Origin of the sequence: Microbacterium ureisolvens, from assembly GCF_015278315.1 — a bacterium.
GTDB classification, from domain to species: domain Bacteria; phylum Actinomycetota; class Actinomycetes; order Actinomycetales; family Microbacteriaceae; genus Microbacterium; species Microbacterium ureisolvens.
Genome location: NZ_JADIJE010000003.1, coordinates 56,551 through 481,977, shown reverse-complemented (window position 1 = coordinate 481,977; position 425,427 = coordinate 56,551). Strand labels below are relative to the sequence as shown.

Below are 425,427 nucleotides of genomic sequence, written 5' to 3'. Positions count from 1 at the left end.
TCGCGACGCGGACCACGTCGTCACGGAACTCGCTCGGGTACGGCTTGGGCACAGCAACATCCTTCCAGGCCTACCCCTCGGGCAAGCCAGATCAGATGTCACCTACTCGTGCAGCAGTCCCGTCGAACCGGTTGGAGGAGCGACTACACGGGCTGCTTTCGATTGACATATCGATCGACATTGCTCGAAGCCGATGGGAGCTCGGCCTTTGGGAGGACGCCCTTGCGGTTAGGTCGTCACGACCTCGTCAGCGCGGAACGCAGAAGTGGTGGCATGCGAAGATCCGCGAGATTGAGAGTTACGTGATCAGCCCCTCGTACGCGGCACCCCATCTGCCCGGCTTACGCGCCGCGCTCAGAACCGACCTCGACCACGAACTTGACGATCCGCAGAGCGTGACGCGCGAGTTCCTGGAACTGATCGATGAATAGCCTTGGCGATACATGAGTCGGCGCTCTTTCGCGTGATCGACGCCGCCGAATGGGTTGTGGGTCGCGGCCCACCGAACCCAGCTGCGCGGCGCGATTGAGGGTCGTTGTCCGGGCGGATGCCGCTGGTCACCGTGGTGCGACCGGTGCCGGTTCTGACCGCTGGCCGCCATGGCGGTTGCCTGTTCGGATGGCCAGGCGGATGAAATGCGCGATGGCGGCGCCCGAGCCGGACGAGCTCCGAGCGACCAACAGACGATCAGAACCCAGAGACGACCAAGAACCAAGAGCCAAGAGCCAAGAGCCAAGAGCCAAGAGCCAAGAGCCAAGAGCCAAGAGCCAAGAGCCAAGACCAACGAACAGAGGCAAGACGAGAGAGTAACCGCAATGCACGCAGGCACTATTCAGTGGCACGCTCAGATCTCTTGAGAACACTGGGCACGCGTGACAACTTGGTTACATGGTTCGCGGACGCCGAAATTCCAAGCGCCAAGCCGCGCAGGAGCGCGAAGTTGAGGCGCACGAACAAGCCGACCGTGCCCGTCGCGACGCGGACGAACGATCTGCGGCAGAGCGCCGGCTGGCGCGAAAATGGGGCGACACCCGTGCTGGTCTTGACCGCCTGAGCACACTCAGCCGCGACCTGGAGAAGCTTCACCGCGAAGAGGCGAAGCTTCTGCACGAACGCGACGAACTCGTGTCATGGCTACGGGGTCGAGGGCAGACCTGGGTTGCGTTGAGCTCGCGGACGAAGCTCAGCCGGCAGGCCCTGATGAAGAGGGCGTGATCCCTCAACGAGTCGTGCTCATAAGTCGATGGGGCCCGGTGACGGCACATGGTCAGGCAGACCGCCATCAAGGATGCGTCGCACCATCCCGACGGCACGGTCGCTGAGTCCATCGCCCGGGTAGTAGTCCTCGTAGAGGTCCTCCGCCGCCTCGAGCGTCGCGACATCACACAGGCGGAGCAACTGGCGGATGTCGTTGGTATCACGGCCGGGACGATTGGCGCGAAGCTTCATCGCGAGCAACGCCTCCTTGGAAGCCACCTCGATCGCAATGCCGTTCTGGTCGAAAATCGTCTCCCACTCGACCTGGCGCCCGAACGTTGGCAACGCATCAGCTTGCTCGACTCTGAAGTTCAGCCACTCAGGAGCCCACCCGTGGCGATCCGCAACGCGCGCGGATGCGGCGGCCACCGCTTCACCGCTGCCGGGTTGAATATGCAGCGAATCGAGATCCTGCGTGGTGCCGCGGTCGAAGTAGCGAAGCGCAAGTGCGGCACCGCCAACAAGACGGATGCCGGCGACCTCGTTGGATTCACACAACTCCGCGATGAGTTCGCGGAGTCCGTCGATGATGTCGTCGCGGTTCAGCGAGGTCGCCACGCTCAGACGCTCGCGAAGGTGTCACGCCATACGTGCACGCCTCGTTGTGCGAACTCCTCCGGCACCTCGGACTCTGGTGGAGCGGGGTCGGCCGGATCGACGTCGAGTGTGCGAGGGGTGCTGAGGTGCCTAACGGGCGCGTTCACCCAATCGGGCGCTGGCAGACCCTCCTCGCTTAGTCGCCATGCCACAAGGCCGGCGATCGCCGCATCCCATACGGGATCCTTGGTCGACTCCGGCTCAGCCAGCCCGAGCACGCCACGGACGAGCCCTCGTTCGGCGACGAGGTTGTCGTTGAGCTGCAGCAGCGCGCGCAACGCGCGGTCCTTGTCCTTGACGCTGAGCTGCTCGCGGATCTCCACAGCAACCGTCGCGGCGTCGTCCCGCTGGGTGGGTGCCGAGTACAAGCGGTGCCCCGCACCGGCGAGCAAGCGCTGGATAGTGCTGAACTCTGCATCGCGGCCACCTTCAGAGCGAGAAACGCTGCTCTGATCGAGGTGGGCGCGTTCAGCGAGTTGCTGCTGGGTGAGCCTGCGGCTTTTACGGGCAGCGCGCACGAGTGTCGCAGCGGCGGTCATGAGCACCTCCCGGATTATGTCGTTGACGTCATATTCTACGCGACAGCGTCAAGGGCCGGCCACCAGGACCCGAAATTCGACCGCGTGACCATCGGTCGCCGACGCCCCCTGGGCCTGATTTGCACGCTTGGCTCAGTCGATCGATCCTCGTGGCACAGTTAAGGCACACTAACCGGCGACACGCCGTGCGGATCGATGCAGGAGAACGCTGCCGACCCTGAGGCGAGTCATCCCAAAAACCGCGTAATTCCGCGGCAAAATGGCCCACTTGTATTCAACAGCATGAGAGTTCGAATCCCCCATCCTCCGCCACCGATGTCCGGGCGTGTCTACCCACCCGATCCCGAGGGGCTCGGCGTCGGCGTACTCTCCTGTTGGAGGTCGGCGACCGCCTGTTCGAACGCGGCGATCGTCGCGGCATCCACTGCTCCCGTCGGCTCCACGCCCAACTCGACTTGGAATGCCATGACGGCCTCGGTGAGTTCGGGAGTCCAGAGGCCGTCCACAGGACCGTCCCAGAAACCGAGCAGGCTGAGCGTCTGCTGGACCGCCGCCGTCGAAGCCACGGAATCCTGAGCTGCCGCACTGCCGAGCGCTGCGAGTTCGGCATCGAGCGCGTCTGCCGTCGCCTTGTCCACCGTTCCGGTGACGGGCAGACCGTGGGCCTCCTGCAGGTCCTCCACGGCCTGGACGGTCACCGGACCGTAGATGCCGTCCACCGTGCCGGCGTAGTAGCCCGCCGTCGCCAGCTCCTGCTGGATCGCCGTCGTGTAGGCGCGCACCGCAGCCTCAGCCTGCTGCGCCGGCTCATCGGCGAGGCATCCGGTTTCTGCGAAGAGCTTGAGCCAGGCCATCTCGAGGGCGACCGCGGCACTGTTGAACTGCTCGGAGGCGTCGTGCAGAGGCGTGTCGTCGGTGATGGCGGCCTGGGTGGCGGCGAACTCGTCTTCCGCCTGTTCGACGCGGTTCACCGATGACGTCGGCGCCAGAGGCGTGACCGACGGCGAGGCGTCTTCGATCGGAGCCGGGGTCCCGGAGGGCCCGCTCTGCGCCGCAGCGAGTTCGGCGCGCGCATCGACGAGCTCCTGCTGCGCCGCCACCAGTTCCGCCTGCGCCTCGGTCGCCGCTCGCGCGGCGTCAAGGGACTCCTCGCGGGGCGCGGCGAGGTCGGCGCCGGCGCTGCGCACGTCTCCGACGGTCGGCGCGGTGTCGGCGAGGACGTCCCCGTAGCGATCGAGCGCTCCGATGTAGCTCTCGGCCGCCTCGCAGAACTCGTCGGATGCCGCCGTGAAGGCGTCCTGCGCGTCGGCGACGGCGTTCTCCTTCGCGGTCACCTTCGTCTGCGCCCTGTCGACGTCGCTCACATCGCCCGAACAGGCGGCGAGTGCGACCGCACTGACGGCGACCCCCACGACCGCGATCGTCAGTCTCATCGGCATCCGCATCGTCGTCGCCACCATCCGCCTCCCTCGACCTGCGGCCATAATGGCACCGAAGTCGGGGGTGAAACAGGATGGATCCGCAGCCAGTCCGCCGGTGGCATGCCGTCGCTTCTCGCGCAGCGCTCGGCGTTCTGCTCGTCCTCGGGGCATCCGCCGCCGCAGATGCTGCGTACGGGCAGGGCGACGACGTCCGGATCACGGCACCGGATCCGGCCGAGTCCCCCACGCCCTCACCCACGCCGACGCCCACGCCGACGTCGACCGGCGATCCGGCGCCCACCCCGACGCCGACTCCCACGACCACGGTCGTGCCCGAGCCCACCCCGACCATCGCTCCCGCGCCGGAGCCCACTCTGACCGAGACCCCCGCGCCCGAGCCTTCTCCGACCGTCACCCCGATACCTGCGATACCGCCGGCGGTGACGACGACCACGACCGACCTCTCGATGCTGCTGATCGCCGCCGCGGCACTCGTCGGCGGAGGCATCCTGCTGTGGACACTTCTCCGTCGTGAGCGGCGTGCAGATCCGGCCACGCGCCAGGGGACGGGCGCGAACGAACGCCAGGCCACGGGTACCGCCGCTCCCACAGCTGCCGGCGAGCGCGGCCCGACCGACTCGATCGCCACGCCCGCGGTGCTGGACTCCATGGCAGGCCTCGGATCCTCGATGATCGATGCCGGCTACCCCGTCGGGCCGGTGCGCAGCACGCTGGAGGAGATGGCCAGGTCGAACGGCTTGCCGGCGGCTCAGGTCGTCGTCTTCCCGACGTCGATCCTCGTGTCGTCGGGTGATGGCGGTGCTGTGCACACGCGTGTCGTCGCCGCCGGCGACACCTCGTCGCTGCTGCATCAGGTCGATGCGGTCGATCGGGTGGCGGGAGTGGCGCGCGCTCGGCCGAACGGCGCGAGCTGGGTGGCGCAGGCGCTCGAACGGGTGCGGATGCTGACACCGCCGTTCACGCGTCTGCAGCGGGTGGGAGCATATGCGCTGCTGTCGGCGGCGCTGAGTGTGCTCCTCGGGTCGTCGTGGCCCGGCGTCGCGTTGGCCGGCGTGCTGGGCGTGGGAGTCGGAGCCTTGCTGCTGGCGACCGAGCGGTTCGGAGCGGTGAATCGGGCCCTCGTCGTGGTCGCCGCAGCCCTGGGCGTCGGGTTGGTGGTGCTCACGGTCGCGCACGTCTTCGATCCGGGGGTTCTCCCGGCCGTCGTCGCTCCGTTGGTCATGCTGCTGCCCGGAAGCCTGCTGACCGTCGGGGTGATCGAACTGGCGACCGGCGACATCATGTCGGGCGCGGCGCGCGTGGCGGCGGGCGCGATGAGGCTCCTGCTCCTGGCCGCCGGAATCGTGGCAGCGGGAGCTCTCATCGGAGTGCCGTCGTATACAGAGACAGCGTGGCCGCTCGGACCGTTCGTGCCGTGGATCGCCGTGGCCGCGTTCGGCGCCGGTATCAGCGTCCATCAGTGCGCGCGGCCGGTGTCGATCGGATGGATCATCGTCGTGCTGTACGTGGCCTACGCGGCCCAGGTGATCGGAGACGTGTTCTTCGACGGCGTGCTCTCCGCCCTCGTCGGCGCGGCGGCCATGACACCGGTGGCGGTGATCGTGGCGCGTCAACGCACGGGCCCTCCCGCGTTCGTGAGTTTCCTCCCCGCGTTCTGGCTGCTCGTGCCCGGCGCGCTCGGTCTCATCGGCGTCGCGGGCGTGCTCGAGGGCGATTCGTCGGGATTGGTCACCGTCGTGACGACCATCGCGACGATGGTGTCGGTCGCTCTCGGTGTGCTGGTCGGGCTGGCTGTCACCGGCTCGGTCCGCGGATTGCGCAACGCTGCTCCAGAGGACTGGATGCGTGCACAGCTCGATGCCGACGACGTATCGAAGTGACGGATGCCGCCTGCCGTGCGCTGAAGCTCAGGTCGGCGTCGTCGGTCGGTAGCTGCGCAGGAAGAGCGCTTCGGCCACGGCGAGGTTCTCGATCTCGCTCGGGTCGACGCTCTCATTCGGTGCGTGGATCAGCGCGAGCGGTTCTTCGACGCCCATCAGGATGATTTCCGCGTGCGGGTACGTGTCGGCGAACACGTTGCAGAGAGGGATGGATCCGCCTTGCCCGAGCATGGTGGGAGCGACCCCGTAGGCCTCCTGCATCGCGTCCGAGAACGCCCGGTAGGCCGGACCGGTGGTCTCGGCGCGGAACGGCTCGCCGACCGCTTCGGTCTCGACCCGAACCCGCACGTTCCAGGGGGCATGGGCGTGAAGGTGCGCGGCCAGCGCATCGTGCGCGGCCTGTGCACTCATGCCCGGCGGCACGCGGAGGTTCAGTCGTGCCGACGCACTCGCGACGATCGACGCGGTCGATCCGACGACGGGCGGACAGTCGATGCCCAGGACGGTGAGAGCGGGCCGCGCCCAGAGTTCATCGGCGACCGTCCCGTCGCCGAGCAGGTCGACGCCGTCGAGCACCCCGGCGTCGCTGCGGAACTGTGCGGGATCGTAGGGCTCGCCCGCCCAGGACTGCGTTCGATCCAGCCCGTCGACCGTGGTGCTCCCGCGCTCGTCCCGGAGCGATGCGAGCAGCGCCAGCAGAGCGGCGAGAGCATCGGGGGCTGGGCCCCCGAACATCCCCGAGTGCACCTCTGACGCGAGCGCATCGACGTGGACGACGACATTTGCGAATCCGCGGAGCGACACGGTGGCGGCAGGACGCCCGACCGCGGCGTTGCCGGTGTCGCACACCAGGATGGCGTCGGCGGCGAGCAGGTCGGGGTTCTCCTCCACGAACCGCTCCAGTCCGCCGGTGCCCTGCTCCTCGCTGCCCTCGACGACGAGTTTGAGGTGCACCGGGATGTCGTAGCCGAGCGCGCGGAGCGCGAGCAGGTGCATGACGATGTTGCCCTTGCAGTCCGCCGCGCCGCGACCGGCCCATCGCCCTCCGACATCGGTGAGCTCGAACGGCGGTGTCCGCCAGGCCGAGGCGTCCAGCGGAGGCTGCACGTCGTAGTGGGCGTACAGCAGGACCGTCGGCGCATCTGGATCGGCCGCGCGGCGACTGCCGACGACCGCATCGCTGCCGTCCGGGGTGCGGGCCAGACGGGCGTCGGTGAATCCGAGCTCAGCGAAGTGGGCGCGGACCCACTCCGCCGCGGCGGCGCACTCCTCCGGCGGGAATTGGCGCGGATCGGCGACCGAGCGCATCGCGACCAGCTGCGAGAGCTCATCCCGAGCGGTGGACATCATTCCCTGTATGCGGGTGCGGATCTCCTCGCTCACGAGCCGTCGCCGACCGTCGCCAGGCTGTCCACGAACTCCTGGAACTCCTCCGCCTCCTCGGGGCAGTACGTCTCGATGATGAGCAGCTGCCCTTGCAGCAGCCTCGATTCCACGATCGTCGGGCGCAGACCCGGGCCACCCGCGCCGTTCGCCAGGCCTGCGAGCAGAGTGGAGCGCGCGAGCGCGGAGTTCGGGTCGGCGCACGTGGCACCGCCGTCGTCGCCCAGCACCGCAGCGACCTGTTCCGGGGTGAAGCTGACCGAGATGCCGGCGTCGGCGAAGGAATCCAGCAGCTGCTGGGCCTTTTCGACGTCGCGTTCTTCCTGCCGGTTCCCGATGAAGAGGGTGGTGGCGATCACGGCGAGCACGACGAGGACAGTGATGACGACGATCGAGATCACCGAGCGCTCGCGCTTGCTCTGCGTCTCGTTGTTCGTGCTCATGATTCGCTCGTCTCGGCGATGGCGGGCTGCTTCCACGACGGCTTGCGGAAGCGGTAGAAGAGGAACGGCACCAGCAGCCCGAGCCCGAGCGCACCGCCGCCCACGATCACCAGATATACCCACGGGCTGGTGCCGCCGAACTGCGAAGGCGGGATGAAGCCGACCAGGAGCGCGGCGAGCGATGCGGCGAAGCCGACCCCGCACAGGCCGATCAGCATCGGCGCCCGGTAGCCGCGCGGGTGGTCGGGATGCAGCCGCCGCAGCCGGATCGCGGCGACGAACATCAGCAGGTACATGATCAGGTACACCTGTGTGGTGATCACGGAGAAGATCCAGTACGCACTGGAGACGTTCGGGATCAACGCATACCCCAGGGCGATGATCGACGTGATGACACCCTGCGTGACCAGGAGGTTCTGCTGCACGCCGTTCTTGTTGAGCTTCTGCAGGAACGGCGGGAGGTAGCCCTCCTCGCGCGAGATCAGCAGGAGGCCCTTCGACGGACCCGCCAGCCAGGTGAGCATGCCGCCCAGTGAAGCCGCGACGAGCATGATCCCGACGATCGGGGTCAGCCACGAGATGTCGAACGTGGCGAACACGGCCTCGAACGCCTGCATGATGCCGGCCGTCAGCGAGATCTGCTCAGCCGGCACGACCCAGCTGATAGCGAGCGCCGGGAGGATGAAGATCAACAGCACGAGCCCCATGGCGAGGAAGATCGCCCTCGGATACTCCTTGCCCGGGTTCTTCAGCGAGGACACGTGGACGGCGTTCATCTCCATGCCGCTGTAGGACAGGAAGTTGTTCACGATGAGTACCAGGCTGGCCAGACCCGCCCACTGCGGGAGGAGGTTGTCGACGGTCATCGGGGCGGCTGACGGGTTGCCCTGTCCGAGGAAGAGCGCGCCCAGGAAGACCAATACCGCGCCGGGGATGAGCGTGCCGATGATGAGTCCCCAGCTCGCGAGGCCTGCCACCCCCTTCGTCCCTCGAGACGAGACGAACACGCCGGCCCAGTAGCAGACCATGATGACGAGCGCCGTCCACACGCCGTTCGACGCCAGCTCGGGGTTGATGACGTACGCCAGCGTGGATGCGACGAATCCGAGCAGCGTCGGGTAGTAGAAGATCGTCATCGCGAACTGGCACCAGATCGCCAGGAATCCCATGGGCTTGGAGATGCCCTCGGACACCCACTTGTATACGCCGCCCTTCCAGCCGGACGCGAGTTCCGCCGCGACGAGCGAGGTCGGCAGCAAGAAGACGATCGCGGGGACGAGGTAGAGGAAGACCGCGGCGAGGCCGTACACGGCCATCGTCGGCGCGGGACGAAGGCTCGCGACCGAGCTCGTGGTCATCAGCGCCAGGGCGATCCAGGAGATCCACACCGGCGCGGGAACGGCGGCTGCACGCGCGCGGACCGCGTCTCGTCCGCGACCTGTCGTTTCGGCGGCGCTCATGGCCGGCGACCTCGATAACCGACTGATTGCAACATCGCACATCCCCTTCCGTCGTTGGCGGGCTATTCCAAACACACAAGCGGATCCATTGCTGAAGATAGCGCTGTCGGAGCGCGTGGGGTAGATCAACTCGCATCGCGATTGCAGGGGTCGATCCCGCGGCGCGCCAGCGGCCAGATGAGCGCCGCCTGACCCGCAGCCGCAGCCCGGGATCTCCGGGTGACCGCGCGGAGCGACGGTCTCAGTGGACGGTGGCGAGTGCGCGATCAGTGTCGTTGAAGCGCCGGCCGCCGTCGGCGGTGACAGTGACGATGTCCTCGATGCGGACACCGAAGCGACCGGCGAGGTAGATCCCCGGCTCGATCGAGAAGCACATCCCCGGCACCGTGAGACGCTTCTCCCCCTCGACCATGTACGGCGGCTCGTGCGTGGTCATCCCGATGCCGTGCCCGGTGCGGTGGATGAACTGATCACCGTAGCCGGCTTCGGTGATCACGCGCCTCGCGGCCCGGTCGACCTCTTCGCACGCGATGCCCGGGCGCACGGTCTCGAACGCGGTCTGCTGGGCCACTCGGACGATCTCGTGCACGTCGCGCATTTCGGCCGTAGGCTCGCCCACGCACACGGTGCGCGTCGTATCCGACCCGTATCCGTGCATGAGTCCGCCGAAGTCAAGGACGACCATGTCCACCGCCGCGATCGTCCTGTCGCCGGCCTCATGGTGCGGGTTGGCGCCGTTCGGGCCCGACCCGACGACGGTGAAGTCGACCTGCTCGTGGCCGAACTCGCGCAGCAACCGGGCGAGATCGGCGGCGACCTCAGTCTCTTTGCGACCGGCGAACGGCACCTTCAGGATCTCGTGGAAGGTCGCGTCCGCCGCGGCGCCGGCTGCCTGCAGGCGGGCCAGCTCGTCGGCGTCCTTCACCGCCCTCAGCATCGGCAGCCGCTCGGTGATCGAGGAGTATCTGCTGTCCGGCAGCTCCTTCTGAAGGCCGAGCAGGTGCATGGCCCATGCCGAGTCCGACACGGCGTAGACGCCGTCCGAGAGCAGCAGTGGTGCGGCCGTGGCGTACGCGTCGTCGCCGTCACGCCAATCGCTGATCGTCACGGCCTCCGCACCTGCAGCGGACTCCGCATCCGGACGCTCCAGAGTCGGCACGAGCAGCTGCGGGTCTGCGTCGCGGCGAAGCACGAGCAGGGTCAGCCGCTCGGTGATGGCAGTCGGCCGGTACCCGGTCAGCCACAGCAGGTCGGGTCCGGGGGTCACGAGCAAACCGTCGAGGCCTTCCTCCGCGGCATCCCGCACCGCCCTCTCCATGCGCTCCCGGAAGTCGTCCGCGGTGAAGGCGCGAGGCGCGCTGCTCATGAGATCGCCTGCGTCGGGTCGACCGCGATGGGCGAGCCGCTCCAGCCCTGAGACGGTGATGCCGACGCGGATGAGCGATTCCACATAGGACTCTCCTTCGACGAGGACCCCGACGGCCGGCGCCGTGCCGTCGAGCCATACGCTAGCGCGATGCTTCGGTGGGCGGGAGCGGCATCCGTCGACCTGCTCCGACGGTCGACGATCAGCCGGTGGCGGTGGGCGTCGGGCTCGCGGTCGGCTCCGGCGACGGATCGTCGAGCGTGCCGAACAGGCCGTGCCCCTTGCTCACGAGCGCGTCGTACGCCTCGCCGTAGGTCGTCGGGATCTTCGCTCCCGGGTCGAAGCGCGCGGTGAGGAGCCCGAGCAGTCCGCGCGCCGGGGCCGTGAGAGGGCGCTTCCGGTGCTTCTCCTCGTCCTTCGCAGTCGGCTTGGCTTCGACGTTGGGCGGCGTGTAGAGCGACTGCGGCTGCGGCCACGTGTACGGCTGCCGCGGAACCGTGAGATTCACCGCGTTGAAGATCGGGTTGGCTGCCTCGTCGCGTGCGGTGAGCGGACGCAAGCCGTGCAGTCTGCACAACGTGTTGATGACGGATCCGTGGTGCATCTCGTCGTGCAGCACGGTGCCCGACGCCGTGTACGCGCTCACGACGATGGCCGGCACGCGAACCCCGAGCCGGTCGAACTCGAAGCCCATCTCACCCGGCCCGGTGCGGTCGGGAGGAACCGCCGCCGGAGGAGCCACATGGTCGTACGTGCCGCCGTGCTCGTCGAAGGTGATCACGAGTGCCGTGTTCATGGCGTTGGAGCCCTGTGGTGAACTCGACTGGCGGATCGCGTCGTACACCTGCTGCACGAGGGCGTCCCCGGCGCGCACGTCGGAGTATGCGCTGTTGTCGATCTGGATCCCCGTGCCATCTCCGAGATCCAGCCATCCCTCGCGCAGCTCGCCCCACGGCGGATGCATGTCGTTGTGGTTGAAGACCATGCGCGGCTCGATGAACGAGTAGGCGGGCAGGCTGCCCTCGCGCGCGTCGATCTCGAACTGCTCCATCTCACGGAAGTTCGTCTTCCAGTACTTCTCGAGCACCGGGGCATGCAGCATCCCCGTCAACGACACGAGCTGCGAGGCGTCGTAGTAGACGCGCCAGGAGAGGCCGGCTTCTTCCAGCCGGTTGAAGATCGTCTCGGCCGGAGGCCCGTTGACCCACTTGTAGTAGTCGTCACCGGTGTGGTTGACCACGAAGCCGTTCGAGGTCGAGGCGTGGAAGAACATCCGGTTGCAGAAGGTCTGCGATGGAACGCCGGAGAACCACCGGTCGTAGACGGCGAACTCCTTGGCCAGCGTCGAGATGACCGGCAGCATGTCAGGCGAGTACCCGCCCATGGCTACCCGGTACTCCTCAGGCTTGGGATCACGCTTCTTCGCCAGGCGGTAGTTGACGATGTAGTCGTCGACGAACCCGTCGTTGGTCGCCTGCTGCCCGCGGGAAGGGGCGTTGAACGGATCGACCTGGCCGTAGCGGCGCACATCCGCGTTCGTCGCCGGATCGACGACTCTGAACAGCTGCGTGTTGACGTGCGGGTAGGTCTCGCCCGGATCCGGCTGGGGCTGCTGCATGACCGAGTCCGTCGGCCCGTCGTAGACGTACGCCGGGACCACGGTGCCGTCGGGCGCGGTGTTGGAGTAGTCGGCCTGATTCAGCCCGTCGAACTCGTCCTTCGACTTCTCCTGCGCCGAGTACAGCCGTCCCAGCACGTTGTCGAAACTGCGGTTCTCGAACATGACCACGACCACGTGGTCGAAACCCGCCACGTGACGCGGCGACAGCGGCTGGTACTCGGGCGGATGCGTCGTGGCCGCAGCGACGACGGCAGCTCCGGCCGATCCGCCGATCGCGACGCCGGCTGCACCGATTCCCACGCGCCGGAAGAAGTCCCGTCGCGACGGCGCGGCGATCGTGCTCTGGTCCTGAGAGGCGTCGGCTTCCGAGCCGGCGCGATCGTCATCTGCCATCGCACCCCCTGTTCGCAGTCTAGGCGGCAGCCACGGACTAGGCTCCGACCATGGCCCCGACCCTTCGGTTCGACCGCGGTGCGCGGTACGGCGCGGCCATCGTGGGCACACTGGCGGCCACCTACCTGATGATCGCGACGGATTACTCGGCGATCGTCCAGACCGCGACCTACGCCGGCACGATCCGCAACGACACCCCGATCGTAGACGTGGTGCAGTTCATCCTGATCCTCGGGATGTTCGTCACCTCGCTCGCTCTCCTGCCGACGCCGGGCATGCGCCGCCTCGGCGGGATCACGCTCGTGTGCGTCGTGTTGCTGCTGTGGGCGACGCTGGGCCTGGAACGCGGCAGCGGCCAGATCACGCAACCGCCGGCGCTGTGGTCGTTCGTGCTGAACCAGGGCTTCGTCACATTGCTGGCGGCCGTCGGGGGCTGGGTGATCGCGCGGGGGCGGCATCCGCTTTCATGGTGCGTCGTCGTCGTCGCCGTGATCCCTCCTATCGTCGCACCCCGCCTCGTCGCGGCGAACTTCACCACCGGCGGCTACGCCCTCGTCATGGAGGCGATCGTGATCATCGCGGGCCTCAGCGCGGTATGGGCGGCGGTCTGGATCGACCGCGCACTCGCACCCCGGGCGGCCGCGGCCCCTGAGGGGCAGTCGGCCGCGCCCGACCGATCCGAAGTAGCCGGAGCCGACGCGAAGGGCTCGTGACACAGCCCGCGGGGTAGGTCGAGCACGTCGCGCGCCGAAGATCTCGCCCTTCGCCTGGAACAGCGGCGGCTGCACCACGACACCGCCCGACGCGTCGTCACAGCGCGCTCATAGGGGCCATTGTGCGTCTTGATAGAAAGCGTTGAGGCGAAGCTGAGCCTTTCCTGTTGGGTCATACCGTACCGTTAGAGCACGGATAGCAACCCGAAAGCACACGGACAATGCATCAAGAAGCAGTCGTTCGGATCCGGCATCACATATCGAAGGAGACAAATCCGATGCATCGCATGACCAAGATCGCCGCGGGCGCCGTGCTCGCGTGCGCGCTCGTCGGCACGGCCGGCGCGGCCAACGCCTACACCCTGGCGCCGAACGGCACGGGTTTCATCGGCAAGGGCGAAGTCCAGACCGTGCTGGGCATGAACAATGCCGCGCTGCAGAAGGCGGTCGACGGCCACAAGCTGACGTTCACGAGCCAGCAGGCGATCTCGCAGGCTGTCACTCAGGACGCCGTCCAGTCCGGCACGCAGGCGGGCACGCAGCACGGCGTCCAGTCGGGCACCCAGTCCGCCACGCAGGCGGGCACCCAGACGGTGTCATGGGACCTCTCGTGCACCATCGACAACAAGAACAAGCAGTTCCACCGCGAAGGCACCCGCGACGGTGTGCGGACAGGGACCGCCGTCGGTTCGCGCACGGCCGAGCGTGACGCGACGAGGACCGCCTCCCGCGACGGCGAGCGCACCGGCACGCGTTCTGGTGTGCTGTCAGGTGTTGTCGACGCGGCGCTCAACGCCGACCCGCGCAAGACGGGCCAATGGACCGGCTTCAACGTCAAGGGCATCACGAACCCGACGACGAGCATGGCTGAGGCCCCGGTCTGGAACGAGCCGACCGTGTTCGGTGACTGGGAATTCGGCGCGTGGTCGGAGGACGGCGAGTGGTCAGGGGCCGGCGACTGGACGTTCGGCGGCTACGTGTTCGGAGAGTACTCGTTCGGCGACGTGGAGTGGGGCGGCTGGCAGGCCGAGCCGGGCGAGACGCCGGGCGACTGCGACCGCGGCAACGACAAGGCGACCAACATCGTGGAGCGCGTCTCGTACGGAGAGCCCGTTGACGGTGAGATCACGGACGGAGCGATCGTGCCTGGAGCCGTCGCCGCGGGCGACATCAGCGAGGGTGACGTCACCGAGGGCGACATCGAATACATCGACCCCGTGACCAGCGACGGCGCCCCCACGTACGGCGCGATCGCGCTGTTCGTCAACGGCAAGGCGCTCTGAGAGTCCCGGGGACCGCTGAGGCGGCCGCACCACAGCCGGCAGCCCTCGACCACCCCGAAGGTCGGGGGCTGCCCAGACGCGCAGGCCGGCGGCCCACACCCACCGCCCGCACGGACTGCACACGGAGGGGACGGATGCCGCGGCATCCGTCCCCTCCGCCTTCGTGCCGAACCCTCACACGGTGACGGGTGCGGCATCGACCCCGGCGCGCAGCGCGTCGGCGATCGGCGTCGTCGGACGACCGATGAGGCGCGCGAGAGTGAGGTCGGCGTCGGAGAGCACACCTCGGGCGATGCCGTCCTCCATGGCGGCGACGAAGCCGATCGTCCCGGCGTCCAGACCCGCGTCGGCGAGCGCCTCCTCGAGCCGGGCCGGGGTGATCGGCGCGTAGACGACGGCGCGCTCGACGCGCAACGGTCGGGGGCGGACTGAGCGTGCCCGGCGGATCCCCACCGCCAGTTCAGTGCGTGTGCCGGTGATGAGCGTCGGGATAGTGCTCGTGGCTGTGCGTCATCGGCTCGTGCGTGTGCGGGTGCCGGTGTCGCGTGCCGGCCGGCACGGGCTCGGGGTGCTCGTGCTGATGGTGTTCGTCGTGCGTATGCCAGTGGTCGTGCGTCAGCCGCTCGTGGGTGTGCTGGTGCCCGTGGCGCTCGGTGAGGTGCAACCAGACACCCAGGGCCATCAGCAGCCCCGCCACCACGAGCTGCCAGGTGAGGGGTTCGCCGAGGGCGACGGCGAGCAGCGCGCCGAAGAACGGCGCGACGGAGAAATAGGCGCCGGCGCGGGCGGTGCCGACGTGACGCATGCCGACGATGAAGAGCGCGAGGCTCACGCCGTAAGCGAGGAAGCCGACACCGAGGGCTGCCGCCGTGAGGCCGAGCGCGGGCAGGGTGGCGCCCAGCGCGAACGCGAGGACGAGGTTCACCGGACCGGCGACGATGCCCTTGACCGCGGCGAGCCAGGTGGCGTCATTGAGCGCGACCATGCGCGTGAGGTTGTTGTCGACGCCCCAGCACAGGCAGGCGGCGAGCACCGCAAGCGACGGCCACGCCTCCCCCACCTCCGCGCCGGTGGGGATGCTGAGGATCACCGCCCCCGCGACGATGGCGAGCATGCCCAGCGCGACGCGGCGGTCGACGTTCTCGCGGAACACCATCCACGCCAGCACCGCCGTGAAGACGCCCTCCGCGTTGAGCAGCAGCGAGGCGCCGGACGCGGGCATGTGGGAGAGTCCCAGCATGAGCAGGACGGGCGCCGCAACTCCACCAGCGAGGATCGCGCCGGCCAGCGGCAGCACCTCCGCCCGCCCCAGATGGACGCGCTCGGCCCGGCGGACGAGGCGGAAGATCGTCAGCCCCACGCCGGAGCCGCAGTAGAGCAGACCCGCGAGCATCCACGGGCTGACGTCACCGAGGAGAAGCTTCGCCAACGGCGTTCCCGCACCGAACAGCAGTGCCGACGCCAGCGCCGCCTGCACGCCACGGTTCGACAGGGCCGCTCCGAACATGGCACCAGTGTTCCACCCCGAAGCGCCGACGTCAGGAGTTCAGCTCGAGCCCTCCGCCGGCTCGGTGAGCACAGGCTGCGCCACGAGGTCCGCCGTCACGGAGACGACCCGCGGGAACAGCAGGAGTGCCAGCCCCATCCCGATGGCCGCGCCCACAACCTGAGCCGCCAGGAACGGCGGCACCGACGCCGGGGCGATCCCGGCGAAGCTGTCGGTGAAGATCCTTCCGACGGTCACCGCTGGATTGGCGAAGGATGTCGAGCTGGTGAACCAGTAGGCCGCCCCGATGTAGGCGCCCACGGCGACGGCGACCTGCGGGAGGGGCCGGCCGGCCCGCGCGAGGCCGGTGATGAGCAGCACCAGGCCCGCCGTGGCGACGACCTCCCCGAGCACGGTGGCGGGCGTGGCGCGAGCCGTGGTCGACAGGGTGGTCGGAACGGCGAACATGAGGTTCGCCAGCACAGCACCGCCGACGGCGCCGAGCAGCTGCGCTCCGACGTAGATCGTCAGAGCGAGGATCGGAAGCCCGACACGACCGCGCCGACCGAGCATCGCGTCGGCGATCGACACCATCGGGTTGAAGTGCGCTCCCGATACCGGTCCGAGCAGCAGGATGAGCACTCCCAGCCCGAGCGCGGTGGCGAGGGAGTTCTCCAGCAGCCGCAAGCCGGTGTCGGTCGACAGGCGCTCCGCGGCGATCCCCGAGCCCACGACGACCGTCACCAGCAGCCCGGTGCCGACGAGCTCGGCGCCGGCACGCCGGGCGAGGGTCAGGCCTCGGGTCACGCCGGCGACGCCGGTGTCGGCGGCAGCAGGTCGGTCAGGAGCTGCTCGACGCGTACGCGGATCTCGTCGCGGATCGGCCGCACGGCCTCGATCCCCTGCCCCGCCGGGTCGTCGAGCTGCCAGTCTTCGTAGCGCTTGCCCGGGAAGATCGGGCATGCATCGCCGCAGCCCATGGTGATGACCACGTCAGACTCCCTCACCGCGTCGACGGTGAGGACTTTCGGCGTGTTCCCCGCGATGTCGATGCCCTGCTCGGCCATCGCCTCGATCGCGACCGGATTGATCTCGTCCTTCGGCGCGGACCCCGCCGACAGCACCTCGACCCGGTCACCGGCCAGACTCCGGAGGTAACCGGCTGCCATCTGCGACCTGCCGGCGTTGTGCACGCAGACGAACAGGACGGTCGGCTTCTCGCTCATGGTCACTCGCCTTCTCTCGGTCAAAGCATAGATCAGAATCTATGCTTTACCGAAGCGGCATCTGCTCGAGCAGCTTCCGCACGCGGCCGTCGATGTCGTCCCGGATGCGCCGCACCCCGGCGATCGACTCGCCTGCGGGGTCGTCGATGTCCCAGTCGAGGTAGCGGCGGCCGGGATACACCGGGCAGGCGTCGCCGCACCCCATCGTGATCACGTAGTCGGCGGCACGGACGGCCTCATCGGTGAGCGGCTTCGGGAACTCCCCGCCGAGGGGAACACCGATCTCGTCGAGTGCCGCCACGATCGAGGCACGGACGTCGGCGGCGGGCTCCGAGCCGGCCGTGCGCACGATCACGCGGTCGCCGGCGAGCTGGCGGAGGATCGCCGCCGCCAGTTGCGAGCGCCCCGCGTTCTGCACGCAGACGAAGAGCACCTCCGGCACCTCGCGATGGTCGTCGTCCACGCGCAGCATGTCCGACAGCCGCTGCGCCGCGAACGCCGCCGTCCGCGATGTCAACAGAGAAGTGGATCCTCGCGCGGCGAGCAGGGCATGACTCTCATGCACATAGCGCTGCACCGTTTCGGGGCCGATCACCCCGCGGAACCGATCCCGCAGGTCGGCGATGACGCGGTCCAGATCGGGGCCCTGCCCGTCGTGTCGCGCGCCGCCGAGCAGCGCGGTGACGAGATCCGCATGGCCGGGGTCGAGGAAATACCAGACCCGCCGACCATCGGGCTCGCGATCGACCACACCCGCTTCGAGGAGTGCCCGCATGTGATGACTCACCGTGGGCTGGCGCAGGCCCAGCGCGTCGGCGAGACGGCCCACCAGCTCTCGACCGTCAGGGGCGTCGATGATCAGCCGCAGAATGCGGGCACGAGTGGGGTCGGCCACCACCGTCAGCGCGGAGGTATCCGCCGCTGTATCCATAGACGCCAGTCTATCTGCCGAGCCTTTCCCGCCACCGATGCCGACACCCGGCGTTGACTCCCGCACGCTTCTCCAAGATCGTCGTGGTGTGGCAGCCAGCAATGTGGAGCAGACGGACGTGCTCGTCGTCGGGGCGGGGCCGAGCGGGCTCATGGCCGCGCTGTGTCTGGCACGGCTCGGGGTGCGCGCAGTGGTCGTCGACGGCAAGGACGGGCCGACACGAGAATCGCGGGCCCTCGCGCTGCAGGCGCGATCGATGGAGCTGTACGCCCAGTTGGGCCTGGGTGAAGAGGTCGCAGCGCACGCGCAGCGGTCGCCGAAGATCGTTCCCGGCTACCGCGACAGGACTTTCTCCGCCGTGAGCTTCGCGGCGTTCGGGCGGACCCTGACGCCGTTTCCCGGCATCCACGTGCTCGAGCAGAGCAGGAACGAGCAGATCCTCGGACGAGCACTCGCCGACGCCGGCGGCGACGTGCGGTGGCGGCATCCGCTCTCCTCCATCGAGGTCGACGAGTCGGCGGCCTTCCCGGTGACGGCCGAGGTGAGGACGCCGCAGGGCTCGTCGAGCACGCTTCGCGCACGATGGTGCATCGCCGCCGACGGCGCGTCGTCGACCGTCCGCGAGCTGCTCGGCATCGACTTCGCGGGGACGACGAACCCGCGCCGCTTCTACGTCATCGACGCTGTCGGCACGAGCGGGCTTGCCCGGTCCGCGGTGAACCTGCGGTTCGCCCGCGACGACTTCCTCCTCACCTTCCCGATGGGCGACGACGGCCATGATCGCCTGCTCGGCGTGCGGGAGGGCGAGGACGCGGATCTCACGACCGCCGTGCGCGCGCGGTTGCAGCGGGAGTTCGGAGTGGGCTTCGACGACGCCGCGTGGTCGTCGAGCTATCGGGTGCATCATCGCCTCGCCGCGCGCTTCCGGTCCGGCCCCGTGTTCCTCGTCGGCGACGCGGCGCACGTGCACTCGCCGGTGGGTGCGCAGGGCATGAACACCGGCCTGCAGGACGCGCACAATCTGGCGTGCAAGCTCGCCGACGTGATCCGGCACGGCGCCGACCCGCGCACCCTCGACCGCTACGAGGCCGAACGACGGCCCGTCGCCTCGCGGCTGGTGAGGACGACGGATGCCGCGTTCCACCGGATCACGTCGTCCACACCGTTCGCGCGCTTCGTGCGGAGCCGCGTCGTCCCCGTCATCGCCCCTATCGCCGTGCGGATCGTGCCGCGCATCGTCGGCACCGGGCGCATCTACGGCTACCTCGCTCAGATCCGGATCCACTACTGGATGTCGGATGACGAGAGGCGCCGCGCGCGCGGCCGGCGGGACCGCGTCGTCGGGCGGCGGCTCTCATGGACCGGCGGCAACCATGCGCCGCTGCGGCGCTTCACCTGGCAGGTGCACTCGTACGGCCTTGCGCAGACGGATGCCGCGCAAGCGGTCGCGCGGGCGCTGGGCGCCGAGGGGACCGACTTCCCCGCCGATCCGTACGGGCGGCTGCGCTCGGATCGCCTCTACCTCGTACGGCCCGACGGATTCGTCGCCGCCGAGGCTGCGGCGCAGGATGCCGTGCAGGCGTTCGGGGCCCACGTGCCACGCTCACTCCGCGAGGGCTGACGGCTCCGCTCCGTGCACGACGGCGCTGCGGCGCTCGATCAGCAGGGTGTCGCGCCATGCTCCCGCGTGCGGACCGGTTCCCGACCGCGCGATCCGTTCGCGACGGCCCACCGTCCGGAACCCCGCCGCCTCGTGCAGTCGCATGCTCGCCGTGTTCTCGGGGAAGATGCTCGACTGGACCGTCCATACGCCGGCCTGCTCGGACGCCTCGATGAAGGCATCCAGCAGCGCGCGCCCGACGCCGCGCCCGCGCGCCGCCCGGTCGATGTACACCGAGTGCTCGACGACCCCGCGGTATGCCGGACGCGACGAGACCGCAGAGCCGGCTATCCAGCCGACAACCGCGTCACCGTCGGCCACGCCCACAAGCCGCAGCCCGGGGAGCTTGCCCGCCTCGAAGACCTCCCAGGTCGGCGTGGCGACCTCGAAGGTCGCCTCGCCGTCCTCGATGCCCTGCGCGTAGATGCTCTCGACAGCGGGCCAGTCCGCCGCCGTCATCTGCCGAACCGTGATCATGAGCAGCAGCTCGATGCGCCCGCGGCCGAGCCCGTCGAGCACACCCCGGTCGCCGGCAGGACGAGTTCGACGTCCGACGCCGACGCGACGTCGCCGGCGAGCCACGCGGTGACCGAGCGCACCTGCTCATACCCGGTGGCCAGGAGGAACGTCGGCGCGCGGCCGTAGGACTTCATGCCGACGACGAAGAATCCCTGCTCCGGATGCGTGAGCTCGCGGAAGCCGTGGGGCTCGACGGTGCCGCAGGAGTGCACGTTCGGGTCGATGAGAGGGGCGAGGCGCCGCGGCGCCTCGACGATCTCGTCGAGGTCGAGCCGGACCTCGCGGAGCATCGCCAGATCGGGGCGGAAGCCGGTCGCGTTGACGACGACGTCGGTGGAGTGCCTGACGACGTCACCGCGGCGATGCCCGACGAGCTCGACCCCCTCCCCCGCGCGCCGGGCGCGAATGATCTCGAAGCCGTCGAGCACCTCGATCCGGCCGTCGGCGACCGCCTGATCGACGCGACCGCCGAGCCGCGCGCGATCGGCCAGCTCGTCGTCCGCCGACGACGACACCCGAACCGCACGCGCGTTGCGGATCAGCCAGGTCACGCTCGTCCCGGGCTCCTCGTGCGCGAGGTCGGCCAGGGCGAGCAGCGTGTTGGCGGCGGAATGCCCCGCACCGACGACCGTCGTGTGGCGGCCCGCGAAGAGGTGGCGGTCGCGACCGAGGACGTCGGGAAGCGCCGGAGTGACGGCATCCGCGATGTCGGCCATTCCCAGGAGCTCCAGTCCGTCGGACGACAGCGAGTTGGGGGTGCGGTAGGTGCCCGATGCGTCGATCACCGCGCGCGCCGCCACATCCTCGACGTCGCCGTTCGCGCGGCGGATGCGGACGGTGAACGGGGTCGCGGCGCGGGAGCGTGTCCTCGTACGGTCCATGCCCTCCCGCGCGACCGCGATCACCTCGACACCCAGGTGCAGCCGCGACGCGATCTCCGGCAGCGCGGCCACCGGGGCGACGTACCGATCCACGAGCTCGGCTCCGGTCGGAGCCTGTTCCGGCGAGGGGATCTGCCAGCCTGTCTCAGCGAGGAGGCGACGGGATGCCGGGTCCACGAGGTGCTTCCATGGCGAGAAGAGCCGCGTGTGGCCCCACGCTCGCACGCTCGCCGCGGGCTCCTGACCGGCCTCGAACACGACGAAGTCGATGCCGCGCTCGACCAGATTCGCCGCGGCCGCAAGGCCGATCGGCCCCGCACCGATGATGGCGACCGGAAGGGTCGACACACGATCCGCGCTCGGCGTCCGTGGGGTCAGATCGAGCAGAGTCACAACAGCCTCCTGGAGATATCGACGAACTTCGATGCTCGATTGTGCGCAGATCTATCGACGACTGTCAATATCGACTACTGTCGATATATGACCACGATGCTCGACCTCACCGACGTCACCGCCGGCGCGTGCTGCGCACCCCTGGTGCGCGAGCCGCTCAGGGCGGACGAAGCCGAGCAGCTGGCCACCACGATGAAAGCGCTGGCAGACCCGACGCGCCTGCGCCTGCTGTCGATCGTGGCCGCCTCCGATAACGCCGAGGCCTGCGTGTGCGACCTCATCGAGCCGGTCGGTCTCAGCCAGCCCACCGTGTCGCACCATCTCAAGATCCTCACCCGGGCCGGCTTCCTCACCCGGAGCAAGCGGGGCACCTGGGCATACTTCGCGCTCGTCCCAGGCGCCTTGGACCGCGTCTCGCAGCTCCTCGTCGCGTCCTGAACCCACGCGTTCGCGATCAGCCCCCGGCCTCGCCGGTGACACCCGCAAGCCCTTTACGCCTCTTCGTCCGATTCCGCCAGGGGGTGCCCGCGCCGCCGGGGCTTTCCTAGCGTGGAATACGAGCGGCCAGCCCTGGCCGCCACCCGAAATCACCCTCGCAGGAAGACGAAGGAGGAGTCATGTCCTCATCCTGGGATGCGTGGGACTACCGCCAGTCGGTCGGCCGCGGACCGGGTTCGCGCGACCTCGTCGGCTACCACGTGCACGCCACCGACGGCGACATCGGCAAGATCGATGAGGCCAGCGACGAGGTGGGCGGCAGCCGCCTGGTCGTCGACACCGGACCGTGGATCTTCGGCCGGAAGGTGATCCTTCCCGCCGGGACCGTCCAGCGCGTCGACTACGACGACGAGAAGGTCTACGTCGACCTCACGAAGGACCAGATCAAGAACTCTCCGGAGTGGGACCAGACGACCGCCGGTACCGACGACGCGTATCGTGGCCGTCTCGACACCTACTACGGCGACTTCTACCGTTGATCCACCACGAGGGTGCCCGGTCATCGGCCGGGCGCCCTCGTCGTATCCGCGCCGCGGCAGGGTCCGCACATGTCGGGGACCGCTGCCTCCGCGGGCCGGTGCGCGATAGCGTGGCCTCGGGTCGCCGCTGTGATCGTTCGCGGCGGGGGAGGCGAAGGGATGCAGGTCTGCTACTGGACGCCCGGGAGGGGTGAACTGCTCCGCGAGGAGGTCGACCGCCTGCCGGTCGCTGGAGAGATCGTCTCGCGGCCCGCAGCCGGGGTGATCGGTCAGGTCGTCGAATGCACTCAAGGCGCCGCGGCTGACGGCACCGAAGAGATCCGCATCGAAGTCGCCCTCGCAGACGCGTAGCGACGCCGAGCGACCGCGTGCCGCTCACCCTGCGCTCAATGCCGGGTGGGTCGGTAGAGGAGCTCCTTCGTGCCGCCGTCGAGGGTGCGCTCGTCGACGAGTTCGAGGTCGAAATCCTCCGCTCCCGCGAAGACGGAGTCGGTGCCGGTCCGCCCCGAGATGACGGGGAAGATCGTCAGCTGGATGAGATCGACCAGCCCTGCGGCCATCAGCGAGCGGTTCATCGAGAGGCTTCCGTGCGAACGAAGAGGCACCGGCGAGGTCTCCTTCAGCCCCGCCACGACGTCGACGGCGTCGCCACGCGCGAGCGTCGCGTCGACCCAGTCCAGCGGGTCCGTCAGTGAGTTCGACACGACCGTCGTCGGCATCGACCTCATGCGGGTGTTCACCGGGTCGTCGACCTTCGGGCCTTCGGACGCTGAGCCCAGATACTGCACGAACTGCCGGAACGTGTTCGCGCCGAGCACCAGCCGCTGATCCTGCTCATATTGGGCGATGCGTCGCTCGAGGAACTGCGGACCCTGCTTGCCCCAATAGCCGCCCCAGTCCCCCTCCTCCGAGTAGGAGCCGAAGCCGTCGAGGGTGGCGAAGACGTCGAACGTGTAGGTGGCGCTCATGGTTCTCCTCTGTTGCTGTCGAGCCGATTCGGCACGTCGGATCGTGGTGGGCCGCTCACAGGATCGCCACCAGCGCGGACGCACCGGCGAGGAGTGACAACGCGCTGCGGACGGTGTTGGCCCGCCCCCAGATCCGCGAGAAGTCGGTCCACGTCACGCCATGACCCGACTCGCGCAGGAGCCGCTCGTTCCACGGGATGTTCACGGCGACACTGACGATGAAGGCCGCGAGCGTCGCGGCGATCGCGGCGATCGCCCAGCCCGCCGCGGCGCCGCCGCCGGTCATCACCAGCAGCACGCCCGCGACGACCGCGGCCAGGGGGGCTCCGAGGAACGACACCATGAAGATCGAGCGCGGCGCGCGCACGTTCATGTCCCGCATGACATCGGAGGCCGCGCCAGGGTCGCGGGCGCCAGCGAGCGCCGGCGTCACCATCGTCGTGAAGGCGAGGAACACACCCGTGTTCACGAAGCTGAACACCCCGAGGACGAGCATCGTGATGGCGAGGACGGTCATGCGGTGCTCCTGTCGGCTGTCGATCCGCTCACTTCGCGGTCGCTTCCGGCACGGTCGCCGGAAGCGGTGCGGCGGCGTGTCGACTCGGCTCGATCCCAGAACCCCCGCAGCCGCTCACCGATCCGCTCACGCTCCTGCATCGGCAGCGAGTGCGTGGCCTGCGGCCAGACCTCCACCTCGGCCGCGGGGATCCCCTCGCGAGCGCGCTCTGCGGCCTTCGCGCCGCCGGCGAGCGAACGGCGTTCGGCGATCGCGACATAGGTCGGCACGCGAAGGCTCGCGAGCTGATCGCGCGAGAGCGGACGCGGTGTGGGCAGTGCGCTCGTGAACGTCTGCGAGCCGACCGAGATGAGCGTGCCGATCGGGCTCGGCGTGCGAACCTCCGCGACCGAGACGCCGCCCAGCGCAGCGAGTGCGTGATCGCGCCACGAGCGAGGCACCGGCAGGGTCGCCAGAGCCGCCCATGCAAACGTCGACGCCGGGGGCCAGCGCAGCGTGAACGCGGGTTCGATCAGCGCCAGCGAGGCGAGCCGGCCCTGGTGGCGGACGGCGAGACTCGCCGCAGTCGCCCCGCCGAACGAGTGGCCCACCGCGTGGACGCGAGCGTGGCCCAGCCGCTCCAGCGTCTCGTCGAGCCACTGCGCCTGGTCTGCCATCGAGCCGATCGGCGACGTCTGCACCGACATCCCGATGTCGCCGAGCGCGTCGACCGCGACGAACGTCCGCCCGGACTCCAGCAGGCTCGGCAGATTCTCGGCCCACATGGGTGCGCCAGCGGACATGCCCGGCAGCAGCAGCACCGGTGACCGCGTGTCGTCCCCATGCCACGTGTACGCACAGACAGTCCCGAAGGCCGTCGAGACGTCCGTCGTCTCCGCGGGCGCCGGCAGGGCCGCCATCGCCTCGCCGTAGGCCGCGATGAACCGCCCGCGCGCCGCCTCTGAACGGAATCGGCCCAGCTTCATGCGTCACCTCGCTCGTCGTGGGAGTGCAATACGATCGTATTGTCGCTACGGTAGCAAACACGGAGGCGAGAAGGAATGGACAGGCGAACCGAGATCATCCTCGGGGTCTGGCGCGTGATCCTCGAGCGAGGCATCTCCGGCGTCTCCGTCCGCGCCGTCGCCGACGCCGCGAACGTGTCGGTGGGACTGGTGCAGCACTACTACCGCAGCAAGGATCTGCTGATCCGCGCCAGCGCCCACGCGATGGTGGCCGGCGCGGCGAACCGCTACGAGCGGGTCGCGACGCAGGACTCGGTCCGTCATCTCGTGACCCACGCGATTCCGACATCCGACCGCGAGCGACAGGGAGTCGTGATCTGGCACGCCTACCTCGCCGCGTGCGTCGCCGACCCCGAGCTGGCGCAGATCCTCCGCGACGCGAAGGCGGGGCAGGAGCGCGAGCTCGCCGACCGGCTCGCAGAGTCGATGCCGGCCGGGCGGGCGGCGATCGCCGCGCGCGCAGCCGTCGCGCTCGCCGACGGGCTGTCGGCGAGGGTGATCACGGGCGACCTCTCGGGCTCGGAGGCTGTGGCCGCGGCCCTCGCCGCGCTCGACGAACTGGCGGGAGACGCCGGCACCGGCGCCTCGAGCCCAGGCTGACCGCACCGAGGCCGCGCCTTCCGCGGCGGAGAACGCCGAGCCGAGGACTCCCGCGGTGAGCCGCTCAGGGCGGCCGTCGCGCGCGTCGCCGTCCGCCGCCCCAGTCGGCGATGGGCCCGCCGGCGGGGCCGTGTGCCCGCAGGTATGCCATGTGCACGCGCCAGCACGCGTCGCGCAGCGAGACCGCCCATCCGAGGACGTCCCCTCGCCAGACGGCTTTGTAGCGCAGCTCCGCGCCGTCGCTCACCCGGCGGAGCTCGATGCGGCCGTACTCGCTCCCGTCCGGCGCCACCATCCGCCACACCCCCGTAGGCCCTTCGACGGCGGCCATGATCGGGTGCCACTCGGCCATCGATCCATCCCGCTTCCTCCGGCCGAGGACACCAGGCTACGCCGCGGGCACCGACATCCGCTGCCGGCGTCTCGTGCGCCGACGCACTCAAGAAGCGAGCCCGCGCCGCAGCGCCGCGAGCCCGTAGTCGAACGCGGCGTCGATGTCGCCGCCGAGCCGGAAGGCCCCCGCCAGCTCCATCTGCAGGAAGCCGGTGGCCCAGGCCGTCACGAGACGCGCGGCGTCGAGGGCATGGGCCTCCCCCGTGAGCGCCCCGGCGCTCGCGACGATCGTGCCCCCGGCGCGCTCCAGCAGCTCCTGGGGCGCGGCCCCCGCGAACATCAGCCGGAAGCCTTCCGGCCGTTCGTGCGCGAACGCCCGGTAGGTGCGCACCAATGCTTCGAGGGAGCGATCGGATGCCTCGAGCCGGTGTGCCAGGTCGTCCACGGTCGCCGCGACCACCGCCGCGATGAGCGCGTCGCGATCTCGCACGCGCTTGTACAGCGACGGCGCGCGCACGCCGACCCGCTGGGCGACGGCCTGCATGGTCAGCCCGTTCGGACCGGACTCCTCGAGAAGATCGCGACCGGCGTCGACGATCGCGGCGTGCGAGGTGCGTTCGGGCGTCGGCATGGGGCATCCTTCCGATAGCTATTGACATTAGCCATCATAGCTACGTATCGTAGCCATGCCAATCCCCCACTCCGACCAAGGATCGCCATGAAGCTCGGACCTCATCTGCATCGCATCGGCAACGACATCGTCGCCGCCTACCTCGTCGTGACCGACGACGGGGTCACCGTCGTCGACGCGGGTCTGCCCGGCCACTGGAAGGATCTCGTACGCGAGCTCGAATCCATCGGCCTGACGCCGGCCGACGTGAAGGGGCTGGTGCTGACGCACGGCGACAGTGACCACATCGGGTTCGCGGAGCGGCTTCGGCGCGACCACGGCGTGCCGGTCTTCGTCCACGAGGCCGACGCCGAGCGCGCACGCACGGGCGCGAAGCCGAAGGTGTCGACCGGTCCGATGAAGCTCGGACCGACCTTCGGCTTCTTCGCCTACGCCCTGCGCAAGCGCGCCATCCCCACGACCTACGTCTCCGAGGTCTCCGAGGTGCGCGACGGCGACGTGCTCGATCTGCCCGGCGCCCCCGTGATCGTGGGGATGCCCGGCCACTCCCCCGGATCCATCGCGGTGCACGTCCCCATCGCCGACGCCGTGTTCGTCGGGGACGCGCTGACGACGCGGCACGTGCTCACCGGGCGGGCGGGCCTGCAGCCGGCGCCGTTCACGGATGATGCTGCCGAGGCCTCTGCGTCGCTCGAGCGCCTCGCGGGGCTGGCGGCGACCTGGGTGCTCCCGGGCCACGGCGCCCCGTGGCGCGGAGCGCCCGCCGACGTCGCGGCGGCCGTGCGGGAGGGCGCGGCCTGAGCCCACCCTCCGGCGCGGCGGCTGCTCACACGGGGCGAGCCGCGGCGAACAGGTTGGCCGGGTCGTACGTGAGCTTCAGCCGACGCAGCCGCGTCCAGGCATCGCCGAACGCCGCCGCGCGGTCCGCGCCCGGCGCGTCGATGAACGTGAGCGCGAGGGCGTCCACTCGCCACGGGTCGAACGCGGCGACGCCGGCGCGCACCGCTGCGTCGGCCGCAGCGGCCGCCTCGGGCACGGGCACCATCGCGAGCGAGTGCACCAGGTAGTCGCCCGCCACGGACGCGATGGCACCGCCGCCGACCGGCCGGCGGCCCGCCGCGCCGCCGATGTGGCGCAGCTCCTGCCCGAACAGGCCGGGGATCTGCGCCGCGGCGACGAAGGCGTCTACGGCCGCGGCGGGCAGCTCGCCGAGCATCGCGTGCCACGTGACCGACGGCGTGGGCTCGGGCGGATCCATGTGCACGCCGATCAGCGCGGGCGCCGGAATGCGGGTGAACGTGTCGACCTCGGGCCCGAGCGCGCGCAGCGGTTCCAGAAGAGCGGATGCCGCGGCATCCGTCTCTTCGATCGCCCCGTCGATCACGACCACAGAGCGCCCCGACAGGAAGGGCGGCAGCTGCGGCAGCGGCGGAAGATGGAGGATGCGCAGCGCCGTCGTCGCGGTCTCGGGCGCGGAGCGCGTCCACTCCGCCCACGCGTGCGACACCTCGGCCGCGCGGGTCGCATCCCACAGGAGCATGCCGGCGAAGATGTCGGCGATGGGCAGCAGGTCGATCTCGATCGCGACCACGACGCCGAAGGCGCCGGAGCCGCCGCGCAGCGCCCAGAAGAGATCGGGCTCCTCCTCCGCACTCGCACGGACGAGCGCACCGTCGGCGGTGACCACCTCGACGGCGCGCACCGCACCCACCCCCAGACCGTGGGCGCGGGCGTAGAACGACAGGCCGCCGCTCAGCGAGTACCCGACGACCGAGACGTCGCCGGCGCTGCCGTGCAGCGCGGTGAGCCCGTGCGGGGCTGCGGCCTCGAGCACGTCGTTCCACAGCGAGCCGCCGAGCACGCGCGCGGTGCGCGCCTCCGCGTCGACGACGACGCCGCGCATCGCCCTCAGCGAGACCAGGACGGTGTGCGAGAGGTCGGTGCCGCCGAGTGCGCCCGCGGCGTGGCCGGTCGACTGCGGAGCGATCCGCAGGCCGGCGAGGGTCGCAGCGCGCACGACGTCGACGACGTCCTGCGCCGTTTCGGGCAGGGCGACGGCGAACGGATGCTGCGCCACGGCGAGATTCCACGGCGTCCGGGCGTCGTCGAAGCCCGGGTCGCCCGGCAGCAGCACCCGCGCGCCGAGGGCGGCGCGCAGCTCGGCCGCGGCGGCGCCGGCAGCAGCCTGAGGCACATCGATCGCGAGGTCGTTGAGGGACATGGATCACCTTTCGCAGGACGGTTCGCGACGGACCGTCGGGGCCGACGCGTCGCGATGGCCGGCGCGTCCGGCGCGGGCCACCCCAGCAAAGAGCGACCGGCGGCCGCGCAGATACACGCGTCCGCGGAAAGGGCCTCAGGCCTCGAAGTCCTCGGGTTCGACGTCGTCGAGGAATCGCTTGAACTCGTCGAGGCGCTCGGTGGCGTCGGTCTCGGTGAGGACGTCGGGCACGCCGGCATCGGCGAGCACCTCGTCGGCCACCCACATCGACGCCCCCACCCTCGAGGCGAGGGCGACGGCGTCGGAGGGCCTGGCGTCGATCACGCGATCTCCGAGCGGCGTGGACAGCGTGATCTCGGCGTAGAACGTGCCCTCTTCGATGCGGGTGACGTCGACGCGCGTGGCTGACGCGTCCAGAGCGGTGAGCATCAGCCCCATGAGATCGTGCGCGAGCGGACGCGGCACCTCGGCGTTCTCGACGGCGACCAGGATCGAGGTCGCCTCGAGCTGGCCGATCCAGATCGGCAGCACGAGACCGTCGCCGGGGATCTGGTCGACGGGCTTGAGCAGCAGCACGTGCTGGCCGGAGGCGTCGAGCGCGACGCCGGCCACGCGGACCTGAACCATCTCGCCCCCTCTCCGCCCACCTTCGAGCCGTTCGCAGCACCCGTCGAGGTGCGCTTCTGCCATCGTAGGCACGCCCGGGCGGGGTCGGACAGGGGGTTCACACCCGCGCGATGAAGTCGCGCAGCAGCAGGTTCACCTTCACGGGGTCGCGCGCCTGCGGCAGATGCCCGGCGCCGTCGATGACGACCAGCTCTCCCCCGGTCAGATCGGCCACGATCGGGCCGCGCAGCGGGTTCTGACAGCGGTCGAGCGATCCCGTGATCACCAGCACGGGACACCTCACGGCCTCGCACACCGCCTTGGCCGTGTCGACCGCATTGGCGAGGTACGGCGGCGAGTCGTACTCGAGAATCATCGTCTCGGGTCCGGCACCGAGCGACCACTCGACGCAGTCCTCCCGCTGCTTCGTCGAGTGCGGCTCCGGGAACATCTCGCCGAAGAAGAACTCCGAGAACGCCCGCCAGTCCTCTCGCCAGAAGTGACGGTTCTGCATCTGCCAGCCCTGATACGACTCGCGCGGCTCATCGAAGTCGAACGCGATGCGATGCGGCAGCGGATCGGTCAGCAGCAGCCCGGGGTTGATCGCGCAGACGCCGCGCACGCGAGCGGGGGCCTCCGCCGCCATCATCAGAGCATGGCCCGCGCCGGTGCACACGCCGACGAGCACCGCCTCCTCGGCGCCCACGGCGTCGAGGACCGCCCACTCGTCGTCAAGAAGCAGCCGGTCCGAGAGTTGCTCCGGAGAATGCGGACGGCCGCTGCGGCCGTTGCCGCGCGGGTCGCTCACGATCACCCGGAACGAGCGGGAGAGGAACGGGATCTGCGCCTTCCAGGCCCGGCTGTGCACGATGACGTCCGGCATGAGCAGATACACGGTCGGCGAGCCGTCGCCGTAGACCTCGTAGTGGATGGCGATACCGTCGCGGTCGACGATGCCGTCAAGCGTCGGCTCCAGCGCTCGCATCAGATCAGCTCCCCCAGCAAGGCGGCTGCCCGCGCCGCTCCGTCGGTCTCGACCGGCCGATAGTCGGCCTGCTGCGATGCCGCGGCCACGAGTTCCCGCGCCAGGACGTCCGGATCACCGATCTCCGCGTACCGCAGACAGCGCCCGGCGCCGTAGCGGTCCAGGCGATGACGCACGTGGAAGTTCTGCTCGAAGTGGTTCTCGAGCGGCACATAGAGGAATGGACGGCGCGCCGCCGTGAGCTCCATGCACGTCGTGAGGCCGCCTTGGACGACAGCCACGTCGCACGCCGCCAAGGCCAGGTACAGGTCCGGCACGAAACCCCGAACCCGCGCACCGCTCCGGCGCGGCAGCGCGGCCGGATCGATGCGCGGTCCGGTCACGACGAGGAACCGCAGTGCCGGCAGCATCCGTCGCGCGAGCGGCACGGCATCCAACACCCGCCGAAGGAGTGCACCGCCCACGCCCGAGCCGCCGACGGTGACGATGCAGAGGACGTCGTCGGGGCCGAACCCCAGACGCCGTCGCGCGCGTTCCCTCTCCTCCTCGGTCGGCGGCGTGAAGCCGGTGACATAGCCCGCGAAGTCGTAGTTCGCCTGGGTCCACTCGCGGATCCGGGGCAGGCCCGGGCCGAAGTCGGCCTCGACGATGTCATCGGGGTTGCCGACGAAGATCGAACGGTCGCGGATGCGGCGATACCGCGCGCGCTGCTCGAGCATCTCGGCGTTGTAGTCGGCGGTGAGCGCTGCCTCGGCCTCCCCGCCGCCAGGCATCGGCAGCCATCCCACGAAGTCCGTCAGCCACGCGAATGCGAATCGCTTGAGCTCGGGATTCTCATGCAGGAAATAGTCGACGTCCCACGCCTCGTCGCCGATGACGAGGTCGTAGCAGGTCTCGTCGACGACGTCGTTGAACACCATGAAGTTGTTCACGAGGATCTCGTCCATGCGCCGGATCGCCTGAAAGGCGTGCAGGTCGTGGTCGGCGGCTTCGTCCTCGATGTGCGCGGACTCGTTCGCGAGGAGAGCGGATGCCGGGTGCACAGGTTCCCCGGCATCCGCCAGCACACGCGTGACCGGGTGCTGCGCCAGCCACTCGATCTGGAGGTCCGGGTGCAGCCGGCGCAGCTCCTGCGCGATCGCCACGTCGCGCCGCGCGTGGCCGAGCCCGATCGGCGACGAGAGGAAGAGCGCCTTGCGTGGACGGCGCTGGGCCCTCACCCAGGTGCGGCGGTCGCCCATGCCGGCACCTCCCTCATACTCCCAGCGCCAGTGTCCTCCTCCGCTTCCGTCTTCGTCAGGGCCGCACCTCGATCACCCGGTTGAAGGGCGTCTCGGCCACGGTGCGGAACCGGGTGAAGCCGGCCGCAGCCGTCACATCGCGGATCCGCGCAGGACCGGCTTGCGTGCCGAGCGCGAGGCCGACATCCTGCGACAGCGACGACGGCGTGCACAGCAGCGTGGAGAACCCGTAATAGGCGCGACCGACCGACGTGAAGTTGTCTTCGACGTGATCGCCGGCCATCGGCTCGACGATCATCCAGGTGCCGTCGTCGGCGATCGCCTCACGCACCCGCCGCGCGGCGCCCACCGGGTCCCCCATGTCGTGCAGGCAGTCGAACATGGCGACGAGGTCGTACCCCTGGCCGCCGAACTCCTGGGCCGAGGCCACCTCGAAGCGGACGTTCTCGACGCCGGCCTCCACCGCCCGGGTGCGCGCCGTCTCGATCGACTCGGGGTGATAGTCCGAACCGACGAATGTGGAGCCCGGAAACGCCTGCGCGAGAAGGATCGTGGAGGCTCCGTGGCCGCAGCCGACGTCGGCGACCAGTGCACCCTCCGCGAGCTTCTGCGAAACCCCCTCGAGCGCCGGGATCCACGAGTCGACGAGATTGGCGTGGTAGCTCGGCCGGAAGAACCGCTCGCATCCCACGTGCACGTCCGTGCCGTGCTGATGCCAGCCGTAGCCGGCGCCGCTGCGTGCGGCATCGACGATGTGCTGGGTGTCATGGATGGTCCCGAGCGCGATCTGGAAGAACCCGGGCAGGAACGCGGCGCTGTCGGGATCGGTCATGGCCAGCGCGTGCTCGGCCGGCAGCGTGTAGCGCTTGGTGGCGGGGTCGTAGTCGACGTAGCCTCCCGCGGCCTGGGCGTTCAGCCACTCCCGCGCGTACGGCTCGGCGGTCTGCGTCCGCTCGGCCAGCTGCGCCGGCGTGGTCGGACCATGCTGCGCGAGATCGCGGTAGTACCCGAGCTTGTCGCCCATGACGACGAGCGCAGCGTTGAGGGTCGCACCGACTTCATCGACGGCGCGGAAGACGAAGCTCATCAGCTTGTCGGTGTCGATCGTGGTCTGTGGGGCGGTGAGAGACATCGGAGGCTCCTTCAGTCACGTGATCCACGGCGGGCGCCGACGGATGCCTCGACGTTAGGAATGCGCCGGTCAGCAGCGCATCCGGGGACCCCCCTAGTCTTTTCGGCAGTCGTAGACTCGGGCCATGCTGGTGGGTCGGCAGGCCGAGCAGCACGTCATCGATCGGCTCGGGGCGGCCGCACGTCTGGGGACGAGCGGCGTGCTCGCGGTGCGCGGCGAGGCAGGCGTGGGCAAGACCGCCCTGCTCGAGGACGCCGTGTCGCGGCTGGAGGGGATGCGGGTGCTGCGCGCGACCGGGCTCGAGTCGGAGAAGGAAATCCCCTTCGGCACGCTGCTGCAGCTGCTGCGGCCCGCGCTGGGAGCCCTCGACGGCATCCCGGCGGTGCAGGCGGATGCGGTGGCAGCTGCGCTGGCGCTCCCCGGAGCGACAGCGCACGACGCGGGCCGTGACCGGTTCACGATCGGCGCGGCGGTGCTGAGCCTGATCTGCCGGTTCGCGGAGGACGGACCCGTCGCCGTGGTCGTAGACGATCTGCACTTCGCCGACGCACCCTCGTCGAACGCGCTCGTCTTCGCCGCGCGACGGCTCGCGGCCGATCCCGTGGTGGCGCTGCTGGGGGTGCGCAGCCCGGAAGGCGATGCGCTCGTCGACGGCCTTCCCTCGCTCGTGCTCGGCGGCGTGGATCTCGATGCCGCGCGAGCGATCCTGAGCAGCGTCGAGGGGGACAGCGTCTCCGAGGAGCACGTGCGCGTTCTGCATCGCACCACCGACGGCAACCCGCTCGCGATGCTGGAGCTGCGCGCGGCGGAGCTCGATGTGGTCGAGGCGCTGGAGACGGATCTGCCGCTGCGGGTGCCGCGGGCCGTCTCGGACGCGTTCGGACGCCGGCTGGCTGGGCTCGACACCGATTGCCGGGCGGCGCTCCTCGTCGCAGCCGTGTGCGGCGCCGATCTGCGCTTCATCTCCGACGCGTGCGACGCCTACGGGGTCGACGTGACGCAACTCGACGCCGCCGAGGACCTCGACCTCGTGACGGTGCGCGAAGGACGTGTCGGCTTCCGTCATCCGCTCGTTCGGGCCGCCGTCTACTCGGGCGCATCCTCGCAGGAGCGCCGCTCCGCCCACCGGGCGGCGGCGGCGGCCACGCCGCGCGGAGACGCCGATCGCCGGGCGTGGCACCTCTCAGAGGCGACAGCGCACCCCGACGCCGAGATCGCCGGACTGCTCGCCGGCGCGGGCGCCCGCGCCATGTCACGCGCCGCGTACGCGGTCGCCTCGGGCGCCTTCGAACGGGCCGCCCGGCTCACGCCGGATACGGGCGCGGCAGCTGCACGCCTGCTGCAGGCTGCCGACGCCGCCTGGGAGGCCGGCGACGGGGAGCGTGCGGTCAGTCTTCTGAATCGCCGGCTGCGCGATGCCGGAACGCCGGCCGCGGACACCGACGAGGCGGACGCGGCCCGCGACGTCGAGTTGCGCGCCTCGGTCGCCGCGCGCACGGGATCGCTGCGCGATGCACTGGACATCCTGATGCGGGCAGCGCAGCGGGACTCGTCGGCGGATGCCGCCACGATCGCGCTGGCCGACGCGGTGCATGCCACCTATTACCTCGGTGACGCGCGCACAGCCTCGGTGCTCGCCGACCGGATCGAGAGGCTCGGTCCACGAGTGCGGACCACGAGGGCGCGCGCTCTCGGGCTCATGGCGTCGGGCATGGCGAAGACGCTCGCGGGGCGCGGCGGGGCCGATGAGATCCGTGCCGCCGTCCCCCTCCTGGAGGCCGACCCCGATCTGAGCCGGGATCCGAGGCGACTGTCGTGGCTGATGCTCGCGCCGCTGTACCTGCGCGACGCCACGAGCGGCGCGCGACTGCGCGAGCTCGTCGACGAGGTCCGTGGGAGCGCGAGCATCGGGGCGCTGCCGGCGCTGCTGTTCCACGTGGCGGTCGACCAGGCCACGACTGCGGCCTCATGGGTGCGTGCCGAGGCGAGCTTCACCGAGGCGATCCGCCTCGCCGCCGACACCGGCCAGACCACCGAGCGGGCGATGTCGCTCGCGGGGCTCGCCCGGCTGGACTCGCGCGCCGGACGCACCGAGGCCTGCCGTACGCACGCCGAGGCGGCGCGGGCGCAGTGCGCGGCCCGCGACATCCACATCGGCGAGGCCTGGGTCGGGCACGCTCTGGGAGACCTCGAGCTCTCACTCGGGCGGCCCGCGAACGCCGTCGACCTCTTCGGCCGTCTGATCGCGCTGCTCGATCGGCTCGGGCTCGACGACGTCGACCTGTCGCCGGCACCCGAGCACAGCGACGCGCTCATGCGCATCGGCCGCCGCGACGAGGCGATGGCCGCCGCCCACGCCTATCGCGAACGTGCGATCGCCAAGGGACAGCCGTGGGCGCGCGCCCGCGCGGAACGGGCGATGGGGATCGTCCTGCCTGGCGACGAGTGCGACGAGTGGTTCCGGTCGGCTCTCGATTGGCACGAGCGGACGCTCGACCGCTTCGAGAAGGCACGCACAAGGCTGGCCTACGGCGAGCGCCTGCGCCGGGCCGGGCGCCGCGTCGACGCACGTGAGCAGCTGCGGGCGGCACTGGACGACTTCACCGAGCTCGGCGCGTCGGTCTGGCGCGATCGTGCAGCGGCCGAGCTCACTGCCACCGGCGAGCATGTGCGCCCCTCCGCGGGCAGCGTGGTGTCGGACCTGACCCCGCAGGAGCTTCAGGTCAGCCTGCTCCTCGCAGAGGGCCGTACCACGCGAGAGACCGCAGCCGCGCTGTTCCTCAGCCCGAAAACCGTCGAGTACCACCTCCGCAAGGTGTACACGAAGCTCGGCATCGGCTCGCGTACGGAGCTTGCCGCAGCGCTCGCGGGCGGCGCGGCGGCTCTCTGACCGCGCTGTCCGCCCGCCGCTCAGCGCGGCGGAATGCCGGTGATCGCCGAGAGGCCGTCGTTCACCGGGTAGCTGCGCGCGTCGATGTCGGTGACGCCATAGCCGTTCAGCCGCTCGGTGTGGAACGCGAGATACCGGTCGGCGTCCGCCTTCGTCTCGAAGAGGTAGGCTCCGCCGGCGATCCCGGTGCCGGGATCCTCGGTCCACACCTTGAAGACGAGACCCTGCTCGCCCGCGATGTCGCGGGCGAGGTCGCCGAACGCGGCGACGGCCTCGTCGCCGTACGGACCGGGCGAGGGGAATTCGAAGACCAGCAGGTGCGACATGACTCGTCCTTTCGTCGGTGCTTCGAGGCAACCGCGTCGCCGCCGGTTCTCTTCCCGGATGACGTTCGGAAACGGCCGGCGCAGCTCTCGAGAGAGTTCATGCACCGGAATGGATGCCGCGCGCGTACCGTTGCACACGACATGCAGCGCTTCGGAACCCTCTCGTTCGGACACTACGGACCGCTCGGCGGCGGGCGACAGCTCACCGCCGCCGACTCGATGCTGCAGGCCATCGACCTGGCCCAGGGCATGGACGAACTCGGCGTCGACGGTGCGTACTTCCGCGTGCACCACTTCGCCCGCCAGCAGTCCTCGCCGATGCCTCTGCTCGCGGCCATCGCCGCGCGCACGCAGCGCATCGAGGTGGGCACCGGCGTCATCGACATGCGCTACGAGAACCCGCTCTACCTCGCCGAGGAGGCAGCATCCGTCGATCTCCTCTCGGGTGGGAGGCTCGCGCTCGGCGTCAGCCGCGGCTCACCCGAGACGGTCGTGCGCGGCTACGAGGCGTTCGGCTACACCGGGTCCGACGACCCCCGCGGCGCCGACCTCGCTCGCGAGCACTTCGACCTGTTCCTGCGGGCGATCGAGGGCGAAGGCCTCGCGGAGCGGGATGCCTCGTCCCCGTTCGGCACGGGGGCCACGGGGCTGCAGCGCATCGAACCGCACTCCCCCGGCCTGCGCTCGCGCGTGTGGTGGGGCGCCGGCAACCGCGACAGCGCGGAATGGGCAGGCCGCGTCGGCGTCAACCTGATGTCGTCGACGCTTCTGACGGAAGCCGACGGCACGCCCTTCGACCTGCTGCAGGCGCAGCAGATCGACGCCTTCCGCGCCGCCTGGCGCGACGCCGGCCACGCCGGCGAACCGCGCGTGTCGGTGAGCCGGTCGATCTTCCCCATCACCACCGCCGAGGAGCAGATGTACTTCGGCGGACGCCAGCACGGCGACCAGATCGGAGTGATCGACGGCATGCGATCGACGTTTGGCAAGACCTACGCGGCCGAGCCCGATGTCCTCGTCGAGCAGCTCCGCGAGGATGCCGCCATCGCCTCCGCCGACACGCTGATGCTCACGATCCCGAGCCAGCTCGGCGTCGAGTTCAACCTGCGCGTGGTCGAGTCCTTTGCGAAGCACGTCGCGCCGGCACTCGGCTGGCAGTCGACGCGCGCCTGAGGCGGGCCGCAGGCGCCCTCCTCTGCACGAGCATGCTCTTGACCGGCCGGTCAGTCAGGAATACCGTTCGAATCGACCCCCGATCGGGAGCCATCGCAGTTCGGAAGGAGGAGATCCGAATGAAGAAGTGGACGCGCTGGGAGGACTGGGTCGCAGTGGGAGTCGGGCTCGTCGCGGCGGTGTCGGCACTGCTGATGCCGGCGATGGGCGCCTCGATGCCCTGGATGCTGACCCTCGGAATCCTGCTGATCGCCGCAGGAGTGGTCAACCTTGCGATGCCGGGGCTGGTGGCCATGGAATACGTTCAGCTCGCGCTCGGCGCGCTGCTGTTCGTCGCTCCGTGGCTCGGCGGCTACGCGGACATGCAGTCCGCCGCCGCCTGGATCAGCTGGATCGGCGGGGCCGTCGCGGTCATCGTGGCCGCACTCGCCATCCGCCCGGCCATGCAGATGCACGACCGCGCCCTGCCGCACTGACGTGCGCACCGCGACGGGGGCGCCGGTGGCACCCGACGCCCCCGCCGATCGCCTCTGGAGTTGACATGGTGCGCAGCCGCGAGAGCCGGACCGTGATCCTGGATGCCGCGGAGCGACTCTTCGCCGAGCGCGGGTTCGACGCGACGCCGACCGGCGCCATCGCCGAGGTGGCCGGTGTCCCGAAGGGCCTGCTCTTCTACTACTTCCCGAGCAAGACCGATCTCCTGCGCGCGCTCGTGCGCGAGCGTCTGGACCTGGACCCCATCGACACGTCCGCGCTCATCGCGAGCGGCGATCCCGCCAGATCGCTCCTGAACGTCACCAGCAGGCTCCGCGAGATGCAGGACGGTTCCGCCGTGCGCCGCGTCATCGTGTGGCGCGAGCACGGCACCGATCCTGAGGTGCGCGACCGCCTGCACGACTATCGCAGGCAGCTGCAGAGCGTGATCGAGCGGGTGCTCCGCGCGAGCGTGCTGCACCCCATCGCGGCCAGACGAGTGCGCACCGCCGCGGCCGCGTGGGTCGCGATCATCACGACCCCGGTGCCGCCCGATCCACGCGACGACGAGGTCGCAGCGCCGGCGGATGACTCGGACGCGTCGGCGGAGCTCCCCGATCTGCCGGCGCTGGCGGACCTCATCTCGGCCGGCTTGCGAGCACCCGCTTGAGCGCCGTCCCCACGGTCAGTCGAGCACCTCGACACCGGTGATGCGCAGCTCCTCCACGTCCAGGCGCGTCTGTATCTGAGTCACCACGGCATCGTCGACCGCGCCCTCGCGGCGGAGCCGGTAGAGCACCTCGCGCTTGCGGTCGAGCACGGCGATGCGCAGCCTCGAGTACTCCTCGTCACGCTCGCGGGGCGAGGGCATCGGCGCCGGTGCTTCGAGCACCGCGGTGGCGGTCGCAGGCGACTCGGTCGCGGCATCCGTCGCCTCGATCAGCTGGTCGAGATCCGCGATCTGACGGTCGACCTCAGCCTGCTCGCGGGCCTGGATCCTCTCGTTGTTGCGCTCGAGGTACTCGTAGTAGTCGCGGGTGAGACGGTCGCGGATCTCCTCGCTGATGCCGTGGTCGCGCGCCAGCTCCTTGACCGCGGTGAGGGCGGCGCCGGTGATCGCCCGCTCTGCCAGCTCGAGCTCCTGCTGCATGGCCAGGTCGTCCGGGAAGCGGGCCCACCGCACGATCGCCGGCAGCAGCGGGCCCTGCACCAGGAGGGTGAGAAGGATGACGCCCGCGGTGACGAAGACGATCTCATCGCGGCCGGGCATCGCGGCGCCCGAGGTCATGGTGAGCGGCACCGAGAGGGCGATCGCGAGCGAGACGGCGCCGCGGAACCCCGCGAACGCGCTCACGATGCGCGCCCGATACGTCGTGCGCCGCAGTCGCTGCGACGGCCTCCGGTCGAGCATCCGGATGATCATGACCGCGGTGGTCTGGAAGACGAAGCGCGTCACCAGCAGGACGCCCCACGCCGCGACCGTGACGAGAAGCAGCCAGCCGATCTCGCGCGCCGGGATCTCGTGGGCGATCGCCTGCACCTCGAACCCGACCAGCACGAACAGCGAGCCGTTGAGGAGGAACGAGCCCAGCGGCCACGTCCACGCCGCCTGGCGGCGCGACGCGGCGGTGCTGATCCGCGGGCTGATGTACGCGATGATGAGGCCGGCCACGACGACCGCCAGCACGCCCGAGGCGTGGATGAGCTCGGCGAGGAGGAAGGCGGTGAACGGCACCAGCAGGAGCGCGATGTTCAGGTGCAGCGTGTTGCGCAGCCGCCGCATCACGACATAGGCGATGCCCGCCACGACCAGGCCGGCGGCTGCCCCGCCGAGGTACGACGTGAGGACGAGACCCGTGATGTCGAGCGGGGTGTACTGTCCGCCGACGGCGACTCCCACCGCGACGCCGTAGATGACGAGCGCTGTGCCGTCGTTCGTGAGGCTCTCGGCCTTGAGATTCATGAAGTTGCGGCGCGGCAGCAGGCGCCCGAGCGCCGCGACGGCCGTCGCGTCGGTGGGCGCCACGGCGGCACCCAGGATCAGTGCGGCGTCCCAGGGCAGCCCGAGTGCGTAGGCGACGCCCGCCACCGCGAACGCGCTGGCCACGACGAGCAGAGTGCTCATCAGCACGATGCCCCGGAAGTCGCGGCGGATGGATCGCAGCGACGTCGTCATGCTCTCCCAGAAGAGCAGCACCGGCAGGAACAGCAGCAGCACGGTCTCGGGCGGCAGTTCGATCTGGCGTACCTCGGGGATGAAGCCGAGCGCGAGACCGGCCACCACCAGCAGCAGCGGTACGGCCACGCGCAGCCTCGGCGCGAGGATCGCACCGGTGAGCACGGTGATCCCGAGCAGGACGGTGACCTCGAGTCCATTCATGCGGGCTCCCTTCGGTGCAATGATCCTCCAACCGCACAGGCCGTGACGGGATTCCCGGATGACGTCGCGACGTCGAGGCGACGCGAGCGACGGCGGCCGAGTGGGCGTGACGCGAGATAGAGTGGCCGGACCGGTCTCGCCGCCGGAGAGCGCACATTTGTCGGAGGGGGCAACTTGGGCGAGCTTCTCACGCTCGCGTCGCGCGAGGTCGGCGACGTCGAGGAGACCTGGCGGCAGTTCGTGCCGTCCGCGGCGCTGCAGCGCGTGGACCCGCGGACGTTCGCGTTCACGTGGAAGTCCGCCGCGATTCCCGGGTTCTCGATCGTGAACTACGGGCTGTCCGCGTCGGTGCAATCGGCGGTCGAGCCGGAAGGTCAGCTGATGGCGTGCCGCGTGGCGTCGCGAGGCGCGTGGGTGGGCACTCCGCGTGGCGACCTCAACGCGGGCATGCCGTGGGTCGCTCTGGACGGTCCCACGAAGGCGCGGTGGCAGCGGCACGCCGATGTGCGCGCACTGATCTTCGATCGGGTGCTCGCAGAGGAGGACGCCCGACGTCTCACCGGCGACGACCGGTTCGTGCTGCGCTCGCCCGCGCTGAGCTCCTCGCCGGTGCATCGCGACCTCGCGGCTCACTGGGAGCGTGTCTTCCAGCACCTGGCGGCTTCGCTGCTGGTCCCCGGTCCCGAGTCGGCCATGATCGAGGCCGAGCTGCGGCGTCACGCGCTGCACACGACGCTCGCGACGTTCTCGCCGGCGTTCGGCGATGCGCTCGAGCGCACCGCCCAGCGCCGAGCGGCTCCGCGCAGCGTGCGGCGGGCGATCGCGTACATCGAGGCGCACGCCCACGAGCCGATCACGGTGGACGACGTCGCCGAGGCCGCCGACATCTCCACGCGCGGCCTGCAATACGCGTTCCGCCGCGCCCTCGACCAGACTCCGACGGAGTATCTGCGGCGGCAGAGGCTCGCCGGTGCGCACGCGGAGATGGAGCAGGGCACCCGATCGGGCGTGGCAGACATCGCCCATCGTTGGGGCTTCTCGAGCGCCTCGCGCTTCGCCCGGCACTATCGCGAGGCCTACGGTCGCACCCCCCGCCAGACGCTGCGCGGAGGCTGAGCCTCCCTTCGTTTCCCGTGCGGCGCTTTCGCGTCCGAGTCTGTGCCCGTCGGTGCCCGACGGCGCTGACGGAGAGTCTCCTTGTCCGGTGAATGACGGCCGGGCGAGGAGAGACACGTGGGCAAGTTCATCTACGAGGGCGGCATCCGCACGGACTTCGACGACCGGGTGCTGTCGCACCTCCAGGTCGCCATCGGCACGAAGCTCCGACGCAATGAGCCGTTCTTCTTCACCTGGCACGGGGATGTCAGCACCGGGGGCGGACGCACGACCGTCTGGTCCATGCGGGGGCGAGCCTGGTGTTCAGCTATTTCGGCGGCCGCCCGGCGCGCATCAACCGCACCTGGCTCGAGGCGCTGATGCGGACGGCCAACTCACCGGGTGGTCTGCAGGTGGTCAGCGAGCCGCCCGACGAGGGCGAGACCGAGACACTGGGCTGAGATCCCTCGGGCTTCCCTCAGTCGGGGAATCGGTCCGGGTAGACTCCGGCGCAGCGGAGGCGATGGAGGCGAAGCGGATGGACAGCACGGACCTGGCCGACCTGATCGACGATCTGATGGCGAAGGCGCGCGAGGCGTCGAGCGGCCGAGCGGCCCGGACGATCCGCGGCGGGCACGAACACGCGCTGCGAGAGACCGTCATCGCCCTGCAGGCCGGCCACGAGCTCGCCGAGCACGAGAGCCCTCACGAAGCCACGCTGCAGGTGCTGCGAGGACGCGTGCGCCTCGTCGCCGGCGCGGAATCCTGGGACGGGGCATCCGGAGACCATCTCACCGTGCCACCCCAGCGTCACAGCCTCGAGGCGCTCGAGGACGCGGTGGTGCTGCTGACGGTGTCCAACCGCGTGCCCTGAGCGGATCGGGCGCTGCCGCGATTCACGCGGGGAGCGTCGCGGCGAGCGCGGCGAGCGCTCCCCCGGTCAGGCGCTGGGTGGTCCACTCCTCCATGGGAGCAGCGCCGATCGCGCGGTAGAAGCCGATCGCCGGCTCGTTCCAATCCAGGACGGTCCACTCGAACCGGGAGTAATCCCGCGCCACGCACACCGCCGCAAGCGAGGCGAGCAGGGCTCTGCCGTAGCCGAAGGCGCGGTGCGCGTCGTCGACGAAGAGGTCCTCGAGCCAGATGCCGTGCCGGCCGGTCCAGGTCGAATACGTCACGAACCAGATCGCGATGCCGACGATCTCGCCGTCCTTCTCGACCAGGTGCGCGAAGGCCTTCGCGTCGCCGGCGAAGAGTGTCGCCTGGAGCGCCTCGACGGTGTTCTCCACCGCGTCGGGCTCCCGCTCGTATACCGCGAGGCCCTGGATGCACCGGAGGATGCCCGGCTCGTCGCCGGGTCGTGCTTCACGAAGAGTCGCGCCATCGGCGAGCGTGCGAGCAATCACGGGTTCGAGCGTACCCAGAACAGCCCGGCCGCCTTCACTGCACGCCGGTGACCGAGACCCCCAGCCACTCCGCGAGATCGCCGATCTCCGCGCGCACCGCCTCGGTCTCCTCCGGGTCGAAGGGAAGGAACTCGTGGATCGCGTCGACCCGCAGCACCTCGCGCTCACGGTCGACCTCGGCATCGAGCATCCCGATGAAGCGGTCGCCCATCAGGATCGGGTGCGCGAAGAAGCCGTAGCGGCGCTGCGCCTTGGGCTTGAACTGCTCGAGCACGTACGTGAAGTCGAACAGCTCTGTGAGGCGCCGGCGGTCGAAGAGCAGGCTGTCGTACGGGTTCAGGAAGGCCACGCGCCCGCCGGCGTCCTCGTCGAGCGACGCCAGGGCTTCGGGATCGACGCGGTACTTCACCGTGCTCCCCTCGACGACCGCAGGCTCGCCGGTGTCCTTGCCCACGCCGCTCCACCAGCGGTGCGGTCGAGCGATACCCGCCGCCTGAAGCCGGCGCTGCTCCAGGAGGCGCTCCGCCTCGTCCTCGTCGTACGCCGGCAGGTCCTGCGGATACACGCGCTCGGCGAGATCCCAGCGGCGGTGACGGCCCTCGCGCCCGACGATCGCCACCTCGCCCTGCCTGCGGAGGAACTCGAGCATGTGGGGCACCTGGTTCGATCCCGACCAGCCGTCGGGCGCCTGGCTCACCTGCGCCGTGTCGGGGATGTCGCTCGCCAGCAGCGGCCCCTCGGCGCGCAGCCGCGCCAGCACATCCGTCCGGAATCGCGCGTTCGCCTCGAGCCACTGCCGGCTGCTCTCGCGCTGCGGCCACCGCCGCATGCCGGGCAGCAGGAGCGGCAGCAGGCTCATCGGGCGGAAGGTGCCGTCGAATTCGAACAGCAGGCGGTCATCCTCGACGACCTTGCGCAGCTGCCCGGGCTCGTACGACCACCCGATCCGCGACCACAGCACGGTGTGCTCGCACGGCGCGATCGTCGCGGTGGGATCGATCTTGATGTACCCCAGCTGCTCGGCGACCTCGACGACATCGCCCGGGCGGTCGGCGTCGAGCAGCTGGGCACGCACCACCAGGCGCCGCGCCTGGTCGCGGCTGAGCTGGTGCGGGGTCATGGGAAAGACCGTAGCCCGCAACCGGCCTCACTCGCCGCCGGCGACGACGAGCCGCGCGAACGCGTCGAGGTCGGCCACGAGCAGTTCGGGCGTCTCCATCCCCGGGAAATGGCCGCCACGGTCGTATTCGCGCCAGTGCACCATCGCGCCGGCAGGATCGAGGATGCTCCGGACGGTGTTGTCGGCTGCAAAGACCGCCACACCCGTCGGCGGTCCGGACGGCGTCTCGTGGGCGGCATCCGCTCCGTCCTGCGCGGCAGCCATCTGACGGTAGACCTGCATCCCCTCGTAGGTGGCGTGCGCCGACGATCCGCCGGCTCCCGTGAACCAGGCGATGCTGACGGCCGTGAGCAGCGCGTCGCGATCGACCGCCTCGTCGGGAAGCTCGTGCTCGGGGTCGGTCCACTCGTGGAACTTCTCCGCGATCCACGCGAGCTGCGCGACCGGCGAGTCGGCGAGCGCGTAGGCCAGCGTCTGCGGCCGCGTCGACTGCAGGTGCAGATAGCCGTAGGCATCCTCCTGAGCCTCATTGAAGCGCTCGGCGCGCCGACGGTCGGCGCCGGTGAGCGAAGCGGCGTCGATGGGAGGACCGAACGGCATGGCGGGCGCCGTGCCGGTCAGGTGGACCCCGATCACCCGTTCGGGCGCGACCATCCCGAGAAGGCCGGCGACGCCCGCTCCGGCATCCGTTCCGTGGACGAGGTAGCGCTCGTACCCGAGGCGCTCCATGATCTCGGCGAACGCCTGGGCGACGCGGAACAGATTGCCCCAGCCGGCCCCCGCCAAGGGTGTCGAGAAGCCGTACCCCGGGAGCGAAGGCGCGACGACGTGGAAGGCCACCGGCACGCCGTCGACCTCGTCGCGCGCGGGATCGGTGAGGGACCCGACGACGTCGTCGAACTCGAACGGCGTGCTCGGCCAGCCGTGGATCATCAGGAGGGGCACCGCATCGGCCTGCGATGACCGGACGTGGACGAAGTGCACGGCCTGTCCGTCGACGTCGGTCACGAACTGGTCGAGGCGATTCAGCCTCCGCTCTCTGGCACGCCAGTCGAACGCGTCGCTCCAATACGCGGCGAGACCTTGCAGGTAGTCCTGCGGCACGCCGCGCTCCCAGCCCTCCACGACGGACGTCGAAGGCCAGCGCGTGTGGCGCAGACGGTGGCGCAGGTCGTCGACGGCGGCATCGTCGATCTGGATCCGGAAGGGACGGATGTCGTTCGCTGCGGTGTTCATACCCTCACGCTATGACCGAAGGCGGAGCACTTCGTTCCGCCTTTCGTGCCAATCTGGAGACGTGCTCGAGACCTCCGCCCGCCTGCTGCGACTGCTCGCGCTGCTGCACGCCCACCCCGACCTGTCGGGGCCCGAGCTCGCCCAGCGACTCGACGTGACGACCCGCACGGTGCGGGCGGACGTCGAGCGGCTGCGCACGCTCGGATACCCCGTGGAGGCGACAGTGGGCCGCATCGGCGGCTACCGGCTCGGATCGGGCGGCGACATCCCGCCGCTGCTGCTCGACGACGACGACGCGATCGCGGTGGCGGTGGGCCTGCGTCTAGCCGGCACGTCGGGCGTCGCGGGCATCGACGAGACGTCCGTGCGCTCGCTCACCAAGCTGGAACAGGTGATGCCGTCGCGCCTTCGGCACCGGGTGGACGCGCTGCACGGAGCGATCCTCGCGCTGCACGGCACGAGATCGCCAGTGTCCACCGAGGTGCTCACCGCCGTCGCCACGGCGATCCGGGCACGAGAGCGCCTGCGCTTCCACCGCGTGGCACCCGAGACGCCCGACGAGCGCTTCGACGTCGAGCCCCACCGACTCGTGAGCAGCCAGGGCGCCTGGCACCTGCTCGCCTGGGTGCCCGTCGCGTCCGACTGGCGGCTGTTCCCCGTCGAGCACATCCGGCCCGTCATCCCCACCGGGCCCCGATTCGCACCGCGGGCGGAACCCGACGGCGGTGTGGCCGCCTACGTGGACGGGCAACTCGGGCGAGCGCACTGGCAGTACCGCGCGACCGTCCGGGCGCACGTCGCCGCCGACGTGCTGCAGCGGCGCATCCCGTCGTCCATCCTCGTTGAGCCGATCGACGATTCGACGTGCCTCGTCCACGTCGGCTCGGACGACCCGCATCAGCTGGCGCTGTGGGTCACGATGCTCGACGCCGACGTCGAGGTGCTCGATGCCCCTGAGCTGCGCAGCGCACTGGGCGGGCTGGCCGAGCGGCTCGCCCGCGCGGCGCACCCACCCGCGCCGCCCGCACATCCCTCGCAGCCGTAGCATCGGCGCCCGCTGCCCGCAATCCCCCGGCGACGGCGGCATCGCATCCGTATCGTGCCCAGGACCGGCCGCCGTCCGGGCGGCGCAGATCGCAGACGCGGAGGAGCGATGATGGTGCGATTCGGATACACCCTGATGGGCGAGCAGAGCGGTCCCCGGGAGCTGGTGCGCTACGCGCAGGCGGCCGAGGACGCCGGATTCGACTTCGAGGTGTCCAGCGATCACTACTCCCCCTGGCTGGTCAGCCAGGGCCACTCCCCGTACGCCTGGACCGTGCTCGGCGCCGTGGCGCAGGTGACGTCCCGCGTCGAGCTCATGACCTACGTGACGTGCCCCACCATGCGGTATCACCCCGCCGTGGTCGCCCAGAAGTCGGCGACCCTGCAGATCCTCAGCGAGGGCCGGTTCCTGCTCGGCCTGGGCTCTGGTGAGAGCCTCAACGAGCATGTCGTGGGCCAGGGCTGGCCGAACGTCGACACACGCCAGGACCGCCTGGTCGAAGCCATCGAGATCATCCGGGAACTGCACTCGGGCGAGCTGCTGACCTACGTGGGCGAGCACTTCCGGGTCGACTCCGCGCGCATCTGGGACGTCCCCGACGCCCCGGTCGAGATCGGCGTGGCAGTCTCGGGCCCCGAGTCGATCGGCGCCTTCGCGCCGCTGGCCGACCACATGATCGCGGTCGAGCCCCAGGCGGAGCTGGTGCAGCAGTGGAACGAGGTGTACGGCGCGGAGTCCGGTCTCGGCGCCGGCGACTCGCGCAAGATCGGCCAGATCCCGGTGTCGTGGGATCCGGACGAGGAGACCGCCATCCAGCGCGCGCACGACCAGTTCCGGTGGTTCGGCGGCGGGTGGCCGGTGAACGCCGACCTGACCACGCCGGCGGGCTTCGAGGCGGCCAGCAAGTTCGTGCGCCCGGAGGACGTCGCCTCATCGATCCCGTGCGGGCCCGACCTCGACGCCATCGCCGAGAGCGTGCGGCCCTACCTCGATGCGGGCTTCACCGACGTGGCGATCGTGCAGATCGGCGACGAGGCGCAGGACCGCTTCCTCGCCGAGGCCGCGGAGCCGTTGCTCGAGCGACTGCGCGCGCTCGGCTGAGGGGCGGTCGCGGCATCCGTCGCCGTCTCCTCACCGCGCGGCGAGTGCCTCCTCGATGACGCGAGCGGATGCCGCGGCGCCGTCTTCTTCCGCGAACTCGGCGCGGACGCGATCCGCCGCGGCACGGATGCCGGCGTCCGACAGCAGCCGCCGGACCGCCGCAGCGAGCGCGGGCGTGCCCGCCTGCTTCGGCGAGAGCGCGAGGGCGTTGCCCTGCGCGACGCAGCGGTCGACGTTCCACACCTGCTCCGGCTGCAGCCCCATGCCGACGAACGGGATGCCGGCCGCGCACGCCGTCTGCACCGTCCCCTGGCCGCCGTGCAGCACGGCGGCGTCGACGAGGCCGCCCAGCAGGTGGGTGGGCAGGAGATCCGTGACGTGCACGTTCGGCGGGAGCACATCTCCGCTCTGCAGATAGTGCCGCACCGGTGCGACGACATCGACCGGCAGCGTTCCGAGCTGCGATGCCGCCGCCAGCACCATCTCACGGCTTGCCGACGAGCCGAGGCCCAGATACACCAGCGGCTGATCTCGCGCGGCGAGCTCGGCCACGATCGGCGGCATGGGCGCGTCGATGTGCGCGAAGATCGGCCCGACCCGCTGATAGCCGGCCGGCAGCGTGTAGCCGCGCAGCTCCCACGACATCACGGTGAGGAGGTTGTGGTCGGCTTCGAGCAGTGACACGACGGTCTTCAGCGGCGGTACGCCGTTCGCCGTCGCGACCCGGGCGAACGCACGCGGCGCCAGCGGCGCGCGGTTGTACGCCCAGCGCAGCAGGCTGGTCGCCACCCTGTCCGCGGCGTGCGCGATCCGGCCGCTCCCCCGCACCAGCCCGAGCCGGCGGGTCTGCTCCACCTGCGGACTGGTGAGCGCGAACGGCACCGCGTAGAACAGCGGCACCTTCTCGGCCCGCGCCGAGATCATCGACGTCACGTTGGATCCGATCACGACGGCTGCGGCATCCGTCTCCCGGAGCAGTGCCCGCTCGACGTCGACGCGTGCCGAGACGAGGTCGTCCGTCAGGGGGCTCCGCAGCGTCTTCCCCTGGTCGAACCGCATCAGCTGCTCGCGCTGCGCGGCGCTCATCGCCGGCTCGCAGGCGCGGTACTCGAAGCCGGCGTCGGCGATGAGGTGCGCGAAGCCCGCCTCGTACCCCATGAACACCACGCGGTGCGCCGGGTCGAGCGCTCGGGCCACCTCGATCATGCGCGTGACCTCGGCGAGGTTGAACGTCACGGGGCAGAAGACGACTGTCGCCATGGAGGTCATCCTGTCAGCACCCGCGCGACCGCATCAGGGCGCCATCGCCCGCCCACCCGCCGCCAGAGGCCCGCCCATTGCTCGGCGCTGAGGTCACGAGGCAGGCGGTCGAGGCCCACGCCGGCGTCCGCGAGGGCACCACGCGCTCGGGCCCGGGCGATCCCGGCGCCGGCCTGCACGAGGGCGGGCAGTCCGCTCCCCCGCCCGGTGAACATCCGGTGGACGAAGCGCTCGTACGCGTCGCGCTCTCGAGGATCGACGAGCGGCGCCGCCCGCCGCGTGATCCGGAGGACGCCGCCGTCCACGCTCGGCATCGGGACGAAGTGGCGCGCCGGGACGCGACCGTGGAGCGAGAACTCGAACCACGGCGCCGCGGCGGCGGTCATCATCGTGCCGCCGCCCACGCCCGCGCGCTTGCGCGCGACCTCCCACTGCGTGAGGAGGATCGCGTGCCGCCAACCGGGCCGCTCCAGCAGGCGACGGAGGATGGGCGTCGTGAGGTGGTAGGGCACGTTGCCGACGACGACGGGACGGTCGAGCGGATGCCGCAGGGCATCGGCCCGCTGGACGCTCACGTGCGGAAGACGGCGGCGCAGCGCGCGGACGCGGTGCTCGTCGATGTCGATCGCGATGATCTCGCGGCCGAGGCTCGCGAGCGGGACGGTGAGGGCGCCGTCTCCGGCACCGATCTCGAGGATGGGACCGCGCGTGGTCGCGACGAGGTCGACGATGCCTCTGATGGTCGGACGATGGGTGAGGAAGTTCTGGCCGAGTTCGTGCCGGCCGCCGTGGGAAGAACGGTTTCGCATGGGAGCGCTCCAGGACGTGGTGGAGCACCCGGCGCACGCCGTGGATGCATGGGCCGAAGCCGAGGGCGCGCTACCGGATGCCAGGGCATCCGGATGACGGCGCTGCCGCGGATTATCGCGAGGGCGCCGTCAGGCGCGGCGCTCGCGGATGAAGCACGGGCACGCCACCATCGGCGCGCTCTTGATCATTCCCATGCGACCAGTGTACGGGGTGGGTCGGCTGCGGCATCCCTCCCCGCCCCTGGCGGTCTGTACCGCTATTGCCGGGTGGCGCGCTCGATCGACATGACGAGGACCACGCGGTCTTCCTTGTCGCGCGGCGGCGTGCTGCTGGGGTTGCCGTAGCGGTTCTGCAGTCGCACGTAGAAGGCGCCCTCGGGATCGGGCACGACGTCGACCAGGCGACCGGCGACCTCGAGGTAGTGGAACGGGTTGTCGGGGTCGAGGATCGACAGCGACATCGACGGGTTGTGCTGCAGGTTGCGGTACTTCTGCCGGTAGTTGGTGTGGGTGAAGCGCACGTGCTCCCCGTCGAACTCGAACCACATCGGGTTCACCTGTGCGGTGTCGTTCGGGCGGATGGTGCCGAGGTGGCCGTAGACCGGCAGTTCGAGGAGCCGGCGGCGGTCGGTGGGGACGATGTCATCGACGGAGGGCATGCGTCCAGTCTGCCGTCGCTGCCGAGGCCGAGGGTCGATCGCCGACCATCCGCGTCACGAACTACCCTCGGATCATGGCGACGCAGCCCGCACCCGGGTGGTATGACGACGGCACCGGCAAACAGCGCTGGTGGGACGGCACCCGCTGGACCGAGCAGTTCATCGATCTGCGCGAGACCGACGTCGAGCTGCGGACGGATGCCGGCCCCGCCGCGTCCGGACCCGCCCAGGCCGGCTGGTACGACGACCAGCGCGGGCGCACGCGGTGGTGGGATGGCCGGCGATGGACCGGTCAGGTGCGCTACAGCGGCCAGGAGCAGGATTTCGCGGGGATCGTCATCGACGGCCGCTGGATCCACTTCGGCGACCTCAGCCAGCCCGTGAGCGAGGTGGAGGCCACCGTCGACTCCGGCGACGCGCTGCTGCGCCGGCCGGAGTTCACGCGCACGGCCGTCGAACGCCGGCTGTTCGGTCCCGCCGGCGCCATCACCCCGCGCACCCTCAACCGCTCGATCAACCGGATGCTCCCGCACCTGGTGATCGGCGGCCCGCAGGTGTGGGTGGTGCCGTTCGAGCCGCCGCGCGACGCCGAGGCGCGCCGGTTCGTCACGTGGGTCAACTCCAGCGCGGAGCACTACCGCTACCGGTGACCGGCGGCGGGGTTCAGCCGGTCTCGGGCAGCACGAGGGGCAGCTCGCGCGTATCGTCCCAGGGCTCGCTCCAGCCGAGCCGGTCGAAGAGCGCCTCGAGCACCATGCCCGTGAAGCCCCACACCAGGTGCTCCCCCGCCGCATGCCGCACGAGGAATCCGGGGCCGCGCCACTCCTGCCCGTCGCGGCGGATCACCGTGACGCCGCGGTTCGCGGGGTTCAGGAGGTCGGCGACCGGCGCACGGAAGACGTCGGCCGACTCCGCTTCGTCGACCACGCGGACCGGTGACGGATGCCGCCACCACGCGAGCACCGGAGCCACGAGGTGCTGCGAGAACGCGAGCGGGATCTCGGGAAGGACGCCGAGCACCTCGACACCCGCCGGATCGAGCCCCGTCTCCTCCTGGGCCTCGCGCAGCGCCGCGTCCACCGGGCCGCCGTCGCCCGGGTCGATCCGCCCGCCGGGGAAGGCCACCTGCCCGGGGTGCGCGCGCAGTGTCGTGGCACGCGCCAGAAGCAGCACGTCGAGGTCGCGCGAGACCGCCCGCGCGTCGGCGTCGTGCGCGCTGGGGTAGCCGTCGAGCACCCCGAACAGCATGAGCACCGCCGCCCGACGCGGATCGGCCGGCATCGGCAGGTCCAGCAGCGGGCCGCTCCCCGACGCGGTCGCCAGCGCGCTCAGCTGGGCGCGGGCTCCCTGCGTCGAGGCGGACAGCACCTCGCCGTGCGGCGGAGTCGTCGGCTGCGGCATCCGTTCAGGCTACGCCGATCCTCAGACGCCGGGCGCAACCGCGCCTCGATCGACGGGCGCGACCGCGGGCCGGCCGTCAGGACGAGGCCCGACGACGCCGCACGACGGGTGAGAGCGCCGCGCGACCGGCCGCCACGGCGAGCGCGCCGGTCAGGATCCACGGACCGAACACCAGCAGCGGGTCGAGCCACGCGTGCTTCAGGTCGGCGCGCCCGCGGCCGAAGCGCGACGAGAACGGACGGTGCCCCCGCTCGCCGAGGATCCCCGACTGGGTGAGCGGATCGTCCGGCCGGCGCGAGAACAGCGACCGGGCGTGAGCGGTCGCCGAGTCGATGCGATCGCCCAGGATGAGCAGCAGCCAATGCGCCGTCTGCCCCTCGCTGTACGTGTCGTATGCGTAGCGCTTCACGACGCCCGCGAGTCCGTGCAGCGGCTGGGCGGTGCCGAAGACGGGCGTCAGACGGTCGTGCTCCACGGACTTCTCGCGGGCGCCGGATCGCGGCTGCTCCTCGGGCATCTCCCAGTGCGCGCCGGTGTCGATGCCGGGCTGCTCGCGCGGGAATGCGGGCCGGTCTGCGGCAGCCAGATCGGCGCCCCAGCCGGGGATGCGAGCACGCAGCTCGTCCGCGGTGGGGGTGGAGCCGGGCTTGTCAGCGGTGTACGGCATGTCGTCCTCCGTGATCCTGGATCAGGTCGCCGGCACGATGACCGGCTTGATGATGTCATCGAGCTTCGACGAGAAGATGTGGTATCCCTCCGCGATGTGGTCGAGGGGGATGCGGTGGGTGATGAGCTCGCTGGGCCGCAGGTGGCCGGCGCGGATGTGTTCGAACAGGCGCGGCCACTGACGCTTGACGGGCGCCTGGTTCATGCGCAGCGTGAGCCCCTTGTTCATCGCGTCGCCGAAGCGCACTGCGCTGAACATCGGGCCGTAGGCGCCCATGACCGAGACGGTGCCGCCCTTGCGCACCGAGTCGATGGCCCAGTTCAGGGCGACGGGCGAGCCGCCTTGCATCTTGAACTTCGCCGACGTCACATGCTGGATCACATGACCGTCGGCTTCCGCGCCGACCGCCTCCACCACGACATCCGCTCCCAGTCCGTCCGTCATCTTCTTCAGCTCGCGGACGACGTCGCCCACCTGCGTGAAGGCCAGGGTCTCGGCGAACGCGAAGTCGCGGGCCTTGTCGAGCCGGTAGCCGAGGTGATCGACGACGATGACACGCCCTGCGCCCATCAGCCAGCACGAGCGGGCGGCGGCGAGGCCCACAGGTCCCGCGCCGAAGACGACGGCCGTGTCTCCCTCGACGATGTCTGCGAGCTGGGCGCCGAAGTACCCGGTCGAGAAGGCGTCCGTGAGCAGCAGCGCGTCCTCGTCTGCGATGTCGTCGGGGATCACCGTGGGCCCGACGTCGGCGAAGGGCACCCGCACCAGCTCGGCCTGCCCGCCGTCGTAGCCGCCGGTCGAGTGGGAGTACCCGTAGATGCCGCCGATCGCGGTGGCGTTCGGGTTGACGTTGTGGCAGTTCGAGAAGAGGCCCCGCGCGCAGAAGAAGCACGAGCCGCAGTAGATGTTGAACGGCACCATCACCCGGTCGCCCACCTGCAGGTTCTGCACCGAGCCGCCGACCTGTTCGACGGTGCCGATGAACTCGTGCCCGAACGTGTGGCCGACCCGGGTGTCGGGCATCATGCCGTGGTACAGGTGCAGGTCGGACCCGCAGATCGCCGCGAGCTCGACCCGCACGATCGCGTCGTTCGGGTGCTCGATCTCGGGGTCGGGCTTGTTCCCGACGCGGAGCTTGTACGGTCCGCGGTACGTCATCGCCTTCATGTGCGCCTCCAGGTGTCTTCCGACACCCTGCGGGGTGGTGCGGAATCGGCGGAGGGGGTTGCGCTCGAGCGGATGACCTGGCACGCGCGTGAATCGCCCGGGGAGCCTCCCGCTCGAGCACAGAATCGGACGAGTTGCTCGACACGCCGGGCCGCGGCATCCGTTCACGGCGTGTCGGCGAGGACTTCCGATTCTGTGCGCCCCCGAGCCCCGGTGTCAGGGCGTCAGGGCGTCAGGGCGTCAGGGCGTCAGCCGCGGAAGTAGGTCTCGGCGACCCGCGTGAGGTCCCAGAGGTCGCTGACGCCGGCGAGCTCGCGGGCCGAGTGCATCGAGAGGATCGGGATGCCGACGTCCACCGTGCGGATGCCCAGCCGCGTCGCGGTGATCGGGCCGATCGTCGACCCGCACGGCACCGCGTTGTTCGAGACGAACTCCTGGCTGGTGACCCCGGCCTGCGCGCACCAGCCGTTCCAGGCGGCCGCGCCCGCGGCATCCGTCGCGTAGCGCTGGTTGGCGTTGATCTTGAGGATCGGTCCCGAGCCGAGCACGGGCTGCACCACGGGGTCGTGCTTCTCGGCGTAGTTCGGGTGCACGGAATGGCCGACGTCGCTCGAGGCGCACCACGACGCCGCCAGCGCCCGGAGCTGCTGCTCGCGGTCGGCGCCGAGCGCCAGCCACAGCCGCTCCAGCACGTCCGAGAGGAAGGGCCCTGCGGCGCCGGAGCGCGTGCCCGACCCGACCTCTTCGTGATCGAACACGGCGAGCATCGCGATGTGGTCGGCGTCGTATCCGTCGGCCGCGCGCTCGAGGGCGACGACACCGGCGTGCACCGATGCGAGGTCGTCCAGGCGCCCGGACGCGAAGAAGACGTCGTCGCGGCCGAAGACCGCCCCGCGCGCCGAGTCCGCCGTCACGATGTCGTAGCCGCGGATGCGGGCGGCATCGACCCCCGCTTCACGGGCCAGCTCGCCGAGGAGGTCGGCGGACTCCGTGGCGCCGAGCCCCCACACCGGCTGCGTCTGCGACTGCTTGTCGAGGGCGAGGTGGTCGTTGGCCTCGCGGTCGAGGTGGATCGCGAGCTGCGGCAGCCGCAGGAGAGGGCCCGTCGCCGCGAGCACGCTCGTGCCGTCGTCGAGCACGAGACGGCCGGCCAGTCGCAGCTCGCGGTCGAGCCACGAGTTCAGCAGCGGACCGCCGTAGATCTCCACGCCCGCCTGGAGCCAGCCGAGCCTGCCCGTCGTCGGACGGGGCTTGAGCTTGAATCCGGGCGAGTCGCTGTGCGCCCCGAAGATGCGCACCCCCGTCGCCGCGTCGGCCGACGACGGAACCACCCACGCGATCGCGGCGCCGTCGCGCACCACCACGTACTTGCCCCCCGCCGGCGAGGGCCAGGTCTCGGCCTCGTCGAGTCGACGGAAGCCTGCCCGCTCGAGGCGGTCGGCGACCTCGGCTGCCGCGTGGAAGCTCGAGGGCGACGCGGCCACGAATGCGGCGAGGTCGTCAGCGTGGGTGAGCGCGGCGCTGCGGGTCGTGGGAGCGGTGGATGAGGGCACGGGCGAGCCTCCTCGAGGAGCGGTGAGCGGTGCTTCGATCGTAGTTCGGAGGCACTTCCTCACCGCCCGGGCGGGCGGGATGCGCGCTTTTGATCTGGCCTTTTCGACCTTTCCGCTCACATGTAACGTTCAGGTAACGCACCGGAACCGTCCAGAAAAGCCGGGGAGACTCGGGGACTTGTGTCCGCCCGAACGGTCACGACGCGCCACCGCGTGGCGCAATTCGTCGATACGGAACCCGGTTTTTCATGCGCACCCACACGTCTTTCCTGCCCGCCCGCCGCACCGTTCGACGCGCCGAACGCCGCGTCCGCCGTCGCCCGGTGCTCGTCGCGGCGACGCTCGCGATCGGCGTGCTGGCCACCGCCGGCTTCACCACGGCGGCGCCGGCGTCCCAGGCTGAGGCATCCGGTTCGCTGACGAACTTCGCGCTCGCCTCGTACACGACCGCGACGGACGAGACCGCTTCCGAGCAGACCGCCGAGACGGCCTTCGAGAAGGCCGTCTCCGATGCGGACGCCGCCAAGACCGCGGCGACCACCGTCGCCGCCGACATCGCCGCGTCGGGCCTCGACGTCGGCACCACCGAGACCACGGTCGACACCACCGAGCTCGAGACGGCGCTCGAGGATCTCAGCCAGGCGCAGACGCTCCCCGCCATGTACTCGACGCAGCTCGCTGAGACCGTGACCACGCTCACCGCCTCGGTCAGCGAGCAGGCGCAGGCCCTCCGCGGCAAGCTCGACGCCGCCATCGCTCTGAAGGCGCAGCGCGAGGCGGAGGAGAAGGCGCGGCGAGAGGCTGAGGCCGCCGCCGCCGCGAAGGCCGCAGCCGAGGCCGAGGCGGCAGCCGCCGCCGCGAAGAAGTCTTCGTCGTCGTCGTCAGCGCCGGCCGCTCCGCGCCCCGTGTTCGCCACCGGCGGCGCCGTGGGCGGCACGAGCCCGGCCGACGCGCAGGCGACCGCCCGCGCCATGCTCGGCGGCTACGGCTGGGGCGACGACCAGTTCGGCTGCCTCGTGTCGCTGTGGCAGAAGGAGTCCGGCTGGAACTACCAGGCCTACAACCGCTCGAGCGGCGCCTTCGGCATCCCCCAGGCGCTCCCCGGCAGCAAGATGGGCAGCGCCGGCGCCGACTGGCAGACGAACCCGGCGACCCAGATCGCGTGGGGCCTCGGCTACATTTCGGGCCGCTACGGGACCCCGTGCGGCGCGTGGGGCCACTCGCAGTCGACCGGCTGGTACTGACCCGTCACCACCCCGTCCCGGGGATCGACGCCCGTCAGCTCCGAAGAGGGCACGTTCGCACCGCGGACGTGCCCTCTTCGCCTGTGTCCGGACCCCACACGCGCGGTCACGGCATGAAGACCCCACACGCGCCGTCACGGCATGAGCCCCCGCAGGGCGTCACGGCGTGAGACACCACAGAGCTCACGGCGTGCGGAGGATCTTCTCCATGGCCTTGCCGCGCGCCAGCTCGTCGACGAGCTTGTCGAGGTAGCGGATCCTCTGCATCAGGGGGTCGTCGATCTCCTCGACTCGCATGCCGCAGATCACGCCCGTGATGAGCGAGGCGTTCGGGTTCAGGTCGGCGTCCGCGAAGAAGTCCTCGAAGGTGGTGTGCTCGTCGAGGTGGCGCTTGAGGTCGGCGTCATCGAACCCGGTGAGCCACTCGATCACGTCGTCGAGCTCCCGGCTCGTCCGCCCCTTCTTCGCGACCTTCGTCACGTAGAGCGGGTAGACCGACGCGAAGCTCATCGAGTAGATCCGGTGCATGACGCCAGGGTAATACCGGGGTTCCAACGCGTCACCGGCTCCGTCGTCCGGCCCAGCAGGAAGAGCGATGGTCCCGGTGGGTAGCCCTCCCACCGGGACCATCCGCGCGTGTCACGGGAGTCTGGCCGGCGACCCGAACGCCGATGCTCGACCGTCTCGCGCTGAACTGCCTTCCTTGCTCTGCAAGCGTAGGGCGAGGCACAGAAGAGCGAACGCCTGTTGACATGTGCCCGACGCAACTGCTACCGGCGCCGCAAGCCCGACAACCTATGCCGGAGCGCACCGGTGACCGGATCGCCTCGTCAAGTCCCTTCTGCCGGGCACCTGGCTGCGATGGACTCGGAAGATGGCCGACGCCCTCCGCATCTCTGTCGTCATCCCGGTCAAGGACGACGACACCGAGCTCGCCCGCTGCCTGCAGGCACTGGCCCGGCAGACGCGGCCGGCCGACGAAGTGATCGTCGTCGACAACGGATCGACGGATGCCTCGGCCGGCGTCGCGCGCGCGCTCGGTGCTCGCGTCGTCCGCTGTGAGGCGCCGGGCATCCCCGCAGCGAGCGCGACCGGCTACGACGCCGCCGTGGGCGACCTCGTGCTGCGGCTGGACGCGGACTGCGTGCCGGATGCGGCGTGGGTCGGCGCGATGGCAGCCGCTTTCGCCGCGCGCCCCGACGTCGCGGCGTTCACCGGCGGAGCGCGCTTCGTCGACGGTCCACGCGCCCTGCGCACCCCGCTCGCTGCCGTCTACCTCGGCGCGTACGCGGCCGTCATGACCCTGACACTCGGTCACCTTCCGCTGTTCGGCTCGAACCTGGGCATGCGTCGCACGGCGTGGCGCGGCGTCCGCTCATCCGTCCATCGAGACGATCCCGAGCTGCACGACGACATGGATCTGGCGTTCCACCTGGGCGAGTTCGGGCGCATCCGGCTCCTGCGCGGCGCCACGATGGGGATGTCGATGCGGCCCTTCACGAGCGGCGTCGCGTTCGGCCGCCGCGTCGCGCGCGGGCTGCGAACGGTGCTGGTGCACCTTCCCCGCGACTTCCCGCCGGTGCGCTGGACGCGCCGCGCGCTGCGCGCGGCGCTGCGCGGCACCCGGCTCGGTCGCTCGCCGGCGACCTGAACCGGATGCCGCGGCACGCTACGACACGCGGCCGTCGCCCGGGCGCGAGACCCGGAGCCAGCGGTAGCCGTACGGCGGCACCTCGATCTCGACGGCGCCGCGCTCGTCCAGCGGGATGCGGTTCGCGCCGAGCAGATCGACGAGCTTGGTGCCCTCGGGCTCGTCCTTCAGCGCGAAGCGCGTCGTCGCCGGCACGTCCGCGAAGTTGTGGATCGCGACCATGCGGCCGACGTCGGCGCGGACGGAATGCACCAGGATTGCCTCGACGGGCTGCTCGAGCACCTCGAACTCCCCCCAGCCGAGCTCCGGCGAGATGCGGTAGCGCGACGTGAGGTCGCGGAAGAAGTGCAGGAGCGACCCGCGGTCCTCGATCTGGTCGGCGACGTTGACGTGCTCGGGTGCGTAGCCGTCGCCGGGCGGCTGCGCCACCAGCCGCGAGGGCGGCGCCTGCGAGAACCCTCCGTTGCGCTCGCCCGTCCACTGCATCGGCGTGCGCACCGCGCTGCGGCCGGGGATGTCGATGTTCTCACCCATGCCGATCTCCTCGCCGTAGAACAGCACCGGGGTGCCCGGGAGGGTGAACATGAGGCTGTACGCCATGCGGATGCGACGCGGGTCGGCCAGCATCGGGGGCAGCCGGCGCGTGATGCCGCGGCCGTACACCCGCTGGCGCTCATCGGGCGCGAACGCCTCGAAGACCTCCTCGCGCTCCGCGTCGCTCAGCTTGTCGAGCGTCAGCTCATCGTGGTTGCGCAGGAAGTTCGCCCACTGCACCTCGACCGGCAGGGCCGGGCGAGAGGTCACCGCGTCGATCAGCGGAGCCGGGTCCTGGCGCGCCAGCGACAGATAGAAGGCCTGCATGCCGATGAAGTCGAACTGCATCGACAGCTCGTTGGCGTCCTCGCCGCCGAAGTACGCGATCTGCTGGTCGTACGGCAGGTTGACCTCGCCCAGAAGGATCGCCTCGCTGGAGCGGCGCTGCAGGAAGCGCCGGAAGTCGCGCAGCAGCTCGTGCGGATCGGGGATCTGCGCCCCCGCGGGCATCTCGAGGAAGAACGGCACCGCGTCGACGCGGAATCCCGACACCCCCAGCTCCAGCCAGAACCCGATCACCCGCGCGAGCTCGTCGCGCACCGCCGGGTTCGCGATGTTCAGGTCGGGCTGGTGCTCGTAGAAGCTGTGCTGATACCACTGGCCGGAGGCCTCGTCCTTGGTCCAGATCCCGTCCGCCTCGCCCGGGAAGACGGTGTTCTTCTGCCCCTTGGGCGGCGGGTCGTCCCGCCAGACGTAGTAGTCGCGGTACGGCGAGTTCACGCTGCGCTTGGCCTTGAGGAACCACGGGTGTCGGTCGGAGGTGTGGTTCACGACGAGGTCGACGATCACGCGCATGCCGCGGTCGTGGGCGGTCCGGATCATCTCGACGAGCTCGCCGTGATTGCCCAGCCGCGGATCGACGCCGTAGAAGTCGCTGATGTCGTAGCCGTCATCGCGATCGGGCGTCGGATAGAACGGCATCAGCCAGATGCAGGTCACGCCGAGCTGCGCCAGATAGTCGATGCGCTGCGCGAGACCGCGCATGTCGCCGGTGCCGTCGCCGTCGGCGTCGAAGTACGTCTCGACGTCGAGGCAGTAGATGATGGCGCTCTTCCACCACAGGTCGCTGGTGTCGGTGATCTTCATCGGGCCTCCGTGAGGCGGGGAAGGATGCCGGATGCCGCGGCATCGAGGAAGTAGTCCTGCTCGCGGCCGACGTGATGGAGGTACACGCGGTCGAAGCCGATCGCGGCGAGCTCGGCGATCCGCTCGGCCAGCGAGATCGGATCGGGATCGACGAGCACCGCCTGGCGCAGCTTCGCCTCATCCACCTCCCCCACCGCGGCGTCGAAGTCCTCGGGCTGCTCGAGGTCCCACGCCAGCGGCGGCGAGACCAGACCGTTGCGCCATTGATCCTTCGCGATGGCGTACGCCTCGGCGTCGGTGTCGGCGATGCTCACGTGCACCTGGAGCGCGCACGGGCCGGTGCCGCCGTGGGAGCGGTAGGCGTCCACCACGCGCTCGAGCGCCTCGGGGGCCTGCACCACGGTGGCCAGGCCCTCCGCCCACGAGGCCGCCCATGCCGCCGTCTCGGCGCTCACGGCCGTCGCCAGCAGCGGCGGCGGAGCGGCGGGCCGGCTCCACAGCCGTGCCCGATGCACGGAGACGAGCCCCTCGTGCGTCACCTCCTCGCCGGCGAGCAGTCGGCGGATGACGTCGACGCTCTCGGCCAGCCGGTCGTTGCGCACATCCTTCGGCGGCCACGGGTCGCCGGTGATGTGCTCGTTCATCGCCTCGCCGCTACCCAGCGCCGCCCAGAAGCGTCCGGGGAACATCTCCTCGAGCGTGGCGAACGCCTGGGCGACGATCGCGGGGTGGTACCGCTGTCCCGGCGCGTTGACCATGCCGATCGTGAAGCCGGTGCGGGCCAGGGCGGCGCCGAGCCAGCTGAACGCGAAGCCGGACTCGCCCTGTCGCGGGTTCCACGGGGCGAAGTGGTCCGAGCACATGGCACCGTCGAAGCCGGCGGCCTCGGCCCGCTGCACAGCGGTCAGCAGCTCGCGCGGGAGGATCTGCTCATGGGACGCGTGAAAGCCTATGAACACCATCCCCCGAGTCTGCCCAGGCCCCTCGGATCCGGCGAGGCTCTTGAGATCCGCTGCGGTGTCGGATAAGTCGCGCGCGGCCCCGTGGCTACGGAGGCGGCCGCGGGCGGGCCACGGCACCCCGACCCGTCGCGACTAGAGTCGATAGGGCCGCGCGGGTCGCGGCATCCTCCCCACTTCCCCACCCCCTGCGGGCGCAACGGTGCGCGCGAGAACCGAGGAGCACCCGTGTCCACCGTCGCAGAATCCGCCGATCGCTACCGCATCGAGCCCACCGTCCTGCAGGCGCTGCGGCGCCCCCGGCTCCTCACCCGCGAGGTGCTCGCCGGGCTCGTGGTCGCGCTCGCGCTGATCCCGGAGGCGATCGCGTTCTCGGTGGTGGCGGGCGTCGACCCCCGGGTGGGCCTGTTCTCGTCTTTCGTGCTGGCGGTCGTCATCGCGTTCACGGGCGGCCGTCCCGCGATGATCACTGCGGCCGCCGGCGCCGTCGCCCTCGTCATCGCACCCGTGGCGCGCGAGCACGGGCCCGACTACCTCATCGTCACGATCGCTCTGGCGGGCATCATCCAGGTGCTGATGGCGGTGCTCGGCGTGGCGCGGCTGATGCGCTTCATCCCGCGCAGCGTCATGGTCGGGTTCGTCAACGCGCTCGCGATCCTCATCTTCCTCTCGCAGCTGCCGCAGCTGATCGACGTGCCGTGGGCCGTGTACGTGCTCGTCGCCGTGGGTCTCGGGATCCTCGTCTTCTGGCCGCGCCTGACGCGGGCGATCCCCGCGCCGCTCGTCGCGATCGTTCTGCTCACGGTGGCCGTCGTCGTGTTCGGCCTGTCGTCGGTGCCGAACGTCGCCGACCAGGGCGAGCTGCCGCGCAGCCTCCCCGAGCTGCTGATCCCGAACGTGCCCCTCACCTGGGAGACGCTGGAGATCGTCGCGCCGTACGCGTTCGCCGCGGCGCTGGTCGGCCTTCTCGAGTCGCTCATGACGGCCAAGCTCGTCGACGACATCACCGACACCCACTCGCGCAAGACCCGCGAGGCGTGGGGTCTCGGCGTCGCCAACGTCGTGTCGGCCTTCTTCGGCGGCACCGGCGGCTGCGCGATGATCGGCCAGACGATGATCAACGTCAAGACGTCGGGCGGCCGCACCCGCATCTCGACGTTCTTCGCCGGTGTGTGGGTGCTGATCCTGGTCGTCGTGCTCGGTGACATCGTCGGGCTCATCCCGATGGCGGCGCTCGTGGCCGTGATGATCGTCGTCTCGTTCATGACCTTCGACTGGCACAGCGTCCGCCCGTCGACGCTGAAGCGGATGCCGGTCAGCGAGACGCTCGTGATGCTCGTCACCGTCGTGGCCACGGTGTGGACCCACAACCTCGCCGTCGGCGTCATCCTGGGCGTGCTGGCGGCCATGGTCCTGTTCGCGCGGCGCGTCGCGCACTTCACGACGGTGACGCGCTCGGTCGACGGCGGCACCGCCCGCTACGTGGTCGACGGAGAGCTGTTCTTCGCCTCGAGCAACGACCTCACCACCCAGTTCGCCTATGCGGCCGACCCCGCGCACGTCGTCATCGACCTGTCCCGGACGCACGTGTGGGACGCCTCGACGGTCGCCGCGCTCGACGCCATCACGACGAAGTACGAGCAGCGCGGCACGACGGTCGAGCTGCACGGCATGAGCGACGCGGCATCCTCGTTCCACCGGCGGCTGAGCGGCGAGCTCGGCTCCGCGGGGTAGGTAGCAGAACTCCACGATCCGAGCACAAGCCGCCCCGCGCCACCGCGGCGCCCTTGTCTGCATCGGCCCGGCGGCGCAACCCCTTGCCAGCGAACCCCCTCATCCGCCTACTGTGACCAGAGCAGACGCGAGGAGGGCCATGGTCGACGATCCTGCCGACGGGCCGCTCATCGGACCGGTCGCTGCGCCTTTCCTCCACGTGATGTCGTTCAACATCCGGCGCCGCATGACTGGGATCGCGTGGCGGCGCGCCGACCGCTGGCGCCACCGCGCTCCGGCGGTGCGGGCGCTGCTGCAGCTGGAGCAGCCCACGATCCTCGGTACGCAGGAGGCGATGCCCGACCAGGCCCGCGCCGTGCTCAAGGCGCTCGGCGCCCGCTATCGCTTCGTGGGACGCGGGCACGGGCGCGACGGACGGGGCGAGGGGTGCCCGCTGTTCTACGACGACGAGCGCCTGGAGCTGGCCGAATGGGAGCAGACCGCGCTGTCGGCGCACCCGCACAAGTCCGGCTCTCGCACCTGGGGCAACCTGATTCCGCGCATCGCGGTGGCCGCACGCTTCCGTGACCGTGCGACCGGGCACGAGTTCACCGCGATCAACACGCACCTCGATCCGTTCTCGCCTCGCTCGCGCCTGCGCGCGGCGGACGCGCTGAAGACGATCGCCGGCTTCGGCCCGACCGTGCTCGCGGGCGACCTCAACGCCGGCGCGGACTCGCGGACGCTGCGGGCACTGCTCGACGACGGCGTGCTGCGGGACGCCTGGTCGACCGCGGAGCGCCGGGTGACGGCATCCGTCGGCACCTTCGTGAACTATCGGTCGCCGAGACCGGACCGCCCCCGCATCGACTGGATCCTGGTGACCGCGGGCGTCGACGTCGAACGCGCCGCGATCAACGCACGACCGATCGAGGGGATATGGCCGTCGGACCACCTCCCGGTCCAGGCCGTCGCGAGGATCCGCGACGCGGAGGGAGCGGCATGATCCGGCGTTTCCTCCGCCCGCCCCACGGGCCCGGCGAATGGCTGGCCGACGGCGTCCGGCTGATCGGCGTGCTGAGCGTCATCGCCGCGTTCGTCTGGTGGCGACCGACCGACGCGGGCATCGTCGCGCTCTCGCTGCTCGCCCTGGTCGTGCCCCGGTTCGTGGGCGTCCGCCCCTCCTTCGACATCCTGTTCTGCGTCACGGTGCTCGTCGCCGCATGGAGCAACGTGCTGCACCTCTACGAGACGCTCGTGGGGTGGGACCTCGTCGTGCATTTCGTGTGCACCGGCGTGCTCGCCGCGATGACCTACGTCATCCTCGCCCGGCTGCAGATCGTGCCTGCGCCCCTCGGCGACGAGACCCGCCGGGCGACCCCGGTGGTGCTCGTGACGGCGCTCGGCCTCGCGCTCAGCGCACTGTGGGAGATGCTCGAGTGGGTGGGGCGCACCTTCATCGCGCCCGAGATCTTCGTGACCTACCAGGACACGATCGGCGACATGGCCGCCGGTGGCCTGGGCGGCCTGCTCGCCGGCCTCGTGGTCTCCAGGGTCAGGCTGACGGACGATCCGTCGCGACCCCGATGAGCCGGACGTCCACCAGGTCTCCGTCCGCGACCTCAGTCGTCAGCCGGCCGCATCCTGTCTCATCTCGGGGCACACCCCGCCGGGATCGGTCGCCAGCTCGAAGTGCCACCGCTCGTTCGCGTAGGTCTGGCAGATCCCGTACACCGCCCCGTGCCGGATGAGCCAGTCCTGGGCGTCGATCGGGGCGATGTCCACGGCCTCGCCGGTGACGTGCTTCGAGAGATCCGGGGCCGCGACGAACTCCCGCGCGACCTGTTCGCTCCCGTGCTCCTCGATCGCGTCTTCGAGCAGCCGCGCCTGGTAGCGCTCGCTGCGCCAGCCGCTGGTCACCTGGAACGCGACGCCGTCTGCGACGGCCGCGGCCTCCGCCTGCCGCAGCGCATCCCTCAGGGCAGGGTCGAGCCGGGCGATGATGGGCAGATCCTCGTCCGCGAGCGTCACGACCTCGCCGTCGGCGCGATAGCCGTCCTCGGCGGTCGGGGTGAACGCCGAGATATCGGGTGGAAGGAGGCTCTGCGCCGCCGCCATGCTGAACCCTGCCAGGAGCAGGGACAGACCGACTCCGAGCGCGAGGAGGATGAGCAGGCGCGTGCGGGAGGGCGGCGGATCGGCGGTGGTGGCGCTCAGGTGGTCGTACATGGTGCTCATTCCACGCGAGCGCGTGTTGCCCTGGCGTACGTGCAAACGCATACACCCGCGATAACCCCGACGATCTAGCCTGGTGGGCATGCGTGTGCTGATCGTCGAGGACGAGCTGTTCCTCGCCGAGGCGATCCGTGACGGGCTGCGGCTGGAGGCCATCGCCGCCGACATCGCCGGCGACGGGGACTCGGCTCTCGAGCTGCTCGCGGTCAACACGTACGACGTCGTCGTGCTCGACCGCGACATCCCAGGCCCCAACGGCGATGAGATCGCCCGTCGCCTCGCCGCGACGCCGGCCGGTCCCCGCATCCTCATGCTGACGGCCGCCGACCGGCTCGACGACAAGGCGGCCGGCTTCGAGAGCGGCGCGGACGACTACCTCACCAAGCCGTTCGCGCTGCGCGAGCTCGTCATGCGCCTGCGAGCGCTCGGTCGACGTCCGGCCGCGGGGACTCCGCCGATCGTCGAGGTGGCCGGCATCCGGCTCGATCCGTTCCGTCGCGAGGTCTACCGCGACGGCCGGTACGTCGGGCTCACCCGCAAGCAGTTCGCGGTGCTCGAGGTGCTCATGGTCGCCGATGGCGGGGTCGTCAGCGCCGAGGATCTTCTGGAGCGCGCGTGGGACGAGAACGCCGATCCCTTCACGAACGCCGTGCGCATCACGATCTCGACGCTGCGCAAGCGCCTCGGCGAACCGTGGGCGATCGAGACGGTGGCCGGCGTCGGGTACCGGATGAGCACATGACAGGAAGCTCCGCGCCGCGCTCGCGCGGCCTCTCCGTGCGGATCAAGCTCGCGCTGAGCTACGCCGCCTTCCTCGTGGTGGCTGGGGTCGCGATGTTCGTCGTCGGCTTCCTGCTGCTGAGGTTCGTGCCAGACCGCGCCCTCTACGTCATGGACGGCGGCTGGGCGCCCAATCGTTCCGATCTGCTCGAGGTCTTCGTCCGGTACGCGTGGTGGGCGATGGCCGCTCTCGTGGTGTTCGGTCTCGTCGGCGGCTGGCTGCTCGCCGGATTCGTGCTGCGGCCGCTGCGGAGGATCACCGATGCCGCCCGCCGCGCCCGCGACGGCCACCTCGACACGCGCGTCGCCCTGCCGGGAGCCGGCGACGAGCTCACCGATCTCGCCGACACGCTCGACGCGATGCTCGACCGCGTTCAGCACACGATCGACGAAGAGAGGCGTTTCGCCGCGAACGCCTCGCACGAACTGCGCACTCCCCACGCGATCATCCGCACCATCGTCGAAGTCGCCGAGGCCGATCCGGCCGGCCGCGACATCGACAGCGTGCTGCACCGCATCGGCACCACCAACGACCGCGCGATCGCCACGACCGAGGCGCTCCTCGCCCTCGCGAGGGCGGGGCGAGGACAGGCGATGGAGGCGACGGCGGTGGATCTCGGGGCGCTGGTCGCCGAGGAGGTCGACGCTGTGCAGACGGATGCCGCGGCCCGCGGCATCCGTCTGCACACGGCCCTCTCGCCGGTGGTGGTCCGTGGCAATCGCACGCTTCTGTCTCAGCTCGTCGCGAATCTCGTGCACAACGCCGTCGTGCACAACGTCGACGAGGGCTGGGTTCACGTGACGGTCTCGGACTCCCCCGGCGTCGAGCTGTCGGTCGCCAACAGCGGCCCGGTGCTCTCCCCCGACGTCGCGGCGACGCTCACCGAGCCGTTCGTGCGCGGCGCCGGGCGCACGCGACGGGCGAGCGAGGTCGAGGGGTCCGGACTCGGGCTCGCCGTCGTCGCCACGATCGTGCGCGCGCATCACGGAGCACTGTTCGTGTCGGCTCTGCCCGAGGGCGGGCTTCACGTGCGCGTCACCCTGCCCCGCTGACGATCGCGCCGGCCGGCCGCGAGCATCAGCCGGACCGCGGTGACCGCGACCGCGCCGATCGCGGCGCCCACGGTGTTCCACACGACATCGCGCAGATCAGGCACCCGGCCGGGGATCGACGCCTGCAGGCACTCCACGAACGTCGACGCCGCAAGTCCGGCGAGGATGGCGATCGGCCAAGCGCGCCGGCTGAGGATCATCGCCAGCGCGGCGCCGAAGGGCACGAACATGGCCGTGTTGAGGGCGCGCTCCGCGTCTCCGCCGGGGAACCACGCCTCCAGCGGGGCGATGTCGGCGAGAAGCCCCAGGAACGCACCACGGGCGGGGGCGACGAGTGATCGCGGTCCGAGCGTCAGCAGCGTCACGGCCGCCGCCGCGGCCAGCACCGCGACGGCGCGCACGCGGCGGCGCCGCGTCCTGATGATCTCCGACATATGGTCCTCCCTCGCGGCCCGCTGCGGACCGGTCCTCCCAGTCCAGGCGAGCGGATGTTGCGGGAGCATATGCATCCGCGACCGATGCAGCCCGCCGCGAGAACTCGAAGCTCGCTCCCAGGTTCGCGGGACCAAATCGGCACGGGCATCGGTTCTTCTCTGTGACGCCGCAGCCAGCCGCGTCGAACTGGAGGAATCGTGAGCAACGACTACCGCAGGACCCCCGAGGCGCTCAGCCGCCTCACCGACACCCAGTACCGCGTCACGCAGGAGGACGGCACCGAGCCGGCGTTCCGCAACGCGTACTGGAACAACCACGAGCCCGGCATCTACGTCGACGTGGTGTCCGGCCAGCCCCTGTTCTCGTCGGTCGACAAGTACGACAGCGGAACCGGGTGGCCGAGCTTCACCAAGCCGATCGAGCCCGATGCCGTCACGACCAAGAAGGACTGGAAGCTGCTGCTGCCGCGCACCGAGGTGCGCTCATCGGGCGCCGACAGCCATCTGGGTCACGTCTTCCCCGACGGCCCCCGGCAGGCCGGCGGCCTGAGATACTGCATGAACTCGGCCGCACTGCGCTTCGTGCCCGCCTCGTCGCTCGAGGACGAGGGCTACGGCGCGTACGCCGACCGCTTCGACAAGCTCAGCGACCAGAACCCCGAGAACCAGGAGCACGCATCATGACCAGCGGTCCCTTCGACACCGGCGAGATCACCCGCACCCCGGGCACCGAGACGGCGGTCCTCGCCGGCGGCTGTTTCTGGGGCATGGAGGACCTCATCCGCCGCCAGCCCGGCGTGCTCGACACGCGCGTCGGCTACACCGGCGGTGAGAACGCGCACGCGACCTACCGCAAGCACCCTGGTCACGCCGAGGCCGTGGAGATCGTCTTCGATCCCGAGAAGACCACGTACCGCGACATCCTCGCGTTCTTCTTCCAGATCCACGACCCGTCGACCCTGAACCGTCAGGGCAACGACATCGGCTTGAGCTACCGCTCCGCGATCTTCCCGCTCTCCCCTGAGCAGGAGCGGGTCGCGCGCGACACCATCGCCGACGTCGACGCTTCGGGCCTGTGGCCGGGCAAGGCCGTCACCACGATCGAGCCCGAGGGCCCGTTCTGGGAGGCCGAGCCCGAGCACCAGGACTACCTGATCCGCATCCCGAACGGGTACACCTGCCACTTCCCCCGCGCGGGCTGGGTGCTGCCCAAGCGCGCCGACGCGACGGCGTAGGAGAAGACGAGAGCGGATGCCGCGACCCGGCCGGGTCGCGGCATCCGTCGTCTTCACGGGGGTATCACCCGCGGGCCGCGATCCCTCCTCCACAGCGTCGTGACTGCGCGAGGGTGAGGAGGCGCGACATGGCCCAAGCAGCATCGCCCGCGCCGGGCGTCGGAGGCGTCGGCGACGCGTCCTGGCTGACGTGGCTGAGGATCCAGCTGGCCCGCATCCCCAACGCCGCACGGCTGCGTGCCACCGAGCGACGCGACGACGAACGGGAGAATCCTCCCGTCGGCCTGCTGCAGGACGCCGATCTCGATTTCCGCGCGGCGGCATACCAGGTCGCGACGACAGCACCGGCGCAGTTCGGCCGGCTCGACGAGGTGCGCCTGCGAGGCCGGTTCCTCCTCCGCGGCGACGACGTGCGCACCCTCGACGAGCTGGTCCACGAGGCGGTGCGCATCGCGGCCGCCGGGTTCGCAGGCCCAGAGCCCCACCCCGCCGGGGTCGCCGCGCTCGATGAGCGGCTGAAGTACGCGGACGACTTCCTCAAGCGCCGCGAGGGCGAGATCGCCCGGCGCCGATACGCCCGCGGGCTGTTCCGTGGCGTCGCGCTGACCTTCGTCGTGATCATCGGCGGCCTGGGCGCCGCCGTGATGATGCTCTGGCAGAACGGATCCATCCCCCTCGACCAGGCTGACGCGCTGCGCGACGTGCTGGTCGCCATCGGCGCCGGCGCGGCGGGTGCCTGCGTCAGCGTGCTCCTGCGGATGCACCGCATGCAGCACCTCACGATCGAGGTCGCCGACAGCGGCATCGCCACGTACCGGATCTTCCTCGGCTGGTTCTTCGCCGCCGCGATCGTGTTCCTGCTCAAGAGCGGGCTGCTCTCGGAGGCGTTCGTCATCCCCGAAGGCCGGATCGAGAGCTGGTTCTTCTGGGGTGCTGTCGGGTTCCTCGCGGGATTCAACGAGCGGTGGGCCACCAATCTCATCTCGCGCAGCACCGAGGACGCCGGATCGGGCACGGCTCTGGACGCCCCGACCACCGGCGCGGCCGGCAGGAAGTGAGGCCGCGGCATCCGTCACGGCTTTTAGATGGCTGCGGCGCTCACGTCAAGGGGATGCGGTGCGGCGGGGTCGGCACGCACGCTGGAGGCATGACTCAGATCATCGAGACCATCGACGTCGACGTGCCGGTTTCCATGGCCTACAACCAGTGGACCCAGTTCGAGAGCTTCCCGAACTTCCTGGACGAGGTCGAGTCCATCACCCAGCTCGACGACACTCACACCCACTGGAAGGTCAAGGTCGGACCCTTCGAGCGCGAGTTCGACGCCGAGATCACCGAGCAGCACCCCGACGAGAGGGTCGCGTGGCGGAGCACGAACGGTGAGACCGCGCACGCCGGCGTCGTCACCTTCCACAAGCTCGACGACACGACCTCGCGTGTGACCGTGCAGATCGACTGGGAGCCGACCGACGCGATCGAGAAGCTCGGGTCGCTCGTCGGCGCCGGCAAGCACGCCGTGAAGAAGGACCTCGAGAACTTCAAGAAGTTCATCGAGAGCGCGCCGCGCGAGACCGGCGCGTGGCGCGGCGACGTGCCCCGCTGACCCCACGATGCGATGACGGATGCCGCGACCCGACACAGGGTCGCGGCATCCGTCGTGCTGCGCTGTCGATCCGCCGACCTTTCGTTCGACGGACCGGGTGAAGGCCCATCGACGAAAGGACAGGCCATGAGCGCACGCCGCATCATCGCGAACATCATCGTCACGATCGACGGACGCATCACCGGACCCGACGGGCCCGCCGACATGATGTGGGTCATCCCGCATTCGTCGACCGACGAGATCCGCGATCACCTCGCCGACCTCACCGCCAGCGCCACCACCGCGCTCCTCGGCAGCTTCAATTCCGAGGGCTATCACGCGGTATGGCCGATGATCGGCGCCGACCCCGCGACCCATCCGAAAGACAAGGCCTTCGCGGACTGGCTCACCGGCGTCGACAAGGTCGTGCTCTCGTCGACAGGCACCAGCTCCTGGCCCGATGCGCGCGTGCGCGCAGGGGACACGGCCGCGATCGTGCGGGAGCTGCGCGGCGAGCCCGGCGGCGACATCCTCATCCTGTCCAGCGTCAGCATCATGCGGGCGCTCCTGGCCGCCGGCGAGATCGACGTGCTGTCGATCGTGTACGTGCCCGAGATCCTGTCAGGCGGGCGCCGGCTGTGGGAGACCGACCTGCCGCGCAGCAGCTGGCGGCTCGCCGACAGCACGGTGTCGTCGTCCGGTGCGATCGTGGCCCGCTACGAACGCGTGCGCGACTGACCCGTGTCCGACGGTCGAGAACGGATGCCGCGACCCGACGGGTCGCGGCATTCTTCGTCTGTCGGAGCTGCGATGCGATACCGCTCCGACGGAAGCCGGTCAAGGGCTTTCCGTTCCGGGCCGGGTGCGGGCCATGCTCGCAGGAGGGGGCGTTCACGAAGGAGTGACATGACCGGATCCGCCGAGTTCAGTCGAAGGCGATTCCTCTCCGGCGCGACGGCGCTCGCGGGCACGGCGCTGCTCGCCGCGTGCGCGCCGGGTGCCCGGGCGTCGGATGTGCGCACCCTGCAGTTCTGGCACCTGCTCAGCGGCGGCGACGGCGTGACGATGTCCGGACTCATCGACACCGCGAACGCCGCCCAGAACGCCTACTACGTGCGGCCGACGGTGCTCTCGTGGGGCACTCCGTACTACACGAAGCTGGCGATGGCCGCGACCGGCGGGCGCGCACCCGACCTCGCCATCATGCACGCCACCCGTGTCGCCGGCTACGCGCCGGGCGGCCTGCTCGACCCGTGGGACGTCGATCGCCTCGCCGAACTCGGCGTCGAGGAGTCCACGTTCCCGGCGGCCATCTGGGATAAGGGGTTCCAGCGCGACGAGCTCTACAGCGTCGCGCTCGACGCGCACCCCTTCGTCCTCATGTACAACACCGACATCTGCGGCAGGGCGGGCGCCCTGGACTCCGACGGCCAGCTGATGCGGCCGGAGTCGCCCGAGGAGTTCCTCGAGCTCTGCCGCGCGGTCACGGCCGAGTCCGACGGCCACGGGCTGTCGTACGGGTACCTGGGCGACGGCGCCCAGATGTGGCGGCTGTTCTACACCCTGTACACGCAGCACGGTCTGGAGATCGAGCTTCCGGACGGCGGGGAGGCCGACATGGACGAGGATGCCGCGGTCGAATCCCTCTCGTTCATGCAGCAGCTGCTCGACGACGAGATCGCGGCGCGCGAGGCGGACTACGCGACCGCCGTCGCCGAATTCGCCACCGGCCGCAGCGGCATGTTCCTCACCGGAGTGTGGGAGCTGCGGACGATGCAGGGGCAGGACCTCCCGTTCGACGCCATGACCATCCCGACGCTCTACGGCACACCCGCCGTGTACGCCGACTCGCACTCGTTCACGCTCCCCCACCAGAGCGCGCCGGACCCCGAGGCCCGCGACCTCACCTACCAATTCGTCGCCGATCTGCTGAAAGGGTCGCTCGGCTGGGCGGAAGCCGGCCACATCCCCGCGTATCTACCAGTCACCGAGTCACCGGAGTACGCCGAGCTCATGCCGCAGGCGCATTACGCCGACGCGGCTCAGGACGTGCGCTACGACCCCGCCGCGTGGTTCACCGGGTCGGGCTCGCAGTTCCAGGTCGACTTCGGCGGTGCCGTCCAGAACGTGCTGCTTGGCGGCGCCGATCCGGCCGAGGCGATCACGAGGTTCCGCTCTCGGATGAACCAGCAGCTGTCCCTCCCCAACCCTGCGGACCCCGAAGGGACGTGGAACGCATGAGCACCGCTGTACAGGCCCGCGGCACCGCCGCGATCGCGCGTCCGGACGCCGCCACCGGCCGAACCCGGCGCGCCGGGCGGCGCAACACCGCCATCGCCTTCGGCTTCCTGACGCCGTTCCTCATCGCCTTCCTGCTGTTCCTGGTGTGGCCGATCGCCCACGGCATCTACCTCAGCTTCACCAACCAGTCGCTGACCGGCGCGGGCGGCGCATTCGTCGGATTCGCCAACTACGCCGAGGCGCTCACCGATCCGGTGATGTGGCGATCGCTCGGCAACACGGCGTGGTTCACGATCCTCTCCACAATCCCGCTGGTGCTGCTGGCCCTCATCATGGCGCTGCTGGTCGACAGGGGGCTCCCGGGCCAATGGCTGTGGCGGCTGTCGTTCTTCATGCCGTACCTGCTCGCCTCCACGGTGATCTCGCAGATCTGGGTCTGGATCTTCAACCCGCAGATCGGCGCGGCCAACGCCATCCTGCAGTGGTTCGGGCTGGAGCCGATCGCATGGCTGCAGAACCCCGCGACCAACATGTACGCGATCGTCATCGCGACCGTGTGGTGGACGGTGGGCTTCAACTTCCTGCTGTACCTGGCGGCGCTGCAGAACATCCCACAGCAGCAGTACGAGGCCGCCGCGATCGACGGCGCCGGCTCGTGGCGGCAGATGTGGTCCATCACGCTGCCGCAGCTGGGTCCAGTGACCGTCGTCGTCGTGATCCTGCAGGTGCTCGCTTCGCTGAAGCTGTTCGACCAGGCATACCAGATGATGGGCGGCCTCTCGAGCGACACGACCCGGTCCATCGTGCAGTACATCTACGAGACCGGCTTCGTGGGCTACCGCTTCGGCTATTCGGCGGCCATCTCGTACGTCTTCTTCGCGGTCATCGTGATCCTCGGCGTGATCCAGGCGACCATAACCCGCAGCCGAGGGAAGGTGCAGCGATGAGCACCGTGACCGAGACGTCGACGATCGTCGCACCGGCCGGCCCGCGGCCGGGCCGCGGACGCCTGCCGGGCGAGCGGCGCTTCAGCGCGTTGAACGTGCTCGCGTTCATCGCCCTGCTCCTGCTCGCGATCGGCTGGCTGCTGCCCTTCCTGTGGGCGGTCGCGACCGCGTTCAAGACGGATACGGATGCCGCGTCCGGCACGCCGTCGTGGATCGGCGAGAACGGCATCTCCACCGAGGCGTTCGCCTCGATCCTGTCGCAGGGGAACGTCTACATCTGGGCGTGGAACAGTCTGTGGACTTCGGCGGTGATCACGCTCATCACCCTCGCGATCTCGGCCCTCGCCGCCTACGCGTTCTCACGCCTGGAGTTCCCCGGCAAGTCCTTCCTGTACGGAGCCGTGATCGCGTCGATCGTGGTGCCGCCGCAGGTGCTGATCATCCCGCTCTTCTACCAGATGCTCACGTTCAACCTCGTCGACACCCCCTGGGGACTCATCCTTCCCCAGGTCGTCGCGCCGGCGATGGTGTTCATCCTGAAGAAGTTCTTCGACGGGGTCCCCATCGAGCTCGAGGACGCCGCGCGCGTGGACGGCGCCGGGCGGCTGCGCATCTTCTGGTCAGTCGTGGTGCCGCTGTCGCGGCCGATCCTCGGTGCCGTCGGGATCTTCGTGTTCATCACCTCGTGGAACAACTTCCTGTGGCCGTTCCTCATCATCAACGACACACTGCTGATGACGCTGCCGGTCGGTCTGCAGACGGTGATCAGTGCCTACGGGGTGCAGTACGCCCAGGTGATGGCGCAGGCCGTGCTCGCGTCGCTGCCGCTCATCATCATCTTCCTCGTCTTCCAGAAGCAGATCGTCAAAGGCGTCGCGACCACCGGCTTCGGCGGCCAGTGAGCCCGACCCGGCACAGGAGAATCATGGCCCGCACGACCATCGTCATCGACCGCGACTTCACGATCACCGACGTGCCGCGCCGGCTGTTTGGCTCTTTCGTCGAGCACATGGGTCGCTGCGTGTACACCGGCATCTTTGAGCCCGGGCACCCCGAGGCCGACGACCGGGGTTTCCGGCGCGACGTGCTGGCGCTCGTCAAGGAGCTCGGTCCGACCGTCGTGCGCTACCCGGGCGGCAACTTCGTGTCGGGCTACCTGTGGGAGGACGGCGTTGGGCCGGTCGATGACCGGCCGCGGCGCCTCGACGGCGCGTGGCACACGATCGAGACCAACGCGTTCGGGCTGCACCAGTTCGTCGAGTGGGCGCGGGAGGCAGAGGTCGAGGTGATGGAGGCCGTCAACCTCGGCACCCGCGGCGTCGAGGAGGCCCGGGCGCTGGTCGAATACGCGAACCACCCGGGAGGCACGTACTGGTCCGATCTCCGGCGGCGCAACGGCGCCGCCGAGCCCTTCGACATCCGCTTGTGGTGCCTGGGCAATGAGCTCGACGGTCCGTGGCAGATCGGCCACAAGACGGCACACGAGTACGGCAGGCTGGCGCAGGAGACCGCGAAGGCGATGCGGTTGGTGGATCCCACCATCGAACTCGTCGCGGTCGGATCGTCCAACCGCCAGATGCCCACGTTCGGGTCGTGGGAGCACACGGTGCTCACCCACGCGTACGACGAGGTCGACTACATCTCGATGCACGCGTATTACCAGGAGTACGACGGCGACGCGGCGTCGTTCCTGGCCGAGGCGGTCGACATGGACGAGTTCATCGACGGCGTCGTCTCGACGATCGACGCCGTGCGTGCCGCGGGCAAGCACCGCAAACGCATCGACATCTCGTTCGACGAGTGGAACGTCTGGTACCAGCACGGCCTCGAGACCGACGACCAGCCGCACAAGGTGACGCGGCAGTGGCGCGAGCACCCGCGTCTCATCGAAGACACCTACAGCGTGACCGACGCGGTGGTCGTCGGCACCTTCCTGCACAGCCTGCTGCGCCACGGGGACCGCGTGCGCATCGCCAACCAGGCGCAGCTCGTCAACGTCATCGCGCCGATCCGCTCCGAGGAGGGCGGTCCGGCGTGGCGGCAGACGATCTTCTGGCCGTTCGCCCGGATAACACAGCACGCGCGCGGCCGGATCCTGCGGCTGGCCGTGGATTCGCCTCGGGTGCCCACCGCGAAGTTCGGCGACGTGCCGGCGGTCGACGCCGCGGCGACGTGGGACGAGGAGGGCGGCAGCGTGGCGGTGTTCGTCGCGAACCGCTCGCTGGACGAGTCCCACGAGGTGGTCGTCGAGCTGCGAGGGCTGGCTGTCGGCGGAGTCCGCTCGGCGGAGCTTCTCCGCGTCCCCGAGGATGGCGACCGGCGCACGGCGAACACGCAGGCCGAACCCGACCGCGTCGGTCTGGTTCCGGCGGACGTGCGGCTGGAGGACGACGGATGCCGCATCCCGCTGCCGCCGGTCTCGTGGGCCGTCGTCGTGCTGGAGGTCGACCGGGCCTGAGGCCTGCGACTCACCCGTCGGCGGGGAGAGGCTCCACCGGCTGGCGCAGGATCGTCCGCAGCTTCTCCGGCGCGGTGCGCCGGGGGTCGGCGAGATAGATCTCGTGGTGGAGGCCCCGCATGCGCAGACCCTGCTCGGGGATGAAGCCGCGGTGCATCTCGTGGAGCACCGGAGCCTCGTCGTCGTAGGAGCCGAGGTGCAGCGTCTGCACCGACAGGCCCTCGACGAGCTCGCTCAGCCGCAGCCTCTCGATGGCCGCAGGCCCGCCCTTCGCCGCCGCCTCGCTCCGCGCCCGCTCGACGTGTTCTTCATCGAGCCACTCGGGGACGAGGCTCATCATCGTCCAGCTCCACCGCGACTTGTCGCGATCGGTGGTGAAGGTCGCCATGTCGTCCGACCACCACAGCCCTTCAAGGGGCATGACGACGTAGTCGCGGCCGAGTTCGCGCTTACTGAGGAACTTGAGCTTGTACGCCACCCCGAAGACGGCCGCCACCGCCTCGCCGTAGGCGTCGGACGTGTTCGGATCGCCGTGGCCGTCGACCATGAGGTAGCGCAGCGGCGGCACGTCGACGACCTCGAACGATCCGCGCGGGGCCGTGTAGGCCGCGACCGACCGCTTGAGGTCGGCCTTGGTCGCTTCAGGGCCTCCGTCGCGAGGCGTCTTCCGCCGCGAGGCGTCGTCCGTCACGAGGCTTCTTCCGTCACGAGGCTTCTTCGGCCGTGCGCGACTGTCCGTCGGGAGCGGACTCGGCCTTGCGGCCGCCCGCCTCGAGCACGTCGCCCGCGGGGAGCTCCTGGTGACCGCCGAACTGCAGCCTCATCGCCGAGAGCACCTGGTTCGCGAAGTGGTCCTCGTCACGCGAGGCGAACCGCTCGAACAGGGACGCGGCGAGCACCGGCACCGGAACCCCCGTGTCGACGGCGGCCTTCACCGTCCAGCGCCCCTCCCCCGAGTCCGAGACGCGACCGGCGAGACCCTCGAGGGTGGGGTTGCCCTGGAGCGCCGCCGCGGTGAGGTCGAGCAGCCACGACGAGATCACCGATCCGCGGCGCCACAGCTCCGCGACCTTGGGGGTGTCGATCGTGAACTGGTAGAACTCCGGTTCCTCGAGGGGTGCGACCTCCGCCGAGTGCTCCGCCTCGAGGATGCCCGCGTCGGCGTGCTCGAGGATGTTGAGCCCCTCGGCGAGCGCGGCCATCACGCCGTACTCGATGCCGTTGTGCACCATCTTGACGAAGTGGCCGGCACCGGACGGCCCGCAGTGCAGGTAGCCGAGCTCCTCGGGTGCGAAGTCTCCCGAGCGGCCCGGCGTGCGCCCGACTTCTCCGCTGCCGGGAGCGATGGTCCGAAGGACCGGCTCGATCTGGCGGAAGGCCTCCTCGTGACCGCCGACCATCAGGCAGTAGCCGCGCTCGAGGCCGAACACGCCGCCGCTGGTGCCCACATCGACGTAGTGGATGCCGCTGCCGTCGAGGGCGGCCGCGCGTCGTACGTCGTCGCGGTAGTTCGAGTTGCCGCCGTCGATGATGATGTCGCCGGACTCCAGCAGAGCGGCCACCTCGTCGACGACCTTGCCGGTGAGGCCTGCGGGGATCATGAGCCACACGGCCCGGGGCGCCTCGAGCTTCGCCACGAGGTCGGCGAGGCTGTCGGCACCCACCGCCCCTTCATCCGCGAGGCCGGCGACGGCGTCTGCGCTGACGTCGTAGACGACGCATTCGTGGCCGTCCCGCATCAGGCGGCGGACGATGTTGCCGCCCATCCGGCCGAGTCCCACCATTCCGAGCTGCATTCCGCTCCTCCATCCGTGCGCGAGGGACGCGCCGCGCGCGGGCGCCCGTGTTCGAAGTCTAGGGAGCCGTCGGCACCCGCAGGGCATGGGATCCGCACCGCGCGCCGCCCCGAGGCTGAAGCGAGGTTCACCGAGATCCGCACGCCCCGCGGGGCGACAGCGGCCGTTTACGGCGTGGGCGAGCCGCCGGTCACCGCGAGGGTCTCGCCGAGGACGTAGCTCGACTCGGCCGAGGCGAGGAACACGTACGCCGGCGCGAGCTCGGCCGGCTGCCCCGCCCGCCCGATCGGCGTCTGCTCGCCGAACGACTCGATCTTCTCCTGCGGCTGCCCGTCGGTCACCTGCAGCGGTGTCCAGATCGGTCCCGGCGCGACGGCGTTGACACGGATGCCCTTCGGCGCGAGCTGCTGCGCGAGCGCCTTGGTGAACGCGTTGATCGTCGCTTTCGTCGAGGCGTAGTCCACCAGGATCTCCGACGGCTGATAGGCCTGGATCGACGTGGTGTTGATGATCGTCGCCCCCGGCTTCAGGTGCGCCAGCGCGGCCTTGGTGATCCAGAACATGGCGTAGACGTTGGTCTTGAAGGTGTCGTCGAACTGCTGGTCCTCCAGCGTCGCGAGATCCTCGTTGAAGATCTGCTTGCCGCCGTTGTTCACGACGATGTCGAGGCCGCCGAGCCCGTCGACGGTGCGTGCGACGAGGTCGCGGCAGTACGCCGGGTCGCGGAGGTCTCCCGGCAGCGTCACGACGGTGACGCCGGCGTCCCGCAGGATGCCGGCGATGCGCTGGGCGTCCTTCTCCTCGTCGGGCAGGTACGACATCGCCACGTCGGCGCCCTCGCGGGCGAACGCGATGGCGGTGGCGGCGCCGATGCCCGAGTCGGCGCCGGTGATGAGTGCCTTGCGCCCGGTGAGGCGTCCGGTGCCCCGATAGGTGTCCTCACCGAGGTCGGCCTTCGGCTCGAGCTCGGCGTCCAGACCCGGCTCGGGCTGGTGCTGCTTCTTCGGGTCGAAGTCCGCGTACAGCTCCGCGGGGTTGGTGAATGTGTACTGATCTCGCTTTTCACTGCCCATGCCGCCACGCTAGGCAGGGCTGACCGAAGCGGTGACGGGGTTGCGCCGACGTCGACCAGCCGTTAGGGCGCGCACGCGTGCTTGACTGGGGAGCATGCGCGAAGTCGCGATGTTCCCCCTCGGCAGCGTGCTGTTCCCGTACACACCGCTGTTCGTGCGCATCTTCGAGCCCCGCTACCTCACGATGCTCGGCAGGCTCCTGGACGCTGAGGATCCCCGCTTCGGCGTGGTGCTCATCGAGCGGGGCCGCGAGGTGGGCGGTGGCGAGGAGCGCAACGGCATCGGCACCTTCGCGCGCCTGGTGCGCGTCGACGCCGCGTCCGAGGCGATGTACGCCATCGCGGTCGGGGACGAGCGGTTCGAGGTGACCGAGTGGCTCGACGACGACCCGCACCCGGTCGCGCGGATCAGCGCGATGCCGGCGCTCGAGTGGGACGAGGCGCTCTCGGCGCTGCGGGTCGAGGCGGAGGCGATCGTGCGCCGTGTCGTGGCGCGGGCCTCGACCGGCGACGCGTACGCGCTGGAGACCGTGCGGTGGGATGCCGACAGCCCGCTGTCGGAGGACCCCGTCGAGGCCGCCTGGCAGCTGGCCGCGCTGGCGCCGCTGGGCGAGCTGGATCGCTACGCGCTCCTGCGATCGACGACGCTGGGCGGTCTGCTGCGGATGATCATCGACCTGACGCTCGACATCGAGCCGGTCATCACCGCCCGGCCCGACGACGACGGCGGGTTCTCGCCCGCGGGCTGAGTCGCGCTGCGGCGTGCCGGACGGCGGCGGCCGCGGCATCCGTCCGCCCTCGCGTCAGGCGTTGATGATCGTGCTGAAGGCGAGCACGATGATGAGCGCGTTGAGGAAGAAGCTGATCGTCGTGTGCCAGACGATCGTCCAGCGCATGCGCGTCGTGAGCACCTGCACGTCCGACACGGAGAAGTTGGTGGCGTTCGTGAACGAGAGGTACGCGAAGTCTGCGAGCCGCGGCTCGGCCGTGCCGGGGAAGAGGAGCGGAGGCTCGGGGGCGAGGCGGTACCTGCGGTCGTAGATCCGCGCGAAGCCCCAGTGGAACAGCGCCCACGACAGCAGCATCGCGGACACGCCCACGCCCTCCACCCAGCCCGCCCAACCCGGGTCGTTACGCAGCACCAGGAGCTCGACGGCCGCGGCGAGCCCCACGATGCTGGCGAAGAACGTCGCCGTCACGGTGATGACCGCGACGATCGGATGCAGGTCGAGCCGCGCGATCCAGCGCGGGGCGGCCGTCTTCGCGCGACGCACGCTGATGCCGACGGCGATGACGGATGCGAGCCAGTAGAGGCCCCCGATCAGACACCACAGCGTGAGCAGATCGACGATGGCCTCATCGTCGTCGGCGAGGAAGATGACAAGCCCGATCCAGCTGAGCGTGAGCTGCACCAGCAGGTCGGCACCCCGCACGATCGCCCACCAGACCACACGCACCCCCGAAGGCCGAGTTCCTGGTGCCACCGTAGCGGGTGAGCGTCGGCCGGGCGGGGCGGGTTCGGTCAGTCGTGCGGGCCGCGGCGCCCTGCGAAGCCGGCGAACAGCGCGTGCAGCAGCGGGATCAGCGACGCGACCATCAGCACGGTGCCGATCGTCAGGTCTTCGGCGCGCAGCACCGCCCCGCTGATCACGAGGCCGGTGAAGAGCACCGCCGACATGACCCGCCGCCCCATCCGCTCCAGGCGTCGGAGCCAGCGGTCGAGCTTGGGCACGTCGGCGACCAGCCGGCCGCCCTCGATGCGGGTGACCATGTCGTCGAGGCGGCGCGGCAGCCGAGCCATGACGCCCGCGACGGATGCCGCCTCGCGCGCGACCGCCTGGACCATGTTGCCGCGCTCGTCGCGCAGCAGCCGGTCGGCGTACGGCTCCACCGCGTCCCACACGTTGAAGGCGGGATCCAGCGAGCTGCACATGCCGCTCGTCAGCGACACGGCGCGGATGATCAGCAGGAAGTTCTCGGGCAGCTGGAACGGCAGCGACCGCATCACGTCGCCGAACTCCTTGGCGAAATCGCGGAACTCACGAGGGTCGACGTCCTGGAGCTCGGCGAACCCCATGCCGCCGAACCGGGCGAACAGCGCCGTCATCGCGCGCTCGAGCTCGACGGTGTCGGCGGAGGGCAGCAGCACGCCGACGGCGCGGATGCTCTCGATCATCTGCGCGCTGTTGCGCGAGGCCACCGCGATCATGAGGCGCTGGAGGCTGTGCCGCAGCCGGTCGGGCACCTCGCCCATCATGCCGAAGTCGATGAACGTGAACGTCCAGGAGCGCGTCGGGCTGTCGGTGCCCGTGCCCGTGTGCGCGCCCGTGGGGGTGGGCGTCGGCGTGACGAAGATGTTCCCGGGGTGGGGGTCGGCGTGGAAGAAGCCGTTGACGAAGAGCTGGTCGAACATCACGTTCGCGAACTCTTTCGCCACCTCGGCCGGGTCGATGCCCGCAGCGCGCAGCGCGTCGACGTCGTTGATCTTGATCGCGGTGACGTCGGCGAGGGTGAGCACGCGGCGCGTCGAGCGCTCCCATGCCACCTCGGGCACGGCGACCCGCGAATCGCCGGCGAAGTCCGCGGCGAACCGCTCGGCGTTCTGCGCCTCGTGCAGGTAGTCGATCTCCTCGCGGCTGGTGTGCGCGAACTCCTCGACGAGCGCCGGCAGGTCGACGTGGTCGCGCACCACGCGGACGCGGCTCATCCATTCCGCCACGCGGCGCAGGGCCTTCAGGTCGACGTCGACGATCTCCTCGATGCCGGGCCGCTGCACCTTGACGACGACGTCGGCGAATCCGGTCTCCTCCGCGTCGGCGGCGGTGAGTCGGGCGCGGTGTGCCTGACCGAGGGATGCCGCGGCCACGGGCGTCTCGTCCACCCACTCGAACGCGCGCTCGAGCGGGATGCCGAGCTCCGCCTCCGCCAGCCTGCGGATGGCGGGGAACGCCACCGGCGGCACCTCGTCCTGCAGTCCCTCGAGCTCCTTGGTGATCTCGGGTGGAAGGACATCCAGGCGCGAGGAGAGGAACTGGCCGACCTTGATCATTAGCCCGCCGTACTGCACCGCGAGCACATGGAAGCGACGGGCGATGTTCTGCAGCCGCCGTGCGCGGCCGCGGGCCGCGAGCGCGCCGAGTCCGAACCTCGGCAGTACGAGCTCGAACCACCACGCCTGGATCATGTACCGCCCGGCGAAGCGCAGGATCCGGCGATAGCGGGCGCGCGCGTTGGCGACGTCGGCCATCGAAGCTCCTAGGCGATGCTGATCAGCGGACTGGGGGCGCTCGCGATCCCGGTCGCCCGGGATCGTGCGCCCCGCCGAACCTGCGAGCCCGGGCCGACGGCGTCCGCCGGCACGCCGGCGCGTCAGTCCTGAGCCAGGATCGAGTAGAGCTTACGCCGCGCCTCGTCCAGCACCTCGACGGCCTCGGCCACCTGCTCGGGCGTGCCGCTGCGGCCGACCGTCGCGGCCGCCTGCGCGAGCTTCGCGCCGGCTTTGGGGAGCGCGGTGGTGCGTCCGGAGTCGCGGGAACCCGCGGACTCCCACGGCGCCGACTGGCCTTCCGCCGCGGCGGCTGCCGCCCGGCCCGCCTCGGTGAGCGAGTACGTCTTCTTGCCGCCGGACTCCTCCGCGGCGACCAGGCCCTCGTCGGCGAGGAGCTGGAGCGTGGGATAGACCGAGCCGGGGCTCGGCTTCCACGCGCCGTCGCTGCGCGCCTCGATCTCCTGGATGATCTGGTAGCCGTGCATCGGCTTCTCGGCGAGGATCGCGAGCACGGCGGCTCGCACATCACCCTTCGCGACGCGCGGCGAGAACCCTCGCTCGAACGCATCCCGCAACTGGTCCATGGCATCCCACAGACTGCCCGGCAGACCGGACCCCTGACCACCGGGGCGAGAACCGAATCCCTGGAACGAACCGCTCATGACGACCTCCTGAACGAGCGTGTGCCGATAGCCCGACGATACATACCGATATATCGCTGGACAAGGGAACCGGCTGGGACTTCGCTGTGCGATCCCTCACCCTGCGGAGCGCGGATGCCGCACCCCCTGCCGCGTGGCCGCGTCGCCGGCCGAGCGATTTCGGCGGGGCCGCGTCACCAGCCGAGCGAGCCCGGCGCGCCCTTGAACGGCCCGGCGATGTCGGGGGTGATCCAGCCGCCGTAGAAGCGGCCCGGCTGCGGCACCACCTCCACGTCGTCGATGGTGCAGCGATCCATCAGCCTGGCGTACACCGCCACCCGCCCGGTCAACGCCTCGAAACCGGCAGCCGGGGCGGGGTAGGTCCACCCCGCGCGCGGCCGCAGCTCCGCTCCGCCCCGGACGTCGAAGTAGGTCGCGCCGCCTTTGAACTCGCAGAACGATGCTCCTTCGCCCCGCGAGAGAGCGCCGGCGGCGAAGTCCGCGATCGGCAGGTAGTACACGGGCGGGTGGCTCGTCTCGAGCACCCGCACGACGTCGCCGGTGTCGACGATGGTCTCGCCGCCGAGCTCGATGCGCACGCGCCGCGCGATCTTCTCGATGCGCGGCGGGCGCGGGTAATCCCACACGGACTCCTGACCGGGTGCGACCGGATCCGGCTGCGGTCTCATGGGAGCCTCCTCCTGGCGTCGTGCGGGTCAGGCTACCTCGCGAAGGCGCCGAGTGCGCCGGGAGTGTGCTGTCAACCCCCCGCCCGGTCCACCGCTTCGTCCGTAGCGTGCCGGATGACGCGAAAGGAACCGCCATGCTGCGCGCACTCGCCCTCAACTGCACCCTCAAGCCCTCACCCGGCGAATCCAGCGGGGAGCTCCTGGCCCAGCAGGTCCTCGATGCGCTGGCCGAGCACGGTGCGACGGGTGAACAGGTCCGGCTCGTCGACTTCGACGTCAGGCCGGGGGTGGAGACCGACATGGGCGACGGCGACGAGTGGCCGCGCATCCGCGAGAAGGTGCTGGCCGCCGACATCCTCGTCTTCGCCACTCCGACGTGGATGGGGCACATGTCCAGCGTCGCCCAGCGCGTGCTCGAGCGCCTCGACGCCGAGTTGTCGGAGACCGACGACGAGGGTCGCGCGATCCTCGCCGGCAAGGTGGCGGTGACGGTCGTCGTCGGCAACGAGGACGGCGCCCACGCGATCACCGCCGACCTCTACCAGGCGCTCGGAGACGTCGGCTTCACGATCCCCTCGCAGGGCGGTGTGTACTGGAACGGCGAGGCGATGCAGACGACCGACTACAAGGATCTGCCCGAGACCCCCGAGAAGGTGGCGACGGCGACGGCCACGCTCGCCCGCAACGCCGCCCATCTGGCGACCGTCCTGCGGGAGCGTCCGTACCCCGCGCCGCCGGAGCAGTGACGCGGAGTCAACGCCCCGGTGCTGCCGTCGTCAGCGCCCGTACTCCTCGAGCCAGCGCAACCACACCTCGCTGATCGTCGGGTACGACGGCACCGCGTGCCACAGCCGGTCGATCGGAACCTCGCCCACGATCGCGATCGTCGCCGCGTGGAGCATCTCCCCGACGTCCTGGCCGACGAAGGTGGCACCCACGAGCACGCGACGCTCCTCGTCGACGATCGCCCGGGCGCGGCCGCGGTAGTCGTCGGCGAGTTCGCTGGCGCCCGCGATCCAGTACAGGTCGTAGTCCAGGACACGGATGCCGAGCCCGGCCGCACGAGCCGACTCCTCGGTGTGACCCACCGCTGCCACCTCGGGGTCGGTGAAGACCACCTGCGGCACCGCCGAGTGATCGGCCGTCGCGACATGGGCACCCCAGGGCCGGTCGTCGACCTCGGCCGCGCGGGCGCGCGCGGCGATCACGTCGCCCGCGGCTCGCCCCTGGTACTTGCCCTGATGGGTGAGCAGCGCCCGGTGGTTGACGTCACCGACGGCGTAGAGCCAGTCGACGCCGCGCACGCGCAGCGTGTCGTCCACGTCGAGCCACGAGCCGGGCTCGAGCCCGACGGCCTCCAGTCCGATGTCGGTGGTGCGGGGAACGCGGCCGGTCGCGACGAGCACCTGCTCCGCCCGCACGTCGGATCCGTCCGACAGCGACAGCACCACGCCGTCCTCGCCGCGCTCGACCCGTTCCACCTCGACGCCGGTGCGGACGGTGGCACCGGCATCCGTCAGCGCCTTCGCGACCGCCTCGCCCGCGAACGGCTCGACGCCGCGCAGCAGGCCCGAACGCGCGATGACCGTCACAGCGGTGCCGAACGACGTGAACAGCGTCGCCATCTCGGCGCCGACCACGCCGCCGCCGAGGATGGCGAGGGATGCCGGCACGTCGCGCACCCCCGTGGCCTCGCGGCTCGTCCACGGCTCGGCGTCGCGGAGTCCCGGGATGTCGGGGAGCAGCGCCGCCGACCCGGTGGAGACCACCACCGCGTGCAGCGCCGACAGCTGCGTCTCGGTGCCGTCGGAACCGGTGACGGTGACCTCGCGCTCGCCGGTGAGTCTGCCGTGGCCTCGTACCAGGTCGATCCCGGCGCCGCTCAGCCAGTCGACCTGCGACGTGTCGTCCCAGTGGTGGACGAGCTCGTCGCGCCGCACGAGCGTCGCCGCGACGTCGACATCGCCGGTCACCGCCTCGGCGGCACCCTTCACGCGACGGGCGGCGCGCAGCACCGCACCGGGGCGCAGCAGCGCCTTCGACGGGATGCAGGCCCAGTACGAGCACTCGCCGCCCACCAGCTCGCTCTCGACGACGACGACCGAGAGGCCGCCCTGCGTCGCCCGGTCGGCGACGTTCTCGCCGACGGGGCCGGCTCCGATCACGATGAGGTCGTACTCGCGCGCAGTCATGCGCCCCAAAGTAGCGCCGCCGCGCGACACGCGGCGAACGACCCATCCGCCCCGCGCCCGGCTCCGAATGAGCACAGGAGACGTTGCGCGTCAAGATTTCCGCCGATTCCGGCCGGATGTCGGTGACGTGTGGTTTTCTGGGGTCTCCGCCGAAAGGACAGCATGGCGATCGAATTCCGCGCGGTTTCCAAGCGCTTCGGCGACGGCACGATCGCCGTCGACGACTTCAGCCTGCTCATCCCCGCCCGGAAGACGACGGTGCTCGTCGGTTCGTCGGGCAGCGGCAAGACGACCCTCCTGCGGATGATCAACCGCCTCGTGGAGCCCACTTCGGGCGTCATCACGATCGACGGCGAGTCCATCGCCGAGCGCGAGCCGGTGAAACTGCGCCGCGGGATCGGGTACGTGCTGCAGAATGCCGGACTGCTCCCCCACTTCACCGTCGTCGACAACATCGCCACCGTGCCGGTGCTCAACGGCGTGCCTCGCGCGAAGGCGCGCGAGCGCGCGCTCGAGCTCATGGACGTCGTCGGGCTGGAGCGGGGCCTGGCCAAGCGCTACCCGAGCCAGTTGTCCGGCGGCCAACAGCAGCGTGTCGGGGTCGCCCGAGCGCTCGCGGTCGACCCGAACATCCTGCTGATGGACGAGCCCTTCGGCGCGGTCGACCCCATCGTGCGGCGCGAGCTGCAGACCGAGACCATCCGCCTGCAGCGCGAGCTCGACAAGACGATCGTGTTCGTCACCCACGACATCGACGAGGCGTTCCTGCTGGGCGATCAGGTCGTGATCCTCGAGAAGGGCGCGCGCGTCGCCCAGATCGGCACGCCGAGCGAGATCATCGAGAATCCCGCGAGCGAGTTCGTCGCCGACTTCGTCGGAGTGGATCGCGGCTCTCGCGCGCTGCGCGCCAAGCAGACGCCGCGGGGCACGGTGCTCGTCGATTCCAGCGGCCGTACGCAGGGCGTGCTCCTGGAGGGCGAGCCGTGAACTGGGTCGCCGACAACCTCGATCTGATCTGGGCCCTCACCCTCGATCACCTCCGCCAGAGCGCCGTGGCGATCGTCGCCGCGTTCGTGCTGTCGGTGCCGATCGGCTGGGTCGCGTTCCGCTACACGCCGTTGCGCGGCACCGTGCTCACGGTCGTCGGGCTGCTGTACACGCTTCCCTCGTTCGCGCTGTTCCCCCTGATCACCGTCATCTTCGGGGTGCCGCTGCTGTCCGAGACGAATCTCGTCATCGCCCTCACGATCTACGGCGTCGCCATCATGACCCGCTCCGTGGCCGAGGGGCTCGCGTCGGTCGACCCCGTGACGCGGTCGGCCGCCGTCGCCGTGGGCTTCGGCGCGTGGCGGCGCTTCTGGACCGTGGACTTCCCGCTCGCGGGCCCTGTGGTCCTCGCCGGCCTCCGCGTCACGGCGATGTCCACGATCTCTCTGGCGACGGTGGGCGCCCTCATCGGGGTCGAGAACCTCGGCTATCTGTTCACCAACGGCTCCCAGCGACGCATCATCGCCGAGGTCTTCGCGGGCGTCGTCGCCGTCGTCATCATCGCGGTGATCATCGACGGGCTGCTCGTCCTCGCCGGGCGTGCGCTGCTGCCCTGGACGAGGCGGGTCGCGCCGCGCCGTTCCGAGCGCCTGCGGACGGTGACGGCATGAACCTGCTCGCCGAGGCCTTCGCCTGGATCTTCTCCGCCGGCCAAGGGTCGCTGCCGCTCGGCACGGCGATCGCGCAGCATCTCGCGTTCACGTTCGGCTCGGTGGCGATCGCCGCCGTCATCGCCGTGCCGATCGGCTACCTCATCGGGCACACGGGTCGCGGGCGAGAGCTCGCCGTCTTCCTCTCCGGCGCCGCCCGCGCGCTCCCCGCGCTCGGGCTCGTCGTGCTGCTCGTCATGCTCATGGGCGTGAACCTCAAGACGGAGGCGGCGGTCACGGTGTTCGTCGTGCTCGCCATCCCCTCGGTCCTGGCCGGGGCGTACGCCGGGCTCCAGGCGATCGACCGCTCGGTCATCGACGCCGGCCGCGCCATGGGAATGACCGAGTGGCAGATCCTGTTCCGGATCGAGATGCCGCTCGGACTCTCGCTCCTCATCGGCGGGCTGCGCTCCGCGACGCTGCAGGTGGTCGCCACCGTGACCATCGCGGCCTACGTCGGGCTGGGCGGGCTCGGCTTCTACATGATCCGCGGCCTCAACACCCGCGATTTCGCCGAGGTGCTCGGAGCGGCCATCGTCGTCGTCGCGCTCGCCCTGGTGCTCGACGGACTCTTCGCCCTCCTCGCGCGCTTCGCCGTGCCGCGCACCGAGTCGCGGCGCACGCGCATCGCCCCGCCGGAGGCCGACCCGATGCGGGTCCCCCAGTTCGACCACTGATCCCCCACCACCACACCGGAGGTACGACAATGTCCACAGCACGAACCCGCCTCGCCGTAGGGCTGGCAGGAACCGCCGTCGCGGCACTCGCCCTCGCCGGCTGCGCCTCGAGCGACCCCCTCACCGGAGACAGCACGGAGGGTGGCGACAACGGCGAATCGTCGACGATCGTCATCGGCTCGCAGGCGTACTACTCGAATGAGATCATCGCCGAGATCTACGCGCAGGCGCTGGAAGCCGAGGGCTTCACGGTCGAGCGCAACTTCAACATCGGCCAGCGCGACGCCTACATGCCCGAGATCGAGGACGGGACGATCGACCTCTTCCCCGAGTACACCGGCAACCTGCTGCAGTACTTCGACTCCGCCACCACGGCGACGTCCTCGGACGACGTCTACGCGGCGCTGCAGGACGCCCTCCCCGAGGGTCTGACGGTGCTCGACCAGTCCTCGGCCACCGACCAGGACTCGTACAACGTCACGGCCGCGTTCGCGGAAGAGAACGGGCTGACCTCGATCGCCGACCTCGCCGGCATCGAGGGGCTGGTGCTCGGCGGCGCGCCCGAACTCGAGGAGCGCCCCTACGGCCCCACCGGCCTGCAGGAGGTCTACGGTGTGACGGTGGCGTTCCAGGCGACCGCCGACACGACCGTCGACGAGCTCGTCGCCGGCAACATCCAGGTCGCCAACGTCTACAGCGCCGACCCGCGCATCGAGACCGACGACCTGGTCACGCTCGAAGACCCTGAGGGGCTCTTCCTCGCATCCAACGTGGTGCCGCTCGTCAACGCCGACGTCGCCGATGAGATCGCCGACGTGATCAATGCCGTGAGCGCCGCGCTGACGCCCGAGGGCCTGGTCGCGCTCAACGTGCAGTCCACGGTCGACCAGCGCTCCCCGGAGGACATCGCGGCCGACTGGCTGGCAGAGAACGGTCTCGCCTGACGACACCCGCCTCGACGCGACGACCCCTCGCGCGGACTCGGTCCGCGCGAGGGGTCTCGTCGTCCGCGGCGGGCGTCGAGATCCCGCGAGGGCGGGGGTTTCGCTAGGTTGGGGCAGACCCCGACCGCCAGGAGCCGCATGTCCGAACCCTCGCCGCCGGACGCCTCGACTGACCCCGACGCGCCGACCGGTTCCGGGTCGCCGACCGAGATCGACGCGCCGACCGGTTCCGCATCGCCGACCGAGACCTCGGGTCCGGTCCCGCCGGTAGGCACGCCGTCCCCGGCCGGCCCGGCGCCGGCCGCTGCGAGCTCCGGGTCGGGCGCACGGCCATACGCGGCTCGGGATCTGAACGCCCCGCAGTACTCGCTGCCCGCCTATGCGACGCCGGCCACGAACGACCCCGTGTCGCAGCAGCAACCGGTCGACGCCGCCCCCGCCCACCAGTACACGACACCGTCCTACGCGGCACCGGCCGGCGCGTCACCGCAGGCCGGCCCCGCCGGCCCCGCCGGCCCCGCCGCGCTGCCGCCCTATGCGCGTGGCGCGGGGTCACCACCGCCGCAGTACCCCGGTGCCCCTGCATCCGCTATCGGGAGCGACGGCCCGGCCGCACCGGGCGGCGTCGATCCGCGGCCGAGGGGCCTCGCGGTGTGGTCGCTGGTCCTCGCCGGCGCGGGGATCATCGTCGCGATCGGGTCGTGGGTCACCGGCGGGATCGGCGGCTCCGGTCTGTCGTTCCTTCTCCTCTTCGTGGCGTTCATCCTCTCGCTCGTCGCGCTGATCAGCCGCAGACAAGGCGGCAAGGGATTCGGGGTGGCCGCCCTGCTGCTGTCGATACTGGGCGGACTCGTGTCTTTCATCGCGGCGGTCGCGCTGCTCTTCGGCGGGTTCGGCCCGTCGTACAGCGACCCGAGCTGGGAGGACGACTACTCCGACGACTACTCCGTGCCCAGCCTCGCCGCGCCGGGCACGGACGGCCAGCCGGACGCGGGTGAGGTGTTCGCGCCGCCCGTGCCGCTCGTCGTCGTCGAGACGGCCTTCGGGCAGGAGTTCGAAGAGGGCTGGTGGTACGTCATCGTCATCGACAACCCCAACTCCGACTACATCTTCGACGCCCTCATCTCGGTGGACGCCCACGCAGCCGACGGCTCCGCACTCGAGTCGACGAGCGCCATCGCGACGCTGCAGTCGGGCCGGTCGGCCGTCGTGGGCTACTTCTACGACATGGGAGACGCCGAGATCGCGAGCATCGAGGTGACCGTGCCCCAGCCTGAGGCGGCGACCCTCTCACCGGCGGATGAGACGGGCTCGTTCACCGTCCAGGAGGTGACCGGCACGAGCAGCGACAGCGGCGCTACGACGGTGACGGGAACCGTGAGCGGGAGCTTCGCCGACGACCAGGAGTTCATCGCCGTCACCGTGCTCGCCCGCGCGGCCGACGGCTCGATCGTGGCGGCGACCACGACGTACGTCGACGAGGTCCCCGGCGACGGCACCCCGACGGCGTTCGAGGCGTGGTTCGAGCCCCTCCCCGCCGAGACGACCTTCGAGGCCTTCGCCCATCGCTGACGCGTGATTCCGGATGCCGCGGCCCGCGGCATCCGGAACCGCCGTCGATCTCCGCCGCACGGCGGAGGTCGCGAGCATCGCCCAGGCGTACGCTGACGGCATGGCGTTCGGCGAGGTCATGATGTGGGGCTTCCTCACCATGCTGTTCGCGATGCCGGTGTACTTCCTCTGGTACGCCTTCGACAACCGCCGACGTCGACGCCGCGGCGAGACCCCTGCGCCGTCGACCGGAGGCCTGCTCGGCGTCGAGGAGTTCTTCTACCCGACCGCCGAGACGGCGCGCGCGGTGTGGGAGGCCGAGCAGATCACCCCGGCGTCCGCGCCGCTGCCCGGCGACGGCCCCGGCGTGATCGACGGCAACCGCATCGTCATCGAGACCGGGCTGCGCAAGACCGGTTGACCCGGCTGACCGCCGAGCCCGGGCTCGCGGGTGCTGTCAGCGACGCCGCACTCGGCGCACGCCCGCCGCGATCAGCCGCCACCCGACCAGCGCGACGAAGAGGGTCGCCGCGGCGACGACGATGAAGGCCACGGCGGTCCCCTGGCCGGATGCCGCGCGCAGCAGCATGCCGCCCGCCACCGTCACCGCCCAGATACCCAGTCCCGAGCGCACGGGCGCCATCGGTGCGCGCCAGGCGCGCGTGACGAGCCAGCCGAGTCCGAGCGCCGTCAGAAAGGGCCACGCGGTCTGCCAGAGGCCGGTCCAGACGTCGGAGTCGTGGCTCGCGCGGCCGATCGCGGCGAACGCGATCACCAGCACGATGTCGAGTCCGAGTGCCGGCAGGACGCCTCGCCTGCTGCGCACGGGAGCTGCCGCGCCGGCGGACCGGGCGGACGACCCCGCCGCGTCCGGAGTCACGCGTCCACCGCCGGTCGAGGAGTGAGCCCGGGTGTGAGCGCCTCGCGCTCGTCGAACACGAAGCAGTCGCCGCTCCAATGGTCGCCGCCGACGTGCTCGAAGTACCCGAGGATCCCGCCGTCGAGCTGATAGGCGTCCACTCCGGCCCCCCGCAGGTAGATCGCCGCCTTCTCGCAGCGGATGCCGCCGGTGCAATAGCTGACGACGGTCTTGCCGGCGAGATCGGCGGCGGCGGCGGCCGCGGCATCCGGGAACTGCGTGAAGCGTTCGATGCGCCAGTCGACGGCGCCGTCGAACGACCCGTAGTCGACCTCGAACGCGTTGCGGGTGTCGAGGAGCACCACCTCCCGGCCGTCGTCGTCCTGTCCGCGGTCCAGCCAGCGCTTCAGCGTCGCGGGCTCCACCGCCGGCGCGCGGTCGGCTTCGGGCCGGATCGTGGGGTGGTCCATGCGGATGATCTCGCGCTTGACCTTGACGAGCATGCGGCCGAAGGGCTGGCCCTGCGACCAGCTCTCCTTCGTGGTCAGGGCCGCGAAGCGCGGGTCGGCCCGCAGTTCGTCGACGTAGCCGCGCACGGCGCCGGCCTCACCCGCGAGGAACAAGTTGATGCCCTCTTCGGCGAGGAGGATCGTGCCCTTGAGCCCGGCCGCCACCGCGCGCTCACGCAGGACCGGGCGCAGCCCGGTGGGGTCGGCGATGGGGGTGAAGAGATACGCCGAGATGTTGAGAACGGATGCCACACCTCCAGCCTACGGACGCTCCACTTGCTTCCCGACCGGCGGGTACCCCGGCCCCGCCGAGACGTCAAGACCCTCGCCGCAGCGCCGCTCGCGCTGAAGGCTGGACGTGCAGCTGCGGCCACCCCGCAGCGCCCACAGGAGGCATCATGACCGACCCCACGATCCCCGAGCCGCTCCCCGGGCAGATTCTGCCGGGAGACGTGCCGCCGGGCCCGGGCTCGCCCGATCCCGGTTCGCCCGCCCCGGGCATGCCGTCGCCGGGCGGCCCGACGGAACCGAATGCGCCGTGGCCCGAAGAGCCGCTCGCGCCGAACCCGGAGGAGCCGACCTTCCCGTCGCCGCCCGAGACCCCCATGCCCTGACTCGCGTCACGAGGACAGGAGATCTCGCCAGCGCAGGACGTTCGGCCGGCGATTCTCCTGTGCTCGCGAGATCTCCTGTTCTCGGTACGCGGCGGCCGCGGTTCCACGAGCGCGGTGACGTCCGAGGCGGCGGGGGTCCGTCGCCGCCCGGGGCCTGTCGTGTCTGAGCCGGCGGCGCCCCGGCCCTCAGGTGCGCACGGCGCCCGCCCGGTCGCCGAGGAGCTGCGTCGCGACGCTCCACAGCCGGGCGCCCGCGACCGGATCCATGAGGCGTCGATACGGCCGCTGTCGGGCTGCGGGACCGCCGAAGTGGAGGGCTCCCGAGGGTCCGAAGAAGCAGGGCGGCGCGGCATCCGTCACCGCCGCCATCAGCGCAGGCTGCGCCGCGCGTGCGGGCGTGTTCCCGAGGCGCTCCGCCAGCCCCCGGCCCATGCCACCGCGATCGCGGGCGCGCATCGCAGGGGCGATGCCGGTGTCGGGCACGACGCCGGGGTGGCTGAGGTGCACCGTGATCCCCCACCCCTCGGCCTCCGACCGTCGCGCAAGCTCGTATCCGAACAGGCCGAGTGCGACCTTCGACGCGCCGTACGCCCGCAGCGGGGCGTAGCGACGCTCGCTCTGCAGGTCGTCCCACGCGAGCCGCGACGCACCCGCGGCCAGACTCAGCTGCACCACGACGCGGGCGCGGCGCTCGCGCAGCAGCGGCAGCAGCGCCGTCGTCAGGGCGAAGTGCCCGAGGAAATTGGTCTGGAAGTGCAGCTCGAACCCGTCCGCGCTGAGGTGGCGCTCGGCGTCGCCCAGCAGCACGATGCCGGCGTTGAGCACCACGAGATCTGCGGGGGTGCGGGCGGCCAGCAGCGCCTCGGCGAGCGCGCGCGTCGTGTCGAGGCGGGCGAGGTCGAGATCGCGCAGCGAGAGGTCGGCGTGCGGTGCCTCGGCACGGATGCGCGCGAGCGCGCGCTCGCCCTTCTCGCGGTTGCGCACCGGGAGGATCAGATCGGCGCCGGCTGCCGCCAGGCCGCGCGCGATCTCGACGCCGACCCCGCTGCTGGCGCCGGTGACGAGGGCTGACCGCCCGCGGAGATCGGGTAGGGCGAACTCGGACTGCTGCGTAGGCGACATGTGCCCTCCGTTCGGCTTCCGTCTCGGAAGAGCCGGGACGGATGCCCGTGATACGCGACGACGTCGCGCCCCCTGGCCCATCGTCCCGCGCGGGCCGTCACGATTCCAGTGCACCCGCGTGCGGCACCGGGAACGCGCCTTCGAGCGGTGGCGGCATCGGCCGACGCGCCTCCAGCGGTGCCGCGTCCGTCTGTCAGACAGCGGATGGTAGCGGCGGGAGCGCCGGCACACCGTCCTCCACCGCGCGGCCGGCCTCGAACAGCACGTGCTCGCCGAAGAGGGGCCCGATGAGCTGCACACCCGTCGGCATACCGTCCGCACCGAGCCCGGTGGGCAGGGCGAGCGCGGGAAGACCCAGGAAGTTGGTCGCCACGGTGAGCCAGAGGTCGCACCAGGCGCGGTCCGCTTCCTGCCTTCCCCCGAGGTCGTAGTCGACCCCGCGCATGCGAGACGTCGACACCGGGCCGAGGATCAGCGGCACCTCGACCTGCAGGCGACGCCACGCCGCGGCGATCACGGCGCGCCGCGCCCAGGCGTCGGCGTACTCCCGCGCCGATTCGAACGGTCGGGCCGCCGCCGTGCTGTCGCCTAGAAAGGCCGTGGCGGATGCCCCGAGCGGCCGGCCGAGCGCCTCGGGGTCGAGGGAGAGCAGCATGTCGGTGCACGACAGGCGGCGCCAGAGCACAGCGGCCTCCTCGAGCAGCGGGGCGTCGACGTCCACGACCTCCCACCCGCGGCCCGCGAGCGATGCCGCTGCCCGATCGAGGGCCGCGGCCACCTCCGGATCGACTCCTCCGCCGCCGGGGTCGCGAACCACCCCGACCCGCCGCGCGACCTCGCCGGGTCGCACGTGGGGCGCGGCCAGCGACACCGGGTCGTCGGCATCCCACCCCTCCAGCACGTCCAGTGCGAGCGCGACGTCGTCGACGCCGCGCGCCATCGGTCCGTTCACCGAGAACTGCTGCAGCGTGAGGGCGACCGCCTGATCGCGCACCGCAGCCCTCGGCACGCGCCCCTGCGAGGGCCGCAGTCCCACGACGCCCGCGGCATAAGCCGGAAGACGCAGCGATCCGCCGAAGTCGTTGCCGAGCCCGATCGCGCTCATCCCCGTCGCCACCGCGACTGCGTCGCCGCCGCTCGAGCCGCCGGGGCTGCGCTCCGGGTCCCACGGATTGAGCGTGCGGCCGAAGACGTCGTTGTCGGTGTCCCAGCGCATGCCGAAATCGGGCATGTTGCCGCGTCCCACAGGCACGGCGCCCGCCTCGCGCAGCCGGCGCACGACGGTGGCATCGCGATCGGGCACGGCGTCGACGAGCCCCCGCCAGCCGCTCGTGGTCGCCGACCACGTGAGATCGATGTTCTCCTTGACCGACACGGGCACGCCGGCCAGCGGCCCGGGGTCGCGTCCTTCCGCCACGGCGGCGTCCACGGCGGCCGCGGCCGCACGCGCCCTGTCGGGAAAGACGACCGTGAGCGCATTCAGGCGCGGGTTCGCCCCGGCGATGCGCTCGAGGTGCGCCTCGACGACCTCGGCGGCCGTGACCTCTCGAGCGCGCACGGCGGCGGCGATGGCGGCGACGGACGAGGGCGCGTGCGAGGGCGGGATCATGGCGGTCCCATCCCACCACGCGCGGCGCCGCCACGGCGAGTAGCACGCCGCCGCGACGACGGCAATCCCCACCCCTGCGACGACAGCCCTCGCTAGCGTCGAGGCGTCCCCAGAGCGGAGCGGACCTCGCACGGCCGGTCCCCCGCGTCAGGCGAATCACGGAAACGGAGCGACTGTGGCGACCACGACCGCGAAGAAGACCACCTCGAAGAGCAGCTCGACCGCGGGCGGAGCCGGCAAGAGCCGCCGTCGCGCGGCACGCGGCGGCACCGGCGCCGAGCTGACGCCGGAGCAGAACGCGGAGCGCGGGTTCACGGCGTCGGAGAGCCTGAGCGAGAACCTCCAGAAGGTGCTCGTCGACCTCATCGAGCTCTCGCTGCAGGGCAAGCAGGCGCACTGGAACGTCGTGGGCCGCAACTTCCGCGACACGCACCTCCAGCTCGACGAGATCATCGAGGCCGCCCGCGACTTCGCCGACACCGTCGCCGAGCGCATGCGCTCGCTGCACGCCCTGCCCGACGGCCGCAGCGACGAAGTCGCACAGACCACCACCCTGCCGGAGTTCCCGCAGGGCGAGATCGCCACGAACGAGGTCGTCGACCTCATGACGGAGCGATTGGATGCCGTCGCCGCGACGTGCCGTGAAGTGCACGACGACGTCGACGAAGAAGACCCCACGAGCGCCGACATCCTGCACGCCATTCTGGAGCGGGTGGAGCAGCTTTCGTGGATGGTGAGCGCGGAGAACCGCACCCCGCAGCGGTGATCCCAGGCGCCCCGACGCTGCCCGCCGTCCTCCCCCAGCCGGACCGGCGGGCAGCGCCATGTCCGGGTCGTGGCGGCCGGAGGATCCCCTCGGCGACGCCGGCAGGGCGGGGACCGGAGGCGTGCCGGCGAGAGGCGGGCCGCGCAGTGTAGCGCGCGACTCCGTCGACGGCTACGGGGGCACGGATCCGTCGGAACCGGCGAAAGGTGGCTGGTCCATCCCAACCTTCGAGGAGCAGCGATGTACTTCCACCTTCCCCACCTCATCAACCCGATCGACGTCGACGAGCCTGATCCGGCCGCGGCCAACGCGCTCCAGGAAGGGCTCGGCGGCCAGTTCGGCGAGATGCGCACGATGATGCAGTACCTCTTCCAGAGCATCAACTTCCGCGGGCCCGAGGGAAAGCCGTACCGCGACCTCATGCAGGGCATCGGCACCGAGGAAATCGGCCACGTGGAGTTGATCGGCACAACGATCGCGCGGCTTCTCGACGGCGCCCCGGGTTACCACGGCAAGCCGACCGACCCCGTCGACGAGCCGGGCGCGGGGGGTGCGATCCCGCTGAACATCGCCCTGTCGGAGGGCAACATCCACCACTATCTGGTCGGCGCGCAGGGCGCCCTGCCGGTGGACGCGGCGGGAAATCCGTGGAGCGGCAGCTATGTCTACAACTCGGGCAACCTCGTGCTCGACCTGCTCTACAACCTGATGCTCGAGTCGACCGGGCGCCTGCAGAAGTGCCGCATCTACGAGATGACCTCGAACAAGACGGCGCGCTCGACGATCTCGTATCTGATCGTGCGCGACCAGGCGCACGAGAATGCCTACGCGAAGGCGCTCGAGACGCTCGGAGTCAACTGGCGGACGTCCCTGCCCATCCCGAAGACGAACGCGGAGCAGTTCCCGGAGGTGCGCCGGCTCATCGACCTCGGGCTGCAGAGCAAGCAGTACTCGTTCGATCTCGGCGGCCAGTCCGAGGCGGGCCGCATCATCCAGGGCATGTCGCCCTCCGACGACGGCACGACGCTCGACGCCTCCGAGCAGGCTCCCGAGGGCGTGCCGATCGAGATCGCTCCCGAGCGCCTCGAGGAGTTCTCGCCCGGTGCCGACGCCGAGCTGCGCGCGCTGATCGCCGCCACCGCCGAGATGGAGATGGCGGAGATGGAGATGACGTTCGGCCGCCTCGGATGACGCGTGATTCCAGCGGTCGCGGCACGCGTCGCGACCGCTAGAGTCATGCCCATGGCATCAGGCAAGCAGCAGCCCGAGACCGAACTCCGCGGTGGAGTCCTCGCGGGCAACGGAAGCCCCGTCCTGTGGGGCTGGCTCATCGGGCTCGTCGTGTTCGCGTTCGTAGCGGTCCCCATCTCGATCGCCGTGCGCTTCGCCACGCACCCCGCGACGCAGGAGCTGTTCGGCGGCCGCCTCGAAGAGGCCAGCTCCGGCGGCTATTCGGCGTTCTGGTGGATCGTCGCGATCTTCCTCTTCGCCGTGCCGGTGCTCATCGGCTGGGGAGTCGCGAAGCTCTCGGGCCGTACCCTCGCGATCATCGTGGGCATCCTCGCGCTCTTCTTCATCGCGATCCTGGTCTTCGGCCAGCTCTTCTGACCCGACGCTGTCGCTGCGTCGACGACCCGGTGCGCGCTGCGCCGGGTCCTCGCGGCGCCCCGCGATAATGGGAGCATGACGACCGGGTACAGCGCGATCTCGAGCTACTCCCGGGTCGAGATCATGCACCTGCTGCAGCAGCGCCCGCAGCGCCCCATCGCCGAGCTCGTCGAGGCGACCGGCCTTCACGCCAACACGGTTCGCGAGCACGTGCAGCGGCTGATCGACGCCGGATACGTGATCGCCGAGACCGAGCGCCGCACCACGCGCGGGCGACCGCGCGTGCTGTACTCGGCGGCGACGGGCGCCCAAGAGGCCTCGAGCCCCGTGGCCGTCCAGCGTGCTGAAGCCGCTGCGCGCCGAGGAGACCTGCTGCGTCGCGTGTACGGATCAACGACGGATGCCGCGCTCGGCGCGGACGCGCTGCACCAGCTCGACGCCCTCGTGGAAGATCTCGGCGACGCCGGCTTCGACCCGCTCGTCGACGAGCGCGAGCTCACCGTCGACCTCACCCCATGCCCGCACGCGCCCACGGCGGCGCACCGCGGCATCCTCTGCGACGTCCACGTCGGGCTGATGGACAGCGTGCTCGCCCAGGCCGGCGGGCCGCTGAAGGTGGAGGGCATCGCCCCCTCGTGCGACCCGACGCAGTGCGTCGTGCAGCTCACCCGCGCCTGACCCGCTCCACCGTCTCCCCCGCCGGCTCAGCCGTCCCCCCCGCCGGCCCCGGCCTCACAACCACCCGCGAGAGCGCGCATACTGCTCTTGCGAAGCGCCTGGGTCAGCACTTTGTGCGCTCTCGACCAGAGTCCCGGGAGGCGTCCCATGTCAGCCGCCGATGGCGTTCATGCCGCGTGCGGGTTGCAGGAAGGCGGGGTCGTTGATGGCGTGGCCGGGGAGCTTGCCTTTCACGCAGGCGCGCAGCATCCGGTCGATGCCGGCGTCCACGGACGGGTCGGCGGGGGTGCGGAGGGTGGGCAGCAGGTCGTATTCGGTGGTGGAGAACAGGCAGTTGCGCAGCTGCCCGTCCGCGGTCAGCCGCAGCCGGTCGCAGTCGCCGCAGAACGGGGCCGTCACCGACGCGATCACCCCGACCGTGTGCGGGCCGCCATCCAGCAGCCACCGCGCCGCCGGCGCGCCCCCGCGCCCGGGCACCTCGGTCAGCGTCCACCGGGTGGCCAGGGTGGTGAGGATCTCGTGCTGGGTGACCATCCGGTCCCGGTCCCAGGTGTGCCCGGCATCCAACGGCATCTGCTCGATGAACCGCAGCTGCACGTCGTGGTCGATCGCGAACTGCACCAGCTGCACCAGCTCGTCGTCGTTGACCCCCCGCATCGCCACCGCGTTCAGCTTCACCGGCCGCAACCCCGACGCCGCCGCCGCCGCGATCCCCGCCAGCACATCCTCCAACCGGTCCCGGCGGGTCAACGCCGCGAACCGGTCCCGATCCAGCGTGTCCAACGAGATGTTCACCCGCGACAGTCCCGCCGCGATCAGCCCGGGCAGCAGCTGCGGCAGCCGGATCCCGTTGGTGGTCATCGCGACCTCCACCCCGCCCCCGTCCGGCCCGGTCAACCCCGCCAACCGGGCCACCACCTCGACGATGTCGGTGCGCAGCAACGGCTCGCCACCGGTGAGCCGGAACGTGGTGATCCCATCCGCCGCCGCCACCCGAGCCACCCGCACGATCTCGTCCACGGTCAGGATGCTCGACTTCGCCAACCACTCATTGCCCTGCTCCGGCATGCAATACGTACACCGCAGCGAACACCGATCCGTCAACGAGATCCGCAGATCCCGATGCACCCGCCCATGCGAATCCACCAACGGCAACCCCACACCCACCGCCCCCGGAGCCGCACCGGGAGCGGCGGGCGCGCCGAGGGAACCGGACGCCGCAGGCACCGGCATCCGCCGACCGATCGTCACCGGGATCGCCGTCATGCGCCCGGCTCCACTCGCACTCCCCGGCTCGCCATGTCTCGAGGGTAGCCGTGCGCTTGCGCACCCCCCTCCGAGATGACGCTTCGAGATGGCGCTTATTCACGGCGGGCGGACTCGCGCGCGGCCCGCGATCCTGCAATCCTGGGGCCACGCGGAGCCCTCCGGGCCCCCTCGCCCCTGTGGTCTGACCACATGTTACTGTGGTCGGACCACGTCCGGATCGATCGGAAGCGCACATGGATCTGCTGGACCCTCTGCTGCTGGCACGCTGGCAGTTCGGCCTTACGACGCTGTACCACTTCCTGTTCGTGCCGCTCACTCTGGGCATGGCGCTGACGGTCGCGATCTTCCAGACCGCGTGGTTCCGCACCGGCAACGTGAAGTGGCTTCACCTCACCCGGTTCTTCGGCAAGATCTTCCTGATCAACTTCGCCATGGGCGTCGTGACGGGCATCGTTCAGGAGTTCCAGTTCGGCATGAACTGGTCCTCCTACTCGCGGTTCGTCGGCGACGTCTTCGGCGCCCCGCTCGCCTTCGAGGGCCTCATGGCCTTCTTCTTCGAGGCGACGTTCATCGGGCTGTGGATCTTCGGGTGGGACAAGCTGCCGAAGGCGCTGCACCTCGCGAGCATCTGGATCGCGACGATCGGCGCATGGTTCTCGGCGTACTTCATCCTGGCCGCGAACGCCTTCATGCAGAATCCGGTCGGCTTCAAGATGGCCGAGGACGGCTCCCGCGCCGAGATGACCGACTTCTTCGCGGTGCTCACCAACCCGGTCGCCCTCGCCGCACTCCCCCACACGCTCTTCGCCGCCTTCATGATGACCGCGGGCGTGATCGTCTCGATCTCCGCCTGGCATCTGCTGCGCAAGCAGAACATCGACATGATGCGCTCGTCGCTCAAGTTCGGCCTGTGGGGACTCATCGCCGCCTTCGCCGGGGTGGCGATCTCCGGCGACCAGCTCAGCCTCGTCATGGTGGCGACGCAGCCGATGAAGATGGCGGCCGCCGAGGCCACGTTCGACACCGTCTGCGGAGCGGATGCCTCGTTCTCGATCTTCACGCTCGGCACCCCCGACGGCACCAGCGAGCTGTTCTCGATCCGCGTGCCGTACCTGCTCGCGCTACTGTCGACGCACTCGCTCGACGGCTGTGTCGAGGGCATCAACGACCTCAACATGCAGTACACGACCGAGATGTTCCCGCAGTTCGCCGACCAGGTCGACGGCAACTTCGCGCCGATCCTGTGGGTCACGTACTGGTCGTTCCGCTGGATGATCGGCCTCGGCAGCGTCGCGGCGCTGGTCGGTGTCGTCGGCCTGTGGCTCACACGCAAGAAGGCCAAGCGCGAGGTGCCCGCGTGGGCCTGGCGCCTGGCGGTGTGGGCCTGGCCGGCCTCGCTCTTCGCGATCCTGGTGGGCTGGGTGTTCACCGAGATGGGCCGCCAGCCGTGGATCGTGTTCAGCCTCATGCTCACCGAGGACGGCGTCTCCCCCTCGGTGCCGGGGTGGACGGTGCTCATCTCGCTGACCGCGTTCACGCTCATCTACGCCGCGCTGGCCGTGGTGGAGTTCGGCCTGATCGTGAAGACCGCCAAGAAGGGCCCCGAACCCCTTCCCGAGCCGGGCGCGCCCGACCCGCGCCACCTCGCGGTCGAAGACACCCCGACGACGGTCTACTAAGGGCTTCAGGAGCACATCATGGATCTCGCCTACCTCTGGTTCTGGATCGTCGGCTTCCTCTTCGTCGGCTACTTCGTGCTCGACGGGTTCGACTTCGGCGTCGGCATGTCGCTGCCGTTCCTCGGCAAGAACGACGTCAGCCGCCGCCAGGTGATCAACACCATCGGCCCGGTGTGGGACCTCAACGAGACCTGGGTCATCGTCGCCGGCGCGTGCCTGTTCGCCGCGTTCCCCGAGTGGTACGCGACGCTCTTCAGCGGCTTCTACCTCGCGCTGCTGCTGATCCTGCTCGCGCTCATCCTGCGCGGCGTCTCGTTCGAGTACCGCCATCAGCGCGATTCGCTGCGCTGGAAGGCCGGCTTCGACCGGATGATCGTTATCGGGTCGGCGGTGCCGGCGTTCCTGTGGGGCGTCGCCGTCGCGAACATCGTGCAGGGCGTGCCGCTGGACGCCGACCACGAGTTCACCGGCTCGCTGCTGACGCTGCTCAACCCCTACGGGCTGCTGGGCGGACTGACCACCCTGCTGCTGTTCTTCACCCACGGCGTGTACTTCGTCGCATTGAAGACCGATGGACAGGTCGCCGCCGACGCGCGCCGGCTGGCCGGTCGTGCGGGGCTCCTGACGATCGTCGTCGCCGCGGCGTTCCTGGTGTGGACGGTCGGCATGGCGTACGCGGAGGGCCGCGACTTCGCCTTCGTGACGGCGGTGCTCTCCACCGTCGCAGCGGTGCTCCTCATCGCATCGTGGCTCGCCAACGCCCGGGGCCGGGAGGGGTGGGCGTTCGGGTTCGGCGCGTTCACCATCGTCACGGCGGTGCTCGCGGTCTGGTTCGCCCTGTTCCCGTACGTGATGCCCTCGACCGGCGACCCGGCGGGCTCGCTCACGATCGAGAACGCGTCGAGCACCGACTACACGCTGACGATCATGTCGTGGGCCGCCCTGGTGTTCCTCCCCCTGGTGCTCGCCTACCAGGGCTGGACGTACTGGATCTTCCGCAAGCGCATCACCCGCTCGCGGATCGAGCAGGCAGCCGCTGCGCCCGCGCACTGAGACCGGGAGATGACGGATGCCGCGGCCCGCGGCATCCGTCCCTCCCCTCTTCGTCGACATCGCGGTTTGTCGGCGAGACAGCACGTTCGCGGCGCCGACGACACGCGGTCTCGCCGAGGACGCGCGTTCTCGACGGGACGGAGAGGGACGACAGGAGCGCCGCGGACGGCCGCGGGTAGGGTCGAAGGAGCGATGGACGAGACGCAGGACGACGGACCCCGACGCCTGTCGGGCAAGCCGGTCGACCCTCGGCTGCTGCGGTACGCGAGCGCCTCTCGCTGGTTCTTCGCCGCGATCGGCGGGATCGCGGTGGCGCAGACGGGCGTCATCGTCGCGTTCGCGTGGCTGCTGACCCGCGCGATCACCGGCGCGATCGACGGGATGCCGGTGTCCGAGCTGTCGACGACGCTCGGGGCTCTCGCGGCGGTGGTGGGACTGCGTGCGGTGCTGCTGTGGGCGCGCGAAGCGGTCGCCGCCCGCGCCGCCGCGCGCGTGCAGGGGCAGCTGCGGGACGCCCTCGTCGCGGCGGTCGGACTGCTCGGACCCGAGTGGCTCGGCGCCCGCAACTCGGCGGCTCTCGCCGTGACGGCCGGGCGCGGACTCGAAGCTCTCGAGGCCTACTTCGGCCGCTACCTGCCGCAGCTGGTGCAGACCGTCGTCGCCACGCCGCTGATCCTCGCGGTGATGTGGTGGCAGGACTGGATCTCCGGCTTGACCGTGCTCCTGACACTCCCGCTCATCCCGATCTTCATGGTGCTGATCGGGCTCGCGACGCGCTCGGTGCAGCAGAGGCAATGGCGCACGCTGCAGCGCCTCGCGTCGCGGTTCGCCGATACCGTCCAGGGTCTGTCGACGCTCAAGATCTTCGGCCGCCAGCACCGGGCGGCGGCGTCCATCGAACGCGTCACCGGCGAGTACCGCCGCGAGACGATGCGCGTGCTGCGCGTCTCGTTCCTCTCCGGGTTCGCCCTCGAGTTCCTCGCGTCGATCTCGGTCGCGATCGTCGCGGTCTCGATCGGGTTCCGGCTCATCGACGGCTCCCTGACGCTGGCCGTCGGCCTCTTCGTGCTCCTGCTCGCGCCCGAGGCCTACCTGCCGCTGCGGCAGGTCGGCGTGCAGTTCCACGCGGCCTCGGAGGGCGTGGCAGCGACCGACGACGTGTTCGAGGTGCTCGACGCGGCTCGGCGTGCTGGGGGTGACGCAGTGGGGGTACCGCTGCGCGGGATCCCGCTCCGGGGTGCGTACCCGGCGGCGTCGACTTCGTCGGCGGCGCCCCGCCAGTCCCGAGCCCGCACCCCTTCCGCGGGATCCCGCTCCGCTGGGTCGCGGCAGGGCGGCAACGGTGCCGCCGCCTCCGAGGTTGTCGTAGGAAGACAAGGGGACGGGGTGCTCCAGCTTCGCGGCGTTTCCGTCTTGCGGGGCGACAGGCTGCTGCCACCCGTCGACCTGATCGCCACGCCGGGCACCCTCACCCTCATCGAAGGACCGAGCGGCGTCGGCAAGTCCAGCCTGTTCGCGGCCCTGCGCGGGGCCGCCGCCTTCGAGGGCGACGCCACGTGGGGCGGCACGGACGTGCGTGCGCTCGCACCCTCCGAGTGGCTCGCGTGGGCCGGCCAGCAGCCTGGGCTGCTCACCGGGACCATCGCGGACAACGTCGCGCTGGGCGACCTCGAGCCCGAGGAAGGCACGGTCCGACGAGCGCTCGACCTCGCGTGCGCCGGGGCGCTCGACCCGGCACAGGAGCTCGGCGTGCAGGGCGCGGGACTGTCCGGCGGCCAGGCGCAGCGGGTCGCGGTGGCGCGCGCCTTCTACCGCCACCTTCGCGGCGCGACGCCCGTCATCGCCCTCGATGAACCCAGCTCGGCGCTCGACCCCGAGACCGAGGCGCGGCTGTGGCGCAGCATCCGTCATCTCGCCGACGACGGCGCGACGGTGCTGCTGATCTCGCATCGCATCTCGGCGCGCGACGTCGCCGACGCCGTCGTGCGGCTGGCGCCGAGCGAGGTGCTCGCATGACGACGACCAACTCGACGGTGGCAGCCGGCCGCACGCACCGGAGCCGTTCCACCGCAACGTCCGGGGCGGTGCTGCGCGGAGCGATGCCGCCGGCGCGGCGCTTCTGGTGGGCGCTGGCCGCCGGGTTCGCGTCGGAGGCGTCGGCGGTGGCGCTCCTGGCGGTGAGCGCCTGGCTCATCGTGCGGGCGAGTGAGCAGCCGCCGGTGCTGTACCTGTCGTTCGCCGTAGTGGGCGTGCGCTTCTTCGCGATCTCCCGCGCTGTCTTCCGCTACCTCGAACGACTCACCGGCCACGACGCCGCGCTGCGGCAGCTCGCCTCGACCCGCGCGGATCTGGTGCGCCGGCTCGTGCCGCTCGCCCCCGACGGGCTGACGCGCACCCGCCGCGGGTCCGTCCTCGGCGCTCTCGTCGACGACGTCGACGAGCTGCAGAACCTTCCGCTGCGGGTGGTGCAGCCGCTGGCGTCGTCGGCGCTCGTGGCGCTCGGCGCCGTCGTTCTCGTGGCGTTCGTGTGGTGGCCGGCGGCCCTCACCCTGCTCGCCTGCCTCATCGCGGCGGCCGTGATCGCGACGCTGTGGGGCTGGCTGTCGGGCGCCCGCGCCGAACGCAGCATCGCGCCGTTGCGCGCCCGGCTCGCCGACGCCGTACTCGATCACCTCACCGGTCTCGAGGTGCTCGAGGCCTTCGGCGCCGAGGAGCGCAGCCGCGAGCGCATCGCCCGCGCCGACGCCGACCTGCGCCGCGCCGTCGTCCGCCGATCCGGGGCCCAGGCGGCCACGACCGCGCTGGTGTCGCTCCTCGCCGGCGCCGCCTCGATCGCCGCGGTGCTGGTCGCCGCCCCCGGACTCGCGTCCGGGTCGCTCGATGCGCCGGGTTTCGCAGTGGCCGTGCTCGTGCCCATGGCCGTGTTCGAGGTGTTCGCCGCGATGCCGATGGCGGCGTCGGCATGGCGCCAGGTGCGCGCGTCCGCGGAACGCATCGCCGACGCCGTCCCCACCGAACCTCCGGTGCAGTTGGCGCCCGAGACCGTGCCGCCGACCGGCGAGGCGCCCGCGCTCGGTGACGGGCTCCGGCTTCGCGACGCCTCTGTGCGCTGGCCGGGCGCGGAGACCCCGGCCCTCCGCGATGTCGACCTCACGATCCGACCCGGCGAACGCATGCTGGTGATGGGTTCGAGCGGCGCCGGCAAGAGCACACTCGCTCACGCGCTGGTGCGGTTCCTCGAGGTCGACGGCGCCTACGACCTCGACCGCCGCTCGGTGCACGGCCTCGCGCCCGACGATGTGCGGCTCACCGTCGGCCTGTGCGAGCAGCATCCGATGCTCTTCGACGAGGACATCCGCCAGAACCTGATCTTCGCGCGCGACACAGCGACGGATGCCGAGCTCCAGGCCGCCCTCGACCGCGTGGGACTCGGCACGTGGCTGCGGGAGCGGGGCGGACTCGACGCCCGCGTCGGGGAGCGCGGCGCCCTCGTGTCGGGTGGGCAGGCGCAGCGCCTCGCGCTGGCGCGGGCGCTGCTGCGCGGATTCCCCGTGCTCGTGCTCGACGAGCCCACGGCGGGCGTCGATCCCGAGGCATCCGATCTGCTCCTCACCGATCTGCTGCGCGCCGTCCGCGACGACCAGGCCGTCATCCTCATCTCGCACGTCGCGGTGCCCGACGGACTCGTGGACCGCGTCGTGCGGATCGACGACGGCCGCCTCGTCGGCTGATCCACCGCGCTGCCGCTTGCCGAGGGGACCTGCGCCTAGGCTCGGACCGTGAGCGACGGCATCCCGAACCCCTTCGAAGGGCTCGATGCGCAGCTGCGGCGTGCAGACCGGTTCCGCGACACGGTCGATCCGGTGGCCGCGATCGCCGCGTACCGCACGTTCGCCGAATTCCTGCGGCCGCGACTGCCCGAGCTGCGCACGGCAGCGGGGCTTCCGGCCGAGGCCGGCTCCCGCAAGGACGGCAGGATCATCGCCGCCCGCGACGGCGCGCGGGTCGATCCGCGCGACCTGAAGCTCTACACGTTCTGGAACACTCCGCTCGAGAGCGCGCCGCCGCTCGTGCGAGCCTGCGTCGCCGAGCTGACGCGTCTGCATGCCAGCGGTTCCACACCCCTCACCGTGCTCGACGGCGCCTCGGCGCGGGAGCTGGTGGAGATTCCGGATGCCGTGGCCGACGCCCTCGAGAAGGACCACCCCGCGCACTTCTCCGACTTCGTGCGGGTGAGCGTGCTCGATCGCCTGGGCGGCATCTGGGTGGACGCGACCTGCTGGGCGCCGGAGCCCCTCCCCGCCGCCGTCGCTCCGCTGATGACCGCCGGAGCGCTGTACCCCCGGTGGACCCGTCGCCAGATCGGCAACTGGTTCATCGCCGCCGTGCCCGCGACACCGCTCATCAGCCTCCAGCGCCTGGCACTCGAGGCGTGGTGGGAGTCGGGCGGCGGCATTCCCGACTACTTCCTGTTCCACCGCATCTTCGAGGTGCTGCTCGATCTCGTGCCCGAGTTCCACGGACAGTGGGATGCCGCGCCGACCCTCTCGAGCGCCGCCAGCCATCTGCTGCAGCTGGGCATGATGCAGCCGTGGGATGCCGACGCGATGCGATTCGTGGCGGGCGCGTCGATCGTGCAGAAGCTGAGCTACAAGTACGACGCGGCGCCCGAGGGGTCGGTGCTCGACCGGCTGGTCTCGGAAGGCGCGCTGCTCGGCTGAGGCGGCGCTGACGACTCGGCGGCCGACGACTCGGCGGCCGACGATTCCGCGGTCGCGGTGATGCGCCGCGCCATGCCCGCGAAGATGAAGCCGTGGAACGGCAGCACCGCGAGCCAGTAGAGGCGGCCGGCGAGCCCTCGCGGGAAGAACACGGCGCGCTGGTCGTAGCGCGATCCGCCGCCCGCCGGCTCGGCCGACGCCCGCAGCTCGAGCCATGCGAGCCCCGGCACCTTCATCTCGGCACGGAGGCGCAGCATCCGTCCCGGCTCCAGGGCCTCGACGCGCCAGAAGTCGAGCGCATCACCGACCGCGAGTCGATCGCGGCTGCGACGCCCGCGCGCGAGGCCGATGCCGCCGACGAGCCGGTCCATCCAGCCGCGGATGGCCCACAGCACCGGTGACGAGTACCACCCGTTCTCGCCGCCGATGCCGACGATGACGCGCCACAGCGCCTCGGGCGAGGCGGGCGTATGAGAGGTCCGCACGTCGGTGTACACCACGCGTCCCGCCCAGTCCGGGTCGTTGGGCAGGGGGTCACTGGGGGCACCGAGCACCTCGGCGTCCTGCCAGCTGGTCTCGACGGCGTCGGCCACGACGCGTCCGAGCGCCAGCCGCACGGCCTCGCGATAGGGCGTGAGCCCGCCCGGTGGGGGCGGGATGAGCGCATCGACCGCGTGGTCCTTCATGACGCACTCGTTCTGCAGCGACTCGACCAAGGGGCGCGCGATCGACCGAGGGATCGGGGTCACGAGGTTCACCCAGTGCGACGCGAGACGCGGCGTGAGCACCGGGAGCGACGCGATCGGCCGCTGCCGGAGCCCCGCCTCGACGGCGTACCCGTTCATCATCTGGCCGTAGCGCAGCACGTCCGGTCCGCCGATGTCGACGGCCTCGTTCACGTCGGGGGCCACCCGGGCGGCACCCAGCAGATAGTGGAGCACGTCGCGCACGGCGATCGGCTGGATGCGGTTGCGCACCCACTTCGGCGCCGGCATGTACGGCAGCACCTCGGTCAGGTGGCGCACCATCTCGAACGACGCCGATCCCGACCCGATGACGACGCCTGCCTGCAGCACGAGGGTGGGCACGCCGCTCTCGAGGAACGTCTCCCCCACCTCGACCCGCGAGCGAAGGTGCGGCGACAGCTCGACGCCCGTCGGGTGCAGCCCGCCGAGGTAGACGATGCGGCGAACGGATGCCTCCACCGCCGCCTCGGCGACCGTCCGGGCCGCGCGGCGGTCGGCGTCGGCGAACTTCGCGCCGCCCGACATCGAGTGCACCAGGTAATAGAGGACGTCGACGTCGCGGACGGCCCCGGCGACGGCCACCGGGTCGGCGGCATCGCCGCGGACGATTTCGACACGATCGCCCCACGGGAAGGCCGCGGCGCGCGCGGGATCGCGGGCCAGCACGCGGACCGTGTAGCCGGCCGTGAGGAGGCGGGGCACCAGGCGCCCGCCGATGTAGCCGGTCGCCCCGAGTACGAGCGCGCGCGGCGCGGAGCCGTCGTCACGCGGCTGCGCGGTCAGTTCCGGCTCGCGGCCGGTCGGCGCCGAGACATGGTCCACGCCCGCAGACTACGTGAGGCTGCTCGCGTCACCCACGGCTTGACGTCCGGACCGGAATGCGCTCAGGGCTCCGGCCGGCGCGCATTCCAGGCGCACGGGGCCGACCGCTGCTGTTTCCTGCGACTGCTGTGTCGATCGACACAGCAGTCGCAGGAAAGTGCAGCACGCGTGTCTCAGGGCTGCGCTGACGCGCAGGCCGGGTCGAGGGAGATCTCTCAGAGCCGCGTGGCGAAGACCCGCGTGCCCTCGGGCGACGGGAGCGGCTCGAAGCCGACGCGCGGGTAGAAGGCGACGGCGCCCGTGTTCTCCTCCGAGGCGACGAGGTGCAGACCCGGCACTCCGGCGTCGCGCAGCGCGTCTTCGAGCGTCTCGATCAGCCGCCGTCCGAGTCCCTGCCCCTGGGTCTCGGGCAGCAGGTCGATGTGCAGGTGCGCCGGATACTCGTCGCCGAACGGCTGGGATCCGCCGCGCCGCGCGTAGGCGTAGCGGACGATACCGTCCTGGCGGGACGCGCTCACCGGAAGGGGGTCGCCCTGCGGCTTGGGCCACCGGTCGGCGAACCGCGGCCACCACTCGGTCGCGAACCAGGCCTCGAACGCGGCGGAGTCGGGCGCGCCGACGATGTAGCCGATCACCCGCCCGTCGTCGGCTTCGACGACGAAGGCGAACTCGGGGTGCCGCGCGGCGTACGGCAGCACGAAGATCTCGGCCCAGAGGTCGTCGTCGTCGAGCAGGCCGGTCGCGTCGGCGCCGGCATCCGCTGTCTTCAGGCAGATGTCGGCGAGAGCGGGTTCGTCACCGGGGCGGAAGGGGCGGATGCGGCTCACCGGGCGAGTCTATGGCTCGGGCCGCCGCCGCGCCGAGCCGACAGCGGCCTCACGAGCCGGCGACGTACCGCACGTCCGCCGGATCGACCCGCAGCGTGATCGGGTCCCCCGGCGCGAAGCCGGCGGCGCTCTCGGCCGCGACGTCGATCGCGACGTCCGGGTCGGCCGTGCGCAGCCGCACGCCCGCGGGGGTCTGCTCCAGTCGCACGATCCGCGCCGTCCACTCCCCCGGCTCGCCCCTCGGCTCGGCGACGACACGGACGTCGCTGGGGCGGAAGACGGCGGCGCGGGACGGATGCCGCGCCCCTGCTGGTTGCGGCAGCACGAGGTCTCCGGCACGCCAGGTCGCGGCATCCGTCGTCCCCTCGACGCGATTGAGCCCCGCCACCGCCGCGGCGAACCGGGTCGCCGGCGAAGCCAGCACCTGCCGCACCGGCCCCGATTGGGTCACGCGCCCGGCTTCGAGCACCACGAGGCGGTGGGCCAGCGCCACCGCGTCGACGGCGTCGTGGGTCGCGACGACGGCCGTGGTGCCGGTGGCGGCCAGCTGCTGGTGCAGGAGCGCGCGCACATCTGCCGCGGTCTCGGTGTCGAGCGAGGTCAGCGGTTCGTCGAGGAGGATCGCCGCGGGCGTCGTCGCGAGAGCGCGAGCCAGGGCCACGCGCTGCTGCTGCCCGCCCGACAGCTCCGCCGGGCGACGCCCGCCGAGTCCGTCGAGTCCGACCCGGCGAAGCCACCCGGCCGCCCTCTCCGCCGCTGCCGCCTTGCCGGAACCGTGCACGCGCAGACCGAACGCGACGTTGTCGAGCGCGCTGAGGTGCGGGAAAAGGCGCGGATCCTGGCCGAGCAGCACGACGCCGCGCGACGACGGCGGCGTGCGGCGCGCGGGTCCGGCGTCGAGCACACGGCCGCCCAGCCGGACCTCCCCCTCGTCGAATCCCGTGAGCCCCGCGAGCACGCCGAGCAGCGTCGACTTGCCCGCACCGCTCGGTCCCATGAGCGCCACGACCTCGCCCGCCGGCACGTGCAGCGCGGCGTCGAGCGCGAACCCGCCGCGGCGAAGGACGATCCGCGCCTCGAGCCCGGCCGCGGCCTCGGGCACGGCATCCGTCGCCCCGTCGGCTGCGGGCTCGCTCATCGCGGTGCCTCCGCCCGCCAGGCGCGCACGAGCAGCAGCACGCCCACCGCGGTGACGAGCAGGAGCAGCGACAGTGCGACCGCCGTGCCCTGCGAGACGCCGGCACCGTTGAAGGCGGTGTAGATCGCCAGCGGCATGGTCTGCGTCACCCCCGGCGCGTTGCCGGCGAAGAGCGCCGTCGCGCCGAACTCGCCGATCGCGCGCGCGAAGCACAGCACGATGCCCGCGACCAGGCCCGGTGCGGCCAGCGGCAGTGTGACGCGGGCGAGGATCGTCCAGCGGCCGGCGCCCAGGCCGGCTGCAGCCTGCTCGTAGCCGACGCCCGTCGAGCGCAGCGAGCCCTCGAGTGCGAGCACCAGGAACGGCAGCGCGACGAACGTCTGCGCCAGGACGACGGCCGTGGTCGTGAACGGAATGCGGATGCCCCACTCGGCGAGCGCGCCGCCGAGCCAGCTGGTGCGGCCGAACAGGAACAGCATCGCCACGCCCCCGACCATGGGCGGGAGCACGAGTGGCACGGTCACCAGGGCGCGGAGCACGGCCGCCGTGCGCACCGTGCTTCGGGCGATGAGGAGTGCGAGCGGCACCCCGAGCACCACGCAGACGGCGGTGGCCGCGGCACCGGTCGCCAGCGACAGCCCGAGCGCCGAGAGCGCCTGCGGCGAGGTGACATCGGTCCACAGGGTGTTCCACTCGACGCGCAGCACGAGGGCACCGAGCGGCAGCACGAGGAGGGCGAGTCCGACGACGGCCGGCACCGCGAGGACGCGCGGGACGAACCCGGCCCGCACCGCAGTCGTGCGCTGCGCGGGGGCGCCCCGCACGGCGGTGGCCACGCCGGTCATGGCGCCCCGAAGCCGCGCGCCGCGAGCACCTCGCGGCCGTCGGCGCCGAGGACGAACGCGACGAAGGCGTCGGCGATCTGTCGATCCGCCGTATCGGCGAGCGCCGCAATCGGATAGCTGTTGACGACCGCGTCGGCCCCTTCGGTCTCGACGATCTCGACATCGCCGGTGGTCGCGGCATCCGTCACGTAGACGAGCCCGGCGTCGGCCTCGCCCGCCGCCACCTTCGTGAGCACCGCGGTCACGTTCTGCTCGTAGCTGTCGACGCTGCCCGTCACCCCGGCATTGGCCAACAGGGTCGCCGAGGCCGCGCCGCACGGCACTTCGACCGCGCACAGCACGACGGTGCGCGCGGGATCGGCGAGATCGTCGAGCCCGGCGACCTCGCCGGGGTTGCCCGCGGGCACGACGAGCACGAGCGTGTTCGTCGCGAAGAGCTGCGGATCAGCGGCCAGTCCGCCGTCGACCACCTTCTGCATGTTCTTCTCGTCGGCCGAGGCGAACACGTCGGCGGGTGCACCCTCGAGGATCTGCGTGGCGAGCGTCGAGGAGCCGTCGTAGGTGACCGGAATGACGTGGACGGACGGATGCCGCGCCTCGAACCGCGTGGCCAGCTCGTCGAACGCGACCTTGAGCGAAGCCGCCGCGTAGACGGTGAGGTCGCCCGCGAGCTCGGGCTCCGCCTCGGCCGATGTCGCCGAGGTTCCGGGGCTCTGGTCGCCGGTGGGCGCGCACCCCGCGAGCAGCAGCACCAGCGACGCGAAGACGACGGCCGAGCGGAGCGGGGCGGGACGGCGATGCACGTCAGACTCTGGGGGTCTCGACGATCACCGTCGTCGCCTTGACCACCGCTACCGCGAGGGAGCCGGGTTCGAGTCCGAGCTCGCGGACCGCTTCGGACGACATGAGGGAGACGACCCGGTGGGGTCCGGACTGGATGTCGACCTGCGACATGACCCCGTCCATCTGCACGCGCGTCACGAGGCCGACGAACCGGTTCCGGGCGCTGGAGAGCACGTCGGCGGGATCGGCCGGTGTCGCGGCGAGCTCCACTGCGTGCGCGGCGAGGGCATCGCCGGGGATCTCGGCCGGTGAGGCGCCGGTGGTGGGCAGCGTGCCCGCGTCCACCCACCTGCGCACGGTGTCGTCGCTCACGCCGAGAAGCCGCGCCGCCTCGGAGATCTTGTAGCTGGCCACAGCCTCACGCTACCACCGCGGATGCGGCGGAATCAGCGGCATATCTCCGCTCTAGCGGTTCCCGGCTGACTGGGCTTCCGTGTGGTCAGGACGGGTCGCCCAGATCGGAGTCCTCGTCATCGATGTCGTCGCTGCGCGGCCCGACGAAATCGCCGGTGATCGTGTGCTCGCGTTCGACGTCCTTGACGACGTCGGTCTTGAGGTCGCTCGCCGGGTTGGTGTCCTCCGGCGCAAGACGCGGGATCACGCCCTCACCGGTGGTGTCGCCGGAGCCTGCCGCGGCGTCGTGGTCACCGGTGGATCGCGGGGTTCGGTTGTCGTCCATGTCGTGCTCCGCTCGTGTTGTTGCGGCGACGATACGCCGCCTGCGGCGGACTTCGAATGGCGGTTGACAACGCCGGTGACGTTGCTCCCCCGGCCCGATGAGATCACGGGGGTCGAACGCCACGTCGGTGGAGTGCGGCCATCGACCACGAGAGTCGGTGAGCGTACTCTGGCATCCCATCGGATGGGAGGAATCGTGGGGAGGCGCCGCGCTCACGACGCGATCACTGCGGACGAGCACATCGCGCGCTACGCGTACGTCCTCGGGAACGTGCCGGCGAGCGTGGCCGCCAACGCGTACGCTGCTGCTTTCTCTCAGCTCCCGGTGATGCAGCGTGCGGAGATCGTCCGCCAGCTGAGCGCGGAGCGCTTGGACGGGCCGAAGGAACAGGCATCCGTCGATCCCCACGGGTTCGCCGTGCTCATGCACGATCTGCTGTCGCGGGAGGCGCTGGTCCGCATCCGCGATGCTGCCGTCATCGCCGCTGCCTTCGTGGCGAGCCCGCCTGTCGTCGCCTACTACACGACGGGGGCGGGGTCCGTGACGATGGATCAGCAGCCGCCGTGGATTCACCAGCTCGCCGGACACGACACATCCCCGGTCGACGGAGGACGGACGCATCACCGACGGGGCGTCCCCGGTTTCATGAGTCTCGACCACCCGAACGCGGGTGACTCTCGCAACTGGTAGCGGAGCGTGACGAGCGACCATGGATGCCGCGCCGTTCAGCAGACGCGGTCGTGGCACGCGCGGATGGCGGAGGGCCCTGACGGGAGGTGATCAGCCGGGGTCACGCGCCGCTGGTCGGCAGCTTGTCGAGGCCGTGGCGCCCGGGTCGGTCCGGCTCCGCGGCGGTTGCCGGGCTGACGCCGGTCACCTCGCCCGGCCCGTCGGTGCCGGGATAGTGCGGCTCTTCGATCTCGATCGCTTTGTCCCGCTCTTCCAACGGCGGCAGGTGGTCGAGCGGCTGCTTGATGTCATCCGGATGGCTCATGCCTCGAGCCTCCGCGCCGGCGTGCCGCATCAGGGAGGGGCTTGCCAACCGTCGGTCTTCATGATCGAGGGATCCCGCGTACGGTTCACCGCTCGCCCGGGGGGGGCTCGCACGGAACCCGCCGAGTCAGTCCCGCAGTGGAGAGCCGGCCACCTCGAACCGGAATCCGCCGAACTCGCCGGACAGGAGAGGGCGCGCTTCATCGATGGATGCGCGGACCTCCGGCAGAGCAAGCGACGCCTGGTGGGCAGCGGCGCTCTCCCACAGCTCGATCACGAACACGGTGTCGGGCTCCTCGTCGTTCCTCCCCACCTCGTACATCAGGCAGCCGTTCTCCACGAGAAGGTCGCTCCTGCGTGTGAGGTGTGCGACGAGTGCGTCGCGCTTTCCCGGGACCGTGCCCAACGTGCCTGCGTTCGCGAAGACCATGTGACGAAACTACCGACGCCGTCGATGTGACCGAACCATCGGGTGGCGCGTCAGGGTCGCGCGACGCGAGGACACCCGGCGCACCCGGTAAAGTGTGCGTCAGGTCCCTGACCGCAGTCGGGTCGTGTCACACGGTGCCCCCAACACTGAGCCTGTCCCCAGCGGGCGCGTGACGCGCAGGAGCGATCTCGGGCCGAGGTCCCTCGGACGTCGCAGCCACTAGATGCGACGTCCGAGGGACTGTCTTTCCGCAGGGGGATGCGGTGAGGGAGTCGGCGGCCCCAGGCCCCAGATTCCCCAGCGCAGGCAGACGTCGAGGATGAGTTCCCAGCATCCATTCCGTCGCCCGCCCGGACAACGTACCGCGTCCCCCGTTTGGGGGACAACCTCATTCACGGTGCGGCCGCTCTCCAGCACCCTTCATGCGGGAGGGCGAGTTCCGGGACGCGGCGACGGCGGCACACCGGATGGCGCATGAGTCGGCGCCAAACCACGGACCGACTCCTCACCCGTTCCCACGAGTGGATATCGTGGCGCCATGCCATCGGTGACGGACTGGATCTCGAGCATCGGCTCACTCGTGGGAGCGCTGACAGGAGTGGGCGCACTGATCGTCGCTGTGCTCAGCTACCGGAAGTCGAATCGGGCGTTGGCCGCCGATGCGCGGACAAGAGGAGCCGTCGGGGCGACGGTGGAGGCGGTTGACGCACTCGGACGCGCGGGAAAGTTCGACGAGATGCTCGACGCTGCTCTGAAGCGCCGTGCCGACGCTGAGACGCACGGCTTGGCTGTCGGAGGCGGCTCTGCGATCGGTCGCGAGCGACCTGACGGCCCAGACGAGAAGGATGCCTACGAGGCGGCGCTGCGGGATGCGCGGCGAGAGCTCGGCATCGCGTAGGACCATCGGCTCGCGAGCCGGCGCGGCGACTCTCGACAGGAGACGTCGGACCGGCGCGGCAACGGCCCCGCCTCACGGCGCGCAGACCGGGCAAGGCTCTGATGGCGCGGCCTACTAATCTCGGGCGCAGGGTGACCGAAGCAAGGGCGTGAGCGAGCGCCTCCGGAGCGAACGACTGAGGAGCGACATGGAGTACTTCGATCTGACCGGCCGACGAGCTCTGGTCACCGGAGCCAACCGCGGTCTCGGTCTTGCGATCGCACAGGCCCTCGCCGGCGCCGGCGCCCACGTCGTCCTGGGCGTCCGCGATCCAGAAAGCGCGGAACTCCCCTTGCAGGCGATTCGGGCCGAGGGCGGTTCGGCGTCCTCCATCGGCCTCGATGTCACACGGCTTGATGAGGCTCGAGTGGCGATCGACGCGGCGTCCGATGATGGCGTGTTCGACATCCTGGTGAACAACGCCGGCGGTGGGAAAAACGCGCCGGCGATCGACGTCACGGAGGCTGACTTCGACGCGGTGTGGTCCCTGAACGTCCGCTCAGCGCTGTTCCTCTCGCAGCATGTTGCACGCTCGATGCCGTCCGGAAGTGCGATCGTGAATATCGCGTCGCAAGCAGGCATCGTCGCGCTGCCCGGCGAGTCGTCGTACTGCATCGCAAAGGCGGCGATGCTGCACATGACCCGGTGCCATGCGGTGGAGTGGGGCGAGCGGGGCATCCGCGTCAATGCGGTCGCTCCCACGTTCATCGAGACCGACGGCACCGCCGAGGCACTGTCCGACCCCGCGTTCCGGGCGGACGTCATCGACCGGATCGCGGCACTCCACCGGATCGGCAAGCCCACCGAGGTGGCCGGGGCTGTGGTGTTCCTCTGCTCTCCCGCGGCGTCGCTCGTCACGGGTCAGACACTGGCCGTGGATGGCGGGTGGACCATCCGCTGACTGGGTGACGTCAATCTCGCACCAGGGGCGCGGCGTCCGCGGTGACGGTCGCCGGCGGCTGCGGCGGGGACGCGGGTCCAGCTTCCGGGTCGCTGCCCGGGGACCCAGCCTCCAGGGTGCGCGCGAAAGGACGCACAGTCGCGGCGATCTCAGCGCGTGCGATGTCGGCGGTGTGTCGGATGATGAGCGCATGACTGGGCACACGCACTCCATTCCGCTCACGATCGACTACATCGAGATCTCAGTCACCGACATGCAGGCGGCTCGTGAGTTCTACGGTGCCGCCTTCGGCTGGTCCTTCACGACATACGGCGACCAGTATTCGGGTATCCGCACCGCGGCAGAATCAGGACGCGAAGGCGACGAAGCCGGCGGCCTGCTCCTTGCCGATACGGTCACCCGAGGCGGCCCCCTCGTTCTGCTCTACGCCGATGACATCGAGGATGCCGTCGAGCGCGTCACCCGGGCCGGCGGCGTCGTCGTGAACGGTCCCTATGAGTTCCCCGGCGGCCGCCGCTTCCACTTCCTCGACCCGAGTGGCAACGAGCTCGGCGTGTGGTCGGCCGCCTGACGCGAGGATCACCTGTTCGCTGACGGACTCGAAATTGAGCGATACCCCTCGTCGGGCCCGATGGACAATCGGCCTCGGGCATAGCACGCTTGGCTCGTGACTGATCGCACACGTTCCCGGCTGCGGTGGGTCGACGGGGTGATCGCACTCACGCTTGCGAAATCGGTCGGCTACTTCCTATCGGTGATGAAACCGCCGGAACAGACGAACGCGCAGACGATGCTGCCGCCCAAACCGTTTCCGGCTCGCGCGGACGAGTATCGCCCCTGACAAGCGCTGACACGCCCAGCGGTGAAGGACCGGCGGCGCGATGCCGGGGAACGCGCGCCGCTGGCGGCGAGGCCGAGCAGCCTTCTCCCGGGAAGACGTGCTGACTTGGGCGAGTGATCGCGGCGCGGAGCAGAGAGGGCGACATGGCGCATGAGGGGCGCGTAGCGGGGGCCCGGCCTTCCGTACTGCCGACCCTCAGATGAGATCCGGCTCGATGAGCGCGTCAGCGCGAGCAGGGTCACGGCTTCGTGAGGGTAGCAGCACACCTAGCGCGGCATCGACGCACCGATCAGTCCTCGTCGTTCTCCCGCTCCTCTTCTTCGAGCCGCTTCTCCTCTTCTTGGGCCTGCTTGCGCTCCTCCCGCTCGAGTTGCTTCTGCTCCCGCTCGAGTTGCTTCTGTTCGTCCTCAGTCAGGCCCGAGTCCTCGCCGGTGCCGCCCGTTCCGGTGTTCACCTCGGCGGGCGGGGCCTCGGACGGGTCAGGGGCTGCAGGGGTTGTCACCACAGGTGCGGGCGCGGGTTGCGGCTGATTGAGCGCCGCGATCCCGACGACCGCTCCGGTGAGGACGGCAATGGTCGCGAGCACGCCCGCGGCTGCCGCTGTCAGGTGCTTCCGCCGGTCGCTCTCTCCGGCTGCGGTGGGGCTCGACGCGAGCGCCGCCGCGCTCGGGGGGCCGGGGGCGGCCGCGACGGCGCCCCCAGCCGGAGCTATCAGCGTCGGAGCGGTCAATGCAGCCGTGGCCGCGGTCCCCGCGTCGGTGGCGCCGGCGGGTGTGCGCTCTGCGAGATTTCCGGTCGAGGCCGCGACCTCGGCGGCGGTCGGTCGCTGCGAGGGGTCGGGGTGCAGCATCCGTGTCAAGAGATCGATCCACGGCTCCTCCAGGGACGCAGGGATTTCCGGCTGGCTCTCCAGGCGAGCCACCGCGGCGGCCATGCCGCCGCCGTGCGGGTGCACCCGCTCGCCGGTGAGCGCCTCGAGAAACACCAGACCCAGCGCATAGATATCGGCCGCGGGCGTGGGCGACTCACCGCGGAGCTGCTCGGGGGCCAAGTAGGCCACGGTTCCGATCACGAGGCCCGGCGAGGTGATCCGCGACGTGTCGAGCAAGTAGGCGATGCCGAAGTCGGCGAGCTTCGCGCGCGGGCGCGCCCCCGGGATCTGCGGAGGACTGAGCAGCACGTTGGAGGGTTTGATGTCGCGGTGAACGACGCCCGCCTTGTGGACGACGTGCAGGGCCTCTGCGAGCTCGGCACCGAGGTGTCCGACGATGTTCGGCGGCAGCGGTCCGCCCGAAGCCAGTCGAGAGCCGAGCGTCGGACCGTCGACGAATTCCATCGCGAGGTACTCGGGCTGACCGGGCACGAGTCGGGCATCGAACAGGGTGACAAGCGACGGGTGGTTCAACGAAGCGAGCACGGTCATCTCGCTGCGCGCGCGCTCTGATGACGCGCCGTCGATGCCCGGCCGGATGAGCTTGATCGCCACGGTGCGGCCGAGCAGCACATCTTCTGCGCGGTAGACACGAGCCATGCCACCTTCGCCGACGCAGTCGCCCAGGCGATAGCGGCCGTCGAGCAGCGGCGCCGTGTCGTCGGCGTTCGCTTCTGTCATCGGTTCCTCCCCGCCGCCGTCGAACCCGCGACGCCATACGACGGTAGCCGCTGGGTTCGGATCACGGCGTGCCCTTGACGGTTCTGCAGGGCCGTGGGAGACGGGGACGGAGGCGCGGCGTGAGCTGCGAACCCCTCGCCACCGACCCTGCTTCACGTCGTCGGCGCCGCACCGACCCGCGACAGGATGGCATCGGCGATCTCTTGCACCGATCTGCCGGCGCTCACCCGCAGATGCACGTCGGGCCACGGCTCGAAGGTAATGCCGCGCTCTCGCACGTCGTCCCAGCTCGGCTCAGGGAGCCTGGCCAGGTTCCGGGTTCGCCCCTCCAACCGACGACGGTGCTCGACTTCGTCGTCCAGACTCAGGAGAACGAACACCATCGGTGCGCCTGTCGTCGAGGCCGCGCGACGCCACGTATCGCGGGCAGGTTCGCTGTCGTTCACCGCATCGACCACGACGATGCGCCCGAGATCCAGATTCTGCTCGGCCGCCGCTCGCACGGCCTCGTACGCGGCGACACCGGTCGTCCACGACTGCGGCAATCCTGCCCCGAGAAGCGCATCCTCGACGGTGTCGATCGAGAGATGCACCGCGTCGACGGCTCGGGCGACCTCCCCGGCCACAGCAGTCTTGCCCGTGCCAGGCAACCCTGAGATCACGACAAGCATGAGCCCATTCTCCATCCCGCCTCACTTCGACTCGTGACTCAAGGTCGGTCGAAGAAGCCCGAGGTGCTCGAGCAGCGCTGAACCGTGTCAGCCACGCATCTGCACCTCGTTGCGGGAGCATCCGGTCCCCCATGTTGTCGCGGCCGACTAACGTTGAGTCAGGTTATCGGCGTGCCCGCGCTGAAATGCGAGAGCAGAAGGACGAGCAGATGTCGGTTGGGTTGCTCGCGGTTGTTGACGACATCCTGTCCGCCGCCATGAAGGCCAGCGCGAAGACCGCAGGCGTGGTGGTCGATGACGCGGCCGTGACGCCGCAATACGTGCAGGGGCTGACCCCCGCGCGGGAGCTGCCGGTGATCGGAAAGATCGCAATCGGCAGCTTGGTGAACAAGTTCGTGATCATCATCCCGCTGGCGTTGCTGCTCACGGCGTTCGCCCCGTGGCTGCTGCCGTGGCTGCTGATCCTCGGCGGTTCGTATCTCTGCTTCGAGGGCGCTGAGAAGGTGATGGAGTGGTTCGGCGCCCACCACGGGCCTGGTCAGGACGAGCCGCGAGACGAGCGCCGGCTCGTCTTCGGGGCGGTCCGCACAGACCTCATCCTGAGCACCGAGATCATGCTGATCTCGCTGGCGAGTCTGGACGCCGACTTCGGGATCTGGATGACTCTCGGGGCTCTGTCCGTCATCGCACTCGCGATGACGCTGCTCGTGTACGGCGTCGTGGCGCTGCTGGTGAAGATCGATGACATCGGAATGGGCATGGCTGCAAGCTCAGCGCTCAGCATGCGTCGCGCCGGGGAGCGAATCGTGCGGTCGATGCCGACGGTGTTTCGCATCATCAGCATCGTCGGAACGGTGGCGATGCTCTGGGTCGGTGGCCATCTGGTGATCGCGAACCTGGCTGAGACGTTCTGGCATGGTCCCTACGATGTGCTTCACGCCGCGACTCACGCAGTGGAGTCGCTGGGTCCCGTTGTGGTGTGGCTTGTGGACACGGCGCTGTCAGCCGTCTTCGGGCTCGTGCTGGGACTGATCATCGCGGGTATCGTCATGGCCGTGATGCGGGCTGTGAAGCGGCGCTCCCCCGTCGAGCCCTCTCACTGACCCATAGCGCCGAGGAAGCCGGCCCCGGTCTGCGACGACCGCCTCGCGGCAAGGCCCGTTCGTTCGATGACCCGCGCCCGAACGTCGTCTGCGCCTGTGGTGCCAGGATCGATGCGTGATGAGCGCCGACCGGGAGACGCGTACCCGTCCCGCCGAGGCGGTGTGGCGCGAGTCGATCCAGGGTTACCGTCGATGGGAGAAGTCCGCCGTCCTGGGATCTGGCGCTGAACTGTGGACGTGGGCCAGCGCCGAGGTACTGCGGTGGGGAGTGAAAACGCGCAGCGGGTTCTCCGTCACCCCGGCCGCAACTGTGGTCACCGGGATGCGACCCGTCATCATGGCGCACCCGTTCGGGTTGTCGATTCGTGAACCGGTCCAGGTCCTCGACGTGGTGGACACGCCGGACCGCGTCGGCTTTGCCTACCGAACACTGCCCGGTCATCCCATCTCGGGCGAGGAGGCGTTCATCGTGCACCGAGATGGCGACGACGTCGTGCTGACCATCCGCTCCCTCACCCGCGCGGCCGACAGTCGTCGCTGGCGAGTGGTCTACCCCGTTCTGCTGGTGGCGCAGAAGGTCGCGCGCCGAAGGTACCTCCGAGCGCTGCGCCCACCACCCGTGCGTTGATCGACCGCTTTTGCGGGCCTCACTGGCAGTCCGCCTGGCGAGGTGGTTGTGTCCGCCGGCTCAGGTGGCGACGACGGCCGCCACGGCGACTGCCAGGAGCAGACCAGTGACGACGATCATTGCGACGTTGGGTCGGTGCAGCATGCCAGGATCGGCTTCCATGACCGCAGCGCCGGTCTGCGCCTCGGCGACGGCGAGTCGGCGCGCGATAGACGTTGCGACCTGACCGGCCGGGGTCGTCGCACTGCCCACGGTGAGCTCTGAGACACGCCTGACCGGATTGAAGCCGGCAGCGTGGGCGTCCGCCGACCGGATCGCTTCCATACCGAGGTTCTGGTGGCCGGGAACCGCCCAAGCGCGCACCCGACGGCCGCCCTTCAGCATGAAATCGAGTGCGAGGCCCGACGACACGCCGTCGAGCGCAGCGAACGAGAACCTGGATGTCGTGAACGTGTTGCGCACCAGCACACCCTCGGTGTCCACCGCGACGCGGGGCCAGACGCCGACGGCCCACAGCAGCCACAGCACGAGGCCGAGCCCGGCCGAGAACTTGAGGTATCGCACGTCCAGCGCGGGGAGGATGGCGAGCACCGCGCCGGATGCCGCAGCCCCGACGGTCAGCGGCACGAACCGCAGGCGTTCGTACACTTCGACGTCCCCGACCTTGCGCACCTGCACCATGGCCTCACCCTAGCGAACGCCCTCCCGTGTTCTCGCGCAGACTGCACCCTCCGCGTTCGCCGCGTTCCCGAGGTTCACCGCGCGATGATGGAAGGGCGGGAGCGAAGGAGTCATCGTGCGCGAGAAAGACCTCCATGCCGTGGCAGCCCGGCGAGCGCAGGAACTTCCTGGCGCGGAGCTGACACACCCGTTCGGCGAGGAGTGGGATGTGTTCAAGGTGCGGGGCAAGGCGTTCATGCTGCACACCGTGCTGCGCGGCGAGCCGCTCGTGATCGTGAGGTCAGCACCTGAGGACGCTCGCGCACTCCGGGAGGAGCACCCCGACATCTCGCCGGGGTACCACATGAACAAGCGGCACTGGATCTCGCTGCACCCTGGCGGGCGACTCGACGAGACACTCCTGCACGAACTGGTCACCGAGTCGTACCTGCTGGTCGTCGGCAGTCTTCCCCGCCGCATCCGCCCCGTGGATCCCGACCTGTTCGCCCGTCAGGTCGTCGACGAGCGCTGAGTGGGTCCGCGCCGCCGGCGACTCACCGGCGGGCGCACGGCGACACCGCGGCGTCCCTCGAAGCGCGTACTGCTCGGCCCGTGCGTGGTCGGCTCACTCCCGTGTCGGCGTAGACGACGGCACGCGACAGCCCGCGACGCCGGCTCGAGATCGACTGGCGCTCTGCGGGGCGCGTTGTCAAGCCGTTGCCGTCCACGCCGCGATCGGGTGCAGTAGCGATCATGCGCCGTGGAGTTGAGAAGCATCGCGTACTGGTCCTGGGAGGCGGCAACGGCGGCCTGTCGGTCGCCGGCCGACTGCGACGTCACGGCGTGCGCGACGTTGCCGTGGTCGAACCGCGCGACCAACACGTGTTCGCGCCGCTGCAATCTCACATCGCCGGCGGGGTGGCCCGCGCTTCCGAGGCGGTGCGGCCGCAGGCCGACGTCACGCCGCGCAGTGTGACGTGGATCCGCGACGCTGCCGCGAGCGTCGACCCGCACGCTCGCACTGTCCAGGTGCGGTCGGGGCGCAAGGTCGCCTACGAGCACCTGATCGTGAGCGTCGGCCTGGAAACCCGATATGACGCCGTCCCCGGGTTGGCCGAAGCGATGGCTGAGAACACCGGCCTGTCCAGCTACACCTTCGAGCTGGCGGCGAAGACCTCCCCCGTTCTGCGCGACTTCCGCCAGGGCACGGTCGTGTTCGTGCAGCAGCCGGAACCGGCGTCGGCTGCCGGCGTCGCGCAGAAGCCGATGTACCTCGCGTGCGACTGGTGGCGTTCCCGTGGCGTACTGGACGACATCCGCGTGGTGTTCATCTCGCCCGAACCCTCCGCTTTTCACATCCCCGCGATCAGCGCAGAGCTGCAACGCAAACTCGATGAGTACGGCATCGAGACCAGATTCGGCGCCGACCTCCTGAAGGCGGACCCGCAACGGCGCGAGGTGGAGATCAAGCGCGGGCAAGAGACCGAGACGATCGATTACGACCTTCTGCACGCCGCACCGCCGCAGTCACCGCCCGATTGGATCGCTGAGTCGGGCCTGGCCGACCCTGCTGACCCCCATGGTTTCGTCGACGTCGATCCGGAAACATTGCGCTCTCGCCGCTTCGACACCGTGTGGGCGCTCGGGGACGCCGCGGCTGTCGACACCCTCCGCTCGGGCGGCGCCATCCGCAAGCAGGCGAAGCTCCTCGCGCGCAACCTGATCACGGTGATCAACGGCAAAGCGCTCACCGGTCACTACGACGGATACTCGGTCTGCCCCATCACCGTCAGCCGCAACACCGTCGTCTTCGCCGAGTTCGACCGCCACGGACGACTGGCACCCACCATCCCCGGGTGGAAGACCCTGTACCGAGAGCGCCGACTGGCCTACTTCTTCGATCGACGAGTACTCCCCTGGGTCTATTGGCACCTCATCCTTCAGGGGCGCGCCTGATCCTCCGAACGCGCGCGCGCCGACCCGTCTCAGCGCTACCCCGTGCTCCGGCGCAGGACGATGGCCGCCGGCATCCGCTTCACTACGAATCGGAAAAGGGGCTTCGACAGCGCCGCCGCTTCGCCGGGCTCGATGATGCGGGGATCGACGACGTGATGCACGGCGCCTTTCCAGGTGAGATCGGCCGCACCGGCCGCCACGACGTTGCGGGCCCAGTTCGTCTTCGACCCCCACGGCAGCCCGATCAGCACGACTCCGGGATCGACGGTGGGCACGACCGCGACCGGAGTGGCATACTCCGCCCCGCTCTTGCGCCCGCGGTGGTGCAGCAGCGCCCACAGCGGAACCCAACGGCGTCCGGCGAGCGCGAGGGCGATGGGCTCGGTCGCTTTCACGAGCACGCGCGGGGGCCTGGAGCGCATGCCGGTGATCCCTCGTAGTCCGCTGCCGCCGGCCATCACATCGCCGAAGTGGTAGGCGAGCACCGCTGCCATCGTGGCGGCACCGGCGGCCGCCGCAACCCCTTCTCCTCGTGAACGGATGCCGCGCCGCAGGAGCACCGCGCCCGCGATCGCGTTCGCCGCACTCCAGCCGAGGTTCACCCGCGGCGACGACATCCCGACGCCCGGAGGATCCGCGAACGGGCTGGGGAACGGTCGCCCCTGCAGGCCGCTCACCCCGTGCGGGACGGCGTTGACGAGCAGCGCGGCGCCCAGCGCAGTCCTCATCGCGGTCATGATCGACACACGCACACCCTACGTCGTACCGTGCGCGACGATCACCGCTCGCCCGTCGCGCGCAGCGGAGCACCTCGGTGTGTGACCGGAGCCGCAGTCAGGCAGACCCGGTTCCCCACAGCCGGGCGGGTGCGCGGTCGGCCTGCAGCGAACCGCTCTGGTGGCGCCCGCAGTCGGTGTCTATCTTGGGTGTCGGCGCCGGCGGTGGAAGCGGGCGCGATCCGGAGTCGACCTCATCCCACCTACGAGTGGAGGCATTCGCTGATGGACAAACCGATCGAGAGCCTGGCGCAGTCGGTGCCGTCGTGGGGCGCGAAGCTGGCGTTCGGCGAACCTGTCACCGCGGGCGGCCGCGAGATGACGCCCGCCGCACTCGTTGTCTTCGGCTTCGGGGGCGGCGGCGGTTCGGGCCGGTGGCCGCAGCGAGCGGAATCGCCCGAGGGTTCCCACCAAAGCGAGCCCGAAGGCGAAGGAGAAGGGAGCGGCGGGGGTGGCGGCGGGTACGTGCTGCCCCTCGGCGCGTACGTGAGCGGACCGAACGGGCCGAGGTTCAAGCCGAACCCGGTCGCGATCATCATCGTGAGCGTCCCGCTCGTCTCCGCGCTGGGCTGGGCCTTGGCGCGGATCATCACGGCTGCGAGGTCGTGATCACGCAGGTGGAGATTCGTCAAGAGCGACGACCCTCCACCTGACGCGCCCCCACCCTCTGGACGCCGCCGCGCCGCAGGACTACCGTCGCTGTGTCGTCATGATGCCGGTGACCGAGGCGGTGCGCCATGTCCAGGTCCAGTGCCGTACGCGCGCTGCCCACGCCGCGGCGGGTGCAGGGCACCTACTACACGCTGATGCTCGGCAACACCCTTGCCGCGTCGTTCATCTGGGGCGTCAACACGCTGTTCCTGCTCGATGCGGGCCTGACGAACTTCGAAGCCTTCTCCGCGAACGCGTTCTTCACGGCCGGGATGCTGATCTTCGAGATCCCGACGGGGGTCGTCGCCGACACCGTCGGACGCCGCGCGTCGTACCTGCTCGGCACCGTCACGCTCGCGGTCACCACCCTGCTCTACTGGATGCTGTGGGTCTGGAAGTCGCCGTTCTGGGCGTGGGCGGTCGTGTCGGTGCTGCTCGGTCTCGGGTTCACGTTCTTCTCCGGTGCGGTCGACGCCTGGCTCGTCGACGCCCTGAAGGCGACCGGCTTTGAGGGGAGCCTGGAGACGGTCTTCGGCCGGGCGCAGATCGTCGGCGGCATCGCGATGCTGTCGGGGTCGGTGCTCGGCGGCGTGGTCGCACAGGCGACCAACCTCGGCGTGCCGTTCGTGATCCGCGGGGCCATCCTGCTGCTCATGCTGATTGTTGCAGCGCTCCTCATGCGCGACCTCGGCTTCACACCCGACCGCGGCGAGAAGCCGCTGCAGGCCACGCGGAACGTGCTGCGGGCATCCATCCGCTACGGGCTCGGCGACCCTCCCGTGCGCTGGCTCATGCTCACCAGCCCCTTCACGGCCGCGGTCGGCTTCTATGTCTTCTACGCGCTGCAGCCTTACCTGCTCGAGCTGTGGGGCGACGAGGACGCGTACTCGATCGCCGGCCTCGCCGCCGCGCTGCTGTCGGGCGCCGCGATCCTCGGCGGCACGCTCGCGCCGTGGGTGCGCAAGCTCTTCCGGCGCCGCACCTCGGCGATCCTGCTGGCGACGGTCTCGAGCACGCTGGTGCTCCTTGGGCTCGGTCTGGTGCAGAACTTCTGGTTCGCCGTCGTGCTGGTCGCACTGTGGGGCATCGCATCGGCGATCGACGACCCCGTGCACCGCGCCTACCTCAACGACATGATCCCGTCGAAGCAGCGCGCCACAGTGCTCTCGTTCGACTCGCTGATGGGTTCTGCCGGCGGAGTCGTCTTCCAGCCGGTGCTGGGACGGGCGGCGGATGTCGGCGGCTACGGCACCTCGATGATCTGGAGCGGTGTCATCTCGGCGGTCGCGGTGCCCTTCCTCCTGCTCAGCAGGGCGCAGAACGCTCCCGCCGACACCGCCCAGGAGGTCACCCCTCCCCCCGATGCCGATGCCGATTCCGACGCCGACGCCGAGACCGCGTGACAGCTGATGCGGCGGCGCCAATCTCCTTTCCGAAGCCGCCGAGGACCCATGGCCCCGCCCCGCGGTTAGCCTGAGGACATGGCTTTTCCTCCGCTCGTCGAGCCGGTCGCCGAGCTGCCCGACGCCGAACGCACCCGCACCGCCCGTCACCGTGTGCTCGCGGGTTTCGGTGAGACGGCGCAGCGCCGCCTCGCCGCCGCCCACGTCGCCGTGGTCGGCGCCGGCGGCCTGGGATCCCCCGTCGTGCTCGCGCTCGCGGCCGCCGGAGTTGGCACGATCACGGTGATCGACGACGACCGGGTCGAGGCATCCAATCTCCAACGCCAGATCATGCACCGCGTGAGCGATGTCGGCGCGGCGAAGGTCGATTCGGCGGTGCGCGTCGCGGCCGACCTGTCGCCGACGACGCGCGTTCGTCCTGTGCAGGCACTCCTCACGCCCGACAACGCGTCCGAGCTGCTGGCCGGTGCGCACGTCGTCATCGACGGCACCGACACCTTCCAGACCCGCGAGGCCGTCGCGGCCGCGTGCGAAGAGCTCGGGCTTCCGCTGGTGTGGGGCGTCGTGCAGGAGTTCCACGCGCAGGTGACCGTGTTCTGGTCGGCCCCGCCGGCGGGCGCGACACCCGTGAGACTGGCCGACCTGTACCCGCCGGATGCCGGACGCGAGGCCCCCTCCTGTGCACAGGTGGGCGTGCTCGGCGCGCTGTGCCTGCAGGTGGGCGCGATCCTCTCCACCGAGGCCGTGAAGCTGATCACGGGGGTTGGCGAGCCGCTCCTCGGGCGCGTGCTGGTGATCGACGCGCTGCGCGGGCGCACCGACGAGGTTCCCCTGCGACCGGCGGATGCGAAGGCGGATGCCGCAGCCGCACGCGCGCCGCATCCTCGCGCAGCGGCATCCCCCGCCGGACACCTGCCGGTGATCCCGCAGCTCTCGCCCGGCGAGACGCTGGCCGCGCAGCGCGCCGGCGCCGTGCTGGTGGACGTACGGGAGCCCTTCGAGACGGAGCGCGGGGTCATCCCCGGCTCCGTGCTGCTGCCCCTCGGAGACGTGCTCGCCGACCCATCGCGTATCGGCGCGCCGACGGTCGTCGTGGTGTGCCAGGTGGGCATGCGCGCGCAGCGCGCGGCCGTTGCCCTGCGCGCCGCCGGGGTCGAGGCATCCGTCCTCGCCGGCGGCATCGAGGCGTGGAACCGCGACATCGCGGCGGTCCAGGCGTGAGCGGGCTGCGCTCCGTCGAAGAGCATCTCTCCGACGTCCTGGCTGTCGCGGCGCCCCTGCCTGGCGAGCGGATCGGCCTCGCCGACGCGCACGGCCACACCCTGCGCGAACCGGTGCGCGCCGCCGTCGACATTCCGGTGTTCGACAATTCCGCCATGGACGGCTTCGCCGTGCGCTTCGCGGACGTGACGGATGCCGCACCCGACGCCCCCGTGGACCTCCGGGTGGTCGCCGACCTCCCCGCCGGAACCGCCGCCGACCCGGCGCTCGCGCCGGGTGAGGCCGCGCGCATCATGACCGGGTCGCCGGTGCCCTCCGCCGCCGACGCCATCGTGCCGTTCGAGGACACGGCCGGCGGGTTGGCCGACTCCCTCGGTGCGATCTCGGTGCTCCGCGCGCCGCGCGCCGCAGGTGCGCACATCCGCCGCGCCGGCGAGGACGCGCGCGCCGGCGACGAGGTCCTTCCGGCCGGTGTGCAGCTCGGCGCCCTGCAGGTGGCGGCGGTGGCGGCCGCCGGCGTGGCGGAGGTCGCGGTGACGCGGCGTCCGCGCGTCGCCGTCGTCTCGACGGGCTCCGAACTGGTCGAACCCGGCGCACCCCTGCGGCGCGGCCAGATCCCGGAATCGAACAGCGTGCTCCTCGCGGCGCTCGCGCATGACGCCGGCGCCGACGTCGTGCGCCGCGCCAGCGTACCGGATGAGCCCGACCAGCTCGACGCCCTGCTCGCCGAGGTGACCGCGGCCGGTTCGAGCCACGCCGCCGACGTCGTCGTCTTCTCCGGGGGCGTGAGCGCCGGTGCGTACGAGGTGGTCAAGACCACGCTGGCGCGCACCATGGTGTTCTCGAAAGTGGCGATGCAGCCCGGAAAGCCGCAGGGGTTCGGCCGCGTGGACACCGGTGCGTTGCTGTTCGGCCTCCCCGGCAACCCGGTCAGCGCCGCCGTCTCGTTCGAGGTCTTCGTGCGCCCCGCGCTGCTGCGACTACAGGGCCGCACGTCCCTGGAGCGCCCCGTCATCGCCGTCCCCGCGGCATCCGCATGGCGCACGCCGCCCGGGCGCCGCCAGTACCTGCCCGTCGTCATCGACCGGTCCGATCCGCGCCAGTGGCGCGCGGTGCCGGCGACGACCGGAGGATCCCACCTGGCAGGCGGCCTCGGCCGCGCCGAGGCGTACGCGGTCGTCCCCGCCGAGGTCGACGCCGTCGCCGCCGGCGACCTCGTCGATGTCATGCTGATCTCATGAGCACCGACCAGCCGACGTTCACGCACCTCGACGCGTCAGGTCACGCGCGCATGGTCGACGTGACCCTCAAGCAGCCGACGGTGCGCTCGGCGACCGCGCGGGGCTTCGTCCGGTGCTCCCCCGAGGTCGTCGCCGCGCTGCGCGACGGCGCCGTTCCCAAGGGCGACGTGCTCGCCGTGGCCCGCATCTCGGGCATTCAGGCCGCCAAGCGCACGCCCGAGCTGCTTCCCCTGGCCCACGTGATCGGCGTGCACGGCGCCACCGTCGACCTCGCGATCGAAGACGGCGGCGTCGCGGTCGAGGCCACGGTGCGCACCGCCGATCGCACCGGAGTGGAGATGGAGGCGCTCACTGCGGTCTCGGTCGCCGCCCTCGCCGTCGTCGACATGGTGAAGGGCCTCGACAAGGGCACCTCGATCGAGAACGTGCGCATCGTCACGAAGACCGGCGGCAAGAACGGCGACTGGCACCGCACCGGCGAGACATGACCGACGCCGCCGGCCCCCTCGGGGCGATCCTCCTCGCAGGAGGGCGCGCCTCACGCGTCGACGGCGCAGCCAAGCCCCTGTTCGAGGTCGGCGGGCGCACGCTGCTGCACGCGGCGGTGACCGCGGTGACGGATGCCGCAGCCCGGCCGATCACGGCGGTCGCGCCGGTTCTCGACGAGACGCTGCCGATCGCCTGGGTGCGTGAGGACCCGCCGTTCTCGGGTCCCGCAGCGGCGATCGTGGCGGCGCTGCGCTCGTGGCAGGAGGCGGACGACCCCGAGTGGACGCTCCTCCTGGCATGCGACCTGCCGGGCGTCGGCGCCGCGGTGCGGCGGCTCGTCGACGACCTTCCGCTCCTGCCCGCCGACACCGACGGGATCTGCCTCGCTGATCGGTCGAGCCGACCGCAATGGCTGATCGGCGCGTACCGCACGCGTGCGCTGCGGGTCGCGGCATCCGCTCTTCCCGATGCCGGACGCGACGCGCCCGTGCGCGCGCTGCTCGACGATCTGGCGATCGTCGTGGTCACCGCGTCCGACGACCTGACCCGCGACGTGGACACGTGGGAAGATCTGGAGGAGGCCCGCCGGCGGGCCGGTCGAGCGCCCGAGGAGTCGCCATGAACGAGCAGTCCCGCACCCTTCCGCCCGAAGCCCTCGACGCATGGGCGGCGGCGTTGCGCGAGCGGTTCGACCTCGCACCGGAAGACCTTCCCGTCGCGCTCATCCTCGACCTCGCACGCGACGTGGCCGTCGGCGTCGCGCGCCCGGCGGCGCCGTTCAGCGCATTCGCCGCCGGCCTCGTCGCCGGTCGCGCGGGCGGATCGCCCGAAGACACGACCGCGGCAGTGGCGGCCATCACCGAGATGGCCGCGACCTGGGAGTACGAGAGCTGATGGCCGTCGTCCGCTACTTCGCCGCCGCCCAGGAGGCGACGGGTCTCGACACCGAACGCCGCTCCGAGCCGACGCTGGGCGCCCTCCGCGAGGCCGTGTCGGAGGCGTACCCCGGGCTCGGCGGCATCCTGCCGCGCTGTGCGGTGCTGGTCGGGGGCTCGCGCGTCGCCGACGACACGCCTCTCGGCAGCGACGACCTCGTCGACGTGCTGCCGCCCTTCGCCGGCGGCTGATCCCGCCCGGCTGACGTCTCCAGTCGTGCCGGCCGGCGCGGTGCGTCCGCGCCGTCGCTCCCCCTTGCGCCACGTCGGGTTCGCCGGTGCCGTCCTCCGCGGCATTCGCTCCGGCACAACAACGGGTCCGTAGGTGCGGATCCCGCGGGCGACACGCCGACGACGGATGCCGCGACCCGGCGTTTCTTCGTCGCCATCCGTAGCAGCGGATCCGAGGTTGCGCGCCAGGCCGCTGAACGCGGCGCGTGAGGGGGTCAGCCGCCGAGGCCGAGCCAGGTGGCGGTGCCGTCGGACTCGACCTGCTTCTTCCACACCGGGAGGTCGGTCTTGATGGTCTCGATGAGTGTGCGGCACACCTCGAACGCTTCGGCGCGGTGGGCGGAGGCCACCGCGATGACGACGGCCAGGTCGCCCACGCCGAGCGTGCCGACCCGGTGCGAGACGGCGACCAGCGCGCCGGTGTCCCCGATCGCGGCCGCCGCGAGACGCGCGAGCGCCTGCTCGGCATCGGGGTGGGCGGAGTACTCGAGGGCGACCACGGCGGTGGCGGCATCCGGATCGTGATCGCGGACGCGGCCCACGAACGTCGTGACGGCGCCCATGTGTGCGTCGTCGACCGCGCGCAGGTGGGCGTCGAGATCAAGCGGTTCGGGACTGATCGCCGCCACCCGCACCGCGTTCGCAGCGACGGCCATCAGTGGTCGCTCCCGCCGAGCTGGTCGAGCACGTGGCGCGCGACCGACAGCACCACGGGCATTCCGGAGGCCACGCCTCCGGGTGAGCCCGGAAGGTTCACGACGAGGGCGCCGTGCGGGTCCACGACGCCGGCCAGCCCCCGCGTCAGAATGCCCGCCGGCTTCTCGGCCGCGCCGCGGCGGCGCAGCTCCTCGGCGATGCCGGGGATCTCACGCGTCACGACGCGTGACGTGCCTTCCGGCGTCTGGTCGCGCGGCGACACGCCCGTGCCGCCGGTCGTGATGATGAGCTTCACCCCGGCGACGATCTCGACGGTCAGAGCGCGCTCGACGCTGTCGGCGCCGTCGGGCACGACGACGGCATCGTCGCAGTCGAAGCCTGCTTCGCGGAGGGCGGCGACCGCGATCGGGCCGCTCTCGTCGGCCCGCGCGCCCGAGGCCGAGCGGTCCGACACGGTGACGACGGCGGCTCGGGTCATGGCTTCAGCCTAGGCCGAAGCGGTCATCCACGGCGCTCGAGGCGCACCACGACCGACTTCGACGTGGGCGTGCCGGAGACATCGGCGACGGACTCCAGCGGCACCAGGACGTTGGTCTCCGGATAATAGGCGGCGGCGTTGCCCCGCGGCGTGGAGTACGCCACGATGCGGAACTCCTCGGCGCGGCGCTCCTCGACGCTGCCGCCCGGGCGGGTCCACTCCGACACCAGGTCGACGATGTCGTTCTCGGCGAACCCGAGCTGCTGGATGTCCTTCGCGTTCACCAGCACCACACGGCGGCCGTCGTGGATGCCGCGGTAGCGGTCGTCCTTGCCGTAGATGGTGGTGTTGTACTGGTCGTGCGAGCGCAGCGTCTGCAGCAGCAGCCGCCCCCGCGGGATACGGGGATACTCCAAGGGGTTCACCGTGAACCGGGCCTTGCCGTCCACCGTGGCGAAGCGGCGGGCGTCGCGCGGGCCGTTCGGCAGGTGGAGCGTGCGCCCCTTGTCGATGCGCTGCTCGTAGTCCTCGAAGCCGGGCACGACCCGCTCGATGTGCGAGCGGATGAGGGCGTAGTCCGCCTCGAGCGCCGCCCAGTCCGCGTGCGGGACGTTGCGCGCTTCGACAAGCTCAGCGACCGTGGGGTGGCGCTCGGCCACCGTGGTGTCGGGCTCGGCGACCATGGGGTGGGGCTCGGCGACCGCGGGGCGGGGATCAGCCGCCGTGGGATGAGACCCAGGCACCGTGGGGTGGCCGGCCGGATCGGTCTGGTCGACCTCCGCCTCCTCGCGCGGCGAGCGCTCGGGGTACCCCCGGTCGTGGCGGGCGGGATCAGCGCCGTTGCCGGTCGTTGAGCGAGCCAAGCGAGACGAAACGTCGTCCGCCTGATCGTCGCGATTCATCTCGCTCGACGCCCCCGGACCGAACACGAGCGCGCTCAGGCGCGCGACGATCGCGACCTCGCTGAGGAGGTCCTCCGCCGGCGGTGCGAGCCGTCCACGGGAGGCGTGCACGGCGCCCATCGAGTCCTCGACCGTCACCCGCTGCTCCGCGCCACCGCGGCGGTCGCGGTCGGTGCGACCGAGTGTCGGCAGGATCAGCGCGCGCCGGCCGGTGACGACGTGCGACCGGTTGAGCTTCGTCGAGACATGCACGGTGAGCCCCACCCGTGCCATGCCCGCTTCGACGACAGCGGTGTCGGGAGTGGCCGAGACGAAGTTGCCGCCCATGCTCATGAAGAACCTGACGCGGCCGTCGCGCATCGCGCGGATCGCGCCGACGGTGTCGAAGCCGTGCTCGCGCGGAGCGGCGAAGCCGAATTCGGCATCCAAGGCGTCGAGGAACGCCGTCGACGGCTTCTCGTAGATGCCGACGGTGCGGTCGCCCTGCACGTTGGAGTGTCCGCGCACGGGGCACAGCCCCGCCCCCGCGCGGCCGATGTTGCCCTGCAGCAGGAGCACGTTCACGATCTCCCGGAGCGTCGGCACCGAGTGCTTGTGCTGCGTCAGGCCCATCGCCCAGCACACGATCGTCGCCTTCGAGCGGCGGACGGCCTCACCCACCCTGCGCAGCGCCTTCTCGGGAATGCCGGTCGCGGCGACGAGCTCGCGCCACGAGGCATCCGTCATAGCCTGCCGGTAAGCGTCGAAACCGCTCGTGTGCTCCGCGATGAAGTCGTGGTCGAGGACTCCCCCGTCGGCCGCCGAGCCTGTCGAGGCTGCCTGCGCCTCGGCCTCGAGCAGGTGCTTGCCGATCGCCTGGAACAGCGCCTGATCGCCGCCGAGCCGGATCTGCACGAAGGCGTCGGCGAGCTTGGTGCCGCCGAAGGCGACGCCGCGGATGGTCTGCGGATTCTCGAACCGCATCAGGCCGGCTTCGGGGAGCGGATTCACCGCGATGATCGTGGCTCCGCGCTGCTTGGCCTTCTCCAGCGCGGAGAGCATGCGGGGATGGTTGGTGCCGGGGTTCTGCCCTGCCACGATGAGCAGGTCGGCGTCGTGGATGTCTTCGATCGAGACGGTGCCCTTGCCGATGCCGATCGTCTCGGTCAGCGCCGAGCCGCTGGATTCGTGGCACATGTTCGAGCAGTCGGGGAGGTTGTTCGTTCCGATACCGCGGACGAGCAGCTGGTACAGGAATGCTGCCTCGTTCGAGGTGCGGCCGGAGGTGTAGAAGACCGCTTCGTCGGGGTCGTCCAGCGCGCGCAGCTCGTCGGCCACCAGCGACAGCGCGTCGTCCCACGAGATGGGACGGTAGTGGGTCGCGCCCTCCTCGAGCACCATCGGGTGCGTGAGCCGCCCCTGCTGGCCGAGCCACCAGTCGTCGTGCGCGCGGAGCTCGTCGAGCGAGTGGGCCGCGAAGAACTCCGGCCCGACGCGGCGCAGCGTCGCCTCCTCAGCCACGGCCTTCGCGCCGTTCTCGCAGAACTCGGCGATGTGGCGCTTGTCCTCCTCGGGCCAGGCGCACCCGGGGCAGTCGAAGCCGTCCTTCTGGTTCACCCGCAGGAGCGTCTGCACGGAGCGCTTGACGCCCATCTGCTCGTTCGCCATCTCGAGCGCGTGCAGCACCGCGGGCACGCCCACCGCGACCTTCTTCGGCCGCGAGACATGCACGCGCGTCTCGTCGATATCCGTCTTCGGAGGCTTCGTCGCCATGCTCCCAGGCTAAGCCTCGCGAAGCCCGCGAGGGCCGAACTCTCACGGCATCCGGTTCGGCTGGGATGGACGGATGCCGCGCCCCGCGGCCGGCAGCCATTCCAGGGGCCAGCCGGGCCTGCGCAGGAGGAATCCGCGCAGAATCTCCCGCGGGACCGCGGTTGACCTGTCGAGCGCAGGTGGCGGGACGGGTCAGCCGCCCCACCAGGCGCGGACGGTGCCGCGGAGGTCGTCGGCGGACACGGCGCCGTGCCCCGACTCGGAAACCGACAGGCGCGAGTCCGCCGAACCCGCGCGGTTGTCCCCCATGACCCAGACGGCGCCGTCGGGAACCGTCACGCGGAACGGGATGTCGCCACCCGGGCGCACCTCACCCGCGTAGGGCTCGTCGAGAGGGGCGCCGTTGACGACGAGGCGTCCGCTGCCCGCCTCGCAGCACACGACGACGTCTCCGGCGATGCCGACGACGCGTTTGACGAGCAACGCGTCCGCCGTGCCCGACCAGCCTTCGCGGTCCACGAGGAGCACGATGTCGCCGCGTGCCGGTGCGCTCCATCTGTCGAACACCACGGTTGCGCCGTTATGGAGCGTGGGGCTCATCGAGTCGTTGCGCACGGTCGCGACGCCGAACGCCGCAGCGATGAGGAGTGCCGCGATGACGGGAGTCGCGATGGAGATCGCCCCGGCGAGCGCGGGCCGACGCCGAGAGGCCACGACCCGCGGTCGGCCCGGGACGGCGACCGGGCGGGGCGACGAGGCGACGGCGGTCACGGCACCTCGGCGAGGAGCGACGTCATGGCGGTGATCTCGCTCTCCTGCTCCACGAGGACGTGCTTGCCGGAGTTGCGGACGAAGGCGTTCGATCCCTCGCGGACGGCGCCCTCCGCCATCTCGAGCGCACCCTCGTGGTGCGCGATCATCAGCTCGAGGAAGAGGCGGTCGGCTGCGTCAGCCTCCGCCGCGTCGAGCGCGGCAAGCTGTTCCGCAGTCGCCATGCCCTTCATCTGCGTGTGCGGGTGATCGCCGCAGCCGATGGGGATGGCGCCGGCGACAGGCTGCGCGGCGCCGTGTGCCTGATGGCCGGCGGCGACGCCGCCTGCGGGGATGGCACCACGCCACGCCGTCTGCCAGGCGCGCATCGTGTCGATCTCGGCGGCCTGGTCGGCCACGATGAACTCGGCGAGCGCTCGGGTGCGCTCGCGGACGCCGGATGCCGCCAGCACCAGCTCGCTGAGAGCGAGCGCCTGCTCATGGTGCGGGATCATGCCCTCGATGTAGCAGTGGTCCAGCGCCGTCGGATAGGCGGCGGCTGCGGCATCCGTCATCGCACCGGCTCCGGCCGCGACCGGCGTCGAGGACGCGGGAGCGGTGATCCCCAGCGTGACCACCGCCGCGCCCGCGAGCCCGGTCGAGACGGCGAGCACGACACCGAGGGCGGCGATGCGACGGGGCATGGGGACTCCTTCGGAACGAGGACGGGGTTCGCCGGGCGGCGCGACCTGCGCGGCCCGGGACCGGGGGTTCGCGGGGCGGCGCGACCTGCACGCCGCCCCGCGAAGGGATCAGGCCTGGGCCTTGACGCCCTGCTGACGGCGCAGGAACCACGAGGTGCCTGCGAGCCCGGCTCCGGCGACAAGGAGCACGAGCCCCGACATCGCCCAGCGGTTCGCGTCGGTGCCCGTCGCCGCGAGTGCGCCGAAGACCGCCGCCGGCGACGCCGAGGCGACGGTGAACGAGCCCTGCGCGACGGCCGAGGACGTCTGACCGGTCAGCACGAGCGTGTGCTCGCCGGCCGGGGTGGCCGCCGGGACGAGGAACTGCACGCTGACGACGCCCTCGCTGTCGGCGACGAACGTGCCGACGTCGACGGGGTCGGAGTGCATGACCGCGCTCACGGTCTCACCCGGCGCGAAGCCGCTCGCTGTGGCGGTCTGGGCGGCGCCCGGCGCGACCTCGGGCTGCCCGAAGGTCACCGGAGCCGCCGCGGGAGCGGCCGAGCCTCCGTTCCCGTTCCCGTTGCCGTTCCCGTTTCCGTTCCCGTTCCCGTTGCCGTTCCCGTTCCCGTTGCCGTTGCCCGGGGTCGTGGGCGTCGCGGTCGGCGTCGGCTCCGCCGTCGGCTCGGTCGTCGGAGTGGCCGTCGGCGTCGGGGTGGGCGACGCGGTCGGCGTCGGGGTGATGTTGGGGTTCGGAACGCCCCGCATGTCGCCGTTGACCCACTTGCGGCCCTCGGGGATGTTGGGGTTCTGCGCGGCGAAGTCGCGCGGGTAGAGGGTGAAGCCCTGCCAGTGGATCGGCATGGGGCTCTGGTCCTCGTCGCGGTTGATGTGGTGGAAGCCCACGTTCACCCATGCCACCGGGTCTTCGAGCGTCTCGCCGTCGGCGATGTAGTCGGTGACCATCTGGCCCGCCTTCGACGGGATCAGGTTGTGGCTCGCGTGGATCTCGTCGGACTTCGCCGACGTGAACGCGATGTCGAAGTCGGTCTCGGGGTTGAGGTTGTACGCCTGGTCGCGCGGCACGATGATCTCGTACGAACGGGCGTGCCCATCCGCGTTGAGGCTCTCGGGGTTCACGACGCGGTACGCCTCGCGGTTGGCCCCCATCGTCTTGGTCTCGTTGGTGATCTGCGTGAGCTGCGTCTCGAGGATCGCCGTGTGACCGGTGTCGCCGGTGGTGCCGTACTCGCCGGTGGGCGTGGTGGCGAACTTCTCGACGACCTGGTTGGCACCCGAGTCGATGCCGAAGTCCACGCGCCAGAACGCCGAGTGGTAGTGGTTGACCGCGAAGTCCTCCTGGCCCGGCGCGATCGGCCAGCCCTGGTTGACCACGTTCACGTAGTCGTTGGGCGACAGGTCGCCGGTCGCGCCGAGGCGCACCGAGATCTCGCCGTCGTCGTGGAAGCGGTACTCGGTCTGGTACTCGTACCAGCCGATGCGCGACACCGCGTGCAGCACGAGGTCGGTGCCCTGCGCCGCGTACAGCGCGTCGCGCGCGATGTTCGAGCGGTACGCGAGGCCGGAGTCCTCTTCGCCGATGCACAGCGCCGGGATCTCGCCGCGGGTGGCGTCGACCCACGCACTGAACACCTCGCCGACCGGGCAGTCGACGGCCTCGATGGCCTGCAGGCGGCGGCCGCCGACCTGGTAGGTGGTCACGTCGTTGTACTCGGTGGCGCCGGTGTCGTACGGCACGTTGAGCTGTGCGAGCGCGATCGAGTCGAGCACGAGCGTCGGGGCGGCGTCGTCGCGGGGCTGGTACGCGACCTTGTCGAGCACGAGGCCGCGGTAGGTGTCGAGGCGCCAGCACATCTGCCAGCTCGAGCCGGCCTCGAGGGTCTTCGAGACGAGGGATTCGCCGGAACAGGATGCCTCGGTGACGGTCTGCGCGGATGCCGCGACGGGTGCCGACAGCACCAGACCGCCCGCGAGGAGAGCCATCGCGGTGCCTGCTCCGAGGAGCCGGCGGAGGGAGGTTCGTTTCATCGGGGGTGTCTCCAGGGTCATGAGATGGTCAGGACGGCACGGGTCGACAGGTTGACGACGTACGTGCTGGTGGTGAGGAAGGCGCCGCCGTCGACCTGGGCGAGCACCTGCACGCAGCGGTCGATGCCGCACGACTCGGCGCCGAAGGAGCCGGCGTCGGTGACGAACGAGTGGGCGGTGAGGAGCACCTCGGCGGATGCCGGGGTGAGGGCCGAGCCGCCGGTGAGCGCGGCGAACTCGTCGACGACCGGCTGGGCGGCGTCGGAGTCGAGCAGCAGCTCCCACGCCAGCGCCGTCTCGGCGTCGGTCGGCGCCGGCTGCGTGCCGGACGCGCGCTCCACCGACTCGACCGCGCCGGAGGTGACGTTGACGATCATGCTGACCGTCTCGTTCGTGGCGTAGTCGTAGTACAGCGAGAGCAGACGCCGGTGCCCGTCGGAGTAGGCCTGCGGGTCGGCGACGTCGGTGGAGAGGAACTGGAGTCCCGCCTCGCCGAACACGTCCGTGCCGGAGGCGAACGCGTCGTCCTGGGCGCCCAGGAAGCGGACGTACTCGACCTCGGCGCCGGAGAGTCCGTCGTAGGCGGCGGCGACGGTGGCGGGCATGGCCACCTCTTCCGCCTTCTCGGGTGCGTCCTCGTCGGTGCTGTCGGCCGCGATGGGGGTCGAGGCGGGCGTCTCCGGCGACGACGTCGCCTGCACAGCGGTCTGGGTGGCGAAGACGAGCGCCACGGCGGCTGCGGCGGCGGCGACCGCCGAGCCGATACCGAGGGTGCGCGGTGTCAGGAGGCGGTTCCGGAGGGAGGGCCGCTGCCGCGAGGGCGGCGGCGAGTCCCCCTCGGGAGAGTGCTGTTGTTCGGTCACAGGAGTCCTTTCGACGGCGAAGACGCGGCTCGCACCCGCGTCGGGGCCGATTCTTCGCCGCCGCCGTTTCCCGGTCGTATGACGCCGCGAACGCCGAGCGAAAACCTTCTGAGACGACGCCGCCGCGGTACGGCACACACGTCTCACCGGTTGTCACAGCCGCGAAACACAGCCAGCGCTTTCCGGCAACGCGCGGCGGATAGCGTCGCCTTCAGCCGCCGCGCGCGGGCGCGGCGCACCCGGGAGGCCGCGTGAGCAGTGCACTCGCGGACGCGATCGAGATGGCGCGCCCGAGGAACGACCTGGGCTCCGCCTCGCCGTTCTCCGGCCTGCGTCGCCGCCACGCGCACACCGTCGATGTCGTCGCGCAGTCGGTCGCCGCGACGGCGCCCGCGGGCGTCCTGCTCGTCCACCCCGCCGCGGCCTACGCGCGCAGCGGCTCGTTCGCCTTCCTCGACATCGCGATCACGATCACCCTCGTCGTGGGCGTCGGGCTCGTCATCGGGATGTTCGCCCGGCGGATCGCCAGCACCGGTTCGCTGTACACGTTCGCGGTGCGCGGCCTGGGCTCGCACGTGGGCCTCATCGCGGGGGCGGCGCTCGGCATCGGGTACATCGCCGTCGCGATCAACACGCTGACCGCGGGATCGCTCCGGCTGGCGAGCCTCATCGGAGGCGACACGCCTTCCCCATGGCTCACGATCGCCCTCATCACGGGGTTCGGCGCCGTCATCGCGTTCGTGGTCGCCCGCGGACTGCGGATGTCGACGCGCATGCTCCTCGTCCTCGAGTCGGTCGCCGTCGTGACGGTCCTCGGCCTCTCCATCGCCGCACTCAGCCTCACCCGGTGGGACGTCGGGCTGCTGGTGCCGCGCGCCGCCGACTTCTCGCTCGAGGCCGTGATCACCGGTGTCGCGTTCGCGCTGATCGGGTTCGTCGGGTTCGAGAGCGGAGCCGCCCTGGGGCCCGAGACCCGTCGCCCCTTCGCCGCGGTCCCCCGCGCGGTGATGGTCAGCGTCGGCGCGACCGGCCTGGTGATGCTCGTCGGCACCGCGGCGCAGCTGTCCATCGTCGCCGAGCGACCGGGGGCGGCATCGCTCTCGGCGGTCACCGGGCTCTCGCGGCTCATCGACCTCATCGTCGCGATCTCGTTCCTGGCGTGCGCGCTGGCCATGACGAACGCTGCGACCCGGCTGGCGTTCGCGATGAGCCGCGAGGGACTCCTCCCCCGCTCCTTCGGTGTCGTGTCGCGCCGTGGCGTTCCGGCCATCGGCGGGATCCTGCTCACCGCGGCGATCACCGCGGTGCCGGTGACGGTGCTCGCATGGGGCGGAAGCCGCCAGGACATCCGGATCGTCACGGCGCCCGCCTCGATCCTCGGCTTCGTGCTCGCCTACGCGCTGGTGTGCGCAGCCGCCCCCTTCTTCCTCGCGCGCATCGGCGAGCTGACGGTCCGCGCGGTGGTGCTCAGCGCCCTGCCGTTGGGCGGACTCCTGTGCGTGCTGGGGTTCTATCTCGCGGCGACCATCCGCGACAACCTCGCCGGCCTCGTATGGGCGGTGGGCATCCTCGGCGCCGTCGTGGTCGCTGGATCGCTGCGCGTGGCGCGGCATCCTCGGGTGGCGGCGAGGATCGGCGTCCACGACTGGCCGACCGACGCCGACTGCATCGACGGGCCGGAGCGGACATGAGCGGCGCGGGTCTCGCCGGCGACACGCGACTGCCCGAGAAGGGCCTCGGCCTGGCGCTCGAGATCCTCGAGCAGGTCGCCCGCGACGACCGCGGGGCCTCCGCCGCCGACATCGCCCGTGCCGTGGGCGCGCCCCGCGCGACCGTCTATCGCGTGGTCAACTCGCTCGTGCGCGACGAGTACCTCGTGCGCCGCCCCGACTTCTCCGGTTTCCTGCTCGGCACGCGCGTGCTGGAGCTCGCGGCGATCGTGGGAGCTCGCAAGCGTCCCGAGCACGCTCCGCTCCTGGAGCGTCTGCGCGAGGAGACCGGTGAGGCCGTGCACCTGTTCGCGTTCCACAGGTCGGGGCTGCTCGTGCTCGATGAGGACGACCGTCGCCCGCTCTCGGACCGCGAAGCGCTGCTCGCCGATCCGGCCCGGTCCGCCATCGGCCATCTGTGGCTCGTCGCGCATCCCGACCGGCGGCTCCCGCAGGCGCCGTGCTGGCGCACCGATGCACCGGCCGACGACGTGCGGGCGATCCACGAGGCGTACGCGGTGCGCGGCTACACCGAGCAGGTCGCGCTCCTCAGCGCCGACCGCGGTTGCATCGCGGTGCCGATCCACGACGACGACGCGCGGCCAGTGGGCGCGGTCACGCTGTCGACCTCGATCGCCCGGCTCTCGGTCGCCGCGCGGCACGTCGGTGCCCTTCGCGATGCCGCGCGCGCCCTCGCCCCGTTGGCCTCGCTCAGCGGCTGGTGACGGATGCCGCGGCACGGCGTGCGTGCTGTCGCGCGCGCTCAGGGCAGCGCGTCGAGGATGCCCTGGAGCGTGTCCTGATCGGCCCTCGCCTGCTCGAGCACTCGCGAGGCGGACTCGGCCACCGCCGGGTGCGGATCGCCCTCGAGGATCAGCGCCACCAGGGCCTCCATCCCCAGGTTCTGCGCCTGAAGGATCTCGGCGAACCGCCGTTCCGCGTCGGGGTGCTGTGCGTCGACGAGTCCCTGCAGCGTGCTCCACGCCGGCATCCCGGGCATCTGCGCGTGATCGGCGCCGTGTCCGGCGCACGGGCCGTCGGCCGGCGGTTCGAGGGGACGCGCATCGGCCCACGAGACGTACCACTCGCGGAGGTCGGCGAGTTCGTCCTCGTCGCGCTCGGCGATGCCCTGCGCGAACCCGCTCGCACCGGCGTCGAGGCCCTCCTTGCGCAGCAGGGTCTGCGCGAGCTCCTGCTCCTCGACGCGGTAGTAGATCATCGCCTCGACGTAGCAGTAGTCGTCGGCGGTGACCGGAACCGCGACCGACGCGGACGCCGACGGCGTCACCGAACCGGAGCGTGCGGCATCCGTCCCCGCCGTCGAGGCGACCGCCAGCGCGATGCCGGCCGCTGCCGTCGCCAGGGCGAGCGTCAGCGCGACGATGACGACTGCTCTGCGGCGCACGCGAGACCTTCCGGGTGAGGACGGATCCTTCCCGCCCGCGCCGAGCGGTGCGGCATGGCGCCTCGGGGGCGGCGCCGGGGGGCTCGGGGTGCCTCAGCGCCTGCCGGTGCCGAAGATCCCGCGGATCACACCACCCAGTATTGTCTGGGTCGACTTGGAGTTCAGAATCTGCTCGATGGGAGACTTCCCAGGCGAACGCGACGTGCGGGTCGTGCCCGCCGTCTTCTTCAGGAGCCGCTCGTACTCCTGCTGAGCCTTCTTCTCCGCCGCGGCGCTGGCTTTGTCGGCCGCCGCCTGCTGCTTGTCGATCGCGGCCTTCTGCCGGGAGTACTCCGCATCGGCCTTCGCCTTGGCGAGCTCCGCCTGCTCGGCCGCGGCGGCATCGTCGGCGGCCCTCATCTTCGCGGTGAGGATCTCGCGCGCCGACTCGCGGTCGATCGACGTGCCGTACTTCGCCAGCAGCGGCGACGCCTTCACCGCGGCTTCGATCGCCGGATCGGGGGTCGGCGACATCAGTCCCTGCGGGGCTCGCAGCCGGGTCCACGCGACGGGCGTGGGTGCGCCCTTCTCGCTCATCACGGTGACGATCGCCTCACCCGTGCCGAGCTCCTGCAGCACGCGCTCGAGGTCGTAGCCCGACTTGGGGTACGTGCCGACGGTCGCCCGCAGCGCCTTGGCGTCGTCGGGCGTGAACGCGCGCAGCGCGTGCTGCACGCGGGAACCCAGCTGCGCCAGGACGTCGGAGGGGACGTCCTTCGGGGTCTGCGTCACGAAGAACACGCCGACGCCCTTGGAACGGATGAGCCGCACCGTCTGCACGATCGCCGACAGGAAATCCTTCGAGGCGTCCTTGAACAGCAGGTGCGCCTCGTCGAAGAAGAACACCAGCTTCGGCTTGTCGGCGTCCCCCACCTCGGGGAGGATCTCGAACAGCTCGGCCAGCAGGTACATCAGGAAGGTCGAGAACAGCTCGGGCTTGTCGATGACCCCCGGCACCTCGAGCAGGCTGATGATTCCGCGACCGTCGGGCGCCGTGCGGATGAAGTCGGCCACGTCGAACTCGGGCTCGCCGAAGAAGACGTCGGCTCCGGCATCCGCGAAAGTGATCAGCTCGCGCAGGATCACGCCCGCCGTCGCCGCCGACAGGCCCCCGAGCTCCTTGAGCTCGGCCTTGCCCTCGTCGCTCGTGAGGTGCGTGAGCACGGCGCGCAGGTCAGACAGGTCGACGAGCGCGAGCCCGTTGGCATCGGCGTAGTGGAACACCAGCCCGAGGCTCGACTCCTGCGTCGCGTTCAGGCCCAGCACCTTGCTCAGCAGCAGCGGGCCGAAGCCCGACACCGTCGCCCGCACGGGCACGCCCTTGCCGACGCCGCCCAGGGCGAAGTACTCGGTGACCGATGCCTCAGGCTTCCAGTCCTGGCCGATCGCCCGTGTGCGCGCCAGCAGCTTCTCGCTCGGCTCCCCCGGTGTCGCGACGCCCGAGAGGTCGCCTTTGATGTCGGCGGCGAACACGGGCACACCCTTGGCCGCCAGCTGCTCGGCGAGGCCCTGAAGCGTGCGCGTCTTGCCGGTGCCGGTCGCGCCGGCGACGAGACCGTGGCGGTTCATCATGCCGAGCGGAATGCGGATCTGCGCCGACGGAACCGGATCGCCGTTGAGGAGGGCGCCGAGATCGAGCGTCGAGGTGGACGCCTCGAACGTGTACCCCAGGGTGATCTTCTGGATGTCTTCAGGCGTGAGCGGGCCGGGCTCGATCGGCGGAGATGGCTGCGTCGCGGAGGAGGTCGGTTCGGCAGTCGCGGGTTGCGCCGCGGAGGAGGTCGGTTCGGCAGTCGCGGGTTGCGCCGCGGAGGAGGTCGGTTCGGCAGTCGCGGGTTGCGTCGCGGAGGAGGTCGGTTCGGGCGATTGTTCCCGCGTCCGCTCGGCCTCAGTGGGCGCTCCCGCGGGCCCCTGGGTCGTCTCACCGGGGATCGCAGCCGTCCTCGATTGAGCATCTGCGCCGGGTTGAGGAGCGATGTCGCCCGACGGCTCCTCGATTCGGCCCCGGTCCTCAGATGAGGACGGAGCGGGCGGCCTTGTCGGGGCGGGGGCGCCGGAGGCTTTGGCCTTGGCGGCGGCGGCCTCGGCTGCCGCGAGCGCCGCGCGCGCCTGGGCGGCCTTGAGCTGGGCCTCGGCGGCGTCGGCTTCGGCGCGCAGCCGTGCCAGTTCCGCTTCGGCGGCGGCGACCGCCGGATCGGTCGCGGTGGAGTCGGGCGCAGACGGATCGGGCGCAGCGGCGGTCATGCGCTCAGCCTAGTCAGCGGCTTTTCGCGACGGCAGCCGCCCGCTCCCGCGTCAGCGGCACCGCGAACGCGGCCGCGACCAGCAGCGCGGCGCCCGCACCCAGCAGCGCGCCGCCGACGGTGTCGCTCAGCCAGTGGGCGTGCAGGTAGGTGCGGCTGAACGCCATGAGCAGCACCCAGACCGCTCCCACGACCGCGACCCACACGCGCGGGAAGATCACGAAGGCGGCCACCGCGATCGTCGCCGCATTCGCGACGTGCCCCGACGGATACGAGCCGAAGTCGGCCACGATCAGGATGTCTTCGGGGCGCACGCGGCCGAACAGGTGCTTGAGCAGCTGCACGCCCGCGGCGGAGACGGCTTCGGCGGCGAGGAAGTACGCCGCGGCCCACGGCCTTCGCGCCACGACGAGCGCGATCGCGCCGCCGATCGGCACCGCCAGCACGCCGAACCATCCGCCGCCGACCCAGTCCATGAAGTGGCAGAACCCGGTGATGACGGGGTGGAAGATGTTCGCGACCAGGGCGTTCCACCCGAGGTCGATGGCGAACGGCTCCTCGCCGCGGGCGAAGATCCACCAGCCGAGCAGGCACGACAGCAGCACGAGGCCGCCGCCGACGGCCAGATACGCCACGACGGACGTCGCCACCCGCCGCTCTGCCGAGGTCGTCATCGCCCCATTGTGCCTGCCATCCCCCGGATCCGGAGGCCACTTGCCGGAGTCGGCCACAATGTGGCATCAGGAGTCGCTGCAGAATCGACGGGACCTCACGACAGCATCGGGTGAGGGCCGTCACCGGTGCTATCGTGCGGTCTCATCACGATGCGAGGAGGCACCGATGGCATCGGCCGTCGTCGATGTGGTTCGCAGGCTGGTGGCACCGCTCACGCGTACGCGCGTGTTCCGGCGGGTCATCGGACCCGTCTTCCTGCCGCCGGTCGAGCGCTTCGTCGCGTGGCTGTCGCGCGGACGCGTGCAGCTGAGCGCGCTGCTGGTCCCCTCGCTGGTTCTGCACACGACCGGCGCGCGGTCGGGCGAGCCGCGTGACGTGCCGCTGATGTACACGGCCGACGGCCACGGGCGCGCGATCGTCGCGGGCACCAACTTCGCCGGGCAGCGGCATCCGGCGTGGACCGCCAATCTGCTCGCCCACCCCGACGCCGCCATCACCGTGCGCGGACGCCGCCTGCCCGTGCGTGCGACGCCGATCGCCGACGAGGAGCGCGACGCGGCCTGGGCGACGATCGAGCGGCAGTGGCCCGGCTACCGCAACTACGAGCGCGAGTCGGGGCGCACCGTGCGCCTGTTCCGCCTGCAGCCGGTGCGCGACACCGCGCGCTGAGCGCGGCTCAGGGCGCGAGGCGCTCCACCGAGCGCGGCCGCACGATGAGCCACAGCGACAGCACGCCGATGACGGCGCACCCCACCATCACCGAGGCCATGGTCGTGGGCGTGATGCCGGCATCCTTCGCGAGCCATCCGACGAGCGGCGAGATCAGCCCAGCGACGCCGAAGTTCGTCGCACCGATGATCGACTGCGCCGTCCCCGCGGCCTTGCCGTGGCGGTCGAGAGCGAGCACCTGCACACAGGGGAAGGTGAACCCGCAGGCCGTCATGAAGAAGAACAGCGGCACGATGGTGCCCCAGATCCCGAGGTCCAGCTGGTCGGTGACGATGATGGCGGATGACGCGACCACGAGCACCGCCGTCGACCACGCCATGACCCACTGCGGGCCGAAACGGGCGGCCAGGCGCGACGCCGTCTGCACGCCCACCACGACGCCGAGCGAGTTCGCGGCGAAGAGGAGTCCGTACTGCTGCGCGTTGAAGCCGTACTCCTGCTGGAAGAGGAACGACGAGCTCGACAGGTAGGAGAACAGGCCCGAGAAGGTCATGCCGCCGATGATGAGCACGCCGATGAAGACGCGGTCGCTGAAGACGCTGCGATAGCGCTGCCACACCGTGGTGGCGCCCTTCTCGTGGCGGCGGGCCGGCGGCAGTGTCTCGGGCAGGAACACGATCGCCGAGACCAGCATGACCGCCCCGTACACCGCGAGCACGACGAAGATGCCGCGCCATGGCATGACTGCCAGCAGCACCGAGCCGACCAGCGGCGCGAGCACCGGCGCCACGCCCGACACGAGCGCGAGGCGCGAGAGCATGACGACCAGGCGGCGTCCGCCGAAGAGGTCGCGCACGATGGCGGCCGCGACGACACCGCCCGCGGCGGCGCCGGCGCCCTGCAGCACGCGCGCCACCGACAGGAGTTCGAGCGTGGGCGCGAGTGCGGCGGCGGTGCTGGCGAGCACGTGCAGCGCCGTGACCGACAGCAGCGGGACGCGGCGGCCGACCTTGTCGCTGAGCGGCCCGACGATGAGCTGACCGAGCGCGAAGCCGATCATGGTGCCGGTCAGCGTCAGCTGGATCGCGGCGGCCGTCGTGTCGAAGTCGGCCTCGAGCACCGGGAACGCGGGCAGGTACAGGTCGATCGTGAACGGACCCAGTGCCGTGAGCGCGCCGAGCAGGATGATGTAGAGAACCCGGCGGCGGTGCGGGATCGAGTCGCCGGGGTGAAGGACGATCGGCGCGGTGGCCGGGTTGCTCCCCAGCGTGCGGATGGCGCCGGTCGAGGTCGGATGCGGCGCGGGCTCAGCGGGGCGGCGGTCTTCGGGCTTCTGGACGGGGACGGAGGCGGTGTCGAGCAACAGTGGACTTCGTTTCGTGGCGAGAGTTTCGACGGGGAGCGCTGGCGAGGGGAACCGCACGGGGCCGGAAGCCGGTCGTGGTGCGCGGAACGGGAGGGGTGGCGGACCGAGAGACGCGGACGATCCGGCGCTGCCGATCGACGCCGTCATCCGCACGACCGACCTGAAGGAAGGTCGAATCGATTCGAGTACCCATGATAACGGATGCCGCGCCGCACCCTGCAAGCGCCTTCCCAGGCAGGCGCCCGCCGCTGTCGGCGCCTTCCCAGGGCCGGGACACATGCGCTCGCATAGGATGAGGGCAACCCGCCCCCCGCTTTCCGCGGCACGCGCCGGGCGCCCAGACCCCTGTTCAAGAACGGCAGAGATCACGAGCATGACCCCGACCTCCGACGACAAGCGCAAGAGCGGCAACCCCGCGACTCAGGCGAAGATCGACCTCACTGTCAAGCAGCAGCGCGAGCAGAAGCGCCAGGAGAAGCTGGCCGAGTACCAGAAGCAGCTCGCCAAGCGCCGGCGCAGCAAGCTCGTGTGGTGGATCGTCGGCTCGGCCGCGGCCGTGCTCGTCGTCGCGGCAGTCGTCGCCTCCATCGTCTTCGCGCCGACGCCCGCGCCGAGTTACGCCCGCGGAGACGGCGACGGCAGCGGCATCGAGGGGGTCGAGACCTTCACCAACACCGCGAATCACGTCGAGGGGTCGGTGGACTACCCGCAGACTCCCCCGGCCGGCGGCGACCACAACGCGGCCTGGCTGAACTGCGGCGTCTACACCGAGCCGGTGCCCAACGAGAATGCGGTGCACTCCCTCGAGCACGGCGCCGTGTGGATCACGTACGACCCGGCCCAGGTGACCGACGAAGACATCGCGGCCCTCGAGGACGAGCTCCCGTCCACGTACACGCTGCTCACGCCGTACCCCGACATGGACACCCCGATCGCCGTCAGCGCGTGGAACGCCCAGCTGAAGGTCGACTCCGCCGACGACCCGCGGATCGCGGAGTTCATCCAGGCGTACTGGAACAGCACCAATGCCCCCGAGCCGGGCGCGGCCTGCACCGGCGCGTTCGAAGCTCCCGGCAAGAAGTAGGCCCGACATGACGGACGAGCCATCAGCGGGAGGCTCCCGGCGGTGGTTCGTCGTCACCGTCGCACTCATCCTCATCGCCGGCCTCGCCTTCGCGGTGGGACGCTTCTCGACGTTCGGCACACAGAGCGGCGCGGCCACTCCCGGGACGAGCTCGCCTGAGGCCGGGTTCTCGCGCGACATGCAGGTGCATCACGCGCAGGCCATCGAGATGGCGATGGAGATCTACCGCAAGACCGATGACAGCGAGCTGCGCGTCCTCGCCTACGACATCGCCACCGGGCAGGCCGGCCAGCGCGGTCAGATGTACGACTGGCTGGTCCAGTGGGGCCTCCCCCAGTCCGGCGGCCCCATGATGCAGTGGATGGAGGCCTCTGAGGCCGGTCACGCGCACGGCGCCACCTCATCCGAGCCGATGACAGACGACGAGGCGCATGCCGCGATGGGCATGGCTTCCGCCGACGAGATCGATGCCCTCATGGATGCCACCGGCCAGGAGGCCGACTGCCTGTTCCTCACTCTCATGATCCGCCACCACGAGGGGGCGATTCCGATGGCCGAGGCGCTTCTCGAGCTCGGCACCGACGCGCGCGCCCTCGAGGTCGCGCAGGCCATCAAGAACGGGCAGACGGCCGAGATCGACGCGATGCGCTCGATCCAGGACCGGCTCGGCTGCACCGCCTGACACCTCGGCCGGTCGCGGCAGCGGGTGGTGCGCCCACGGCTCAGACCGCGGACGCGGATGCCGCGGCCCTGCGTGCGACGCAGGCCCGCGGCATCCGTTCCGCGAAGCGGTCAGCCCTTCGTCGCGCCCGCCATCAGTCCGCGCACGAAGAATCGCTGAAGTGCGAGGAACACGATGATCGGCACGAACAGCACGAGGAACGCACCCGCCGACACCAGGAACCACTGGTTTCCCCATGTGCCGGACAACGAGTTCAGCGTCTGCGTCATCGGCAGCGATGTCGTCGGGGCGAAGATCGTCGCGACGAGCAGGTCGTTCCACACCCAGATGAACTCGAGGATCGCGAAGGACGCGAGGGCGGGCGTGGCCAGCGGCAGGATGATCCGGAAGAAGATCTGACCGTGCCCTGCGCCGTCGACGCGAGCCGCCTCGATGACGTCGGACGGGATCTCGGCGATGAAGTTGTGCAGCAGGAAGATGGCCAGCGGCATCGCGAAGATGACGTGTGCGATCCACACGGTCGCGAAGCTGTGGTCGACCTCTCGCATCTCCAGTCCCGGGAAGATCTGCACGTCGCCGATCTCGAGCCCACGGGAGAACAGGCTGAGCAGCGGCACCAGCGCCATCTGGATCGGGACGATCTGCAGGGCGAACACCGCGACGAACAGGAATCCTCGACCGCGGAAGTCCATCCAGGCGAAGGCGTACGCCGCCAACGAGGCGACCGCCAGCGCGAACACCGTGACCGGGATGGTGATCGCGAGCGAGTTCAGGAAGGACTCGCCGAGAGTCAGCGCGGTGCCACCCGACGTCAGCGCATCCTGATAGTTGCTGAGCGTGAAGTCGGGGTTGGTGAAGACCGTCCACCAGCCCGTCGTCGCCGAGTCCGCACCCGGACGGAACGAGGTGATGAGCAGACCGAGCGTCGGGATCGTCCAGAGGAATGCGATCGCGACGGCGAGGATCGTGGCCAGCGGCGACGTCAGGCGCTTGTGCGCCAGGGCTTCGTTGCGGCGCGTCTCGCGCGCGACCCTGCGCGCGTCAGCCTTGCTGTACTGGGGCGTGGTCTTGGAATCGACCGCGGTCATCACCGCACCTCCCTCTGCTTGCGCAGCTGCAACACGTTGTAGATGATGAGCGGCGTCACGAAGACGAAGATCAGCACGGCCAGTGCGGCCGAGTGACCATAGCTCTGGAACCGCTGCTGCTGGTTGACCATCTCGAAGCCCAGCACCGTCGAGTTCGCTCGTCCGCCGGTCATCACCGCGACGATGTCGTACAGCTTCAGGGCGGCGATCGTGACGGTCGTCAGGACGACGATGATCGACGTGCGGATGCCGGGCACCGTCACGTTGATGAACCGCTGCCAGGCCGAGGTGCCGTCGAGCTGCGCCGCCTCGAGCTGCTCCACCGGCACCGCCTTCATCGCCGCGGAGAGCACCACCATCGCGAATCCCGTCTGTGCCCACACGAAGGCGAACAGCAGGCAGAACGTGTTGATCAGCGGCCAGATGTCGAGCCACGGCACGGGCTGGCCGCCGAACGCCACGACGATGGCGTTGAGCGTGCCGATCTGGTCGCCCTGGCGGTAGTCGTAGACGAACTTCCAGATGAGGCTGATGCTCACCGGGGCGATCGCGAAGGGCATGAACACGAGGAGCTTCAGCAGCCGCTCACCACGCGCCCGTTCCATGAAGGCCGCGTATGCCAGGCCGACGACCGTCGCGAAGACCGGCGCGAAGATCGCCCAGATGAGCGTGTTGATGATGGACCAGAACCCCTGCGGGTTCGTGAAGGCCCACACATAGTTCTCGAGCCCGACGAAGTTCTCGCCGGTCTTGTCGTAGAACGACTGGATGACGGTCGCGATGCTCGGGTAGACCAGACCGACCAGGATCGCGATCGCGGCGGGTGCCATGAACAGCGTCAGCTGATACATGTAGCCGGCACCCTGGGCCGCCCGGTAGTCCGCCCAGAAGAGCAGGCCGCCGACGAGCAGCGCGATGGCGATCACGTAGATGACGGCACCCTCGTAGGGACGCAGCATCATGAACGCGAGGAACGGGATGGCGAAGCACGAGATGAGCCGCAGCCAGAAGTACCCCCGGCCCGCGCGCGGCGCGAACTCGATGAGCACCAGGAGGAGGCCGACCACGGCTGCGAAGACGAGCAGGACGATCGGGATCTGGACGATCGGCCCCATGTTGCCGAGCCACTGGAAGAACGAGTTGTACGAGAACCCCAGCGAGACCGGTCGTGCGTCGGGGTTGGGAGGACTGAGCAGCAGGAAGACGATCAGCGCCACGATGAGGATGGCGCCGATCACGACCACCAGTCGCGTCGTGCGCTGAGACGGAGGCTTTCTTCCGCCGCGGGCCGGGGGCGGCTCACCCTGCGCCTGGTCGGCCGCCGATGTTGTGGTCTGAGACATGGTCTGCCTTCCCCCGCCGCCGTGGCGGATGACATCACCTCGGTCGCCGGGCCCGCGCGGGCGAGCGCGCGGACCCGGCACCGAGGTGCGATGCGTCAGTTCTCGTAACCTGCCTGGATGTCTTCCAGGACCTGGGGCGTCGGCTTGCCGTCGATCCAGTCGACCATGCCGCGCCAGAAGGAACCCGATCCGACCGTGGCCGGCATCAGGTCGGAGGCGTCGAAGCGGAACACCGTCTCGGGGTCCTGCACGATCTTCATCGCCTCCGTGAGGAACTCGCTCGAGGCCAGCTCCGGGTCTGCGCCCATGTTGGCCGAGATCGCCCCACCGAGCTCCACGCGGGCATCGGCGAACTCGGGTGTCGACATGTACTCGAGCACAGCCTGCGTCGCGGCGTCGTCGGAGAAGGCGGTGACCAGCTCGCCGCCGCCTTCGACCGCGAGCTCACCGGCCTCCGGGCCGGGGAGGAGGAACGCGTAGACGTCGCCGTCCGGTGCGACGACGGGGGTCTCGCCCGCCGCGGTCTGCGCCGTCAGGAAGTTCGCCGTGAGGAACGAGGCCTGGTGCGTGAGAGCACAGGTGCCGTTGGCCACCGCCGCAGCGATCGGGTCGCCGAACGCCGTCGGGTTGATGCTCTTCACGTCGCCGAAGCCCGCGTTCACGTAGTCCGGATTGAGCAGGATCTCACCGACGGAGTCGAACGCCGCCTCGATGTCGGGGTCGGTGAACGGCGTGTCGCCCGCCGCCCAGCTGTCGTAGACCTCCGGACCCGCCTGACGCAGCACGAGGTCCTCGACCCAGTCCGTGCCCGGCCATCCGGACGCCGCCTCCGAGAAGAAACCGGCGCACCACGGGGGCTGACCGGTCGTCTCGCGGATGGTGTCGGTCAGCGCGATGAGTTCGTCCCACGTGGTGGGGATCTCGACGCCCCACTCCTCGAAGCTCTTCGGGGAGTACCAGACATACCCCTTCAGGTTGGCCAGCATCGGGGCGGCGTAGAACGTGCCGTCGATCGAGCCGGTCTCCTTCCAGATGGGTGCCCAGTATTCGTCGACGTTGGCCTCGACCTCGGCCGGCGCCTCCTTGACCTCGCCGGTCTCTACCAGCGAGCGGAACAGGCCCGGCTGCGGGACGATTGCGATGTCGGGAGCGGATCCGCCCGCCACCTTCGTGACGATGTTGCCCTCGAAGCCCTTGTCACCGGTGTAGTTGACGGTGATGCCGGTGTCTGCCTCAAACTGCTCGAACGACTTCTGGAGGTTCTCGGCCTCCGAGCCCGTGATGCCACCGGCGATCTCGACGGTCTCTCCTTCGACCGAGCCGCTGTCACCGCCGTCGTCTCCGCCCTCCGCGCATCCGGCGAGGGTGAGTGCGGCGACGGCTGTCAGTCCCAATGCGATGTAGCCGTGTCGACGGCGGGATCGCAGTGCAGTCATGTGTCTGCCTCCTCGTTGAGTTGCGGAGCCGCCTCTCGGACTCCGCACGTGTGTGATCGGGAACCGATTCCATGCTCACGCTAGGGGATGCCGCGCGGACGCACAACGTCCGCGGGTCACAACTCGGTAAAAGCCCGCCGCGGGCTGGCGCGCCGCGGACGCGCACGGCACAATGAGGACTGGAACCGGTTCCAGATTCCGGACGACGTCGAGGTCGCCGGAGCACGAGGAGGACCCCGATGGCGGGCATCGCGGACGTCGCCCGGCTCGCCGGTGTGTCGAAGTCGACGGCTTCGCGTGCGCTCACCGGAGCCGGATACGTGTCGGAGGCGACGAGGACGCGGGTGAGGGATGCCGCGGTCTCGCTGGGCTATGTTCCGACGACGTCCGCGGTGAGCCTGGTGACCGGCCGTACGCAGACGGTCGGCGTGCTGATGCCCACCCTCGACCGCTGGTTCTTCGCCCAGGTGCTCGAGGGCATCCAGGACGCCCTGCTCGAACGCCGTTACGACCTGGCGCTCTACGGCGCGCCGCCGGAGTCGCTCGCCCGCCGGGAGATGTTCGAGCACTTCCTGGCGCGCAAGAGGTTCGACGGCCTCATCGCGGTCGGCATAGAGCCGAACGCCCACGAGCTCGAGCGACTCGTCGCCTTCGGCAAACCGGTGGTGGCGGTCGGCGGCTACGACGTCGGCACCAACGCCGTGTCGATCGACGACGAAGCGGCCGCCCGCATCGCCACCGACCACCTGCTCGGGCTCGGCCATCGCGAGATCGCCTTCCTTGGCGGCGACCCGGACGGGCGCCGCACGAGCTTCAGCGACGGCCGTCGCCTCGACGGCTACCTGGCGGCGATGCGCGACGCGGGGATCGAGGCATCCGCTCGGCACATCCCGTCCGAGGTGACGCTGCCGGGCGGGTACGGAGCCGCCGTGGACCTGCTCGGCGACCGGCGCACGCGGCCCACCGGGATCGTCGGCGTGTGCGACGAGGTGGCCGTGGGTGCGATCATCGCCGCGCGGCGCCTGGGGATCCGCGTGCCCGAGCGGCTGAGCGTCGTCGGCATCGACGACCACTCCTACGCCGAGATGTTCTCGCTCACGACGCTGCAGCAGCGCCCGCACCAGCAGGGGCGGGCGGCCGTTCAGCTCCTCATGTGGCAGCTCGACGATCCCGGCGCGCCGACGCACCGGCTCTACGAGTCGTCGCCTCTCGTCGTGCGCAACTCCACCGCGCCCGTGGACGACGACGCGTCCGCGATCATCGGCGTCGGCCAACGCGGCTCGCGCTGATCCGGGCGTTCGCGCCGGCTGGCGTCAGAGCACGCCGAGGTCGCGGAACGTGTGGGCTTCCCATGCGACCCGCTCGACGGCATCCTCCACGCCGTCGACGATGCGGAACGTCTCACCGTCGGATGCCTCGACCCGTACCCGCGACGGGTCGATCGGGTCAGCGGGCGGCCCGGTCACGATCTGCTCCAGGACACGGGTGAAGGCGCCGGTGCGATGCAGCGGCGCCAGCAATTCGTCGCCGCCGCGGATGTGCGCGGCGAGGTCGTCGATCAGTGCGGTGCGCTCGAAGGCATACGTGCGCGGCAGGGCGGCGCCGTCGCGATGGACGTGCAGCGTGTCTAGCGTGTACACGTACACGAGGTACCCGCGCGTGCCCCGCACCAGCACGTACGGCTCGTTGCGGTGGGCCGCCGTCGTGGCGAGCCCGGCCGCCACGCGCACTCCCCGGCTCAGCTCGACCACGAGCGACGAGGTGTCGTCGGTCTCGATGTCGTTGACTCGCCGCAGGTCGGCGTCGATCCAGGCGATGTCGTCCGGATGAGAGGCGCCGGCGATCGCGAAGGCGGTCGCGACGGCGTGCGCGAGCGGATTCGTCACCACGCCGTCGGCGATGAGGCGCCCGTCGATCTGCCGGTGCCCCGCCCACGGCGCCCGGCGCCAGTACTCCTCCGACCGCGACCACGACCCGACGGCGCCGTAGTGCAGCACGTCGCCGATGACACCGGATGCCGCGACCTCGGCGGTCGCCGTCACGCCGCCGCTGCCGAGCGACTGGAAGCCGACCTGCACGGCCCGGGATGCGGCATCCGCCGCCGCCAGAAGACCGAGATGGTCGGCGACCGACGGCACGGGCGGCTTCTCGAGCAGCACATGCGCACCCCGCGACAGCGCGAGCCGTGTGAGGCCGGCGTGCGTCGGGATCGGCGTGCTCAGCACGACGATGTCGAGGCCGCCCGCGTCGATCATGGCGGCCGCGTCGGCGTGCACGCGCGTGGAGGAGGGAACGTCGCCGCCGCCCCGGGGGTCGGCGACGGCGACGAGTTCGAGGTCGGCGGCGCGCCGGAGCACCGCATCGACATGGCTGCGGCCGTGCCCGTGGACGCCGGCGACGCCGACGCGGAGCCGTCCGGTCACAGGCCCGCCTCCGTGCGGAGGGCAGGGAGGGCGGCTTCGACGGCTGCCGCGTCGGGCAGCTCCTCGTCGAGCACGTAGGCGGTGAGCTCGAGACTGAGCTCTCCACCCTCGGGGATCGTGCGCGGCTCGTCCCAGGCCACCGACGGACCGGCGCCGAGGTACTCGGCGAAGCGGACGAACCAGGGCAGGCGCTCCTCCCCCTGCGTCAGCACGACGGAGGTGCCCCGCTCGGGGAACGTGAACGCCAGCCACGGGGTCGCGGCGCCGTGCACGTCGCGCTCGGTATCTCCGGCGGGGCTGAACACGCGCGCGATCTCGGGCGCGAACCGCCAGAAGATGCCGCCGTAGCCGGCCCCCTCACGGCCATTGGTCGCAGGGGAGCCGAAGGTGATCGCGTCGAGGGTGGCCTTGAGGTGACTGCGCCAGCGCAGCGCCCAGCCGTTCGCGAGCTCCGCCGAGCGCAGCTCGCGCACCTCGACCAGCTGCGTCGTGCCGCGCTCGTCGACCCAGCTGAGCCGCTCATCGAGCGAGTGCCCGTCGATGTGCAGGCGGTCCCGGCGCTGGCGGCCGTGGTTCGGGACCATGATCGACCCCTCGCCGCGCACGTAGGTGCGGCCGCCCCAGTACGACGTGCCGTTGACGTCGGCGATGGCGAGGCTGACGCCGAGGTGGTGCGGGTGGTCGGTCGGCTCGGTGACGGTGAGCGGCGTGCCGGTCCGCGAGATCACCGCGTCGAGGTACGGCCGCGGCGAGAGCACCGAGTCGACGCTCGTGCCCTCCTCGTACTGCGCCACCACCGTCGAGCCCAGCCGCAGCACCGGGCGGGCCGGGCCCACCCAGCCGCTCGCGTGGGAGGCAGGGCCGGAGCTGCGCCGCGGGACGAGCACCGGACGATAGAAAAGGGGGTGGTCGGCGCTCTCGCCGTCCAGTGCTTGACGCATGCGATTCCAAGCCTGCCGCCCGATCTCGATCCGCGGGACCGACATGGTCGTCAGCGGAGGGGCGGCGAAACGAGACTGCGGGATGTCGTCGATCCCGACGATGGAGAGTTGCTCGGGAACCTCGACGCCGACCTCGCGCAGGCGCGACATGAGGCCGAGGGCGACGAGGTCGTTGAAGGCGATCGCGGCGGTCGCTCCGGTCTCGAGCACGGCGTCCGCCGCGTCGTAGCCGGCCTCCATGCTCGATCCGGCTGGGATGGTGAGAAACTCGAGGTCGGGGTATTCGCGGGCCAGTTCGCCCAGCCCCTGCGCCCGCTGCTCGTTCGCGTAGCTGAGCGCGGGCCCCGCGACGTACGCGATCCGTCGATGCCCGAAGCCGCGCAGGTGGATGCCGAGCTCCTTGACCGCCGTCGTGTAATCCACGGAGAGCTGAGCGGCGGCGGTGTCGTCGACGCGGCGGTTGACCACCACGACCGGCGTCGTGCGCTGGATCAGCTCGCGCAGCTCGGCATCCGGCATCCGTGGCGACACCAGAACCAGCGCGTCGCATTTGCTCCGCGCCTCGCTCGCGATGTCGGCCTCGACGCCGACCGCCTCCGCGCTGTCGGCGACCAGCACGCGGTAGCCGTCACGGGCAGCCGCCACCGTGAGGCCCTTCAGGACCCCCTGGAACATCGGGTTCTCGAGGTCGGGCACGAGGAGCGCGATCGTGTGGCTGCTCCCCCGCACCAGGCTGCGCGCGGCCTCGCTGGGCGAGTAGTTCAGCGCTGCGACGGCTCGGTTCACCTTCGCGACGATGGCCGGGTCGACCGTGGCGACCCCGTTGAGGACGCGCGACACCGACGCCTGCGACACTCCGGCGTGCTGCGCGACCTGCGCCATCGTGATCGGACGCGACGTGACCTCGCTCACTGCGATCCCCCTCCTCTCTCAATCTTGGGCGCGGACGCGCCCTGTGCGGCGCATTCGCGCGAGTTCGATGCCCGGCGCGTGCGCCGCGGCGGTTCTGGACCGGCGCCGCGCGGTGCGGTGGTGCTGGCCCGGCGTTGTTCCGGCGGCGATGTGCCGGTCGGCGTGTGCCGGTTGGCGGTGTGCCGGTTGGCGGTGTTCCGGCTGCGGTCCCCCGCCGGCGCCCGGTGTGCGATGCGGCGGCAGGGTCCGCCCGGGGCCGGACCCCTCATCACTTCGGTCCGGCCCCGTGCGGTCGGGGGACGACAGGCCGCGCCTCGGGCGGACGCGGCCCGCTCGTCGGCTAGATGGCCGCGTCGTCGAGCGCCCGCTGCAGCTCCGCGATGAAGCTCTCGGCGGCCTCTTCGGGCGTGACCTCGCCGAACAGCACCCGCTGGGTGTGCTGGTCGATGATCGTCTCGATCGCGCCACCGCCCGGAGGAGTGGCCGGCGGGGCGTCGCCCACACGCGGGGCGATCTTGTCGAGGAAGTCGACGACCTCCTGGTTGACCTCGTCGAGCTTCGGGGTGATGTACTCGCGGATCTTGTCGTTGGCCGGCACGCCGCGCTCGGCGAGCAGCAGGTCGGCTGCCTCCTCGCTGTTGGCGAGAAAGTCGAGGAAGAGAGCCACCTCCGCCGGGTGCTCGGTCTTGGCCGAGGCCGACCAGAACATCGACGGCTTGTAGTACGCCGCGCTGCTCTCCCCTTCATCGGGCGTCGGCACCATGAGCGGCACGAGGTTCTGGCCGCTCGCGTCCCGCAGCGCCGCGACCTGGTTCGACCACCACGGGCCGAAGGCGGACTGGTTCGTCGCCGTGAAGGACTCGGCGAGTCCGGCCGACTCGCGCTCGATGGTCGCGGACGGGTCGGGCGTTCCGCCCGCCTCGGTGACGTCGAGCAGGTTCTGCCACCAATCCGCGAGCGTGTCGGCGGTGGCCGTCACCTCGGGCGAGCCGTCCTCGGCGTAGAGGGATTCGCCGTGCTGGCGGAGCCAGTTGTTCAGGCCGCCGTCTTCGAAGCCCCACGACTGCGAGCCGACGACCGCGCCGCCGCTGGCCGTGGTGACCTCCTCGGCGATCTCGTTGAGGTCGTCCCACGACCAGGTCTCGTCGTCGGGGAGCTCGATGCCGAGGCTCTCGAGCACGTCGGTGTTCGCCATGTAGGTGTACGTGTTGATGCCGACCGGGATGCCGTACTGCGTGCCGTCGAGCGCGCCCGTGCCCAGCACCGACTCGGGGAAGTCGCCCGTCGGCAGCTGGTCGCCCAGAGTCCCGAGGTCGAGCAGGACGCCGTTGGCGGCGTACGTCGACAGCTGCTTCTCGTCCATCTGGATGATGTCGGGGGCGTCGCCGGCCGCGACCGTCGTGGCGAGCTTGTCCCAGTAGCCCGCCCAGTCGGTGTACTGCGGCTCGATCGTGATGTTGTCGTGCTCGGCCTCGAAGGCCGCGATGAGCTCTTCGGTGATCCCGTGGCGGACGTCGTTGCCCCACCAGGTGAAGCTGAGCGTCACGGGCTCGTCGGACAGAGTCGGGCCGGTGGCGGCGGGCTCTTCCGCCGCGCCTCCGCACGCCGTCAGCGTCAGCATCGTCGCTGCGCCGACGGAGGTCAGCAGCAACCAGCGCGATGCGGTTGTGGTGCGTCGCATGTCTTGCATCCTTTCGACCGAAGTCGGTGAGTGGTGTTGGTGCGTGTGATGAGGGTGGGCCTCGCGGCCCGCGAAGGAGTGCGTGACGCGTGCGTCACTTGATCCCGGTCGTCGCGATCCCCTTGATGAGGAACTTCTGGCCGAACAGGAAGATCAGGAAGATCGGGATGAGCGAGACGACGCTCATCGCGAACATCTGGGCGTAGTTGGTCGTGCTCTGCGCGTCCTCAAACGACCGCAGCGCCAACGGGACGGTGTATAGCTCGGGCTTGGTCAGGAAGATGAGCTGCGAGAAGAAGTCGTTCCAGGTCCAGATGAAGGTGAAGATGGCGGTGGTCGCCAGGGCCGGCACCATGAGCGGCAGGATGATCTGCAGGAAGATGCGCGGGTGTCCTGCGCCGTCGATGCGCGCCGCCTCATCCAGCTCCTTCGGGATGCCGCGGATGAACTGCACCATCAGGAAGATGAAGAACGCGTCGGTCGCCAGCAGCTTCGGCACGATCAGCGGAAGGAACGTGTTCACCCACCCGAGCTGGGAGAACAGCACGTACTGCGGGACGATGATGACGTGGATGGGGAGCATGATGCTCAGCAGCATCACCGCGAACCAGAACCTCTTGGCGGTGAAGTGCAGCCGGGCGAAGGCGTACGCCGCCATCGAGCACGAGACCAGGTTGCCGATGATGCAGCCGATCACGATCAGCGCCGAGTTCCACATGTACACGTTGAAGGGGTACGCCAGCGCGTTCCACCCGTCGGTGTAGTTCGAGACCTCGAAGCTGTCGGGGATGATCGACGGATCGCGGAAGATCTCGTCGTTGGGCCGCAGCGAACTGACGACCATCCAGATCACCGGGTAGAGCATGGCGAGGGCCAGCGCGATGAGCAGCGTGTGGCGCACGATGCTCGTCATCGGCTTGCGGAACGGGCTGCGCCGGCGACTGCGAGGCGGGTGACCGGTGACGATGGTCTCGGTCGCGAGCGGGGCCGTCATGGCGGCGTCGTCAATCTTGGTCATCGTAGAAAACCCAGAATCTCGAGGTCCAGAACATCAGGACGGTCAGAATGCCGATGATGACCAGCAGGAGCCACGCCATGGCCGACGCGTAGCCCATGTTGTAGTTCGTGAAGCCCTGCTGGTACAGGTACAGCGTGTAGAAGAGAGTGGCGTCGACCGGACCGCCGGTGCCGCCCGAGACGATGTAGGCCTGCGTGAACGACTGGAACGTGCCGATCAGCTGGAGCACGGCGTTGAAGAAGATGATCGGTGTGAGCAGCGGGATCGTGATGCGGAACAGCTGCTGCCGCCGGCTGGCGCCGTCGACGTCGGCCGCCTCGTAGTACATCGAGGGGATCTGCCGCAGGCCCGCCAGGAAGATGACCATCGGCGACCCGAACGTCCAGACGTTGAGGATCATGAGCGTGCCGAGGGCCGTGTCGGGGTTGGAGATCCAGCCCTGGCCTTCGATGCCGAACACGGCGAGCACCTGGTTGACCAAGCCGTCGACGCCGAAGATCTGGCGCCACAGGATCGCGATCGCGACGCTCGCGCCCAGCAGCGACGGCAGGTAGAACGCCGAGCGGTAGAACGCGAGGCCGCGCAGGCCCCGGTCGAGCACGATCGCGAGGAAGAGCGCCACCGCCAGCTGCAGCGGTAGGGAGACGAACACGTACGTGAAGGTGACCTGCAGCGCGGTGTGCAGCCGCTCGTCCTCCCACATGCGCGCGTAGTTCTGGAAGCCGATCCACTTCGGCGGACTCAGCAGGTTGTAGCGCGTGAACGAGAGACCGAACGAGGCGACCATCGGGCCGATCGTGATCAGCAGCAGGCCGACGAACCACGGAGCGAGGAACAGATAGGCGGCCTTGTTCTGCTTCTTGCCGTCGGCCTTGGCCGTCTTCAGCTTGCCGAGCTCGCTGATGGCGCTCATGCGGGTGCTCCGCTGCCACGGCCGGTGGGCCGTGTTCTGGGGCGGTGCGTCGTCGTCACCGTATCCTCCGGTCTCGTCTTCGAGGGTGAGAATGCGCTTTCTAGAATGCGCATTCTCATTCTTGCCAGAACGGATGCCGGAACGCAAGTAGCGCGTGAATTCAGGCCACAACTGAGATCAAACCGTGAGAAAGGGAATTCGCAGAATGCGCAGTCTCAGCGGTGGTGGACTCTGGTGCCCGGTGCCCACGCACGACGAAGGCCCCGGATGCGCGGCATCCGGGGCCTTCGTGGAAGGAACGAGATTACTTGAGGGTAACCGTCGCGCCGGCCTCTTCGAGGGCGGCCTTCGCCTTGTCGGCGGTCTCCTTGTTGGCGCCCTCGAGGACGGCCTTCGGAGCACCGTCGACGACGGCCTTCGCCTCACCGAGGCCGAGCGAGGTGAGCTCGCGGACGACCTTGATGACCTGGATCTTCTTGTCGCCGGCGGCCTCGAGGATGACGTCGAACGCGTCCTTCTCCTCGGCCTCCTCGGCGGGGGCACCACCGGCGGGGGCGCCGGCAGCGGCCACGGCCACGGGGGCGGCAGCGGTGACGTCGAAGGTCTCCTCGAACGCCTTGACGAACTCGCTGAGCTCGATGAGGGTGAGCTCCTTGAACGCGTCGAGCAGCTCCTCAGTGCTGAGCTTTGCCATGATGTATCTCCTTGATTGGGGTTTTGCCTAGCCGGGCCCTTATCAGGCCGCGGACTCCTGCTTCTCGCGCAGCGCGTCGACCGTGCGGACGGCCTTCGACGGAAGCGCATTGAAGACGTATGCCGCCTTGGTCATCGAGGCCTTCATCGCACCGGCGAGCTTCGCCAGCAGGACTTCACGGCTCTCGAGGTCGGCGAGCTTGTTGACCTCGTCAGCGCTCAGGGGGTTCCCGTCGAAGAAACCGCCCTTGATCACGAGAAGAGGGTGTGCCTTGGCGAAGGCACGGAGACCCTTCGCGACGGAGACCGGGTCACCGTGCACGAACGCGATGGCCGACGGACCCTTGAGGTCGTCGTCCAGCGACGTGATCCCCGCGTTGTTCGCGGCGATCTTGGTCAGCGTGTTCTTCACCACGGCGTATTCCGCGTCCTGACGGATGCTGTTGCGCAGCTCCTTGAGCTGGGCAACCGTCAGACCGCGGTACTCGGTCAGCAGAACGGCGGTCGAGTCCTCGAAGTTCTTCGTGAGCTCGGCGACCGATGCTTCCTTCTGCGCCATGGCCACTCCTTGTGTGTACGAGACGCTCCGCGGTGGCGGGGCGCCGGCCGGAGGCATCCGCTCATCTCATCTCGTCACGGCAACAAAAAAGCTCCGGCGCAAGCGCACGGAGCGGGATTCCTGAATCCAGGAGAATCGTTCGTGACACCTGCGCGGGCCCCTGCGTTGCAGAGCTTCGATCTCCATGCGTTCGCACGCACGTCGATGACCGGCGGTCTTCGGCTCCCTCAAGGGTACGCGACACCGCCCCCACCGCCAAATCGACCGCTCCCGGCACCGCCGGGCGTCCTCACGCGCTCCCCTCTCGCCCTTTCTTACACCCAGAGCCCGTGCTGTCATCGAGCGCCCGTGTTCTGCGCCGGGCACGACACGGGCTGTCGGTGCGAGCACGGGCTGTCGGTGCGAGCGCGGGGCGTCGGTGCGAGCGCGGGCTGCCCGTGTGAGCACGGTCTGTCACCGGTCGAACTGCGGGGCCCGAAACGGACGGATGCCGGCCTACCGTTGCACGCACGTGCTGTCGGTGCGAGCACGGCCTGTCGGTGCGAGCACGGCCTGTCGGTGCGAGCACGGCCTGTCACCGGTCGAACTGCGGGGCCCGAAACGGACGGATGCCGCCTGCCGGGAGCACGATGCCGAACTGAGCGAGACGCGCGGCCAGGGCCATCGGCGTCGATGTGTGGGCGTCTTCGAGCCGCACGAAGCGGCGTTGCGTCGTGCCGCGGATCCAGTCCTCGCGCCGCTTCTCCTCCAAGAGGACCTGCTCAAGCGAGCGTCCCGCTCTGAGAGCTTCGTCGGCGTACTTTCCGGTCCCGTCGAACTCGACCAGGAAAGGGTCGCCGTCCTCCACGCCGATGTCGACGCGATAGTCCTTGCCACCCGGCCCGGCCACCGCGACCTGCAGCGCGAATCGTTCGAATCCCAGACATGCGAGCTGGACCCGGGGCGCACTCTCTCCCGCTGACTCCGACCTGCCGTCTGCGAACAGGATGACTTGCTCCGCTTGACGCACGCCTCGACCGCCTTTGGCTCTGCGGACGCGATGGAGCATGCGCTCGCGCCACTGCTCGGCTGCCAGGTGGTCATACCGCGTCCCGTTCATGCTGACCTCGCGCAGAGCCGCATCGGCGGCCGCGACGGCCGAGACGAGCGGGAGACTGCGCGCGAGATCGAAGACCGTGCGTTCCGGAGCGGTGACACGGATGCCGGCCATCACGACCACGTCTTCCTCCGGGAGCTCATCCCGGTGCCGGAACAGCCCGGGACGGCTCGAAGCGCGGGCACCCTGAGGCAGCGTGAGGTGCACCGCCGCAGGCCGATGACGGAACAACGGCAACCCGTGGAGCACCGCCGCGGACTCGTAGGCGAGGGCGGCTGCGCCGTCGCGCATCTCGCCGACCGCCGAGGCCACCTCGAGCAGATGCTGGGACTCCGTCCATAGATCCAGCCACAGCCGGCCCGAGATGTATCGGTTGCGCTGAACGCGTCGCAGCGAACCATCGGCGAGTGCACCCTGGATGTCGCGCGACCGCCAACCCTCGACGCGCAGATCGTCGCGAGTGCGCAACGTGTCACGTGCTGTGGAAAGGGAGATATGGCGCGGCATGACCCCACGTTGCGGCATCCCATTCCGCGTGCATTTCCTCTTTCGCCGATCACGTGGAGAACCCGCCCCACTCGCCTCATGGGGAGGACTCGTTTTACGAACGACCAGAGCCCGTGCTCTGACCGAGCGCCCATGTTGTGCACCGATCACGACACGGGCGCTCGGTCATAGCACGGGCTCTCGCGAGATGAAAAACGGGAAAGAGGGAGCTAGGAGCGCCAGGGGCTGAGGTCGAGCTTGTGGCCGTCGGCGTCGGCGAGGGTCCACCAGGAGGGGGCGTGGGAGTCGTCGACGAGCGTTCCACCGGCGGCGAGGGCCGCCTCGAGCCGCTTCTCGATCACGTCGCGCGGCGCGTTGACATCGAGGTGGGACCTGCCGCGCAGCGGCTTGTCGACCGGCTGGAACCAGATGAGCGGTCCGCGTCCGTCGGCGTCGAAGAGCACGCCGTCGGCCACCTCTTTGAAGCCCGTCGCCGCCTTCCAGAACGGCAGCACCGCGGCGACGTCGGGCGTGGCTACCGCGAGCATGAGGTCCTGCATCCGGTCGGTCACGGCGCTGATGTCGAGTTCCCGCGCGGCCTCGGAGATCTGCGCGGCCAGCGCGGCGTCCTTGGCCGTCAGCCCGCCGGCGGAGTGGGTGAGCAGGCGGACGCGCACCGTGGCGTAGCGCACGTCGACGTCGGGGTGGTGGTCGGCCGTCTCGGCCAGTTCTGCGATCGCCCCGAACAGCTGGGCGCCGACGGCGAACGTGCCGGTGCGGAAGAGCGCGAATGCGCCGGTGACGCGGGGACGCCAGTCCTCGACACCGGGGAATGCGCGGAACTCGCGGGAGGTGATGGTGTCCATGCCCCCGAGGATGCCACCGCCCTCGCCCAGCGCAACCCCACCCGCGCACGGCGGGGCGCGTCGCAGGCGGCGGATGTCGTGTCGGCGGCGTAGCCTCGAGGGGTGAACCCCGAGCACTCCGTCGCGCGCCCGACCGGCCTCGCGGCGCAGGCACCGGAGGTCGCCGCCCGCATCGTCGCGGACTCGCGCGACCGGGTGGCCTGGGTGCGCGCCCGCTCGCGGGGCATCACGGCGACGGATGTCGCAGCCCTCACCTCGGAGAAGGCGATCGCTCGCGCCGCCGACGCCAAGCTCCTCGGGTCGGGGTTCTCGGGCAACGCTTATACGGCGCACGGGCGCGCGCGAGAGCCCGAGATCGCTTCGTGGGTCGCGGCGACCCACGGCATCCTCCCCTCGTCGGCGCTCTTCCACGCCGTGGTCGAGAAGCGGCACCTCGCCACGCCCGACGGGATCACGGTCGACACCGCCGGGCGCATCACTCTCGCCGAGATCAAGACCACCAACAAGGAGTGGCGCAGCATCCCCCGGTCGTACCTGCGGCAGGTGTGGTGGCAGCAGCACGTGCTCGGTGCTGAGCGCACGCTGGTGGCGTGGGAGCAGCACGACGGCTTCGTGCCCGTGGACGACGAGCCGCGCTGCGCGTGGGTCGACCGCGACGAGGCCGAGATCGCGAAGCTCGTGCGCCTTGCGACCGCGCTCATCGACGAGCTGTACCTGCGGACGATGCGTGCACGACAGCAGCCGACACGGATGCCGCAGCGGCCCTCTCCCCCGCGCGAGCCGTTCCGCGCGCTCGCCCTCGCCGACTGATCGGCGGCGAGCGGTTCGCCCCGCCGGCTGAGCGCACCGGCGCGAGCCGATCCGCAGACTCGCGCTCGCGGACGGATGCCGCACCCGCACCCCCACTCCCGCACGCAAGCCCCCGCCCCGCCGGCTGAGCGCACCGGCGCGGGCACTCAGCGCAGCGTCGTGACGTGCCGGGCCTCGGCGTCCCACACACGCAAGCCGGTCGCCTCCCCGCGGATGTGGGGCGCCCGGATGGTGCGCATCGCCGTCGCCAAGCGCACCGCGGTGAGCCCGCGCGCCAGGGTGACGTGCGGAGTCCAGCGGTCGACGCCCGTGTTGGAGTAGTGCGGCTCGGGTTTGCCGGCGAGCCCGGCGACCGCCCGATGAACGGCGAGCAGGTCGGCACTCATCACGACGAGCCGCGCGAGGATGTAGCGATCCCGGTGCCCGAAGATCACGAGCGCCCCCAGCTCGATCGGGATCGGCAGCAGGTCGGCGATGCCCGCGAACGCATCTGCCTCGAGCCGATCCCGCACCGCCAGGGTGATGTGGGGCCGGTTGCTGGGCGCGGGGTTGCGTCCCGAGCTCGGCAGGTCCGCACCGAGGAGCCGGTCCCAGTCCTCCCGCACGGACTGCTCGATCTCGGCATCCGGAATCAACTCGACGCTGAACACGCCTCCATCCTCACCCCCGCCGGCGACCCGCGGACGCGATCCGTCGCCACGGCACGCCAAGCAGCCAGTCACCCCGCCGGCCACCCGCGAATCCGACCCGTCGCCACGGCACGCCAACCACCTCGCCGGCGCCCGCCAACCCGACCCGCCTCCCGGCACGCCAGCAACCCAAAGCCACCGATAGTTGACACACATCAACCATCGGCGTATCGTTGACTTGAATCAACTGTTGACCTACGTCAACCTTCTTACGCGCCATCGTCGCCGCGAATCATCCTCACCTCTCCATTCGAAGGACTTCTATGGCCATGTCCACCCCCGCGACCGGGTCGGTCGCCACCGCCGAGAGCACCGCCGCCGACAAGCGCCGGCACCGCCAGGTGCTTCAGGCGCTCACCGGTCTGCTGCTCGGCATGTTCGTGTCGATGCTGGCGTCGACCGTCGTGTCGACCTCGCTCCCCGTGATCGTCCACGATCTCGGCGGCAACCAGGCCGCCTTCACCTGGGTCGTCACCGCGACGCTGCTCACCACTGCGATCTCGACCCCGATCTGGGGCAAGCTCGCCGACCTCTTCAACCGCAAGCTGCTCATCCAGATCGCCATCGTGATCTTCGTGCTGGCCACCGCGGCCGCCGGCTTCTCGCAGGACACGGGCACGCTCATCGCCTTCCGCGCGGTGCAGGGCATCGGCGCCGGCGGCCTCGCCGCGCTCAGTCAGGTGATCATGGCCGACATCATCAGCCCGCGCGAGCGCGGCCGCTACATGGGCCTCTTCGGCGCCGTCATGGCCGTCGCCACCGTCGGCGGCCCGCTCCTCGGCGGCTTCATCACCGACACCATCGACTGGCGCTGGAACTTCTTCATCGCCCTGCCGTTCGCGGTCGCCGCGCTCATCATGATGCAGCGGACGCTGCACCTGCCGACGCGCCCGAAGGGCAAGGCGCGCATCGACTACTTCGGCATCGTGCTGCTGTCGACCGCCGTCTCGCTCCTGCTGATCTGGGTCACCAACGCCGGCAAGGACTACGACTGGTGGAGCACCGAGACGATCCTCATGGTGGGCGGCGCGCTCCTGGCCGCCGTGCTGTTCGTCATCGTCGAGCTGCGCTCGAAGGAGCCGCTCGTCCCGCTCACGATGTTCCGCAACCGCACGTTCACGCTCGCGGTGGTCGCGTCGATCTCGATCGGCATCGCGATGTTCGGCACCTCGGTGTTCCTCAGCCAGTACATGCAGCTGGCCCGCGGTGCGACGCCGACCGAGGCCGGCCTCCTCACCATCCCGATGATCGCCGGCCTGCTGCTGGCCTCGATCGTGATCGGCGGTCTCGTGACCCGTCACGGGCACTGGAAGCCCTACCTCATCGTGGGCGGCGTGCTGCTGATCGCCGGGTCGTACCTGCTGTCGACGATCCACTACGACACGAACTTCGTGCTGGTCTCGGTGTACATGTTCCTCCTCGGCGCCGGCGTCGGCATGACCATGCAGAACCTCGTCCTCATCGTGCAGAACACGGCGAACCCGAGCGAGATCGGCGTCGCGAGCTCCGGCGTCACCTTCTTCCGCAGCCTCGGCGGCACGATCGGCGTCTCGGTGATGGGCGCGGCGCTCGCGACGTCGGCGACGAACCTGTTCACCGACCGCAAGGACGAGATCGGCACGGCGCTCATGGCGCTCGGCGAGAAGGGCGCCGCCATCGGCGAGCAGCTCGCATCGGGCACCATCCCGCAGGTCTCGGCGCTGCCCGAGTCGATCCGCGTGATCGTCGAGGACATCTACGCCCAGGCCATCGCCCACTCGTTCCTCATCGCGGTGCCCCTCGCCGTGATCAGCCTGATCGCGATCGTCTTCCTGCCCAACAAGCCGCTCACCCGCATGACCACGAGCGAGCGCGTGCAGGCGAGCGAGGCCGACCTCGCGACCGTCTCGGTCGCCGAGGGCATGGAGACCCTGACGGCCACGGCGACGGTCGAGACGGATGCCGCGGCCCGCGGCACCGCGCCCGCGACCGGCGCGTCTGCGGCTGACGCGGCGGATGAGGCATCCGCCACCCGACGCTAATGTCGAACACGATGACCTCCGACGACACTCGAGCGGCGCGCACCGAGGCGGTGCGCGCCCTCGAGGCGGAGTTCGGGGAGCTGATCAACCGCTTCCGGCGGATCATCACCGAGAACGCCAACCGCGTGAGCCCCGGCATGCTGCCGGGCGCCTACAAGGTGTTCACCACCATCGTGCGCCGCGAGGGCATCACCCTCTCGGGCCTGGCCGAGTCGCTGATGTCGGACAAGGGCCAGATCAGCCGCACCGTGCGCGAGCTCGAGCAGCTCGGGCTCGTGCAGCGCACGCCCGATCCCGACGACGGCCGGTCGAGCCTGCTCTCCCCCACCCCGTTCGGCCTGGAGCGGCTCGCCGAGGCGCGGGCGCCGCAGGAGAGCCTGCTGGTCGACGCGCTGGACGAGTGGCCGGTCGACGACATCGTCAACCTGACCCGCCTGCTGCACGCGCTCACCCTCGGCGAGCGCCCGGCCACCTGACGGCCTGGTCGCACGAGCGGCCAGCCTCGCGGCACCGCCCGGCTCACACCCGCGGGGGATCAGGCCTCGACGAAGTCGTACTCCTGGAACTCCGCCACCTCGGGAACCCACCGCTCCGCCACGAACGACACGTGCGTCGGGTGGTCGTTGTAGGCCTGGTACGCGGCGTCGTCGGCGAAGAGCATCGTGAACTGATGCGCCAGGTCGCTCTTCGGGCTCACCTGCCGGGTGATCCGGAAGTCCTCCACGCCGGGGATCGAGGTGAGGGCGGCGCGCGCATCCGCGAGGAACGCGGCCTCCTCCGACGAGCCCGGCGCGTGGGCGAGACGGAAGACGACGGTGTGCTGAATCGACATGCTCCGAGTCTTCCGCATCACTGGTTGCTGAAGGCGGCGTCGAACGAGGCCGCGGGCGGCGGCCACAGCAGCGACCGGACGAACCCGACCGCCTCGGCTGCGCCATGGAGGCGGTCCATGCCGGCGTCCTCCCACTCGATCGAGATCGGGCCGGTGTACCCGATCGCGTCGAGCGCACGGAACGCGTCCTCCCACGGCACATCGCCGTGCCCCGTCGAGACGAAGTCCCAGCCGCGGCGCGGGTCGCCCCACGCCAGGTGCGAGCCGAGCACCCCCGCCCGGCCGTTGCGCGGCCGCATCCGGGTGTCCTTGCAGTCCACGTGGTAGATCCGGTCCTGGAAGTCCCAGATGAAACCGACCGGGTCGATGTTCTGCCACATCATGTGCGACGGGTCCCAGTTGAACCCGAACGCCTCGCGGTGACCGATCGCCTCCAGCGCGCGCACGCTCGACCAGTAGTCGTAGGCGATCTCGCCGGGGTGCACCTCGTGTGCGAACCGCACGCCCTCGCCGTCGAACACGTCGAGGATCGGATTCCAGCGGGCGGCGAAGTCCTCGAAGCCGCCCTCGATCACCTCACCGGGCACGGGCGGGAACATCGCCACGTACGGCCAGATCGACGAGCCCGTGAACCCGACCACCACGTCGATGCCGAGCTTGCGCGCCACCCGGGCGGACCGCTTCATGTCGTCCGCGGCGCGCTGCCGCACGCCTTCGGCATCGCCGTCGCCCCACACGTATTCGCGCAGGATCGCCCGGTGCCGGAAGTCGATCGGCGAATCGCACACCGCCTGCCCCGCCAGATGATTGGAGATCGCGAAGGCCTTCAGCCCGTGCCGCTCCAGCACCTCGAGCCGCGACGCGACATAGGCGTCGTCCTCGTCGGCGCGCTTCAGATCGAGATGATCGCCGGATGCCGCGATCTCCAGTCCGTCGTAGCCCCACGACGCCGCCAGCCGCGCCACCTCCTCGAACGGCAGATCCGCCCACTGTCCGGTGAACAGGGTGACGGGGTGCTCGGCCATGGTGTCTGCTCCTCGGGTGTCGCAGCTGTCAGTGCGGTGGCGTCTGCAGCGCCGTGAGGTACCGGAGCGACCGCGCGGCCAGGTCGTCCTGGCTCGCCGCCAGGGGTCGCCAGACCGATGCCGCGACCGCGATCGTGGCGTTCTCGCCCGTGAAGCTCTCCAGCCCCAGGATGCCTTCATACCCCGCATCGTCGAGCGCCGCCAGGGTGCCCGGCCAGTCGGTGTGATCGTCGCCGACCGGCCCGCGATCGCTGCCGCACACCTGGACATGCGCGATGCGCCCGGTGGCGGCCCGGATCGCGGCATCCGGTCGCTTCTCCTCGATGTTGAGGTGATAGGTGTCCAGCGCGAGGCCGAGGCCGGAGCCGAACAGCGGCGCGAGCGCCTCCAGACCCTGCTCGACGGTGTTGATCACACTGGTCTCGTACCGGTTGAGGGGCTCGACGGCGAGCGAGAGCCCGGCTGCCCCGGCCTCGTCGACGAGCGGTTCGAGGTTGCGGCGCAGTTGCGCGACGACGTCGGTGCGCTCGTCGGGGGTCATGCGCCAGGTCACTCCGGTGGGCGCGTAGAACGGCCCGGCGACGACGGATGCCCCGACCTCGCGCGCGGCGGTCAGGCACGTCCGCAGGTACGCCTGGGTGGCGGGGACGTTCCCCGCCCGGTCGACCAGCGACCGGCCGGGTCCCATCGCGCCGATCACCACGGGCCTCAGCTCCAGCGAGGTGAGCAGATCGCCCGCGCGCGCGGCATCCCAGTCCCCCGCGTTCTCGAGCGGAAGCTCGATGGCGCCGAAGCCCATGCCGGCGATCTTGGGCGCGAGCGCGGCCAGCGACTCGTCGGTCAGCGGCGAGGTCCACACCCAGGTGTTGACGCCGATCGTGCGCTGCATGCGTGCTCCTTGCTGCCTGCACCGGCGGTTGGTGCGACCGTGTCCCACTTCCTGCCACTCCCGAGACCCGGAAAGCGATGTCATCGGGACATGCCTCGAAGGAAGTGGGACACGGTGCGCTGCGGGTTACGGGATCTGGCGCTCCTGCCAGACCTCGGGATAGCCCGGCAGGTTCTCGCCGCCGAACTTGGCGTAGTGGCCGTCGGGCATGCCGTCGTTGGCCTCGAGGTACTGGTCGACCTCTTCCGCCGTGATCGGGCTCTGCGGGAGCACCCACTCCTTCGGGATCTGCTCGCCGGCGAAGATCTTCTGCGCCGCCAGCAGCGGGGTGCGCCACTGGAAGTTCGAGTAGACCGGAGCGAGCCCCGTCAGACCCGTCTCCTTCCACTTGCGCAGGAAGCTCATCTCGTCCTCACCCGTCATGACGGGGTAGTCCACGCCGGCGTCCTCGAACGCCTCGATGGCGGCGACGGCGCCGTCACCGGCATCCATCCAGATGCCTGCCACGTCGCCCTTCGCAAGCTCGTCGCTGATGATGCTCTTGATCTCGGCCGGGTCGGCGCCGGTGAAGTAGTCGACGGCCTCGATGCCCGCATCGGCGAACATCTTCTCGGCCGCGGCCCAGCGCTGCTCGAGCACGTCGACGCCCGGGAGGATGCGCAGGCCCACGACCTTGTCGCCCTCTTCGAGGTTGTCGATGAGGAACTGCGCGGTGTCGATGCCCCACGCGAATCCGCCGATGGGGTGGATGAACGTGACGGGGCAGTCGGTCTCGACGCCGCGGTCGAACACGATCACCGGCTTGCCGGTGTCGCACGCACGCTCCACCGCCGGGGTCATCGCCGCCGTGCTGTTCGGCGAGATGATGAAGACGTCGCAGTTGCCCTCGGCGATGAAGTAGTCGATGTCGGCGATCTGCGTGTCGTCGGAGTCCTGAGCGTCACGCGTCTCCATCTCGCTGATGACGCCCTGCTCCTGCAGCACCTCCAGCTGCTGGTTCATCGTGATCCAGCCGGTCTGGCGCCACGGGTTCGAGATCGACGCGTTCGCGAAGCAGGCCTTCTTGGCCCCGGCGCTCGCGTACTGCGCCGTGTCGATCATCTCGGCGTCGATGTACTGGAGGTACGGCTCGTCCTCGGGACCCTCGGGCACGACCTCGCGCTGGGCCATCTGGGTGTCGAACAGCTCCTGGTCGAACCACTCGTTGGGGCCGGCGTCCTCCGTCGGCTCGGCGGTCGAGTCCGGTGGGGCCACGCCCGGGTCGGTCGTGCACCCGGCGAGGGCGAAGAGACCGACGAGCGCCACCGCGGTGGTGGCGATCTTCACTGATCGTCGCATTGCTAGCTCCTGTCGTTCTGTGCGGCGCCCTCGCCTGCGAGGGCCGGTGTTGCGGACGACTCCTCGGCGCCGTCGGGCGCGTCGGGTTCCTTCCCCAGGGAGGGAGAGGTCGGTGGCGCCCCGCCGCGACGACGGGACCGGAAGACCAGACCCGAGTACGCGACGGCGGCGATGATGATGACGCCCTGCACCGCGTCGCGCAGCGACGACGGAACTCCGGCGATGTTCAGCAGCAGGAAGAGGGCCTCGAGGACGAACGCTCCGGCGACGGCGGCGACGATCCAGCCCCGGCCGCCGCCGAGCACGACCCCGCCGAGCACGACGGCGGTGATCGCCACGAACTCGTAGCCGCGTCCGACCGAGGGGTGCACGCCGGCGTAGCCGACGAGCAGCACCGCCGAGACGGTGGCCGACAGCGACGAGATCATGAACGCCTGCGTCGTCACCCACCAGTCCCGGGCGCCCGAGTACCGTGTGGCCCGCGCGTTGTCGCCGATGGCGATGAGGAGCTTTCCGAGCGGCCGCTTGGTGACCCAGATGCCGAGGGCGAGCCAGACGGCGAGGATGAGGACCGACCACGGCAGGAACTCGATCACGGGGATGTCGCGGATGCCGCCGCGCCCGATCTGGCGGAAGCTGTCGGCGGGGTTGCCCGTGGCCGCGCCTCCCGTCCACCAGAGCACCAGGCCGAGCAGGGCGAGCATCATGCCCAGGGTGACGATGAACGACGGCACCTTCAACAGCGTGGTGAGCAGGCCGTTCACCAGGCCGATGAACAGGCCGAGCACGATCATGAGGCACAGCACCGGCACGGTGCGGGAGTCGTCCTGACCGACGAGGTTGCCGGCGACGATCACCTGCGCGGTGATGAGGGATCCCTGAGACAGGTCGAACTCTCCCGCGATGATCACGAAGTACTGCCCGATCGCGACGATCGCGACGGGGGCCACGCGCTGGATGTAGCGCATGATCTGCCCGGGGTCGGCGAAGTTCGGGTTCAGCACCATGATGGCGATCAGCAGGATCACCAGCAGCAGGAACACCGCGCCCCGCGGGCTTACGAGGGTCTTGAGGAACCTCATCGCGCACCTCCCTGCGTCGCGGCGCCGCCTTCGGCCGCATCGGCCTCCGCCTCGAGGGCGTGGGATGCCGCGGCCATCGCGGGTGCGGCGGCCTCGGCTTCGGCATCCCCGCCTGTCCTGGTGCCGCCGGGACCGAACCGTGTGCGGCGGCGGACGATCGCGCGGCGGCTGTACACGGCGACCGCGGCGACGATCACGACGCCGCGCACGACGTCCTTGAGGAACGGGTTGACCTGCATGACGCTCATCACGTTGTCGACGACGGCGAAGATCGCGACACCGCCGATCGTGCCCCACACCGAGCCGCGGCCACCCAGCAGCAGCGTGCCGCCGAGCACGACGGCCGCGATCGAAAGCAGCGCGTAGCCTCCCTGCTGACCCACCGTGGGACTGCCGACACCGAGACGGCTCGCGAGCAGCAGACCGGCGAGGCCCGCGAACACCGAGCACAGCACGTGCGCGGCGATCAGCGGGGGCCGCGTCCGGACGCCCGAGAGCCGGGCGACCTCGGGATCGCCGCCGACGGCGAAGAGGTGCGCGCCGGTGCGCGTGCGGTCGAGCAGGAACCACACCAGCACCGCCAGGGCGATCATGATGATCGTCGAGACGGGGATGGGTCCGACGCCGGTCGCCCCGATGAGCTGGAACGCCCACGGCACCGACCCGGCGCTGCCCTGGAAGTTGGTGTTCAGCACGCCCTGCAGGATGAGGCCCACGCCGAGCGTCGCGATGAACCCGTTGACTTTGAGCACCGTCACGATGAGGCCGTTCGCGAGTCCGATCGCGGCGCACACGAGCAGGGTCAGGGTGACCGCCCACGGGATGTTCGCGGCGTTGCCGTTCATGGTGGTGGCGGCGATGAGGCTCGCGAGGCTCATCACGTACGTCACCGAGAGGTCGAGCGACGCCCCGAGGATCACGAGGGTCTGACCGATGGCGACGAGACCGAGCACGCTCATGCCCGTGAGGATGTCGCGGATGTTGCCCGGGCTGAAGAAGTTCCGCCCCACTGTCGCGACGAGGATGGCTCCCACCGCGATGACGAGGATCAGGATGCCGAGCACGATCACCGTGGAGTCGATGCGGAGGCGCTTCACGGCCTGCTCCCGTCGTCGTAGAGGCGCGGATCGGGGATGTCGGCGGCGCCGGCGTCGCCGGGGACGGCTGGGCCGACGGCGCCCGAGCCGTTGGCGGCGGCGCCCGAACCGGGGGCGTCGGCGCCCGAGCCGGTGGCGGCGGCGAGCACCTCGTGCTCGGCCGACCCGGCCGGAAGCTCCGCGGCGAGTTCGCCGTCGCGCATGACGAGGATGCGGTCGCTCATGCCGATGACCTCCGGCAGTTCGCTGGAGACCATGAGCACGGCCTTGCCGTCGGCGGCCAGCTGCCGCATGAGCTGGTACACCGCGACCTTCGCGCCGACGTCGATGCCTCGGGTCGGCTCGTCGAACAGCACGATCTGCGGATCGGTCACGAGCCACTTCGCCAGCACGACCTTCTGCTGGTTGCCTCCCGAGAGGAAGCGCACCTCCTGGTCGACGCCCCGCGACGACACCTCGAGCGAGCTCAGGATGCCGGGCACGTTCCGGCGCGAGGCCCCGGTGCGGCCGGCGAACACGCTGCGGACCACCAGCAGCGCGTTGTCGAGCACCGACTGGCCGAGCGCCAGCCCCTGCGCCTTGCGGTCCTCGGTCACCAGGGCGAGCCCTGCCTTCACCGCCGCCCGCGGACTGGAGAAGGCGACCGAGCGGCCGTCGATGATCATCGTCCCGCGTGAGAAGCCGTGGACGCCGAAGATCCCCTCGACGAGCTCCGTGCGGCCCGAGCCCTGAAGGCCCGCCAGCCCGACGATCTCGCCCGCGCGGAGCGTCAGCGAGATCCCGTCCACGAATTCGTTGCCGCAGCCGTCGAGCTGCAGGCGCGGTTCGCCCAGCGCCGTGCCCTCGACCGGGCCCGGGAAGTACGACTGCAGGGGCCGGCCCACCATGCGACGGACCAGCTCGGCATCGGTGAGGGCGGTCGCGGCATCCGTCGACACCAGCGCGCCGTCCTTCAGGATCGTGATGCGGTCGCAGAGGTCGAAGATCTCCTTCAGCCGGTGCGAGACGTAGATGACGGCGACGCCGCGGGCGGTGAGCTTGCGGATGATCGCGTAGAGCAGCTCGACCTCGTGGTCGCTGAGGGCGGCGGTGGGCTCGTCCATGGAGATGACGCGGGCGTCGAACGAGAGCGCCTTGACGATCTCGACGATCTGCTGCTCGGCGACGGTGAGCGAGCCGACGCGGGCGCCGGGATCGATGAACGCGACGCCGAGCCCTTCGAGCAGGTCGCGGGTGCGTCGCTCCATGCCCTTCTTGTCGATGAACCCGGCCTTGCGCGGCTCGCGACCGAGGAACACGTTCTGCGCGACCGTGCGCTCGGGCAGCAGGTTGAACTCCTGGAAGACGGTCACGAGTCCGGCGTCCATCGCCTGACGAGGATGACCCCACGCCACGGTCTGCCCCTCGAACTCGACGGAGCCGCTGTCGGCGTGGTGGACGCCGGCGAGGATCTTCATCAGCGTGGATTTTCCCGCGCCGTTCTCGCCGACCAGGCCGTGCACCTCGCCGCGGCGCACGTCGAGGTCGATGTCGGAGAGCACGCGCACGCCGAAGAACGACTTCGATATGCCGCGTGCACGCAGCACGACGTCGGAGCCGGTGGGAGGCACCGGGGTGTCGGCGAGCATCGTGTCGGTCATGCCGGCACCTCGATCCAGTTCCGGGTGAGTGAGGACTCGAGCACGGCCTCGGTGAGGACCGCCGCACGCAGGCCGTCGGCGAAGGTGGGTAGCCCGTCGGGCTCTGCGCCGCCGATGGCGGCGTAGACGTCGGCCACGAAGTTGTCGAACGCGTCCTGGTATCCCATGGGATGCCCCGCGGGGACGCTCTGGAGTCGTGCCGAATCGGCGCCGGCCGTGGCCGGGTCGCGCAGCACCAGGCGCGAGCCCTTGCGGGCTCCGATCCACAGCTCCTCGGGGCGCTCCTGGTCGAAGCGGATGCTGCGACGCGTGCCGTGCAGCTCGAGGACGAGCGCGTTCTTGCGACCCGGGGCCATCTGCGACACGAGCAGCGTGCCCAGCGCTCCCGACTCCGTCTCGACGAGGAGCGCGGCCAGGTCCTCGTTCGAGACCGCCCTGCCCGCGCGCTCGTCGAACACGCGCCGCGTGCGGGCCGTCAGGCGCACGATCCGCTCGCCGCTGACGAACTCGATCAGGTCGCACAGGTGCGAGCCGATGTCGGCGAACGCGCGCGACGGACCGCCGGCTGCGGCATCCGCCCGCCAGTCGTCGTCCTGCCGTCGCAGCATCCAGTCCTGCAGGTACGCGGCGTCGAGGGTGAGCAGCGCGCCCAGGCGCCCGTCGGCGATGCGAGCGCGGGCCTCGCGCACCATCGGGTGGTAGCGGTAGACGAACGGGACGGCCGCGACCGCGCCGGTCTCTTCTGCTGCGCGGACCAGCTCCCGCGCGTCGGCGGCAGAGGTGGCCAGCGGCTTCTCGCACACGACGTGCTTGCCGGCCGCGAGCGCGGCCGCCGCCAAGGATGCGTGGGTCGCGTTGGGCGTGCAGATGTGCACGACATCGATATCGGATGCCGCGAACACGCCGTCGGCGTCGTCCTCGGCGCGTGCCGCCCCGAGGTCGCGCGCCACAGCCTCGGCGCGATCGCGGCTCGAAGAGGCCACGGCGGTGAGACGTGCTCCCGTGCGGCGGGCCGCAGCGGCGTGGACGCGGCCCATGAAGCCGCCCCCCACAAGGCCCGTGCGAACAGTCCCGACGACGATGTCGATGACTTCCGTAGTCATGCGGCGATCATGGCACGCGGCCGACGACTTTTGCTAGTGCATCGTCAAAAGTGATCGTGTCGTGATCTTAAGTAGCCCTGCCGAGCTGCAGAAGGCCTGTGCTTTACTGTCGCCATGGTCGACGCAGTGCGCGGCAGCGGAGCAGCGGGCAGCAACGGAGCGGGCGAGATCTTCCAGATCCTCCGCGACGGCCGCGCGCGCACCAAGGCCGAGCTCGCGACCCTCACCGGCCTCGCCCGCTCGACGGTGTCGAGCCGCGTCGACGCCCTCCTCGCCGCCGGCCTGGTGCGCCCGGCCGGCGAGGCGGTATCGACCGGCGGGAGGCCCCCTGCCCGTGTCGCCTTCAACCCGCTGGCGGGCGTGATCATCGCCGTCGACCTCGGCGCGACCCACGCGACGGTGGCGGTCGCCGACCTCGCCGCCAACATCCTCACTTCCAACACCCACCCGCTCGACATCGCCGACGGCCCCGAGCCCGTACTCGACTCGGTGATCGCCGAGGGTGCGAGCCTGCTCGAGCGTCAGGGGATCACGCCGTCGCAGGTGGTGGGCATCGGGATCGGCGTCCCCGGTCCCGTCGAGCATTCGACCGGTCGCCCCACCAACCCGCCGATCATGCCCGGGTGGGACCGCTTCGACGTCCCGCACTACGTCCAGCGCACCTTCGACGTGCCGGTGCTGGTCGACAACGACGTGAACATCCTCGCCCTGGGCGAGCAGGCGCTCAGCTGGCCGGGCGTCGCCGACCTCATCTTCGTCAAGGTGTCCACCGGTATCGGCGCGGGCATCATCTCCGGCGGCGCGCTGCAGCGCGGCGCACAGGGCTCTGCGGGTGACATGGGCCACGTCCAGGTGCCGTACAGCCGTGACTCCCCCCGGCCGCCCGGCGATCAGCGCGACCTCGAGGCCATCGCGAGCGGCACGGCCATCGCCGCCGACCTGCGGGCGCAGGGCATCGAGGCCGCCGGGAGCTCCGACCTGGTCGCGCTCGTGCGGGCAGGACACCCGGCCGCCATCGCCGCGACACGCCAGGCTGGCCGCGAGGTGGGCGAGGTGCTCGCGACCGTCGTCAACATGCTGAACCCGTCGGTGATCGTGATCGGCGGCAGCGTCGCCCGCGCCGGCGAGCACCTGCTGGCGGGCGTCCGCGAAGTCGTCTACCGGCGCTCGATCCCGCTGGCCACCCAGCACCTCGGCATCGTGCAGTCCCAGGCTGACGAGACCGCCGGCGTGCTGGGCGCCGCCATCATGGTGACGCAGCAGGTGCTGTCGCCCGCCGCGGTCGAGCAGCGCGCCGCGCGCGCCTGACCCCCTCGCCGTTGGCCCGCGCGGTCAGCCGAGCGGGCGCGGATGCCTCACCCTGAGCGTCGACGTCGCCGAGACGGCCGCGGCGCAGAGGTCGGCGACGGTAGCACCGGCGTAACACGGTCGAGACGAATGCACGGTTGACTGTCTTCACGGGGTTCAGTCCTGTGCCGAGGACGGCACGCCCGCGGAAGGAGAGTGCGATGAGGATCCGACCGCTGCGATCGACCGCCGAATCGGCCCTGGTGCCCGTCGAAGAGCCGCCCGCCGAGATGCGGGCGATGGTCGTCGATGCACCGGGCGATCCGGACGCGCTGCGCGCGGCATCCGTCTCCGTTCCCTCCCCCGTGCTCAGCGAGGTGCTGGTGCGCGTCGTCGCCGCCGGCGTCAACCCGATCGACGCGAAGACACGCAGCGGCGCCGGCGTCTCGGGTGCGATCGAGACCTACCCCGCGACGCTGGGCTTCGACTTCAGCGGCGTCGTCGTGAAGACCCCGTACGAGGCCCACCCGTTCCCGGCGGGCACCGAGGTGTTCGGCATGGCGTCGTTCCCGCGCACCTCCGGCTCGTACGCCGAATACGTCGTGGCGCCGTCGCTGTCGGTCGCCCGCAAGCCCGCTTCGCTCTCGCACGTCGAGGCGGCGGGTGTGCCGCTGGCGGCCCTGACGGCGTGGGGCCTCGTCGTCGAGACCGCGCACGCGCACGAGGGTCAGCGCATCCTCATCCACGCCGGCAGCGGCGGGGTGGGCCACTTCGCGGTGCAGTTCGCCGCGTACTTCGGCGCGCACGTCACGGTCACGGCGTCGGGGCGCAACTCGTCGTGGCTGCGCGAGCTCGGGGCGTCGGTCGTGATCGACTACACGACCACGCGGTTCGAAGAGGTCGTGGGCGAGATGGATGCCGTGATCGACCTGGTCGGCAACGTCCGGGCCGACACCGGCACGCGGTCGCTCGAGGTGCTGCGCCCGGGCGGCCTCTACGTCATCGTGCCGACCGGATCGTGGCCGGGCTACGCCGAGGCCGCAGCGGATGCCGGAGTCCGGGCGACCTCGTACAAGGTGATCCCCGACGGCGGAGCGCTCGCCACCATCGCCCGGCTGCTCGACTCGGGATCCGTGCAGGTGTACATCGAGCAGGTGTTCGACCTGGCCGAGGCAGCCGATGCCCATCGCGCGATCGAGACCGGCCACACGCGCGGAAAGGTCGTGCTGCGCGTCAGCGACGGCTGACCCGGCTCACGGCATCCGGGCGCGGCGGGGCGGGGGTTTCGCGGTGCGCGGCCCCACTCACGCGGTTCGCGGGGGCGGCGCGTCTGTGATCGCGCGGGCGTCAGCGCACGGGCGCGAGCACGCGGCGCCCCTCCGCCACGATGGCGTCGGCGATGGCGTCGAGCAGCGGCGACCGCAGGTTCCACTGCTGCCAGTGCAGCACGACATCGACCGGCCGCCCGCCGAGGAGCACCAGCTCGCCGCGCTCGAGCGCCTGCTCGGACTGGAAACGCGGCAGCATCGCCCAGCCGAGGCCGAGGCGCACGGAGGTGGCGAAGTCGTTCGACGCCGGCACGTAGTGCCGAGGCGGGCGCGCCGGGTCGACCCCCTGCTGCGCGAGCCACTCGTTCTGCAGGTCGTCGCGGCGGTCGAAGTCCACCAGCGGTGCCTGAGCGAGCGCGGCCTCGCGCTCCCCCGCGAGCCAGCGCTCGGCGAAGGCCGGTGTCGCCACGGCCTCGTAGCGCATGGCGCCCAGCACCGACGAACGGCAGCCGGCGACCGGCGCCGCGCGCGAGGTCACCGCGCCCATCACGGTGCCGGACTCCAGGAGTCCGGCGGTGAAGTCCTGATCGTCGCGGTGGAGGTCGAAGACGACCGGATGCCGCTCGGCCAGCCGCGCGAGGGGCTCGAGGAACCAGGTGGCCAGGGAGTCGGCGTTCACGGCGAGGGGAACGCTCGTGAGCGCCGTGTCGTCGCTGTCGGCGCCGAGCTCGGCGAGCGCATCGTGCTCGAGGAGCGCGGTCTGGCGGGCGAGGCGGATCACCGACATCCCGGCCTCGGTCGCGCGCACCGGCTTCGAACGAACGAGCACGAGCCTTCCGAGCTGCTCCTCGAGCGCTTTGATGCGCTGGCTGACCGCCGACGGCGTGACGTGGAGCCGTCGAGCAGCAGCATCCAGCGTGCCTTCGTCGACGACGACGGCGAGAGTCTCGGCCAACTCGAACGGAATACGCATCTTCAGTGGAGCTAATGGTACTGAAGATCCATGAGCTGGACTACCGAGGTGACCGCACCTACCGTCGAAGGGTGCTCACCCCCGTCCTTGCCGGTCTCGGCCTCGGCTTCTCGCTCATCATCGCCATCGGCGCGCAGAACCTCTTCGTCCTCCGTCAGGGCCTGCGGCGGGAGCACGTGTTCGCGGTCGCGACCATCTGCGCGCTCTCCGACGCGGCGCTCATCGCGCTCGGCGTCTCGGGCGTCGGATTCGTGCTGCAGGCCGTGCCGTGGCTGGTCGACGTCGTCCGATGGGCGGGCGCCCTTTTCCTCGTGACCTACGGTGCGCTCGCCGCGCGGCGGGCACTGAAGCCCTCCGGCCAGGTGCTGGGCGGCGGCGCCGAGAGCAGCGCCACGACCCGCGAGACAGCCGACGCGGACGGCGATCACGCCGTCGGCCCCTTCGAATCGCCCGTCGTTGCGGCCGCCGGGGTGCGCAGCGACGTCCGCACCGCCACGGTGCCCGCGACGCGCACGCGCCTCCTGCCCGTCATCCTGACGTGCCTCGCCCTCACCTGGCTCAATCCCCACGTCTACCTCGACACCGTGTTCCTCCTCGGCACGGTCGCCAACACCCACGGCGCGCAGCGCTGGCTGTTCGGCGCCGGCGCGATGGCGGCCAGCGTGATCTGGTTCTTCGGGCTGGCTTTCGGCGCCCGCTTCCTCAGCCGCTGGCTGTCGACTCCGCGCGCGTGGCGCATCCTCGACGGCGTGATCGCGGTCGTCATGGTCGCTCTCGGCGTCTCGCTGGTGCTCCCTCATTGAATCCGGGCGAGCCGCGAGGTGTGAGAGCCTCGGGCCGGATCGGGCTGCGGCAGCGTTCTACCGCCGCGCGGAGGCGATTCTGCCCGGGACCTTCACGCCGACACCGAGCGACCGCGGCGCGACCTGGACGATTCAGCCCTCGATCTGCTCCTTGCGGGCCACCACGAGCGCGCGCACGACGTCGTCGGGCAGCGGGTTCTCCGGCTGATACCGGATCGTGCCCTTGTCGAGGCCGATGCCCGGGTGCCCGTCGAGGGCGCCCGCCACCGCCGACACCGCCGCCGGACTGAAGGGGTAGACGCCGATGTGCTTCTTCGCCCGCATCACCGACACCAGAGGCTTGCCGCGGTACACGAGCGCCGGCATCCCGTATCCGAGCCCCTGCTCGGCGTCGGGGGCCTCCTCCCGGGCGATCGCGTAGATGCGCTCGACCGAGGGACGGTCGGCGTCATCGAGTCCGGCCAGGAGTTCGTCGACGGTTCCCATGCAGGCATCCTGGCATCCGGCGCTCGCCCTCGACAGTCCCGCCGGTGCACGATGGAGGCATGAGACGCGTGCACGTGACCGTCCGGGGCGAGGTGCAGGGCGTCGGGTACCGCTACACGATGCGCATGGTGGCGCGCGAGGCCGGCGTCGCCGGCTGGGTCCGCAACCGCCGTGACGGCTCGGTGGAAGCAGAGGTCGAGGGCACCGACGCCCAGGTCGACGAGATGCTCGCCTGGATGGCCGACGGACCGCCGGGCTCGCAGGTGGCGGATGCGACGGTGACGGATGCCGAACCCACCGGCGAGCGAGGGTTCGAGGTGCTGCCCAGCCAGTGATGCGGGCGCCCGTGGCCTCCGTCAGGCCTCCCACGCCCGACGGATCCGAGCACGGTCGGACGGAGAGGTCGGGTCAGGCGGGCACACCTGCCACGAGCTCTGCGAAGACCTCGGCCGCGTCGTCGCTCGTGGCGAGCCCTGCCGCCTGACCCGCCCACAGCGACACGAGATCGCCGTCGCCGCGGCGGCCGGCCTCTGCGCGGAACTGCCCGGTCAGCCAGTTCTGGGCGGGGAACGGCGCGATGATCCCCGTCGTCTCGATCTCGCGCATGGCGCGATTCGGGATGCCGCGCGCCAGCCGCCCGCTCATCGCCCGGGTGAGCACGGTGGCGGTGTCGGAGGCGTCTGCGATCGCCGAGCGGTGCGCGGCTGTCGCGGCGGACTGACGCGTGCGGAGGAACGCGGAGCCCACCTGCACACCCGAGGCGCCCAGCGCGAAGGCGGCCGCGACGCCGCGCCGGTCGGCGATGCCGCCGGCCGCGATCACCGGCACGTCCACCGCGTCGACGACCTGAGGAACCAGTGCGAAGGTGCCGACGAGCGACTGCTCCGCAGGCCGGAGGAACGACACCCGATGGCCGCCCGCCTCCGCGCCGGTGGCCACGATCGCGTCCACGCCCGCGCGGTCCAGCGCGACGGCCTCGGCGACGGTGGTCGCAGTGCCGATGACCCGGATGCCGCGACTCTGCGCCGCAGCGATCACGTGCTCCGACGGCACGCCGAAGACGACGCTCAACGCCGCGGGCGCGGCATCCATCACCGCCGTCAGCTGGGAGTCCAAATCGGGGAGGAACTCGATCGGAGGCGTGGGGTGCGCGAGCCCGAGCTCGTCGAAGAGCGGCGCCACCGCCTCGATCGCCGGTGCGAGGTCGACGTCGCCCGGAGCGACCTCGTCGCCCGTCGGCAGCCACAGGTTGACGGCGAACGGGCGCCGCGTAGCGGAGTGCAGGGCCGCGATCGTGTCGCTGATGCGGTCGGCCGAGTAGCCGTACAGCCCGTACGAGCCGAGGCCGCCGGCTTCGCTCACCGCGGCGGTGAGCTCGACCGACGAGAGTCCGCCGAAGGGGCCGAGCACGATCGGCGCGTCGATTCCGAACAGTTCCTGGAGCGTGGCGGCCATGCGTCCGACGCTACTCCCCGCGATGCGTCCGCGCCGGGCGCCGCCCACCCGGCACGCCACGCCCGTCGGTGCACAGAATCGGATGCGAACCGCGACACGCCGCTCCGCGGCATCCCTCACCCGGCGTGTCGCCCGGAAGTTCCGACGTCGTGCTCGGCACCCGCCGTACCCCGGACTGCCGCCGAGACGACGAGGGCCCCACCCGGACAGGTGGGGCCCTCGTGCGACCGGTGATGGTCGCTGAGCTTGTCGAAGCGCGTCAGACGAGCGTGTTGACGTCCAGTGGGATGCCGGGGCCGAACGTGGTCGACACGGCGCCCTTCTGGATGTAACGGCCCTTCGAGCTCGACGGCTTCAGGCGCACGATCTCCTCGAGCGCGGCCTTGAGGTTCTCGTCGAGCTGCTCGGCCGAGAACGAGGCCTTGCCGACGACGAAGTGCACGTTGGCGTGCTTGTCGACGCGGAACTCGATCTTGCCGCCCTTGATCTCCTCCACGGCCTTGGCCGGGTTGGGGGTCACGGTGCCGGTCTTCGGGTTGGGCATGAGGCCGCGGGGGCCGAGCACCTTGCCCAGGCGACCGACCTGGCCCATGAGCTCGGGCGTGGCGACGGCCGCGTCGAACGCGGTCCAGCCGCCGGCGACCTTCTCGATGAGCTCGGCGCCGCCGACCTCGTCCGCACCAGCGGCGATCGCGGCCTCAGCGGCCGGACCCGTCGCGAACACGATGACGCGGGCGGTCTTGCCGGTGCCGTGCGGGAGGATGACGGTGCCACGCACCATCTGGTCCGCCTTGCGCGGGTCGACCGAGAGCTTGAGCGCGACCTCGACGGTCGAGTCGAACTTGGCCGAACCGGTCTCCTTCGCCAGGGCGACGGCCTCGGTGGGAGTGTAGAACTTGTCCGCCTCGATCTTGGCGGCAGCGGCCTGGAAGGCCTTGGACTTGGTAGCCATGGTTACTCTCCCCCTCAGTCCTCGACCGTGATGCCCATGGAACGGGCGGTGCCGGCGATGATCTTCGAGGCGGCCTCGATGTCGTTCGCGTTCAGGTCGGCCTGCTTGGTCTCGGCGATCTGGCGCACCTGGTCCTTGGTGAGCTTGCCCACCTTGGTCGTGTGCGGCGTCGCGGAGCCCTTCTGCAGTCCGGCGGCCTTCTTGATGAGCTCGGCGGCCGGCGGGGTCTTCAGGATGAACGTGAAGCTGCGGTCCTCGTAGACGGTGATCTCCACGGGGATGACGTTGCCGCGCTGCGACTCGGTCGCGGCGTTGTACGCCTTGCAGAACTCCATGATGTTGACGCCATGCTGACCGAGCGCGGGGCCGATCGGCGGCGCCGGGTTGGCTGCACCGGCGTTGATCTGAAGCTTGATCAGGCCGGTCACCTTCTTCTTCGGTGCCATTCTTCTTCCTTTCAACGAACGGACCCGTGCCCTCTACAAGGCGTAGAGGGATCTGATCCTGTTCTCCCGCGAATCCGGCCGTTCCGGATCGCGGTGTCGATCGCGCGCGCTCAGCGCGCGCGCAAACCTGCAGAGTCTACCAGGAGGTGACTCAGAGCTTGGTGACCTGGTCGAACGACAGCTCGACCGGGGTCTCGCGCTCGAAGAGCGAGACGAGGACCGTGAGCTTGCCGCTCTCGGGCTTGATCTCGCTGATCGTGCCCGGGAGGCCCGCGAACGAGCCCTCCTTGATCGTGATGGTCTCGCCCACCTCGAAGTCGACCTCGGCCGGGATGACGCGCGCCGCGGCAGCCGCGCCCTTCTTGGCCGCGCCGCCCTTCGCGCCGGCGACCTCCTTGACCTCGACGAGGCTCTTCAGCATGTTGAAGGCCTCTTCGAAGCGCAGCGGCGTCGGGTTGTGGGCGTTGCCGACGAAGCCGGTCACGCCGGGCGTGTGACGCACGACCGACCAGGTGTCCTCGTTGAGCTCCATGCGCACGAGCACGTAGCCCGGGATGCGCACGCGGTTGACCATCTTGCGCTGGCCGTTCTTGATCTCGACGACGTCCTCCATCGGGACCTCGATCTGGTAGATGTCGTCCTCGACCTCGAGCGTCGACTTGCGCTGCTCGATGTTGGCCTTCACCTTGCGCTCGAAACCGGCGTAGGAGTGGATGACGTACCACTTGCCCGGGAGGGTGCGCAGTTCGGCGCGGTACGCCTCGTACGGGTCCTCGTCCTCGTCGGCGGCGTCGTCCTCGTCGTCGTCGGCGGCGTCGATCTCAGGCGCCCCGGCGGCGTCGTCGCTCTCGGGCGCCTCGGCGGCGTCGGCAGGCGAGACGGATGCCTCGACCTCGTCGACGACGCCGGCTGCGGCATCCACCTCCGCGACGAAGTCCTCGTCGAGGACCGGCTCGTCCTCGTCGCCGTTCACGTCGGGACCGTCGTAGGGGGTCACCTCGTCGGCGGCCTCGGCCTCGCGCTCGGCGACCTCCTCCGCGATGGAGTCGTTGATCACTTCTGCCGCGGCCTCGGTCTCGGCCGTTTCGTCAAGATTCAGAGCGTCGTTCACGATCGCGTCCGCCTCCGGGTCGTCGATGTCGATGTCGTCGAGGTCGGCGTCGTCTTCGTCAGCCTCGTCGACGATGTGGATGGCGAGGTGCTCGGCAGCCTCTACCGAGCGCGCCTCGGCTGCCAGGACGTTGCCCTCCTGCGCCTCGTCGTCCTCCGACGACTGCTCGGCTGCCGTCGCCCAATCGGCGTCGTCGACATATCTTTCAGTCACGTGAGTTCTCTTCCGTTCCGTCCGCTGCCGGACCTGCGGTCCGCCCGTGTCGTGCCCCCGTTGCGAGCCGGGGGCGCTCGGGATCAGGCGCCGGGCACTCCGAAGACGTACGACGTGATCCACACGAACAGCACGTCCAGGCCATAGACGAGCGCCATCATCACGACGACGAAGCCCAGCACCACCGCCGTGTACTTCAGCAGCTCCTGGCGCGTCGGGGTGACGACCTTGCGAAGCTCGGCGAAGACCTGGCGGACGAACAGGGCGATACGAGCGAAGACGTTGGGCTTCTTCTCGCGAGGCGCGGCCGTTCCCTCAGCGGGGACGACTTCGCCCTTCGGCTCGTCCTGAACCATCGATGCCACCTGATTACCTTCCGTGAGCCGACACGGGTCGGCACACTGTGTTGTCAACCACCGGCATGTCACCGGTGTTGCGCTGACGCGCAGGGCGGACAGGAATCGAACCTGCAACCTGCGGTTTTGGAGACCGCTGCTCTGCCAATTGAGCTACCGCCCTAGAGACCCGGAGGTCTCTGAAACCCGCACTCTTCCCCTCTCACCACGGCTTGAGGATCCGCTCCCGGACACCGGGCACGGCGAAAGAATGCAGACTTCAACTGCATGATCCAGTGTACGGCATGCCCGCAGGCCCCGCGAACCGGGGCCGACCTGGCGGGCGTGTCGACGCATGGAGTGCAGCCTCGATCAGTACTGCTGGACCCCGTAGCGATCGGGCTCCGGCGCGCGCTCGAAGGCCCGTCCGGACAGCGACGTCGGCTCCACCCTCACGTAGGTGTACTTGAGCGTCGGGATCCACGGACGCAGCCCCAGCCCGTCGGCCCGCTCGACGTCGGCAGAGCGGTCGAGCGGGTGCGCGCGGCCGCGGAGGATCACGCTCCAGGCGTCGGTGTCGGTATGGTCGTCGACCTCGAAGAGCACTTCGTCGTTGACCGTGAGCTCGAACAGCTTGCTCCCCTGTGCGGTGCGGAACAGCACGCTCTCGCCGTCGACGACATAGTTCACGGGGAAGATGTCGAGAACGTCGCCCACGTGCGTGACGAGCCGGCCGAGCTCCTGCGTGCGCAGGCGCTCCCAGCACGCTTCATCCGACAGGGCGACGACGGGATCCGGTGTGTCTGCCATGACTCCATCCTGTCTCGCGGACCCGTCCGGCGACACCCCCGGATGTCGGCATTAGCATTCCGCCATGACCCTTGCGCAGGCCCGCCTCGACGAACTCTGGGACTTCGCCGATCCGTCGGGATCGGAGGCCCGGCTGCGCGAGGCAGCGGAGTCGGAGACGGATGCCGCCACCCGCGCGGAGCTGCAGACCCAGGTCGCTCGCGCGTTGGGCCTGCAGGAGCGTTTCGACGAGGCGGATGCCGTGCTCGATGAGGTGTCGATCGAGGACGCCGCCGTCGCGGCGCGGGCGGCCCTGGAGCGCGGCAGAGTGCGCAACACGGCGGGAGACCCCCAGGCTGCGGTGCCGTACTTCCTCGCGGCGGTGGATGCGGCATCCGGGATCGCGTTCTTGAAGGTCGACGCGCTGCACATGCTCGCGATCGCCGAACCCGACCAGGCCGAGGAGTGGACCGCCGCCGCGCTGGCGGTGCTCGAGGGCGTCGACGACCCGCGCACGCTCCGCTGGCGCGTGTCGCTGCACAACAACGCCGGCTGGCGGCTCTTCGACGCGGGGCGGTTCACCGAGGCGGTCGCGGAGTTCGAGACCGCGCGGGATGCCGCGACCCGCTGGGGCACGCCGCAGCAGGTGCAGTGGGCCGACGAGGCGATCGCCGAGGCCCGCGGCGCCAGGTAGGCGTTTCGTCTCGCTTCGCTCGCTCAACGACCGAGACCACCCTGCCGCCCGCCCGACGACCGAGAGTCCGGTCGTTGAGCGAGCGAGGCACGAGCGAGACGAAACGCGCCTGACAGCGGCCGCGACCCGGACGCGTTCCCTCTCCGGGCGCCGGAGCGCCCCCGCTCGCAGACAGCTCAGCCGGCGATGCGGATCAGCTTCTTGTTGACGAACTCGTCGGCGGCCAGCAGACCCATCTCACGGGAGGTGCCGGACCGCTTGACGCCGCCGAACGGAAGCTCGGGCGAGTCGGCGAGCACGATGTTGACGTAGACCATGCCGGCGTCGATCTTGTCCGCGATGCGCTCGGCCTGCTCGGGGTCGGTCGTGTACACGTACGAGCCGAGCCCGAAGCTCGTGTCGTTCGCGACCTTGACCGCCTCGTCCTCGTCGGCCACCTTGTAGACGACGCCGGCCGGGCCGAACAGCTCTTCGCGGTACACGTCCATGTCGGCCGTCACGTCGGTGAGCACGGTCGGCTCGTAGAACGCGCCGTCGCGCGTGCCGCCGGCGACGAGTCGCGCGCCCTGCGACACGGCGCGGTCGACCTGCTCCTGCAGCCGCTCCGCGGCCGCGAGCGACGACAGCGGGCCGAGCACCGTGTCGTCGGCGAAGGGGTCGCCCATCTTTGACGCGGTCATGGCCTCGGTGAATTTCTCGAGGAACTGGTCGTACAGGCCCTCCTGCACGATGAAGCGCTTGGGCGCGTTGCAGGACTGGCCGTTGTTGTCCATGCGGGCCTCCACCGCGGCGGCGACCGTCGAGTCGAGGTCGTCGGTCGACAGGACGATGAACGGGTCCGAGCCGCCGAGCTCGAGGGCGACCTTCTTGAGGTTCTGCCCGGCGAGAGCGGCGACCGCCGATCCGGCCCGCTCGGAGCCGGTGACCGAGACGCCCTGCACGCGCCGGTCGGCGATGATCCTGGCCGCCTGCTCGTTGGACGCGTAGACGTTGGTGTACACGCCCTCGAGTCCGGCATCCGTGTACATCTGCTCGATGGCGGCAGCGGACTCGGGGCACTGCGGAGCGTGCTTGAGCAGGATGGTGTTGCCCACGACGATGTTGGGCGCAGCGAAGCGGGCGACCTGGTAGTACGGGAAGTTCCACGGCATGATGCCCAGGAGCACGCCCAGCGGCGTGCGGCGGATCACCGCGGTGCCCTCGCCGAGGATGTCGATCGGCTGGTCGGCCGTCACCTTCTCGGCGTTGTCGGCGTAGTACTCGGTGATGTCGGCCGCGAAGTCCACTTCGGCCACCGCCGCCGACAGCGGCTTGCCCATCTCGCGCACGATGATCGTGGCGAGATCGTCGCGACGCTCGCGGTGCAGCTCCGCCACCCGGCGCAGGCGCGCCGCGCGCTCGGCGACCGGCTGTTCGCGCCACGCGCGGTAGGCGGCGTCCGCCCCCGCGATCGCGCTCTCGAGAGCCTCGTCGGTGATGGTCGGGTACGTGGCCAGGGTCTCTCCCGTGGCCGGGTTGACGACGGCGTAGTCGGTCATGCTTCCTCTCCGATCGGATGGATTGGGGACAGTCTGCCGGTCAGCGGCGGACGCGTCGAAGGCTTTCGGGTGCGTCGATACCGAGTGTCTCACCGCGGAAGAACGCCGGACGCTTGATCGCCTGCCAGATCATGATCACCACGCCGGCGAGGATGATCGTCACGCCCAGGACGAACACCAGGCCGAGGCCGAAGATGCTCGAGCCGCTGCCGTACGCGGGGTCCATCGAGTCGATGAGCGTCGTGACGAAGAGCACCGCGAGAATCGCGCCGCCGACCAGCGGGAAGAGGAACGTGAAGAAGAAGCTCCGCGCCGAGTCGAACCACTGCTTGCGGAAGTACCACACGCACGCGAACGCCGTAAGCCCGTAGTAGAAGCAGATCATCATGCCGAGCGAGAGGATCGTGTCGGTGAGCACGTTCTCGCTCACCACACGCATGACGGCGTAGAAGACCGACGCGACGACGGCCGAGACGACCGTGGCGTAGCCGGGCGTGAAGAACCGCGGGCTGACGCGGGCGAACTTCGACGGCAGGGCGCCGTAGTGCCCCATCGCCAGCAGCGTCCGCGCCGGGCCGACGGCCGTCGACTGGAGCGAGGCGGCCGAGCTCGAGAGCACCGCGAGCGACACCAGGAAGGCGAGCGGCCCGAGCACAGGGTCGGACAGCGCGAAGAACACGTTGGCCGAGATCTCCTCGTTCGCAAGGCCCAGCGGTCCGTCGCCGACGCCGGCGAACATCATCAGGCCGATCGAGATCAGCAGGTACAGGGCCACGACGATGACGACCGTGAGCATCGCTGCGCGACCGGGCGTCTTCTCGGGGTTCTTGGTCTCCTCGTTCATCGTGAGGACGACGTCCCAGCCCCAGAAGATGAAGATCGACAGCGACAGGCCGGCGGCGAACGCGCTGAAGGTCGGCACCTCGAACGGGTTGAACCACGACCATGAGAACGCCGTCGGGTCGGGCGCCTCGCCGTCGACCGCCTTGACGATCGCGACGACCGCGAAGAGCACGAGCACGATCACCTGGAAGCCGACCAGCACGTACTGGAACTTCTGCGTGGTCTGCATGTCGCGGTACGAGACGAGCGTCGCGCCGAGCATGAACAGGAGGCACACCGCGACGTTGATGAACGGGTTGAAGGCGAGCTCGGCGATGTCGGGGTTGCCGCTCAGCTGCGAGATCAGCAGGAACAGGAACTCCACCGCGATGCCCGCGAGGTTCGAGAGCACGATGACGGTGGCGGCGACGAGGCCCCACCCCGTCATCCAGCCGATCCACGGGCCGAAGGCCCGCACGCCCCACGTGAACGACGTGCCGGAGTCCGGCATCGCACGGTTGAGCTCGCGGTACCCGAACGCCGTCAGCAGCATCGGGATGAAGCCCACCAGGATGATCGCCGGCACCTGGGTGCCGACGACCGCGACGGTCGGGCCGAGCGAGGCGGTCAGCGTGTACGCCGGCGCGATGGTGGAGATGCCGATGACGACCGCGCCGATGACGCCGACCGCGCCGGCGCTCAGGCCCTTCTTGGACAGCTCGCCGGCGTGGGAGCCGGAGGCCGGCGCCAGCGGAGTGCCGGCACCGGTGTTCTGGGAAGCGCTCATGCGCGTCCTCCTTCTGCGCCGTGCGTGCGGGGCACCACGACCATGGGAACGGGAAGCTCGTGCAGCATCTTCGCCGCGGTCGAGCCGAGGAACAGGCGCCGGGGCTGGGCCAGCCGGCTGGAGCCGACGACGGCGAGCTCGCCAGGCTCCCAGGCGAGGTGCGCGACGGCGTCTTCGATGCTGTCGCCGCGCGCGACGACGACCTCGGCGTCGATGCCCTCGGGGAGGGCGTCGAGCGCCTTGCCGAGCACGTCGTCGGCGTGGGCGGCACCCGCGATGCGGATGACGCCGGTGTCGACCGTCGCGGGCAGATCGACCGACACGAGCGACAGCAGCCGCAGCTCGGCGCCTGCACCCGTCGCAAGGGCGATGCTCTCGTCGAGCAGCGCGCTCGCACCCGGACGGGTGCCGATGGCCGCGGTCACCCGCGTCACCGCGGTCGCCTCCAGGCGTCGCGACCCTTCCGGGGCGAGGACGACGGGGACGTCCGACGAGTGCAGGAGCTCGTTGGCGACGGTGCCCAGACGGTGGCGTCCACGCAGTCCGCCGTTGGCGGCGCCGACGACGATGTGCGACGCGCCCAGCTCGTGCGCGGCGACGATCAGGCCCTCAGCGAACGAATCGCCGAAGCGCACGTGCGTGGTGTGGGCCACGGCATCCGGAATCGTCTTCGACGCCTCGGCGAGCCACGCCTCGGCCTGCCCGACGAGGTAGCGGTCGTACCCGGCGTCGGGCGGGGTGATGACGCTGCGGTCCTCACCGGGGAGCACGAGCACCAGGTCGAGCGGGGCGCGGAGGGCTGCCGCGAGCCGCGAGCCGACCGCGACAGCGTCGGCTCCGGCATCCGTCGCGGTGTAGCCGACGACGATGCGCGCGGTCACCGGCGGGCCGCCTCGACGATGTTCGCCGCGACCAGACGGCCCATGCGGATCGCGCCGTCGACGTGCTGGTAGCCGGCGCCGGCCATGTCGCTGCAGGCGAAGTGGATGGGTCCGACGGGGGTGCGGAGGTCCGCGCCGTAGCGGGCGAGACCGCCGAGGTCGAAGCTCGCGGCGTACGCGCCGCGCGTCCACTCCTCGGCGCCCCAGTCGCTCTCGAAGTACACGAGCGGGTTCTTCGCCTCGGGGCCGTAGTAGTGCGACAGCGACTCGAGGATGCGCTCCTTGCGCTCCTCGGCCGACACGCGGAACAGGTCGTCGGCGTTGCGGTCCGACACGAAGCCGACCAGAGTGCCGCGCTCGTCGCCGTGGTTGGTGTTGTCGTAGGCCTCGTGCGAGATCTCGTACGGGCTGAAGGCCGTGCCCGACAGGCCCTGCTCGCGCCAGAACGGGCGGTCGTAGACGGCGTGCACCTTGATGACGAAGCCCATCGAGATGTGCTGGTGCATCTGCTGCTTCAGACGCGGCAGCGCCGGCTGGAACTCGATCCACGGGTAGAGGATCGGCGCGTGCGCGAGGATCACGAAGCGCGCGCGCACTACGAGGCCGTTGTCGGTGACGACCCGCACGCCGTCCTCGGACCAGTGCACCTCGGTCACGGGCTCGTCGAGGATGACGTCGTCGCCCAGGCGCTCCGCCAGGAGCAGCGGCACCTGCTGCAGGCCGCCGACCACGCGCTCGTCGAGGATGAAGTCCGCGTCGACGAGGTGCGAGAAGCTGCCGGCGCTGGCGGCCATGAGGAGTGCCTGGAGGGCCGAGAAGGCGTAGGCGGGCTTGGTGAGCATCGCGCCGGCGATGAAGAGCGCGATGTTGTCGCGCGCCTCCTGGTCGTCGGTCTGCTCCTCGAGCCACGCCTCGAACGAGATGCGGTCGAGCGCCTCGGCGTCGGGGTGCTCCCACGGCTTGTCGGGATCGACCTGCGCGACGAGGCCGTCGAGCACCTCGATGAGCCGGACGATCTCCTTCTCGGTCTCGGGCGCGACCGGGAAGATCTCGCCCGTGAAGCGGGTGAGCTCGCCGTCCTTGCCGATGTAGATCGACTCGCCCTCGCGGTAGCGGCTGTAGGTCTCGAGCCCGAGCTCGGCCAGGGTCTCCTTGAGCGCGTCCTGGTCGGGCGACACCCACTGCCCGCCGATCTCGAGCATCGCGCCGTCGACCACGTCGGTCCACAGGCGCCCGCCCACGCGGTCGCGGGCCTCCAGCACGACGACCGACAGCCCCGCCTTCTTCAGCTCGTTGGCGGCGGTCGTGCCGGCGGCACCGGCGCCGACGATGACGACGTCGCGGGTCAGCTCGGTCATTCGGACTCCTTCGTCAGGCGCGCCGGCCGGGCGCGCGTCGTGCGGGTTCGTGCGTTTCGTTCTGCGTTTCGCCTCGCTCGTTCCTCTCTCGCTTATCGACCGGGGTTCGGTCGTCGAGCGAGCGGAGCAAGGCGGAACGTCGCGGGGACGGATGCGGCGACCGCCGTGATGGGCAGGTCGCGGCATCCGCGATCAGTTGTCGGTAAGTGCCGCCGCCACGACGTCCAGGCCCTCGTGGAGCAGGTCGTCGGTGATCGACAGCGGCGGCAGGAAACGGATCACGTTCCCGTACGTGCCGCACGTGAGCACGATGACGCCCTGCGCGATGGACGCCTTCGCGACCGCGGCGGTGAGCGCGGCATCCGGCTCCCCCGTCGCGGGGTCGATGAACTCGGCGGCGATCATCGCGCCGTGGCCGCGCACATCGCCCACGCGCGGGTCGGCCTCCTGCAGCTCCTGCAGGCGGCCCTTCAGGATCGTCTCGATCTCGCGGGCGCGCTCGAGCATCCCGTCGTTCTCGAACACGTCGATCGCGGCGAGCGCAGCGGCGCACGCGATGGGGTTGCCGCCGTACGTGCCGCCCAGGCCGCCGGCGTGCGAGGCGTCCATGATCTCGGCCCGGCCCGTGACGGCCGCGAGGGGCAGGCCGCCCGCGATGCCCTTGGCGGTCGTGATCAGGTCCGGCACGATGCCGAACACGTCGCTCGCGAACATCTGCCCGGTGCGGGCGAACCCGGTCTGGATCTCGTCGGCGATGAACACCACGTCGTTTGCGCGGCACCACTCCACGAGCGCCGGGAGGTAGCCGTCCGCCGGGACGATGAAGCCGCCCTCCCCCTGGATCGGCTCAATGATGACCGCGGCGAGGTTGTCGGCGCCGACCTGCTTCTCGATCATCGAGATGGCCTTCTTCGCCGCTTCGGCGCCCGAGAGTCCGTCGCGGTACGGGTACGACAGCGGCGCCCGGTAGATCTCCGATGCGAACGGGCCGAAGCCGCTCTTGTAGGGCATCGACTTCGCGGTGAGCGCCATCGTCAGGTTGGTGCGGCCGTGGTAGCCGTGGTCGAACGCCACGACGGCCTGCTTGCCGGTGTACTTGCGGGCGATCTTGACCGCGTTCTCCACCGCCTCGGCGCCCGAGTTGAACAGCGCGCTCTTCTTCGCGTGGTCACCGGGGGTGATCCGGTTGAGCGCCTCCGCCACCGACACGTAGGAGTCGTAGGGCGCGATCATGAAGCAGGTGTGGGTGAACTGCGCGACCTGCTCCTGCACCGCCTTGACCACCTTGGGGTGCGCGTTGCCGACCGTCGTGACAGCGATGCCGGAGCCGAGGTCGATGAGCGAGTTGCCGTCGGCGTCGACGATCACGCCGCCGCCTGCCGCCACGGCATGAACGGGTGCGGTGTGGCCCACGCCGGCAGCGACGGCCTCGGCCTTGCGGTCGATCAGCTCCTGCGAGCGAGGACCGGGGATGCTGGTGACCAGGCGGCGCTCCTGCGGGAGCGTCGGTCCGCCGAGGGGCGTACTCGTGAGGGTGTCGGCTGCGCTGCTCATGGAGGGGAGCGTATGCCGCCGTCGGGAAGCCTCGCACCCTCCGTCACGTACATTGTGCCGGCGGCGCTGTACGGCCCGTACACTCGAGCCTCATGGACGCCGACGCCCCGACCCTGCGCGCGCTGCTCGCCCGCCGCGACCTGAAGCTGTCGCTCGCAGGCGACGACCTCGACCCCGGCGCGCTGGACCGGGCGATCCGGTGGGTGCACAGCTCCGACCTGGCCGACCCGACGCCGTTCCTCTCCGAGGGCCTCGTGCTGCTCACCACGGGCACGCAGTTCCCCTCCCCCGGCGACGCCGACGTCGATGCCCCGGAGCCTTACCGCGCGTACGTCCAGCGTCTCGCGGCGCGGGGCGTGGTCGGCCTCGGCTTCGGCACGGAGGTGGCGCGTACCGGCATCCCTCCCGCTCTCGTCGACGCGTGCCGCGACGCGCGGATGCCGCTGTTCGAGGTGCCGTACCGCACGCCCTTCATCGCGGTGGCCCGGGCGAACGCCGAGGCGATCGCCGCCGAGGCGTACGCGCGCCGCAGCTGGGCGCTGGCCGCGCAGCGCGCGATCGCCCTCGCCGCGCTCCGGCCCGACGGGCTCGGCGCGACGGTCGCCGAGCTCGCCAAGCAGCTCGACACGTGGGTGGGCATGTACGACGCGGCCGGCGAGCTGGCGCGCGAGCACCCCGTCGGAGGAATCGACGCCGCGACCGCGGACGCCCTGCAGCGGGAGGTGACCGGCGTGCTCCACCGGGGCGCGCGCGCCGGCTCGTCGCTGCACATCGGCGGCACTCCGTTCTCGCTGCAGACGCTGGGCCGCGGCGGTCACCTGCGCGGCGTCATCGCGATCGCGGCCGGTGACCTCGACCAGGAGGGCCGCGTCGTCGTCACGGCCGTGATCGCCATGGCCGGTCTCGCGCTCGAGCAGCAGCAGGGACTGGGGCGCGCGCGCAGTGCCCTGCGGGCGGGGCTCGTGCAGTCGCTCCTGACCGGCGACCCGGCCCTCGCCCGGCGCACCTCCCGCGAGCTGTGGGGACCGCTCCCCTCGGCACCGGTGGTCGTGGGAGTGACGGATGCCGCGGCCGCGCGCGTGGACGGCATCGCCGAGCTCCTCGAGCTGTGGGCCGATGAGAAACGGGGGGCGCTGTTCTTCGGGCGCGGTGAGGACGGGCTCGTGCTCGTCGTGCCGGCGGGCGACCGCTCGAGCGTCGACGAGCTCGTGGATCGCTTCGACGTGCGGATCGGGCTGTCAGACCCGGCGGGCTACGACGGCTTCGCCGCGGCGCTCGGGCAGGCTCGCGTGGCCCGCGACCGCGGCGTGCGGAAGGTGACCGAGTTCGGCGAGGTCGCGCGCTCCGGCGTCCTGTCCGCCCTGACCGACGAGGCCCGCTCCCTGGCGCGCGCCGAGCTCGCCCCGCTGTTCGATCACGACGCGGCGCAGGGCACGCGCCTCGTCGAGACGCTGCAGGTGTGGCTCGACGAGGACTGCTCGCACGAGGCATCCGCCCAGTCGCTAGGCGTCCACCGTCACACGGTGCGCACGCGGCTCGCCCTCATCGAGCGGGTGCTGGGCCGCGACCTCTCGTCGTTCGCGACCCGCGCCGAGCTGTGGGCGGCGCTGCGCGCCCTCGACTCCTGACCCCTCCGCGTTCGCGTCCCACACTGCGCCGTTTTCGCCCGTCGTGGCTGCAGGTTTCGCGGTAAGGAAACGGAGGGCGCCGGGAGCGGGCGGACCGTATCCGCACAGGTGTCGCGGCCAGGGCCATCTTCGCGACAGATTGCACCGCCTCCCCGCGCCGGCTCCACGCGAGGATGGTCGCATGACGGAGACCGCGGTGCCGAACGGCGAGGTGTCGTGGTGGTGGCACAGCACGGGCGGCGCCCCCGCACCCCGTGCTCCCCTGCCCGGCGACCTCGAGGCCGATGTCGCGATCGTGGGCGCCGGCTACACCGGGCTGTGGACCGCGTACTACCTCAAGCGCGCGCAGCCCGACCTTCGGGTGGTCGTGCTCGAGCAGCGGTTCGCGGGATTCGGGGCATCCGGCCGCAACGGCGGATGGCTCACCAACACGGTCACCGGCGGCCGCGACCGGTACGTCGAGACCCACGGCCGCGACGCGGCGATCGCGCAGCAACGGGCGCTCAACGACACCGTCGACGAGGTCATCGCCGTCGCCGCGCGTGAGGGCATCGACGCCGACATCGTCAAAGGCGGCGAGCTCGGCGTCGCCCGCACGCCGGCGCAGCGCGCACGGCTGAAGACCGTCGTCGCCGCTGAGCAGTCGTGGCCCCACACGGATGTGGAGGTGATGGATGCCGCGGCCGCAGCATCCCGTGTCCGCATCTCCGGTGCGCTCGGCGCCGTATGGCACCCGCACTGCGCGCGGATCCATCCGGTCAAGCTCGTGCGCGGTCTCGCCGCGGCCGTGGAACGGCTGGACGTGCCGATCTACGAGCAGACGCACGTGCGCGAGATCTCTCCCGGTCGCGCCGTCACCGATCGCGGCACGGTGCGCGCGACGCACGTGCTGCGCGCGACGGAGGGGTTCACCCCCGACCTTCGCGGCGAGCACCGCACGTGGCTGCCGATGAACTCGTCGATGATCGTGACGGATCCGCTGCCGACGTCGTTCTGGGACGCGGTCGGCTGGGACGGCCGCGACACCCTCGGCGACTTCGCGCACGTCTACATGTACGCGCAGCGCACCGCGGACGACCGCATCGCCTTCGGCGGGCGCGGCGTCCCCTACCGCTACGGGTCGAGGGTCGACACCGACGGCCGCACGCAGGCGCGCACGATCGCCTCGCTCACGCGGCTGCTGCACGAGTTCTTCCCGGATGCCGCCACCACCCCGATCGCGCACGCGTGGGCGGGTGTGCTCGGCGTCTCGCGCGACTGGGCTGCGACCGTGGCGCACGACCGCGCCACCGGTCTCGGCTGGGCGGGCGGCTACGTCGGCACCGGCGTCACCGCGACGAACCTCGCCGGACGCACGCTCGCCGACCTCGTGCTGGAGCGCGACACCGACCTCGTCCGGCTGCCGTGGGTCGGCCACCGCACGAAGCGCTGGGAGATCGAACCCCTGCGGTGGACGGCCGTGAATGCCATCTACACCGCGTATCGCCTCGCCGACCGGGCCGAGGCATCCGCATCCTCCACCCGCACCGCGTGGCCGGCGCACGTCGCCGACTGGGTGGCCGGCCGCCATTGACCGGACCCGGCGCCCGCCCGGCCACCCGTCACCACCGCAGGAGATCTGGCCTGCGCAGGACGATCCGGGCGGAATCCTCCTGCGCTCGCCAGATCACCTGACCCGGTCACACGCCCGCCCGCCCGGCCACCCGTCACCACCACAGGAGATCTGGCCTGCGCAGGACGATCCGGGCGGAATCCTCCTACGCTCGCCAGATCACCTGACCCCGTAACACCCCGGGGCCCAACGCACCCGCCCGGCCATCCGTCACCACCACAGGAGACCTGGCCTGCGCAGAACGATCCGCGAGGAAACCTCCTGGCCTCGCCAGATCACCTGATCCCGTAACGCCCCGACACCGCGCACCCGCCCGGCCACCCGTCACCACCACAGGAGATCTGGCCTGCGCAGGACGATCCGGGCGGAATCCTCCTGCGCTCGCGAGATCACCTGACGCGGTCACACACCCCCGACGCCGCAGACCCGCCCGGCCATCCGTCACCACCACAGGAGACCTCACCGGCGCAGGACGATCCGCGACGAAACCTCCTACGCTCGCCAGATCACCTGATCCCGTGACGCCCCGGTCCGCCCGAGGGGTGAGACGCGCCGCGCGTCAGCGCGGCGCGTGCGCCTCGAGGAACTCGTAGAGGTCTGTCGTGTCGACCCCCGGGAAGGAGCCCGTGGGCAGAGTCGCGAGCAGCGTGCGCGGGGTGCGCACGTTCGGCCAGGCCTGTTCGCGCCACGAGGCCTCGAGCTCGGACGGCGCACGGCGGCAGCACACCTCGACCGAGTGCTTCGACACCCCGCGGTTGGTCGTGTCGCGCCCCAGGAACCACTTGGTGTCGTCGAAGCGCACGCCCACGCTGATCGAGTGAGCGCCCTCGCTCGAGAGCTCGACGCGGGCCGTGCACCAGTACGTGCCGTTGCCGGTGTCGGTGTACTGGTAGTACGGGTTGAAATGGTCGTCGACGTCGAAGACGACGCGCGAGGTCCACTTGCGGCAGCACATCTGCCCCTCGATCGAACCGAGGCGATCGGTCGGGAAGTTGACGTCGTCGTTCTCGTAGACCTTCGTGATGACGCCCGACTCGTGCACCTTGAGGAAGTGCACCGGCAGGCCGAGGTGCACGGTCGCGAGGTTCGTGAAGCGGTGCGCCGCCGTCTCGTACGACACGGAGTAGGCGTCGCGCAGATCCTCGATCGAGATCGAGCGGTCCTTCTTCGCCTCCTGCAGGAACGGCACCGCGTGCGCCTCGGGGATGAGGAGCGCGCCGGTCAGGTAGTTCGTCTCGACGCGCTGGCGCAGGAAGTCCGCGTACGACGTCGGCTCGCGGTGCCCGAGGATGCGGCTGGACAGCGCCTGCAGCACTGCCGTGCGCGGGTCGCCCTTCGTCGTGAGGCGGCTCGACAGGTACAGCCGGCCGTTCTTCATGTCGGCGACCGACCGCGTCGTCTGCGGCAGATCCGGCACGTAGTGGAGGGTGAAGCCCAGATGAGCGGCGATATCGGATGCCGTCCGCTGGGTGAGCGGACCTCCCGGGTGGTCGACGGCGTCCAGGATGCGGCGCGCCTCGAGCTCGAGCTCGGCGAAGTAGTTGTTCTGCGTGCGCATGAGCTTGCGCAGCGCGACGTTCGCGCGCCGCGCCTCCTCCGGGGTGGCGGCCCGCTCGTCGCGCAGGCGCTCGATCTCGCCCTGCAGCGCGAGCATCGCCTTGAGCGCCTCGGTGGGAACGGTCTTGCCGATGCGGAACGGCGGGATGCCGAGCGCCTGGAACGTCTGCCCCCGCATCGCCCGCTCGAGCGAGATCTCGAGGGTCGCACGCTCGTCGAGCGGCTCGGACTCGAGGATCGCGTCGATCGACGACCCGAGCGCCCGCGCGATCGCCTGCAGCAGCGAGAGCCTCGGCTCGCGCCGCCCGTTCTCGATCATCGACAGCTGACTCGGTGCGCGCTCGACGGCCGCGGCGAGCTCTTCGAGCGTCATGCCACGGTCGGTGCGCAACTGGCGGATGCGGCGGCCGATGGTGAGCGGATCCACCTCATCATCGTCGGGGACTTCTGCGGCGGCATCCCGCGTCAGCGTCGTCGTCATGCGTCGATTCTGTCACGAAAGCAGAAATACTCGAAAACTTCACACCCGAATTCGTCGGTTCGAGGGTGGAACTTCACAGCAAAGTGGTTCCACGACCTACCGACGATCCAGGCAGAACGCGGATCACGGATGCCGCGGCCCGGCCGACACCGCCGGGACGAGGCATCCCCACCACATCTCCACACCGGTTCGGGCGCACCACGCCCACTCGAGGCGCACCTCACACGCCCCGAACGCGCGCACCGCGCCCCGAACCGGAAGTCACAGGAAGACAGGAACATGACACCTGCAACCGCCACCCCGATGCGCACGCGCACCGGCCCCATTCCCACCCAGACCCACGACCCCTCGATCGAGGTCGCCGGACGCATCGGTCCCCGGTACGGCGAGATCCTCACGCCCGACGCCCTCGCGTTCCTCACCGAGCTGCACGCCCGCTTCGGCGCCCGCCGCCACGACCGGCTCGCCGACCGCATGCGCCGCCGGTTCGAGGTCGGCAACGGGCACGACCCGCAGTTCCGCGACGACACCCGCCACATCCGCGAGGACGCCGAGTGGAAGGTCGCCGGCGCCGGACCCGGCCTCGAGGACCGCCGCGTCGAGATCACGGGTCCGACCGACCCCAAGATGACCATCAACGCGCTGAACTCCGGCGCGAAGGTGTGGCTCGCCGACCAGGAGGACGCGACCAGCCCGACGTGGAAGAACGTCATCGAGGGCCAGCTGAGCCTGCGCGACGCCATCCGCGGCGAGCTCTCGTTCACCAGCCCCGAGGGCAAGCGCTACGAGGTCACCGCGACCGAGACGCCGACGATCGTGATGCGGCCCCGCGGCTGGCACCTGCCCGAGCAGCACATCCGCTTCACCGACCGCACCGGCCGCACGATGGCCGCGTCGGGCTCGCTCGTGGACTTCGGCCTGTACTTCTTCCACAACGCGCAGCAGCTGATCGCGAACGGACGCGGCCCGTACTTCTACATCGCCAAGCTCGAGTCCAGCGACGAGGCGAAGCTGTGGGACGACGTGTTCAGCTTCAGCGAGCGGCACCTCGGCATCCCGCACGGCACCATCCGCGCGACCGTGCTGATCGAGACGCTGCCCGCGGCGTTCGAGATGGAGGAGATCCTCTTCGAGCTGCGCGACCACTGCGCGGGCCTGAACGCCGGCCGCTGGGACTACATCTTCTCGATCATCAAGAACTACCGCGGCCGCGGGGCGCGGTTCGTGCTGCCCGACCGCAGCGAGGTCACGATGACCGTGCCGTTCATGCGCTCGTACACCGAGCTGCTCGTGAAGACGTGCCACAAGCGCGGCGCCTTCGCGATCGGCGGCATGAGCGCCTTCATCCCGAACCGCCGCGACCCCGAGGTGACCGAGCGCGCGTTCGAGAAGGTGGCCGCCGACAAGAAGCGCGAGGCCGGCGACGGCTTCGACGGCACCTGGGTCGCCCACCCCGACCTGATCCCCGTGGCCCGCGCGGAGTTCGACGCGGTGCTGGGCGACCGGCCCAACCAGCTCGACCGCCAGCGTCCCGAGGTCGACGTGAAGGCCTCGGACCTCATCGACGTGCACATCGGCCGGCCGATCACGACGGCGGGCGTCTACGGCAACGTGTCGGTGGCGATCCGCTACATCGAGGCGTGGCTGCGGGGCCTGGGCGCCGTGGCGATCGACAACCTCATGGAGGATGCCGCAACCGCCGAGATCTCGCGCTCGCAGGTGTGGCAGTGGATCCACCAAGACCAGACGACGCAGGACGGCACCCCGATCACCCGCGACTACGTCGAGGGCCTCATCGCGCAGGTGCTGACCGAGGCCGACCGCCCTTCGACCGGGGCAGGCCACGACGGCGACCGGTTCGACGACGCGGCGGAGATCTTCCGCGAGGTCGCCCTGGGCCAGGAGTTCCCGGCCTTCCTGACGCTGCCCGCCTACACGAAGTACCTCACCGAGACCGAGTAGCCCGGCCTGCGCTTCGTCTCGTCGCGAAGACCTGTGCTGAGCGAGCGCAGCGAGCCGAAGCATCCTCGCTCGACGACCGGACCACACCCCCGGTCGTCGAGCGGGCGAGGCGAGACGAAACGCGCCGGCACCCCATCCACGACACCTCCAGAAGGAACAGACATGACCGCCTACCAAGACGACATCGACGCCATCCGCGCGCTCAAGGAGCAGCACGGCTCCGCCTGGGATGCCATCGACCCCGAGTCCGTCGCCCGCATGCGCGCGCAGAACCGGTTCCGCACCGGGCTCGAGATCGCCCAGTACACCGCCGACATCATGCGCCGCGACATGGCCGAGTACGACGCCGACTCGTCGGTCTACACCCAGTCGCTCGGCGTCTGGCACGGCTTCATCGGGCAGCAGAAGCTCATCTCGATCAAGAAGCACCTGAAGTCCACGAACAAGCGCTACCTCTACCTGTCGGGGTGGATGGTCGCCGCGCTCCGCTCGGAGTTCGGCCCCCTCCCCGACCAGTCGATGCACGAGAAGACCTCGGTGCCGGCGCTCATCGAGGAGCTCTACACCTTCCTGCGTCAGGCGGATGCGCGTGAGCTCGACCTCCTGTTCACGCAGCTCGACGACGCGCGGGCGGCGGGAGATGAGACCGCGGTCGAGTTCATCCAGTCGCAGATCGACAATCACGAGACCCACGTGGTGCCGATCATCGCCGACATCGACGCGGGCTTCGGCAACCCCGAGGCGACGTACCTCCTCGCCAAGAAGATGATCGAGGCCGGGGCCTGCGCGATCCAGATCGAGAACCAGGTCTCTGACGAGAAGCAGTGCGGCCACCAGGACGGCAAGGTCACCGTCCCGCACGAGGACTTCATCGCCAAGCTCAACGCGGTCCGCTACGCATTCCTCGAGCTCGGCATCGACAACGGCATCATCGTCGCCCGCACCGACTCGCTCGGGGCCGGCCTCACGCAGAAGCTCGCGGTGACGCATCAGCCGGGCGATCTCGGTGACCGGTACAACGCGTTCCTCGACGCGGAGGAGATCTCGGACGCCGACCTCGGCAACGGCGACGTCGTCATCAAACGCGACGGCAAGCTGCTGCGCCCCAAGCGGCTGCCCAGCAACCTGTACCAGTTCCGCCCCGGAACCGGCGAGGAGCGCGTCGTGCTGGATTGCATCACGTCGCTGCGTCACGGCGCCGACCTGCTGTGGATCGAGACCGAGAAGCCGCACGTCGAGCAGATCGCCGGCATGGTCGACGCCATCCGCGAGGAGATCCCGGACGCGAAGCTGGTGTACAACAACAGCCCGTCGTTCAACTGGACGCTCAACTTCCGTCAGCAGGCGTACGACCTGCTCGCGGAGCGGGGCGAGGACGTCTCGGCCTACGACCGCGGAGACCTCATGAGCGTCGACTACGACGACACCGAGCTGGCGCGCCTGGCCGACGAGAAGATCCGCACGTTCCAGCGCGACGGATCCGCCCGGGCGGGGATCTTCCACCACCTCATCACGCTGCCGACGTACCACACGGCCGCGCTGTCGACCGACACGCTCGCCAAGGGCTACTTCGGCGACGAGGGCATGCTCGCCTACGTCAAGGGCGTGCAGCGCCGCGAGATCCGCGAAGGCATCGCTACGGTGAAGCACCAGAACATGGCCGGCAGCGACATCGGCGACAACCACAAGGAGTACTTCGCCGGCGACGCCGCCCTCAAGGCGGGCGGCCAGCACAACACGATGAACCAGTTCGGCTGACCCCGGAACATGACGGATGCCGCAACCCGCCGGGTTGCGGCATCCGTCGTCTTCGTCCTCACGCGAGCAGGCCGCGCTCCATCGCGAGGGTCACGGCGCGGGTGCGGTCGGCGACCCCGAGCTTGTCGAACACCTTCAGCAGGTGCGTCTTGACCGTCGACTCCCCGATCCCGAGCGTGACGGCGATCTGCTTGTTGCTGTGGCCCGTCGCCACGAGCCGCAGCACGTCGAGCTCGCGCGCGGTGAGGACGGTCTCGGGCTCGGGCCGCCGCATCCGTTCGACGAGGCGCACCGCCACCTGCGGCGACAGCGCCGACTGCCCGGCGGCGACCGAGCGGATGCCCGCGACGATCTCCGCCTGCGGAGCCGCCTTGAGGAGGTACCCCGAGGCCCCCGCCTCGATCGCCGCGAGGATCTGGTCGTCGGACTCGTAGGTGGTGAGGATCAGCACCCGCGGCGGCGGGGTGCCGGCCTCGCCGGCGACGAGCCGCACGGTCGCGGTCACGCCGTCGACGTCCGGCATGCGGAGGTCCATCAGGACGACGTCCGGGCGCGTGGCGGCTGCCAGCCGCACGGCTTCGTCGCCGTCGGATGCCTCGGCCACGACCTCGAAGCCGGGCTCGTCCGACAGCAGCCCGGCCAGGCCGGCACGCACGACGGGGTGGTCGTCGGCGATCAGCAGGCGGATCACGCGGGGGCTCCCTTCGGCACGGTGACGTCGGTGGACGCGGCGGGTCCGAGAGCGACCGCGCCGGCTGAGGCATCGGCGCCGTGCCGGTCGGTGCCGGGGAGCCGTACGGTCACCGTCGTGCCACGGCCCACCACGGATGAGACGTCGAGCGTCCCGCCGGCGAGCGCCACGCGACCGCTCATGCCTTCCAGCCCGAAGCCGGTGCTCGGCTGCGACGGGTCGAAGCCGCGGCCGTCGTCGCTCACCACGAGAGCAGCCGAGCCGTCGCCGCCCACCTCCACGCGCACCGCGACGTTCGCGGCGGCCGCGTGCTTGGCCACGTTCGACAGCGCCTCCTGCAGGCAGCGCAGCAGCACGACCTGCGCCTCGCGGTCGAGGTCGCCCTTCACCCCCTCGGCATCCAGCGCGATCCGCGTCGTGCCGTGCTCGCGGAACCGCGCGACCAGGCGCTCCACGGCCGCGCCGAAGGCAGGCTCGCTGGGCACCGCCGCCGTGCGGGCCACGAGAGCCCGCGACTCGGCGAGCGCATCGCGTGCGACCTGCTCGACCGTCGCGATCGTTGCGGCGGCGGCATCCGCCTGTCCGTCTCGCGACTGCCGTCCGGCCCGCTCGGCGAAGATCACGAGCCCGGCCAGCGTCTGGGCGAGCGTGTCGTGGATGTCACGCGCCAGGCGCTCGCGCTCGGCGGACGCGCCGCGCTCGCGGCTGAGCGCCTCGACCTCGCTCTGCGCCGCCGTCAGCTCGGCCAGGAGACGCTCGCGCTCCTCGCCGTACTCGGCGATCCGGGCGATCCACAGGCCGATGGCGATCGCGAACGAAAGGGAGAAGACCGCCGTCGTGCCGCCGGCGAGCAGGGAGTCCAGGCTCGCTCCGTAGCCGAAGCTCGCGCCCACGAACACGCTCGCCGCGATGACCGCCGACCCGCCGATCCCCCGCCGCCGCGAGTCGCCGATGACCCACACGAGCGGATACGCGAGCGTCTGCAGCATCGCCATGAAGGGCGCCGCCCCCGCGCCGATGCCCGTCGCGATCGCCGCCACGGAAAGGAAGGCCGGATACCGCCAGGCCGCGCGCGGCGGCTCGATCGCGTCACGGCCGATGAGGGCGTAGCCGAGCACGAACAGCCCGATCGCCCCGAGTGCGATCACCGTGCGGGCCGTGTTGGCCGGCGGGAAGAGGCAGACGAGTGCGATCGCGATGACGGCCGACACGATCGACACGATCGCATCCCAGCCGCGTCTGGTCAGCATCTCTCCCTCGTCTCTTCACTCGCCCCGGCCTGCGGGGAGGCGGGCGGAAGCCGGCGGGCGCGAGGCGCCCACCGGCAGGCTACGCGTCGCGCCGGATCCACCGGAAGGTGAGCCGCGACAGCACCAGTCCCACGACGAGCCAGACGCCGAGCGCGATCGCCACGCCCGCGAGGTTCCATTCGCCGTTCTGCTCGAGCGCCGCGTACTCGTCGGGGAGGAAGACCGCGCGCATGCCCTGCGCCATCCATTTGAGCGGGAAGAGCCCCGCGAGGTTCTGCAGCCACTCCGGCAGCTGCGAGAACGTGAGGTACACGCCCGAGACGAACTGCAGCGCGAGGGCGATCGGCACCACGACGGCCGTGGCGCTCTTCGCCGTGCGCGGCACGGACGACAGCGCCACCCCGAGCAGCGCCGACGTCGTGATGCCGAGCACGAACACCCACGCGAAGGTCGCCCAGCTCTGCGGGGAGGTCGGCAGGTCGACGTCGAGCACGGTCACGGCGAACAGCAGCAGCAGCGCCGCCTGCAGCACGCCCGTCACCAGCACCTGCCCGATCTTTCCGATGAAGTAGCTCACCGGCGACAGCGGTGTGCCGCCCAGTCGCTTCAGCATCCCCTCGCCCCGCTCCACCGCGATGTCCATCGCGAGGTTCTGGAACCCCGACAGCAGCAGGCCGGCCGCCAGCATGCCCGGCAGGTACAGCTCGGCCATCGAGATCGCGGGCACGCCGGGGGCGACCTGCACGTCGCCGTCGGAGCCGAACGCCACGCTGAACAGCCCGAGCATGAAGATCGGGAAGAGGAAGGTGAAGAACAGCGTGTCGCCCGAGCGGAAGTACTGCACGAGCTCGAATCGCGTCCGCCAGAGCCCGACGGCGAACAGGTTCCGCCGGCGGGCGGACGGACGGATGCCGCGACTCCGGGCCTCGACCCGCTCGCGCCCGGTGCGGTTCGTGGTGACGCTCATCGCTCGGCCCCCTTCGCTGCTGCGGGCTCGCCGGCCCGCTCGTCGGCCTCCGCTACGAGGCCGAGGTACACGTCCTCCAGGCTCGGTCTCACGATCTCGAGTTCGGGAGGTGTGCCGCCCAGCCGCGCGGCCAGCACTGTCGCGAAGGCGAAGGGGTCGTCGGAGCGCTCCTGCCGCGGCATCCCGTCCTCCGTCCACTTCACGATCGGGACGCGAGCCGCCTCGCCGCCGAACCCGGCTACGGGGCCGATGGCCTGCAGCCGCCCCGCCGCGATGACGGCCACGCGGTCCGCGAGCTGTGCGGCCTCGTCGAGGTAGTGCGTGGTGAGCACGATCGTCGTGCCCTCAGACTGCAGGCGACGGATCAGCTCCCAGAACTCGCGCCGGGCGTGGGGGTCGAAGCCCGTGGTGGGCTCGTCGAGGAACAGCAGCTCGGGGCGTCCGATGATGCCGAGGGCCACATCGACGCGGCGCTGCTGGCCGCCCGAGAGCTTCGAGATGCGGGTCCTCGCCTGCGCTTCGAGCCCCACGGCCGCGATCACCTCGTCGACATCGCGGGGGTCGGGATAGAACCCGGCGAACTGCCGCAGCTGCTCGCGGACCGTCACGAGCCCCGACTGCCCGGTGGACTGCAGGACGATGCCCAGGCGCGCCTTCCAGTCGAGGCCGCCCGAGCCGGGGTCCACTCCGAGCACCTCGACGTCGCCACCGGTTCTGCGCCGGTATCCCTCGAGGATCTCCACCGTCGTCGACTTGCCGGCACCGTTCGGCCCGAGGAGCGCGAAGGTCTCTCCCCGCTCGATCTCGAACGACACCCCGTCCACGACCGCCCGGTCGCCGTACGTCTTGCGCAGGTTCTCCACCCGCACCGCCTGAGTCTGCATGATCACAGCCTGGCGGGAGACGGATGCCGCGCCCAGCGGTCATCCGCAGGAGCAGGCATCCTCCATTCGGTGGATGCCGCCGTCCGCCGGACGCACCGGCGGAGTGCGAATCAGAGGGTGGGGATCCGGCCGGAGGCGATCGAGCCCGGCACGGCCACGGGGGCGGACCCGGCAGCCGCCTGCTCCGCCCGCAGCAGCCGTTGTCCGCGGATGCCGCCGGCCAGCGCCCAGGCGAGCAGCCACACGCCGGAGGCCACGATGACGATGAAGGCGACGCGCAGACCGGCGTCGATGTCGAGCACGACCGCGAGGCCGATGAGGGCCACGACGCCGCCGACGACGGCGCCCGTCGCGCCGATCATGGTGAGCATGCAGCCGCGCGCCAGCCACCAGGCGATGCCGCCCGCGATGACCAGCACGATCGCCAGCACGATGGCACCCCAGGTCCATTCGTCCACGAGCGCCAGGGTAGCGTCACAGGTGCGCCGCCGGAAGAGCGGGCCCGCTGGACGGTTCGTTCTCCCGGCCCGCGAATCCCGGACGGGCGCGGGCCACGCGCGCGCGATCGGCGGGTGAAGCGTCGTGCCGGGCCGACTACGCTCGAAGCGTGACCGAACGCGCACCGCTCTCCCGCAAGCTCTCCGCCATCGCCGAGTCCGCGACCCTGAAGGTCGACGCCAAGGCGAAGGCGCTGCAGGCCGCAGGCCGGCCCGTCATCTCGTACGCGGCGGGCGAGCCCGATTTCGCCACCCCGCAGTTCATCGTCGACGCGGCGGATGTGGCACTGAGCGACCCGGCGAACTTCCGCTACACGCCGGCCGCCGGCCTTCCCGTGCTGCGCGAGGCGATCGCCGCCAAGACGCTCCGCGACTCCGGTCTCGAGGTCGACCCGTCGCAGATCATCGTCACCAACGGCGGCAAGCAGGCCGTGTACCAGGCCTTCCAGACCGTGGTGAACCCCGGCGACGAGGTGCTCCTCCCGGCCCCGTACTGGACCACGTACCCCGAGGCCATCGCCCTGGCCGACGGCGTTCCGGTCGAGGTGTTCGCCGGCGCCGATCAGGACTACAAGGTGACCGTCGAGCAGCTCGAGGCCGCGCGCACCGACCGCACGACGGCCCTGGTCTTCGTATCGCCGTCGAACCCCACCGGGGCGGTCTACACCCTCGAAGAGACCACGGCCATCGGCGAGTGGGCCCTCGAGCACGGCATCTGGATCATCTCCGACGAGATCTACCAGAACCTCGTCTACGAGGGCGTGCGTGCCGTCTCGATCGTGGAGGCGGTTCCGGATGCCGCAGCCCAGACGATCCTCGTCAACGGCGTGGCGAAGACCTACGCGATGACCGGCTGGCGCCTGGGCTGGATGGTGGGCCCGAAGGATGCCATCAAGATCGCGGGCAACCTGCAGTCGCACCTCTGCTCCAACGTCAACAACATCGCCCAGCGCGCGGCGCTCGCAGCCCTCACCGGCCCGCAGGACGAGGTCGAGCAGATGCGCCTCGCGTTCGACCGCCGCCGGCGCACCATCGTCGCCGAGCTGTCGAAGATCGACGGCGTCGAGGTGCCCAACCCGCTCGGCGCGTTCTACGCGTACCCCGACGTGCGCGGCCTCCTCGGCCGCGAGTGGGCCGGCAAGACGCCGACCACCTCGCTCGAGCTCGCCGACCTCATCCTCGAAGAGGCCGAGGTCGCCGTGGTGCCTGGCGAGGCCTTCGGACCCTCCGGCTACCTGCGCCTGTCGTACGCGCTGGGCGACGAGGCCCTGCTCGAGGGCGTCCAGCGCCTGCAGCGCCTCTTCGCGTAGCCCGCGCCTTCGAGAACGCGGATGCCCCGGCCCGGGGCATCCGCGTTCTCCGTTCTTCCGGTTGATCCGCTCGTCAGCCCCCCGTTCGCCCCTGCCTCTGCCCCGTGCCGAAAACCTGGCCCGTGACGGGACACGCCGCGGCGCGGCATCCGTCGACGGCGTGCCGGCGCGACCGACCAGGTTTTCGGCACCATGCCGACAGGTGAGCGCGCGGGATTTCGGGGTTTCGTCGACTCGCACGCCTCCCGTTCGTCGTCCCGCACTTTGGTTCCGAAAACCTGGTCGGTGACGGGACACGCCGCGGCGCGGCATCCGTCGGCGGCGTGTCGGCGCGACCGACCAGGTTTTCGGCGTGGTGCCGGCGGGAGAGCGCCACGGATTCTCGGGGTTTCGTCGACTCGCGCGCCCCCCGTTCGTCGTCCCTGGTGAGGACGAACGGAAGGGGAACCCCGATGGGACGACGACTGAGGCTGGCGATGGAACTGGCGGCAGCACTGGCGAACCTCACGCCCGCGCACCGCGCGCTCTTCGTGGAAGAGCTCGACGAGAGGGCCTGCGAAGACGACGCGGGGTGAGCGGCTAGAGCTCGACGTTCACGAGCACCGGCTCGGGCTGGAGGATCAGGCCGAACTCGGATTGCACGCGGCCCTGGATGAACCGGGCGAGCTCCGCCAGTTCGGCCGCCGTCGCGTTGCCGCGGTTGGTCAGCGCCAGCGCGTGCTTGGTCGACAGCCCGGCGCGCGAGCGGGGCAGCTTGAAGCCCTTGCGCACGCCGGCGTGCTCGATGAGCCAGCCGGCGCTGACCTTGACCTCGGACTCCACGGTCGTCGGCCGCGGGACGTTCCCGTCGAAGTTCGCCAGCGGGATGACGAGCACGGGGTCGAGGTCGGGGTGCACGGGCCAGCGCGGGCAGGCCTCGGGAAGCGTGCGGGCGAAGGATGCCGAGACCACCGCGTTCTGGAAGAACGATCCGGCGCTGTAGGTGTCGGGGTCGTCGCCGTCGAGCACCATGCCCTTGCCACGGCGGGTCTCGAGGATGCGATCGCGGACCCACGCGAGCGTGGCCACGTCGTCGGGCGCGAGCCGCAGCGCAGTGCGGAGCTGGTCGCCGGCGATCCGGCGGGCGCCGTGGCCGATCTCGGGGAGGTCGAGGGTCACCGTGAGGATCACTGCGCGACGCGCGGGGACGGAGCCGTAGTGGTGCTTGAGCACCGAGGTGCGGAACCCGAGCCCGAGCTCGGCAGCCGGCACCGTGGAGACGTCGCCGGTGGACTCGTCGAGGAGCTCGACCTCGCTGAGGGTCTGCACGATCTCCTGGCCGTAGGCGCCGATGTTCTGCACGGGGGCGGCACCGACCGTGCCGGGGATGCCGGACATCGCCTCGAGCCCGCCCAGTCCCTCCGCCACGGCGAAGGCGACCAGGTCGTCCCAGTCGTGCCCGGCCTGCACGCGCAGGCGCACGCGTCCGGGCATGGGCGACGGCATCCGTTCGATGCCCTTCGTGAGCACGCGCACGACGGTGCCGTCGAACGGCTCGTCGCCGACGAAGAGATTGGATCCGCCGCCGAGGACCAGCCACTCGTCACCGGAGGCCCACACCTCGCGCAGGGCGGCGACGAGCTCGTCGGCCGTGGGCGCATCGATCATGCGCGTGGGCACGCCGCCGGTGCGCAGCGTGGTGAGCCGCGAGAGCGGTACGGGAGTCACTTCGGGCATGCGTCAGACGGTCCGCACGCGCACCTGCGCCTTGACGAGCACCGTCGCGCCCTCGTACGACACGGTGAGATCGATGCGGGCTGAGTTCTCTTCGACGGCTCCGACCTTCGCGACGACCGTGACGTCGGCGCCCTTCTCGGGGTCGACGACGACGGGCTTGGTGAATCGCACGCCGTAGTCGAGGATGCGGCCGATGTCGCCCAGCCACGGCGTGATCGTGCCGACGGCCAGGCCCATCGTGAGCATGCCGTGCGCGAGCACGCCCGGCAGTCCCACGGCGGCGGCGACGTCGTCGCGGTAGTGGATCGGGTTGAAGTCGCCCGACGCCCCGGCGTACCGCACCAGCGACTCGCGGGTGAGGTGGACCGTGCGCTCGGCGACGACGTCGCCGACCGTGAGCGAATCGGCCGCTGAGCCCGCGCCGGTCGCTGAGCCCCCGCCGGTCGCTGAGCCTGTCGAAGCGTCGCTCATGCGTCGCCCTCCCCCACCAGCAGGACGGACGTCGCGGTGACGACGTGCTCGCCCGCGGCATCCGTGATCTCGGACTCGCTCGTGACCATCGCGGCCGCTCCCATCGCACGGATGCCGGTGACCGCCAGCTTCGCGGTGAGCTCGTCGCCCGCGACGATCGGCCGGGTGTAGCGGAACTTCTGCTCGGCGTGCAGCACGTTCTGCAGCACGATGCCCGAGTCGGGCTCGGCGAGCAGCTGCTGGAGCGTCGCGTCGGTGACGACGATCGCGAAGGTCGGCGGCGCCACGACGTCGGCGTAGCCGAGCGTCCGGGCCGCTGCGGGGTCGGTGTGCTGCGGGTCGTCGGCGAAGACGGCGCGCGCGAACTCACGCACCTTCTCGCGACCCACGAGGTAGGGGGCCGTCGGCGGGAAGTCTCGGCCGACGAGCTCGGGGTTCACTGGCACCAGGCCATCCTACCGAGCGGGCTCCGTCGAGCCGGCCGGGCCCGATGCCGGGCGGGGACGGCCGCGCCAGGCCCGCAGCCCCATCTGCACCGCGATCACGACCAGGTACGCGGCGAACAGCACGTTGCCGACGAACGGGTCGATCAGGGTGGCGGCCCACGCGCCGAGCGCCGTCGTGGTGCATGCGGCGATGCCCACGATCGCGGCTGCGACGAGGTCGACGTTCCGACGGCGAAGATTGCCGATCGTGCCCGAGACCGCCGTCGGGATCATCATGAGCAGCGACGTGCCCTTGGCCACCAGATCGCTGGTGCCGAAGAGCACCATGAGCGCCGGGACGACGATGATCCCGCCGCCGACGCCGATCAGTCCTGACAGGATGCCGGTGATAACGCCGAGCGCGACGAGGCCGATGCCGTTGATCCAGGTGAGCACGAGCTCCGCGTCGCGCGACGGGATCACGATGAAGAGGCTCACGATGACGGCGACGAGGAATCCGACGAACGACCACCGCAGCACGGTGAGCGAGAGGCGGGGCAGGAGCCAGGTGCCGATCTGCGCTCCCACGACGGCGCCCGCCGCGAGCAGCAGCGCGGGGATCCAGGCCACCGAGCCGTGGACCGCGTAGGAGATGACCCCCACTGTCGCGATGGGCACGATCGCCGCCAGCGACGTGCCCGCGGCCAGACGCTGGTCGAAGCGGAGGAACAGCACGAGGAAGGGCACGATGACCGTGCCGCCTCCCACGCCGAACAGGCCCGAGAGGACCCCGGCCAGCAAGCCGATCCCCACGCACGTGAGGTAGAACCGTGTGCTGCGCGGCGGGCGTGCCGCCGTGTCGGCCCCGCTCATTCGGCGGCGATGTCGTCGATCAGCCAGTCTCCGCCGGAGTCGACGACGGTGTACTCGTAGACGGCGGACCCCGGTGCGGGCTCGATGGTCTGACCGTCGGAGTCGAGGACCTGCATGAACGTCTCGTTGGTCCTCACCACGATCACGTCGCCGATCGTCTCGATGTCGGCGACCTGGACCGTGTAGTCCTCGACGCCCGCGCTGAACGCCGCCGCCTGATCCTCGAAGGCGCTGCACTCGGTGAGGCCCTGGTCGGTCCGGAACTCCTCGGTCGTCGCCGCCCCCAGCGCGTCGCAGTCCCCGTTCTGCCAGGCGTCGTCGTAGCCCTCGACGGCCGCGACGGCCGCGCGCTCGTCGTCGGTCTGCGCCGCGCTGCCCCCGGTGGTCGCCGACAGGAACAGCAGCGGGATGACGACCGCCGCCGCGATCACGATGCCCAGCAGCACCACGCCGAGGACGACCCACAGGATCCACAGCTTCGACCTGCGCGGCTCGGTCGCCGCCGTGAAGCCGCCGCCGGCCGGCGCCCCGGCGCCCTGCTGCGCAGAGGCGTACTGCTGCGCGGCCAGGTGGGCCGGCTGAGACGGGACCTCGGGCTGCGCGCCGTACGCGCCGGCGGGCTGCGCGCCGTACGCGCCGGCGGGCTGCGCGCCGTACGCGCCGGCCGGGGAGGCGGAGGCGCCGTGCACGGCGTCGTCCGGGTGGCCGGTCTCCTCCGGGGCGTTCTGCTCGAAACCGAACCCGGCGACGATCTCAGCCTCGGTCGGTGCCGGCGAGGGCTCCGGGTCGGGCTGGGCGACGTGCTCCGTCCACTGCGTCCCGTCCCACCAGCGCAGCGCGCCGTGACCGTCGTCGTACCAGCCGGGAGGAGTCGTCATCCTCAAACCCTATCTCCGCACCGGGTCGCGGACGGGAGGACGGATGCCGCGACCCGGCGCGCGATCAGCGCTCGAGCACCGCTTGCGCGCTGCGCTCGGGCGTGAGATCGAGCCGACGCAGCAGCTGCGCGTTGAGGGCCACGACGACGGTGGACAGCGACATCAGGATCGCACCGACCGACATCGGCAGGACGAACCCGATCGGCGCGAGCACGCCCGCCGCGAGCGGCACCGACACGAGGTTGTAGCCGGCCGCCCACCACAGGTTCTGCGTCATCTTGCGGTAGCTCGCCCGCGACAGCTCGATCACCGAGAGCACGGAGCGCGGGTCGCTCGAGGCGAGGATCACTCCCGCCGAGCCGATCGCGACGTCGGTTCCGGCGCCGATGGCGATCCCGACGTCCGCTCTGGCGAGGGCGGGTGCGTCGTTCACGCCGTCCCCCACCATCGCCACCTTCAGGCCCTCGGCCTGGAGCTCGGCGACCTTGCGCTCCTTGTCCTCCGGGCGAACGCCGGCGAAGACGCGACGGATGCCGAGCGCCTGCGCGACCGAGCGGGCGACGGGCTCGGCATCCCCCGTGATCATCACGACCTCGACGCCCAGCCGGTGCAGCGCCTCGACCGCCTCGCGCGACTCGGGGCGGATCTCGTCGGCGAGCGCCAGCCCGCCGACGACCTCGCCGTCGCGCACGACGTGCAGCACGATCGAGCCCTGCTCGCGCCACCGCTCCGCGGCCTCCACGTCACTCGCGCCGATCTCGTCGAGAAGACGTGGACCGCCCACCCGGATCACCCTGCCCGCGACGCTCGCCGTCACGCCGACCGCCGGCGAGGACTGGAAGTTCGACGCTGCGCCGACGACGAGCTCGCGCTCCTGCGCGGCCCGGACGATCGCGCGAGCGAGCGGGTGCTCGCTGTCGGCCTCCGCCGCCGCGGCGAGCGCCAGCACCTCGTCGGCGTCGAGTCCGCCCGCTGCCGACACGTCGACGACCGTCGGCTCGCCCTTGGTGAGGGTGCCGGTCTTGTCGAACAGCACCGCGTCGATGGTGCGCATGCTCTCCAGCGCTAGCCGGTCCTTGACGAGGACGCCCCCTCGGGCAGCCCGCTCCGTGGCGATCGACACGACGAGCGGGATCGCGAGTCCCAGGGCGTGGGGGCACGCGATCACGAGCACCGTGATCGTGCGCACGACGGCTTCATCCGGCATCCCGAACGCGCTCCACACAACTGCCGTGACGACCGCGGCACCCAGCGCGAACCAGAACAGCCACCCGGCGGCGCGGTCGGCGAGACGCTGCGCGCGCGACGTCGAGTTCTGCGCCTCGGCCACGAGTCGCTGGATGCCGGCGAGCGTGGTGTCGTCGCCGATCGCGGTGACCTCCACCCGCAGACCGGAGTCGGTCGCGACAGTCCCCGCCGTCACATGGTCGCCGACGCCCCGTGCGACAGGCCTGGACTCCCCCGTGACCATCGACTCGTCCATGTCGGCTGCACCGTCGGCGATGCGGCCGTCAGCCGGCACGCTCCCGCCCGGGCGTACGACCACGATGTCGCCGACGCGCAACGCGGACGGCGCGACGGTGACGACGCGGTCGCCCTCGACCCGCTCCGCTTCATCCGGCAGGAGCGCGGCCAGCGAGTCGAGCGCCGACGTGGTCTGCGCCAGCGAGCGCATCTCGATTCAGTGGCCGAGCAGCATGATCACGATGAGGAGTGCCAGCTCCCACCAGAACTCGAGCTCGTGGTGCAGAAGGCCCAGACTCGCGCCCCATGACGCGAAGAAGGCCACCGTGATGGCCAGGCCGATGAGGAGCATCATGCCGGGCTTGCGCGCGCGCAGCTCCGATACGGCGCCCACGAGGAACGGCCGCCCGCCCCAGAAGTACATGACGGTGCCGAGCACCGGAGACACCCACGGCACCCATGCCGCGTCGGGAAGCGAGTAGCCGAGGACCATCGCGAACATCCCGGAGAAGGCGACGACCGGCACCGCGAGCACGAGATTGATCCAGAAGAGCCGACGGAAGACGGCGACGTGGCCGGCGCCGTGGCCGGCGTGGGCATCGTGACCGGCGTGACCCGTGTGGCGACCGGCGTGGTCCGCCCCCGGAGCCTGGTGATCGGCGTGGGCGGCATGGTCGTGCGCGGCGACCCCGGCCGGGTGTTCGCGATGCGGATCGGTCACGGCACTCTCCTCGTGGAACGGTGTCTTCTTTATACCCCCAAGGGGTATCAACCTCAACGGCGTCGCGCGCGACGGCATTCCCGATCCCGCGAGCGGTGGCGGATGTCGGCGCCCGGCGCCACACTGGCACCACCCCGGATCAGCGAGGAGCCGAGAATGGACATCATCCTTGTCGCAGGACTGTGGATGGGCGGGTGGGCCTGGTACGAGGTGGCGCCGGCGCTCGAACAGGCGGGTCACCGACCGATTCCCCTGACGCTGCCCGGCATGGAGTCCGCCGACTCCGACCGCTCCCGCATCGCACTGTCCGATCACGTGGAAGCGGTGGTGGCGGCCATCGACGCCGCACCCGGCGAGCAGGTGATCCTGGTGGGACATTCCGCCGGCGCGGGCATCGTCTACGCGGCGGCCGACGCGCGGCCCGACCGGGTCGCCCGGCTGATCCTCATCGGCGGGTTCCCCACCGCCGACGGCGATCCGCTGCTGCGCGGCTACGAGCCACGCGGCGCCGACCTGCCCCTGCCGGACTGGGCCGACTTCGACGAGGCCGATCTCCGCGATCTCGGCGAGGGCGGCATGACCGCGTTCCGCGCGTACGCTGTCCCCTCGCCCGCCGGCGTGGTCACCGGCATCCAGCACCTCCATGACGACCGCAGACACGACATCCCCGTCACCGCCGTCGCCACCGAGTACTCCGTCGCCGACCTGCAGAGCTGGATCGCCGCCGGCGCCGAGCCGGTGCAGGAGTTCACGCGACTGCGCGACGTCACCTACGTGGACCTGCCGACAGGTCACTGGCCGCAGCTGACCAAGCCGCAGCAGCTGGCGCGCGTGATCCTCGCCCAGCCGCCGCTGGGCGACGGCACGATCGAGCCCGAGGTCGAGACCATCAGCGCCGCCGCGTTCCATGCGTCGGAAGGAGTCGAGGACTGGCGAGTGCTGTACTGGGGCGCCCACGCCTTCTTCCGCGCCGACTCGCTGTCGCACGGCGCGCGGCTCGTGGCCGCGATCGTCCCGGTCGCCGAGTCGCTCGGCCACTTCCCCGACATCGATCTGCGGCCTGAGGGCGTCTTCGTGAAGACCTTCAGCCGCCGGGACGGCGGGCTGAGCCGAGCGGATGCCGAGCTCGCGGCATCCGTCTCCCGCGCGGCACGCGAGCTCGGCCTCGAAGCCGACCCGTCGGCGCTGACGGTGGTCGGCATCGCTGTCGCGCAGGGCCCCGACGCGCACGTGCGTCCGTTCTGGACTGCGGCGCTGGGCTACGACCCGCTCGGCGCCGAGGACGCCGTCGACCCGTTGCGGCGCAACCCGCACGTGTGGTTCCACCCGCTGGAGCCGCCGAAGTCAGGGCGCGGACGCACCCACATCGACATCTCCGTGCCGCGAGACCAGGTCGAGGCGAGGGTGGCGGCCGCGCTCGCGGCGGGCGGGCGGCTCGCCGACGACTCGCATGCGCCGGAATGGTGGACGCTCACCTCGCCCGACAACCACGGCGTCGACATCGCCGCGTGGACCGACGACTCCGACTTCGCCGGCTGACGAGACACGCGCGCTGCGGGGAGTCAGACGCTGCCGGCGGGGCCGGCCGGCGCCTCCGGAGTGGTTCCCATGACCCGCTTCATCGACAGGAGTTCGGTGAACCCGGCGCGGCGCGCGAAGCGCACCTTCCGGCGCTCGTACACCGTGAACCCGAGCTTCGAGTAGACGGCGAGCGCCGGCGCGTTCGTGTCTTTGATGTCTTCGAGCACGAACTCGCGGTAGCCCGGCAGCGCGAGGAGGTGTCGCAGCAGGGCGGTCGCGACGCCGCGGCCCTGATACTCCGGTTCGGTCGCGACGAAGCCGATCTCGCCGCGTCCGGGCGCCGCCGCGTCGGAGGGCTTCATGAACCAGCTGCGGATCACGACGTAGCACAGGAGCCCCCGGACGGGTCCGAGATGGCGGCGGATCTCGCGCCGATCGGGGCGGAAGAGCATCTGGTCGCCCTCGGTGAGCGACGCGAGGCCGGCGGGCTCACCGCCGACGAGGGCGACGTGGAACCGCTCCAGAATCAGCATGTGCTCGAAGGCGTCGGCCAGTCTGACGGTGTCCTTCGAGAACGCGACGAAGTCCGGCGCGAAGCTGCGCACGTACACCTCGGTGACGCGGCGCCGGAAGCCCTCGCCCAGCACGTCACCGCGCTCGACGACGACCTCGGTCTGTGCCATCCCGTCTTCCGCGGCCACTGATCACCGGACCATCCGCGCGTCCACGAGCGTGGGTGCGCCGGGGTACGTCTGCTCGGGACCGTCGAACTCGAATCCGTTCCGGCGGTAGAACGCGATCGCGCGGGGGTTCTCCTTCGCGACCCACAGCACCGCGGGCTCGTCGCCGAGCACCTCGTCGAGCAGCGCCTGCCCGACGCCGCGACCGTGCGCCGCCGCGAGCACGTAGAGCATGTAGAGCTGTCTCTCGCGGGGCGGCTGCTCCTCTCCCTGCGGGGTGCTCGCGGCCGACAGCGCCAGTCCGATGATCCGTCCGTCCTCTTCGGCGATGCGCATGCGCCGGTCGCGGGGGCTCTCGAGCAGTCGCGCCCACATGCGGTGACGATCCTCGACCCATGCGGCGTCGAAGTAGTCCTCGGGCAGGAGGTTCGTGTACGTCTCCTGCCAGGTGATGACGTGGAGGTCTGCGATGTCGGCCGCATCCTCCGGCTCGGGCACGCGCACGGTGAACGTCATGTCGTCATCCTGCCAGCCCGGACTCATCCCGACGTTCTGAACGCCTCGAAGAAGCGGTCGCGGAAGGCGTCCATCCGCCAGACCGGAGCGGTCTCGCGCGGGCGGAGGCCGGCATCCCACCGCCAACCCTCGATCTCGGCGAACACGGCATGGTCCTTCGCGATGATGCTTACCGGAACATCGCGGCCGGCATCCTCCCCGCTCACGATGGCGCCGGGCTGATGGTCGCCCAGCGCGATGACCACGAGGTCGGAATCGTCGACGTGGTCGAGGAACGCCAGCAGCGAGCCGAGCGCGTACTCGACCGAGAGGCCGTAGAAGCGCCGGACCTCGGCCGGTTCTCCCCAGATGTCGGCGGTCGTCGGGCTGAGAGCCTGCTGGCGGTCGTACACGGAGCCATCGCCGATCTGATCCCACGGCACGAGCTGCGGCAGCGGTACCCACGGCGTGTGGGACGACACCAGATCGATCTCCGCCATCACCGGGCGGTCGGCCTCGGCGAGGACGCGGTCGGCGAAGTGCTTGAGCGTGTACTGGTCGGGGATGCGGGCGTAGCCGAACGACGGGCCGCGGTAGCCGACGTTGGTCGAATCCAGCATCACGTCGTAGCCGTAGAACGCCGCGCCGGCGTCCCACGGGCGCGTGTTGGAGGGCACATCGCTGACGGTGTGCCAGCCGGCGCGGCCGAACGCGGAGCTGAGAGTCAGGCGGTCACTGCGCACCAGCTGGTCGTACACAGTCTGCGAGTCGGCCCAGATACCCGACTGCAGCGTCGCGTGGGCGAGCCAGCTGGCGCCGCCGAAGCTGGGCGACGTGAGCCACGCACTCTCGACCCGGTAGCCGTCCGCCGCGAGCTCCTCCTCGCCGCGTCGCAGCACCTCGCGTACGCCGTCGGCGAACGGCCCGCCCTCGATCGCCACCCGCCCGTAGCTCTCGACGAACACGACGACGACATGCTTGCCCCGGAGCGCTGTCAGCAGCGTGGCCGGGTGGTCGTCCGCGAATGGATCGGCGGCGATCTGACGCGCCACGGCCGCGCGTGTCTCCAGCGCCGACACGGTTCGCGAGACGGCCGATCCGATGGATCGAGCGGATGCCGCGGCCGCCGCCGGATCGGTCACGCCGAGCGGCGCCGCGACCGCGGCGATCGCCACCCAGCCCGCTGTCACCGCCGCGAGCGCGGCGCGGCCGCGGCGCGGATCGCCGCGCACGAGCGCGTCCACGCGCAGCGCCGACCAGGCGAGGGCCGCGGAACCCGCCACGATGAGCGCCGCCCCTGCGGTGAAGAGGAGGCTCGCGAGCGCGGGTCCGATCGCCGCCGCGACGACGCCGTACGCGTCGCCGAGCTGCGGCCAGTCGAGCAGGACGAAGTGGAGGCCGAGCGCGGCCTCGTACCCGTAGTCGATCCCGGCGAGCAGCACTGCGATGCCCACGAACGCCCCGAAGGCGGTCGCGAGCGCGATGCGCGACATCCGCCATGGCACGAGCACCAGGATCAGGAGGATGAGGATCGACTCGACCGGTATGCGGGCCAGATCCCAGAGCGATCCGCTCGCGAAGACTCCGGGAACCAGCGGCAGCGTGATCAGCACGACGATCGCGCACGCGCTCGCGAGGCGGCGGCGCCAGGTCGGCCCTTCGCGGCGCGCGGCGATCACGGCCGTTCGGCGGCGACGGTCTCCCAGCCGGCGTCGGAGTTCCGGCCGTCGCCGTTCCGGCTGCCGAAGCGCTCCGAGAGGGCGTAGCGCAGCAGCACGACGTCGCCGATCTGCAGCGTCTCGGCCAGGCGCGCTCGGCGATGCGCCGTCCACGGGAACTCCCCCGGCCGGACGACGCGCGGGGCACCGGCTTCGCCGACGAAGAACGGCGCGATCACGAGGTGCAGCTCGTCCACGAGGTCGGCGCCGAGGAACTGCGTGAGCACGGAGCCGCCACCCTCGACCATGAGGCTGCGCACGCCGTGGTTCGCGGCGAGGTCGTCGAGGAGCGCGCTCATCGTCACGCAGTCCTCGCCGAGGCCGACCACGACGGCGCGGTCGCCCAGGCGCTCCTGGAGCGACGGCGCGCGCTCGACCGGGCAGTACACGATGCGCGGCCCGTCGCCCGCTGTGAAGAACGCGGCCTCCGGCGCGAGTTCCCCGCTCGCGGTCACCGTCACCTTGGCCGGCGATTCGCGGCGGCCCGAGGCCAGCCGGTGCTCGCGCCTCGCGGCATCGCGCACCAGCAGGCGCGGATTGTCGCGCCGCACGGTGGAGGCGCCGACCATGATCGCGTCATGGTCGGCGCGCACGGCGTCGACCCTGTCGAGGTCGTCGGCGTTCGACATCGCGAGCCGGTGCGGTTCGGCGCTGTCGAGGTAGCCGTCGATCGACATCGCGCAGCTCAGCGTGACGTACGGTCGCTCGCTCATGCGGTTCTCCTCTTCCCGATGATGCCCTTCGGCGTGAGCGAACGGAAGCGGCCCGCCAGCAGCGCCAGCACGCCGGGCGCGACGGCGAGCGCGGTGAGGACGCCGAAGGAGGCGGAGACGGCGAGCCCGGCGCCTGCACCGAGCCCTGCGAGCGCGAACGCGGAGGCTGCCACCGCCTCGCGGGGGCCCCATCCGCCCGCGTTCAGCGGGATTGCGGCGGCGGCGAGCACGACGAGCGCCACGATCGCGAGCTCGTGCGGCGCTGCGGAGACCCCGACGGCGAGCCCGGCGACGACGAAGGTTCCGGTGTGCGCGGCGAGCACCACGATCGAAGCCACGACGATCGCGGTCAGCTCGACCGGCCGCGCGAGAAGGGGTCGCAGCATCCGGTACTCCCGCCGCAGGAGCGCGCGTCCGGGGCGGCTGGCGGCGACCGCGGCCACGATCGCCACCAGCAGCGCGATCAGCGCGACGGTGGCCGTCACCAGCGGCGCCAGCGGCGACGCGAGCCCGAGCGACAGCAGCACGGCGAGGGTCACCACGAGCTGCACGAGCTGCCCGGCGACGCGCTCGGCGACGACCGCGCGCGCCGCGCGGCCGGCATCGTCGTGCCGCCGCCCGTGATCATAGGCGCGGTGGATGTCGCCTGCCACGCCGCCCGGGAGGACGGTATTGAGGAACTGGGACCGGTAGTACGCCGTGAAGGCCTCTCCCCACCCAAGCCGCAGGCCGAAGCGCGCGGAGACGATGCGCCAGCGCCACGCCGCCGCCGTCGTCGCGACGGCGGTGAGCACGGCCGCCGCGAGGATCGTCGTGGGCGAGATCGCCGCCAGGCCCACGGCGAAGGGCTCGGCGCCCACGACCGCGATCGTTCCGGCCACGACGCCCAATGCCGCGGCGATCCGCATCCCGGACCGCACGCGCAACGGGATCCGGCTCACCCCGGCCACGCCAGCAGGTCCTCGTGCGAGACGGTCACCCGCAGCCGGCCGGCGGCGGACTGGGCGAGACGGCCGCGCAGGTACTCCCCCGCCGGCTCCGCCAAGTCGGGGCGGTGCGCCACCGCTGCGCCCACCCAGCCGTCGAGCCACTGCGCAGCCAGCGCGCGCTCCGACGGCCGGAGGCGCCAGGGCGTGGCCGCTCGGCGGACGCGCCAGCCGGCGTCGGCGAAGAGCGCCGCGACCACCGCGACGGCATCGGGTCCCAGCATCCGTCGTCCCTCGGTGTCGCGTCGCTGATGGTCGTTGAACGCGGCGGCGATGGCGCCTTCCAGTTCCTGGTGCCGGGCCGACGGCCGTACGCGCACGCTGCCCGTGACCGTGAGGCTGAAGAGCACGGGGGCTCCGGCTGCGATGCACGCCGCCAGGACGTGAGCGGCTTCGGCTTCGGTGACGACGTCGAGGAGAGCGGATGCCGCGACCGCCGCGGCGCCCTCGAACGCGTCGCGGGGCAGGTGCTCGAGGTCTTCCACCACGACCTCGGAGTCGATGTGCTCGACGTCCCCGTCGACCACGGCGCGGAGGTCGAGGTGCTCGAGGATGTCGGCATCGCCGTCGCGCAGCACCCATCGCTGCGGGCCGGGGAGGCGCGGGGCGAGCCACCGGGTCATCGACCCGGTGCCGGCGCCGAGGTCGTGCAGCAGCAGGGGCGCGGAGGACGCGTGGCGGTTCACAAGGCCGGCGAGCTCGTCCGCGAGGTCCGCGGAGCGCGCGGCGTCGTCGGCGGGCGCGCGCAGGGCGAGCCAGCCGGGGGTGGCCGTGGAGATCGAGGTCATGCCGCCTCCAGCACCTCGGCGACAGCTGCCACCGTCCGCGCCCAGGTCGGCAGCGTCGGACGCACGGCGAGGGCTTCGCGGCGGAGCCGGTCGCGCAGCGCGGCATCCGTCATCCACGAGCGCAGCGCCCCAGCGAGCGCGGGGGCGTCGCCCGGCGCGACGAGCAGTCCGCCGCCGCCGGCGAGCGTGTCGGGAATGCCGCCGGCCTCGGCGGCCACGACGGGGAGTCCCCACGCTCGCGCGTCGGCGATCGCCATGCCCGACGCCTCGACGCGCGACGGCGCCACGAGCAGCGCGCTGCGGCGGTACTCGTCCGCGAGGGCGTCGTCACCCAGCGCCCCCCGCAGCCGCACTCGCCCGCCGAAGCCTCGGGCGGCGCGGGCGATCGCCGCGGCGTACTCGGGATACGTCTCCTCCGAGCCGACCATCGCGCAGGTCCAGTCCCGCCGGTCGAGCTGTCCGAGGGCCGCGAGCAGTGTGTCCTGGCCCTTGTGCGGCGCGATGACGCCGACGCACAGCAGGTCGCCGTCCGAGCGCGGCTGCGCGACATCGCGCGGCTCGGCTCCCGGCCTCGCGACCGCGATCCGATCGGGCTCGGCCAGTCCGCGGCGGGCGAGCTCATCGGCGGTCCATCTGCTCGTGGTGATCACGCCGAGCGCCGCCGCGCACGCCCGGCGCTCGGCCTCGACCGCGGCGTCCGTCGCATCGGGGAACGCCGCCACCAGCATGTGCGCGAGCACGACCAGCCTCACCCGCGTCGCCGCCTCTTCGACCGCGTCGGGCGCCCACCCCGCCACGAGTCCGTCGACGAGCACGAGTCCGCCGTCGGATGCGTCGCGGAGAGCGGATGCCGCAGCCCCCGCATCCGCCGCCTCGATGGTGGTCACGGCCCAGCCTCCGTCGCGGAGACCGTCGCGGATCTTCCGGTCGTAGACGTTGCCGCCGCTCACACGACGGGGATCGTCGACCCCGGCGGGGACCACGAAGCGGACAGACGGGCCACCGGTCATAAGGACACCTCGTAGGACGCCCATGCGACATGCGACTCGTGCAGGGTCACGACGATGCCGCTGAGGCTGTCCCGGCCGAGCGCGCCGGTCCGGGCCCGCTCGGCGAGGCGGTCGCCGATGATCTGGCAGAGCCGCTCGGTGGTGGTGTTCACCCCCTGCAGCTCGGGCTCGTCGTCGAGGTTGCGGTAGGTGAGCGCGCCGACGATCTCGCGGAGCGCGTCGCCGGCGCGGCCGATGTCGACGACGATCCCGTCGTCGTCGAGCGCCTCAGCGCGGAACGTCGCGTCCACAAGGTAGGTAGCGCCGTGCAGCTGCTGCGCCGGTCCGAACACGTCACCCTTGAGGCTGTGCGCGATCATCAGGTGGTCCCGGACGGTCAGGCTGAAGCTCATGCGGCACTCCAATCGATCGTGTGGCAGAGCCCGCCGGCCGTTCCCGCAGCGAGGGCGGCAGTGACCTCCGGCAGCTGTCTCCATGATGAGCCGCCGCCCATCAGCGCGTCGAGGGCTGGATCTTCCAGCAGGCGAAGCGCTAGGGTCAGCCGGTCGCGCGTCGTGCGGCGAGCACGCCGTGGGGTCGCGACAGCACCGACTTGACTCGCGCGGATCGTGATCCTGCGCGAGTGGAAGTCCGCGCCGAGCTCCAGGGGGACGGCGCCGCTGCCGAACCAGCTGGCGACCACCACCTCCCCGTCGTCCGGCGCCAACCGCAGCGCCAGCTGCAGACCGGCGCCGCTGCCACTGGCCTCGATGACCACGTCCGCGTCCGGGGGCGCGGCCTCGGGGGCTGCGAACGCGACGCCCAGCCGCTCAGCCATGGCGGCTTTTCCCGCGTCGACGTCGACGAGCGTGACCTCGGTGCCCGCAATGCCGCGCGCCAGGCGCGCGATCGCGCCGCCGATCATCCCCGCCCCCACGACGGTCACCCGGTCGCCGACCATCGCGCCGGCATCCCACAGCACGTTGACCGCAGTCTCGACCGCGCCGGCAAGTACGGCCCGCCGGGGCGGCACGGACTCGGGGACGGCGACGAGCGCATCGGCGGGGACCACGAAGCGGGATTGATGCGGGAACAGGGCGAAGACTGTGCGTCCCTGCAGCGATCGCGGGCCGCTCTCCACGGTGCCGACGTTGAGATAGCCGTACTTGACCGGGAACGGGAAGTCACCGGCCTGGAAGGGCGCCCGCATGCGCGCATGCTCCGAGGGGGGAACCTCGCCGCGGGCCACCAGCCCCTCGGTCCCTCGGCTCACGCCGGTCCACAGCGTCCGCACGGCGGCCTCGTCGGCAGCCGGCTCACGGATGTTCTCAGACCGGAATTCGCCCTGACCGGGACCGACGGTCCACCACGCGATCGCGGCATCCGGATCCTCGGTGTGAACTCCGGCGGGTACCTTCGTCGTGTTCCCGGTGACCGCCATAGGGACTAAACGGAGCGCACATGAGAAAAGTTCAGTGGATGCCGTGGTGGTGGGTGGCGGCCGGGTGCGCGGGCCTGCTCGTCGTCGGGCGCTTCGTGGCGCTGTCGCCGGTGGCGTGGGCGGCGGGCGTCGGATACCTCGTCGTCTCGACGGTGCTCCTGGCTCTCGGCCTGCGTCGCCGGCGAGCGGAGCGATTCGGAGCCGCCAACGCCGTCACCGCGACGCGGTCGGCGCTCGTGGGGATCATCACCGCGCTGGTCGTCGCATCGTTCGACGGCGCGACGGCCACGGTCCTGCTGGTGACCCTCGCCGCCGTCGCGCTCGCGCTCGACGGAGTCGATGGCTTCGTCGCGCGGCGCACGTCGAGCCAGAGCGAGCTGGGCGCCCGCTTCGACATGGAGGTGGACGCGTATCTCCTCCTGGTGCTCTGCGTATACGACGTGCGCCTGGTCGGGTGGTGGGTGCTCGTCATCGGCCTGCTGCGCTACGCCTTCGTGGTCGCCGGCTGGCTGCTGCCGTGGATGCAGCACCCGCTCCCGCCGCGCTACTGGCGCAAGGTGGTGACCGCCCTGTGCGGCGTCGCCCTCACGATCGTCGCGGCCCAGGTCCTGCCCGAGGCGGGCAACATCGCCGTCGCCGCGGTCGCGCTCATCGTGGTGCTCGAATCGTTCGGCCGCGACGTGCTGTGGCTGGTGCGGTTGAACCGCCGCGGCCCGGCGCTCGTTTCCCTGAAGAAGGCGTCGACCACCTCACCGCACCAAGAGAGCAGGTAGACCCATGACCGAAACGAGCCGCGCTCTGTGGATCATGCGCATCCTCAGCGCCGTCGCCCTTGTCGCCGCCGGCGGCATCCATCTGTTCCTCGTCTTCAACGGCGTCGGCGGGATCCTCGGCGTCTTCTTCGTCCTCAACGCCATCGCGGCGCTCGTCCTCGCGATCGGGATGCTCGTGCTGCACGGCCGGCTGCTCCAGGCCACGACCGTGCTCAGCCTGCTGTTCCTGATCGCGACGCTCGGGGCCCTCGTCCTGGCGTTGACGGTGGGGCTCTTCGGCATCCACCAGGACTGGAACTTCACCCTCGTGCCCGAGACGGTCATCATCGAATCTCTCGGCATCGTCATCCTCGCCGTCACCACCGTGATGGTGATGCGGCTGCAGCCGGAGACGCGCGGCGCAGTGCGGCGGGGCGTCTGAGCTGAGCCCGCGCACCGCCCCGCCACGGAATGCCGTGGCGGGGCGGTGCTCCGTTCGGGATCTCAGGCGCGCGTGGAGACCCGGTCTGCGGCGAGCTTCTCCTCGTCGAGGCGGTCGAGCTCGTGCAGCGACGAACCCTTCGTCTCGCGCATCGAGATGACTGCGATCAGCGTGACGCCCGCGGCGATCGCGAGGTAGACCGCGACCGGGATGTACGAGCCGTACTCCCGCAGCAGCGCCGTCGCGATGATCGGCGCGAGCGAGCCCGCGACGATCGAGGTCACCTGGTAGCCCAGCGAGACGCCCGAGTAGCGCATGCGCGTGGGGAACATCTCCGACATGATCGCCGGCTGCGGCGCATACATGAAGGCGTGGATGAACAGGCCGAGGCAGATCGCCGCGACGATGATCGCCGGGTTGCGCGTGTCGAACATCGGGAACGCGACGAAGCCCCACGCGGCTGCCCCGAGCGTGCCGATCAGGTACACCGGCTTGCGGCCGAGCCGATCGGTGAGCCCGCCGATGAGCGGGATCACGGTCATGTGGACGATGTGGGCGATGACCAGCAGCCCGAGGATCTCGGCCGTGTCGACCTCGAGCGCCACCGCGAGATACGTGATCGAGAAGGTCACGACGAGGTAGTACATGATGTTCTCGGCGAACCGGAGCCCCATCGCCGTGAGCACGCCGCGCGGGTAGCGCTTGAGGACCTCGAGCACGCCGTACCGGGCCGCCTTGGAGCTCTCGATCTGCTTCTGCACCTCGACGAAGATCGGCGCGTCGGTGACGCGCGTGCGCACGTAGTAGCCGATCGCGACGATCACCACCGACAGCCAGAACCCGATACGCCAGCCCCAGGCGAGGAACTGCTCCTCGCTGAGCGTGCGGCTGAGGACGAGGAGAACCACCGTTGCGAGCAGGTTGCCGATGGGCACCGCGGCCTGCGGCCACGACGCCCAGAAGCCGCGCGTCTTGTCGGGCGAGTGCTCGGAGACGAGCAGCACCGCTCCGCCCCACTCTCCGCCGACCGCGAAACCCTGCGCGAAGCGCAGCGCCACCAGGAGCGCGGGCGCCCAGTAGCCGATCGCGTCGAACGTCGGCAGGCAGCCCATGACGAACGTGGCCACGCCCACGAGGATGATCGCGAACTGGAGCAGCTTCTTGCGACCGTACTTGTCGCCGAAGTGCCCGAACACGATGCCGCCGAGCGGGCGCGCGACGAACCCGACGGCGTATGTCACGAACGCCGCGATGATCGGCGCATACGGGTCGTCCGACGGCGGGAACATGATCTTGTTGAACACGAGCGTCGCCGCCGTGGCGTAGAGGAAGAACTCGTACCACTCGACGACCGTGCCGGCCATCGACGCGGTGACGACGCGTCGCAGACTCGACTGCCTCATCGGCGCGTCGGATGCGGGTGCTGTTGATGCCATGCGCTGGACCTCCTTGTAGAGCGCGTGAGCGGCCGAAAAGCCGCACTGCGCGACCATACCTGACGCACGATTCAGGTCTCAAGGGCCTGGACGACAACGAAGGCGAGAAGATCGGCGGATCTTCACGCCGGCGAGCGCCGGCACCCACCGACGCCCACTCCGGCCGGCGACGACCGCGGCCGCCTCAGTCCCAGGCGGCCACCAGGGTCCAGTGACCCTCCACCTCCTCGACGTCCATGACGCGCGTGCGGTGATCGACATCGCTGCGGGCCGTGAAGCGCCAGCTCTGGAACAGCCGGCCGCCGTCGGACCGCGTCGGGGTGTCGATGATGCGCCAGCGCTCGCCCTCGACCACGAGCCTCGCCGGGCGGCCGTGCTCGCACCACACCTGGACATCTCCGCGTGTCTTCATCTTCACGTTGGCCTCCTCATTCGAATCTATGTTCGATAGTAGGCATTCGCCGAGGCGTTGTGCAAGGGCGGGATCCGCGACCAGGCTCAGCGCAGGTACGCGTCGACGAGCAGCGGCCCGCGGATCTCGCGGAACGCGTCGAGCAGCCGCTCCCGGCCGCGCTTCGTCCACGACGCCAGCTGCAGGTCGTACGGCCCGAGAGGCTCCAGCTTGCCCGTGCGCAGCCGCACGACCTCCCACCCCGACGCCCGCACCGCACGGTCCTTCCGCCGGTCGACGTCTTCGCGCCTGCCCACGTGCTCCAAGCCGTGCTTGCCCACGGTGTCGTACTCGACCGCGATGCGCAGCTCAGGCAGAAGGATGTCGGGCCACACCTCGAGATGATCGAAGAACGGTCGCGCCGTCCTGATCGCGTTGCATCCCGTCGTGACAGCGAGGCTCTCGAAGATGTCGGATCGCAGGCGAGCCTCGGCGGCGGAGGCGGGCTTGGGCGCACAGACGCTCGAGAACGCCTCACCCACAGGCAGGTCGGGCGTCTTGGAACACAGTCTGCGCGACGGCTTGCCCCGCCGGGGCGCCTCAGCGGCGGGCGCGCCCGCACTCACCCTCGGAGGTCGCGCCAGAGTGGAGCACTCGGGGCACCACGCCGACCGTCGACGCTCGCGGCCGGGGCGGGCACGCTGCTCCGAGGGCGTCGCGGCGAAGCGGTGGCCGGCCTCGCACTCCCACAGCAGCAGCACGTCGGCCGCCGGGGGGATCTGCGTCAGGGTGATCCCGGCGTTGAGCTCCGGGTGATACTGACGGACCAGAGCGGGGTAGGACGCCCACGCCGACCGGTAAGCCCCGATCTGGTAGGGCACCTCGGCGCCCTTGGAGAACTGGCGTCGCGCCCACCACAACTCCACCCGCTCCGCCATGCGCGCACTCTATGCGGGACCGACGACATCGACCCGGGCGCACGTTCGTCCGTACGCGGGCGCACGTGCGCGCGCCCTCGGCGCCCGGGACCACGCGCCCGAGCGCGTAACCACACGCCCGGGCCGACGACCTCAGCCCTCTGTGCGCCCCACGGCCGCGGCGACCTCACGGTGCAGCGCGTCGTGATCCTCGGTCGTCAGGGCCTCGTCGCCGGCGAACGTGTAGGGCGCCCCGACTCCGGTGTCGATGAACGACTTGAGGCTGCCGTTCACGAACATGCTCCAGGCGTTCGAGCACACTTCGTAGCACTCGTCCTCGGGCGCCAGCCCGTCGTGGGTGAACGTGATCCGCGCGCCGGCGCCCTGCTCCTCGATCTCGAACCGGACGCTCGTGCCGGTCCACTCCAGATGGTCCGCGACGAAGTCCAGATAGCTCCCGGTCACCCGCCACACGATCCGGCGGCCCGGCTCGAGCTCCATCACCTGGAAGCCGCTGTAGTGCAGTCCGGGGACGACGTACACGAACTCGTCGCCGACGGTCGTCGTCGTCCCGGTGATCCGGCCCCACCAGCCGGCGACGTCGTTGATCGCGTCGAACGCCTGCTGTCCCGTGGCGTCCACGGTGATCGTGGTCGTGAAGTCCGCCATGTCAGTGCTCCTTTGCTCGCCCTCGGAGAGGGCATAACTTGCGTGATGCAAGCGACCTTAGACCCGTGGACTTGCATCACGCAAGTGTTAGGCTCGATCCATGCTGGGCAAGACGTACGACTCGCAGGTGTGCTCGATCGCCCGATCGCTCGAGCTCGTGGGAGAGCGATGGAGCCTGCTCATCATCCGCGACGCGCTGTTCGCGGGCGTGACGCGGTTCGGCGACTTCCAGCACAACCTCGGGATCGCGACCAACGTGCTCTCCTCCCGGCTGGAGGCCTTCGTCGCCACGGGGATCATGGCCCGCGAAGGCGCAGCGGACTACGTGCTCACGGGTAAAGGCCATGCCCTGGCGGTGGCGCTCATCGCCCTCACCGAGTGGGGCGACGACTGGGCGTCGCCGATCGATCCGCCGATCCTGTACCGTCACTCCGCGTGCGACAGCGCCGTGCACGCCCAGGCGGTGTGCGACCGGTGCGGCACCGTCACCGCCGACGAGGTCGCGATCCGCATCGGACCCGGCATGCCGGCGGAGTACCTGGCGAACCGCCGAGGCGGCGATCGCGCGCGCTCCTGACGGGTGCCCCCGCGCGAGTCGTACGCTGGCACTGTGCCGACGGAAGGATTCGCGGTGTCCACTGACGACCACCACTCGTGGCAGCCCCACGTCCCAGCCCCCGGCGAGCCGAGCATCCCCGAGCTCGAGGAGGACGAGACGATCGCCCCGCGCCCCGAGGAGGAGATCGCCGATGTGCTCCGCGCGGAGCCCGACGTCCGAGACCACACCGCCGACACCCGGGAGGAATCGGCGTCTTAGCGCGGCACCGGGCGCCGCAGCTGAGGCGGCGGGGCGCCCTCCTCCCCCGCGGGAGTCAGCCTGCAGCGCCTCCGGCATCCCCGGCCCACGAGTCGACCAGCCCGTGCCGGTGGGCCAGGATCACGGCCTGGACGCGATCGCGGGCGCCGACCTTGGCGAGCACGCGGCCGACGTGGGTCTTCACAGTGGACTCGCTGAGGAAGAGGTGCTGCGCGATCTCCGCATTGGTGAGCCCCTCGGCGATCGCGTGGAGCACCTCGCGCTCCCGCTCGGTGAGCTCGCCCAGCGGGTCCGGGCCCGCGGGCACGGGCGCCGCATCCCGTCCGGTGCGCGCACGCTCGATCACCCGTCTGGTGACCGCCGGCGCCAGCACCGCGTCGCCGCGGTGCACGGCGCGGATCGCCGTGATCAGCTCGGTGCGCTGAGCGTCTTTGAGCAGGAAGCCGCTGGCTCCGGCATCCAACGCCCCGAACGCGTACTCGTCGAGGTCGAACGTCGTGAGGACGAGCACCCGGGTCGCCGGGTGGGTCTGCACGATGGCGCGGGTGGCGGCGATGCCGTCGGTGCGCGGCATCCGTATGTCCATCAGCACCACGTCGGGGCTGTGACCGGCGACGGCGCTCACCGCTTCGTCACCGTCGGCGGCCTCGCCGACCACCTCGATGTCGGGCTCGGCCTCGAGCACCAGGCGGAAGCCCAGCCGGATCAGCTCCTGATCGTCGACGAGCAGGACGCGGATGCGCTCTGTCACGGTTCACGCTCCTCGGGTGCCGTTGCGGGAAGGGGAAGGGGAAGCTGCGCGCTGACGGTCCAGCGCCTGCCGTCGGCCGGGCCGGCCTCGAGCGTGCCGCCGACGTGAGCGGCTCGCTCCCGGAGTCCTGGGATGCCGTAGCCGCCGCGCGAGCCGGGCTCGGCGCCGGCGACGCCCGACGCGACCCCGTCGTTGGTGACGGAGATGTCCACGGCGGTGCGGCCGACCACCACACGCGCGTCGATGAGGGTGGCGAGCGCCGCGTGGCGCATCGCGTTCGTGAGCGACTCCTGCACGATGCGGGTCGTCGCCAGCCGGATGTCGGCGGGCACGTCGTCGAGGGCGCCCTCGGTGTGGAGCACCACCGGGAAGCCGGCACGCTGGGCCGCCTCGACGGCATCTACGACGGTCGCCGACTCCAAGGGCGCGAGCAGTGCACCGGGACGTGCGTCGGGGTCGCGGAGCACGCCCAGCATGGCGCGCATCTCGGCGAGCGCACCGCGAGCCGTGTCGGCGATCTGCTGCGTCGCCGCCCGCGCGCGCTCGGGATCCGGCGTCGCCGTCGCACCCTCGGCCAGCGCGACGACCACGGTGAGGTTGTGCGAGACGATGTCGTGCATCTCTCGCGCGATGCGGGTGCGCTCGGCCGCGGCGGCGAGCTGCGCCTGCTGGTCGCGCTCGACCAGCAGCTGACGCGAGCGGTCGATGAGGGCCTGCAGATACCGGCGACGGTTGCCCACGTTGGTGCCGAGCAGCCCGCCCACGAGCATCGCCACCACACCCGAGACGAGGGTGGTCACCAGCAGGCTGACCTCCGCGGGAGCGGTGATCACCGCCGCGCCGGTCGAGAGCGCGAACGCGGCGCTCGCGACGCCGAAGGCGATCCAGCATGCGCGGGCGGAGCGATAGGCGGCGACGGCGTAGAGCGCGAAGGCCGGCAGGAGGTGGGTGACCGGCACGAGACTCGGCGGCAGCACCACGGCGGGGAGCACGCACGCCGCGAACACGAGGAGCGGCCGCGTGCGACGCAGCAGCAGCGCCACGCACGCGAGCACGACGAGCACGACCGCGAACCACACCTGCGCGGGTGTGGGCTGCGTCGGGAAGCCCGAGCGGAACGTGGCCGCCGGCAGCGAGAGGAGCAGCGCGATGCCGGCGACGAGAGCGTCGGTGAATCGCGGATGCCGCGCCCAGAAGCGCCGGAGAACGCCGGGCGGCCGGGGCAGCAGCAGCCCGTCGTCGGCGCCGGGAGCGGCACCGACGACGGGCTGGTCGCCTCTGCGGGACATCCGGTCGACTCTACGCGTCACGCATCCCGTGTGCGCAGGACGCCCCACCCGAGGACGAGCGGCACGATCGCCCAGCCCGCGAGCGCGAGGAGCGACGGCAGGACCTCTTCGTTGCCGGGCGAGGTCAGGGTGGCGGCCGCGTTCATCGGCAGGTACTGCCCGAGGTCGACGATCCACTGCCAGCCCTCGCCGGCCATGGAGAAGAGGCTGAACACGATGGGCAGCACGAACAGCACGCCGACCGTGGCGGCGATGGCGCCTGCGCCGTTGCGCACGATGAATCCGAAGCCGAGGCCCAGGAGCGTGAACACGACCATGGAGAGCACGCCGTACGCCAGCGGCACCACGGACTGCGCCGGCTCGGACCAGTCGATGCCCTCGCTGAGGATCGGCGCCGTCGCGGCGATCGCGATCGCGTAGCTGACGACGGTCGTGACCGCCATGAGCGCGGCGACGACCACGGCCTTCGCCAGCACGACCGTGCCGCGCCGCGGCTCCGCCGTGAGGGTCGAGCGGATCATGCCGGTCGAGTACTCGCCCGTGATGACGATCGCTCCGAGGATGCCGGCGACGAGCATGGTGAACTGCGTCGGCGAGAGGATCGCGTTCACCGCGGGGAAGCCCCCGCCGAAGCTCTCGGAGGCTGCCGCGATCATCATCGAGATGCCGATCGACAGCGCCGCGGCGACACCGAGCGACCACCAGGTGGAGCGCAGCGTGACGATCTTGATCGCCTCGCTGCGCAGCACGCGGCCGAAGCTCAGACGGTGGGGGGACGACGAGCCGGCGTGCGAGCGCAGCGCGGGTTCGGTGGCGAGGGTGGTCATGCGATCTCCTTGGACTTGTACTCGACGGCTTCGCCGGTGAGGGCGAGGTAGGCCTCTTCGAGGGAGCCGGTGCGCGGGGTGAGCTCGTGCACGGGGATGCCGAGCGAGGCGGCGAGGTCGCCGAGCGACGCGGCCGTCACGCCGTTGATGTCGGCGAGGCCCGGCTCGGTCGCCGTCACGGTGATGTCGGGGCCGGCGACCGCGGCGACCAGCTCGGTCAGGCGCGGCGAGCGCACGCGGACCGTGTTGCTCGTCCAGGCGCTCACGAGCTCGGACAGCTCCGCGTCGGCGAGCACCTTGCCGCGACCGAGCACGATGACGTGATCGGCCGTCAGCGACATCTCGCTCATGAGGTGGCTCGACAGCAGCACCGTGCGCCCTTCGGCGGCCAGGTGCCGCACGAACTGCCGCACCCAGCGCACCCCCTCCGGGTCCAGGCCGTTCACCGGCTCATCAAGGATCACGGTGTGCGGGTCGCCGAGAAGCGCCGCCGCGATCCCCAGCCGCTGCCCCATGCCGAGCGAGAACTTGCCCGCGCGCTTGTTCGCCACCGGCCCGAGGCCCGTGAGCTCGATGACCTCGTCGACGCGCGCACGGCCGATGCCGTGGGTCGCGGCCATCGCCCGCAGGTGGTTGCGCGCCGAGCGGCCGGTGTGCACCGCCTTGGCGTCCAGCAGGACGCCGACCTCGGTGAGCGGCGCGCGCAACCGGGCGTAAGGCTTGCCGTTCACCGTGACGGTGCCGGCCGTCGGCCGGTCGAGGCCGACGATCATGCGCATCGTCGTGGACTTGCCGGCGCCATTGGGCCCGAGGAACCCCGTGACCTTCCCCGGCTGCACCGTGAAGGAGACCTGCGAGACCGCGGTCTTGTCCCCGAAGCGCTTCGTGAGCTGTTCTGCAACGATCATGCCCTCACGCTAGGGGCGCACTCCTATCCGGCGCGTCCGCCCGCGGGATGACTTCGACGTGACGGGGTGGTACCGCGGTGCCGAGATGACGGATGCCGGAGCCCGCCGCGCGCGCCGGGACGCGGCATCCGTCTCCCTCAGGACAACGCAATCGATCGTTTTGATTGCGTAATCAATCGTAAAACGATACATTTCGGTTGTTCCGCGAGAAGGGTCGTCACATGGCGAAGGCAACAATCTGGGCACTGCGCGTCGTGATCGCGCTGGCGCTGGCGGGGTCTGTGGTCGTGCAGACGTTCATCGTCCCGGCGATCTGGCGCGACCTCGAGGGCGAGCTCCTGTGGGCGCGCATCGTCTTCGTGACGCTGATCGTGCTGGGGGTGGTGACGATGCAGGTTTTCGCCGTCTGCGTGTGGCAGCTGCTCACCAAGGTCCGCAAGGGATCGGTCTTCTCTGAGTCGTCGTTCCGGTACGTCGACGTGATCATCTGGGCCATCCTGGCGGCCGCTGTGCTGGCGTTCGCGATGGCGGTGCTCCTCGCACTGGGCACGACCGCACCGGGCATCGTCGGACTGGTCTGCGGGGCGTCGCTGGTGCTCGGGGGCATGGCGCTACTGGTCGTCGTGATGAAGAACCTGCTCAGGCAGGCGATCGACCGCGAAGCCGAAGCCAGCGCGCTGCGCACCGAGCTGGATGAGATGATCTGATGCCCATCGTCGTCGATATCGATGTGATGCTCGCCCGTCGCAAGATGGCCGTCGGCACCCTCGCCGATCGCGTCGGGATCACCCCGGCGAACCTGGCGTCCCTCAAGAACGGCCGCGCCAGGGGTGTGCGCTTCGCCACGCTCGACGCGCTCTGCGAGGCTCTGGAGTGCCAGCCCGGCGACCTGCTCCGCTGGGAGCCGGCGCCGGCGTCCGCGGAGGGCGATGGCGCGGATCCTGACGGGACGAGCGCGTGATCGCCGTCCGCGGGCTCTCGAAGAGCTACCACGGGGTGCGCGCCGTGGACGACCTCACCTTCGAGGTGACGCCCGGACGGGTCACAGGCTTCCTCGGCCCGAACGGCGCAGGCAAGTCGACCACGATGCGTCTCATCATGGGGCTGGACCGCGCCACCGCGGGATCCGCCACGGTCGGCGGCAGGAACTATGCCGACTTCGAAGAGCCGCTGCGCGAGGCCGGGGCGCTCCTGGACGCTCAGGCCATGCACCCGGGTCGCACGGGCGTCAGCCACCTGCGCATCGGAGCCCGCACGAACGGGCTGCCGATGAGCCGGGTCGATGCCGTGATCGAACAGGTCGGGCTCGGTGACGCCGCACGTCGCCGGATCAAGGGGTACTCGCTCGGCATGCGGCAACGTCTCGGCATCGCTGCGGCGATGCTGGGCGACCCGCCGGTGCTGATCTTCGACGAACCGGTCAACGGCCTCGACGTCGACGGCGTCCGCTGGATCCGCTCGCTGCTGCGCCGGCTCGCGGACGAGGACCGGACCGTGTTCGTGTCGACCCACCTGATGAGCGAGCTGCAGCTGATCGCCGACCACGTCGTGATCATCGGCCGCGGCCGGCTGCTCGCCGACGCCCCCGTGGAGGATCTGGTCGCGCATGACGAGACGCTGGAAGAGGCCTACCTGCGCCTCACCGGCGAATCCGTCGAATACCGCGGTTCCGACGCGGAGGAGACGACATCGTGACCGCGACGGCGACACTGACGCGAAACTCGCGCGCGGAATGGAGCCGGCTCTGGTCGGTCCGCTCGAGCCGGCTGTTCGCTGCCGCTACCGCCGCAGGGGTGCTCGGCATCAGCGCCCTCGCTGCGTCGCAGTCGGCCGCCTCCGCTCCGGCCGGCGGATCCCCCTGGCAGCTGGCCGGCATGATCGGGCTGCCCGGCCTCTTCGGCGTGCTGGTGCTCGTCACCGTCGCGGCCACCGCAGACCACGCGACGGGCAACATCATCCCCACCCTGCAGTGGACGCCGCGGCGAACGGTCCTGTTCGCCGTCCGCACCGCGGTGCTCACGACCACCGCCACGCTGCTCGGGATCGGGCTTCTGGTGGCATCGAGCACCACCATCTGGCTGTTCGCGCCTCAGCTGACGTACTTCTCCCGATCCGCGGCGGAGAAGGTCGGCTCGGTCGCCCTGGTCTTCGCCGCGACAGCGCTGCTCGCGATCGGCCTCGGGCTCGCCGTCCGGAACACCGCCGCCGCGCTCGTGTGCGTGTTCGCCCTGGTGCTGATCCTCCCGCTGTTCCTGCAGATCCTTCCGTTCGAGTGGGTCACCCGGCTGATCGAAGTGCTCCCCGGGTCGGCCGCGCTGTTCTTCTTCCTCGGCGAGGGCCCGGGCGAAGCCACGATGACCGCGGCGGGCTCGACGATGATCCTGCTGTCCTGGGCCATCGCCGCCCTCATCGCGGGCGGGTGGCGGCTTCTGCGCAGTGATGCCGACCGGTGAGGACCGCGTGCAGCGGGAACCCGTCCTCCGTCACGTCTGAGGAAGCAGGGCTCGCGATTCGGTGTCGTTCGGACGGATCTGCAGCTTTCGGCCCTCCCCGGCTCGGAACATGCGCAGCGCTGTCGCGTAGTCATCCAATGTGAACGAGTGGCTGATCATCGCACGCGCGTTGAGCGCGCCGCTCTCGAAGAGCTCGACGGCGCGGCCGAAGGAGTTGTGGACAGCCATGGTGCCGACGATCGTGATCTCATCGCGATAGACGCGGAACGGCGAGAACTGCGCGGTGCGGTCGGCGGGAGCCACCCCGAAGTCCTGGAAGAACCCGGCCGGCTTCACGCGCGTGAGAGCATCTTCGATCGCGCCGATGTTCCCTGTGCAGTCGATGACCACGTCCCACTTGTCTCGCTCGGCGTCGTCCGCGGAGGTGTGCCGGTAGGGGATACCGCATTCCTCGGCCGTGCGCAGCCTTTCCTCGTTCACGTCCACGATGGTGACTGAAGCGGCCCCGGCGCGAGGCGCGAGCTGCGCCATCATGAGCCCCATGGTCCCCGCCCCGTAGACGAGGACGTGGTCACCCAGGCGACGCGGGAGCACATCCCAGCCGCGAATGGCGCATGCCAGCGGCTCGATCAGAGCAGCCTCGAAGAGGTTCGTGGTGGGCCTCAACCGGAACACGTTCTTCGCCGGCGCGGTGAAGAACTGCTGGGTCGCACCGTCCGTCGCCACGACTCCGAGTCCGTCCCAGTTGCGGCACAGATTCTGGTGGCCGTTCTGGCAGAACTCGCACTCTCCGCAGGTGTTGCTCGGATTCACCGCGACGTGGTCGCCCACACGGAAGTCGAACGCCCCCGCATTGACGTCCTCGCCGAGCGCTCGGATGACTCCAGTGACCTCATGACCGGGCACCAGGGGGAACACCGTTCCTTCGAACTCGCCGTCGAGGACGTGCGTGTCGGTTCCGCAGATCCCGGCAGCCGCTGTCTCGATCAGGATCTCTTTGGGCCCCGGCTCGGGCACCGGGCGCTCCTCGATCGAGAAGTCTCCGACATGGGTGAACACGATGGATCGCATGGACCGTCCTTCGATTGGTTGCAGGCTCGGAGCTCAGCGCGTGCGAGAGGGCGAAGGCGTCATCTCGGTCGCCTCCGCTGAACTCGGTGATTCGGTCGGCGTCGTCCCCTCACGCTCCCGGTCGCGGAGTTCACCGGTGATCTCCGCGAACCGCGCATCGGTGAGCGGGTAGAAGCAGACGAGGACGATCGCGAGCAGGACGAGGACTGCCGGAACGCCGGCGAAGGAGGCGCGGATGCCCGCCAGCGCCGACTCCGGCTGAACCGCCTGTCCGGCGACGTATCCTCCGCCCGCGAGGACGAAGGCACCGAGGGCGACGCCGAGCGACGCCGCCCACTTCGTCACGAAGGCGAATACGGCGAAGGCTGTGCCCTCAGCCCGGACGCCGGTGCGCCACTGCCCGTACTCCACCGTGTCGGCCTGCATCGAGAAGCACATCACCACGATCAGGCCGAGTCCCCCGTTGAACAATCCGATCCCTGCGAAGCCCACCACCGCGGTGTTCACGAACAGAAGGATGATGGTGCCGGAGAGCGAGGTGAGCGCGGCGATGAACAGGGTCCGTCGCTTGCCTATGCGGCGCACGAGCCACGGGGCGAGCAGTGCAGCGGTCACCGTCAGCGCGAACGAGATGACCGACACCACGGGCGCGAGCGCCAGCGCGTCCAGGACGTCGCGCATGTAGTAGACCATCGCGCCGTTGAACACGGCCGCCGCCGAGAAGCACAGGAACGCGGTGACGGAGATGACGAAGAGCGGGCGATTGGTCCGCAGCATCCGCAATCCATCACGCATGGAGACCGACTCGGTGGGACGGGAGACCCGCTCGCGAGTACCCAGAGCGGCCGTGAACACGAGAATCGTGCCGACCACTCCGAGCACCAGCACCGTCACAGTGAAGAGGGTGCGAAGGTCGCGATCGGGGGTGAGCATCGGAAGCACGAGAGCAACGATGAGGGTCTGTACACCCAGCAGGGTGACCGAGCGTGCGCTGGCGAGTTTGGTGCGGTCGGCGGGCCGCTGAGTCATCGACGCGCCGATCGATCCGAGCGGGATGTCGAGGCAGCTGTAGAGGACGCCGAACATGGAGTAGGCGACGACCGCCCACGCCACCGTCGCGACCGGTCCCAGCTGCGGGATGGAGAACAGGGCGACTGTCGTGATGAGGATCGGGATCGGGATCAGGAGCAGCCACCTGCGGAACTTCCCGAATCGCCCCGGCTTCCAGCGGTCGATGAGAAGACCGAGCGGGATGTCGACGACCGCGTCGAGCCCTCGCATCAGCAGCAGGATCACGCCCGCGGTGGCGGCGGGGATGCCCGCGACATCCGTGAAGTAGAACAGGAGGATCGACGCGGTCGGGATCATGAAGAAGGCCACGCCGGCCGTACCCGCTCCGAACGCGGCGAGCGAGCGCAGCCGCAGCGGTGGAAGCGTCGTCACGGCTTCGGTTGCCGCCCGTTGGGTCATGTTCTCTCCTTCGAGGCCCACGAAGGAGAGCGCAGCACGCTCGGCCTTCTCGGGTCCGTCAATTATCTACACGTGTTGATGAAATGGCAAGACATCTGTCGAGCCGAAGATCGGCGCCCCGCGACGCCGATGATCTCAGCCCTGCCCAGGCGCCCATCGTGAGCCGTACAGAGCCGACTGGGCCAGCCGAAGTGCGCGTATCGAGTCATGCTCGGCCTGAGCCGTCGCGAGCGCCTCGACGTCGAGCCGTCCGAGAGCCGTGTCGACGAGCTTCAGGAAGTCGATGGCCGCATCGGCGGCCGCCACGCTGTCCTCGCGGAACGGGAACTGATCGAGCTGCCAGACCCCGTCCCAGGCGTTCCGCTCCAGGGTGTGGAAGAACTCGAAGATCTCGATGGGATGGATGCTTCCCGCGATCATGTCGTCGTCCCAGCCGCGAAGGTTGTCGTTCACATCGATTCCGAACAGCCTCCCGTGATCGATGGCGAGCTGCGCGGCATCCGCTGGAGACTCGCCGCCGAACAGCGAATGCCCGAAGTCCAGCAGGATGCCGACGTTGGGCAGCCCGATGCGCTCGATCCCGAGCAGCGTGCGCGCGACCGAGTCGAAGCTCATGTGCACGCGCGGTTCACGAGGCTTGTACTCGATGACGAACCTGAGGTCGGGGTTCTCGGCCGCCAGCGCCCCGACGCCGTCCAGGGACGCCTTCCACAGCGCCCGGTGGTCGACCTGGAAGGGGTAGTCCCAGCCGTCCTGACCCGGCCACAGCTTGACGTACTCGGCACCGAACCGGCGGGCCACGCCGGCGGCCTCGGTGACCAGTTCATGGGCCCGTCTCCGGACTCCCGGATCGGGGTTGGTGAACGCCCCCTTCGCGAAGGTGCGCGTGTAGATCTCCGGCGTTATGCCGATGACGTCGAGCGCATTGCGCCGGAGCGCGTCTTCGATCTGCGCATCGGTGAACGATCCGCCGAAGAACGGGTAGTTGAGGTCCACGACGGAGAGATCGCGCACTCGTCCGGCGAGCTCGATGGCATCCAGGATCGAGCGGGGCTCGCCGTATCCGTCGGTGGCGTATCGGTCGACGTAGGTGGCGAAGTGCCATATCCCTGCGCCGAATCGTCTATCGGTGGCCATCGGTCTCCTTCGTGTCGTCGCGTCGGTGAGGGGTCGTCACCAGATCACGTGCCCGCCGTCGACCAGGAGGTCGACGCCCGTGATGTACCCCGCGGCGCTGCTCAGAAGGAATGCCACCGGTCCGGCGATGTCCTCCGGGTGCGCATTGCGCCCCATCGGCGTGTCCGCCGCGTAGCCGGCCATCGCGGATGCCTGCTCGGGGCGCTGCGTCATGGGCGTGTACGTGTACCCGGGGCTCACGCTGTTGACCCGCACGCCGTGAGGCGCCCACTCCCACGCGAGGCTGCGTCCGAGATGGACGACTCCGGCCTTGGCGGTGTTGTAGTGCGCCTGGTGGAGTCCCCTGTTGGCGATGGTCGCCGACATCGACGCGATGTTCACGATGGCGCCCCCGCCGTTGCGGATGATCGCGCGGGCTTCGGCCTGCGCCGAGAAGAAGACGCCCGTGAGATCGATGTCGATGACTCTGCGCCACTGCTCGGCCGACATCTCCTCTGCCGGCGCGGCACCGGCGATCCCGGCCGCATTCACCGCGAGCGAGAGTGGACCCAGGGCGCGTTCGACGGCCTCTACGGCACGCTCGAGCTGGACCGGATCAGTGACATCCGCGGTCACCGGCGTCGCCCTGCCGCCCGCCTCACGGATCAGCTCGGCGGTGGCGGCGGCCCCCTCCGCCGTCACGTCGATGCAGCCCACCGCGGCATGCGAGCGCGCCAGCTCGAGCGCGATGGCGCGCCCGATGCCGCTGCCGGCGCCGGTGACGATCGCGACCTGCCCGTGGAAGGCGAAGTCGATCGCCGTGCGGGCGTTTCGTTCGTCGTTCATGTGCTCTGCTCCTCACATCCGCAGCTGCGTCGCAGGACGAGCGCGTTCTCGAGCGCTCGGTGGATGACCTCACTCGGGTTGTCGATGAGGTGGTTGACCGCTTGCTCCCCCATGGCGGAGATCGGCTGGGCGACCGTGCTCAAGGGTGGGACGGCGAACTCGCCAGCGGTGGTGCCGTCGATCGCGACCACCGCGATGTCGTCCGGCACGCGGAGGCCGGCCCGATCGAGCCCGCGCAGAAGCCCCAGGGCCTGGATGTCGGACGACACGAGGACCGCGGTCGGTCGTTGCGGCCGTGCGACGATGGATCGGGCGGCGGCGTAGCCGCCCTCGAAGCTGAACGACGCCCGGTCCGCACCGGAGTCGTCGAGATCCGCCTCACACAGCGCCCGCCGCCAGCCGTCTTCGCGAGCATCCGAAACGCCCGTGTCAGGACCGCCGACGAAGGCGATCGCCCGGTGCCCGTGTGCGATCAGATGAGCGGTCCCCGCGTGAGCGCCGCGTTCGTTGTCGGCACGGATCGTCGACACGGGCGCCTCGTCGGGAGAGCGGTCCAGTGCGACGACCGGGATGGCGAGGTCGGTCAGGTCGGAAAGATCATGTTCCTTCGTCGCCGACACCAGGATGAGCCCGTCGATCCGGCGCTCCGCCAGCGATGCGATGTACGTCCGCTCCCGTTCGACGTCGTCTGCGCTGTTGCAGACCATCACCGCGTATCCACGCGCGTACGCCGCGTCTTCGATGGAGCGGGCGAGTTCGGCGAAGAACGGGTTCGAAGCATCGGGGACGACGAGTCCGACGGTCTTCGTCCGCCCCATCCGGAGCGAGCGGGCCAATCCGTCCGGCCGATAACCCAGCAGCTTGACGGCCTCCAGGACCCGTCGCCGCGCGGCATCCGAGACGGGACGGGGACCATCGTTCAACACGTACGAGACGACGGCGGGTGAGACGCCCGCCGAGCGGGCGACATCGTTGCGCGTGACGGCCACGGTGTTCCTTCCGCTGAGGGACGGGGCGATCGCCGCCCCGTCCCTCATGCTGGGCCGGCTCAGACGCGACGCAGCGTCTTGGCCAGCGTCTCGGCAGTGGGCGCGAAGGGGTGCTTCTCGACCTCGAACTTCGACTCGGTGGACTCGTTGCGCGGAATGCCGAGAGCGTCGAACAGGTAACCGCGGGCGATCTTGTCCTGCTCGGACTCCTGGATGGCGTACTTCAGGACACCGTCGATGATGTCCTCGGGGACCACGATCGCACCGTCACCGTCGGCGACGATGAGGTCGCCGGGGTTGATCAGCTGCCCGCCGATCTCGACCGGCATGCTGTGGCCGCCCCACTCGACCCGGCCCTGGTACATCGGCTGGACGATCCACCGCGACCAGACCGGCAGGTGCTTGGACTCGAGCGTCTCGTCGGTGTCGCGAGCGCCACCGTTGGTGAGGCAGCCCTTCGCCCCGAGCGCGGCCCAGATCATCGAGTCCATCGAGCCGACGGCCGGCGTCTGGGTGTTGCACGTGTCGACCACCAGGAACGTGGTGTCGTCGATGAGGTCGGCCATGTCGTTGGCGAAGACCTTGCCGTACCAGTACTCGTAGGCGTACTCGGTGTACTGCTCGGGGGTCATCGTCGGCACGACCTGCTGCGTCGGGATATGGCGCATGGTGTGCGCGAACCCTGCCGCCTTCGTGCGCCACAGCGGGCGGATCTCGGGCGAGACCGTTCCGAAGTGGTGGCGCCCCATCCAGTCCATCCCGTCGCGGATGTCGGTCACCCGCAGGTTCTTGACGATCTCGAGGACTTCCTTCTTCCGCTCAGCGGAGAGAGCCATGATGTGTAACCTTTCGTTGTTGATGGTGTCCGCGTCGGCGACGCGGGCGGGTGCGCAGGAGCTAGCGGGCTCCGTCGTGCCGGCCGCCCACGAGGCTCTGCGCCTCGCGGGTGGCCGCTTCCATGTCGGCGAGCTGCGCGACGCGCCGCCGGAAGTCTGGGTCGGTGCTGAACCGGGCGTCGAGGTAGGCCGTGATGACGTCCTCGGCGATCTTGCGTCCGACGATCCAGGCGCCCAGGCACGCGACGTTGACGTCGTCGTGCTCGACCCCCTGACGGGCGACGTACGTGTCGTGGATGACGGCCGCCCGGATTCCGGGCACCTTGTTGGCGGCGATCGCCGCCCCCACGCCGGTGCCGCAGACGAGGATGCCGCGGTCGGCCTCACCAGATGCGACGAGGGACGTGACCCGCTGCGTCATCACCGGGAAGTCCACCGGCTCGTCGTTCTGGGTGCCGACGTCGATCACCTCGTGACCGGACGCCTCGAGGAAGTCCTTCACGAATGGCTTCAGCACGAAGCCGGCGTGGTCATTGGAGAGTGCGATGCGCATGTCAGCCTTTCAGTCCGGAGGTGGCGATGCCCTCGACGAGCAGCCGCTGGAAGGCGATGAAGATGCCCAGCACCGGGAGGAGCGAGACGATGCTCATCGCGAACAGCGCGCCGAAGGCGGAGTACGAGGTGGCGTCGATGAACGACCGCAGCGCCAGCGGGACCGTGTAGAGCTCCGTGTCGGTGAGGTAGATCAGCGGGGTGAAGAAGTCGTTCCAGCTGTAGATGAAGGTGAAGATCGCCGTCGTCGCCAGTGCCGGCTTCGACAGGGGCAGGATGACCCTGAAGAAGATGCCGACGTGCCCGCAGCCGTCGATCCGCGCCGCTTCGTCGAGCTCCCGGGGAATGGCCCGGAAGAACTGCACGAGCAGGAAGATGAAGAACGCGTCGGTGGCGAGGATCTTCGGCACCACGAACGGCAGGTACGTGTTGATCCAGTCGAACTCGCGGAACAGGATGTACTGCGGGATCAGGATCACGTGATGGGGCAGCATCAGGGTGGCCAGCATGACCGCGAACCAGATCTTCTTGAACTTGAAATCGATCCGGGCGAAGGCGTAGGCGGTGAGCGAGCAGGCGATGAGGTTCGCGAGCACGCAGAGCCCCGACACCAGCAGGGAGTTCAGGATGAAGCGCCAGAACGGTGTTCCTGCGACCCCGGCGAAGCCCTGCTCGTAGCCTTCGAGCGTGAAGTATTCGCCCGGCCAGAACCCGGGATCGTTGATCTGCGAGTCGTCGCGGAACGACGCGCCGAGCATCCACAGCAGCGGGTAGAACATGACCGACGCCATGGCGATGAGCATCAGGTGACGGTAGAACTGCCGCTTGCCGATCGGGCGTGGCCGGTCGCCCCGGCGTCCGCGCTTGTGCAGCGGCGGGACGACGACCGCCTCGGTCTCGGTGATGGTGGTCATCTCACTCGTCTCCGTAATAGACGACGCGGCGGCTGAGGACGAACAGCAGCGCGGCGACGGCCCCGCTGATGATCAGCAGCACCCATCCGAGCGCCGATGCGTAGCCCATGTCGAAGTCGACGAAGCCTCGCTGGTAGAGGTACAGCGTGTAGAAGAGGGTCGAGTCGGCCGGTCCTCCGGTGCCGTTCGAGACGACGTAGGCCGAGTTGAACGCCTGGAATGCCGCGACGACGTTCATCAGTACGTTGAAGAAGATCACCGGGCTGAGCATCGGCAGCGTGATCGACACGAACTGCCGCCACGTGGTGGCGCCGTCGACCCGTGCGGCCTCGTAGAGCTCCGTGGGGATGTTCTTCAGCCCCGCGAGATAGATGATCATCGCGGCGCCGAACTGCCAGATGTTGAGGATGATCAGCGTGCTGAGGGCGGTCGAGGGCGTGCCGATCCACGAGTAGCTCGTCTCGATCCCGATGACGGCGAGCACGTTGTTCAGCAGCCCGTCGCTCTCGAAGATGAACCGCCAGAGGATCGCGATCGCGACACTTCCGCCGATGAGCGAGGGGACGTAGAAGACGGCGCGATAGATCGGAAGCCCGCGGATGCCGCGATTCAGCATCGTCGCGAGGAACAACGCGAAGATCTGCACCAGCGGGACCGACACCAGCAGGTAGATGAGCGTGACGCGCAGCGCCGCCCAGAACCTCGGGTCGGAGGTGAACATCCGCACGTAGTTCTCGATGCCGATCCACTCCGCGTCTCCGATCACCGCGTAGTCGGTGAAGGAGAGGTAGAGCGAGACGACGACGGGACCGCCGATGATGAAGACGAAGCCCAGCAGCCACGGCGTCATGAAGGCGTAGCCGGCGATGTTCTCGCGCCGGCGGCGCGCCCGGCCGCTGCGCGATGCAGTCGGCGCGGCAGCGACCGGGCGCTCGAGGGTGGTGGTCATGATCGGGTCCGTCAGTTCAGCGCGTCTTCGGCCGACGTGAAGAAGGCGTCGACAGCTGCATCGACCGTCATCTCGCCGAACGCCACCGACTGGTACAGGCGCAGCAGTTCATTGCTGATGGTGTTGAGTCCCGCCGGGTAACGAGACGTGGTGAGGTCGCCTGATTCCGTGAGCTCCCGCAGGATGGTGACGTTCTGCTTGACACCCTCAGGCGTCTCGGCGTCGTCGAGCAGGGCGTCCTGTGCGTCGGTGTTGGTGAGGATGCCGTTGTCGGACTGGAAAGCCAGAGCCGCGTCGACGTCGTTGGCGAAGAAGTCGATCCATGCGGCTGCGGTCGGCACGTTGTCACAGGCCTCCGGGATGGAGATGCCGTTCGAACCGAGGATGTTGGCCGACTGATCCGCATCCTCGCTGGGGATGGAGACCTGCTCGATGCTCGCGGGCTTGCCCGCACCCGCGAGCGCCTGCTCGGTGATGTAGATGTGCGGGATGTCGCGGGTCCCCGCCACGGCCGTGCCGACGGCCATGGGCGTGAGCTCGAGCGCGCCGTTCTGCTCGGGGATGGATGACGGAGGCAGGATCACACCCGCGTCGTTGAGATCGAGCCAGTACTGGAAGTAGTCCGCCAGCATCTCCTTGTCGAAGCCGAGTTCGTTGTCTTCGGTGAAGACCTCGCCTCCGTGGCCGATGACCCAAGACGAGAAGGTGAACATCAGTCCGCCCTCGTTCTCAGCGGCGTAGACGCCCGCGGGCAGGGTCGCCTGCACATCGGCCAGCCAGTCGGCGTACTCCTCCCACGTCATGTCGTTCGTCGGCGCGTCCACACCGGCGGTCGCGACCATGTCGGCGTTGTAGGCGAGGAGTCGTACGAAGGTGCCGGTGGGGATCATGAACTGCTCGCCATCGATCTGGCCCGCCGCGAGCACATCGTCGGGGATCCCGCTGACGTCGATCTGTCCGGACTCGATGAGGTCGTCGAGGGACCGCAGGACGCCGTTGTCGGCGTACTGCGCGAAGAACGTGCTCTGCGATCCGGTGGCGCAGGGCAGGTCGCCTCCCGCAGCCCGCACGGTGAGCCGCTCGATGTAGGCGTAGTAGTCGGCCACCTCACCCTCCACCGAGGCATCGGGGTACTCGGACTGGAACAGCTCGATCACGGCGTCGGCCTTCTCGGCGCGGGCAGGTGTGCCCCAGAATCCGTAGCCGATGCCGCCTTCGACCTCGCCCGATGCCTCGGACGAGGGACCTCCTCCACCGCACGCGGTCAGCGCGACGGCGCCGGCGGCCACAGCCGCGACGGCGGCGATGCGGGTGTACTTCTTCGTCATGTTGTGCTCCTCTTCGTTGAGATGCGATCTCGGGTCATGCGTTCGAGGGGATCGCGGGGGTTGTGATGCTTCAGGCGACCGCCTGGGCGGCCTCCGGGTCGCGCGGAGATTGCGCGCCCCGGCTTGAGACGGACAGCGCCGCGGCGGCCGTGGCGAGCTCCATCGCCGCGACGATGTCGTCGCGGCGGGCCAGTGCCGCCGCGAGCGTGCCCACGTAGACGTCGCCGGCACCTGTGGTGTCCACGACGTCCTCGACCGCGACCGCAGGGACATGCGCGGCGCGGCTGTGCGGCGAGGCGTACACGGAGCCGTGCTCACCGAGGGTGACCACGCAGCCGCATCCGACAGCCGCGACGACCTCTTCTGCAAGCTGGTGCTCGGGTACCTGCGAGCCCAGGAGCGCGCGTGCCTCCGACTCGTTGACGATGAGCAGGTCCACCTCGTCGAAGCTGGATCGCTGGAGCTCTGCGTACGGTGCGAGGTTGACCACGACAGTGGCTCCTTGACGAGCGCCTCCGCGGATGATCTGCTCGACGCGCGGGATCGGGATCTCGCACTGGACGACGACGACGTCCTGAGTGCCGATGCCGGCGAGCGCCTCTTCGACGGTGGACGCGGCGAGGTCGGCATTGGCGCCGGCCGCGACGACGATCTCGTTGCTTCCGTGAGAGTTCACCAGCACGATCGCGACGCCTGTCGCCTCCTGCCGACTGCGTGCAGTGCCCCGAGCGTCGATCCCGTGTTCGGCGAAGTTGGCGAGGATCGCCTCGCCCGCCTGGTCGGACCCGACTGAACCGACGAAGGCGACGGAGCCGCCTGCGCGGGCCGCAGCCACCGCCTGGTTGGCTCCCTTTCCGCCGAGTCCGACGGAGTACGAACGTGAGAGCACCGTCTCACCGGCCTGCGGGAACTCTTCGACCGCCAGGACGTGGTCGTTGTTCGCAGAGCCGAAAACGAACACCCGACCGGTGTTCTCAGCGCCGTTGCTCATGTCGTCTACTCCATTGTCAACTCGTGTAGACCAAGTATCTACACGAGTAGATAAGAATGCAAGCCCTGCGCGCGATTTCTTCTGAGGATGGGGCGGCTGGGTGCCGCCGTAGGATCACGTCATGGTCACCCGCAACGATGTCGCCCGCGCCGCAGGGGTGTCGAGTGCCGTCGTCTCCTACGTGCTCAACGACGGCCCGCGCCCCGTTTCGGCCGCAGCCCGGGCGCGTGTCCTGGCCGCGATCGACGAGTTGGGCTACCGGCGGAACAACATCGCGCGGTTCATGCGCACCCGCACCACGAACTCGATCGGGTTCGTGCTGCCCGAGATCGCCCTGGCGTATTTCTCCGTGATGACGCAGCGGATCACGGAGATCGCCTACGCGCGCGGTCTCAGCGTGATCGTCGCGACTTCCAACGGCGATGTCGACGTCGAGCGCGAGCACCTGACCGACCTCGCGAGCCGACAGGTGGACGGGGTTGTTCTCATGAGCGTCAACCCCGCGCAGGATCTCGCCTGGGCCGGCGATCTCGGGATGCCCGTGCTCGTGGTCGACCGCCCCGTCGTCGCGATCGAGAGCACCGTCGCCGCCGTGGAGCATCTCCTCGCCGTCGGCTGCCGCCGGCTGGCCAGACTGAGCGCCGACGAGGAAGCGCTGACGACGCGCCGCCGAGACAAGGGGTGGAACCAGGCGCTCGCCGCGCACGACACGGATCCCGCGCAGGCGCCCGTGGTCCGCGTTGCCGGGGCGGAGTCGGCGGCCTACGACGCCGCCCGCGAACTCCTGTCGACTCCGGATCGTCCCGACGGGGTCGTCGTGGACTCCCCCGTGCACGCCGCGCCCATCCTGCGCGCGGCCGCAGACCTCGGTCTCAGCATCCCCGATGATGTCGCTGTCGTGGCGCTCGAGTTCGGGCGCGCCGCCGAGTACACCGTTCCGCGCCTGACGTCGGTCGACTCTCCGCTCGAGGACATCGCGCTGCGGGCGGTGGAGATCATCACCGCCGCTTCACCCGACGAGCGTCTGCTGACCCTGGACGGGACCGACTTCACCCTCGTCGCGCGAGAGTCCACAGCCAGGAGTCGGTGAGCGTGGACGCGGTGGGGCGGATGTCTCCGTCCGTGCTTCTTCTCTCGCGGTCACCACAATCCCGGCTCACTCCCCTTCCGCGCCCTCGATAGAGTCCGTTGCATGGCATCGGATGTGACGCTGTACATCGGCCCGGAGACGGCCTACCGGAAGTTCCGCTTCGCGAGCGCGAGCGAGTGGGAACCCGTCCACTCTCAGATCATGGCGGCGATGGACGCCGGCAAGGGACTGATCGAGATCCCGTGGAAGGGTGACAACGTCGTCTTCGTCTACAGCCCGTACCTCATGGTCTCGTGGGTGGAGAAGCCCGCCGAATAGCCGGGCTGAACCGGTATTCGCCGCCGGCAAAGTCGAGACCCTGATCCAGCGGCCGGAGCTCGTGCGCCTCCCGAGGATCCGCCGCCGGATCAGGCGCGCGCTGGCCGGGTCACCACTCCTGGTCGGCGTCCGACCACTCCGCCGGGACGCCGGGCTTGTGGGTGCCGAACGTCCACTCGTATCCCTCCGGATCGCGCACCCGGCAGCGGTGGTTTCCCCACTCGGTGTCGGTCGGCTCGATGACCGCGACCGCACCGGCCGCGATCGCGGAGTCGAAGATCCGGTCGACCTCATCGGCTGAGGCGAGAGTGAAGGCCACGCCGAATCCGACGGAATCGCCCCGCGGCTCGGGGCGGACGTACCCGGCGCGATCGGAGAAGACTGTGAACGCCGCGTCGCCGAGGCGCATCTCGGCATGCTGGATGCCACCGTCGTCGTCGGGCCATTCCATCGTCGTGGTGAGACCGAACGCCTGCTCCAGCCAGCGAAGCGCGGCGGGCGCGTCGCGGTACGGAATCTGCACGTACAGCGAGGCGGGCTGCGCCTGTTCGTTCATGAAAGCTCCTCGTCCAGTGGGCTGAGCGACCACGCACATCTTCTCGCGCGAGCACCGATGGCAGAAGGGACGCGCGGAACGGGCGTCCTCCGCTCGAGAAGCGCGGACTCAGCCGATCCCGTCGGAGCCGTCCGAGGAAGCGGGGGCGATCTCGAGATCGAGGCACCCGTTGCCGGCCGCCGAAAAGGTCGTCGCGACCGCGGTGCACCCGCCGCTACGGTCGATGACATGACCGAGGCGACCGCGGAGCTGGACGAGTCGGGATGGCGCACGCTCGCCCGTGATTTCATTCCGGCATCCCACCGCGATCTTCCGATGCTGCGGGTGTATCTGCCTTTCATCGACCGCACCGACAAGGTCGTGCGGTGGTCTCGGCATGTCGACGTCGAGGAGCATTCGGCCTCGCTCAACTGGTTCGAGGCGACACAGCGGATCGTCGCGGAGCACTCCGAGCTCCGGGATCTCGTCTCGTGCATGGGCCGGCTGGACGGAGCGACCGCCGAAGCACTGCGCGATGCGATCGGCGATCTGGCGCTGCGATGCCTGCGCTGGGTGGGGTACGGCGAGGTGCCCACCGACTCATCCGTCCGTGTCCACGGGGAGGATTACTTCGCCGCCGATCTCACCCCCGCTGACGTGCAGGCGGGACGCCGCGTGCCCGAGTTCGCCTGGGATGCCGGGAACCGGTTGGCGTGGGGCGGGCGGCTGTACCCGGATTCGCTCATCGTGGCCGCCGAACTGCCGATCTTTCGTCAGCTGCGCAACGATCCGCGGCTGGACTCGGTGTCGGTGCGGGCGGAGGATGTGCTCCCGGGGAGCGTCGGAGACTGACGCGGCGCACGAGCGGAGACGCGCAGGGCGCGATCACCGGGCGAACAGAAAAAACCCCGGCGGGGCCGGGGTTTCGATCTGTAGCAGGAGCGGGGCTTGAACCCGCGACCTCACGATTATGAGGACTGACCCTGGGTCTGCCGTCGACCCGATATGGTCCGATAACCGCGGAAATTCGCGGATCTGGCCATGTCTCCAGACGCGCCGATCGGCGCCGTTCTGCGCGGTTCGTGGGCAAACTGTGGGCACGCGCAGCCCCCGCCGAGCCACCTCGTTCGACACTGAGCGCCCATGGCAAGGTGCCCCTTGAGTCACTGAGATCGACGGCCGGGGTCACCCTGACTGCGCTGGCTCGTGTCCTTGCCATCAGGGGACTCCGTGTTCGAGTGCGGCGGCATGCGCGGCCGCAGTCGCGCCATAGACCCTGTTCAGGGTTCAGGTGAGATCGACGACCGGGGAGCTGGCGTTCGATTTAACCGACTCGATCCCGCTCTGCGCACCAGACTTGGAAACATAGGACTCGGAAGTCGCGACGACTTCTCCATTCGCGGCCTTCAGACGAAATCGGAAGCCATCCGCCGAGTCCTTGTACAGCTCGTACTTGCCGGCCATGATCTCTCCTTCTTCGCAGGTCAGTGCCGGTTTTATCGTGTCCGAGCGTGGGCGTGGATGCAACGGCTTTTGCATGCCTGAGTTTTCGACAGTGGACGCGTGGCGGTCAGCGGCTGAAATGAGCGCCTTCTGAACCGTCTGATCCGTAGTCAAGCGGGAACCGTCGTCGATCCCTTGTGAACACTGGGAACGAAGCAGCTGGTTCACACACTGGTGCACACATTCTCGTCATCGACTCGGTGGTTGCATCGGGCCCGGAACGGAATGCACGTATGACACGTCGGGTGCGCCCTCGCACGCCATCGTCCCTGGGCGGAACGCTACAGTCTGCGGCTGGATTGCGCCCAGCGTCCGACTGACCACGCGGGGACGGTCACCGGCCGAGACGGAGGGATTTGAACTCCGCCGATTGGTGTCCGCCTCGATCCGACTCGATCTCCCTCATGCGAGATTCCGCGGCATCTCGTGGAACGGGGTCTGCCTGACTCACTCGTTCTCAGGCCCCGTTCCGCACGGATCCGAGTCATTCGTGGGCACCAGGTGGGCCCGAAGGATCCGAGCAGCTTCACGCCCACCACACTCCCGGTAGACCCTCACGTCAACTCCTCGACGCGCCGTGAGCCCAGCAATGGTTGCGCGCCGCCGCTGGGAGCGTGGAGTCGTACGCGTCGCATCGCAGGGGACGGCTAGATCGCTGCAGCTGCCATTCCGAATGCGGCGGCCACTCCGGAGTTCGTCACTCGTCCTGCGTGCGTGTTGACTCCCCGAGCAAGAGCCAGGTTGTCATTTGCGGCGTCTTGCCATCCCTTGTCGGCGAGCGCGGTCAGGTAGGGCAGCGTTGCGTTGGTGAGCGCACGCGTGGAGGTCTCTGGCACTGCGCCCGGCATGTTCGCGACGCAGTAATACACCGATTCGTGGACGGGAAATGTGGGGTTGTCGTGGGTGGTCGGTCGTGATCCCTCGAAGCAGCCGCCCTGGTCGATGGCGATGTCCACGAGCACGGAGCCGGGCTTCATGTGCGCGACCATCTCGTCGGTGACGAGCTTTGGTGCGGCCGCTCCCGGGATGAGAACGGAGCCGACGACCAGGTCGGCGTCTGCGATCTGGTCTGCGATCTCCCACCGGCTGGATGCGCGGGTCTGCAGGGCACCGGTGTAGCGGTGCTGAAGCTCGCGCAGTCGTGGCAGGGACAGGTCGATGACGGTCACTTCGGCGCCGAGGCCGAGAGCGTTCGCGGCGGCGTGTTCGCCGGCGACACCTCCACCGATGACGACGACCTTGGCTCGGCGGGTCCCTGCCACCCCGCCGAGGAGTGTGCCGCGGCCGCCGGTAGCGCGCATGAGGAAGTAGGAGCCGACGGAGATCGACAGGCGTCCGGCCACCTCGCTCATCGGCGACAGCAGCGGCAGGGAACGGTCCTCGAGCTGGACCGTCTCATAGGCGATCGCAGTCGCGCCGGCATCGAGGAGCGCATCGGTGAGGGGGCGATCGGCGGCCAGGTGCAGGTAGGTGAAGACCAGCTGGTCCTCTCGGAGGTAGCCGTACTCGGCAGCGATCGGTTCCTTCACCTTAGTGATCAGGTCGGACTCCGCCCACACCTGGTCCTGGGTCTCAGCAATGATCGCGCCGGCAGCCTGGTAGGCCTCGTCGCTGATACGTGACCCAAGGCCGGCCCCTTGCTGCACGCGCACCTCGTGGCCGCGAGAGACTAGCGCATCCACCCCGGCAGGAGTGATCGCAACCCTGTTCTCGTTGTTCTTGATCTCAGTGGGAACGCCAACGCGCATCTGTGTGCCCTTCTCAGCAGTCGGAAGACGAGGTAAGACTCGCACTTTCTTCGGCAGTACCTCAAACTTTTGGAAGATCATTCTGTGCGAAAGGAGTTCTGATGGACGGTTTGACACGAAAAGGTGATTCTGGGCGCCCTTCCTCGAATGATCTTCGGAACAGCGGCTTAGACGAGGTCGATGCCGAGCTGTTGCGCCGTCTGTCCGCCGACGCGCGCATCACGAATCAGGAACTCGCCGCGGCGGCGGGAGTGGCCCCATCGACGGCGCACACCCGCGTGCGCGCGCTCATCGAGCGCGGTGTCCTCGCAGGGTTCCACGCCGCGGTGAGCCAATCATCAATCGGCAACGGCCTGCAGGCGATGATCGGCGTCACCCTCCGCCCGGGCTTCCGCCAGGAAAGCATCACCCAGTTCGCCGACGTCGTGCGAGCACTCCCGCAGGTCTTGCAACTGTTCTTCGTCGGCGGCGCGGATGACTACCTCGTGCACATCGCCGTCGCGGACTCCTCCGAACTGCGCCGCTTCGTCGTCGAGCACCTCTCGGCCCATCAAGCCGTTGCGTCAACACGCACGAGCATCATCTTCGAGTACCACCGCAATGGGGTCGCCGCCGAATTCGCGTAAGCATGGTCGACCCTTGAGCAGGTCGTGCACTGCACCTCGCCCCAGGGCCACCGTAAAACGGAATCGGAGAGATCTCGGAGTTGGGCCGCCTGCCGACAACGACCAACGCCATCCAGCCATGACGAGGGGGCTCAACTACCCGCTCCAATCATGTGATCCATGCCGCGTAGCGGGTCAGGAGGGGCGGCATGGAGCAAGTCGCCGTCACCGGGGCCTACCGAATCTGCGTGTCCCTCACCGACAGTGGAATACGTCGGGGAGGTCGCCGCAGATGGCGGAGCGCGACCACATTTTGGCGCCGCCAGCCGCCTGGCACCGAGTCGCGGCATGTACCGCGGGGCGTCTGCGTGCGACGACTTCGCCGTGAGACGCCGACCCGAAGACCATGTCATGGGCAGGGCGGTGTTCTGCGACCATGCCCGACTCGGAGATGCCGCAGCCGATCGGCGTTGACTGCGGCATCCCTGAGAAGGCGCGTTGTGTACGCATGACCATAATATGCACAATCGATATTACCAGTCAAGTCGGCCAAGCGACGCGATTCGGTAACCCATGGGCGGTTCAGCCGAAACCTGACCGATGGTCGGACAGGTCTCACAGCGACAGTCCTGCCTTGCCTGTGCCTCGTCGCGACCCGGACACCCGTGGCGATCGTAACGACCCCGGCGGTGTTGCCGCCGATTCAGAACTCCGCGGCGCCGGCCTCCGCGACGGTCTGGTCCTGCTCGCCCGACCCCCCGCTAACGCCCACCGCGCCGACGACCTTGCCGTCGCGGCTGAGCGGCACGCCGCCGGCGAAGGTCGCGACGCCGCGGCCGTGCGCGTTGGTGGTGTGGATGCCGAAGAACTGCTGCGTCGGCTGCGAATTGTCGCCGAGGTCCTTCGTCGAGATGTCGAACGCCTTCGACGTCCACGCCTTGCTCATCGAGATCTCGATGCTGCCGATCCAGGCGCCGTCCTGGCGCACGTGCGCGACGAGGTTGCCGCCCGCATCGACCACAGCGATGTTCATGGGCTGGCCGATCTCGTCGGCGCGCTTCTCAGCGGCTTCGATCACACGACGTGGCGAGCTAAGTGATCCGGCAGGCGAACGATGACTCGAGGGGATACGAAGCCGAGGAGGTCCAGGGGCTGATGACCGTCCCGGAGCACCGCACCACCAGCCAACCAAACCGTCCCGGGACGTGGCCGAGAAGATGCTGCGGCTGCGGCACAAGTGCTTCTTCGGACCGTTGAGGTTATTGACCTACCTGATCCGCCGTCACGACCTCGCCATCAGCGCGTCCGTGCGGAGCCACCAAGTCGCGCCCCTGAGGTGGACCGGTCAGAATGCGCCCGTTGGCGGCCTCGATAAGGTAGTCCAGGAGCCAGTCGTCGATGTCGTCGAAGCGTGACTGAGCAAGCCGATGGAGGAACTTGTGCCCGCTCCGCCGACCATCGACCAACCCGGCCTGCCGAAGAATCCTCAGGTGTCGTGACGTCGCGAAGCGCGACATTTCGATGGAATCCGCGATTCGCTCGATCGAGCATTCTGTGTCGCGACTCTCTCGCAGGACGTCCAATATGGCGAGACGGTCGTCGTTCGCGAGTGCTGCGAACACCTGACTCAGGTGACCGTCGAGCTGGGCCTGGGCATTGTCGTGCCAAGCAAGAACGTCAGGCTGAAGTTGCGAGCGCATCGTTTCCTCGTCGTGGTTACCTAGTAGCGTGTCGTTCGGCGGACTGGTAGTCGAGTTGAGCGGCGCCGCTCATCTCTCCGGCGAACCTTTGTGGGACTTGGACCGCCAGTGGTACCGGAGATTGCACGCGAACACGAGCGGTCCCCCGCCGGTACTTCCCAAGTCGGTGGACCTCTCCGCCATAGCGAGGTTGGTGATGAACGGGCTGGCCATGCGATGCGGTTAGGTCCGCACGAGGCGATGCTCGAAGATGTCGATTCCGGTGATCTTCACCTAATGACTCAGGCCCCACGTCGGTGTGATGAAGCGCGACGCGGGGGCCACGTCACAGGGCCCCCGCGCCTGCTTCCGCGACGGTCTGGTCCTGCTCGCCCGAGCCGCCGCTGACGCCCACCGCACCGACGACCTTGCCGTCGCGGCTGAGCGGCACGCCGCCGGCGAAGATGGCGACGCCGCGGCCGTGCGCGTTGGTGGTGTGGATGCCGAAGAACTGCTGCGTCGGCTGCGAATTGTCGCCGAGGTCCTTCGTCGAGATGTCGAACGCCTTCGACGTCCACGCCTTGCTGATCGAGATCTCGATGCTGCCGATCCAGGCGCCGTCCTGGCGTACGTGCGCGACGAGGTTGCCGCCCGCATCGACCACGGCGATGTTCATGGGCTGGCCGATCTCGTCGGCGCGCTTCTCAGCGGCTTCGATCACACGGCGGGCATCTGCGAGGTTGACTGACATAGTGTTCCTTTCGTTAGGCAAACTTCGTTGGGGCGTGACCAGGTTCTGAACCCGTCCGCACGACCGCGTTGGCCCTGGATGCCTAGACCGTCAGCACTCGACCACGTTCACGGCGAGGCCGCCCAGTGACGTTTCTTTGTACTTGGACAGCATGTCGGCGCCGGTGTCTCGCATGGTGCGGATCGCTTGATCCAGCGAGACTCGATGTGTTCCGTTCCCGTGGAGCGCCATTCGCGCGGCATTGATGGCCTTCACGCTGGCGATCGCGTTTCGTTCGATGCACGGGATTTGCACGAGTCCGCCGATGGGGTCGCACGTGAGCCCGAGATTGTGCTCGATCCCGATCTCGGCCGCGTTCTCGACCTGCGCCGGCGTGCCCCCGAGGACCTCAGCCAAGCCTGCAGCCGCCATCGAGCACGCGGAGCCCACCTCTCCTTGGCATCCAACCTCAGCGCCCGAGATCGACGCATTCGTCTTGAAGAGGACCCCGACGGCCGACGCGGCGAGCAGGAAGCGGATGACGCCGGCATCATCCGCTCCGGGCACGAAGTTGACGTAGTAGCTGAGCACCGCCGGAATGATGCCGGCTGCGCCATTGGTCGGGGCCGTGACGACGCGACCACCGGACGCGTTCTCTTCGTTGACGGCGAGTGCGTACAGGTTCACCCATTCCATCGCGTGAAGCGGGTCGCCCGCAGCCGCCTCGGACAGCCGCCGGTGGAGCCCGGGGGCTCGTCGCCAGACGTTGAGCCCTCCTGGGAGCACTTCGTCATTTCGCCCGATGCCGTTCGCGATGCACTCCTGCATGGCCGACCAGATTCGCAGCAGCTGCTCGTCGAGGTCGGTTTCGCTGACCCGAGCAAGTTCGTTGCGACGCATGACCTCGCTCACGCTCATGCCGTGCTGTGCGCAGTGCGCGAGCAGCTCCGCGGCCGTGGAGAACGGCAACGGCACGTCGCCTTCCGTTCCCGGGGTCGGCGCGTGGATCTCCTCGTCCGTGACGATGAACCCGCCACCGATGGAGTAGAACGTCGATTCGCTGAGCACGTCACCAGCGTGGTCGTATGCCGCGAGCGTCATCGCATTGGGATGGGCGGGTAGCGACCTTCCCAAATGCATGGTGATGTCCGACTTCGCGGCGAAAGGAATGACCGATTCGCCCCCTAGCGCCAGCTCTCCCGCTCGCAGCACGTTGTCGACCTTCGCGTCAGCGCTTCGCGGATCGACTTCGTCGGGGCGCTCACCGAGCAGCCCGAGCACGACCGCCTTGTCCGTGCCGTGCCCTTTGCCTGTCGCGCCCAGCGACCCGAAGAGGTCGACCTGGATGCGTCCGACCTGGCCGACCTGCCCCGTCGCCCTCAGTTCATCGACGAAGGCCAGGGCGGCGCGCATCGGTCCCACGGTGTGGGAGGACGAGGGGCCGATCCCGATGCTGTAGAGCTCCAGCGCACTGATCATCCGTGTTCTCCATCGATGCGACCTCATCGCTCAGCCGGCGAGCGGGGCTGAATGATGTCGCGACTGTGCTGCGGGCTCGCCCGATCGAGAATCGAATGCCCCTGCTTAGAGCGGCGCGGACAGCTTTGCCATCCGGGCGCCATCGACGGCGATCACCTGGCCGGACACAAAGGTGGAGCGATCGCTGGCAAGGTAGACGGCGAGACCGCCGATATCGATGGGGTCGCCGATGCGGCCCACGGGATGGATCCGATTGATGTTGAGCCACGCCGCATCCGGGTCCGGCAGAGACGCCACGTACGCCTCGGTGAGCGCAGTCAGGATGTAGCCAGGCGCGATGGCGTTGCAGCGGATGCCGAACTCGCCGAGATCGACGGCAAGGGCCTTGGTGAGACCGTGGATTCCCGCCTTCGAGGAGCTGTAGACGGCGTGGAAGGGGTTCGACGCCAGGCCCTCCACCGAGCCGGTGTTGATGATGCTGCCGCCTCCCCGTCGCTTGAGGTGAGGCAGCGCGGCCTGGGTCAGGAACAGCGGCGCCTTCAAGTTCACCGCCATCATGAAGTCCCACTGCTCGGGCTGCACCTCCGCAACAGTCCACTCGGCACTCACACCGGCGTTGTTCACGAGGATGTCGATCCCGCCCAGGGTGGCCGCGACCTGGTCAATGGCGGCGGCCGCGTCGGCCACGTTCGTCAGGTCGACATCGATTCCGAGGACCCGATCGTCGCCCGCCAGGTCGTCTTCGAGCGGCTTGTTCTGGAGAATGGCCACAGTGGCGCCCTCCTCCAGAAACCGCTGAACGATCCCCCGCCCGATCCCCTGGCCACCGCCTGTGACGACCGCGATCTTGCCTTCCAGTTCCATTGCTGCTCTCTCTCTTGTCTTTGCGGATGTCTAGTGGAGACGCTGTGGGGCATCTGTGCCCCTCGCGCTCAACTGCTTGTGATGAGCTCGCCTGCCAGAATATGCACAATCGATATTCTCGTCAATGATGATTACCGAATGGCGGCTTCGACCTTCCCTGCTTCGATCTGCTGGGACAGCCGCAGCCATGTTTCGACCACGGTGTCAGGGTTGAGCGAGATGGAGTCGATGCCGTGATCGAGGAGCCAGCCCGCCAGTTCCGGATAGTCGGACGGGCCCTGTCCGCAGATCCCGACGTACTTGCCCTGACGCCGGCACGCGTCGATCGCGAGCTCGAGCATCGCCAGCACGGCAGGGTCACGCTCGTCGAACGCCGACGCGACGAGGGCGGAGTCCCGGTCCACGCCGAGCGTCAACTGCGTCATGTCGTTTGAGCCGATCGAGAAGCCGTCGAAGTACTCAAGGAAGCGATCGGCAAGCACCGCGTTCGATGGCAGCTCGCACATCATGATCAGCTGCAGCCCGTTCTCGCCGCGTCGCAGTCCGTTGTCGGCGAGCAGCTCTACGACGGATTCCGCTTCGCCGAGCGTCCGCACGAAGGGAACCATCAGCCTCACATTCGTCAACCCCATGTCGTCGCGGACACGACGCATCGCTTCGCACTCCATGTCGAAGCACTCCCGGAAGTCCGGCGAGACGTAGCGTGATGCGCCGCGGTAGCCGAGCATGGGGTTCTCCTCCACGGGCTCGTAGAGCGTGCCGCCGAGAAGATTGGCGTACTCGTTCGACTTGAAGTCGCTGAGACGGACGATGACGGGTTCGGGCCAGAACGCCGCGGCGATGGTGGACACACCCTCGGCAACGCGCTGCACGAAGTACTCACGCGGCGACGGATAGGCGGCCACGCGGGTGCGAATCTCGTCGGCCACGGCTGCGGGCACGCTCTCGTGGTCGAGCAACGCGCGGGGGTGGATGCCGATCTGCCGGTTGATGATGAACTCGAGGCGGGCCAATCCCACCCCCCGGTGCGGGAGCTTCGCGAAGGAGAAGGCTTGCTCCGGGGTGCCGACATTCATCATGATCTTCACCGGCAGCTCCGGCATCCGATCCAGCTCCGTCTCCTCTTCATCGAAGGTGAGCAGCCCGTCGTAGACGTAGCCGTCGTCGCCTTCTGCGCAAGAGACCGTCACCGGCTGCCCGTTCACGAGCGTGCGTGTGGCAGAGGCGGTGCCGACTACCGCGGGGATGCCGAGCTCGCGCGCGATGATCGCCGCGTGACAGGTGCGTCCCCCTCGGTTGGTGACGATCGCCGACGCCTTCTTCATGATCGGCTCCCAGTCCGGGTCCGTCATGTCGGCAACAAGCACGCTCCCTGGTACGAACTCGCTCATCTGCTCGACCGAACTGAGGATGCTGACCGGGCCGGCACCGATCCGCTGCCCGATCGCCCGCCCAGTCGCGAGAACAGCGCCCGCACTCTCACGCAGCACGAACCGGCGCATGACGTTTCCGGACTCGCGTGAGACAACGGTCTCGGGCCGGGCCTGCAGCACGTAAAGCCGTCCGTCCACGCCGTCTTTCGCCCACTCGATGTCCATCGGACGGCCGTAGTGGTCTTCGATAACGAGGGCGATGCGGCCGAGTTCCTCGACCTCACCGTCGTTCAGGGAGAAGCGGACACGATCGGCGGACGCAACGTCGGCGAACACGGTGCTGCCTCCCGCATGCCGGCCGTCGGCATACCGCATCGCGACGGCCTTCTCCCCCACCGTCCGGCGGAGGACCGAGGGACGTCCGGCGCGCAACGCGGGCTTGTGGGCGTAGAACTCGTCAGGGTTCACCGCGCCTTGCACGACCGCCTCGCCGAGCCCGTAAGAGCTCGTGATGAACACCACGTCATCGAAACCAGACTCGGTGTCGACGGTGAACATCACGCCCGACGCGCCGACATCGGAGCGGACCATCCGTTGCACCCCGGCCGAGAGGGACACCTCGTGGTGATCGAACCCGTGGTGGACCCGGTACGCGATCGCGCGGTCGTTGTACAGCGACGCGTAGACGTGCTTGATCGCGGCGAGCACGTTGTCGATTCCGCCGATGTTGAGGAAGGTCTCCTGCTGTCCCGCAAACGACGCGTCCGGAAGGTCCTCCGCGGTGGCGCTGGAGCGCACGGCCCAGGAGACCTGCTCCGGGTCGGGATCCTCCGAAACGAGCCGCGCATACGCATCGCGGATGTCACGTTCCAGGCCGTCCGGGAACGGCTGCGCTTCCACCCACCCGCGCACCGCGGAACCCACCTGTGCGAGTTCGGTGACGTCGTCGGTGTCCAGCTGCGAGACGGCTTCGCGGATGCGGGTGCCGAGTTCGCCGGCGGCGAGGAACGACGCATACGCAGCGGCGGTGGTGGCGAATCCCATGGGCACACGCACACCGGCCGCTGAGAGGTGCGAAACCATCTCGCCCAGTGAGGCGTTCTTGCCGCCGACGCGGTCGAGATCGTTCATGCCGATCTCGTCGAACCAGAGAATGTTGGTCATCGGATCTTCTCCTCGTTGAAGGGGTTAGTCGCGCAGTCGCATGGACCGCAGAATCACGGCGGACATTTCCTCGACGCTCTTGGTCGAGGAGTTGACGAAGGGCACCCGGTTGCGCCGGTACAGGTCTTCGGCCCGCCGCACCTCGAGGGTGCATTGCGCGAGGCTGGCGTACTGGGAGTGCGGAAGCCGCTCGTGGCGCACCTGGCTCAAGCGCAGCGGCGTGGTGGTCAGCCCGAAGCAGCGGCTGGCGTACTTCGCCACGGTTCGCGGCAGACCGTCGGTCGTGAAGTCATCGTCGGTGAGCGGGTAGTTCGCGACGAGCAGTCCGTATTGCAGGGCGAGGTACATCGTCGTGGGGGTCTTGCCGCAGCGTGACGGGGCGATGATGACGACGTCCGCCTCCTCGAGCGCCCGTGAGCTCTGCCCGTCATCGTGCTCGATCGCGTACTCGACGGCCCGCATGCGAGCGTGATACCGCTGGATGTCGCCCACGCCGTGGTACCCGCTCAGTTTCGGACTCGCTGTCGCGCCGAGCGCCTCCTCCAGCTCGACGAGGTGGCCTGCGAGCAGGTCGATCGCCACCGCGCGGGCGCCGAACAATGCGCCGCGGACATTCGGAGCTTTGACGGTCGTGAACATCAGGGGCAGCGGCCCGCCGTCGGCCGCGCGGTCGATCTCGGCTACGACCGCGTGCGCACCCTCGAGGGTGTCAACGAACGGGACGGTGTGGCGATGGAAATGCAGCCCGGGAAAGTTCGCGAGCAGCGCGTTGCCGAGCGTCTCGGCGGTGATCCCGGTGCTGTCCGAGACGAAGAACGCCTCTCGAACTTCTGCTGGGCCCGCGTGCAGCGGAGCAGATTCCTGCGTCATTCCGACCCGCGGTGTGTGTCGTCGCCTCCATTGATGATGCTGAGCCACCGACCGAACGCGGGCGCTACCCGGGCATCTTCGTCGCGATCGTCGCGATCGCCACGCCGATCGAGGGGAACCACCCACCCCGCGTTCTCTTCACTCATGCGTTCCGACTCCGTCTCCCGGGCGTCCGGCCACGCCGAACGCCGCTGACAACGACACTGTTCCGTGGATCGTAGCCTGTTTCCCGAAGAATATCGATTGTGCATATTGCATCAGACTGGATAGATTCAGGATTGGAACAGTTCCTGGGCTCCCGCAGCCACACGCGCGCGGCCAGAAGTCGCCCTGCGCTGAGGCGCCCGGATCGCCACCGCACCCAGCTCGACGGAGAAGCACTGTGAACGTGATGATCGAGATCATCGGATGGATAGGCACGACGATCGTGCTTGCCGCCTACTTCGCACTCTCGCTGGGGTGGATGCAGCCGGGGATCGGGTTTCAGCTCGCGAACGTGGCCGGCTCGTGCGCACTACTGATCAATGGCGCGCACCATGGGGCGATGCCCTCGGTGGCGGTCAACGGAGCATGGCTCGCGATTTCGACGTTCGCGATCTTCCGCTTGATCCGCATTCGCTCGCGGACCGCTCTCAGCTACCACAGCGCCCCGAAGCGCTACACGGTGCGGCAGTTTCCGTTCGATCTTCGCCGGAGGGCACGGCGGCGCGGCACCACGGACGGCACGCTGCGCTAGCAGTTGGCCGTCGCCGGAGTTACAGGATCGCACGCGCCGACGCGAGGCCGCGCGTGGCGTCAGCGTGGTCGAGCTGAGCGACGGCGTTGGCGACGGTCAGACCCAGGTGATCGCGTGTAGCCGCAGCCGCACGGGCGGGATCGTTCGCTTCGCACGCATCGAGGATGTCGTCATGCTCGTTCTCGGCGTCACCGAGGATTACCGCGCGATCCGATGTGATCTGCAGGTAGGCCTGGGATGCCATTCGCAGCTGCTCGATCATCTCCACGAGACGCTCGCGCTGCGCGAGCCGGTAGATGCCCATGTGGAAGTGATGATTGAGTTCGACATACTGGTCGGCGTCGCGGCACACCCGCATCTGCGCGATGAGTTCGCGCAGCGCGGGCGCGTCGGCGGGCGTGAAGTTCCGTGCCGCATGCTGCACCGCGAGGCATTCGAGCTCGACGCGGATCTCGTAGAGCTCTTCGAGGTCCTTCGTGTTCGGGACGATCGCACTGGCGCCACGCTGCGGGTGCAGGCGGACCAGACCCTGGCGCTGCAGGATTGCGAACGCCTCACGCACCGGGGTGGTGCTCACTTCGTACTGCTTTGCCAGCTCCACCTGCCGAAGCCGCTCACCGGCGTCGTAGCGGCCACCGATGATGTCCGCGCGGATCGACTGCGCAATCGCCTCCGCGGTGGTGCGTGCGGGCGGACGCAACGCTGAGCGTTCGTCTCGAACGATACCCAAGGGTACTGTCGGACCAGCCATCGACCCCTCCTTGCTCTCAGATCGGACGTGTCGTGAGTATACGACCGGATCCGCCGGCACCTTTTCAGCGGCGCGTGAGAATCCCCGACCTAACCTCGGCCCGGAGTATGTCACTCCGTGCGTCAGAATCGTACACCACTAACCCCCTTAATATCGATTGTGCATATTTTTTGGTAGACTCCGAGCGCGGCCTGTAACGGCTCGCACCGTCCCGCCGGGGCGGTCCCCCTACGGTAAGGAGAGCCACGATGGCTGAGATGTTCACCGACGCCGACGCGGATCTGTCGCTCATTCAAGGACGCCGTGTCGCCGTCATCGGATACGGAAGCCAGGGGCACGCGCACGCGCTTTCGCTGCGCGACTCGGGCGTTGATGTCGTTATCGGCCTGCCGCTGACGTCGAAGAGCCGCACGAAGGCGGCCGAGGAGGGACTGCGAGTCCTGACGCCGGGCGAAGCCACCGCCGAAGCCGACGTGGTGGTGCTCCTCGCACCCGACCATGTGCAGCGCATCGTGTACGCCGAGGAGATTGCGCCTGCGCTCACCTCGTCGCACACCCTGCTGTTCGGGCACGGATTCAGCATTCGCTTCGGATACATCACCCCGCCGGCCGACGTCGATGTCGTGATGGTCGCCCCCAAGGGTCCCGGCCACTTGGTGCGCCGCGAGTATGTGGACGGGCGCGGTGTTCCGGTGCTGGTCGCCGTCGAGAACGACGCGAGCGGCCACGCCTGGGACCTCGCACTGTCGTACGCCAAGGCGATCGGCGGACTCCGCGCCGGCGGCATCAAGACGACGTTCACCGAGGAGACGGAGACCGACCTGTTCGGCGAGCAGGTTGTGCTGTGCGGCGGGATGAGTCACCTCGTCCAGGCAGGCTTCGAGATTCTCACCGAGGCGGGGTACCAGCCGGAGGTCGCATACTTCGAGGTGCTGCACGAGCTGAAGCTGATCGTTGACCTGATGTACGAGGGTGGAATCGCTAAGCAGCGCTGGTCGGTCTCCGACACCGCCGAGTACGGCGACTACGTCACCGGCCCTCGCATCGTCGACGACCACGTGAAGAACAACATGCGTGCAGCCTTGGACGATGTGCGCAGCGGAGCGTTCGCCGCACGCTTCATCGAGGATCAGGACGCCGGCGCACCCGAATTCTCGCGGCTGCGGTACGCCGGAGAGCAGCACCCGATCGAGGCGACCGGGCGCGACCTGCGCAAGCTCATGTCGTGGGTCAAGTCCCACGAGGACGACTACGCCGAGGGCTCCGCGGCGCGTTGACTCCGGCGCCTCCTGCGCACCAGCCTCGAGGGGGGGGCTCAGGGCTGGAATGCGTAGGAGGCGGCGGGCGGCATCGTGCCGCGCAGCGCCACCGTGACCGCCCGCGAGGCGGCCGCGGTCGGCGCCCTGGAGGCGACGCACGCGTGCCTCGCCTCCAGTCGCACGACCACTCCTCGCGGCTTGAGGATCGACATGATCGCCCCCGCGATCTGCTCCCCCAACCGCTCCTGCAGCTGTGGACGGAGGGACGCCGCTTCGACCAGTGCCGCAATCCGGCTGAACCCGACGATGCTGCGCTGCGGTGCGTAGTACACGTGTGCCAGCCCGTCGAAGGGCAGCAGGTGGTGTTCACAGGTCGATCGGAACGGGATCCCGGTGAGCGCGACGAGTTCGCCGCTCTCGCCGTCGGAGATCGCGATCGGCTCGCCGATCACGGCGGTAAGACTGCGCCCCTGCCCGGCGAACGACGCGATGAAGTGCTCCGCGACGCGCTCTGGCGTGGCCCGGAACTCGGGGCGGTCGGGGTCCTCGCCGAGCGCGAGCAGGAGTTCCCGGACGGCCGCGGCGGCACGCTCAGGCCTCGACACCGACATCTCCGCGCACTCCGGCTCGGGGTCAGAACACGATGGTGTGGTTTCCGTGGCGGATCACCCGATCTTCCGCGTGCCACTGCACCGCCCGGGACAGCACGGCACGCTCTACCAAAGCTCCCCGCGCCTGCAGTTCCGCCGCGGAATGCGAGTGGTCGACCCGGGTCACGTCCTGCTCGATGATCGGGCCCTCGTCCAGATCCGCGGTCACGTAGTGCGACGTGGCCCCGATCAGCTTGACGCCGCGCTCTTTGGCTTTGCGGTACGGCGCCGCTCCGATGAACGCCGGCAGGAAGGAGTGGTGAATGTTGATCACGGGCACCTCGATCTGCGTGAGGAAGTCCTCAGAGATGATCTGCATGTAGCGCGCCAGCACGACGAAGTCGACGTTCCCCTTCAACAGCTCGAGGATCTTCGCTTCCGCCGCGGACTTGTCAGCCCCTTGCGAGTGCACGTGGAAGAAGGGCACGCCGAAGGAGCGCACGTCTTCCGCGGTGTTCGTGTGGTTCGAGATCACCATCGGGATCGTCACGTTCAACTCGCCGCGACGGTGCCGCCACAGCAGTTCAAGCAAGCAGTGATCGCTGGTCGACGCGAGGATCGCCATCCGCTTGGGGATGGACTGATCGGTGAGCTTCCAGGACATGCCGTACGACGCGAGCGACTTCTCGAGGTCGGCTTCGATCTCGGGGAACGCGGCGGCCAGGTCGCGTCGATGGAACACGACGCGCTGGAAGAAGTTGCCTCCGTTGGCATCGTCGGAGTATTGGTCCAACGTGACGATGTTTCCCTTGTTGCGGGAGATGACGTCGGTGACCGCCGCGACAAGGCCGGGCTGATCCGGCCCGTGGACGATCAGGCAGGCGTGATCGCGCAGCGATTCTGCGTGCAGGGACATGTGGTCCTCCTTCGAAGTGTGTGTGCCCGATGGGCGCGTGTCGGTCGGCGGCGTCAGGAGCGCAGGCGGGACATGGTCGGGTCGAACAGCGGATCCTCCGTCACGGTGGCGGGGATACGGCGCCCGAAGTACTCGATCTCGACTGTGTCGCCGATGCCGATGCCTGAAGGGAGGTAGGCGTACGCGATCGGCGTCCGCACGGTGTAGCCGTACGCGGCGCTCGTGACGTAACCGACGACCTCGGCGTCGCGATACACCGGCTCTTTGCCGAGCACGATGCTCCGGCCGTCATCGATCGTGAGGCAACGCAGCCGCCGACGCGAGTTCTCCTCGGTCCGCCCCTCGAGAGCAGCTTTGCCGACGAAGTCCTCCTTGGACATCTTGACCGCGAATCCGACGCCCGCCTCGTAGGGGTCGTACTCGGTGTTCATGTCGGTGCCCCAGAGCCGGTATCCCTTCTCGAGGCGCAGGGAGTTGAAAGCGGCGCGTCCGGCCGCGATGACACCGAACGGCTGCCCGGCCTTCCACAGCACGTCCCAGAGACGCTGGGCGGTCTCCGCGGTGGTGTAGAGCTCCCATCCCAGTTCGCCGACATACGACACGCGCAACGCGGTGGCGGACACCCCGCCGATGACGACGGTCTTCTCGCGGAAGTAGCGGAGCCCGTCGTTCGTGAAGTCGTCGCTGCTCACGGTGGAGATGAGGTCGCGGGCCAGAGGACCCCACAGTCCGATGCACGCGGTGCCGCCGGTGATGTCACGCACCTGCACCCAGTCCCGTGGGTCGTTCGCGGTCTGGTGGCGTGCTTCACGGGTGAAGTACACGGTGTCGACGTTGTTGTTCACACCGAGCTGGAAGAGGTTCTCCTCGAGGCGGGCGACGGTGATGTCGCTTCGGATACCACCCGAGTCGTTCAGCACGAGCGTGTAGGTGACTGCGCCCGGCTTCTTGTCGAGATCACCGGTCGTCAGGTTCTGCAGCAGCTTGAGGGCACCGGGGCCCGAGACTTCCAGGCGCTTGAGCGGTGTCATGTCGTACATCGCGACAGCCGTGCGGGTCTTCCACGCCTCGGCCGCGGCGATCGGAGAGCTGAACATCGCCGACCACGGGTCGCGGGTCGGTGGACGCCAGTCGAACGGCATCTCCTTCACCAGCTCCGCGTTCGCGTCAAACCAGTGCGGACGCTCCCAGCCGCCCGACTCCAGGAAGAAGCCGCCGAGCTCTTTCTGGCGTGCGTGAAATGGCGTGACCCGCAGGTTCCGCGGCGACAGCTTGGGCTGCAGCGGGTGCAGCACGTCGTAGACCTCGACGTAGTTCTGCGCCGACGTCTCGCGGATGTACTCCGGCGTCAGCTGCACTTTCTCGAACCGGTTGATGTCGCAGTCGGCGAGGTCCAGCGCCGACTTGCCGTCCGTCAGCACTTCGGCGAGGGCACGCGCGACTCCAGCAGAGTGCGTCACCCAGACCGCCTCGGCGACCCAGAAGCCGTCCACGTCGGCCGACTGGCCGAGCAGGGATCCACCGTCGGGGGTGAAGGAGAAGATGCCATTGAAGCCTTCGGCGATCTCGGTCTCGCGCACGGCAGGCATGAGGGCCTTCGTCGCCTCCCACGCCGGGGCGAAGTCTTCGGGGGTGAGCTCCAGCCGTGAGGGCATGGTGTGCTCATCCATGTCGTCCGGGGCGTAGGTGACAAGGTCGTCGAGGTCGACCGGGAGCGGGCGGTGTCCGTAGTACCCGGCGCCGATCTGGTCGCCGTGCTCGCGGAAGTACATGTCCTGGTCCTGATGGCGCAGCATCGGCAGACGCGCACCGTTGGGGCCGTCGTTGACGCCCTTCTGCGCGGGGATCGGCGTGGACTTGACGTACTGGTGGGCCATCGGGAGCAGCGGAATCGGGGTCCCGGCCATCTCCCCCACCTTCGGACCCCAGAATCCGGCGCACGATACGACGATGTCTGCGGGGATCACGGTGTCGGCGGTGCGCACACCGGTGACTCGGCCGTCCTCCTGCTCGATGCCCACGACCTCGGTGTTGCCGATGTAGGTGACGCCGGCAGCCTGCGTGCGCTTCATGAGCAGCTGCACCGCGCGCGGCGAGTTGGCGATGCCGTCGCTCGGCACGAAGTAGCCACCCAGGAGCACGTCCTTGTCGAGGAGCGGGTAGACCTCCACACACTCCTCGGGCGTCAGGAGCCTGGCCTCCAGGCCCCACGACGCTGCCCAGCCGGCTCGGCGGTGCAGATCGGCGAGACGGTCCGCGGTGGTCGCGACCTCCAGCCCACCGTTCTGCTTGAAGCAGCTCTCCCCGTCTTCGACGAGGGAGAGCAGCTTCTCCACCGTGTAGCTCGCGAAGTGCGTCATCGTGCGGGAGGGGTTCGTCTGGAACACACCCCCGGGCGCGTGGGAACTGGATCCGCCCGGCAGATTCAGCGGCCCCTGGTCAAGGACAGTGATGTCCTCCCAGCCGCGGGCGACGAGCTCATCGGCGAGGTTCGTACCTACGATGCCCGCTCCGATGATGACGATTCTCCGCCCTGAAGCCATGTGAGTCTCCTACTGCTCTGTTCGAAGTGAGTTGCCTAGCAGCGTGCACGATGTCGATGCACGGCCACGGGCCTCTACGAAGAATATGCACAATCGATATTCTCCGCAAGCCTCTTGCCGATTCGTCTTGCGGCGGAATATCGATTGTGCATATTCTTGCTCTGGCGGACAGTTCCCGTCCGCCCGCCACCTTGACGAAGGAGTATGTGATGGCCCTGCGTGAATCGGCCCGCACCCTGAAGTTCGCGTTCGTGAACGGACCCAACATGGGTCAGCTCGGCAAGCGCAACCCCGGCCTGTTCGGCCCGGTCACCTCCCTGGACGCCCTCAACGCGATGGTCGACGAGTTCGCCGCCAGCATCAACGTCGAAATCGTGCACTTCCAGTCCGACTTCGAAGGCGAGATCCTGCACTTCATCCACGACACCCAGGGCACCGTCGACGGCTTCCTCATCAACCCCGCCGGCCTCACCTACTACGGCCAGGCCACCCGCGACGCCCTCACCGACACCGGCGCCCCCTACATGGAAGTCCACTTCGCGAACCTGTCGACCTGGAAGCACAGCGTCGACCCCGGCCGCGACGTCGGCTCCATCTTCAGCCACACCGCCGTCGGCATCTACGAAGGCATGCGCCACTACGGGTACTTCGCCGCCATCCTCTCCCTCGCCCTCGCCATCGACGACAACAGCTTCCTCGGAGGAGGCAACTAGCATTCCCCGCCCTCGGCGTCGCCGGGGGTACGAGGCGGGAGCGTCGCATGCGCGGCGCTCCCGTGTAGGCAATCTTCCCGTGACGAAACGTGAGGCTGCGAATGAGCACCCATGCGCTCCCCGAGCACCCCGACTTCCTGTGGCGTAACCCTGAACCGAAGTCCTCATACGATGCTGTGATCGTGGGAGGCGGAGGGCACGGGCTCGCCACCGCATACTATCTGGCACGCGAGTACGGGATGACGAACATCGCCGTGCTGGAGAAGGGCTGGCTGGCAGGCGGGAACATGGCCCGCAACACCGCCATCATCCGGTCGAACTACCTGCGCGACGAGACGGCCGCTATCTTCGAACATGCGTTGAAGCTGTGGGAGACGCTCCCCGACGAGCTCGAGTACGACTTCCTCTTCAGCCAGCGCGGCGTCGTGAGCCTTGCTCACACCCTCGGGGAAGTCCGCGAAGGCACCCGGCGTGTCGGCGCCAACAATCTCAACGGCGTCGACGCCGAATGGCTGGACCCGGCGCAGGTCAAAGAAGTCTGCCCAATCGTCAACGTCAGTGACAACATCCGGTACCCCGTCATGGGGGCGACCTTCCAGCCGCGCGCGGGCATCGCCAAGCACGACCATGTGGCCTGGGCGTTCGCGCGCAAGTGCGACGAGATGGGAGTCGACATCATCCAGAACTGCGAAGTCACCGGCTTCCTCAAAGACGGCGACCGGGTGACCGGCGTCGAGACGACCCGGGGCAGAATCCACACGGGCAAGGTCGGTCTCGCGTCCGCGGGCCACAGCTCCGTCGTCGCGGAACTCGCCGGCTTCCGACTGCCGATCCAGTCACGCCCCCTGCAGGCCCTCGTCTCCGAACTCCACGAGCCGGTGCATCCCACCGTCGTCATGTCGAACTACATACACGTGTACGTGTCGCAGGCCCACAAGGGCGAACTGGTCATGGGGGCGGGGTTGGACGCGTACAACGGCTACGGCCAGCGCGGCTCGTTCCACGTGATCGAGCATCAGATGGCGGCGGTCGTGGAGCTCTTCCCGATCTTCGCCCGCGCTCACGTGCTTCGCACCTGGGCGGGCATCGTCGACGTCACGATGGACGCCTCCCCCATCATCGGCACCACTCCGATCGAGAACCTGTACGTGAACTGCGGGTGGGGCACTGGCGGTTTCAAGGCCACCCCGTCTGCCGGGCTCACCTTCGCGCACACCATCGCGACCGGGACTCCGCATCCGCTCAACGCACCGTTCTCGCTGGCCCGCTTCGAGACCGGCGACCTCATCGACGAGCACGGCGCCGCCGGTGTGGCGCACTAGCCGCCTGGACACGAAAGAGAGACGCTCATGCTGCTGATTCCCTGCGTGTACTGCGGTCCGCGCGATGAGACCGAATTCCACTACGGCGGGCAGGCGCACGTGCCCTACCCGGAAAATCCAAACGACCTCACCGACGCGCAGTGGGCGCAGTTCCTCTTCTACCGTGACAACCCCAAGGGTCTGTTCGCAGAGCGTTGGCTGCACCGCACCGGCTGCCGTCAATGGTTCAACGTCGTCCGCGACACGGTGACCTACGAGATCCATGCCGCCTACCCCGCGGGCGAACGCCAGCCCGATCTGTCCGGCTTCACCCCCGCACCGGGGGCCGCGACAACCACGCCTGCCGGTGCCGACGAGTATCCGCCAACAACCAATCCCGTCCAGGGCTCGACCCCGAAGGAGCCGGCCAGATGACATCCCAGAAGAATCGGCTCCCGGTCGGCGGGCGCATCGATCGTGGCACCACCCTGACCTTCCAACTGGACGGGGAACAGTTCACCGGGCATCCCGGTGACACGCTGGCATCGGCGCTGATCGCCAACGGACGGATCGCAGCCGGCGACTCCCTCTACCGAGGCCGGCGGCGCGGCATCATGTCGGCAGGGGTCGAAGAGGCGAACGCCCTGGTCCGGGTCGCGCCGCGCGTGCGGCGGGATGTCGCCGAGTCGATGCTCCCGGCGACGACGGTGTCGCTGGTCGAGGGCTTGGATGCGGAGTTTCTCGAGGGTCTCGGCAGACTCGACCCGTCGGACGACCGCGCCGAATACGACAAGAGCTATCTCCACGCGGAAGTGCTCGTCATCGGCGGTGGCCCCGCCGGCCTCGCTGCGGCACGCGAAGCACTCAAGGGTGGCGGACGCGTCGTCCTCGTCGACGATCAGCCCGAGCTCGGCGGATCACTCCTGTCCGGCACAACGACCACCGGTCGCCAAGACATCATCGACGACGCGACGGCGATCGACTGGGTGTCTCGCGTGGCCACGGAACTTCAGGACGCCCCGGAGTGCACGGTCCTTCACCGGACGACCGCGTTCGGTTCATTCGACGGCAACTACGTCCTGGCCCTGCAGAACCGCACCGACCATCTGAACGCGACGCCGAGCACGGGTGTTTCACGGCAGCGGGTCTGGCACATTCGCGCCCGCCAAGTGGTGCTCGCCACCGGCGCCCACGAACGGCCGTTGGTCTTCGAGAACAACGACCGCCCCGGGATCATGCTCGCCTCCGCTGTACGCACCTATCTGAACCGGTATGCGGTTGCCGCGGGCGAACGATTCGTGATCGACACCACGAACGACAGCGCGTACGCCCTCGCGGCCGACCTCCACGCCGCGGGCCTCCCGGTCGTGGTGGTCGACGCCCGCGCTCAGCTGAGCGCAGTCGCGTCGGCAACCGCCGACCTGGGGATCACGGTGCTGCCCGGCAGCACCGTGTCGAACACCACCGCGGACACTTCAGGACGCCTCCATAGCGTCACCGTCCGACGCGTCGACGGTGACGGCGCCCTCGTGGGCGACGCCGAGGAACTGGCCTGCGATGTGCTGGCCGTCTCCGGCGGGTGGAGCCCGGTGATCCACCTCCACAGCCAGCGCCAGGGCAAGATCCGGTGGCACGACGAACTCGCCGCGTTCGTCCCGGTCGACACCGTCCGCGGACAGCACACGGTCGGTGCGGCCCGCGGCAGCTTCTCGCTCGCCGCCTGCATCGTCGAGGGAATCGCCGCGGGCGCAGCCGCAGGTACCGCGGACACCGACGCTACGCTCACGTTGCCGCCACCGCGCGCAGCAGCGCCCACTCGCCAACTGTGGCTGGTGCCGGGTGACGGCGACGCGTCCGACTGGCACGAGCACTTCGTCGATCTGCAGCGCGACCAATCGGTCGCGGACGTACTGCGCGCCACCGGCGCCGGAATGCGCTCCGTGGAGCACATCAAGCGCTACACGTCGATCAGCACCGCCAACGATCAGGGCCGGACGTCCGGCGTCAACGTGATCGGCGTGATCGCCGAGGCGTTGCGCGACCTCGACGGGCAGACCCGCGGAATAGGGGACATCGGCACGACCACTTACCGTGCTCCGTACATCCCCGTCACGTTCGCGGCGCTCGCAGGGCGTCAGCGTGGCCCGCTGTTCGATGCCGCACGGGTCACGTCGATCCATTCGTGGCACACCGCCCACGGGGCCGTCTTCGAGGATGTCGGTCAGTGGAAGCGTCCCTGGTACTTCCCCCAGGACGGGGAGAGCATGCACGACGCGGTGCAACGCGAGTGCATCGCGGTACGCACCGCGGTCGGCTTCCAGGATGCGAGCACGCTCGGCAAGATCGAGATCCGTGGGAGAGATGCCGGCGAGTTCCTGAACCGGATCTACACCAATGCGTTCAAGAAGCTTGCACCGGGGGCCGCGCGCTACGGCCTGATGTGCCGCGCCGATGGAATGATCTTCGACGATGGTGTGACCCTGCGCCTGGATGAAGACCGCTACCTCATGACGACGACGACCGGTGGCGCTGCCGCCGTGATGGAGTGGCTCGAGGAGTGGCTGCAGACCGAATGGCCGGAGCTTGACGTCCACTGCACGTCGGTGACCGAACAGTGGAGCACGATCGCCGTCGCCGGACCGCGATCGCGTGATGTGATCTCCGCGATCGCGCCCGACCTCGCAGCCGACGACGGGATGACAGCCGAGGCGTTCCCGTTCATGACGTTCCGCGAAACCACCCTCTCAACAGGGGTACACGCGCGGATCTGCCGCATCTCGTTCTCGGGCGAACTCGCCTACGAGGTGAACGTGCCCACCTGGCACGGTCTGCGCACGTGGGAAGCGATCGCCGCTGCCGGCGAACGTTTCGGCATCACGCCCTACGGCACCGAAGCTCTGCACGTGTTGCGGGCCGAGAAGGGCTACCCGATCGTCGGTCAGGACACCGATGGGACGGTGACCCCGCAGGACGCCGGCATGGAGTGGATCGTCTCGAAGACGAAAGACTTCATCGGCAAACGCTCCTTCTCGCGCCCCGACACTGCCCGCCCCGACCGTCACCAACTGATCAGCGTACTGCCAGTCGATCCCACGTTCGTGATCCCGGAAGGCTCGCAGCTCATCGCCCATGGCGCGAGTGTGGAATCGTCCGATGCCCCGGTGCCGATGGACGGTTTCGTGACCTCCAGTTACCTGTCCGCCGCGCTCGGCCGCTCGTTCGGGCTCGCCTTGGTCAAACGCGGTCGTGATCGCATCGGAGAGACGTTGACGGCGGTCGTCGGCGACCGTCTCGTCGACGTCGTAGTCGGCGAGACCGTGCTGTTCGATCCGGAAGGAGCACGCAAAGATGGCTGAACCAACCGCAACCGCTGAGCACCCCGCGGACCTTCGAGTGAGCCCCGCCGCCCACCTCGCCGCCGGCCTTCACGCGGGATCTGCGCCGGGCGTGGTGACACTCCGGGAGGAACCGTTCCTCACCATGATCGGCGTCCGAGTCGCTCCCGGAACGGACGCCGCGCGCCGCCTCGAAGACGTGGTCGCGCCACTGCCGTTGCGGTGTGGAGCCACCGCTCGCGTCGGCGACACCACCATCCTGTGGTTGGGTCCAGAAGAGTTCCTCGTTGTCGCGCCCGCATCAGTGCACGCCGAACTTGGCGGGAAGCTCCAGTCGAACCTCACAACAGCGCTGGGCGACGATGCCGGTCAGGTCGTGGACCTTTCCGCGAATCGGACGGCCTTCGAGCTCAGCGGTCCGCGGGCACTCGCCGTGCTGCAGAAGGGCTGCGCCCTCGACCTGCACCCACGGGTTCTCCCGGTCGGCGCGGCGGTGTCCACCGAGGTGGGTGGCGTGGCGCTGATCCTCTGGCGCACCGACGAAACGACGTACCGGCTGATGCCGCGTGCGTCGTTCTCCGACTTCGCCGCCGCGTGGCTGCTGGACGCAATGCGTGAGTACACCGGCGAATCGGCGGCATAGAACCGAGACACGGATGTAAGCCGTGCCCACACTGAGAGAGAACGGGAGTTCACCCATGTCCACCCTCGGAGTAATCGGCGCCGGACAGATCGGCAGCGCCGTAGCGCGTCTCGCTGTCGCGGCGGGAATCCCGGTCGTGCTGGCCAACACGCGCGGCCCGGAAAGCCTCGACGCCCTGATCGCGGAGCTCGGCGACGGCGCGACGGCGGGAACAGTCGCCGACGCGTCCGCGCAGGAGATTGTGGTGCTGGCCGTCCCGTTCACCGCGCACGACCAGGTTCCGTCGGGACCGCTGCGTGGCAAGACGGTGCTGGACCCGACGAACTACTACCCGTATCGAGACGGCCGGATCGCCGAGCTGGACGACAACGGCATCACCGCGAGCGAGACGGTGCAGCGTGCGCACCCGGGAGTCCACATCGTGAAGGCGTTCAGCAACATCAACGCGCCGCACATCCCGCAGCTGGCGCGCCCCACCGGGTCGCCGGATCGCTCGACGTTGCCGGTGGCAAGTGACAGCACCCACGCGGCGATGGAGGCGATCGACCTGCTCGACCGTCTGGGGTTCGACGCCATCCACACCGGTCCACTGTCGGCGAGCTGGCGTTTCGAGCCGGAGGCAGCCGCGTACACACGGATCTACCTTGCCGACCCGACGGTCACGGATGAGATGACCGCCCCGGCAGCGCCGGCCGACGAAAGCAAGGTTCGTGCCGCGCTGCAGCGAGCGACACGAGTCGACGTCGCACAGCGCACCGTGTGATCCCGCGGCGGTCTGCAAGTCGCAAGATTCGCCACGACCCGGCATCCACTCGAGATCTTGCCGGTCCGTCCCGGGAGCTGCTGTGGACGCGTGACTACGTTCTCGCCGTCGTCACGAATCTGTTCATCGCTGTCGTCTTCTACGAGATGATGACAGCCACCGCACTGTATGCGGTGGAACGCTATCGGGCCTCCGATAGCGGGGCGGGGCTCGCTGCTGGCGCATTCATGATCGGTGCCGTGGCGAGCCGGGTCGTCGGTGGCAAGTATCTCGACATCATCGGCCGCCGACGCACCCTTGTGGTCAGTCTCGCAGCGTGCGTGGCACTGCCGCTGCTATACGGGGTGGTAGATCCGCTCTGGATGTTCGTTCTGATCCGCGCTCTGCATGGAGCCGCTTTCGGCCTGGGCAGCATCGCGCTCTCGACCGGCGCGCTGGCTATGGTTCCCGTGCACCGCCGTGGCGAAGCCGCCGGCTACTACGGCCTCGCCCCGGTGGTGGCATCGGCCGCCGGCGCCATACTCGGCGGTGTGCTCATCCATGCCTTCGGGTATCCGGCCCTCTTTGTCTCGAACGCGGCGTGCGCCGCCGCCGGCCTCGCATTCGCCCTGCTGCTCCGGCTGCCGGAGCGACAGCTCACCGACGAGGATCGCCGTGCGGCGAGGCGCTGGACGCCGTCCGCACTTGTCGACGGTCCGGCGGCCGCACTGTCGAGCATCGTCTTCATCGCTGGTGTCGGCTTCTCGAGCCTGTTGGCGTTCCTCAACGCCTATTCAGCGTCCGATGGCGCCGGTGAAGCCGCTGGCGTCTACTTTCTCGTCTACGCAGCCACGGCTCTCGTCGGCCGTATGGTCGTGGGTCGTGCGCAGGATCGGTTTGGTGAGCGTAGGGTCATCCCGCCGCTGCTGGTAGCGCTCGCGGCGGGACTCGCGGTCGTGGCGATAGCACCGGCGGGGGTCAGCCTGGTGGCCTCGGGCGTTCTGGTCGGCTTCGGGTTCGGCGCCCTCTTCCCCGTGGTCCATGCCGCCGTGTTCTCTGCCGCTTCCCCGCGTCGCGTGGGGCTGGCGACCTCCACGTTCTACCTGGTTGGGGACGGCGGGATCGCGATCGGCCCGCCACTCGTGGGCCTGTTCATCCCGGTCATCGGCTTTCACGGCGTCTTCGTCGCGCTCGCCATCCTGATCGCAGTGACGGCGGCCGTGTACCTGCTGATTTCGGGGCGCCGCACTACTCGCACCTGAGAACGGTCCAGCGATGGGCGCCAGGAATCTGGGCACGTCCTGCGACGTACTGCGGACGATGGTCGCGTCGAGGCTAGGTGCGCCCATCGGTGAGGTGGTCGACATTCTCGTCACGGGACGACGAGTACGACCTTTCCGGTCGATACCTTGGAGAGGAAGTACTCCTGGCCCTCCACGATGTCCTTGAGGGGGAAGGTCCGTGACACCAGGGGACGGATCTCGTTCTTCTCAACGTAACTGATCAGATTCCTGAACACGATGTCGTCCTGGAAGGTGCAGCCGAAGATCGTCAGATCCTTCAGATACAGGGTTCGCACGTCAAGTTCGACGATCGGGCCCGCGATGGCGCCGGCGACTGCGTAACGACCGCCCTTGCGCAGCACCTCGAGAAGTTCGGTGAAGGTGGCGCCCGCGGTGACGTCGATCACCACGTCCACGCTGTGGGAGCCGAGCCGGTCGACGAGGCTCTCGCCGCGGACAACCACCCCGTCGGCTCCGAACTCTCGCACTTGATCGGCCTTGCCCGGACCCACGACGGCAGTGACGATAGCGCCCCGGCGCTTCGCCAGTTGGACGGCGGCCGACCCGACGCCACCCGACGCCCCGGTGATAACCACGTGCTCGCCCGAGACGACGCCGGCCCGGTGAAGCATGTTCTCCGCGGTCGAGTACGCGATGGGGATCGATGCGAGTTCGACGTCGGTCCAGTCCGAGTCAACAGCGTGGGTCTCTATCGACGGTGCCTTTGTGTACTGTGCGAACGCGCCGTCGCATTCCGACCCGAAACCCCATGCCTCCATGGGCTCGAAGTTGGCGTAATAGCGAAGCGTGTTCTGTACGACCACGCGTTCCCCGATACGCGCGGGGTCGATCGCCGATCCGACTGCGACGATCCGACCGCAGCAGTCGGCGCCCTGGATGCGCGGAAAGCTCATGGGGGTGCCTGTCCAGGTCGCGTCGTCATCTCGCGATGACGCGAATCCGTCGGTACCGCCGTCGTTCGTTGCTCCGTTCACGCCTTTCGAGTACCACCCGGCGCGGGTGTTGATGTCCGTGTTGTTGATGCCGGCGGCCGCGACGCGGATCAGGACTTCGTCGGGCCCGATCACCGGGAGTGGCACGTCATCGTGGTATTCGAGCTTGTCGAGGCCCCCGTGACCGACAAGGAGCACTGCCGACATCGTGCGGGGAAGTTCCGGTTGTTCGTCCGGATGGTGCGTCATTTCGGGCCTTTCGTCGAAATGCAGAAGACTCGACATCACCGCTGACGTGGCGGTGTGTCCCGGCTTCGGTGGGCAGATCGGGCGTATGCGAGATGGGGGCGGTGATCGCCTGGACGATCACCGCCCCCACAGGCGGTCGGATGATGTCGCGCTTCGACGCCGTCGGCAGCGCGAGACAACCCTTTGGTGGTGCTCAGCCGTTCAGGGCGGCCTCCATCTGCTCGAGAATGTCGGGGTTCTGCTCGAGCCACGAGGCGACTGCTTCCTGCTCCTGGCCCGCCTCGAACTCCTGGTAGACGGCGTTGTCGAGGGTGTTGAACTGGTCTTCCGTCAGCACGAGGTTCTGAATCATGTTCGCGACGTCAGGGTGCGCGTCGGAGAAGCCCGCGGTCGCAACCATGTCGAGCGTGTAGGGGTCCCCGTACGCCTTCTTCGGGTCCTCGAGCTTGCGCAGGTCAAAGGTGGAGTTTGCCCACCACGGCGACCAGCCCGTCACCACGATCGGCTTCTGGTTGTCGACAGCCTCCTGCAGGCTCGCGAGCATCGCCGCCGTCGACGAGGTCTGGAGCGTGAAGATGCCGTCCAGGCCGTATGCCGGGAACACGACGTCCTTCGCGGTCGATACGACGCCGGCGCCGGGTTCGATGCTGACGATGGTGCTGTTCAGCTCCTCGGCGTGATCCGGCAGGTCTTCGATCGACTGCAGGTCCGACGCGTAGTCGGGAACGGCCAGGAAGATCGAGGCGTCCTCGTAGTAGGAGCCCACGATCTCCAGGTCGTCCTGGTACTTGTCCCAGTACTGCTTGTGGATGGTGGAGGGCGAGGTCGAGAACGTGTCGACGTCGCCCTCGCTGGCCGCGACATACATGGTCGCGATCTCGCTGAGCTCCTTGATGTCGACGGTGTAGCCGTTCTTCTCCAGGACGTACTTGTACAGATTCGCGATGTCGGTCATGTCGTTCCACCCCGAAACGACACCCAGGGTCACCGCCTTGTCGGATCCGCTGTCACCTCCGTCGCCCGTGTCGGCACCGGAAGACCCGGCGCAGCCGACCAGGGCGAGCGCTGCCGCGCCGACGATGGCAACGGCGGAAAGCGTACGCGTAGTGCTGCTCATTTCGTTCCTCTTTCTTGAAGTCGGAGAGGCGCGGGTTGCCTATCCACCAACTTTTTCGTGCGCGATTTCGGCAGTGATGGTCGCGTCGAGCGGGGCAGGCTCCTCGACAGCGGGGCGGGTCTTGCGGTGCCAGAATTTCGCGCGAGAGATGCTGGTCCCCGCGCCGAACGACGCTGTCACTCGGTCCAGGTAGATCGCGAGGATGACCACGGAGAGCCCTGCCTCGAATCCCAGCCCAACGTTCAGCGTCGCGATGGCAGAGGTAACCTGACCGCCAAGACCGCCCGCTCCGACGAGGCCCGCAATGACCGCCATGGACAACGCCATCATGATCACCTGGTTGACGCCGGCCATGATCGCGGGCGTGGCGAGCGGAAGCTGCACGCCGAGCAGGGTCTGCCGCGGCGTCGCGCCGAAGGCTTCGGCGGCCTCGACCACCTCACCGTCCACGGATCGGAGGCCGAGTTCGGTCAGCCGGACGCCCGGCGGCAGCGCGAAGATGATCGTCGCGATCACGCCGGGGACGATGCCGATCCCGAACAGCGTGACGACAGGGACGAGCCACACGAACCCGGGCATCGTCTGCATGAAGTCAAGGATGGGTCGGAGGATCGAGCTCGCCGTCTTGCTGCGGGCCGCAAGGATTCCTAGCGGAACGGAGATGAGCACGGCTACGGCGGCGGCGACGAGGACGAGAGCGAGTGTCTGCATCGCTGCGTACCACTGCCCCATCGCAATGATCAGGACCAAGCCGAGGAACCCGAGCACCGCGAACTTCCAGCCGCGGGTGACCAGCGCAATCAGACCGAAGATCAGGGCGAGGATGACGGGATCGGGCGCCGACAAGACGGCGATGAAGCCGTCGAGAATCGCTCCCATGAAGTCGCTGAACGCATCGAATGCTGGCCCGAAGGTGACGTTCAGCCAATCGAAGAAGGCCTCGAACGCGTCCCCGACGGGCACCTGAGGGACGGGGATGAGATCTGTCCGGAACATGGCTCAGGCACCACCTTGACGAAGGGGCTCGGCGGTACGAGCGGTCGTGTCTGGCTGCTTGGTCTTCTTGCCGAACATCCTGTTCCTTCCCATCACAACGGGGACGGCACCGGTCTGACTGAGCGCGGCGATGACACTCGTGTGCGTGAGTTCACCGATCGCGTGGCCGCCGTCATCGACGACGGTGAGCGCGTCGGTTGTGCTCGCGCTGAGATCGAAGAGTTCGCTGAGATGAGTGGTCGCGGAAACCGTCCTCTTGTCGTCATGCGCGACATCCGCCTCGTCCACTGGTGTCATCACCTGGCCGGCCGTCAGAACCCGCGCCCGATCGACGTCGCGCACGAACTGACGGACGTAGTCGCTGGCCGGCGCATTGAGGATCTGCTCAGCGGTTCCGATCTGGTCGATCCTGCCGTCGCGCATCATCGCGATCCGGTCACCGAGCCGCATGGCCTCGTTGAGATCGTGCGTGATGAAGAGGATCGTCTTGTCGAGCTTCTGCTGAAGCTCGATGAGCTGATCCTGCATTTCCCGTTTGATGAGCGGGTCCAGCGCACTGAACGACTCGTCCATCAGCATGATCTTCGTGCCGGTGGCGAGCGCTCGTGCGAGGCCGACTCGCTGACGCATGCCACCGGAGAGCTGACCGGGCTTCGAGTCTTCCCAGCCGCCGAGTCCGACCATCTTCAGCGCGTCGTTGGCGCGGCGCTGGCACTCATCCTTCGAGATGCCTTGCACGCGCAGTCCATACGCTGCGTTCTCGCCGACGGTGCGGTGAGGGAAGAGCGCGAAGTGCTGAAACACCATGCTGACCTTCTCTCGTCGCATCTGGCGCAGCGCGCTGCCTTTCATCCCGACGACGTCCTCGCCGTAGACGCGGAGCGAACCCGCGGTCGGCTCGACCAGCCCGTTGACCATGCGGATGAGGGTGGATTTCCCTGATCCGGAGAGGCCCATCACGACGAAGACCTCGCCCTCGTTCACGGTGAACGAGGCGTCGATGACGGCGGCGGTGAGGCCTTCGTGGCGCAGCTGCTCGCGCGTTGCCCCGCGCTTGAGGCGTTCGACGGCGTCATCCGCCTTCTTGCCGAAGACTTTGAAGGTGTCGGAGGCTTCGATGGCGTACATCAGCACCCACCTGCCCACGGCATTCGTCGCGGCCCGCCACGGCGGTGCCCGCTCGGCGCGGAAGATGGTCTGGCGCTGCGCGCCGGAGCATCACTTGAAGTCCGAGTACGTCGTTGCATCAGGGCTCCTACTAATAGTGGGGTCGGGCTGGCGACACGGACCGTGAGGTCCGGTCTTACCATCTCCACCCGTAGTACCGATGTGTCTTGGCGCCAAGAATATGCACAATCGATATTCCCGTCAACACCTTCGGCGAGCGGTAATCATTCCGTAACACCGCATCGCGTTCAGTGTGGCCATGGCGCACCGGCTGACCCTTAGAGGAACGTGCTGTCGAGGAGAGCTTCGAGGCTCGACATCCGCCACTGGCCATCGCTCTCTTTCACCATCTCAGCGCGGTACCAGCCGGCGCTCGAGATCACCATGCCGCCCGGCTGCGCCGAGCTGATGAGGACGTAGCAGTGCATCACGGCAGACGTGGACGTCTGGTTCTCGAAGCGGAATGTGTGGAGGGTGTGTCGCCCCTGGGCGTTCTTCGCCGCACGCGAGGCGCGCAGTTCCGTGACGATCGCATCGCGGCCGGTGGAGGGGCCCCAGCTCTGATCGGAGCCAGTCACCCGCCCGCCCGAGGTTGCCTCCTCCGTGAAGGTGTCGGCGAGCATGTCGAAGTCGTCTTCGTCGAAGCCCCAGCCGTAGCGCGCGAGCGTCTCCTGCATGGCGAGCTGGTCGTACGCCCGCGCAGCAAGGTCAAGGTGTTCATGGGTATCCGACGACATGGCGTCCCTTCCGAGGATGATGAGTCGCGTGCGCAGTCGCGCCGACGGGGCAGACGCTACTCACATAGAGTGTTGCGCGCAATATCGATTGTGCATATTCTCACTGTGTCCACGCCGCCCATTTATGAAGGAGATCCCTGTGGCCGCAACACTCGAAGGTAAGACGGCGATCGTCACGGGCGCCGCATCAGGCATGGGCCGGGCTGCGGCCGTTGCGTTGCTGGAGGCGGGCGCCGCCGTCGTCGCCGCCGACGTCACGGAGGCTGGGCTGGCAACGCTGCCGAGCAGCCCGCAGCTCGCCACGATTCGCTGCGACGTCACCAATCCTGCCGACGTCAAAGCCGTCGTCGAACTTGCCGAGAAGCAGTTCGGTGCCCTGGACGTCGTCTGCAACGCTGCCGGCATCTGCACGGAGGAGCCATTCGGTGAGGTCGACGACGTGTGGCAGCGCACGATGAACATCAACCTCAACGGGACGGTGAATATGTGCCGTGCGGCGATCCCGGCGCTCAAGCGCGCAGGTGGTGGGTCGATCGTCAACTGGGGTTCGATCAACTCCTTCGTCGCCACGCCCGAGCTCTCTGCGTACTCGATCAGCAAGGCCGCTGTGCACATGCTCAGCATGTCCCTCGCGGTCGAGTTCGCCGCCGACGGCATCCGCGCGAACACAGTCTGCCCTGGGCACACCGCCACCCCGATGATGGACCGCGTCGCGCGCACCTACCCCAGCGAGGCCGCATGGCAGCAGGTCGTCGCGGCCATCCAGCCACTCGGACTCGGTACGCCGGATGCAGTGGCGGATGTCGTCGTGTTCCTCGCATCGGACGCCTCGCGGATCATGACCGGCTCGGCAGTGATGACGGACGGCGGCCAAGCGGCCCGTTCCGCCTCGGTCGCTCCCCCGCCCGCTCGCTAGCGGACATCGCCTGATCCGGGTCGCACCACCCCGGATCAGGTGATCGACACCTTGCACAGAATATCGATTGTGCATATTCTGTGCTTACCGTTTGATCATCTTGACGAAGGAGTATGTGATGGCCCTGCGTGAATCGGCCCGCACCCTGAAGTTCGCGTTCGTGAACGGACCCAACATGGGTCAGCTCGGCAAGCGCAACCCCGGCCTGTTCGGCCCGGTCACCTCCCTGGACGCCCTCAACGCGATGGTCGACGAGTTCGCCGCCAGCATCAACGTCGAAATCGTGCACTTCCAGTCCGACTTCGAAGGCGAGATCCTGCACTTCATCCACGACACCCAGGGCACCGTCGACGGCTTCCTCATCAACCCCGCCGGCCTCACCTACTACGGCCAGGCCACCCGCGACGCCCTCACCGACACCGGCGCCCCCTACATGGAAGTCCACTTCGCGAACCTGTCGACCTGGAAGCACAGCGTCGACCCCGGCCGCGACGTCGGCTCCATCTTCAGCCACACCGCCGTCGGCATCTACGAAGGCATGCGCCACTACGGGTACTTCGCCGCCATCCTCTCCCTCGCCCTCGCCATCGACGACAACAGCTTCCTCGGAGCCGACAAGTGAGTGCCGACACGCGCACCGTCACCGTCATCGGTGCCGGCATCGTCGGCGTGATGATCGCCGAACGTCTTGCAAACGCCGGAGCGACGGTGACCGTGGTCGACTCGGGTGAGATCGCGGGCGGCACGACGGGCGCCACATTCTCGCAGGCGAACGCCAGCTACTCGGGCTATTGGAGATACTTCGACCTGCGGTGGGCGGGCATGCGCGCTTACGCGCGCATGGCCGCAGAAGGAAACGCCCCCTGGTGGCACAATGTCGGGACGCTCAACGTCGCCCGAACGGGAGACGACTTCGCCTCCCAGGACGCGCACGTCAACAGCCTGATCGAACTGGGCTACCCGGCCGAACGGCTGCACGGTGACGCGACGGCGGTCGAGCCAGCATTCGCCACATTCGAGTCCAAGCGCATCTACCGCTATCCGGGCGAAGGATGGGTGGATGCTCCGGCGATGACCCGCGACTTCGCCGAGCGCGCCTCGCTACTGGGCGCAACCTTCCGGACCGGCGACGCCGTCACCGACATCCTCCGCGACGGCGACACCGTGACCGGCGTCCGCCTGGCGTCGGGCGACACCCTCGACAGCGACGAGGTCATCGTGTGCGCCGGGCGCTGGACCGACGAGCTCCTCTCCCTCACCGGAGAGGAGTCGCGCTTCGTCGCCGAGCGCGAAGCGGCCGGCACCCCTGTCCCGGGTCTGCTGGTGATCACGGAGCCCGTCGAAGGCTCCGTTCAGCAGGTGGCTTCGGTCGACGACATCAGCTACCGCCCCCACGACGGCGGGCGCACGATGGTGTGGTCTCCGACGGAGGACTACCAGCTCGGCGACATTGGCGGGCTCGACGCGGACCAGGAGGCGGCGGATCGGATCGGTCAGGCGCTCCTGGAACGCTCTGCGGAATTCGTCCCCGCGCTCAGGAACGCCCGCATGGAGCAGGCGCTCATCACCGCGCGCGCCCTACCCGTCGACGGGTCGCCGATCATCGGACGCCCGTTCGGCCTGAACGGTCTCTACATGGTGTTTGCGCACGCCGCCGTCACCATCGCGCCGGCCGTGGCCGACCTCGTCACCGCCGAGACACTGCACGGTCGCGACGAGGACGCCCTCGCGCAGTTCCGCCCGGATCGCATCCGGGCAGACGTCTCATCTATCCTCACGACCGAATAGGAAGAGCATCATGAGATCCGACTACACCACGGAGGTTCCCGAGCACTCGCTCGTGACCTGGCGCACCCGCACGGACGACGCTTTCGCGCCGGGCTTCGTGCACGAAGGCGCCGTCTGGCCGCTGGACGGCATCGACGGCATCGACGGTGACGTCGTCGCCGCGGCGGTGCTGGCCAACGACTCCGGCATCGACGAGCTCGTCTCGCGCGTGACCGGGAACGGAGCGAGCACGGTGGCACTGACCGACATCGAACTCGGCCCCCCTGTACTGCGACCGAGCAAGATCCTCTGCCTCGGCCTCAACTACCAGGCGCACGCCGACGGCGCCGGCTTCGAGGTTCCGGCGGTGCCGGTGTTCTTCGCCAAGTTCCAGAACGGCCTCGTCGGCGCCGACGCGAACGTGGTGCTGCCGCGCGCGGACGACAAAGTCGACTACGAGGGCGAGCTCGCTGTGGTCATCGGCAAGCGCGCGAAGCAGGTGTCACGCGAGGACGCACTCGACTACGTCGCCGGCTACGCCGTCTTCAACGACGTCTCGGCCCGCGATCTTCAGCTCGCGACGAGCCAGTGGACCCACGGCAAGGGTGTCGACACGTTCGCACCGATGGGCCCGGGCCTCGTGCCGGCGGCACTCATCCCCGACCCGCAGAACCTGCAGCTCACGACCAAGCTCAACGACGATGTCAAGCAGCACGACACCACCGGCAGCATGGTGTTCGGCGTCGCACAGACGATCGAGTTCATCAGTGAGGTGATGACGCTGGAACCCGGTGACATCATCGCCACCGGCACGCCCGCGGGTGTCGTCTTCGAGCAGCAGGAGCAGCGCTGGCTCGTCGACGGCGACGTCATGGCGGTCACCATCGAGGGCCTGGGCACGCTCCGCAACCCGACCGTGCGCGAGGCGGCGCCGGCGGCGGCGGCTCGCGAGAGCGCAGCATCCTCGGCGGTCTGACACCTCACCGCAGAAGGGCCCCGGGATCTCGATCCCGGGGCCCTTCTGTCTGAGAACGTCTCGGACCTACAGCAGCCGCTCGTCAGCGGGCGCGAACGAGATGAGCTCGGGAGCGCCGTCGGTGATGATGATCTGGTCCTCGTACTTCACGCCGAACGGGCCGCCCACCCGTCCCATGTAGCCCTCGACGCTCAGCACCATGCCAGGCTCCAGAACGCCTGCGTGGTTGTCGCCGAGCACGACGACCGGGTACTCGTCCACCGCCCCGCAGCCGTGCGCGATGAACGGATAGCGCTGCGACTGGTACTCCTTCGGCATGCGCGCGCCGAGCAGTTCCCCGAGCTCCTGGAAGCTGCGCCCGGCGGTGAACTCGGGGATGCTCTCGTGCACGTAGTAATAGGCGGCCTGATAAACGTCCCGCTGCTCCGTGGTGGGAGCCTTCTCGCCCACGAGGTAGGACCGGGAAATGTCGGTGAGGTACCCGTACGGCCCGACGAGGTCGGTGTCGAACCCGACGATCTCCCCGTCCAGCACGACCCTGTCGGACGCCTCCTGCATCCACGGGTTGGTGCGCGGCCCCGACGACAGCAGGCGCGCCTCGGCGTAGAGCGCGCCGTGAGCAAAGGTCTGGTGCGCGAGCTCCGCCCACATCTCATTCTCGGTGCGGCCCGGCACGAGCGCCGGGAGGAACGCGTTGACCGCGATGTCGACGAGGCGCGCGTTGTCCCGATGGATGTCGAGTTCAAGCGGCGTCTTGACCGCCCGTGCGACCTCCAGCGCCGGCGAGGCGTTGACCAGCTTGATGCCGCGCCGCTGCAGCTCGAGGAACACCACAGCGTTGGCGCGGTCGATCCCGAGAGGCTCACCCAGCAGCCCCCGCGACGACAGTTCGGCGTACACCTCGTCCATCGCGATCCGCGCATCTTCGGTGCTGTCCGGTCCCGAACCGAAGTAGCCGAAACCGTGCGCTTCCCGCATGTCGCCGGTCCAGCGGCTGCGGGTGATGCGCATCTCGTCGTAGCTCTCCCACAAGATCGGCTCGTCCTCGGCGAAGACGAGTGCCCAGCGGAACGGGTCGTGCAGGTTGAACACGATGGATTGGCCATCGCAGGTGGCATACCGCACGTTGGCGGGGTCGAACAAGAGGGCCGCCGCGATCCCTGCCGTGCGCAGTCCCGCCTTGGCCCGCTCCAGCCGCTCCGCATTGAGCGCATCGAGATCGACTGCCGTGGCCAGGTGTCGTTCGCGACCGGTCGGGTTGGTTGATGCATACGTTGCCGTCATGGTTCTCCTTCGACTGAGGTCGGACGGCATCGGCCGATGCACCAACGCGGTCCCACCTGATGTATAGCTACTAGCAGAATATGCACAATCGATATTATGATCAATGGGTGTGTCGCCCGGCTGAGAAGCAACCCGCCGCCGCCTTGGAGGGATGGCTATGAGAAACACCACAATCTCGACTTACGTGACGGACCCTACGTCGCGACGCGACTGAACGGACGTCGATCGGTGTCACAGAAGACGCTAACTCCACCAATCGAAGGGACGAACGGATGACCGCACAGAAGCTCGACGGGCGCGCGGCTGCGGCCCAGATCAAGGACGAGCTGCGCGAGCGCGTGGCGGCGCTCAAGGACCGCGGCGTCACGCCCGGCATCGCGACCGTGCTCGTCGGCGCCGACCCGGCGTCGCAGCTATACGTCGGGATGAAGCACCGCGAGTCCGAGGCCATCGGCATGAACTCGATCCAGCGCGAACTTGCGGCCGACGCCACGCAGGCCGAGGTCGAGGCGCTCATCGACGAGCTCAACGCCGACCCGGAGTGCCACGGCTACATCGTGCAGCTGCCGCTGCCCAAGCACCTCGACACCGACGCGATCCTCGAGCGCATCGACCCCGCGAAGGACGCCGACGGCCTGCATCCGACCAACCTCGGGCGCCTTGTGCTCAACGTCAACTCCCCGATCACGACGCCGCTGCCGTGCACGCCGCGAGGCGTCATCGAGCTGCTGCTGCGCAACGACTACGACCTCAAAGGCAAGGACGTGGTCGTCGTGGGCCGCGGCGTGACCATCGGCCGCTCGATCGGCCTGCTGCTCACGCGTCGCGAGATCAACGCGACCGTGACCCTGACGCACACCGGCACGGCCGACCTGTCGCATCACCTCCGCCAGGCTGATGTGATCGTGGCCGCCGCGGGCGTCAAGCACATCGTGCAGGCTGCCGACGTGAAGCCCGGTGCGGCCGTCCTCGACGTGGGCGTCACCCGTGAGGACGACCCCGAGACCGGCAAGTCCCGCGTCTACGGCGACGTCGCCCCGGACGTCGCCGAGGTCGCCGGCTACCTCTCGCCCAACCCCGGCGGCGTCGGACCCATGACGGTGGCGCTGCTCATGACCAACGTCGTCGAAGCCGCCGAACGCGCATCATCCTGAACGAAGGAACGAACATGACGTACTCGCTGAACGGTAAGACCGCCATCGTCACCGGCGCAACCTCCGGCATGGGGCACGCTGCGGCCATCGCACTGCGCGACGCCGGTGCCAACGTGGTCGCCGGGGGCCGGAATCGCGAGGCGCTTGCGGCGCTGCCCACGGACGAGCGGTTCGTGACGATGCGCGCAGACGTTACCGACGAGAACGACGCCAGCGCCCTCGTCGACCGCGCCATCTCGGAGTTCGGCGCGCTCGACATCGTCTTCAACGTCGCCGGGGTGGCCAAGGAAGGGTCGTTCCTCGAGGATCGCGACATCTGGGATCAGACGCTCAACACCAACTTTCACGGCGTGGTGAACGTCTGCCGTGCCGCCATCCCCGCCTTGCAGCGCGCCGGCGGAGGGTCGATCGTCAACTGGGCGTCGACCAACTCTTTCGAGTCGGCGCCCCAGTTCTCGGCGTACGCCGTAAGTAAGGCCGCGGTGCTCATGCTCAGCAAGGCTCTCGCCATCGACTACGCGCCCGACAACATCCGGGTGCACGCACTGTGCCCGGGGTACGTGGACACGCCGCTCCTCGAACGGCACGCGCAGCACTACCGCACCCGCGAATCATGGCTGGACAGCGTCGCCGCCGCGCAGCCGCTTGGCATGGCCTCCCCGGAGTCGGTTGCCGACGTCGCGGTCTTTCTGGCCTCCGACGCGTCGCGCATCATGACCGGTTCGGCCGTGCTCGCCGACGGGGGCTGGCTCGCACGCGCCGCCTCGGTAGCGCCGCCGACGCCTTGACGAACTCTGCACGCGGGCGGGATGCGAAACTCCATGCGCTTGATATCGATAGTCCATAGCATCCGTATGCCCACGCGATCACGCACCAAACGCGCGCAGTACCCGACGAGGGACCTGCCGCCTTCGCTTCCTGAACACGAAGTGGATGCCGTCGCCGCACAACTGTGCGGCATCGGCATCCGCATGACAGACGCTCTACCCCGGAGAGTCCATGGGAGACACGATGACCTCGCTCACTTTTGAGCCCACCGACGACTTCGAGTCGCACCGCCAAGGATGGATCGCGCGCGAGGAGAGGGCCGAGCAGCTTATCCCGCTGATCGGACGGCTGTATCGCGACTTCGGCGTCATCACGTCGGTGCACGGCCACCGACTGGTGAATCTCTCTGCCACCGGCGTGCTCGCCGTGATCGACCACGCACGGCAGATCGGCCACGAGGAGATATCGCTCGACGCCCTCGGCGTCGTGCTCGGCACGCTCCTGGACATCTCACCGGAACCCGCATCCGTGGACGTCGCGCGACTTACCACTCTGGTCGTGGGAGACGGCAGTTGCGGAGAGGGCCTGCGCAACGAGTGCGCCAGGCTCCTTCGGCCTTTCGAACGGGCGACGTCGACGGATGTCGTGCTCTACGGCTTCGGGCGGATCGGACGCCTCCTCGCACGCATCCTCATCGGTCAGGCCGGCAGCGGGCACGGCCCGCGCCTGCGCGCCATCGTCGTGCGTCGTGGATCAGACAACGACCTCGTGAAGCGAGCGAGCCTGCTCGCGCGCGACTCCGTGCACGGGCCTTTCGTCGGTGCGGTCACCGTCGATGCCGACAACGACGTGCTCATCGCCAACGGCACCCGTATCCAGGTGATCTACTCCGACGACCCGGCATCCATCGACTACACCGCATACGGCATCCACGACGCGATCATCGTTGACAATACGGGCCGCTGGCGCGACGCGGCGGGCCTCTCCCGACACCTCGAGAGCAGTGGCGCCGCACGCGTACTGCTCACCGCACCGGGCAAGACGCCGCTGAAAAACATCGTGCACGGCATCAACGACCTCACGATCGAGCCCGACGACCGCATCCTCTCCGCGGCCTCGTGCACGACGAATGCCATCACGCCCGTACTCAAGGTCATCGACGACGCCTACGGGGTCGTCCGCGGTCACGTGGAGACCGTGCACTCGTTCACGAACGACCAGAACCTCATCGACAATTTCCACAAGGGCGACCGTCGCGGCCGGTCGGCCGTGATGAACATGGTCATCACGGAGACCGGAGCGGCAACCGCCGTGGCCAAGGCCCTCCCCCAGCTCGCGGGCAAGCTCACCGGTTCCAGCATCCGCGTTCCCACGCCCGATGTGTCTCTGGCGATCCTCAATCTGACGCTCGAGCGGCCGACGACGAAAGACGAGGTCAACGAGTACCTCCGTCGCGTGTCCCTGCACTCAGAGCTGCGTCAGCAGATCGACTACGTCGAGTCGCCCGAGGTGGTGTCCACCGACTTCGTCGGCTCGCACCGAGCGGGGATCGTGGACGGCCTTGCAACGATCGCCGACGAGTCGTCCCTGATTCTCTACGTCTGGTACGACAACGAGTACGGGTACTCCTGCCAGGTGGTGCGCGTCATCGAGCGGATGACCGGCACCCACCCTGACGTCGTACCGGCACGCGCGGAGGTCCATGCCGCCACCACAACGGGCGCCGTCGCGGTTCGCTGACCGAACCGCGACGGCGGGGCGCCTCAGACGGTCAGGTAGCCGCCGTCGACTGGGAGCGTCACCCCGCTGATGAAGCTCGCCACATCCGACGACAGGAAGACCACCGGGCCGGCGATCTCTGCGGGAGCGCCGAAGCGGTTGAACGGCACGTGCCACTGCACGAACTGGTCGTGGTCGGCGTCGGCCTGATCCACCGCCTCTGTCTTGACCCACCCGGGGGCGACGGCGTTAACGCGAACGCCGAGCGACGCGAACTCGCGGCACATCGCTCGCGTGAGCGCCGACACGCCGCCCTTTGCGGCGGTGTAGCTGACGTGGCTGAACCCAGAGGTGAAGGCACACACCGAAGAGATATTCACTACGGCGCCATGCGTGCGTGACAGCGCGGGGAGGAAGGCGCGGGTCACGTTGAAGACACCGGTTAGATCAACGTCGATCGTGCGGTCCCAGATAGCGGGGGACGCGTCGTCGCCCACGTCGGCATAGCCGGCGATCCCGGCGTTGTTCACCAGCGCGTCGAGGTCGCCGAAATCGGTGGCGATGCTGTCGGCGAGCGCCGACAGCCCCTCGCGGTCCGTGACGCCGAGGTGGCGGCTGTGCGCGTCCAGGCCACGGGCGCGGAGCTCAGCGGCGGTATCGTCCACGGAGCTCGTGGCGAGGTCGGTGAGGATGACGCGCGCCCCTCGCTCGGCGAATGCCGTCGAGATCGCGCGCCCGATGCCTTTGGCGGCTCCCGTGACGAGAACCAGCTTGCCTGCGACGTTCATATATTCCTTCTCTGGGATGGGGTCGTCATCGACGGCGGATGGGAATCAAGAGGACGGGGGACGGATGCCGGGGGCACGGGCGATCGCGCCGCCGTCGACCGTGACGACTGAGCCGGTCATGTGCCGCGATGCGTCGGAGGCGAGGAACACCGCCACGTCGGCGACGGATTCGGCAGAACCGATCCCGAGAGGCTGAAGTACGGCGACGCTCTGGTGCCATTCGTCGACGCTGGGGTATGAGGCGGCCTGGGCCCGGATCATGGGCGTGTCGACGTAGCCGGGGCTGATGACGTTTGCCCGGATGCCGTCGGCTGCGTGCTCCACGGCGATGCACTTGGTGAGCATGACAACCGCGGCTTTGCTCACGCAGTACGCGGAGAGCGCGGGCGACGCGCGCAGCGCGCTGTTGGACGCCCAGTTCACGATCACCCCGCCACCCGCTGCTTTCAGCGCCGGGATCGCCGCCCTCACGACGTTCAGTACCCCGGTGACATTGACGTCCATGGTGGCAGTCCACATGTCTCCCGCGTCGAGCAGCAACTCCTCGCGGCAGATCCCGGCGGCGTTGAAGACCGCATGAAGCTCACCAAACTCCGACGTGGCGCGCTCGACGAATCGCGCGGTATCCGCCGGATCGCGCACGTCACAGGTGTGCCGCACCAACCGATCTCCGCTCGGCAGGGACGCGAGTGCGGACGGATCCCGGTCCGCCACGACCACGGCTGCGCCGGCATCCAGCAATGCGAGCGCGGTGGCGCGCCCCATTCCGGAGCCCGCCCCGGTGACGACCGCAACCTTGCCGGCGAGCGGGCTCATCGCACCACGAGCTCGGAGAAGTCGGGTTCGTGCAAGTATCGGTAGACCTCACGGCCGAGGAACGGGCACATCACCGACGAACGGCCGTGCTCGGTCCAGTAGTAGTTCTGCGCGCGTGGGTCGCTCCACATGCGTGTGGCGTTGGCCTCATCCACCTCACGACTGAATTGGCGGTAAGCCTCGACGTCGGGCTCAATCGAGTTCCGCTCCTCAAGGACGAGCCGCTCGATGCACTGCAGGGCGTAGCGCGTGACCAGCTCGTCGAAGGCGGCTGGTTGCAGTCCGCCGTTGGTGTTGGGTCCGTACAACATCCAGAAGTTGGGGAAGCCCGGAATCATCGAGAACCTGTGCGAACGCGCGCCGCCCTCACGCCAGAGTTCCTCAACGGTGGTGCCGTCACGCCCGGTGATTCGCATCGGGAAGAGGTACTCGGTCGCACGGAACCCCGTCGCGTAGACGATCGCATCGACGTCGTGCTGCGTGCCGTCCGCAGCCACGATGCCGTCGGCGTTCAGGCGCGCGATCCCCTCACTCACCAGGCTCACGTCGTCGCGGACGAGTGCGTCGAGCACGCTGTACTCGGCATCCACAAGGACAGCGCGGGCGGAGCGGGGAGGATGCGGCGGCGTCATCTTTCGCACGAGCTCCGGGTCCTGCAGCTTGCGCTCGAGGAAGTCGATGCACAGATCCCGAATGCGCTTGTTGCTCTCGCTGCGCGTGTGCGGGTCGTCGAAGGCGGGATCGATCGCGGTCAGCCCCGCGCTCGCCTCGAAGACGTGGAGCTCACGGAAGCGGAGGAAGTTGGTGTAGTAAGGGAAGTTGCGCTCCAGCCATATCGCTTCCTCGGACAGCGGCGTCAGGTAGCCCTCGGTCTCGAAGAGCCACTGCGGCGTGCGCTGGAAGACGACAAGGTGCTCCACCTGCTTCACCAGCTCGGGGATGAGCTGGTAGCCGGTACAGCCGGTGCCCACCACCGCGACGCGCTTGCCAGCAAGGTCGGCGCCCTCCGGCCACTGCGCGGTGTGCCACGTGGGCCCGGCGAACTCCTCCTGCCCGGCGATCTGGGGGATGTTCGGCCGGTTGAGGAAGCCGACGGCGCTCATCACGCCACGGGCACGCAGGCTCTGGCGCCCGTCGGGACCATCGGTCTCGACGAGCCACACGGAGTCGGCATCGTTCCACGTCAGGGAGACCACCTCGGTGCTGAAGACGATGCTGTCCTCAAGGTCGAAGTGCGACGCGAACCAGTCCGTGTACTTTTTGGTCTCCGCGGCCGGGGAATACGCATAGGGGTAGGGAAAGTCGACGCCCACAGTGTGCGTGTAGGCACGGCTGGGAGTGTCGAGGCGGCAGCCGGGGTAGCGGTTCTCGTACCAGGTGCCGCCGACGCCGGGGTTTTTCTCGATCACGGTGAACGGCAGTCCCGCATGCTTCAGCTGAAGCGCGGCGTTGAGTCCGGCCATTCCCGCGCCGATCACGATAACGGGGAAAGCCGCGAGCTGGTCCTCTGTGGGCTGTTCGGTCCAGGTCAGACCCCGCACGGTCGGGTCGAGCGCGAGCTCCTCCACCCACAGGGCCAGCCCCTCCTCGGGGATGTCCTCTCCAGACGCCAGCCGCATGCTCGCCGGAAGCGTGCCAACGTCGCCGACGGGCACCTCGAGTGTCCGGGTATCGCGCAGGTTCTTGAGGTACGCGGCCGCCTTGCCGCGCAGCATCCGGACGTCCTCGTCGCTCTCCGGACGCGGCACCGAGAGCGGGTGGGTGTCGTCGCGACCCACCGGCACGTCCGCGACCTCGACATCATCGGTCAGCTGGAAGAGCAGGCCACGAAGAATCATCGGATCGGCGCCGCGGCGGCGGCGTCGATCATCGCGTCCGATGCCGCGTGCAGCTCGTCGGTAACCAAGACGGGACGGGCATTGGCCACAACGGCGTCTTCCTCGACCATGCTCATGTGCGCTCCTCCGTGTCGTTCAGCGCTAGTCCTTTTGCCCATTCGAATGCCGCCGAAGATAAAGGTCAAGTGAAACTGACGTCAGTGGGGATGTAGGTTCTCTTAAATGGACCCTCGTCGCCTCCGCATCCTTCTCGCCGTGGCCCGCACCGGCAGTGTCGTCGCCGCCGCGGAGGAGCTCTTCATCACTCCCTCTGCGGTGTCCCAGCAGCTCAAGCGCCTGGAACGAGAGGCCGGTCGACCGCTCGTCATGCGCACACCAAGGGGTACCGTGCTGACACCGGCAGGAGTGATCGCCGCCGAAGCAGCGGAGGAGATCGAGCGCGCCGTGGGCACGGCGAACGCCCGGATGCGGGAGGGCGCCGGGCCCAGCGGCGAGGTCCGTCTCGGCGCGATCGCCAGCGCGCTGAGATCGATCATCGTGCCGCGCGTCGCTGAATGGGGCGAGCGGTACCCACGGCTGGCCATCCACCTCGTGGAGGGCGATACTCAGTCGCTGACGCGTGACCTCCGGCGCCGCGAGCTCGACTTGGCGGTCATCGAGCTCGACACCGAGGTCACCGAGGAGCAGCTGCCCTCGGGGATGATCGAGCAGCCCCTGGTGGACGACCCGTGGCGCCTCGTGACGCCGGCGGCGTGGATGATCGACCGGGCGTCGATCACCACCCGCCGTCCACCGTTGCCATGGCTCGGCGTGGATGCCCCGATCATGGAGCTCGCGATTCAGCGCCTCGGGCGCATCACGGCACTCGAGAGCGCGCCCATCCACCTGTACTACGACCCGGCGACCGCGGTCTCGATGGTCGCCGCCGGTCAAGGCGTCGCGGTGCTCCCGGCCCTCACTCTTCCCGGCACGGATCTGAGCAACGTGCGGGTCATCGATCTCCCCGGGCTCGGCACCCGCAGTCTCGTCCTCCGCGGGTTCTCTAGCGACGCGGCGCCGAACAGCCCGGTCGGCGCGGTGGTCGGCGCCATCCGCCAAGCCGTCGCCTCGCTCGATCTGCGGCCGGAGTGACGGCACGCCCAGGCATGCACGAGGACCGGCCTCGTCGGTGCGAGTGCCGGCCCTCGGTCAGAACGTCAGCCCTTGACGTAGGACTCCAACTCCTCGAGAAGTTCCGGGTACTGCTCGAACCAGGATGCAACGGCATCCTGTTCCTGCCCGGGCTCGAACTGGTTGTAGATGGCGTCATCCAGGCTGTTGAACTGCTCATCGGTGAGGGTGAAGTTGGACATCATCTCCGCCGCTGCGGGCGACTCTTCGGAGAACGCCTTGCTGGCGACGATGTTGAAGGTGTAGTCCGGCCCGTAGGCCTCCTTGGGGTCTTCCAGCTTCTTGATTGGGAAGGTCGTGTTGACCCACCACGGCGTCCAGACGGTTACCGCCACGGGCTCCTTCGCATTGGTGGCCTTGTCGAGTTCGGCGAGCATGGCGGCCGTGGAGGATGCCTTGAGCTCGAAACCCTGGTCCAGCCCGTAAGCCGGAAACACCGCCTCCTGCGTAGTCTTGACCAGCCCCGATCCGGGCTCGATGCCGTAAATCGTGCCGTCGAAGTCGTCCGCATGTGCAGCGAGATCCTCGAGCGAGTTCACATCCGTCATGTAGTCGGGCACGGCGATGTAGATGGCACCGTTCTCGTAGTAGGCGCCGAGGTCGTCAAGGTTGGCCTGGTACTCATCCCAGTACACTTTGTGCACCGACGTCGGTGCGGCCGAGAATGCATCGACGTTGCCTTCCGCGGCGGCCGTGAAGATCGTGGCGATCTCCGTCAACTCGGTCGTCTCGAACGTGTAGCCGTTGCGCTCTAGGACGTACTTGAACACGCTCGAGACGTCGAGCGCGTCATTCCAGCCGGGGACGATGGCGAACGTGATGTCCTTATCCTCCCCTCCGGTGGCGGCGGCATCGCCCGCGGACGGGCTCGATCCGCATCCCGCGACGAGGAGCGCCAGGGTCGCCGTGGCGAGTGCGGCACCGATCTTCTTCAGACTGCTGTTCATTACATGCCTTCCTCCCTCCTCCAAGAGATGCCCGTCGCGTCATCGCGCCGATTGTGTGGAGGAGCGTTCCGGCCATTGGATCGCTCGCGGCGATGAAGATCAAGCGACTATGAACTCAGGTGGGATGTAGATCTTCTTCATCAGACCGAAAGCCTACGGCGCACTCGCCCAAAATATCGATTGTGCACACAATGTGCGTGGGCAGAGCAGCCCACACCGAGAAGGGATCCCTTGCAAAACCTCACCTGGCTCCGAGGCGCCGTGTCCTCTCATCTCTCGCCGCGTGCAGCGACTCGGCATCCAACCACGAGAGCGACAAGAGGATTGACCGGCACCCGCGCACTGCGGGTGCCGGTCGGTTCGTGCGCAATCAGTTCTTGAGGTAGGACTCGAGCTCCTCGAGCAGGTCGGGGTGATCCTCGAACCACGCGGCGACAGCCTCTTGCTCCTCGCCCGGTTCGAACTGGTTGTAGATGGCGTCGTCGAGAGTGTTGAACTCGTCATCGTCGAGCTTGAGGCTCGACATCATCTCCGCTGCCTTCGGCGACTTCTTCGAGAACTCGGCGTTCGCGACCGTGTTGATCGTGTAGTCCTCCCCGTACGCCTTCTTCGGGTCTTCCAACCGGCGCATCGGGAACACGGAGTTTACCCACCACGGATTCCAGATGGTCACGGCCACCGGCTTCTCCTCGTCGACCGCCTTCTGCAGCTCTGCCAGCATCGCCGCGGTGGAGGAGGTCTTCTGCTCGAATGTGTCGCCTAGTCCGTACGCCGGAAACACGACGTCCTGGGTCGTCGTGGCAAGACCCGACCCCGGCTCGATGCCGAAGATCGTTCCGTCGAACTCGGCAGCATGAGCCGGGAGGTCCTCGATCGACGTCACGTCGCTGACGTAGTCGGGTACCGCGATGAAGATGGCGCCGTTCTGGTAGTACGCGCCGAGATCCTCGAGGTCGTCTTTGAACTCGTCCCAGTAGACCTTGTGGATCGAAGTGGGTGCACTCGAGAAGACATCGACGTCTCCTCTGGCAGCCGCGGTGTACACGGTCGCTATCTCACTGAGCTCGGTGATGTCGAACGTGTAGCCGTTGCGCTCCAGTACGTACTTGTACAGATGGGCAAGGTCGAGATTGTCGTTCCATCCCGGGATGATCGCGAAGTTGACCTCCTTGTCCTCACCGCTCGTCTGCTCACCGCCCGAGCCGCCCGACGCGCAGCCGGCGATGCCCACGCTCAGAAGGGCCGTCGCCGCTACGGCGACAATCCTGATCAGTTGTCGGTTCATCAGTTGCCTCTCTTGTTCGACGCGATGCGACGGGTTGTCGCGTCACGGGTATTGCCGCAGACCGAGATGACCGCCTGGGTCATCGCGAGCCCGCGATCTTTCCTCCGTCTACGACGAGGGAGGAGCCTGTGCAGAACGAACTGTCGTCGGACGCGAAGAAGAGGATCGCTCCGGCGATCTCCTCCGGGCGCGCGAATCGGGGAATGGGCTGTGAGCTCGCCGCTTTCTCGAGCGCCCGTCGCAGGGTCGCGTCGCGCCCAGCGAGCAGCGGGGTCTCGACGAATCCTGGGTGCACGGCGTTCACACGGATCCCCGCGGCTCCCAACTCGAGCGCCGCGGCCTTCGTCACCCCGGTCACCGCGAACTTCGCCGCCACGTAGGACGCGGCTCCCGAGGCGCCGACCAGACCATCGATCGACGAGACGTTCACGATCGACCCCCCGGACGGCGCCATCAACGGATGCACGGCGCGTATGCCATGCCACACCGATTCGAGATTCAGATCGATGATGCGGCGGTGGACCAAGGCATCCTCATCGACGAGCCGGCCGCCTCCCCGCCCGCCGCCGGCACAGTTGACGAGCACGTCAAGTGCTCCGAACGTGCGGTGAACCTCCCCGACGGCGTCCTGCCACGCACGCTCGCTGGTGACATCGACGCTCACGGCGATAGCTTCTCCGCTGATCTCCGCGGCCAGAACCGACGCCGCCTCGTGATCAAGATCGAAAATAGCCAGCCGTGCACACTCGGCGGCGAGACGTCGTACAGTGGCAGCGCCGATGCCGCTCGCGCCGCCCGTGACGACGACGACCTTGTCCTTCAGCCTTTTCGACGTGCCCATCTCATCCACTCGGATCGTCATGCGATCGGGAGAGGCGGCGGTGAAACCGAGGCACTCTTGGCCGTGAGCCCACCGTCCACCATGACGGCCGATCCGGTGGTCAGCGCGGAGGCGTCCGAGGCGAGGAACACGGCGGTCTCGGCGATCGCCTCGGGCGAGGCCATCCCGAGCGGCTGCGTCTTCAGAATCGCTTCGTGCCACGCTTCTGGACTGCCATACGCCGCGCCGAGGTCGCCCGCCATCGGCGTGCGCACCCATCCTGGGCAGATCGCGTTGGCGCGGATGCCGTCTTCGGCGTGATCGACTGCGATGGACTTCGTGAGCATCAGCACCGCCGCCTTGCTGACGTTGTACGCGGCGAGGTTCGGAGTCGCCTGGAACGCGTTCGTCGAAGCCCATGTCACGATCGCCCCGCCCCCACGCGCCTTTATCTCTGGGATGGCTGCGCTGCAGACGTTCAGAGTTCCGTCGACGTTAATTGCCATCGTGCGCGCCCACACGATCCCGGCGCCGACGATGGACTCCGGCTGGCAGATTCCCGCGGCCGTGCAAGCGATGTCGAGTCCACCGAACACGGCGACCGCGGTGGCGACGACCGCCGCCACGTCGCGCTTATTCGTCACGTCGCACTGCACGGTACGCAGCTGCGGGTGCGGCGCCAGGCTGAGCAGACCGGCCTCCGAAACGTCGGCGGCGACCACGCTCGCGCCCGCGGCGAGCATGGCCTCAGCAGTCGCGCGCCCCATCCCGGACGCTGCGCCGGTGACGATCGCCACCTTTCCCTTCAGGACCTCTGACACGGTCAAAACTCCTTTTCCGTCGTGCCGGCAATGTGGGCGAGCGCTGCCGGATCCTGCAGCAGCACAGCGAGATCGTTCAAGAACCGGCCGCCTGGAACGCCATCGACGGCCCGGTGGTCGATGGTGAGCGACAACGTCGACCGGTCGCCCCGCATCCGACCGACGCCCAGGATCGCCACCTGAGGCCGCTGGACGACGGGCGTGAAGAAATCCACACCGAAGCTGCCGAGGTTTGTCACCGTGAAGGTTCCGCCGCTGATCTCCGCCATCGTCAGACGGCCCTGCTTGGCCGAGGCGGCAGAGGCAGATGCCGCCGCCGTGATCTCCGGCAGTGTCATACGGTCTGCGTTGCGAATTACCGGAACCACCAATCCGCCTCGATCGGGGGCGACGGCCATACCGAGGTGTACCGCGGTATGCCGGTGAATTTGCCTGGCGTCCTCATCGATCGTCGCGTTCAGCTCGGCGTGGTCGCGCAGCACGCGTGCCGTCGCCATGAGAACCAGGTCGTTGAGAGTGGGGCGGGCATCATCCGGGAACGTGCGACGCCACGCGATCACTCCGTCCGCGTCGTACTCCCGATGCAGCGTGAGCTGCGCGGTGTTCTGAAGGCTGTCGAGCATGGCGTGCGCGATGGCCCCCCGCATGCCCTTGAGCGGTACGGTCTCGACGCGGGAGTCCTCATGCGAGAGCTTCTCGTCCATCAGCCCTCGGCCGGCCGAATGCGGGCGATGACCTCACCGACGGGCACCTCGTCGCCCGGCTCGTACAGCAGTTCCTCGACGATCCCTGCCGCCGTGGACTCCACGACGTCGTTGGCCTTCGCCGTCTCGACCTCGACGAGCGCGTCGCCCTCGGCGATAGTGTCCCCAACCGCCTTGAGCCACTCGACAATGTAGGCCTCGCTAGTGCCCATGCCCCATTGGGGAAGTGTGACGTCCATAGTTCGTGTTCCTCTCAGCTAGATGCCGGATCAGGCGACGACGCGGCGCACTGCCGCGACAACGCGGTCGACGTTGGGAAGTGTGCTGTGCTCCAGCGGTGAGCTGAAGGGCGTCGGCACGTCGGCGCCGGTGACGCGCTCGGGGGCCGCCTTCAGCGACCCGAACGCCTCCTGGGCGATCGTCGCGACCAATTCACTCGCAAAGCTGCAGGTGAGTGGCGAGGGGTCGACGACCACGACGCGCCCAGTCTTCTGCACCGATCGGAGGATCGAGTCCACATCGAGAGGAACAAGCGATCGCGGGTCGACCACCTCGACCGAGACTCCCTCGGTCTCAAGCTGCGTCGCGGCGCGCATTCCGAGCCGCACGCCGTTGGCGATGCCGACGATCGTGACGTCCGTGCCCTCGCGCTTCACATCGGCGAGGCCGAACGGGATCGTGCGCGCCTCGGCGGAAATCTCCTCGCGGACGCCCTGAACGTTCGAGTCTCGGAAGATGATGACGGGGTCGTCCTCGCGGATCGCGGTGAGGGTGAGGCCGCGCACGTCATCGGGTGTCGTCGGCGCCACGATCTTGAGCCCGGGGCTGTTGGTGAAAAGGGAGATCGGGCGATCGGCGTGATGCGCCGCCTGATTGCCGCCGTAGTACAGGCTGGCGAGGATGACGAGCGGAACGCGCGCCTGCCCATTCGACATGTAGCGCAGCTTCGCCGCCTGGTTGACGATCTGGTCCATCGCCGAATACAGGAGATTGGAGAATGTCATGTCGACGATCGGCCGCATCCCGGTCATCGCTGCGCCGATCGCGGCCCCCAGGAAGCCCGTCTCCGAGATGGGGAGACTGCGGACCCGGTCAGCGTGGAACTCATCCACGGGGAAGTTGCCGAATACGCCCGCACGGAGATCCTGGCCCATGAAGAACACGGAGGGATCGCGGTGCATCTCGGACGCGATCGCACCCAGATTGGCGTCAAGATAGGACGTACGGACAGTGCTCAACGGGTGACTCCTCGAACCGGGATGGGCGACGCGTAGATGTTCTCGAAAGCCTCCGAGGGATCGGGGAACGGGCTGTCGAGGGCGAACTGCACAGCGACCTCGACCTCTGCCGCCACCTCGTCCTCGAGGTCCTGAAGCTCCTTCTCCGTCACCGAGCCCTCCTGTAGGAGGCGGTCCGCGAGCAGCACGATCGGATCGCGCTGCTCCCATTCCTGCACCTCTTCGACGGGTCGGTACTGGTAGCCGACAGCCATCCGCATGAGTTCTGAGTGCTCGCGGAAACGGTAGGTCTTCGCTTCGACGAGCGTGGGCCCCAGGCCCGATCGACCGCGATCGACCGCTTCGGTCACAACTGAATGCACGGCCAGGATGTCCTGTCCGTCGACGATCACTCCCGGCATGCCGTATCCGGCGGCACGGTCGGCGATGTCTTCGATGGCCATCGCCTCCTTTGCCGAGAACGACACGGCAAAGCCGTTGTTCTCGCAGAAGAAGATCGTCGGTGTCTTCCAGATCGCGGCGAGGTTCAGTGATTCGTGGAACGGACCGGCGTTGGCCGCGCCGTCGCCGAAGAAGCAGAGTGCGACGCGACCGTTCTTCTGCATCTTCGCGCTGAGGCCGGCGCCGACGGCGACCGGGATGGACCCTGCGACGATGCCGGACTCGCCCAGGCTCCCAACCGAGAAGTCAGCGAGATGCATGGAGCCGCCCTTACCACCGCAGACACCGTCGGCTCGGCCCAGCAACTCCGCGAACAGCGGCCCCAGCTTGGACCCCTTCCCGATCGGATGACCGTGTGAACGGTGGTAGCCGGTCATGTAGTCGTCGGTGTTCACCGCCATGCAGGCGCCCACGATGGCGGCCTCGTGCCCGATCGATGTGTGGACCGAGCCGGGCATCAGGCCGCGGGCTTGCACCTCGATCGCTCGAAGGTCGAAATGGCGGATGCGCAGCATCCGTCGCTGCATTTCAATCTTGACTTCGGTCGTCACGTCGGCGACGTCTTCGATGGTCGTCATATCCGCCTTTCGCGTCATTGCTCCGCCCGTGGCATCGGCGCCGGACGAACGATGTAGCCATTGCACGCCTCTGGCGTATGAAGGTCAAACGAAAAGACGAGGACTGGGCATGTAAATTTGCTTAAATGGACCCACGGCGCCTCCGCACACTCCTCGCCGTCGCTCGGGCGGGCAGCGTCATCGCCGCCGCCGAAGAGCTCTTCATCACACCGTCAGCGGTGTCGCAACAGATCAAGCAGCTCGAGCGGGAGGCCGGTCGAGTGCTCGTCATGCGCACGTCCCGCGGAACGGTGCTGACGCCGGCCGGGCAGATCGCCGCGCAGGCGGCGGAGGAGATCGAGCGCGTCGTCGGCGATGCCCGCGACCGTTTGCACGAAGACAGCGGCCCGAGCGGAACGGTGCGCATCGGCGGGCTGGCGAGCGTGCACCGGGCGCTCCTCGCGCCGCATCTGAACGAGTGGCGAGACCGGTTTCCTCGCCTGCAACTGCAGCTCGTGGAGGGCAACACAGGATCCCTCACCCGCAGCCTCCGCCGTCGGGACCTCCACGCTGCCCTCGTCGAACTCGACAAGGACGCCGACGACGACCCCCTGCCGCCGAGCATCGTCGAGGAACCGCTCCTCGACGAGCCGTGGAAGTTTGTCGCCCCGGCAGCGTGGCTCCTCGACGACGATCAGGTCGACCCGAGCCGCTGCCCGGTGCCATGGCTCGGTGTCGAGGCGGCGACGACCGAGTCGGCCATCGAGCGACTTCGCCGGCTCGTCCCGCTGGAGCCGACACCGACCCACTTGTACTACGAATCCTCCAGCGGTGTGACCCTCGTCGCGCAGGAGCAAGGGGTCACCGTCATGCCGGCGCTCACCCTGCGCGGCATCGTCCCCGACGACGTGCGCGTGATCGATCTTCCGCGACTGGGCACTCGAAGCATCGTGCTCCGCCGGTTCGGAGGCAGTCACACCGTCGGCGGACCAATCCACACCGCACTCGCGCTGATCCACGAGGCGGTCGAGCAGTTCGACCCGTCTGTCAATTACTAACGCGGCTCGGAGCCTCGCCGCGTGTCAAAGGTTGGCGACCACCGGGAGCACAGCGGTCACGACCGGAACCGATGCTGTCACCGCGGGAACGGATACCACGACCGGGGCCGTAACTGTAGTGGCCGGCTCGGTAGCTTCGGCCTCCGCGAGGCGACGGTGCGCGGCCTCACGACGCATGTCGTTGATGGCGGGATAGAGGCTCATGATCACCCACACGAAGTTTGAGGCTGCGGACGGCCACGCCCCGTACATAACGCTCGCCGTGCCAGCAAACGTAGCGGCGATAGCATTTGTGCCGAGATAGATCCTGGATCGCGCGCCCAAGTGGCCGCGAACGAGCAGCACGTACGCCACAAGGGAGCCGGCGGTGCCGACCCACCCCAGGATTGCTTCCAGCATGATCTCCGCCTCCGAGGTTGACTGTCGAGATCAATTCCACTATCAAGGGGTGCGAAGATCAAATGAACATATGAGCAGTCCGTATACAGTCTTCGTTAACATGGAACTGGACCCCCGAAAGCTCCGCATCCTCCTTGCGGTCGCGCGTGCAGGAAGCGTGCTCGCCGCCGCCGACGACCTCTTCATCACTCCGTCGGCGGTATCGCAGCAGCTGACCCGACTGGAGCGCGAGGCGGGGCGGGAACTCGTGCGACGCACGCCGCGTGGCACGTCGCTCACGGCGGCCGGAATGATCGTCGTTGAGGCTGCGGAAGAGATCGAGAGAGCCCTCGGAACGGCAGGTGATCGGTTGCGCGCCGGCACCGGGCCAAGCGGGGTGGTGCGGCTCGGCGGAGTCGCCAGCTTCCTCCGAACGCTCGTCATCCCCCGGCTCTTCGCGTGGCGGGAGCGGTACCCGCAACTCGAGATCCACATCACTGAGGGTGACATCAGCTCGATGACCCGCGCGATGCGCCGACGGGAACTCGATGTGACGGTCGTGGAGTTCGATGCGGACGTCGCTAACGAGCCGCCGCCTGCGGGAGTGATCGAGCAACCGCTGATCGATGAGCCCTGGAAGCTCGTCGCTCCGGCCGGGTGGCTCGTCGATCGAGACATCATCGATCTCACTCGACTATCAGTCCCCTGGCTCGGAGTCGAGGGCGGCGCCGGGGCGTCCGCAATCGAGCGCCTCCGCGCGGCCGCCGGAATCGAAGCCGCCCCCGTGCACAACTACTACGAGACCCTGACGGGCCTCGCTCTTGTGGCTGCCGGCCAGGGCGTCACCATCATGCCCGCGCTCGCGCTTCGCAGTGTCGCGCCCGATAACGTCGAAATCGTCGACCTGCCCGGCCTCGGCACTCGGCGGATCGTGCTCCGACGCTTCGCTGACAAGTCGTCCCCGGTCGGCGCCATCGACACTGCCGTCACCCTCATCCGGGAGGCCGTGAACGAGCTTGACCTCAACGCGGAGTAGCATCTGAGCGCCCTCCCTATAGCAGTCCGGCCGACCCGATCGGCAGTCGCAGCAGAATCGGGCCGAAGAGTGCGAGTGAGCCAGTAGCGACTGGTCTCTCAGGTGACGGCATTCCGGTATACCGGCTACATGCTGGCGCCCGTGATCATCAGCACAGCCGCCGATGCGCTCCGCGCCGTACCCGCCATCTCGTTCGCTGTGGATCGATTCGTCATCAAGATCCTTCTCAGAAGGTCCATGCAGCGAACGTCGGTGCTACCTGAGTGTGTCGCCGCCACGTCCTCAACCCGACTTCGGGAAGCCATTGCGTTCCGAGATTTGTAGCGCTCCCGACATCAACTTCGGGGTGATGTCGGCCATCCGCGCGGGGGTGAGTCGGAACGCCGGACCCGAGACAACGACAGTTGCCTCAACGTTGCCGTCGAAGCCCCTGATCGGCGCGGCGACCGCGACCAATCCGATCTCCATCTCCTCGAAACTTGTGGCGTATCCACGCTCGCGGGCAGCGTGAAGCCCCGCCAGATACGCCTCGACGTCCACGATCGTATGCGGGGTATACCTGACCGGGGGGTGGTCCCCGAGCAGAGCACGCTGCTCGGGGACCGTGAGATCCGCCAGGAACACCTTGCCGGCCGCGGTGGGATACAACGGGTCTCGATGCCCGATGACTTTCACAACGCTGATTGATGACGATCCGACCGATTGGTCGACGGTGACGATCTCCATCCCCGCACGGCCGACGATGTGGACGGTCTCGCCAACCTCGCCTGCAAGACCATTGATGATCGACCTGCCGATCTCCGCTAGGTCCCGGTTCGCATTGGCGCCACGCGCCAGCTGAACCACGCCGTAGCCGAGTCGGTATCGACCGCGGCTCGTGTCCTGCTCCACAAGCCCGCGCGCCTCCAGCGTGAGGAGCAGACGCGACACAGTGGACTTGTGAATGGCGAGGTCTTTTGAGATCTCCGTCACACCACCATTTCCTCGACGCGCGAGCACCTGGAGGATGGAGACCGCCCGGTCGACCGACTGCACCGACCCATCCCGCGCCGACCCCGTGTTATCGCCCATTCGAATATCGAATCACACCTCGGCCCGGCGACCGGTCGTCGGCCGCGCCACGGTCACCTCCCGACGTAACGCATGAGGTGCTTCGTGCGGGAGTAGTCGTCCAGACCATACATCGACATGTCACGTCCGTAACCCGAACTCTTGACACCTCCCCATGGCATCTCGCTCGGTATCACCCCATGGCAGTTCACCCAGACGGTGCCGGCATCCAACTGCGCAGCCGCAGCATCCCCACGCGAACCGTCACGTGTCCACACCGATGCGGACAGCCCCAACTCCACGCTGTTCGCCCGCTCGATCGCTTCCTCATCGGAAGAGAACGTCTCCACCGTCAGGACGGGGCCGAAGATCTCCTCACGCGTGCAAGCGGCGCCCGCTGGCACGTCGACCAACACCGTCGGCTGAATGAAGAAGCCGGCGCCGGGGTATGCGCTCCCTCCGACGGCCGCGCGAGCCCCCTCGGCGTATGCCCGATCCAGATGGTCAAGCACCCTGCGGAAGTGGGCCTCCGACACCACCGGGCCCAGCTGAATGTCCTCCCCCGCACCGGGTTCGCCAACGGAGATGTCGTTCACCCGGTCAACCAGCGCTCTCACCAACTGGTCGGCAACCGATTCATGGACCAACACGCGGCAGGCTGCGCTGCAGTCCTGACCGGAGTTGTAGAAGCTGGCGACGCTCAGCGTGTCTGCAACGCGCTCGATGTCGGCATCCGCGAAGACGATGACCGGCGCTTTCCCGCCCAGTTCGAGGTGAACCCGCTTTACGCTGTCCGCGGCGATTCGTGCGACGGCGCGACCGCTTGCAGTCGATCCGGTGACGGAGACAAGTGCGATGTCTGGATGCGCTGCGATCGCAGCGCCGACAACATTTCCGAGCCCCGTGACGACATTCAGCAGCCCCGGCGGAAGCAGATCGGCAACCAGTTCGGCGAACTTTATGGTCGTCAACGGAGTGATCTCCGATGGCTTCAGGACGATCGAGTTGCCCGCTGCGAGAATCGTGGCGATCTTCTGGGCAGCCATCACGAGAGGGAAATTCCATGGAGTGATGGCACCGACCACGCCCAGCGGTTCACGCACGATCACGGAGAAATGATCCGCCTCGTACTCCCCCGCCGCGACCGAGCTCGTGGCCCGGAGCGCACCGGCCATGAAGCGAAACGCGTCGACCGAGACATCGATATCGTTCAGCGCGACGGACATCGGCTTGCCGGTGTCGGCAGCCTCGAGGCGAGCCAGAAGCTGTCGCTGTTCGACGAGGCGATCCGCGACTGCATGCAACACGTGGGAGCGCTGTCTGGGCACGAGCTTCTGCCAGGCGCGCTGAGCCACAACTGCGGCCGCCACAGCGACGTCGACGTCGTGTTCGGTACCCAGAGCGACCGACGAAATGATCTCCCCGGTTGACGGATCGATCACATCCAGAAGTGGTGGCTGATCCGCCGGCTCCTGTCCGACCAGAGCGCTCCGCGCCGTGGGCAGATCGCCAGGCTGAAGCAATTGCGCCTCGGCTCGCCGGACGTCTTGAATAGTCGAGCTTGCAATGTTCACGTTGTCTCCATTAACTGGGCAATGACCGGGGGATGTGCAGGCCGAGGCAGCAGCTCGGCCTGCACTGACGGTGAAGCTAGCGATCCAGGCCCGCGAATCGCGCCTCGCCGTCGTCGATGGCCGCCCGGAGGCCCCGCTCGGAGGTGACGTCGATGAACTTCGCGTACTCCGGAGTCGGCAGCACGCTCATGAACATCTCCACCTCGAGGTAGTCGGCGACCGCCGACTGCAGACCCTGGGCGTCGTACACCCGGTTCAGGTACTGCTTGTGGATTCGCTGCATTCCGCTCGGAATGCGGGCCATGATGGTGGCTACGCGCTTGGTTTCTGCGGCCAGCTCGTCGGGTTCGACGACCTGCGTGACCAAGCCGAGCTCCTTGCATTCGGCCGCGCTGACCTTCCGTCCGGTGAGCAGCAGATCCTTCGCGGCCTTCATGCCCACCAGCCAGGGCAGGAACATCAGGAAGCCGGCGATGCCGTGCCGCACCTCGGCGTAGCCGAGCTCGGTGTCAGAGGTGACGATGCTGATGTCGGCCATCATTGTCAGCTCGAACCCCTTACCGATTGCCGCGCCGTGCACGGAGGCGACAACAGGCTTGCTGATCTCCCAGGGCGTGAGGTAGTCCTTGTACTCCGTGAAGTAGTGCTGCCTGTACGCGTACGGGTCAAGCCGGAGCTCGTCGTCGCCGGCGTCCTCGGTGAGGTCGTGTCCGCCGCAGAATCCGCGCCCGTTGCCCTTGATCACGATCACGTTGACATCGGGGTCGGCGTCTGCGCGGAGCAGGCCGGCGCGAAGTTCCGCGATGAGCGCCCGGTTCATCGCGTTGTACTTCGCCGGGCGGTCCAGCGTCACCCAAGCGATGTGTTCCTCGTCCACCTCGTAGATCAGGTGCTGGTAGTCCTCCGGTGCTGAGACGGCGGTGTCTACGTTGATGGTCATCTGGTTTCTCCTTCTTCGTGATGGTCGGAATGATGGAAGCTGACGACGGCGTCCACGGCGGTGACGTTGTGGCGTCCGACGAGTAGTGGGTTGATCTCGATGTCGACCGAACCGGTGCTCAATGCGCAGTCACCGATTCGTTCGATCGTGTCGATGAGTCGGTCCATGTCGGCGGCGGGACGCCCTCGCCAGCCACGCAGCCGGGCGGCGACTTTGAGGCGATCAAGCGCTCGGACGATCTCGCCGCGAGTGAACGGCGGCGCCAGCAGGAAGCTGTCGTTCCACAGTTCCGCTTCCACGCCACCACCGGCCAGCATCATGACGATCCCGACGGACGGGTCCTGGGTCACGGAGACCATGACCTCTCCAACTACGTCCTGGGCCATGACCTCGACAAGCACTTCCCGTAGGGCCACCTCGGGAGCGAGCCGGGCCATGTCGCGCCGCATGTCTTCGATCGCGTCGCGCACCTCGGTCGCCGAGCGCAGCCCCACTCGCACCGCTCCGACTTCTGTCTTGTGCAGCAGGCGGGCATCGAGCGCCTTGATGACGACCGGATATCCGAGCTCGTCGGCAGCGGCGACGACCGACTCGGTCGTGACGACTCGCGAGTCCGGCACGCAGACTCCGGCAGCGGCCAACATGGCCTTTGCCTCAGCTTCGTTGAGTGCGTGGTCTCGACGGATCGTGGCGGATGGTGAGCTGACCGGGACCGAAAGATCCACCTCGAGCAGGTCCGTGTGCCGTCGATGCCACCACAGACCATGACGAAGCGCAGCCATGCATTCTTCCAGTCCTTGCATCGGGGCGAGCCCTGCATGCGTGGCACGATCCCGGGCATCGGCCGGGAACGAGTCGGCCAGGGGGGCTAGTTCAACGGCTGCGATCTCGCGACCGGCCACGGCCGCGCCAAGAGCATCGATGGGCTGAAAATATGCAGCCGGATCGCCGACGCCCTGCGGCGGGAAGTTCTGCACGCCGAGGACGACATCGATCTCGTCATCCAGCAGAGCGGCGAAGAGGTCGCGCTGGACCCGCTCATCGCCCCACACGGCGGCCGTGACGTCCTGCGGATTGCCTGGCGTCGCGATTGCCGGCAGCAGGCTGAGCACTCGCTCGCGGTGCTCGCCTGCCGGTTGCGGCAGTTCGAAACCCGCCGCGCTGAGATGATCCGCGAGCAGAATGCTGTAGACACCTGATGCCGAAATCACCATGGCGCGCGGACCGCGAGGGATCTGACCCGAGGAGCAGAGCTTCAGTGTTTCGAGGAACTCGGCTTCGGAGCGGGTCGCGATGATGCCGAGACGGTCAAAGAGCGCGTCCCATGCTGCACCCAGGCCCGTCATCGATGCGGTGTGGGAAGCTGCCGCTCTCGCGCCGGCATCGGTGTTTCCCAGTTTCAGGGCGACGATTGGCTTGCCGAGCCGCAGCGCTTTGACGGCGACACGGCGAAGGAGTTCAATATCGTCAAGCGTCTCGAAGGACAAGCCGATGGCCTTCACCCGAGGGTCGTCAAGGAGGAAGTCCACGCACTCGGCGGTTTGGATCTGAGCCTGGTTGCCGACTGCCACTAGATGCGTGAACGGGATGCTTCGCCCCGACCAGGCGGCATCGCACAGCAGGGTTCCCCCCTGGCTCACGATGGCGACACCTTCGGAAGCCTCCAGAACCCCGTAATGTTCCATCGCGACGGCGGTCTTGTCGACCACGTTGATGATCCCCAGCACGTTGGGGCCGAGCAGCGGCATATCACCGGCAGCTTCGAGGAGTTTCGTGTTCAACTCCTCGCCGATGCCGCCAGACTCGGCGAAACCCGCGGCATGGCAGATCACGGCTCGGCACCCGATCTCACGCAGCTCAGCGATCGCCTGCACGGCCAGTTCTCGACGGATGGCCACGTAGGCGAGATCCGGAGGTGCGGGCAGCTCACGCACGCTCGGCACGCAATCGTAAACGTCCAACCGCTCGTGGCGCGGGTTGACCACCCAGACGTCCCCAGCGAACCCCATCTCGCGCTGATACCGGAGCGTGTCGAGGATGTTGCTGCCTCCGATGAACGCGATTGAGCGCGGTGTGAAGAGGGGCTCGAGCCGGTGCGCTGCGATGCCTGTCGGCGCCGGCGAGGGTGCAGAGAGGGTGAAGGTCAAGTTCGGATCCTGTCTCGTATAGCGGGACGATCTCGCTAGGTGGGACTAGCATCCAACGCAGCGACGGTCTTGTCAAGCAGAAGATTCGAGACAGATTGCCGTTCGCATCGGGACCGAACGGGAACTCGCTCGGGCGGCGGCGAGATTCAAAACTGCTGCTTGCCAAAAAATATCGATTGTGCATATGCTCGGCCCCACATCGCAGGCGGCCTGCTGAACACCACCCGATCGCACGCTGTGACCGAGGAACCGATCTGGACGGAACTCACCTAGTTTCGGCGCGCCGTTTGTGCCCACCATCCAACTCAGGAGGACAGATGAATACGTCGAAGAAGACAACTGCCTACCGATACGCCGCCCTGGTCGCGGCCGCTCTCATGACCTCAGGCCTTGCCGCTTGCGGGAGCACTTCGGCGGAGGCCGGGGGCGCGGGCGCCGACGGGGAACCGTTCAAGATCGCCGTGATCCCCGGCTGGAACGACTACACAGGCGCGGGCTACATCTTCAAGAACGTGCTCGAATCAGCCGGCTACGAGGCCGACATCCAGGAGTTCAGCGAGATCGGAATCGTGTACCTCGCCGCAGCCAACGGCGACATCGACTTCTTCTCCGCCAGCCCGGAGAATCTCCAGAAGGACTACTGGGACAAGCACAAGGACGATCTCGAAGACCTCGCCTCGTGGTACGACAACAACGCTCTGTTCCTGGCTGTGCCGGACTACGTGACTGATGTCAACTCGATCGAAGATCTGGCAGCCCACGCTTCCGACGTCGGCGGCAGGATTGTCGGAATCGAACCGGGCACCGGCTACATGAAGAACATCGAAGAAAAGGTGATTCCCGAGTACGGGTTGAGCGGCGCTATCGAGCTCGCAACATCATCCAGTGTCGGAATGTTGACGACTCTCAAGGACGCGGTGGAGAACCAGGAGCCTGTGGTGGTCACGTCGTGGTCACCGTTCTGGGCCAATACCGCGTACGGCCTCAAGCCCCTCGCAGACCCCAAGAACACACTTGGCAAGCCGGAGGCCGAGCACATCCTCGCTCGCGGAGGGTTCGCGGATGACTACCCCGACGTTGCCGCCATGATTGCCGCATTCAAACTGGACGACGCGCAGGTCAACGACCTGGACGACCTGATCGGCAACAAATTCGGCCCTGGCAAGGAAGACGAGGCCGCCGCTGCCTGGCTCGAGAAGTACCCCGACGTCGCGGACACGCTGAAGAAGGCACTCACCGGAGACTGACCTCGCAGGTCAACGATCTCGACTGCAGACCGTATCCTCCTGCTTCGGCCCGCCGAGCGCGTCGAAGCAGGAGGACACGGTACTTCGCAACCCCTATGCGACCAGGCAAGTTGCTGCGGTTGGTGAATGACACAGAACGTCTACCGCAGGAGGACTGAGTGGACCGCACAGCGACGATCAGCCCAAAGATGAGCGCAGGGACGTACGGCACCTTTGTAGCTCTCGCCGCTGTCGTGTTTAGCGCGTCCACAGCTCCAGTCGTGAAGCCCATCCTCGAGGGCGGATCGTCACTAGGAGCCGTCATGGTGATCAGGATGACGGGCGCTGCCCTCATACTGTCACCCTGGCTCGTTCGAGCACTCATTCGGAACTCCCGCTTCTTTGCGGACCATTGGCTGCTCATCGTGACTTTCGGCATCGCTGGCGTGTTGGGCACTCAGTTGTTCTATCTGTCTGCGATACAACGATTGCCAGTCGGCGTTGCGTTGCTCATCATGAATCTCGCTCCCGTGATTCTGGTGGCGCGGGCTTGGATCGCAACGCGACACCGGCCCCGCTGGCTTGTTCTGTCAGGAACTGTCATCTCGGTAATGGGTCTGGTGGTGGCAGCAAACGTGGCCGGTTCCGGGTTTGATCTGTTGGGCGTGCTTCTGGCTATCGCATCGGCAGCTTGCTTGGCAACGTACTTCGTCGCGGCCGAGAAGGCTGGACACGCAGTGCCGCCGCTTGCGCTGACCTCCGGTGGACTCGCCGTGGGAGCTCTGGCAACAGCAGCATTGTGCGGTATCGGTGTGATGCCATTCATCATCGAGCCGACAACGGTCGAGTATGGCGGCATATCGGTTCTCTGGCTCGTAGCAGTCGGTTGGATTGCATTCATCACCACGTCAGCCGGATTTGGTCTGGGCGTCGTCGCGGTTCCGCTGATCGGTTCGAGGCTCGCGTCATTTATCGGACTGACTGAGATCCTCGTGGCCAGCGGCTTCGCTTGGCTGTTGCTCAATGAGGCACCCGACAGTGCGCAAGTGATCGGCGGAGGACTGATCCTGATCGGTGTGGCGCTGATCCGCGCCGAGCCTTCATCCCCCGAAATCCCACGCGGCGAAACTTCTGCGGCCCCCAGCCCCTGAACGACCTCTCCCGGGCCTGCCCGGCGACCGATCCGCAGCCGAAAAGAAGAACATGTCATTGATTCAGCATTCTGAGCGCGCTGTGATCCTGAAGCCCATCCTGCTTTCGCTTGTTGAGGCCCCGCTAGTGAATAGGTCCGATACATGAAAAGAGGAACGCATGAACCTGCCCGTTCTTACCAAGGTGCGGCGTCATATTGGAAATAGGCTTCCTCGCCGTATCGCGGGAGAGCGACGAGCCGCCGTTTCAATCATCTTGTTCGGGGACAAGGACGACACGCAGTTCGTAATCATTGAGAGAGCCAATCGTGGGCGCAACGCCGGGCAATGGGCGCTGCCGGGCGGCAAGCTTGAGGAAGGCGAGAGCGCGTTGGACGCTGCCATCCGCGAAGCTCAGGAAGAGGTGGATCTTCCGGTTAGCGGCGTCGAGGTACTCGGCGAATTGGACGACTTTGTCACTGTTACGGGTTTCACCATCACCCCGTTCGTATTCGTTGCACCGCCTGCATGGAAACCACGCGCGATCGCGGATGAGGTGCAATCCGTGCATTGCTTGGAGGTGGCGACGCTGAGTTCAGAGGATGTGGTTCACTGGTTCACGCAACCAAATGGCAGCTCTTTGCTGCAAATGTGGCTTCGCGAGGACATGCATATGCATGCCCCGACAGGAGCCATCTTGCTTCAGTTCCGCGAGTTGGCGCTCTTTGGTCGCGATATAGACGTTTCAGCCCTCACACAGCCGGTGTGGACACATCAATGACCCTTCAATGTGAAAGCTCGGTAACCGAACGCGGTGGCGGCCAGCGCGCGCCCTTTCGGGATGCCGCGATGATGCCGCGTTCAACCTGGACGACGCGCAGGTCAACGACCTGGACGACCTGATCGGCAACAAATTCGGCGCTGGTAAGGAAGGCGGGGCCGCCGCTGCCTGGCTCGAGAGGTACCCCGACGTCGCTGACACGCTGAAGAAGGTGCTCACGGGAGAGTGATCTGAAGCGGCGGTACCGCTCACCGCGCGCGAGCTGGATCTCCCTGGGGGTGGGGCACATCGGTGCCCCACCCCCAGGGATTTGATTGCGTTGTGCCACTGGAAGAACCAACACGCACGCGGTCCGGCCGCGCGTAGACGTTCAGCGAGGTGCCCCGTGAGAACCCGACGAGGGTGAGTCCGGAGGCCGCGGCGAGTTCGACGGCCAGTGACGACGGCGCCGAGACCGCGGACAGCGCGGGAATGCCCGCCATGATCGCCTTCTGGACGAGCTCGAAGCTCGCGCGGCCCGACACCTGCAGCACGGTTCCGGTCAGCGGCAGGCGATCCTCGAGCACCGCCCAGCCGATCACCTTGTCGACGGCGTTGTGCCGGCCGACATCCTCCCGCAGCACGAGCAGCTCACCCGACACGGCGTCGAACAGCGCCGCCGCGTGCAGACCCCCGGTCTTGTCGAACACCGCCTGACCCGCCCGCAGCGCGTCGGGAAGCCCCGCGAGCCAGCTCGCGGGGAAGGTGACGCCGTCGCCTGCGACGTCGTGCGGCGACTGCTTCTGGATCGCCTCGATGGACGCGGTGCCGCACACGCCGCACGAACTCGTCGTGTAGAAGTTGCGGGCGATGTCGACGACCGCGGGCGCAACCTCGGGAGCCAGGGTGACGTCGAGCACGTTGTACGTGTTCGACGCGTTCCCGTCGGCCAGGGACGCTCCTGTGCCCGGCCCGCCGCAGTGGATCGCGGAGCGGAAATCGCGCCCTGAACGGATGACGCCCTCACCGGTCAGGAACCCCGCCGCGAGCTCGATGTCGTTGCCCGGCGTGCGCATCGTCACGGTGATCGGCTCGCCCGACACACGGATCTCGAGCGGCTCCTCCACCGCGAGCGTGTCGGGCCGCCGGCGGCTCGCAGGACCGGACTCCTCGAAGACGATCCTCGTCACGGGGCTGCGGGAGGTGAGGCGTCCCATGTCAGCCGCCGATCGCGTTCATCCCGCGCGCGGGCTGCAGGAACGACGGGTCGTTGATCGCATGCCCCGGCAGCTTGCCGTGCACGCAGGACCGCAGCATCCCATCGATCCTGGTTTCGACAGGCTCAACCACCGGGGAAGTCTCGGCGCGGAGGATCGGCAGCAGGTCGTACTCCGTGGTCGAGAACAGGCAGTTGCGCAACTGCCCGTCCGCGGTGAGCCGCAACCGGTCGCAGTCGCCGCAGAACGGCGCCGTCACCGACGCGATCACGCCCACGGTGTGCGGACCGCCGTCCAGGGTCCACCGCGCCGCGGGCGCCCCACCCCGACCCGGCACCGGCGTCAACGTCCACCGCGCCGACAAGGCGGTGAGGATCTCGTCCTGCGTCACCATCCGCGACCGATCCCACGTATGCCCGGCATCCAACGGCATCTGCTCGATGAACCGCATCTGCGCATCATGCGCGATCGCGAACTCGACGAGGTCGACGAGCTCGTCATCGTTCACATCCCGCATCGCCACCGCGTTCAGCTTCAACGGACGCAGACCGGATGCTCCGGCCGCCGCGATCCCGTCCCGCACATCGTCCAACCGGTCCCGGCGGGTCAGCGCATGGAACCGATCACGGCGCAGCGTGTCGATCGAGATGTTCAACCGGGTCAGCCCGGCCTCCACCAGCGCGGGCAGCAGCTCCGGCAGCCGGATCCCGTTCGTGGTCATCGCGATCTCCACCGGCCGGCCGTCCGGACCCGTGATCGCCGACAGCCGGCGCACCACCTCGACGATGTCGGAGCGCAGCAATGGTTCGCCACCGGTGAGCCGGAACGTCGTGATCTCGTCCGCCGCAGCCACCCGCGCGATCCGCACGATCTCGTCCAACGTCAGGATGCTCGTCTTCGCCAGCCACTCATTGCCCTGCTCGGGCATGCAGTACGTGCACCGCAGCGAACACCGATCCGTCAACGAGATCCGCAGATCCCGATGCACCCGCCCATGCGTGTCCACCAGCGGAGCGCCGACCGCAGCCACCGGAGCGGTACTCGCGGCGGCGAACACGCCGGAAGGAGCGGACACCGCGGGCTGCAGCATCCGTCGCCCGATCGTCACCGGGATCGCCGTCATCCGCCGAGACCCAGCCAGGTGGCGGTGCCGTCGATCTCGACCTGCCGCTTCCACACCGGGAGGTCGGTCTTGATGGTCTCGATGAGCGTGCGGCAGACGGCGAACGCGTCTGCGCGATGCGCGGAGGCGACGGCGATCACGACCGCGACGTCGCCGACGCTCAGGCATCCGACCCGGTGCGAGACGGCGACGAGCGCATCGCTGTGGGCCACCGCGGATTCGGCGATGCGCTGCAGCGCGCTCTCGGCGTCGGGATGCGCGGAGTACTCCAGAGCCTCGACGGTGGATGCGGCATCCGGATCGTGATCGCGCACGCGACCCACGAACGTCGTCACCGCCCCCGCCGAGGGGTCGTCGACCGCCCGGAGGTGCGCGTCGAGGTCGAGTGGCGCCGAGCTGATCGCGGCAAGGCGCACGGCCTCTCCGCTCCCGAGCGCTGCGCGGACGATCGTGCTCACGCGCGCCGCTCGAGACGGACGATGACGGCCTTCGAAGTGGGCGTGCCCGACACGTCGGCGACGGAGTCGAGCGGCACGAGCACGTTGGTCTCCGGGTAGTAGGCGGCGGCGTTGCCCTTCGGCGTGTTGTAGGCGACGATGCGGAACTCGTCGGCGCGACGCTCCTCGAGGGAGCCGTCCGGGCGCGCCCACTCCGACACCAGGTCGACGATCTCGTCCTCGGCGAAGCCCAGATTCTGGATGTCCTTGGTGTTCACGAGCACGACGCGGCGGCCGTCGTGGATGCCGCGGTACCGGTCGTCCTTGCCGTAGATGGTGGTGTTGTACTGGTCGTGCGAGCGGAGGGTCTGCAGCAGCAGCCGGCCTCGCGGAATGTGCGGGTACTCGAGCGGGTTCGCGGTGAACCGGGCCTTGCCGTCGACGGTCGCGAAGCGCCGGGCGTCGCGGGGCCCGTTGGGCAGGAAGAACGTACGGCCCTTCTGGATGCGCGTCTCGAAGTCCTCGAACCCGGGGATCGTGCGCTCGATGTGCGAGCGGATGAGCGCGTAGTCGGCCTCGAGCGCCGCCCAGTCCGCCTGAGGGACGTTGGACGGATGCCGCAGCCGGGCAGGATCCGGACGCTCAGGCTCCGTGGCGCCGTGCTCGGGAAGCCCGCGGTCAGACGGCGAGCCGCCCCTCGCCCGCTCGCTGGTCGCCGCGGCATCCGCGCCACCGAAGACGAGCGCGCACAGCCGCGCCACGATCGCGACTTCGCTGAGCAGTTCCTCCGACGGCGGGGCGAGCCGCCCGCGCGAGGCGTGCACGGCTCCCATCGAGTCTTCGACGGTGACCCGCTGCTCCGCGCCTCCGCGGCGGTCGCGGTCGGTGCGGCCGAGGGTCGGCAGGATGAGCGCCCGCCGCCCCGTCACGGCGTGCGACCGGTTGAGCTTGGTCGAGACCTGCACCGTCAGATCGATGCGCGCCATGCCGGCCTCGACGACGGCGGTGTCGGGCGTCGCGGAGACGAAGTTGCCGCCCATTCCCATGAAGAACCGCACCCGGCCGTCGCGCATCGCCCGGATCGCCTCGACCGTGTCGAAGCCGTGCTCGCGCGGGGCGCGGAACGAGAATTCACGGTCGAGAGCCGCGAGGAACTCCTCGGCGGGCTTCTCGTAGATGCCGACGGTGCGGTCACCTTGCACGTTGGAGTGCCCGCGGACGGGGCAGACGCCGGCGCCCGGGCGTCCGATGTTGCCCTGCAGCAGCAGCACGTTGACCACGTCGCGCAGCGTCGGCACCGAGTGCTTGTGCTGCGTCAGTCCCATCGCCCAGCACACGATCGTCGAGGTGGAGGTGCGTACCTCTTCGCCGATCTTGCGCAGCGTCTTCTCGGGCAGCCCGGTCGCCTTCACAAGCTCGGGCCACGAGGCATCCGTCATCGCCTGACGATAGGCGTCGAAGCCGCTGGTGTGCTCCGCGATGAAGTCGTGGTCGAGCACTCCCCCGTCGGCGGCCTCCACCTCGAGCAGGTGCTTGCCGATGGCCTGGAACAGCGCCTGATCGCCTCCCGCGCGAACCTGCACGAACCGGTCGGCGATCTTGGTGCCGCCGAACGCGACGCCCCGCACCGTCTGCGGGTTCTCGAACCGCATGAGCCCCGCCTCGGGCAGCGGGTTCACGGCGATCACCCGGGCGCCGCGCTGCTTGGCCTTCTCGAGGGCCGACAGCATGCGGGGATGGTTGGTGCCCGGGTTCTGGCCGGCGACGATCAGCAGGTCGGCCTCGTGGATGTCCTCGATAGACACCGTGCCCTTGCCGATGCCGATGGTCTCGGTGAGGGCGGACCCGGATGACTCGTGGCACATGTTCGAGCAGTCCGGCAGGTTGTTCGTGCCGACGCCCCGCACCAGCAGCTGGTACAGGAATGCGGCCTCATTGGAGGTGCGTCCGGAGGTGTAGAACACGGTCTCGTCGGGGTCCTCGACGGCCCGCAGTCCGTCGGCGACGATCCGCAGCGCGTCGTCCCACGAGACGGGGCGGTAGTGCGAATCGCCCTCCTCGAGCAGCATCGGGTGGGTCAGCCGCCCCTGCTGTCCGAGCCACCAGTCGTCGTGGGTGCGCAGTTCCTCGACGGAGTGCGCGGCGAAGAACGCCGGACCGACCCGGCGAAGGGTGGCCTCCTCGGCGACCGCCTTGGCGCCGTTCTCGCAGAACTCCGCCATATGGCGCTTGTCCTCTTCGGGCCACGCACAGCCGGGACAGTCGAAGCCGTCCTTCTGGTTCACGCGCATGAGCGTCTGCAGGGAGCGTTTGACGCCCATCTGCTCGTTCGCGATCTGCAGCGCGTGCAGCACCGCGGGCACGCCCACCGCGACCTTCTTGGGTCGCGACACGTGCATGCGCGTCTCGTCGATATCTGTGATCGGGGGCTTCATCGCCATGGCGGCAGAGTATCCGCGCGCGCCGAGGCCGCCCCGCCAAGATCGACGCAAGCCCGCCGGGGAGCCGGAGTCGGGCTCGCAGCACTCCGACGTGATGTATGATCCCGGCTGACCAGACGCCGCGGGGCTCTATTCGGTCCGGTCGACCAGACGCCGTGCGGCCGCGTCGACTGCGATCGCCATCGGCGGGCGGGGCTCATCGCCGAGGGTCGCGAGGACCAGAGGAATACTTACCTGCGGGCCGGTGATGTCGGCGACTCTGAGCCCGATGCTGGCGGCGGCCTTCGGGATTGCGGAGCGCGGGACGATGCTCACCCACGCTCCGGTCCGTGCGAGAGCTAGCAGCGCCTCCACGGAGTCGGCCTCGACCCGCGGACGCAACCGCACACCTCGCTGGGCGAATGCGGCATCCAGGATCTGACGGGCACGCATGCCCGGCGACAGCGTGCATACGGGCATCTGATCGAGCGACATTGCGTCGATGGTTTCACTGAGGTCCGTGCGGGCGGCTGCGCCGACGACCACGAGCCGGTCTGTTTCCACCAGGATGTGGCGAACATCGTCCGCGGCGGCAACTGACGGATGGATGAGTCCGGCATCGAGCTCGAAGGAGCGCAGCCCGTCCACCACTTGCTCAGACGTAAGCCCGGTGATCAGTCTCGCTTCGAGGTGGGGATGTGAAGCGCAGAGCTCGGCGAGCACCCGTGCCGCCAACGCAACCCCCGATGGAATGGCCCCAACGCGCACGACACCGTTCAGCCGGCCAGCGGCGTTGCTGACTTCGTCTTTGAGTGCGCGATGGTCCGCGATCATGCGTTGCGCCCAGACGAGGACTGCCTCGCCCTCCGTGGTCAGTCCTTCGAACGCGCGCCCTCGTCGCACGAGTGGGACGCCGAGTTCGGATTCCAGCTTTCGAATGGCTTCCGAGAGCGCTGACGCCGAAACGAAGGACGCGGCAGCGGCACGGCCGAAGTGCTGCTCGCGAGCGACCGCAACGAAATACTCAAGCTGGCTGAGCAGCATCTCCACCTCCTCGTGCTGGTCAGTAGACGGCGGACCGCGCGACCATACTGCTCCCAGATTACGAGCAGCTGTTGACCGGTAAGTTCGGTTAGGCCGTCAGCGGCGTGCCGGGCCGCTGTCGCCCCGGACTGCCCGCGCGTGCGCCGGAAGCCGATTGGACGTGGTGTTCCCCGCAGCCTGGTTGGAGATCTCCTACTGCGGCGTGGACTCTGCCGCGCCGCCCGTCGTCGACCGGTTGTCGACAATGCGGTTCGGGGTTGGGTCAGCAGGAGTCGTTGCCAGGTTCACGACGAGCGGTTCGTGCTCGCGGAGCTCGTCTCTGCCGTAGCCCGCGTATGAGATGACGATGTCGCCGGTGTGGACCGGCCGAGCTGCCGCCCCGTTGGCCTGGACGGTGTCCGTGCCCCGCTCGACTGCGATCGTGTAGGTCTCGAAGCGCGCCCCGTTGTTCACATTGACCACATGCACCTGCTCATGCGGGAGGATGTCGGCCGCGCCGAGGAGGTCGGAGTCGATGGTGATCGACCCGACATAGTTCAGATCGCTTCCCGTCACGGTCGCGCGATGCAGCTTCGACTTCAACATGGTTCGGTTCACGGCGCTCACCTTATGCGACTCGGTCCAACAATCTCGGAGTCCTGGCTTCGGTGTGAGGTACGCAGGCCAGAAGGGCTGCGAGATCACGATGTCAGCGTCGACGAGCTCCCGTTCGAAGACCGAGTCCGGTCCGTCTTTGTCGCTGGTGACGACGAGTGTGTGGCCCGCGTCCTCGAGGTAGCGACGAAGTCCCAGCCCACCCGACACCGAACCGAGCAGCTCTCCCGGGACGAAGTCGATCGCCTGCGGCGAGGGCAACGTCTGACCATTCGGGTAACTCTCGATCACCGGAATCGAATCGCGCGCGTACACGGGCGGGTAGCCCGTTTCGGGATCCGGGTACAGAACCAACAGCACCTTAGCCACGTGGCCTCCTCATCAGGGACACCGGGTCGGCGCCTGGTGCCAGAGCCTCGCAGACGCACGGCTTCACCGCCATCCGGCTCATCCGCACTCGCGTGCGGCAAATCGAAGCTCGAGGCAGGGACGAGCAGCGAGAGTCATCTCGCTCGGTTTCGCGCACCGCGGCTAACGACGGCCGCCAATACCGTCCCGCCGACGCGGGTCACATCGCGGTCGGTGGCGGTGAAGGAGCCGGGGGCTGCGGTGAGAACGATTCCCGCGCCATCGCTGACGGGACCTCACGTACACGGCAGGCTGAGACTCCCTGAACGGTGTGGCCGACACACCGCGCCCACGCCGTCTAATCGATTTGGGGAGCGAGCCGTTCCAGCACGGCGGCAGGCAACGGACTCACCGACTGTCCGGCTCGGCGTAGTGCTCTCGGGTCGTGGCTGTCGAAGAGTGGCCGAGAACCCCGGCGGCGGTCTCGATGTCAATCTTGTTGGTCAGCAACGTCGCGGCCGTTCGTCTGAACGCATGCGGTGTGATCTCCACGCCGTCGAGTCCGACGGACTCGAGCATCTCCCGGAAGGTGCGCCGAACGTTGTGCGGAGCGAGCGCCGTCCCCTTCCGCGTGAAGAACAGCAGATGCTCTGAATTCGCTTTTCCGATGAGCACGAGTCACGGCGTTGTTTGTAGGACGGGTTGGGTGCTGCAGCTCGCGTCACTCGCCGCGCTCATCTCTCTGGCCGCCGAGACGGTGCCGGTCGCCGCTCCGGAAGCGCGCCCCGTCGTCGCTGCCAATGAAGCGTGATCTCATGTCGGTCACCGGGAGTGACGCCACCACCTCGTCGGCAATCTACGAACAGTCCCGCGGATTGATCGCAAGCGGATATCTCGGCAACGGGGAACGTCTCCCGACGGTCCGGCAGACCGCTGCCGACCTCGGGGTCTCACCGGGCACAGCGGCACGCGCCTTCAAGCAGCTCGGATCATCGTGGACAGGGGGGACCAATCCTGCCGAGCCCGGCAGGCTGCCACCGCCCAGCATGGACGCTGAACGGGTCACGAAGAAGGTAATGGGGGAGAGAACCAACCCGCATCAGACGCGAAGATGTCATCTTCGACCTGACATAAGTACTATTATCGGGTGTGCAAGAGAGCCGGCGGGCGTCTGTGAAGAAGCCGCTTCAACAGCGCCGAATGGGCCTCGGTCCACGGTGTTATGCGTTTTGCCGCGAACTAGACGCTGCCTCGGTGCCGTTGTTGATCAGATGCAGCCACCGACCGAACGCCGCATCGCCATCGTCGCATGTTGCGGACCCTTCTCGTGAGAGCTCGCCGTCACTCATCGTCGCGCCTCCTCTCGCTCAGTCGCCCGTGGGCCAGCTCCATCGAATGAGAGAAGTACCCGGGGCAGGTCGTACATCGAATCAAAAGTTGCGTGCGCACCTGCGTCGATGAGCTGGCGACTGTCTATGTAGGGCCGCTCAGGTGGGGTATACCCGAAGACTGTCGCGCCAGCTGCGACACCAGCTGTGACACCGGCGATCGAGTCTTCCACCACTGCGACGGTCCTTGGATCGGAGCCCAGACGCGCTGCCGCGGCTAGATAGACGTCCGGAGCAGGCTTCGTACGCGCCAGGTCCATGCCACTGAAGATTCGGTCCTGGAAGAGGTGGCTCAGGCCCATCATCTTTAGCTGCATCATCGCCTTCGCGCGATCGGCGCCCGTCGCGACTGCGACGTTCTCCCCCACACGATGACGGATCTCTTCGACCGCCTCGAGCGCACCGGGAACTCGTGTCAGGTGAACCTGAAGCGCCTCGTTTCGGCGCCTGCGAAACTCCGCCAACCACTGATCGTGGACGCGGAAGCCAGTGTGGGCATACACGATCTCCCACTCATCGCGGATCGACCGGCCGACAAACAGGCGCTGGCATTCCTCCGCAGGCAGATCCCACCCGAGTTCCCGCAGCATTTGATGCAGAACTCCGTTGGTGATGAGTTCAGACTCGACAAGGACTCCGTCGCAGTCGAACAGTACTGCGGCGAATGGGTACGAGGTGGTCATAGCGCTTCCTCAAACGACTGCGTCGACCTCGATCTCGACGACCAGGTTCGGTGACGCGAGAGCGCTCACGCCAATGGTCGACGTGACGGGACGGATGTCTCCGAAGAGCTCGCCGTGAACGGCTCCGACCGCATCGAAGTCGGCGATGTCGGTGAGAAACACGCGCGTACGCACCACATTTGCGAACGAAGCTCCGGCCTGGCCGAGTGCCTTTTCGATTCGGCGGAAAATCTCACGCGTCTGCTCCTCGGCGGTAACTCCCACTCCCCCGGACGTCGTGCCGGCAACGAAGATGAGGTCGCCCACTTTGACGGCGCGGGAGTAGCCGAGGATCGGCTCGTAGGGAGAGCCGGAGGAGATCTTGACGCGGGTTTCGAGGGTGCTCATGAAATGCCTTTCACCAGTGGTTGGTACAGAGTTCTCTTCGGGATTGACGAGGTAGGGTCAGGCAGGCCGCTACGGACGGAGCAAGATCAGACCCGGTCGAGTCAGGGGCTGGAGCTGCGCGTCGTCCGTGACTGAATCGGTGATGATGCCGTCGATGTCGCCCAAGCCGCAGACTGAACGCGGTGCTGTCCGCCCGATCTTCTCGTAGCCGGCAAGCACGAATGACCGGGCGCTCTGGGCGATCATGGCCCGCTTGATAGCGGCATCTTCACCGGAGTAGTCGGAGACACCAGCCGCCCCGATGCCTCCCGCGCCGATCAGGGCGATCGAGGCGTTGAAGCTGCCGATCTGCGCCAGAGTATCTGCACCGAAAGTCGTGAGTTCTCGAGGCCGGACGCGACCGCCGAGCAGGTGCAACTCTATGTCGTCTCGGAGCCCGACGATCTGTCCGACCGGCAGGCTAGGAGTGACTACGACTCCATGGAAACTCGCAGGTAGCGCCTTGGCGACCGCTTCGGCCGTCGTGCCAACGTCGAGGAACAGCGTGTCGTCGGGATCCAGTAGCCCTGCGGCTATGACGGCAATCTCAGCCTTTTGAGCGGCCGCAGCAGAGGACCGCTCTTCTCGGGCCGGCTCAACGCGAACGGTAGCGCTGGATACCACGGCGCCCCCATGAATTCGCGTCAGCTCTCCCGCTTCCTGCAGTGCGGCGAGGTCGCGGCGGACGGTCTCCGTTGACACGTCAAGCTCAGCGGCAATCTCCGCCTGACGAACGAATCCCTCGCGCGAGGCAATCCCGAGGATCTTGCGCCGACGAACTTCTACTGGATCACGGAACTGGTTTGCCGTAGCCGAAGTCACCAATCCTCCTAAGCGATCTCGTGTTGACAGCTTATCCTCGAAATCCCATAATAGTCCACAACATCGCACAGGTTTGCACATCATCTGGCGTTGCCGGCCGCTGCAGGCCGATATCTAGACCCACCGGGGGTGTGGGAAGCCGATCCCCATGCCCCCGGTGCACTTCCAAACCTGAGAGGCTTATCGTGCTCATCCAACTCCAAGTCGCGGTGGGCGAGCGATGACCACTGTCCTTGCGATCGATCAGGGCACGTCCGGAACCAAGGCCGTCGTCGTCGGGGCGGACGGCGCCATCCTCGGGCTTGCGGAAGTTCCCCTTCGCCCCCGCTACCTGCCGGGGGGTGGGGTCGAACAAGATCCGGAAGAACTGTGGACCTCGGTCCTCGCTGCCGGCAGCAGCGCGATCAAGCAGTCACGTGCACTCATTGACGTGGTCACCCTCGCCAACCAGGGCGAGTCGGTGCTGGCCTGGGACCCCGCGTCCGGCAAGCCGCTCTCCAACGTGGTTGTCTGGCAGGACCGCCGTTCTCAGGACATATGCGAGCGACTTCGCCCGCACGCAGAGCTCATCTCCAGCCGTACAGGTCTCGTGCTCGACCCGTACTTCTCCGCTCCCAAGCAGGCCTGGCTCAGGGAGAACGTGACGCACGACGGAGTGGTCACCACCACAGATTCTTGGTTGATCTACCGACTCACGGGCGAGTTCGTCACCGACGTGACGACAGCGAGCAGATCCCTCCTGACAGATCTGGACGACATCGACTGGGACCTCGAGTTGATCGAGCTGTTCGGGTTGACCGACGAGAAGCGGCCCGCGCTGCTTACATCCGGTGCGATCGCCGGTACCACTGCCGCGTTCGGCGGCGTGATGGGGGTTGGTGGACTGATCGTCGACCAGCAGGCGGCCCTTATTGCCGAGTCCTGTCTCGACGTGGGTGAGGCGAAGTGCACCTTCGGGACGGGTGCATTCCTGTTGGCCAACACTGGTCACGTTGCTCACCGCTCCTCTGCCGGACTAGCGTCGTCGGTTGCATGGCATCTCGACGGGCGGCCGACTTACTGTTTCGACGGTCAGGTGTACACCGTGGCGTCTGCGGTGCGGTGGATGCAGAACCTCGGATTCATCAAGCACGCCGCCGAACTGGACTCGGTGGCCGCCGATGACGCGGACGGTGTGCTGAGCGTCCCTGCGTTGGCCGGTCTGGCGGCCCCGTGGTGGGAGCCGCAGACCAAGGCGTCGTTCACTGGCATGACACTGTCCACCGGTCCCGAGCATCTTGTTCTCGCCGTGCTGCAGGGAATTGCGGCCCAGGTCGCTCGACTCGGTCAAGCCGTGCGCGATGACCTGGGAAGTCCGCTACGCCGACTGCGTGTGGATGGCGGCCTCACTCGTAGCGCTGTCTTGATGCAGTCAGTCGCGGACCTGATGCAGATTCCGGTGGATGTCTACCCCTCGCCGCACGCCACGCCGCTCGGTGCAGCGGCTCTTGCCCGGGTCGCCATCGAGCCCACCGTGGCACTGGCGGACGCCGTGATCCCCTGGCAGCCGTCGATGACTTACGAACCCCTCTGGTCGTCGGACGAGGCTGCAGAGTTCCAGACCCGCTGGAATCGCGTCGCCGACGCCGCTCTTCAAGGAGAAGCAGTATGAGTGCAAATGCTCGCGTGCACGATGTCGTCGTCATCGGAGCTGGCATCGTCGGTTCCGCGATTGCCCGGCGGCTCGCCGGATTCGAGCTCTCTGTAGCTCTCTTGGACGAGAAGCCAGATGTGGGCGACGGGACGAGCAAGGCCAACACGGCGATTCTGCACACCGGCTTTGACGCGAAGCCCGGAACGCTGGAATCGAAAATGGTCCATCAGGGATACACCTTGCTGGCCGAGTATGCGACCCAGACCGGCATTCCGGTCGAGCGCACCGGCGCCGTCCTGGTGGCTTGGGATGAGGAGCAGCGCGATGCGCTGCCCGGGTTGCAGAAGAAGGCGGCCGACAACGGCTACGACCGCACCGAGATCATCACCGCCGAGGAAGTGTATGCGGTGCTTCCGAATCTGGGTGAGGGGGTGGTGGCGGGTCTGACGGTTCCCGACGAATCGATCATCTGCACATGGACGACCAACCTGGCCCTCGCGACGGATGCGGTGCAGCGTGGAGTGACACTGCTGCTGGCACGCCGGGTTGAAGGCGTCGCTCGGCGCGCCGACGTCACCGAACTCGTCACCTCGCAAGGCCCGGTACTCGCCCGCTGGGTGATCAATGCGGCCGGGCTGGGCGGAGACATCATCGACCGGATGTTCGGATACGACCGCCTCACCATCACCCCCCGCCGGGGAGAACTGCTGGTGTACGACAAGCAAGCGCGGCCGCTGGTCAACAAGATCGTGTTGCCGGTCCCGACTGCGCGTGGCAAGGGCGTGCTGGTGAGCCCGACCATCTACGGCAACGTAATGCTTGGGCCTACTGCGGAGGACCTGGACGACCGGACTCAAACCGGCACTTCGGAGGACGGCTTCAACTTCTTGCTCGGCAAAGGCAAGCAGTTGATGCCCCGGCTGCTTGATGAAGAAGTCACCGCCACCTACGCCGGGCTTCGAGCCGCCAGCGATCAGCCTGACTACCTCGTCGACGCAGACTCCACCGAGCGGTATGTCATCGCTGGCGGCATCCGGTCCACGGGCCTGACGTCCGGGATGGCCGTCGCCGAGCACATCGTCACCCTGCTCCGGCAGAGCCCGCTTGAACTCACCGAGCGGACCGACCTGCCCGCGCCCCCCAGGATGCCAAACATCGGCGAAGCATTCCTGCGCCCCTATCAGGACACCAGGCGAATCGCGGAGGATCCCGCATACGGACGCGTGGTGTGCTTCTGCGAACGCGTCACCGCCGGGGAGATCCGCGACACGTTCTCATCCCCGATTCCCCCGTGCAATCTCGAGGGTCTACGCCGGCGTACCCGTGCCCACAACGGCCGTTGCCAAGGCTTCTTCTGTGGCGCAGAAGTGACCGAGTTGCTCAACACACGAGGCGCCCGCGTCGAGGCCTCCAGCATCAGCGACCAGGAGAGAGTTCGATGAGCCTTCCGAACGCCATCACGGAGCAGGACGAGACCCCGGGGGCGGTGCGCAAAGCGACCGTGGCCATCATCGGCGGTGGGCCTGCTGGCCTGACCGCCGCGCGCTACCTCGCTCCCCGAGTCGAAGGGTCGGTGGTCGTTGTTGAGCGTGAAGCCGTCGCTGGCGGCATCCCCCGCCACAGCGATCACCCCGGCTACGGCATTCGGGACATGCGAACATTCATCAGCGGCCCGCGTTACGCGCAGATCCTCCGCGACCGCGCCCAAAAATCCGGCGCGACGATCCTCACGGAATCGACGGTCACGGACTGGGCCGGCGAACACTCCTTCAACGTCACCTCGCCTACGGGGCGCTTCAGGGTGGACGCGGACGTGGTCGTCCTCGCCACTGGCGCCCGTGAACGACCACGACCGGCGCGTCTGATCCCCGGTGACCGCGGGCAAGGCGTCTACACGACCGGTCACCTGCAGAACATCGTGCACCTGAAGCACGGCCGCGTTGGAAAGCGCGCCGTCATCGTCGGCGCCGAGCTCGTCAGCTGGTCTGCCGCACTCACGCTCCAGCATGTGGGATGCCGCACCGTGCTGATGACCACCGAGTACGCCAACCCGGACTCCTACTTTTTCTTCACGTGGCCAGGACGAATCTTCTTCCGAACCAAAGTGGCAACGCGGACCCGGGTGGTACGCATTGTGGGGCGTCCGAAGGTGGAGGCCGTGGAGGTGGAGGATCTGGACACCGGAAACCGTCGTCTCGTGCCGTGCGACACGGTGATCCTCACCGGCGATTGGATTCCAGACAACGAGCTCGCTCGCGCTGCCGGCATTTCCTTGAACGCAGGGACCAAGGGTCCAACAGTCGACGGTGCGATGCGCACGAGTGTTCCCGGGGTCTTCGCGATCGGTAACAGCCTGCACCCCGTCGACACTGCCGATATCGCTGCACTGGACGGAAAGGCCGTTGCCGACCACGTCATCGACTATCTGTCCGGCACGCAGGCCACGACCACCGCCCCGGTGGAGTTGCGCGTCGAACAGCCGTTGCGCTGGGTCTCACCGGCGCTCATCCGTCCGAACGATCCCGCCCCGCCCCGCGGTCGGTTGGAGCTGTGGACGGACGAGTACATCCCCTTTCCCCGCATCGTCGTGCGTCAGGGAGGAAAGACTCTGGTCCGCCGACGCTTGCTGTGGCCGGCCGCGCCCGGTCGAGTGTTTCGAGTGCCTTCGTCGGTGCTTCGGAAGGTTGGGGCGGCCGGGGGGCCGGTCACTCTCTCCATCCAGAAGTGACGGCCGACGAGTGATGATCGCCCGAGCCGGCGATCAGGGTGTGCCCGGCACGCAACCGGAAGTGGCGCTATTCGATATGGACGGCGTGCTGACGCGTCACGATTCGATGGCGGCGCTCATCATTCGCCGGCTGCGCGCAGCGCCATGGCGATTTGCGGCCGCAGTGCCTCTCGTGCTGACGGCGTTGGCCGCATCACCGTGGGGTGAGGTGCGGCCGAGGGTGAACCGCGCTTTGGTCCGCTTGGCTCTTAGAAATGTGAGCCCGCTCCAGTACGTCAGGCTCGCCGGGGAGACCGCTGAAGCGTTGGCAGCCGATCCCGACATCGGACGGCACACCATCGTCGCCGTGTTGCGGCAGTCGCACGCCCGCACACGGGCGATAGTGGTGACGGCTTCCGAGAAGACACTGGCTCGCAGCTATCTTGATGCGTTGGGGCTAAATGACGTCGAGGTCCTCGCGTCGACGTTGACTGTCGAGCGCAGAGGCTTGCTGATGGGTTCCCATAACGTCGGCGCTCGGAAGGTGCAAAGCCTGCGCGCGGCGGGCGTGGCGCTTGACCAGGCCGTCCTCTATACAGATTCCGCCTCGGATCTCCCGCTCGCTCGAGCAGTGAGGCACACCGTGCTCGTCAATGCGGGAACCAGGTCGACCCGGGCCTTCCGTCGCGCTCCCGAGGTGAGCGCGGAGTCGCTTCGGACGCGCTGATCCCGGGTGCTTCGGTGCTGATCGGGATCTATGCGCCACACACGCCGGGTGAGAACCATCGAACGATGGCCTGGCGGTCTGCAGTAGCGTCCGCCAGGCCATCTGTCGATCCGTCAGGCTCCCGCCAGTACGCCGCCATCGACGACGAACGCCGTTCCCGTGATCGCGGTCGAGCGATCGGAGAGCAGGAACGACACTGACTGTGCGATCTCGAGCGTTGTGATCGGGCGCCCGATCGGCTGGAAGTCGGGAAGCCCTTCTTCCAGCGCCTCGCGCCCGCCAAGCGCTTCGTAGTGCGGGATGTTGAGAGGGGTGTCGACGAAGCCGGGGCAGACCGTGTTGGCGCGGATCCCCTGCGCACCGTAGTCCAACGCGATGGCGCGAGTCAGCTGCAGGACGGCGCCCTTGCTGGCCGTGTAGGTAGTCAGAAGCTTTTCCGCTCCGATGGAGTTGATCGAGCCGAAGTTGACGATCGAACCACCGCCGGCCTTAAGCAGCTCCGGGAGGGCGTACTTGGAGCCGAGGAAGACACCACGTACGTTCACGGCGAAGGTGCGCTCGAAGTCTTCCAGGCTCGCGTCCAGAATGGTCCCCGGGATGAGGATCCCGGCGTTATTCACGATGCCGTTGAGTTCGCCGAAGGTGTCGACCGCAAACTGGATGAGCTCCTTGACCTGCTCCTCGTCCGCGACGTCCACCGTGCGCACGACCAGACGGTCGCTGTCGATGTCGAGTTCGGGCACACGCCTATCGGAATGCACGGTGGCGATGACGTTCGCGCCCTCGTCGTGCAGGTGCAAAGCGGTGGCGAGGCCGATGCCGCGCCCCGCGCCGGTGATGATGATCGTTTTACCGTCAAGCAGTCCCATTGGTTCTCCTATTTTTGACTGACAATAGCCTATTGATTTGTCCGACAATTAAACGAGTCCGATCCTCCCGAGCGAGGAGAACGGACTCAGATGTTGCGCGAAACCGTGCGGTCGGCAGGGCCCGAATCGTTCAGAGCGGCCAGTGCTCCGAGCGTGACGGGGGCCGCGACAGGCCGCTTCGCGAACGCATCCGTTCCGCCCGCGATTGTCGGGGTGCTGAGGCAGGAAGCGGCGTAGCCGCACATCCGGCCTTGGCACCAACCCATTCCCGTCCGGGTTAGCAGCTTGGTGGATCGGGGCTCGTTCGAGAGGGCGTCTGTTGCTGCGCTCAACACCCGGTCGTAGGTAACTTCCTCGCACCGGCAGATGACGGTGTCGTCCGTAAGCTGGTTCTGCCAGTGGTCCGTAACCGGGTGCGCGTTGTGCATTGCTGTGGCGAAGCCCTGCTTCCGGCGCCTGCGGCTTGTCAGTGCTCTGGCCGCCCTGCTGTCGAGGACTGCGGTCTTGCCCGCGATCTCGCCCTCCACGAGGGCGAGCTCGAGGCCTCCGATGCCGCTCGTCTCGCCTGCCGCAAATAGCCCATCCACTGATGTGCATTGCAGCTCGTCGGTGGCAACGACTTCCGTTCCGTCGACGTCCACACGTGTCGTCGCACCCAGCGAGAGTGCGAGTTCGATCTGGGCGGTGAATCCCCACCCGACGGCAATGGCGTCGACGTCGACGGTCTTGGCGGTGCTGCCGATTACCTTGCCATCGCTGTCGAGCTTTGCGACGACGGCTTGACGGACGCGGCCCGAACCTCGCGCTTCGATGATCGCAGAGCGGGGATGGATGGGGATTCGGTGTTTGGCGATCTGCAGCGCCAACTCGGCGCCCTCGGCGAGTTTGGACGGGTTGCTCGCGAGATGGCCAGCATGAGGCGCCCATTTGAGGTACGAGTTCGCTTCATGGACACCCGCGATAGTCGCGCCGGCCTCTGCGAGGCCGGCCGCAACGGCGACGAGAAAGGGGCCGGTTCCGCCGACGGCCACCCGTTTGCCGACGAGGACGTCGTTGGACTTCAGCAGGGCCTGCGCGCCGCCGGCGGTGACAACCCCCGGGAGATCCCACCCGGGAAACGGGAGCTGTCGGTCATATGCGCCGGCCGCCAGGATGATGCTTCGGCCGCTGATGCCTTCAGCCGTATGGCCGTGAGTGGTGTGAGCTGTAAACACGCCCGAGTCCGGGTCCCGTGTGACAGTCCATACCCACCGCCCCAGAAGCAGGTCGAGCGCACCGGCGGCTTCGCCTTCTTCCAATCGCCGGCGCAGGTTATGGTACGTGTTGAGATGGTGATGGTGGCGGCTAGTGACCTCTGCCAGACGCGGATCGAACGGCTGCCGCCAGTATTGGCCGCCCAGGTTGCGGTTGCCGTCGATGAGCACGATGCGAGCGCTGGGCTGAGACTGTATTGCCGCCGCGGCGGCAGCCATCCCGGCGGGACCACCACCGATGACGATGAGGTCTACGGGCGGCGATTCAGATCGCGAGGTCGTCACGTCCGGTACCTTCCTGTGCGCAGACGACCATGCCGTCTTCGGCGGGAGTCATGCAGGTTCGCTGATCGGGTTCTCCGTCGACTTTGGCCAGGCAATCGAAGCAGACGCCGATCCCGCAGAACATGCCCCGCGGAGCACCGGCGAGCCGGGTCGTTCGAGTGGCCAGCACCCCGTGCGCCACCAGGGCTCCCTGCACGCTCTGGCCCGGGCGAAAGCTGACTTCTTCGCCGTCAAACTGGAACGTCATGTCGGCTCTCTTCGCTGAAACGGGAAGGCGCGAATGCCTTCATGTCTACGCTCAGGGGAAGGTCCAGAATCATCTCTGTGATGATCCGACCCGTTGCGGGGGCCAACCCGATTCCGACCCCCTCGTGACCGACGGCGTGGAAGAGCCCCCCTAGCTCGGGGTCCGGACCGATGATCGGAAGGTGGCCGGTCGCGTAAGGGCGGAAGCCTTGGTAGTACCGGATCAGGCGGACGTCGGCGAGGAACGGGTAAACGGCGATCGCCTGGCTGGCGAGGCGTTGCACGATCTCCGCCCGGGGCCGATCGTCGAAGCCGATGCGTTCACGACTGGCGCCGATCAGGACAGTGCCACTCTTGGTTCCCTCGACGACGAGCGAGGCTTGGAGTCCCGCATCGCTGGACGACACGTTGTCCATGTACTCGGCTGAGTAGACCTTATGCCGGACGACGTGGGGCAGCGCTGAAGTGACAAGGACGTAGCCGCGACGCGGTTCCACGGGCAACGGCGTCGCCCAGGATGAGGTGAGCGGTCCAGCCCAAGCGCCGGAGCAGTTCACGACTACGCGCGCGGGCACCGTGCCGTTGTCGGTCTCAACTCCCGCGACCACGCCCTTATCCACCTTGACACCACGGACTTCGGTGTACGGGCTGATTGTCGCCCCGTTCCGACGCGCAATGCGAAGCATCTCGAACGCGGCGACCACCGGCATCACCTGGAGGTCTCCCGGGTAGAAGAGCCCACCCGGGTAGCCGGGAGCGAGGTTGGGTTCTCTCTCGTACAGAGCCGCCGCGTCCATCCGCTCCGCGTGCACTCCGGCTGCTTCGTGCGCTTCGGCGTAGCCGTGCAATGCGGTCATCGCGTTGCCCGCGACGCCCAGCAGCACCCCGCCCTTTTCTTCCAGCTCGATGTCCAATTCGTGGTCGGACTCGTCGAACTCGGCCCAGAGTCGGCTGGAGAACTTCTGTAGCTCCAGCTCTGGCCCTGGCGGCTTATCGGAGACCAGGATGTTGCCCTCACCGCGGCTGGATGTCCCGCTGACAGGAGCTCCCCGCTCGAGGACATGCACACGCAGACCAGCAAGACTGAGCTGATATGCCGTGGCGGCTCCGATGATTCCGCCGCCGATGATGACGACGTCAGTCATCGCTCAGCGCTCCCGAGGAGGGGGCCGCGATCAGCGTCCCCCTCCTCCTGCATGAGGGCGCGCAGTTGAACCACAACGTCCTTCTCTCTATTCATCTCGGGCGTCTGTCAGAAGCGGACGGCGTCGACGAACTTCTTTAGCCCGGGCGTCTGCGGGTTCCCGAAGATCGCGGACGGCGGGCCTTCCTCGGCGACGACGCCCTCTTCGAAGAAGAGCACTTTGTCAGCAGCCTTCGAGGCGAACGCCATGTCGTGCGTGACCAGCACGGCACCGATTCCTTCCTCTTCCTTCAGCTTCGTAATCACGCCGAGGACTTCCGCCGCTACGGGCGGGTCGAGGGCCGAAGTGATCTCATCACAGAGGAGCACCTTTGGACGCATCATCAGCGCTCGTGCGATGGCCACGCGCTGCCGCTCGCCACCCGAAAGCTGCGGGCTCCGGCTGTTGAGATGATGTTCCATCCCGACCTCGGCAAGCGCCTGCTTCGCGCGCTCCATAATGCTCTTCTTGGACTCGCGCAGCACGTGTCGAGGCGCCAATGCGAGGTTCTCGAACACCGTCATGTGAGGCCACAGGGTGTAGTGCTGGAAGATCATCCCTACGTCGGAGATGGCTCCGTCCCACTCGTCGGTGTACTCGCCGTCCTCGACCACTTGCTTGCCGCGGACGAAGATGTTTCCATCGTCGGGCTCTTCCAGGCCAGCGAAGATGCGCAGCAGGGTGCTCTTGCCCGACCCGCTCTTCCCGATGAGCACACCGATCTCGCCGGGGGCGATGTCGAAGCTCACGCTCTTGAGAACCTGGCGATCGCCGAACGACTTCGTGACTTGGTCTGCTACCAGCAACGAGCTCATAGCGGTCTCCTCCTGGCGAGGCGTCATGGAAAGGGTGGTCCCGCTCATTAGCTGCTCCCTCCCGTACGAATGTTCGCCGTGGCATCCGGTCGAACGTCGCTGTTGGCGTCCTCCGTGGTCTCCGCAACCACCGGACCCGGCCGCTGCCCGGGAAGGAGACCAGCCAGCAGCGACTTGCTGCCCTTTGTCGGCCGGTTCCCTTGCCGGATCATGCGTCGCTCGATGTAACTGGTGATGAGCGTGGCCGGGAACGCGAAGGCGAAGTACACCAGCGCCACCAATGTGAACACTTCCATGGGGCGGTAAGTCTGGCTAGCCATCACGTTGCCCTGGAACGTGATCTCCGCGACCCCGAGCACCGATACCAGCGAGGTGTCCTTGAACAGCTGGATGTTCAGCGACAGGACTGCGGGGATCTGCTGCTTGAAGGCCTGCGGGATCACGATCAGTCGCATGATGCTGAAGCGCGACAGCTGCAGCACTTCGGCCGCCTCGATCTGCTCCTTCGGGACCGACTGCAGGCCTGCGCGGTACACCTCTGCCATGAAGGCGGTGAGGTTTAGGGTCAGGGCCACGATCACCGTGAACAGGCTGGGGAAGGCGACCCCGGTCAAAGCGGGAAGCGCGTAGAACACCCAGATGAGCTGCACCAGCATCGGGGTGCACCGGAAGATCTCGATGTAGATCTGCGCGATCCAACGGATGATGCCGATCTCCGACATGCGTGCGAACGCAACGGGGAAGGCCAGCACGGAACTGATCAGGATCGTGATCACCGCGATCAGCAGCGTTGTGGTGAGGCCCTGCATGAGGGCCGGCCACACCTGGTCGATGATCGACCAGTCAAATTGATAGCCCATGCGTCACTCCTTTTCGGACGTGGGTTTTGCGGTGCCGCGTTACTTGATCTCGAGGTCGCCCAGGAACTCGACGTCGATGTAGCCGGCCTCGGCAAAGCCTCGCTCCATGTCGCCGGACAGCACTGCCTGGTCGATCGCGATGTTCAGCACCTGGAGGGATTGTGCGTCCACATCCTGCGGAACGCCATAGCTCACCCACACCTCGAGGATGCGGGGATCCGGGACGATGATTCCCCAGGTCGGGTCTTCCTGCGCGTTCTGCACCGCCACACCAAGGTCCGTGAACACGGCGGTCGCACGTCCGGCGTTCACGGCGCTGGCGGCGTTCTGGTAGTTGTCAACGCGCAGCGGCTCCGTCGTCACGACCTCGCTGATCGCTCGATCCTGCGAGGTGCCCTGTGCCACCGCGACGGGGGTGGTGGAGGTGAGGATCTGGTCGGCGGTGGTGATGCCGCTGTCTCGCTTGACCAGGAAGACCGCGGGGTAGGACCACGAAGGGTTGGTGTACTGGATGGACAGCGTGCGCTCGATGGTCTGGTCGAGGTCGGCTGCGATGTCGTATTGGCCGGCCTGCAATCCAGCGATGATGTTCTGCCAGGTCGTGGCGACCGTGACGAACTTGACGTCCAGCGCTTCCGCGACGTCCTGCAGCGGCAGCAGGTCGGGACCGGTGCAGGTGCCGTCGCTCTGGACCGTGATCGCAGGCGAGGCCTCAGCGCATCCGACGCGGAGCTCGCCTCGCTGCTTGATCTCGTTGATCCAGGTGGGGCCATCAGCGGTGGCGGCATTCGCTGCGCTGTTGTTGCCTGCCCAGGTGCCGGCGATCACGCCGGCACCGACAGCCAGGATCACAACGCCGATCGCGGCCATCACATACGTGGCGGTCTTCGGCGAGTTCTTCTTGCGGACCATGACTTACATCTCCTTCGATGGTGCTTCTTGGCTCGGGTTACTGCGATGCGGAAGTGCTGCTGACGGGAGTGGGCAGGGCGCTGACGAGCTGTGCGAGCTCGGCGCGCTCTTCCTCGGTGAGGGGAAGCAGGGGGCGTCGAACGGGGCCGACGCTTTGGCCGAGGATCTCGAGGGCGGCCTTGACCTTGACAACGTAGGCGCTGCTCTCGAGGAACTGCATGAGCGGCTCGATCGGCGCCCACAGTTCGCGGGCTTCCTCGAGGTCGCCGTTCTTGACGGCGTTGTAGATCCGGACGGCGAGTTCAGGGATGATGTTCGCGGAGCCGAGCACGACCGAGTCGGAGCCTTCCGCGAGGGTCGAGAAGAGCTCGCCGTCCATGCCGTTGATGAACTGGATCCGTCCCGCGAGTTGCTCCCGAGCCGTGTTGAAGACGTCGAGCTCGTCGGAGCTGAACTTGACGTAAGAGATGCCGGGCAGGTCAGCGAGTTCGGCCAGTTCCTCAACTGACAACGAGATGCGAGTTGCGTCGGGGAAGTAGTAGATCATCACGGGGATGTCGACGGCAGACGTGATGTCGGTGTAGTACTGCTTGACCTCGGCGAACGTCAGCCCCTCGTAGTACGGGGCGATCACCATGACCGCCGAGGCGCCGATGGACTTCGCGTGCTCGGTGAGCTCGATCGCCTCCAGGGTCGTGAGTGCACCGGTCTGGACGAAAACGGGGACGCGACCGGCTGCAGCCTTCACGGCAGCGGCGTGCAGAGCCTTGCGCTCATCCTTGCTCAGAGTCGTGAACTCACCAGTCGTTCCGCCGACGATGAGGCCGGACACGCCAGCCGTAATGAGGCGCTCCACATGCCGCTCAAGCGCTGCGAAGTCAATAGTGGAGCCGTCCGCGATCAGCGGCGTGACTACGGCGGGGTAGATACCGGAGATGGGCGTGGAAGTCGACATCGGCTCGGTCCTTACATTTTTGTCCGACAAGATGGGGTGTTCTCGTTGGACAATATGCGACCGCTTGAGCAGCGTCAACCCCCGAAGAGCAATCGGGATGAAGTGCCGCGGGAGGTTTACGGCGCTGTCACACGATCGTTACAGAAGAAAGTCCGCCCGGCGTTGGGACGCCAGCGCATCGAATCCCGGACGCAGCCGGTAGAGCAGGACGTTGTCGAGCACGTGATCCTCGACCATCGCCGCGATGGCGTCATCGTCGCCGGCGAGGATGCATTCGACATATTCGGTGTGCCGCCTATGCTGGCGCGCGACATCGCCGTGGTGCGCGGCGAGGTTGGTCGCGGTGCTGAGGTTCACGAAGCTTTCGATGCTGGTCCATACGCGCTGGAGGACCTCATTGCCCGGGGCGAACCACACCGTTCTATGGAGCGCAAGATGGGTGGCCTGCTCCGCCACCGGATCCTCGAGGTCTCCCGATGCTAGATATTCCTCTAAAGCTTCCCTGAGCATCTTCTGGCTCTTGCCGGTGGGATCCTTCGCGATCTTCTGTGCCGCCATCGTTTCGAGCTTGACGCGGACCTCTCCCAGGTCCTCGACACTCTTGCGGTTCAGGCGAGCGACGCGGACGCCCTTGTACTTCTCCTGAACGAGCAAGCCCTCGTGAACCAGAGTTTGCACTGCCTCTCGGAGAGTCGAACGACTGACATCGAGTGCCTCAGCCATCTGAACCTCGCGAACCGGGTCCCCGGGGCCGATCTCGCCGGTCAGGATCGCCTTGCGCAAAGAAGCAAGCGCTGCTTCCTTCCGGGTCTGCCCTGGCGTCAGGAGCGGCGACTGTTGGCTGCTCTCACTTGTCATCAGCGGTCCACTCTGCCTCGGCGGCGTCGTTCCGGTTACCTTAGCGGCCGAGTCCAGTCGATGCCAGGGAGCACAACTGACGCGGCGGGGAGGTTCTACTCGGTCTCCGGTCCCCAGATGTCCCCGACGGTGTAACCGTCCGGGAAGGGGTCGGTTGGGTCGAGGGTCCACCGCGCGGTTCCGGTCACCCATCCGCGTCCGCGAATGGTGGGGAGCACTGCGGGCCGGCCGCCGATCTCGGTTGTCCCGACGAGCTTTCCTACGAATTCTGTGTCGAGAATGCCCTTGTGGCGGAACTCCTCGTCGAGTCGAAGCTCGCCGCGGGCGTGCAAGGCTGCCATGCGTCCGCTTGTCCCGGTTCCGCATGGCGAGCGATCTAGGGCCCCAGTCCAGGACCGGGGGTCATCGATGCGAATCCCTTCAGCAGGCGAAACAACGGTGTTGCGCGCCTGCTTCCCTGGCAGGTGCGCGCCCGAGTGCAACATCACCAGGTTGACGTGATTTATCTCGGGGTTAAGGGGATGTTCGACCGGAGCCTGTTCCAAGGCTGCCAGTTTGATGAGGGCGCCGGCCCGTACGAGCTCCTTGCCATTGGAGGGGTGTAACTCCAGGCCTAGAGACGCGGCATCGACCTGGGCGTAGAACTGGCCGCCGAATACGATGTCGGCTGGCACCGTTCCGAACCCTTCGACTTCCAGCGGCACGTCCAGGCCCACGACGAACGCTGGCACGTTTCGGATGGTGACTGACAGGACCTTTCCATTCCGCACCTCGGCGTCCACTCGAACGAGCCCAACCGCCGTCTCGAGGGTGACCTGAGTGACGGGTTCTACAGCCGGAAGCAGCCCAGCTTCGATTACGGCAGTCACGGTGCAGATCGTGTTGGAGCCCGACATGGGCGTGAAGCCGGCCTGCTCCAGGACCACGATGCCGAAGTCGGCTTCGTCACTTATCGGCGGCAGCAAGAACACGGCGCACATCCCGGGATAACCCCGCGGCTCTCGGATCAGCAGGCGACGGATGTGATCTAGGTGCGTCCTGCAGTATTCGAAGCGTTCCGCCATCGTCGAGCCCTGTACGAAGTCGGCTCCGTTAGTGATGACTCGACCGGCTTCGCCTTCGGCGTGAACTTCAACGGCATCCATAATCAGGGATGCGGCAGCCATGAGACTCCTCTTTGATACGTGTCGCGGGCACCCGCTCGTTGTATTGTCCGACAAGTGGAGCCTGTTAGTCCAGTTATTGTCGGACAGACCGGTTCTCGCTGGTGTAGCGGGGGGCCGTGCTGGCGCCATACGAGACTTACATACTCAGACTCGAAGCTAAGGCGATAGATAGCCCACGAGATCTTGCCCTCGCTCGACAGTCCGAGCGGCGAAACGGCAGCGATCGTCGTGGTGTCCCGGGTCCGGATCAACTCCATCAGCTCGCCGTGTTCGCGTCGCGTGTATGACCGAATCCGGTATCGGTCAGTCCGGCCTCGGTGAGCCTTTTTCCTGACTCAAGGCGACCAAGGAGGATGGCCCGGCGGATCTCGATCGCGACTCCGTCTTTACGACTGACCGCTCTAACGGGCGTGATGACGGCAACGTACGTGGTCGCGAGCACGGCACCGCGCGTGGCCGCACATTCACGCGCCAATCCCGAACTCGAACTCGCCTAGCTGCGTGCCGGCTTGGACCCGAACTGGGAACGCGTGAAACGCAACGGTGAGGACATCACCGACCGACCCGCACGGTGGACGCCGTACGAGCGTGCGTGGCGCCGGCGTTCGCGGAACGCGTCGCCAGTATCGTCGCCGGATCACTTCGGCCGCGAAGGACGGGACCGCGACCACCCGGTTCGACTCGTCGGTCTTCGGCTTGGGTTGACGGATCACTCCGACCCTCTTACGCACGACGAGGGTGCCGTTGATGGCCACCGTCGGAGGGCTCGCGGTCATTTCGAGATCGCGCTTTCGGATGGCAAGCACCTCCCCGATCCGGGTGGCTGTACCGAGCATCACTTCGATCACATCACGCACCTGACCGTCGGGCCGAGGACTGAGCACTCCCTCTCCGGTGCGCCACTCGCGGGCCGCACATCGAATCAACGCGAGCTGCTGGTCGGTCAGCGCCCTGGGAACCTTCTTCGGCTTCTTCATCCGCGATGTGCCCTTCGTCGGGTCCGCGCGATGATCTCGCGGCGCACGGCGAAGCCCATCACCATGCTCAGGATCGTCCTAGAGTGCTTGGCTCGCGGGTAGGGCTTCGCGCGCTGCACCTGAAGGAAGCGCTCGACGCGACTCACCGTGACCTCGCGCACCGTGAAGTGCTCGAAGGTCGGCAGCACCAGCGTGCGCAGTTCGCGCTCGTAAGTCCCTTTGGTGCCATCTGACAAGTCTGCGCTCATGAGCATGTCCTGCCGCCAGGCGTCCGCAAGCTCACGGAAGGAGGATTCGGCGGATAGGGCGCCATCCGCCGCCTGCTGCTGGCGCTCTACGAGTCGCAACTTCAGCTCGGATCGCGCGCCGGCTCGGCTGCCGGCCGTCGCGCTGACCTGGCGAGCCTGCCCGTCCCAGTCGCGAAACCGGGTCGTGGCAATGAACTTCCCGGGCAGCACTTCCCGGACGGCAATGTCACCGAGGGTTCCGATCGGCGTTCGCGGTCGCCCGGCCATTAGAGTTCACCAGCCACGATCACCGACTGCGGATCGGGCTCACGCATCGCATCGAGCCAGGACTTCACGTCCGACACGCGGAACCGCAACTCACGCCCCACACGCACGCCTTTCGGCCCGCGATCATGACAACGCAGGTCGTAAATCGCCTGCACGTCCACGCGGAGGTAGTCCGCGAGCTCGCTGGTTGTCACCATCGGCTCTAGGCCAAGCCCCGAAAGCTGCTCGCTGTTCATGGCAACACGGTGCACCAGCCCGACCGAGACTGGCCGAGACGCATCGAGCACCTTGTCGCCAGGAATGCGTAGATCGCCGCTTCGAGCGCAAAAGCGGGCGGATAGATGTTGAATACATCCAATCCCTGTCCCTTCAGATGGGACAAGAAACCCCGGTCAAACGAGATTCTCCTGTAGCAAGAGCGGGGCTTGAACCCGCGACCTCACGCCGTGGGATCAGAATTCGCCGATCGCGAATCCAAGGCGGAGATACAGGTCAGTGACGGCTTCATTGTTGACGCGGTACCTGACCCAGATCCCGCGTCGCGGGTGGGCCTCGTCGTACGGCGGGTCGGAGATGACGAGACCAGCGGCTTCGAGTTCATTGAGGCGGGGTTGGATGGTGCTCGCGCCGAGCTCGAGGGCGTCGCAGATCGGACGGATGGGCACGCCCGGATTGGTGCGGAGGTAGCGGAGGATGGCGGTTTTGACGAGGCTGCCGAGGAGGGCGATAGGCTCTTCGGCGTCTTCGGATCCGGCCGGCTGCGCGAGTCGAGGCATACAGCAAGAATATGATTTAACCGTTTACTTGCCAAGAATATTGCTATACGGTGTTCTCCATGTGGAGGATATCGCTTCTGTACGACCTGGCCACTCGGCCAGTTCGATGGAGCATGTCCCCCAAAGTGGGGACAGACTATTCCCTGATCGCGGGTCTAAAATCCCGCGCCACGGGTTTCCGCTGCCTCCGCCCCTCCCCAGGCTGGGCCCCGATCGAGTTCTCCACAAGCTATGTGAACATTTTCATGGCCAGAACCCTTTTCGTGCGTATGATGCCGTCACGGCGACCGTCCCCCAGCGCGTCCCGTATGCGCACGGTTGCCGTCCTGAATGATCAGGAGGGCTGACCGGTGACGACGAACCAGACTTCAGGGCGCCGCGGACTCGTGTGGGCCATCGTCGGCGGACTCGTCCTCATCGCGGGGATCGTGGCGATCGTTGTCAGTTCGCTGCTTGGACAGCCCGCACCCGTTCCGACCGGGACATCGCAGCCGACTGCCCCGACGTCGACGGCGGAGCAACTGCCGGGTGACGTCGTGGACGCGTCGGTCGTAAATCAGGGCTGGCTACCGGAGCCGATCACGACGGACCGTGAGGTGTACATCGGCGCCGCCCTCGAAGCTGCGGCGACATTCGACACGACGGAGAGCGCCCGTGAGGAGTGGCTCGACTACCTCGACAGCTGGTTCACCCCTGACACCCGCTACCTCTCTGAAGCAGACCAGCAGGCCGCAATGGAGGCGTCCCAAGTCGAGTTCCGCACCGGCGTGGTTCTCCCCGAGGAGGAGTGGGACTCCCTCGCGAACGAACAGGGTCGCGTCACCGCGACGAAAACCAGTGACCTCGCGTACGTACCCGTGACGGATGACACGTCGGGTGACATGTCGATCGGCACGTCGGATTTGACGTTGACATTCACCAGGTCGGATGGGAGCGGCGGGGAGACGGCGTACGAGGAGCAGGTGCGGGTGAGCGTGCAGGTGCTGTGCGGTCCCGGTTCGGTGCCGACACCGGATTCGCCGCAGCGGGCGGGCGATTGCAAGGTGGTCCGCTACTTCACGGAGCCGTTGGAGCCCTGACATGGGAGCCCCGGTGATCACCGCCGCAGCCCTCAACTCGAGGACTGGGCGGAAGATCCTGACAGGGGCACTCCTCATCGTCGCCCTCGTGGGCGCCCTGCTGCTGACCCCATTGGTTGCGATCCCCTTCGCCCTCGCCGGCAGTGTCACCGCCAGCGTTCCCACGAAGGGCGAAGCCGCACCCGCGGCAAGCGGCGAGTGGGGACTCCCCTTGGCAGGCGGGTATTCGAAGGGGCGTGGGTTCGGATACAACCCGGTCCAGGGTTGCGGCTACTGCTCCACGAACCACCAGGGGTACGACATGGCTCAAGGCTGCGGCGCCACCATCTACGCCGCCGGTCCGGGCCGAGTTATCACCGCCGGATCGTGGCAGGGATACGGCAACGCGGTCCGCATCGATCACGGTGATGAGCTCGTCACGCTCTACGGGCACATGCAATGGGGGTCATTACGCGTCTCCGCCGGCGAGCAGGTCGCTGCGGGGACACCGCTGGGGGCGGAGGGCAACACCGGCAAGTCGTTCGGGTGCCATCTGCATTTCGAAGTTCAGAAGTCCGGAACTCCGGTAGATCCGGAGCCGTTCATGGCCGGCTTCGGCGTCCCACTGAAGTAGCAACCAGCAAGGAGCAGCCCCATGCGCACACTCATCGTTCCGGGTGATGTCGATGTTCCCGACATCCAACCGGACTTCTCCGCCCCGTTCTTCCAAGGCTTCCAAGTCGTCGCGTCCTACATCCTGGCCGGCGCGATGCTCGTGGTGCTGATCATGCTGATCATCGCCGGGGCCGCGCTCGCCTTCCGCGGGCTCGCGAACGATCGGGTGCGGACGTGGGCGGGCGAGAACATCCTGTGGATCTTCATCGCTGCCGCCGTGCTCGGCGCCGCATCCGGACTGTTCGCCTGGTTCGTGAACTTCGACTTCGGCTTCTGATGAACCTCCGCTGGGTGCTTCGCCTCGGCCTCGCCACGGGCCTCGCGATCGTGCTCGGATCGGGTACCGCCGCGCAAGCGACCGTGGTGGAGACTGCGGCGCCCGTGTCGATGGCCGCCGTGACGGGCGAACCGTGGTCGGCCCCGGCGGCGCCGGTCGACTGCCAGAGCGCCACCGGGCAAGTCAGCTGCACTCCCACAGATTCGAACAAGGTAACGCCCCAACAGTGCTTCATGGGCGTGTCGCTGAGCGGGACGAGCGCCACCGTGTGCACGACCTATGAGGGACACGTCCAAGCAATCCAAGCAGACGGCGGCCGAGCACTCACAGTCAAGTACGGATGCAGTCTCGGCGATGCGGTGTGCCTCACGTTTGAGAACGCGGGGCGGGGGATGGCGCTGACCGCGACTGGGGTGATGTTCCTAGTGGCGGACAACATGAGGTTCGACACGTCGACGTTGTTGTGGTCGGCGGCCGTGGATCAGTGGTCGTTCTGGCAGTGGGCGATCCTGATCATCACGTTCGGGGCGATGGTGTGGGCGATCGCCGCCGCCGTCGTCTCCGGTGACCGGGAGGCGCTGGTCGGCGCGCTGGTGCGGACGTTCATCGCGATCCCTGCCGTCCCGCTGACGTTGTGGTTGACCGGGCATCTGTTGAACGCGGTCGATGACATGACCTGGTACATCCTCAACGGCGACGGGCCGGCGTCGTTGTATTCGACGTTGCAGTCGGTGATGTGGGCGGGTGGGCAGGCGAACTACTTCTTCGCGTTCCTGATCCACGGGCTGCTGATGCTGGGGATGTTCTTGCTGATGTTGGTGTTCGCGTTCCGCAACATCGCCCTGGCCGCGCTGATCATGGTCGGCCCGGTGGCGTGGATGCTGTTCCCCGTGCGCCGCATCGGTCCGCAGTGGGTCGTCGGATACCTCTCCGCGGTGATGGTGCTGCTGCTGACCGCGCCGCTCACGATCGGGTTCGTCACCCTCATCGTGCAGGGACTGGCGTCGGTGAAGACGATCTGGAATCCGCAGTCGTGGCCGCTGTTGATCGGTCTAGTGCTGGTGGCGTTCGCGCCGTTCGCGATCTTCGGGTTGTTCAGCTTCACGGGCGCGGTCGCCGCCGACAGCATCGGCTCCCGGCTCGGCTCCCACGGCGGGCGAATGGCCGCGAACGGAGCCCGCGGCGTCGCCGCCATCCCCACCCGCCTCGGCGGCCTCCCCTCCGGAATCCGCCCCTCCGGCGCCGGACCGGCCTCCAGCGGACCTGCGGCGAAGCCCATGTCCGCACGATCCGGCCAAGGGAACGCGCCCCGCGGTGCCGCCGCACCCGCCCAGGCCGCCCGCACCCCCGCCCCGGGCGGTAACCGCCTGTCCGCCTCATCGACCCCGGGGTCTCAGTCCACACGACCGCCGTCGTCACCGCCGCCGCAACCGCCGCGATCTGAGGGGAGCACGTCATGAGCACCACACCCGAGTACCTGCGCCCGGTGCGGTTGCCGCGTCGGTCCCGGCAAGGCGTCGTCATGGGCATGGACGGGTGGCAGATCGCGTTCCTCACCGCCGCAGCCCTGGTCGTGCTCATCTTCGTGAACCGGTTCGGCCCGCTCGGCCTGCTCTACGGTGCGCCGCTGTACTTGCTGTTCGGGATTACCGCGCTCACCAGCATCCACGGCGTCTCCACCCCGCGGATGGCGGGAATGTGGTTGATGAAGCAGGTCCGTCACACCGCAGGCGCGACCACCCAGACGTTCCGCCCCGAACAACCCCGCCTCACCGGCACACTGAACCTGCCGGGCACCCGCGCATCGATCCAGCTGTGGGACAGCAACGGGACGGCCGCCGCCTACAACCCGCACGACAGGTCGGTGAGCGTGATTGCGGAGCTCGAGGTGCAGGGGTTCCTGATGCATGATCTGCCGGAGCGGTTCGACCTGGCCGAGCAGTTCGACCGGGTGCTCGGCCCGTTCACGCAGCGGCCGGGGGTGAAGCGGGTGACGCTGCAGGAACGCACCCTGCCCACCACGATCCGCGCCGCCCGGGAGCACTACGAGACGGTGCGGCGGGTGCGGGACCTGAATCCGGAGTCGCCGGTGGCCCGCAACTACCAGGACGTGATGGACCACGCCGAACGGTTCGAGGTCGCGCACCGCAACTACCTCGTCCTCACCCTCGACCTGGTCACCCTCGGCTCCCAACTCAAGGCGCTCGGCGGCGGAAAAGACGCGATCGTCGCCCTGGCGCACATCGAAGCCGGGAACCTCGCCGACGCACTGTCGGCAGCGAAGATCAAGGTGCGCCGCTGGCTCTCCCCCCGGGAAGTGGCGGCGCTGGGCCGGTTGGCGTTCGATCCGGAGTTCGCCGCGACCGTGCAGAACCGCCCCGACACCCTCACCGGGGTGGACCCGGTCGCGATCGGACCGATGTACCTGGATGAACCGAAGGGCCGCAACGGGATCGTGGTCACCGACTCGGCGGTGCACACCACGATGTGGGTGCACGAATGGCCCCGCTCCGACTCCCCGGTGGGGTTCCTGGCGCCGGTGGTCTTCGCCCGGCACCCGCATACCGGGGAGGCGATCACCCACATCTTCTCCATCGTCCTTACCCCCGTCCCCGTCTCCAAAGCGTTGAAGCGGATCCGGGATGAGAAGAAGGTGTGGCGCGGCAACGAGAAGCTGCGTGCCAAGCGCGGTGCGGACGGGTCGGCGGCGGACGCGGCGGACTGGAAGGCGCTGGAGCAGCAGGAGCAGGAGATCGCCAACGGGCACGGCGAGTTCCAGTACGGCGCCTACCTCACCGTCACCGCCCCCGACGAGGAACGCCTCGACCAGGCCATCGCCGGGATGCGCAACGCGCTGTCACGGGCGGGAATGGAGGCGCAGATCCTGTACTGCCAGCAGGCCGAAGCGCTGATGGTGAACGCGATCCCGATCGGGTTGGGGATGAAGTGATGACCCGCCACGCCGCCACCTTCACCCCCACCGGCCTCACCCGCCGCGAGAGGCGCGACCTACGGCGCCGGATCACCGACGCGCAGCGAGAGGAGCGACCGGAGCATTCTTCGCGGCGGGATCGGAACTTGCCGGAGCCGGCGGTGCGGGGGCCGTTCGGGCCGGGCATCACACTGGGCGGGTACTGGAACCTCGCGAAGGCATGGATCCCCGCCCATCAGGCGACCTCGCAGCACATCGCCGGGATCTACCCGTTCGTCGCCGACAGCGGTCTCGGACATCGTGGTCCGATACTCGGGGTGGATCTGAACGCGGACGCGCTGTGGCATTTCTCGCCGTGGGAGGCGTACGTCGACGCCACTGAACGCGGCACCTTCTCCACCAACATCCTCGTCCTGGGTGCGTATCGGGGTGGGAAGTCCGCCACGGTGAAGACCCTCGTCACCCGGTCCATCGCGTTCGGCCACCAAGTCGTGGTCCCATCCGACCCGAAGGGCGAATGGGTGACCGTCGCGGAGGCGATCCCGGGCGGGCGGGTGATCCGGCTCGGCGGCGGCACCGGCACCCGCCTCAACCCCCTCGACCAGGGCCCGCGCCGCACCGGGGCGTCGGATGAGCAGCACGAGCAGATGGTGAAGCAGCGCCGCATCGGCACCCTCATCGCCCTCATCGAGATTACCCTCGGCAACCGGCTCACCGCGGTCGAGCACGCCGCCATCCTCGACGCCCTGGAACGCTGCATCGCCCGCACCGGCGACCGGCCCACGCTCCGCGGCGTGTACGAGGAGCTCGGCCGATTGGCTGGGGAGACCGATGCCGCATTCCGTGCCGCGGACGGGGCGATCCAGCCCCGGTTCGTGCTGCGCCGGTTCGTGGAAGGCGACCTGTCCGGGTTGTTCGAGGACGAGTCCACGGTGGAGTTCGACCAGGACGCGCCCATCGTCGTCACCGACACCAGCGAGCTCTTCGCCCGCGGTGACCTGGCGGCGCAACTGACGCAGGTGTGTTCGACGGCGTGGATTCAGGCGGTGATCTCTGATCGGGCGGCGCGACGGACCCGGTATGTGGTGCGGGAGGAGGGGTGGCGGGACATGACGTCGCTGGCGTCGCTGCAGATGTTCCAGCAGTGGCTGAAACTGTCCCGGCACTACGGGATCAGCAACATCGTCATCCTGCACAAGATGGGCGACCTCGACGCGGTCGGCGAAGAGGGCTCTCTGGAACGGTCGCTGGCCTACTCGATTGTCGGGGACATCGAGAACAAGTTCATCTTTCGCGTCAACCACCAAGAACAAACCGCGCTGCGCACCCGGCTCAACCTGCCCGCCCCGCATGTCGAGATGGCGCGGCAGCTGCGCAAGGGCGAGTTCCTCGCGTATGTCGGGCAGTACTCCTACCTGGTGGACTGCTTCGCCACCTCCACCGAGTGGGAATACAAGCTGTTCGCCACCGACGACGCCGTGAACCCCGCCGACCAGGACGACGCCACCGTCCGGGTCATCGACACCGGCGCGCTCGACGACTACTGGCCCCAACCCGCAGACCCCGCCGACAGCACCGTGGACGGCTGGCTGACCCCCGAGGCCCGCGACCTGACCGAGGAGCTGTGACCATGACCACCGTCGCCCACCCCCGCACCTACGCGACCGTCACTGGTCCGAATGCGACCTTCATCACCACCGACGGGCACACCGAACCGGTCACCGCGGCCGGTGATGAGGACATCCGCCGCGCCGTGATCCGCCGCGCCAGCGACGAGGCCCGCCGCACCGGCACCCCGGTCGAGCTGGTCACCTCCGGGGACCGCGGCAGGCATCACCTGCTCGTCGACCCCACCGGCGACCTCACCCTCCTCCCCACCGCCCCCGCCTCCGAGAACGACGACGAGGAGGGGTCGGATGGGCGGGATCTGGATCTGGGGCCGTACCAGGACATCGACGACACCGTCACGACGGAACGTGGAGAGGAGGTGAGGGAACAGGCTTCGCAGCCGGACGCACTCCTCGCAGGTTCCGCGCCGGCTGCGGAGTCCCCCCGCCCCACCTTCCTCACCCCCACCACCGACACCCCACCCCCGGTCACCGGGTGGCGCGGCATGCTCGTCGGCCTCGGCATCACCGTCCGCCCCTCCGCCGCCGAGGTGCGACGGGCCGAGGAGCGGGCGCTGGTGGCACGGCAGTGGGCGGGATGCCGCACCCTGGCCGTCGTCAACGGCAAGGGCGGGGTCGGGAAGACGATGACCACGGCGATGCTCGCCGCGGTCTACGCCCGGGAAGGTGGCGGGAACGTGTTGGCGTGGGACAACAACGACACCCGCGGCACCCTCGGCTGGCGCACCGAGCAAGGGCTGTACGACACCACCCTCCGCGACCTCCTCCCCGCCGCCCCCACACTCCTCACACCCGGGGCGGGGGTGTCGGACATCAGCCGGTTCGTACACCACCAGACGGCGGACCGGTACGACGTGCTCCGCTCCAACCCGGAACTGCTCGCCACCGACCAGCGCATCCGCGCCACCGATCTCGATCTGTTGATGCAGGTCGCGGCCCGGTTCTACCGCCTCGTCATCTTCGACTCCGGCAACGACGAATCCGCCGAACGCTGGCTGCGGATGATCGACTCCTCCTACCAGCTCGTGATCCCCACCCTCGCCAACCCGGAATCCGCCGAATCCGCCGCCCTCCTCCTCGACGCGCTGCGAGGTCGGGACGAACGCTCCGCCGCTCTCGCCGACCGCGCCGTGGTCCTCGTCACCCAGTCCGAACCCACCGGCACCGCCACGGCGCGCCGCATCGCGGACGGGTTCGCCGGGCACGTCCGCGCCGTCCACACCATCCCGTTCGACCCCGCCCTCAAAGCCGGACCGCTCCGGTTCGACACCCTCCGCCCCCGCACCCGGGACGCGTGGCTCAGTGCCGCCGCGTCCGCCGCCGAAGGCCTCTGAACCGGGGTGTGACCTGTGAATCAAAGCATCCTCGGGAAGGCGGCCGCGATCCTCATCGCGGCGGCGATGCTGCTCACGCTCGCGTTCGGGTTCATCGCCGAAGCCACCACCACGCTCAGCTGCGGCCCCCGTCCCATCCCGGCGAACCTGTTCTCCGGTCTGGTGCTCGCTGTCACCGGTAACCCCGACACCTACACCGCCCCCGCCGAGTGCACGCTGCCGGTCGCGATCATCCGCGTCGCTGATGTGGTCGCGGTGCTGCTGATCGGCGGGCTGGCGGTGTGGGTCCTGGTGGCGGTGCGCCGGTACCGGGAGTCGGATCGGGCGTTCATCACCGACCTGCGCACCCGGCCCGGGTTTGCCACCGGCTCCGAGATCCGCGACTACCTCTCCGCCAAGGCCGTCCTGCGCCGCGCCCACCAGCTCCGCCCCGATATTCCGAAGCCGACCGCGACGGATGTGGGGTGGCGCGTCGGGCGGTCGCGAGGGCAGGACGTGTACGTGTCGATCGAGGACTCCGTCGCCCTCGAGGGCCCGCCCCGGTCCGGGAAGGGGTACCGGGTACTGATCTCCGCGATCCTGGACTGGTCCGGACCGCTGATCACCACGTCGACCACGAACGACAACCTGACCGCGACGATGCGGATGCGGCAGACCCGCGGCCAGGTGCATGTGTTCGACCCGCAAGGACTGTCCGGCATCCGCCACCCTCTCCGCATCTCCCCGATCGCCGGGTGCGAAGACCCGCTCGTCGCGATGCAACGCGGCGCCGCGATCATCACCGGCACCGCCCTCGGCGCCTCCCGGACCAACGAGGAATGGGCGCAAGCGTCGGGCGTCGTCCTCGGCCGGCTGCTGCACGCCGCCGCGGTCGGAGGCAAGACGATCGCTGAACTGTATGACTGGGGCACGTCGCCGGCGCAGACCCGTGCCGCCGTCGACATCCTCAAGACCGACGGCACACCCGGGTGGGGCGACAGCCTTGACGCGACCATCTCCGCGGACGAGAAGCTGGTCTCCTCCATCTGGTTCGGCGTGCAGGGCGCGGTCGCACCTTTGGCGGTGCCGCCGATCCGCGACGCGCTCCTCCCCCGCCGCGGCGATGAACTGTTTGATCCGCGGGAGTTTCTGGATGCCGCGAACACGCTCTATCTGATCGGGTCGTCGTCGGGGGCGTCGGCGATGGGCGGGTGGCTGGGCGCGGTGCTGGATGACATCGTCGAGGTTGCCCGCACCACGGCTCTCGCTTCCCCAGGCTCCCGGCTGCCGCACCCGCTCGGCCTGATTCTGGATGAGATCGCGAACATGTTCCGGTGGGGGAACCTGCCCAGGATCATGGCGGACGGCGGCGGGAGGGGGATCTGCACGTTCATCGTGCTGCAGGCTCTCTCGCAAGCGGAGACGTCCTGGTCCCGCGCTGAGGCGGACACCATTTGGGCTGCCGCCACCGCCAAAGTTCTGCTCGGCGGGGCCAGCCACGTCGATCACCTCCGCGACATCGAATCTCTCCTCGGCACCCGCGACACCCGCCGCGAGCAGCGGTCTTGGTCGACCCGGGAGGTCGGGCACTCCACCAGTGAGCATCTTGAGCGTCGCGCGCTGATGTCGGTCGATGAGATCCGCCGGCTGCCACCCACCGTCGGGCTGCTCGCCTACCGGAACCGCCGCAGCGTGCTGCTCGACCTCGCCGGTTGGGACGAACGCCGCGACGCGCACATCATCCAGACCGGCAAGCGGGAGACCGAGCAGGAGCAGCGGGCCGTGTTCGACACACACTCCCGGGTCCCGAACTCCCGCACCTCTGAAGTTCCGGAGTCCGAGAGTGCGGAGCCGGTGGAGGGGGTGACAGAGGTATGAGTAACCGTCGACGCCCGGCATTGTTCAACCTGTATCGGAACGAGTTTCTCCGCTCGAAGGCGTGGTTCGCGCGCCGCGACCGCTGGTTCACAGAGCACGCCACCGCCGGGCAGCCCCTTACCTGCGCCGGCTGCGGCCGGGTCGCCGCGCGGTCCCAGTTGGAGCTGCACCACCTCGACTACCGCGGCGTGAAGATGAACGGTGGGCAGTTCCGGGCGCTCGAGCCCGATGAAGACCTGGTGGCGATGCATCCGTACTGCCACGACCTGCTGCACCGGCTCATCGACCGCGACGCCGTCCTCTCCCGCAACCGCACGCGGCGCGCCGCCTCCCATCTCGCCCTCGCCCGGTTGCGGCAGAAACTGCAGCCCGACCACGGGGACGCCGCATGAGCGACCTGCCCCCGCCGCCGGACTACGACGACGACATCGCCAATGAAGTCTCCGGGTATGACCCGAACCAGCGGTACGGACCGTCCGACCCGCTCGGCGCGCACATCATCAACTGGCGCACCCTCCCCGACCACAAAGCCCCCGCCGCCTGGACGGCACTTAGGGAATGGGTGGAATGGTTCACCGTCCGCTACCGGATCTCCGAATCCGTCGTGCCGGCCTGCTGGTACAAGCACGGGCAGCTCGTCGAAGAGCTCTCCGCGCTGCACACCGCGCACACCGTCGCGTTCGACGCCACCGACGCCGGCTTCGGACCGATCGGTTGGCACGAACGACTCGGCCTCGCCCTACCCCGGATGGCGAAGGCATACTCGGGCGGCTGCGCCCGCGGCCACGACCCCCTCAAACCCCGCTCATGGGACGGGATCACCGATGAGCAGGAATGGGACGCGTGGACCACAACGGCCCACGCCCGCAGAGACACCGCACCCGGTGTCTCCTGACAGGAAGGAAAAAGATGACCACCAGGATCCCCGTCACCATCGAGGGCAACCTCACCAGTGACCCGGAACACGGCAACGCCGAATCGGGGAACGAGTACGCCCGGTTCACCGTCGCCGTCAACGACCGCCGCCTGAACGAGACCACCAACCGGTGGGAAGACGTCGGCACCGTGTTCCACCGGGTCGTCGTGTTCAACCAGCACGCCCGGCACGTCGCCGACTCGCTCCGCAAAGGCGACAGCGTGATCGTCGCCGGCGACCTCCGGTTCGGCAGCTACGTCGACAAGGAGACCGGACAATCCCGGGAGACCCGCGACATCGTCGCGGACAACGTCGGCGCCTCACTGAAGTTCGCCGACGTCATCGTCGACCGTTCCCCAAAAGCTAACGGCCCCGCAGCAGACGCTTCGGGGCCGATAGCGACACCGGCCTCGTACGCCGGCGCCGAACTGTCACGCTGACCTGAACCAACAGACAAGCGGGGCGAGAGTCACTGTACTCCCGCCCCGCCGCCCTGCCCACCCAACGAAAATGGAGGCCCAGCTGGCTGGCGTCATAGTTCCACGGGATCCGGACAGCCGCTGCCTGCCCGGCGTAGGGTCGGCGCCATGAGCGATCCCCTCGACGACGCGCAACAGCCGCGCTGTCCGGAGTGCTCGGCCGTGCTGCGCGACGCCGGCCACGGAGTCGCCTGTCACTCCTGCCGGATCGTCGTGATCGGCAGCATCCCCTCCGCCTGACCCGGGTTCCGCGCAGGCGGTGCGGGCTAGACGTAGCAGTGGTGCACATGCCAGTCGGTCTCGGCCCGGTAGACGTCGAACACCACCGCCTCACCCGCCCCATCCGTCGCCTGGAACCGCCACCCATACAACCCACGCGACGGTTCGCCTGGGGTAGCCCAGATCGAATCCCGCAACCAGGTCGGGATGTCGGTGACGCGCCAGCGCCTACCGGCGTAGAACATCCGCACCGGGATGTCGTCGACCATCCTGTGAGTCTTGGAGCGGCTGGTCTGGGACTGGCTGACAGGGTGAGTGTTGGTCGCTCCGCCGTGATCATGGCTCACGATCATCCTGGCCCCGCATGGTGCCTTACTTATGAATTGTCCGGCCGCGGCGGGCCGGCTGGCGCTCTCCCTGTCCACCTCAGTGGCTTGATCAGAAGCATGCCCGACCCGCGGGTCGTGGCCCATCTACAGGAATGCCCCGAAGTGATTCCCCAGGCCGGCGCCGGTCGCAAGCGGCTGGTCATTGTTCAGCGCAAGGAAGGAACCACGTATGACAGACATCGTTGCCCAAACTCATCCGTTCGTCATCGGCGTCGACACGCATGCGAGAACCCACACCTACGCCGTTCTCACTGCAGCTGGCGAGCATCTCGGAACGGAGACTTTCCCGAATACGACCGTGGGCCGCACCCGCGCGATCGCGTGGGCGGGCCGCCGCTCCGGCGGCGTCTCAGACGCCCTGTGGGTCATCGAAGGCGCTGGCAGCTACGGAGCGCTGTTGGCGCGGGATGTGACCCGCACCGGCTACCGGGTGGTCGAAGCCGCCCATCCCAGTCGCAGCCGGCCCGGAGGCGGCAAGTCCGATCCGGTAGACGCACGTCGCATCGCGTCCGACGTGCTGCCCCTGCCACTTCACGAGTTGCGCAACCCGCGGCAGGACGACGGGTTGCGCGCCGCAACACAGATCTTGCTTACGGCGCGCGAAGAGCTCACCGGTGAGCGCACCCGGGCAATCAACTCGCTCACCGCCTTGCTGCGCATCTTCGACCTTGGCGTCGACGCTCGTCGCGCCCTCAGCACTCGTCAGATCGCTGAGGTTGCGCGCTGGCGAACGCGAGCCGAGAACATCGCGACCGCGACCGCTCGGATCGAAGCAGTCCGACGCGCCAAACGCATCCTCGAGCTCAACGAAGAAATCGACGCGAATCTGAGCCGCCTCACCGAGTTCGTGAACGCGAGCCCGGCCGCAGAGTTGCCCCTTCGGACTGGGATCGGAACGGTCTCCGCAGCGCATGCCTTCGTCGCATGGTCACATCCCGGGCGGGTCGCAAACGAGGCCGCATATGCCGCCCTCGCAGGGGTGAACCCCATCCCGGCCTCGTCGGGCAACACCACTCGGCATCGGTTGAACCGTGGCGGAGACAGACGCCTGAACCGAGCGCTGAACATCATCGCCATGGTCCGCATGATTCACGACCCCGAGACCCGCGCCTATGTCGCGCGCCGCCGCGCCGACGGCAAGACGGACCGAGAGATCCGTCGCATCCTCAAGCGCTACCTTGCTCGGAGCATCTATCGAAGCCTCAACGCCGTCGCAACCAGCCCTACGGGCGAAGCATCTTCGCCACTGCTCACCGACCGAGCAGGTCGGCCGCCGCGTCTAGTGAAGACGAGCTGACCTCGACCAGACTCATGGCCGGCGCTCCACTGGTCAGACACCCTCAACCGTGATGATCAGTCGTCCTGGGGTGGGCGCCAGTCAGCCGGACCCGGCAGATCGATCAGGTCGCGAACGGCGTCGTTCTTCCGCTTGCTCCCCAAACCGGCGGTCAGACTGGTGAGCGAAGGATGCCCGACCAGCGGGGCGAAGGCGTCCGGCTGGAGATGAGCCATGTCGACCACAGCCAGCTGACGCAGCGCGGGCGCCTCTCGAATGGGCGAGAGGTCATGCAAGCCCTTCATGGTTTGGATCCAAAGTCGCCGCAGGCCGGTGAGCCCCGACATCTCCGGAAGCTCTGTGACCTGCCGCAGGGACTGCAGGACGAGGTACTCGAGATTGGGCAGGCCTGATATCGGAGACAGATCCGTCAATCCCTTGACCATCCAGAGTTCGAGAAAGTCGAGGCTTTGAAGCTGCGGGAGCATGGAGAGATCCCGCGTTCCGCCGAGCTTCAGGTCGAGCGCCCTCAGCTTCGTGAGCGGCGTCAACAGCGACAAGTCTGGCAACGTGATCGATCTCAGCGTGATGTCGCGAAGCTCCGTCAATTCGCTCACGACGTCGATGTCCTTGGTCTGACCCTCGAGATACAGTCGCGTCATTCCGGTGAACCGCGCAAGCGGCGCCAGCGAAAGCCGCTTCTTCGTCTGCCCGAGTCCAATGAACCGCACATCGTCCGGAAGGTACGCCAGTCCCTCGATGCTGTTCAGGTGATACAGCGCATCCGCCTGGAACGAGCGAAGGAACGGGAAATAGCGAAGAAAGTCAACGTCCGCGATCGATCCGTCATACGACCCGTACGCGCGCAGGGTGACATTCGGGAACGAACGCATCCGGTCCGCCAGCCGTTGATAATCCTGATCGGTCAACGCGCTCACGAACTGCACATGCGATAGGTCCCCGTCGATCGATTCGAGGGTCTCCTCGGTGATCGGCGACTTGACGTCAATGAAGTGCACAGCCAACATTCCCACATCGCCCGCGCTGTCCGACCTGCACTGCCTGTCGCGCGAACGGACGCCTAATCATCGGCGGGCCACGGAGCACCTACGTCGACCGTGGCGACGGTCGCGATTCGGCGTCGGCGCAAAAGGCCCCAGCGAACGAGATCCGGACTTGACTAGATATAGAAGCTTCATAGAGTCACTTCGTGTTCTACCGCCACCTCGACCATGACACACAAGAATAGAACATAGCTTCGAGTCCTGCTAGAGTCGGGGATGCGGCCGGATGAGGGGAAGTCCGGGATGGGGACCAGCAAAAGGTACGCCGAGTATTACGACCAGCAGATGGACAACCGCATCCTGCAGCGCATCGCTGAAGAGAACCCGCTGCAGTCACTCACGGCGGAGGAACGCCGCGAAGACACACCTCCGATCACGCGGGACCCGAAGCCGAAGGCGTGCAAGGCGTGGGTGCGGTTCGGGCCGCACGCGATGCTCGTCGACGCCGTCGTGGTGGTCTGGAACGACCTTGCCTGCGGCATCCAGTTCAGCGTCGCCGACAAGGACCTCCGATGCTGGGTGGGCGAATGCGGTGGCGCCGTCGCCTGATGACGACGCGATCGAGCCTCGCCCGCGTTCAGCGGCGCAGAGACGGCGCCGTGGGAATGCTCGCCGAGGCTGGAAATGCTGCGTGCGATTGGCGCGCGACGTCCTCGGCGCGGTGCTGAGCGGGGTCCAGCGTGGCCCGGATGCGGCGTTCGGTCTCCGCAGCGTCGAGCTGCTGCGCGTACTCGCGGTGCGTGCGGACGAGGTTCGCGTGGTCGCGGGTGCGGGATTGGTACTCGTCGGCGAGCCGGTCTCGAGCGGCAAGAGGCTCTCCATCGCTTCCGGCAGGTCGGCCGTGTCCGGTCGCGGTGTCGCCGGCGATCCGGGCGTCGAGGTCGAGGAGGGTGCGCCAGGTGTCGTGCAGCCATTGGGTGGCCGTGTCGATCTCAGTGCGGGTCGCCGCTTCTCGCCGCTGGTACTCGGCATGCACCCGGCTGATGTCTAGAACGTGGCCGAGGGGTCGTCGGGCACGGTCGGTCCACGGGACGGGTACCGGTGGGCGGGCGGCGCGGCCAAGTTCGGTGCGGGCGGCGCGGAGCGAGTCGTCGATGCTCACCTCGGGGATGCCGCGGAGCATGCTGTCGGCGACCCGGTCCCGCGCCGCCGCGTCGGTGCCGGCGATCGCGATCGCCTCGTTGTGGCTGCGGCCGCGGGTCATCCCGACGTAGAGCCCGGACGCGTCCACGCCAGGCCCGACGACTGCGGCGTCGGTGGTCTCCCCCTGGATGCCGTGCACCGTGGACGCGTAGCCGAGGTGAACGTGGCGGGCCGCATAGTCGAGGGTGACGGTGCGGATGTCAGCGCTGTCGGCGGTACTGAGCAGTTCCAGGCCGGTGGGGGTGATGTGGCGGATGGTCCAGACGGCCCGGTTCTCGACGCCGGCGTCGCGGTCGTTGCGGCGGGTCTGCACCACGTCACCCTCCAGCAGTCGCTGCTCACCCTGACCGACCGCGATCCGCTGCAGGGGGAGCTCACCGGCATCGACCCGGCGCTGCTGGATGGCCTCGTTGATCGCGTCGGCTTCGTCGTTGGTGCCGGTGACCAGGGCGACGCGGTGGTGGTCACGGGTCCACCGGAAGTACGCGTCGACCATGATGTCGCGCGCCTGAACCTGGTCGGATACTCGATGGATCAGGCCGCGCTCATCCAACTCAGCGGCGACCGCTAGGGCGGCTTCCTTGGACGCGGGTTCCCGCATCCGCAGCGTGAGAGCGGCGTAGTCCGGGTCGCGGAACCGGTGCACGGCGGTGAGTTCGACGACGGCAGTGGCGCGTCGGGTGAGGGCGGCCATCGCGCCGGAGTGGCCGACCGGGCGGGCCTGCAGGTGATCGCCGACCATCGCGATCCCGGCGCCGATATCAGCGGCGACAGTGGCGAGTGCGTTCGCGGTGTGCAGGTCGATCATGCCCGCCTCGTCCACCACGACCCGGTCCCCCGCAGCCAGGGGGAACCGTAGCGGTCCCTGGTACTCGTATCCGGTGGCGGGGTCGAGGTCGCCCGGAGTCAGCCGGGTCCACACCTCGGCGCGGGCATCGTCGCGTCCCCACCGGTAGCCGTGATCGGCGAGCAGAGCGTGCAGGCTCGACGCCGTGGTGCCGAGCTCGCGGCCGGCGACCGAGGCCGCCTTCTTCGTTGGCGCCACTACGACCATCGCCCTCCCGCGACGGGCCAGCGCGGTCTTCGCGACCCGCAGCATGGTGGTCTTCCCCGCACCGGCGGGACCGGTGACGGACACCAGCCGATCGGTACCCGCGATCGCAGCGGCCGCCTGCACCTGCTCCCGGTCCAGCGCCATCCCATCGCGCAGCACCTCACCCGCGGTCGCGATCACTTCACCCTCGGGTGCCGGGGTTCCGGCGTGGGCGAGGGCGTCCAGTCGTGCGGCGAGTTCGACCTTGAGCGCCGCGGTAGTACTTGCCATGCACCCCTTCACATGGGCGGGCCGGTCGCCCTCCTCTGGCAGGAGGTCGACGGTGAGCTCGACGGCGCGGCGTAGGACCTCATCGATCACCGGTTGCAGCTCCTCGCGCGCGCCGACGACGCCCGACGAGGCAAGCGCGCGGGTCGCGCCGGCGCGCAGGTCGAACTGGCTGAATCGTCCCCCGCAGGCGGCGGAGCGGGCATCCGCGTCCACGCACGCGCGCGCAGCGAGCAGAGCGAAGTCGAGTTCCTCCAATGCGACCGCACGCTCCGTCACCGCGGCTCGAGGCTCCAGGAGGGTGGGGTCGAGGGTGGCGAGTTCGTCGGTGATGAGTTGTTCCCAGGCGGTCTCGTCAATGCTGGCGGGCTTGTTGGGGCGGGCCTTCGCCCATGCGAGTCGGTCGATCTGATGCAGCTGATCCGGGCTCGGATCTTGCCCCGGATGCTCGGCCCGCCACGCGGCGAGCAGCGTTGCACGGTTCGCTTCGATCTGTGTCGACCGCCGAGAGAGTGGCCGCGCCACGTGGGCCAGTTCGGCGATCTCGCCGTCGGTGTTCAGGGTGTATCCGTGGCGGGCGAGCGCGTGCAGCCAGTCCGGGTCGGTGCGGGCGGCGAGCTCCCCCTCCGCGTTGATGACGGTGTGCAGCTTCATCGCGACCCGAGAGTCCACGTTGGACCATTGCCCGTCCTGCCCCAGCACTTTGACGCTCAGCCACAGGTGCCGGTGGATGTGCGGGTCCAGCGCTCGGGAGCGCCGGTGCTGAAGCTCGACGACCTCGACTCGGTGCAGGGCTTCGCGGATGCGGCCGCCGGCGCCGCGGCGGGCATTCAGTTCCGCCTGCCAGGTCGTGATGATCCGATCCCGGAGCCGGTCCTGCAGCGCCTCGAACGCCGCCGCCAATTCTGGGTGGAGGATCGCGGCGATGCTGTACGACTTCGGCGCATTGATCGTGCCGTCGAGGATCAGATCCGCGTCCGCGGATCGCAGGTCTCGACCCCGTCGCTCTCCCGTCGCCGGGTCGCAGCCGTCCATCCACCGCCGCAGCGCGGTCTCGTCCAGCATGTCGGTGCGGATCACGCCGCCGTCGACAGTGAACCGGGTCACGCCCGCCGAGGCATCACCCGCGTAGCCGGCGAGCGCGTCCACCCCCGCCGACCGCAGATGTGAGTCGCACGTCCCCTTCAGCGCGTACGAGATCGCCTGCCGAACCCCGTGCGATCCGACACCTCGCTTCCACCGCTCGAGCCCACCCCGCATTCCACCAGACTAGACCCAAACTGCTTAACTCGAAACGACTTCCACAGAAAGTGCCTGCGTGCATTCCGATTTTCTTGGTCGCGCGCTTCCTCGTCCTTGGTCGCTCGTCGCTCGTCACTCGTCGCTCGCGCGATCTTCGTCAGCGCGGTCTTCTTCCGGGGGCAGCGTCGGCGGGTTCGGACCTTGCGTTCGCAAGCGAAGCCCCTATCGCGCACCCCATCGACCCGGCTATCCGCAACCGCAGTCGCCACAGCTCCGATCGTGCTGCCGCCATCCCGTGGGGCCTCGATCAACGACCCTCTTCCGCACCATCGCGGCAGACGACGCGCGCTTAGGCTTGCCGGATGCCCGAGGAGTTTCGCGTCGTCACGCATCGCGCATTGACCGGCCCACTGCGTGCCGCGCTGCATAGGTTGTTCGACAGCGAGTACCTAGCGGAGTACGGCGCGTGGGATCCGGATCGGCCCTACGGCTACTCGCCCGCCGATGTGCACACCCTCGCCTTCGTGGACTCTGCGTTGGTCGGCCACATCGGGTTCCAGGTCCGGACGATCAGCGTCGGCGAAGCGGAAGTCAGCGTAGCCGGCACCGGGGGCGTCTTGGTAGACGAGGTCGCTCGGGGCAGAGGTCTGGGTCGGCGCCTCATGATGTGCGCGCAACAGGAGATGGGTAAGGACGCGCGCATCGAGTTCGGTTACCTCGGCTGCCGGGAGGAAGTCGTCCCGTTCTATGAGCGCGCAGGCTGGCTGCGGATTCGGGCCGTCGAGCGCCATATGTCGATGCAGGATCCGCAGGCGACGGTGGTGTCCCCCGACAGTCCGCTCCTGATCTTCCCGACTAGGACGGTCGACTGGCCAGTTGGCGACATCGACCTACGCGGCACGCCCTGGTGAGTTCGGGCTGACAGGCAACCGTCGTCGTCCGAGACTGGCGCGCTGAGCGACCGCCTGGCGGGCGATAGAGGGCCGAGTTTGTGTCGTGCTCGTCTGTGGTGGCGCGGATCGGTGGCACGCGGTTGCGCCTCTCCGACGTGGCTCGTTAGAGGTCGCGCGGTGCGAGTGCTCCTTCAGTCGACGTTCGCGTGCCGTTCAAGGAGGGCTTTCGCCCGATCGAGTCCGGTGGCCAGGTTGGTGCGCACCATCTCGCCGATCATCGGTTCGACGAACCGCATCAGCCCCTCGGGCGTGACTTCGATGGTCGCACGCACGTCGCAGTCGTTGCCAGAAGCGGTGAAATCCAGCACCAGCGTTGTGGGCACCGGCCCGGAGGTGCTCACCGTCGCCATCCGCGCAGGGGGATTGAACTGCATCACCCGCCAGTGGAAGTCGCTCTCGCGACCCATCGCGCGAAGGCGCGAATGGATGGTGGTCCCGACCCCCACGGGCGGCGGCGAAGTGAGTTCCTCGAAGACCACCGACTCGTCCCATCTCGAACGCGAACGGGCGTCAGTGAGGAAGTCGAAGACCTCCTGAACAGGTCGTTCGATCCTGATCGTCTCAGTGATGGTGAACATCGGGCTCCCAGCGCGAACGAATGAGCTCTCAGCCTCACACGAAGTGAACGGCAACGAACAGCGCCGGACGCACGCCGGCGTTCCTTCACCGCAAAGTGCACGCTGACCGACCGGCATCCGCGCGGCCGTTCGGCGGGCATTCAGTAAGCGTCCTAGTCGCCAAGGACCAACGACTCTGTCGGCGCGGCGTCGTCCGCTCCTGCTGGCCCTCCCCGATTCGTTGGACGGGGCCAAATCAGGCAGGCGACTAGAGGCCTCTCAGAATCTGCTCCGTGAACTCCTCGAAATCGAGCCCGTCCAGCCTGCTTGCGGCCGCGGCGACCGCCCAGGCGACGTGCGCCGATGCCGGGGATAGTTCATGGTGGGTGCAGACCTGGTCGCCCACCTGGAAGCCTTCTAGGACGTCAGAGACGGTTATGTCCTCCAAGGTCCCCAGCACCGCCAAGGCGGCAACGAGGCGCGGGGCAGCTTCAGCCGGCGCCGCACTCAGGATCCCGCTCATCGCGCGCGCCTGCCAGACGCGGAGGTAGTCCGGCGCGTGGAGCCGCACCGCCTGGAGGATCCGGGTCCAGCTTTCCGCGGGCGCGTCTGCTCGCCACCACGCGGCTCGAGCGATGACGTCGGACGCTGGCGCGAGGTCGGAGGGATGTTGAGCGATGTTGTCGATGAGGTCCTCCACGGTCACGGGCTGGTCAGCTACTCGCAATTCCAGAAGACGTCGAACGAACGCCTGCTGCTCCTCGTATACTTGGGCCGCCGTGTCGGCGGTGGCTGCCTCGTCAAGGCGAGAGAGGCGGAGGCCTTCGAGTAGGTTGACGGTACCGAAGGTCGGGATGCCGAGATCCTTCGCGAGGCGTCGCTGGGCCAGGTCGTCCGACCATAGCGCCGCCCGTTGTCTGCCGGCTGCTTCGAGCGACGTCACCCAGGCTCCCAGTTCGAGACCGTTCAACGGGCTCGCGAAGCTAAGCTCATCTCCGACGTCGATGGCGAGCAGACCGCGGGTGGCCTGTTCGACGTCTTCGCATCGACGAAGCGTCTCCATCTGCGCGGCGGGGTCGAACTCGGTCATGTATGGGTTTCCGTCGGCGTCGACTCCGAGCGTTCCGCCTGAGCCAGTCGCACTTCGAGCCGTGGCCACCGACATCTGAGCGTCGCTGCGCTGCGCGGTGGAGATTGCGACGACGTTGAACTGCCCCTCGCACTCGCTCCACACGTCCAGGTGGATGGCAAGTTCCACTGCCGACAGATCGACGACGACGCGCCCGTTGAGAGCGGCGAGCGCGACCTCGGTCTCTCTCGCGTGATCGGCGGAGTCGGGTGAGGACGCAATCCGAGCCTGACGGTATCTGTCCGCCAGCAGAAGCCCATACGGGTCGTTTCGAATCTCGCTGACGAAGCCGATTGGGATCGTGCCGGCGGCGACCTGACGAGCGAGAGCGCGCAGCGGTCTTACCCTCTCGGGCGGAAACATCCGCTTCAACTCGTCGACAAGGGTGCCCACGTCCGCGTTGATGCTGCGGATCGCGAGGTGGTCCCCATGTTCGTCGATAAGGCCCTGCATCACCTCGAACGCCCGGCGATGAATGTCTCCGTCCACGAGGGGGCGAGCATCGCTAGCCCGCGCACCATCAGCGTCGCCCGACGGAGGCGTCCCTCGAGTATCGAGAATGACCGTTCCCACTAAGGACGTGGCGAGCTGCGGAGTGATCCCTTCCGACAGGGAGAGCGTCACCGCGAAGCTCGCGGTGGATTCCGTCCAGCCCGTCGCAGTCACGACTCGCAGCCAGATCATGATTTCGGGTTCTGTCTCCGGATCGATGCGAAGTTCGTCGAGAAGCGCGCGGGCACCCAGGGGGTCTCCCATTGCGACCAGGCTCTGCAGCAGGTTCCAGAATCCGTCGCGAGGGAGAACGGGCGACTGTGCGATGAGCTGCCGGAAGTGATGGACTGCTAGATCCCACTGCTGGAGGTCGCCGTAGTGCTGGCCCAGCAGCCTGTGCGCCTCGTACCGGGGCTGGCCCGCGAGCAAACTCTTGGCGAGCGCATCGTCGAGCAGCGCCAGCGCGCCATGCTCGTCATCATCGAGGAAAAGCGCCTTCACTTTGCTGGAGATGAACGAGGCGTTCGCGTAGATCGCAAAATACAGGTCGCAGGCTTCGGCGGCGTCGTGATACCGGTCGAGGTCGATGAGGACCTGGATGACTACCTCGGCGGCGGTGATCTCGGTCTTGGCGAGCACACGGAGCTTGGGGAGGGTGCCAACGGGATCGTCGCGGGTCGCCGCAATGACCCTGACCAGCTCGGCGTACGGCTTCAGGGGCTCCAGCTCGGTCATCCGGACGCTCTCGTCTACCCCATACAGCGCGAGGTCCAGCGCGGCTCGAAAAACCAGTTGCGCGTCGCGAGCGTCTAGAGTGCGGCTGAGCATCATTCGTTCGTGAGCGATGAGCTCCTCACGCGTGGCGCCCCGTGCGAGTCGCGCCTCCTCAGCGGCGAGCTCACGATCCGTCGGGTCGGCGATGATCTCGACGATGCCCGGAAGTAGATCGAACCTCTCAAGGTGGCGCGCTACGTCAAGGGCGATGAGCGCGACCTCCGTCGACTCGGCCTCCGTCCTAGACGCGGTTCCGGTCGGTGGGCGCGTGACCGTCTGCAGCGCTTCGTCGTATCTCGAGTCGAGAGCCAGTGTGCGCGCGTACGCGGCGAGTGCGCCGTCGGTCTCGTTCGTCCACCGCCGTCGGGCCGTCAGCGCCTCGAAAGCGAAGTCGCGGGCTGCCTTCAGGTCTCCCGACTCCGAGTGGGCGGAAAGATGGCGTCGGCAATGGAGCCTGGACAGCTCGAGGCGGACAGCGCTCTGCTCGTTGGATCCGTCCAAGACCGACGTGAACAAGTGGATGGCCTCGGAGTCGTCTCCTCGCCGGGAGGCCATGTTGGCGAAGTAGGCGGTCGAACGCAGATCGATCCTCCCTTCGAGCTCCTCGGCATAGTACGGATCGGCGGGTCGAAGGAAAGCCATCGCGACGAGCGCGGCAGAGTCGGACGGGTCATGAGCGTACGCGGATTCGGCGAGCCTGAGCGCCTCAGCGTCGTCGATGTTGAGCAGCATGAGAGCTGCATCGCCGAGATCGGTCGCGCGCATCTCCGGACGAAGATCAGCGAGACGGACGAAGGCGTCCGCCGCCTCACGGAACCGGGCATGGTCGCGAGCGTAGAGCGCGACCGCAGCCCATGCGACTGCACCATGCCGGTCTAGCCACGTGCGTCGGGATCGCACGAGCTCTGCGATGGCCTCTTGGGGGTTCCCCCGCCCGGCTGCAAGGTCCGCGGCGAGGGAGGCCGCGGCGAGCGAGGCCGTCTTCCGAAGCTCGTCAAGTCGAACGACCGAGGCGGGCGGCAGCCGCTGGCTGTTCATCTCGTAGAGCAAATCGGTGTTCTCGAGGTACCTACTGGTGAGCCCTTGCCATTCGTCGGACGCCGCGGAAACGTCATTCGCCCGCGGGACGAGGACTTTGAAGTTCTTGCCCGTTGACATCAAAGTGTTGGAGTCGATGACCTGCCAGAAGCATCGATGCGACTCAGGGTCCGCGAGCACCAGCAGCACAGGCAGCGAGTGATTGAGCCAGTAGTCGGCGTGCTTCGCGGTGACCGGAAAGTACCAGCCGTCCTCGGTCGGAGTCTTGAAAGCGCTGGGCCCACCCTTGATCTGCAGGGCTATGAGCTCCCCAGTTGCCTGTTCGTCTCTGGTGATCTCGACGTGTGCGTCGATGCCGAAGTCACTGGTCTCCTGACTGCGGAACAACCACCCGAGGCCGTCAAGTACGACCGTCTCGGTGAGCGAGACGGATCGCCGGTTCGTCAGCTCGGTCGCAATCTGGGAGGCCACAGCCGTATTTCATCACGAGCCGCCGTCATCGCAGGCGAAAAGACGCTGCGAGCGAGATAGAGGCGTGCTCGAGAGCAAGCCGACCTGGGCACGCCGAACGCGCGCTGCCCGTTTGAGGATCAGAGTCCACGGCGCCACGTTCGAAGACATCACGAACCACTTCGGCACTGCGCTTCGAGCCGAACTCGACTGGACCCCGCGAAATCGAACAGTCCGCCACGATGTAACGTTTGCACTCACGGGCGTTACGTGATGCGCGCTGGGCGTGTACGCCCATACCGGCATACTTCGAGGGTGGGGCTTCTCGACGACATTATCGACGGCGCTTCTTCGGACGGCATGAGCACGACGAACCTGCTGCGGAAAGTGCAGACTCTCGCGCATCGTGTCGGCGCGGCGGAGTTGCGGGCATGGGCGCGCGCGGAACTCGACGGGTATGCGCTCGAAGCGCCGCTCCCGCCTTACCGAGGACCGTTTCCAGCGACGGTGCGCGCCACCTGGACGGGCCCCTTCGGCTCGGGTGCCACGACGACAATGTCTTCGGCTGGCACGCCGCCCGAATTCGCGCCGTGGTTCGAGTACCGATTCCAGCAGGGAATCCCCGAACTCGAGGATATGGCGGGCAAGAACGAAGAACTCGGGCAGGCGTGGGACTCGCTCGCCATCGGCAGATACAACAAGCTCGTGGAGCAGGGTCGGGTCCCCCGCATCGAGATGATGGGTCTTTTCGCCGCGCACCGGATTGTGACGCCGGCGCTTCTCAGGTCGATCGTGGAGAGCGCGCGGACGAAGGCGTTGGATCTGGCGCTCGATCTGCAGGCCGCGAACCCTCAGGCTGGCGAGGTGGGCGGGCCGACCCGCGAGGACCCCGCGATCGACCGCGCCGTGAGCATCAATGTCATGCACATCTACGGCGACGGTGCGAACATCGCGCAGGGCTCCGGAATCACTCAGACGTCTACGGTGACGAAGGGAGACATCCCCGGGCTCGCGAAGGCTCTCGCGGAGCTACTCGCGGACCCGAAAGCAATTGGTGAAGCCATCGCCATCATCACCGGCGACGATTCCGAGCCAGAGAAGAAGTCGAAGCTCCAGAAACTCGGGAAAGCGATCGGCGCCGGTGCCGTGAACCTCGCGACAGGGGTGGCCAGCGACGTGGCGGCACGCGGCATCCTCGAGCTCGCTGGGCAGTTCCTCGGTTGGTGATTCAGGGAAGTTGATAGGCGGCCAGCGTCCGGGAGGCACTCGACGACCGCCACCGCGCGACACCCCAAACGCGCACGGCCGAGTGACGATCGATCGCGTTCTCGCGGCACGCTATCGTGAGTTGGTTGTGGTCGTTGCTTGCTAGCTGGCAACAGCGGTCCATGGCTCGAGGCGGTCCTCGCGGCACTAATCGTGTTCTTCACCCTCACCGAAATCATCTGTTCAATCAGCTCGGTTGTGAATGAAGCAACAGGAAAGGTGGTGGCCATGGTCACATCGTCACTTCACGGAGTTCTCGTATCCGTGACCGTTCTCGGGCCCTGGCTCGGAGGCAACGAACGCGCTGCGCAGCACTGACGAGCAGATCGAGTGCGCGTTGACAGTCCCGGGTCCGAGCGCCGCCCGATTGGGGATCACGCAAGGAATCCCTCGGTCAGGCAATCGGCTTTATGGGCGCGCCGATACCGCAGTGCATTTGCTGAGTCCATTACGTATGTAGCATGCCCACTCGTGAGCTCACGGTAGAGCACCTCGAGCCCACCGCGGTGCAACTGGAAGACTGGCGTCAGATACTCCGCCTTGCGAAGGCGCACAGCGCAACCTTGGGGTTTCTTCCCGATTCCGCGTTCGCCGATCGCCTTCGCAAACGCACGCTGATCGCGGCCAGGATCGACGGGGAGGTTGTCGGCTATTGCCTATATGACCTACCGCGCGCGGGTCACATCAAGCTAGTTCACGTTTGCATCGCTGACGACGCACGGGGACTCGGAGCTGGAAAGTCGTTGATTGATGAAGCCATCGGACGCAACCCGGCGGCGATCGGAGTTCTCGCGTATTGCAGGCGAGACTACGAGGGCCTAGACCGTTTCTGGGAATCCGCTGGTCTTGCGCCGCGCGGCGAGAAGGCGGGGCGCGCAGTCTCGGGCTCAATCCTGTGCGCCTGGTGGAGACCACTTGGCGCCCTCGACTTGCTTGAAGAAGCGGCCATGGGTGCAGGGCTCCCGCTCGTCGCCTACGACACAAACGTCGTATCGGATCTCTACGCATCCACGAGCGTGATCCGTCCCGATCGAGAGTCATCGCTCGGCCTACTCGCAGGCTGGCTCCAGGCTGCGATCGTGCCAGTTGTGTCACCCCGCGTGGACGTAGAACTCAATGCAATCTCGGATCGCAGCGAGCGCGAGCTGCAGCGGGAGCGGTCGCAAGAGCTGATGAGGCTTCGCTCGACCCGAGCTGACGATGACACCTTGCTGAAGCAGCTGCTCGAGGAAGTCGGCGACGCCACCCTTGCCGTCGATGAGTCACTACGCAACGACTTTTGCCATCTCGTAGACGCGATCACTGCTGGAGCTTCGTTCCTCGTGACCAACGACGAGAAGTTCATCCACGTCGCAACTCGCGCCCTGCCAGAAGACACTGGCGTGCGAGTCGTCCGCCCACATGAACTCGTGGCCGAGATGCTCGACCGATTGGATCTGCCTACGTTCCGGTCTCGCCTTATCGAGTCACTCGATCTGGAGTGGTGCCCCGCATCCGCCTGGCCCATAGAGGAACTGGCGTCCAAGTTCGTCACGCACGAGACGCAGGAGCGGGCATCAACGCTCGCTCGGCGGCTCCGCGCCGCGATCTCGCAGCACCCAACGACAACGAGAGTGCTGTCGGACCCATCGGGCCGTCCGCTAGCACTAGTCGCGGAAGATCGAAGTGGACCGGCGCTGCAGGTCTCCATCCTTCGAATCGGTCGTGGCGAATCGTCAACGACAATCGCAATACAACTCGCGAGGCACCTGCGGTCCGTTGCCCGACAGAACAGCCTCACCACGGTCGACGTCACCGACGCTCAAAGAGGCCCGGTTATTCAGGCGGCGCTTGCCCAGGACGGTTACGTCGGAAGTGACCCAGCACGCGCAATGCTTATAGATGATCGGGCCAGCGCAACGGAGTACGACGTACCGATGGTTGATGGTGAACCTGATCTGCAGGCCGTACGCGAACTCGAACGCCGGCTATGGCCATTGGTGCTTATCGATCTCGCCGTTCCCACCTATGTGATTCCCGTCCAACCTGGGTTCGCCGAGCTCTTGTTCGGCATCGACCGAGGCGCGCTATGGAGCGACCGCAAGCGTGGCCTCGGTCTCTCGAGAGAGCATGTCTACTACAGCGGGTCCGCCCGGCCAGTGCCCGAGCAAGGCTCGCGCATTCTCTGGTATGTCACAAGCGACCGCAGCGGGGCCGTTCGGAAAGTGATGGCCCATTCACGAACGTTGGACGTAACCCGCATGCCGCCCGCGGCAGCCCATCGAGCAAACGCGCACGTCGGTGTGTTCACGCTCCGGCACATCGAGGGCGCGGCGTCCCGCGACGGGATGGTGACTGTCGTACGGTTCGAGGACACTGAGATCTTGGAGCACCCGGTGGGCGGGCAAGAGTTGGAGGAGCTGATGAGGAACCACAACGTGAGGCACCCGCTGATGTCGATACGTCGCGTAGACCCGCAGTTCTTTGACAGCATCCTCCGACGACAGCCGTTTGGAGCTTGATGACCGCCGTTCTACTGTCGGTGCGACCCCGATATGCCCACGCGATCTTGGCTGGCACCAAGACCGCGGAAGTCCGCCGCAGATTTCCGCGCCAGCCTCCCGGGACGACGCTCTATCTCTATTCGAGCACGCCTGATCGGGCGGTTCTTGGCACCGCGCAGCTAGAAGCGATCGACCGCCCCAGTGCGGACCGCGTGTGGAATCTGTACCGAGATCAAATCGAAATCGAGAAGGCGGCGCTCGGCGACTACCTCTCAGACCTCGAAGCGGCTGCGATCCTGCGCATCAACAACGTCCGCCGATGGATGCACCCGGTGCCTCTGCGCGACCTACGTCTACGCCTTGGTATCGAACCACCCCAAAGCTTCCGCTACTTGACAGACGAACACATTGGGATCCTGGAGGTACTACGCAGGCGGGAAGCAAACGCTTTGTCGTGGTCAGTGGCTGGCGCATAGCAGGGATATACGCCAGCACGAGCTCTCGCACGTGTTCCATTCGATCCGGAGTGCGCGGGAGCCCCCGCCAGCGCGCACTGCCCGCAAGAGGATCCACGTGCACGGCGGGGTGCCGCTACCGCGCGATGCCCGGATACGGATCGACTTCGCTCAGGACCCTGATCCGGTGAAGACTCGGTGACGACTGGGTCTGGCCGGATTAGCTACACACGAGTTCGACTGGTGTCCCGGCCAAAGCGGGCGTGGGCCCCTCCGATGCTGAGGAGGAAGTGGGGGTGGCCGTGTTCTACGGCCGCCTCCCTTCGCCGGTTACTGACGCTGCATCTCGACAGTCATGGTCACGCCCATGGCAGTGAGCTCGTAGCTGAGTACACCGTTGGCATATGCGAACGTCTTGGTCGGATCCTGCGAAGCCAAGAGTGCGTTCTCCAGGGCGGTGGCGTCCGCCTGCGATTCCCACGAGTATGTCTCGGTGTCCTCGGTCGGCGCTGCGTAGGTACCCACCCAGTAGATGGCCTTTGTGGAGTCTGCGTCGTTGACCCAGTTGACGTCGATGCGGTCGGCGCTGATTGTGGCCGCCTGGTAGGAGTCGGCGGACTTCGAGTTGGTCTGCTTCCATTCGCCGGTCAGGTCGAGAGGCTCAGCTGGGGGAGCTTGCGTTTCCTCGGGTGTGGCCGACGACGAGGCGGGCCCGCCGGCGCTCGTCGAGTCCGGGTCAGCGGCGGAGCAACCCGTGAGGAGGAGGGCGGCGATGGCGAGCGGTGCTAGGAAGCGGTGATTCACGGACTGAATCCTATGGACCGGCAATGACACACAAGAAGCGACGCTGCATGCCGTGATCGAACCGTGAGACGCGACTCGCGCCCGGAGTTGATCGAGGTCGGCGCTGAGGCATGGTCGTGCGAATTGCCGGCGCTGTCGACCGATAGCGTGGCGGATATGAGAACCATTGGGGGAATGGCGACGATTCTCGCCGCGTCGCTTCTGCTTACGGCATGTGGAGCCACGGACGAGGAGGCATCGACGAAGCCGCCGGCCGCCGCTTCGACGCCATCTGCAGAGCCGGCCGCCCAGGTCGAGCCGCTGCCGTTCAACGCCAGCGGCTACCTGGGTGGAACAGCGCAGCCGAACTTGGGGGACGGCGACCCAGGGGAGGTATCGGTCGTGCAGGTAGGACCGCTCGACGCCGTCAGCGGAACTCTGATCTTCGCGTTTCGAAACAACACAAGCGACGGAATCTCGCACGTCGACTGGACGGCAACCGCGCGCAGCGGAGGATCCATCGTCGCCACCGGCAGCAGTCAGGGGACGACACCAGCGCAGCTCCAGCCTGGTGAGGTAGGGCTCGCGTACATCTTCTTCGAGAACGCGGACGCCATTCCCGCCGACTCCGAGTACGAGTTTGAGGTGAGCACGAGTCCGGTCGACACCAGCCCGTACAACACGGCGCCGCTGACCGTCAGCGAGGCGAATGTGTCGGGAGACGCCATCGTCGGAAGCGCCACGAACGCGACGGGGGCGGAAACAGTCGGCCCCTACGCTGTTTCGGTGTACTGCTTCGAGGGGGACTCGCTCGTGTCGAGCCTGATCACCTTTGCCGAGCAAACCGAGGAGGTTGCCGACGGCGGCACCGTCACGTTCTCCGCAAGCCTGTTTGGGGAGTCGTGTCCCGCCTTGTCCGTCGGAGTGAGCGGATACTTCTCGTAAGTACGCCGACAGAAGGGCTTCGCTGGTACGGCAGCGGAGCCCTTCACTGTCTCCAACATCGCGCTGGGAGCGCTAAGTCGAGAAGTTGAACCAGCCCTACCCACTGAGGGTCCCCCGCCTGCAAGAGGATGCCCTCGCACGCGTCTGGACCCGCACGCGAGCCGCCTCCTTCGCGCAATGCCCGAACAAGGATGGTAGGAGAGGCTGGGCCACGACTTCAAGCTCAGCGGGCGTCAGATGGCGGACGACTGACGACCTTCTGCCAGTATTTGGCCGTGGGGAAGAACGACCTGAACAAGCGCGTCCTGGACATCGCTGCAGCCACGGAGGCCGAGGCTCAGCGTGCTGCAGACGTGGGCGACTTGGCTGAGGCCAAGCGTGTCATCTCGAACGGCATCCGCGATCTTCGTGACTACAAACGGGAGCTCACCGAGGCCGAGCGGTTAATCCGCGAGCAGTTCCAGGATGCCAAGTTGAAGAACCGCGCAACGGGTCAGACAGTCGGCATGTTCGTCGGCAGTAAGACGCGTGCAGCCATGGCTCGAGGCCGTGCGGCGGAAGGTCGTCGGTTGGCGTCGAGCCAGGCTGCAGCATTGCAGCCATACGCGGCCGCGAAGGCCACCGTAGACCGAGCGATCGCCGCCATGGACCGCGCCAAGGCAGATGTGACGAACGAAGCTGCGAGGATACGCGAGGGAAAGCCATCATCGGGCACGAGCACGACGAGCGTGCAGGCGCCGGCGACGCAACCAGAGGCCCCTCCCACCGCCCCACCGCCTCCGCCGCCCGTCCCCGCTCAGTGGGCCGCTGATCCGCACGGCCGTCACCAGCATCGGTGGTGGGATGGAGCACGCTGGACCGAGCACGTGTCTAACGACGGAGTTGTGACCGTCGATCCGGTCTAGCGGCCCGCGAAGCGCAGCGCCAGGCTCTCCCCGGATCGCGCTGCCCGCGACGGGCTGGCTCCTGGCAGTGCCCGCTTAGGGATGTCAAACGAACTCGTTAGGCGGCGTACTCTCGGTGCCTTGATCGGACGATGCCCGATTGGGCATCGGGACGCGAACGTTCACCTAACCCGTCTAGGAAGCGATCGGGTCGCGATGATTCTCGGCCTCAGCCTCTGAGGTGGTCTGGGGATGGAGAGCCCAGATCGGCCAGCCTTCAAGGTCGGCGCGCTCCTTGTCAGTGAGCGTGCTGACGCAATAGCGTATGTCCGCCTCGTCGCCGAGAAGAATGGCACAGCATGCGTCGACGACGTTCGCTTGGTCCACGTTCGCGCGCATCACGCTCTTGCGGAAATTGCGTACGGCGTCCCGCTCGGCGTTCGTGAACTCGCTCCGACGTGACTGGATTTGCCACCGATTGATGAGATTGGGGGACGAGTCACCCTCCTTGCGAATCAGCCAGTCGTTGAGGTTCTGCGCCGCGGCGAGGAGATCCTCGCTCTGAAGCGTCTGCGGATCGTCCGACGCGCTGATTAGGTGGAGCACCTTCCGATTCGCAAGCGCGTGAGCGATCCGTTTATCTTTTACCGCTTCGTATGCGCCCACGATCCCCTCGAGACGCAGATTGAGCGTCGTTGCCAGATCCACGGGTTCCAAGCCTTCGTAGGCCGTTCCTTCAATTTCTTTGACCTCGCCTTCTTCGCCAACGGAGTAGATCCTGAACTGAGATCGGTTGGCGGGGTCGAACAGATCGAAGAAGCGCCAATAATGGTCCTCGCCTCCAGGGACCGCCATCAATGTCGCCCGTGAACCGCCAAGGTTGAGGTCAAACCGTCCGGCGCCACCATCTTCGGCGTGGAGTGCGTCACCAAGAATCAAGGCCCTGCGAATCGCGAGCAATGTCTTCAGCTCCTGAGCGTCAAGGGCCGAGGGCTGCACCAGCGCGGCATCGACCTGCAGCTTTTCGAGCAGTTCAGTGACCTCTCGGAGCCTGCGACGTTGGGTGAGGAGCGCCTCGGGAGCTGGGTTCGGGGCGGTCGCTGGAGTGTATGTGTTTCCATCAATGACGACCGGCTGCCCATCGCTAACGTTGACGAAGAAGTCGAGTGCGTTCAGCTCATCCAGCACGCTCCCCGCGCTCGTTACCTCGATGCTGAGATCCGCGGACTGATCGGAGGTATCGAGTACGAGTCGTAGCGAGGGAGAGAGATCAAGCGCCACGCGGTGTTCGTCGAGTTGCGTGACCAGCGCCTTCGCGTAGGACGTGCCGCCGGCGACTACGGTGATGTCTCGCTCGTGCTGAATGTAGCTGCTCGGCAAGATCTCGAGGTCGACATCGACGGGGATGTTCAGACCGCCCTCGGTGTGGACGACGACGGCGAAGTCGGTCTTTGCGAGGTCGAAGACTGCAGGGCGTGAGAGATCAATGCCACCCGTCGAGTAGAGCGTGAACCGATGACGTTGATCGAGCAAAGCTGGGTCGGATCCGAGGGACATGTTCTGGTTCTTGGTGTTGAGTGCGAACAGCACAATCTGTTCGATCTCGGCTGGCCCGCCAGGTAGCACCCTGAACGGGATACTCTTCGTGTTCTGATCTGCTTTCATTTCTCCGATCAGGCGATTCAGCTTGAACGGGTTGAGGACGGCGTAGAAGATTCGTCGTTGGCGCGTGTCAGGGTGGAGTGCGACGTAGAAGTAGACCCCTCCGCCGTCATCGCGTAGGAACGTCAGCACTTCGCGCTCGACTGCGTAGGAGGTCGTCTCCTTCTTGAAGATCTTCCTGTTGTGATGTGAGCGACCCTTGACCTGAACAGCAACGCGGCCTACAAGGTCGGCGTTCTTGCGGTCGATACCCGCGTACACGTCGATGTGACCATCAGTGATGGGGGTCTTATCGTTGTGAGCAATCTGCGGACTCAACCGCGGACAGTACGCAATTGCCTCATTGATCGCGCCCACGGCCACGATCTCTGCATCGAACATTCACTCAGTCTGGTCTAGAGAAGTCGCTACTTCTTACACGCATCGATGCGTGTTGGCGGCTCGCGGCCTCCCTCAGGCGGGTCGTGACCTGCATTCACCAACGCGGGCATGTGGACGAGGTAAACAGCACCCGGGACCCCTCAGGGGTCACTGTTACGAGTCGGTCCCGATGCGCAGGCCACTAGCGCGTGTGACCTCTTGCCTCGTTCTAATCGTCGTGCATGCCGGCGGTCCGACAAGTGGCGCTAGCAGGCCCAGAAACGCAAGGTGGCCGGACAGGGGGTCGCACGCGCACACCCGCCCGCGTCCTTCGTCCTTCGGGCATCGCTCGCATAGGGATCGGGGTCCAGGAGCGTCGAACGCGTTCGCTTCCATAGCAGGGCGGGATCAACCACGGGGCGTTGCCGACCTCCGCCCTCTATGCCCGGTGGAGGTTTCTGGATACTGTGACGGCGTGCCAATTGATGAGTCATTGCTGGTGGATCTGTCCATCGTGACCGCAACGGCTAAACTGCCGGACGACACGACTCTCGCGGAGTTCAACGATTTGACGCGTGAACTCAGAGATGTCATCTACTTCGCGACACCGGAATACGCTGAGGCCGACTGGCGCGCTGGTCGACGGGCGTCGGACGCCCTCTTGGTCCGAGTTCAGTACGGCAGCGACTTCGTAGTCGCAGTCGGCGTCGCTACGGCGGTGGCAACTGTAATCAGCATCCTCGCGGGGTCGCTCGAGAAGATCGCCGCCGCATACGAGAAGTTTCAACTCGGACGGCTCCATGGGCAAGAGTTGCGCGAGCGAAGGGAAAGGCGAGGGTCGGCACCGACCGCCGAGGAACAGGCGGCCGATCAGGACCTCGAGCGCATCGCCAGCCAAGTACTCGTGGAGGACCTCGCACCGCTGCAGAACGCCCCCGCTCGTCCGCCCATCGACGTGGACCGTCTGAACGAGCTGTCGACGCACGCCGAAGGCTCGGGCTACGGGACGCCACACATATCGCGCAGCCTTGCCAATCTGGTCAAGAGCGGCGTATCGATAGGCGTGGTGACGTCGACATATCGGCGAGCCTGACCGCGCGGGCTGGGGTCCCTAATCGCGCTCACGCTCTCAGGGGCAACCGCGCCCGCGATCGCTCAGCGCCAGACTGAACAGAGCCGGCGAGATCCCTCATCCCCACCCAATGTCCCTCTTACGGTCATAGCTCGCATGAGGATCGGATGGGGTGAGGCGGAGTTCCGATCGCGTACGCTCACGACATGGAGCCGTACACCCCCGTCGAATTCGCACGTTTCCTCGGGTATCGCAACGAGGCTCGGCCAGGATTCGTGGTCCGCAACTATCTCCGCGCTACGTATCCCGATCACGTGAAGAACTCGCGGTGGGAGTTGACCGAAGCAGAAGCCGCCGACGTGCTGGCGAACGTGCCGAGAGCTCAGCTCGAAAGCGACGCGTAGTCTCTCTCGCGTCACGCCAGTTTGGCGAGCGCTGTGGCGGTCCATCGGTTGCGGGCTGCCGCCTGGGCGGACGTCAGGTGCCAGGCGTGGCAGGTCTGGCACGGGTGGATCCCAACCTCGCCCCGCGCAGGATGCTCGCTGCGGATGCGGCGGAGCACGCGCGCGGCGATGGCCGGTGTCGGATAAGGGCGTTTCTGGCAGGCGGGCATCGCCGCTCCCTTCGAGTAAGGAAACGACGCGCTCCGGCCTAGTCTGCCGACCAACGTCCGAGCCTGCGGCGGTGTCAAACCCAGGCCCTGCGGGATGCCAGTCAGGACTTACACCGAGATCAGCATGCCCGAAGCAGTTATCGCCTCGCAATCACCACCCGATTGCAAGGTTTCATCGCCAGTCGAAACCGCGCGCCTCCAGGTATGGCCTGGCCATCAGGGCGTCGAGCGAGTAGCGCTCGACGTCGCCCCGCGCGTTGGTGACAGTGATGAATCGTCCATGCGGGTCTTCGTGAGCGACGATCTCTTCGAGTTCGTTCTCGAATGTAGCCTCCTGCAACGGCCAACAGCCGCGGCACTCGTGTCCGTCACCAGACTCGACTCCGTGGGCCATGTGCTCCTCTCTGAGCGGCTGGGTGTGTCCAGGCCGCTATGCGTGTCGGGGGAAGGTTTCGGCGAGTCGGCGGTGCACGTCATCAACGTCGATCGGAGCCGCGATGGCGGAGGTAATCCGTTCGACGAGCAATCGCGGCCACACCACCTGGATTCCGTCGACCTTGAAGTCGCCGCCGATGAGCGGCCAGTCCGCCTCGAGGAAGCACAGCACCCCGGTCACCTTGACAGCGGGATCGACGATCGCCGATCCCACACGTTCGACCTGAGTCGCGACGCCGTCAACGAGGTGCGTGCCATCGCGCCCGCCGATCCGCAGCGATTCACGGCGTGGACGAATCAGGCCACCCTCAACCTGCAAAGTCGGGCGCTTACCCTTGTAGCGCTTAGCGTCGATGACCCAGACCCCGGCCGGGGCAATCACGATGTGGTCAATGTTCGCGCGCGAGCCGGCGATCCGACGGTCGTGAAGGACGCGCCGCCTCGGGCAGTTCCTGGAGACGCGCGGCAAGGAGTTCCTCCCCAACTGCGCCACGCTCCCACGCCCTGGTGCTCTGCGGCTCGTCCGTCAGAGCGAGGATCAACCCTCCGAGCTTGGGATGATTGCTGCGGATTCGTTCGTCACGGGCGCTCTTGCGTCTCTCGTACTCGCGGCGTGCGGATCCACCCGCGACGTCGGGGACCGGCTCGAGCGCCGACGGGCACGCGACGCATCGGACCGTCTTTGTGGCGCGCTCGTAAACGGCCTCCCGCCCGGCAGGCAGAGTATCGCCGCACAACCGGCAGGAGCCGGCATAGCGCAGCCGCATCTGCTTTTCCCCACCCGCCGGCTCCCCAAGTCACGCGCCGAACCTAGCAGTCGGCGGCGACCTCGCACCGCAGCGGTTCGATTCAATCGCTGCACGGCCAACCGCGACACAGCAGCCACAGTCGACTACATCGACCGCACCGGCATCACCGGCACCACCTGGTGCAACGTGCACGAATAGGGATGCAACAGCAGCAGTACCCCGGCTGACGACCGTGGTGCGAGTCGCCATCCGCGAGCGTGCGGCGCGCACGACGGCGGGACTGTCCGCGCGCGTCAGGCCGCTGTCGGAGGCTCCGCGAGCGAGTCACCCTAATGAAGTCCGGGGTTGCGTCACCGACGGTTCACGAGGTGGAAGACTCGGCGGCTTTCGGGGCGAAGATCGTCTCGACCGGCTCGGGCAGAATCGCCGCGTGGGGCAAGGCCATGCCGACCTGTTCGAGAGCAGCTGTCGGGTCAATTTCGAGAAAGCGAGACGGCCGTAGTCCGGTGCCGATGGCCCTCAAGAAGAGGGCAACGCCGTCGAAGGTGAGCTCGACGAACATCGAATCCAAACCGACAAAATCGCCGATCAACTGTTCTCTGGTGAGGCCATCTAGGGATTCGGCCAACATATCCTCGAAACCGGGTCGTTTGTGTTCAGAGTCGGTCACGAAGGAGTGAGCGTCGAGCTTTACGGTGAATCCCCTACCTTTGTGCGGCCCAATCCCACCCCAGAGAGGGTATGGATCGCCGATCTGGTCGTCGGCACGAGCGGCCCCGAGTGCTGCCACGTAAATTGCAAAGTGTGCTCGCAGCTGGAGGGATGACAGACGCGAGATCATCGCAGTCCATTGCAGGCCGCTGTCATCTGCGCCACCTTCGGCCGCCCCGCTCGCGAGAACGCCGCTGAGGTACTCGGCAACGATCTCATTGTCCGCGAACTCGGATGCAGCCAAGGTGGAGGCGACGAGGCGAAGACTCGCGTTGTCGTGGTGCCCATGTGCCTCGACTTTCTTGACGGCTTTCTCGAGCACGCGCGCGGTGTTTCTGCGTCGTATGCTGTCCGCCCAGCCGTTACCGATCACGTCGGCGCTGGGGCCGAGTAGCCGTGTGAGCAGACCACCGGCAGTTTTCGCTGCCTCGGCAGAGGTGGAGTCTGCCGCCTTAGCCAGTGCCCCAATTGCCACGCCCGAAATCGGATCGCTCATGCAAGCCCCCAAGTTTGCCAGCGCCAGTTTGCCCGTCGTGCGCCGATGACGGGGGACCGACCTTTTGGATCCTTGTCCCTCGCCCGCCCCACATGATCACGCACGGTGTCGTTGCTCTATATTCGCAGACGACATCGATCCTCCGGCCGCAGCAACGCGGGGTCAAATGGTCCGCATGCGCGCACGTACGGGGCACACCTGCGCCGAACGCAGCCCCCGCGTCTGGCACGTCACGCCGGCGATCCTTGCAGCTCTGTTCGCCGCGCTGTCGTGGGCGCTGCGGTCGACAGCTTCAGCCAGTCCTCGAGCGTGCGCTCGGGCACCTCGATGATGCCCGCGATCTCCGCTTGCGTCTTGAAGTCCGGCGGTGCGATGCCGGATGTGCCGATGTCCATGCACATGAGGTGCGCCGACATCCTCCGTGGACATCCGTATGGGATGCCGCGAGAGCGTGGCGATCGGGACATCGACCGGGTGCGCAGATGTGCCGACGGGTTTTGGTCCCGTTTCTGGTCCCAGACCCGATCAGACGGGTGGAAGGGCCTCTAAACGAGGAAGGGTTCTGATGCGGAATCCTGGGAAAAACAGTGCTGGGGTACCTGGACTCGCACCAAGAACATCTGAACCTCTTGACCGATCTTCGTGGATGACGTTCGGTTGACTCCCAGCAATCCGGCGCACCTCGGCTACGGCACCTGCCTCTGTCACCGCGTCGGGGTTGTTGTACTTAGCCTGACGCTTCCGGGAGATTGCGATTGCAGGCCTGGAAGTACCAGAAGTCCGCGTCGGCTTCGGCGCGGAGCCAGGCTTCCTCGAGGTGGGCCAGTTGCGCCCGGAGCGCATACGCCTCGTGTGCGGCTTCAAGCCAAAGGTCGACGAGCGTGGTCATGATCGGGCGATCCGGTCGATGTGGTCGGGGCGGAATCCGCTCCAGTGGTCGTGTTCGTCGACGACGACCACGGGAGCCTCGGTGTAGCCGAGTTCGTCGACCACGTACTCGCGTGCGGCCGACTGTTCACGGATGTCGACCTCGATGAAGGGCACGCCCTTGCTGGTCAGAACGTCTTTGGTGAGCTTGCAGCGTTGGCAACTGGGGCCGGTGGTGTACACGGTGACGGCGTTCATGGCTGCTCCTTCCGTGAAGGTGGGTCGTCGCCGGACGGGTGGGCATCCGTTCCCGAATGCCCACCCGCTGACGGCTACTCGGTGGGCTCGTTGTCGGTGAGCATCGCGGCGATGCGTTCAACGGGGCAGAGGGTGTAGCCCCAGTCGGCGAGGGCGCGCAGGTACCAGGCGGTGTCCGGGCCGGGTGTGCGCCAGGTGTTGCGGTTGGTGTTCTGCTCGATCCCGCCGAGCACGACCGCGAGGGTGACGTGCACGGCCCGGTGCGGGTGAGCGGTCAGGTACTCGGCGATCTGGTCGCCGTAGTCCGCCCCGTCGATCCCGAGGAGCGTCTTCGCGGTGGTGGAGCCGCGGGTGAGGCCGTCCGCGATCTTCCACCGGGCACCGGTGAGGGCTTCGGCGATCACCGTCTGCGCGTCCTTCGGCGCGGTCTTTCGGGCCAGGAACTGGGTGAGCCATTCGCGGCGCACGGTTTCGGCGGCGTCCCATTCCTTGTTGTGGGCGATGAGTTCCTTCCGCTCCGCCTTCTGTTCGTCGGTTATCGGCCCTGACTGCGCACCCCCGGTCCCGTAGCCCGACTCTTCGCGGACCGTGTACCCGAGCGCTGTGGGGTCGTCGAGGTAGTACTCGGCTCGCGCCTCTCCCCCGTGGTAGGTGGCGACGTAGACGGCGACGCCGGGCTGGCCTTGGATGGTGTCGGGGTCGACGGGTTCGTCGTCGGCGGTGCGGAGCATCCGCACCCGGTACGGGGCGGTGTTGTAGTCGCTGGGACGTTCGTCGAGGATCCGGTGCCCCTTGCCGGCTTCCTCCTGCTCGACCTGCCGCTTCGCGTCCCGCGCAACCCGGTCCTGCCGTGCCCGCTCCACCGCGACCGGGAAGTACCCGGGATCCGTGGTGGCGACCTCGGTCAGTTCCGCGACGGTGTCGGCGTCGCCGTCGAACTCCAACAGGATCGCCGCCTGATCCAACGTCAACCCGCCCTCACTGACCGCGTCCGTCGCGGTGGAGCTCTGGGCGACGGCCAGGCCGGTCTTGACCCGGTCGCGCTTGGTGCCGGTGCGCTTGGCGATCGCCGTCGCGGTGAGGCCTTCCAGTTCGAGGGCACGCCATGCCTGGATGCGGTCGGCATCGGTGAGCGCTTCACGTTGGTCGTTCTCGATCAACTGCTCCACGATCCGCCGCGCCGTGTCGTCATCGTTTGCGTCGACGAGATAGACGGGGACGGTTGCGATACCGGCCTCGCGGGCGGCGAGAGTGCGGCGTTGCCCGGCACGCACGTGCACTCCCCCGTCCTGATCCCGCCACGCCAGCAACGGCGTGAGCACCCCGACCTGCCTGACGCTGTCCACGAACCCAGGATCGAGTGGCGCGATGGTGCGCACGTTGGTCTCCACGATGAGCGTGCGGGGATCGATGTGCTCGACCGTCCCGGTGGGGGTGGTGTCGATGGTCATGTCCTTCTCCTTTTCCCTGTCGTTGTTTGCCGGTGAAGGCACGAAGTGCCTGTCAGGGAGCGCGACGCGGAGTGCAACCCGGAGGGCGGAGGGGGAGAGAGTTTCGGCGCGAAACAAGGGAGCTTGCGACCGCGTGGCGAAAGTCTCGGAGGAGCCGGCAGCGAAGCTGCTTGCGCGCAGCGGCGCCGACCGTAGACTGCCGCAGGCTTCACGGCAAACAACGCCCGCGGACGCGGGCGGAAAACACAGCCAGCCGCCCGCGGCTGACCACTGACATTCGTGGATTCACCAAAAGAGGTGCCATACCCTTTTTGGGTACTCGGTACGATGGGCCGCGAGGAGGGTCGATGCCCGGAGCGACCTCGCCATGGCGAGTCAACGATGTTGTCACCTACGACCGGATGCGCCACAACGCCACCACACTCACCTCGCTACTGATCGGCATCGCACGCACAGGTGGCGACGAGGCGGAGCAGGCGCGCATCGAGTTGGCCCGGTGGCGTCGCGAGGTGGAGACGATGGACGGGTTCGACCGGGCCGCGGTGACCGCTCTCGCAGAGCGCATCGCCCTTCGGATCCGTGAGCTCGAGGGGCCGCAGTGAGTACTCCGATCGTCGACGACACGGGACGTGACGAGATCCTGCGGCGCGACATCTTGCCGCTGTACTTCCCCGGGAACGCGTCCAGCCCGGCTCCGACATTCACCCTTCTCGCGGGACAGCCCGGCGCCGGACGAGGCCGCGCCGCACTCCGTGCAGGAGGGGACGCCGACGCCACGGTCGTCAACGGCGAGGACCTGCGCGCCTTCCACCCCGGCATCCTCACCCCGGGGAGCGCGCCGTCGGCCGAGGTCGCACAAGCGGTGGCAGGGTGGGTAGCCGCGTGCATCCGATACGCCCGTGAGCATCACCGGTCGCTGGTCCTGGAAGGGTCGTTCGGCAACGTGCCGGCCGCGGCCGGCACGGCACAACGGTTCGCCGGTGAGGGGTTCACCACCCGACTGGTCGTGGTGGGCTCGACGCGGGCGGAGAGCCTCTTGTCGGTGACGTCCGGGTACCTGCAGGACGTGCAGGGGCGGCGCCCGGCGGCGCTGACCGGCCGCGCTGCGCATAATGAGGCGTTCGACGCCACCCGGCGGCTGGTGGGCTCGGTGGAGGAGTCCGGGTGGGTGGACCGGGTGACCGTGGTCGCCCGCGATGGCCGCACGGTGTTCGACGGGACCCGGACCGAGTCCGGGTTCGCGGGGGCGCAGGCGGCGCTGGTTGCGGCGCAGTCGGCCCGCATGGTCCGGTTCGATGCGACGCAGTGGTTGAGTGAGCTGCACCACGTCACCGACTACGCCACCACGCTGCGGGCGATGCCGGACGGGGTGGCTGAAATGCTGGTGGACCTGCATGAGACGGCCCTGCGGGACGTGATCCCGCAGCTGCACATCCCCGCGGGCGGGAAGTTCGCGACCGCGATCGAACAGAAGACCGTCGCCGCCCTCGTCGCCCTCCGCCCGACCCTCACTCCCACGGCCGGACCCATCGACATCGCCGCCCCGGTGGTCGCCCCGCCGGGTCCGGAGCGTGGAGGCGTGTCGCGGTGACCCGCCTCGTCGGATACACCCGCCAGCTCTCCCCCGACCTGGACCCCGCCCCCGACATCTCGGCGTTGACCGCGGCCGGCGTGGTGCGGGTGTTCGTGGACGACCAGACCACGGACCCCCGCAAACGCCCCGCACTGACCGAATGCCTGGGATTCCTCGAGGCCGGCGATGTGCTCGTGGTGCCCAGCGCGGCGCACCTGTCGCACACTGTCACCCATTTCGTCAGCACGGTGGCCGCGCTGACGGCCCGCGGTGTCGAGTTCCGATCGCTGACGGAGCCGGCGCTGTGCACGGCTGTGGACAACGCGGTGAATCCCGCGGAGGTGGTCGCGGCGGAGGAGGGGTTGCGGCGGCGGTTGGTGAGTCTGCGCACCCGGGCGGGGATGGCGTCCGCGGCCGCCGCCGGCAAGCGACCTGGCCGGCCGACGGTGATGACGCCGGAGAAGGTGGCGATGGCGGTCGAGCTGCGCAACCTGGATCGGCCGATCACCCACATCGCGAGGGTGCTCGGCGTGAGCGCCAACTCGGTGCAGCGCGCCCTCGCCCCACTCCCCCGGCACCCCGACCCCGCGGGTTAGCGGCCCACGCCCGGCCGCTGCGGTTGGTGGTCGAGCTCGAGCCAGCTGCGCAGGATCTCCTCGTGGGCGCGGTCGTCGTCCCAGTCGGGTTCGGTCAGCGCCCACCGGTGCATCAGCCTCGCCGCGGTGTGGGTGTGCCTGCCCGCGTCGAGCACCTCCGCGAGTGCTTCCGCTTCGGGGAACTGCAGGCTGCAGACCAGCTGGTCGTCGTGGCCCGCGAGTCGCTCATCGAGGATGTCGGCGAGCCGGTCGATGGTCGCTTCCACCCGGTCCCAGGCGACGATGCTGTCCGGGTGCCGTCCCGCAGCGGCGCGGGGGGAAGTCGTTGTGGTGTTCATGATGGTTCCCTCGTTTCGCGACGTCGGTGGGTCAGTTCAGCGAGGCAGGAAAGGTGGATGCGGCCAAGCCGGCCGCGAGCACGGCGACGACCGCGACACAGAGCACGGCGGCGCCGATCGTGCGCGCAGCGTGGAACGGATGCCCGCGGATCAGTTGACCCGCGGCGACCGGGAGCAGCAGCACGGCCAGGGTGGATGCGATTGCGGTGGCCGCGAGCAGCGGGATGAGGTGGGTGGGGATATTCATGGCGGTTCCTTCCGTCGATGCATTGGATGCCGGTGGTTAGAGGTTGTCGAAGGAGGTGTCGCCGCTGAGGGCGGCGAGGTGTTGGATGAAGGCTTGCCGGTCCGCGGTCGGGGTGGTGATCAGCGTCCGCACCGTGACGCGCAGGTCGGCGAGCTCATCGACGGGGAGCCCGGCGAGGGGGGCGAGGCACCAGTCGAGGTCCTCGGTGATCGTCCAGCCAGGCTCAATGACCTCTTTGGCGGGGTACCAGGTGAAGGCGCAGATCGCGACCTTGTACAAGGCGTCCTCGGCGGCGGCAGGGTCGAGCATGAGCGGTTCTCCGCTTGGTGTGGGGGTAGTCATCGGTTCATTCCCATCGTGGTGTTCGGGTTCAGCATCGGGTGCGGCGCAGCCGGGTCGGGGTCGAGGTGGTGTCGGCGTCGCGGGGGGTCGCGGTGACGGAGCCGGTCATTGACCTGCTTGCCGATCGCGTCCAACCGGGCATTCTCCACGGCGTCGCGTTGCTCGCGATGTGTCGCGCGTTCCTGTGCGGCGAGCTGCCGGCGGGCCTCCGCGAGCAGTTGTCGGCTCGCGTAGCTGCCGTCGGTGGCGAGGGCGTGTTCGATCCGGATCCGTTTGCTGTCGCGTTCGAACGCGGCCACCAGTTCCGGCGGCGTCGCCCGCAGCATCTCCACTGGAGCGCGCGGCTTGCGTCGCAGCGCGGCGATCTCCTCGGGCGTCCGCTGCCGGGTGAAGAACGCGTCAGCGGCGGCCGTGTTCGCGTGGCGCTCCGCGGCAGGGGTGGTGTGGAGCCGGCGGGGTGGAAGCCCGGCGGCGAGGCGGCGTTTCTCGCGTTCCTTCCAGGCCCGGTTGCCGGCGAGTACCTTCGCCCGGTTGGCGGCGTAGTAGGCACGCTTCTTCGCCTTCAGCTCTTCGGCGTGTGCGGCGTAGTACGCGCGGGCTTGGGCGCGTTTGGGTTCCGGGTTCTCGCGGTGCTGGGCGCGGAGCTTCGCGTTGTACTCGTCCTTATGGGTCTCCCACCAGCGGCGCTGCGCCGTCGCGCGCATCGCCTGGTACCCCTCCGGATCCTCGGCGCGCTTGCGGGCCCGCCACTGCCGGGTGTACTCGCGGTGCTCGGCCTTGTGCGCCTCGTAGTACTTCTTCGACGAGGCCTTCTTCGACTCCTTCCGGCGCCGTTCGGCCGCCTTTTGGGCACTGTCTCGCCTGCTGTATTCCCGCTTCTGCGCGAGCACTTCCTCGCGATGCTCCGCGTCATACGCGGCCCGGTACGCGCGGATGTGGTCCTGGTTGCGTTCGCGCCACGCCCGCTTGCCCTCACGGATCCGGTCCGCGTTGCGCTCCCGGTATCGGCGCCGCACCTCGTTCTTCCGTTCCGCCTCGGCGCGCTCCTCACCGCTTTCAGCCGGGGCATTCATGCGGGAGCCGCCGATCCGGTGAGCGCGGGAAGTCCGGGACTGCCGAAGTCACGAACACCCGGCGTTCCGAATTGCGTAGGTGCCGGAGTCGGCGGGTGCGTCCGAGAGTCCGGAACACCCGGCGCCTGATCGACCGCAAGCTCGCGAGCGGTGACACCGTAAGTTCCGGATTCCGTGGGTGCCGGACTTCCGGACTTCGGGAGTCCGGAAGTCAGGGAGTACCGGAGTTCGTCCTCGGTGGAGCCGTGCAGCTGGTCGGCGTGGGCGAGGAGCAGATCGATCGCGACACGGATCAGCGTGTTCTCCGTGATCCGTTCCGCCTTGAACCGCCGCCGCCGCATCACCGCATCCGCTAGCGCCGTCAGCGCAGTGACCTGATCGTCGCGGATGCGGGCATCCTTCCGGGACAGCTGGGCGAACATCGGCGCCAGCGGCCCCGCGGACGGTGTCTCTGCGGCGACGCGGGCGCGGGCGTCACTGAGCTTCCCCGCGAGGTCGACCCGGGCCATCATCACCACGCCCCCGTCAACGCCGGCGACAGCAACCGCTCGAGCTCCCGGGCGATGGCCGCGATGTCCGCGATCGCACCCTCGGTGCGCCGGTTACGGCGCATGCTCGTGACCAGCTGACCCAGCACCGGGGCGTCCGCTTGCACCTTGTACTGCCGCAGATATGACTCCAGCCGTGGAACCCCCAGCTCGGAGTCCAGTAGCCCCTGCCAGGTCTGCAGCTGGTGCGGCACGCGCGGGTCGATCCGGTTCAGCAGCACCCCGTGACGCAGCTGGCGTGGTTCGATCAGCCGGCTCAGCGTGCGGAGGGTGGGGTCGACCGCGAGCGGCTCCGGGGTGACCGGTACGAGGGCGTAGTCGGCGGCATCCAGCACGGTCTCCAGCACGGCGGTGTCCTCGAGGCTGCCGGGGGTGTCCACCAGCACGAACTCGTAGTCCGCTCGCAGATCCCTCAGTCGGCTCAGCATGTTCGGGTGCTGACTGCCGGCGAAATCGAACGGCAGCAGGTCACGGGCGTTCTCCGCCCACCACACCGTGGATTCCTGCCGGTCCACGTCCACCACCAGCACCCGATGCCGACGCGACAACTCCGCCGCCACCTGCATCGCAACGGTCGTCTTCCCGACCCCGCCCTTCTGGTTCGCGACCGCAATGAGCGCCATCGATGGCGCACGGGTGCCCGACGGTGGCGGGTCGATCTCAGTCATCGGGATCGCCCCCGCGCTCGAGGCCTTCGAACCACACCTCGAGGTCGTCGAAGGGATACAGGATGATCCGCCCCACCTTGTAGTAGCGCGGCCCCGTCTTCTTGTATCGCCACTCCGCCAGCAGCTTCAGCTTCAACCCCGGAATCAGCGCGACCACCCGGTCTGGGGTCAGAAGATCCTTGTTCAGCACCGGTTCCCCCGGTTTCGCTTCCGTCATCACACTCCAGCCTTCCTGCCGAATAACTTTTGTGTTTGACATGAGTACACACTTAAAGAGTATTCTTCGCAAGAGGGAAGTGCAGAATTCAGTTGAAGTAAGGCAAGATGAGGAGGTGCAGGTCGACGTGAAGACCCCTGATGGAGCTCGCATGACTGCGAGCGACGCAACACAGTCGCTGGGTGCCGCATTGCGCATCGCGCCCGCGTTCGTGGCTACGGCTGTGGACTACGAGTCGGGAGTGGAAACCACGATCGAAGCGCAGTACCGCACCGACCGCGGACGCTACGTCCTCACGATGATCCTGAATCGAGCGATTGCAGCAGAATTCAGCGAGTACCGACTGAAGCACACGGCACCGCAGGCGATCCTTCGGGCCGCAATCCCGCAGTGCATCGCTCTGCAGCTCGACGACAGCGCGGATGCGAAGCGTACGACGGTCGCGGATCTCACAACAGGCGAGGGACGGATCATCCCCCCATGGCTCGCGCAGGCAGTCGTGAAACGCGGCGTGAAAGACGAACGGTGGGAGGTCGTCGAGATCCTCTACGGGACCGCCGCGCTCTCAGAACTGCCTCCCGTGAAGTTGATCGCGCTCGAGCTCGGCGTACCAGAACGCACGGCCAGCGATTGGATCAAGAGCGCGCGCGCCGCGGGGTGGCTGGTCGGCCTGACGTCGAACGTCGGCCGGCCCGCGGACATATAGCGCGCAGCGCGCGGATTCGAGTCAGTCATGGGCAGCGTCGAGTCGTACGACACCGCGAAGGGCCGCCGCTACCGCGTCCGGTACCGCACGCCGAACAACCGCCAGACCGATAAGCGCGGGTTCCGTACGAAGCGGGACGCCGAGGAGTTCTTGGCTGGCGTCGAGACCCTGAAAGCGACTGGCGAGTTCGTGTCATCCACGCACTCCAGGATCCTGGTGCGCGATTGGGCGCAGGTGTGGCTGAGCTCGTTGGTCAACCTGAAGCCCACCACGCGATCCGGGTATGAGTACACGCTGGGAAAGCACATCCTCCCCCGGTGGGGCAGCCATCGGCTCGGTGACATCTCTCATGCGCAGGTGCAGCACTGGGTCAGCGAGCTCTCTCAGCAGCTTGCCGCGTCGACCGTACGCCAGGTTTATCACGTCCTGGCGAGCATGCTGAGGTTCGCAGTTCGAGATCGGAAGCTGACACGGAATCCCGCTGAAGATATCAAACTGCCCCGGATCACGAAGCGGCGACGCGGCTACCTCACGCACGAGCAGGTCGCGGTCCTTGTGGAGGCGGCTGCCGACTGGGGCGACCTTCTGGCGACGCTCGCGTACACCGGACTGCGCTGGGGCGAGCTTGCCGCGCTTCGCGTCAAGAACGTAGACCTTGCGCACAGGCGACTGTCGATCGTCGAGAGCGTCAGCGAGATCGGCGGAACCCTGGCATGGGGCACGCCTAAGAGCGACGAGTCTCGCGTGGTGGTCGCGCCTTCTTTCCTTGTTGCGCCACTGGAGCGCCGCATGACGGGCAAGCGCGGAGACGATCTTGTGTTCACGACGCTGACGGGCACGCCGATGCGGAACAACAACTTCCGGCATCGTGTGTTCAATCCTGCTCTCGCGAAGGTGCGAGAGCAGGATCCGTTGTTTCCGGTCGTCACGCCCCATGATCTTCGCCACACGGCGGCCAGCCTCGCGGTCTCAGCCGGCGCGAATGTGAAGGCCGTCCAGCGAATGCTGGGGCATGCGTCGGCGGCGATGACCCTCGACGTATATGCGGATCTCTTCGATGAGGACCTCAATGCCGTGTCAGACGCGCTCGACCGGGAGGCGGCCGCACACTTCGCCGGCAAGGTCTGGCCCGAGCCCGACCTCGGTCCCCTGCATTAGGAGGTCGGCACGCACGCCTCGCGCAACGGTGGGCAAAATGTGGGCAAGCCGCAGATTGACGACTCCGAGCACATGAGCCAGGAACGACAAAACCCCCGATTTACCGGGGGTTTTGATCTGTAGCAGGAGCGGGGCTTGAACCCGCGACCTCACGATTATGAGTCGTGCGCTCTCACCAACTGAGCTACCCTGCCAAACACATCCAGCGGTCACGAAGTGGATGCTGCGAGCCCCGAGTCAGGATTGAACTGACGACCCCTTCCTTACCATGGAAGTGCTCTGCCACTGAGCTATCGGGGCGTGCTGCCTGCGAACAGGCAACTAGAAGAGGATACCAGAGCCTCGGCCCCCTTCCGAACCGCGGTCACCCCACGGTGTGGGTGCCATCGGTGTGCTCCTGCAGCCACGGCCACGGGTCGATCGCCGTGGTGCCGTTCTTCAGGAGCTCGAAGTGCGTGTGGGCGCCGTACGAGCGTCCGGTGTTGCCGGTGTGGCCGATCACGGTGCCCACCGTGACGTGCTGACCCGGCACGACCTGCATCGAGCCGTACTGCATGTGCGCGTAGTGGCTCGAGATCAGCTCGCCGTCAACGATGTGATCGATGATCACGTGCACGCCGTACGCGCCGCCGGCTTCGGAGGCGACGCGGACCGTTCCGTCGGCGATCGCCTGGATCGGCGCGCCGGCACCGGGGGTGAAGTCGATGCCCTCGTGCATGCGCCCGGAGCGCATGCCGAACCCGTACGACATCGTGACGCCTACCGAGAAGGGCCACTGGATGTTCGAGTTCGTGTTGTTGTGGAACAGGTTCGAGAAGTTCTTGATGCCGGCTTCGGACGCGAGCTGGGCGGTCGTCGTGGTCGCGTAGTTCTCGGTGCGCTGCAGCGTGTCGCTCAGCGCGTCACCGGGAGCGACGTACGCCTGGATCTCGTCCTCGTCGACGACGGATGACGCATCCGCCGCCGCGATGACCGACAGGGGCGCCTCGACACCGCTGACAGCGGCGACCGCCTCTGCGGGCGTCGTCATGCCGACGGCCATGAGTCCGACGATGCCGAAGACGCCGACGGAGAACGACGCGGTCGCGGCACGCTTGAAGGATGCACCGCGGCGAGCCTGCGAGCGGCGCGGGGCGGTGTGCGCCGCGGGCTGAGGCTCGGGCTCCGGCTCGGTCGCATCCGCGGCCTGGGCGGGCGCGACCTGCTGGATCGGGGTCTCGCCGGTGAAGGCGAAGAGCCGCGCCGCGGCTTCGAATTCATCGACGCCGGATGCCGCGGGCGCCGGAATCGGGCCCGTCAGGGGCTCGACGCGCTCGGTGCGGGGACGCTCGCCGTGCTCCCGCTTCGTGCGGTCTTCGGCGAACCGCGGCGTCGCGCTCGTGGCGGCGGCCTCGCGCGCGTTCGTCGGGGAAGGAGCAGCCGGGGCTTCCGCGGTCACCGAGGGAGCGGCATCCTGCTGCTCGACGGCGCGGGGCACGACGGGCTGGGGACCGGGCGTCTCGACGAGCGGCGCGGTCGTCGCGGCGACGGCGGCCGCCTCGGCGGCGAGGATCTTGGCGAACGTCTCGGCCATCCACGTCGAGGCGGTGGGCGACGCGGTCGGCGCAGCCGAGGGTGCGACCGTGCTCGAGGCGCCGGAGGCGGCGTCATCGTCGGCGACGACAGGCTCGAGAAGCTCGAACGGCTCGGCGGGAGCGAGCACGGCGTCGAGCAGCGGCGCCGGTTCCTGGCGCGTCGGCAGGTCGGCCTCGAAGGCGGCCGCGGGCCGCTCCGGCTCGGCCGGCGCCACCGGTGCGATGGCGGGAACGACGACGACGGGCTGCTCGGCGGTCTGCGTCCGGCGGGCGCGGCGGCTCACCGGCTCGGCGGAAGGCGTGGGAGCGGCGGCGGATGCCGCAACCGCCGCCCGCGCGAGAACGCCGGGCACGACGGGCTCGACGACCGGCACAGCTGTGACGACGGGAGCGTCGACCGACGACGGGGCCGGCGCAACGGGCTCCGACGGCGCAGAGGCGGTCGGCTCCGTCAGGGACGAGGTCGCGGGGGCGGTCGCCGCGTCGACGGCCGGCGAGACCGGCCGGGTCGACGACGCCGTCGGGGTGATGTACGACGACGCCTCGGGCTTCGCGGCGGGGGCGGATGCGGCATCCGTCCGCTTCAGCTCGGCAGGGCGACCCCACACGACCGCGGGACGCTCGGGAGCGGTGCTCGCCGCCTGCCGCCGCGCCGTGGCACGGCCGGCCCCCGGGGTCTCCGGCGTCGCCTGGACAGGCGTGGCGGAGGTGCGACTGGACCGGCGCGTGGGCGCAGAGTCAGCCTGGGGGGCGTCGAAAGGCAAAGCGGGGGAAGGCTCTCGGGTCGTGCCGCGAGGGGGGTGCGCGGCAAGGCGGTCGTTCGGGCTAGGACTACTTCCGCCGTTCGGGTGGCGAAGGTAACGATCGGGTAAACACTACCCCGGGCGCCCTGGGAATGCCATGTGCGGCTCGGATTTCGCGGGGCGCGTTTCGTGAGGATTCGATGAGAGCCCGCCTCAGACCAGGCCGGCAGCAGCCGCGAGGCGGTCGAAGATCGCCGGGGTCGCGGCGACGATGAGCGGCGCCCGCGGCGAACCGTCCGGCTCGGCGCGGCCGAAGCGACCGCCGGCCTCCGTGACCAGGAGCGAGCCTGCGGCGAGATCCCACGGCGCGAGGCCGCGCTCGAAGTAGCCGTCGAGCCGACCGGCCGCCACGTAGCAGAGGTCGAGCGCGGCCGAGCCGCCTCGGCGCAGGTCACGGGCGAGGCCCGGCATGACCCGGCCGATCATCTCGAGGTCGCCGGGCCGGGTCGCCGGGTCGTAGCCGAATCCGGTCGCCAGCAGCGCGCCCGCGGGCCCGACGTCGGCGTTGACGGCCAGCCGGTTCACACCGAGCCACGCTCCCTCGCCGCGGGCGGCGTGGAACAGCTCGCCGACGACGGGCGTGTACACGACGCCCGCCAGCGCCTCCCACTCGCCGGGCGTCGGCTCGCCTCGGACGGCCGCGATGCTCACGGCGTAGGTGGGAAGGCCGTAGGCGTAGTTGACGGTGCCGTCGATCGGATCCACGACCCAGGTGACGTCCGATTCGCCGCCCCCGCCGCCCGTCTCCTCTCCGAGGAAGCCGTCGCCGGGGCGCGCCTCCTGCAGGCGCGTGCGGATCAGCGCCTCGACCTCGCGGTCGGCTTCCGTGACGATGTCGGCGAGGGCGGTCTTCGTCGCCGCGATCGCGACGCCCGCGTCGCGGCGTGCGCGCGCGAGTTCGCCCGCTTCGCGGGCGATGTCGATGGCCAGGGTTTCGAGGTCGTGCTCGAGGCTCATGGCTCCACGCTAGCCGCCGGCGCACGTCGCCCGATCCGCCGGCCGCCGATCGGCACCGCGATGACGGCCGTCGTGCTCGGCATCGGTAGCGTGAAGGCATGGCCGCCGCAGTCCACTCCCCCGCGTACGACGTCGCCATCGTGGGCGGAGGCCACAATGCCCTCGTCGCCGCCGCGTACCTCGCGAAGGCGGGTCGCTCGGTCGTCGTCCTCGAACGCCTCGACCATGTGGGCGGGGCGGCCGTGTCGGAGCGGCCGTGGGCCGAGGTCGACGCGCGGCTCTCGCGCTACTCCTACCTCGTGAGCCTGCTGCCGCAGCGCATCGTCGACGACCTCGGGCTCGGCATCCGCCTCGTCCGTCGTCGCTACTCGTCCTACACCCCCGATCCCGCGGATCCGTCGCGCGGGATCCTGATCGACACGGCGGATGCCGCGGCCACCGCGGACTCGTTCGCCCGCGTGACCGGGTCCGGCGCCGAGGCCGCGCGCTTCGCGGACTTCTACGAGCGGATCGCCCCCGTCGCCCGGCTGCTGTTCCCCTCGATGACCGCCCCGCTGCGGCGCAGCGCGGAGGTGCGAGCCGGGCTGGGCGACGACCTGCTCTGGACGGACCTCGTCGAGCGACCCCTGGGGCAGCTGCTGCGATCCTCCCTCGACACCGACATCGCGCGCGGCATCGCCCTGACCGACGGGCTCATCGGCACGTTCGCCTCGGCCGACGACGAGAGCCTGCGGCAGAACCGCTGCTTCCTGTACCACGTGATCGGCGGCGGAACCGGGGACTGGGACGTCCCGGTCGGCGGCATGGGACGGGTGACGGCCGAGCTCGCACGGGCCGCCACCGACGCAGGCGCCGAGTTGCGCACCGACGCCGAGGCGATCGCCGTGTCGCCCGACGGCGAGGTCGCGCTGGCGGACGGCCGCGTCGTCCACGCACATCTGGTGCTGAGCGGCGTCGGTCCGGCCGTGCTGGCGAGGCTGCTGGATGCCGGCGGGGCGCGGGCGGAGGCGACCGGTGTCTCGTCGGAGGCGCCGGAGGGTGCGCAGCTCAAGGTCAACATGCTGCTGCGCCGGCTCCCCCGCCTGCGCGACGACCGCGTGGCACCCGAGGCCGCGTTCGGCGGCACGTTCCACGTGAACGAGACGATGAAGCAGCTGGACCGGGCCTTCGCGACCGCCGGCGGTGGCGGCATCCCCGCTCCGCTCCCTGCCGAGATCTACTGCCACTCGCTCAGCGATCCGTCGATCCTCGGCCCCGAGCTCCGCTCGTCGGGGGCGCAGACTCTGACGCTGTTCGGCCTGCAGGTGCCGCACCGGCTCGTCGAGGGGCAGGACACGGATGCCGCACGCGCGACTCTCCTCGACGCGGCCCAGCGCTCGCTCGACGCGGTGCTCGCGGAGCCCCTCGCCGACTGCCTGTACCTCGCGCCCGATGGGAGCCCGTGCGTCGAGGCGCGGACGACCGCCGACCTCGAGCAGTCGCTCGGCATGGCCGGCGGGGACATCTTCCACGGTGCGCTGTCGTGGCCGTGGGCGGCTGACGACGAGCCGCTCGACACACCCGCGCAGCGCTGGGGAGTCGCGACCGGTCACCCGAATGTGCTGATGTGCGGCTCGGGCGCACGCCGGGGCGGCGCGGTCAGCGGCCTCGGCGGACACAACGCGGCGATGGCAGCGCTCGAGCTGCTGACCCGCTGACTCAGGGGCGCGGCGGCAGCGGGGGAGGCGGCGGGTAGCCCTCGTAGCCGGGAGCCGACGACGGCGGTCGCGGTGCGGCAGGCGGAGCGGGAGCGGGCGCGCTCGGCGCCGGCGAAGGCGCGTCGTGCGAGGCGGGAGCCGGCTGGGCGGCCGGCGTGGGAGCCGGCGAAGCGGACTCCGTGTGCGGGGCCGGCGTGAAGACATGGGCGCCCGGCGACGGGTAGCCGGTGTAGTAGGCGTTCCAGTCCGGCGACCCGTCCGGCAGCATCGGCAGCGGGGTGGACCCGTCGATGAACGTCGGCCAGGGCAGGAGCTCCTGCGTCGCCGACGCGGGCAGGGCCGTCGCCGACGCGGGCAGGGCCGCCGCCGGCGCGGGTGCGCCCGCCGCGACGTAGGGAGCCTGCGGGCGCGGCTTCTTGGGCGCGAACAGCACGTTCACGAGGGGCAGGAGTGCCGTGCCGACCGCCGCGAGGATGGCGACCGCGACGACGACGCGCCAGTAGAGGTCGGCGAAGTACAGCCACTCCCAGAACGCCAGCGGGATGATGAGGAGCGTGGCGAGGCCGAGCACCAGCACGATCGTGACGACCGCGACGGTGCGGGTGAAGGGCGTGTCGTAACGCTGGAGCGCCTTCAGGTAGAAGCGCACGTGCAGCAGCACCAGCTGGAGGATCAGCACGATCAACAGGAACTGGATGAACCGCGAGACGCCGAGCCAGTGGTACCGCTCGGGCATCCAGATCATGATGGCGCCGAGCAGCAGCGCGATGATCCACGACGCCATGCTCGCCAGGGCGAACCAGCCCGGGCGGCGCGGCGCGAGGTGAGCGTCGAGCATGGCCACGCCGGCGAAGGCGACCAGGAGCAGGATCGTGAGGAACGCGCGGCCGATGAGACCGTTCTGCCCGCCGATCAGCACCCACACCACGCAGACGATGGCGGCGGCGATCAGGGCGCCGATCGCGACCCAGATCGCGGCGCGCAGCAGCGGCGAGGCAGCCGCATCCATCCGTCTCGACTCGGGGGCCGCGTGCGGAGCCGTCTTCGCGTACGGATCAGGCGTCGCATAGGGGTCGGGCGCGGTCATGGCGATCCTCTCGTGACGCGGTGCGTGCACGCCCATCCTGACACGCGCACCGGCGGCGTGTGGGGGTCGCCGCGTGCCCGCATGCCCTCCAGACAGACGGGGGACGGATGCCTCAGCCCGCGGCGCGTGCGAGTCCCTCGACCAGCTCGGCCCCGGGAAGAGCGAGCAGCGCGCTCCCGGGAAGGAACAGCTTGCTGCCCCGCACTCCCCCGCCGATCACCACCTCGGGTGCGGCCGCGACCGCCGCGTCCACCAGTATGGGCCAGTCCGCCGGCAGCCCGATGGGCGTGATGCCGCCGTACTCCATCCCGGTCAACGCCACCGCTTCGTCCATCGGCGCGAACGACGCGCTGCGCACGTCCAGGCGCCGGCGCACGATGCCGTTGACGTCCGCTCGCGTGGTTGCGAGCACCAGGCACGCGGCGCAGCGCACGTCCCCGCCGCGCTTGCCCTTCACCACCACGCAGTTGGCCGATGCCTCGGGCGCCACTGCGTGGCGCTCGCAGAACGCGGCGGTGTCGGCGAGGTCGGGGTCGATCTCTGCCACGCCCACGGTCGCGGCGACCTCGGCGTCGAGGAGGCCGAGCCCGCGGACGACGGCGGGGGCGACGAGTTCGGGATGCCGCGCCGCGGCCTCCGCGTTCAGCGTTCCGGTCGCGGTCCACGTCATGGCGACCAGGCTAGCCGTCCCGGAAACCACGAAGCGCCCCGCGGGGGGGCGCTTTCGGATGGTGGCGAGTGAGGGATTCGAACCCCCGAAGTCTAAGACGGCTGATTTACAGTCAGATCCCTTTGGCCGCTTGGGTAACTCGCCAGTGCGCGCCCGTCCGACTTTTCCAGACGACCGGAGGCGCGATCCACAATCTTACGCGTAGATCGCCGAGGTCAGAAATCGGCGCGAGCGGGCGGGTTCCGGCAAGCTTCCGCGGCGCACGCGAGCGCACCCCGGAGCGTCTGCGCGGGCGGTGTCAGGTGCCGATGTGGTCGAGGTCGAGCCCGCCGAGTGCGTCGGGTGTGCGCAGCAGGGCGCCCTCGAAACGGCACGTCGCCGCGGCGGTGTCCATCGCCGTGCGCAGGACCTCTTCCCATTCGTCCTCGTTCAGCGGGAGGCCGGTCACGACCGCGGCGACGGTGGCGGCGAACGCGGCGTCGCCGGCGCCCATGGTGTCGACGATGCGGCCCGGCAGGTTCGAGATCGGACGTGTCACGACGACCTCGCCCGACTCGATCGTCGCCCCCGCGGCGCCTTCGGTCGCCAGCACCGCACGGGCGCCGAGACCGACCAGGCGCGCGCGCAGCGCGTCGAGGCGGTCGTCGTACAGGAGCGCAGCGTCGTCCTCGCCGACCTTGACGAGCACGGCCTCCCGGGCGAGCCGTTCGAAGCCGCGCACGAACTCGCCCTTGTCGCGCATCATGCCCGTGCGCGGGTTGGGGTCGATCGCGACGGGCGCGCCGGATGCCTCGATCGCCTCGGCGAGCTCCGCCGTCTGCTCGGGGTCGTCGAACGCGAAGCAGCTGACGACCACGAGGTCGGCGTCGGCCATCGCCTGTCGCTCGGCGTCTCCGAACCTGATCCGCCGCTGCTGCGACGCCTCGTTGAACTCGTAGACGGGCTCGCCCGCGCCCGACCTCGTGCTCACCGCGCGAGCGGTGCCGAGCAGCGACGGGGTGGCGATGAGGTCGACGCCGAAGTCCTCGAGGTAGTGGCGCACCCGCGAAGCGGGCTCGTCGTCGCCGAGCATCGCGATGAGGGTCGTCGGCACGCCGAGTCTGGCGAGCCCCACGGCGACGTTCAGCGCCGCGCCGCCGACGAACTCGCGCACGCCGTGGTCGTCGCGCAGCTCGTCGATGAGGGCGTCGCCGACCACGACGGCGGTCATCGCCTGACCCCCGCGGTCTCGAGCACGCGCCCCACGAAGGCCTCGGTGCGCCGGCGGGTGCCGTCGATCTTGAGGTCCACACTCGCGCGCACCTCGTTCGGCGCGAGCGGCGCCGCCAGGCGCACGTTCTCATGGCACGACAGATCGGCGCAGATGTAGGTGCCCACGCTGTCGCCGTGTGCGCCCGCGTCGCCGGCCTTGCGCGCCGTGTACATCACCACCTGGTCGGCGGGCTGCATCGTGTGGCACAGGTTGCACAAGGCCGCGCGGGCGTACGACGAGCCCTCGGCTCCGCGCATCACGATCCCGGCCGGCTCGCCCTCGATCTCGGCGACCAGATAGCCGCGCCCTCGCGTACGCGGGTCGCGCCAAGCCAGGAAATCGAGGTGATCCCAGTCGGTGAGCATGAAATCGGCAGGAAGGGTGACGAGCCGCAGCTCGTCGGGGGAAGCGTTGACGAACGACGAACGCACGTCTTCTTCGGTCAGCGGGCGCATGGCACCTCCTCGCCCGCCCAGTCTACGAACGACGGATGCCTCCGCCACCCGCTTGCGCGGATCCGCCGAGCTGTGCCCGCCGCCCCAGCCGCTGCGCCGCCCGGGCAGCGCCGCGTCCCTGTCCCTCGACCATGACCGTGAGACGACAGTCGGCGGACGAGACGGCGGGATCCACCCTGGGTCTCGTCCGCCGGCCGTCGTCTCAGCGATTCACCGGTGGGTCAGGCGGAGGCGGCGGGGGCTGAGGAGTCCTCGGCGGGATCGGCTGCCGCGGGCTCCGCCGTCGCGGAGCGGTCACGGATCAGGAACCCGAAGCCGAAGGCGATGAAGAACATCAGCACGCCGTAGACCGCCGCGGGCAGCGACAGCTCGACCGAGCCGAGCACGGTCTGCGCGATCACGATCGCGAGGGTGGCGTTGTGGATGCCGATCTCGAACGACGACGCGATGGACTGCCGCTTGCCGACCCGCGCCAGGCGGGGCGCGAAGTAGCCGACCGTGAGGCTGATGAGGCAGAACACGATCGTGATGAGCGAGAGCCGGCCGAAGTTCTCGAGCAGCAGGGCCCAGTTCTGCGCCACCGCGCCGGCGATCACGACGACGAGGATGATGACCGAGGCGATGCGGACGGGCTTGTCCATGGCCTTGGCGAATCGCGGCCAGAAGCGCCGCACGATCATTCCGAGCGCGACCGGCAGCAGCACGATCGCGAAGACCTCGAGCGTCTTGGCCCACTGCAGCCCGAGCTGATCGTCGAAGGGGTTGAAGTAGAGGATCGCGAGGTTGGTGATGAGCGGAAGCGTGAACACGGCGATCACCGAGTTCACGGCCGTGAGCGAGATGTTCAGGGCCACGTCGCCCCGGAACAGATGGCTGTAGAGGTTGGCGGTGGTGCCGCCCGGCGACGCCGCGAGCATCATCATGCCGACCGCGAGGATCGGCGGCAGCTGGAAAGCGAGCACAAGTCCGAAGCAGATCAGGGGCAGCAGCACGAGCTGGCACAGCAGCGCGACGATCACCGCCTTGGGCTGCTTGAGGACGCGGGCGAAGTCGCCGAGGGTGAGGCTCAGTCCGAGCCCGAACATGATGATTCCGAGGGCCACGGGCAGGCCGATGGTGGTCAACGCTGACATGGCACTCAGTGTGCAGGATGATGCGACTGCGTGTCACCGGTTGTCCACAGCCCGGCGCGGGCGGGAGGGCGCGCGCGGCACCACGGCGCCGGCAGCAGGTCGGCCTCGGCCGCGGCCGCAGGATTCCGGTTGCTCCGGCAGGACGGCGGCTGCGGCATCCGTCCTGCCGGAACTGCGCGGCTCAGCCCTTCGTGGCGCCGGCGGTGAGCCCGCCGACGATGTACTTCTGCAGGAGGAGGAACAGCACGACGACGGGGATGGCGGCCATGACCGCGCCCGCCGAGAACGCCGCCCAGTCCGCGTAGCGCGGGTTGGAGACGAGCTTGGTGAGCCCGACGACCAGGGTCTGCTTCTCGGGATCGATGAGCATCACGCTCGCGATCACGAACTCGTTCACGATGCCGATGAAGGACAGCAGGCCGACGACGGCGAGGATGGGCGCGACCAGACGCAGGATGATCGTGAAGAAGATGCGCGCGTGCCCGGCGCCGTCGATCTTGGCGGCCTCGTCGAGCTCCTTCGGGATCGTGTTGAAGAAGCCGTACATGAGGTAGGTGTTCACACCGAGCGCGCCGCCGAGGTAGATCAGGATGAGCCCGCTCAGCGTGTTGAGGCCGATCGCGGGGAACCAGTCGCCGATCGCGCTCATCATGAGGAAGATGGCGACGACCGCGAGGAGCTGCGGGAACATCTGCACCACGACGATCGTGACGAGGCCGACGCGTCGTCCCGTGAAGCGCATGCGCGAGAACGCGTAGGCGGCCAGCGCGCCGATGAAGACCATCACGAATCCCGTGACGGTCGCCACGATCAGCGTGTTGAGGAACCACAGCGGGTAGGGCACCTTCGGATCGGTCAGGATGCGCACGTATGCGTCGAAGCCGATCTGCGAGAACAGCTGGTTGCTGCCGGTGAGCGTGCCGCGCGGGTTCAGCGACGCCGACAGCACGTACAGCAGCGGGAAGATCGCGAAGATCGACACCACGATCGCGACCACATGGCGCCAGCCGGTGTCGCCGAACCAGCGTCCGAAGGAGCGGCGCCGCGCGGGCTTCTCGGGGCGCGGCGACGCGCCGAGGCCGGAGGCGGCGGACTCGAACTGTTCCGCGGTGCCGCCGGCGAAGACGGCGAGCGTCGTGTTCTGCGCGACGCTCTTCTCGAGGTGAGGGAGTCGGTCCTGGGGCTCGGCCATGTCAGTTCAGCTCCTCGAGGGCCTTGGTCTTGCGGAAACTGATGATCGCGATGGTGGCGACCACGATGAAGATCAGGATTGTGAACGCCGACGCGAGTCCGTAGTCGCGGTTCTGTCCGGTGAACGCCACCTTGTAGACCATCGAGATGAGGATGTCGGTGTGCCCGACCGGCAGCGCGACATCACTGAACCTCGGCCCGCCGTCGGTGAGCATGTAGATCAGGTTGAAGTTGTTGAAGTTGAACGCGAACGACGCGATCAGCAGCGGTGTCACGGTGACCAGCAGCAGCGGCAGCTTGATGCGCCGGAAGATCTGCCACGGGTTGGCGCCGTCCATGACGCCGGCCTCGTTGACCTCCTCCGGGATGCCCTGGAGGGCGCCCATGCACACGAGGAACATGTAGGGGAAGCCGAGCCACAGGTTCACGATCAGCACCGACACCTTGGCGAGCCACGGATCGGTGAGCCACGGGATCGACGCGCCGTTGAAGAGCACCTGGTTGATGAAGCCGAAGCTCTCGTTCATCATGCCGGCCCAGATCAGCGCCGAGAGGAAGGCGGGGAACGCGTACGGGAGGATCAGCATGATCCGGTAGCCGTTCTTGAACCGCATCCGCTTGTTCTGGAAGACCAGCGCGAGCAGCAGGCCGAGGAAGAACGTCGATGCCACCGAGACCGCGGCGAACACGAAGGTCCACGCCGTCACCGCGAGCAACGGGCCCCGGATCGTGGGATCGGTCAGTGCCCGTACGAAGTTGTCGAACCCGACGAACACCTGCCAGCCGGGCATCAGCTGCTCGCCCGACTCGGCCGTGAACGCGCCGTCTCCGGTGTCGGCGTAGACGGTGCCCGTCGTGGTGTCGGTCATGGTGTCGGCGGCCGGGTCGTACTCCAGCGTTGAGACGTACAGGTAGCCCTTCTGACCGTCCTGGGTGCGGATCGCCCCGTCGTTGGGGTCGTCGCTGTAGGCGACGGCGAGCTGCTCGACCTCGTTGCTGCGCGAGAGGACATCGGCGAACGTGAGGCTGGTCCACCCGTCCACCGCGACGGCCTTGCCGCCTTCCATCGTCGCGTCGACGGGCTGCAGCGGCTGCGTGTTGGTGCCGAGCGACGCCTCTCCGTCGGTGGGATCGGTGACGAGCAGGCCGAGCTCGTTGAACCGCTCGACCACCGTGACGTCGTACGTCGGCGAGTCATCGACCCGCACGAGCGACGAGCGCATCAGCGATGCGATCGCCTGGTCCTTGCTGCCGTTGTGGCCGGTGCCGTAGTTCGTGAAGCCAATGTAGGCGGTGTAGACGAGGGTGAAGATCTGGAAAGCGACCAGCAGGATGATGCCGGGCGTCAGGTACTTGGCGGGGATGTGCTTGCGCGAGAAGTAGATCCAGTTGACGAGGATCGTCACCCCGGCGACGAGGGCCAGCACGAGCCACTCACTGTTGAGGAAGAGGACGAAGACGGCGTAGAGCGCGATCGCGTCGACGATCGCGAGCAGGGCGATCTTCAGCAGGAGCCAGCGCGTGCGTCCGGACGCGGCGTCAGCGATGCGGGCCGCGCTGCGCTGGCGCGGGGTCTGCGGCGGCGCCTCAGCGGTGTCGGCGTGGACAGTGTCTGTCATGGGTCGTCCTCATCATCGGGACCGGGACGGATGCCTCGGCATCCGTCCCGGTCGCGTCGCGGTCGTTCGACCGCAAGGTGTTACTGGATGGCGGCGGTCACGTCGTCGACGAGCTTCTGCCACGTCGCCGTCGGGTCCTCGCCGTTGATGATGGCGGCCTCGGCGACGCCCCAGAACTGCCACACCGAGCCCATGGCGGGGATGGCGGGCATCGGCACCGCGTCGGCACCGACGGCCTGGAAGCCGGCGATGATCGGGTCGGACGCGGCGGTGTCAGCGGCGGCGGTCAGCGCGGGGAGGATGTTGCCCGCCTCGAACAGCTCGAGCTGGACGTCTTCGGTGCCGAGGTAGTTCACCAGGAAGTCGTTCGCGGCGACCTTGTTGTCGGACTCCGAGCTGACGAAGAAGCCCTTGACGCCGGCGAACGGCGACGCGACGGCGTCGGTCGGGCTGGGGATCTGGTCGATGACGACGTTGATGCCCGCGTCGGTGGCCACGCCGACGTTCCACGGGCCGGTCAGCCAGAAAGCCGCCTCGCCGTCGAGGAACATCGTCTTGGCGATGTCGCCGTCGATGTCGGTGTTGAAGTTGCCGGCCGCGCCCTGCGCGCCGAGCCAGCTGGCGAACTGGAAGCCGCCCTCGCTGCCGAGCTGCAGGTCGGACGGGTCGTAGTTGCCCTCGGCGTCGGTGCCGAACACCGGGGCGCCGAACGCCGTCTGGAACGGGTAGAGGTGGTACGGGTTGCCCTCCGCGCCCTGCTCCACGACGAACGGCGTGCTGAGGCCGGCGGCCTGGCCCTTGGCGATCATGTCGTCGAAGCTGGCGGCCGGGTCGGCGACGATGTCGGCGTTGCGGAGGATCGCGATGTTCTCGACCGCGTACGGGAGCATGTAGGTCGTGCCCTCGTAGGTCGAGGCCTGGAGGGCGACGGGGAGGTAGTCGCCGGCGGTGTCGCCGAGCTCGATGGGAGCGACGACGCCGTTGGTCGACAGCTCGCCGAGCCAGTCGTGCGCGCCCATGACCACGTCCGGGCCCTTGCCGGTCGGCGCCTGCTGGATGAAGTCGTCCTTGATGTCGGCGACGTCCTTGCCGACGAGGTCGACCTCGACACCGGTCTTCTCGCTGTACGCGTCGGCGGCGCCCTGCAGGGCGTCGACGCGCTCGGTGTCGACCCAGACGGTCAGGGTGGTGCTGGCGTCGCCGCTGTCGTCGCTCCCGGCGGAGTCGTTGCCGCTGCCTGCGCAGCCGGCGAGGACGATCGACGCCACGGCGAGACCGCCGAGGGCGATCCAGCTCTTCTTGTTCACCTTCATCGGTGCAGTGCCTCTCTGGAGTGCGTAGTGAGTCCGGCCGCACGTGCCGGTCGCGACGGTGCGGGTCGACTCTCGCCTGCGATTGCAAGCGCTTACATTCTGCATCGGCAGATTTCGTATGGCAACACGGCGGACTGATCGATATCTCGCCGTGATTTTCTCTGTCGACGTGAAACCGCTTGCACGGCATCGGCTGCGGCGGCGGCATCCGCTTCTCGTCCTCCGGCGACAGCCGCCGATAGACTGCCTGGCATGGCGGACTCGAGTTTTGACATTGTTTCGAAGGTTGACCACCAGGAGGCCGACAACGCGCTCAACCAGGCCCGCAAGGAGGTCGAGCAGCGCTACGACTTCAAGGGCACCGGTGCCTCCATCGAATGGAGCGGCGAGGCCGTGCTCATCAAGGCGAACTCCGAGGAGCGGGCGAAGGCGGTGCTCGACGTCTTCCAGTCGAAGCTCATCAAGCGCGGCATCTCGCTGAAGAGCCTGGAGTCGGGCGACCCCGTCGCCAGCGGCAAGGAGTACCGCATCACCTCGACCATCAAGGACGGCATCTCGTCCGAGAACGCGAAGAAGATCTCTAAGATCATCCGCGACGAGGGCCCGAAGTCGGTCAAGTCGCAGATCCAGGGCGACGAGCTGCGCGTGCAGTCGAAGTCGCGCGACGACCTGCAAGAGGTCCAGCGGCTGCTGAAGGCCGCCGACCTCGACGTCGACCTGCAGTTCGTCAACTATCGCTGACCCGAGCCCCTGACCGCTTCGCCACCGCCGAACGCAGTGGCCAGGCGGCTCCACCGTCGCGTGCTCGCGGTGACAGGCGCCGATGAAGCAGCGTCAGCGGCGAATCGTCCGAGCGAGGACCGGCGACCGCTCCTGGCCGACGTCGACGTCCTCCTCGCCCCCGGCGAGGACCGGATCTCCGACCGGCCGATGATCGTCGGGGACCGCCTGTAAAGGTGGCGGACCGCCCGCCCCGCGGTCCAGCGATCCGGCGGCTTCCCCATCCCGCCGGTCGCGGTGATAGGCGAGTGCCGGTCCGCTGCGCGCGCGGGTCACCAGCAGCGCCGCGATTCCGCCGGCCATCAACCCGAGGAAGAGTCCACCCGCAACGAACAGCGCAAGGCCCGGGCGATTGGAGTCCGTCGGCGCGCTGCCGGGAGTCACGAGGCTCCCCGGGAAGAACGGCGTCGCCTCCAGGCGGGCCTGCTGCTCACGGAGGGCGTCCAGCTGCTGCTGAGTGGCGGCGCGCGCATCACTGCCCGGCGCCTGCGAGTCATACAGCGCTTGCAGCTGTGCCGTCGATCGCGAGAGTTCGGCCGTGGTCTGCTCGACGACATCGCGCGCATTCTCCGACCGCATCGCGCCGTATGCCGAGGCGACCGCGGTGGCCCACTGCGCCGAGCGTTGCGCGGAAGGCGTGGTCATCTCGAAGGACAGCACCTGCGACCCTCGCGGCACCTGCACCGCGGTGGCCTCGCGCAGGGCATCGACCGAGGCGTCGCCGAGCTCTCGAGCGGCGCGCTCCAGCACGGCCGCGGAGGTGGCGACCAGACGCTCGGTCTCCATGTTCACGGTGCTGAACGACGAGCCGGACGACAGGATGCTGATCGGCTCGACGGTGTGCTGCGCGGTCGCCGTATAGGTCTGGGGCACCACGACCCAGACGCCCGCGCCGACAGCGATGAACGCGGCGACGCTGACAGCGAGCACCCACCACGACCTCGCTACCCCCGTGTAGAGGTCTTCGAGCGTCCAATGATCCGGCACGAGCGTCCCCCGATCCCCCCATCGGCACCGCCCGGCACCCTCGCCGAGTCGGGCGAGGTTCTCACGGCGCCGCGCGGTGGGTGCCGCCTATGCAGAGAGACGACGCCGACCGGGGTTTATTACGCCGCAGACGAATTCGGAACCAGGCGGGCTCAGTGCACATCGAGCGTCGCGCGGTCCTTGCCGGCGCGCTTCGCGTCGTACATGGCTGCATCGGCGCGCACCAGCAGCTGCTGCGCCGAGGGGTGCGGATCGACATCCGGACGGTAGAGCGAGCTGCCCACGCTCACCGACGCGGCGACGATGCCGTCAGGCACCGCGATCGGGGTGCGGCACAGTTCGAGCAGACGCTCCGCGATGGCCTCTACGGCGAGCGCGTCCGCGCCGGGGCAGATGGCGACGAACTCGTCGCCACCGATACGCCCCACGATGTCTCCGGCGCGCACGCCGGCGTGGAGGCGCGACGCGAGCTCCACCAGCACGGCGTCGCCGGCGGCGTGCCCGAACGCGTCGTTGATGCCCTTGAACTCGTCGACGTCGAGGAACAGCACCGAGAGGGGCTCTCCCGCGGTCGCGGCGACCGTGATGGCGTCGTCGAGCGTCATCTGCAGGAGCTGCCGATTCGCGACACCGGTGAGCTGGTCGTGCAGCGCGAGGACCGCCAGCCTGCGTTGCAGCCGCACGCGCACCAGCGTCTGCGTCGCCTGCCGGCCGAGCGCCTGCTGGAGGTCGAAGAAGTGGTAGTCCACGTCGACATGACCGGAGAAGAAGCACACCAGGACACCCATCCGCTCCCCGTCTGCGACGAGGGGGGTCACACTCAAGGCGGCGAGGCCGTGCGCGCGCATCGCGGCGCTCAGCTCCGGGTACTTCGTGTCGTCGTCGCGCACCACCGTGACCTCGGGAGTCTCACGCAGCTCGGGCACCGGAGCGACCTGGCCCTCCAGAGGGTTGCTGCCACCCATCATCAGCAGCTCACCGTCGTCCTGGGTCAGGAACACGGCGGTGTCTCGCGCCGAGAAGGCGTCGCGGGCGACCGCCGCGAACGACTGCGCCACCTCCGCGTCGGATGCGCTCACGCCGAACATCGTGGAAACCTCTTGGAGGACCCGCACCCGCTGCTCCGACTGCTCTGCTGCGCGCCGCGCGGCCAGCAGCTCACGCTCGTATCGGACGCGTTCGGTGGCGTTGAAGATCGCGAACCGGACGACGCGGGCGTCGTCGTCCTGCGAGGCGTTCAGCAGGACGGGAAGTTCGGATTCATCCTGGGTGCGGAGCGTGAGGGCGACCTCGTGAACGGCCCCCTCCAGGTGGAGGACCTCCCTGTCGCGGGTCTCGAAGAACAGCCTGCTCCCGCCGTCGAGCAGCCCGGCGAACGATCGTCCGAGCACCTCCTCGGAGGCAAAGCCGGTCCAGGCGAGGAACACGTCGTTCGCGTCGAGGATCGTGCCGTCCAGCGACGTGGCGACGAGCCCGCACGGCGCCAGCTGGAACCAGGCGCTGTCCGCGGAGGTGCTCATGACGGGGTCGTCCCGTCAGGGCGATCGGTGTCGATGGAGCCGTGCACCAGGCGCCCTCGCGCGGGGTCGCCTGATACCGTCGCATTGTTGCGACGGAGCACATCGACGACCTTTGCCGTGCCGACGGATTCGGAGGTCGTCGTCACGAGTCGCGGATCTGAGGAGCGGGCATGGTGGGGGGGCCTTTCGGGCAGGCGATGCAGAAGGGCTGGACCGCGACAACCGCTTACAGCGTAAGCCTCGGGCGAGCATACCCCGCCGCACCCCCTGCACCACAATCCCCTCGAATCCCGGTCTCCTCGAGGGGAGGATGGCGGGCATGGCAGGACGCGTGAGCAAGGGCGAAGCGGCCGGATCGGGGGGCAAGCAGACGCCGCGAAGGCTCAGCCGCGAACTGATCCTCGAGACGGCGCTCGCCCACATCGACGAGTCCGGCGTGCAGAGCCTGTCGATGCGGTCGCTGGCCCAGGATCTCGGCGTCGAGGCGATGTCGCTCTACCGATACGTGCAGGGCAAGGAGGACCTTCTCGAGGGTGTCGTCACCCGGCTGATGGGTGATCTGATGTCGAACCTCGACATCGAGCTCGGTGAGCATTGGCAGGGCTACCTGCAGACCACGGCGCACGAGATCCGCCGCGTCGCGATCGAGCACCCGCGCGTCTTCCCCCTCGTCGCCACACGCCACCCGGCGGCTCCGTGGCTGCGCCCGCCGCTTCGGAGCGTGGAAGTCGTCAACGCCTTCCTCACCGCGCTGCTGGGCTACGGCTTCACGGATCAGCAGGCCGTCGACACCTATCGCTCCTTCACCAGCTTCCTGCTGGGGCAGCTGCTGCTCGAGTCGGCGACCCGCGGTGCGCCGACCGGCCCCGTCGACCAGCCCATCGAGGAGGGTGACTCGTCCGCGCACAAGCGCGGGGGCGGCTCGGCAGCGGAGGGCTCTCCCCCGCTGGATGATGCGCCCGAAGTCCTTCGCCTTCGCGACCTGCTGAGCGAGGACCGCAGCGACGAGGAGTTCGAAGTCTCGCTCGAGGCACTGCTCGACCGGCTGGACCGCGAGATCACGCCGTAGCGGCGAGACGGCCCATCTCACGCACCGGCACCGGGCGACTGAGCAGGTAGCCCTGGGCGCGATCGCAGCCCAGCCGCGTGACCTTCTGGAGCTGCTCCGTGGTCTCGATGCCTTCTGCGACCACACGCAGGTGGGCGTCGTGAGCCAGCGTGACGGCCTCGGCCACCACCTGGGTGGCCTCCGGCGAATCATCGCTGATGAGCGCCCGGTCGATCTTCAGCTCGGTCGCGTGAAGGCGCCGCGCCTGCAGGAGCGACGCCTGGCCCGAGCCGAAGTCGTCGATCGCGATGCCCACGCCGAGTCCGCGCAGTCGATCCAAGCGGGCGACCAGGGCGGGCACGTCGCCGAGGTGCCGCCCCTCCGTGATCTCGAGCGTGAGCCGTCGCGCGGGACGGCGGACGCGACGGATCATCCGTTCGAGCCACCGCGTGAAGTCGGAGTCCTCCAGCTGCGCGGGCGAGACGTTCACCGAGATGTCGATGCCCCACCGGGTCATCGCTGCCATCGCCTCCGTCGCCATGAAGACGCCGATCTCGCCGATCGTCCCGTCTTCTTCGGCGACCGGGATGAACTCGTTCGGCGGGACGATGCCCCAGCGAGGGTGATGCCAGCGGCACAGTGCCTCGGCAGCGACGAGCCGGTTGGTCTGCAGATCGATCTGGGGCTGGAACCACGCAGACAGCTCTCCACGGCTCGCGGCGCCGCGCAACGCGCGCGCCATCTCCGCGAACTCGACCATCGCCTGATTCAACCTCACCCGGGCATGACCTGCGAACGCCCGCTGGACCCATTTTGGCAAAGGACATGCGCAGAGCCCGGCATCTTGACGCGACGCGGCGGTCGCAGTAAGCCCCCTACACTCGGGCCATGCGCTTTCTCCGGGCTGTGCTGTCGGCCGTCGTCGCCACGCTGCCGGTGCTCGTGGTCCTGCTGATCCCGGCTTTCGTGCGAGGCGACTCCAGCCCGGTGTCGTTCATCGGCATCGGGGGCACGCTGCTCAATGCCGCGTTCATCGCCGCGATCATCCTCATCCCCCGGGTCAACGGCTGGCTAGACCCCGAGGTGCCGGATTGGACGTCCACCACCGCGATGGCGACCACGGCGCGCGTGTGGCGGAAGCGTCTGTGGCCGGCCCTGCTCGCCGTGCTGGCGCTGCTGGCCGTCTTCGCGGCTGGACAGACGGCGGCTTACTTCGTCGCACGCGCCGTGCCGGCCGTCGTCGACGGGGCATTCGTCTACGCGCGGTTCCTCGCGCCGGAGCTCGTCGTCTACGCGGTCGGCTACGTGCTGTCGGCCGCGACATACGTCCTCCTCATCCGGGTGCTCGCCCGCAAGGCAGGCGACTGAGCCCGCCCGCCGCAGACGCGGACGAACGTAAAAGGCCCCGGGTGCTGGGGACACCCGGGGCCTGTCGTCGTCTGCTCTCGCGACCAACCCCCCGGTCAGCGCGGCCCGACGACGGATGGGAAGGCTTCTTGGGGAGGACCTTCCCGGAGATGCTGGGGACATCTCCCTTAAAGGCTAACCCGACTCGCAAGGTATGCGCTGTCCCCTCTTCGGGGGACAGTCTCGGGGGCCTCAGCGACCGGCGATGTAGCCGGCGGCCCAGCGATCGAGAGCATCATATGCGATCGCGCGCGGTGCCGGGCGCGATAGGAACACGTCGTGCACGGCGCCGGGGATGCGGGCGATCGTGACCAGCCGGCCGATCTTCGTCGCGGCCCGTGCGATGTCGTCCACGACCAGCACCGAGTCCGACGACGTCATCGACTCCCTCCACGACAGCGGCACCGTCGAGGTGGCCGAGAGCAGCACCACGGCGGGGCAGCCGACGTCGATCCCGGCGGCGATGCGCCGGTGACCCTCCATGACGGCCGCGAGCCAGCCGGGCGCCGTCGGGAACCCGCGGTCGGGGCGCCAGAGCGCGCGCTGCTCACCTGATGGAAGGCTTCCGATCTCCTGCTGAGCGCGGGTGTAGAAGCCGAAGTCGACGGCGGGCTGCGTGCCGCGCGGATCCAGACGCGCCCGCATGTCGACGAGCGGGGCCAGCGCCTGTCGTCCGAGGGTTCCCAACTGCAGCTCGAGCCACGGACTGTTGAGCACCACCGCGTGCGCGGCGCCCGGGTGCCGGGCGGCCCAGAGCGTGAGCGTGAGTCCGCCGGTGGAATGCCCGACGAGCACGAGGCGCCGCCGGGACGACGTGGTCGGCTCGGTCGACACGGTGCCGTGGCCCATCGCGCTCAGCGCGGCCTCGATGTCGACGTCGTAGTCGTCGAGCGAGTCGATGTACCCGGGCATCTGACCATCGCGCAGGCTCCGGCCGTACCGCCGCAGATCGAGCGCGTAGAACCGTGCTCCCCGCTTCGTCCAGAACCGTGCCTCGTCGCGCTGGAAGAAGTAGTCCGACCAGCCGTGCACATACAGCACATCGACGTCGCGCATCGGCGCGGTCAGTGCGGCGAACGGATTCGGGATGCTGCGCACCAGCGTGGCCACGAGCGGTCCGCTGTGCCCGTCGATTCCGAGCGGCAGGGTGAGCTGCTCGAACGGCTTCCCGAGGATGTCGGGGACCCAGGTGAGGGATGGCCCGGCCATGGGCTCAGCCTATGTGCGGGAGCCGCGACGACAGGCTCAGCGACCGCGCGTCGCCGCTTCGACAGGCTCAGCGACCGAGAGACGCCTCAGCGACCGCGCGACGCCTGAGCGACCGCGCGACGCCTGAGCGACCGCGCGATGATCACTCGCCGCGCGAGATTGTCACCATCTCGTCGCGGGGAACCACCTTGATGCGGGCGCGCTCGTGCGGGGCGCCGAGCCCGACCTCGTGCTCGTCGAGGCGGTGCCAGCCCTCCAGGTCGGTCCATCGGACGCCGCGGGACGCGAGCAGCTCGGGGATCGCCGCCTCGGACGGGTCGGCCGGCTGCCACCACGTGCCCTGGTCGTTGATGAGGTGACGGACGGTCTCCATCGCGTCGGACTTGGTGTGCCCGATGAGGCCCACCGGACCGCGCTTGATCCAGCCGGTGGCATAGACGCCGTTCACGCGCTGGTTGGAGTCCTTGCTGAGCACCTGTCCCTCGCGGTTGGGGATCACGCCGTGCCGCTTGTCGAACGGCACGCCCGGCAGCGGCGAGCCGAAGTAGCCGACGGCGCGGTACAGCGCCTGGATCGGAACCTCGCGCAGCTCGCCGGTTCCGACGACGCCGCCCTCGCCATCGGGACGGGTGCGCTCGTAGACGAGCGCGCACACGCGGCCGTCGGCATCCGTCTTCACTTCCACGGGCTTGGCGTAGAAGTGCAGGTGCAGGCGCCTGGAGGCCGTGCCGCCGGCGTTGTTCACCGAGTCGCGCTTGCGCCAGGACTGCAGCACGCGGTCGATGACCATCACCTGCTTGTTGCTGGAGATGGCGGCACGGGCGGCGTCGTCGTAGTCGAAGTCCTCGTCGTAGACGACCATGTCGACGTCGCGCAGCTCGCCGAGCTCGCGCAGCTCCAGCGGCGTGAACTTGACGTTCGCGGGTCCGCGGCGGCCGAACACGTGCACGTCGGTGACGTTCGAGGCCGCGAGGCCCTGGTGCACGTTGTCGGGGATCTCGGTCGGCAGCAGGTCCTCGGCGTGCTTGGCCAGCATGCGCGACACGTCGAGGGCGACGTTCCCGTTGCCGATGACGGCGACGGATGCCGCATCCAGCGGCCACTCGCGCGGCACATCGGGATGGCCGTCGAACCAGCTCACGAAGTCGGCCGCGCCGTACGAACCGGCGGCGTCGATGCCGGGGATGTCGAGGTCGGTGTCGCGGATCGCGCCGGTGGCGAAGATCACCGCGTTGTAGTGGCGCTTGAGGTCTTCGAGCGTGATGTCCTCGCCGAAGCGCACGTTGCCGAAGATGCGGATGTCGCCGCGGTCGAGCACTTCGCGCAGGGCCGTGATGATGCCCTTGATGCGGGGGTGATCGGGTGCGACGCCGTAGCGGACGAGGCCGTAGGGCGCCGGCAGCTGCTCGAACAGGTCGATCGACACGTCGAACTTGCGCTCGGCCTTCAGCAGGATGTCGGCGGCGTAGATGCCCGCCGGTCCTGCGCCGACGATCGCCAGCCGGAGCTTGGTCATAGTGGTCCTTTCGGGCGTTTCGTCTCGCCGCGGCCCCCCGGTCGTCGAGCGAGCGAAGCGGGACGAGACGCGGGAACGTCTAACTGGAACGGTCGGCGACAGCCTGCGCGAAGCGGGTCAGCGCCTCGCGCACGGGTCCGTCGGGAAGCGGCGCGAGCGCGTCGATCGCCTCGGTCGACCACGCGTGGGCGAGGTCGAGCGTCGCCTGGGTGGCTTCGTGGTCGCGCAGCTGCGCGAGCGGCTCGTCGAGGATCGCCGGATCGGCGCCGTCGGCGATGCGTTCCACGCCCTCGTCGATGCGAGCGCGGAGTGCTCGGGACGCGGCATCCGTGCGCTGTCCGAGCACGAGATACGGCATCGTCGGCACACCGGCACGCAGGTCGGTGCCGGGCACCTTGCCGGTCTCGTCCGGGTCGGCGGAGAGATCGATGACGTCGTCGAGCAGCTGGAAGGCCACTCCGGCCTTCTCGCCGAACGTCACCATCGGGGCCTCGAACTCCTTCGGGCCGTTCGAGAAGATGACGCCGGACTGCGCAGCGGCAGCGATGAGCGAGCCGGTCTTGTCGGAGAGCACCTGCAGGTAGAACTCGACGCGGTCGTCGGAGTCGGACGGGCCGACCGTCTCGTGCATCTGTCCGAGCACCAGTCGCTCGAAGGTGTCGGCCTGGAGCTGGATCGCCTGGTCGCCGTGGCGGGCCATGATCTGGCTCGCGCGCGAGAACAGCAGGTCTCCGGTGAGGATCGCGATGCTGTTGCCCCAGACCGCGTGCGCGCTGGGCACCCCGCGACGCTTGTCTGCGGCATCCATGACATCGTCGTGGTACAGCGATCCGAGGTGGGTCATCTCGAGGGCCGTCGCGGCGTCGATCACCTCGTCGGTCGCGCCGTCGCCGAGCTGCGCGGTCAGCAGGGCGAGCATGGGACGCACGCGCTTGCCGCCGGCGTCGTAGAGGTAGCGGCTGGTCGTGTCGGCGAGCTGGTCCGACACCCGCAGTTCGCGCTCGAGGGCGCTGTCGACGCGCTTCAGGCCCGCCTCGACGGTCTTGAGCAGGCTGCGCGATCGCGCGCCCGCGAAGATGCGGTCGGTGAGGCCCAGCTTGCCCGCGATATGCGAGCCCGGCGCTGTCGGTGTCACACGCCCAGCCTACCGGGGGCGCGTTTCGTCTCGGCCCGGCCGGGTCCCGATGCGCACTAGGCCTGGGGTTTCGTGGCGCGGTGCAGCGCGACGATGCCCATCGAGAGGTTGCGGTAGGCGACGTCGGCCCAGCCCGCCTGGCGGATCCACGACGACAGCGTGCGCTGGTCGGGCCAGTCGCGGATCGACTCGTTGAGGTAGTCGTAGGCGTCGGCGTTGGAGCTCACGGTCTTGGCGACCACCGGCAGGATGCGGTCGTTGTAGAAGCGGTACAGGCCGTTGAACGCCTTCGACGGCGGGTGCGAGAACTCGCAGATCACGAGCCGGCCGCCCGGCTTGGTGACCCGCAGCAGCTCGCTGAGGGCCTTCTTCGGCTCGTTGACGTTGCGCAGCCCGAACGACATCGTGACGGCGTCGAACTCGTCGTCGCCGAACGGCAGGGCGGTGGCGTCGGCCTGCACGAAGGACAGATTCCGGATGCCGCCGTGCCGGCGCCTGCCCTCGGCGATCATGCCGGGCGAGAAGTCGGCGGCCACCACCTCCGCGCCGCGGCCGGCCAGCGCGACGCTCGAGGCTCCGGTGCCCGCGGCCAGGTCGAGGATCCGCTGACCGGCGCGCGGGGCGACGGCGCGCGTGGTCGCGGCGCGCCAGAGCCGGTCGTTGCCCATGCTCAGCACGGTGTTGGTGCGGTCGTATCCCGCCGCGACCTGGTCGAACATGCCGCTCACGCTCGAAGGGTCCTTGTGCAGGTCGGCGCGGTTGGGCTCGTGATCGGAGGGGTGGGATGCCACGGCTTCGAGTCTAGGCGGCGGTTCCGGGTCCGCCGAGGCCCGCCGCGGCGGTGGGGTCGGCGAAGAAGACCGGCGCGGGCGGCGCGACCGCCTCGTACTCTGCGAGCCGCGCGAGCCACGCGTCGGGCGTGGCATCGTCGAACGGGGCCGTCCCCGCACCGACGCGCTGCTCGAGGTCGAGGGCGAGCGCTTCGAGCTTCTCGACGATGTCGGCGGGGTACCCGTACGCGACGCGGTGGTCGTCCCACTCGTCGCGGTCGTCGATGAAGAGGCCGCGCCCGTCGACCGCCTTCACTACGTCGAGGTCCATGTCGATGCCCTGCGGCTCGCGGTTCTCCCAGTGGACGTCCCACGCGATGTCGATGTAGATGCGCACGCGACGGGCCGACCCGTGAACGGTCAGGGTGTAGTCGCCGCTCGGCGGCAGCAGCGTGACGTTGGGCCGGTCGGCCACGAACTCCAGCCCCGGACGCACGTTGCGCCACCCGGCGGGCTGCCCCACCCAGTCGCCCCAGCGGTCGCGGCCGAGGTAGATGCAGTCGTTCACCCAGTGCGGGCCGCCGTCCCACTTGCGCCAGCGGAACTGCAGCGGCGCGCCCGGCTCGGGGCGTTCGGCGGGCGCGGAGGCGTATCGCTGTGCGGCGTCGTCGGTCACCTCGCGAGTCTAGGCTGGAGGCGTGACATCTCCGCACCGCCCGCCTGAGCTGGTGGTCGAGACCCGCGAGATCGAGCACATCGACGACCTCCTCGCGTACGCCTCCCCCGACGAGCCGCTCGCGTGGCTGCGTCGCGGCGACGGCATCGTCGGCATCGGCCACCTCGGCGGCTACCAACGAGGACCCCGCAGCCCTGCGGGCACCGACCCGGCGACGCCGCCCTCTCCGGCTGAGACCTGGCGCCGGATCGCGGCGACCGCGGACGTGGACGACCCGATGCGCCTGCCCGGCACGGGCCTGGTCGCCTTCGGCACGCTCGCGTTCGACGAGCACTCGACGGCGACGAGCCGCCTCATGATCCCGCAGGCGGTCGTGGGTCGCCACCGCGGGCGGTCCTGGGTCACCCGGATCCGCCGGATGCATGCCGAGGTGCCGGACCCAGAGGTCGTACCGCGGGCGTACGGTCCGTACTGGTCGGCAACGCTGGGCCCGGGCACGCTGAACCCTGCCGGATACCAGGCCGCGGTGCGACAGGCCGTCGACGCGATCCGGGCCGGCGAGCTCGAGAAGGTCGTCCTCGCGCGAGATCTCGTCGGCACGATCCCGGCCGGCGCCGACCTGCGGCGGCTGGTGCGCGCGCTGGCCGATGACTACCCCGACACGTGGACCTTCGCCGTCGACGGGCTCATCGGCGCGAGCCCCGAGACCCTCGTCACCGCGTCGCGCGGTGTCGTCACGGCTCGTGTGCTCGCCGGCACCATCCCGCGGGGCACCGATGCGCACGGCGACACCGAGGCTTCCACCTCGCTCTCGCACAGCACGAAGGATCTCGACGAGCACCGCTACGCCGTGCAGAGCGTGCTGGCGACGCTCGGCCCCCACGTGCGCCATCTGCGCGCCGACCCCGAGCCCTTCACGCTGAAGCTGCCCAACCTCTGGCACCTGGCCACCGACGTCGCCGGCGACCTCGCCGACAGCGCGTCGGCTCTCGACCTCGTCGCCGCGCTCCACCCGACCGCGGCCGTGGCGGGGACGCCGACGGATGCCGCGCTCGACCTCATCCGCCGGCTCGAGCCGTTCGACCGCGGCCGGTACGCCGGCCCCGTCGGCTGGGTGGACGGCGAAGGGAACGGCGAGTGGGCCATCGCGCTGCGCTGCGCCCAGATCGGGTCGGCCGAGCCGCCGCGGAACGTCGCGGAGTACTTGGCGACGATCCCCGTCGTGGCGCACGCGGGCGCGGGAATCGTCGCCCAGAGCAACCCCGAGAAGGAGCTCCTCGAGACCCGGGTGAAGTTCCGGCCGATCGTCGACGCGCTCGCCTGAGCGAACGCGGATCGAGCGCGGGTCAGCTCGCGGCGAGCCGCTTCTTCTCGGCCTCGACGTCGAAGGTGGCGGCCGGCCACTGCGGATCGATGTCTTCGAGGGCCTCGAGCAGCAGGTGCTGCACGGCCAGTCGTGCGTACCACTTGCGATCGGCCGGGATGACGTACCAGGGGGCATGCTCGGTCGACGTGCGCTCGAACACCGTCTGATACGCCTTCATGTACGCCGGCCAGAGCTCGCGCTCGTCGACGTCGCCGGGGTTGTACTTCCAGTGCTTGTCGGGCCGATCCAGCCGCGCCATCAGGCGCTTCTTCTGCTCGTCCGGCGAGATGTGGAGCATCACCTTGACGACCCGCGTTCCGGAGTCGGTGAGGCGCTTCTCGAAGTCGTTGATCGCGCCGTAGCGGCGCTCGATCTCCTCCGCCGGCGCGAGCTCGCGCACGCGGCCGATCAGCACGTCCTCGTAGTGCGAGCGGTCGAAGACCCCGATGAGTCCCGGCACCGGCAGGCGCTGCTCCACGCGCCAGAGGAAGTCGTGCTCGAGCTCCTCGGGCGTGGGCTTCTTGAAGGCCGACAGCACGACGCCCTGGGGGTCGACCGAGCCGACGACGTGGCGGATGATGCCGCCCTTGCCCGCGGAGTCCATCGCCTGCAGCACGAGCAGCACCGCATCTTCGGTCGCATCCACGCGGCTGCGTGCGAACAGGCGCTCCTGGTACTCGTCGAGCTGCGCGGCCCCGGACTTGAGGTCGTCGGCGGCGTGGAGCTTGTCCCGCTCGTACCCCGGGGTCGAACGGGTGTCGACGTCGGACAGGACGAAGCCGTCGTCGACTCGGAGGAGCTCGGCGACGTCGCCGCTCCAGTGCTTCTGACTCGAGGCGATCATGGAGCAATCATGGCGGAAGATCGGCGCGGGAAGCTCAGCCCGCAGGCGCCGATTTCGCGGGGCGGATGCCGCGGGTCACCGCTCGAGCGGCACCTCGATGAGCTGCCGCCCACCGGCCGGCGACGTGAGCGCCTGATCGAGTGCGGAGCGGGTCGTGACGCGCCGGTACTCCCAGCCGTACGCGAGCGCCAGCTGCTCGAGCCGCACGGTATGGGGCGTGTACAGCACGCGGTCCATCACGTCGGCGCCCGCCACCCCGGCCACCTCGAGTCCGTCGAAGATCGTGCCACCGCCGTCGTTGCCGACGATGAGCTGCAGTCGCGGCTCGTCCTCGCCGGGCGGCAGCAGGAGTGCGCCCACGTCGTGCAGCAGCGCGAGATCCCCCAGCACCACCCTCGTCACGCCGGGGCCGCCGGCCGCCTGGCTCGCCAGGGCGATCCCGGTGGCGGTGGCGATCGTGCCGTCAATGCCGGCGAGACCGCGGTTCGAATGCACGGGCACCTTCTTGCCCGGGAGCACCAGGTCGGCCACGCGCACCAGCCGCGACGAGCCGAACACGAGCCGGTCGTGCGGCCAGGTCGCGCGCCATGCGGCATCGACGAGGCCGGCGCGGTCGATCGGCGCGCGGATCACGCCGAGTTCGGCCGCGATCGCGCCGAGCCGCTCCCCCGGCACGGTCGAGGAGAGGCCGTCGGCGTCGGGCGCGGGCGGCGTGAGATCGACGGATGCCGCGCGCGAGGCCTGCATCCATTCCCCGAGCCAGACCCGGTCATGGTCGCCGGTGGCCACCGCGACGCGGTCTGCCGCGATGGTGACCCCGTTGAGGTTGAGCGGCTCCCCGGGCCCGCGGACGGCGATCACCTCGATGTCGGGATCCGACAGCAGGGCCGCCCCCTCGCGGCTCAGGGTGGGATGGCCTAGCACGACGACGCGCTCGATGCGCCCGCCGAGCGACGGGTCGCGCAGGAGCTCACGGTAGCCGTGCACGAGCTGGCGCCCGAAGCGGGCGCCGCTGACGATCTCGGCGATGAGCGGCCAGCCTCCGGCATGGGCCAGCTCCTCCGCCTGAGGTCCGGCGTCGGCACCGGCGAGCACGACGGTGAGCGGTCCGCGCTCGAGCACGTGCGGCGCGTCCTCGGGTTCGGTGGGGACGTCGGACTCGCCGATCCCTCCTCCGCCTTGATAGAGGGCGCCGGATGCCTCGTCCTCCGCCTCCGGCTCGACCGGCGGCCCGTCCGGGTCGTCGTCGACCGCCGTGTCGAGCTCGGCGGCGGGCACGCCCATCCAGGCGGGGAGCGCCCCCGACAGCGGCTCGCGATACGGGAGGTTGAGGTGGACCGGGCCGGGCGACCTCGTGCCCGCGCCGAGCGCGGCGGCCACGGCATCCTCCGCGAGCGTCCGCAGCATCGCGCTCTGCTCGTGCGTGCCGTCCGGGTCGACGCCCTCCGGCACGGGGGCGTCGGCCTCCATGCGCACGGTGGGGGCGAACATCCCCGGCTGCCGCGTGGTCTGATTGGCACCCACGCCGCGCAGCTCGGGCGGCCGGTCGGCGGTGAGCAGCAGGAGCGGGACGCCGGCGTGGTGCGCCTCGAGCGCGGCCGGCAGGAGGTTCGCGACCGCCGTGCCCGACGTGCAGACCAGGGCCGCCGGCATCCGTGTCTCGCGTCCGATGCCGAGCGCGGTGAAGCCCGCGACCCGCTCGTCGATCCGCACGTGCAGGCGCAGAGCACCGCGGCGCTCGAGTTCGGCCGCGACGAGCGCCAGCGCCTGGGAGCGCGACCCGGGGCTCAGCACGACATGGCGGACGCCCAGCTCGACGAGCCGGCACAGCAGCGCCGCGGCGGCGTCGGTCGCGGGCGCGGCGTCGGACTCGGCCGCGCCGCCGGCGCGAGGGGCGTCGCTCACGTCAGCCGATGGCTCCGCGCTGGCCGCGGGCGTCGTCGTCGCCCTCGGCGGGACGGATCGGCGGCTTGGCGGGCGGCGGCGTTCCGGGCGCAGCGGTGCCCCCGGCCGTCGCGGAGCCGGGGGTGGTCGCGCCGGGCGCGGTGGTGTCGTCGGATGCCGCGGGCCCCGCCTGCGGGTGCCAGCGCGGGTCGTCGTCCTCGGAGTCGAGCTGGGCCAGCTCCTCCTCCAGGCGGCGGATGCGCTCGTCCTGGTCGCTGAGCGTGCCGATGCGGCCGAGGAACTCGGGGTCGTCGTCCGGTGCGCGGCGAGCGGCGACGGCCGAGGCGCGGACGCGTCCGACGATGAGCCAGAGGAGGCCTCCGAGCACGGGCAGCAGCACCACGATGAGGAGCCAGACCGGCTTGCTCACGCCGCGGTGACGGGTCGGGGGCTGGACGGCGCAATCGACGATGGTGAAGACCCAGAACGCGGTCGCCACCAGGGCCAGAATCAACAGCACCCGAGGCATCTTCCCATCCTAGGCGGGCCGGGCCCGGCGTGGGCGGTCCGCAGTCGCTCCGTGACGCAACCGACGCCGAAGCGGTCCCGGCGGCGGAACGTAGGATGGACGGGTGAAAGCGCGCTCTGCCATCGTCTACTCGGTGCTGCGGCTGCTGGCCTTCCTCGTGCCGTTCGGCATCATGATGCTGTTCCCGATCCTGCGCGAGTACTACTGGCTCGCCGCGATCTTCGCCGCCCTCATCGGGCTGAGCCTCTCGGTGCTCTTCCTGCGCAAGCCTCTCGCGGACGCCACCGCAGGTCTCGGCGAGCGCCGAGCTCAGCCGCGCGCCTCGGTCACCGACGAGGAGGCGGAGGATGCCGCGGCCGCCGCCGCAGCTCCCGCTTCGCCCGAGACCGACAAGCCCGACCCCCGCCCCTGACCCCTTCGCGCCCGCCTACTCCCGGTCGTCGAGCGAGCGAGGACCGACGAGACGCTCCCTCACCCCCGGTCGTTGAGCGAGCGAGGAACGAGCGAGACGAAACGCCCGCAGCGCGGCGCTGGACGCCGGGGCGCGGCATCCGTCCCCGCTCGTCCGCCGGACGAAGACGCCGTGGGTGTCGGGATCAGCCGATGAAGGCCCACATGAGGAACGCGCCGTAGGCGACCGAGGTGAGCGACGTGAGACCGAGGGCCACGACGAGCTCGCGCGGGTCGCGGTACGTCCAGACGATGAGGATCGCGGGAAGGCCTGCCAGCAGCGCCAGCAGGGTGAGCCAGGCGATCGGGTAGCCGATCCACGCCAGGAAGAGGGCGATCGCGAACGCGACGAGCAGGAAGACCGTGAACAGCCAGCGGGTCGCGGTGCGCCCGATCAGCACCGTCAGGGTCTTCTTGCCGGCGACGCGGTCCTGGTCGATGTCGCGGAGGTTGTTCGCCAGCAGCACCGCGCACGCGATGAGACCGACCCCGACCGCGCCGAACCAGGCCTCCTGCGGCAGGGCGAGCGCCTGCACCCAGGTGGTGCCGAGCGTGGCGACCAGGCCGAAGAAGACGAAGACGAAGAGCTCGCCCAGACCGTAGTAGCCGTACGGGCGTTTGCCGCCGGTGTAGAACCACGCGGCGATGATGCAGACGGCGCCGACGGCGACGAGCCACCACTGCTGCGTGCGGATGGTGATGGCAAGGCCCGCGATCGCCGCGATCGCGAAGAACGCCAGTGCCACCAGCAGCACGGTGCGCGGCTTCGCCTTGCGGCCGGCGGTCAGGCGCGCGGGGCCGACGCGGTGGTCGTCGGTGCCGCGGATGCCGTCGCTGTAGTCGTTGGCGTAGTTCACGCCGATCTGCAGCGAGACCGAGACGATGAGGCAGAACAGCGCGATCACCCAGTGGAAGACATCGGCGACGAGGATCGCCGCTCCCGTTCCCACGAGCACCGGCGTGATCGCCAGCGGGAGGGTGCGCAGGCGGGCCGCGCCGATCCAGTCGCGGGCAGTCGCCTTCTCGACGTGCTGCGGTGCGCGCGAGACGTGCGCCTTCTGAGGGTTTCCGCGCGGCGCCTGCTTCTTCGGGCCTGCGGTCCTGCGCTTCTTGCTCGGGGTTCCTGCCACGAATGCACATTTTAGGGGGCGGGTCGATGTGCCATGCGCAAGCCGTCAACCCCCTGACCGATGTCGGCGACCGGGCGCAGGATGGGACCCATGCTGAGCATCGGATCCACCGTCCTCACCGTCGAAGACATCGAGCGCGCCGGGGATTTCTGGCGCGCCGCCCTCGGTTACGTGAACCGCAGCGAGCCGAGCGACGACTGGGTGATCCTCGACCCGCCCGAAAAGACGCATTGGAGTCAGCCGGGTGCCAGCCTCGCGCTCTCGGTCACGGGCTACCCACAGCACTACCCGCCCCGCATCCACCTCGACATCTACGCCGACGACCAGCAGGCCGAGATCGCCCGGCTGCTCGAGCTCGGCGCGCGGGAGGTCGACTGGGACGACTACCCCGACGATGCCGACTGGGTGGTGCTGGAAGACACCGAGGGCAACCGGTTCTGCGTCGTCGACACGGGGCCTGCTCGCTCCGACGACCCTGACCGCGGCTGACGCGGTCAGTGCAGGGCGAGCACGGCTCGGCGGATCGCCTCCCGATCGGGCTTGCCCGAGGGCAGCGTCGCCAGCTCGTCGACGAGCACGAGTCGCGACGGGCGCGCGTGCGCGCCGATCTCGGCCTGCACCGCAGCGCGGGCCTCTTCGAGCTGGACGGCTTCGCTGCGGCGCAGCGCCTCTCCGCGTGAGGCGACGACCACGGATGCCTCGCCCCAGCGTTCGTCGGGAACCCCGACGACGACGGCGAGCGCGAGTCCCGGAATCCCGCGCACGATCCGCTCGACCCGGTCGAGCGAGACGTTGATGCCGCCCGACACGATGACGTTGTCGAGCCGGCCCCGCACGCGCAGCACCCCGTCTTCGAACAGCCCGGCATCGCCGGTGCGGTACCACCGGGAGCCGTCGGGCGCGCGGAGGAACGCGGCATCCGTCCTCTCCTGGTCGCCGAGGTAGCCGTCGGCGAGGGTCGGACCCGACACCTGCACCTCGCCGCGCTCGATCCGCACGCGCACGCCCCGCAGCGGCACCCCGTCGTACACGCAGCCGCCGCTCGTCTCGGTCGAGCCGTACGTGCGGACGATGCGCGCGCCGGCGGCCTCGGCGCGCTCGAGCGTCGCCGCCGGGAGCGCCTGCCCGCCGACGAGGATCGTCTCGAAAGAGCGCAGCGCGGCGAGCACGCCGGAGTCGTGGTCGGCGGCGTCGAGCAGCCGCGACAGCTGCGCGGGCACGAGCGAGGTGAAGGTGGGCACGCGCTCGCCGCCCTCGGTCGACACCATGGTGAGCGCGGCCGCCGCGAACGCCTGCGGCGTGAACGCCCCCGCGAGGATCGCCGGCTCGCGGTCGGCGACGAGCGAGCGCACGAGCACCTGGAGTCCGGCGACATAGCTCGCCGGCAGTGCGAGCAGCCATGCGCCGTCGCCGATGCGGTCGGTGGTCGCCAGGGCGCTCGCGGTGAGCGCATCGCGGCTGAGCGCCACGCTCTTGGGCACCCCGGTGGACCCGGACGTGGTCACGACCACGGCCGTGCCCGCGCGCACGTCACCCGGCAGGCCGCTTACGAGCCCGAGCCCCAGCGCCGGACCGGCGCCGTGCAGGGCCCCGCGGAGCCCTCGCAGGATCTCGCGGGGGTCGTCGCCGACGACGGGTACGAGCTTCATCGGGCGTCAGAACTCCACGGATCGGCCGGCCTCACGCGCCGCAGCCGGCCCACGCGGGCTTCGCCACGGCGGACCCGTGGAGTTGTGCAGACGCGATCGGTCATCAGAAGTGCCAGGGGTAGGGCGACCAGTCCGGGTCGCGCTTCTGGAGGAAGGAGTCGCGGCCCTCGACGGCCTCGTCGGTGCCGTATGCGAGCCGCGTCGCCTCGCCGGCGAAGACCTGCTGGCCGACGAGCCCGTCGTCGACGGCATTGAATGCGAACTTCAGCATGCGGATCGCGGTGGGCGACTTCGTGAGGATGGTGCGGGCCATGGCGACGGCCTCGCGCTCGAGGTCGGCGTGCGGCACCACGCGGTTGACCGCGCCCATCTCGTAGGCGCGCTGAGCCGAGTACTCCTCGGCGAGGAAGAACACCTCGCGCGCGAACTTCTGCCCGATCTGCCGGGCGAAGTACGCCGACCCGTAGCCGGCGTCGAACGATCCCACGTCGGCGTCGGTCTGCTTGAAACGCCCGTGCTCGGCCGACGCGACGGACAGGTCGCACACCACGTGCAGCGAGTGCCCCCCGCCTGCGGCCCAGCCGGGGATCACCGCGATGACCACCTTGGGCATGAACCGGATGAGCCGCTGCACCTCGAGGATGTGGAGGCGCCCCGCGCGGGCCTGGTCGATGGTGCCCGCCCCTGAGCCCGTCGGAGGGCTGTCGGACGCCTCGCCAGGGTCGCCGACCGACTGCTCGTACTTGTAGCCGTCGCGCCCGCGGATGCGCTGGTCGCCGCCCGAGCAGAACGCCCAGCCGCCGTCCTTCGGGCTCGGACCGTTGCCGGTGAGCAGCACGACGCCGACGCGAGGGTCCTGGCGGGCGATGTCGAGCGCGCGGTACAGCTCGTCGACGGTGTGCGGCCGGAACGCGTTGCGCACCTCCGGGCGATCGAACGCGATGCGCGCGATGCGGCCGTCGTGCGAGACGTGGGCGGTGATGTCGGTGTAGCCGCCGTCCGGCTGACCGGGCGCCGGGCGCCACTCGTCTTCGTCGAACAGTTCCGAAACACTCACCCGGCCAGCCTATGGCCGGGTGCCGCCGCGCGTCACACGGCCGGTGCCGGCGCGCCCGCGGCTCTAGCCTGGTCAGGTGACTTCGAAGCTTCGCGTCCTGACCGCGGCGAGCGCCGCCGCCCTGCTCCTGTCCCTCGCCGCGTGCGCGAGCGGACCCGCGACGACCACGACGCCGTCGCCGAGCGAGGACGCGGCCACGTCCGAGATCACGACCGGCCCCTGCGAGGGTGACACCGGCGTGACGGTCATCGTCGACGGCTCCGCCCTCGAGGACGGCAGCCTCGACCAGTGGTGCGTCACCACCGATGAGCCGATCGTCGCCGCGGACGCCTTCTCGATCGCCGCGGTGCAGACCGAGGGCACCGACGAGTACGGCGACCAGGTCGTCTGCCGCGTCAACGGTCTGCCCGCCGAGGACCAGGCGATCCCCGCCGAGGACGGCTCGGACTACTTCGAGACCTGCGAGGCGATGCCGGCGGCCTTCGCCTACTGGTCGCTGTGGGTGAAGCCCGCCGGCGGCGAGTGGGGTTACGCGCAGGAGGGCGCGTCGACGCAGGAGCTCGAGCCGGGCGACGCGGTCGAGCTGCTCTTCACGCTGAACGGAGAGCCGGCGGCGCCGACCACGTGACATGACGTTCCGACCCGGTCCCCTGCGCGCCGCGGCGATCCTCGCCGCAGGCTTCGTGGCGGCCCGGATCGTCTACCGCATCGTCTTCCACGGCGCGGACGGCGACGGCCTCGTGCTGCTGGACCTTCCGGCGGTGCGCCTGCCGGCGCCGTTCGCGCATGTCGTGCTGCTGGGCCCGGTCACGATCGATGGACTGTGGGATGCCGCAGCCGGCGCGCTGCCGATCGCGCTCACGATCCTCGCCTTCGGCGCCCTGAACGCGGTCATCGATCTGCACCGGGTGTTCGCGCGCGCCTCGCGGCGGGGGCCGCTGCGCGGCATCGCGCGGGCCCTCGCCATCGCGTGGGCCACCCTCCCGTCGCTCGCCGACGGAGCGCGCGCGGTGCGGTTCGCGCAGCGGCTGCGCGGCGAACGCGGCGGGGCACGGATGCTGCTCCCTCTGCTCGAGCGCACGCTCGAGCGCGCCGGCAACGTGGCGGCGGCGCTCGAGCTCCGCGGCTTCGCCGGTCGCGGGCTCGCCGGCGACTGCCTCGCGCCCGTCGAGGCGCAGGACCTGGAGATCGGCTTCGGCGATGCACCACGGGCCGGCGACCGGGAGGAGTCGGCCGCGGCGGCGGGTCGCGGCATCCGTCTCCCCTCCCCGCTCACGCTGGATGCGGGCACCCTCACGCTCGTCACCGGGCCGACGGGCTCGGGCAAGTCCACGGTGCTGCGCGCAGTGGCGGGGCCCCACACGCACACCGACGGCGGCTGGATCGCCGGGTCGCTGCGCGTCGTCGGGCACGAGCGGGCAGCGGTTCCCCCGCGAGACCTGGCGCAGCGGGTGGGCGTCGTGCTGCAGCACCCGCGCGAGGCGTTCGCCACGGAGCGGGTGCGCGACGAGATCGGTCTCTCGCTCGAGCTGCGCGGCGTCGCACCCGTGATCGCAGGGGCGCGCGTGGCCGAGGTCGCCGATCGCGTGGGAGTGACCGCGTTGCTGGATCGTCCGACACGGGGGCTCTCGGCGGGCGAGGCCACGCTCGTCGCGATCGCCGCCGCGATCGTGGAGCACCCCATCCTGCTCCTCGTCGACGAGCCGCTCGCCGACCTCGACGCCGACGCGCGGATGCGCATCGCGGGGCTGCTCGACGCGCTCGCCCACGAGGCGGGCATGTGCGTGGTCGTGGCCGAGCATCGCGTGGACGCGCTGACCGGGATCGCCGACACCGTGCTGCGGATCGACGGCGGCGCGGTGGATCACGCGGAGCCCGAGGCGATCGCGACGCCGACCTCGGGTTGGGGGCTCGCGCCGGTCGATCGGGGCGCGACGGGCACGCCCCGAACGTACTCCGTTCGCCCCGAAACGGCGGCGTCGGCGGACGAGCACGTCGTGCTGCGCGCCCGCGGCATCGCCGTCCGGCACGGCGACACCGTGGCGGTCGCCGGCGCCGACGTCGAGCTTCGCGCGGGCGAGATCGCCGCGCTCGTCGGACCCAACGGCGCCGGAAAGTCCAGCCTGCTCGGGGCGCTGGCGCTCCCTTCCACCGCCATGGACATCGAGGCCGCGGGACGCGTGGCGCTGGTGCCCGATGCGTCCGACGACCTCTTCGTCTGCGACTCCGTCGCCGCCGAGTGCCGGCGGGCCGACCGCCGCGCGGCCCGGGTCGACCGCGGCGTCCGGCCGCATTCCGGCGGATCCTCGAGTCCGGGGGCTGCCACGGCCGAGCCGCCCACCCCGACCGCGGCGAGGTTCGCGCACTTCCTCGGCCTCGATCCCGACGGCCCCGCATTCGCCGCGCGGCTGGCGCGGCATCCCCGCGACCTCTCGGTCGGAGAGCGGCGCTGCCTGGCGCTGGCGATCCAGCTCGCCGCCTCCCCGCGCGTGCTCATGGTCGACGAGCCGACCCGCGGCCTCGACCCCGCCGCCCGCGACCTGGTCTGGTCGGCGCTCGCCTTGCTCGCCGTGACGGGCACCGCGGTGCTCGTGGCCACGCACGAGCCGGACCTCACCGCGCGCGCCGACCGCGAGCTGTCGATGCGCTCCGGCGTCCTCGCGCCCATCGCGGCTGGAGAACCGTCGCCCCGCGCCGTCCAGACGATCGGGATTCCGTCCGCACCGCGAGTGACCGCGGTGCGACCGCGGGAAGCGGCGGCACCGATCGCGCCCGTGCCTGGCCCGAAAGGATCGCGGCCCCGGCGACTCGGGCTCGCCGCCCTTGCCGCGGCGAACCTCGTCGCGCTCGGCGCGTTCTGCTGGCCGCTCGTCGCGATCGCCGTCCCCCAGCAGGCCGCTGCGGCCGTGCCGGTCGCCGCGCTCGCGCTGCTCCCGCTCGCAGTCCTCGTCGTCGTGGCGACCCTCGACGGCACGGTGCGGTCGGCCCACCTCCTGGCGCTGCTCGGCACGCTGGCCGCCATCGGCGCCGCGGTGCGCATCGCCGGCACCGGCGTGGGCGGCGTCGAGGCCGTGTTCATCCTGCTGATCCTCGCGGGCCGGGCCTACGGGGCGCGGTTCGGCATGCTGCTGGGCATGGCGACGATCGCGCTGTCGACCGTCGTCACCGGGACGTTCGGCCCCTGGACACCCTTCCAGATGTTCGCGTGCGCGTGGGTCGGCGCGGTCGCGGGCCTCCTCCCCCGGCGCGTGCCCCGCCTCGCCGAGATCGCGATGCTCTGCGTCTACGGCGTCGCGGCTTCGTACCTGTTCGGACTCCTCATGAATCTGTGGTTCTGGCCGTTCGCCGTCGGCTACGGCACGGGCATCTCGTACGACGGCGGCGCACCCCTCGGGGTGAACCTCGCGAGCTTCCTGGTCTACTCGCTCGTGACATCGACGCTCAGCTGGGACACGTTGCGCGCGATCACCACCGTGATCGGGCTCGTCGTGGTCGGCCGGCCGATCCTCGCCGCGCTGCGGCGCACCAAGCCGCTCACGCCGCCGGCACCTGCCGCCGCGGTGGCGCGCGAGCCCGCGCACGCCGTACAGTGACGAACGACCCGACGCGGGAAGGCGCCATGAGATCCACGACCGTGCTGCCTGCGCCCGCCGTCCCCCTCATCGGGCAGTACGTCCCCGAGATCCTCTCGCTCGCACGGCGCGCGCTGCTGTGGGCCGTCCTGTACGGCCTCTTCACCCACGCCTCGCGAGGCGGCTGCACGACACCCGGCGACGCGGCGACGATCTGCTACAACGCGACGCTGAATCCGTCGCCGGTCGTGTGGCTGGTGATGGCGGCGATCTTCGTCGCCGCGCTCGGCCGCGCAGCCAAGGCGACCACGACGGCCGCGATCACCCGCACCCTCTCGCGGGCGGCCACCGCGATGTGGGTGGTGCCGCTCCTGGCGGCCGTGCTCGGCATCGCGATGATCATGGCGTCATCGCCCGACGCGTGGCTCCACGGCACTCCTCCCCCGAACGTCACGGTGCAGATCACGACGCGATGACGGATGCCACGGCCGCCGTCGCCCACTCCGCTCAGTTCGAGATGTGGAACGTGCCGATCCGCGTGACTCCGTCGGATTCGTAGACCGGGATGTCCCAGCCGTCGGGGTAGGCGTCGTCGCGCTCGGCCTGGAGCTCGACCGCCTCGTCGGGATCGGTCGGCTGTGCCGGGTGATCAGGGCTGAAGGCCTCGAGGTCGCTCGCGCGCGCGAACCCCTCGACCGAACCGCCGGCCGGGCTCGTGGCGACGACGGCGATGAGGTCGGGGCGCCCGTCGGGCCCGCCCTCGGCGCCGAAGGTCTCACCGCGCGCGTTCACGCCGAGGTGCGTGGGCACGTGCGTCACGTACTGAAGGGTGACGGTCGCGGTGAAGCCGTCCGAGGGCGTGACATGGAGGGCGTCGGTGGCCGCATCGAGCGGGTAGTCGTACCATGACACCGCGCTGGGCCCACCGAGGTCGGACGCGCCCACCTGCCACCGAGGGTTGTCGCCCGCGGCATCCGTCCCCATGTTCAGTTCGCCGGCGGTCAGCGCCGTGACCGTCACCCGGACGTGGGTCGCCGCATCCGGGCGGTCCGTGAGCGGGATGCTCTCCGCGGACGACACCTCGCGCGCCCGAGGCGCCCCGAGGCTCGAGATGACCGGCGCGCCCGGAACCGTTCCGGGCGGAGCGGCGATCGGCTCGCCGAGGTCGGGCGCGGGCTGACCCGAGGGCGCCGCGGGCGCCTCCGGGGTGAACGCGCCGGTCGCCGCGAACGCCGCCGTCGAGATGCCCACGCCGGCGACCGCGCCGGCGAGGACGAGGGCGATGAGGGCCGGCATCCGTCGCCGCCGGACCGGGCGCGGTGTCGCGCGCTCGATCAGCAGTTCGCGGACGGCGTCGGAGCGCTCGGGTGTGAAGGACGCGGTCATGGCGTGCCTCCTTCGGTGAGGGTGGCCGCGCGGGCGGCCTGATCGAGTCGGGTGCGCAGCCGCGAGAGCCGCATCTTCGCGGCGGACTCGCTGATGCCGACGGCCTCGGCGGCTTCGCGGATCGTGAAGCCCTCGACGGCGGTGAGCATCGCGAGGTCGCGGTCGGCGGGGCGGGTGACAGCCATCACGTCGCGCACGAGCCGCGTGCGCGAGGAATCGCGCTCGGCGATGAGGTCGGCGGGGTCGGCCGCCGCATCGGGCAGAGGAAGGCGGTCGAGGAGCGCGCGGTAGCGACGCCGCGCGCGGACGGCGTTGCGCTGGACGTTCTGCGCGGTGACGAGCAGCCACGGCAGCGCCGAACCGTCGACGAACCGCACGCGGTCACGTCTGCGCCACAGCTCGAGGAACACCACCGCCGTGAGGTCCTCCGCTTCGGCAGAGGCCGCCCCTGCCCCCACGAGATGGCGGAAGACGCGGTCGCGGTGACGATCCCACACCGAGCCGAACGCGCGTGCTTCGCCGGCGAGCACCCGGGCCCAGATCTCCCGGTCGGTCACGTCCTCCACACTTCATAGTGTCCGCAGCGGCGAGAAAGGTCACACTCCCGCCGACGCAGGCGCCGGGCCGCGGCATCCGTCCCCCCGGCGTCGCGGGTCAGACGGAGAAGTACTTCGCTTCGGGGTGGTGGAAGACGAACGCGTCGGTGGACTGCTCGGGGTGCAGCTGCAGCTCCTCGCTGAGCTCGACACCCATGCGCTCGGGGCGCAGGAGCTCGACCACCTTGCGGCGGTCCTCCATGTCGGGGCACGCGGGGTACCCGAGTGAGAAGCGGGCGCCGCGGTACTCGAGCTTGAAGAGTCCCGCGGTGTCGGTGGGGTCCTCGTGCGAGAATCCGAGCTCCGACCGGATGCGCGCGTGCCAGAACTCGGCGAGCGCCTCGGTCAGCTGCATCACGAGACCGTTGAGCTCGTAGTAGTCGCGGTACCTGTCCTCGGCGAAGAGCTTCGCCGTGACCGCGTCGATGTTCGCCCCGGCGGTCACGAGCTGCACCGGCAGCACGTCGATCTGACCGGACTCGCGCGAGCGTACGAAGTCGGCGAGGCACAGGTGGCGGTCGCGACGCTGGCGCGGGAAGTGGAAGCGCAGGCGGTCGGTGCCGAGCCCGCCTCCCGAGCCGCCGTCCGGCGCCAGGAGACCAGGCACCCCCAGGACACCGGTGGGGTCGTCGCCGTGGTGCAGCACCACGACGTCGTTGCCCTCGGAGACCACCGGGAAGAAGCCGTACGCGACCGACGCGTCGAGCATCCCTTCCGCGAGGATGCGGTCGAGCCAGTACCGCAGCCGCGGGCGGCCTTCGGTGTCGACGAGCTGCTCGTACGTCGCGCCGTCCTCGCCGCGGCCCGGCTTCAGCCCCCACTGGCCCATGAAGGTCGCGCGCTCGTCGAGGAACGCGGCGTAGTCGTGCAGCGCGAGACCGCGGACGATGCGGGTGCCCCAGAACGGCGGGGCGGGGACGGGATTGTCGGATGCCACGTCCGAGCGTGACGGCATGGCCTCGGGCTCGGTCAGCGTGAGCTTGGAGCCCGCCGCGTGGCGGCGCTTCTTCAGGGCGGGCAGGCCGACGGAGGCCGGGTCGGCGCCGCGGGCGATCTTCACCAGCGGGTCCATCAGCGCCAGTCCCTCGAACGCATCGCGGGCGTAGCGCACCTCGCCGTCGAACAGGGAGGCGAGGTCGTCCTCGACGTACGCTCGGGTGAGCGCTGCGCCGCCGAGGATCACCGGCCACTTCTTGCCCAGGCCTCGGGAGGTGAGCTCCTCGAGGTTCTCCTTCATCACGACCGTCGACTTCACGAGCAGGCCCGACATGCCGATGACGTCGGC

At 69.1% G+C, this 425,427-nt stretch carries 428 protein-coding genes, 4 tRNA genes and 2 pseudogenes (1 of these 434 only partly in view); 169 read left to right on the top strand and 265 right to left on the bottom strand.

Annotated elements, in window-relative coordinates; genetic code table 11:
* On the top strand, nucleotides 1-431 hold a 431-nt coding region (locus tag IM767_RS20600; RefSeq protein WP_206759219.1), incomplete at its 5' end, for a hypothetical protein.
* A 457-nt stretch (nucleotides 432-888) separates the two neighbouring features.
* Nucleotides 889-1,215: a hypothetical protein gene (locus IM767_RS07285; RefSeq protein WP_162564373.1), complete on the top strand. Its 327-nt coding sequence runs from the start codon at nucleotides 889-891 to the stop codon at nucleotides 1,213-1,215.
* Between the two features lie 18 nt (nucleotides 1,216-1,233).
* On the opposite strand, the gene IM767_RS07280 is transcribed toward IM767_RS07285, so the two are convergent.
* The 3 genes from IM767_RS07280 to IM767_RS07270 form a co-directional block, all read right to left on the bottom strand.
* Nucleotides 1,234-1,815: a hypothetical protein gene (locus IM767_RS07280; protein WP_239453444.1), complete on the bottom strand. Its 582-nt coding sequence runs from the start codon at nucleotides 1,813-1,815 to the stop codon at nucleotides 1,234-1,236.
* Between the two features lie 2 nt (nucleotides 1,816-1,817).
* Nucleotides 1,818-2,393, bottom strand: coding sequence for a helix-turn-helix domain-containing protein (locus IM767_RS07275; protein ID WP_162564374.1), 576 nt, complete (start codon nucleotides 2,391-2,393; stop codon nucleotides 1,818-1,820).
* Nucleotides 2,394-2,722: 329 nt separating this feature from the next.
* Nucleotides 2,723-3,832: a peptidoglycan-binding domain-containing protein gene (locus tag IM767_RS07270; RefSeq protein ID WP_239453445.1), complete on the bottom strand. Its 1,110-nt coding sequence runs from the start codon at nucleotides 3,830-3,832 to the stop codon at nucleotides 2,723-2,725.
* A 74-nt stretch (nucleotides 3,833-3,906) separates the two neighbouring features.
* Between IM767_RS07270 and IM767_RS07265 the strand changes: the two genes are divergently transcribed.
* The gene (locus IM767_RS07265) at nucleotides 3,907-5,715 is read left to right on the top strand and encodes a threonine/serine exporter family protein (RefSeq protein WP_109211627.1); all 1,809 of its coding nucleotides are present in this window, start codon (nucleotides 3,907-3,909) and stop codon (nucleotides 5,713-5,715) included.
* 27 nt (nucleotides 5,716-5,742) lie between these two features.
* On the opposite strand, the gene IM767_RS07260 is transcribed toward IM767_RS07265, so the two are convergent.
* The 5 genes from IM767_RS07260 to IM767_RS07240 all read right to left on the bottom strand — a co-directional run bounded on the left by IM767_RS07260 (nucleotide 5,743) and on the right by IM767_RS07240 (nucleotide 12,381).
* Nucleotides 5,743-7,098 (bottom strand): dipeptidase, encoded by a 1,356-nt coding sequence (locus tag IM767_RS07260; RefSeq protein ID WP_275426031.1) that lies wholly within the window; start codon nucleotides 7,096-7,098, stop codon nucleotides 5,743-5,745.
* Nucleotides 7,095-7,541 carry a hypothetical protein gene (locus IM767_RS07255; RefSeq protein ID WP_109211629.1) on the bottom strand — a complete coding sequence of 149 codons (447 nt, stop codon included), beginning with the start codon at nucleotides 7,539-7,541 and terminating at the stop codon, nucleotides 7,095-7,097. The genes IM767_RS07260 and IM767_RS07255 overlap by 4 nt, the downstream gene beginning before the upstream one ends.
* The gene (gene gadC, locus IM767_RS07250) at nucleotides 7,538-9,001 is read right to left on the bottom strand and encodes a glutamate/gamma-aminobutyrate antiporter GadC (RefSeq protein WP_109211630.1); all 1,464 of its coding nucleotides are present in this window, start codon (nucleotides 8,999-9,001) and stop codon (nucleotides 7,538-7,540) included. The genes IM767_RS07255 and gadC overlap by 4 nt, the downstream gene beginning before the upstream one ends.
* A gap of 241 nt (nucleotides 9,002-9,242) precedes the next feature.
* Complete coding sequence (locus IM767_RS07245; protein WP_109211721.1) at nucleotides 9,243-10,367, bottom strand: M24 family metallopeptidase; 1,125 nt, start codon at nucleotides 10,365-10,367, stop codon at nucleotides 9,243-9,245.
* Nucleotides 10,368-10,569: 202 nt separating this feature from the next.
* The gene (locus tag IM767_RS07240; protein WP_109211631.1) at nucleotides 10,570-12,381 is read right to left on the bottom strand and encodes an alkaline phosphatase family protein; all 1,812 of its coding nucleotides are present in this window, start codon (nucleotides 12,379-12,381) and stop codon (nucleotides 10,570-10,572) included.
* A 50-nt stretch (nucleotides 12,382-12,431) separates the two neighbouring features.
* On the opposite strand from IM767_RS07240, the gene IM767_RS07235 reads away from it, so the two are divergent.
* Complete coding sequence (locus IM767_RS07235; RefSeq protein WP_109211632.1) at nucleotides 12,432-13,094, top strand: hypothetical protein; 663 nt, start codon at nucleotides 12,432-12,434, stop codon at nucleotides 13,092-13,094.
* A 287-nt stretch (nucleotides 13,095-13,381) separates the two neighbouring features.
* The gene (locus IM767_RS07230; RefSeq protein WP_162564375.1) at nucleotides 13,382-14,377 is read left to right on the top strand and encodes a hypothetical protein; all 996 of its coding nucleotides are present in this window, start codon (nucleotides 13,382-13,384) and stop codon (nucleotides 14,375-14,377) included.
* Between the two features lie 174 nt (nucleotides 14,378-14,551).
* Here IM767_RS07230 and IM767_RS07225 read toward each other — a convergent pair whose 3' ends face one another.
* From IM767_RS07225 to IM767_RS07205, 5 genes are read right to left on the bottom strand one after another with little or no spacing between them, the layout of a single operon-like run.
* Entirely contained in the window at nucleotides 14,552-14,791 is a 240-nt protein-coding gene (locus tag IM767_RS07225; protein ID WP_109211634.1) for a hypothetical protein, read from the bottom strand.
* Nucleotides 14,792-14,837: 46 nt separating this feature from the next.
* A complete protein-coding gene (locus IM767_RS07220) occupies nucleotides 14,838-15,884 on the bottom strand; it encodes a DMT family transporter (protein WP_109211635.1) in 1,047 nt (348 codons plus the stop codon).
* A 39-nt stretch (nucleotides 15,885-15,923) separates the two neighbouring features.
* Nucleotides 15,924-16,670 (bottom strand): aquaporin, encoded by a 747-nt coding sequence (locus IM767_RS07215; RefSeq protein WP_109211636.1) that lies wholly within the window; start codon nucleotides 16,668-16,670, stop codon nucleotides 15,924-15,926.
* Nucleotides 16,667-17,089, bottom strand: coding sequence for an arsenate reductase ArsC (locus IM767_RS07210; protein ID WP_109211637.1), 423 nt, complete (start codon nucleotides 17,087-17,089; stop codon nucleotides 16,667-16,669). Before IM767_RS07210 ends, IM767_RS07215 begins: the two co-directional genes overlap by 4 nt.
* A gap of 46 nt (nucleotides 17,090-17,135) precedes the next feature.
* Entirely contained in the window at nucleotides 17,136-18,122 is a 987-nt protein-coding gene (locus IM767_RS07205) for a metalloregulator ArsR/SmtB family transcription factor (RefSeq protein WP_239453449.1), read from the bottom strand.
* Here IM767_RS07205 and IM767_RS07200 point away from each other — a divergent pair.
* Entirely contained in the window at nucleotides 18,109-19,641 is a 1,533-nt protein-coding gene (locus IM767_RS07200; RefSeq protein ID WP_239453450.1) for an FAD-dependent oxidoreductase, read from the top strand. The genes IM767_RS07205 and IM767_RS07200 overlap by 14 nt on opposite strands.
* On the opposite strand, the gene IM767_RS07195 is transcribed toward IM767_RS07200, so the two are convergent.
* Complete coding sequence (locus tag IM767_RS07195; RefSeq protein WP_109211722.1) at nucleotides 19,624-20,157, bottom strand: GNAT family N-acetyltransferase; 534 nt, start codon at nucleotides 20,155-20,157, stop codon at nucleotides 19,624-19,626. The genes IM767_RS07200 and IM767_RS07195 overlap by 18 nt on opposite strands.
* Nucleotides 20,154-21,473: an FAD-dependent oxidoreductase gene (locus IM767_RS07190; RefSeq protein ID WP_109211640.1), complete on the bottom strand. Its 1,320-nt coding sequence runs from the start codon at nucleotides 21,471-21,473 to the stop codon at nucleotides 20,154-20,156. Before IM767_RS07190 ends, IM767_RS07195 begins: the two co-directional genes overlap by 4 nt.
* An 87-nt stretch (nucleotides 21,474-21,560) precedes the next feature.
* Here IM767_RS07190 and IM767_RS07185 point away from each other — a divergent pair, with 87 nt between their 5' ends.
* The 3 genes from IM767_RS07185 (at nucleotide 21,561) to IM767_RS07175 (ending at nucleotide 22,801) form a co-directional block, all read left to right on the top strand.
* Entirely contained in the window at nucleotides 21,561-21,911 is a 351-nt protein-coding gene (locus IM767_RS07185) for an ArsR/SmtB family transcription factor (protein ID WP_109211641.1), read from the top strand.
* A gap of 179 nt (nucleotides 21,912-22,090) precedes the next feature.
* Complete coding sequence (locus IM767_RS07180) at nucleotides 22,091-22,450, top strand: PRC-barrel domain-containing protein (protein WP_109211642.1); 360 nt, start codon at nucleotides 22,091-22,093, stop codon at nucleotides 22,448-22,450.
* A gap of 159 nt (nucleotides 22,451-22,609) precedes the next feature.
* Nucleotides 22,610-22,801: a hypothetical protein gene (locus tag IM767_RS07175; protein ID WP_109211643.1), complete on the top strand. Its 192-nt coding sequence runs from the start codon at nucleotides 22,610-22,612 to the stop codon at nucleotides 22,799-22,801.
* Nucleotides 22,802-22,836: 35 nt separating this feature from the next.
* On the opposite strand, the gene IM767_RS07170 is transcribed toward IM767_RS07175, so the two are convergent.
* Genes IM767_RS07170 through IM767_RS07160 form a run of 3 tightly spaced genes read right to left on the bottom strand, consistent with a single transcriptional unit; the run spans nucleotide 22,837 to nucleotide 24,900 of the window.
* Entirely contained in the window at nucleotides 22,837-23,418 is a 582-nt protein-coding gene (locus IM767_RS07170) for a dihydrofolate reductase family protein (protein ID WP_109211644.1), read from the bottom strand.
* A gap of 55 nt (nucleotides 23,419-23,473) precedes the next feature.
* Complete coding sequence (locus tag IM767_RS07165) at nucleotides 23,474-23,935, bottom strand: anthrone oxygenase family protein (RefSeq protein WP_109211645.1); 462 nt, start codon at nucleotides 23,933-23,935, stop codon at nucleotides 23,474-23,476.
* A complete protein-coding gene (locus IM767_RS07160) occupies nucleotides 23,932-24,900 on the bottom strand; it encodes an alpha/beta fold hydrolase (RefSeq protein ID WP_109211646.1) in 969 nt (322 codons plus the stop codon). The genes IM767_RS07165 and IM767_RS07160 overlap by 4 nt, the downstream gene beginning before the upstream one ends.
* A gap of 75 nt (nucleotides 24,901-24,975) precedes the next feature.
* On the opposite strand from IM767_RS07160, the gene IM767_RS07155 reads away from it, so the two are divergent.
* A complete protein-coding gene (locus IM767_RS07155; protein WP_109211647.1) occupies nucleotides 24,976-25,539 on the top strand; it encodes a TetR/AcrR family transcriptional regulator in 564 nt (187 codons plus the stop codon).
* 64 nt (nucleotides 25,540-25,603) lie between these two features.
* Here IM767_RS07155 and IM767_RS07150 read toward each other — a convergent pair whose 3' ends face one another.
* Together IM767_RS07150 and IM767_RS07145 are read right to left on the bottom strand one after the other, a co-directional pair.
* Nucleotides 25,604-25,891 carry a hypothetical protein gene (locus tag IM767_RS07150; protein WP_109211648.1) on the bottom strand — a complete coding sequence of 96 codons (288 nt, stop codon included), beginning with the start codon at nucleotides 25,889-25,891 and terminating at the stop codon, nucleotides 25,604-25,606.
* Nucleotides 25,892-25,978: 87 nt separating this feature from the next.
* Nucleotides 25,979-26,503, bottom strand: a complete 525-nt coding sequence (locus IM767_RS07145) for a TetR/AcrR family transcriptional regulator (RefSeq protein ID WP_109211649.1) — start codon at nucleotides 26,501-26,503, stop codon at nucleotides 25,979-25,981.
* Nucleotides 26,504-26,590: 87 nt separating this feature from the next.
* Between IM767_RS07145 and IM767_RS07140 the strand changes: the two genes are divergently transcribed.
* Entirely contained in the window at nucleotides 26,591-27,304 is a 714-nt protein-coding gene (locus IM767_RS07140; RefSeq protein ID WP_109211650.1) for an MBL fold metallo-hydrolase, read from the top strand.
* A 25-nt stretch (nucleotides 27,305-27,329) separates the two neighbouring features.
* Here IM767_RS07140 and IM767_RS07135 read toward each other — a convergent pair whose 3' ends face one another.
* From IM767_RS07135 to IM767_RS07115, 5 genes are all read right to left on the bottom strand, one after another.
* Entirely contained in the window at nucleotides 27,330-28,724 is a 1,395-nt protein-coding gene (locus IM767_RS07135) for an FAD-binding oxidoreductase (RefSeq protein WP_109211651.1), read from the bottom strand.
* Nucleotides 28,725-28,859: 135 nt separating this feature from the next.
* Nucleotides 28,860-29,351 carry a bifunctional nuclease family protein gene (locus IM767_RS07130; protein WP_109211652.1) on the bottom strand — a complete coding sequence of 164 codons (492 nt, stop codon included), beginning with the start codon at nucleotides 29,349-29,351 and terminating at the stop codon, nucleotides 28,860-28,862.
* A 97-nt stretch (nucleotides 29,352-29,448) separates the two neighbouring features.
* Nucleotides 29,449-30,315 (bottom strand): alpha/beta fold hydrolase, encoded by an 867-nt coding sequence (locus IM767_RS07125; protein ID WP_109211653.1) that lies wholly within the window; start codon nucleotides 30,313-30,315, stop codon nucleotides 29,449-29,451.
* Nucleotides 30,315-31,556: a glycosyltransferase gene (locus IM767_RS07120; RefSeq protein WP_109211654.1), complete on the bottom strand. Its 1,242-nt coding sequence runs from the start codon at nucleotides 31,554-31,556 to the stop codon at nucleotides 30,315-30,317. The genes IM767_RS07125 and IM767_RS07120 overlap by 1 nt, the downstream gene beginning before the upstream one ends.
* Nucleotides 31,557-31,611: 55 nt before the next feature.
* On the bottom strand, nucleotides 31,612-32,688 hold the full coding sequence (locus tag IM767_RS07115; RefSeq protein ID WP_109211655.1) for a class I SAM-dependent methyltransferase: 1,077 nt from the start codon (nucleotides 32,686-32,688) through the stop codon (nucleotides 31,612-31,614).
* A gap of 124 nt (nucleotides 32,689-32,812) precedes the next feature.
* Between IM767_RS07115 and IM767_RS07110 the strand changes: the two genes are divergently transcribed.
* Nucleotides 32,813-35,578, top strand: a complete 2,766-nt coding sequence (locus tag IM767_RS07110) for a LuxR family transcriptional regulator (RefSeq protein WP_109211656.1) — start codon at nucleotides 32,813-32,815, stop codon at nucleotides 35,576-35,578.
* Between the two features lie 20 nt (nucleotides 35,579-35,598).
* Here IM767_RS07110 and IM767_RS07105 read toward each other — a convergent pair whose 3' ends face one another.
* Nucleotides 35,599-35,904, bottom strand: a complete 306-nt coding sequence (locus IM767_RS07105) for a YdhR family protein (RefSeq protein ID WP_109211657.1) — start codon at nucleotides 35,902-35,904, stop codon at nucleotides 35,599-35,601.
* A 141-nt stretch (nucleotides 35,905-36,045) separates the two neighbouring features.
* Here IM767_RS07105 and IM767_RS07100 point away from each other — a divergent pair, with 141 nt between their 5' ends.
* The 3 genes from IM767_RS07100 to IM767_RS07090 all read left to right on the top strand — a co-directional run bounded on the left by IM767_RS07100 (nucleotide 36,046) and on the right by IM767_RS07090 (nucleotide 38,221).
* Complete coding sequence (locus IM767_RS07100; RefSeq protein ID WP_109211658.1) at nucleotides 36,046-37,077, top strand: LLM class flavin-dependent oxidoreductase; 1,032 nt, start codon at nucleotides 36,046-36,048, stop codon at nucleotides 37,075-37,077.
* 119 nt (nucleotides 37,078-37,196) lie between these two features.
* The gene (locus tag IM767_RS07095; RefSeq protein ID WP_109211659.1) at nucleotides 37,197-37,553 is read left to right on the top strand and encodes an SPW repeat domain-containing protein; all 357 of its coding nucleotides are present in this window, start codon (nucleotides 37,197-37,199) and stop codon (nucleotides 37,551-37,553) included.
* 65 nt (nucleotides 37,554-37,618) lie between these two features.
* Entirely contained in the window at nucleotides 37,619-38,221 is a 603-nt protein-coding gene (locus tag IM767_RS07090; protein ID WP_109211660.1) for a TetR/AcrR family transcriptional regulator, read from the top strand.
* A gap of 15 nt (nucleotides 38,222-38,236) precedes the next feature.
* On the opposite strand, the gene IM767_RS07085 is transcribed toward IM767_RS07090, so the two are convergent.
* Nucleotides 38,237-39,931 carry a Na+/H+ antiporter gene (locus IM767_RS07085; protein ID WP_109211661.1) on the bottom strand — a complete coding sequence of 565 codons (1,695 nt, stop codon included), beginning with the start codon at nucleotides 39,929-39,931 and terminating at the stop codon, nucleotides 38,237-38,239.
* Between the two features lie 174 nt (nucleotides 39,932-40,105).
* Here IM767_RS07085 and IM767_RS07080 point away from each other — a divergent pair, with 174 nt between their 5' ends.
* The 3 genes and pseudogenes from IM767_RS07080 (at nucleotide 40,106) to IM767_RS07070 (ending at nucleotide 41,900) form a co-directional block, all read left to right on the top strand.
* Entirely contained in the window at nucleotides 40,106-41,047 is a 942-nt protein-coding gene (locus tag IM767_RS07080) for an AraC family transcriptional regulator (protein WP_109211662.1), read from the top strand.
* A gap of 117 nt (nucleotides 41,048-41,164) precedes the next feature.
* Nucleotides 41,165-41,487: pseudogene (locus tag IM767_RS07075) on the top strand (DUF7882 family protein).
* 77 nt (nucleotides 41,488-41,564) lie between these two features.
* Nucleotides 41,565-41,900 (top strand): cupin domain-containing protein, encoded by a 336-nt coding sequence (locus tag IM767_RS07070; RefSeq protein WP_109211723.1) that lies wholly within the window; start codon nucleotides 41,565-41,567, stop codon nucleotides 41,898-41,900.
* 22 nt (nucleotides 41,901-41,922) lie between these two features.
* On the opposite strand, the gene IM767_RS07065 is transcribed toward IM767_RS07070, so the two are convergent.
* The 3 genes from IM767_RS07065 to IM767_RS07055 are packed head-to-tail and all read right to left on the bottom strand — an operon-like array spanning nucleotide 41,923 to nucleotide 44,788.
* Nucleotides 41,923-42,429, bottom strand: coding sequence for a GNAT family N-acetyltransferase (locus tag IM767_RS07065; protein ID WP_204161317.1), 507 nt, complete (start codon nucleotides 42,427-42,429; stop codon nucleotides 41,923-41,925).
* A gap of 37 nt (nucleotides 42,430-42,466) precedes the next feature.
* Nucleotides 42,467-43,552, bottom strand: a complete 1,086-nt coding sequence (locus IM767_RS07060) for a DNA glycosylase AlkZ-like family protein (RefSeq protein WP_109211664.1) — start codon at nucleotides 43,550-43,552, stop codon at nucleotides 42,467-42,469.
* Between the two features lie 27 nt (nucleotides 43,553-43,579).
* Nucleotides 43,580-44,788 carry an epoxide hydrolase family protein gene (locus IM767_RS07055; protein ID WP_109211665.1) on the bottom strand — a complete coding sequence of 403 codons (1,209 nt, stop codon included), beginning with the start codon at nucleotides 44,786-44,788 and terminating at the stop codon, nucleotides 43,580-43,582.
* A 61-nt stretch (nucleotides 44,789-44,849) separates the two neighbouring features.
* Between IM767_RS07055 and IM767_RS07050 the strand changes: the two genes are divergently transcribed.
* Both IM767_RS07050 and IM767_RS07045 read left to right on the top strand, forming a co-directional pair.
* The gene (locus IM767_RS07050; RefSeq protein ID WP_109211666.1) at nucleotides 44,850-45,833 is read left to right on the top strand and encodes a helix-turn-helix transcriptional regulator; all 984 of its coding nucleotides are present in this window, start codon (nucleotides 44,850-44,852) and stop codon (nucleotides 45,831-45,833) included.
* A gap of 111 nt (nucleotides 45,834-45,944) precedes the next feature.
* Nucleotides 45,945-46,934, top strand: a complete 990-nt coding sequence (locus tag IM767_RS07045) for an LLM class F420-dependent oxidoreductase (RefSeq protein WP_109211724.1) — start codon at nucleotides 45,945-45,947, stop codon at nucleotides 46,932-46,934.
* A gap of 30 nt (nucleotides 46,935-46,964) precedes the next feature.
* Here the strand turns inward: IM767_RS07045 and IM767_RS07040 are convergent, their stop codons facing one another.
* The 3 genes from IM767_RS07040 to IM767_RS07030 form a co-directional block, all read right to left on the bottom strand.
* A complete protein-coding gene (locus IM767_RS07040; RefSeq protein WP_109211667.1) occupies nucleotides 46,965-48,194 on the bottom strand; it encodes a glycosyltransferase in 1,230 nt (409 codons plus the stop codon).
* Between the two features lie 5 nt (nucleotides 48,195-48,199).
* Nucleotides 48,200-49,003 carry a 23S ribosomal RNA methyltransferase Erm gene (gene erm, locus IM767_RS07035; RefSeq protein WP_109211668.1) on the bottom strand — a complete coding sequence of 268 codons (804 nt, stop codon included), beginning with the start codon at nucleotides 49,001-49,003 and terminating at the stop codon, nucleotides 48,200-48,202.
* 257 nt (nucleotides 49,004-49,260) lie between these two features.
* Nucleotides 49,261-49,662, bottom strand: coding sequence for a PPOX class F420-dependent oxidoreductase (locus IM767_RS07030; protein WP_109211669.1), 402 nt, complete (start codon nucleotides 49,660-49,662; stop codon nucleotides 49,261-49,263).
* 74 nt (nucleotides 49,663-49,736) lie between these two features.
* On the opposite strand from IM767_RS07030, the gene IM767_RS20750 reads away from it, so the two are divergent.
* The gene (locus IM767_RS20750) at nucleotides 49,737-50,312 is read left to right on the top strand and encodes a DUF2510 domain-containing protein (RefSeq protein WP_204161316.1); all 576 of its coding nucleotides are present in this window, start codon (nucleotides 49,737-49,739) and stop codon (nucleotides 50,310-50,312) included.
* A gap of 13 nt (nucleotides 50,313-50,325) precedes the next feature.
* Here IM767_RS20750 and IM767_RS07020 read toward each other — a convergent pair whose 3' ends face one another.
* From IM767_RS07020 to IM767_RS07005, 4 genes are all read right to left on the bottom strand, one after another.
* On the bottom strand, nucleotides 50,326-51,063 hold the full coding sequence (locus tag IM767_RS07020; protein ID WP_109211670.1) for an NUDIX hydrolase: 738 nt from the start codon (nucleotides 51,061-51,063) through the stop codon (nucleotides 50,326-50,328).
* Between the two features lie 76 nt (nucleotides 51,064-51,139).
* Nucleotides 51,140-51,730 carry a hypothetical protein gene (locus IM767_RS07015; protein ID WP_109211671.1) on the bottom strand — a complete coding sequence of 197 codons (591 nt, stop codon included), beginning with the start codon at nucleotides 51,728-51,730 and terminating at the stop codon, nucleotides 51,140-51,142.
* Nucleotides 51,731-51,751: 21 nt separating this feature from the next.
* A complete protein-coding gene (locus IM767_RS07010) occupies nucleotides 51,752-52,897 on the bottom strand; it encodes a zinc-dependent alcohol dehydrogenase (protein ID WP_109211672.1) in 1,146 nt (381 codons plus the stop codon).
* A 248-nt stretch (nucleotides 52,898-53,145) separates the two neighbouring features.
* Nucleotides 53,146-54,450 carry a M18 family aminopeptidase gene (locus tag IM767_RS07005; protein WP_109211673.1) on the bottom strand — a complete coding sequence of 435 codons (1,305 nt, stop codon included), beginning with the start codon at nucleotides 54,448-54,450 and terminating at the stop codon, nucleotides 53,146-53,148.
* A gap of 248 nt (nucleotides 54,451-54,698) precedes the next feature.
* On the opposite strand from IM767_RS07005, the gene IM767_RS07000 reads away from it, so the two are divergent.
* A complete protein-coding gene (locus tag IM767_RS07000) occupies nucleotides 54,699-55,694 on the top strand; it encodes an aggregation-promoting factor C-terminal-like domain-containing protein (RefSeq protein WP_109211674.1) in 996 nt (331 codons plus the stop codon).
* 183 nt (nucleotides 55,695-55,877) lie between these two features.
* Here the strand turns inward: IM767_RS07000 and IM767_RS06995 are convergent, their stop codons facing one another.
* Complete coding sequence (locus IM767_RS06995) at nucleotides 55,878-56,222, bottom strand: DUF2200 domain-containing protein (protein WP_109211675.1); 345 nt, start codon at nucleotides 56,220-56,222, stop codon at nucleotides 55,878-55,880.
* Nucleotides 56,223-56,568: 346 nt separating this feature from the next.
* On the opposite strand from IM767_RS06995, the gene IM767_RS06990 reads away from it, so the two are divergent.
* Entirely contained in the window at nucleotides 56,569-57,345 is a 777-nt protein-coding gene (locus tag IM767_RS06990) for a glycosyltransferase family 2 protein (protein ID WP_109211676.1), read from the top strand.
* An 18-nt stretch (nucleotides 57,346-57,363) separates the two neighbouring features.
* On the opposite strand, the gene IM767_RS06985 is transcribed toward IM767_RS06990, so the two are convergent.
* Together IM767_RS06985 and IM767_RS06980 are read right to left on the bottom strand one after the other, a co-directional pair.
* Complete coding sequence (locus tag IM767_RS06985) at nucleotides 57,364-59,025, bottom strand: alpha-amylase family protein (RefSeq protein ID WP_109211677.1); 1,662 nt, start codon at nucleotides 59,023-59,025, stop codon at nucleotides 57,364-57,366.
* Nucleotides 59,022-59,987, bottom strand: a complete 966-nt coding sequence (locus IM767_RS06980) for a TIGR03885 family FMN-dependent LLM class oxidoreductase (RefSeq protein ID WP_109211678.1) — start codon at nucleotides 59,985-59,987, stop codon at nucleotides 59,022-59,024. Before IM767_RS06980 ends, IM767_RS06985 begins: the two co-directional genes overlap by 4 nt.
* Before the next feature lie 225 nt (nucleotides 59,988-60,212).
* On the opposite strand from IM767_RS06980, the gene IM767_RS06975 reads away from it, so the two are divergent.
* The 3 genes from IM767_RS06975 to IM767_RS06965 all read left to right on the top strand — a co-directional run bounded on the left by IM767_RS06975 (nucleotide 60,213) and on the right by IM767_RS06965 (nucleotide 63,287).
* The gene (locus IM767_RS06975) at nucleotides 60,213-61,718 is read left to right on the top strand and encodes a SulP family inorganic anion transporter (RefSeq protein ID WP_109211679.1); all 1,506 of its coding nucleotides are present in this window, start codon (nucleotides 60,213-60,215) and stop codon (nucleotides 61,716-61,718) included.
* 139 nt (nucleotides 61,719-61,857) lie between these two features.
* Nucleotides 61,858-62,703, top strand: coding sequence for an endonuclease/exonuclease/phosphatase family protein (locus tag IM767_RS06970; RefSeq protein WP_109211680.1), 846 nt, complete (start codon nucleotides 61,858-61,860; stop codon nucleotides 62,701-62,703).
* Nucleotides 62,700-63,287 (top strand): DUF2238 domain-containing protein, encoded by a 588-nt coding sequence (locus tag IM767_RS06965; protein WP_109211681.1) that lies wholly within the window; start codon nucleotides 62,700-62,702, stop codon nucleotides 63,285-63,287. The genes IM767_RS06970 and IM767_RS06965 overlap by 4 nt, the downstream gene beginning before the upstream one ends.
* A gap of 39 nt (nucleotides 63,288-63,326) precedes the next feature.
* Here IM767_RS06965 and IM767_RS06960 read toward each other — a convergent pair whose 3' ends face one another.
* On the bottom strand, nucleotides 63,327-63,935 hold the full coding sequence (locus tag IM767_RS06960; RefSeq protein ID WP_239453451.1) for a M15 family metallopeptidase: 609 nt from the start codon (nucleotides 63,933-63,935) through the stop codon (nucleotides 63,327-63,329).
* A 79-nt stretch (nucleotides 63,936-64,014) separates the two neighbouring features.
* On the opposite strand from IM767_RS06960, the gene IM767_RS06955 reads away from it, so the two are divergent.
* On the top strand, nucleotides 64,015-64,674 hold the full coding sequence (locus IM767_RS06955; RefSeq protein WP_109211725.1) for a response regulator transcription factor: 660 nt from the start codon (nucleotides 64,015-64,017) through the stop codon (nucleotides 64,672-64,674).
* The gene (locus IM767_RS06950; RefSeq protein WP_109211683.1) at nucleotides 64,671-65,765 is read left to right on the top strand and encodes a sensor histidine kinase; all 1,095 of its coding nucleotides are present in this window, start codon (nucleotides 64,671-64,673) and stop codon (nucleotides 65,763-65,765) included. Before IM767_RS06955 ends, IM767_RS06950 begins: the two co-directional genes overlap by 4 nt.
* Here IM767_RS06950 and IM767_RS06945 read toward each other — a convergent pair.
* The gene (locus IM767_RS06945) at nucleotides 65,738-66,199 is read right to left on the bottom strand and encodes a VanZ family protein (protein ID WP_162564376.1); all 462 of its coding nucleotides are present in this window, start codon (nucleotides 66,197-66,199) and stop codon (nucleotides 65,738-65,740) included. The two genes, IM767_RS06950 and IM767_RS06945, sit on opposite strands and share 28 nt — an antisense overlap.
* A 198-nt stretch (nucleotides 66,200-66,397) precedes the next feature.
* Here IM767_RS06945 and msrB point away from each other — a divergent pair, with 198 nt between their 5' ends.
* The 9 genes from msrB (at nucleotide 66,398) to arfA (ending at nucleotide 74,662) form a co-directional block, all read left to right on the top strand.
* Nucleotides 66,398-66,883 carry a peptide-methionine (R)-S-oxide reductase MsrB gene (msrB, locus tag IM767_RS06940; protein WP_109211685.1) on the top strand — a complete coding sequence of 162 codons (486 nt, stop codon included), beginning with the start codon at nucleotides 66,398-66,400 and terminating at the stop codon, nucleotides 66,881-66,883.
* Nucleotides 66,880-67,434: a peptide-methionine (S)-S-oxide reductase MsrA gene (gene msrA, locus IM767_RS06935; RefSeq protein ID WP_109211686.1), complete on the top strand. Its 555-nt coding sequence runs from the start codon at nucleotides 66,880-66,882 to the stop codon at nucleotides 67,432-67,434. Before msrB ends, msrA begins: the two co-directional genes overlap by 4 nt.
* A 128-nt stretch (nucleotides 67,435-67,562) precedes the next feature.
* A complete protein-coding gene (locus IM767_RS06930; protein ID WP_109211687.1) occupies nucleotides 67,563-68,492 on the top strand; it encodes a hypothetical protein in 930 nt (309 codons plus the stop codon).
* 89 nt (nucleotides 68,493-68,581) lie between these two features.
* Complete coding sequence (locus IM767_RS06925; RefSeq protein WP_109211688.1) at nucleotides 68,582-69,037, top strand: SRPBCC family protein; 456 nt, start codon at nucleotides 68,582-68,584, stop codon at nucleotides 69,035-69,037.
* 126 nt (nucleotides 69,038-69,163) lie between these two features.
* Nucleotides 69,164-69,754 carry a dihydrofolate reductase family protein gene (locus IM767_RS06920; RefSeq protein WP_162564377.1) on the top strand — a complete coding sequence of 197 codons (591 nt, stop codon included), beginning with the start codon at nucleotides 69,164-69,166 and terminating at the stop codon, nucleotides 69,752-69,754.
* Between the two features lie 168 nt (nucleotides 69,755-69,922).
* Complete coding sequence (locus tag IM767_RS06915) at nucleotides 69,923-71,257, top strand: extracellular solute-binding protein (protein ID WP_109211690.1); 1,335 nt, start codon at nucleotides 69,923-69,925, stop codon at nucleotides 71,255-71,257.
* Nucleotides 71,254-72,204, top strand: coding sequence for a carbohydrate ABC transporter permease (locus IM767_RS06910; protein ID WP_109211691.1), 951 nt, complete (start codon nucleotides 71,254-71,256; stop codon nucleotides 72,202-72,204). Before IM767_RS06915 ends, IM767_RS06910 begins: the two co-directional genes overlap by 4 nt.
* Nucleotides 72,201-73,106 (top strand): carbohydrate ABC transporter permease, encoded by a 906-nt coding sequence (locus IM767_RS06905; protein WP_109211692.1) that lies wholly within the window; start codon nucleotides 72,201-72,203, stop codon nucleotides 73,104-73,106. The genes IM767_RS06910 and IM767_RS06905 overlap by 4 nt, the downstream gene beginning before the upstream one ends.
* 23 nt (nucleotides 73,107-73,129) lie before the next feature.
* Nucleotides 73,130-74,662, top strand: a complete 1,533-nt coding sequence (arfA, locus tag IM767_RS06900) for an arabinosylfuranosidase ArfA (RefSeq protein WP_109211693.1) — start codon at nucleotides 73,130-73,132, stop codon at nucleotides 74,660-74,662.
* 10 nt (nucleotides 74,663-74,672) lie between these two features.
* Here arfA and IM767_RS06895 read toward each other — a convergent pair whose 3' ends face one another.
* The 3 genes from IM767_RS06895 to IM767_RS06885 all read right to left on the bottom strand — a co-directional run bounded on the left by IM767_RS06895 (nucleotide 74,673) and on the right by IM767_RS06885 (nucleotide 77,531).
* Nucleotides 74,673-75,353, bottom strand: coding sequence for a GyrI-like domain-containing protein (locus tag IM767_RS06895; protein WP_109211694.1), 681 nt, complete (start codon nucleotides 75,351-75,353; stop codon nucleotides 74,673-74,675).
* A 13-nt stretch (nucleotides 75,354-75,366) separates the two neighbouring features.
* Nucleotides 75,367-76,458, bottom strand: a complete 1,092-nt coding sequence (gnd, locus tag IM767_RS06890; protein WP_109211695.1) for a phosphogluconate dehydrogenase (NAD(+)-dependent, decarboxylating) — start codon at nucleotides 76,456-76,458, stop codon at nucleotides 75,367-75,369.
* A 167-nt stretch (nucleotides 76,459-76,625) separates the two neighbouring features.
* Nucleotides 76,626-77,531: an SDR family oxidoreductase gene (locus IM767_RS06885; protein ID WP_109211696.1), complete on the bottom strand. Its 906-nt coding sequence runs from the start codon at nucleotides 77,529-77,531 to the stop codon at nucleotides 76,626-76,628.
* A gap of 94 nt (nucleotides 77,532-77,625) precedes the next feature.
* Between IM767_RS06885 and IM767_RS06880 the strand changes: the two genes are divergently transcribed.
* Complete coding sequence (locus tag IM767_RS06880; protein WP_109211697.1) at nucleotides 77,626-78,279, top strand: LON peptidase substrate-binding domain-containing protein; 654 nt, start codon at nucleotides 77,626-77,628, stop codon at nucleotides 78,277-78,279.
* Between the two features lie 54 nt (nucleotides 78,280-78,333).
* Here IM767_RS06880 and IM767_RS06875 read toward each other — a convergent pair whose 3' ends face one another.
* The 4 genes from IM767_RS06875 to IM767_RS06860 all read right to left on the bottom strand — a co-directional run bounded on the left by IM767_RS06875 (nucleotide 78,334) and on the right by IM767_RS06860 (nucleotide 82,128).
* On the bottom strand, nucleotides 78,334-78,987 hold the full coding sequence (locus IM767_RS06875) for a DUF1345 domain-containing protein (protein ID WP_162564378.1): 654 nt from the start codon (nucleotides 78,985-78,987) through the stop codon (nucleotides 78,334-78,336).
* 65 nt (nucleotides 78,988-79,052) lie between these two features.
* On the bottom strand, nucleotides 79,053-80,777 hold the full coding sequence (locus IM767_RS06870) for an ABC1 kinase family protein (protein WP_109211699.1): 1,725 nt from the start codon (nucleotides 80,775-80,777) through the stop codon (nucleotides 79,053-79,055).
* Between the two features lie 122 nt (nucleotides 80,778-80,899).
* A complete protein-coding gene (locus tag IM767_RS06865; RefSeq protein WP_109211700.1) occupies nucleotides 80,900-81,460 on the bottom strand; it encodes a PadR family transcriptional regulator in 561 nt (186 codons plus the stop codon).
* A 173-nt stretch (nucleotides 81,461-81,633) separates the two neighbouring features.
* The gene (locus IM767_RS06860) at nucleotides 81,634-82,128 is read right to left on the bottom strand and encodes a DUF427 domain-containing protein (RefSeq protein ID WP_109211701.1); all 495 of its coding nucleotides are present in this window, start codon (nucleotides 82,126-82,128) and stop codon (nucleotides 81,634-81,636) included.
* 134 nt (nucleotides 82,129-82,262) lie between these two features.
* On the opposite strand from IM767_RS06860, the gene IM767_RS06855 reads away from it, so the two are divergent.
* Nucleotides 82,263-82,874, top strand: a complete 612-nt coding sequence (locus IM767_RS06855; RefSeq protein WP_109211702.1) for a flavodoxin family protein — start codon at nucleotides 82,263-82,265, stop codon at nucleotides 82,872-82,874.
* 30 nt (nucleotides 82,875-82,904) lie between these two features.
* On the opposite strand, the gene IM767_RS06850 is transcribed toward IM767_RS06855, so the two are convergent.
* Nucleotides 82,905-84,320 carry a dihydrolipoyl dehydrogenase family protein gene (locus tag IM767_RS06850; protein WP_109211703.1) on the bottom strand — a complete coding sequence of 472 codons (1,416 nt, stop codon included), beginning with the start codon at nucleotides 84,318-84,320 and terminating at the stop codon, nucleotides 82,905-82,907.
* Nucleotides 84,321-84,482: 162 nt separating this feature from the next.
* Between IM767_RS06850 and IM767_RS06845 the strand changes: the two genes are divergently transcribed.
* From IM767_RS06845 to IM767_RS06820, 6 genes are all read left to right on the top strand, one after another.
* On the top strand, nucleotides 84,483-85,307 hold the full coding sequence (locus IM767_RS06845) for an ABC transporter ATP-binding protein (protein WP_109211704.1): 825 nt from the start codon (nucleotides 84,483-84,485) through the stop codon (nucleotides 85,305-85,307).
* Nucleotides 85,304-85,978: an ABC transporter permease gene (locus tag IM767_RS06840; RefSeq protein WP_109211705.1), complete on the top strand. Its 675-nt coding sequence runs from the start codon at nucleotides 85,304-85,306 to the stop codon at nucleotides 85,976-85,978. Before IM767_RS06845 ends, IM767_RS06840 begins: the two co-directional genes overlap by 4 nt.
* The gene (locus tag IM767_RS06835; RefSeq protein WP_109211706.1) at nucleotides 85,975-86,694 is read left to right on the top strand and encodes an ABC transporter permease; all 720 of its coding nucleotides are present in this window, start codon (nucleotides 85,975-85,977) and stop codon (nucleotides 86,692-86,694) included. Before IM767_RS06840 ends, IM767_RS06835 begins: the two co-directional genes overlap by 4 nt.
* A 29-nt stretch (nucleotides 86,695-86,723) precedes the next feature.
* Nucleotides 86,724-87,638, top strand: coding sequence for an ABC transporter substrate-binding protein (locus IM767_RS06830; protein WP_109211707.1), 915 nt, complete (start codon nucleotides 86,724-86,726; stop codon nucleotides 87,636-87,638).
* A gap of 138 nt (nucleotides 87,639-87,776) precedes the next feature.
* Nucleotides 87,777-89,210, top strand: a complete 1,434-nt coding sequence (locus IM767_RS06825; RefSeq protein ID WP_109211708.1) for a hypothetical protein — start codon at nucleotides 87,777-87,779, stop codon at nucleotides 89,208-89,210.
* Between the two features lie 13 nt (nucleotides 89,211-89,223).
* Nucleotides 89,224-89,610, top strand: a complete 387-nt coding sequence (locus IM767_RS06820; RefSeq protein WP_109211709.1) for a hypothetical protein — start codon at nucleotides 89,224-89,226, stop codon at nucleotides 89,608-89,610.
* 36 nt (nucleotides 89,611-89,646) lie between these two features.
* On the opposite strand, the gene IM767_RS06815 is transcribed toward IM767_RS06820, so the two are convergent.
* Nucleotides 89,647-90,015 (bottom strand): DUF3054 domain-containing protein, encoded by a 369-nt coding sequence (locus IM767_RS06815; protein WP_109211710.1) that lies wholly within the window; start codon nucleotides 90,013-90,015, stop codon nucleotides 89,647-89,649.
* A gap of 50 nt (nucleotides 90,016-90,065) precedes the next feature.
* Nucleotides 90,066-90,809 (bottom strand): sulfurtransferase, encoded by a 744-nt coding sequence (locus IM767_RS06810; RefSeq protein WP_109211711.1) that lies wholly within the window; start codon nucleotides 90,807-90,809, stop codon nucleotides 90,066-90,068.
* Between the two features lie 146 nt (nucleotides 90,810-90,955).
* Here IM767_RS06810 and IM767_RS06805 point away from each other — a divergent pair, with 146 nt between their 5' ends.
* A complete protein-coding gene (locus tag IM767_RS06805) occupies nucleotides 90,956-91,171 on the top strand; it encodes a hypothetical protein (protein ID WP_109211712.1) in 216 nt (71 codons plus the stop codon).
* Between the two features lie 186 nt (nucleotides 91,172-91,357).
* Here IM767_RS06805 and IM767_RS06800 read toward each other — a convergent pair whose 3' ends face one another.
* Nucleotides 91,358-92,293, bottom strand: coding sequence for an SDR family oxidoreductase (locus tag IM767_RS06800; protein ID WP_109211713.1), 936 nt, complete (start codon nucleotides 92,291-92,293; stop codon nucleotides 91,358-91,360).
* 193 nt (nucleotides 92,294-92,486) lie between these two features.
* Nucleotides 92,487-93,902, bottom strand: a complete 1,416-nt coding sequence (locus tag IM767_RS06795; protein ID WP_109211714.1) for an amidase — start codon at nucleotides 93,900-93,902, stop codon at nucleotides 92,487-92,489.
* 175 nt (nucleotides 93,903-94,077) lie between these two features.
* Here IM767_RS06795 and IM767_RS06790 point away from each other — a divergent pair, with 175 nt between their 5' ends.
* The 4 genes from IM767_RS06790 to IM767_RS06775 all read left to right on the top strand — a co-directional run bounded on the left by IM767_RS06790 (nucleotide 94,078) and on the right by IM767_RS06775 (nucleotide 96,954).
* Nucleotides 94,078-94,668: a Dps family protein gene (locus tag IM767_RS06790; protein ID WP_109211715.1), complete on the top strand. Its 591-nt coding sequence runs from the start codon at nucleotides 94,078-94,080 to the stop codon at nucleotides 94,666-94,668.
* Nucleotides 94,669-94,908: 240 nt separating this feature from the next.
* A complete protein-coding gene (locus tag IM767_RS06785; protein ID WP_109211716.1) occupies nucleotides 94,909-95,859 on the top strand; it encodes a manganese catalase family protein in 951 nt (316 codons plus the stop codon).
* Between the two features lie 51 nt (nucleotides 95,860-95,910).
* Nucleotides 95,911-96,276, top strand: coding sequence for a hypothetical protein (locus tag IM767_RS06780; RefSeq protein WP_239453452.1), 366 nt, complete (start codon nucleotides 95,911-95,913; stop codon nucleotides 96,274-96,276).
* A gap of 75 nt (nucleotides 96,277-96,351) precedes the next feature.
* Entirely contained in the window at nucleotides 96,352-96,954 is a 603-nt protein-coding gene (locus IM767_RS06775; RefSeq protein ID WP_109211718.1) for a winged helix-turn-helix transcriptional regulator, read from the top strand.
* A gap of 150 nt (nucleotides 96,955-97,104) precedes the next feature.
* Here the strand turns inward: IM767_RS06775 and moaA (IM767_RS06770) are convergent, their stop codons facing one another.
* On the bottom strand, nucleotides 97,105-98,220 hold the full coding sequence (gene moaA, locus IM767_RS06770; protein WP_194398831.1) for a GTP 3',8-cyclase MoaA: 1,116 nt from the start codon (nucleotides 98,218-98,220) through the stop codon (nucleotides 97,105-97,107).
* 236 nt (nucleotides 98,221-98,456) lie between these two features.
* Here moaA (IM767_RS06770) and IM767_RS06765 point away from each other — a divergent pair, with 236 nt between their 5' ends.
* The 5 genes from IM767_RS06765 (at nucleotide 98,457) to IM767_RS06745 (ending at nucleotide 105,676) form a co-directional block, all read left to right on the top strand.
* Nucleotides 98,457-99,902, top strand: a complete 1,446-nt coding sequence (locus tag IM767_RS06765; RefSeq protein ID WP_109211439.1) for a cytochrome ubiquinol oxidase subunit I — start codon at nucleotides 98,457-98,459, stop codon at nucleotides 99,900-99,902.
* Between the two features lie 18 nt (nucleotides 99,903-99,920).
* The gene (gene cydB / locus IM767_RS06760) at nucleotides 99,921-100,955 is read left to right on the top strand and encodes a cytochrome d ubiquinol oxidase subunit II (RefSeq protein ID WP_109211440.1); all 1,035 of its coding nucleotides are present in this window, start codon (nucleotides 99,921-99,923) and stop codon (nucleotides 100,953-100,955) included.
* 192 nt (nucleotides 100,956-101,147) lie between these two features.
* On the top strand, nucleotides 101,148-102,971 hold the full coding sequence (gene cydD / locus IM767_RS06755; RefSeq protein WP_109211441.1) for a thiol reductant ABC exporter subunit CydD: 1,824 nt from the start codon (nucleotides 101,148-101,150) through the stop codon (nucleotides 102,969-102,971).
* A gap of 83 nt (nucleotides 102,972-103,054) precedes the next feature.
* Nucleotides 103,055-104,686, top strand: coding sequence for a thiol reductant ABC exporter subunit CydC (cydC, locus tag IM767_RS06750; RefSeq protein ID WP_239453434.1), 1,632 nt, complete (start codon nucleotides 103,055-103,057; stop codon nucleotides 104,684-104,686).
* A 48-nt stretch (nucleotides 104,687-104,734) separates the two neighbouring features.
* Entirely contained in the window at nucleotides 104,735-105,676 is a 942-nt protein-coding gene (locus IM767_RS06745) for a capsular polysaccharide synthesis protein (RefSeq protein ID WP_109211443.1), read from the top strand.
* Here the strand turns inward: IM767_RS06745 and IM767_RS06740 are convergent.
* The 7 genes from IM767_RS06740 to IM767_RS06710 form a co-directional block, all read right to left on the bottom strand.
* On the bottom strand, nucleotides 105,604-107,244 hold the full coding sequence (locus IM767_RS06740; protein ID WP_109211444.1) for an SDR family oxidoreductase: 1,641 nt from the start codon (nucleotides 107,242-107,244) through the stop codon (nucleotides 105,604-105,606). The two genes, IM767_RS06745 and IM767_RS06740, sit on opposite strands and share 73 nt — an antisense overlap.
* A 215-nt stretch (nucleotides 107,245-107,459) precedes the next feature.
* Nucleotides 107,460-108,071: a GNAT family N-acetyltransferase gene (locus tag IM767_RS06735; RefSeq protein WP_109211445.1), complete on the bottom strand. Its 612-nt coding sequence runs from the start codon at nucleotides 108,069-108,071 to the stop codon at nucleotides 107,460-107,462.
* Between the two features lie 49 nt (nucleotides 108,072-108,120).
* Nucleotides 108,121-109,209 (bottom strand): sulfate/molybdate ABC transporter ATP-binding protein, encoded by a 1,089-nt coding sequence (locus IM767_RS06730; RefSeq protein ID WP_109211446.1) that lies wholly within the window; start codon nucleotides 109,207-109,209, stop codon nucleotides 108,121-108,123.
* Entirely contained in the window at nucleotides 109,206-110,054 is an 849-nt protein-coding gene (locus tag IM767_RS06725; RefSeq protein WP_198425702.1) for an ABC transporter permease, read from the bottom strand. Before IM767_RS06725 ends, IM767_RS06730 begins: the two co-directional genes overlap by 4 nt.
* Complete coding sequence (gene modA, locus IM767_RS06720) at nucleotides 110,051-110,857, bottom strand: molybdate ABC transporter substrate-binding protein (RefSeq protein ID WP_109211447.1); 807 nt, start codon at nucleotides 110,855-110,857, stop codon at nucleotides 110,051-110,053. The genes IM767_RS06725 and modA overlap by 4 nt, the downstream gene beginning before the upstream one ends.
* Before the next feature lies 1 nt (nucleotide 110,858).
* Nucleotides 110,859-111,251, bottom strand: a complete 393-nt coding sequence (locus tag IM767_RS06715; RefSeq protein ID WP_109211448.1) for a TOBE domain-containing protein — start codon at nucleotides 111,249-111,251, stop codon at nucleotides 110,859-110,861.
* An 85-nt stretch (nucleotides 111,252-111,336) separates the two neighbouring features.
* Nucleotides 111,337-111,576, bottom strand: a complete 240-nt coding sequence (locus IM767_RS06710; RefSeq protein WP_109211449.1) for a hypothetical protein — start codon at nucleotides 111,574-111,576, stop codon at nucleotides 111,337-111,339.
* A gap of 183 nt (nucleotides 111,577-111,759) precedes the next feature.
* Between IM767_RS06710 and IM767_RS06705 the strand changes: the two genes are divergently transcribed.
* Nucleotides 111,760-112,266 (top strand): hypothetical protein, encoded by a 507-nt coding sequence (locus tag IM767_RS06705; RefSeq protein WP_109211450.1) that lies wholly within the window; start codon nucleotides 111,760-111,762, stop codon nucleotides 112,264-112,266.
* Between the two features lie 100 nt (nucleotides 112,267-112,366).
* On the opposite strand, the gene IM767_RS06700 is transcribed toward IM767_RS06705, so the two are convergent.
* Both IM767_RS06700 and IM767_RS06695 read right to left on the bottom strand, forming a co-directional pair.
* Nucleotides 112,367-112,570 carry a hypothetical protein gene (locus IM767_RS06700; RefSeq protein ID WP_109211451.1) on the bottom strand — a complete coding sequence of 68 codons (204 nt, stop codon included), beginning with the start codon at nucleotides 112,568-112,570 and terminating at the stop codon, nucleotides 112,367-112,369.
* A 126-nt stretch (nucleotides 112,571-112,696) separates the two neighbouring features.
* Nucleotides 112,697-112,999 (bottom strand): putative quinol monooxygenase, encoded by a 303-nt coding sequence (locus IM767_RS06695; RefSeq protein ID WP_109211452.1) that lies wholly within the window; start codon nucleotides 112,997-112,999, stop codon nucleotides 112,697-112,699.
* Nucleotides 113,000-113,537: 538 nt separating this feature from the next.
* Here IM767_RS06695 and IM767_RS06690 point away from each other — a divergent pair.
* The 4 genes from IM767_RS06690 (at nucleotide 113,538) to IM767_RS06675 (ending at nucleotide 115,678) form a co-directional block, all read left to right on the top strand.
* Nucleotides 113,538-113,897 carry a hypothetical protein gene (locus tag IM767_RS06690; protein ID WP_109211453.1) on the top strand — a complete coding sequence of 120 codons (360 nt, stop codon included), beginning with the start codon at nucleotides 113,538-113,540 and terminating at the stop codon, nucleotides 113,895-113,897.
* A 187-nt stretch (nucleotides 113,898-114,084) separates the two neighbouring features.
* Nucleotides 114,085-114,837, top strand: coding sequence for an SDR family NAD(P)-dependent oxidoreductase (locus tag IM767_RS06685; RefSeq protein WP_109211454.1), 753 nt, complete (start codon nucleotides 114,085-114,087; stop codon nucleotides 114,835-114,837).
* Between the two features lie 190 nt (nucleotides 114,838-115,027).
* Nucleotides 115,028-115,408, top strand: coding sequence for a VOC family protein (locus IM767_RS06680; RefSeq protein ID WP_109211455.1), 381 nt, complete (start codon nucleotides 115,028-115,030; stop codon nucleotides 115,406-115,408).
* Between the two features lie 96 nt (nucleotides 115,409-115,504).
* Nucleotides 115,505-115,678 carry a hypothetical protein gene (locus IM767_RS06675; protein WP_162564356.1) on the top strand — a complete coding sequence of 58 codons (174 nt, stop codon included), beginning with the start codon at nucleotides 115,505-115,507 and terminating at the stop codon, nucleotides 115,676-115,678.
* 289 nt (nucleotides 115,679-115,967) lie between these two features.
* Here IM767_RS06675 and IM767_RS06670 read toward each other — a convergent pair whose 3' ends face one another.
* Nucleotides 115,968-117,290 carry a serine/threonine-protein kinase gene (locus IM767_RS06670; RefSeq protein ID WP_109211456.1) on the bottom strand — a complete coding sequence of 441 codons (1,323 nt, stop codon included), beginning with the start codon at nucleotides 117,288-117,290 and terminating at the stop codon, nucleotides 115,968-115,970.
* 152 nt (nucleotides 117,291-117,442) lie between these two features.
* On the bottom strand, nucleotides 117,443-117,961 hold the full coding sequence (locus tag IM767_RS06665; RefSeq protein ID WP_162564357.1) for a P-loop nucleotide/nucleoside kinase family protein: 519 nt from the start codon (nucleotides 117,959-117,961) through the stop codon (nucleotides 117,443-117,445).
* A 209-nt stretch (nucleotides 117,962-118,170) separates the two neighbouring features.
* Between IM767_RS06665 and IM767_RS06660 the strand changes: the two genes are divergently transcribed.
* The gene (locus IM767_RS06660; RefSeq protein WP_109211535.1) at nucleotides 118,171-119,064 is read left to right on the top strand and encodes a DUF808 domain-containing protein; all 894 of its coding nucleotides are present in this window, start codon (nucleotides 118,171-118,173) and stop codon (nucleotides 119,062-119,064) included.
* 118 nt (nucleotides 119,065-119,182) lie between these two features.
* The gene (locus IM767_RS06655) at nucleotides 119,183-119,692 is read left to right on the top strand and encodes a DUF1990 family protein (RefSeq protein WP_109211458.1); all 510 of its coding nucleotides are present in this window, start codon (nucleotides 119,183-119,185) and stop codon (nucleotides 119,690-119,692) included.
* 60 nt (nucleotides 119,693-119,752) lie between these two features.
* Here IM767_RS06655 and IM767_RS06650 read toward each other — a convergent pair whose 3' ends face one another.
* On the bottom strand, nucleotides 119,753-120,373 hold the full coding sequence (locus IM767_RS06650; RefSeq protein WP_109211459.1) for a PH domain-containing protein: 621 nt from the start codon (nucleotides 120,371-120,373) through the stop codon (nucleotides 119,753-119,755).
* A 115-nt stretch (nucleotides 120,374-120,488) separates the two neighbouring features.
* On the opposite strand from IM767_RS06650, the gene IM767_RS06645 reads away from it, so the two are divergent.
* Both IM767_RS06645 and IM767_RS06640 read left to right on the top strand, forming a co-directional pair.
* Nucleotides 120,489-120,884, top strand: a complete 396-nt coding sequence (locus IM767_RS06645) for an MmcQ/YjbR family DNA-binding protein (protein ID WP_109211460.1) — start codon at nucleotides 120,489-120,491, stop codon at nucleotides 120,882-120,884.
* 221 nt (nucleotides 120,885-121,105) lie between these two features.
* Nucleotides 121,106-122,308 carry an NAD(P)/FAD-dependent oxidoreductase gene (locus IM767_RS06640; RefSeq protein ID WP_109211461.1) on the top strand — a complete coding sequence of 401 codons (1,203 nt, stop codon included), beginning with the start codon at nucleotides 121,106-121,108 and terminating at the stop codon, nucleotides 122,306-122,308.
* A gap of 35 nt (nucleotides 122,309-122,343) precedes the next feature.
* Here IM767_RS06640 and IM767_RS20745 read toward each other — a convergent pair whose 3' ends face one another.
* Nucleotides 122,344-123,045, bottom strand: coding sequence for a nitroreductase family deazaflavin-dependent oxidoreductase (locus tag IM767_RS20745; RefSeq protein ID WP_239453435.1), 702 nt, complete (start codon nucleotides 123,043-123,045; stop codon nucleotides 122,344-122,346).
* A gap of 264 nt (nucleotides 123,046-123,309) precedes the next feature.
* Here IM767_RS20745 and IM767_RS06630 point away from each other — a divergent pair, with 264 nt between their 5' ends.
* The 8 genes from IM767_RS06630 (at nucleotide 123,310) to IM767_RS06595 (ending at nucleotide 129,216) form a co-directional block, all read left to right on the top strand.
* Entirely contained in the window at nucleotides 123,310-123,693 is a 384-nt protein-coding gene (locus IM767_RS06630; protein WP_109211462.1) for a hypothetical protein, read from the top strand.
* Between the two features lie 128 nt (nucleotides 123,694-123,821).
* Nucleotides 123,822-125,138, top strand: coding sequence for an MFS transporter (locus IM767_RS06625; protein ID WP_109211463.1), 1,317 nt, complete (start codon nucleotides 123,822-123,824; stop codon nucleotides 125,136-125,138).
* A gap of 78 nt (nucleotides 125,139-125,216) precedes the next feature.
* The gene (locus tag IM767_RS06620) at nucleotides 125,217-126,359 is read left to right on the top strand and encodes a ThiF family adenylyltransferase (protein WP_109211464.1); all 1,143 of its coding nucleotides are present in this window, start codon (nucleotides 125,217-125,219) and stop codon (nucleotides 126,357-126,359) included.
* On the top strand, nucleotides 126,356-127,600 hold the full coding sequence (locus tag IM767_RS06615; RefSeq protein ID WP_109211465.1) for a molybdopterin molybdotransferase MoeA: 1,245 nt from the start codon (nucleotides 126,356-126,358) through the stop codon (nucleotides 127,598-127,600). The genes IM767_RS06620 and IM767_RS06615 overlap by 4 nt, the downstream gene beginning before the upstream one ends.
* Entirely contained in the window at nucleotides 127,597-128,088 is a 492-nt protein-coding gene (moaC, locus tag IM767_RS06610; RefSeq protein ID WP_109211466.1) for a cyclic pyranopterin monophosphate synthase MoaC, read from the top strand. The genes IM767_RS06615 and moaC overlap by 4 nt, the downstream gene beginning before the upstream one ends.
* Nucleotides 128,085-128,711, top strand: coding sequence for a molybdenum cofactor guanylyltransferase (gene mobA, locus IM767_RS06605; protein WP_109211467.1), 627 nt, complete (start codon nucleotides 128,085-128,087; stop codon nucleotides 128,709-128,711). The genes moaC and mobA overlap by 4 nt, the downstream gene beginning before the upstream one ends.
* Nucleotides 128,708-128,983 (top strand): DUF6457 domain-containing protein, encoded by a 276-nt coding sequence (locus IM767_RS06600; protein WP_109211468.1) that lies wholly within the window; start codon nucleotides 128,708-128,710, stop codon nucleotides 128,981-128,983. Before mobA ends, IM767_RS06600 begins: the two co-directional genes overlap by 4 nt.
* Nucleotides 128,983-129,216 carry a MoaD/ThiS family protein gene (locus IM767_RS06595; RefSeq protein ID WP_109211469.1) on the top strand — a complete coding sequence of 78 codons (234 nt, stop codon included), beginning with the start codon at nucleotides 128,983-128,985 and terminating at the stop codon, nucleotides 129,214-129,216. Before IM767_RS06600 ends, IM767_RS06595 begins: the two co-directional genes overlap by 1 nt.
* A gap of 254 nt (nucleotides 129,217-129,470) precedes the next feature.
* On the opposite strand, the gene IM767_RS06590 is transcribed toward IM767_RS06595, so the two are convergent.
* The 7 genes from IM767_RS06590 to IM767_RS06555 form a co-directional block, all read right to left on the bottom strand.
* Nucleotides 129,471-129,911 (bottom strand): molybdenum cofactor biosynthesis protein MoaE, encoded by a 441-nt coding sequence (locus tag IM767_RS06590; protein WP_109211470.1) that lies wholly within the window; start codon nucleotides 129,909-129,911, stop codon nucleotides 129,471-129,473.
* Nucleotides 129,911-130,390 (bottom strand): MogA/MoaB family molybdenum cofactor biosynthesis protein, encoded by a 480-nt coding sequence (locus IM767_RS06585; RefSeq protein WP_109211471.1) that lies wholly within the window; start codon nucleotides 130,388-130,390, stop codon nucleotides 129,911-129,913. Before IM767_RS06585 ends, IM767_RS06590 begins: the two co-directional genes overlap by 1 nt.
* A 23-nt stretch (nucleotides 130,391-130,413) precedes the next feature.
* The gene (locus IM767_RS06575; RefSeq protein ID WP_239453429.1) at nucleotides 130,414-133,044 is read right to left on the bottom strand and encodes an FdhF/YdeP family oxidoreductase; all 2,631 of its coding nucleotides are present in this window, start codon (nucleotides 133,042-133,044) and stop codon (nucleotides 130,414-130,416) included.
* A 192-nt stretch (nucleotides 133,045-133,236) separates the two neighbouring features.
* Nucleotides 133,237-133,815 carry a signal peptidase I gene (gene lepB / locus IM767_RS06570; RefSeq protein ID WP_162564358.1) on the bottom strand — a complete coding sequence of 193 codons (579 nt, stop codon included), beginning with the start codon at nucleotides 133,813-133,815 and terminating at the stop codon, nucleotides 133,237-133,239.
* Nucleotides 133,812-134,498: a DUF305 domain-containing protein gene (locus IM767_RS06565; protein ID WP_109211473.1), complete on the bottom strand. Its 687-nt coding sequence runs from the start codon at nucleotides 134,496-134,498 to the stop codon at nucleotides 133,812-133,814. Before IM767_RS06565 ends, lepB begins: the two co-directional genes overlap by 4 nt.
* 108 nt (nucleotides 134,499-134,606) lie before the next feature.
* Entirely contained in the window at nucleotides 134,607-136,526 is a 1,920-nt protein-coding gene (locus IM767_RS06560) for a copper amine oxidase (RefSeq protein ID WP_162564359.1), read from the bottom strand.
* Between the two features lie 17 nt (nucleotides 136,527-136,543).
* Entirely contained in the window at nucleotides 136,544-137,389 is an 846-nt protein-coding gene (locus IM767_RS06555) for a hypothetical protein (protein WP_109211475.1), read from the bottom strand.
* A gap of 251 nt (nucleotides 137,390-137,640) precedes the next feature.
* Between IM767_RS06555 and IM767_RS06550 the strand changes: the two genes are divergently transcribed.
* Both IM767_RS06550 and IM767_RS06545 read left to right on the top strand, forming a co-directional pair.
* Complete coding sequence (locus IM767_RS06550) at nucleotides 137,641-139,080, top strand: APC family permease (protein ID WP_109211476.1); 1,440 nt, start codon at nucleotides 137,641-137,643, stop codon at nucleotides 139,078-139,080.
* Nucleotides 139,077-139,823: an IclR family transcriptional regulator gene (locus IM767_RS06545; RefSeq protein ID WP_162564360.1), complete on the top strand. Its 747-nt coding sequence runs from the start codon at nucleotides 139,077-139,079 to the stop codon at nucleotides 139,821-139,823. Before IM767_RS06550 ends, IM767_RS06545 begins: the two co-directional genes overlap by 4 nt.
* Nucleotides 139,824-139,861: 38 nt before the next feature.
* Here the strand turns inward: IM767_RS06545 and IM767_RS06540 are convergent, their stop codons facing one another.
* From IM767_RS06540 to IM767_RS06530, 3 genes are all read right to left on the bottom strand, one after another.
* Nucleotides 139,862-140,503 (bottom strand): DUF305 domain-containing protein, encoded by a 642-nt coding sequence (locus tag IM767_RS06540; protein WP_109211478.1) that lies wholly within the window; start codon nucleotides 140,501-140,503, stop codon nucleotides 139,862-139,864.
* A gap of 93 nt (nucleotides 140,504-140,596) precedes the next feature.
* Nucleotides 140,597-142,786 (bottom strand): helicase HerA-like domain-containing protein, encoded by a 2,190-nt coding sequence (locus IM767_RS06535; RefSeq protein ID WP_339327387.1) that lies wholly within the window; start codon nucleotides 142,784-142,786, stop codon nucleotides 140,597-140,599.
* Nucleotides 142,787-142,799: 13 nt separating this feature from the next.
* On the bottom strand, nucleotides 142,800-143,459 hold the full coding sequence (locus IM767_RS06530) for a phosphatase PAP2 family protein (protein WP_109211479.1): 660 nt from the start codon (nucleotides 143,457-143,459) through the stop codon (nucleotides 142,800-142,802).
* A 166-nt stretch (nucleotides 143,460-143,625) separates the two neighbouring features.
* On the opposite strand from IM767_RS06530, the gene IM767_RS06525 reads away from it, so the two are divergent.
* Nucleotides 143,626-144,129, top strand: coding sequence for a nitroreductase family deazaflavin-dependent oxidoreductase (locus tag IM767_RS06525; RefSeq protein WP_109211480.1), 504 nt, complete (start codon nucleotides 143,626-143,628; stop codon nucleotides 144,127-144,129).
* A gap of 7 nt (nucleotides 144,130-144,136) precedes the next feature.
* Here IM767_RS06525 and IM767_RS06520 read toward each other — a convergent pair whose 3' ends face one another.
* Nucleotides 144,137-145,492, bottom strand: coding sequence for a multidrug effflux MFS transporter (locus tag IM767_RS06520; protein WP_194398830.1), 1,356 nt, complete (start codon nucleotides 145,490-145,492; stop codon nucleotides 144,137-144,139).
* 376 nt (nucleotides 145,493-145,868) lie between these two features.
* On the opposite strand from IM767_RS06520, the gene IM767_RS06515 reads away from it, so the two are divergent.
* Nucleotides 145,869-146,579, top strand: a complete 711-nt coding sequence (locus IM767_RS06515) for a DUF3105 domain-containing protein (RefSeq protein WP_109211481.1) — start codon at nucleotides 145,869-145,871, stop codon at nucleotides 146,577-146,579.
* 7 nt (nucleotides 146,580-146,586) lie between these two features.
* The gene (locus IM767_RS06510; RefSeq protein ID WP_109211482.1) at nucleotides 146,587-147,261 is read left to right on the top strand and encodes a DUF305 domain-containing protein; all 675 of its coding nucleotides are present in this window, start codon (nucleotides 146,587-146,589) and stop codon (nucleotides 147,259-147,261) included.
* A gap of 110 nt (nucleotides 147,262-147,371) precedes the next feature.
* Here IM767_RS06510 and IM767_RS06505 read toward each other — a convergent pair whose 3' ends face one another.
* From IM767_RS06505 to IM767_RS06495, 3 genes are all read right to left on the bottom strand, one after another.
* Nucleotides 147,372-148,349, bottom strand: coding sequence for a carbohydrate ABC transporter permease (locus IM767_RS06505; RefSeq protein WP_109211483.1), 978 nt, complete (start codon nucleotides 148,347-148,349; stop codon nucleotides 147,372-147,374).
* Entirely contained in the window at nucleotides 148,349-149,692 is a 1,344-nt protein-coding gene (locus IM767_RS06500) for a carbohydrate ABC transporter permease (protein ID WP_109211484.1), read from the bottom strand. Before IM767_RS06500 ends, IM767_RS06505 begins: the two co-directional genes overlap by 1 nt.
* A 95-nt stretch (nucleotides 149,693-149,787) precedes the next feature.
* A complete protein-coding gene (locus tag IM767_RS06495) occupies nucleotides 149,788-151,128 on the bottom strand; it encodes an ABC transporter substrate-binding protein (protein ID WP_109211485.1) in 1,341 nt (446 codons plus the stop codon).
* A gap of 239 nt (nucleotides 151,129-151,367) precedes the next feature.
* Here IM767_RS06495 and IM767_RS06490 point away from each other — a divergent pair, with 239 nt between their 5' ends.
* Entirely contained in the window at nucleotides 151,368-152,417 is a 1,050-nt protein-coding gene (locus IM767_RS06490; protein WP_109211486.1) for a LacI family DNA-binding transcriptional regulator, read from the top strand.
* Between the two features lie 24 nt (nucleotides 152,418-152,441).
* Here IM767_RS06490 and IM767_RS06485 read toward each other — a convergent pair whose 3' ends face one another.
* The 9 genes from IM767_RS06485 to IM767_RS06445 all read right to left on the bottom strand — a co-directional run bounded on the left by IM767_RS06485 (nucleotide 152,442) and on the right by IM767_RS06445 (nucleotide 162,716).
* Nucleotides 152,442-153,551 (bottom strand): Gfo/Idh/MocA family protein, encoded by a 1,110-nt coding sequence (locus IM767_RS06485; RefSeq protein WP_162564361.1) that lies wholly within the window; start codon nucleotides 153,549-153,551, stop codon nucleotides 152,442-152,444.
* Nucleotides 153,548-155,404, bottom strand: coding sequence for a DUF6807 family protein (locus IM767_RS06480; protein ID WP_109211488.1), 1,857 nt, complete (start codon nucleotides 155,402-155,404; stop codon nucleotides 153,548-153,550). Before IM767_RS06480 ends, IM767_RS06485 begins: the two co-directional genes overlap by 4 nt.
* 340 nt (nucleotides 155,405-155,744) lie before the next feature.
* Nucleotides 155,745-157,085: an ABC transporter substrate-binding protein gene (locus IM767_RS06475; RefSeq protein ID WP_109211489.1), complete on the bottom strand. Its 1,341-nt coding sequence runs from the start codon at nucleotides 157,083-157,085 to the stop codon at nucleotides 155,745-155,747.
* 94 nt (nucleotides 157,086-157,179) lie between these two features.
* Nucleotides 157,180-158,103: a carbohydrate ABC transporter permease gene (locus IM767_RS06470; protein WP_422613766.1), complete on the bottom strand. Its 924-nt coding sequence runs from the start codon at nucleotides 158,101-158,103 to the stop codon at nucleotides 157,180-157,182.
* Nucleotides 158,090-159,016 carry a carbohydrate ABC transporter permease gene (locus tag IM767_RS06465; RefSeq protein ID WP_109211491.1) on the bottom strand — a complete coding sequence of 309 codons (927 nt, stop codon included), beginning with the start codon at nucleotides 159,014-159,016 and terminating at the stop codon, nucleotides 158,090-158,092. Before IM767_RS06465 ends, IM767_RS06470 begins: the two co-directional genes overlap by 14 nt.
* Nucleotides 159,017-159,320: 304 nt before the next feature.
* Nucleotides 159,321-159,710: a 50S ribosomal protein L7/L12 gene (gene rplL, locus IM767_RS06460; RefSeq protein WP_109211492.1), complete on the bottom strand. Its 390-nt coding sequence runs from the start codon at nucleotides 159,708-159,710 to the stop codon at nucleotides 159,321-159,323.
* Between the two features lie 42 nt (nucleotides 159,711-159,752).
* The gene (gene rplJ, locus IM767_RS06455; RefSeq protein ID WP_109211493.1) at nucleotides 159,753-160,268 is read right to left on the bottom strand and encodes a 50S ribosomal protein L10; all 516 of its coding nucleotides are present in this window, start codon (nucleotides 160,266-160,268) and stop codon (nucleotides 159,753-159,755) included.
* A gap of 574 nt (nucleotides 160,269-160,842) precedes the next feature.
* On the bottom strand, nucleotides 160,843-162,021 hold the full coding sequence (locus IM767_RS06450) for a type IV toxin-antitoxin system AbiEi family antitoxin (protein WP_162564362.1): 1,179 nt from the start codon (nucleotides 162,019-162,021) through the stop codon (nucleotides 160,843-160,845).
* Nucleotides 162,022-162,080: 59 nt separating this feature from the next.
* Nucleotides 162,081-162,716 carry a VOC family protein gene (locus IM767_RS06445; RefSeq protein ID WP_109211495.1) on the bottom strand — a complete coding sequence of 212 codons (636 nt, stop codon included), beginning with the start codon at nucleotides 162,714-162,716 and terminating at the stop codon, nucleotides 162,081-162,083.
* 102 nt (nucleotides 162,717-162,818) lie between these two features.
* Here IM767_RS06445 and IM767_RS06440 point away from each other — a divergent pair, with 102 nt between their 5' ends.
* On the top strand, nucleotides 162,819-163,526 hold the full coding sequence (locus IM767_RS06440; protein ID WP_109211496.1) for a YqaJ viral recombinase family protein: 708 nt from the start codon (nucleotides 162,819-162,821) through the stop codon (nucleotides 163,524-163,526).
* Between the two features lie 146 nt (nucleotides 163,527-163,672).
* On the opposite strand, the gene IM767_RS06435 is transcribed toward IM767_RS06440, so the two are convergent.
* On the bottom strand, nucleotides 163,673-164,176 hold the full coding sequence (locus tag IM767_RS06435) for a 2'-5' RNA ligase family protein (RefSeq protein ID WP_162564363.1): 504 nt from the start codon (nucleotides 164,174-164,176) through the stop codon (nucleotides 163,673-163,675).
* A gap of 302 nt (nucleotides 164,177-164,478) precedes the next feature.
* On the opposite strand from IM767_RS06435, the gene IM767_RS06430 reads away from it, so the two are divergent.
* Complete coding sequence (locus tag IM767_RS06430; protein WP_109211498.1) at nucleotides 164,479-166,236, top strand: MDR family MFS transporter; 1,758 nt, start codon at nucleotides 164,479-164,481, stop codon at nucleotides 166,234-166,236.
* A gap of 11 nt (nucleotides 166,237-166,247) precedes the next feature.
* Entirely contained in the window at nucleotides 166,248-166,712 is a 465-nt protein-coding gene (locus IM767_RS06425) for a MarR family winged helix-turn-helix transcriptional regulator (protein WP_109211538.1), read from the top strand.
* Between the two features lie 59 nt (nucleotides 166,713-166,771).
* Here the strand turns inward: IM767_RS06425 and IM767_RS06420 are convergent, their stop codons facing one another.
* From IM767_RS06420 to IM767_RS06385, 8 genes are all read right to left on the bottom strand, one after another.
* Nucleotides 166,772-167,068 (bottom strand): Dabb family protein, encoded by a 297-nt coding sequence (locus tag IM767_RS06420; RefSeq protein WP_109211499.1) that lies wholly within the window; start codon nucleotides 167,066-167,068, stop codon nucleotides 166,772-166,774.
* 17 nt (nucleotides 167,069-167,085) lie between these two features.
* Nucleotides 167,086-168,093, bottom strand: a complete 1,008-nt coding sequence (locus IM767_RS06415; RefSeq protein WP_109211500.1) for a sugar phosphate isomerase/epimerase family protein — start codon at nucleotides 168,091-168,093, stop codon at nucleotides 167,086-167,088.
* 28 nt (nucleotides 168,094-168,121) lie between these two features.
* Nucleotides 168,122-168,982 carry a sugar phosphate isomerase/epimerase family protein gene (locus IM767_RS06410; protein WP_109211501.1) on the bottom strand — a complete coding sequence of 287 codons (861 nt, stop codon included), beginning with the start codon at nucleotides 168,980-168,982 and terminating at the stop codon, nucleotides 168,122-168,124.
* Between the two features lie 126 nt (nucleotides 168,983-169,108).
* On the bottom strand, nucleotides 169,109-170,320 hold the full coding sequence (locus IM767_RS06405) for a substrate-binding domain-containing protein (protein WP_109211502.1): 1,212 nt from the start codon (nucleotides 170,318-170,320) through the stop codon (nucleotides 169,109-169,111).
* 2 nt (nucleotides 170,321-170,322) lie between these two features.
* Nucleotides 170,323-171,402, bottom strand: a complete 1,080-nt coding sequence (locus IM767_RS06400) for an ABC transporter permease (protein ID WP_109211503.1) — start codon at nucleotides 171,400-171,402, stop codon at nucleotides 170,323-170,325.
* The gene (locus tag IM767_RS06395; protein ID WP_109211504.1) at nucleotides 171,399-172,499 is read right to left on the bottom strand and encodes an ABC transporter permease; all 1,101 of its coding nucleotides are present in this window, start codon (nucleotides 172,497-172,499) and stop codon (nucleotides 171,399-171,401) included. Before IM767_RS06395 ends, IM767_RS06400 begins: the two co-directional genes overlap by 4 nt.
* Nucleotides 172,496-174,139 (bottom strand): sugar ABC transporter ATP-binding protein, encoded by a 1,644-nt coding sequence (locus tag IM767_RS06390; protein WP_239453430.1) that lies wholly within the window; start codon nucleotides 174,137-174,139, stop codon nucleotides 172,496-172,498. Before IM767_RS06390 ends, IM767_RS06395 begins: the two co-directional genes overlap by 4 nt.
* On the bottom strand, nucleotides 174,136-175,242 hold the full coding sequence (locus IM767_RS06385; protein WP_109211505.1) for a Gfo/Idh/MocA family protein: 1,107 nt from the start codon (nucleotides 175,240-175,242) through the stop codon (nucleotides 174,136-174,138). Before IM767_RS06385 ends, IM767_RS06390 begins: the two co-directional genes overlap by 4 nt.
* Nucleotides 175,243-175,356: 114 nt before the next feature.
* Between IM767_RS06385 and IM767_RS06380 the strand changes: the two genes are divergently transcribed.
* Together IM767_RS06380 and IM767_RS06375 are read left to right on the top strand one after the other, a co-directional pair.
* Complete coding sequence (locus IM767_RS06380) at nucleotides 175,357-176,550, top strand: ROK family transcriptional regulator (RefSeq protein ID WP_109211506.1); 1,194 nt, start codon at nucleotides 175,357-175,359, stop codon at nucleotides 176,548-176,550.
* A 200-nt stretch (nucleotides 176,551-176,750) separates the two neighbouring features.
* Nucleotides 176,751-177,776 (top strand): NADP-dependent oxidoreductase, encoded by a 1,026-nt coding sequence (locus IM767_RS06375; RefSeq protein ID WP_109211507.1) that lies wholly within the window; start codon nucleotides 176,751-176,753, stop codon nucleotides 177,774-177,776.
* Between the two features lie 100 nt (nucleotides 177,777-177,876).
* Here the strand turns inward: IM767_RS06375 and IM767_RS06370 are convergent, their stop codons facing one another.
* Entirely contained in the window at nucleotides 177,877-178,770 is an 894-nt protein-coding gene (locus IM767_RS06370; protein WP_109211508.1) for a LysR family transcriptional regulator ArgP, read from the bottom strand.
* 71 nt (nucleotides 178,771-178,841) lie between these two features.
* Here IM767_RS06370 and IM767_RS06365 point away from each other — a divergent pair, with 71 nt between their 5' ends.
* Nucleotides 178,842-179,573 (top strand): LysE/ArgO family amino acid transporter, encoded by a 732-nt coding sequence (locus IM767_RS06365; protein WP_239453431.1) that lies wholly within the window; start codon nucleotides 178,842-178,844, stop codon nucleotides 179,571-179,573.
* 132 nt (nucleotides 179,574-179,705) lie between these two features.
* Here IM767_RS06365 and IM767_RS06360 read toward each other — a convergent pair whose 3' ends face one another.
* Entirely contained in the window at nucleotides 179,706-180,059 is a 354-nt protein-coding gene (locus IM767_RS06360; protein ID WP_109211510.1) for an iron chaperone, read from the bottom strand.
* 59 nt (nucleotides 180,060-180,118) lie between these two features.
* Between IM767_RS06360 and IM767_RS06355 the strand changes: the two genes are divergently transcribed.
* Complete coding sequence (locus tag IM767_RS06355) at nucleotides 180,119-180,394, top strand: acylphosphatase (RefSeq protein WP_109211511.1); 276 nt, start codon at nucleotides 180,119-180,121, stop codon at nucleotides 180,392-180,394.
* Nucleotides 180,395-180,467: 73 nt separating this feature from the next.
* On the opposite strand, the gene IM767_RS06350 is transcribed toward IM767_RS06355, so the two are convergent.
* The 7 genes from IM767_RS06350 to IM767_RS06320 form a co-directional block, all read right to left on the bottom strand.
* Nucleotides 180,468-181,514: an NAD(P)H-dependent flavin oxidoreductase gene (locus IM767_RS06350; protein WP_109211512.1), complete on the bottom strand. Its 1,047-nt coding sequence runs from the start codon at nucleotides 181,512-181,514 to the stop codon at nucleotides 180,468-180,470.
* A 259-nt stretch (nucleotides 181,515-181,773) separates the two neighbouring features.
* Nucleotides 181,774-182,466: a 50S ribosomal protein L1 gene (gene rplA / locus IM767_RS06345; protein WP_109211513.1), complete on the bottom strand. Its 693-nt coding sequence runs from the start codon at nucleotides 182,464-182,466 to the stop codon at nucleotides 181,774-181,776.
* 14 nt (nucleotides 182,467-182,480) lie between these two features.
* Nucleotides 182,481-182,912 carry a 50S ribosomal protein L11 gene (gene rplK, locus IM767_RS06340; RefSeq protein ID WP_109211514.1) on the bottom strand — a complete coding sequence of 144 codons (432 nt, stop codon included), beginning with the start codon at nucleotides 182,910-182,912 and terminating at the stop codon, nucleotides 182,481-182,483.
* Nucleotides 182,913-183,063: 151 nt separating this feature from the next.
* Nucleotides 183,064-184,236: a transcription termination/antitermination protein NusG gene (nusG, locus tag IM767_RS06335; protein ID WP_109211515.1), complete on the bottom strand. Its 1,173-nt coding sequence runs from the start codon at nucleotides 184,234-184,236 to the stop codon at nucleotides 183,064-183,066.
* 83 nt (nucleotides 184,237-184,319) lie between these two features.
* Complete coding sequence (gene secE, locus IM767_RS06330) at nucleotides 184,320-184,592, bottom strand: preprotein translocase subunit SecE (RefSeq protein ID WP_045300625.1); 273 nt, start codon at nucleotides 184,590-184,592, stop codon at nucleotides 184,320-184,322.
* A 90-nt stretch (nucleotides 184,593-184,682) separates the two neighbouring features.
* A tRNA-Trp gene (locus tag IM767_RS06325) sits at nucleotides 184,683-184,755 on the bottom strand.
* A gap of 188 nt (nucleotides 184,756-184,943) precedes the next feature.
* The gene (locus IM767_RS06320) at nucleotides 184,944-185,381 is read right to left on the bottom strand and encodes a pyridoxamine 5'-phosphate oxidase family protein (protein WP_109211516.1); all 438 of its coding nucleotides are present in this window, start codon (nucleotides 185,379-185,381) and stop codon (nucleotides 184,944-184,946) included.
* 64 nt (nucleotides 185,382-185,445) lie between these two features.
* Here IM767_RS06320 and IM767_RS06315 point away from each other — a divergent pair, with 64 nt between their 5' ends.
* Entirely contained in the window at nucleotides 185,446-186,054 is a 609-nt protein-coding gene (locus IM767_RS06315; protein WP_109211517.1) for a tetratricopeptide repeat protein, read from the top strand.
* Nucleotides 186,055-186,230: 176 nt separating this feature from the next.
* Here the strand turns inward: IM767_RS06315 and IM767_RS06310 are convergent, their stop codons facing one another.
* From IM767_RS06310 to gabT, 5 genes are all read right to left on the bottom strand, one after another.
* A complete protein-coding gene (locus IM767_RS06310) occupies nucleotides 186,231-187,592 on the bottom strand; it encodes an NAD-dependent succinate-semialdehyde dehydrogenase (RefSeq protein WP_109211518.1) in 1,362 nt (453 codons plus the stop codon).
* A 40-nt stretch (nucleotides 187,593-187,632) separates the two neighbouring features.
* Nucleotides 187,633-189,201, bottom strand: coding sequence for an APC family permease (locus tag IM767_RS06305; RefSeq protein ID WP_239453432.1), 1,569 nt, complete (start codon nucleotides 189,199-189,201; stop codon nucleotides 187,633-187,635).
* On the bottom strand, nucleotides 189,198-190,082 hold the full coding sequence (locus tag IM767_RS06300) for a universal stress protein (protein ID WP_109211519.1): 885 nt from the start codon (nucleotides 190,080-190,082) through the stop codon (nucleotides 189,198-189,200). The genes IM767_RS06305 and IM767_RS06300 overlap by 4 nt, the downstream gene beginning before the upstream one ends.
* On the bottom strand, nucleotides 190,079-191,440 hold the full coding sequence (locus IM767_RS06295) for a flavin monoamine oxidase family protein (RefSeq protein ID WP_109211520.1): 1,362 nt from the start codon (nucleotides 191,438-191,440) through the stop codon (nucleotides 190,079-190,081). Before IM767_RS06295 ends, IM767_RS06300 begins: the two co-directional genes overlap by 4 nt.
* Nucleotides 191,441-191,632: 192 nt before the next feature.
* Nucleotides 191,633-192,994 (bottom strand): 4-aminobutyrate--2-oxoglutarate transaminase, encoded by a 1,362-nt coding sequence (gene gabT / locus IM767_RS06290; protein ID WP_109211521.1) that lies wholly within the window; start codon nucleotides 192,992-192,994, stop codon nucleotides 191,633-191,635.
* Between the two features lie 92 nt (nucleotides 192,995-193,086).
* Here gabT and IM767_RS06285 point away from each other — a divergent pair, with 92 nt between their 5' ends.
* Nucleotides 193,087-194,622 carry a PucR family transcriptional regulator gene (locus IM767_RS06285; RefSeq protein WP_109211522.1) on the top strand — a complete coding sequence of 512 codons (1,536 nt, stop codon included), beginning with the start codon at nucleotides 193,087-193,089 and terminating at the stop codon, nucleotides 194,620-194,622.
* A 181-nt stretch (nucleotides 194,623-194,803) separates the two neighbouring features.
* Nucleotides 194,804-196,195, top strand: a complete 1,392-nt coding sequence (locus tag IM767_RS06280) for an NAD(P)/FAD-dependent oxidoreductase (RefSeq protein WP_194398828.1) — start codon at nucleotides 194,804-194,806, stop codon at nucleotides 196,193-196,195.
* A 598-nt stretch (nucleotides 196,196-196,793) separates the two neighbouring features.
* Here IM767_RS06280 and IM767_RS06275 read toward each other — a convergent pair.
* Entirely contained in the window at nucleotides 196,794-198,272 is a 1,479-nt protein-coding gene (locus tag IM767_RS06275; protein WP_198425701.1) for a helix-turn-helix transcriptional regulator, read from the bottom strand.
* Nucleotides 198,273-198,575: 303 nt separating this feature from the next.
* On the opposite strand from IM767_RS06275, the gene aceB reads away from it, so the two are divergent.
* Together aceB and IM767_RS06265 are read left to right on the top strand one after the other, a co-directional pair.
* Entirely contained in the window at nucleotides 198,576-200,234 is a 1,659-nt protein-coding gene (gene aceB / locus IM767_RS06270) for a malate synthase A (protein WP_109211523.1), read from the top strand.
* Between the two features lie 162 nt (nucleotides 200,235-200,396).
* Nucleotides 200,397-201,992: an isocitrate lyase gene (locus IM767_RS06265; RefSeq protein WP_109211524.1), complete on the top strand. Its 1,596-nt coding sequence runs from the start codon at nucleotides 200,397-200,399 to the stop codon at nucleotides 201,990-201,992.
* A gap of 58 nt (nucleotides 201,993-202,050) precedes the next feature.
* Here IM767_RS06265 and IM767_RS06260 read toward each other — a convergent pair whose 3' ends face one another.
* From IM767_RS06260 to IM767_RS06240, 5 genes are all read right to left on the bottom strand, one after another.
* Entirely contained in the window at nucleotides 202,051-202,683 is a 633-nt protein-coding gene (locus tag IM767_RS06260) for a response regulator (protein WP_109211525.1), read from the bottom strand.
* Nucleotides 202,680-203,933, bottom strand: coding sequence for a sensor histidine kinase (locus IM767_RS06255; protein WP_109211526.1), 1,254 nt, complete (start codon nucleotides 203,931-203,933; stop codon nucleotides 202,680-202,682). The genes IM767_RS06260 and IM767_RS06255 overlap by 4 nt, the downstream gene beginning before the upstream one ends.
* Before the next feature lie 79 nt (nucleotides 203,934-204,012).
* Nucleotides 204,013-204,900, bottom strand: coding sequence for an ABC transporter permease (locus tag IM767_RS06250; protein ID WP_109211527.1), 888 nt, complete (start codon nucleotides 204,898-204,900; stop codon nucleotides 204,013-204,015).
* Nucleotides 204,897-205,784: an ABC transporter ATP-binding protein gene (locus IM767_RS06245; RefSeq protein ID WP_109211528.1), complete on the bottom strand. Its 888-nt coding sequence runs from the start codon at nucleotides 205,782-205,784 to the stop codon at nucleotides 204,897-204,899. Before IM767_RS06245 ends, IM767_RS06250 begins: the two co-directional genes overlap by 4 nt.
* A gap of 110 nt (nucleotides 205,785-205,894) precedes the next feature.
* Nucleotides 205,895-206,242 (bottom strand): hypothetical protein, encoded by a 348-nt coding sequence (locus IM767_RS06240; RefSeq protein WP_109211529.1) that lies wholly within the window; start codon nucleotides 206,240-206,242, stop codon nucleotides 205,895-205,897.
* Between the two features lie 149 nt (nucleotides 206,243-206,391).
* Here IM767_RS06240 and IM767_RS06235 point away from each other — a divergent pair, with 149 nt between their 5' ends.
* Nucleotides 206,392-207,591 carry a pyridoxal phosphate-dependent aminotransferase gene (locus IM767_RS06235; protein ID WP_109211530.1) on the top strand — a complete coding sequence of 400 codons (1,200 nt, stop codon included), beginning with the start codon at nucleotides 206,392-206,394 and terminating at the stop codon, nucleotides 207,589-207,591.
* A gap of 452 nt (nucleotides 207,592-208,043) precedes the next feature.
* Nucleotides 208,044-208,166: a hypothetical protein gene (locus tag IM767_RS20995; protein WP_275426030.1), complete on the top strand. Its 123-nt coding sequence runs from the start codon at nucleotides 208,044-208,046 to the stop codon at nucleotides 208,164-208,166.
* 4 nt (nucleotides 208,167-208,170) lie between these two features.
* Here the strand turns inward: IM767_RS20995 and IM767_RS06230 are convergent, their stop codons facing one another.
* From IM767_RS06230 to IM767_RS06205, 6 genes and pseudogenes are all read right to left on the bottom strand, one after another.
* Nucleotides 208,171-209,307: a UDP-N-acetylmuramate dehydrogenase gene (locus IM767_RS06230; RefSeq protein ID WP_109211531.1), complete on the bottom strand. Its 1,137-nt coding sequence runs from the start codon at nucleotides 209,305-209,307 to the stop codon at nucleotides 208,171-208,173.
* 3 nt (nucleotides 209,308-209,310) lie between these two features.
* Nucleotides 209,311-209,778, bottom strand: coding sequence for a MaoC/PaaZ C-terminal domain-containing protein (locus tag IM767_RS06225; RefSeq protein WP_239453433.1), 468 nt, complete (start codon nucleotides 209,776-209,778; stop codon nucleotides 209,311-209,313).
* On the bottom strand, nucleotides 209,775-210,224 hold the full coding sequence (locus IM767_RS06220; protein WP_109211532.1) for an FAS1-like dehydratase domain-containing protein: 450 nt from the start codon (nucleotides 210,222-210,224) through the stop codon (nucleotides 209,775-209,777). Before IM767_RS06220 ends, IM767_RS06225 begins: the two co-directional genes overlap by 4 nt.
* Nucleotides 210,225-210,233: 9 nt before the next feature.
* Nucleotides 210,234-211,076 (bottom strand): sulfite exporter TauE/SafE family protein, encoded by an 843-nt coding sequence (locus tag IM767_RS06215; protein ID WP_109211533.1) that lies wholly within the window; start codon nucleotides 211,074-211,076, stop codon nucleotides 210,234-210,236.
* Nucleotides 211,073-211,954, bottom strand: a complete 882-nt coding sequence (locus tag IM767_RS06210; RefSeq protein WP_194398827.1) for a DUF2510 domain-containing protein — start codon at nucleotides 211,952-211,954, stop codon at nucleotides 211,073-211,075. Before IM767_RS06210 ends, IM767_RS06215 begins: the two co-directional genes overlap by 4 nt.
* 64 nt (nucleotides 211,955-212,018) lie before the next feature.
* A pseudogene (locus IM767_RS06205) lies at nucleotides 212,019-214,139 on the bottom strand (heavy metal translocating P-type ATPase).
* 156 nt (nucleotides 214,140-214,295) lie between these two features.
* Here IM767_RS06205 and IM767_RS20740 point away from each other — a divergent pair.
* Entirely contained in the window at nucleotides 214,296-215,678 is a 1,383-nt protein-coding gene (locus IM767_RS20740; RefSeq protein WP_239453508.1) for an alpha/beta fold hydrolase, read from the top strand.
* A gap of 23 nt (nucleotides 215,679-215,701) precedes the next feature.
* Here the strand turns inward: IM767_RS20740 and IM767_RS06190 are convergent, their stop codons facing one another.
* The 9 genes from IM767_RS06190 to IM767_RS06150 are packed head-to-tail and all read right to left on the bottom strand — an operon-like array spanning nucleotide 215,702 to nucleotide 223,470.
* Nucleotides 215,702-216,343: a GNAT family N-acetyltransferase gene (locus IM767_RS06190; protein ID WP_109212113.1), complete on the bottom strand. Its 642-nt coding sequence runs from the start codon at nucleotides 216,341-216,343 to the stop codon at nucleotides 215,702-215,704.
* Nucleotides 216,344-216,364: 21 nt separating this feature from the next.
* Nucleotides 216,365-216,856 (bottom strand): GNAT family N-acetyltransferase, encoded by a 492-nt coding sequence (locus tag IM767_RS06185; protein ID WP_109212114.1) that lies wholly within the window; start codon nucleotides 216,854-216,856, stop codon nucleotides 216,365-216,367.
* 23 nt (nucleotides 216,857-216,879) lie between these two features.
* Nucleotides 216,880-218,514, bottom strand: coding sequence for an LTA synthase family protein (locus IM767_RS06180; protein ID WP_109212115.1), 1,635 nt, complete (start codon nucleotides 218,512-218,514; stop codon nucleotides 216,880-216,882).
* Nucleotides 218,511-219,266, bottom strand: a complete 756-nt coding sequence (locus IM767_RS06175; RefSeq protein WP_109212116.1) for a RibD family protein — start codon at nucleotides 219,264-219,266, stop codon at nucleotides 218,511-218,513. Before IM767_RS06175 ends, IM767_RS06180 begins: the two co-directional genes overlap by 4 nt.
* Nucleotides 219,263-220,216 (bottom strand): lysylphosphatidylglycerol synthase domain-containing protein, encoded by a 954-nt coding sequence (locus IM767_RS06170; protein ID WP_162564404.1) that lies wholly within the window; start codon nucleotides 220,214-220,216, stop codon nucleotides 219,263-219,265. The genes IM767_RS06175 and IM767_RS06170 overlap by 4 nt, the downstream gene beginning before the upstream one ends.
* Nucleotides 220,204-221,040: an SAM-dependent methyltransferase gene (locus IM767_RS06165; protein WP_109212118.1), complete on the bottom strand. Its 837-nt coding sequence runs from the start codon at nucleotides 221,038-221,040 to the stop codon at nucleotides 220,204-220,206. The genes IM767_RS06170 and IM767_RS06165 overlap by 13 nt, the downstream gene beginning before the upstream one ends.
* Nucleotides 221,037-222,050 (bottom strand): glycosyltransferase family 4 protein, encoded by a 1,014-nt coding sequence (locus IM767_RS06160; RefSeq protein ID WP_109212119.1) that lies wholly within the window; start codon nucleotides 222,048-222,050, stop codon nucleotides 221,037-221,039. Before IM767_RS06160 ends, IM767_RS06165 begins: the two co-directional genes overlap by 4 nt.
* Nucleotides 222,047-222,442 carry a 6-pyruvoyl trahydropterin synthase family protein gene (locus IM767_RS06155; RefSeq protein WP_109212120.1) on the bottom strand — a complete coding sequence of 132 codons (396 nt, stop codon included), beginning with the start codon at nucleotides 222,440-222,442 and terminating at the stop codon, nucleotides 222,047-222,049. The genes IM767_RS06160 and IM767_RS06155 overlap by 4 nt, the downstream gene beginning before the upstream one ends.
* Entirely contained in the window at nucleotides 222,439-223,470 is a 1,032-nt protein-coding gene (locus tag IM767_RS06150) for a zinc-dependent alcohol dehydrogenase (protein WP_109212121.1), read from the bottom strand. Before IM767_RS06150 ends, IM767_RS06155 begins: the two co-directional genes overlap by 4 nt.
* Before the next feature lie 20 nt (nucleotides 223,471-223,490).
* Between IM767_RS06150 and IM767_RS06145 the strand changes: the two genes are divergently transcribed.
* Both IM767_RS06145 and IM767_RS06140 read left to right on the top strand, forming a co-directional pair.
* A complete protein-coding gene (locus IM767_RS06145; RefSeq protein WP_109212122.1) occupies nucleotides 223,491-224,243 on the top strand; it encodes a CDP-alcohol phosphatidyltransferase family protein in 753 nt (250 codons plus the stop codon).
* Between the two features lie 4 nt (nucleotides 224,244-224,247).
* Nucleotides 224,248-224,664, top strand: a complete 417-nt coding sequence (locus IM767_RS06140; protein WP_109212123.1) for a hypothetical protein — start codon at nucleotides 224,248-224,250, stop codon at nucleotides 224,662-224,664.
* A 62-nt stretch (nucleotides 224,665-224,726) separates the two neighbouring features.
* Here IM767_RS06140 and IM767_RS06135 read toward each other — a convergent pair whose 3' ends face one another.
* From IM767_RS06135 to IM767_RS06120, 4 genes are all read right to left on the bottom strand, one after another.
* On the bottom strand, nucleotides 224,727-226,100 hold the full coding sequence (locus IM767_RS06135) for an MFS transporter (RefSeq protein ID WP_109212154.1): 1,374 nt from the start codon (nucleotides 226,098-226,100) through the stop codon (nucleotides 224,727-224,729).
* A gap of 184 nt (nucleotides 226,101-226,284) precedes the next feature.
* Nucleotides 226,285-226,518: a hypothetical protein gene (locus tag IM767_RS06130; protein WP_109212124.1), complete on the bottom strand. Its 234-nt coding sequence runs from the start codon at nucleotides 226,516-226,518 to the stop codon at nucleotides 226,285-226,287.
* 80 nt (nucleotides 226,519-226,598) lie between these two features.
* Nucleotides 226,599-227,429 (bottom strand): zinc-ribbon domain-containing protein, encoded by an 831-nt coding sequence (locus tag IM767_RS06125; protein WP_109212125.1) that lies wholly within the window; start codon nucleotides 227,427-227,429, stop codon nucleotides 226,599-226,601.
* A 132-nt stretch (nucleotides 227,430-227,561) separates the two neighbouring features.
* Nucleotides 227,562-228,077, bottom strand: coding sequence for an SRPBCC domain-containing protein (locus IM767_RS06120; protein WP_109212126.1), 516 nt, complete (start codon nucleotides 228,075-228,077; stop codon nucleotides 227,562-227,564).
* A 100-nt stretch (nucleotides 228,078-228,177) separates the two neighbouring features.
* On the opposite strand from IM767_RS06120, the gene IM767_RS06115 reads away from it, so the two are divergent.
* Together IM767_RS06115 and IM767_RS06110 are read left to right on the top strand one after the other, a co-directional pair.
* Complete coding sequence (locus tag IM767_RS06115) at nucleotides 228,178-228,654, top strand: winged helix-turn-helix transcriptional regulator (protein ID WP_109212127.1); 477 nt, start codon at nucleotides 228,178-228,180, stop codon at nucleotides 228,652-228,654.
* 54 nt (nucleotides 228,655-228,708) lie between these two features.
* Nucleotides 228,709-228,894: a hypothetical protein gene (locus IM767_RS06110; RefSeq protein WP_194398826.1), complete on the top strand. Its 186-nt coding sequence runs from the start codon at nucleotides 228,709-228,711 to the stop codon at nucleotides 228,892-228,894.
* A 55-nt stretch (nucleotides 228,895-228,949) separates the two neighbouring features.
* On the opposite strand, the gene IM767_RS06105 is transcribed toward IM767_RS06110, so the two are convergent.
* The 4 genes from IM767_RS06105 to IM767_RS06090 are packed head-to-tail and all read right to left on the bottom strand — an operon-like array spanning nucleotide 228,950 to nucleotide 232,669.
* The gene (locus tag IM767_RS06105; protein ID WP_109212128.1) at nucleotides 228,950-229,645 is read right to left on the bottom strand and encodes a response regulator transcription factor; all 696 of its coding nucleotides are present in this window, start codon (nucleotides 229,643-229,645) and stop codon (nucleotides 228,950-228,952) included.
* Nucleotides 229,642-230,934 (bottom strand): sensor histidine kinase, encoded by a 1,293-nt coding sequence (locus tag IM767_RS06100; RefSeq protein ID WP_109212129.1) that lies wholly within the window; start codon nucleotides 230,932-230,934, stop codon nucleotides 229,642-229,644. Before IM767_RS06100 ends, IM767_RS06105 begins: the two co-directional genes overlap by 4 nt.
* Before the next feature lie 17 nt (nucleotides 230,935-230,951).
* The gene (locus tag IM767_RS06095) at nucleotides 230,952-231,761 is read right to left on the bottom strand and encodes an ABC transporter permease subunit (protein WP_109212130.1); all 810 of its coding nucleotides are present in this window, start codon (nucleotides 231,759-231,761) and stop codon (nucleotides 230,952-230,954) included.
* Complete coding sequence (locus IM767_RS06090; protein WP_109212131.1) at nucleotides 231,758-232,669, bottom strand: ABC transporter ATP-binding protein; 912 nt, start codon at nucleotides 232,667-232,669, stop codon at nucleotides 231,758-231,760. Before IM767_RS06090 ends, IM767_RS06095 begins: the two co-directional genes overlap by 4 nt.
* Before the next feature lie 221 nt (nucleotides 232,670-232,890).
* On the opposite strand from IM767_RS06090, the gene IM767_RS06085 reads away from it, so the two are divergent.
* The 4 genes from IM767_RS06085 to IM767_RS06070 are packed head-to-tail and all read left to right on the top strand — an operon-like array spanning nucleotide 232,891 to nucleotide 235,122.
* Nucleotides 232,891-233,376, top strand: a complete 486-nt coding sequence (locus tag IM767_RS06085) for a DUF2975 domain-containing protein (RefSeq protein WP_109212132.1) — start codon at nucleotides 232,891-232,893, stop codon at nucleotides 233,374-233,376.
* Entirely contained in the window at nucleotides 233,376-233,630 is a 255-nt protein-coding gene (locus IM767_RS06080; RefSeq protein WP_109212133.1) for a helix-turn-helix domain-containing protein, read from the top strand. Before IM767_RS06085 ends, IM767_RS06080 begins: the two co-directional genes overlap by 1 nt.
* Nucleotides 233,627-234,364 carry an ATP-binding cassette domain-containing protein gene (locus IM767_RS06075; protein ID WP_109212134.1) on the top strand — a complete coding sequence of 246 codons (738 nt, stop codon included), beginning with the start codon at nucleotides 233,627-233,629 and terminating at the stop codon, nucleotides 234,362-234,364. Before IM767_RS06080 ends, IM767_RS06075 begins: the two co-directional genes overlap by 4 nt.
* A complete protein-coding gene (locus IM767_RS06070) occupies nucleotides 234,361-235,122 on the top strand; it encodes a hypothetical protein (protein WP_109212135.1) in 762 nt (253 codons plus the stop codon). Before IM767_RS06075 ends, IM767_RS06070 begins: the two co-directional genes overlap by 4 nt.
* A 30-nt stretch (nucleotides 235,123-235,152) precedes the next feature.
* Here the strand turns inward: IM767_RS06070 and IM767_RS06065 are convergent, their stop codons facing one another.
* The 11 genes from IM767_RS06065 to IM767_RS06015 all read right to left on the bottom strand — a co-directional run bounded on the left by IM767_RS06065 (nucleotide 235,153) and on the right by IM767_RS06015 (nucleotide 246,184).
* The gene (locus IM767_RS06065; protein ID WP_109212136.1) at nucleotides 235,153-236,193 is read right to left on the bottom strand and encodes a zinc-dependent alcohol dehydrogenase family protein; all 1,041 of its coding nucleotides are present in this window, start codon (nucleotides 236,191-236,193) and stop codon (nucleotides 235,153-235,155) included.
* Between the two features lie 33 nt (nucleotides 236,194-236,226).
* Nucleotides 236,227-237,663 (bottom strand): glycoside-pentoside-hexuronide (GPH):cation symporter, encoded by a 1,437-nt coding sequence (locus IM767_RS06060; RefSeq protein WP_109212137.1) that lies wholly within the window; start codon nucleotides 237,661-237,663, stop codon nucleotides 236,227-236,229.
* Between the two features lie 135 nt (nucleotides 237,664-237,798).
* Nucleotides 237,799-238,800, bottom strand: coding sequence for a sugar phosphate isomerase/epimerase family protein (locus IM767_RS06055; RefSeq protein WP_109212138.1), 1,002 nt, complete (start codon nucleotides 238,798-238,800; stop codon nucleotides 237,799-237,801).
* A 36-nt stretch (nucleotides 238,801-238,836) separates the two neighbouring features.
* The gene (locus IM767_RS06050; RefSeq protein WP_109212139.1) at nucleotides 238,837-239,625 is read right to left on the bottom strand and encodes an SDR family oxidoreductase; all 789 of its coding nucleotides are present in this window, start codon (nucleotides 239,623-239,625) and stop codon (nucleotides 238,837-238,839) included.
* On the bottom strand, nucleotides 239,622-240,614 hold the full coding sequence (locus IM767_RS06045) for a LacI family DNA-binding transcriptional regulator (protein WP_162564405.1): 993 nt from the start codon (nucleotides 240,612-240,614) through the stop codon (nucleotides 239,622-239,624). The genes IM767_RS06050 and IM767_RS06045 overlap by 4 nt, the downstream gene beginning before the upstream one ends.
* A gap of 59 nt (nucleotides 240,615-240,673) precedes the next feature.
* Nucleotides 240,674-241,450 carry an RraA family protein gene (locus IM767_RS06040; protein WP_109212141.1) on the bottom strand — a complete coding sequence of 259 codons (777 nt, stop codon included), beginning with the start codon at nucleotides 241,448-241,450 and terminating at the stop codon, nucleotides 240,674-240,676.
* A gap of 61 nt (nucleotides 241,451-241,511) precedes the next feature.
* Nucleotides 241,512-242,003: a ribose 5-phosphate isomerase B gene (gene rpiB, locus IM767_RS06035; RefSeq protein WP_109212142.1), complete on the bottom strand. Its 492-nt coding sequence runs from the start codon at nucleotides 242,001-242,003 to the stop codon at nucleotides 241,512-241,514.
* Between the two features lies 1 nt (nucleotide 242,004).
* The gene (locus IM767_RS06030) at nucleotides 242,005-242,916 is read right to left on the bottom strand and encodes a carbohydrate ABC transporter permease (RefSeq protein WP_109212143.1); all 912 of its coding nucleotides are present in this window, start codon (nucleotides 242,914-242,916) and stop codon (nucleotides 242,005-242,007) included.
* Between the two features lies 1 nt (nucleotide 242,917).
* Entirely contained in the window at nucleotides 242,918-243,865 is a 948-nt protein-coding gene (locus tag IM767_RS06025; protein WP_109212144.1) for a carbohydrate ABC transporter permease, read from the bottom strand.
* An 11-nt stretch (nucleotides 243,866-243,876) separates the two neighbouring features.
* Nucleotides 243,877-245,193, bottom strand: coding sequence for an ABC transporter substrate-binding protein (locus IM767_RS06020; RefSeq protein ID WP_109212145.1), 1,317 nt, complete (start codon nucleotides 245,191-245,193; stop codon nucleotides 243,877-243,879).
* Between the two features lie 70 nt (nucleotides 245,194-245,263).
* On the bottom strand, nucleotides 245,264-246,184 hold the full coding sequence (locus tag IM767_RS06015; RefSeq protein WP_109212146.1) for a ribokinase: 921 nt from the start codon (nucleotides 246,182-246,184) through the stop codon (nucleotides 245,264-245,266).
* Nucleotides 246,185-246,305: 121 nt separating this feature from the next.
* Between IM767_RS06015 and IM767_RS06010 the strand changes: the two genes are divergently transcribed.
* Together IM767_RS06010 and IM767_RS06005 are read left to right on the top strand one after the other, a co-directional pair.
* Nucleotides 246,306-247,274, top strand: a complete 969-nt coding sequence (locus IM767_RS06010) for a LacI family DNA-binding transcriptional regulator (protein ID WP_109212147.1) — start codon at nucleotides 246,306-246,308, stop codon at nucleotides 247,272-247,274.
* Between the two features lie 102 nt (nucleotides 247,275-247,376).
* Nucleotides 247,377-247,592 carry a hypothetical protein gene (locus tag IM767_RS06005; RefSeq protein WP_109212148.1) on the top strand — a complete coding sequence of 72 codons (216 nt, stop codon included), beginning with the start codon at nucleotides 247,377-247,379 and terminating at the stop codon, nucleotides 247,590-247,592.
* Nucleotides 247,593-247,701: 109 nt separating this feature from the next.
* Here IM767_RS06005 and IM767_RS06000 read toward each other — a convergent pair whose 3' ends face one another.
* A complete protein-coding gene (locus IM767_RS06000) occupies nucleotides 247,702-248,148 on the bottom strand; it encodes a VOC family protein (protein WP_109212149.1) in 447 nt (148 codons plus the stop codon).
* A 228-nt stretch (nucleotides 248,149-248,376) separates the two neighbouring features.
* Between IM767_RS06000 and IM767_RS05995 the strand changes: the two genes are divergently transcribed.
* Nucleotides 248,377-248,979: a hypothetical protein gene (locus IM767_RS05995; RefSeq protein WP_109212150.1), complete on the top strand. Its 603-nt coding sequence runs from the start codon at nucleotides 248,377-248,379 to the stop codon at nucleotides 248,977-248,979.
* 435 nt (nucleotides 248,980-249,414) lie between these two features.
* Here IM767_RS05995 and IM767_RS05990 read toward each other — a convergent pair whose 3' ends face one another.
* Entirely contained in the window at nucleotides 249,415-249,591 is a 177-nt protein-coding gene (locus IM767_RS05990; protein ID WP_084695656.1) for a YegP family protein, read from the bottom strand.
* A gap of 686 nt (nucleotides 249,592-250,277) precedes the next feature.
* Nucleotides 250,278-251,378 carry an alanine dehydrogenase gene (gene ald / locus IM767_RS05985; RefSeq protein ID WP_109212151.1) on the bottom strand — a complete coding sequence of 367 codons (1,101 nt, stop codon included), beginning with the start codon at nucleotides 251,376-251,378 and terminating at the stop codon, nucleotides 250,278-250,280.
* Between the two features lie 101 nt (nucleotides 251,379-251,479).
* Here ald and IM767_RS05980 point away from each other — a divergent pair, with 101 nt between their 5' ends.
* Nucleotides 251,480-252,004, top strand: a complete 525-nt coding sequence (locus IM767_RS05980) for an Lrp/AsnC family transcriptional regulator (RefSeq protein ID WP_109212152.1) — start codon at nucleotides 251,480-251,482, stop codon at nucleotides 252,002-252,004.
* A 682-nt stretch (nucleotides 252,005-252,686) separates the two neighbouring features.
* On the opposite strand, the gene IM767_RS05975 is transcribed toward IM767_RS05980, so the two are convergent.
* The 7 genes from IM767_RS05975 to IM767_RS05945 form a co-directional block, all read right to left on the bottom strand.
* Complete coding sequence (locus tag IM767_RS05975) at nucleotides 252,687-253,061, bottom strand: heme-binding protein (RefSeq protein ID WP_194398825.1); 375 nt, start codon at nucleotides 253,059-253,061, stop codon at nucleotides 252,687-252,689.
* Nucleotides 253,062-253,242: 181 nt separating this feature from the next.
* Nucleotides 253,243-253,683, bottom strand: a complete 441-nt coding sequence (locus IM767_RS05970; RefSeq protein ID WP_109212379.1) for an ArsR/SmtB family transcription factor — start codon at nucleotides 253,681-253,683, stop codon at nucleotides 253,243-253,245.
* A 325-nt stretch (nucleotides 253,684-254,008) separates the two neighbouring features.
* The gene (locus tag IM767_RS05965) at nucleotides 254,009-254,413 is read right to left on the bottom strand and encodes a GlcG/HbpS family heme-binding protein (protein ID WP_194398824.1); all 405 of its coding nucleotides are present in this window, start codon (nucleotides 254,411-254,413) and stop codon (nucleotides 254,009-254,011) included.
* 90 nt (nucleotides 254,414-254,503) lie between these two features.
* Nucleotides 254,504-255,871: an L-serine ammonia-lyase gene (locus IM767_RS05960; RefSeq protein ID WP_109212354.1), complete on the bottom strand. Its 1,368-nt coding sequence runs from the start codon at nucleotides 255,869-255,871 to the stop codon at nucleotides 254,504-254,506.
* Between the two features lie 105 nt (nucleotides 255,872-255,976).
* Nucleotides 255,977-256,735 (bottom strand): SDR family NAD(P)-dependent oxidoreductase, encoded by a 759-nt coding sequence (locus tag IM767_RS05955; RefSeq protein ID WP_109212353.1) that lies wholly within the window; start codon nucleotides 256,733-256,735, stop codon nucleotides 255,977-255,979.
* A gap of 131 nt (nucleotides 256,736-256,866) precedes the next feature.
* Entirely contained in the window at nucleotides 256,867-259,272 is a 2,406-nt protein-coding gene (gene ppsA / locus IM767_RS05950) for a phosphoenolpyruvate synthase (protein ID WP_109212352.1), read from the bottom strand.
* Nucleotides 259,273-259,296: 24 nt separating this feature from the next.
* Entirely contained in the window at nucleotides 259,297-260,142 is an 846-nt protein-coding gene (locus IM767_RS05945; protein ID WP_109212351.1) for a pyruvate, water dikinase regulatory protein, read from the bottom strand.
* A gap of 391 nt (nucleotides 260,143-260,533) precedes the next feature.
* On the opposite strand from IM767_RS05945, the gene IM767_RS05940 reads away from it, so the two are divergent.
* Nucleotides 260,534-260,878, top strand: a complete 345-nt coding sequence (locus tag IM767_RS05940; RefSeq protein WP_162564429.1) for a CBU_0592 family membrane protein — start codon at nucleotides 260,534-260,536, stop codon at nucleotides 260,876-260,878.
* A 19-nt stretch (nucleotides 260,879-260,897) separates the two neighbouring features.
* Here IM767_RS05940 and IM767_RS05935 read toward each other — a convergent pair whose 3' ends face one another.
* Entirely contained in the window at nucleotides 260,898-261,629 is a 732-nt protein-coding gene (locus IM767_RS05935; protein ID WP_109212349.1) for a GntR family transcriptional regulator, read from the bottom strand.
* 248 nt (nucleotides 261,630-261,877) lie between these two features.
* Here IM767_RS05935 and ilvC point away from each other — a divergent pair, with 248 nt between their 5' ends.
* Nucleotides 261,878-262,906 (top strand): ketol-acid reductoisomerase, encoded by a 1,029-nt coding sequence (ilvC, locus tag IM767_RS05930; protein WP_109212348.1) that lies wholly within the window; start codon nucleotides 261,878-261,880, stop codon nucleotides 262,904-262,906.
* Between the two features lie 38 nt (nucleotides 262,907-262,944).
* On the opposite strand, the gene folE is transcribed toward ilvC, so the two are convergent.
* Genes folE through IM767_RS05915 form a run of 3 tightly spaced genes read right to left on the bottom strand, consistent with a single transcriptional unit; the run spans nucleotide 262,945 to nucleotide 266,937 of the window.
* Nucleotides 262,945-263,493: a GTP cyclohydrolase I gene (folE, locus tag IM767_RS05925; protein WP_162564428.1), complete on the bottom strand. Its 549-nt coding sequence runs from the start codon at nucleotides 263,491-263,493 to the stop codon at nucleotides 262,945-262,947.
* 28 nt (nucleotides 263,494-263,521) lie between these two features.
* A complete protein-coding gene (gene purU / locus IM767_RS05920; RefSeq protein ID WP_109212346.1) occupies nucleotides 263,522-264,394 on the bottom strand; it encodes a formyltetrahydrofolate deformylase in 873 nt (290 codons plus the stop codon).
* A gap of 53 nt (nucleotides 264,395-264,447) precedes the next feature.
* Nucleotides 264,448-266,937 carry a GcvT family protein gene (locus IM767_RS05915; RefSeq protein ID WP_109212345.1) on the bottom strand — a complete coding sequence of 830 codons (2,490 nt, stop codon included), beginning with the start codon at nucleotides 266,935-266,937 and terminating at the stop codon, nucleotides 264,448-264,450.
* A gap of 209 nt (nucleotides 266,938-267,146) precedes the next feature.
* Here IM767_RS05915 and IM767_RS05910 point away from each other — a divergent pair, with 209 nt between their 5' ends.
* The 7 genes from IM767_RS05910 (at nucleotide 267,147) to IM767_RS05880 (ending at nucleotide 274,933) form a co-directional block, all read left to right on the top strand.
* Entirely contained in the window at nucleotides 267,147-267,650 is a 504-nt protein-coding gene (locus IM767_RS05910) for a type II 3-dehydroquinate dehydratase (protein ID WP_194398823.1), read from the top strand.
* A 101-nt stretch (nucleotides 267,651-267,751) separates the two neighbouring features.
* Nucleotides 267,752-268,972, top strand: coding sequence for a sarcosine oxidase subunit beta family protein (locus IM767_RS05905; RefSeq protein WP_109212343.1), 1,221 nt, complete (start codon nucleotides 267,752-267,754; stop codon nucleotides 268,970-268,972).
* A gap of 27 nt (nucleotides 268,973-268,999) precedes the next feature.
* The gene (locus IM767_RS05900) at nucleotides 269,000-269,386 is read left to right on the top strand and encodes a sarcosine oxidase subunit delta (protein ID WP_109212342.1); all 387 of its coding nucleotides are present in this window, start codon (nucleotides 269,000-269,002) and stop codon (nucleotides 269,384-269,386) included.
* On the top strand, nucleotides 269,383-272,307 hold the full coding sequence (locus tag IM767_RS05895; protein ID WP_109212341.1) for a 2Fe-2S iron-sulfur cluster-binding protein: 2,925 nt from the start codon (nucleotides 269,383-269,385) through the stop codon (nucleotides 272,305-272,307). Before IM767_RS05900 ends, IM767_RS05895 begins: the two co-directional genes overlap by 4 nt.
* A complete protein-coding gene (locus tag IM767_RS05890; RefSeq protein WP_109212340.1) occupies nucleotides 272,300-272,929 on the top strand; it encodes a sarcosine oxidase subunit gamma in 630 nt (209 codons plus the stop codon). Before IM767_RS05895 ends, IM767_RS05890 begins: the two co-directional genes overlap by 8 nt.
* Before the next feature lie 55 nt (nucleotides 272,930-272,984).
* The gene (locus IM767_RS05885) at nucleotides 272,985-273,692 is read left to right on the top strand and encodes an NADPH-dependent F420 reductase (protein ID WP_109212339.1); all 708 of its coding nucleotides are present in this window, start codon (nucleotides 272,985-272,987) and stop codon (nucleotides 273,690-273,692) included.
* Nucleotides 273,689-274,933, top strand: a complete 1,245-nt coding sequence (locus tag IM767_RS05880; RefSeq protein ID WP_109212338.1) for an MFS transporter — start codon at nucleotides 273,689-273,691, stop codon at nucleotides 274,931-274,933. The genes IM767_RS05885 and IM767_RS05880 overlap by 4 nt, the downstream gene beginning before the upstream one ends.
* A gap of 110 nt (nucleotides 274,934-275,043) precedes the next feature.
* Here the strand turns inward: IM767_RS05880 and IM767_RS05875 are convergent, their stop codons facing one another.
* The 5 genes from IM767_RS05875 to IM767_RS05855 form a co-directional block, all read right to left on the bottom strand.
* The gene (locus IM767_RS05875; protein WP_239453532.1) at nucleotides 275,044-276,192 is read right to left on the bottom strand and encodes an alcohol dehydrogenase family protein; all 1,149 of its coding nucleotides are present in this window, start codon (nucleotides 276,190-276,192) and stop codon (nucleotides 275,044-275,046) included.
* A gap of 157 nt (nucleotides 276,193-276,349) precedes the next feature.
* Nucleotides 276,350-277,273: a glycine betaine ABC transporter substrate-binding protein gene (locus IM767_RS05870; RefSeq protein ID WP_109212336.1), complete on the bottom strand. Its 924-nt coding sequence runs from the start codon at nucleotides 277,271-277,273 to the stop codon at nucleotides 276,350-276,352.
* A 39-nt stretch (nucleotides 277,274-277,312) separates the two neighbouring features.
* Nucleotides 277,313-278,236 carry an ABC transporter permease gene (locus IM767_RS05865; RefSeq protein WP_239453531.1) on the bottom strand — a complete coding sequence of 308 codons (924 nt, stop codon included), beginning with the start codon at nucleotides 278,234-278,236 and terminating at the stop codon, nucleotides 277,313-277,315.
* Between the two features lie 36 nt (nucleotides 278,237-278,272).
* Entirely contained in the window at nucleotides 278,273-279,397 is a 1,125-nt protein-coding gene (locus tag IM767_RS05860; RefSeq protein ID WP_109212334.1) for a quaternary amine ABC transporter ATP-binding protein, read from the bottom strand.
* 317 nt (nucleotides 279,398-279,714) lie between these two features.
* On the bottom strand, nucleotides 279,715-280,173 hold the full coding sequence (locus IM767_RS05855; RefSeq protein WP_109212333.1) for a nuclear transport factor 2 family protein: 459 nt from the start codon (nucleotides 280,171-280,173) through the stop codon (nucleotides 279,715-279,717).
* 28 nt (nucleotides 280,174-280,201) lie between these two features.
* On the opposite strand from IM767_RS05855, the gene IM767_RS05850 reads away from it, so the two are divergent.
* The 4 genes from IM767_RS05850 to IM767_RS05835 all read left to right on the top strand — a co-directional run bounded on the left by IM767_RS05850 (nucleotide 280,202) and on the right by IM767_RS05835 (nucleotide 283,832).
* The gene (locus IM767_RS05850) at nucleotides 280,202-281,089 is read left to right on the top strand and encodes an SDR family NAD(P)-dependent oxidoreductase (protein ID WP_162564427.1); all 888 of its coding nucleotides are present in this window, start codon (nucleotides 280,202-280,204) and stop codon (nucleotides 281,087-281,089) included.
* Between the two features lie 118 nt (nucleotides 281,090-281,207).
* Entirely contained in the window at nucleotides 281,208-281,711 is a 504-nt protein-coding gene (locus IM767_RS05845; RefSeq protein ID WP_194398822.1) for a type II 3-dehydroquinate dehydratase, read from the top strand.
* Entirely contained in the window at nucleotides 281,708-282,877 is a 1,170-nt protein-coding gene (locus tag IM767_RS05840) for an NAD(P)/FAD-dependent oxidoreductase (RefSeq protein ID WP_109212215.1), read from the top strand. The genes IM767_RS05845 and IM767_RS05840 overlap by 4 nt, the downstream gene beginning before the upstream one ends.
* Before the next feature lie 10 nt (nucleotides 282,878-282,887).
* Nucleotides 282,888-283,832 carry a fumarylacetoacetate hydrolase family protein gene (locus IM767_RS05835; RefSeq protein ID WP_109212216.1) on the top strand — a complete coding sequence of 315 codons (945 nt, stop codon included), beginning with the start codon at nucleotides 282,888-282,890 and terminating at the stop codon, nucleotides 283,830-283,832.
* A 66-nt stretch (nucleotides 283,833-283,898) separates the two neighbouring features.
* Here the strand turns inward: IM767_RS05835 and IM767_RS05830 are convergent, their stop codons facing one another.
* On the bottom strand, nucleotides 283,899-285,116 hold the full coding sequence (locus IM767_RS05830; protein WP_162564409.1) for a M24 family metallopeptidase: 1,218 nt from the start codon (nucleotides 285,114-285,116) through the stop codon (nucleotides 283,899-283,901).
* A 272-nt stretch (nucleotides 285,117-285,388) separates the two neighbouring features.
* On the opposite strand from IM767_RS05830, the gene IM767_RS05825 reads away from it, so the two are divergent.
* The 3 genes from IM767_RS05825 to IM767_RS05815 all read left to right on the top strand — a co-directional run bounded on the left by IM767_RS05825 (nucleotide 285,389) and on the right by IM767_RS05815 (nucleotide 288,778).
* Nucleotides 285,389-286,270: a bifunctional methylenetetrahydrofolate dehydrogenase/methenyltetrahydrofolate cyclohydrolase gene (locus IM767_RS05825; RefSeq protein ID WP_109212218.1), complete on the top strand. Its 882-nt coding sequence runs from the start codon at nucleotides 285,389-285,391 to the stop codon at nucleotides 286,268-286,270.
* Nucleotides 286,271-286,284: 14 nt separating this feature from the next.
* Entirely contained in the window at nucleotides 286,285-287,058 is a 774-nt protein-coding gene (locus IM767_RS05820; protein WP_109212219.1) for an SDR family NAD(P)-dependent oxidoreductase, read from the top strand.
* A 223-nt stretch (nucleotides 287,059-287,281) separates the two neighbouring features.
* Nucleotides 287,282-288,778 carry a glyceraldehyde-3-phosphate dehydrogenase gene (locus IM767_RS05815; RefSeq protein ID WP_109212239.1) on the top strand — a complete coding sequence of 499 codons (1,497 nt, stop codon included), beginning with the start codon at nucleotides 287,282-287,284 and terminating at the stop codon, nucleotides 288,776-288,778.
* Nucleotides 288,779-288,801: 23 nt separating this feature from the next.
* Here the strand turns inward: IM767_RS05815 and IM767_RS05810 are convergent, their stop codons facing one another.
* From IM767_RS05810 to IM767_RS05800, 3 genes are read right to left on the bottom strand one after another with little or no spacing between them, the layout of a single operon-like run.
* Nucleotides 288,802-289,545, bottom strand: coding sequence for an SDR family NAD(P)-dependent oxidoreductase (locus IM767_RS05810; RefSeq protein ID WP_109212220.1), 744 nt, complete (start codon nucleotides 289,543-289,545; stop codon nucleotides 288,802-288,804).
* A gap of 45 nt (nucleotides 289,546-289,590) precedes the next feature.
* Nucleotides 289,591-290,361, bottom strand: a complete 771-nt coding sequence (locus IM767_RS05805; RefSeq protein ID WP_109212221.1) for an SDR family NAD(P)-dependent oxidoreductase — start codon at nucleotides 290,359-290,361, stop codon at nucleotides 289,591-289,593.
* A complete protein-coding gene (locus tag IM767_RS05800; protein WP_198425700.1) occupies nucleotides 290,358-292,076 on the bottom strand; it encodes a flavin-containing monooxygenase in 1,719 nt (572 codons plus the stop codon). The genes IM767_RS05805 and IM767_RS05800 overlap by 4 nt, the downstream gene beginning before the upstream one ends.
* Nucleotides 292,077-292,421: 345 nt before the next feature.
* On the opposite strand from IM767_RS05800, the gene IM767_RS05795 reads away from it, so the two are divergent.
* Nucleotides 292,422-293,330: a LysR family transcriptional regulator gene (locus IM767_RS05795; protein WP_109212222.1), complete on the top strand. Its 909-nt coding sequence runs from the start codon at nucleotides 292,422-292,424 to the stop codon at nucleotides 293,328-293,330.
* 65 nt (nucleotides 293,331-293,395) lie between these two features.
* On the opposite strand, the gene IM767_RS05790 is transcribed toward IM767_RS05795, so the two are convergent.
* The 8 genes from IM767_RS05790 to IM767_RS05755 all read right to left on the bottom strand — a co-directional run bounded on the left by IM767_RS05790 (nucleotide 293,396) and on the right by IM767_RS05755 (nucleotide 300,203).
* Nucleotides 293,396-294,316: a glycine betaine ABC transporter substrate-binding protein gene (locus IM767_RS05790; protein WP_109212223.1), complete on the bottom strand. Its 921-nt coding sequence runs from the start codon at nucleotides 294,314-294,316 to the stop codon at nucleotides 293,396-293,398.
* 370 nt (nucleotides 294,317-294,686) lie between these two features.
* Nucleotides 294,687-295,601: a glycine betaine ABC transporter substrate-binding protein gene (locus IM767_RS05785; RefSeq protein ID WP_109212224.1), complete on the bottom strand. Its 915-nt coding sequence runs from the start codon at nucleotides 295,599-295,601 to the stop codon at nucleotides 294,687-294,689.
* A 79-nt stretch (nucleotides 295,602-295,680) separates the two neighbouring features.
* Nucleotides 295,681-296,463: an SDR family NAD(P)-dependent oxidoreductase gene (locus IM767_RS05780; RefSeq protein WP_109212225.1), complete on the bottom strand. Its 783-nt coding sequence runs from the start codon at nucleotides 296,461-296,463 to the stop codon at nucleotides 295,681-295,683.
* On the bottom strand, nucleotides 296,460-297,242 hold the full coding sequence (locus tag IM767_RS05775) for an SDR family NAD(P)-dependent oxidoreductase (protein WP_109212226.1): 783 nt from the start codon (nucleotides 297,240-297,242) through the stop codon (nucleotides 296,460-296,462). Before IM767_RS05775 ends, IM767_RS05780 begins: the two co-directional genes overlap by 4 nt.
* A gap of 2 nt (nucleotides 297,243-297,244) precedes the next feature.
* Nucleotides 297,245-297,946 (bottom strand): 2-oxo acid dehydrogenase subunit E2, encoded by a 702-nt coding sequence (locus IM767_RS05770; protein ID WP_109212227.1) that lies wholly within the window; start codon nucleotides 297,944-297,946, stop codon nucleotides 297,245-297,247.
* Nucleotides 297,946-298,185 carry a lipoyl domain-containing protein gene (locus IM767_RS05765; RefSeq protein WP_109212228.1) on the bottom strand — a complete coding sequence of 80 codons (240 nt, stop codon included), beginning with the start codon at nucleotides 298,183-298,185 and terminating at the stop codon, nucleotides 297,946-297,948. The genes IM767_RS05770 and IM767_RS05765 overlap by 1 nt, the downstream gene beginning before the upstream one ends.
* Before the next feature lie 30 nt (nucleotides 298,186-298,215).
* On the bottom strand, nucleotides 298,216-299,184 hold the full coding sequence (locus IM767_RS05760; protein WP_198425699.1) for an alpha-ketoacid dehydrogenase subunit beta: 969 nt from the start codon (nucleotides 299,182-299,184) through the stop codon (nucleotides 298,216-298,218).
* Nucleotides 299,181-300,203, bottom strand: coding sequence for a thiamine pyrophosphate-dependent dehydrogenase E1 component subunit alpha (locus IM767_RS05755; protein ID WP_198425698.1), 1,023 nt, complete (start codon nucleotides 300,201-300,203; stop codon nucleotides 299,181-299,183). The genes IM767_RS05760 and IM767_RS05755 overlap by 4 nt, the downstream gene beginning before the upstream one ends.
* 125 nt (nucleotides 300,204-300,328) lie before the next feature.
* On the opposite strand from IM767_RS05755, the gene IM767_RS05750 reads away from it, so the two are divergent.
* Entirely contained in the window at nucleotides 300,329-301,240 is a 912-nt protein-coding gene (locus IM767_RS05750) for a LysR family transcriptional regulator (protein WP_109212229.1), read from the top strand.
* Nucleotides 301,241-301,264: 24 nt separating this feature from the next.
* Here IM767_RS05750 and IM767_RS05745 read toward each other — a convergent pair whose 3' ends face one another.
* Nucleotides 301,265-301,639, bottom strand: a complete 375-nt coding sequence (locus IM767_RS05745) for a CBU_0592 family membrane protein (RefSeq protein ID WP_109212230.1) — start codon at nucleotides 301,637-301,639, stop codon at nucleotides 301,265-301,267.
* On the opposite strand from IM767_RS05745, the gene IM767_RS05740 reads away from it, so the two are divergent.
* Complete coding sequence (locus IM767_RS05740; protein ID WP_339327386.1) at nucleotides 301,638-302,654, top strand: LysR family transcriptional regulator; 1,017 nt, start codon at nucleotides 301,638-301,640, stop codon at nucleotides 302,652-302,654. The two genes, IM767_RS05745 and IM767_RS05740, sit on opposite strands and share 2 nt — an antisense overlap.
* 282 nt (nucleotides 302,655-302,936) lie before the next feature.
* Here the strand turns inward: IM767_RS05740 and IM767_RS05735 are convergent, their stop codons facing one another.
* From IM767_RS05735 to IM767_RS05720, 4 genes are all read right to left on the bottom strand, one after another.
* A complete protein-coding gene (locus tag IM767_RS05735; RefSeq protein ID WP_109212242.1) occupies nucleotides 302,937-303,689 on the bottom strand; it encodes an IclR family transcriptional regulator in 753 nt (250 codons plus the stop codon).
* Nucleotides 303,690-303,778: 89 nt separating this feature from the next.
* The gene (locus IM767_RS05730) at nucleotides 303,779-305,278 is read right to left on the bottom strand and encodes an aldehyde dehydrogenase family protein (protein ID WP_109212232.1); all 1,500 of its coding nucleotides are present in this window, start codon (nucleotides 305,276-305,278) and stop codon (nucleotides 303,779-303,781) included.
* 76 nt (nucleotides 305,279-305,354) lie between these two features.
* A complete protein-coding gene (locus tag IM767_RS05725) occupies nucleotides 305,355-306,218 on the bottom strand; it encodes an enoyl-CoA hydratase/isomerase family protein (RefSeq protein WP_109212233.1) in 864 nt (287 codons plus the stop codon).
* Nucleotides 306,215-308,365, bottom strand: a complete 2,151-nt coding sequence (locus tag IM767_RS05720; protein WP_109212234.1) for an acetate--CoA ligase family protein — start codon at nucleotides 308,363-308,365, stop codon at nucleotides 306,215-306,217. Before IM767_RS05720 ends, IM767_RS05725 begins: the two co-directional genes overlap by 4 nt.
* Nucleotides 308,366-308,682: 317 nt before the next feature.
* Between IM767_RS05720 and IM767_RS05715 the strand changes: the two genes are divergently transcribed.
* From IM767_RS05715 to IM767_RS05705, 3 genes are all read left to right on the top strand, one after another.
* Nucleotides 308,683-309,612 carry a glycine betaine ABC transporter substrate-binding protein gene (locus tag IM767_RS05715; protein ID WP_109212235.1) on the top strand — a complete coding sequence of 310 codons (930 nt, stop codon included), beginning with the start codon at nucleotides 308,683-308,685 and terminating at the stop codon, nucleotides 309,610-309,612.
* A gap of 188 nt (nucleotides 309,613-309,800) precedes the next feature.
* Nucleotides 309,801-310,742, top strand: coding sequence for an EamA family transporter (locus tag IM767_RS05710; protein ID WP_239453518.1), 942 nt, complete (start codon nucleotides 309,801-309,803; stop codon nucleotides 310,740-310,742).
* Between the two features lie 160 nt (nucleotides 310,743-310,902).
* Entirely contained in the window at nucleotides 310,903-311,502 is a 600-nt protein-coding gene (locus tag IM767_RS05705) for an NUDIX hydrolase (protein ID WP_109212237.1), read from the top strand.
* Between the two features lie 248 nt (nucleotides 311,503-311,750).
* Here IM767_RS05705 and fdhD read toward each other — a convergent pair whose 3' ends face one another.
* The 7 genes from fdhD to IM767_RS05665 form a co-directional block, all read right to left on the bottom strand.
* On the bottom strand, nucleotides 311,751-312,698 hold the full coding sequence (gene fdhD / locus IM767_RS05700) for a formate dehydrogenase accessory sulfurtransferase FdhD (RefSeq protein ID WP_109212238.1): 948 nt from the start codon (nucleotides 312,696-312,698) through the stop codon (nucleotides 311,751-311,753).
* Between the two features lies 1 nt (nucleotide 312,699).
* Complete coding sequence (moaA, locus tag IM767_RS05695; RefSeq protein ID WP_422613768.1) at nucleotides 312,700-313,788, bottom strand: GTP 3',8-cyclase MoaA; 1,089 nt, start codon at nucleotides 313,786-313,788, stop codon at nucleotides 312,700-312,702.
* Nucleotides 313,789-313,817: 29 nt separating this feature from the next.
* Nucleotides 313,818-314,279 carry a molybdenum cofactor biosynthesis protein MoaE gene (locus IM767_RS05690; RefSeq protein WP_422613765.1) on the bottom strand — a complete coding sequence of 154 codons (462 nt, stop codon included), beginning with the start codon at nucleotides 314,277-314,279 and terminating at the stop codon, nucleotides 313,818-313,820.
* Nucleotides 314,276-316,699 carry an FdhF/YdeP family oxidoreductase gene (locus IM767_RS05685; protein ID WP_109211286.1) on the bottom strand — a complete coding sequence of 808 codons (2,424 nt, stop codon included), beginning with the start codon at nucleotides 316,697-316,699 and terminating at the stop codon, nucleotides 314,276-314,278. The genes IM767_RS05690 and IM767_RS05685 overlap by 4 nt, the downstream gene beginning before the upstream one ends.
* Nucleotides 316,700-316,828: 129 nt before the next feature.
* A complete protein-coding gene (locus IM767_RS05680; RefSeq protein ID WP_109211287.1) occupies nucleotides 316,829-317,722 on the bottom strand; it encodes a LysR family transcriptional regulator in 894 nt (297 codons plus the stop codon).
* A 192-nt stretch (nucleotides 317,723-317,914) separates the two neighbouring features.
* Complete coding sequence (panD, locus tag IM767_RS05675; protein ID WP_198425718.1) at nucleotides 317,915-318,307, bottom strand: aspartate 1-decarboxylase; 393 nt, start codon at nucleotides 318,305-318,307, stop codon at nucleotides 317,915-317,917.
* 765 nt (nucleotides 318,308-319,072) lie between these two features.
* Entirely contained in the window at nucleotides 319,073-319,339 is a 267-nt protein-coding gene (locus IM767_RS05665) for a site-specific integrase (protein WP_109211288.1), read from the bottom strand.
* On the opposite strand from IM767_RS05665, the gene IM767_RS05660 reads away from it, so the two are divergent.
* Nucleotides 319,332-319,475 carry a hypothetical protein gene (locus tag IM767_RS05660; protein WP_162564335.1) on the top strand — a complete coding sequence of 48 codons (144 nt, stop codon included), beginning with the start codon at nucleotides 319,332-319,334 and terminating at the stop codon, nucleotides 319,473-319,475. The genes IM767_RS05665 and IM767_RS05660 overlap by 8 nt on opposite strands.
* Before the next feature lie 534 nt (nucleotides 319,476-320,009).
* On the opposite strand, the gene IM767_RS05650 is transcribed toward IM767_RS05660, so the two are convergent.
* The 3 genes from IM767_RS05650 to IM767_RS05640 form a co-directional block, all read right to left on the bottom strand.
* On the bottom strand, nucleotides 320,010-320,735 hold the full coding sequence (locus IM767_RS05650; protein WP_109211290.1) for an HAD family hydrolase: 726 nt from the start codon (nucleotides 320,733-320,735) through the stop codon (nucleotides 320,010-320,012).
* Between the two features lie 9 nt (nucleotides 320,736-320,744).
* Nucleotides 320,745-321,122, bottom strand: a complete 378-nt coding sequence (locus IM767_RS05645) for a RidA family protein (RefSeq protein ID WP_109211291.1) — start codon at nucleotides 321,120-321,122, stop codon at nucleotides 320,745-320,747.
* A 69-nt stretch (nucleotides 321,123-321,191) separates the two neighbouring features.
* The gene (locus tag IM767_RS05640) at nucleotides 321,192-321,983 is read right to left on the bottom strand and encodes a DeoR/GlpR family DNA-binding transcription regulator (RefSeq protein ID WP_162564336.1); all 792 of its coding nucleotides are present in this window, start codon (nucleotides 321,981-321,983) and stop codon (nucleotides 321,192-321,194) included.
* Between the two features lie 220 nt (nucleotides 321,984-322,203).
* Here IM767_RS05640 and IM767_RS05635 point away from each other — a divergent pair, with 220 nt between their 5' ends.
* Genes IM767_RS05635 through IM767_RS05620 form a run of 4 tightly spaced genes read left to right on the top strand, consistent with a single transcriptional unit; the run spans nucleotide 322,204 to nucleotide 327,050 of the window.
* A complete protein-coding gene (locus IM767_RS05635) occupies nucleotides 322,204-323,634 on the top strand; it encodes an FGGY family carbohydrate kinase (protein ID WP_109211293.1) in 1,431 nt (476 codons plus the stop codon).
* A gap of 14 nt (nucleotides 323,635-323,648) precedes the next feature.
* The gene (locus IM767_RS05630) at nucleotides 323,649-325,058 is read left to right on the top strand and encodes an NAD(P)/FAD-dependent oxidoreductase (RefSeq protein ID WP_198425697.1); all 1,410 of its coding nucleotides are present in this window, start codon (nucleotides 323,649-323,651) and stop codon (nucleotides 325,056-325,058) included.
* Nucleotides 325,055-326,344: an NAD(P)/FAD-dependent oxidoreductase gene (locus tag IM767_RS05625; RefSeq protein WP_109211295.1), complete on the top strand. Its 1,290-nt coding sequence runs from the start codon at nucleotides 325,055-325,057 to the stop codon at nucleotides 326,342-326,344. Before IM767_RS05630 ends, IM767_RS05625 begins: the two co-directional genes overlap by 4 nt.
* Nucleotides 326,345-326,357: 13 nt before the next feature.
* Nucleotides 326,358-327,050, top strand: a complete 693-nt coding sequence (locus IM767_RS05620) for a haloacid dehalogenase-like hydrolase (RefSeq protein WP_109211296.1) — start codon at nucleotides 326,358-326,360, stop codon at nucleotides 327,048-327,050.
* A gap of 113 nt (nucleotides 327,051-327,163) precedes the next feature.
* Here the strand turns inward: IM767_RS05620 and IM767_RS05615 are convergent, their stop codons facing one another.
* The 14 genes from IM767_RS05615 to IM767_RS05550 form a co-directional block, all read right to left on the bottom strand.
* Entirely contained in the window at nucleotides 327,164-327,919 is a 756-nt protein-coding gene (locus IM767_RS05615; protein ID WP_109211297.1) for an SDR family NAD(P)-dependent oxidoreductase, read from the bottom strand.
* Nucleotides 327,920-328,005: 86 nt separating this feature from the next.
* A complete protein-coding gene (locus IM767_RS21160; RefSeq protein WP_162564337.1) occupies nucleotides 328,006-329,457 on the bottom strand; it encodes an FAD/NAD(P)-dependent oxidoreductase in 1,452 nt (483 codons plus the stop codon).
* The gene (locus IM767_RS05605) at nucleotides 329,438-329,704 is read right to left on the bottom strand and encodes a (2Fe-2S)-binding protein (protein ID WP_109211299.1); all 267 of its coding nucleotides are present in this window, start codon (nucleotides 329,702-329,704) and stop codon (nucleotides 329,438-329,440) included. Before IM767_RS05605 ends, IM767_RS21160 begins: the two co-directional genes overlap by 20 nt.
* On the bottom strand, nucleotides 329,688-330,848 hold the full coding sequence (locus IM767_RS05600) for an NAD(P)/FAD-dependent oxidoreductase (protein ID WP_109211300.1): 1,161 nt from the start codon (nucleotides 330,846-330,848) through the stop codon (nucleotides 329,688-329,690). Before IM767_RS05600 ends, IM767_RS05605 begins: the two co-directional genes overlap by 17 nt.
* 107 nt (nucleotides 330,849-330,955) lie before the next feature.
* A complete protein-coding gene (locus IM767_RS05595) occupies nucleotides 330,956-331,702 on the bottom strand; it encodes an amino acid ABC transporter ATP-binding protein (RefSeq protein WP_109211426.1) in 747 nt (248 codons plus the stop codon).
* A gap of 47 nt (nucleotides 331,703-331,749) precedes the next feature.
* Nucleotides 331,750-332,562, bottom strand: a complete 813-nt coding sequence (locus tag IM767_RS05590; protein WP_109211301.1) for an amino acid ABC transporter permease — start codon at nucleotides 332,560-332,562, stop codon at nucleotides 331,750-331,752.
* Nucleotides 332,563-332,601: 39 nt separating this feature from the next.
* Nucleotides 332,602-333,474: a substrate-binding periplasmic protein gene (locus tag IM767_RS05585; RefSeq protein ID WP_109211302.1), complete on the bottom strand. Its 873-nt coding sequence runs from the start codon at nucleotides 333,472-333,474 to the stop codon at nucleotides 332,602-332,604.
* 37 nt (nucleotides 333,475-333,511) lie between these two features.
* Nucleotides 333,512-334,429: a dihydrodipicolinate synthase family protein gene (locus IM767_RS05580; RefSeq protein WP_109211303.1), complete on the bottom strand. Its 918-nt coding sequence runs from the start codon at nucleotides 334,427-334,429 to the stop codon at nucleotides 333,512-333,514.
* A gap of 138 nt (nucleotides 334,430-334,567) precedes the next feature.
* Nucleotides 334,568-335,287, bottom strand: coding sequence for a GntR family transcriptional regulator (locus IM767_RS05575; RefSeq protein ID WP_162564338.1), 720 nt, complete (start codon nucleotides 335,285-335,287; stop codon nucleotides 334,568-334,570).
* 95 nt (nucleotides 335,288-335,382) lie between these two features.
* The gene (locus IM767_RS05570; RefSeq protein ID WP_109211305.1) at nucleotides 335,383-336,453 is read right to left on the bottom strand and encodes a proline racemase family protein; all 1,071 of its coding nucleotides are present in this window, start codon (nucleotides 336,451-336,453) and stop codon (nucleotides 335,383-335,385) included.
* Between the two features lie 464 nt (nucleotides 336,454-336,917).
* A complete protein-coding gene (locus IM767_RS05565; RefSeq protein ID WP_109211306.1) occupies nucleotides 336,918-337,430 on the bottom strand; it encodes a site-specific integrase in 513 nt (170 codons plus the stop codon).
* Nucleotides 337,427-337,945, bottom strand: coding sequence for a phage integrase central domain-containing protein (locus IM767_RS05560; protein ID WP_162564339.1), 519 nt, complete (start codon nucleotides 337,943-337,945; stop codon nucleotides 337,427-337,429). The genes IM767_RS05565 and IM767_RS05560 overlap by 4 nt, the downstream gene beginning before the upstream one ends.
* On the bottom strand, nucleotides 337,945-338,181 hold the full coding sequence (locus IM767_RS05555; protein ID WP_239453421.1) for a helix-turn-helix transcriptional regulator: 237 nt from the start codon (nucleotides 338,179-338,181) through the stop codon (nucleotides 337,945-337,947). Before IM767_RS05555 ends, IM767_RS05560 begins: the two co-directional genes overlap by 1 nt.
* Before the next feature lie 216 nt (nucleotides 338,182-338,397).
* Nucleotides 338,398-338,721, bottom strand: coding sequence for a helix-turn-helix domain-containing protein (locus IM767_RS05550; protein ID WP_109211308.1), 324 nt, complete (start codon nucleotides 338,719-338,721; stop codon nucleotides 338,398-338,400).
* 428 nt (nucleotides 338,722-339,149) lie between these two features.
* On the opposite strand from IM767_RS05550, the gene IM767_RS05545 reads away from it, so the two are divergent.
* The 12 genes from IM767_RS05545 (at nucleotide 339,150) to IM767_RS20985 (ending at nucleotide 350,117) form a co-directional block, all read left to right on the top strand.
* Nucleotides 339,150-339,800, top strand: coding sequence for a hypothetical protein (locus IM767_RS05545; protein ID WP_162564340.1), 651 nt, complete (start codon nucleotides 339,150-339,152; stop codon nucleotides 339,798-339,800).
* Between the two features lies 1 nt (nucleotide 339,801).
* Nucleotides 339,802-340,413: a M23 family metallopeptidase gene (locus IM767_RS05540; RefSeq protein ID WP_109211310.1), complete on the top strand. Its 612-nt coding sequence runs from the start codon at nucleotides 339,802-339,804 to the stop codon at nucleotides 340,411-340,413.
* A gap of 21 nt (nucleotides 340,414-340,434) precedes the next feature.
* Nucleotides 340,435-340,731, top strand: a complete 297-nt coding sequence (locus IM767_RS05535; RefSeq protein WP_109211311.1) for a hypothetical protein — start codon at nucleotides 340,435-340,437, stop codon at nucleotides 340,729-340,731.
* A complete protein-coding gene (locus IM767_RS05530; RefSeq protein WP_109211312.1) occupies nucleotides 340,731-342,191 on the top strand; it encodes an LTA synthase family protein in 1,461 nt (486 codons plus the stop codon). The genes IM767_RS05535 and IM767_RS05530 overlap by 1 nt, the downstream gene beginning before the upstream one ends.
* Nucleotides 342,188-343,681 (top strand): SCO6880 family protein, encoded by a 1,494-nt coding sequence (locus IM767_RS21155; RefSeq protein WP_109211313.1) that lies wholly within the window; start codon nucleotides 342,188-342,190, stop codon nucleotides 343,679-343,681. The genes IM767_RS05530 and IM767_RS21155 overlap by 4 nt, the downstream gene beginning before the upstream one ends.
* A 428-nt stretch (nucleotides 343,682-344,109) precedes the next feature.
* The gene (locus IM767_RS05520; protein WP_162564342.1) at nucleotides 344,110-345,291 is read left to right on the top strand and encodes a P-loop NTPase family protein; all 1,182 of its coding nucleotides are present in this window, start codon (nucleotides 344,110-344,112) and stop codon (nucleotides 345,289-345,291) included.
* Between the two features lie 2 nt (nucleotides 345,292-345,293).
* Complete coding sequence (locus IM767_RS05515; RefSeq protein WP_109211315.1) at nucleotides 345,294-346,625, top strand: MinD/ParA family ATP-binding protein; 1,332 nt, start codon at nucleotides 345,294-345,296, stop codon at nucleotides 346,623-346,625.
* A gap of 66 nt (nucleotides 346,626-346,691) precedes the next feature.
* Nucleotides 346,692-348,482, top strand: a complete 1,791-nt coding sequence (locus tag IM767_RS05510) for a type IV secretory system conjugative DNA transfer family protein (RefSeq protein ID WP_198425696.1) — start codon at nucleotides 346,692-346,694, stop codon at nucleotides 348,480-348,482.
* Between the two features lie 20 nt (nucleotides 348,483-348,502).
* Nucleotides 348,503-348,874 (top strand): hypothetical protein, encoded by a 372-nt coding sequence (locus tag IM767_RS05505; protein WP_109211317.1) that lies wholly within the window; start codon nucleotides 348,503-348,505, stop codon nucleotides 348,872-348,874.
* On the top strand, nucleotides 348,871-349,377 hold the full coding sequence (locus tag IM767_RS05500; RefSeq protein WP_109211318.1) for a hypothetical protein: 507 nt from the start codon (nucleotides 348,871-348,873) through the stop codon (nucleotides 349,375-349,377). The genes IM767_RS05505 and IM767_RS05500 overlap by 4 nt, the downstream gene beginning before the upstream one ends.
* A gap of 14 nt (nucleotides 349,378-349,391) precedes the next feature.
* A complete protein-coding gene (locus IM767_RS05495; protein ID WP_162564343.1) occupies nucleotides 349,392-349,838 on the top strand; it encodes a single-stranded DNA-binding protein in 447 nt (148 codons plus the stop codon).
* Nucleotides 349,839-349,985: 147 nt separating this feature from the next.
* Complete coding sequence (locus IM767_RS20985; RefSeq protein ID WP_275426028.1) at nucleotides 349,986-350,117, top strand: hypothetical protein; 132 nt, start codon at nucleotides 349,986-349,988, stop codon at nucleotides 350,115-350,117.
* 26 nt (nucleotides 350,118-350,143) lie between these two features.
* Here the strand turns inward: IM767_RS20985 and IM767_RS05490 are convergent, their stop codons facing one another.
* Complete coding sequence (locus IM767_RS05490) at nucleotides 350,144-350,365, bottom strand: hypothetical protein (RefSeq protein WP_109211428.1); 222 nt, start codon at nucleotides 350,363-350,365, stop codon at nucleotides 350,144-350,146.
* A gap of 289 nt (nucleotides 350,366-350,654) precedes the next feature.
* Between IM767_RS05490 and IM767_RS05485 the strand changes: the two genes are divergently transcribed.
* Nucleotides 350,655-351,782, top strand: a complete 1,128-nt coding sequence (locus IM767_RS05485) for an IS110 family RNA-guided transposase (protein WP_239453422.1) — start codon at nucleotides 350,655-350,657, stop codon at nucleotides 351,780-351,782.
* 56 nt (nucleotides 351,783-351,838) lie between these two features.
* On the opposite strand, the gene IM767_RS05480 is transcribed toward IM767_RS05485, so the two are convergent.
* The gene (locus IM767_RS05480) at nucleotides 351,839-352,780 is read right to left on the bottom strand and encodes a leucine-rich repeat domain-containing protein (protein WP_162564344.1); all 942 of its coding nucleotides are present in this window, start codon (nucleotides 352,778-352,780) and stop codon (nucleotides 351,839-351,841) included.
* A 288-nt stretch (nucleotides 352,781-353,068) separates the two neighbouring features.
* Here IM767_RS05480 and IM767_RS05475 point away from each other — a divergent pair, with 288 nt between their 5' ends.
* Complete coding sequence (locus IM767_RS05475; RefSeq protein ID WP_162564345.1) at nucleotides 353,069-353,374, top strand: hypothetical protein; 306 nt, start codon at nucleotides 353,069-353,071, stop codon at nucleotides 353,372-353,374.
* A gap of 28 nt (nucleotides 353,375-353,402) precedes the next feature.
* Here IM767_RS05475 and IM767_RS05470 read toward each other — a convergent pair whose 3' ends face one another.
* The gene (locus IM767_RS05470; RefSeq protein ID WP_109211322.1) at nucleotides 353,403-356,549 is read right to left on the bottom strand and encodes an AAA family ATPase; all 3,147 of its coding nucleotides are present in this window, start codon (nucleotides 356,547-356,549) and stop codon (nucleotides 353,403-353,405) included.
* Nucleotides 356,550-356,893: 344 nt separating this feature from the next.
* Between IM767_RS05470 and IM767_RS05465 the strand changes: the two genes are divergently transcribed.
* Nucleotides 356,894-357,442: a GNAT family N-acetyltransferase gene (locus IM767_RS05465; RefSeq protein WP_109211323.1), complete on the top strand. Its 549-nt coding sequence runs from the start codon at nucleotides 356,894-356,896 to the stop codon at nucleotides 357,440-357,442.
* Between the two features lie 173 nt (nucleotides 357,443-357,615).
* Here IM767_RS05465 and IM767_RS05460 read toward each other — a convergent pair whose 3' ends face one another.
* Both IM767_RS05460 and IM767_RS05455 read right to left on the bottom strand, forming a co-directional pair.
* Nucleotides 357,616-358,062, bottom strand: a complete 447-nt coding sequence (locus IM767_RS05460; RefSeq protein WP_109211324.1) for an SRPBCC family protein — start codon at nucleotides 358,060-358,062, stop codon at nucleotides 357,616-357,618.
* A 247-nt stretch (nucleotides 358,063-358,309) separates the two neighbouring features.
* Entirely contained in the window at nucleotides 358,310-361,945 is a 3,636-nt protein-coding gene (locus IM767_RS05455) for a DUF4365 domain-containing protein (protein WP_109211325.1), read from the bottom strand.
* Nucleotides 361,946-362,239: 294 nt separating this feature from the next.
* Here IM767_RS05455 and IM767_RS05450 point away from each other — a divergent pair, with 294 nt between their 5' ends.
* The 3 genes from IM767_RS05450 to IM767_RS05440 all read left to right on the top strand — a co-directional run bounded on the left by IM767_RS05450 (nucleotide 362,240) and on the right by IM767_RS05440 (nucleotide 366,149).
* Nucleotides 362,240-363,151 (top strand): AbiTii domain-containing protein, encoded by a 912-nt coding sequence (locus IM767_RS05450; RefSeq protein WP_109211326.1) that lies wholly within the window; start codon nucleotides 362,240-362,242, stop codon nucleotides 363,149-363,151.
* A 500-nt stretch (nucleotides 363,152-363,651) separates the two neighbouring features.
* Nucleotides 363,652-365,691 carry a GNAT family N-acetyltransferase gene (locus IM767_RS05445; RefSeq protein ID WP_109211327.1) on the top strand — a complete coding sequence of 680 codons (2,040 nt, stop codon included), beginning with the start codon at nucleotides 363,652-363,654 and terminating at the stop codon, nucleotides 365,689-365,691.
* Entirely contained in the window at nucleotides 365,691-366,149 is a 459-nt protein-coding gene (locus IM767_RS05440; RefSeq protein WP_109211328.1) for an ASCH domain-containing protein, read from the top strand. The genes IM767_RS05445 and IM767_RS05440 overlap by 1 nt, the downstream gene beginning before the upstream one ends.
* A 309-nt stretch (nucleotides 366,150-366,458) precedes the next feature.
* Here the strand turns inward: IM767_RS05440 and IM767_RS05435 are convergent, their stop codons facing one another.
* Nucleotides 366,459-366,932: a hypothetical protein gene (locus IM767_RS05435; protein WP_109211329.1), complete on the bottom strand. Its 474-nt coding sequence runs from the start codon at nucleotides 366,930-366,932 to the stop codon at nucleotides 366,459-366,461.
* Nucleotides 366,933-367,106: 174 nt separating this feature from the next.
* Between IM767_RS05435 and IM767_RS05430 the strand changes: the two genes are divergently transcribed.
* Together IM767_RS05430 and IM767_RS21150 are read left to right on the top strand one after the other, a co-directional pair.
* On the top strand, nucleotides 367,107-367,856 hold the full coding sequence (locus IM767_RS05430; RefSeq protein WP_198425695.1) for a hypothetical protein: 750 nt from the start codon (nucleotides 367,107-367,109) through the stop codon (nucleotides 367,854-367,856).
* A 275-nt stretch (nucleotides 367,857-368,131) separates the two neighbouring features.
* Nucleotides 368,132-368,761: a DUF2510 domain-containing protein gene (locus IM767_RS21150; protein WP_198425694.1), complete on the top strand. Its 630-nt coding sequence runs from the start codon at nucleotides 368,132-368,134 to the stop codon at nucleotides 368,759-368,761.
* A gap of 174 nt (nucleotides 368,762-368,935) precedes the next feature.
* On the opposite strand, the gene IM767_RS05420 is transcribed toward IM767_RS21150, so the two are convergent.
* A complete protein-coding gene (locus IM767_RS05420) occupies nucleotides 368,936-370,783 on the bottom strand; it encodes a hypothetical protein (RefSeq protein ID WP_109211331.1) in 1,848 nt (615 codons plus the stop codon).
* Between the two features lie 478 nt (nucleotides 370,784-371,261).
* Between IM767_RS05420 and IM767_RS05415 the strand changes: the two genes are divergently transcribed.
* Nucleotides 371,262-371,855 carry a hypothetical protein gene (locus tag IM767_RS05415; RefSeq protein ID WP_162564346.1) on the top strand — a complete coding sequence of 198 codons (594 nt, stop codon included), beginning with the start codon at nucleotides 371,262-371,264 and terminating at the stop codon, nucleotides 371,853-371,855.
* A 185-nt stretch (nucleotides 371,856-372,040) separates the two neighbouring features.
* The gene (locus IM767_RS05410) at nucleotides 372,041-372,238 is read left to right on the top strand and encodes a hypothetical protein (protein WP_109211333.1); all 198 of its coding nucleotides are present in this window, start codon (nucleotides 372,041-372,043) and stop codon (nucleotides 372,236-372,238) included.
* Between the two features lie 381 nt (nucleotides 372,239-372,619).
* Here the strand turns inward: IM767_RS05410 and IM767_RS05405 are convergent, their stop codons facing one another.
* The 7 genes from IM767_RS05405 to IM767_RS05375 form a co-directional block, all read right to left on the bottom strand.
* The gene (locus IM767_RS05405; protein ID WP_109211334.1) at nucleotides 372,620-372,841 is read right to left on the bottom strand and encodes a hypothetical protein; all 222 of its coding nucleotides are present in this window, start codon (nucleotides 372,839-372,841) and stop codon (nucleotides 372,620-372,622) included.
* A gap of 36 nt (nucleotides 372,842-372,877) precedes the next feature.
* Nucleotides 372,878-373,351: a nuclease-related domain-containing protein gene (locus IM767_RS20725; RefSeq protein WP_239453423.1), complete on the bottom strand. Its 474-nt coding sequence runs from the start codon at nucleotides 373,349-373,351 to the stop codon at nucleotides 372,878-372,880.
* A gap of 641 nt (nucleotides 373,352-373,992) precedes the next feature.
* Nucleotides 373,993-374,838, bottom strand: a complete 846-nt coding sequence (locus IM767_RS05395; RefSeq protein ID WP_162564347.1) for a hypothetical protein — start codon at nucleotides 374,836-374,838, stop codon at nucleotides 373,993-373,995.
* Nucleotides 374,839-375,068: 230 nt separating this feature from the next.
* Nucleotides 375,069-375,233, bottom strand: a complete 165-nt coding sequence (locus IM767_RS05390) for a hypothetical protein (RefSeq protein WP_162564348.1) — start codon at nucleotides 375,231-375,233, stop codon at nucleotides 375,069-375,071.
* A gap of 332 nt (nucleotides 375,234-375,565) precedes the next feature.
* On the bottom strand, nucleotides 375,566-375,727 hold the full coding sequence (locus tag IM767_RS05385; RefSeq protein ID WP_162564349.1) for a hypothetical protein: 162 nt from the start codon (nucleotides 375,725-375,727) through the stop codon (nucleotides 375,566-375,568).
* Nucleotides 375,724-375,963 carry a glutaredoxin family protein gene (locus tag IM767_RS05380; RefSeq protein ID WP_109211337.1) on the bottom strand — a complete coding sequence of 80 codons (240 nt, stop codon included), beginning with the start codon at nucleotides 375,961-375,963 and terminating at the stop codon, nucleotides 375,724-375,726. The genes IM767_RS05385 and IM767_RS05380 overlap by 4 nt, the downstream gene beginning before the upstream one ends.
* 74 nt (nucleotides 375,964-376,037) lie before the next feature.
* Entirely contained in the window at nucleotides 376,038-377,414 is a 1,377-nt protein-coding gene (locus tag IM767_RS05375; protein WP_109211338.1) for a ParB/RepB/Spo0J family partition protein, read from the bottom strand.
* A 347-nt stretch (nucleotides 377,415-377,761) separates the two neighbouring features.
* On the opposite strand from IM767_RS05375, the gene IM767_RS05370 reads away from it, so the two are divergent.
* Genes IM767_RS05370 through IM767_RS05360 form a run of 3 tightly spaced genes read left to right on the top strand, consistent with a single transcriptional unit; the run spans nucleotide 377,762 to nucleotide 379,583 of the window.
* Nucleotides 377,762-378,016, top strand: coding sequence for a hypothetical protein (locus IM767_RS05370; RefSeq protein ID WP_109211340.1), 255 nt, complete (start codon nucleotides 377,762-377,764; stop codon nucleotides 378,014-378,016).
* Complete coding sequence (locus IM767_RS05365; protein ID WP_109211341.1) at nucleotides 378,013-379,005, top strand: zeta toxin family protein; 993 nt, start codon at nucleotides 378,013-378,015, stop codon at nucleotides 379,003-379,005. Before IM767_RS05370 ends, IM767_RS05365 begins: the two co-directional genes overlap by 4 nt.
* Nucleotides 379,002-379,583: a recombinase family protein gene (locus IM767_RS05360; RefSeq protein ID WP_052676662.1), complete on the top strand. Its 582-nt coding sequence runs from the start codon at nucleotides 379,002-379,004 to the stop codon at nucleotides 379,581-379,583. The genes IM767_RS05365 and IM767_RS05360 overlap by 4 nt, the downstream gene beginning before the upstream one ends.
* Here IM767_RS05360 and IM767_RS05355 read toward each other — a convergent pair.
* Genes IM767_RS05355 through IM767_RS05325 form a run of 7 tightly spaced genes read right to left on the bottom strand, consistent with a single transcriptional unit; the run spans nucleotide 379,580 to nucleotide 383,058 of the window.
* Nucleotides 379,580-379,921, bottom strand: a complete 342-nt coding sequence (locus IM767_RS05355; protein WP_109211342.1) for a hypothetical protein — start codon at nucleotides 379,919-379,921, stop codon at nucleotides 379,580-379,582. The two genes, IM767_RS05360 and IM767_RS05355, sit on opposite strands and share 4 nt — an antisense overlap.
* Nucleotides 379,922-379,952: 31 nt before the next feature.
* Nucleotides 379,953-380,168, bottom strand: a complete 216-nt coding sequence (locus IM767_RS05350) for a hypothetical protein (protein WP_045296689.1) — start codon at nucleotides 380,166-380,168, stop codon at nucleotides 379,953-379,955.
* A gap of 36 nt (nucleotides 380,169-380,204) precedes the next feature.
* Nucleotides 380,205-380,477 carry a hypothetical protein gene (locus IM767_RS05345; RefSeq protein ID WP_109211343.1) on the bottom strand — a complete coding sequence of 91 codons (273 nt, stop codon included), beginning with the start codon at nucleotides 380,475-380,477 and terminating at the stop codon, nucleotides 380,205-380,207.
* 29 nt (nucleotides 380,478-380,506) lie between these two features.
* Complete coding sequence (locus tag IM767_RS05340) at nucleotides 380,507-381,583, bottom strand: hypothetical protein (RefSeq protein WP_109211344.1); 1,077 nt, start codon at nucleotides 381,581-381,583, stop codon at nucleotides 380,507-380,509.
* Entirely contained in the window at nucleotides 381,580-382,092 is a 513-nt protein-coding gene (locus IM767_RS05335; RefSeq protein WP_194398818.1) for a hypothetical protein, read from the bottom strand. The genes IM767_RS05340 and IM767_RS05335 overlap by 4 nt, the downstream gene beginning before the upstream one ends.
* Before the next feature lie 2 nt (nucleotides 382,093-382,094).
* Nucleotides 382,095-382,799 carry a ParA family protein gene (locus IM767_RS05330; protein WP_109211345.1) on the bottom strand — a complete coding sequence of 235 codons (705 nt, stop codon included), beginning with the start codon at nucleotides 382,797-382,799 and terminating at the stop codon, nucleotides 382,095-382,097.
* On the bottom strand, nucleotides 382,792-383,058 hold the full coding sequence (locus IM767_RS05325; RefSeq protein WP_162564350.1) for a hypothetical protein: 267 nt from the start codon (nucleotides 383,056-383,058) through the stop codon (nucleotides 382,792-382,794). Before IM767_RS05325 ends, IM767_RS05330 begins: the two co-directional genes overlap by 8 nt.
* A 109-nt stretch (nucleotides 383,059-383,167) precedes the next feature.
* On the opposite strand from IM767_RS05325, the gene IM767_RS05320 reads away from it, so the two are divergent.
* Nucleotides 383,168-383,722: a hypothetical protein gene (locus IM767_RS05320; protein ID WP_109211347.1), complete on the top strand. Its 555-nt coding sequence runs from the start codon at nucleotides 383,168-383,170 to the stop codon at nucleotides 383,720-383,722.
* 27 nt (nucleotides 383,723-383,749) lie between these two features.
* Nucleotides 383,750-384,880, top strand: a complete 1,131-nt coding sequence (locus IM767_RS05315; protein ID WP_109211348.1) for a site-specific integrase — start codon at nucleotides 383,750-383,752, stop codon at nucleotides 384,878-384,880.
* Nucleotides 384,881-385,000: 120 nt separating this feature from the next.
* On the opposite strand, the gene IM767_RS05310 is transcribed toward IM767_RS05315, so the two are convergent.
* From IM767_RS05310 to IM767_RS05295, 4 genes are all read right to left on the bottom strand, one after another.
* Nucleotides 385,001-385,074: transfer RNA gene (locus tag IM767_RS05310), tRNA-Met, on the bottom strand.
* 34 nt (nucleotides 385,075-385,108) lie between these two features.
* Nucleotides 385,109-385,180: transfer RNA gene (locus tag IM767_RS05305), tRNA-Thr, on the bottom strand.
* Nucleotides 385,181-385,244: 64 nt separating this feature from the next.
* Nucleotides 385,245-387,062: a peptidoglycan DD-metalloendopeptidase family protein gene (locus tag IM767_RS05300; RefSeq protein WP_239453424.1), complete on the bottom strand. Its 1,818-nt coding sequence runs from the start codon at nucleotides 387,060-387,062 to the stop codon at nucleotides 385,245-385,247.
* Between the two features lie 348 nt (nucleotides 387,063-387,410).
* A complete protein-coding gene (locus tag IM767_RS05295) occupies nucleotides 387,411-388,214 on the bottom strand; it encodes an inositol monophosphatase family protein (protein ID WP_109211349.1) in 804 nt (267 codons plus the stop codon).
* A 98-nt stretch (nucleotides 388,215-388,312) separates the two neighbouring features.
* On the opposite strand from IM767_RS05295, the gene IM767_RS05290 reads away from it, so the two are divergent.
* Nucleotides 388,313-389,911, top strand: a complete 1,599-nt coding sequence (locus IM767_RS05290) for a phytoene desaturase family protein (protein ID WP_109211350.1) — start codon at nucleotides 388,313-388,315, stop codon at nucleotides 389,909-389,911.
* A 1-nt stretch (nucleotide 389,912) separates the two neighbouring features.
* Here IM767_RS05290 and IM767_RS05285 read toward each other — a convergent pair whose 3' ends face one another.
* The 9 genes from IM767_RS05285 to IM767_RS05245 form a co-directional block, all read right to left on the bottom strand.
* On the bottom strand, nucleotides 389,913-390,998 hold the full coding sequence (locus tag IM767_RS05285; protein ID WP_109211351.1) for a hypothetical protein: 1,086 nt from the start codon (nucleotides 390,996-390,998) through the stop codon (nucleotides 389,913-389,915).
* A 112-nt stretch (nucleotides 390,999-391,110) separates the two neighbouring features.
* Nucleotides 391,111-391,668, bottom strand: a complete 558-nt coding sequence (locus IM767_RS05280) for a YbaK/EbsC family protein (protein ID WP_109211352.1) — start codon at nucleotides 391,666-391,668, stop codon at nucleotides 391,111-391,113.
* A 59-nt stretch (nucleotides 391,669-391,727) separates the two neighbouring features.
* Nucleotides 391,728-391,812 (bottom strand) — tRNA-Tyr (locus IM767_RS05275).
* Nucleotides 391,813-391,966: 154 nt separating this feature from the next.
* Nucleotides 391,967-392,878, bottom strand: a complete 912-nt coding sequence (locus IM767_RS05270; protein ID WP_109211353.1) for a PfkB family carbohydrate kinase — start codon at nucleotides 392,876-392,878, stop codon at nucleotides 391,967-391,969.
* On the bottom strand, nucleotides 392,875-393,375 hold the full coding sequence (locus IM767_RS05265; RefSeq protein ID WP_109211354.1) for an FBP domain-containing protein: 501 nt from the start codon (nucleotides 393,373-393,375) through the stop codon (nucleotides 392,875-392,877). Before IM767_RS05265 ends, IM767_RS05270 begins: the two co-directional genes overlap by 4 nt.
* Nucleotides 393,376-393,596: 221 nt before the next feature.
* Nucleotides 393,597-394,508 (bottom strand): bile acid:sodium symporter family protein, encoded by a 912-nt coding sequence (locus tag IM767_RS05260; protein WP_109211355.1) that lies wholly within the window; start codon nucleotides 394,506-394,508, stop codon nucleotides 393,597-393,599.
* Nucleotides 394,509-394,689: 181 nt separating this feature from the next.
* On the bottom strand, nucleotides 394,690-395,700 hold the full coding sequence (locus IM767_RS05255; protein ID WP_239453425.1) for a sugar ABC transporter permease: 1,011 nt from the start codon (nucleotides 395,698-395,700) through the stop codon (nucleotides 394,690-394,692).
* Between the two features lies 1 nt (nucleotide 395,701).
* Nucleotides 395,702-397,318, bottom strand: a complete 1,617-nt coding sequence (locus IM767_RS05250; protein ID WP_109211356.1) for an ABC transporter permease subunit — start codon at nucleotides 397,316-397,318, stop codon at nucleotides 395,702-395,704.
* Between the two features lie 80 nt (nucleotides 397,319-397,398).
* Nucleotides 397,399-398,631: a sugar ABC transporter substrate-binding protein gene (locus IM767_RS05245; protein WP_109211357.1), complete on the bottom strand. Its 1,233-nt coding sequence runs from the start codon at nucleotides 398,629-398,631 to the stop codon at nucleotides 397,399-397,401.
* 252 nt (nucleotides 398,632-398,883) lie between these two features.
* Here IM767_RS05245 and IM767_RS05240 point away from each other — a divergent pair, with 252 nt between their 5' ends.
* Nucleotides 398,884-399,372: a YajQ family cyclic di-GMP-binding protein gene (locus tag IM767_RS05240; protein ID WP_109211358.1), complete on the top strand. Its 489-nt coding sequence runs from the start codon at nucleotides 398,884-398,886 to the stop codon at nucleotides 399,370-399,372.
* A 93-nt stretch (nucleotides 399,373-399,465) separates the two neighbouring features.
* Here the strand turns inward: IM767_RS05240 and IM767_RS05235 are convergent, their stop codons facing one another.
* Nucleotides 399,466-400,398, bottom strand: coding sequence for a Wzz/FepE/Etk N-terminal domain-containing protein (locus IM767_RS05235; RefSeq protein ID WP_109211359.1), 933 nt, complete (start codon nucleotides 400,396-400,398; stop codon nucleotides 399,466-399,468).
* Between the two features lie 152 nt (nucleotides 400,399-400,550).
* The gene (locus IM767_RS05230) at nucleotides 400,551-401,918 is read right to left on the bottom strand and encodes a sensor domain-containing protein (protein WP_109211360.1); all 1,368 of its coding nucleotides are present in this window, start codon (nucleotides 401,916-401,918) and stop codon (nucleotides 400,551-400,553) included.
* 319 nt (nucleotides 401,919-402,237) lie between these two features.
* Between IM767_RS05230 and IM767_RS05225 the strand changes: the two genes are divergently transcribed.
* Complete coding sequence (locus IM767_RS05225) at nucleotides 402,238-402,987, top strand: TetR/AcrR family transcriptional regulator (RefSeq protein ID WP_109211361.1); 750 nt, start codon at nucleotides 402,238-402,240, stop codon at nucleotides 402,985-402,987.
* Here IM767_RS05225 and IM767_RS05220 read toward each other — a convergent pair.
* Nucleotides 402,977-403,726 carry an EAL domain-containing protein gene (locus tag IM767_RS05220; RefSeq protein WP_109211362.1) on the bottom strand — a complete coding sequence of 250 codons (750 nt, stop codon included), beginning with the start codon at nucleotides 403,724-403,726 and terminating at the stop codon, nucleotides 402,977-402,979. The genes IM767_RS05225 and IM767_RS05220 overlap by 11 nt on opposite strands.
* Before the next feature lie 128 nt (nucleotides 403,727-403,854).
* Here IM767_RS05220 and IM767_RS05215 point away from each other — a divergent pair, with 128 nt between their 5' ends.
* Nucleotides 403,855-404,334, top strand: a complete 480-nt coding sequence (locus IM767_RS05215; RefSeq protein WP_109211363.1) for a hypothetical protein — start codon at nucleotides 403,855-403,857, stop codon at nucleotides 404,332-404,334.
* A gap of 231 nt (nucleotides 404,335-404,565) precedes the next feature.
* Here IM767_RS05215 and IM767_RS05210 read toward each other — a convergent pair whose 3' ends face one another.
* From IM767_RS05210 to IM767_RS05190, 5 genes are all read right to left on the bottom strand, one after another.
* Nucleotides 404,566-405,582, bottom strand: a complete 1,017-nt coding sequence (locus IM767_RS05210) for an alpha/beta hydrolase (protein WP_109211364.1) — start codon at nucleotides 405,580-405,582, stop codon at nucleotides 404,566-404,568.
* 142 nt (nucleotides 405,583-405,724) lie between these two features.
* Nucleotides 405,725-407,098, bottom strand: a complete 1,374-nt coding sequence (locus IM767_RS05205; protein ID WP_109211365.1) for an FAD-dependent oxidoreductase — start codon at nucleotides 407,096-407,098, stop codon at nucleotides 405,725-405,727.
* 79 nt (nucleotides 407,099-407,177) lie between these two features.
* Nucleotides 407,178-408,233 carry a polyprenyl synthetase family protein gene (locus tag IM767_RS05200; protein WP_109211366.1) on the bottom strand — a complete coding sequence of 352 codons (1,056 nt, stop codon included), beginning with the start codon at nucleotides 408,231-408,233 and terminating at the stop codon, nucleotides 407,178-407,180.
* A gap of 56 nt (nucleotides 408,234-408,289) precedes the next feature.
* Nucleotides 408,290-408,952, bottom strand: coding sequence for a bifunctional demethylmenaquinone methyltransferase/2-methoxy-6-polyprenyl-1,4-benzoquinol methylase UbiE (ubiE, locus tag IM767_RS05195; RefSeq protein ID WP_239453428.1), 663 nt, complete (start codon nucleotides 408,950-408,952; stop codon nucleotides 408,290-408,292).
* An 82-nt stretch (nucleotides 408,953-409,034) separates the two neighbouring features.
* The gene (locus tag IM767_RS05190; RefSeq protein ID WP_109211368.1) at nucleotides 409,035-409,679 is read right to left on the bottom strand and encodes a DUF402 domain-containing protein; all 645 of its coding nucleotides are present in this window, start codon (nucleotides 409,677-409,679) and stop codon (nucleotides 409,035-409,037) included.
* Nucleotides 409,680-409,701: 22 nt separating this feature from the next.
* On the opposite strand from IM767_RS05190, the gene IM767_RS05185 reads away from it, so the two are divergent.
* Nucleotides 409,702-411,003, top strand: a complete 1,302-nt coding sequence (locus IM767_RS05185; RefSeq protein ID WP_239453426.1) for an isochorismate synthase — start codon at nucleotides 409,702-409,704, stop codon at nucleotides 411,001-411,003.
* Nucleotides 411,004-411,025: 22 nt separating this feature from the next.
* Here IM767_RS05185 and IM767_RS05180 read toward each other — a convergent pair whose 3' ends face one another.
* From IM767_RS05180 to IM767_RS05170, 3 genes are all read right to left on the bottom strand, one after another.
* Nucleotides 411,026-411,889 (bottom strand): polyphosphate kinase 2 family protein, encoded by an 864-nt coding sequence (locus IM767_RS05180; RefSeq protein WP_109211369.1) that lies wholly within the window; start codon nucleotides 411,887-411,889, stop codon nucleotides 411,026-411,028.
* Nucleotides 411,890-411,964: 75 nt separating this feature from the next.
* Nucleotides 411,965-413,794, bottom strand: a complete 1,830-nt coding sequence (gene menD / locus IM767_RS05175; protein ID WP_109211370.1) for a 2-succinyl-5-enolpyruvyl-6-hydroxy-3-cyclohexene-1-carboxylic-acid synthase — start codon at nucleotides 413,792-413,794, stop codon at nucleotides 411,965-411,967.
* Nucleotide 413,795: 1 nt separating this feature from the next.
* Nucleotides 413,796-414,302 (bottom strand): PLDc N-terminal domain-containing protein, encoded by a 507-nt coding sequence (locus IM767_RS05170; protein WP_109211371.1) that lies wholly within the window; start codon nucleotides 414,300-414,302, stop codon nucleotides 413,796-413,798.
* A 103-nt stretch (nucleotides 414,303-414,405) separates the two neighbouring features.
* Between IM767_RS05170 and IM767_RS05165 the strand changes: the two genes are divergently transcribed.
* Complete coding sequence (locus IM767_RS05165) at nucleotides 414,406-414,714, top strand: DUF4229 domain-containing protein (RefSeq protein WP_109211372.1); 309 nt, start codon at nucleotides 414,406-414,408, stop codon at nucleotides 414,712-414,714.
* A 184-nt stretch (nucleotides 414,715-414,898) separates the two neighbouring features.
* Here IM767_RS05165 and IM767_RS05160 read toward each other — a convergent pair whose 3' ends face one another.
* Entirely contained in the window at nucleotides 414,899-415,882 is a 984-nt protein-coding gene (locus IM767_RS05160) for a 1,4-dihydroxy-2-naphthoate polyprenyltransferase (protein ID WP_109211373.1), read from the bottom strand.
* 90 nt (nucleotides 415,883-415,972) lie between these two features.
* Between IM767_RS05160 and IM767_RS05155 the strand changes: the two genes are divergently transcribed.
* The gene (locus IM767_RS05155) at nucleotides 415,973-416,371 is read left to right on the top strand and encodes a VOC family protein (RefSeq protein ID WP_109211374.1); all 399 of its coding nucleotides are present in this window, start codon (nucleotides 415,973-415,975) and stop codon (nucleotides 416,369-416,371) included.
* A 5-nt stretch (nucleotides 416,372-416,376) separates the two neighbouring features.
* Here IM767_RS05155 and IM767_RS05150 read toward each other — a convergent pair whose 3' ends face one another.
* Both IM767_RS05150 and IM767_RS05145 read right to left on the bottom strand, forming a co-directional pair.
* Complete coding sequence (locus IM767_RS05150) at nucleotides 416,377-417,531, bottom strand: AMP-binding protein (RefSeq protein WP_109211375.1); 1,155 nt, start codon at nucleotides 417,529-417,531, stop codon at nucleotides 416,377-416,379.
* 103 nt (nucleotides 417,532-417,634) lie between these two features.
* A complete protein-coding gene (locus IM767_RS05145; protein WP_109211376.1) occupies nucleotides 417,635-418,588 on the bottom strand; it encodes a 1,4-dihydroxy-2-naphthoyl-CoA synthase in 954 nt (317 codons plus the stop codon).
* A 76-nt stretch (nucleotides 418,589-418,664) separates the two neighbouring features.
* Between IM767_RS05145 and IM767_RS05140 the strand changes: the two genes are divergently transcribed.
* From IM767_RS05140 to IM767_RS05130, 3 genes are read left to right on the top strand one after another with little or no spacing between them, the layout of a single operon-like run.
* The gene (locus IM767_RS05140) at nucleotides 418,665-419,216 is read left to right on the top strand and encodes a hypothetical protein (protein WP_109211377.1); all 552 of its coding nucleotides are present in this window, start codon (nucleotides 418,665-418,667) and stop codon (nucleotides 419,214-419,216) included.
* Between the two features lies 1 nt (nucleotide 419,217).
* Nucleotides 419,218-422,181 (top strand): ATP-binding cassette domain-containing protein, encoded by a 2,964-nt coding sequence (locus IM767_RS05135; protein WP_109211378.1) that lies wholly within the window; start codon nucleotides 419,218-419,220, stop codon nucleotides 422,179-422,181.
* 26 nt (nucleotides 422,182-422,207) lie between these two features.
* Nucleotides 422,208-422,636: a hypothetical protein gene (locus IM767_RS05130; RefSeq protein WP_109211379.1), complete on the top strand. Its 429-nt coding sequence runs from the start codon at nucleotides 422,208-422,210 to the stop codon at nucleotides 422,634-422,636.
* A 31-nt stretch (nucleotides 422,637-422,667) separates the two neighbouring features.
* Here the strand turns inward: IM767_RS05130 and IM767_RS05125 are convergent, their stop codons facing one another.
* From IM767_RS05125 to metH, 3 genes are all read right to left on the bottom strand, one after another.
* Complete coding sequence (locus tag IM767_RS05125) at nucleotides 422,668-423,546, bottom strand: hypothetical protein (protein WP_109211380.1); 879 nt, start codon at nucleotides 423,544-423,546, stop codon at nucleotides 422,668-422,670.
* Entirely contained in the window at nucleotides 423,543-424,103 is a 561-nt protein-coding gene (locus tag IM767_RS05120; RefSeq protein ID WP_162564352.1) for an RNA polymerase sigma factor, read from the bottom strand. The genes IM767_RS05125 and IM767_RS05120 overlap by 4 nt, the downstream gene beginning before the upstream one ends.
* A 97-nt stretch (nucleotides 424,104-424,200) precedes the next feature.
* Nucleotides 424,201-425,427 carry the 3' portion of a methionine synthase gene (metH, locus tag IM767_RS05115; protein WP_109211382.1) on the bottom strand. It continues 2,493 nt past the right edge of the window, so only the last 1,227 of its 3,720 coding nucleotides appear in the window; its start codon lies off the right edge, out of view; it ends in the stop codon at nucleotides 424,201-424,203.

Bases quoted from the DNA above. Each gene is read 5' to 3' on its own strand.
- IM767_RS07285 (WP_162564373.1), top strand. From the start codon at position 889: ATGGTTCGCGGACGCCGAAATTCCAAGCGCCAAGCCGCGCAGGAGCGC.
- IM767_RS07275 (WP_162564374.1), bottom strand. From the start codon at position 2,393: ATGACCGCCGCTGCGACACTCGTGCGCGCTGCCCGTAAAAGCCGCAGG.
- IM767_RS07270 (WP_239453445.1), bottom strand. From the start codon at position 3,832: ATGCCGATGAGACTGACGATCGCGGTCGTGGGGGTCGCCGTCAGTGCG.
- IM767_RS07265 (WP_109211627.1), top strand. From the start codon at position 3,907: ATGGATCCGCAGCCAGTCCGCCGGTGGCATGCCGTCGCTTCTCGCGCA.
- IM767_RS07255 (WP_109211629.1), bottom strand. From the start codon at position 7,541: ATGAGCACGAACAACGAGACGCAGAGCAAGCGCGAGCGCTCGGTGATC.
- gadC (WP_109211630.1), bottom strand. From the start codon at position 9,001: ATGAGCGCCGCCGAAACGACAGGTCGCGGACGAGACGCGGTCCGCGCG.
- IM767_RS07245 (WP_109211721.1), bottom strand. From the start codon at position 10,367: ATGAGCAGCGCGCCTCGCGCCTTCACCGCGGACGACTTCCGGGAGCGC.
- IM767_RS07240 (WP_109211631.1), bottom strand. From the start codon at position 12,381: ATGGCAGATGACGATCGCGCCGGCTCGGAAGCCGACGCCTCTCAGGAC.
- IM767_RS07235 (WP_109211632.1), top strand. From the start codon at position 12,432: ATGGCCCCGACCCTTCGGTTCGACCGCGGTGCGCGGTACGGCGCGGCC.
- IM767_RS07230 (WP_162564375.1), top strand. From the start codon at position 13,382: ATGACCAAGATCGCCGCGGGCGCCGTGCTCGCGTGCGCGCTCGTCGGC.
- IM767_RS07220 (WP_109211635.1), bottom strand. From the start codon at position 15,884: ATGTTCGGAGCGGCCCTGTCGAACCGTGGCGTGCAGGCGGCGCTGGCG.
- IM767_RS07210 (WP_109211637.1), bottom strand. From the start codon at position 17,089: ATGAGCGAGAAGCCGACCGTCCTGTTCGTCTGCGTGCACAACGCCGGC.
- IM767_RS07195 (WP_109211722.1), bottom strand. From the start codon at position 20,157: ATGATCACGGTTCGGCAGATGACGGCGGCGGACTGGCCCGCTGTCGAG.
- IM767_RS07185 (WP_109211641.1), top strand. From the start codon at position 21,561: ATGACCACGATGCTCGACCTCACCGACGTCACCGCCGGCGCGTGCTGC.
- IM767_RS07180 (WP_109211642.1), top strand. From the start codon at position 22,091: ATGTCCTCATCCTGGGATGCGTGGGACTACCGCCAGTCGGTCGGCCGC.
- IM767_RS07175 (WP_109211643.1), top strand. From the start codon at position 22,610: ATGCAGGTCTGCTACTGGACGCCCGGGAGGGGTGAACTGCTCCGCGAG.
- IM767_RS07170 (WP_109211644.1), bottom strand. From the start codon at position 23,418: ATGAGCGCCACCTACACGTTCGACGTCTTCGCCACCCTCGACGGCTTC.
- IM767_RS07165 (WP_109211645.1), bottom strand. From the start codon at position 23,935: ATGACCGTCCTCGCCATCACGATGCTCGTCCTCGGGGTGTTCAGCTTC.
- IM767_RS07160 (WP_109211646.1), bottom strand. From the start codon at position 24,900: ATGAAGCTGGGCCGATTCCGTTCAGAGGCGGCGCGCGGGCGGTTCATC.
- IM767_RS07155 (WP_109211647.1), top strand. From the start codon at position 24,976: ATGGACAGGCGAACCGAGATCATCCTCGGGGTCTGGCGCGTGATCCTC.
- IM767_RS07150 (WP_109211648.1), bottom strand. From the start codon at position 25,891: ATGGCCGAGTGGCACCCGATCATGGCCGCCGTCGAAGGGCCTACGGGG.
- IM767_RS07145 (WP_109211649.1), bottom strand. From the start codon at position 26,503: ATGCCGACGCCCGAACGCACCTCGCACGCCGCGATCGTCGACGCCGGT.
- IM767_RS07140 (WP_109211650.1), top strand. From the start codon at position 26,591: ATGAAGCTCGGACCTCATCTGCATCGCATCGGCAACGACATCGTCGCC.
- IM767_RS07135 (WP_109211651.1), bottom strand. From the start codon at position 28,724: ATGTCCCTCAACGACCTCGCGATCGATGTGCCTCAGGCTGCTGCCGGC.
- IM767_RS07130 (WP_109211652.1), bottom strand. From the start codon at position 29,351: ATGGTTCAGGTCCGCGTGGCCGGCGTCGCGCTCGACGCCTCCGGCCAG.
- IM767_RS07125 (WP_109211653.1), bottom strand. From the start codon at position 30,315: ATGCGAGCGCTGGAGCCGACGCTTGACGGCATCGTCGACCGCGACGGT.
- IM767_RS07120 (WP_109211654.1), bottom strand. From the start codon at position 31,556: ATGGGCGACCGCCGCACCTGGGTGAGGGCCCAGCGCCGTCCACGCAAG.
- IM767_RS07115 (WP_109211655.1), bottom strand. From the start codon at position 32,688: ATGTCTCTCACCGCCCCACAGACCACGATCGACACCGACAAGCTGATG.
- IM767_RS07110 (WP_109211656.1), top strand. From the start codon at position 32,813: ATGCTGGTGGGTCGGCAGGCCGAGCAGCACGTCATCGATCGGCTCGGG.
- IM767_RS07105 (WP_109211657.1), bottom strand. From the start codon at position 35,904: ATGTCGCACCTGCTGGTCTTCGAATTCCCCTCGCCCGGTCCGTACGGC.
- IM767_RS07100 (WP_109211658.1), top strand. From the start codon at position 36,046: ATGCAGCGCTTCGGAACCCTCTCGTTCGGACACTACGGACCGCTCGGC.
- IM767_RS07095 (WP_109211659.1), top strand. From the start codon at position 37,197: ATGAAGAAGTGGACGCGCTGGGAGGACTGGGTCGCAGTGGGAGTCGGG.
- IM767_RS07090 (WP_109211660.1), top strand. From the start codon at position 37,619: ATGGTGCGCAGCCGCGAGAGCCGGACCGTGATCCTGGATGCCGCGGAG.
- IM767_RS07085 (WP_109211661.1), bottom strand. From the start codon at position 39,931: ATGAATGGACTCGAGGTCACCGTCCTGCTCGGGATCACCGTGCTCACC.
- IM767_RS07070 (WP_109211723.1), top strand. From the start codon at position 41,565: ATGGACAGCACGGACCTGGCCGACCTGATCGACGATCTGATGGCGAAG.
- IM767_RS07060 (WP_109211664.1), bottom strand. From the start codon at position 43,552: ATGACCCCGCACCAGCTCAGCCGCGACCAGGCGCGGCGCCTGGTGGTG.
- IM767_RS07055 (WP_109211665.1), bottom strand. From the start codon at position 44,788: ATGAACACCGCAGCGAACGACATCCGTCCCTTCCGGATCCAGATCGAC.
- IM767_RS07045 (WP_109211724.1), top strand. From the start codon at position 45,945: ATGGTGCGATTCGGATACACCCTGATGGGCGAGCAGAGCGGTCCCCGG.
- IM767_RS07040 (WP_109211667.1), bottom strand. From the start codon at position 48,194: ATGGCGACAGTCGTCTTCTGCCCCGTGACGTTCAACCTCGCCGAGGTC.
- erm (WP_109211668.1), bottom strand. From the start codon at position 49,003: ATGCGAAACCGTTCTTCCCACGGCGGCCGGCACGAACTCGGCCAGAAC.
- IM767_RS07030 (WP_109211669.1), bottom strand. From the start codon at position 49,662: ATGCCCTCCGTCGATGACATCGTCCCCACCGACCGCCGCCGGCTCCTC.
- IM767_RS20750 (WP_204161316.1), top strand. From the start codon at position 49,737: ATGGCGACGCAGCCCGCACCCGGGTGGTATGACGACGGCACCGGCAAA.
- IM767_RS07020 (WP_109211670.1), bottom strand. From the start codon at position 51,063: ATGCCGCAGCCGACGACTCCGCCGCACGGCGAGGTGCTGTCCGCCTCG.
- IM767_RS07015 (WP_109211671.1), bottom strand. From the start codon at position 51,730: ATGCCGTACACCGCTGACAAGCCCGGCTCCACCCCCACCGCGGACGAG.
- IM767_RS07010 (WP_109211672.1), bottom strand. From the start codon at position 52,897: ATGAAGGCGATGACGTACCGCGGACCGTACAAGCTCCGCGTCGGGAAC.
- IM767_RS07000 (WP_109211674.1), top strand. From the start codon at position 54,699: ATGCGCACCCACACGTCTTTCCTGCCCGCCCGCCGCACCGTTCGACGC.
- IM767_RS06995 (WP_109211675.1), bottom strand. From the start codon at position 56,222: ATGCACCGGATCTACTCGATGAGCTTCGCGTCGGTCTACCCGCTCTAC.
- IM767_RS06990 (WP_109211676.1), top strand. From the start codon at position 56,569: ATGGCCGACGCCCTCCGCATCTCTGTCGTCATCCCGGTCAAGGACGAC.
- IM767_RS06985 (WP_109211677.1), bottom strand. From the start codon at position 59,025: ATGAAGATCACCGACACCAGCGACCTGTGGTGGAAGAGCGCCATCATC.
- IM767_RS06980 (WP_109211678.1), bottom strand. From the start codon at position 59,987: ATGGTGTTCATAGGCTTTCACGCGTCCCATGAGCAGATCCTCCCGCGC.
- IM767_RS06970 (WP_109211680.1), top strand. From the start codon at position 61,858: ATGGTCGACGATCCTGCCGACGGGCCGCTCATCGGACCGGTCGCTGCG.
- IM767_RS06965 (WP_109211681.1), top strand. From the start codon at position 62,700: ATGATCCGGCGTTTCCTCCGCCCGCCCCACGGGCCCGGCGAATGGCTG.
- IM767_RS06960 (WP_239453451.1), bottom strand. From the start codon at position 63,935: ATGAGCACCATGTACGACCACCTGAGCGCCACCACCGCCGATCCGCCG.
- IM767_RS06955 (WP_109211725.1), top strand. From the start codon at position 64,015: ATGCGTGTGCTGATCGTCGAGGACGAGCTGTTCCTCGCCGAGGCGATC.
- IM767_RS06950 (WP_109211683.1), top strand. From the start codon at position 64,671: ATGACAGGAAGCTCCGCGCCGCGCTCGCGCGGCCTCTCCGTGCGGATC.
- IM767_RS06945 (WP_162564376.1), bottom strand. From the start codon at position 66,199: ATGTCGGAGATCATCAGGACGCGGCGCCGCCGCGTGCGCGCCGTCGCG.
- msrA (WP_109211686.1), top strand. From the start codon at position 66,880: ATGACCAGCGGTCCCTTCGACACCGGCGAGATCACCCGCACCCCGGGC.
- IM767_RS06930 (WP_109211687.1), top strand. From the start codon at position 67,563: ATGGCCCAAGCAGCATCGCCCGCGCCGGGCGTCGGAGGCGTCGGCGAC.
- IM767_RS06925 (WP_109211688.1), top strand. From the start codon at position 68,582: ATGACTCAGATCATCGAGACCATCGACGTCGACGTGCCGGTTTCCATG.
- IM767_RS06920 (WP_162564377.1), top strand. From the start codon at position 69,164: ATGAGCGCACGCCGCATCATCGCGAACATCATCGTCACGATCGACGGA.
- IM767_RS06915 (WP_109211690.1), top strand. From the start codon at position 69,923: ATGACCGGATCCGCCGAGTTCAGTCGAAGGCGATTCCTCTCCGGCGCG.
- IM767_RS06910 (WP_109211691.1), top strand. From the start codon at position 71,254: ATGAGCACCGCTGTACAGGCCCGCGGCACCGCCGCGATCGCGCGTCCG.
- IM767_RS06905 (WP_109211692.1), top strand. From the start codon at position 72,201: ATGAGCACCGTGACCGAGACGTCGACGATCGTCGCACCGGCCGGCCCG.
- arfA (WP_109211693.1), top strand. From the start codon at position 73,130: ATGGCCCGCACGACCATCGTCATCGACCGCGACTTCACGATCACCGAC.
- gnd (WP_109211695.1), bottom strand. From the start codon at position 76,458: ATGCAGCTCGGAATGGTGGGACTCGGCCGGATGGGCGGCAACATCGTC.
- IM767_RS06885 (WP_109211696.1), bottom strand. From the start codon at position 77,531: ATGGGCAGTGAAAAGCGAGATCAGTACACATTCACCAACCCCGCGGAG.
- IM767_RS06880 (WP_109211697.1), top strand. From the start codon at position 77,626: ATGCGCGAAGTCGCGATGTTCCCCCTCGGCAGCGTGCTGTTCCCGTAC.
- IM767_RS06870 (WP_109211699.1), bottom strand. From the start codon at position 80,777: ATGGCCGACGTCGCCAACGCGCGCGCCCGCTATCGCCGGATCCTGCGC.
- IM767_RS06865 (WP_109211700.1), bottom strand. From the start codon at position 81,460: ATGAGCGGTTCGTTCCAGGGATTCGGTTCTCGCCCCGGTGGTCAGGGG.
- IM767_RS06860 (WP_109211701.1), bottom strand. From the start codon at position 82,128: ATGAGACCGCAGCCGGATCCGGTCGCACCCGGTCAGGAGTCCGTGTGG.
- IM767_RS06855 (WP_109211702.1), top strand. From the start codon at position 82,263: ATGCTGCGCGCACTCGCCCTCAACTGCACCCTCAAGCCCTCACCCGGC.
- IM767_RS06850 (WP_109211703.1), bottom strand. From the start codon at position 84,320: ATGACTGCGCGCGAGTACGACCTCATCGTGATCGGAGCCGGCCCCGTC.
- IM767_RS06845 (WP_109211704.1), top strand. From the start codon at position 84,483: ATGGCGATCGAATTCCGCGCGGTTTCCAAGCGCTTCGGCGACGGCACG.
- IM767_RS06835 (WP_109211706.1), top strand. From the start codon at position 85,975: ATGAACCTGCTCGCCGAGGCCTTCGCCTGGATCTTCTCCGCCGGCCAA.
- IM767_RS06830 (WP_109211707.1), top strand. From the start codon at position 86,724: ATGTCCACAGCACGAACCCGCCTCGCCGTAGGGCTGGCAGGAACCGCC.
- IM767_RS06825 (WP_109211708.1), top strand. From the start codon at position 87,777: ATGTCCGAACCCTCGCCGCCGGACGCCTCGACTGACCCCGACGCGCCG.
- IM767_RS06820 (WP_109211709.1), top strand. From the start codon at position 89,224: ATGCCGCGGCCCGCGGCATCCGGAACCGCCGTCGATCTCCGCCGCACG.
- IM767_RS06805 (WP_109211712.1), top strand. From the start codon at position 90,956: ATGACCGACCCCACGATCCCCGAGCCGCTCCCCGGGCAGATTCTGCCG.
- IM767_RS06800 (WP_109211713.1), bottom strand. From the start codon at position 92,293: ATGTCGCCTACGCAGCAGTCCGAGTTCGCCCTACCCGATCTCCGCGGG.
- IM767_RS06795 (WP_109211714.1), bottom strand. From the start codon at position 93,902: ATGATCCCGCCCTCGCACGCGCCCTCGTCCGTCGCCGCCATCGCCGCC.
- IM767_RS06785 (WP_109211716.1), top strand. From the start codon at position 94,909: ATGTACTTCCACCTTCCCCACCTCATCAACCCGATCGACGTCGACGAG.
- IM767_RS06780 (WP_239453452.1), top strand. From the start codon at position 95,911: ATGGCATCAGGCAAGCAGCAGCCCGAGACCGAACTCCGCGGTGGAGTC.
- IM767_RS06775 (WP_109211718.1), top strand. From the start codon at position 96,352: ATGACGACCGGGTACAGCGCGATCTCGAGCTACTCCCGGGTCGAGATC.
- moaA (WP_194398831.1), bottom strand. From the start codon at position 98,220: ATGACGGCGATCCCGGTGACGATCGGTCGGCGGATGCCGGTGCCTGCG.
- IM767_RS06765 (WP_109211439.1), top strand. From the start codon at position 98,457: ATGGATCTGCTGGACCCTCTGCTGCTGGCACGCTGGCAGTTCGGCCTT.
- cydB (WP_109211440.1), top strand. From the start codon at position 99,921: ATGGATCTCGCCTACCTCTGGTTCTGGATCGTCGGCTTCCTCTTCGTC.
- cydD (WP_109211441.1), top strand. From the start codon at position 101,148: ATGGACGAGACGCAGGACGACGGACCCCGACGCCTGTCGGGCAAGCCG.
- cydC (WP_239453434.1), top strand. From the start codon at position 103,055: ATGCCGCCGGCGCGGCGCTTCTGGTGGGCGCTGGCCGCCGGGTTCGCG.
- IM767_RS06730 (WP_109211446.1), bottom strand. From the start codon at position 109,209: ATGAGCGAGCCCGCAGCCGACGGGGCGACGGATGCCGTGCCCGAGGCC.
- IM767_RS06725 (WP_198425702.1), bottom strand. From the start codon at position 110,054: ATGACCGGCGTGGCCACCGCCGTGCGGGGCGCCCCCGCGCAGCGCACG.
- IM767_RS06710 (WP_109211449.1), bottom strand. From the start codon at position 111,576: ATGGACGACAACCGAACCCCGCGATCCACCGGTGACCACGACGCCGCG.
- IM767_RS06705 (WP_109211450.1), top strand. From the start codon at position 111,760: ATGGGAGGAATCGTGGGGAGGCGCCGCGCTCACGACGCGATCACTGCG.
- IM767_RS06700 (WP_109211451.1), bottom strand. From the start codon at position 112,570: ATGAGCCATCCGGATGACATCAAGCAGCCGCTCGACCACCTGCCGCCG.
- IM767_RS06695 (WP_109211452.1), bottom strand. From the start codon at position 112,999: ATGGTCTTCGCGAACGCAGGCACGTTGGGCACGGTCCCGGGAAAGCGC.
- IM767_RS06690 (WP_109211453.1), top strand. From the start codon at position 113,538: ATGCCATCGGTGACGGACTGGATCTCGAGCATCGGCTCACTCGTGGGA.
- IM767_RS06685 (WP_109211454.1), top strand. From the start codon at position 114,085: ATGGAGTACTTCGATCTGACCGGCCGACGAGCTCTGGTCACCGGAGCC.
- IM767_RS06680 (WP_109211455.1), top strand. From the start codon at position 115,028: ATGACTGGGCACACGCACTCCATTCCGCTCACGATCGACTACATCGAG.
- IM767_RS06670 (WP_109211456.1), bottom strand. From the start codon at position 117,290: ATGACAGAAGCGAACGCCGACGACACGGCGCCGCTGCTCGACGGCCGC.
- IM767_RS06665 (WP_162564357.1), bottom strand. From the start codon at position 117,961: ATGCTTGTCGTGATCTCAGGGTTGCCTGGCACGGGCAAGACTGCTGTG.
- IM767_RS06660 (WP_109211535.1), top strand. From the start codon at position 118,171: ATGTCGGTTGGGTTGCTCGCGGTTGTTGACGACATCCTGTCCGCCGCC.
- IM767_RS06655 (WP_109211458.1), top strand. From the start codon at position 119,183: ATGAGCGCCGACCGGGAGACGCGTACCCGTCCCGCCGAGGCGGTGTGG.
- IM767_RS06650 (WP_109211459.1), bottom strand. From the start codon at position 120,373: ATGGTGCAGGTGCGCAAGGTCGGGGACGTCGAAGTGTACGAACGCCTG.
- IM767_RS06640 (WP_109211461.1), top strand. From the start codon at position 121,106: ATGCGCCGTGGAGTTGAGAAGCATCGCGTACTGGTCCTGGGAGGCGGC.
- IM767_RS20745 (WP_239453435.1), bottom strand. From the start codon at position 123,045: ATGACCGCGATGAGGACTGCGCTGGGCGCCGCGCTGCTCGTCAACGCC.
- IM767_RS06630 (WP_109211462.1), top strand. From the start codon at position 123,310: ATGGACAAACCGATCGAGAGCCTGGCGCAGTCGGTGCCGTCGTGGGGC.
- IM767_RS06625 (WP_109211463.1), top strand. From the start codon at position 123,822: ATGTCCAGGTCCAGTGCCGTACGCGCGCTGCCCACGCCGCGGCGGGTG.
- IM767_RS06620 (WP_109211464.1), top strand. From the start codon at position 125,217: ATGGCTTTTCCTCCGCTCGTCGAGCCGGTCGCCGAGCTGCCCGACGCC.
- moaC (WP_109211466.1), top strand. From the start codon at position 127,597: ATGAGCACCGACCAGCCGACGTTCACGCACCTCGACGCGTCAGGTCAC.
- mobA (WP_109211467.1), top strand. From the start codon at position 128,085: ATGACCGACGCCGCCGGCCCCCTCGGGGCGATCCTCCTCGCAGGAGGG.
- IM767_RS06600 (WP_109211468.1), top strand. From the start codon at position 128,708: ATGAACGAGCAGTCCCGCACCCTTCCGCCCGAAGCCCTCGACGCATGG.
- IM767_RS06595 (WP_109211469.1), top strand. From the start codon at position 128,983: ATGGCCGTCGTCCGCTACTTCGCCGCCGCCCAGGAGGCGACGGGTCTC.
- IM767_RS06590 (WP_109211470.1), bottom strand. From the start codon at position 129,911: ATGGCCGTCGCTGCGAACGCGGTGCGGGTGGCGGCGATCAGTCCCGAA.
- IM767_RS06585 (WP_109211471.1), bottom strand. From the start codon at position 130,390: ATGACCCGAGCCGCCGTCGTCACCGTGTCGGACCGCTCGGCCTCGGGC.
- IM767_RS06575 (WP_239453429.1), bottom strand. From the start codon at position 133,044: ATGGCGACGAAGCCTCCGAAGACGGATATCGACGAGACGCGCGTGCAT.
- IM767_RS06565 (WP_109211473.1), bottom strand. From the start codon at position 134,498: ATGCCCCGTCGCATCGCCGCCCTCGGTGTCGTGCTCGCCGTCTCGACC.
- IM767_RS06560 (WP_162564359.1), bottom strand. From the start codon at position 136,526: ATGAAACGAACCTCCCTCCGCCGGCTCCTCGGAGCAGGCACCGCGATG.
- IM767_RS06545 (WP_162564360.1), top strand. From the start codon at position 139,077: ATGAGCGGCGCGGGTCTCGCCGGCGACACGCGACTGCCCGAGAAGGGC.
- IM767_RS06535 (WP_339327387.1), bottom strand. From the start codon at position 142,786: ATGACCGCCGCTGCGCCCGATCCGTCTGCGCCCGACTCCACCGCGACC.
- IM767_RS06530 (WP_109211479.1), bottom strand. From the start codon at position 143,459: ATGACGACCTCGGCAGAGCGGCGGGTGGCGACGTCCGTCGTGGCGTAT.
- IM767_RS06525 (WP_109211480.1), top strand. From the start codon at position 143,626: ATGGCATCGGCCGTCGTCGATGTGGTTCGCAGGCTGGTGGCACCGCTC.
- IM767_RS06515 (WP_109211481.1), top strand. From the start codon at position 145,869: ATGACCCCGACCTCCGACGACAAGCGCAAGAGCGGCAACCCCGCGACT.
- IM767_RS06510 (WP_109211482.1), top strand. From the start codon at position 146,587: ATGACGGACGAGCCATCAGCGGGAGGCTCCCGGCGGTGGTTCGTCGTC.
- IM767_RS06505 (WP_109211483.1), bottom strand. From the start codon at position 148,349: ATGACCGCGGTCGATTCCAAGACCACGCCCCAGTACAGCAAGGCTGAC.
- IM767_RS06500 (WP_109211484.1), bottom strand. From the start codon at position 149,692: ATGTCTCAGACCACAACATCGGCGGCCGACCAGGCGCAGGGTGAGCCG.
- IM767_RS06495 (WP_109211485.1), bottom strand. From the start codon at position 151,128: ATGACTGCACTGCGATCCCGCCGTCGACACGGCTACATCGCATTGGGA.
- IM767_RS06490 (WP_109211486.1), top strand. From the start codon at position 151,368: ATGGCGGGCATCGCGGACGTCGCCCGGCTCGCCGGTGTGTCGAAGTCG.
- IM767_RS06475 (WP_109211489.1), bottom strand. From the start codon at position 157,085: ATGCGACGCACCACAACCGCATCGCGCTGGTTGCTGCTGACCTCCGTC.
- IM767_RS06470 (WP_422613766.1), bottom strand. From the start codon at position 158,103: ATGACCAAGATTGACGACGCCGCCATGACGGCCCCGCTCGCGACCGAG.
- IM767_RS06465 (WP_109211491.1), bottom strand. From the start codon at position 159,016: ATGAGCGCCATCAGCGAGCTCGGCAAGCTGAAGACGGCCAAGGCCGAC.
- rplL (WP_109211492.1), bottom strand. From the start codon at position 159,710: ATGGCAAAGCTCAGCACTGAGGAGCTGCTCGACGCGTTCAAGGAGCTC.
- rplJ (WP_109211493.1), bottom strand. From the start codon at position 160,268: ATGGCGCAGAAGGAAGCATCGGTCGCCGAGCTCACGAAGAACTTCGAG.
- IM767_RS06445 (WP_109211495.1), bottom strand. From the start codon at position 162,716: ATGGACACCATCACCTCCCGCGAGTTCCGCGCATTCCCCGGTGTCGAG.
- IM767_RS06430 (WP_109211498.1), top strand. From the start codon at position 164,479: ATGGCCATGTCCACCCCCGCGACCGGGTCGGTCGCCACCGCCGAGAGC.
- IM767_RS06425 (WP_109211538.1), top strand. From the start codon at position 166,248: ATGACCTCCGACGACACTCGAGCGGCGCGCACCGAGGCGGTGCGCGCC.
- IM767_RS06420 (WP_109211499.1), bottom strand. From the start codon at position 167,068: ATGTCGATTCAGCACACCGTCGTCTTCCGTCTCGCCCACGCGCCGGGC.
- IM767_RS06415 (WP_109211500.1), bottom strand. From the start codon at position 168,093: ATGGCCGAGCACCCCGTCACCCTGTTCACCGGACAGTGGGCGGATCTG.
- IM767_RS06410 (WP_109211501.1), bottom strand. From the start codon at position 168,982: ATGCAGCGCACGATCGGCGTCAACACCTGGGTGTGGACCTCGCCGCTG.
- IM767_RS06405 (WP_109211502.1), bottom strand. From the start codon at position 170,320: ATGCGACGATCAGTGAAGATCGCCACCACCGCGGTGGCGCTCGTCGGT.
- IM767_RS06400 (WP_109211503.1), bottom strand. From the start codon at position 171,402: ATGAGGTTCCTCAAGACCCTCGTAAGCCCGCGGGGCGCGGTGTTCCTG.
- IM767_RS06390 (WP_239453430.1), bottom strand. From the start codon at position 174,139: ATGACCGACACGATGCTCGCCGACACCCCGGTGCCTCCCACCGGCTCC.
- IM767_RS06385 (WP_109211505.1), bottom strand. From the start codon at position 175,242: ATGACTACGGAAGTCATCGACATCGTCGTCGGGACTGTTCGCACGGGC.
- IM767_RS06380 (WP_109211506.1), top strand. From the start codon at position 175,357: ATGGTCGACGCAGTGCGCGGCAGCGGAGCAGCGGGCAGCAACGGAGCG.
- IM767_RS06375 (WP_109211507.1), top strand. From the start codon at position 176,751: ATGAGGATCCGACCGCTGCGATCGACCGCCGAATCGGCCCTGGTGCCC.
- IM767_RS06370 (WP_109211508.1), bottom strand. From the start codon at position 178,770: ATGCGTATTCCGTTCGAGTTGGCCGAGACTCTCGCCGTCGTCGTCGAC.
- IM767_RS06360 (WP_109211510.1), bottom strand. From the start codon at position 180,059: ATGGGAACCGTCGACGAACTCCTGGCCGGACTCGATGACGCCGACCGT.
- IM767_RS06355 (WP_109211511.1), top strand. From the start codon at position 180,119: ATGAGACGCGTGCACGTGACCGTCCGGGGCGAGGTGCAGGGCGTCGGG.
- IM767_RS06350 (WP_109211512.1), bottom strand. From the start codon at position 181,514: ATGGCCGCCACGCTCCAGGAACTGTTCGGAATCGACGCGCCGATCGTG.
- rplA (WP_109211513.1), bottom strand. From the start codon at position 182,466: ATGGCTACCAAGTCCAAGGCCTTCCAGGCCGCTGCCGCCAAGATCGAG.
- rplK (WP_109211514.1), bottom strand. From the start codon at position 182,912: ATGGCACCGAAGAAGAAGGTGACCGGCCTGATCAAGCTTCAGATCAAC.
- secE (WP_045300625.1), bottom strand. From the start codon at position 184,592: ATGGTTCAGGACGAGCCGAAGGGCGAAGTCGTCCCCGCTGAGGGAACG.
- IM767_RS06320 (WP_109211516.1), bottom strand. From the start codon at position 185,381: ATGGCAGACACACCGGATCCCGTCGTCGCCCTGTCGGATGAAGCGTGC.
- IM767_RS06315 (WP_109211517.1), top strand. From the start codon at position 185,446: ATGACCCTTGCGCAGGCCCGCCTCGACGAACTCTGGGACTTCGCCGAT.
- IM767_RS06310 (WP_109211518.1), bottom strand. From the start codon at position 187,592: ATGACCGACTACGCCGTCGTCAACCCGGCCACGGGAGAGACCCTGGCC.
- IM767_RS06305 (WP_239453432.1), bottom strand. From the start codon at position 189,201: ATGAGCGCTTCCCAGAACACCGGTGCCGGCACTCCGCTGGCGCCGGCC.
- IM767_RS06295 (WP_109211520.1), bottom strand. From the start codon at position 191,440: ATGACCGAGCTGACCCGCGACGTCGTCATCGTCGGCGCCGGTGCCGCC.
- gabT (WP_109211521.1), bottom strand. From the start codon at position 192,994: ATGAGCAGCGCAGCCGACACCCTCACGAGTACGCCCCTCGGCGGACCG.
- IM767_RS06285 (WP_109211522.1), top strand. From the start codon at position 193,087: ATGGACGCCGACGCCCCGACCCTGCGCGCGCTGCTCGCCCGCCGCGAC.
- IM767_RS06280 (WP_194398828.1), top strand. From the start codon at position 194,804: ATGACGGAGACCGCGGTGCCGAACGGCGAGGTGTCGTGGTGGTGGCAC.
- IM767_RS06275 (WP_198425701.1), bottom strand. From the start codon at position 198,272: ATGACGACGACGCTGACGCGGGATGCCGCCGCAGAAGTCCCCGACGAT.
- aceB (WP_109211523.1), top strand. From the start codon at position 198,576: ATGCGCACGCGCACCGGCCCCATTCCCACCCAGACCCACGACCCCTCG.
- IM767_RS06265 (WP_109211524.1), top strand. From the start codon at position 200,397: ATGACCGCCTACCAAGACGACATCGACGCCATCCGCGCGCTCAAGGAG.
- IM767_RS06255 (WP_109211526.1), bottom strand. From the start codon at position 203,933: ATGCTGACCAGACGCGGCTGGGATGCGATCGTGTCGATCGTGTCGGCC.
- IM767_RS06250 (WP_109211527.1), bottom strand. From the start codon at position 204,900: ATGAGCGTCACCACGAACCGCACCGGGCGCGAGCGGGTCGAGGCCCGG.
- IM767_RS06245 (WP_109211528.1), bottom strand. From the start codon at position 205,784: ATGCAGACTCAGGCGGTGCGGGTGGAGAACCTGCGCAAGACGTACGGC.
- IM767_RS20995 (WP_275426030.1), top strand. From the start codon at position 208,044: ATGGGACGACGACTGAGGCTGGCGATGGAACTGGCGGCAGCACTGGCG.
- IM767_RS06230 (WP_109211531.1), bottom strand. From the start codon at position 209,307: ATGCCCGAAGTGACTCCCGTACCGCTCTCGCGGCTCACCACGCTGCGC.
- IM767_RS06225 (WP_239453433.1), bottom strand. From the start codon at position 209,778: ATGAGCGACGCTTCGACAGGCTCAGCGACCGGCGGGGGCTCAGCGACC.
- IM767_RS06215 (WP_109211533.1), bottom strand. From the start codon at position 211,076: ATGAGCGGGGCCGACACGGCGGCACGCCCGCCGCGCAGCACACGGTTC.
- IM767_RS06210 (WP_194398827.1), bottom strand. From the start codon at position 211,954: ATGACGACTCCTCCCGGCTGGTACGACGACGGTCACGGCGCGCTGCGC.
- IM767_RS20740 (WP_239453508.1), top strand. From the start codon at position 214,296: ATGGACATCATCCTTGTCGCAGGACTGTGGATGGGCGGGTGGGCCTGG.
- IM767_RS06190 (WP_109212113.1), bottom strand. From the start codon at position 216,343: ATGGCACAGACCGAGGTCGTCGTCGAGCGCGGTGACGTGCTGGGCGAG.
- IM767_RS06185 (WP_109212114.1), bottom strand. From the start codon at position 216,856: ATGACGTTCACCGTGCGCGTGCCCGAGCCGGAGGATGCGGCCGACATC.
- IM767_RS06175 (WP_109212116.1), bottom strand. From the start codon at position 219,266: ATGAGCGAGCGACCGTACGTCACGCTGAGCTGCGCGATGTCGATCGAC.
- IM767_RS06165 (WP_109212118.1), bottom strand. From the start codon at position 221,040: ATGACCTCGATCTCCACGGCCACCCCCGGCTGGCTCGCCCTGCGCGCG.
- IM767_RS06160 (WP_109212119.1), bottom strand. From the start codon at position 222,050: ATGACCGGTGGCCCGTCTGTCCGCTTCGTGGTCCCCGCCGGGGTCGAC.
- IM767_RS06155 (WP_109212120.1), bottom strand. From the start codon at position 222,442: ATGAGCTTCAGCCTGACCGTCCGGGACCACCTGATGATCGCGCACAGC.
- IM767_RS06150 (WP_109212121.1), bottom strand. From the start codon at position 223,470: ATGGCGGTCACCGGGAACACGACGAAGGTACCCGCCGGAGTTCACACC.
- IM767_RS06145 (WP_109212122.1), top strand. From the start codon at position 223,491: ATGAGAAAAGTTCAGTGGATGCCGTGGTGGTGGGTGGCGGCCGGGTGC.
- IM767_RS06140 (WP_109212123.1), top strand. From the start codon at position 224,248: ATGACCGAAACGAGCCGCGCTCTGTGGATCATGCGCATCCTCAGCGCC.
- IM767_RS06135 (WP_109212154.1), bottom strand. From the start codon at position 226,100: ATGGCATCAACAGCACCCGCATCCGACGCGCCGATGAGGCAGTCGAGT.
- IM767_RS06125 (WP_109212125.1), bottom strand. From the start codon at position 227,429: ATGGCGGAGCGGGTGGAGTTGTGGTGGGCGCGACGCCAGTTCTCCAAG.
- IM767_RS06120 (WP_109212126.1), bottom strand. From the start codon at position 228,077: ATGGCGGACTTCACGACCACGATCACCGTGGACGCCACGGGACAGCAG.
- IM767_RS06115 (WP_109212127.1), top strand. From the start codon at position 228,178: ATGCTGGGCAAGACGTACGACTCGCAGGTGTGCTCGATCGCCCGATCG.
- IM767_RS06100 (WP_109212129.1), bottom strand. From the start codon at position 230,934: ATGTCCCGCAGAGGCGACCAGCCCGTCGTCGGTGCCGCTCCCGGCGCC.
- IM767_RS06095 (WP_109212130.1), bottom strand. From the start codon at position 231,761: ATGACCACCCTCGCCACCGAACCCGCGCTGCGCTCGCACGCCGGCTCG.
- IM767_RS06090 (WP_109212131.1), bottom strand. From the start codon at position 232,669: ATGATCGTTGCAGAACAGCTCACGAAGCGCTTCGGGGACAAGACCGCG.
- IM767_RS06085 (WP_109212132.1), top strand. From the start codon at position 232,891: ATGGCGAAGGCAACAATCTGGGCACTGCGCGTCGTGATCGCGCTGGCG.
- IM767_RS06080 (WP_109212133.1), top strand. From the start codon at position 233,376: ATGCCCATCGTCGTCGATATCGATGTGATGCTCGCCCGTCGCAAGATG.
- IM767_RS06065 (WP_109212136.1), bottom strand. From the start codon at position 236,193: ATGCGATCCATCGTGTTCACCCATGTCGGAGACTTCTCGATCGAGGAG.
- IM767_RS06060 (WP_109212137.1), bottom strand. From the start codon at position 237,663: ATGACCCAACGGGCGGCAACCGAAGCCGTGACGACGCTTCCACCGCTG.
- IM767_RS06055 (WP_109212138.1), bottom strand. From the start codon at position 238,800: ATGGCCACCGATAGACGATTCGGCGCAGGGATATGGCACTTCGCCACC.
- IM767_RS06050 (WP_109212139.1), bottom strand. From the start codon at position 239,625: ATGAACGACGAACGAAACGCCCGCACGGCGATCGACTTCGCCTTCCAC.
- IM767_RS06040 (WP_109212141.1), bottom strand. From the start codon at position 241,450: ATGGCTCTCTCCGCTGAGCGGAAGAAGGAAGTCCTCGAGATCGTCAAG.
- rpiB (WP_109212142.1), bottom strand. From the start codon at position 242,003: ATGCGCATCGCACTCTCCAATGACCACGCCGGCTTCGTGCTGAAGCCA.
- IM767_RS06030 (WP_109212143.1), bottom strand. From the start codon at position 242,916: ATGACCACCATCACCGAGACCGAGGCGGTCGTCGTCCCGCCGCTGCAC.
- IM767_RS06025 (WP_109212144.1), bottom strand. From the start codon at position 243,865: ATGACCACCACCCTCGAGCGCCCGGTCGCTGCCGCGCCGACTGCATCG.
- IM767_RS06020 (WP_109212145.1), bottom strand. From the start codon at position 245,193: ATGACGAAGAAGTACACCCGCATCGCCGCCGTCGCGGCTGTGGCCGCC.
- IM767_RS06015 (WP_109212146.1), bottom strand. From the start codon at position 246,184: ATGAGCAACGGCGCTGAGAACACCGGTCGGGTGTTCGTTTTCGGCTCT.
- IM767_RS06010 (WP_109212147.1), top strand. From the start codon at position 246,306: ATGGTCACCCGCAACGATGTCGCCCGCGCCGCAGGGGTGTCGAGTGCC.
- IM767_RS06005 (WP_109212148.1), top strand. From the start codon at position 247,377: ATGGCATCGGATGTGACGCTGTACATCGGCCCGGAGACGGCCTACCGG.
- IM767_RS06000 (WP_109212149.1), bottom strand. From the start codon at position 248,148: ATGAACGAACAGGCGCAGCCCGCCTCGCTGTACGTGCAGATTCCGTAC.
- IM767_RS05995 (WP_109212150.1), top strand. From the start codon at position 248,377: ATGACCGAGGCGACCGCGGAGCTGGACGAGTCGGGATGGCGCACGCTC.
- IM767_RS05990 (WP_084695656.1), bottom strand. From the start codon at position 249,591: ATGGCCGGCAAGTACGAGCTGTACAAGGACTCGGCGGATGGCTTCCGA.
- ald (WP_109212151.1), bottom strand. From the start codon at position 251,378: ATGCGCGTTGGCGTTCCCACTGAGATCAAGAACAACGAGAACAGGGTT.
- IM767_RS05980 (WP_109212152.1), top strand. From the start codon at position 251,480: ATGGACGGTTTGACACGAAAAGGTGATTCTGGGCGCCCTTCCTCGAAT.
- IM767_RS05970 (WP_109212379.1), bottom strand. From the start codon at position 253,683: ATGCGCTCGCAACTTCAGCCTGACGTTCTTGCTTGGCACGACAATGCC.
- IM767_RS05965 (WP_194398824.1), bottom strand. From the start codon at position 254,413: ATGTCAGTCAACCTCGCAGATGCCCGCCGTGTGATCGAAGCCGCTGAG.
- IM767_RS05960 (WP_109212354.1), bottom strand. From the start codon at position 255,871: ATGATCAGTGCGCTGGAGCTCTACAGCATCGGGATCGGCCCCTCGTCC.
- IM767_RS05955 (WP_109212353.1), bottom strand. From the start codon at position 256,735: ATGGAACTGGAAGGCAAGATCGCGGTCGTCACAGGCGGTGGCCAGGGG.
- ppsA (WP_109212352.1), bottom strand. From the start codon at position 259,272: ATGACCAACATTCTCTGGTTCGACGAGATCGGCATGAACGATCTCGAC.
- IM767_RS05945 (WP_109212351.1), bottom strand. From the start codon at position 260,142: ATGACGCAGGAATCTGCTCCGCTGCACGCGGGCCCAGCAGAAGTTCGA.
- IM767_RS05940 (WP_162564429.1), top strand. From the start codon at position 260,534: ATGATCGAGATCATCGGATGGATAGGCACGACGATCGTGCTTGCCGCC.
- IM767_RS05935 (WP_109212349.1), bottom strand. From the start codon at position 261,629: ATGGCTGGTCCGACAGTACCCTTGGGTATCGTTCGAGACGAACGCTCA.
- ilvC (WP_109212348.1), top strand. From the start codon at position 261,878: ATGGCTGAGATGTTCACCGACGCCGACGCGGATCTGTCGCTCATTCAA.
- purU (WP_109212346.1), bottom strand. From the start codon at position 264,394: ATGTCCCTGCACGCAGAATCGCTGCGCGATCACGCCTGCCTGATCGTC.
- IM767_RS05915 (WP_109212345.1), bottom strand. From the start codon at position 266,937: ATGGCTTCAGGGCGGAGAATCGTCATCATCGGAGCGGGCATCGTAGGT.
- IM767_RS05910 (WP_194398823.1), top strand. From the start codon at position 267,147: ATGGCCCTGCGTGAATCGGCCCGCACCCTGAAGTTCGCGTTCGTGAAC.
- IM767_RS05905 (WP_109212343.1), top strand. From the start codon at position 267,752: ATGAGCACCCATGCGCTCCCCGAGCACCCCGACTTCCTGTGGCGTAAC.
- IM767_RS05900 (WP_109212342.1), top strand. From the start codon at position 269,000: ATGCTGCTGATTCCCTGCGTGTACTGCGGTCCGCGCGATGAGACCGAA.
- IM767_RS05895 (WP_109212341.1), top strand. From the start codon at position 269,383: ATGACATCCCAGAAGAATCGGCTCCCGGTCGGCGGGCGCATCGATCGT.
- IM767_RS05890 (WP_109212340.1), top strand. From the start codon at position 272,300: ATGGCTGAACCAACCGCAACCGCTGAGCACCCCGCGGACCTTCGAGTG.
- IM767_RS05885 (WP_109212339.1), top strand. From the start codon at position 272,985: ATGTCCACCCTCGGAGTAATCGGCGCCGGACAGATCGGCAGCGCCGTA.
- IM767_RS05875 (WP_239453532.1), bottom strand. From the start codon at position 276,192: ATGTCGAGTCTTCTGCATTTCGACGAAAGGCCCGAAATGACGCACCAT.
- IM767_RS05870 (WP_109212336.1), bottom strand. From the start codon at position 277,273: ATGAGCAGCACTACGCGTACGCTTTCCGCCGTTGCCATCGTCGGCGCG.
- IM767_RS05860 (WP_109212334.1), bottom strand. From the start codon at position 279,397: ATGTACGCCATCGAAGCCTCCGACACCTTCAAAGTCTTCGGCAAGAAG.
- IM767_RS05855 (WP_109212333.1), bottom strand. From the start codon at position 280,173: ATGTCGTCGGATACCCATGAACACCTTGACCTTGCTGCGCGGGCGTAC.
- IM767_RS05845 (WP_194398822.1), top strand. From the start codon at position 281,208: ATGGCCCTGCGTGAATCGGCCCGCACCCTGAAGTTCGCGTTCGTGAAC.
- IM767_RS05835 (WP_109212216.1), top strand. From the start codon at position 282,888: ATGAGATCCGACTACACCACGGAGGTTCCCGAGCACTCGCTCGTGACC.
- IM767_RS05830 (WP_162564409.1), bottom strand. From the start codon at position 285,116: ATGACGGCAACGTATGCATCAACCAACCCGACCGGTCGCGAACGACAC.
- IM767_RS05825 (WP_109212218.1), top strand. From the start codon at position 285,389: ATGACCGCACAGAAGCTCGACGGGCGCGCGGCTGCGGCCCAGATCAAG.
- IM767_RS05820 (WP_109212219.1), top strand. From the start codon at position 286,285: ATGACGTACTCGCTGAACGGTAAGACCGCCATCGTCACCGGCGCAACC.
- IM767_RS05815 (WP_109212239.1), top strand. From the start codon at position 287,282: ATGACCTCGCTCACTTTTGAGCCCACCGACGACTTCGAGTCGCACCGC.
- IM767_RS05810 (WP_109212220.1), bottom strand. From the start codon at position 289,545: ATGAACGTCGCAGGCAAGCTGGTTCTCGTCACGGGAGCCGCCAAAGGC.
- IM767_RS05805 (WP_109212221.1), bottom strand. From the start codon at position 290,361: ATGAGCCCGCTCGCCGGCAAGGTTGCGGTCGTCACCGGGGCGGGCTCC.
- IM767_RS05800 (WP_198425700.1), bottom strand. From the start codon at position 292,076: ATGCTGCGCGGCAAGGCGGCCGCGTACCTCAAGAACCTGCGCGATACC.
- IM767_RS05795 (WP_109212222.1), top strand. From the start codon at position 292,422: ATGGACCCTCGTCGCCTCCGCATCCTTCTCGCCGTGGCCCGCACCGGC.
- IM767_RS05790 (WP_109212223.1), bottom strand. From the start codon at position 294,316: ATGAACAGCAGTCTGAAGAAGATCGGTGCCGCACTCGCCACGGCGACC.
- IM767_RS05785 (WP_109212224.1), bottom strand. From the start codon at position 295,601: ATGAACCGACAACTGATCAGGATTGTCGCCGTAGCGGCGACGGCCCTT.
- IM767_RS05780 (WP_109212225.1), bottom strand. From the start codon at position 296,463: ATGACGATCCGAGTGGATGAGATGGGCACGTCGAAAAGGCTGAAGGAC.
- IM767_RS05770 (WP_109212227.1), bottom strand. From the start codon at position 297,946: ATGGACGAGAAGCTCTCGCATGAGGACTCCCGCGTCGAGACCGTACCG.
- IM767_RS05765 (WP_109212228.1), bottom strand. From the start codon at position 298,185: ATGGACGTCACACTTCCCCAATGGGGCATGGGCACTAGCGAGGCCTAC.
- IM767_RS05755 (WP_198425698.1), bottom strand. From the start codon at position 300,203: ATGACGACCATCGAAGACGTCGCCGACGTGACGACCGAAGTCAAGATT.
- IM767_RS05750 (WP_109212229.1), top strand. From the start codon at position 300,329: ATGGACCCACGGCGCCTCCGCACACTCCTCGCCGTCGCTCGGGCGGGC.
- IM767_RS05740 (WP_339327386.1), top strand. From the start codon at position 301,638: ATGATCTCCGCCTCCGAGGTTGACTGTCGAGATCAATTCCACTATCAA.
- IM767_RS05745 (WP_109212230.1), bottom strand. From the start codon at position 301,639: ATGCTGGAAGCAATCCTGGGGTGGGTCGGCACCGCCGGCTCCCTTGTG.
- IM767_RS05725 (WP_109212233.1), bottom strand. From the start codon at position 306,218: ATGACCATCAACGTAGACACCGCCGTCTCAGCACCGGAGGACTACCAG.
- IM767_RS05715 (WP_109212235.1), top strand. From the start codon at position 308,683: ATGAATACGTCGAAGAAGACAACTGCCTACCGATACGCCGCCCTGGTC.
- IM767_RS05710 (WP_239453518.1), top strand. From the start codon at position 309,801: ATGAGCGCAGGGACGTACGGCACCTTTGTAGCTCTCGCCGCTGTCGTG.
- IM767_RS05705 (WP_109212237.1), top strand. From the start codon at position 310,903: ATGAACCTGCCCGTTCTTACCAAGGTGCGGCGTCATATTGGAAATAGG.
- fdhD (WP_109212238.1), bottom strand. From the start codon at position 312,698: ATGGGACGCCTCACCTCCCGCAGCCCCGTGACGAGGATCGTCTTCGAG.
- moaA (WP_422613768.1), bottom strand. From the start codon at position 313,788: ATGCTGCAGCCCGCGGTGTCCGCTCCTTCCGGCGTGTTCGCCGCCGCG.
- IM767_RS05685 (WP_109211286.1), bottom strand. From the start codon at position 316,699: ATGGCGATGAAGCCCCCGATCACAGATATCGACGAGACGCGCATGCAC.
- IM767_RS05680 (WP_109211287.1), bottom strand. From the start codon at position 317,722: ATGCTGCTCAGCCAGCTTGAGTATTTCGTTGCGGTCGCTCGCGAGCAG.
- panD (WP_198425718.1), bottom strand. From the start codon at position 318,307: ATGTTGAAGTCGAAGCTGCATCGCGCGACCGTGACGGGAAGCGATCTG.
- IM767_RS05660 (WP_162564335.1), top strand. From the start codon at position 319,332: ATGAGCACGAGTCACGGCGTTGTTTGTAGGACGGGTTGGGTGCTGCAG.
- IM767_RS05650 (WP_109211290.1), bottom strand. From the start codon at position 320,735: ATGACCACCTCGTACCCATTCGCCGCAGTACTGTTCGACTGCGACGGA.
- IM767_RS05645 (WP_109211291.1), bottom strand. From the start codon at position 321,122: ATGAGCACCCTCGAAACCCGCGTCAAGATCTCCTCCGGCTCTCCCTAC.
- IM767_RS05635 (WP_109211293.1), top strand. From the start codon at position 322,204: ATGACCACTGTCCTTGCGATCGATCAGGGCACGTCCGGAACCAAGGCC.
- IM767_RS05625 (WP_109211295.1), top strand. From the start codon at position 325,055: ATGAGCCTTCCGAACGCCATCACGGAGCAGGACGAGACCCCGGGGGCG.
- IM767_RS05620 (WP_109211296.1), top strand. From the start codon at position 326,358: ATGATCGCCCGAGCCGGCGATCAGGGTGTGCCCGGCACGCAACCGGAA.
- IM767_RS05615 (WP_109211297.1), bottom strand. From the start codon at position 327,919: ATGGGACTGCTTGACGGTAAAACGATCATCATCACCGGCGCGGGGCGC.
- IM767_RS05605 (WP_109211299.1), bottom strand. From the start codon at position 329,704: ATGACGTTCCAGTTTGACGGCGAAGAAGTCAGCTTTCGCCCGGGCCAG.
- IM767_RS05600 (WP_109211300.1), bottom strand. From the start codon at position 330,848: ATGACTGACGTCGTCATCATCGGCGGCGGAATCATCGGAGCCGCCACG.
- IM767_RS05595 (WP_109211426.1), bottom strand. From the start codon at position 331,702: ATGAGCTCGTTGCTGGTAGCAGACCAAGTCACGAAGTCGTTCGGCGAT.
- IM767_RS05590 (WP_109211301.1), bottom strand. From the start codon at position 332,562: ATGGGCTATCAATTTGACTGGTCGATCATCGACCAGGTGTGGCCGGCC.
- IM767_RS05585 (WP_109211302.1), bottom strand. From the start codon at position 333,474: ATGGTCCGCAAGAAGAACTCGCCGAAGACCGCCACGTATGTGATGGCC.
- IM767_RS05580 (WP_109211303.1), bottom strand. From the start codon at position 334,429: ATGTCGACTTCCACGCCCATCTCCGGTATCTACCCCGCCGTAGTCACG.
- IM767_RS05575 (WP_162564338.1), bottom strand. From the start codon at position 335,287: ATGACAAGTGAGAGCAGCCAACAGTCGCCGCTCCTGACGCCAGGGCAG.
- IM767_RS05570 (WP_109211305.1), bottom strand. From the start codon at position 336,453: ATGGCTGCCGCATCCCTGATTATGGATGCCGTTGAAGTTCACGCCGAA.
- IM767_RS05565 (WP_109211306.1), bottom strand. From the start codon at position 337,430: ATGAAGAAGCCGAAGAAGGTTCCCAGGGCGCTGACCGACCAGCAGCTC.
- IM767_RS05560 (WP_162564339.1), bottom strand. From the start codon at position 337,945: ATGGCCGGGCGACCGCGAACGCCGATCGGAACCCTCGGTGACATTGCC.
- IM767_RS05555 (WP_239453421.1), bottom strand. From the start codon at position 338,181: ATGAACAGCGAGCAGCTTTCGGGGCTTGGCCTAGAGCCGATGGTGACA.
- IM767_RS05550 (WP_109211308.1), bottom strand. From the start codon at position 338,721: ATGCCTCGACTCGCGCAGCCGGCCGGATCCGAAGACGCCGAAGAGCCT.
- IM767_RS05540 (WP_109211310.1), top strand. From the start codon at position 339,802: ATGGGAGCCCCGGTGATCACCGCCGCAGCCCTCAACTCGAGGACTGGG.
- IM767_RS05535 (WP_109211311.1), top strand. From the start codon at position 340,435: ATGCGCACACTCATCGTTCCGGGTGATGTCGATGTTCCCGACATCCAA.
- IM767_RS05530 (WP_109211312.1), top strand. From the start codon at position 340,731: ATGAACCTCCGCTGGGTGCTTCGCCTCGGCCTCGCCACGGGCCTCGCG.
- IM767_RS21155 (WP_109211313.1), top strand. From the start codon at position 342,188: ATGAGCACCACACCCGAGTACCTGCGCCCGGTGCGGTTGCCGCGTCGG.
- IM767_RS05515 (WP_109211315.1), top strand. From the start codon at position 345,294: ATGACCACCGTCGCCCACCCCCGCACCTACGCGACCGTCACTGGTCCG.
- IM767_RS05510 (WP_198425696.1), top strand. From the start codon at position 346,692: ATGCTGCTCACGCTCGCGTTCGGGTTCATCGCCGAAGCCACCACCACG.
- IM767_RS05500 (WP_109211318.1), top strand. From the start codon at position 348,871: ATGAGCGACCTGCCCCCGCCGCCGGACTACGACGACGACATCGCCAAT.
- IM767_RS05495 (WP_162564343.1), top strand. From the start codon at position 349,392: ATGACCACCAGGATCCCCGTCACCATCGAGGGCAACCTCACCAGTGAC.
- IM767_RS20985 (WP_275426028.1), top strand. From the start codon at position 349,986: ATGAGCGATCCCCTCGACGACGCGCAACAGCCGCGCTGTCCGGAGTGC.
- IM767_RS05490 (WP_109211428.1), bottom strand. From the start codon at position 350,365: ATGGTCGACGACATCCCGGTGCGGATGTTCTACGCCGGTAGGCGCTGG.
- IM767_RS05485 (WP_239453422.1), top strand. From the start codon at position 350,655: ATGACAGACATCGTTGCCCAAACTCATCCGTTCGTCATCGGCGTCGAC.
- IM767_RS05475 (WP_162564345.1), top strand. From the start codon at position 353,069: ATGGGGACCAGCAAAAGGTACGCCGAGTATTACGACCAGCAGATGGAC.
- IM767_RS05470 (WP_109211322.1), bottom strand. From the start codon at position 356,549: ATGCGGGGTGGGCTCGAGCGGTGGAAGCGAGGTGTCGGATCGCACGGG.
- IM767_RS05465 (WP_109211323.1), top strand. From the start codon at position 356,894: ATGCCCGAGGAGTTTCGCGTCGTCACGCATCGCGCATTGACCGGCCCA.
- IM767_RS05460 (WP_109211324.1), bottom strand. From the start codon at position 358,062: ATGTTCACCATCACTGAGACGATCAGGATCGAACGACCTGTTCAGGAG.
- IM767_RS05445 (WP_109211327.1), top strand. From the start codon at position 363,652: ATGCCCACTCGTGAGCTCACGGTAGAGCACCTCGAGCCCACCGCGGTG.
- IM767_RS05440 (WP_109211328.1), top strand. From the start codon at position 365,691: ATGACCGCCGTTCTACTGTCGGTGCGACCCCGATATGCCCACGCGATC.
- IM767_RS05430 (WP_198425695.1), top strand. From the start codon at position 367,107: ATGGCGACGATTCTCGCCGCGTCGCTTCTGCTTACGGCATGTGGAGCC.
- IM767_RS05420 (WP_109211331.1), bottom strand. From the start codon at position 370,783: ATGTTCGATGCAGAGATCGTGGCCGTGGGCGCGATCAATGAGGCAATT.
- IM767_RS05410 (WP_109211333.1), top strand. From the start codon at position 372,041: ATGGAGCCGTACACCCCCGTCGAATTCGCACGTTTCCTCGGGTATCGC.
- IM767_RS05405 (WP_109211334.1), bottom strand. From the start codon at position 372,841: ATGGCCCACGGAGTCGAGTCTGGTGACGGACACGAGTGCCGCGGCTGT.
- IM767_RS05395 (WP_162564347.1), bottom strand. From the start codon at position 374,838: ATGAGCGATCCGATTTCGGGCGTGGCAATTGGGGCACTGGCTAAGGCG.
- IM767_RS05390 (WP_162564348.1), bottom strand. From the start codon at position 375,233: ATGGACATCGGCACATCCGGCATCGCACCGCCGGACTTCAAGACGCAA.
- IM767_RS05385 (WP_162564349.1), bottom strand. From the start codon at position 375,727: ATGACCACGCTCGTCGACCTTTGGCTTGAAGCCGCACACGAGGCGTAT.
- IM767_RS05380 (WP_109211337.1), bottom strand. From the start codon at position 375,963: ATGAACGCCGTCACCGTGTACACCACCGGCCCCAGTTGCCAACGCTGC.
- IM767_RS05375 (WP_109211338.1), bottom strand. From the start codon at position 377,414: ATGACCATCGACACCACCCCCACCGGGACGGTCGAGCACATCGATCCC.
- IM767_RS05370 (WP_109211340.1), top strand. From the start codon at position 377,762: ATGCCCGGAGCGACCTCGCCATGGCGAGTCAACGATGTTGTCACCTAC.
- IM767_RS05355 (WP_109211342.1), bottom strand. From the start codon at position 379,921: ATGAACACCACAACGACTTCCCCCCGCGCCGCTGCGGGACGGCACCCG.
- IM767_RS05350 (WP_045296689.1), bottom strand. From the start codon at position 380,168: ATGAATATCCCCACCCACCTCATCCCGCTGCTCGCGGCCACCGCAATC.
- IM767_RS05345 (WP_109211343.1), bottom strand. From the start codon at position 380,477: ATGCTCGACCCTGCCGCCGCCGAGGACGCCTTGTACAAGGTCGCGATC.
- IM767_RS05340 (WP_109211344.1), bottom strand. From the start codon at position 381,583: ATGAATGCCCCGGCTGAAAGCGGTGAGGAGCGCGCCGAGGCGGAACGG.
- IM767_RS05335 (WP_194398818.1), bottom strand. From the start codon at position 382,092: ATGGCCCGGGTCGACCTCGCGGGGAAGCTCAGTGACGCCCGCGCCCGC.
- IM767_RS05330 (WP_109211345.1), bottom strand. From the start codon at position 382,799: ATGACTGAGATCGACCCGCCACCGTCGGGCACCCGTGCGCCATCGATG.
- IM767_RS05325 (WP_162564350.1), bottom strand. From the start codon at position 383,058: ATGTCAAACACAAAAGTTATTCGGCAGGAAGGCTGGAGTGTGATGACG.
- IM767_RS05320 (WP_109211347.1), top strand. From the start codon at position 383,168: ATGACTGCGAGCGACGCAACACAGTCGCTGGGTGCCGCATTGCGCATC.
- IM767_RS05315 (WP_109211348.1), top strand. From the start codon at position 383,750: ATGGGCAGCGTCGAGTCGTACGACACCGCGAAGGGCCGCCGCTACCGC.
- IM767_RS05295 (WP_109211349.1), bottom strand. From the start codon at position 388,214: ATGAGCCTCGAGCACGACCTCGAAACCCTGGCCATCGACATCGCCCGC.
- IM767_RS05290 (WP_109211350.1), top strand. From the start codon at position 388,313: ATGGCCGCCGCAGTCCACTCCCCCGCGTACGACGTCGCCATCGTGGGC.
- IM767_RS05285 (WP_109211351.1), bottom strand. From the start codon at position 390,998: ATGACCGCGCCCGACCCCTATGCGACGCCTGATCCGTACGCGAAGACG.
- IM767_RS05280 (WP_109211352.1), bottom strand. From the start codon at position 391,668: ATGACGTGGACCGCGACCGGAACGCTGAACGCGGAGGCCGCGGCGCGG.
- IM767_RS05270 (WP_109211353.1), bottom strand. From the start codon at position 392,878: ATGACCGCCGTCGTGGTCGGCGACGCCCTCATCGACGAGCTGCGCGAC.
- IM767_RS05265 (WP_109211354.1), bottom strand. From the start codon at position 393,375: ATGCGCCCGCTGACCGAAGAAGACGTGCGTTCGTCGTTCGTCAACGCT.
- IM767_RS05260 (WP_109211355.1), bottom strand. From the start codon at position 394,508: ATGTCAGCGTTGACCACCATCGGCCTGCCCGTGGCCCTCGGAATCATC.
- IM767_RS05255 (WP_239453425.1), bottom strand. From the start codon at position 395,700: ATGGCCGAGCCCCAGGACCGACTCCCTCACCTCGAGAAGAGCGTCGCG.
- IM767_RS05250 (WP_109211356.1), bottom strand. From the start codon at position 397,318: ATGACAGACACTGTCCACGCCGACACCGCTGAGGCGCCGCCGCAGACC.
- IM767_RS05245 (WP_109211357.1), bottom strand. From the start codon at position 398,631: ATGAAGGTGAACAAGAAGAGCTGGATCGCCCTCGGCGGTCTCGCCGTG.
- IM767_RS05240 (WP_109211358.1), top strand. From the start codon at position 398,884: ATGGCGGACTCGAGTTTTGACATTGTTTCGAAGGTTGACCACCAGGAG.
- IM767_RS05230 (WP_109211360.1), bottom strand. From the start codon at position 401,918: ATGAGCACCTCCGCGGACAGCGCCTGGTTCCAGCTGGCGCCGTGCGGG.
- IM767_RS05225 (WP_109211361.1), top strand. From the start codon at position 402,238: ATGGCAGGACGCGTGAGCAAGGGCGAAGCGGCCGGATCGGGGGGCAAG.
- IM767_RS05220 (WP_109211362.1), bottom strand. From the start codon at position 403,726: ATGGTCGAGTTCGCGGAGATGGCGCGCGCGTTGCGCGGCGCCGCGAGC.
- IM767_RS05215 (WP_109211363.1), top strand. From the start codon at position 403,855: ATGCGCTTTCTCCGGGCTGTGCTGTCGGCCGTCGTCGCCACGCTGCCG.
- IM767_RS05210 (WP_109211364.1), bottom strand. From the start codon at position 405,582: ATGGCCGGGCCATCCCTCACCTGGGTCCCCGACATCCTCGGGAAGCCG.
- IM767_RS05205 (WP_109211365.1), bottom strand. From the start codon at position 407,098: ATGACCAAGCTCCGGCTGGCGATCGTCGGCGCAGGACCGGCGGGCATC.
- ubiE (WP_239453428.1), bottom strand. From the start codon at position 408,952: ATGTTCGACCAGGTCGCGGCGGGATACGACCGCACCAACACCGTGCTG.
- IM767_RS05180 (WP_109211369.1), bottom strand. From the start codon at position 411,889: ATGATCGCCTCGAGTCAGAAGCACTGGAGCGGCGACGTCGCCGAGCTC.
- IM767_RS05170 (WP_109211371.1), bottom strand. From the start codon at position 414,302: ATGCCTCGGGTGCTGTTGATTCTGGCCCTGGTGGCGACCGCGTTCTGG.
- IM767_RS05155 (WP_109211374.1), top strand. From the start codon at position 415,973: ATGCTGAGCATCGGATCCACCGTCCTCACCGTCGAAGACATCGAGCGC.
- IM767_RS05150 (WP_109211375.1), bottom strand. From the start codon at position 417,531: ATGAAGCTCGTACCCGTCGTCGGCGACGACCCCCGCGAGATCCTGCGA.
- IM767_RS05135 (WP_109211378.1), top strand. From the start codon at position 419,218: ATGACGTTCCGACCCGGTCCCCTGCGCGCCGCGGCGATCCTCGCCGCA.
- IM767_RS05130 (WP_109211379.1), top strand. From the start codon at position 422,208: ATGAGATCCACGACCGTGCTGCCTGCGCCCGCCGTCCCCCTCATCGGG.
- IM767_RS05125 (WP_109211380.1), bottom strand. From the start codon at position 423,546: ATGACCGCGTCCTTCACACCCGAGCGCTCCGACGCCGTCCGCGAACTG.